426 protein-coding genes, 6 tRNA genes, 1 pseudogene and 2 riboswitches (2 of these 435 running past the window's edge) are annotated in these 458174 nt (G+C 73.1%); of the genes and pseudogenes, 241 read left to right on the top strand and 192 right to left on the bottom strand.

All coding sequences use genetic code 11. The features are described from left to right. Both qcrC and ctaE read right to left on the bottom strand, forming a co-directional pair. Window positions 1–851: the 5' portion of a cytochrome bc1 complex diheme cytochrome c subunit gene (qcrC, locus tag K329_RS0103685; RefSeq protein WP_084540955.1), read on the bottom strand. It extends 31 nt beyond the left edge of the window; the window shows 851 of its 882 coding nt (coding positions 1–851); the start codon lies at window positions 849–851; its stop codon lies off the left edge, out of view. A gap of 76 nt (window positions 852–927) precedes the next feature. After that, a complete protein-coding gene (gene ctaE, locus K329_RS0103680) occupies window positions 928–1596 on the bottom strand; it encodes an aa3-type cytochrome oxidase subunit III (RefSeq protein WP_084540954.1) in 669 nt (222 codons plus the stop codon). Window positions 1597–1889: 293 nt separating this feature from the next. On the opposite strand from ctaE, the gene K329_RS0103675 reads away from it, so the two are divergent. Together K329_RS0103675 and trpD are read left to right on the top strand one after the other, a co-directional pair. Then, window positions 1890–2327, top strand: coding sequence for an Rv3143 family two-component system response regulator (locus tag K329_RS0103675; protein WP_028471998.1), 438 nt, complete (start codon window positions 1890–1892; stop codon window positions 2325–2327). Further along, window positions 2324–3364, top strand: coding sequence for an anthranilate phosphoribosyltransferase (trpD, locus tag K329_RS0103670; RefSeq protein WP_028471997.1), 1041 nt, complete (start codon window positions 2324–2326; stop codon window positions 3362–3364). The genes K329_RS0103675 and trpD overlap by 4 nt, the downstream gene beginning before the upstream one ends. Before the next feature lie 16 nt (window positions 3365–3380). Here trpD and K329_RS0103665 read toward each other — a convergent pair whose 3' ends face one another. The 5 genes from K329_RS0103665 to K329_RS24375 form a co-directional block, all read right to left on the bottom strand. After that, complete coding sequence (locus K329_RS0103665) at window positions 3381–4013, bottom strand: hypothetical protein (protein ID WP_028471996.1); 633 nt, start codon at window positions 4011–4013, stop codon at window positions 3381–3383. Between the two features lie 94 nt (window positions 4014–4107). After that, window positions 4108–4386 carry an Lrp/AsnC family transcriptional regulator gene (locus K329_RS0103660; RefSeq protein ID WP_028471995.1) on the bottom strand — a complete coding sequence of 93 codons (279 nt, stop codon included), beginning with the start codon at window positions 4384–4386 and terminating at the stop codon, window positions 4108–4110. A 67-nt stretch (window positions 4387–4453) separates the two neighbouring features. Continuing rightward, the gene (locus K329_RS0103655; RefSeq protein ID WP_028471994.1) at window positions 4454–5878 is read right to left on the bottom strand and encodes a mycothione reductase; all 1425 of its coding nucleotides are present in this window, start codon (window positions 5876–5878) and stop codon (window positions 4454–4456) included. Continuing rightward, the gene (locus K329_RS0103650) at window positions 5875–6564 is read right to left on the bottom strand and encodes a maleylpyruvate isomerase family mycothiol-dependent enzyme (protein ID WP_028471993.1); all 690 of its coding nucleotides are present in this window, start codon (window positions 6562–6564) and stop codon (window positions 5875–5877) included. The genes K329_RS0103655 and K329_RS0103650 overlap by 4 nt, the downstream gene beginning before the upstream one ends. A 213-nt stretch (window positions 6565–6777) precedes the next feature. After that, entirely contained in the window at window positions 6778–8658 is a 1881-nt protein-coding gene (locus K329_RS24375) for a DEDD exonuclease domain-containing protein (protein WP_084540953.1), read from the bottom strand. Between the two features lie 132 nt (window positions 8659–8790). Between K329_RS24375 and K329_RS24370 the strand changes: the two genes are divergently transcribed. From K329_RS24370 to K329_RS24360, 8 genes are all read left to right on the top strand, one after another. Next, the gene (locus K329_RS24370; protein WP_052336312.1) at window positions 8791–10170 is read left to right on the top strand and encodes an NYN domain-containing protein; all 1380 of its coding nucleotides are present in this window, start codon (window positions 8791–8793) and stop codon (window positions 10168–10170) included. A gap of 149 nt (window positions 10171–10319) precedes the next feature. Further along, complete coding sequence (locus tag K329_RS31200) at window positions 10320–11384, top strand: glycosyltransferase family 2 protein (RefSeq protein WP_052336311.1); 1065 nt, start codon at window positions 10320–10322, stop codon at window positions 11382–11384. Next, window positions 11377–13509, top strand: coding sequence for a hypothetical protein (locus K329_RS0103630; protein ID WP_157571543.1), 2133 nt, complete (start codon window positions 11377–11379; stop codon window positions 13507–13509). The genes K329_RS31200 and K329_RS0103630 overlap by 8 nt, the downstream gene beginning before the upstream one ends. Next, window positions 13506–14246, top strand: a complete 741-nt coding sequence (locus K329_RS0103625; RefSeq protein WP_028471991.1) for a class I SAM-dependent methyltransferase — start codon at window positions 13506–13508, stop codon at window positions 14244–14246. Before K329_RS0103630 ends, K329_RS0103625 begins: the two co-directional genes overlap by 4 nt. Next, a complete protein-coding gene (locus K329_RS0103620; protein WP_169721563.1) occupies window positions 14243–15271 on the top strand; it encodes a lysylphosphatidylglycerol synthase transmembrane domain-containing protein in 1029 nt (342 codons plus the stop codon). The genes K329_RS0103625 and K329_RS0103620 overlap by 4 nt, the downstream gene beginning before the upstream one ends. After that, a complete protein-coding gene (locus K329_RS0103615; protein ID WP_028471989.1) occupies window positions 15252–15455 on the top strand; it encodes a hypothetical protein in 204 nt (67 codons plus the stop codon). Before K329_RS0103620 ends, K329_RS0103615 begins: the two co-directional genes overlap by 20 nt. A 176-nt stretch (window positions 15456–15631) precedes the next feature. Beyond that, window positions 15632–15792: riboswitch (cyclic di-AMP (ydaO/yuaA leader) on the top strand. Between the two features lie 114 nt (window positions 15793–15906). Then, on the top strand, window positions 15907–16863 hold the full coding sequence (locus tag K329_RS0103610; RefSeq protein WP_157571542.1) for a C40 family peptidase: 957 nt from the start codon (window positions 15907–15909) through the stop codon (window positions 16861–16863). 44 nt (window positions 16864–16907) lie between these two features. Next, window positions 16908–18191 (top strand): M48 family metallopeptidase, encoded by a 1284-nt coding sequence (locus K329_RS24360; protein ID WP_052336478.1) that lies wholly within the window; start codon window positions 16908–16910, stop codon window positions 18189–18191. Between the two features lie 24 nt (window positions 18192–18215). Here K329_RS24360 and K329_RS0103600 read toward each other — a convergent pair whose 3' ends face one another. From K329_RS0103600 to K329_RS0103555, 10 genes are all read right to left on the bottom strand, one after another. Continuing rightward, window positions 18216–18410 carry a Flp family type IVb pilin gene (locus K329_RS0103600; protein ID WP_028471987.1) on the bottom strand — a complete coding sequence of 65 codons (195 nt, stop codon included), beginning with the start codon at window positions 18408–18410 and terminating at the stop codon, window positions 18216–18218. Between the two features lie 343 nt (window positions 18411–18753). Continuing rightward, window positions 18754–18963 (bottom strand): Flp family type IVb pilin, encoded by a 210-nt coding sequence (locus tag K329_RS24355; protein WP_052336310.1) that lies wholly within the window; start codon window positions 18961–18963, stop codon window positions 18754–18756. 164 nt (window positions 18964–19127) lie between these two features. Continuing rightward, window positions 19128–19796, bottom strand: coding sequence for a response regulator transcription factor (locus K329_RS0103590; RefSeq protein WP_028471986.1), 669 nt, complete (start codon window positions 19794–19796; stop codon window positions 19128–19130). After that, the gene (locus tag K329_RS29275) at window positions 19793–21388 is read right to left on the bottom strand and encodes a sensor histidine kinase (RefSeq protein ID WP_052336309.1); all 1596 of its coding nucleotides are present in this window, start codon (window positions 21386–21388) and stop codon (window positions 19793–19795) included. The genes K329_RS0103590 and K329_RS29275 overlap by 4 nt, the downstream gene beginning before the upstream one ends. Continuing rightward, complete coding sequence (locus tag K329_RS24345) at window positions 21378–22310, bottom strand: type II secretion system F family protein (RefSeq protein ID WP_052336308.1); 933 nt, start codon at window positions 22308–22310, stop codon at window positions 21378–21380. Before K329_RS24345 ends, K329_RS29275 begins: the two co-directional genes overlap by 11 nt. A gap of 3 nt (window positions 22311–22313) precedes the next feature. After that, a complete protein-coding gene (locus tag K329_RS29270; protein WP_052336307.1) occupies window positions 22314–24299 on the bottom strand; it encodes a type II secretion system F family protein in 1986 nt (661 codons plus the stop codon). Continuing rightward, window positions 24299–25969, bottom strand: a complete 1671-nt coding sequence (locus K329_RS0103570; RefSeq protein WP_211225720.1) for a TadA family conjugal transfer-associated ATPase — start codon at window positions 25967–25969, stop codon at window positions 24299–24301. The genes K329_RS29270 and K329_RS0103570 overlap by 1 nt, the downstream gene beginning before the upstream one ends. Before the next feature lie 6 nt (window positions 25970–25975). Continuing rightward, on the bottom strand, window positions 25976–27175 hold the full coding sequence (locus K329_RS24340) for a CpaE/TadZ family protein (RefSeq protein WP_052336306.1): 1200 nt from the start codon (window positions 27173–27175) through the stop codon (window positions 25976–25978). Window positions 27176–27227: 52 nt separating this feature from the next. Further along, window positions 27228–27953, bottom strand: coding sequence for a Flp pilus assembly protein CpaB (cpaB, locus tag K329_RS0103560; RefSeq protein ID WP_028471983.1), 726 nt, complete (start codon window positions 27951–27953; stop codon window positions 27228–27230). Between the two features lie 214 nt (window positions 27954–28167). Beyond that, window positions 28168–29988 (bottom strand): AMP-dependent synthetase/ligase, encoded by a 1821-nt coding sequence (locus tag K329_RS0103555; protein WP_028471982.1) that lies wholly within the window; start codon window positions 29986–29988, stop codon window positions 28168–28170. A 162-nt stretch (window positions 29989–30150) separates the two neighbouring features. On the opposite strand from K329_RS0103555, the gene K329_RS0103550 reads away from it, so the two are divergent. From K329_RS0103550 to K329_RS30670, 5 genes are read left to right on the top strand one after another with little or no spacing between them, the layout of a single operon-like run. Further along, entirely contained in the window at window positions 30151–30594 is a 444-nt protein-coding gene (locus K329_RS0103550; RefSeq protein ID WP_028471981.1) for an SRPBCC family protein, read from the top strand. Further along, window positions 30587–31813, top strand: coding sequence for an ArsA family ATPase (locus K329_RS0103545; protein ID WP_052336305.1), 1227 nt, complete (start codon window positions 30587–30589; stop codon window positions 31811–31813). Before K329_RS0103550 ends, K329_RS0103545 begins: the two co-directional genes overlap by 8 nt. Beyond that, window positions 31810–32274, top strand: a complete 465-nt coding sequence (locus K329_RS0103540; protein ID WP_028471979.1) for a hypothetical protein — start codon at window positions 31810–31812, stop codon at window positions 32272–32274. The genes K329_RS0103545 and K329_RS0103540 overlap by 4 nt, the downstream gene beginning before the upstream one ends. Next, window positions 32271–33218: an ROK family glucokinase gene (locus tag K329_RS0103535; RefSeq protein ID WP_028471978.1), complete on the top strand. Its 948-nt coding sequence runs from the start codon at window positions 32271–32273 to the stop codon at window positions 33216–33218. The genes K329_RS0103540 and K329_RS0103535 overlap by 4 nt, the downstream gene beginning before the upstream one ends. Then, window positions 33215–34240, top strand: coding sequence for an ROK family protein (locus K329_RS30670; RefSeq protein WP_052336304.1), 1026 nt, complete (start codon window positions 33215–33217; stop codon window positions 34238–34240). The genes K329_RS0103535 and K329_RS30670 overlap by 4 nt, the downstream gene beginning before the upstream one ends. A 16-nt stretch (window positions 34241–34256) precedes the next feature. Here K329_RS30670 and K329_RS0103525 read toward each other — a convergent pair whose 3' ends face one another. Next, window positions 34257–34850, bottom strand: coding sequence for a hypothetical protein (locus tag K329_RS0103525; protein WP_028471976.1), 594 nt, complete (start codon window positions 34848–34850; stop codon window positions 34257–34259). A gap of 92 nt (window positions 34851–34942) precedes the next feature. Then, window positions 34943–35707: an alpha/beta hydrolase gene (locus tag K329_RS0103520; RefSeq protein WP_028471975.1), complete on the bottom strand. Its 765-nt coding sequence runs from the start codon at window positions 35705–35707 to the stop codon at window positions 34943–34945. A 128-nt stretch (window positions 35708–35835) separates the two neighbouring features. On the opposite strand from K329_RS0103520, the gene K329_RS0103515 reads away from it, so the two are divergent. From K329_RS0103515 to K329_RS0103460, 12 genes are all read left to right on the top strand, one after another. Next, on the top strand, window positions 35836–36576 hold the full coding sequence (locus K329_RS0103515; protein WP_028471974.1) for a lysophospholipid acyltransferase family protein: 741 nt from the start codon (window positions 35836–35838) through the stop codon (window positions 36574–36576). Further along, window positions 36573–37769 carry a MacS family sensor histidine kinase gene (gene macS, locus K329_RS0103510; RefSeq protein WP_157571541.1) on the top strand — a complete coding sequence of 399 codons (1197 nt, stop codon included), beginning with the start codon at window positions 36573–36575 and terminating at the stop codon, window positions 37767–37769. The genes K329_RS0103515 and macS overlap by 4 nt, the downstream gene beginning before the upstream one ends. After that, window positions 37766–38296 (top strand): flavin reductase family protein, encoded by a 531-nt coding sequence (locus K329_RS0103505; protein ID WP_028471972.1) that lies wholly within the window; start codon window positions 37766–37768, stop codon window positions 38294–38296. Before macS ends, K329_RS0103505 begins: the two co-directional genes overlap by 4 nt. Before the next feature lie 72 nt (window positions 38297–38368). Further along, window positions 38369–39355, top strand: a complete 987-nt coding sequence (locus K329_RS24335; RefSeq protein ID WP_157571540.1) for a peptidoglycan-binding domain-containing protein — start codon at window positions 38369–38371, stop codon at window positions 39353–39355. A 112-nt stretch (window positions 39356–39467) separates the two neighbouring features. Beyond that, window positions 39468–41591 carry a hydantoinase/oxoprolinase family protein gene (locus K329_RS0103495; RefSeq protein WP_028471971.1) on the top strand — a complete coding sequence of 708 codons (2124 nt, stop codon included), beginning with the start codon at window positions 39468–39470 and terminating at the stop codon, window positions 41589–41591. After that, a complete protein-coding gene (locus tag K329_RS0103490; RefSeq protein ID WP_028471970.1) occupies window positions 41588–43522 on the top strand; it encodes a hydantoinase B/oxoprolinase family protein in 1935 nt (644 codons plus the stop codon). Before K329_RS0103495 ends, K329_RS0103490 begins: the two co-directional genes overlap by 4 nt. Before the next feature lie 13 nt (window positions 43523–43535). Further along, a complete protein-coding gene (locus K329_RS0103485; protein WP_028471969.1) occupies window positions 43536–43994 on the top strand; it encodes a cupin domain-containing protein in 459 nt (152 codons plus the stop codon). Between the two features lie 10 nt (window positions 43995–44004). After that, on the top strand, window positions 44005–45453 hold the full coding sequence (locus K329_RS0103480) for a protein adenylyltransferase SelO (RefSeq protein WP_028471968.1): 1449 nt from the start codon (window positions 44005–44007) through the stop codon (window positions 45451–45453). Window positions 45454–45558: 105 nt separating this feature from the next. Next, the gene (locus tag K329_RS0103475) at window positions 45559–46503 is read left to right on the top strand and encodes a carbamate kinase (protein WP_028471967.1); all 945 of its coding nucleotides are present in this window, start codon (window positions 45559–45561) and stop codon (window positions 46501–46503) included. Between the two features lie 60 nt (window positions 46504–46563). Further along, window positions 46564–47667, top strand: a complete 1104-nt coding sequence (bar, locus tag K329_RS0103470) for a barbiturase (protein WP_028471966.1) — start codon at window positions 46564–46566, stop codon at window positions 47665–47667. Between the two features lie 117 nt (window positions 47668–47784). Then, window positions 47785–51102 (top strand): ATP-dependent helicase, encoded by a 3318-nt coding sequence (locus K329_RS0103465; protein ID WP_084540952.1) that lies wholly within the window; start codon window positions 47785–47787, stop codon window positions 51100–51102. Between the two features lie 71 nt (window positions 51103–51173). Then, window positions 51174–54389 carry an ATP-dependent helicase gene (locus K329_RS0103460; RefSeq protein WP_052336474.1) on the top strand — a complete coding sequence of 1072 codons (3216 nt, stop codon included), beginning with the start codon at window positions 51174–51176 and terminating at the stop codon, window positions 54387–54389. Window positions 54390–54413: 24 nt separating this feature from the next. Here K329_RS0103460 and deoD read toward each other — a convergent pair whose 3' ends face one another. Next, window positions 54414–55130, bottom strand: coding sequence for a purine-nucleoside phosphorylase (deoD, locus tag K329_RS0103455; protein WP_028471963.1), 717 nt, complete (start codon window positions 55128–55130; stop codon window positions 54414–54416). A 45-nt stretch (window positions 55131–55175) separates the two neighbouring features. Beyond that, complete coding sequence (aztD, locus tag K329_RS0103450; protein WP_211225719.1) at window positions 55176–56438, bottom strand: zinc metallochaperone AztD; 1263 nt, start codon at window positions 56436–56438, stop codon at window positions 55176–55178. A gap of 99 nt (window positions 56439–56537) precedes the next feature. On the opposite strand from aztD, the gene nudC reads away from it, so the two are divergent. Next, window positions 56538–57497 carry an NAD(+) diphosphatase gene (gene nudC / locus K329_RS24330; RefSeq protein WP_043641943.1) on the top strand — a complete coding sequence of 320 codons (960 nt, stop codon included), beginning with the start codon at window positions 56538–56540 and terminating at the stop codon, window positions 57495–57497. Between the two features lie 48 nt (window positions 57498–57545). Here the strand turns inward: nudC and K329_RS0103440 are convergent, their stop codons facing one another. After that, complete coding sequence (locus K329_RS0103440; protein ID WP_028471961.1) at window positions 57546–57794, bottom strand: mycoredoxin; 249 nt, start codon at window positions 57792–57794, stop codon at window positions 57546–57548. A 75-nt stretch (window positions 57795–57869) separates the two neighbouring features. Here K329_RS0103440 and K329_RS0103435 point away from each other — a divergent pair, with 75 nt between their 5' ends. The 4 genes from K329_RS0103435 to K329_RS30665 all read left to right on the top strand — a co-directional run bounded on the left by K329_RS0103435 (window position 57870) and on the right by K329_RS30665 (window position 61051). Beyond that, window positions 57870–59966, top strand: a complete 2097-nt coding sequence (locus K329_RS0103435; RefSeq protein ID WP_028471960.1) for an ATP-dependent DNA helicase UvrD2 — start codon at window positions 57870–57872, stop codon at window positions 59964–59966. Between the two features lie 116 nt (window positions 59967–60082). Beyond that, on the top strand, window positions 60083–60310 hold the full coding sequence (locus tag K329_RS0103430; RefSeq protein WP_028471959.1) for a hypothetical protein: 228 nt from the start codon (window positions 60083–60085) through the stop codon (window positions 60308–60310). Between the two features lie 101 nt (window positions 60311–60411). Next, window positions 60412–60723, top strand: coding sequence for a WhiB family transcriptional regulator (locus tag K329_RS0103425; RefSeq protein WP_028471958.1), 312 nt, complete (start codon window positions 60412–60414; stop codon window positions 60721–60723). 163 nt (window positions 60724–60886) lie between these two features. Beyond that, entirely contained in the window at window positions 60887–61051 is a 165-nt protein-coding gene (locus tag K329_RS30665) for a hypothetical protein (RefSeq protein ID WP_157571539.1), read from the top strand. 79 nt (window positions 61052–61130) lie between these two features. Here K329_RS30665 and K329_RS29265 read toward each other — a convergent pair whose 3' ends face one another. Next, the gene (locus K329_RS29265; RefSeq protein ID WP_157571538.1) at window positions 61131–62144 is read right to left on the bottom strand and encodes a hypothetical protein; all 1014 of its coding nucleotides are present in this window, start codon (window positions 62142–62144) and stop codon (window positions 61131–61133) included. A gap of 81 nt (window positions 62145–62225) precedes the next feature. Here K329_RS29265 and K329_RS0103410 point away from each other — a divergent pair, with 81 nt between their 5' ends. From K329_RS0103410 to K329_RS0103400, 3 genes are all read left to right on the top strand, one after another. Continuing rightward, window positions 62226–63032: an enoyl-CoA hydratase/isomerase family protein gene (locus K329_RS0103410; RefSeq protein WP_028471956.1), complete on the top strand. Its 807-nt coding sequence runs from the start codon at window positions 62226–62228 to the stop codon at window positions 63030–63032. A 331-nt stretch (window positions 63033–63363) separates the two neighbouring features. Continuing rightward, a complete protein-coding gene (locus K329_RS0103405; RefSeq protein WP_028471955.1) occupies window positions 63364–64422 on the top strand; it encodes a PHP domain-containing protein in 1059 nt (352 codons plus the stop codon). A 17-nt stretch (window positions 64423–64439) separates the two neighbouring features. Beyond that, window positions 64440–64997 carry a M48 metallopeptidase family protein gene (locus tag K329_RS0103400; RefSeq protein ID WP_052336300.1) on the top strand — a complete coding sequence of 186 codons (558 nt, stop codon included), beginning with the start codon at window positions 64440–64442 and terminating at the stop codon, window positions 64995–64997. A gap of 9 nt (window positions 64998–65006) precedes the next feature. Here the strand turns inward: K329_RS0103400 and K329_RS0103395 are convergent, their stop codons facing one another. After that, a complete protein-coding gene (locus K329_RS0103395) occupies window positions 65007–65606 on the bottom strand; it encodes an NUDIX hydrolase (protein WP_028471953.1) in 600 nt (199 codons plus the stop codon). Further along, window positions 65603–67078 carry a zinc-dependent metalloprotease gene (locus K329_RS24320; RefSeq protein WP_084540951.1) on the bottom strand — a complete coding sequence of 492 codons (1476 nt, stop codon included), beginning with the start codon at window positions 67076–67078 and terminating at the stop codon, window positions 65603–65605. Before K329_RS24320 ends, K329_RS0103395 begins: the two co-directional genes overlap by 4 nt. 58 nt (window positions 67079–67136) lie before the next feature. Here K329_RS24320 and K329_RS0103385 point away from each other — a divergent pair, with 58 nt between their 5' ends. From K329_RS0103385 to K329_RS0103355, 7 genes are all read left to right on the top strand, one after another. Continuing rightward, on the top strand, window positions 67137–67586 hold the full coding sequence (locus tag K329_RS0103385) for a molybdenum cofactor biosynthesis protein MoaE (RefSeq protein WP_245596424.1): 450 nt from the start codon (window positions 67137–67139) through the stop codon (window positions 67584–67586). Between the two features lie 53 nt (window positions 67587–67639). Further along, entirely contained in the window at window positions 67640–67864 is a 225-nt protein-coding gene (locus K329_RS0103380) for a hypothetical protein (protein ID WP_028471951.1), read from the top strand. A 99-nt stretch (window positions 67865–67963) separates the two neighbouring features. Beyond that, entirely contained in the window at window positions 67964–69019 is a 1056-nt protein-coding gene (locus K329_RS0103375) for a YlbL family protein (protein ID WP_028471950.1), read from the top strand. Then, complete coding sequence (locus K329_RS0103370) at window positions 69016–69615, top strand: PPA1309 family protein (RefSeq protein WP_052336298.1); 600 nt, start codon at window positions 69016–69018, stop codon at window positions 69613–69615. The genes K329_RS0103375 and K329_RS0103370 overlap by 4 nt, the downstream gene beginning before the upstream one ends. A 95-nt stretch (window positions 69616–69710) precedes the next feature. Next, window positions 69711–72650: a UPF0182 family membrane protein gene (locus K329_RS24315; RefSeq protein ID WP_245596423.1), complete on the top strand. Its 2940-nt coding sequence runs from the start codon at window positions 69711–69713 to the stop codon at window positions 72648–72650. Window positions 72651–72751: 101 nt separating this feature from the next. Beyond that, window positions 72752–72825, top strand: a tRNA-Met gene (locus K329_RS0103360). Between the two features lie 178 nt (window positions 72826–73003). Continuing rightward, on the top strand, window positions 73004–74695 hold the full coding sequence (locus K329_RS0103355) for a ribonuclease J (RefSeq protein WP_028471948.1): 1692 nt from the start codon (window positions 73004–73006) through the stop codon (window positions 74693–74695). Window positions 74696–74773: 78 nt separating this feature from the next. Here the strand turns inward: K329_RS0103355 and K329_RS0103350 are convergent, their stop codons facing one another. The 5 genes from K329_RS0103350 to K329_RS24310 all read right to left on the bottom strand — a co-directional run bounded on the left by K329_RS0103350 (window position 74774) and on the right by K329_RS24310 (window position 80662). Continuing rightward, window positions 74774–75385: a hypothetical protein gene (locus K329_RS0103350; RefSeq protein ID WP_028471947.1), complete on the bottom strand. Its 612-nt coding sequence runs from the start codon at window positions 75383–75385 to the stop codon at window positions 74774–74776. After that, window positions 75382–76782 (bottom strand): MFS transporter, encoded by a 1401-nt coding sequence (locus K329_RS0103345; protein WP_028471946.1) that lies wholly within the window; start codon window positions 76780–76782, stop codon window positions 75382–75384. The genes K329_RS0103350 and K329_RS0103345 overlap by 4 nt, the downstream gene beginning before the upstream one ends. A 150-nt stretch (window positions 76783–76932) precedes the next feature. After that, window positions 76933–79056: a xanthine dehydrogenase family protein molybdopterin-binding subunit gene (locus K329_RS0103340; protein WP_028471945.1), complete on the bottom strand. Its 2124-nt coding sequence runs from the start codon at window positions 79054–79056 to the stop codon at window positions 76933–76935. After that, window positions 79053–80066 carry an FAD binding domain-containing protein gene (locus tag K329_RS0103335; RefSeq protein WP_028471944.1) on the bottom strand — a complete coding sequence of 338 codons (1014 nt, stop codon included), beginning with the start codon at window positions 80064–80066 and terminating at the stop codon, window positions 79053–79055. Before K329_RS0103335 ends, K329_RS0103340 begins: the two co-directional genes overlap by 4 nt. Further along, complete coding sequence (locus K329_RS24310) at window positions 80063–80662, bottom strand: 2Fe-2S iron-sulfur cluster-binding protein (protein ID WP_052336297.1); 600 nt, start codon at window positions 80660–80662, stop codon at window positions 80063–80065. Before K329_RS24310 ends, K329_RS0103335 begins: the two co-directional genes overlap by 4 nt. Window positions 80663–80930: 268 nt before the next feature. Between K329_RS24310 and K329_RS0103320 the strand changes: the two genes are divergently transcribed. After that, complete coding sequence (locus K329_RS0103320) at window positions 80931–82433, top strand: malate:quinone oxidoreductase (protein WP_028471942.1); 1503 nt, start codon at window positions 80931–80933, stop codon at window positions 82431–82433. A 108-nt stretch (window positions 82434–82541) separates the two neighbouring features. On the opposite strand, the gene K329_RS0103315 is transcribed toward K329_RS0103320, so the two are convergent. After that, a complete protein-coding gene (locus tag K329_RS0103315; RefSeq protein WP_028471941.1) occupies window positions 82542–84668 on the bottom strand; it encodes a S9 family peptidase in 2127 nt (708 codons plus the stop codon). A gap of 81 nt (window positions 84669–84749) precedes the next feature. Here K329_RS0103315 and K329_RS0103310 point away from each other — a divergent pair, with 81 nt between their 5' ends. Continuing rightward, entirely contained in the window at window positions 84750–85469 is a 720-nt protein-coding gene (locus K329_RS0103310) for a M50 family metallopeptidase (protein ID WP_245596422.1), read from the top strand. Between the two features lie 76 nt (window positions 85470–85545). Continuing rightward, window positions 85546–85935: a DUF5709 domain-containing protein gene (locus tag K329_RS24305; RefSeq protein WP_043641939.1), complete on the top strand. Its 390-nt coding sequence runs from the start codon at window positions 85546–85548 to the stop codon at window positions 85933–85935. A 125-nt stretch (window positions 85936–86060) separates the two neighbouring features. Here K329_RS24305 and K329_RS0103300 read toward each other — a convergent pair whose 3' ends face one another. Beyond that, the gene (locus K329_RS0103300; RefSeq protein WP_028471939.1) at window positions 86061–87671 is read right to left on the bottom strand and encodes an MXAN_6640 family putative metalloprotease; all 1611 of its coding nucleotides are present in this window, start codon (window positions 87669–87671) and stop codon (window positions 86061–86063) included. 220 nt (window positions 87672–87891) lie between these two features. Here K329_RS0103300 and K329_RS0103295 point away from each other — a divergent pair, with 220 nt between their 5' ends. Next, complete coding sequence (locus K329_RS0103295; protein WP_052336296.1) at window positions 87892–89157, top strand: DUF445 domain-containing protein; 1266 nt, start codon at window positions 87892–87894, stop codon at window positions 89155–89157. 421 nt (window positions 89158–89578) lie between these two features. Here K329_RS0103295 and K329_RS24300 read toward each other — a convergent pair whose 3' ends face one another. From K329_RS24300 to K329_RS0103260, 7 genes are all read right to left on the bottom strand, one after another. Next, entirely contained in the window at window positions 89579–89884 is a 306-nt protein-coding gene (locus K329_RS24300) for an RNA-binding S4 domain-containing protein (RefSeq protein ID WP_084540947.1), read from the bottom strand. Window positions 89885–89887: 3 nt separating this feature from the next. Next, window positions 89888–90256, bottom strand: coding sequence for an FKBP-type peptidyl-prolyl cis-trans isomerase (locus K329_RS0103285; protein ID WP_028471937.1), 369 nt, complete (start codon window positions 90254–90256; stop codon window positions 89888–89890). Window positions 90257–90327: 71 nt separating this feature from the next. Then, the gene (locus K329_RS0103280) at window positions 90328–90771 is read right to left on the bottom strand and encodes a CBS domain-containing protein (protein ID WP_028471936.1); all 444 of its coding nucleotides are present in this window, start codon (window positions 90769–90771) and stop codon (window positions 90328–90330) included. A gap of 90 nt (window positions 90772–90861) precedes the next feature. Then, complete coding sequence (locus K329_RS24295) at window positions 90862–91740, bottom strand: inositol monophosphatase family protein (protein ID WP_043641934.1); 879 nt, start codon at window positions 91738–91740, stop codon at window positions 90862–90864. Between the two features lie 17 nt (window positions 91741–91757). Beyond that, entirely contained in the window at window positions 91758–92780 is a 1023-nt protein-coding gene (gene rsgA / locus K329_RS0103270; RefSeq protein ID WP_028471935.1) for a ribosome small subunit-dependent GTPase A, read from the bottom strand. 3 nt (window positions 92781–92783) lie between these two features. Continuing rightward, window positions 92784–94115, bottom strand: a complete 1332-nt coding sequence (aroA, locus tag K329_RS0103265) for a 3-phosphoshikimate 1-carboxyvinyltransferase (protein WP_084540946.1) — start codon at window positions 94113–94115, stop codon at window positions 92784–92786. A 61-nt stretch (window positions 94116–94176) separates the two neighbouring features. Next, the gene (locus K329_RS0103260; protein ID WP_028471933.1) at window positions 94177–94701 is read right to left on the bottom strand and encodes a DoxX family protein; all 525 of its coding nucleotides are present in this window, start codon (window positions 94699–94701) and stop codon (window positions 94177–94179) included. Window positions 94702–94800: 99 nt separating this feature from the next. On the opposite strand from K329_RS0103260, the gene K329_RS0103255 reads away from it, so the two are divergent. The 5 genes from K329_RS0103255 (at window position 94801) to K329_RS32055 (ending at window position 97524) form a co-directional block, all read left to right on the top strand. Further along, window positions 94801–95550, top strand: coding sequence for an SOS response-associated peptidase (locus tag K329_RS0103255; protein WP_028471932.1), 750 nt, complete (start codon window positions 94801–94803; stop codon window positions 95548–95550). A gap of 2 nt (window positions 95551–95552) precedes the next feature. Then, on the top strand, window positions 95553–96245 hold the full coding sequence (locus tag K329_RS24290) for an alpha/beta hydrolase family protein (RefSeq protein WP_211225718.1): 693 nt from the start codon (window positions 95553–95555) through the stop codon (window positions 96243–96245). 154 nt (window positions 96246–96399) lie between these two features. Beyond that, on the top strand, window positions 96400–97038 hold the full coding sequence (locus K329_RS24285) for a sigma-70 family RNA polymerase sigma factor (RefSeq protein WP_169721562.1): 639 nt from the start codon (window positions 96400–96402) through the stop codon (window positions 97036–97038). Continuing rightward, complete coding sequence (gene rsrA / locus K329_RS0103240; protein WP_028471931.1) at window positions 97035–97337, top strand: mycothiol system anti-sigma-R factor; 303 nt, start codon at window positions 97035–97037, stop codon at window positions 97335–97337. The genes K329_RS24285 and rsrA overlap by 4 nt, the downstream gene beginning before the upstream one ends. A gap of 112 nt (window positions 97338–97449) precedes the next feature. After that, window positions 97450–97524 (top strand): 50S ribosomal protein bL37, encoded by a 75-nt coding sequence (locus K329_RS32055; RefSeq protein ID WP_369759046.1) that lies wholly within the window; start codon window positions 97450–97452, stop codon window positions 97522–97524. A 63-nt stretch (window positions 97525–97587) separates the two neighbouring features. Here the strand turns inward: K329_RS32055 and K329_RS0103235 are convergent, their stop codons facing one another. The 3 genes from K329_RS0103235 to K329_RS0103225 form a co-directional block, all read right to left on the bottom strand. Beyond that, window positions 97588–99126, bottom strand: coding sequence for an acyl-CoA synthetase (locus tag K329_RS0103235; RefSeq protein ID WP_028471930.1), 1539 nt, complete (start codon window positions 99124–99126; stop codon window positions 97588–97590). A gap of 4 nt (window positions 99127–99130) precedes the next feature. Further along, complete coding sequence (locus K329_RS0103230) at window positions 99131–100258, bottom strand: DUF5938 domain-containing protein (RefSeq protein ID WP_028471929.1); 1128 nt, start codon at window positions 100256–100258, stop codon at window positions 99131–99133. Window positions 100259–100324: 66 nt separating this feature from the next. Next, complete coding sequence (locus K329_RS0103225; RefSeq protein ID WP_028471928.1) at window positions 100325–101119, bottom strand: SDR family NAD(P)-dependent oxidoreductase; 795 nt, start codon at window positions 101117–101119, stop codon at window positions 100325–100327. A gap of 245 nt (window positions 101120–101364) precedes the next feature. Here K329_RS0103225 and K329_RS0103220 point away from each other — a divergent pair, with 245 nt between their 5' ends. The 6 genes from K329_RS0103220 (at window position 101365) to K329_RS0103195 (ending at window position 107755) form a co-directional block, all read left to right on the top strand. Further along, the gene (locus K329_RS0103220) at window positions 101365–101988 is read left to right on the top strand and encodes a TetR/AcrR family transcriptional regulator (protein WP_028471927.1); all 624 of its coding nucleotides are present in this window, start codon (window positions 101365–101367) and stop codon (window positions 101986–101988) included. Window positions 101989–102008: 20 nt separating this feature from the next. After that, entirely contained in the window at window positions 102009–102434 is a 426-nt protein-coding gene (locus K329_RS0103215; RefSeq protein WP_028471926.1) for a thioesterase family protein, read from the top strand. 135 nt (window positions 102435–102569) lie between these two features. Then, complete coding sequence (locus tag K329_RS0103210) at window positions 102570–104030, top strand: fibronectin type III domain-containing protein (RefSeq protein WP_028471925.1); 1461 nt, start codon at window positions 102570–102572, stop codon at window positions 104028–104030. A 499-nt stretch (window positions 104031–104529) separates the two neighbouring features. Continuing rightward, window positions 104530–105069, top strand: coding sequence for a SigE family RNA polymerase sigma factor (locus K329_RS0103205; RefSeq protein ID WP_028471924.1), 540 nt, complete (start codon window positions 104530–104532; stop codon window positions 105067–105069). Then, window positions 105066–106553, top strand: coding sequence for a PASTA domain-containing protein (locus K329_RS0103200; protein WP_028471923.1), 1488 nt, complete (start codon window positions 105066–105068; stop codon window positions 106551–106553). The genes K329_RS0103205 and K329_RS0103200 overlap by 4 nt, the downstream gene beginning before the upstream one ends. Beyond that, window positions 106550–107755 carry a PASTA domain-containing protein gene (locus tag K329_RS0103195; protein ID WP_157571537.1) on the top strand — a complete coding sequence of 402 codons (1206 nt, stop codon included), beginning with the start codon at window positions 106550–106552 and terminating at the stop codon, window positions 107753–107755. Before K329_RS0103200 ends, K329_RS0103195 begins: the two co-directional genes overlap by 4 nt. A 34-nt stretch (window positions 107756–107789) precedes the next feature. On the opposite strand, the gene K329_RS0103190 is transcribed toward K329_RS0103195, so the two are convergent. Genes K329_RS0103190 through K329_RS0103180 form a run of 3 tightly spaced genes read right to left on the bottom strand, consistent with a single transcriptional unit; the run spans window position 107790 to window position 110939 of the window. Next, on the bottom strand, window positions 107790–108329 hold the full coding sequence (locus tag K329_RS0103190; protein ID WP_245596421.1) for a GNAT family N-acetyltransferase: 540 nt from the start codon (window positions 108327–108329) through the stop codon (window positions 107790–107792). Between the two features lies 1 nt (window position 108330). After that, entirely contained in the window at window positions 108331–110040 is a 1710-nt protein-coding gene (locus K329_RS0103185) for an acetolactate synthase (protein WP_028471920.1), read from the bottom strand. A gap of 53 nt (window positions 110041–110093) precedes the next feature. Further along, window positions 110094–110939, bottom strand: a complete 846-nt coding sequence (locus K329_RS0103180) for a DUF2785 domain-containing protein (protein ID WP_043641931.1) — start codon at window positions 110937–110939, stop codon at window positions 110094–110096. 122 nt (window positions 110940–111061) lie between these two features. Between K329_RS0103180 and K329_RS0103175 the strand changes: the two genes are divergently transcribed. Then, window positions 111062–112528 (top strand): histidine kinase N-terminal domain-containing protein, encoded by a 1467-nt coding sequence (locus K329_RS0103175; RefSeq protein WP_028471918.1) that lies wholly within the window; start codon window positions 111062–111064, stop codon window positions 112526–112528. A gap of 18 nt (window positions 112529–112546) precedes the next feature. Here the strand turns inward: K329_RS0103175 and K329_RS0103170 are convergent, their stop codons facing one another. Next, window positions 112547–112798: a WhiB family transcriptional regulator gene (locus tag K329_RS0103170; RefSeq protein WP_027863177.1), complete on the bottom strand. Its 252-nt coding sequence runs from the start codon at window positions 112796–112798 to the stop codon at window positions 112547–112549. A 248-nt stretch (window positions 112799–113046) separates the two neighbouring features. On the opposite strand from K329_RS0103170, the gene K329_RS0103165 reads away from it, so the two are divergent. After that, on the top strand, window positions 113047–113490 hold the full coding sequence (locus K329_RS0103165; protein ID WP_028471917.1) for a hypothetical protein: 444 nt from the start codon (window positions 113047–113049) through the stop codon (window positions 113488–113490). A 36-nt stretch (window positions 113491–113526) separates the two neighbouring features. On the opposite strand, the gene K329_RS24280 is transcribed toward K329_RS0103165, so the two are convergent. The 6 genes from K329_RS24280 to K329_RS24260 form a co-directional block, all read right to left on the bottom strand. Then, on the bottom strand, window positions 113527–114354 hold the full coding sequence (locus K329_RS24280; RefSeq protein ID WP_052336295.1) for an RNA polymerase sigma factor SigF: 828 nt from the start codon (window positions 114352–114354) through the stop codon (window positions 113527–113529). Between the two features lies 1 nt (window position 114355). Further along, the gene (locus K329_RS0103155; RefSeq protein ID WP_028471916.1) at window positions 114356–114766 is read right to left on the bottom strand and encodes an ATP-binding protein; all 411 of its coding nucleotides are present in this window, start codon (window positions 114764–114766) and stop codon (window positions 114356–114358) included. A gap of 109 nt (window positions 114767–114875) precedes the next feature. Next, complete coding sequence (locus tag K329_RS24275; RefSeq protein ID WP_043641928.1) at window positions 114876–115880, bottom strand: hypothetical protein; 1005 nt, start codon at window positions 115878–115880, stop codon at window positions 114876–114878. Between the two features lie 353 nt (window positions 115881–116233). Next, a complete protein-coding gene (locus tag K329_RS24270; protein ID WP_052336294.1) occupies window positions 116234–117775 on the bottom strand; it encodes an exopolysaccharide biosynthesis polyprenyl glycosylphosphotransferase in 1542 nt (513 codons plus the stop codon). Then, complete coding sequence (locus K329_RS24265) at window positions 117772–118902, bottom strand: LCP family protein (protein ID WP_052336293.1); 1131 nt, start codon at window positions 118900–118902, stop codon at window positions 117772–117774. Before K329_RS24265 ends, K329_RS24270 begins: the two co-directional genes overlap by 4 nt. A gap of 4 nt (window positions 118903–118906) precedes the next feature. Continuing rightward, a complete protein-coding gene (locus tag K329_RS24260; protein WP_052336292.1) occupies window positions 118907–119551 on the bottom strand; it encodes an acyltransferase in 645 nt (214 codons plus the stop codon). 138 nt (window positions 119552–119689) lie between these two features. On the opposite strand from K329_RS24260, the gene K329_RS0103130 reads away from it, so the two are divergent. The 8 genes from K329_RS0103130 (at window position 119690) to K329_RS24245 (ending at window position 132473) form a co-directional block, all read left to right on the top strand. Next, entirely contained in the window at window positions 119690–124489 is a 4800-nt protein-coding gene (locus tag K329_RS0103130; RefSeq protein WP_028471915.1) for a DUF4082 domain-containing protein, read from the top strand. A 274-nt stretch (window positions 124490–124763) separates the two neighbouring features. Then, window positions 124764–125837 carry a Gfo/Idh/MocA family protein gene (locus K329_RS24255; RefSeq protein ID WP_052336291.1) on the top strand — a complete coding sequence of 358 codons (1074 nt, stop codon included), beginning with the start codon at window positions 124764–124766 and terminating at the stop codon, window positions 125835–125837. Continuing rightward, window positions 125834–126826 carry an NAD-dependent epimerase/dehydratase family protein gene (locus tag K329_RS0103120; RefSeq protein WP_028471914.1) on the top strand — a complete coding sequence of 331 codons (993 nt, stop codon included), beginning with the start codon at window positions 125834–125836 and terminating at the stop codon, window positions 126824–126826. Before K329_RS24255 ends, K329_RS0103120 begins: the two co-directional genes overlap by 4 nt. Further along, a complete protein-coding gene (locus K329_RS0103115) occupies window positions 126823–127971 on the top strand; it encodes a DegT/DnrJ/EryC1/StrS family aminotransferase (RefSeq protein ID WP_028471913.1) in 1149 nt (382 codons plus the stop codon). Before K329_RS0103120 ends, K329_RS0103115 begins: the two co-directional genes overlap by 4 nt. After that, window positions 127968–128612: an LbetaH domain-containing protein gene (locus K329_RS0103110; protein ID WP_028471912.1), complete on the top strand. Its 645-nt coding sequence runs from the start codon at window positions 127968–127970 to the stop codon at window positions 128610–128612. Before K329_RS0103115 ends, K329_RS0103110 begins: the two co-directional genes overlap by 4 nt. After that, a complete protein-coding gene (locus K329_RS0103105) occupies window positions 128609–129730 on the top strand; it encodes a DegT/DnrJ/EryC1/StrS family aminotransferase (RefSeq protein ID WP_028471911.1) in 1122 nt (373 codons plus the stop codon). The genes K329_RS0103110 and K329_RS0103105 overlap by 4 nt, the downstream gene beginning before the upstream one ends. Next, window positions 129727–131232, top strand: coding sequence for an oligosaccharide flippase family protein (locus tag K329_RS24250; RefSeq protein WP_052336290.1), 1506 nt, complete (start codon window positions 129727–129729; stop codon window positions 131230–131232). Before K329_RS0103105 ends, K329_RS24250 begins: the two co-directional genes overlap by 4 nt. After that, window positions 131229–132473, top strand: coding sequence for a glycosyltransferase family 4 protein (locus K329_RS24245; protein WP_043641927.1), 1245 nt, complete (start codon window positions 131229–131231; stop codon window positions 132471–132473). Before K329_RS24250 ends, K329_RS24245 begins: the two co-directional genes overlap by 4 nt. Before the next feature lie 14 nt (window positions 132474–132487). Here the strand turns inward: K329_RS24245 and K329_RS0103090 are convergent, their stop codons facing one another. The 9 genes from K329_RS0103090 to K329_RS31195 all read right to left on the bottom strand — a co-directional run bounded on the left by K329_RS0103090 (window position 132488) and on the right by K329_RS31195 (window position 144192). Continuing rightward, a complete protein-coding gene (locus K329_RS0103090) occupies window positions 132488–133678 on the bottom strand; it encodes a glycosyltransferase (RefSeq protein ID WP_157571535.1) in 1191 nt (396 codons plus the stop codon). Beyond that, a complete protein-coding gene (locus K329_RS24240; RefSeq protein ID WP_052336289.1) occupies window positions 133675–134988 on the bottom strand; it encodes an O-antigen ligase family protein in 1314 nt (437 codons plus the stop codon). The genes K329_RS0103090 and K329_RS24240 overlap by 4 nt, the downstream gene beginning before the upstream one ends. Continuing rightward, on the bottom strand, window positions 134966–135823 hold the full coding sequence (locus tag K329_RS0103080) for a YveK family protein (protein ID WP_028471909.1): 858 nt from the start codon (window positions 135821–135823) through the stop codon (window positions 134966–134968). The genes K329_RS24240 and K329_RS0103080 overlap by 23 nt, the downstream gene beginning before the upstream one ends. Window positions 135824–135871: 48 nt before the next feature. After that, window positions 135872–136783 (bottom strand): glycosyltransferase, encoded by a 912-nt coding sequence (locus tag K329_RS0103075; protein WP_028471908.1) that lies wholly within the window; start codon window positions 136781–136783, stop codon window positions 135872–135874. A 636-nt stretch (window positions 136784–137419) separates the two neighbouring features. Beyond that, window positions 137420–140218, bottom strand: coding sequence for a WecB/TagA/CpsF family glycosyltransferase (locus tag K329_RS29260; protein ID WP_084540945.1), 2799 nt, complete (start codon window positions 140216–140218; stop codon window positions 137420–137422). Next, the gene (locus K329_RS24225; protein WP_052336287.1) at window positions 140215–141306 is read right to left on the bottom strand and encodes a TolB family protein; all 1092 of its coding nucleotides are present in this window, start codon (window positions 141304–141306) and stop codon (window positions 140215–140217) included. The genes K329_RS29260 and K329_RS24225 overlap by 4 nt, the downstream gene beginning before the upstream one ends. Further along, window positions 141303–142592, bottom strand: coding sequence for an MFS transporter (locus tag K329_RS0103050; RefSeq protein ID WP_028471906.1), 1290 nt, complete (start codon window positions 142590–142592; stop codon window positions 141303–141305). The genes K329_RS24225 and K329_RS0103050 overlap by 4 nt, the downstream gene beginning before the upstream one ends. A 1-nt stretch (window position 142593) precedes the next feature. Beyond that, window positions 142594–143310 (bottom strand): hypothetical protein, encoded by a 717-nt coding sequence (locus K329_RS24220; RefSeq protein ID WP_043641924.1) that lies wholly within the window; start codon window positions 143308–143310, stop codon window positions 142594–142596. Between the two features lie 180 nt (window positions 143311–143490). Further along, window positions 143491–144192 carry a helix-turn-helix transcriptional regulator gene (locus K329_RS31195; protein ID WP_052336472.1) on the bottom strand — a complete coding sequence of 234 codons (702 nt, stop codon included), beginning with the start codon at window positions 144190–144192 and terminating at the stop codon, window positions 143491–143493. A gap of 427 nt (window positions 144193–144619) precedes the next feature. On the opposite strand from K329_RS31195, the gene K329_RS0103035 reads away from it, so the two are divergent. Further along, window positions 144620–145300, top strand: coding sequence for a response regulator transcription factor (locus K329_RS0103035; protein WP_028471905.1), 681 nt, complete (start codon window positions 144620–144622; stop codon window positions 145298–145300). A gap of 45 nt (window positions 145301–145345) precedes the next feature. Here K329_RS0103035 and K329_RS0103030 read toward each other — a convergent pair whose 3' ends face one another. Further along, window positions 145346–146044 (bottom strand): response regulator transcription factor, encoded by a 699-nt coding sequence (locus K329_RS0103030; RefSeq protein WP_028471904.1) that lies wholly within the window; start codon window positions 146042–146044, stop codon window positions 145346–145348. Continuing rightward, window positions 146041–147468 (bottom strand): sensor histidine kinase, encoded by a 1428-nt coding sequence (locus tag K329_RS0103025; protein WP_157571533.1) that lies wholly within the window; start codon window positions 147466–147468, stop codon window positions 146041–146043. The genes K329_RS0103030 and K329_RS0103025 overlap by 4 nt, the downstream gene beginning before the upstream one ends. 320 nt (window positions 147469–147788) lie before the next feature. On the opposite strand from K329_RS0103025, the gene K329_RS0103015 reads away from it, so the two are divergent. Next, entirely contained in the window at window positions 147789–148082 is a 294-nt protein-coding gene (locus tag K329_RS0103015) for a hypothetical protein (RefSeq protein WP_028471902.1), read from the top strand. 59 nt (window positions 148083–148141) lie between these two features. Here K329_RS0103015 and K329_RS0103010 read toward each other — a convergent pair whose 3' ends face one another. Then, window positions 148142–149161 (bottom strand): dihydrodipicolinate synthase family protein, encoded by a 1020-nt coding sequence (locus K329_RS0103010; protein WP_028471901.1) that lies wholly within the window; start codon window positions 149159–149161, stop codon window positions 148142–148144. Between the two features lie 75 nt (window positions 149162–149236). Then, on the bottom strand, window positions 149237–150226 hold the full coding sequence (locus K329_RS0103005) for an ornithine cyclodeaminase family protein (RefSeq protein WP_028471900.1): 990 nt from the start codon (window positions 150224–150226) through the stop codon (window positions 149237–149239). 149 nt (window positions 150227–150375) lie between these two features. Between K329_RS0103005 and K329_RS24210 the strand changes: the two genes are divergently transcribed. The 11 genes from K329_RS24210 to araA all read left to right on the top strand — a co-directional run bounded on the left by K329_RS24210 (window position 150376) and on the right by araA (window position 163458). Further along, window positions 150376–151074, top strand: coding sequence for a GntR family transcriptional regulator (locus K329_RS24210; RefSeq protein WP_052336286.1), 699 nt, complete (start codon window positions 150376–150378; stop codon window positions 151072–151074). A 15-nt stretch (window positions 151075–151089) separates the two neighbouring features. After that, window positions 151090–152130, top strand: a complete 1041-nt coding sequence (locus K329_RS0102995; RefSeq protein ID WP_052336285.1) for a LacI family DNA-binding transcriptional regulator — start codon at window positions 151090–151092, stop codon at window positions 152128–152130. A gap of 47 nt (window positions 152131–152177) precedes the next feature. Then, window positions 152178–153230, top strand: coding sequence for an aldose epimerase family protein (locus K329_RS24205; RefSeq protein WP_043641922.1), 1053 nt, complete (start codon window positions 152178–152180; stop codon window positions 153228–153230). 396 nt (window positions 153231–153626) lie between these two features. Beyond that, window positions 153627–154616, top strand: a complete 990-nt coding sequence (locus tag K329_RS0102985; protein WP_028471898.1) for an ABC transporter substrate-binding protein — start codon at window positions 153627–153629, stop codon at window positions 154614–154616. 81 nt (window positions 154617–154697) lie between these two features. Further along, window positions 154698–156323 (top strand): sugar ABC transporter ATP-binding protein, encoded by a 1626-nt coding sequence (locus K329_RS24200; RefSeq protein WP_084540941.1) that lies wholly within the window; start codon window positions 154698–154700, stop codon window positions 156321–156323. Beyond that, window positions 156316–157419 carry an ABC transporter permease gene (locus tag K329_RS24195; protein WP_084540940.1) on the top strand — a complete coding sequence of 368 codons (1104 nt, stop codon included), beginning with the start codon at window positions 156316–156318 and terminating at the stop codon, window positions 157417–157419. The genes K329_RS24200 and K329_RS24195 overlap by 8 nt, the downstream gene beginning before the upstream one ends. After that, window positions 157416–158477, top strand: coding sequence for a galactofuranose ABC transporter, permease protein YjfF (gene yjfF, locus K329_RS0102970; protein WP_028471897.1), 1062 nt, complete (start codon window positions 157416–157418; stop codon window positions 158475–158477). Before K329_RS24195 ends, yjfF begins: the two co-directional genes overlap by 4 nt. Continuing rightward, on the top strand, window positions 158474–159520 hold the full coding sequence (locus K329_RS30660; protein WP_245596420.1) for a LacI family DNA-binding transcriptional regulator: 1047 nt from the start codon (window positions 158474–158476) through the stop codon (window positions 159518–159520). Before yjfF ends, K329_RS30660 begins: the two co-directional genes overlap by 4 nt. 3 nt (window positions 159521–159523) lie before the next feature. Further along, window positions 159524–161227 (top strand): ribulokinase, encoded by a 1704-nt coding sequence (araB, locus tag K329_RS30655; RefSeq protein WP_028471895.1) that lies wholly within the window; start codon window positions 159524–159526, stop codon window positions 161225–161227. Continuing rightward, complete coding sequence (locus tag K329_RS0102955) at window positions 161224–161901, top strand: L-ribulose-5-phosphate 4-epimerase (protein ID WP_028471894.1); 678 nt, start codon at window positions 161224–161226, stop codon at window positions 161899–161901. Before araB ends, K329_RS0102955 begins: the two co-directional genes overlap by 4 nt. Before the next feature lie 39 nt (window positions 161902–161940). Beyond that, the gene (araA, locus tag K329_RS0102950; RefSeq protein WP_028471893.1) at window positions 161941–163458 is read left to right on the top strand and encodes an L-arabinose isomerase; all 1518 of its coding nucleotides are present in this window, start codon (window positions 161941–161943) and stop codon (window positions 163456–163458) included. A 13-nt stretch (window positions 163459–163471) separates the two neighbouring features. Here araA and K329_RS0102945 read toward each other — a convergent pair whose 3' ends face one another. The 4 genes from K329_RS0102945 to sodN all read right to left on the bottom strand — a co-directional run bounded on the left by K329_RS0102945 (window position 163472) and on the right by sodN (window position 166607). After that, window positions 163472–163939, bottom strand: a complete 468-nt coding sequence (locus K329_RS0102945) for a MarR family winged helix-turn-helix transcriptional regulator (RefSeq protein ID WP_211225716.1) — start codon at window positions 163937–163939, stop codon at window positions 163472–163474. An 18-nt stretch (window positions 163940–163957) separates the two neighbouring features. Then, window positions 163958–165043 (bottom strand): alkene reductase, encoded by a 1086-nt coding sequence (locus tag K329_RS0102940; RefSeq protein ID WP_028471891.1) that lies wholly within the window; start codon window positions 165041–165043, stop codon window positions 163958–163960. 69 nt (window positions 165044–165112) lie between these two features. After that, the gene (locus K329_RS0102935; RefSeq protein WP_028471890.1) at window positions 165113–166018 is read right to left on the bottom strand and encodes an NADP-dependent oxidoreductase; all 906 of its coding nucleotides are present in this window, start codon (window positions 166016–166018) and stop codon (window positions 165113–165115) included. Between the two features lie 187 nt (window positions 166019–166205). Beyond that, window positions 166206–166607, bottom strand: coding sequence for a superoxide dismutase, Ni (gene sodN / locus K329_RS0102930; protein ID WP_028471889.1), 402 nt, complete (start codon window positions 166605–166607; stop codon window positions 166206–166208). A gap of 47 nt (window positions 166608–166654) precedes the next feature. Between sodN and K329_RS24190 the strand changes: the two genes are divergently transcribed. The 4 genes from K329_RS24190 to K329_RS0102910 all read left to right on the top strand — a co-directional run bounded on the left by K329_RS24190 (window position 166655) and on the right by K329_RS0102910 (window position 170126). After that, window positions 166655–167086, top strand: coding sequence for a S24 family peptidase (locus K329_RS24190; protein ID WP_157571532.1), 432 nt, complete (start codon window positions 166655–166657; stop codon window positions 167084–167086). Between the two features lie 126 nt (window positions 167087–167212). Beyond that, window positions 167213–168412: an NAD(P)-dependent malic enzyme gene (locus K329_RS0102920; RefSeq protein WP_028471888.1), complete on the top strand. Its 1200-nt coding sequence runs from the start codon at window positions 167213–167215 to the stop codon at window positions 168410–168412. A 44-nt stretch (window positions 168413–168456) separates the two neighbouring features. After that, window positions 168457–169425 (top strand): zinc-binding dehydrogenase, encoded by a 969-nt coding sequence (locus tag K329_RS0102915; protein ID WP_028471887.1) that lies wholly within the window; start codon window positions 168457–168459, stop codon window positions 169423–169425. Then, on the top strand, window positions 169422–170126 hold the full coding sequence (locus K329_RS0102910) for an SDR family oxidoreductase (RefSeq protein ID WP_028471886.1): 705 nt from the start codon (window positions 169422–169424) through the stop codon (window positions 170124–170126). Before K329_RS0102915 ends, K329_RS0102910 begins: the two co-directional genes overlap by 4 nt. Before the next feature lie 31 nt (window positions 170127–170157). Here the strand turns inward: K329_RS0102910 and K329_RS0102905 are convergent, their stop codons facing one another. Next, the gene (locus K329_RS0102905; protein ID WP_028471885.1) at window positions 170158–170811 is read right to left on the bottom strand and encodes a TetR family transcriptional regulator; all 654 of its coding nucleotides are present in this window, start codon (window positions 170809–170811) and stop codon (window positions 170158–170160) included. 169 nt (window positions 170812–170980) lie between these two features. Between K329_RS0102905 and K329_RS0102900 the strand changes: the two genes are divergently transcribed. From K329_RS0102900 to K329_RS29255, 4 genes are all read left to right on the top strand, one after another. After that, the gene (locus tag K329_RS0102900; RefSeq protein ID WP_028471884.1) at window positions 170981–172075 is read left to right on the top strand and encodes a ferredoxin reductase; all 1095 of its coding nucleotides are present in this window, start codon (window positions 170981–170983) and stop codon (window positions 172073–172075) included. Between the two features lie 40 nt (window positions 172076–172115). Then, the gene (locus tag K329_RS24185; protein WP_084540939.1) at window positions 172116–173336 is read left to right on the top strand and encodes a fatty acid desaturase family protein; all 1221 of its coding nucleotides are present in this window, start codon (window positions 172116–172118) and stop codon (window positions 173334–173336) included. 10 nt (window positions 173337–173346) lie between these two features. Beyond that, window positions 173347–173613, top strand: coding sequence for a hypothetical protein (locus K329_RS24180; RefSeq protein ID WP_052336284.1), 267 nt, complete (start codon window positions 173347–173349; stop codon window positions 173611–173613). A 147-nt stretch (window positions 173614–173760) separates the two neighbouring features. Continuing rightward, window positions 173761–176160 (top strand): protein kinase domain-containing protein, encoded by a 2400-nt coding sequence (locus tag K329_RS29255; protein ID WP_028471883.1) that lies wholly within the window; start codon window positions 173761–173763, stop codon window positions 176158–176160. Between the two features lie 39 nt (window positions 176161–176199). Here the strand turns inward: K329_RS29255 and K329_RS31190 are convergent, their stop codons facing one another. Beyond that, a complete protein-coding gene (locus K329_RS31190; RefSeq protein ID WP_169721561.1) occupies window positions 176200–176376 on the bottom strand; it encodes a DUF6104 family protein in 177 nt (58 codons plus the stop codon). A 116-nt stretch (window positions 176377–176492) separates the two neighbouring features. Further along, a complete protein-coding gene (locus K329_RS0102875; RefSeq protein WP_028471882.1) occupies window positions 176493–180281 on the bottom strand; it encodes a multifunctional oxoglutarate decarboxylase/oxoglutarate dehydrogenase thiamine pyrophosphate-binding subunit/dihydrolipoyllysine-residue succinyltransferase subunit in 3789 nt (1262 codons plus the stop codon). Window positions 180282–180560: 279 nt separating this feature from the next. Here K329_RS0102875 and K329_RS0102870 point away from each other — a divergent pair, with 279 nt between their 5' ends. From K329_RS0102870 to K329_RS0102860, 3 genes are read left to right on the top strand one after another with little or no spacing between them, the layout of a single operon-like run. Next, the gene (locus K329_RS0102870) at window positions 180561–181004 is read left to right on the top strand and encodes a hypothetical protein (protein ID WP_028471881.1); all 444 of its coding nucleotides are present in this window, start codon (window positions 180561–180563) and stop codon (window positions 181002–181004) included. A 35-nt stretch (window positions 181005–181039) separates the two neighbouring features. Continuing rightward, window positions 181040–181534 (top strand): DUF427 domain-containing protein, encoded by a 495-nt coding sequence (locus K329_RS0102865; RefSeq protein WP_028471880.1) that lies wholly within the window; start codon window positions 181040–181042, stop codon window positions 181532–181534. 47 nt (window positions 181535–181581) lie between these two features. Next, complete coding sequence (locus K329_RS0102860) at window positions 181582–181860, top strand: hypothetical protein (RefSeq protein ID WP_028471879.1); 279 nt, start codon at window positions 181582–181584, stop codon at window positions 181858–181860. Here K329_RS0102860 and purT read toward each other — a convergent pair. From purT to K329_RS0102845, 3 genes are all read right to left on the bottom strand, one after another. Next, window positions 181844–183052, bottom strand: coding sequence for a formate-dependent phosphoribosylglycinamide formyltransferase (gene purT / locus K329_RS0102855; protein WP_028471878.1), 1209 nt, complete (start codon window positions 183050–183052; stop codon window positions 181844–181846). The genes K329_RS0102860 and purT overlap by 17 nt on opposite strands. 34 nt (window positions 183053–183086) lie before the next feature. After that, window positions 183087–183401, bottom strand: coding sequence for a hypothetical protein (locus K329_RS0102850; RefSeq protein ID WP_028471877.1), 315 nt, complete (start codon window positions 183399–183401; stop codon window positions 183087–183089). An 87-nt stretch (window positions 183402–183488) separates the two neighbouring features. Beyond that, window positions 183489–183561, bottom strand: a tRNA-Arg gene (locus K329_RS0102845). Between the two features lie 149 nt (window positions 183562–183710). On the opposite strand from K329_RS0102845, the gene argS reads away from it, so the two are divergent. The 23 genes from argS (at window position 183711) to K329_RS24165 (ending at window position 205902) form a co-directional block, all read left to right on the top strand. Continuing rightward, window positions 183711–185381, top strand: coding sequence for an arginine--tRNA ligase (gene argS / locus K329_RS0102840; protein WP_028471876.1), 1671 nt, complete (start codon window positions 183711–183713; stop codon window positions 185379–185381). Window position 185382: 1 nt separating this feature from the next. Then, complete coding sequence (gene lysA, locus K329_RS0102835) at window positions 185383–186792, top strand: diaminopimelate decarboxylase (protein ID WP_028471875.1); 1410 nt, start codon at window positions 185383–185385, stop codon at window positions 186790–186792. A 124-nt stretch (window positions 186793–186916) separates the two neighbouring features. Further along, window positions 186917–188224, top strand: coding sequence for a homoserine dehydrogenase (locus tag K329_RS0102825; RefSeq protein ID WP_043641913.1), 1308 nt, complete (start codon window positions 186917–186919; stop codon window positions 188222–188224). After that, entirely contained in the window at window positions 188221–189306 is a 1086-nt protein-coding gene (thrC, locus tag K329_RS0102820) for a threonine synthase (protein ID WP_028471873.1), read from the top strand. The genes K329_RS0102825 and thrC overlap by 4 nt, the downstream gene beginning before the upstream one ends. A 28-nt stretch (window positions 189307–189334) precedes the next feature. After that, window positions 189335–190288: a homoserine kinase gene (gene thrB, locus K329_RS0102815; RefSeq protein WP_028471872.1), complete on the top strand. Its 954-nt coding sequence runs from the start codon at window positions 189335–189337 to the stop codon at window positions 190286–190288. A gap of 220 nt (window positions 190289–190508) precedes the next feature. Then, window positions 190509–192569, top strand: coding sequence for a transcription termination factor Rho (gene rho / locus K329_RS0102810; RefSeq protein ID WP_028471871.1), 2061 nt, complete (start codon window positions 190509–190511; stop codon window positions 192567–192569). 151 nt (window positions 192570–192720) lie between these two features. Beyond that, window positions 192721–192936: a 50S ribosomal protein L31 gene (gene rpmE / locus K329_RS0102805; protein WP_028471870.1), complete on the top strand. Its 216-nt coding sequence runs from the start codon at window positions 192721–192723 to the stop codon at window positions 192934–192936. 126 nt (window positions 192937–193062) lie between these two features. Then, window positions 193063–194136 carry a peptide chain release factor 1 gene (prfA, locus tag K329_RS0102800; protein ID WP_028471869.1) on the top strand — a complete coding sequence of 358 codons (1074 nt, stop codon included), beginning with the start codon at window positions 193063–193065 and terminating at the stop codon, window positions 194134–194136. A gap of 1 nt (window position 194137) precedes the next feature. Continuing rightward, on the top strand, window positions 194138–194989 hold the full coding sequence (gene prmC, locus K329_RS0102795; RefSeq protein WP_028471868.1) for a peptide chain release factor N(5)-glutamine methyltransferase: 852 nt from the start codon (window positions 194138–194140) through the stop codon (window positions 194987–194989). After that, entirely contained in the window at window positions 194986–195846 is an 861-nt protein-coding gene (locus K329_RS0102790) for an L-threonylcarbamoyladenylate synthase (protein ID WP_245596418.1), read from the top strand. The genes prmC and K329_RS0102790 overlap by 4 nt, the downstream gene beginning before the upstream one ends. A 4-nt stretch (window positions 195847–195850) precedes the next feature. After that, window positions 195851–197011 (top strand): glycosyltransferase family 4 protein, encoded by a 1161-nt coding sequence (locus tag K329_RS0102785; protein WP_028471866.1) that lies wholly within the window; start codon window positions 195851–195853, stop codon window positions 197009–197011. Window positions 197012–197125: 114 nt separating this feature from the next. Beyond that, the gene (locus tag K329_RS0102780) at window positions 197126–197602 is read left to right on the top strand and encodes a hypothetical protein (RefSeq protein ID WP_028471865.1); all 477 of its coding nucleotides are present in this window, start codon (window positions 197126–197128) and stop codon (window positions 197600–197602) included. Window positions 197603–197635: 33 nt separating this feature from the next. After that, a complete protein-coding gene (locus tag K329_RS0102775) occupies window positions 197636–197884 on the top strand; it encodes an AtpZ/AtpI family protein (protein ID WP_028471864.1) in 249 nt (82 codons plus the stop codon). Between the two features lie 73 nt (window positions 197885–197957). Then, window positions 197958–198779, top strand: coding sequence for a F0F1 ATP synthase subunit A (gene atpB / locus K329_RS0102770; RefSeq protein ID WP_028471863.1), 822 nt, complete (start codon window positions 197958–197960; stop codon window positions 198777–198779). 73 nt (window positions 198780–198852) lie between these two features. Next, a complete protein-coding gene (gene atpE, locus K329_RS0102765; RefSeq protein ID WP_043641909.1) occupies window positions 198853–199056 on the top strand; it encodes an ATP synthase F0 subunit C in 204 nt (67 codons plus the stop codon). A gap of 37 nt (window positions 199057–199093) precedes the next feature. Next, the gene (locus K329_RS0102760; RefSeq protein ID WP_028471861.1) at window positions 199094–199642 is read left to right on the top strand and encodes a F0F1 ATP synthase subunit B; all 549 of its coding nucleotides are present in this window, start codon (window positions 199094–199096) and stop codon (window positions 199640–199642) included. After that, complete coding sequence (locus K329_RS0102755; RefSeq protein ID WP_028471860.1) at window positions 199642–200451, top strand: F0F1 ATP synthase subunit delta; 810 nt, start codon at window positions 199642–199644, stop codon at window positions 200449–200451. The genes K329_RS0102760 and K329_RS0102755 overlap by 1 nt, the downstream gene beginning before the upstream one ends. A 73-nt stretch (window positions 200452–200524) precedes the next feature. After that, window positions 200525–202165 carry a F0F1 ATP synthase subunit alpha gene (gene atpA, locus K329_RS0102750; protein WP_028471859.1) on the top strand — a complete coding sequence of 547 codons (1641 nt, stop codon included), beginning with the start codon at window positions 200525–200527 and terminating at the stop codon, window positions 202163–202165. Window positions 202166–202168: 3 nt separating this feature from the next. Further along, on the top strand, window positions 202169–203095 hold the full coding sequence (locus tag K329_RS0102745) for a F0F1 ATP synthase subunit gamma (protein ID WP_028471858.1): 927 nt from the start codon (window positions 202169–202171) through the stop codon (window positions 203093–203095). Window positions 203096–203100: 5 nt separating this feature from the next. Next, complete coding sequence (gene atpD, locus K329_RS0102740; protein WP_028471857.1) at window positions 203101–204558, top strand: F0F1 ATP synthase subunit beta; 1458 nt, start codon at window positions 203101–203103, stop codon at window positions 204556–204558. Window positions 204559–204560: 2 nt separating this feature from the next. Next, entirely contained in the window at window positions 204561–204953 is a 393-nt protein-coding gene (locus K329_RS0102735; protein ID WP_028471856.1) for a F0F1 ATP synthase subunit epsilon, read from the top strand. Between the two features lie 138 nt (window positions 204954–205091). Then, entirely contained in the window at window positions 205092–205532 is a 441-nt protein-coding gene (locus K329_RS0102730) for a DUF2550 domain-containing protein (protein ID WP_028471855.1), read from the top strand. Window positions 205533–205560: 28 nt separating this feature from the next. Next, window positions 205561–205902, top strand: a complete 342-nt coding sequence (locus tag K329_RS24165; RefSeq protein ID WP_052336283.1) for an Rdx family protein — start codon at window positions 205561–205563, stop codon at window positions 205900–205902. A 15-nt stretch (window positions 205903–205917) separates the two neighbouring features. Here K329_RS24165 and K329_RS0102720 read toward each other — a convergent pair whose 3' ends face one another. Next, a complete protein-coding gene (locus K329_RS0102720) occupies window positions 205918–206493 on the bottom strand; it encodes a cob(I)yrinic acid a,c-diamide adenosyltransferase (RefSeq protein ID WP_028471854.1) in 576 nt (191 codons plus the stop codon). Window positions 206494–206565: 72 nt separating this feature from the next. Between K329_RS0102720 and K329_RS29250 the strand changes: the two genes are divergently transcribed. From K329_RS29250 to K329_RS0102705, 3 genes are all read left to right on the top strand, one after another. Next, entirely contained in the window at window positions 206566–207162 is a 597-nt protein-coding gene (locus K329_RS29250) for a hypothetical protein (RefSeq protein WP_052336282.1), read from the top strand. 144 nt (window positions 207163–207306) lie between these two features. Beyond that, window positions 207307–207666: an STAS domain-containing protein gene (locus K329_RS24155; protein ID WP_052336281.1), complete on the top strand. Its 360-nt coding sequence runs from the start codon at window positions 207307–207309 to the stop codon at window positions 207664–207666. Window positions 207667–207797: 131 nt separating this feature from the next. Further along, a complete protein-coding gene (locus tag K329_RS0102705; RefSeq protein WP_084540937.1) occupies window positions 207798–209861 on the top strand; it encodes a protein meaA in 2064 nt (687 codons plus the stop codon). Between the two features lie 3 nt (window positions 209862–209864). Here the strand turns inward: K329_RS0102705 and K329_RS0102700 are convergent, their stop codons facing one another. Next, entirely contained in the window at window positions 209865–210182 is a 318-nt protein-coding gene (locus tag K329_RS0102700; RefSeq protein ID WP_157571531.1) for a hypothetical protein, read from the bottom strand. A 114-nt stretch (window positions 210183–210296) separates the two neighbouring features. Between K329_RS0102700 and K329_RS0102695 the strand changes: the two genes are divergently transcribed. The 3 genes from K329_RS0102695 (at window position 210297) to K329_RS24150 (ending at window position 212084) form a co-directional block, all read left to right on the top strand. Beyond that, the gene (locus K329_RS0102695) at window positions 210297–210488 is read left to right on the top strand and encodes a hypothetical protein (RefSeq protein WP_028471851.1); all 192 of its coding nucleotides are present in this window, start codon (window positions 210297–210299) and stop codon (window positions 210486–210488) included. A gap of 77 nt (window positions 210489–210565) precedes the next feature. After that, entirely contained in the window at window positions 210566–211090 is a 525-nt protein-coding gene (locus K329_RS0102690) for a ferritin (protein ID WP_028471850.1), read from the top strand. 16 nt (window positions 211091–211106) lie between these two features. Then, window positions 211107–212084, top strand: a complete 978-nt coding sequence (locus K329_RS24150) for an FAD-dependent oxidoreductase (protein ID WP_052336280.1) — start codon at window positions 211107–211109, stop codon at window positions 212082–212084. Here K329_RS24150 and K329_RS31390 read toward each other — a convergent pair. Together K329_RS31390 and nucS are read right to left on the bottom strand one after the other, a co-directional pair. Then, window positions 212056–212589 carry a DUF952 domain-containing protein gene (locus K329_RS31390; RefSeq protein ID WP_084540936.1) on the bottom strand — a complete coding sequence of 178 codons (534 nt, stop codon included), beginning with the start codon at window positions 212587–212589 and terminating at the stop codon, window positions 212056–212058. The genes K329_RS24150 and K329_RS31390 overlap by 29 nt on opposite strands. A gap of 28 nt (window positions 212590–212617) precedes the next feature. Further along, a complete protein-coding gene (gene nucS / locus K329_RS0102675) occupies window positions 212618–213307 on the bottom strand; it encodes an endonuclease NucS (protein ID WP_028471849.1) in 690 nt (229 codons plus the stop codon). Window positions 213308–213437: 130 nt separating this feature from the next. On the opposite strand from nucS, the gene K329_RS0102670 reads away from it, so the two are divergent. The 4 genes from K329_RS0102670 (at window position 213438) to K329_RS0102655 (ending at window position 217003) form a co-directional block, all read left to right on the top strand. Next, window positions 213438–214667, top strand: a complete 1230-nt coding sequence (locus K329_RS0102670) for a 3-hydroxyacyl-CoA dehydrogenase family protein (protein ID WP_028471848.1) — start codon at window positions 213438–213440, stop codon at window positions 214665–214667. A 107-nt stretch (window positions 214668–214774) separates the two neighbouring features. Beyond that, window positions 214775–215329 carry a hypothetical protein gene (locus tag K329_RS0102665; RefSeq protein ID WP_028471847.1) on the top strand — a complete coding sequence of 185 codons (555 nt, stop codon included), beginning with the start codon at window positions 214775–214777 and terminating at the stop codon, window positions 215327–215329. Between the two features lie 41 nt (window positions 215330–215370). Next, window positions 215371–216147, top strand: coding sequence for an endo alpha-1,4 polygalactosaminidase (locus tag K329_RS0102660; protein ID WP_211225715.1), 777 nt, complete (start codon window positions 215371–215373; stop codon window positions 216145–216147). Between the two features lie 46 nt (window positions 216148–216193). Next, window positions 216194–217003 carry an alpha/beta hydrolase gene (locus K329_RS0102655; RefSeq protein ID WP_028471845.1) on the top strand — a complete coding sequence of 270 codons (810 nt, stop codon included), beginning with the start codon at window positions 216194–216196 and terminating at the stop codon, window positions 217001–217003. Between the two features lie 25 nt (window positions 217004–217028). On the opposite strand, the gene sigK is transcribed toward K329_RS0102655, so the two are convergent. The 3 genes from sigK to K329_RS0102640 form a co-directional block, all read right to left on the bottom strand. Next, the gene (sigK, locus tag K329_RS0102650) at window positions 217029–217631 is read right to left on the bottom strand and encodes an ECF RNA polymerase sigma factor SigK (protein ID WP_028471844.1); all 603 of its coding nucleotides are present in this window, start codon (window positions 217629–217631) and stop codon (window positions 217029–217031) included. Between the two features lie 301 nt (window positions 217632–217932). Beyond that, window positions 217933–218571: an acetate uptake transporter gene (locus K329_RS24140; protein ID WP_052336279.1), complete on the bottom strand. Its 639-nt coding sequence runs from the start codon at window positions 218569–218571 to the stop codon at window positions 217933–217935. Window positions 218572–218736: 165 nt separating this feature from the next. Then, window positions 218737–219267: a CGNR zinc finger domain-containing protein gene (locus tag K329_RS0102640; RefSeq protein WP_028471843.1), complete on the bottom strand. Its 531-nt coding sequence runs from the start codon at window positions 219265–219267 to the stop codon at window positions 218737–218739. 38 nt (window positions 219268–219305) lie between these two features. Here K329_RS0102640 and K329_RS0102635 point away from each other — a divergent pair, with 38 nt between their 5' ends. Further along, window positions 219306–220313, top strand: coding sequence for an EamA family transporter (locus tag K329_RS0102635; protein ID WP_028471842.1), 1008 nt, complete (start codon window positions 219306–219308; stop codon window positions 220311–220313). Window positions 220314–220394: 81 nt separating this feature from the next. Here the strand turns inward: K329_RS0102635 and K329_RS24135 are convergent, their stop codons facing one another. The 3 genes from K329_RS24135 to K329_RS24130 all read right to left on the bottom strand — a co-directional run bounded on the left by K329_RS24135 (window position 220395) and on the right by K329_RS24130 (window position 224041). After that, complete coding sequence (locus K329_RS24135; protein WP_052336277.1) at window positions 220395–221663, bottom strand: DivIVA domain-containing protein; 1269 nt, start codon at window positions 221661–221663, stop codon at window positions 220395–220397. Between the two features lie 156 nt (window positions 221664–221819). After that, window positions 221820–223160: a crotonyl-CoA carboxylase/reductase gene (gene ccrA, locus K329_RS0102625; protein ID WP_028471841.1), complete on the bottom strand. Its 1341-nt coding sequence runs from the start codon at window positions 223158–223160 to the stop codon at window positions 221820–221822. A gap of 158 nt (window positions 223161–223318) precedes the next feature. After that, complete coding sequence (locus K329_RS24130; protein ID WP_043641903.1) at window positions 223319–224041, bottom strand: GntR family transcriptional regulator; 723 nt, start codon at window positions 224039–224041, stop codon at window positions 223319–223321. A 102-nt stretch (window positions 224042–224143) separates the two neighbouring features. Here K329_RS24130 and K329_RS0102615 point away from each other — a divergent pair, with 102 nt between their 5' ends. The 5 genes from K329_RS0102615 to K329_RS0102595 are packed head-to-tail and all read left to right on the top strand — an operon-like array spanning window position 224144 to window position 228489. Next, entirely contained in the window at window positions 224144–225358 is a 1215-nt protein-coding gene (locus K329_RS0102615; RefSeq protein WP_028471840.1) for an NRAMP family divalent metal transporter, read from the top strand. Window positions 225359–225369: 11 nt separating this feature from the next. Next, window positions 225370–226152 carry a LamB/YcsF family protein gene (locus K329_RS0102610; protein WP_211225714.1) on the top strand — a complete coding sequence of 261 codons (783 nt, stop codon included), beginning with the start codon at window positions 225370–225372 and terminating at the stop codon, window positions 226150–226152. Further along, window positions 226149–226793: a 5-oxoprolinase subunit PxpB gene (pxpB, locus tag K329_RS0102605; protein ID WP_028471838.1), complete on the top strand. Its 645-nt coding sequence runs from the start codon at window positions 226149–226151 to the stop codon at window positions 226791–226793. Before K329_RS0102610 ends, pxpB begins: the two co-directional genes overlap by 4 nt. Continuing rightward, window positions 226790–227671 (top strand): 5-oxoprolinase subunit C family protein, encoded by an 882-nt coding sequence (locus K329_RS0102600; protein WP_245596417.1) that lies wholly within the window; start codon window positions 226790–226792, stop codon window positions 227669–227671. Before pxpB ends, K329_RS0102600 begins: the two co-directional genes overlap by 4 nt. A gap of 32 nt (window positions 227672–227703) precedes the next feature. After that, on the top strand, window positions 227704–228489 hold the full coding sequence (locus K329_RS0102595) for a putative hydro-lyase (RefSeq protein ID WP_028471836.1): 786 nt from the start codon (window positions 227704–227706) through the stop codon (window positions 228487–228489). A 41-nt stretch (window positions 228490–228530) separates the two neighbouring features. Here the strand turns inward: K329_RS0102595 and mce are convergent, their stop codons facing one another. Beyond that, on the bottom strand, window positions 228531–228983 hold the full coding sequence (gene mce, locus K329_RS0102590) for a methylmalonyl-CoA epimerase (protein ID WP_028471835.1): 453 nt from the start codon (window positions 228981–228983) through the stop codon (window positions 228531–228533). 192 nt (window positions 228984–229175) lie between these two features. On the opposite strand from mce, the gene K329_RS0102585 reads away from it, so the two are divergent. The 6 genes from K329_RS0102585 (at window position 229176) to K329_RS0102560 (ending at window position 234192) form a co-directional block, all read left to right on the top strand. Then, the gene (locus K329_RS0102585; protein WP_028471834.1) at window positions 229176–230363 is read left to right on the top strand and encodes an acetyl-CoA C-acetyltransferase; all 1188 of its coding nucleotides are present in this window, start codon (window positions 229176–229178) and stop codon (window positions 230361–230363) included. A gap of 60 nt (window positions 230364–230423) precedes the next feature. Further along, window positions 230424–231440 carry a methylmalonyl Co-A mutase-associated GTPase MeaB gene (gene meaB, locus K329_RS0102580; protein ID WP_052336276.1) on the top strand — a complete coding sequence of 339 codons (1017 nt, stop codon included), beginning with the start codon at window positions 230424–230426 and terminating at the stop codon, window positions 231438–231440. Window positions 231441–231561: 121 nt separating this feature from the next. After that, complete coding sequence (locus K329_RS30645; RefSeq protein ID WP_157571530.1) at window positions 231562–231726, top strand: hypothetical protein; 165 nt, start codon at window positions 231562–231564, stop codon at window positions 231724–231726. Between the two features lie 27 nt (window positions 231727–231753). After that, entirely contained in the window at window positions 231754–232281 is a 528-nt protein-coding gene (locus tag K329_RS0102570) for a PH domain-containing protein (protein WP_043641901.1), read from the top strand. A 7-nt stretch (window positions 232282–232288) separates the two neighbouring features. Further along, window positions 232289–232777 (top strand): MarR family winged helix-turn-helix transcriptional regulator, encoded by a 489-nt coding sequence (locus K329_RS0102565; protein ID WP_028471831.1) that lies wholly within the window; start codon window positions 232289–232291, stop codon window positions 232775–232777. Window positions 232778–232803: 26 nt separating this feature from the next. Continuing rightward, window positions 232804–234192 carry a hypothetical protein gene (locus tag K329_RS0102560; protein WP_028471830.1) on the top strand — a complete coding sequence of 463 codons (1389 nt, stop codon included), beginning with the start codon at window positions 232804–232806 and terminating at the stop codon, window positions 234190–234192. Here the strand turns inward: K329_RS0102560 and K329_RS0102555 are convergent. Then, complete coding sequence (locus K329_RS0102555) at window positions 234171–235304, bottom strand: serine/threonine-protein kinase (RefSeq protein ID WP_028471829.1); 1134 nt, start codon at window positions 235302–235304, stop codon at window positions 234171–234173. The genes K329_RS0102560 and K329_RS0102555 overlap by 22 nt on opposite strands. 48 nt (window positions 235305–235352) lie before the next feature. Next, window positions 235353–236096 (bottom strand): SDR family oxidoreductase, encoded by a 744-nt coding sequence (locus K329_RS0102550; protein WP_028471828.1) that lies wholly within the window; start codon window positions 236094–236096, stop codon window positions 235353–235355. 115 nt (window positions 236097–236211) lie between these two features. Between K329_RS0102550 and K329_RS0102545 the strand changes: the two genes are divergently transcribed. Then, window positions 236212–237183: a co-chaperone YbbN gene (locus K329_RS0102545; protein ID WP_028471827.1), complete on the top strand. Its 972-nt coding sequence runs from the start codon at window positions 236212–236214 to the stop codon at window positions 237181–237183. A gap of 31 nt (window positions 237184–237214) precedes the next feature. On the opposite strand, the gene K329_RS0102540 is transcribed toward K329_RS0102545, so the two are convergent. Further along, window positions 237215–238114: a LysR family transcriptional regulator gene (locus K329_RS0102540; RefSeq protein ID WP_028471826.1), complete on the bottom strand. Its 900-nt coding sequence runs from the start codon at window positions 238112–238114 to the stop codon at window positions 237215–237217. Window positions 238115–238188: 74 nt separating this feature from the next. On the opposite strand from K329_RS0102540, the gene K329_RS24125 reads away from it, so the two are divergent. Beyond that, window positions 238189–239118 carry an EamA family transporter gene (locus K329_RS24125; RefSeq protein ID WP_052336275.1) on the top strand — a complete coding sequence of 310 codons (930 nt, stop codon included), beginning with the start codon at window positions 238189–238191 and terminating at the stop codon, window positions 239116–239118. A 3-nt stretch (window positions 239119–239121) separates the two neighbouring features. Here the strand turns inward: K329_RS24125 and K329_RS0102530 are convergent, their stop codons facing one another. Then, entirely contained in the window at window positions 239122–239913 is a 792-nt protein-coding gene (locus tag K329_RS0102530) for an NUDIX hydrolase (protein WP_084540934.1), read from the bottom strand. 79 nt (window positions 239914–239992) lie between these two features. On the opposite strand from K329_RS0102530, the gene K329_RS0102525 reads away from it, so the two are divergent. Beyond that, a complete protein-coding gene (locus K329_RS0102525; protein ID WP_157571529.1) occupies window positions 239993–240643 on the top strand; it encodes a hypothetical protein in 651 nt (216 codons plus the stop codon). Between the two features lie 170 nt (window positions 240644–240813). Here the strand turns inward: K329_RS0102525 and glgB are convergent, their stop codons facing one another. From glgB to glgX, 6 genes are all read right to left on the bottom strand, one after another. Next, entirely contained in the window at window positions 240814–243039 is a 2226-nt protein-coding gene (gene glgB, locus K329_RS0102520) for a 1,4-alpha-glucan branching protein GlgB (protein WP_028471823.1), read from the bottom strand. Then, window positions 243036–244553: a maltokinase N-terminal cap-like domain-containing protein gene (locus K329_RS0102515; RefSeq protein ID WP_028471822.1), complete on the bottom strand. Its 1518-nt coding sequence runs from the start codon at window positions 244551–244553 to the stop codon at window positions 243036–243038. Before K329_RS0102515 ends, glgB begins: the two co-directional genes overlap by 4 nt. Continuing rightward, window positions 244550–246382: a maltose alpha-D-glucosyltransferase gene (gene treS / locus K329_RS24120; RefSeq protein WP_084540932.1), complete on the bottom strand. Its 1833-nt coding sequence runs from the start codon at window positions 246380–246382 to the stop codon at window positions 244550–244552. Before treS ends, K329_RS0102515 begins: the two co-directional genes overlap by 4 nt. Beyond that, entirely contained in the window at window positions 246379–248361 is a 1983-nt protein-coding gene (locus tag K329_RS0102505) for an alpha-1,4-glucan--maltose-1-phosphate maltosyltransferase (RefSeq protein WP_028471821.1), read from the bottom strand. Before K329_RS0102505 ends, treS begins: the two co-directional genes overlap by 4 nt. A 90-nt stretch (window positions 248362–248451) precedes the next feature. After that, window positions 248452–249153: an ion channel gene (locus K329_RS24115; protein ID WP_052336274.1), complete on the bottom strand. Its 702-nt coding sequence runs from the start codon at window positions 249151–249153 to the stop codon at window positions 248452–248454. 69 nt (window positions 249154–249222) lie between these two features. Next, window positions 249223–251400, bottom strand: a complete 2178-nt coding sequence (gene glgX, locus K329_RS0102495; protein ID WP_028471820.1) for a glycogen debranching protein GlgX — start codon at window positions 251398–251400, stop codon at window positions 249223–249225. Between the two features lie 177 nt (window positions 251401–251577). On the opposite strand from glgX, the gene K329_RS0102490 reads away from it, so the two are divergent. The 13 genes from K329_RS0102490 (at window position 251578) to K329_RS30640 (ending at window position 262173) form a co-directional block, all read left to right on the top strand. After that, window positions 251578–252357, top strand: coding sequence for an enoyl-CoA hydratase/isomerase family protein (locus tag K329_RS0102490; RefSeq protein ID WP_028471819.1), 780 nt, complete (start codon window positions 251578–251580; stop codon window positions 252355–252357). Window positions 252358–252478: 121 nt separating this feature from the next. After that, entirely contained in the window at window positions 252479–252892 is a 414-nt protein-coding gene (locus K329_RS24110) for a hypothetical protein (protein ID WP_245596416.1), read from the top strand. A 168-nt stretch (window positions 252893–253060) separates the two neighbouring features. Continuing rightward, window positions 253061–253843: an electron transfer flavoprotein subunit beta/FixA family protein gene (locus tag K329_RS0102480; protein ID WP_245596415.1), complete on the top strand. Its 783-nt coding sequence runs from the start codon at window positions 253061–253063 to the stop codon at window positions 253841–253843. Between the two features lie 15 nt (window positions 253844–253858). Beyond that, window positions 253859–254812 carry an electron transfer flavoprotein subunit alpha/FixB family protein gene (locus tag K329_RS0102475; RefSeq protein ID WP_028471817.1) on the top strand — a complete coding sequence of 318 codons (954 nt, stop codon included), beginning with the start codon at window positions 253859–253861 and terminating at the stop codon, window positions 254810–254812. Between the two features lie 389 nt (window positions 254813–255201). Then, a complete protein-coding gene (locus tag K329_RS0102470; RefSeq protein ID WP_028471816.1) occupies window positions 255202–256449 on the top strand; it encodes a glutamate-5-semialdehyde dehydrogenase in 1248 nt (415 codons plus the stop codon). Window positions 256450–256468: 19 nt separating this feature from the next. After that, entirely contained in the window at window positions 256469–256621 is a 153-nt protein-coding gene (locus K329_RS31185; protein WP_169721560.1) for a hypothetical protein, read from the top strand. 46 nt (window positions 256622–256667) lie between these two features. Next, on the top strand, window positions 256668–257318 hold the full coding sequence (gene nadD / locus K329_RS24105) for a nicotinate-nucleotide adenylyltransferase (RefSeq protein ID WP_281169796.1): 651 nt from the start codon (window positions 256668–256670) through the stop codon (window positions 257316–257318). Beyond that, a complete protein-coding gene (rsfS, locus tag K329_RS0102455; RefSeq protein WP_028471815.1) occupies window positions 257315–257695 on the top strand; it encodes a ribosome silencing factor in 381 nt (126 codons plus the stop codon). The genes nadD and rsfS overlap by 4 nt, the downstream gene beginning before the upstream one ends. Further along, window positions 257688–258392 carry a histidine phosphatase family protein gene (locus tag K329_RS0102450; protein ID WP_084540929.1) on the top strand — a complete coding sequence of 235 codons (705 nt, stop codon included), beginning with the start codon at window positions 257688–257690 and terminating at the stop codon, window positions 258390–258392. The genes rsfS and K329_RS0102450 overlap by 8 nt, the downstream gene beginning before the upstream one ends. Window positions 258393–258433: 41 nt before the next feature. Then, window positions 258434–258506, top strand: a tRNA-Ala gene (locus K329_RS0102445). 437 nt (window positions 258507–258943) lie between these two features. Next, window positions 258944–260248, top strand: a complete 1305-nt coding sequence (locus K329_RS24100) for a hypothetical protein (RefSeq protein WP_211225713.1) — start codon at window positions 258944–258946, stop codon at window positions 260246–260248. 252 nt (window positions 260249–260500) lie between these two features. Then, window positions 260501–261442 carry a class II glutamine amidotransferase gene (locus K329_RS0102435; protein ID WP_211225712.1) on the top strand — a complete coding sequence of 314 codons (942 nt, stop codon included), beginning with the start codon at window positions 260501–260503 and terminating at the stop codon, window positions 261440–261442. A gap of 206 nt (window positions 261443–261648) precedes the next feature. Continuing rightward, the gene (locus tag K329_RS30640; RefSeq protein ID WP_157571528.1) at window positions 261649–262173 is read left to right on the top strand and encodes a hypothetical protein; all 525 of its coding nucleotides are present in this window, start codon (window positions 261649–261651) and stop codon (window positions 262171–262173) included. Between the two features lie 693 nt (window positions 262174–262866). Here K329_RS30640 and K329_RS30635 read toward each other — a convergent pair. The 3 genes from K329_RS30635 to K329_RS0102420 all read right to left on the bottom strand — a co-directional run bounded on the left by K329_RS30635 (window position 262867) and on the right by K329_RS0102420 (window position 267851). Next, the gene (locus K329_RS30635; protein WP_157571527.1) at window positions 262867–264855 is read right to left on the bottom strand and encodes a hypothetical protein; all 1989 of its coding nucleotides are present in this window, start codon (window positions 264853–264855) and stop codon (window positions 262867–262869) included. A 309-nt stretch (window positions 264856–265164) separates the two neighbouring features. Beyond that, window positions 265165–265722, bottom strand: a complete 558-nt coding sequence (locus K329_RS24095) for an ASCH domain-containing protein (RefSeq protein ID WP_052336272.1) — start codon at window positions 265720–265722, stop codon at window positions 265165–265167. Beyond that, window positions 265719–267851: a GNAT family N-acetyltransferase gene (locus tag K329_RS0102420; RefSeq protein ID WP_028471811.1), complete on the bottom strand. Its 2133-nt coding sequence runs from the start codon at window positions 267849–267851 to the stop codon at window positions 265719–265721. The genes K329_RS24095 and K329_RS0102420 overlap by 4 nt, the downstream gene beginning before the upstream one ends. Window positions 267852–268175: 324 nt before the next feature. On the opposite strand from K329_RS0102420, the gene K329_RS0102415 reads away from it, so the two are divergent. The 3 genes from K329_RS0102415 (at window position 268176) to K329_RS24090 (ending at window position 273534) form a co-directional block, all read left to right on the top strand. Continuing rightward, window positions 268176–269033, top strand: a complete 858-nt coding sequence (locus K329_RS0102415; RefSeq protein ID WP_028471810.1) for a hypothetical protein — start codon at window positions 268176–268178, stop codon at window positions 269031–269033. Between the two features lie 144 nt (window positions 269034–269177). Then, complete coding sequence (locus tag K329_RS0102410) at window positions 269178–271001, top strand: site-specific DNA-methyltransferase (protein ID WP_028471809.1); 1824 nt, start codon at window positions 269178–269180, stop codon at window positions 270999–271001. Between the two features lie 7 nt (window positions 271002–271008). Next, a complete protein-coding gene (locus tag K329_RS24090) occupies window positions 271009–273534 on the top strand; it encodes a DEAD/DEAH box helicase family protein (RefSeq protein WP_052336271.1) in 2526 nt (841 codons plus the stop codon). Here K329_RS24090 and K329_RS0102400 read toward each other — a convergent pair. Continuing rightward, window positions 273531–273881, bottom strand: coding sequence for a hypothetical protein (locus tag K329_RS0102400; RefSeq protein ID WP_028471808.1), 351 nt, complete (start codon window positions 273879–273881; stop codon window positions 273531–273533). The genes K329_RS24090 and K329_RS0102400 overlap by 4 nt on opposite strands. Next, a complete protein-coding gene (locus K329_RS0102395; protein ID WP_028471807.1) occupies window positions 273878–274192 on the bottom strand; it encodes a hypothetical protein in 315 nt (104 codons plus the stop codon). The genes K329_RS0102400 and K329_RS0102395 overlap by 4 nt, the downstream gene beginning before the upstream one ends. 262 nt (window positions 274193–274454) lie before the next feature. On the opposite strand from K329_RS0102395, the gene K329_RS0102390 reads away from it, so the two are divergent. Together K329_RS0102390 and K329_RS0102385 are read left to right on the top strand one after the other, a co-directional pair. Further along, window positions 274455–275216 carry an SDR family NAD(P)-dependent oxidoreductase gene (locus K329_RS0102390; protein ID WP_028471806.1) on the top strand — a complete coding sequence of 254 codons (762 nt, stop codon included), beginning with the start codon at window positions 274455–274457 and terminating at the stop codon, window positions 275214–275216. Window positions 275217–275251: 35 nt separating this feature from the next. Beyond that, complete coding sequence (locus K329_RS0102385) at window positions 275252–275935, top strand: response regulator (RefSeq protein ID WP_028471805.1); 684 nt, start codon at window positions 275252–275254, stop codon at window positions 275933–275935. A gap of 27 nt (window positions 275936–275962) precedes the next feature. Here K329_RS0102385 and K329_RS0102380 read toward each other — a convergent pair whose 3' ends face one another. Together K329_RS0102380 and K329_RS0102375 are read right to left on the bottom strand one after the other, a co-directional pair. After that, window positions 275963–276457, bottom strand: a complete 495-nt coding sequence (locus K329_RS0102380) for a MaoC/PaaZ C-terminal domain-containing protein (RefSeq protein WP_211225711.1) — start codon at window positions 276455–276457, stop codon at window positions 275963–275965. Window positions 276458–276500: 43 nt separating this feature from the next. Beyond that, window positions 276501–276947, bottom strand: coding sequence for a winged helix-turn-helix transcriptional regulator (locus K329_RS0102375; protein ID WP_028471803.1), 447 nt, complete (start codon window positions 276945–276947; stop codon window positions 276501–276503). Between the two features lie 94 nt (window positions 276948–277041). Here K329_RS0102375 and K329_RS24085 point away from each other — a divergent pair, with 94 nt between their 5' ends. Next, window positions 277042–278451 (top strand): MFS transporter, encoded by a 1410-nt coding sequence (locus tag K329_RS24085; RefSeq protein WP_052336270.1) that lies wholly within the window; start codon window positions 277042–277044, stop codon window positions 278449–278451. 9 nt (window positions 278452–278460) lie between these two features. Beyond that, the gene (locus tag K329_RS24080) at window positions 278461–279135 is read left to right on the top strand and encodes a DUF2238 domain-containing protein (protein ID WP_157571526.1); all 675 of its coding nucleotides are present in this window, start codon (window positions 278461–278463) and stop codon (window positions 279133–279135) included. 35 nt (window positions 279136–279170) lie between these two features. Here K329_RS24080 and fdhD read toward each other — a convergent pair whose 3' ends face one another. Together fdhD and K329_RS0102355 are read right to left on the bottom strand one after the other, a co-directional pair. After that, window positions 279171–280064, bottom strand: coding sequence for a formate dehydrogenase accessory sulfurtransferase FdhD (gene fdhD / locus K329_RS24075; RefSeq protein ID WP_084541034.1), 894 nt, complete (start codon window positions 280062–280064; stop codon window positions 279171–279173). A gap of 174 nt (window positions 280065–280238) precedes the next feature. Then, a complete protein-coding gene (locus tag K329_RS0102355; protein ID WP_028471802.1) occupies window positions 280239–280727 on the bottom strand; it encodes a beta-class carbonic anhydrase in 489 nt (162 codons plus the stop codon). A 247-nt stretch (window positions 280728–280974) separates the two neighbouring features. Here K329_RS0102355 and K329_RS24070 point away from each other — a divergent pair, with 247 nt between their 5' ends. Together K329_RS24070 and K329_RS0102345 are read left to right on the top strand one after the other, a co-directional pair. Next, on the top strand, window positions 280975–281508 hold the full coding sequence (locus tag K329_RS24070) for an SRPBCC family protein (RefSeq protein ID WP_084540928.1): 534 nt from the start codon (window positions 280975–280977) through the stop codon (window positions 281506–281508). Continuing rightward, complete coding sequence (locus K329_RS0102345) at window positions 281505–282071, top strand: TIGR03086 family metal-binding protein (protein ID WP_028471801.1); 567 nt, start codon at window positions 281505–281507, stop codon at window positions 282069–282071. The genes K329_RS24070 and K329_RS0102345 overlap by 4 nt, the downstream gene beginning before the upstream one ends. A gap of 99 nt (window positions 282072–282170) precedes the next feature. On the opposite strand, the gene K329_RS0102340 is transcribed toward K329_RS0102345, so the two are convergent. From K329_RS0102340 to K329_RS24060, 3 genes are read right to left on the bottom strand one after another with little or no spacing between them, the layout of a single operon-like run. Then, on the bottom strand, window positions 282171–282824 hold the full coding sequence (locus K329_RS0102340) for an acetoacetate decarboxylase family protein (protein ID WP_028471800.1): 654 nt from the start codon (window positions 282822–282824) through the stop codon (window positions 282171–282173). Next, complete coding sequence (locus K329_RS24065; RefSeq protein ID WP_052336268.1) at window positions 282821–284605, bottom strand: FAD-dependent oxidoreductase; 1785 nt, start codon at window positions 284603–284605, stop codon at window positions 282821–282823. Before K329_RS24065 ends, K329_RS0102340 begins: the two co-directional genes overlap by 4 nt. Continuing rightward, a complete protein-coding gene (locus tag K329_RS24060; RefSeq protein WP_245596414.1) occupies window positions 284572–286143 on the bottom strand; it encodes a flavin-containing monooxygenase in 1572 nt (523 codons plus the stop codon). The genes K329_RS24065 and K329_RS24060 overlap by 34 nt, the downstream gene beginning before the upstream one ends. Window positions 286144–286212: 69 nt before the next feature. On the opposite strand from K329_RS24060, the gene K329_RS0102325 reads away from it, so the two are divergent. Beyond that, window positions 286213–287196: an AraC family transcriptional regulator gene (locus K329_RS0102325; protein ID WP_028471799.1), complete on the top strand. Its 984-nt coding sequence runs from the start codon at window positions 286213–286215 to the stop codon at window positions 287194–287196. A 32-nt stretch (window positions 287197–287228) separates the two neighbouring features. Here K329_RS0102325 and K329_RS0102320 read toward each other — a convergent pair whose 3' ends face one another. Next, a complete protein-coding gene (locus K329_RS0102320) occupies window positions 287229–287957 on the bottom strand; it encodes a PaaX family transcriptional regulator C-terminal domain-containing protein (RefSeq protein WP_028471798.1) in 729 nt (242 codons plus the stop codon). A gap of 102 nt (window positions 287958–288059) precedes the next feature. Between K329_RS0102320 and K329_RS0102315 the strand changes: the two genes are divergently transcribed. From K329_RS0102315 to holA, 9 genes are all read left to right on the top strand, one after another. Beyond that, window positions 288060–289694, top strand: a complete 1635-nt coding sequence (locus K329_RS0102315) for an acyl-CoA dehydrogenase family protein (protein WP_028471797.1) — start codon at window positions 288060–288062, stop codon at window positions 289692–289694. Between the two features lie 44 nt (window positions 289695–289738). Beyond that, on the top strand, window positions 289739–290755 hold the full coding sequence (locus K329_RS0102310; protein WP_028471796.1) for an aldo/keto reductase family protein: 1017 nt from the start codon (window positions 289739–289741) through the stop codon (window positions 290753–290755). A 67-nt stretch (window positions 290756–290822) separates the two neighbouring features. Then, window positions 290823–291893, top strand: coding sequence for a sensor histidine kinase (locus K329_RS31865; RefSeq protein WP_052336267.1), 1071 nt, complete (start codon window positions 290823–290825; stop codon window positions 291891–291893). Then, window positions 291890–292579, top strand: a complete 690-nt coding sequence (locus K329_RS0102300; protein WP_052336266.1) for a response regulator — start codon at window positions 291890–291892, stop codon at window positions 292577–292579. The genes K329_RS31865 and K329_RS0102300 overlap by 4 nt, the downstream gene beginning before the upstream one ends. A gap of 156 nt (window positions 292580–292735) precedes the next feature. Further along, window positions 292736–295267, top strand: a complete 2532-nt coding sequence (leuS, locus tag K329_RS0102295; RefSeq protein ID WP_211225744.1) for a leucine--tRNA ligase — start codon at window positions 292736–292738, stop codon at window positions 295265–295267. 8 nt (window positions 295268–295275) lie between these two features. Further along, the gene (locus K329_RS0102290) at window positions 295276–296160 is read left to right on the top strand and encodes a DegV family protein (RefSeq protein WP_028471793.1); all 885 of its coding nucleotides are present in this window, start codon (window positions 295276–295278) and stop codon (window positions 296158–296160) included. Between the two features lie 84 nt (window positions 296161–296244). Continuing rightward, window positions 296245–297264 carry a ComEA family DNA-binding protein gene (locus K329_RS0102285; RefSeq protein ID WP_052336265.1) on the top strand — a complete coding sequence of 340 codons (1020 nt, stop codon included), beginning with the start codon at window positions 296245–296247 and terminating at the stop codon, window positions 297262–297264. Window positions 297265–297266: 2 nt separating this feature from the next. Continuing rightward, on the top strand, window positions 297267–299720 hold the full coding sequence (locus tag K329_RS31860) for a ComEC/Rec2 family competence protein (protein WP_281169785.1): 2454 nt from the start codon (window positions 297267–297269) through the stop codon (window positions 299718–299720). Window positions 299721–299796: 76 nt separating this feature from the next. Continuing rightward, a complete protein-coding gene (holA, locus tag K329_RS0102275) occupies window positions 299797–300804 on the top strand; it encodes a DNA polymerase III subunit delta (RefSeq protein ID WP_028471790.1) in 1008 nt (335 codons plus the stop codon). Between the two features lie 539 nt (window positions 300805–301343). Here the strand turns inward: holA and rpsT are convergent. Together rpsT and K329_RS0102265 are read right to left on the bottom strand one after the other, a co-directional pair. After that, window positions 301344–301604 carry a 30S ribosomal protein S20 gene (gene rpsT, locus K329_RS0102270; RefSeq protein WP_028471789.1) on the bottom strand — a complete coding sequence of 87 codons (261 nt, stop codon included), beginning with the start codon at window positions 301602–301604 and terminating at the stop codon, window positions 301344–301346. A 143-nt stretch (window positions 301605–301747) separates the two neighbouring features. Next, a complete protein-coding gene (locus K329_RS0102265; RefSeq protein WP_245596413.1) occupies window positions 301748–302719 on the bottom strand; it encodes a phosphotransferase family protein in 972 nt (323 codons plus the stop codon). Between the two features lie 144 nt (window positions 302720–302863). Here K329_RS0102265 and lepA point away from each other — a divergent pair, with 144 nt between their 5' ends. The 3 genes from lepA to K329_RS0102250 are packed head-to-tail and all read left to right on the top strand — an operon-like array spanning window position 302864 to window position 306624. Further along, on the top strand, window positions 302864–304744 hold the full coding sequence (gene lepA, locus K329_RS0102260) for a translation elongation factor 4 (RefSeq protein ID WP_028471787.1): 1881 nt from the start codon (window positions 302864–302866) through the stop codon (window positions 304742–304744). Further along, the gene (locus K329_RS0102255; protein ID WP_245596412.1) at window positions 304741–305661 is read left to right on the top strand and encodes a serine/threonine dehydratase; all 921 of its coding nucleotides are present in this window, start codon (window positions 304741–304743) and stop codon (window positions 305659–305661) included. Before lepA ends, K329_RS0102255 begins: the two co-directional genes overlap by 4 nt. An 18-nt stretch (window positions 305662–305679) precedes the next feature. Beyond that, a complete protein-coding gene (locus K329_RS0102250) occupies window positions 305680–306624 on the top strand; it encodes an aminoglycoside phosphotransferase family protein (RefSeq protein ID WP_043641899.1) in 945 nt (314 codons plus the stop codon). 5 nt (window positions 306625–306629) lie between these two features. On the opposite strand, the gene K329_RS0102245 is transcribed toward K329_RS0102250, so the two are convergent. Continuing rightward, the gene (locus tag K329_RS0102245; protein ID WP_028471784.1) at window positions 306630–306920 is read right to left on the bottom strand and encodes a transcriptional regulator; all 291 of its coding nucleotides are present in this window, start codon (window positions 306918–306920) and stop codon (window positions 306630–306632) included. Beyond that, window positions 306917–307486 (bottom strand): hypothetical protein, encoded by a 570-nt coding sequence (locus K329_RS0102240; RefSeq protein WP_052336264.1) that lies wholly within the window; start codon window positions 307484–307486, stop codon window positions 306917–306919. The genes K329_RS0102245 and K329_RS0102240 overlap by 4 nt, the downstream gene beginning before the upstream one ends. A 470-nt stretch (window positions 307487–307956) precedes the next feature. Here K329_RS0102240 and K329_RS0102235 point away from each other — a divergent pair, with 470 nt between their 5' ends. The 3 genes from K329_RS0102235 (at window position 307957) to hemW (ending at window position 312092) form a co-directional block, all read left to right on the top strand. Beyond that, entirely contained in the window at window positions 307957–309780 is a 1824-nt protein-coding gene (locus K329_RS0102235) for an AMP-dependent synthetase/ligase (RefSeq protein ID WP_028471782.1), read from the top strand. A gap of 122 nt (window positions 309781–309902) precedes the next feature. Continuing rightward, on the top strand, window positions 309903–310832 hold the full coding sequence (locus tag K329_RS24050; RefSeq protein ID WP_043641897.1) for a dioxygenase family protein: 930 nt from the start codon (window positions 309903–309905) through the stop codon (window positions 310830–310832). Between the two features lie 24 nt (window positions 310833–310856). Continuing rightward, a complete protein-coding gene (gene hemW, locus K329_RS0102225) occupies window positions 310857–312092 on the top strand; it encodes a radical SAM family heme chaperone HemW (protein WP_028471781.1) in 1236 nt (411 codons plus the stop codon). A gap of 16 nt (window positions 312093–312108) precedes the next feature. Here hemW and K329_RS30115 read toward each other — a convergent pair whose 3' ends face one another. The 4 genes from K329_RS30115 to K329_RS0102205 all read right to left on the bottom strand — a co-directional run bounded on the left by K329_RS30115 (window position 312109) and on the right by K329_RS0102205 (window position 315302). After that, a complete protein-coding gene (locus K329_RS30115; RefSeq protein WP_084540925.1) occupies window positions 312109–312699 on the bottom strand; it encodes a DUF4870 domain-containing protein in 591 nt (196 codons plus the stop codon). Window positions 312700–312724: 25 nt separating this feature from the next. Then, entirely contained in the window at window positions 312725–313576 is an 852-nt protein-coding gene (locus K329_RS0102215; protein ID WP_028471779.1) for a DUF3097 domain-containing protein, read from the bottom strand. 85 nt (window positions 313577–313661) lie between these two features. Then, window positions 313662–314555, bottom strand: a complete 894-nt coding sequence (locus tag K329_RS0102210) for an MBL fold metallo-hydrolase (protein WP_028471778.1) — start codon at window positions 314553–314555, stop codon at window positions 313662–313664. A 45-nt stretch (window positions 314556–314600) separates the two neighbouring features. Beyond that, the gene (locus K329_RS0102205) at window positions 314601–315302 is read right to left on the bottom strand and encodes a hypothetical protein (protein ID WP_028471777.1); all 702 of its coding nucleotides are present in this window, start codon (window positions 315300–315302) and stop codon (window positions 314601–314603) included. Between the two features lie 200 nt (window positions 315303–315502). On the opposite strand from K329_RS0102205, the gene hrcA reads away from it, so the two are divergent. The 4 genes from hrcA (at window position 315503) to K329_RS0102185 (ending at window position 320401) form a co-directional block, all read left to right on the top strand. Further along, entirely contained in the window at window positions 315503–316570 is a 1068-nt protein-coding gene (gene hrcA, locus K329_RS0102200) for a heat-inducible transcriptional repressor HrcA (protein ID WP_028471776.1), read from the top strand. Window positions 316571–316700: 130 nt separating this feature from the next. Continuing rightward, on the top strand, window positions 316701–317897 hold the full coding sequence (dnaJ, locus tag K329_RS0102195) for a molecular chaperone DnaJ (RefSeq protein WP_028471775.1): 1197 nt from the start codon (window positions 316701–316703) through the stop codon (window positions 317895–317897). A gap of 6 nt (window positions 317898–317903) precedes the next feature. Beyond that, the gene (locus K329_RS0102190) at window positions 317904–318656 is read left to right on the top strand and encodes a 16S rRNA (uracil(1498)-N(3))-methyltransferase (protein ID WP_028471774.1); all 753 of its coding nucleotides are present in this window, start codon (window positions 317904–317906) and stop codon (window positions 318654–318656) included. A 290-nt stretch (window positions 318657–318946) separates the two neighbouring features. Continuing rightward, window positions 318947–320401, top strand: coding sequence for an HNH endonuclease signature motif containing protein (locus K329_RS0102185; protein WP_028471773.1), 1455 nt, complete (start codon window positions 318947–318949; stop codon window positions 320399–320401). 322 nt (window positions 320402–320723) lie between these two features. Here K329_RS0102185 and K329_RS0102180 read toward each other — a convergent pair whose 3' ends face one another. The 3 genes from K329_RS0102180 to K329_RS0102170 all read right to left on the bottom strand — a co-directional run bounded on the left by K329_RS0102180 (window position 320724) and on the right by K329_RS0102170 (window position 323347). Then, entirely contained in the window at window positions 320724–321602 is an 879-nt protein-coding gene (locus K329_RS0102180; RefSeq protein ID WP_028471772.1) for a Gmad2 immunoglobulin-like domain-containing protein, read from the bottom strand. A 66-nt stretch (window positions 321603–321668) separates the two neighbouring features. Beyond that, entirely contained in the window at window positions 321669–322781 is a 1113-nt protein-coding gene (locus K329_RS0102175; protein WP_028471771.1) for a Gmad2 immunoglobulin-like domain-containing protein, read from the bottom strand. Beyond that, the gene (locus tag K329_RS0102170; protein WP_028471770.1) at window positions 322778–323347 is read right to left on the bottom strand and encodes a SigE family RNA polymerase sigma factor; all 570 of its coding nucleotides are present in this window, start codon (window positions 323345–323347) and stop codon (window positions 322778–322780) included. Before K329_RS0102170 ends, K329_RS0102175 begins: the two co-directional genes overlap by 4 nt. A 114-nt stretch (window positions 323348–323461) precedes the next feature. Here K329_RS0102170 and K329_RS0102165 point away from each other — a divergent pair, with 114 nt between their 5' ends. The 9 genes from K329_RS0102165 (at window position 323462) to K329_RS0102125 (ending at window position 331400) form a co-directional block, all read left to right on the top strand. Next, window positions 323462–323806, top strand: coding sequence for a histidine triad nucleotide-binding protein (locus K329_RS0102165; protein ID WP_028471769.1), 345 nt, complete (start codon window positions 323462–323464; stop codon window positions 323804–323806). Window positions 323807–323913: 107 nt separating this feature from the next. Then, window positions 323914–324948 carry a PhoH family protein gene (locus K329_RS24045; RefSeq protein WP_052336262.1) on the top strand — a complete coding sequence of 345 codons (1035 nt, stop codon included), beginning with the start codon at window positions 323914–323916 and terminating at the stop codon, window positions 324946–324948. Continuing rightward, complete coding sequence (gene ybeY, locus K329_RS0102155) at window positions 324945–325409, top strand: rRNA maturation RNase YbeY (protein ID WP_028471768.1); 465 nt, start codon at window positions 324945–324947, stop codon at window positions 325407–325409. Before K329_RS24045 ends, ybeY begins: the two co-directional genes overlap by 4 nt. A 13-nt stretch (window positions 325410–325422) precedes the next feature. Then, window positions 325423–326736, top strand: coding sequence for a hemolysin family protein (locus K329_RS0102150; protein WP_043641893.1), 1314 nt, complete (start codon window positions 325423–325425; stop codon window positions 326734–326736). Next, complete coding sequence (locus tag K329_RS0102145) at window positions 326733–327095, top strand: hypothetical protein (RefSeq protein WP_028471766.1); 363 nt, start codon at window positions 326733–326735, stop codon at window positions 327093–327095. The genes K329_RS0102150 and K329_RS0102145 overlap by 4 nt, the downstream gene beginning before the upstream one ends. A gap of 78 nt (window positions 327096–327173) precedes the next feature. Further along, window positions 327174–328580: an FAD-binding oxidoreductase gene (locus K329_RS0102140; RefSeq protein WP_052336261.1), complete on the top strand. Its 1407-nt coding sequence runs from the start codon at window positions 327174–327176 to the stop codon at window positions 328578–328580. After that, on the top strand, window positions 328577–329869 hold the full coding sequence (locus tag K329_RS0102135; protein WP_028471764.1) for a class I SAM-dependent methyltransferase: 1293 nt from the start codon (window positions 328577–328579) through the stop codon (window positions 329867–329869). The genes K329_RS0102140 and K329_RS0102135 overlap by 4 nt, the downstream gene beginning before the upstream one ends. 69 nt (window positions 329870–329938) lie before the next feature. After that, window positions 329939–330586, top strand: coding sequence for a GNAT family N-acetyltransferase (locus K329_RS24040; protein WP_043641892.1), 648 nt, complete (start codon window positions 329939–329941; stop codon window positions 330584–330586). 139 nt (window positions 330587–330725) lie between these two features. Then, entirely contained in the window at window positions 330726–331400 is a 675-nt protein-coding gene (locus K329_RS0102125; RefSeq protein ID WP_028471763.1) for a hypothetical protein, read from the top strand. Between the two features lie 18 nt (window positions 331401–331418). Here K329_RS0102125 and K329_RS0102120 read toward each other — a convergent pair whose 3' ends face one another. Together K329_RS0102120 and K329_RS0102115 are read right to left on the bottom strand one after the other, a co-directional pair. Next, the gene (locus K329_RS0102120) at window positions 331419–331931 is read right to left on the bottom strand and encodes a GNAT family N-acetyltransferase (RefSeq protein ID WP_028471762.1); all 513 of its coding nucleotides are present in this window, start codon (window positions 331929–331931) and stop codon (window positions 331419–331421) included. A gap of 40 nt (window positions 331932–331971) precedes the next feature. Further along, entirely contained in the window at window positions 331972–332253 is a 282-nt protein-coding gene (locus tag K329_RS0102115) for a helix-turn-helix transcriptional regulator (RefSeq protein ID WP_028471761.1), read from the bottom strand. A 64-nt stretch (window positions 332254–332317) separates the two neighbouring features. On the opposite strand from K329_RS0102115, the gene map reads away from it, so the two are divergent. From map to era, 3 genes are read left to right on the top strand one after another with little or no spacing between them, the layout of a single operon-like run. After that, window positions 332318–333106: a type I methionyl aminopeptidase gene (gene map / locus K329_RS0102110; protein ID WP_028471760.1), complete on the top strand. Its 789-nt coding sequence runs from the start codon at window positions 332318–332320 to the stop codon at window positions 333104–333106. An 11-nt stretch (window positions 333107–333117) separates the two neighbouring features. After that, window positions 333118–333954, top strand: coding sequence for a siderophore-interacting protein (locus K329_RS0102105; protein ID WP_425411464.1), 837 nt, complete (start codon window positions 333118–333120; stop codon window positions 333952–333954). Next, a complete protein-coding gene (gene era / locus K329_RS0102100) occupies window positions 333951–334889 on the top strand; it encodes a GTPase Era (RefSeq protein ID WP_028471758.1) in 939 nt (312 codons plus the stop codon). Before K329_RS0102105 ends, era begins: the two co-directional genes overlap by 4 nt. Window positions 334890–334964: 75 nt before the next feature. On the opposite strand, the gene K329_RS24035 is transcribed toward era, so the two are convergent. The 4 genes from K329_RS24035 to K329_RS0102080 form a co-directional block, all read right to left on the bottom strand. After that, entirely contained in the window at window positions 334965–335801 is an 837-nt protein-coding gene (locus K329_RS24035) for a septum formation family protein (RefSeq protein WP_245596411.1), read from the bottom strand. Continuing rightward, a complete protein-coding gene (locus tag K329_RS24030) occupies window positions 335798–336625 on the bottom strand; it encodes a septum formation family protein (protein ID WP_245596410.1) in 828 nt (275 codons plus the stop codon). The genes K329_RS24035 and K329_RS24030 overlap by 4 nt, the downstream gene beginning before the upstream one ends. 44 nt (window positions 336626–336669) lie before the next feature. Continuing rightward, window positions 336670–337299, bottom strand: coding sequence for a flavodoxin family protein (locus K329_RS31590; protein WP_028471757.1), 630 nt, complete (start codon window positions 337297–337299; stop codon window positions 336670–336672). Window positions 337300–337392: 93 nt separating this feature from the next. Further along, complete coding sequence (locus K329_RS0102080; RefSeq protein WP_084540922.1) at window positions 337393–338439, bottom strand: DUF3631 domain-containing protein; 1047 nt, start codon at window positions 338437–338439, stop codon at window positions 337393–337395. Between the two features lie 720 nt (window positions 338440–339159). On the opposite strand from K329_RS0102080, the gene K329_RS0102070 reads away from it, so the two are divergent. The 3 genes from K329_RS0102070 to K329_RS30620 all read left to right on the top strand — a co-directional run bounded on the left by K329_RS0102070 (window position 339160) and on the right by K329_RS30620 (window position 342203). Further along, window positions 339160–339675 carry a Rossmann-fold NAD(P)-binding domain-containing protein gene (locus tag K329_RS0102070; RefSeq protein WP_028471754.1) on the top strand — a complete coding sequence of 172 codons (516 nt, stop codon included), beginning with the start codon at window positions 339160–339162 and terminating at the stop codon, window positions 339673–339675. 1304 nt (window positions 339676–340979) lie between these two features. Further along, entirely contained in the window at window positions 340980–341711 is a 732-nt protein-coding gene (locus K329_RS30625; protein WP_157571525.1) for a gluzincin family metallopeptidase, read from the top strand. A gap of 27 nt (window positions 341712–341738) precedes the next feature. Beyond that, complete coding sequence (locus K329_RS30620) at window positions 341739–342203, top strand: hypothetical protein (RefSeq protein ID WP_157571524.1); 465 nt, start codon at window positions 341739–341741, stop codon at window positions 342201–342203. 249 nt (window positions 342204–342452) lie between these two features. On the opposite strand, the gene K329_RS0102060 is transcribed toward K329_RS30620, so the two are convergent. The 6 genes from K329_RS0102060 to K329_RS0102040 all read right to left on the bottom strand — a co-directional run bounded on the left by K329_RS0102060 (window position 342453) and on the right by K329_RS0102040 (window position 346511). Continuing rightward, entirely contained in the window at window positions 342453–342680 is a 228-nt protein-coding gene (locus K329_RS0102060) for a hypothetical protein (RefSeq protein ID WP_028471752.1), read from the bottom strand. Between the two features lie 444 nt (window positions 342681–343124). After that, window positions 343125–343652 (bottom strand): hypothetical protein, encoded by a 528-nt coding sequence (locus K329_RS30615; protein WP_157571523.1) that lies wholly within the window; start codon window positions 343650–343652, stop codon window positions 343125–343127. A 157-nt stretch (window positions 343653–343809) separates the two neighbouring features. Beyond that, window positions 343810–345231 carry a recombinase family protein gene (locus tag K329_RS30110; RefSeq protein ID WP_084540921.1) on the bottom strand — a complete coding sequence of 474 codons (1422 nt, stop codon included), beginning with the start codon at window positions 345229–345231 and terminating at the stop codon, window positions 343810–343812. A 17-nt stretch (window positions 345232–345248) separates the two neighbouring features. After that, entirely contained in the window at window positions 345249–345467 is a 219-nt protein-coding gene (locus K329_RS24025) for a flavodoxin family protein (RefSeq protein WP_245596409.1), read from the bottom strand. Between the two features lie 163 nt (window positions 345468–345630). Continuing rightward, entirely contained in the window at window positions 345631–346002 is a 372-nt protein-coding gene (locus K329_RS0102045) for a hypothetical protein (protein ID WP_028471750.1), read from the bottom strand. 44 nt (window positions 346003–346046) lie between these two features. Next, window positions 346047–346511 carry a hypothetical protein gene (locus K329_RS0102040; protein WP_028471749.1) on the bottom strand — a complete coding sequence of 155 codons (465 nt, stop codon included), beginning with the start codon at window positions 346509–346511 and terminating at the stop codon, window positions 346047–346049. A 177-nt stretch (window positions 346512–346688) separates the two neighbouring features. Here K329_RS0102040 and K329_RS0102035 point away from each other — a divergent pair, with 177 nt between their 5' ends. Continuing rightward, entirely contained in the window at window positions 346689–347192 is a 504-nt protein-coding gene (locus K329_RS0102035; RefSeq protein WP_028471748.1) for a DUF4085 family protein, read from the top strand. Between the two features lie 214 nt (window positions 347193–347406). Then, window positions 347407–349110, top strand: coding sequence for a 2-isopropylmalate synthase (leuA, locus tag K329_RS0102030; protein ID WP_028471747.1), 1704 nt, complete (start codon window positions 347407–347409; stop codon window positions 349108–349110). A 108-nt stretch (window positions 349111–349218) separates the two neighbouring features. Here the strand turns inward: leuA and K329_RS24020 are convergent, their stop codons facing one another. Next, window positions 349219–349974, bottom strand: a complete 756-nt coding sequence (locus K329_RS24020; RefSeq protein WP_052336259.1) for a hypothetical protein — start codon at window positions 349972–349974, stop codon at window positions 349219–349221. A 64-nt stretch (window positions 349975–350038) separates the two neighbouring features. Here K329_RS24020 and recO point away from each other — a divergent pair, with 64 nt between their 5' ends. After that, entirely contained in the window at window positions 350039–350845 is an 807-nt protein-coding gene (gene recO, locus K329_RS24015) for a DNA repair protein RecO (RefSeq protein ID WP_043641883.1), read from the top strand. Window positions 350846–350848: 3 nt separating this feature from the next. Here the strand turns inward: recO and K329_RS24010 are convergent, their stop codons facing one another. Beyond that, entirely contained in the window at window positions 350849–351370 is a 522-nt protein-coding gene (locus K329_RS24010; protein ID WP_052336258.1) for a MarR family winged helix-turn-helix transcriptional regulator, read from the bottom strand. Window positions 351371–351381: 11 nt separating this feature from the next. Between K329_RS24010 and K329_RS0102010 the strand changes: the two genes are divergently transcribed. After that, a complete protein-coding gene (locus K329_RS0102010; RefSeq protein ID WP_425411469.1) occupies window positions 351382–352173 on the top strand; it encodes an isoprenyl transferase in 792 nt (263 codons plus the stop codon). A 3-nt stretch (window positions 352174–352176) separates the two neighbouring features. On the opposite strand, the gene K329_RS0102005 is transcribed toward K329_RS0102010, so the two are convergent. The 4 genes from K329_RS0102005 to K329_RS0101990 are packed head-to-tail and all read right to left on the bottom strand — an operon-like array spanning window position 352177 to window position 355565. Continuing rightward, entirely contained in the window at window positions 352177–352605 is a 429-nt protein-coding gene (locus K329_RS0102005; RefSeq protein ID WP_028471745.1) for a Fur family transcriptional regulator, read from the bottom strand. A 10-nt stretch (window positions 352606–352615) separates the two neighbouring features. After that, complete coding sequence (locus K329_RS24005) at window positions 352616–353548, bottom strand: metal ABC transporter permease (protein WP_245596408.1); 933 nt, start codon at window positions 353546–353548, stop codon at window positions 352616–352618. Further along, window positions 353545–354468: a metal ABC transporter ATP-binding protein gene (locus K329_RS24000; protein ID WP_052336257.1), complete on the bottom strand. Its 924-nt coding sequence runs from the start codon at window positions 354466–354468 to the stop codon at window positions 353545–353547. Before K329_RS24000 ends, K329_RS24005 begins: the two co-directional genes overlap by 4 nt. After that, entirely contained in the window at window positions 354465–355565 is a 1101-nt protein-coding gene (locus tag K329_RS0101990) for a metal ABC transporter substrate-binding protein (protein WP_043641880.1), read from the bottom strand. The genes K329_RS24000 and K329_RS0101990 overlap by 4 nt, the downstream gene beginning before the upstream one ends. A 156-nt stretch (window positions 355566–355721) precedes the next feature. On the opposite strand from K329_RS0101990, the gene K329_RS0101985 reads away from it, so the two are divergent. The 7 genes from K329_RS0101985 to K329_RS0101955 all read left to right on the top strand — a co-directional run bounded on the left by K329_RS0101985 (window position 355722) and on the right by K329_RS0101955 (window position 364290). Then, a complete protein-coding gene (locus K329_RS0101985) occupies window positions 355722–357119 on the top strand; it encodes a glycine--tRNA ligase (RefSeq protein ID WP_028471743.1) in 1398 nt (465 codons plus the stop codon). A gap of 126 nt (window positions 357120–357245) precedes the next feature. Further along, complete coding sequence (locus K329_RS0101980) at window positions 357246–357917, top strand: hypothetical protein (RefSeq protein WP_157571522.1); 672 nt, start codon at window positions 357246–357248, stop codon at window positions 357915–357917. 47 nt (window positions 357918–357964) lie between these two features. Beyond that, window positions 357965–359128, top strand: a complete 1164-nt coding sequence (gene dusB / locus K329_RS0101975) for a tRNA dihydrouridine synthase DusB (protein ID WP_028471741.1) — start codon at window positions 357965–357967, stop codon at window positions 359126–359128. A 129-nt stretch (window positions 359129–359257) separates the two neighbouring features. Beyond that, the gene (locus K329_RS31855; protein WP_157571521.1) at window positions 359258–360331 is read left to right on the top strand and encodes a VldE C-terminal domain-containing protein; all 1074 of its coding nucleotides are present in this window, start codon (window positions 359258–359260) and stop codon (window positions 360329–360331) included. 81 nt (window positions 360332–360412) lie between these two features. Continuing rightward, on the top strand, window positions 360413–361747 hold the full coding sequence (locus K329_RS23985; RefSeq protein WP_043641877.1) for a deoxyguanosinetriphosphate triphosphohydrolase: 1335 nt from the start codon (window positions 360413–360415) through the stop codon (window positions 361745–361747). Between the two features lie 11 nt (window positions 361748–361758). Continuing rightward, entirely contained in the window at window positions 361759–363663 is a 1905-nt protein-coding gene (gene dnaG, locus K329_RS0101960; protein WP_028471740.1) for a DNA primase, read from the top strand. Window positions 363664–363687: 24 nt separating this feature from the next. Next, window positions 363688–364290: a hypothetical protein gene (locus K329_RS0101955; RefSeq protein WP_157571520.1), complete on the top strand. Its 603-nt coding sequence runs from the start codon at window positions 363688–363690 to the stop codon at window positions 364288–364290. Between the two features lie 15 nt (window positions 364291–364305). Here K329_RS0101955 and K329_RS0101950 read toward each other — a convergent pair whose 3' ends face one another. Both K329_RS0101950 and K329_RS0101945 read right to left on the bottom strand, forming a co-directional pair. Further along, window positions 364306–365205: an alpha/beta hydrolase gene (locus tag K329_RS0101950; RefSeq protein ID WP_028471738.1), complete on the bottom strand. Its 900-nt coding sequence runs from the start codon at window positions 365203–365205 to the stop codon at window positions 364306–364308. After that, window positions 365202–365978, bottom strand: a complete 777-nt coding sequence (locus tag K329_RS0101945) for a PIG-L deacetylase family protein (RefSeq protein ID WP_052336458.1) — start codon at window positions 365976–365978, stop codon at window positions 365202–365204. Before K329_RS0101945 ends, K329_RS0101950 begins: the two co-directional genes overlap by 4 nt. A gap of 71 nt (window positions 365979–366049) precedes the next feature. Here K329_RS0101945 and K329_RS0101940 point away from each other — a divergent pair. The 3 genes from K329_RS0101940 (at window position 366050) to K329_RS29240 (ending at window position 367719) form a co-directional block, all read left to right on the top strand. Beyond that, a tRNA-Asn gene (locus K329_RS0101940) sits at window positions 366050–366122 on the top strand. A gap of 81 nt (window positions 366123–366203) precedes the next feature. Continuing rightward, window positions 366204–366268, top strand: a riboswitch (guanidine-III (ykkC-III) riboswitch). A 14-nt stretch (window positions 366269–366282) separates the two neighbouring features. Next, window positions 366283–366597, top strand: a complete 315-nt coding sequence (locus K329_RS0101935) for a DMT family transporter (protein WP_028471736.1) — start codon at window positions 366283–366285, stop codon at window positions 366595–366597. An 81-nt stretch (window positions 366598–366678) separates the two neighbouring features. Continuing rightward, window positions 366679–367719 carry a GNAT family N-acetyltransferase gene (locus K329_RS29240; RefSeq protein ID WP_157571519.1) on the top strand — a complete coding sequence of 347 codons (1041 nt, stop codon included), beginning with the start codon at window positions 366679–366681 and terminating at the stop codon, window positions 367717–367719. Between the two features lie 25 nt (window positions 367720–367744). Here K329_RS29240 and K329_RS0101925 read toward each other — a convergent pair whose 3' ends face one another. Beyond that, the gene (locus K329_RS0101925; RefSeq protein WP_028471735.1) at window positions 367745–368083 is read right to left on the bottom strand and encodes a PASTA domain-containing protein; all 339 of its coding nucleotides are present in this window, start codon (window positions 368081–368083) and stop codon (window positions 367745–367747) included. A 323-nt stretch (window positions 368084–368406) separates the two neighbouring features. Here K329_RS0101925 and K329_RS0101920 point away from each other — a divergent pair, with 323 nt between their 5' ends. Beyond that, window positions 368407–368631: a hypothetical protein gene (locus K329_RS0101920; protein ID WP_028471734.1), complete on the top strand. Its 225-nt coding sequence runs from the start codon at window positions 368407–368409 to the stop codon at window positions 368629–368631. 412 nt (window positions 368632–369043) lie between these two features. After that, a complete protein-coding gene (locus tag K329_RS0101910; protein ID WP_028471732.1) occupies window positions 369044–369271 on the top strand; it encodes a hypothetical protein in 228 nt (75 codons plus the stop codon). A 2-nt stretch (window positions 369272–369273) separates the two neighbouring features. Here the strand turns inward: K329_RS0101910 and K329_RS0101905 are convergent, their stop codons facing one another. From K329_RS0101905 to K329_RS0101880, 6 genes are all read right to left on the bottom strand, one after another. After that, window positions 369274–369804: a hypothetical protein gene (locus K329_RS0101905; protein WP_157571518.1), complete on the bottom strand. Its 531-nt coding sequence runs from the start codon at window positions 369802–369804 to the stop codon at window positions 369274–369276. Between the two features lie 157 nt (window positions 369805–369961). Beyond that, window positions 369962–370420, bottom strand: coding sequence for a hypothetical protein (locus tag K329_RS0101900; RefSeq protein ID WP_028471730.1), 459 nt, complete (start codon window positions 370418–370420; stop codon window positions 369962–369964). A gap of 337 nt (window positions 370421–370757) precedes the next feature. After that, window positions 370758–371069, bottom strand: coding sequence for a hypothetical protein (locus K329_RS0101895; protein WP_157571517.1), 312 nt, complete (start codon window positions 371067–371069; stop codon window positions 370758–370760). Between the two features lie 625 nt (window positions 371070–371694). Continuing rightward, window positions 371695–372048 carry a hypothetical protein gene (locus K329_RS0101890; protein WP_028471728.1) on the bottom strand — a complete coding sequence of 118 codons (354 nt, stop codon included), beginning with the start codon at window positions 372046–372048 and terminating at the stop codon, window positions 371695–371697. Continuing rightward, window positions 372045–372326 (bottom strand): hypothetical protein, encoded by a 282-nt coding sequence (locus K329_RS0101885; protein ID WP_028471727.1) that lies wholly within the window; start codon window positions 372324–372326, stop codon window positions 372045–372047. The genes K329_RS0101890 and K329_RS0101885 overlap by 4 nt, the downstream gene beginning before the upstream one ends. A gap of 166 nt (window positions 372327–372492) precedes the next feature. Next, window positions 372493–372569 (bottom strand) — tRNA-Ile (locus K329_RS0101880). Between the two features lie 138 nt (window positions 372570–372707). On the opposite strand from K329_RS0101880, the gene K329_RS0101875 reads away from it, so the two are divergent. The 3 genes from K329_RS0101875 to K329_RS0101865 are packed head-to-tail and all read left to right on the top strand — an operon-like array spanning window position 372708 to window position 374256. Continuing rightward, entirely contained in the window at window positions 372708–373016 is a 309-nt protein-coding gene (locus tag K329_RS0101875; RefSeq protein ID WP_028471726.1) for a hypothetical protein, read from the top strand. Window positions 373017–373048: 32 nt separating this feature from the next. Beyond that, window positions 373049–373966 carry an NAD-dependent epimerase/dehydratase family protein gene (locus tag K329_RS0101870; RefSeq protein WP_028471725.1) on the top strand — a complete coding sequence of 306 codons (918 nt, stop codon included), beginning with the start codon at window positions 373049–373051 and terminating at the stop codon, window positions 373964–373966. Between the two features lie 56 nt (window positions 373967–374022). After that, on the top strand, window positions 374023–374256 hold the full coding sequence (locus K329_RS0101865) for a hypothetical protein (protein ID WP_028471724.1): 234 nt from the start codon (window positions 374023–374025) through the stop codon (window positions 374254–374256). Between the two features lie 88 nt (window positions 374257–374344). On the opposite strand, the gene K329_RS0101860 is transcribed toward K329_RS0101865, so the two are convergent. The 7 genes from K329_RS0101860 to K329_RS0101830 form a co-directional block, all read right to left on the bottom strand. Beyond that, on the bottom strand, window positions 374345–374608 hold the full coding sequence (locus K329_RS0101860; RefSeq protein ID WP_028471723.1) for a DUF3072 domain-containing protein: 264 nt from the start codon (window positions 374606–374608) through the stop codon (window positions 374345–374347). Window positions 374609–374674: 66 nt separating this feature from the next. After that, window positions 374675–377917 carry a response regulator gene (locus K329_RS29235; RefSeq protein WP_052336253.1) on the bottom strand — a complete coding sequence of 1081 codons (3243 nt, stop codon included), beginning with the start codon at window positions 377915–377917 and terminating at the stop codon, window positions 374675–374677. 53 nt (window positions 377918–377970) lie between these two features. Next, the gene (locus K329_RS23970) at window positions 377971–379329 is read right to left on the bottom strand and encodes an acyltransferase family protein (RefSeq protein ID WP_052336457.1); all 1359 of its coding nucleotides are present in this window, start codon (window positions 379327–379329) and stop codon (window positions 377971–377973) included. An 81-nt stretch (window positions 379330–379410) separates the two neighbouring features. Next, entirely contained in the window at window positions 379411–381267 is a 1857-nt protein-coding gene (locus K329_RS0101845) for an IucA/IucC family protein (protein WP_028471722.1), read from the bottom strand. Next, window positions 381264–381827, bottom strand: coding sequence for a GNAT family N-acetyltransferase (locus K329_RS0101840; RefSeq protein WP_028471721.1), 564 nt, complete (start codon window positions 381825–381827; stop codon window positions 381264–381266). The genes K329_RS0101845 and K329_RS0101840 overlap by 4 nt, the downstream gene beginning before the upstream one ends. Further along, window positions 381824–383158, bottom strand: a complete 1335-nt coding sequence (locus tag K329_RS23965; RefSeq protein ID WP_043641874.1) for a lysine N(6)-hydroxylase/L-ornithine N(5)-oxygenase family protein — start codon at window positions 383156–383158, stop codon at window positions 381824–381826. Before K329_RS23965 ends, K329_RS0101840 begins: the two co-directional genes overlap by 4 nt. Beyond that, a complete protein-coding gene (locus K329_RS0101830; RefSeq protein ID WP_169721559.1) occupies window positions 383155–384660 on the bottom strand; it encodes a pyridoxal phosphate-dependent decarboxylase family protein in 1506 nt (501 codons plus the stop codon). Before K329_RS0101830 ends, K329_RS23965 begins: the two co-directional genes overlap by 4 nt. Before the next feature lie 268 nt (window positions 384661–384928). Here K329_RS0101830 and K329_RS0101825 point away from each other — a divergent pair, with 268 nt between their 5' ends. Further along, window positions 384929–385447 (top strand): DUF3145 domain-containing protein, encoded by a 519-nt coding sequence (locus tag K329_RS0101825; protein WP_043641872.1) that lies wholly within the window; start codon window positions 384929–384931, stop codon window positions 385445–385447. A gap of 211 nt (window positions 385448–385658) precedes the next feature. Here K329_RS0101825 and K329_RS0101820 read toward each other — a convergent pair whose 3' ends face one another. From K329_RS0101820 to K329_RS0101795, 6 genes are all read right to left on the bottom strand, one after another. Beyond that, complete coding sequence (locus tag K329_RS0101820) at window positions 385659–387068, bottom strand: carboxyl transferase domain-containing protein (protein ID WP_043642190.1); 1410 nt, start codon at window positions 387066–387068, stop codon at window positions 385659–385661. A gap of 68 nt (window positions 387069–387136) precedes the next feature. Continuing rightward, window positions 387137–388384: a beta-ketoacyl-[acyl-carrier-protein] synthase family protein gene (locus K329_RS0101815; protein WP_211225710.1), complete on the bottom strand. Its 1248-nt coding sequence runs from the start codon at window positions 388382–388384 to the stop codon at window positions 387137–387139. A gap of 68 nt (window positions 388385–388452) precedes the next feature. After that, window positions 388453–388695 (bottom strand): acyl carrier protein, encoded by a 243-nt coding sequence (locus K329_RS0101810; RefSeq protein WP_028471716.1) that lies wholly within the window; start codon window positions 388693–388695, stop codon window positions 388453–388455. A 77-nt stretch (window positions 388696–388772) separates the two neighbouring features. Further along, entirely contained in the window at window positions 388773–389789 is a 1017-nt protein-coding gene (locus K329_RS0101805; protein WP_028471715.1) for a beta-ketoacyl-ACP synthase III, read from the bottom strand. Then, window positions 389789–390973, bottom strand: coding sequence for an acyltransferase domain-containing protein (locus K329_RS0101800; protein WP_028471714.1), 1185 nt, complete (start codon window positions 390971–390973; stop codon window positions 389789–389791). Before K329_RS0101800 ends, K329_RS0101805 begins: the two co-directional genes overlap by 1 nt. A gap of 92 nt (window positions 390974–391065) precedes the next feature. Then, complete coding sequence (locus K329_RS0101795; RefSeq protein ID WP_245596406.1) at window positions 391066–392310, bottom strand: PucR family transcriptional regulator; 1245 nt, start codon at window positions 392308–392310, stop codon at window positions 391066–391068. Between the two features lie 130 nt (window positions 392311–392440). Between K329_RS0101795 and K329_RS23960 the strand changes: the two genes are divergently transcribed. Both K329_RS23960 and K329_RS0101785 read left to right on the top strand, forming a co-directional pair. Beyond that, window positions 392441–393484, top strand: coding sequence for an alpha/beta fold hydrolase (locus K329_RS23960; RefSeq protein WP_084540919.1), 1044 nt, complete (start codon window positions 392441–392443; stop codon window positions 393482–393484). A gap of 114 nt (window positions 393485–393598) precedes the next feature. After that, window positions 393599–394408 carry a hypothetical protein gene (locus K329_RS0101785; protein WP_028471712.1) on the top strand — a complete coding sequence of 270 codons (810 nt, stop codon included), beginning with the start codon at window positions 393599–393601 and terminating at the stop codon, window positions 394406–394408. Window positions 394409–394436: 28 nt separating this feature from the next. Here K329_RS0101785 and K329_RS23955 read toward each other — a convergent pair whose 3' ends face one another. The 6 genes from K329_RS23955 to aceE form a co-directional block, all read right to left on the bottom strand. Continuing rightward, window positions 394437–395018 carry an RNA polymerase sigma factor gene (locus K329_RS23955; RefSeq protein WP_211225709.1) on the bottom strand — a complete coding sequence of 194 codons (582 nt, stop codon included), beginning with the start codon at window positions 395016–395018 and terminating at the stop codon, window positions 394437–394439. 74 nt (window positions 395019–395092) lie between these two features. Then, the gene (locus K329_RS31850) at window positions 395093–397675 is read right to left on the bottom strand and encodes an Hsp70 family protein (protein ID WP_043641869.1); all 2583 of its coding nucleotides are present in this window, start codon (window positions 397673–397675) and stop codon (window positions 395093–395095) included. A gap of 42 nt (window positions 397676–397717) precedes the next feature. Then, window positions 397718–399184: a dynamin family protein gene (locus K329_RS23945; RefSeq protein ID WP_052336252.1), complete on the bottom strand. Its 1467-nt coding sequence runs from the start codon at window positions 399182–399184 to the stop codon at window positions 397718–397720. Continuing rightward, entirely contained in the window at window positions 399181–399675 is a 495-nt protein-coding gene (locus K329_RS0101770; protein ID WP_028471711.1) for a hypothetical protein, read from the bottom strand. The genes K329_RS23945 and K329_RS0101770 overlap by 4 nt, the downstream gene beginning before the upstream one ends. Next, on the bottom strand, window positions 399672–401570 hold the full coding sequence (locus K329_RS0101765; protein WP_028471710.1) for a dynamin family protein: 1899 nt from the start codon (window positions 401568–401570) through the stop codon (window positions 399672–399674). Before K329_RS0101765 ends, K329_RS0101770 begins: the two co-directional genes overlap by 4 nt. A 94-nt stretch (window positions 401571–401664) precedes the next feature. Then, window positions 401665–404457, bottom strand: coding sequence for a pyruvate dehydrogenase (acetyl-transferring), homodimeric type (aceE, locus tag K329_RS0101760; protein WP_028471709.1), 2793 nt, complete (start codon window positions 404455–404457; stop codon window positions 401665–401667). A 252-nt stretch (window positions 404458–404709) separates the two neighbouring features. Here aceE and K329_RS0101755 point away from each other — a divergent pair, with 252 nt between their 5' ends. The 5 genes from K329_RS0101755 (at window position 404710) to K329_RS29230 (ending at window position 408510) form a co-directional block, all read left to right on the top strand. Continuing rightward, window positions 404710–405153, top strand: coding sequence for a DUF3052 domain-containing protein (locus K329_RS0101755; RefSeq protein WP_028471708.1), 444 nt, complete (start codon window positions 404710–404712; stop codon window positions 405151–405153). Between the two features lie 164 nt (window positions 405154–405317). Then, a complete protein-coding gene (locus K329_RS0101750) occupies window positions 405318–406952 on the top strand; it encodes an AMP-binding protein (RefSeq protein ID WP_028471707.1) in 1635 nt (544 codons plus the stop codon). 62 nt (window positions 406953–407014) lie between these two features. Further along, window positions 407015–407521: a peroxiredoxin gene (locus tag K329_RS0101745; protein WP_157571516.1), complete on the top strand. Its 507-nt coding sequence runs from the start codon at window positions 407015–407017 to the stop codon at window positions 407519–407521. A gap of 213 nt (window positions 407522–407734) precedes the next feature. Then, window positions 407735–407808: transfer RNA gene (locus K329_RS0101740), tRNA-Val, on the top strand. A gap of 183 nt (window positions 407809–407991) precedes the next feature. Next, window positions 407992–408510 carry a hypothetical protein gene (locus tag K329_RS29230; protein WP_028471705.1) on the top strand — a complete coding sequence of 173 codons (519 nt, stop codon included), beginning with the start codon at window positions 407992–407994 and terminating at the stop codon, window positions 408508–408510. Window positions 408511–408606: 96 nt separating this feature from the next. Here the strand turns inward: K329_RS29230 and K329_RS0101730 are convergent, their stop codons facing one another. Continuing rightward, entirely contained in the window at window positions 408607–409059 is a 453-nt protein-coding gene (locus K329_RS0101730) for a MaoC family dehydratase (RefSeq protein WP_028471704.1), read from the bottom strand. A 198-nt stretch (window positions 409060–409257) separates the two neighbouring features. On the opposite strand from K329_RS0101730, the gene K329_RS0101725 reads away from it, so the two are divergent. Next, a complete protein-coding gene (locus tag K329_RS0101725; RefSeq protein WP_425411462.1) occupies window positions 409258–410304 on the top strand; it encodes an adenosine deaminase in 1047 nt (348 codons plus the stop codon). Here K329_RS0101725 and K329_RS31575 read toward each other — a convergent pair. The 3 genes from K329_RS31575 to K329_RS0101710 form a co-directional block, all read right to left on the bottom strand. After that, a complete protein-coding gene (locus K329_RS31575; RefSeq protein WP_245596405.1) occupies window positions 410276–411526 on the bottom strand; it encodes a uridine kinase family protein in 1251 nt (416 codons plus the stop codon). The genes K329_RS0101725 and K329_RS31575 overlap by 29 nt on opposite strands. A gap of 17 nt (window positions 411527–411543) precedes the next feature. After that, on the bottom strand, window positions 411544–412245 hold the full coding sequence (gene deoC / locus K329_RS0101715) for a deoxyribose-phosphate aldolase (protein WP_028471702.1): 702 nt from the start codon (window positions 412243–412245) through the stop codon (window positions 411544–411546). A 68-nt stretch (window positions 412246–412313) separates the two neighbouring features. Further along, window positions 412314–414023, bottom strand: coding sequence for a phospho-sugar mutase (locus K329_RS0101710; RefSeq protein WP_052336454.1), 1710 nt, complete (start codon window positions 414021–414023; stop codon window positions 412314–412316). Window positions 414024–414068: 45 nt separating this feature from the next. Here K329_RS0101710 and K329_RS31180 point away from each other — a divergent pair, with 45 nt between their 5' ends. From K329_RS31180 to K329_RS23925, 3 genes are all read left to right on the top strand, one after another. After that, window positions 414069–414275, top strand: coding sequence for a hypothetical protein (locus K329_RS31180; protein WP_169721558.1), 207 nt, complete (start codon window positions 414069–414071; stop codon window positions 414273–414275). Between the two features lie 92 nt (window positions 414276–414367). Continuing rightward, complete coding sequence (locus K329_RS31175) at window positions 414368–414679, top strand: HEAT repeat domain-containing protein (RefSeq protein ID WP_052336249.1); 312 nt, start codon at window positions 414368–414370, stop codon at window positions 414677–414679. Window positions 414680–414706: 27 nt separating this feature from the next. Continuing rightward, complete coding sequence (locus K329_RS23925) at window positions 414707–415714, top strand: GNAT family N-acetyltransferase (RefSeq protein ID WP_157571515.1); 1008 nt, start codon at window positions 414707–414709, stop codon at window positions 415712–415714. Window positions 415715–415733: 19 nt separating this feature from the next. Here K329_RS23925 and K329_RS0101695 read toward each other — a convergent pair whose 3' ends face one another. The 4 genes from K329_RS0101695 to K329_RS0101680 form a co-directional block, all read right to left on the bottom strand. Beyond that, the gene (locus tag K329_RS0101695; RefSeq protein WP_028471700.1) at window positions 415734–416780 is read right to left on the bottom strand and encodes an aldo/keto reductase; all 1047 of its coding nucleotides are present in this window, start codon (window positions 416778–416780) and stop codon (window positions 415734–415736) included. Further along, the gene (locus K329_RS0101690; protein ID WP_028471699.1) at window positions 416777–417199 is read right to left on the bottom strand and encodes a MerR family transcriptional regulator; all 423 of its coding nucleotides are present in this window, start codon (window positions 417197–417199) and stop codon (window positions 416777–416779) included. The genes K329_RS0101695 and K329_RS0101690 overlap by 4 nt, the downstream gene beginning before the upstream one ends. A gap of 68 nt (window positions 417200–417267) precedes the next feature. Beyond that, on the bottom strand, window positions 417268–418086 hold the full coding sequence (locus K329_RS0101685) for an NAD-dependent epimerase/dehydratase family protein (protein ID WP_052336247.1): 819 nt from the start codon (window positions 418084–418086) through the stop codon (window positions 417268–417270). A gap of 64 nt (window positions 418087–418150) precedes the next feature. Further along, complete coding sequence (locus tag K329_RS0101680) at window positions 418151–418813, bottom strand: biliverdin-producing heme oxygenase (protein WP_043641860.1); 663 nt, start codon at window positions 418811–418813, stop codon at window positions 418151–418153. Between the two features lie 223 nt (window positions 418814–419036). On the opposite strand from K329_RS0101680, the gene K329_RS30610 reads away from it, so the two are divergent. From K329_RS30610 to K329_RS31570, 4 genes are read left to right on the top strand one after another with little or no spacing between them, the layout of a single operon-like run. Next, window positions 419037–420209 (top strand): heme/hemin ABC transporter substrate-binding protein, encoded by a 1173-nt coding sequence (locus K329_RS30610; protein ID WP_157571514.1) that lies wholly within the window; start codon window positions 419037–419039, stop codon window positions 420207–420209. Beyond that, complete coding sequence (locus K329_RS0101670; RefSeq protein WP_043641857.1) at window positions 420206–421327, top strand: FecCD family ABC transporter permease; 1122 nt, start codon at window positions 420206–420208, stop codon at window positions 421325–421327. The genes K329_RS30610 and K329_RS0101670 overlap by 4 nt, the downstream gene beginning before the upstream one ends. Then, a complete protein-coding gene (locus K329_RS23915) occupies window positions 421324–422172 on the top strand; it encodes a heme ABC transporter ATP-binding protein (RefSeq protein WP_052336246.1) in 849 nt (282 codons plus the stop codon). The genes K329_RS0101670 and K329_RS23915 overlap by 4 nt, the downstream gene beginning before the upstream one ends. Beyond that, window positions 422160–423308, top strand: a complete 1149-nt coding sequence (locus tag K329_RS31570; RefSeq protein WP_052336245.1) for a hypothetical protein — start codon at window positions 422160–422162, stop codon at window positions 423306–423308. The genes K329_RS23915 and K329_RS31570 overlap by 13 nt, the downstream gene beginning before the upstream one ends. A gap of 301 nt (window positions 423309–423609) precedes the next feature. Here the strand turns inward: K329_RS31570 and K329_RS32050 are convergent. After that, window positions 423610–423717, bottom strand: a pseudogene (locus K329_RS32050) (hypothetical protein); the annotation flags it as partial. On the opposite strand from K329_RS32050, the gene K329_RS30600 reads away from it, so the two are divergent. Both K329_RS30600 and K329_RS0101650 read left to right on the top strand, forming a co-directional pair. Beyond that, a complete protein-coding gene (locus K329_RS30600; RefSeq protein WP_157571512.1) occupies window positions 423683–424855 on the top strand; it encodes a hypothetical protein in 1173 nt (390 codons plus the stop codon). The pseudogene K329_RS32050 and the gene K329_RS30600 overlap by 35 nt on opposite strands. Window positions 424856–424892: 37 nt before the next feature. Continuing rightward, on the top strand, window positions 424893–426593 hold the full coding sequence (locus K329_RS0101650; protein WP_028471693.1) for an HtaA domain-containing protein: 1701 nt from the start codon (window positions 424893–424895) through the stop codon (window positions 426591–426593). A 102-nt stretch (window positions 426594–426695) separates the two neighbouring features. On the opposite strand, the gene K329_RS0101645 is transcribed toward K329_RS0101650, so the two are convergent. Further along, window positions 426696–427262, bottom strand: a complete 567-nt coding sequence (locus tag K329_RS0101645; protein ID WP_028471692.1) for a TetR/AcrR family transcriptional regulator — start codon at window positions 427260–427262, stop codon at window positions 426696–426698. A 9-nt stretch (window positions 427263–427271) separates the two neighbouring features. After that, window positions 427272–428102, bottom strand: coding sequence for a purine-nucleoside phosphorylase (locus K329_RS0101640; protein ID WP_028471691.1), 831 nt, complete (start codon window positions 428100–428102; stop codon window positions 427272–427274). A gap of 96 nt (window positions 428103–428198) precedes the next feature. Between K329_RS0101640 and lpdA the strand changes: the two genes are divergently transcribed. From lpdA to K329_RS23910, 4 genes are all read left to right on the top strand, one after another. Beyond that, the gene (gene lpdA, locus K329_RS0101635) at window positions 428199–429596 is read left to right on the top strand and encodes a dihydrolipoyl dehydrogenase (RefSeq protein ID WP_028471690.1); all 1398 of its coding nucleotides are present in this window, start codon (window positions 428199–428201) and stop codon (window positions 429594–429596) included. A gap of 85 nt (window positions 429597–429681) precedes the next feature. Further along, window positions 429682–431073 (top strand): NAD(P)H-quinone dehydrogenase, encoded by a 1392-nt coding sequence (locus K329_RS0101630; RefSeq protein WP_028471689.1) that lies wholly within the window; start codon window positions 429682–429684, stop codon window positions 431071–431073. Window positions 431074–431077: 4 nt separating this feature from the next. Then, on the top strand, window positions 431078–432520 hold the full coding sequence (locus K329_RS0101625; RefSeq protein ID WP_028471688.1) for a phytoene desaturase family protein: 1443 nt from the start codon (window positions 431078–431080) through the stop codon (window positions 432518–432520). A 121-nt stretch (window positions 432521–432641) separates the two neighbouring features. Continuing rightward, window positions 432642–433862: a SpoIID/LytB domain-containing protein gene (locus K329_RS23910; protein ID WP_052336244.1), complete on the top strand. Its 1221-nt coding sequence runs from the start codon at window positions 432642–432644 to the stop codon at window positions 433860–433862. Window positions 433863–433867: 5 nt separating this feature from the next. Here the strand turns inward: K329_RS23910 and K329_RS0101615 are convergent, their stop codons facing one another. The 11 genes from K329_RS0101615 to K329_RS0101565 all read right to left on the bottom strand — a co-directional run bounded on the left by K329_RS0101615 (window position 433868) and on the right by K329_RS0101565 (window position 449212). After that, on the bottom strand, window positions 433868–434764 hold the full coding sequence (locus tag K329_RS0101615; protein WP_028471687.1) for an HpcH/HpaI aldolase/citrate lyase family protein: 897 nt from the start codon (window positions 434762–434764) through the stop codon (window positions 433868–433870). Beyond that, window positions 434761–436008, bottom strand: coding sequence for a CaiB/BaiF CoA transferase family protein (locus K329_RS23905; RefSeq protein WP_052336243.1), 1248 nt, complete (start codon window positions 436006–436008; stop codon window positions 434761–434763). Before K329_RS23905 ends, K329_RS0101615 begins: the two co-directional genes overlap by 4 nt. Before the next feature lie 70 nt (window positions 436009–436078). Beyond that, window positions 436079–437044, bottom strand: coding sequence for a LysR substrate-binding domain-containing protein (locus K329_RS0101605; RefSeq protein ID WP_211225708.1), 966 nt, complete (start codon window positions 437042–437044; stop codon window positions 436079–436081). Further along, complete coding sequence (locus K329_RS0101600; protein ID WP_028471685.1) at window positions 437041–438393, bottom strand: GntP family permease; 1353 nt, start codon at window positions 438391–438393, stop codon at window positions 437041–437043. Before K329_RS0101600 ends, K329_RS0101605 begins: the two co-directional genes overlap by 4 nt. A 179-nt stretch (window positions 438394–438572) precedes the next feature. Further along, window positions 438573–441950, bottom strand: coding sequence for a pyruvate carboxylase (locus tag K329_RS0101595; RefSeq protein ID WP_028471684.1), 3378 nt, complete (start codon window positions 441948–441950; stop codon window positions 438573–438575). A gap of 90 nt (window positions 441951–442040) precedes the next feature. Then, window positions 442041–442841: a hypothetical protein gene (locus K329_RS0101590; protein WP_028471683.1), complete on the bottom strand. Its 801-nt coding sequence runs from the start codon at window positions 442839–442841 to the stop codon at window positions 442041–442043. Continuing rightward, the gene (locus tag K329_RS0101585) at window positions 442838–444175 is read right to left on the bottom strand and encodes a hypothetical protein (RefSeq protein WP_028471682.1); all 1338 of its coding nucleotides are present in this window, start codon (window positions 444173–444175) and stop codon (window positions 442838–442840) included. Before K329_RS0101585 ends, K329_RS0101590 begins: the two co-directional genes overlap by 4 nt. Then, window positions 444172–445437, bottom strand: a complete 1266-nt coding sequence (locus tag K329_RS0101580) for an FUSC family protein (protein ID WP_028471681.1) — start codon at window positions 445435–445437, stop codon at window positions 444172–444174. Before K329_RS0101580 ends, K329_RS0101585 begins: the two co-directional genes overlap by 4 nt. A gap of 115 nt (window positions 445438–445552) precedes the next feature. Next, a complete protein-coding gene (locus K329_RS0101575; RefSeq protein ID WP_028471680.1) occupies window positions 445553–446539 on the bottom strand; it encodes an LLM class F420-dependent oxidoreductase in 987 nt (328 codons plus the stop codon). A 124-nt stretch (window positions 446540–446663) separates the two neighbouring features. After that, on the bottom strand, window positions 446664–448448 hold the full coding sequence (locus K329_RS0101570; protein ID WP_028471679.1) for an acetyl/propionyl/methylcrotonyl-CoA carboxylase subunit alpha: 1785 nt from the start codon (window positions 448446–448448) through the stop codon (window positions 446664–446666). Between the two features lie 170 nt (window positions 448449–448618). Continuing rightward, window positions 448619–449212, bottom strand: coding sequence for a hypothetical protein (locus K329_RS0101565; RefSeq protein WP_028471678.1), 594 nt, complete (start codon window positions 449210–449212; stop codon window positions 448619–448621). Window positions 449213–449289: 77 nt separating this feature from the next. Between K329_RS0101565 and K329_RS0101560 the strand changes: the two genes are divergently transcribed. After that, window positions 449290–450489, top strand: a complete 1200-nt coding sequence (locus tag K329_RS0101560; protein ID WP_028471677.1) for an acyl-CoA dehydrogenase family protein — start codon at window positions 449290–449292, stop codon at window positions 450487–450489. Window positions 450490–450567: 78 nt separating this feature from the next. Continuing rightward, on the top strand, window positions 450568–451023 hold the full coding sequence (locus tag K329_RS23900) for a GtrA family protein (protein WP_043642160.1): 456 nt from the start codon (window positions 450568–450570) through the stop codon (window positions 451021–451023). Window positions 451024–451048: 25 nt separating this feature from the next. On the opposite strand, the gene K329_RS0101550 is transcribed toward K329_RS23900, so the two are convergent. From K329_RS0101550 to K329_RS0101540, 3 genes are read right to left on the bottom strand one after another with little or no spacing between them, the layout of a single operon-like run. Continuing rightward, complete coding sequence (locus K329_RS0101550; protein WP_052336242.1) at window positions 451049–451702, bottom strand: Maf family protein; 654 nt, start codon at window positions 451700–451702, stop codon at window positions 451049–451051. Between the two features lie 10 nt (window positions 451703–451712). After that, window positions 451713–452858 carry a P1 family peptidase gene (locus tag K329_RS23895; protein ID WP_084540913.1) on the bottom strand — a complete coding sequence of 382 codons (1146 nt, stop codon included), beginning with the start codon at window positions 452856–452858 and terminating at the stop codon, window positions 451713–451715. A gap of 13 nt (window positions 452859–452871) precedes the next feature. After that, complete coding sequence (locus K329_RS0101540) at window positions 452872–454569, bottom strand: DUF885 domain-containing protein (protein WP_028471675.1); 1698 nt, start codon at window positions 454567–454569, stop codon at window positions 452872–452874. Between the two features lie 142 nt (window positions 454570–454711). Between K329_RS0101540 and K329_RS23890 the strand changes: the two genes are divergently transcribed. Beyond that, window positions 454712–455920 (top strand): glycoside hydrolase family 6 protein, encoded by a 1209-nt coding sequence (locus K329_RS23890; RefSeq protein ID WP_052336241.1) that lies wholly within the window; start codon window positions 454712–454714, stop codon window positions 455918–455920. An 88-nt stretch (window positions 455921–456008) separates the two neighbouring features. Next, on the top strand, window positions 456009–457169 hold the full coding sequence (locus K329_RS0101525; protein ID WP_028471674.1) for a winged helix-turn-helix transcriptional regulator: 1161 nt from the start codon (window positions 456009–456011) through the stop codon (window positions 457167–457169). A gap of 235 nt (window positions 457170–457404) precedes the next feature. Here the strand turns inward: K329_RS0101525 and K329_RS0101520 are convergent, their stop codons facing one another. After that, window positions 457405–458174, bottom strand: the 3' portion of a protein-coding gene (locus tag K329_RS0101520) for a hypothetical protein (protein ID WP_028471673.1). It continues 10 nt past the right edge of the window; the window shows 770 of its 780 coding nt (coding positions 11–780); its start codon lies off the right edge, out of view; it ends in the stop codon at window positions 457405–457407.

Genomic DNA, 458174 nt, shown 5'->3' with positions numbered 1-458174 from the left:
GTCGTGTGCGCCGCGATCCAGACCGCGAAGCCGACGAGTGAACCGATGCCGATGAGCCAGGCGAACAAGCCCTCGCTCACCGGTCCGAGCCCGCCGAGGGTGAAGCCGCCGTACGCCGGCTCCTCGTCGAGCGTGTTGAGGAACGCGATGACCTCACGCTTGTTCTCCGGCGGGATGTTGCCGTCGGAGAACACGTCCATCTGGGACGGACCGGTCTGCATGGCCTCGTAGATGTGCTTCTCGCTGACGCCCTTCAGGTCGGGGGCGTAGCCGCCGCGGGGCATCGCGCCGCCCGCGCCGTTGAAGTTGTGGCACGCGGTGCAGTTGGTGAGGAAGATCTGCTGGCCGCGGTTGATGGCGGCGTCGCGCTCCTCGTCGGAGAGGTCGTCCAGGTAGTCGCTGGAGTAGGTCTCCTCGTCGGGGATGCCGGGACCGGGGCCGAGGGCGGCGACGTACGCCGCCAGCGCCTCGGTCTCCTGCTCGTCGTAGGCGACGTTCTTGCTCGGGTTCTGCTGGCCCGGCTGGACCATCGGCATGCGGCCGGTGCCGACCTGGAAGTCGACCGCGGCGGCGCCGACGCCGACGAGCGAGGGGCCGAGCTGGTTGCCGCGGACGTCGAGGACGCCCTCGCCGTTCTGCCCGTGGCAGAAGGCGCAGCCCACGAGGAAGAGCTCACGGCCCTCGTCGATGAGCTCCTGGTCGGCGACGGCCTGCTCGGCCTGGCCGGCGGGTGCGAAGGCGGCGTACGCCGTGCCCGTCAGCGCGAGGCCGAGGAGCAGGACGAGGAGCCCGGCCACGGGTCCTCGCCGGTGGCGGGAGATCCGGCCGGCGGAGCGGTTCAGGAAACGCAACGTGATGTCCCTTGTTCTGGTCCGGGTCGATTCAGTCGGGCGGTGCGGACGGTCCAGGCCGCAGTGGGCGAAGCGGTCACATGATCAGGTAGATCGTGGCGAACAGCCCGATCCACACGACGTCGACGAAGTGCCAGTAGTACGACACGACGATCGCCGAGACCGCTTGCTCGTGGGTGAACCGGCGCGCCAGGTAGGTGCGCCCGAGGACGAGGAGGAAGGCGATGAGCCCGCCCGCCACGTGGATCCCGTGGAACCCGGTGGTCAGGTAGAACATCGACCCGTAGGCCGAGCTCTGCATCGTCAGTCCGGCGTGGACGAGCTCCGTGTACTCCAGCGCCTGGCCGGCCATGAAGACCGCGCCCATGAGGTAGGTGAGGATGAACCACTCACGCATGCCCCACTCGCCGACCTGGAGGAGCGACCCGCTCCGGCCCACCTTCGGACCGCCCTTGGCGGCCGAGCGCTCGGCGGCGAAGACGCCCATCTGGCAGGTGAAGGACGACAGCACCAGGATCGTCGTGTTCGCCGCGGCGAACGGGACGTTGAGATGCGTCGTCTCCTGTGCCCACAGGTCGACCTCCGCTGCGCGGATGGTGAAGTAGGCCGCGAACAGGGCCGCGAAGAACATCAGCTCGCTGGAGAGCCAGATGATCGTTCCTACGCTGACCATGTCGGGACGGCCGTGCTGCCCCCGCAGACGGGAGGCCGGGATCGCTGCTGAAACTGTCGCCACGGGCGCCATTATGTCCTGCCGCGCGGCTCCTGTGACCCCGCCCCCCGCAACAAGTCTTACGCAGAGTCGTAGATCGCCCGTGGGGCCCGGGAAACTGCTCCGAAACTCGTGCCGCGCACCGTCCACACACGTGCGCGTCCGCGCCCGCGCGGTGGCCGTTTCTCACCCGTACGGGCGTGGCCGGCCAGGGAGGCGCCGCTCGGGCGGGGTCGACGCGCCGTACGGCGGACGAGCGGACCGGGGGAGCTCGTACCGCTCGAGGGGTGGCGCCCGTGGGGGCCCGGGGCGGTAGGGTCACGCGGGTGAGCGACTCCACCGCCTCCGGTCCGACGTCGAGCGCCGCCCGACTCACGGTGCTCGTCTACAGCGACGACGTCCGCACGCGGGAGCAGGTGATCCTGGCGCTCGGTCGCCGGCCCCACCCCGACCTGCCGGAGCTGACGTACGTCGAGGTGGCCACCGAGCCCGTCGTCGTGGCGCAGATGGACACGGGTCGCATCGACCTGGCCATCCTCGACGGCGAGGCCGTGCCCGCCGGGGGGATGGGCATCGCCAAGCAGCTCAAGGACGAGATCTTCGAGTGCCCGCCCGTGCTCGTGCTGACGGGGCGCCCCCAGGACGCGTGGCTCGCCACCTGGTCGCGGGCCGAGGCCGCCGTGCCCCACCCGCTCGACCCGATCGTGCTCGCCGAGACGGTCGTCGCCCTGCTGCGCCCGCGCGCCGCGCTCGCCGCCCGTTGAGCGCGCTCCCGACCTGGCCCGAGGTGCTCTCCGCCCTCGTGGGCCGGAGCGACCTCACGCCCGAGCAGGCCTCGTGGGCGATGACCGAGATCCTGACGGCCCAGGCCACACCGGCCCAGATCGCCGGCTTCGCCGTCGCGCTGCGCGCCAAGGGCGAGACGACGGCGGAGGTGGCCGCGCTCGCCGAGGCGATGATCGCCCAGGGCACCCCGCTGTCCGTGCCCGGTCGTCTGCTCGACGTGGTCGGCACGGGCGGTGACCGCTCGATGTCGGTGAACATCTCGTCGATGGCGGCGATCGTCGCGGCCGGCGCCGGGGCGCGCGTGGTGAAGCACGGCAACCGCTCCGCCTCCTCCAAGTCGGGCAGCGCCGACGTGCTCGAGGCGCTCGGCGTACGCCTCGACCTGCCGCCCGCGCGCGTCGGCGAGCTGGCGGAGGAGGTCGGGATCACCTTCTGCTTCGCCGCGGCCTTCCACCCGGCGATGCGGCACGCGGCCGTGCCCCGCCGCGAGCTCGGCATCGGCACGACCTTCAACTTCCTCGGCCCCCTGACGAACCCGGCCCGGCCCGGCGCCCAGGCGATCGGGTGCGCGGACGCCGCGATGGCGCCCGTGATGGCCGGTGTCTTCGCCACGCGCGGGGTCGACGCCTGGGTGTTCCGCGGCGACGACGGTCTCGACGAGCTGACCACGACGGCGACGTCGGCGGTCTGGGTCGTGCGCGACGGCCAGGTCGAGCGCACCGTGGTCGACCCGCTGTCGCTGGGCATCCCGCGGGCCTCGGTCGAGGACCTCCGTGGCGGCGACGTGCAGCACAACGCCGACGTCGTACGACGCGTGCTCGCCGGCGAGCGGGGCCCGGTGCGCGACGCGGTCGTGCTCAACGCGGGCGCGGCGCTCGCCGTCCACGCGGAGGAGCCGTTCGCGGGCGACGTCGAGGCGCAGCTCGCCACGGGCATCGAGCGCGCCGCCGCGGCCGTCGACTCCGGCGAGGCCGCGGCCACGCTGGAGCGCTGGGTCGCCGCCTCCTCGTCCTGAGGGGACGAGCGGGGGCTCAGGCCGCCAGGTCGAGCACGTACGCGCGGCCGTTGCGGCGGAAGCCGAGGCGCGCGTAGTACGGGTCCGTCATGTTCGGGGGCGTCATCACGTGGCGGAACCCGCGACGGCGCAGGATGTCGCTGCGGAGCCAGAGGTACTCGCCGGCGGCGAAGTCACGGAACGCGGGCGTGACGTAGTCGAGCTCGACGTGGGCGACGTCGCCGTCGGCCCGCACGACCACGACGCCGGCCGTCTCGTCGCCCTGCTGCACCAGGTAGGCCTGGCGGTCCTCCGCGTTCCGCTCCCAGCAGAAGTCGGGCTGGTGGCGATGGATGTCGACGTCGTGGCTGCGCAGGACGTGGTTGAGGTAGGCGTCCCCGGAGCCGACGGCGAGCACCGTGAAGGTGCGCTCGGCGGCGGGCTGGCGCAGGAGCTTGACGAGGAACCACGCGTTGATGGCGAGGAGCACGACGTTCATCGCCACCATCGGCCACACGCCGATGAGCAGGTTGAAGGTCGCGAGGGTGACGGTCGCCGCTGCGTTCAGCAGGCGGAAGCGCAGGACGCGCGTCTGCAGGATCGAGCAGATCAGGAGCCCCGAGCCCGCCCAACCGAGGATGGCCAGCCAGTGGTCGAGGATCCAGGTCACCTGCGGATGTTACGAGCGTGTTGCGGGGTTACCGGCCGGGACGACCCTGTGAGGTCGCTCACCTGCGGACGGGCCGCGACGGTGGCGGCCCGGGTCAGTCGAGGCCGAGGGAGAACGCCGACTCGAGGTCGTGGCGCGAGTAGGCCCGGAACGCGATGTGGGTCTCGGTGGAGCGGACGCCGTCGACCTTGTTGAGCCGGTCGGCGACCACGGCCGCGATCTCGTCGTGGTCGCGCACGCGGATGAGGGCGATGAGGTCGATCTGACCGGTCACCGAGTAGACCTCGCTGACCCCCTCGAGCGCCGCGATGGCCTCGGCGACCTCGGGGATGCGGTCGACCTCGGCGTTGACGAAGACGATGGCCGTGATCATGGTCCGCGAGCCTAGGGCATGGCCCCCGGCGCCGTCCTGCACGACGGCGCCGGGATGCCTGCGGAGCTCACGACCCGAGCTGCTCCTCGAGGTCGAGCAGCGCGCCCTCGACGACCTCGGTGGGCGCGGGGTGGATCCAGTACTGCCGACGGGCGAGGCCGGCCACCGGGGCCCCCGTGCTGATCCAGCCGATGAGGGGCTGGATGAGCGTGGCGGCCTCGGGCGCGACCACGTGCGCGCCCACGAGCAGCCCCGTCGCGCGGTCGCCGATGAGCTTGACGAAGCCGCCGGGACCGGTCGGGTCGCGGTCGTCGGGGTCGGACTGCAGCGCCCACCCGTACGCCGTGTCGGCCAGGTCGTGGCGGCCGACGGCCAGGTCGAGACCCTGCTCGCGGGCCTGCGCCTCGGTCAGCCCCACCGAGGCGACCTGGGGATCCGTGAACACGGCCTGCGGCACGTGCGCGTGGTCGGAGACGACCAGGTCGTCGGGGTGCAGCAGGTTGTGCTGCACGACCCGGGCGTCCTGGTTGGCGACGTGCTTGAGCGGCTGGTGCGCACTCGCGTCACCGAGAGCCCACACGCCGGCCGCGGTGGCCCGCTGGTGCTCGTCGACCACGACCCGTCCGGCGTCGTCGACGTCGACCCCCGCCGTCCCGAGGTCCAGCAGGTCGGCGTTGGGCCGGCGCCCGATCGCCACGAGCACCACGTCGGTCTCGACCGTCGTGCCGTCGTCGAGGTGGAGCAGGGCGGTGCCGTCGTCCCGCGGGGTCACGCGGTCCAGGCGGACGCCCGTGCGGACCGTCCAGCGGTCACGCGCGGCCCGGGTGACGATGTCGGCCACGTCGGCGTCCTGCGTGGCGAGGAGCAGGTCCTCGCTCTCGACCTGGGTGACGTCGACACCGAGGCCCGCGAACACGTTCGCGAACTCGCACCCCACGTAGCCGCCCCCGATGACGACCATCCGTGCCGGGAGCGCCTCGAGCCGCATCACCGAGTCGCTCGTGTGGTGGGCGACGTCGTGCAGGCCGGGGATGTCGGGGACGACGGGTCGGCTGCCGGTGGCGATGACGACGTCGTCGGCGGTCAGCGCGCGCGTCCCGCCGTCCGCGAGGTCGACCGTGATCGCCGAGGGGCCGGTGAACCGCGCCGTACCCGTGAGGACGTCGACGTGGTCGAGGCTGCGCCGGTACGACTCGCCGTCCGCGGCGACGGGGTCGATCCGCGACAGCACCCGGTCGCGCAGCGCGGGCCAGTCGACCCCGTCCGCCCGGGTGCCGACGTCGAGGGCCGGGCCGCGTCGGGCGCTCGAGGCCAGCTCGGCGGCGTGCACGTACATCTTCGACGGGATGCACCCGCGGTTGAGGCACGTGCCGCCGAAGGGCCCGCGCTCGACGATCGCCACCCGCAGGTGGGAGAACCGGTCGTCGACGACGGTGTTGCCCGAACCGGCGCCGATGACGACGAGGTCGTAGTGGTCGGCGGCGGCGCTCACTCGGGCAGCTCCTGCTCGGGCAGCGGGCCGAGGCCCGCGAAGTCGTCCAGGTACGGCTCGACGTCGCCCGCGGTGGTCCAGCTGCGCAGCTGGCCCGCCGTGCGGCGGCTGGTGAGCCCGCGCGTCAGGTCGTACGCCGGGGCGCGCAGGACGACGGCGGGGTCGCCCTCCCCGGACTGCCACGTCCAGTCGTCGTCGGTGGCCTCCAGCCGGACGGGGCCGCGACCCTCGAGGCGCTCACCGAGCTGGTCGGCCATCGTCGCGCGCACCGACGCCAGGCCCTCGGTGTCCCGCGCGCCGGGGGCCTCGAGGGCGCCGCGGAGGTCCTGCTCGTGGATGATCGTGTCGCCCAGCGGGCGGGGGTCGGTGTCGCGGACGTACGCGTGCAGGTCCGGGGCGAGGTCGGCCCACTCCTCGAGCAGCTCCGGGGTGGTGCGCCCGGCGCGGGCGTCGACCTGGCCCTGCGTCCACCCCTCGTTGTGGTCGTCCACGACGTCGCCCGAGAGCGTGTCGTGCCCGACCCCGATCATGTGGGCGAGGAGCTCGCGGGCCGTCCAGCCCGGGCACGCCGGGACCCGGCGCTCGAGCAGGTCGGGGCTGGTCTCGTGGGCCTCGCGCGCCGTGCGCGACACGCGCTCGAAGGCGGACCGCCACTCGTCGGCGGCCCGCGGGTCCCCGCCGCTCATGCGAGACCTCCCGCCGTCGACGCCCCGGGCGTCGGTCGGTGCTGCTGCGGCAGGTGGTGGTGCGAGTCCGGCTGCGTCACGAGGTGCTCCCGTCCGGGGCCCCAGGTGAGCCCTCGACGACCATCCGACCAGGTGGCGCCGCCCCACCCATCGCCCGTCGGGGTGACGGCCCGACGTCGGACCGGGCTCCGCCCACCACGCCCGGGGAGCGCGTCAGCGCGCCGGCTGGTGCACCGGTGACGGCAGCCGGCGCTCGTCGAACGGGGCGACGGCCAGCCGAGAGTGGTGCTCGGCGTCGCCGACCCAGAGGTGCTTGGCCGCACCGGCGACGGGACAGCTCCACTCGCCCTCGACGTCGACGAGCCGCACCCCCTCCTGCTCTAGCCAGGTCAGCACCGACTCGGTCTCCTCCGCGCTCGCCGCCGGCACGGGGCCGGGCGCCGGGCGGACCGTCTCGGCCCCGGCCCGCAGCTGGTCGACGTAGGCGTGCGCGTCGTGGCCGGGCGGGATCACGCCCGCCGCGGCGAGCCGGCCGAGGCGGACGACGTGCACGGCCCAGCGGCCGTCGGACTGCCGGTGGGCGGCGACGACCTCGGGGCACCCGGTGAGGGCGACGAGCCGCTGCGTGCGGGAGGTCGCCCGCACGAGGGCGGCCAGCCGGTCGCGGTGGACGCCCGCCTCCTCGTAGCGCTCCTCCTCGGCGTAGGTGGCCATGCGCTCGCTCAGCCGGTCGACCACGCGCACCGGGTCCCGACGCAGCGCGTCGCGCACGTCGGTGACCACGGCGTCGTACGCCGGCGGCTCGACGCTGCCGTCGCAGGGCGAGAGGCAGCGGCCCATCTCGGCGAGCACGCAGGCCGACCGCGAGGGCTGGAGCGGGAGCCGGCCGGAGCACTGCCGGATGGGGAAGGTCTCGTGGAGCGCGGCGAGCGCGCGCTCGGCGGTCTTGCGGGAGCCGAACGGGCCGAGGTAGTCGGCGTCGTCGCCCAGCACCTTCGTCACCAGGGACAGGCGCGGCCACGCCTCGCGGGTGAGCTTCACGAAGTGGGTCTTCTCGGGGAAGCGCGAGCGTCGGTTGTAGCGCGGCTTGTGCTCGGCGATGAGGCGGAGCTCGCGGACGCGGGCCTCGAGCGCGGTGGCGCACTCGATGCCGCGCACCTGGGTGGCGAGGCCGACCATCTCGCCCATGCGGGAGCGGGTCTCGGAGGCGGTGAAGTAGCTGCGGACTCGGGTGCGCAGGTCCTTCGACGTACCGATGTAGAGCACCCGGCCGGAGTCGTCGGTGAAGAGGTAGACGCCCGGGGCGTGGGGGAGGCCCTCGGCCAGGTGGCGCTTCTTGCGCTGCGCCGTCGTGACCCGTGCGCTGAACGTCGACAGCTCCTCCACCGTCAGCACACCGATGCTGCCGAGCCGCTCCATGAGGCCGTGGAGCACGTCGACGGTGGCGCGGGCGTCGTGGAGCGCCCGGTGGTCGGGCGTGGTCTCCGCGCCGAACAGCCGGGCGAGGGAGGAGAGCTTGCAGTTGGGGGCGTCGTCGCGGGTGATGACGCGGCGCGCGATCTTCGCGGTGTCGAGCACCTCGAAGGCGGGCCAGGGCCGGTTCTGCTCGCGCGCGAAGTGCTGCAGGAACCCGATGTCGAACGGGGCGTTGTGGGCGACGAGCACGCAGCCCTGGGCGAACTCGAGGAACGCCGGCAGCGCGGACTCGATCGACGGGGCGTCGGCCACCATCGACGACGTGATGCCGGTGAGCACCGCGATGAACGGCGGGATCTCCGTGTGGGGGTTGACCAGGGTCTGGAACTCGCCGAGGACCTCGCCGCCGCGCACCTTCACGGCGCCGATCTCGGTGATCATCGAGCCGGCCGCCGCGGAGCCGCCCGTGGTCTCGAGGTCGACCACGCAGAAGGTCAGGTCGCGCAGCGGCCGCCCCAGCTCGTCGAAGCTCTGCTGCTCGGCCCAGCGCGACTCCGCACCCGTGGCGGGCCCCGCTCCGGAGCCCGCCCCGCCGGGCCGCCCCGGCTCGCCGTGGGTGTCGCCCGGTCGACGCCCCGGAGGGCGACCGGGAGCGGGGTGCGTGCGGTTCCTGCTCATGGACCAGCACGCTAGGCGGCGGCACCGACAGTGCGGTGGCGCCGCGCTCGCCCGGCTCGGTCCGGACCGGCCCGTGCCCGGACCCGGAACGGCCCGTCCGCGTCGCGCCGCCCGAACTAGGCTGGCCGCACTGTGTCCGAGCCCGAGCCGACGTCCTCCGACGTCCCCCCGCCCCCGGCCGCCGAGGAGCCCGCTCCTCCGGAGGCGCTGCAGCCACGCCTCGTGCAGCGGGCCGCCGGCGTCCTCCCCGTGCTCGGCACCCTTCCGCCACCGCTGCGTCGCGTGGCGACCTTCGCGCCCCAGCGGCGGGCGCGGCTCGGCGCCACCCAGATCGTCGCCTCGCTGGTCGCCGACCCCGCCTTGCGCGAGCGCGTCGCGCGGCGCCTCGCGCTCGACGACCCGGAGCTCGACGAGGTCGCGCGCCTGCTCGACGTGCCCGACGAGGGGGCGCCCGACCTCGACGGGCTCGCCGACCGCGACGCGCTCGACGTCGCCGTGCTGGCCTGGCTGCTGCGTCCGTCGGGTTGGCCGGAGGTGCTCGCGACCGCGCTCGACCGGGCGGGTGCCGCCGCGGAGGCCGGCGTCGCCGCTCACGAGTCGCACCTGCGCGCCCGGCTCGAGCGGCGCGTGGCCGCGCTCGAGGCCGAGGTCCGGGAGCAGCGCAGCGCCGCCAAGGAGCAGGTCGACGAGCTCAAGGCCGAGAACACGGCCCTGCGTCGCAAGCTGGGGGAGTCCCGCGCGGCCACCCGTGCGGCCGTCGAGGACGCCGAGCGGGCGCGCTCCGACCAGCGCGGGGCCGCGGGCCGGGCCGAGGCCGCCGCGCACGCGGCCGAGGGCGACGTACGACGCTGGCAGCGCCGGGTCGAGGAGCTCCAGGCCCAGGTGAGCGCCCAGAAGGCCGGGGGCCGCGCCGAGCGCGACGAGGCGACCCTGCGCACGCGGCTGCTGCTCGACGCGGTCGTGGCCTCCGCGCAGGGCCTGCAGCGCGAGCTCGGCCTCCGACCGGCCGACGGTGCGTCCCCGGCCGACCGCTACGAGGCCGACCTCGCCGGCGAGGGCAGCCGCACGACGACCGCCGCCGGCTCCCTCGGCGCGGGCAGCTCGGCGCTGCTCGAGCAGCTGCTCGCCATGCCGCGGGCGCGCCTGCTCGTCGACGGCTACAACGTCACCAAGACCACCTGGCCCACCTCGTCGCTCGAGGTGCAGCGGCTGCGGCTGGTCAACGGGCTCGCCCCGATCGTGGCCCGCGCGGGTGCCGAGACGACGGTGGTGTTCGACGCCGCCTCGTCGGCGGTGCGGCCGGTGGTCGTGGCGCCCCGCGGGGTGCGGGTGGCCTTCAGCCCCGAGAACGTGATCGCCGACGACGTCATCCGCGACCTCGTCGGCCTCGAGCCCCCGGGCCGCGTGGTCGTCGTGGTCACGAGCGACCAGGCGCTCGCCCGCGACGTGCGGCGCGCCGGCGCGACGGTGATGGACGCCGTGGCGCTCGCCGGGCTGCTCGGCCGCGCCTGACGGCCCGGTGGCCGCAGCCTGATCCGCAGCCTGCTGCACGCCTGATCTGCACGCCTGATCTGCACGCCGGGGTCGTGTCGGGTTCGGCTCCCGTTCAGGCGTGTCGGCGAGAACGGCACGGTCCGCTTCCGAGGCCGTGGAGGTCCGCCGTGCTGCTCTGGGTCGTCATCCCCGCCCTCAACGAGGCCGAGAACCTGCGCGTGCTCGTGCCACGCGTCGTGGAGCACGCCCGGGCGCTGCCCGGCGAGGCCCGCGTGCTGCTCGTCAACGACGGGTCGACCGACGACACGGCCGAGGCCATGCGCGAGCTCGCGGCGACGTACGGGTGCGTCGAGACCGAGATGCTGCGCCACAACCTCGGCAAGGCGGCCGCGCTGCAGCGGGGCTTCGGCCGCGCCATCGAGGCCGGCGCCGACGTCGTCGTGATGATGGACGCCGACGGCCAGGACGACCCCGCCGAGCTGCCGCGCCTCGCCGCCGAGCTCTCCCGCGGCGCCGACCTCGTCACCGGCGCCCGCCTCACGCGACGCGACCGCTTCGTCAAGCGCACCACGTCGCGGCTCTACAACCGCACGACCGCCGTGCTGTCGGGTGCTCCCGGCAAGGACTTCAACTCGGGCTTCAAGATGATGCGGGCCGAGGTGGCCGCCGACGTGGCGCCGATGCTGTACGGCGAGATGCACCGCTACCTCACCGTCATCGCGCACGACATGGGCCACCGGGTGGCCGAGGTGCCGGTCGAGCACCACCCGCGCATGGCGGGTGAGAGCAAGTACGGCCTCGCCCGGTTCTGGCGCGGCTTCGCCGACCTGGTGACGGTGCGGTTCCTACTCTCCTACGAGAACCGGCCCTCCCACCTCTTCGGCGGCATCGGCGGCCTCTGCTTCCTGCTCGGCACCCTGCTGCTGGGCTACCTCACCGTGCTGAAGGTCGTGACCGGCGCGTCCATCGGGGAGCGCCCGCTCCTGCTGGCGGGGGTGCTGCTCGTGCTCGTGGGGCTCCAGCTGCTGCTCTTCGGCCTGCTCGCCGAGCTCGTCGTGCACGCCCGCCAGCAGGGAGCGGCCCGCCCGGTGGCGGGCTCCGCGCCGTACGAGCCCCGCGTCCTGCGCCCGGAGCGCCCCGACCACCTCGGGCGCCCGGTCGACGTCTCCGACTTCGGCCTCGCCGACCAGCTGACCTGGGCGCCGGCCGCGCCCGAGCGACCGCGTGCCTGAGGCTCCCGTCCCGCTGGTGCCCCGGGTGCCGCGCCCGCTGCTCGTCGTCGCCGCGGTCACCGTCGTCGCCACGGCGGGCATGGCCGTCGTGGGGGCCTGGCAGACGGGCGTGTCGTGGGACGAGACTTACCACGTCGCCCGCATGCGCAACTTCCTCGCGCACGGCTGGTACCTGCTCGACGGCGACCTGCTCGACGGGGAGCCCGGGCCCTGGGAGGACCAGGCCTACGTCTACGCCCCCGTGACGGCGCTGCTGATGCACGCCGCGGCGGTGCTGGCCGGCGTCGAGGGCGGCGGGGAGGTCGTGGCGGGCGGCCAGGCGTACGCCGTGCGCCACCTCGTGATCGCGGTCCTCGGGCTGGTGGGCACGGTCGCGGTGGCGGCCACCGCGCGGATCCTGCTGCGCTCCTGGTCGTGGGGCCTGGTCGCGGCGGCGGTGCTGGGGGCGGTCCCGATGTGGACCGGGCACACGATGTTCAACGTCAAGGACGTGCCCGTCGCGGTCGGCTGCACGCTCGTCACGCTGGGCCTCGTGCGGCTCGTGACGCTCGGGTCCGAGGGGGCGGGGGCGCGGCCGGGGGCCCGTGCGTACGGCGCCGCGCTCGCCGTCGCGCTCGTCCTGGTGGCGGGCTGGGTGCTCGCGCTCGGCACGCGGCCGGGCATCTGGCCGACGCTCGTCGCGAGCCACGTGGTCGCGCTGGTGCTGCTGGCCGGCCGGGTGCGCGGGGAGCACCCGCGCGCCGCGGGGGGCCGCAGCGTCGTGCTCGCCGTTCCGGTCGTGGCCTGGCTCGTGCTGCTGGCCGTCTACCCGGCGATCTTCGCGACGCCGGTGACGACGCTGCGGGAGTCGGTGCTCTCGTCGTCGCGCTTCGACGACCGCCAGGGCCAGTGGTACTACGTGCCCGCGCTGCTCGTCGGCGAGACGCCGCTGCTCCTGCTGACGCTGCTGCTGATCGGCACCGTGGTCGCCCTGCGGTGGGTGGCCGGCGCCGTACGGCGGGCGCCCGGCGGTCCGGACCTGCGGCGCGCGGCGTGGCTCCTCGTCGGGGTGCAGGCGTGGACGCTGCCGCTGCTCGGCATGGTGCGCGAGTCCAACCTCTACAACGGCCTGCGGCAGCTGCTCTTCATGGTGCCGGCGACGGCGCTGCTGATGACGGCGGGCATCGTGGCGGTGGTGGGCCTGGCGCGGCGCCGCGCGGAGGCGTCCGACGGCCCCGACGGCGCCCGGTCCCGCGTCGTACCTGCGCTGCTGGTCGCCCTCGTGGCGCTCGCCGTCGCGCTGCCCGTGCTCGACCAGGCGCGGCTCTACCCCTACAACTACGCCTACGCGACGCTCCCGTCGTACGCGGTGGACGAGGCAGCCGACACCGACTACTGGCGCACCAGCGTGCGTGAGCTGGCGCCGAGCATCCCGGCGGACGGGTGGGTCACGTGCTCGCCGTCGCTCGACGGCGACCGGCAGGCGCTGCGGCGCTCGCTCGAGGGCGACGAGGACTGTGCGGGCGACCTGATCGGGCCGCTGTCGTCGTACGCCGACGAGCGCTCGGGCGAGCTGGGGCTCGGGCCCACGGAGTTCCTCGGCATCACGGCGGGGCCGCGGCCGGCCGACGCGAACTGCGTCGAGCTGGCGCGGGTGACGCGTCCGGGGCCGCTGCTCGGCCTCTCCGGCATCCCGGGCCTGCCCGAGCGCGACGTGATGAGCCGGCTGACGCGCTGCCAGCTGGTGCTGCCCGACTACCCCGCCGAGGGCCTGACGTTCGGGCCGGACGGCAACGGCGGCGCGTTCGAGCTGGGCGGCTGGTCGGCCCACATGAGCGAGGACGGCATCGGCCTGGCCGGTGGGACCGCGCAGGTGGGCGTCGCGCTGCCGGGCGCCGACGCCGCCGGCGACGCGCGCCTGGTGCTGCGGCTGCGCGACGGCGACGACGTCACCGCGACGGTGAACGGGGTCGCCGTCGACCTCGGCGCCGCCGACACCGACGGACGACGGAGCGCCGACGTGCCCGCCGACGCCCTCGCGGCGTACGGCGACGACCGCGTGGTGGTGGCGCTGACGCGCGCGGAGCCCACGAGCGACGGACCGGAGCCGCGGCTGCTCGCGCTCGACCTGGAGGAGGACCGATGAAGAACGTGTACGTCGCGCTGCTGCGCGCGCTGCGGGGCCTGGCGCGGGTGACGGGGGTGCTGGCCCTGCTCGACCGGTGGGCGGCCCGCTCCCGCACGGGGCTGTGGGTGCGCTCGTGGTTCTCGATCTACGACCTCGACGAGCTGGTCGCCCACGACGTGCCCTGGTGGACCTTCGACGCGGCCGACCGGGTCGAGGCGTTCCTCGCCGCGCGGCCCGGCGCGCGGGTGCTCGAGTGGGGCTCCGGCGCCTCGACGGTCTGGCTCGGGGCCCGGGCCGCCGAGGTGGTCGCGATCGAGCACGACGAGGCCTGGGCCGCGTCGATGCGACGTCTGCTGCCCGCCAACGCCGCGCTGCGCGTCGTACCGCCCGTCGACGCCGGCACCCGCCTGAGCCGCGACGTCGTCGGCTCGCGCAAGAAGGGCTTCGAGGGCCTCGACTTCTCGGCGTACGTCGCCGAGATCGACCGGGTGCCGGGCCGTTTCGACCTCGTCGTCGTCGACGGCCGGGCCCGGGAGGCGTGCCTCGAGCGCGCCGTCGGTCGGCTCGCACCCGGGGGAGTGGTGGTGGTCGACAACGTCGACCGCGAGCGCTACCGGGCGGCCATCGCGGCGGTGAGCGCGGGCGAGCGGGTCGAGGTCACGTGGACGCGGGGGCGCACGCCGACGCTGCCCTACCCGACCCGGACCGCCCTGCTCACCCTCGCGCCCGCCGCGCCGGCCCCGCACGCGGCGTGAGGGGCATCCTGACCGACCGCCCGGCCCCGCCCCGCCGGACGGCCGTGGCGCGGGCCTGGGCGGTGCGCGCGGTCTTCCTCGCGGTCGTGCTGGGCTGCGCGGCCTGGAGCCTCGACGGCCGCTGGGGCGAGGTCGGCGACGCGCTGCGCGAGGTGCACCCCGGCGGCCTCGTCGCCGCGGTCGTGCTCACGATGCTCGGGCTCCTCGCGACCTCCCTGGTGTGGCGCCTCGTGCTGGCATCCTTCGGGCACGCGGTGCCGGCCCGCGAGGCGCGCTCGGTCTTCTTCGTCAGCCAGCTGGGCAAGTACGTGCCCGGCGCCGTGTGGGCGATCGGGGTGCAGGCCCGGATGGCCCGGCGCCACGACGTGCCGGTGCGGGTCACCGTCACGACGGCACTGATCTTCACGAGCGTGCACGTGCTCACCGCCGGCCTCGTCGGCGGCGTGCTCGTGGTCGCCGGGGCGCTGCGGGCGCCCGGACCGGGATGGCTGTGGGCCCTGGGGGCCGTCGGCTGCCTCGCGGGCCTGGTGCCGGCGGTCACGGGGGCCGTCGTACGACGCGCCGCGGGCACGCCGCTCGTGGCGCGCTGGCCGGACGTGCTCGGGGTCGCCGCGCTCATGGCGGGGGCGTGGACGGCGTACGCGCTGGCGCTCCTGCTGCTCGTGCCCGACCCCTCCGTGGAGGTGCTCGGCGCGCTGGCCGGGGCCTTCGCGATCGGCTACACCGCCGGCGTCGTGGTGGTGCTCGCGCCCGCCGGGCTGGGGGCACGGGAGGCGACGTTCGTCGCGCTGCTGTCGCCGGTCACGGGCCTGCCCGTCGCGACCGCGGTGGCGCTGCTCGCGCGCGTCGTGCACACCGTCGCCGACCTGCTGCTCGCGGCGCTGTGCTGGGTGCCGGCACGGGCGGCCGGCGGGCCGGCTGACGGAATGGGCGCCGGGTCGGCCGGCGGGGCCGGCGCTGCGGATGCCGCGCCGTTGTCGGTGGCGGGTGGCAGTGTCCGCGGGCATGACGACGATCGACTGTGACACCTGCCTCGTGCGGGGTCTGCACTGCCACGACTGCGTGGTCACGGCCCTCCTGGGTCCACCGCCCGAGACGGGCTTCGGTCCCGACGAGCAGCGGGCGCTCGACGTGCTCGCCGAGAGCGGCCTGGTGCCGCCGCTGCGCATGGTCCAGGCAGTGCGCGGGCCCGACGTGGAGTCCGCCTGAGCGTCTGAACTGGCGGTCTGCGACGCCCTCCGGCGGGGTGTGAGCGACGTCACGACGTCGTGCCGGAGACCGGTCGACGACACGTGGACAGAGGGTTTGCCGCCCTCCGTGGTCCGCGACTACAGTCGGCCGCTGGCGCCCGTGGAAGTGGACCATTCCGGTCTGCGCGGGTGCCGCGCCGAGTCCGAAGCCGTGATGTGCGATCCACACGCGGTGGACGAGCCGGGGACCCACTTCCCGTCTGGGGTGAATCGTCCGTGAGGCAGCCGCCGTCGGTGGCTGAGGAGCGGTCGTAGGGCATGTCGTGCCCGAACCCGTCAGCTCACCTGGTAGGCGTACGACACGCAAGGGAGAACGCCCGCTCGTGCTCAACGGACGGAAGCGGATCAGCACGGCTGCGCTCAGCGTCGCCGCAGTGGTCGGTGTGGCCCTCATTCCCAGCAGCCCCGCCATGGCGGAGCCCGACATCGACGACGTGCGCACGCAGATCGCGCAGCTCGAGCACGAGTCCGAGCAGGCTGCGGAGCGTCGCAACGACGCCCGCATCGAGCTGGCCGGCCTCGAGGACGAGCTCGCACTCCTGCAGCAGGACCAGGACCGGCAGGCCGACGACTTCGACGTCATCCGCTCGCAGGTGGCCGACTCGGTCGTCGACCAGTCGCAGGGCGGTGGCATGTCGCCGCTCGCCGAGGCTGCGCTCTCCGACGACCCCTCGGGCTTCCTCTCGCAGATGTCGACGATCTCCACCTACAACGACATCCAGGGCCAGCTCGTCGAGACCTACACGACCGAGCTCGCCGCCCTCGACATCCGTCGGGAGGCCACGGAGCAGCGCATCGCGCAGATCGAGGCCGTCGAGGAGCGCGCCGCGGCCGAGGCCGCGACGATCGAGGAGAACACGGCGGCGGCCGAGGCGCTGCTCTCGCGCCTCGAGGCCGAGGAGCGCGCCGAGCTCGCCGCGGCCGAGGCCGCTGCTGCGGCCGCCGAGACCGAGATCACCGAGACCTCTCCCGAGGCCGCCGGTGCCGACGAGACCGCGATCCCGGACGTGCCGGTCTCCGGTCGTGCGGCCGCCGCGGTCGACTACGCGCTGGCCCAGGTGGGCGACAGCTACGTGTACGGCGCCTCGGGCCCGAACTCCTTCGACTGCTCGGGTCTCACGTCGATGGCGTGGGCCCAGGCCGGCGTCTCGCTGCCCCACTCGTCGTCGGGGCAGTTCAGCTCGGGACGCAAGGTGAGCCGCGGCGACCTGCAGCCCGGCGACCTCGTCTTCTACTACAGCCCGATCAGCCACGTCGGCATCTACATCGGCGGCGGCAAGATCGTGCACTCGGCCAACCCGCGCTCCGGCGTGGCCATCGCCGGGGTCGGCTCCATGCCCTACTCGGGAGCCGTCCGCCCGGGCTGATCCGGCCCAGCAGCCTCTCAGCGTCGCCTGGCACAGTGGGCGCCGTGAACGAGACCCCCGCCTCCTCCGGCACCACGACCGAGGGGCGGGGGTCTCGTCGTTGGGCCCTCGTCGCCCTGGTCGTCGGCGGCCTCGCCTTCGTGGCCCTGGCCGCGACCCTGGTGCCGTGGAACCCGGTGCCGGGCGGTATCCCCGAGCCCGCGGACCCCAGCAGTGTCTTCACCGCCGACGAGATCGTCCGCGGCGAGGCGCTCGGGGCGTACTCGCGCTGGGTGAGCTGGACGTCGCTCGCGGTGTCGATCGCCGTCGCCCTCTGGCTGGGCCTGGGGCGGCGGGGCGGTGCGCTCGTCCGGCGCCTGCCCGGCCCGTGGTGGGTGCAGGTGCCGCTCGCCGTACTGGCCCTCGCGGCGATCGGCCGGTTCCTGACGCTGCCGTTCGCGCTGGCGATCTGGCGGCGCCGGGTCACCGAGGGGCTCTCGACCCAGGGCTGGGGCGACTGGTTCCGCGACCTGGTCACCGACGCGGGCGTGACCGCCGTCGGCACGTCGATCGTGCTGCTGGTGGTCATCGGGTGCGCCCGGCGCTGGCGCCAGGCGTGGCCGCTGGTCGCCGGCGGCATCGCGGCCGCGCTCGTGGTGGCCGGCTCCTTCGTCTACCCGGTGCTCGTCGAGCCGATCTTCAACGACTTCGAGCCCCTCCCCGACGGGGAGCTCCGGACCGCGGTGCTCGCGCTCGCGGACGAGGAGGGCGTCGAGGTGGGCGACGTGCTGGTCGCGGACGCGTCCCGCCGGACGACCACCCTCAACGCGTACGTCTCGGGCTTCGGCGGCACCCGCCGGGTCGTCCTCTACGACACCGCGGTCGAGGCGCTCCCGCAGGACGCGCTGCTCTCGGTGGTGGCCCACGAGCTGGGGCACGCGAAGAACCAGGACGTGCTCGTGGGTACGGCGCTCGGCGCCGCCGGGTCGCTCTTCGCCGTGGGCCTGCTGGGCCTGCTGCTGCGTTCCGAGCGGCTCCGGCGACGGGGTGGGGCGGAGGGGCCGTTCGACCCCGCCGTGGTGCCGCTCGTGCTCGCGCTGATGGCGGTGGGGATGTTCCTGGCCGATCCGGTGCAGAACGGGATCAGCCGGCAGATCGAGCGGCGGGCCGACGTGGTGGCCCTGGAGACCACGGACGACCCGGAGGCCCTCGTCGCCCTGCAGCGCGAGCTGGCCGTGCGTTCGGTGGCCGACCCGACCCCCTCACGCTTCGGCCAGCTGTGGTTCGGCAGCCACCCGGAGACGCTCGAGCGCATCGCGCTGGCGCGCCGGGTGGCGGGCGACGGCTGACCAACGGGCCACCCGCCCCAGCAATCAGCGTCCGCCGTCCTCCAAGTTGGCGCCCGCACCGTCGAAGACACCGACGAGCTGGTCGTAGAAGGCCCAGACGGCGACGATGATGAGTGCGGCGAGGGCGGCGACGAGCAAGCCGTACTCGACGGCGGACGCGCCGCGCTGGTCGGTCTTGGCCTTCTGGGCGCCGAGCAGGATGGCGAGGAACTGGACCATGATGAAGCCTCCGTCAATCGTGTGCGATCGAGCCTCGGGGGACCTCCCCGTCGACGTTGACTCGAGTCTGTCGCGGCGGGCTCGCCACGACATCGAGTGATGGTCCGGGCCTGCCTAGTCACTTCGGACTAGGCGCTCTTTCCGTCTGGTGGCGACCGTGGATGCTGCGGTGGCGGATATCCCCAGCCGGCCGGCGTCTCCTCGAAGGGCGACGCTGCGGTTGTCACGGTGCCGACTCGGCTCGTGCCCTCTCATTCGCCTCCGGACGAAGAGCCGGCCCGGCTCTCGCAGCGCGAGAACCGGGCCGGTCATGCCCACACTCGTGGGCGGGGTGTCGATCAGGTCAGCCGCCAGCGGGAGCCCGGCCACCGTCCTGGAGGTCGTCGCCGGCGCCGTCGAAGATGCCGACGAGCTGGTCGTAGAAGGCCCAGACGGCGACGATGATGAGTGCGGCGAGGGCGGCGACGAGCAGGCCGTACTCGACGGCGGACGCGCCGCGCTGGTCGGCCTTGGCCTTCTGAGCGCCGAGCAGGATGGCGAGGAGCTGGACCATGGTGATGCCTCCAAGGGCGGTTCGGGTGGAGCCTCGGAGTCGTTCCCCTCGGCGTTGGTCCAAGTCTGGATCAGCGTCGTCATCGGTGGTATCGAGTGAAGGTGTCGAGCCTTCTAGTCCTTTCGGACTACGTCTTTACCCTGGTCAGGCGGCGTTCCGACGTTCTAGCGCGGGACGCCGGGATTGATGCTCGACAGCAGCCCGATGCGCATCGCCGTCACGACAGCCTGCGCCCGGTTGGTGGCGCCGAGCTTCTGGTAGATGCGGGCGATGTGGGACTTGGCCGTCGACTCGCTGATGTGCAGCTGGCGGGCGATCGGGCCGGTGCCCAGACCATCGGCGAGCAGCACGAGGATGCTGTGCTCGCGCTCGGACAACCGGGTGGACTCACCCGACATACGGCGCACCATGGCCTGTGCCAGGCCGGCACAGACGAAGGTGCGCGGCGAGCGCGTGGCGTGGGCCGCGGTCTTGACGACCTCCGCGACCGGTGCATCCTTGCCGACGAACCCGGACGCGCCGGCCTCCATCGCCGCGAAGATCTGGTCGTCGCCCGAGTGCATGGTCAGCAGCACCAGCCCGATGGTCGCGGACTGCCCGCGCAGGCGCCGGATGATGTCGAGCCCGGTGCCGTCGGGCAGCTGCAGGTCAGTGACCACCACGTCGGGCTTGGTCTCGCCGCACACGGCGAGGGCCTCGCCGACGGAGGCGGCCTGGCCCACCACCGCCATCTCGACCACGCGCGTGAAGGCGGCAGCGAGCCCGGCCCGGATGAGCTCGTGGTCGTCGACCAGCACGACCCGGGTGGGTGCGGGGGAGGGAGACTCGGTCATGGGTACGTCACTTCCTCTTCGGTGGGGCGTGGGGTTCCGCCGCGCGAGCCCAGCGACACGTAGACCACCGTGCCGAGCTGCGAGCTGTCGATGGTCAACGACGCACCGACGAGGGCGGCACGCTCGCGCATGATGGTGAGCCCGTGGGAATCTTCGCGACTCGGCCCGAGACCCCGTCCGTTGTCACGAACGACGATCCTCGCCCGCGGTGCGTCCACCTGGCAGGTGACGTCGATCGAGCGAGCTCCGGAGTGCTTCACGGCGTTGGTGAGGGCCTCCTGGGCTATTCGCAAGAGCTCGGACTCGACCTCTGGCTGGAGGCGGGTCGTGCGCTCGTCGACGGTCGATCTGATCGAGATGCCCGATGACGCCGAGAGTCGGCGAGCGAGGCCGGAGACAGCCTCTCCCAGGCTTTGGTTGGCGTCGACATCCATCCGCAGAGCAGTGACGGAGGTACGGACCTCCGCGACGACTCGTGTGATGGTGGACCGGAGGAGCTCGATCTGGGGCGCGCTGCTGGGAGGGAGATCCTCGGCGAGTGCATCCACGAGGTAGCCCATCGATGCGATGTCCTGGGCAACGCCGTCGTGCATCTCGCGGGCCAGCCGTCGTCGTTCGTCCTGGGTGGCGACGTGACGCAGCTCGGCGAACATGAGGGCGGCCTCGAGATGGACGCCGAGGGATCGGAGGGCCGTATGAAGATGGCGCAGCTGCGCATACACCTGTCGCTCGGGCAGTGTGGAAGGCAGCCGTCCCCCCAGCAGCAGGACGTGGGATCCCTTGGCGCTGCCGTCGAGAGGGATGGCGAAGTGTGCGCCACGGAGCGCCGGTCGACCCGTCGCGGCGGCCTCTCCCAGAACGTCGATGCCGGGGTCGTCCTCGTCGCTGCCCGCTTCCAGCGGCGATCCGGTCGGCAGTCTCCGCAGCTCCTCCGGAGTCATCTCCCAGATGCCCAGGCCGGTCGTCGGCAGTTGGTCCTGGGTCGCTGTGAGCACACGCCGGCCGACCGAGTGGGGGTCGAGGTCGTTGTCGAGCTGGTCCGACAGCTCCAGCAGCTGCTCGAGCAACGTCATCACGTCCCGATAGGGCGCCAGCTCGGTGCGGGCGGACTGTGTCGATTGCACGTAGGCGCCGATGAGACCCAGGCCCAGGCCCAGCGTGAGGCCGGCGACGAGTTGCGCTGACTGCTCCGCGGACGGGCGGCCCGAGAGCTGGAAGACGGTGAGCGTGAGGACCGCGATCTCGATCAGCAACGTTATCGACGCACCCCGGATACCGCGTCGGATCCCCCCGAGGAACGGGGTGACCGCCAACGCCGTCAGGTGCAGCGAAATTCCTCGGTCGAGCGCGACGGCACACACGACCGTCACTGCGGCGGCCTCGGCCAGCAGGGCCAGAGGGGCGGGGAACCGGCGAACGACCGAGAGCGAGATGGCGACGGCCCAGATGATGGCGAGGGCGAGGACCACGACGAGGCCGCCCGTGTCGCGCACCCAGATGGCAGGGATGCCGGTGGCGCACAGGGCCAGGATCCGGGCAGCCGCACCGACGGTGAAGTGACCGGGCAGTCCGAGACCTCGGCTAACCTCCAAAGCCCGAGTCCATGATCGCCAGCACAGCTGGCCCCATCACTGCGATGAAGAGGCACGGCAGGATCAGGAGGATCAGCGGAACGGTGATCTTGACCGGGACCTGCTGGGCGCGCTTCTCGGCGTACTGGCGCCGCTTGAGTCGCATCTCCTTCGACTGGGTGCGCAGCACCTGACCGATCGGCACGCCGAATGCGTCGGCCTGGACCAGCGCACCGATGAACGACTTGAGGTCGTCGACCTTCGTCCGGTCCGCCAGGTTGCGCATCGCTGCCGAACGACCAACGCCGAGCTGCATCTCCTTAAGGACGCGAGCGAACTCCTCGCCGAGGGGCCCCTCGGTGTTGCGGGCCACCTGTTGCAGCGCGGCGTCGAACCCCAGTCCGGACTCGACACTGATCGTCAGGAGGTCGATGGAGTCGGCGAGCTCGTCGCTGATGCTCTCCGCCCGGTCGTACGAGCGCTGGTAGAGCCACATGTCGGGGCCGAAGAACCCAAGTGCTGCTCCGACGCCGACGAGCAGGATCGCAATCGCGATTCCCGGTCCGAGGATGACGACGAGGAGGAGGGAGATCGCCGCGCCAGCGATCGCGCCGACGACCTTGGTGGAGGCCACCCGGTCGATCGTCCAGCCCGCGGGTGACCCGGCGTGGTCGAGCTTCCGCTGGATGCGGACTGCCGCGTCGCCACCGGTCAGGCGAGCACCGAGACGCGTTATCCGCTCCAGCAGAGGGTCCAGGACGCGCTCGGAGAACGGCCTGTCGACATCTTTCTTCAGCTCCTCCGGAGCGCGGCTCATGGCTTGCAGCATCGCCAGGGAGCGTGTGATCCCCCCGGCCTCCGCCTCTGTCCGCCCAAGGGCCAGCCACGCCAGCGTGAACGCAGCGACGAGCAGGAGAGCTCCGAAGAGCGCGAGAACGACCATCTGTCACACCTTGACCTTCACCATGCGGCTCATCCAGAAGACTCCTGTGCTGAGCAGCAGGAGGGCAAGCCCCAGCAGGACCCAGCCGCGAGGCTCGGTGAACATCGGAAGCACATAGTCGCGCTGCACCAGCAGCAGGTAGAGCAGAAACGCCGGAGGCAGGCCACCGATCACCCAGGCGGAGAGCTTGCCCTCGGCCGCCAGCGCGTCGACCTGCCGACGCAGGTACTCCCTCTCCCGCATCGTTCCGGCCACCGTGTCGAGGAGCTCGGCCAGATTGCCGCCGACCTCGCGTTGGATGCGGATGGCCATCACCGCCCATCGGAAGTCCTTGGAATCGAAGCGGTCTGCGACATCGGCCAGTGCGTCATCGAGTGCCACACCCAGGCGTGTCTCGACGAGGACACGCTTGAACTCGGACGCCACGGGGTCGCGGGCCTCGCGAGAGACGGTGTCGCACGACTGGGCCAGGGAGAGCCCGGCTGACAACGAGGTCGAGATCAGCTGCAGGGTGTCGGGCAGGGCCGCCCCGAACGCCTTTTGCCGTCGGCTCCTCTTGACCCCGAGGTACATCCACGGCCCGACGGCACCCAGGACGAGGAACAGGATGCCGACGAGCAGGTTGCCACCACCGATGAGCAGCCCGACCACGCCCGCGGCGAGGAAGACGCCGACGTGCACGAGCAGCCACTCGGCCGGCTTCAGGGCGCTGCCGGCGCCCTCGAGGCGAGCGGAGATGCGGGCCTCGAGACCCTGGTTGCGGCGCAGCACCTGGGTGGCGGCGTCCTTCGCCTGCGTGAGCGCGGCGTCGGCGTCACGGCGGCCACCGGTCGCCTCCTTGCCGCCGTGGGTGACGCTGATGGCGTCCATGGCCTCGGCGTACGACGTGACGCGGTCGGCCGCCGACACCGGCCCGGCCCGGCGGGGCACGAGCAGCACCAGCACCAGGAGCAGGCCGAGGCCGAAGACGCCCACCCCGGCGTACAGGACCCAGGACGGGACGACCATGTCGTCGCTCGCGACCGGGGCGGCGCTCGTGGGCGTCTCCTCCTCGGCCGCGAAGCCGAGGTCGCCGAGCGGCGCGAGGGCGGAGGCGGCGAACGCGCCCTGGTCGGCTCCGAGGGTGATCGCGATGGGCGCGGTGGCGCCGTCGACGCCGGGGGGCACCGTGACGTCGAGGACGAGCTGGTTGGCGATGACCTCCGCCTGCGCGGAGAACACCGACTCGAGGCTCTCGGGGTCGGCGGCGACGACGCTGCCGCCCGTGGCGGCGCTCAGCTGGCTGAGCGCGGCCGACTCGGTGCTGTCCTGGTCGAGCGCGACGGCGTCGACCGTCACGCCGGCCTCCTGCAGCACGGCGACGGTCGCGGGCAGCGAGCCGCCGACGCTGTCCTCCCCGTCGGAGAGCACGAGCACCTGGCGCAGGCCGTCGGTGCCGGTGAGCTCGACGGCGGCGAGCGCGCCGTCGTACAGGGCGGTGTCGCTGTCGAGGTCGAGGTCGCTCACCGCGTCGAGGGCGGCGGCGCGGTCGAGAGTGGGGGCCAGGTCGGTGCGGGCGACGCCGTCGAAGGTGACGACGCCGACGAGCACGTCGTCGGGCAGCGTCTCGACGAACACCCGTGCCGCGGCCTCGGCGGCCTCGATGCGGTCGCCCTCCATCGAGAGGCTGGTGTCGATCGCCAGCACGGCGGTGCGCCGGATGGGTGCGGCCGCGTCGGCGGCGTACGACGCCGTGGTCTCCGCCTCCTGCCCGTCGAGGGTCACGCCGACCGCGTCGAGGTCGGCCTCGGTGCCCTCGGGCAGCGACACGAGCACGCGCAGGGTGCTGTCACCCGGCTCCATCAGCTCGATCGAGGCCTCGCCCGCGACCTCGGACCCGGCCGGGGCGGACGAGGTGGTCGGGCCAGCAGCGTGCGCGCCGGCGGTGAGCGTCGACGTACCCAGCCCGGCGACGAGCGCCGCGGCGGCGAGGGCCCCGAGACGCCCCATCAGGACCTGTCCAGGGCGAAGACCATCGGGTCGACGGTGACGTTGTGGTAGGCCATCTTGTCGAGGAACTTCGGACGCAGGCCGGTCGAGCGCAGGCGTCCCAGCGAGCGGCCCGTGGCGTCGAAGCCGGCGCCGTGGTCGTAGACGAAGACGTCCTGGAGGGTGATCACGTCGCCCTCCATCCGCTCGACCTCGGTGATGTGGGTGACGTGGCGCGAGCCGTCCTTGAAGCGGGTCTGGTGCACGATCAGGTCGATCGCCGAGGCCATCTGCTCCCGGATGGCGCGCATCGGCAGGTCCATGCCGGCCATCAGCACCATCGTCTCGATGCGCGACAGCGTGTCGCGGGGGCCGTTGGAGTGCACGGTCGCGATCGAGCCGTCGTGGCCCGTGCTCATCGCCTGCAGCATGTCGAGCGCGGAGGCGTCGCGCACCTCACCGACGATGATGCGGTCGGGTCGCATGCGCAGGCTGTTCTTCACCAGGTCGCGGATGTCGACCGCGCCCTTGCCCTCGATGTTGGGCGGGCGCGACTCGAGCCGCACGACGTGGTCCTGCTTGAGCTGCAGCTCGGCGGCGTCCTCGATCGTCACGATGCGCTCGTCGCGGGGGATGAACGACGACAGCACGTTGAGGGTCGTCGTCTTCCCGGCACCCGTGGAGCCCGAGACGATCACGTTGAGGCGACCGCGCACGCAGGCCTCGAGGAAGTCGGCCGTGCGGGGCGTGAACGAGCCGAACGCGATGAGGTCGTCCACCGTGAACGGGTCGGCGGCGAACTTGCGGATCGTGAGGGCGGAGCCGTCGATCGACAGCGGCGGGATGACGGCGTTGACACGGCTGCCGTCGGGCAGGCGCGCGTCCACCATCGGGCTCGACTCGTCGACGCGACGACCCAGCCGCGACACGATCTTGTCGATGATGCGGCGCAGGTGCGGCTCGTCGACGAACGTCGCGTCCGCCGCCTCGATGCGACCGTTGCGCTCCACGAAGACGCTGTGGGGGCCGTTGACCATCACCTCGGAGACCTCGGGGTCGCGCAGATAGGTCTCGATCGGGCCGTAGCCGAGGATGTCGTCGCTGATCTCCTGCGTGACGCGCGACCGGTCCGCGCTCGAGAGCGGACGCTCCTGCGCCGAGAGCACCTCCTGCAGCACCACGCGCACGCGGTTCTCCAGCTCGCTCTGGTCCATCTTCGCGTCGTAGAGCTGCGGCCCGAGCTGCTGGAGCAGCTGCCCGTGGACGTTGGCCTTGATCTCCTCGATGCGGTCCTGCTGCTGCGCGACCAGCGCGCGACGGGCGCCCGAGGTGACCTCGGGCTTGGCGGGCAGCGGCTTGTGGCGGCCCGGCACCTCCGCGCGGCCCGCGTCGGGCACCTTCTTGACCTGCACCGGGGCGGCCTTCTCCACCGGGTCGGGCGTGCCGACGTGGCCGATCGACCGCGCGATCGTGGCGTCGAGGCCGGTCTCGGGGCGAGCGGTCTCGGGGGCCGCCCCGTGGTCGGCGTGGTCGGCCGGCGCGTCGGGTGTCGAGTCGGGCGCAGCGTCGGACGGCGGGGTCGGGGCGGGTGCGGCGGGAGCCGGCGCCGGCTCAGGAGCCGGCGGGGGAGCAGGGGCCGCGGCCTGCCGGCGGGCGGCAGCGGCTGCGAGTCGTTCGGCGAGCGTGCTCATCCGGGATCACCTCCGGCGGCGGAAGAAGCGCGCACGACCGTCCTCGCGCGCCTCGTCCGTCGCTGCTGCTTTCGTGGTCGTGGCGTCCGGTCGGTCGGCGAACGACGTGCCGGCGAGACGGGCGGCCAGGTGCTGGAACTGGTGGCTCGACCCGTGGTCGGGCTTGGCGGCGACGATGGGTCGACCGGCGTTGGTGGCGGCGGCGATCTCGACCGACGTGGCCACCTGGGCGGCGATCTTGAGGCCGAGGATGGCCTCGACCTTGTCCGCGCCGATGCCGACCTCGTCGTCGGCGCGGTTGAGGAGCAGGTGGCGGTGGCCCTGCGCGATGCCGAGGGCGTCCATCGTCTCGAGCGCGACCTTCACGTTCTTCAGCGTCGGCACGTCGAGCGTCGCCACCATCACGCACTCGTCGGTCTCGTCGAGGGCCGTCAGCGTGAGCTCGTCGAAGGCCGGGGCCGTGTCGACCACGACGAAGTCGAAGTTCTCCGCGAGCGTGCGGAGCGTCCTCGCCACCAGCGTGGGGGTGATGCGGTCACGGGCGTCGGGGGTGCTCGGCGCCGCGAGCACCATCAGCGAGTCCTCGTGGCGCGTGAGGATCGGCTCGAGCAGGTTGAAGTCGAGCGCGTCCTCCCCGCCCACGGCGTGCTCGATCGAGTGGGACGGGAACAGCTGCAGCGTGATGGCCACGTCGCCGAACGCGAGGTCGAGGTCGACGAGCACGACCTGCCGCGCCCCGCGGTCGGCGAGCGCGAGCGCCAGGTTCACGGCGGCCGTGGTCTTGCCGACCCCGCCCTTCGGTGAGAAGACGGCCACGATGCGGCCCTGGCGTGCGACGCCCGAGGGGCCCCGCAGCGCGATCCACAGCTGGTACGCGCGCTCGACCGCGCCGCTCACCGCGGCCAGGTCGCGCACCGGTACGACGTCGCGCACGCCGGCGTGCATGGCCTTCGTGAGCACGTCGGTGTCGACGGTCTCGCGCACCACCACGACGCTCACCGTCGGGCGGGTGAAGCGCAGCGTCTCGCAGAGCTCGAGCGCCTCGGCGAAGTCGACGCCGGGGCCGATGACCGCGACGTACTCGTCGGGACGGTTGTCGAGCCAGGCGGTCAGCGTGCCGGTGGTGTCCATGCCGTGGCCACCGGGCGGCAGAGCGGTGAGCAGCTCGGACAGGGTCGAGCTGTCGGGGTCGACGACGACGGGCATGGCTCCTCGTTCGGTCGGTCGGGTCAGGGGAAGGAGGTGGACGGTCAGCCCGTCACGGTGAGAGGGCGGCGTCCTCCGAGAGCGTCTGGCCCCGCTCCAGCTCCACGCCCTCGCCGCGGATCGCGAGGGTGATCGTCGCTCCGGCGTCGATGGCGGCGGTCAGGTCGAGCGCTCCCTCGGGCGTGAGCGCGAGGGTGACGACGGTGTTCGCGACGGCGTCCGTCGTCTCGGCGCCCTCCTCCGTCGTGCTGGTGGCGATCGGGGAGGACGAGCCCACGGCGAGGATCTGGGTCTCGGGCACGAGCACGAGCGCGGCCTGGTTCTCGGCGGAGGCGACGAGCACGGCGACCGAGTCGCCGGGGCTGGCGAAGCCGGCGACCCGACCCTGGTCGTCGAGCTGCACCGACTGGCCGAGCATGCCGGCGGGCACGGGCAGGACGACCCCGGTGCGCACCTCCTCGGCGAACTTCGCCGTCGTGATCTGCTCGCCCACCGCGATGTCCATGGCCGCCAGCTGCCCGTCGAGGGTCGCGGCGTCGGTGACGTAGCCGTCGAGCAGCTGGCCGCGCGGCACGCGCTGCTCCTCGACCTTGCCGGCGGCGAGGGCGTCGTCGAACGTCTCGCCGAGGGCGATCGGCTCGATGGCCTTGAGGGTGGTGACCGTGTCGTAGTCCTCGGCCGCGCGCGTGTCCGCGCTGCGGGCGTAGACGAGCACGAGCACGAGACCGAGCGCGGCGACGACGGCCGCGACGACGAGCAGGATCCTGCGACGATCCATCGGGAGGGCGCCCCTTTCAGGCGGTGCGTGTGCTGCCAGCGGGTGGGAGCACTGCGCCCTGCGACCGCACCGCCGAGCCGGTGCTGCCGGGCCTCCCTCCCCGCGGCCACACCTTGCCCGAGGAGCGTCAGTCCGGTCGCGGATTCCGGTCAAAACGCCTCAAGAAATCCTCTGGTCTAGACCAAGGATCTTGAATCTCGAGGTTCGCCTGCGGTCAGGCGCCGTACAGCTCGTCGATGTCATGACGGAACTCCCGCATGACGACGTTGCGCTTGAGCTTGAGGCTCGGCGTGAGCTGGCCGGCCTCCTCCGTCCAGTCGACGGGGAGGATCGAGAACTTGCGGATCGACTCCGCCTTCGACACGGCCTTGTTGGCGTCGGCGACGGCGTTCTCGATCTCGGCGACGAGGTCGGGGTCGCCGACGAGGTCGGCGATCTCACCGGTCTTGCCGTGCGCCTCGGCCCAGGCGGGGAACGACTCGGGGTCGATCGTCACGAGGGCGCCGATGAAGGGCTGGCCGTCGCCGACCACCATGCACTGGGAGACGAGGGCGTGGGCGCGCAGGCGGTCCTCCAGGACGGCCGGGGCGACGTTCTTGCCGCCGGCGGTCACGATGATCTCCTTCTTGCGACCGGTGATGCGCACGAAGCCCTCGTCGTCGACCTCGCCGACGTCGCCGGTGCGGAACCAGCCGTCGGCGTCGAGGGTCTCGGCGGTGGCCTCCGGGTTGCCCCAGTAGCCGCGGAAGACCTGGCCGCCGCGGAAGTGCAGCTCGCCGTCGTCGGCGACGCGGACCGCCGTACCGGGCAGCGGGCGACCCACGCTGCCGATCTTCTGCGCGTCGGGCAGGTTCACGGTGAGGGCCGCGGTGGTCTCGGTGAGCCCGTAGCCCTCGAGGACGCCGAGGCCGATGCCGCGGTAGAAGTGGCCGAGGCGGTCGCCGAGCGGGGCACCGCCGGAGACGGCGTAGCGGCACTGACCGCCGAGCGCGGAGCGCAGCTTGCCGTAGACGAGCTTGTCGAAGAGCGCGTGCTGGGCCCGTACGGCGAGCGAGGGCCGCCCGGTGTCGAGGCCGCGGGACCAGGCGATCGCGACGTCGGCGGCGCGGTCGAAGATCTTGACCTTGCCGTCGGCGGCGGCCTTCTGCGAGGCGGTGTTGAAGACCTTCTCGAAGACGCGCGGCACGGCGAGGATGAAGTGGGGCTGGAAGACGCCGAAGTCGTCGACCAGGCGCGTGATGTCGGAGGAGTGGCCCATCCGCACGCGGGCCTTCACGCAGCCGATCTGGATGATGCGGGCGAAGACGTGGGCCAGCGGCAGGAAGAGGAGCGTCGCCGCCCCCTCCTCGAAGAGGTCGTCGAGCTCGTCGACGGCCACGCCCAGCTCGAACATGAAGTTGCCGTGGGTGACCTCGCAGCCCTTGGGGCGGCCGGTCGTGCCCGACGTGTAGATGAGGGTGGCGAGGTCGCCGGGCCCCGACGACGTACGACGCCGCTCGAGCTCGTCGTCGCCGACGTCGGTGCCGAGCGCGGTGAGCGCGGTGACCGCGCCGTCGTCGAAGGACCACACGTGGTCGAGGGACGGCAGGTCGCCGCGCACGCCGGCCACGCGAGCGACGTGGTCGTCGGTCTCGGCGACGACCGCGACGGCGCCGGAGTCACCGAGGATCCAGGCGATCTGCTCCGCCGACGAGGTCTCGTAGATCGGCACGGTGACGGCCCCGGCGAACCAGATGGCGTAGTCGAGGAGCGTCCACTCGTAGCGCGTCTTCGACAGCAGCGCGACCCGGGCGCCCGGCTCCACGCCCGCGGCCACGAGGCCCTTGGCGACGGCGCTCACCTCCGCCAGGAACTCGGCGGCCGTCACGTCCTGCCACGGCGCGTCCCCCGCGGCGTCGCGGCCGGCGGCGCCGGTCTCCGCGCGACGGCTGAAGACGACCTTGTCCGCGGCCTCACGGGCGTTGACGACGACGTCGTCCGTGAGGTTGCCCGTCGAGGGGATCTCGATGGTCAGCGGGGTGGAGTACTCGCGCACTGGGGCTCCTCATCCGGTGGGGGCGGTGCTGCCCGGGGCAGGTTACCGCTGGGCGGTGCCGGGTCGGGTGTCCGGTACGCTCGCCGGGCGCTCGCGGGTGACCCACCAGGTCGTCCGCGCCGGGCGTCGCATCACCAACGACAGGCCTTCGGAGGGACCCGGGTGGCAGAGCAGACCTCGTCGACGATCGTGATCGACGCACCCCCGGCGACGGTGATGGCCGTCATCGCCGACTTCCCCGCCTACCCCGAGTGGGCCACCGGCATGAAGACCGTCGAGGTCGTCGCCGACGGCGCCGCGGGCGCCCGCGCCGAGCAGGTGCGCTTCGTGCTCGACGTCGGCCCCATCAAGGACGACTACACGCTCTCCTACGTGTGGGACGCCGACCGCGAGGTCACCTGGACGCTGGTGCGCGGCGGCATGCTGCGCGCCCTCGACGGCGCCTACACGCTGCGCGACCTGGGCGCCGGCGGCACCGAGGTGACCTACCGGCTCTCGCTCGAGGTCTCCATCCCGCTGATCGGCCTGCTGCGCCGCAAGGGCGAGAAGATCCTCATCGACACGGCCCTCAACGGGCTGAAGAAGCGCGTCGAGGCTCTTGGCTGAGACCCCCGGGCCCCCGGGCTCGCGGGGGACGCCCCGGATTCTGCTCCTCACCGGCAAGGGCGGCGTCGGCAAGTCGACGCTCGCCGCGGGTACGGCGGCCCTGGCCGCCGCGCGGGGCGCGCGCACCCTGGTGCTCTCGACCGACGCGGCCCACTCGCTCGCCGACGCGTACGGCGTGCCGGTCGGCCCCGACCCCACCGAGGTCGCCCCCGACCTCCACGTGCAGCAGGTCGACGCCCAGCTGCGGTTCGAGCAGTCCTGGGCGGAGATCCAGCGCTACCTGCTCTCGCTGCTCGACGTCGTCGGCGTCGACCGGGTGGCGGCGGAGGAGCTGACGGTCCTCCCCGGCGCCGAGGAGGTGCTCGCCCTCCTCGAGCTGCGCCTGCACGCCCGGTCGGGGGAGTGGGACACGATCGTCGTCGACTGCGCGCCGACGGCCGAGACCCTGCGCCTGCTGGCCCTGCCGGAGGCGCTGGGCTGGTACATGCAGCGCATCTTCCCGACGCAGCGCAAGGTGATGCGGGCGCTGAAGCCGGTGCTGACCCGGGCCGCCGGTGTGCCCCTGCCGACCGAGACGGTCTTCGACGCCCTCGAGCGGCTGCACCGTGAGCTCGACGAGGTGCGCGCCCTGCTGACCGGGCCGCAGGCGTCGGTGCGGATCGTGCTCACGCCCGAGAAGGTCGTGCTCGCCGAGGCCCGCCGGTCGTGGACGACCCTCTCGCTGTTCGGCTACCGCGTCGACGGCGTCGTCGCGAACCGGATCTTCCCGACCGGCGGCGCCGACGCCTGGCGCACGGCCTGGACCCAGGCGCAGGCCGCGGTGCTCGCCGAGGTCGAGGCCTCCTTCGCCGGCCTCCCGCTGTGGCGCTCCGTCTACCGCGCCGCCGAGCCCGTCGGTGCGTCCGCGCTCGCCGACCTGGCGGCCGACGTGTACGGCGACGACGACCCGCTCGCGCCGCCGACGGGCACCGGTCCCTACTCGGTGCAGATGGGCGAGACCGGCGGGGACGGTCCGGCGACCGCGACCGTCTCCCTCGTGCTGCCGCTCGTCGAGCGCCGCGACGTGGGTCTCGCCCGCAACGGCGACGAGCTCGTGGTGACCGTGGGGTCGTATCGTCGCCTCCTGACCCTCCCGACCGGCCTGGCGCGCCACCGCATCGCGGGTGCCCGGATCGAGGGGGGTCGTCTGCAGGTGCGATTCGAGGAGAAGGTCACGTGACGGGTCCCGACGAGGACGCCGCCCGCCCCGACGACGTCGGAGGTGTCGGTGAGGAGGCCGCCAAGCTGCTCGGTGCGCTGGGCGGCTGGGCGCGCGACCACGGGCTGGGCGACCTCGCCGACGCGGCCTCGGCGCCCCACGTCGACCGGGAGGCCCTGCACGACCACCTCGCGACCGGCGCGGCCGAGTGCACGTACTGCCCGGTCTGCCGCGGCGTCCACCTGCTGCGTCAGACCACCCCCGAGGTGCGCGCCCACCTGGCCGCGGCCGGCTCGTCGCTCCTCCAGGCGGCCGCCGGGATCCTCGCCGCGGTGACGGCCGACCCCGCGCCGCCCCGCTCGTCCGGAGTCGAGCACGTCGACCTCGACCTCGACGACGACGAGCCGCCCCGCACCGACCGGCCCGACGGGCCCGACACCGACCCAGCCTCACCCCTCGACCGACCCGGGAGCCCCTCATGACGCTGTCGATCGGCATCGACATCGGTGGAACGAAGATCGCCGGCGGCGTCGTCGACGCCGACGGGGTGGTCCTCGCCCGGCACCGCGTCGAGTCGCCCGCCTCGGACGCCGAGGCGATCGAGACCGCCGTGGTCGAGATCGTCACCCGGCTCTCCGCCGACCACGACGTCGCCGCCGTGGGCGTCGGCGCGGCCGGCTTCATCGACGCCGCCCGCTCGACCGTGCTCTTCGCGCCCAACATCGCGTGGCGCAACGAGCCCCTCGGCACCGACCTCGGCGGGCGCCTCGGCCTCCCCGTCGTCATCGAGAACGACGGCAACGCGGCGGCCTGGGGCGAGTTCGTGTACGGCGCGGGCCGCGACCTCGACTCCGACGACATGCTGCTCGTGAGCGTCGGCACCGGGGTCGGCGGCGGCATCGTCGCCGGCGGTGAGCTGCGCCGCGGCGCGTTCGGCGTCGCCGGCGAGATCGGCCACATCCGGATGGTGCACCAGGGCCGCCTGTGCGGCTGCGGCAACCGCGGCTGCTGGGAGCCGTACGCCAGCGGCTCCGCGCTCGTGCGCAACGTGCGCGAGGAGGCGGCCGCCGGCTCGCTCATCGCCCGCCCGGTCCTCGACCGCGCGGGCGGGGACCCCGACGCGATCACGGGCCCGCTCGTCACCGAGCTCGCCGCCGAGGGCGACCGCTTCGCCCGGGAGCAGCTCGCCGAGCTCGGCCGCTGGCTGGGGGAGGGCATCGCCTCCCTCGTCGCTGTCCTCGACCCCGGTCTGGTGGTGGTCGGCGGAGGCGTCTCGGCCGCCGGCGACCTGCTGCTCGACCCGCTGCGCGAGACGTTCTCCCACGCGCTCACCGGGCGCGGGTTCCGTCCGATGCCCGACATCCGCGGGGCCGAGCTGGGCAACGACGCCGGGATGATCGGCGCCGCCGACCTGGCACGACGGTGACCGACCCCGGTCCGGGCCCGGACGTGTCCGCCGGCGCGGTCGTCGGCGTCGACGTCGGCGGCACGAAGATCCTCGCGGGCGTCGTGGCTCCCGACGGCACGGTGCTCGCCACCGCGGTCCGCCCCACGCCCGCGCGGGACGGCTCGGTGCAGCTGCTGGAGGCCGCGGTCGACGAGGCCGTCGAGGAGGCCGTGGGGGCCGCCGACGACGTGGGTCGCGCGGGCGCCGTCGCCGGGGTGGGCGTCGCCGCCGCCGGGTTCGTCGACGCGGGCCGCGAGCGCGTGATGTTCGCGCCGCACCTGCCCTGGCGCGGGGAGGCCGTCCGACGCCGCTTCGCTGACCGGTGGGGCGTCCCGGTCGTGCTCGACAACGACGCCAACGCGGCCGCCTGGGCCGAGTTCCGGCATGGGGCCGCCCAGGGCGCGGGCACGGCGGTCGTCGTCACCGTCGGCACGGGCATCGGCAGCGCGATCGTGCTCGGCGGCGGGCCGGAGGGCGCCGGTCGGCTGCTGCGGGGCCTCAACGGCATGGCGGGCGAGCTCGGCCACCAGCAGGTGGTGCCGAACGGCGAGCCCTGCGAGTGCGGGGGGCGGGGGTGCTGGGAGCAGTACGCGAGCGGCAACGCCCTCGTCGCGTTCGCCCGGGCCCGGGTCGGACGCGAGGCGACCGTGCTCGACGACTGGTGCGGCGGTGTGCCCGAGCGCCTGACGGGCCCGATGGTGACGGCGGCGGCCGAGGCCGACGACCTCGTCGCGCTCCAGGCCTTCGCCGCCATCGGTGACTGGCTGGGGGTCGGCCTCGCCAACGTGACGGCGGCCCTCGACCCGGACGTGATCGTCGTCGGCGGGGGCGTCAGCGCCGCCGGCGACCGCCTCCTGGAGCCGGCCCGAGCAGCGCTGTCACGCTCGCTCGTGGGTGCGGCCCACCGTCGGCTCCCGCCGGTGCGGCGGGCCGTGCTCGGCCCGGAGGCCGCGATCGTCGGGGCCGCCGCGATGGTGCGGTCCGCGCTCGACGTGCGCTGACCCGGATCCCGCTGCGTCAGAGACGGGCGCCGTCGTCGCCCGGGTCGGACCGCTGGGTCGGCATCGACGCCACCAGGTAGCTGAAGCCGCCGAGGAACCAGACCACCATCAGGGCGGTCAGCCAGCTCGGGGGCGGGGCGCCGAAGACCAGCAGGCCGATGAGCAGCATGGGCACACCGAGGACCCCGATCCAGGCGGCGAGGCGCGGCGGCGCGACGTACCCCAGCGGGGGCGGGGTCGGGGGCACGAAGCGCTCCGACAGCTCGGCCTGCTCCGCGGCGGCCCGTCGGGCGTCGAGGTCGACCGCGGGCTCGGCCAGGTCCTCGGACGGGAACGGGTCGTCGGCCTCGTCCACGGGGTCCGCCCGGTCCGCCCGGTCGGTCGGCGCCGCGGTGTCGGGCTCGCCGCCGGCGGGGTCGTCACGCTCGGCGTCACCGCGGGGAGCGGCCGGGCCGCGAGGCACGTCGTGCGCGGCGCCCTGCGGGGTCGTGGAGGTGTCCGCGCGGTCGGCGGGCGCCTGCCCCGGGACGTCGTCGTCGAGCTCGGCGCGCGCCCCGTAGTTGTCGACGATCGCGCGCCAGGCCGCCTCGTCCTCGCTGGGCCGGTTCACCCCTCGATCGTAGGCCCTCCCCGGTGATCGCGCGTCCCCTCGACGGGGCGTATCCCAACCTCGCGCGGGTGCGGTCGGGATGGGCGGACGGATCAGGCCGTCACGCGCGCGACGAACGCGGCCGACTCCTCGAAGATCGCCGGGGCGTCGTGGTCGAGCGTCGCGACGTGGAAGCTGTTCGTGAGCAGGCGCTCGGTGACCTCGCCGGCGACGTGGGCCTGCAGGTAGGCGCCCGACGTGGGGTCGACGACGTGGTCGGTCTCGGAGCGGAACAGCAGCACGGGCGCGGTCACGCGGTCGAGCTCGCCGCGCACCTGCTTCCAGCCCTTCATCATCGAGGCGAGGGCGTGCAGCGGGGTGCGGTCGTAGGCGTACTCGGTCACGCCCTGCTTCTTGATGTCGCCGCCGATGGCGGCGATCGACGGCGTGAGGCGGCGCAGCACGGGCACGGCGAGCAGCTGCTTGTTGGCGCTCGTGACAGCCGGGTTGACGAGCACCACGCCGCTGACGAGGTCGGGGTGGTGGGCGGCGAGCGAGAGCACGAGCCCACCGCCCATCGAGAGGCCGGCGAGCACGACCGTGTCGCACTCCGCGGCGAGCGTCGTGAGGGTGCGGTCGAGGTGGCCGTACCAGTCCGCCCAGCCGGTCGCGTTCATCTCCTGCCAGGAGGTGCCGTGGCCCGGGAGGCGCGGCACCTCGACGCCGTACCCGCGCTCGGCGAGCGACTCGCCCCACGGTCGCATCGAGGCGGGGGAGCCGGTGAAGCCGTGGCTGAGCAGGACGCCGATCCGTCGACCGCCGGTCAGCTCCGGCCGGGGCGCCACGGAGAGGGGCTGCGCGTGCGGGTTCACCGTCATGGCGGCATTCTGCACCACGGGGAGCAGGGTCTAGGGTTCGACGAGGACAGGCGGGACGCGTGGTCCGGGCGGCTCTCGACGAGGCCCCCGGACGGCCCGGTGGACTAGGTCGAAGGAGAGTGGCGCCGGTGTTCTACTGGTTCCTGAAGCTGGTGGCCCTCGGCCCCGTGATCCGGCTCGTCTTCCGGCCCCGGTGCGACGGCATCGAGAACGTGCCGTCCGACGGCCCCGCGATCCTCGCGAGCAACCACCTCTCGTACGCCGACTGGCTCTTCATGCCGCTCGTGCTGCCGCGCCGCGTGAGCTACGTGGCGAAGGCGGAGTACTTCACCGGCACCGGCTTCAAGGGCTGGATGCAGAAGTCGTTCTTCACCGGCTCCGGCCAGATCCCCATCGACCGCTCGGGCGCCAGCGCCGCCGAGGGCGCGCTCCTGTCGGCCAAGGCCGTGCTCGAGCGCGGCGAGCTGTTCGGGATCTTCCCCGAGGGCACGCGCTCCCACGATGGCAAGCTCTACCGCGGCAAGACCGGCGTCGCCCGCCTCGCGCTGGAGACCGGGATGCCCGTCATCCCCGTCGCGGTCATCGGCACCGACGAGGTCGCCCCTCCGGGCAAGAAGTTCGGCAAGGTCACGCGGCCGGTCGTCCGGTTCGGCACGCCGCTGGACTTCTCCCGCTACGAGGGCCTCGCGGGCGACCGCTACATCCTGCGGTCGGTCACCGACGAGATCATGTACGCGATCATGCAGCTCTCCGGCCAGGAGTACGTCGACGTCTACGCGTCGCGCGCCAAGGCCGACGCCAAGCAGGCCGAGCGCGCGGAGCGGGCCGAGCGTGACGGCGAGGGATCCGAGGGACGCAAGGCCTCGTGAGCCCCACGGGCGCGGTCGCGCGGCGTGACCGGGTGACGCTGCGCCTCCTCCCGCCGAGCTGGCGCGACGCCGCCGCGGTGGCGGTCGAGGACCGGATGTTCCGTGCGCTCGCCGTGCTGCGGGTGGTGCTGCTGGTCAACGCGGTCGCCCTCAACGTCGTACGGCGCGACAACGCCGACCACCAGGGCGCCATGTGGGCGGTGCTCGCGGTCATGGTCGCCTGGACGGGTTTCGCCGTCTGGGCGTACGCCGAGCCCCGCCGCCGCCGGGCCTGGCTGCTCGTCGTCGACCTCGCCCTCACCGCGGCGGTGCTGCTGGTCAGCCTGCCGATCAAGGGCGACGAGATGCGCGCGACGATCCCGGGCTTCTGGATCATGGGCGCCCTGCTCGCCTGGTCGGTGCACTGGCGCTGGCGCGGTGGTCTCGTGGCCGCCGCCGTGCTGGTCGTCGCCGACGTCGCCGTCCGCTCGGAGCTCAACCAGACCAACTACGGCCACCTGTTCCTCATCGTCATCGGGGCCCCGATCGTGGGCTACCTCTGCGAGTCGCTGCAGCGCATGGCCGCCGAGCGCGACGCCGCCGAGCGGGAGGCCGCGGCCGCGGCCGAGCGCGCCCGGCTCGCGCGGGCCGTGCACGACGGCGTGCTCCAGGTGCTGGCGCTCACCCAGCGCCGCGGTGCCGAGCTCGGGGGCACGGGCGTCGACCTGGCCCGCCTCGCCGGCGAGCAGGAGGCCGCGCTGCGGGCGCTCATCCGCCAGCAGGACACCCTCGGCCCCGAGTCCGCCGACGACGCGACGGCGGACCTCGCCGGGGCGGTCGAGGCCCTCGGCCACCGCGACCGTCCGAGGGTCGCCGTCGTCACCCCCGGTACGCCGGTGCTGCTGCCCGCGCACACGGTCGCGGAGCTCGTCGCCGCGGCGGGGGCGTGCCTCGACAACGTCGCCACCCACGTCGGCGACGCCGCCCCGGCCTGGGTGCTGCTGGAGGACCTCGGCGACCAGGTCGTCGTCAGCGTCCGCGACGAGGGCCCGGGCATCCCGGCCGGGCGCCTCGAGACCGCCGAGGCCGACGGCCGCCTCGGGGTCTCGGGCTCCATCCGCGGGCGTCTCGCCGACCTCGGCGGTACCGCCGAGGTCGCCACCGGATCGTTCGGCACCGAGTGGGAGCTGGCCGTCCCGAGGAGCGCGTCGTGACCATCCACAGCACCCACCCGTTCGCCGACCCCGAGCCGGGCCGCGACCCCGCCCGACGTCTCCGCGGGCGCCTCGGCGGCGCCGTCTCGCTGTGGACCGCGGGGGAGGGCACGTCGCGCGTCGGTCTCACGGTCAGCTCGTTCATGGTCGCCGGGGGCGAGCCCGGCCGCGTGCTCGCGCTCCTCGACCCCGACTCCGACCTCACCGACGAGCTCGAGGACACCGGCTGGGGCGTCGTGCAGCTGCTGCGCTGGCACCACCGCGACCTCGCCGAGATGTTCGCAGGGATGGGCCCGGCCCCGGGCGGTCTCTTCAAGCAGGCGGAGTTCGTCGACACCCCGTGGGGTCCGCGCCTCGCCGACGTCGAGGTGTGGGCGGGGGTGCGGCTCGAGTCGGCGGTCGACGTCGGCTGGTCGCGGCTCGTGACCTGCGTGCTCGACCAGGTCGAGATCACCGGGGACGGCGTCGACGGTGCGGGCCAGCCGGACAGCCTGACCCACCGCCGCGGGCGCTACGGGCGGGCCTGACCCCCGACCGCCCGGAAGACTCCGGCGTCCGGGGGTTCACAGCGCCGCCCGTCCCGTGCTTGCCTGGGACGCATGGTCGAGACTCGGGAAACTCGCTCCGTCCACGCTGCGCTGCCCACGGCGCGGCCTCCGGTACGACGCCTCGCGGCGCCGCTGGTGGCCCTGCTGACGGCGTTCGCCCTCCTCGTCGGCGCGCCGGGCGTCGCGCAGGCGGCCTATCCGACGCTCGGCAACGGTTCCAGCGGACCGGACGTCACCGCCGTGCAGTTCCTCCTCACCCACCACGGCCAGGCGACGACGGCCGACGGCCAGTACGGCTCGGGCACGCAGGCGGCCGTCTCGGCCTTCCAGCAGGAGAACGGGCTCGCCGTCGACGGTGCGGCCGGGCCGCAGACCATCGGCGCGCTCGTCGTGACGGTCCGCGAGGGCGACTCCGGGCCCGCCGTCCAGGCGCTGCAGACGCTGCTGATCGCCCGCGGGGCGACGCTCACCTCCGACGGCGACTTCGGTCCGGCGACGGCCGCCGCCGTGCGGTCGTTCCAGTCCTCGAACGGGCTCGCGGTCGACGGGGTGGCGGGCCCGCAGACCTGGAACGCCGCGTTCGGCAGCGGCAGCAGCCAGCCGCCGGGCACGTCGTACGACTCGCTCAGCGACGCGCAGAAGGCGCACGCACGCACGATCATCGGGGTCGGCAAGGGCGCCGGCGTGCCCGAGCAGGGCTGGGTGGTCGCCCTCGCGACGGCGATGCAGGAGTCCACGCTGATCAACGTCGACTACGGCGACCGTGACTCCCTCGGCCTCTTCCAGCAGCGGCCCTCGCAGGGCTGGGGCACCGAGGCGCAGGTGAGCGACCCCGTGCTGGCGTCGCAGGCGTTCTACGGCGTCGCCGCCCACACCCCCAACCCCGGTCTGCTCGACATCTCCGGCTGGCAGTCCATGTCGGTCACCCAGGCCGCCCAGGCGGTGCAGCGGTCGGCCTACCCGGACGCCTACGCGCAGTGGGAGGGCCTGGCCCGCGACATCGTCGCGAACGAGGCGGGGGCACCGAGCATCCCGTGACCGCCCGGCGGCGTCGCACGGCGCCGTATGACAGGTTCTGCCAACAGATCGTCGTTCCGTCGGCAGATCGTGCCGTCGCCCGGGTCGGTCGCGCCCGACTTGAATCGACGCCATGACAGCCGCAGCGCAGAGCCGTCGGATCCGCATCGGCATCGACACGGGCGGCACCTTCACCGACGTCGTCGCCCTCGACGAGGCCACCGGTGAGGTGGTGACGACGAAGACACCCTCGACCCCGACCAACCCGGCCGACGGCTTCATGGCCGGCATCGGCAAGGTGCTGGGCCTCCTCGGCCTCGACGACGCCGACGGGCGCGCGGCGATCAGCGCCGTCAGCCACGGCACGACGGTGGCGACGAACCAGCTGCTCGAGGGCAAGGTCGACACGCTCGGGTTCATCACGACCGAGGGGTACGACGCGATGCTCGAGATCGCGCGACAGTCGGTGCCGGACGGGTACGGCAACTCCTACTTCTGGGTCAAGCCCTCCCGCATCGTGCCGCGCGACCTCGTCAAGGCCGTCGGTGGTCGGCTCGACGTCGACGGCCTCGAGGTGCGGCCCTTCGACGAGGCCGGCGCCCGTGCCGTGGCGCGCTGGTTCCGCGACCAGGGCGTGATGACGCTCGGGGTCTGCTTCCTCCACTCCTACGCCAACCCGGAGCACGAGGAGCGCATGCGCCACGTGATCGCCGAGGAGCACCCCGACGCGGTGGTGTCGCTGAGCAGCGAGGTGCTGCGGGAGTACCGCGAGTACGAGCGGGCCATGACCACGCTCGTCGACGCCGCCGTGAAGCCCCGCCTGAGCCGGTACGTCTCGGACATCTCGACGCGGCTCACGGCGTACGCCGGGCGCGAGGTGCCGTTCTACGTGATGAAGTCCAACGGCGGCGTGCTGAGCGCGGCCGAGGTGGTCCACCAGCCGATCACGACGGTGCTGTCGGGCCCGGCCGCCGGCGCGCTCGGCGCCGGCCTCATCGCCCACGTCGCCGGCTTCGAGCGGGTGCTCACGAGCGACGGCGGCGGTACCTCGACCGACGTCGCGGTCGTGCTCGACGGCGAGCCCGCCCTCACCACCGAGGGCAGCGTGGGCGCGTTCCCCTCCAAGATCCCGATGATCGACGTCGTGACCGTGGGTGCGGGCGGCGGCTCCGTCGCCTGGCTCTCGCCCGAGGGCACGCTCAAGGTCGGCCCGCACTCCGCGGGCGCCGACCCCGGTCCGCTCTGCTACGGCCTCGGCGGCACCGACGTCACCATCACCGACGCGCACGTCGTGCTCGGCCGGATCCCGCCCCACCTGCTCGGCGGCGAGATCCCGCTCGACGTCGAGGCCGCGCGCGCCGGGGTCGAGAAGCTGGCCGCGACGTTGGGTCTCAGCCCGGAGGCGTGCGCCGCGGGCGTGCTCGAGATCTCGGCCTGGAACCAGGCGAACGCGCTGCGCGAGATCACCGTGAAGCGGGGCCTCGACGTCCGCGACTTCACCCTCACGACCTTCGGCGGCTCCGGCTCGCTCCTGCTCTGCCGGCTCGTCGACATCCTCGGGCTCGCGGCCGTGCTCGTGCCGCCGAACCCGGGCAACGTCTCCGCGTTCGGCCTGCTCACGGTCGACGTCAAGAACGACTACGTGCGCACCCACGTGCGGATGCACGACGTGCTCACCCCGGCCGAGGTCGCCGAGCTCGTCGACGCGCTCACCGCCCAGGCCGCCGAGGCGCTGCGGGGCGAGGGCTTCGCCGACACGGAGCACCGCTTCGCCCGCACGGCCGACGTCCGCTACTTCGGGCAGGCCTTCGAGGTGCGGGTGCCGCTGGGGGAGGGGCCGGTCGACCAGGCCGCGCTCGACGCCGTCGCCGACGCCTTCCACGCCGAGCACCGGGCCCTCTACGGCTACGACTTCGCCCACGACCCGACGCAGCAGGTCGAGTGGGTGAACCTCCGTGTCTCGGGCATCGGGCCCATCCAGCGCCCGGAGCTGCACCCGGAGCCGCTCGTGCCCGGGGCCGCCGCCCCGGCGGACCCGCCCCGCCGCCCCGTCTGCTTCGACGCGGGCGCCGGCTACGTCGACACCCCCGTCGTACGCCGCGAGGACCTGCCTCCGGGCGCCTCGTTCAGCGGCCCCGTCATCGTCGAGGAGTTCGGCTCCACCGTGCCGATCCACCCCGGCTTCGCGGTGCGCGTCGACGCCTACCGCAACCTGATCGTCACCCGCGAGACCTCCACCCGAGAGGACCAGGCATGAGCCGCCGAGCCCCCACCGAGTTCCCGTTCGGCCACCTCACCGACGACCACGGTGCCGGTGCCGACCCGGTGCTCACCGAGATCGTCCAGGGCAGCCTCGCCGCGGTCGAGCAGGAGGTCGAGACCGCCATCGGTCGCACCAGCCGCAGCCCGATGATCCGCGACGCCCACGACTTCCGCGCAGGCATCCACGACCGGCTGCTGCGCAAGCTCACCGGCCGGTCGTACTCCGCGCTCGTGCACCCCGTGGCCCGCGACTTCCCCCTCGACTCGATGCGCCCGGGCGACGTCTACTTCCACAACGACGTCTACCGCTCCGAGGGCGGCATCGGCCACCTGCCCGACCTCTGCGTCACGGTGCCCGTGTTCTCGACCGTCGACGGCGAGGAGAAGGTCGTCGCGTTCGTCCAGGCGTTCGGCCACCACGACGACATCGGCGGGGCCGTGCCCGGCTCGATGCCGAGCGGCGCGACGAGCGTCTTCTCCGAGGGCCTCATGGTGCCGCCGATCAAGCTGTGGGACGCCGGCGTGCCGAACCGCGCCGCGCTCGCGATCATGACGCGCAACTCCCGGATGCCCGAGAGCCTCGCCGCCGACCTCGACGCCGAGTGCTCCGCCTGCCTCATGGGCGCGCGCCGGCTCGGCGAGCTCTTCGACCGGTACGGCGTGAGCGCCGTCGAGGCCTGCTTCGACGCGATCATCGAGCGCACCACCACGACGTACCGCCGCGAGATCCTCGGCAAGATCCCCGTCGGCTCGTGGACGTGGGAGGACTACGCGGAGCACGACGGCGTCGACGAGCCGATGCTGCACGCGCAGCGCATCACCCTCACCCGCACGCCCGCCGACGACCCGGACGGCGAGCGCCTCGTGCTCGACTTCGACGGCACGTCGCCGCAGGCCAAGGGGCCGATCAACCACTGCGCCGACTACTCCGACGGCGTGTTCCTCGCCAAGTGGCTCGCGCCGATCCTGCGCAACCTCGCCGACACCCCGGAGCGCATGGCCGAGCTCGACGTCAACGAGGGCGTCGTCCCGCTGCTGGAGATGCGGTTCCCCGAGCCCGGCACGCTGCTCACGCCGATCTTCCCGGCCCCGACCAACGCCCGCACCTTCGTGATCCTGCGGCTGCTGGGCGTGCTCTCCGGCGTCGTCGCCAAGGCGGTGGACGGCAGGATGCCGGCCGACCAGGAGACGATCCGCTACACCGGCGTGTACGGCGACGACCTCCACGGCCGGCCCTACCTCATGCGCGAGGTGCTGGGCGGCGGGTCCGGCGGCCGCTACTACGCCGACGGGGAGGACACCATCCACGTGGTGCCCGACTCCCGCAACCTGCCGACGGAGTTCACCGAGGCGCGCTTCCCGTTCCGCGTCGAGTCGCTCGGGCTCGCCCGCGACTCCGGCGGGGCCGGCAAGTTCCGAGGCGGCCTGGGCTACGAGAAGCAGATCCGGATGCTCGCCGACGCCCACTTCATGTCCATCGCCGACCGCTCGATCCTCGCGTGCTGGGGCGTCGCGGGCGGCAAGGCGGGCTCGCCGTTCCAGGTCACGATCGACCCGGGTGGGCCGGCCGAGCGCGAGGTCGACGCCCTCGCCGACGCCGCGCCCGTGAAGGCGGGCGAGCTGATCCGCATCCGCACCACCGGCGGCGGTGGCTGGGGCGACCCGCTCGACCGCGACCCCGAGCTCGTCGTGCGCGACGTGCGGTGGCGCAAGGTGTCCGTGGAGGCCGCGCTGGCGTCGTACGGCGTCGTGCTCACCGGCGCGCTCAGCCCCGACGGCCTGAGCGACGACGTCGGGTACGACGCGGAGGCCACCACGGCCGAGCGTGCCCGCCGCACGCGCGACGACAGCCTGTTCTTCGACCGCGGCCCGGGCTACGCGACGCTCTCCGGCGGCGCCACGCACGCCGACGTCGACCGGCGGTGAGAGGGTCGGGGGCATGACCGACCGCGCTCCCGGCCGTCCCGCGCTCGCCGACGCCCTCGACCTCGCTCCGCATCCCGAGGGCGGCTGGTTCCGCCAGACGTGGGCGGCGCCTCGGACGGTGACGCTGCCCGACGGCCGGGTGCGCCCGACGGCGACGCTCATCTGGTTCCTGCTGCCGGCGGGGGAGTCCTCGGCGTGGCACCGGGTCGCCTCCGACGAGCTGTGGCTCGCCCACACCGGGGTCGTCGCGCTCGAGCTCGGTGGGAGCGGGCCGGAGCCGGTGGCGGGCCCGCCCGGGTCGTCGGTGCGGGTGGGCGTCGACGTGGCGGCCGACCAGGTCTCGCAGGCGCAGGTGCCGGCGGGGGTCTGGCAGCGGACCCTGCCGGGCGCCGCGGACGCCCTGGTCAGCTGCGTCGTCTCGCCCGGCTTCGACTTCGACGACTTCGAGCTGGCGCCTTCGCGCTCGACGTAGCCTCGACGGGGTGATCACTCCCGAGCTCGGCCACCGGTTCGCCGACGACCTGCCCGAGCTGGCCCTCGACTGGCAGGCCGCCGAGGCCCCGGAGCCGCGGCTGCTGGTGCTCAACGACGCCCTGGCCACGCGGCTGGGCCTCGACCCGGCCGCGCTGCGGACGCCGGAGGGTCTCCGGTTCCTCGTCGGCAACGACGTGCCCGCGGGGGCGACGCCGGTCGCGCAGGCCTACAGCGGCCACCAGTTCGGCGGCTACTCGCCGCGGCTCGGCGACGGGCGCGCGCTGCTGCTGGGTGACCTCACGGACACCGAGGGTCACCTCGTCGACCTGCACCTCAAGGGGTCGGGGCGCACGCCGTTCGCCCGCGGGGGCGACGGCCTCGCGGTGGTCGGGCCGATGCTGCGCGAGCACGTCGTCAGCGAGGCGATGCACGCGCTCGGCATCCCCACCACCCGGTCGCTGGCCGTGGTCGCGACCGGCGCGGTCGTGCAGCGCGAGACCCCGATGCCGGGCGCGCTGCTGGCCCGGGTGGCGAGCAGCCACCTGCGCGTCGGCAGCTTCCAGTACGTGCGGGCGACGGACGACCCCGACCTGCTGCGCCGCCTGGCCGACCACGCCATCGCCCGGCACCACCCCGACGCCGCCTCGGCCGAGCACCCCTACCGGGCGTTCTTCGAGGCGGTCGTGACGGCCCAGGCCCGCCTGGTCGCCCGGTGGATGCTCGTCGGGTTCGTGCACGGCGTCATGAACACCGACAACGTGACGATCTCGGGCGAGACGATCGACTACGGGCCGTGCGCCTTCCTCGACGTCTACGACCCGGCCACGGTGTTCAGCTCGATCGACCACCAGGGCCGCTACTCGTACGGCAACCAGCCGGGCATCGCGCAGTGGAACCTCGCGCGCCTCGCCGAGGCGCTGCTGCCGCTGCTCCACGACGACCAGGAGCAGGCGATCGCGATCGCGACGGCGGTGCTCGAGGGGTTCGCGACGACGTACGTCACCGCCTGGGCGGACGGCATGCGCGGCAAGCTCGGGCTGCCCGCCGGCCTCGAGGAGCGTGCGGTCGTCGCGCTCGCGGAGGACCTGCTCGGTCTGATGGCGGCGAACCACGTCGACTGGACGACCGCGTTCCGCGCGCTGGGGGCGGCGGCCCGGGGGGACGCCGAGCCGGTCCGCGGGCTGGTGCTCGACCTCGCCGGCATCGACGCCTGGCTCGAGCGCTGGCGGGCGCTGTCGCCCGACGGCGAGGCGATGGACCGGGTCAACCCGGTCTACGTGCCGCGCAACCACCTCGTCCAGGAGGCGCTCGACGCGGCCACCGACGGAGACCTGGAGCCGCTCCGGCAGCTGCTCGACGTGCTCGCGGCGCCGTACGACGAGCGGCCCGGCCTCGAGCGGTACGCCGCGCCGGCCCCCGAGGCGTTCGGCGCCTACACGACGTACTGCGGGACGTAGACGGCACCGACGACGCCCGCCGTTGGCACAACCTGCCAGCGGATCGGCGTCCCGTTGGCTCAGGTTGCCGTGTCGGGGCGGTGCGCGCGTCACTAGGTTCGACGCATGACCCGGGTCCTCGTCGCACTCGGCGGCAACGCGATGACCGGCGCCGACGGCAGTGCGGCCCCGGACGCGCAGATCGCCGCCGCCACCACCGCAGCCGGTGCGGTCGCGGCCCTCGTCGCCAGCGGCGAGGACGTCGTGGTCACCCACGGCAACGGGCCCCAGGTCGGCAACCTCCTCGTGAAGAACGAGCTCGCCGCCGCCGTCGTGCCCCCCGTGCCGCTCGACTGGTGCGGCGCCCAGACCCAGGCGACGCTCGGCTTCGTCCTCATGAACGCGCTCGAGGCGGCGTTCGCGACGGCGGGGGTACGGCGCCACGCCGCCACCGTCGTCACCCGCACGCTCGTCGCGTGGGACGACCCCGGCTTCACCACCCCCACCAAGCCCATTGGGCGCCACCTGCCCGAGGCCGAGGCCCGCCTGCTCGTCGAGCACGGCGAGACCTGGGAGGACCGCGGCGAGAAGGGCTGGCGCCGCGTCGTCGCCTCGCCGGAGCCGCTGCAGGTGCTCGACGCCGCGGCCATCGCGACGCTCGTCGCGGCCGGGTTCGTCGTCGTGGCGGGCGGCGGCGGGGGAGTGCCGGTCGTCGTGGACGCCGACGGCGCCCTGCACGGGGTGGAGGCCGTCATCGACAAGGACCTCGGCGCCGCGCTGCTCGGCCAGGCCGTCGCCGCCGACGTGCTCGTCATCGGCACCGACGTGCCGGCCGCGGTGCTGCGCTTCGGCACGCCGGAGGCCGAGCCGCTCGGGCGCATCGCCGTCGGCCGGCTCCGTGCGCTCGCCGCCGAGGGCCACTTCGCCAGCGGCTCGATGGGCCCCAAGGTCGAGGCGGCCTGCCGCTTCGTCGAGGCCGGGGGCGCCCACGCCGCGATCACCGACCTCGACCACCTCGTGCCCGCCGCCGCCGGCGAGGCCGGCACCGTCGTGGTGCCCGACCCGACCTAGACCGTCACCACCAGCCTCACCCGCAGCACCCGCCAGTCCGTCCACCGAGAGGAACGTCCCGTGCCCGACGCCATCGAAGTCCGCAAGGTCCCCATCCACTCCGTCGCCGACGCCTCCGAGCTGGCGAAGCTCATCGACGAGGGCGTGATGGCCGCCGACCGCGTGGTCGCGATCATCGGCAAGACCGAGGGCAACGGCGGGGTCAACGACTACACGCGGATCATCGCGGACCGTGCCTTCCGCGAGGTCCTCGTGGAGAAGGGCGCCGACCCGGCCAAGGTCAAGGAGATCCCGATCGTGTGGTCGGGCGGCACCGACGGTGTCATCAGCCCCCACGCCACGATCTTCGCCACGACGGACGCGCCGGACGACGCCACGAAGGACGAGCAGCGCCTCACGGTGGGCTTCGCGATGAGCGAGGTGCTCCTGCCGGAGGAGATCGGCCGGTCGGGGATGGTCAGCAAGGTCGCGGACGCCGTGAAGGTCGCGATGGAGCGCGCCGGCATCACCGACGTCGCGGACGTCCACTACGTGCAGACGAAGACGCCCCTGCTGACGCTGAGCACCATCGAGGACGCCAAGTCGCGCGGCAAGGACGTCTTCACCGAGGACACCCTCTACTCCATGGACGTCTCCAACGGCGGCACCGCGCTCGGCATCGCCGTCGCGCTCGGCGAGATCGAGATGCCGACCGACGACCAGGTCCTCAAGGACCGCACGCTCTTCTCGTCGGTGGCCTCCTGCTCGTCCGGCGTCGAGCTGGACCGCGCGCAGGTCGTCGTGGTCGGCAACGCGACGGGCGTGGGCGGCCGCTACCGCATCGGCCACTCCGTCATGACCGACGCGCTCGACCAGGACGGGCTGTGGGAGTCGATCCGCGTCGCCGGCCTCGACCTGCCCGAGCGCCCGCGCACGTCGGACCTCGACGGTCGCGTCGTCAACCTGTTCCTCAAGTGCGAGGCGTCGCAGGACGGCAAGGTCCGCGGCCGCCGCAACGCGATGCTCGACGACTCCGACGTGCACTGGCACCGCCAGATCAAGGCGGCCGTGGGCGGCGTGGCGGCGGCCGTCACGGGCGACCCGGCGATCTTCGTGTCGGTCTCCGCGGCGCACCAGGGCCCCGAGGGTGGCGGCCCGGTCGCCGCGATCGTCGACCTCGGCTGACCTGCTGGTGCGGGCGGGCCTGTGGAGGAGCGCCCGCACCCGGCCCCCGGCGTGCTCGACCCCGACGAACCGGAGTCGGCCGCCTGACTGTCGGCGGCCCGTGCTGGGATGGCTCCCATGGCTGATCGACGGGGCGGTGCGGGCGGAGCACGCGGGGGTACGACGCGCCGCCCCGCACGCACCCGCGAGGCCGCGGGTCCGACGTACCGGCTCGTGCCCGCCAGCGCCGAGCCCGTCGCCCCGCCGACGCTCGACCCCCACCAGCAGCGCGTCGTCGACCACCGGGGAGGCCCGCTGCTCGTGCTGGCCGGTCCGGGCACGGGCAAGACCACGACGCTCGTCGAGGCCATCGTCGACCGGGTGGAGAACCGCGGCGCCGACCCGTCCTCGGTGCTCGCGCTCACCTTCTCCCGCAAGGCCGCCGAGCAGCTGCGCGACCGCGTCACCGCCCGCCTCGGCCGCACCACCGGGGCCGCGATCTGCTCCACCTTCCACTCCTTCGCCTACCAGCTGATCCGGCGCTACTCGCCGCCCGAGCTCTACACGGCGCCCCTGCGCCTGCTGTCCGCCCCGGAGCAGGACGTCGTGCTGGCCGAGCTGCTCACCGACGCCCCCGAGTCCGTGCAGTGGCCGGAGTCGCTGCGTCGCGCCGTGGGCACCCGCGGGTTCGCCCGCGAGGTCCACGGGGTGCTCGCCCGGGCGCGCGAGAAGGGGCTCTCCGCCGAGGAGCTGACCGAGCTCGGCCGCACCGAGGGCATCGCCGAGTTCGCCGCCGCCGGCCTGTTCCTCGACCAGTACCTCGACGTGCTCGACCTCGCCGGCGCCATCGACTACGCCGACCTGATCCGTCGGGCCGTCCTGGAGGCCGAGGAGCACCGCACCGAGCTGCGCGAGCGTCACCGCCACGTCTTCGTCGACGAGTACCAGGACACCGACCCCGGCCAGGTCCGGCTGCTGCGCGCCATCGCCGGCGACGGCCGCGACCTCGTCGTCGTGGGCGACCCCCACCAGTCCATCTACGGGTTCCGCGGCGCGGACGTGCGCGGCATCCTCGACTTCCCGCGGTCGTTCCCGCGCACCGACGGCGCACCGGCCGACGTCGTCGTGCTCGCGACCACCCGCCGCTTCGGCCCACGCATCCTGCGCGTCGCCGGCAACGTCGCCTCGCGGCTCAGCCTCACCGGCAGCATCAGCCCCGAGGCGCGCGAGGTGTTCCAGCACCCGCAGCCGGCCGCCCGCACCACCCGCGACCACGTCGAGGTGCTGACCTTCGACACGGAGCGGGCCGAGGCCGAGCACCTCGCCGACCTCCTCCGCCGGGCCCACCTGGAGGACGGGGTCGCCTGGGGCGACATGGCGGTCCTCGCCCGCTCCGGTCGCTCCACCCTGCCCGCGATGCGCCGCGCCCTCGGGGCGGCCGGCGTCCCCGTCGAGGTGGCGGCCGACGAGCTGCCGCTCGTGCGGGAGCCCGCGGCCGCCCCGCTGCTCGACGCCCTGCGCGCCGTCGTCCACCGCGACGTCGACGACCCCGACGCGCCGGGGTACGTCGGCCCCGACCAGGTCCACGCCCTGCTGACCTCGCCGCTGGCGAGCCTCGACGCCACCGAGGTCCGGGCGCTCGCCCGGCACGTGCGGGCGGTCGAGAAGGAGCGGGCAACGGCCGAGGAGCGCCCGCCCCGGTCGTCGCCGGAGCTGCTGCGCGAGGCCGTCCTGGAACCCGGCCTCCTCACCGACGTCGAGGTCGCGGGCGCCGCCAAGGCCGCCGTCTTCGGTGACCTGCTCCGTGCCGCGCGCCTCCGCATGGACGACGGCGGTACCGCGGAGGAGGTCCTGTGGGACCTCTGGTCCGGCACGTCGTGGCCGGCCCGGCTCCGCGCCTCGACGGCCCACGGCGGCCCCGGTGGCCGTCGCGCCCACCGCGACCTGGACGCGATCGTCGCCCTCTTCGAGGCGGCCGCCAAGACCGAGGAGCAGCGCGGTCACACGAGCGTGGCCACCTTCCTCGCCACCCTCTCGGCCCAGGAGATCCCCGGCGACACCCTGGCCGACCGCGGCATCCGGGGCGACGCGGTCCGCCTGCTCACGGCCCACCGCTCCAAGGGTCTCGAGTGGCCCCTCGTCGTCGTGGCCCACGTCCAGGAGGAGGGCTGGCCCGACCTGCGCCGCCGCGCCACCCTGCTGCAGCCCGACCGCATCGGCCCGCGCGAGGTCGGCCTCGTGCCCCCGCCGGGCGTCCGGGAGGCGCTCATGGAGGAGCGCCGCCTCTTCTACGTCGCCTGCACCCGCGCCCGCGACCGCCTGGTCGTCACGGCCGTGCGCTCCCCGGAGGACGACGGCGAGCAGCCCTCGCGCTTCCTCGCCGAGCTCGGCGCGCCCGCCCAGCACCGTCAGGGCCGCCCGCGCCGCCCGCTCTCGATGGCCGGCATGGTCGCCCACCTGCGCCGTACGGTCGCCGACCCCGCGCAGCCCGACGACCTCCGCGGTGCGGCCGCCCGCCGGCTGGCCCGGCTCGCTGCCGTCACCGACGCGGCCGGGCGCCCGGTGGTCCCCGCCGCCGACCCCGGTTCCTGGTGGGGCACGCGCGGCCTCAGCGTGGCCGACGCGCCCGTCCGCCCGGTCGACGCGCCGCTCACGATCTCGGCCAGCACCCTGACCTCCGTGCTGACCTGCCCGATGCGCTGGTTCCTGGAGCGGGAGGCCGGGGGCAGCTCGGTGAGCACCGCGTCGCAGGGCTTCGGCCTCGTGCTGCACGCCCTCGCCGAGCGGGTCGCGAAGCACGAGCTGCCGGGCGATCCGGCAAGGGTCGACGAGCTGATGGCGTACGTCGACGAGGTCTGGCCCCAGATCCCCTTCCGCACGCCGTGGTCGAGCGCCCGGGAGCGGGCGGAGGCCCACGCCGCGCTGCTCCGGTTCCTGCGCTGGCACACGCGCGCCGACGCCCGCGCGGTCGTCGGCGTCGAGCAGCGCCTGCGCGCCGAGGTGACCCTCGACGACGGCGAGCGGGTCGTGCTGAACGGCTTCGCCGACCGGCTCGAGGTCGACGACCAGCACCGGGTCGTCGTGGTCGACCTCAAGACCGGCAAGTACCCGCCCACGGGCGCCGAGGTCGACCAGCACCCCCAGCTCGGCCTCTACCAGCTGGCCGTCGACCACGGCGCGGCCGACCACCTGGTGCCGCCCGAGCACCGCCCGGCGCGCTCCGGCGGCGCCGAGCTCGTGCAGCTGCGCAAGGAGGCCCGGGGCGTGGTGAAGGTGCAGCTGCAGGGCCCCCAGGAGCCCGACGCCGACGGCCGGCTGCTCGTGCAGACCCAGCTCGCGGAGGCCGTCGCGGTGATCCGCTGCGAGGAGTTCTCCGCCCGCGTGGGCAAGCACTGCGACGACTGCGCGTTCGTGCCCGTCTGCCCGGCCAAGGGCGCCGGGACGGTGCTGTCGTGAGCGCCGCCGAGCCGCAGGGGCCGGAGCGGGAGCCGCTCGTGCTCGACGACCCGGTCGCGCTCCAGCACGTGATGAAGGCCGCCTACCCGGTCAGCGACGAGCAGTGGGAGGCCGTCAGCGCGCCGCTGAGCCCGGCGGTCGTCATCGCCGGCGCCGGCTCCGGCAAGACCACGCTCATGGCGGCGCGGGTCGTCTACCTCGTGGCGACCGGTCAGGTGCGACCCGAGCAGATCCTCGGCCTCACCTTCACCACGAAGGCGGCCCGCGAGCTCTCGACCCGGGTCCGGGAGGCCCTCAGGGTCGCCGGCCTCGGTCCGGTGGCCGGGCCGGCCGACGACGAGGCCGGCGAGGTGCTCGAGCCGACCGTGGCCACCTACAACGCCTACGCCGCCTCGCTCCTGACCGAGCACGGCCTGCGCATCGGCCACGAGCCCGACACCCGGGTGATGGCCGACGCCTCCCGCTACCAGCTCGCCGCCCGGGCCGTCGCCCGCCACCACCGTCCGGTCCAGCTGCTCAGCGACCACCCGGCCACCGTGGTCGGGTACATCCTGGCGCTCGAGGGCGCCCTCAGCGAGCACCTGGTCTCGATCGACGACCTCCGGGCGTTCCAGGAGCGGGAGCTGCCCCGCTTCCTCGCCTCCCTCGAGACGTCCCGGGCGCGCGCCGACCTGGAGAAGGTGGTCAACACGATCGGTCGCCGCGACGAGCTGCTCGACCTCGTCGTCGCCTACCGCCGGCTCAAGTCCGACCTCGGCCTCATGGACTTCTCCGACCAGATCGCCCTCGCCGCCCGCCTCGCCGACGAGTACGACGACGTGGGCCGCGCCGAGCGCGACAAGCACGCCGTGGTGCTGCTCGACGAGTACCAGGACACCTCGGTGGCGCAGGCCCTGCTGCTGCGCAAGCTCTTCTCCGGGCCCGACCCGGCCACCGGCCGCGGCCACGCCGTGACGGCCGTCGGCGACCCCAACCAGGCCATCTACGGCTGGCGGGGTGCGTCGGTCTCCAACATCCTCGGGTTCGGCCGTGACTTCCCCCGAGCCGACGGGTCGCCCGACGTCCCCACCCACACGCTCACGGTGAACCGGCGCTCCGACCGCGTCATCCTCGAGGCCGCCAACCGGCTCGCCGCGCCCCTCTACGCGGCGTACGCCGGCGTGCAGCCGCTCCGGGCGCCGGCGGGTGCCGGACCGGGTCGCGTCCGGGTGGCCGTGCACGACACGTACGACGACGAGCGCGCCTGGCTCGCCGACCAGGTGCTCGCGGCACACGCCGACGGCACGGAGTGGCGCGAGATCGGGGTGCTGACCCGGGAGAACAAGCACGCCGCCGACGTGTTCGACGCCCTCACCTCGCGCGAGGTGCCGGTGGAGATCGTCGGTCTCTCGGGCCTGCTGCGGCTGCCCGAGGTCGCGGAGGTCGTCGCGACCCTCACCCTGCTCCACGACCTCACGGCCAACGCCTCCGCGCTCACGCTGCTCACCGGTCCGCGGTGGGCGCTGGGCCCGCGCGACCTGGCGATCCTCGGCCGACGGGCCCGCGACCTGGCGGCCACCGGACCGGGCGGCGACCTCGAGCGGACGGTCGAGGAGGCCCTCGCGGTCGCCGTCGAGGGCGCCGACCCGACGGAGATCTCGTCGCTGTGCGACGCGCTCGACGACCCGGGGGAGCAGCGGGACTACCCCTACTCCGCCGTGGCCCGCACCCGGATCGGTCTCCTCGCCTCCGAGCTGCGCCACCTCCGCGGCCACGCGGGCGAGCCGCTGCTCGACCTGGTGCGGCGCATCGTCGACGTCTGCGGCATCGACGTCGAGCTCGCCAGCTCGGTGAGCCCGGCGGCCGCGGCCCGGCGCGACAACCTCGACCTCTTCGTGCGGGCGGTGGCCGACTTCCAGGCGGTCGACGGTGACGTCAGCCTGGGTGCCCTCCTCGCCTACCTGACGGCCGAGGACGAGATGGGCACCGGCCTCGACGTCGCGACGCCGACCGAGGCCGACTCGGTCAAGCTGCTGACGGTCCACCGGGCGAAGGGCCTCGAGTGGGACGTCGTCTTCTGCGTGGGCGTGTGCGAGGAGAAGTTCCCGACGAAGCAGACGCGCACCCAGTGGGTGACCGGGCCCGCCGTGCTGCCCTCCGCGTTGCGCGGCGACGCCCAGGACGTGCCGCAGCTGCGCGGCTACGAGAAGGCCGACATCGACGAGCTGCGCGCCACGGCGAAGGTGCACGAGGCGACGGAGGAGCTCCGGCTCGGCTACGTGGCCTTCACCCGGGCGCGCCACGAGCTGGTGGCGTCGGCGTACGTCTGGAACGAGTCCCGGGCCACGCCGGTCGGCCCCTCGCCCTACCTGGTGACCCTCGCGGAGACGGTCCGCGACGCGGGCGGCGAGCCCGAGCGCTGGGTGGAGAAGCCGGAGAAGGGCACCCCCAACCCGCTGCAGGCGGGCCGTGCGCCCGAGCCGTGGCCGGTGACCACGCGCACCGCCGAGGCCGAGCGTCGCATCGCCGCGGCGGCCCTGGTCCGGGCGGAGCAGCGGCGCCTGGCGGCGGGGGAGGCGGACGAGTCCGACGACGCCGACCTCGACATCGTCGGCATCGCCGAGGTGGCGGAGTGGGACGAGGAGATCGAGCGGCTGCTGACGGAGGTACGGCGGGACCGGGCCACCGAGGTCGCCGTACCGCTGCCGACCAGCCTCTCCGCGACGACCCTGGCGCGCCTGCGCGACGACCCGGACGCCGTGGCGCGCGACCTGGCCCGCCCGATGCCGCGGCCGCCGTCGTCGGCGGCCCGCTTCGGCACCCGGTTCCACGCCTGGGTCGAGGCCCGCTTCGGCCAGCAGGACCTCTTCGACCCCGACGAGCTGCCCGGCCGCGGCGACCTCGGCATCGACGGCGCCGACGACCTCGCGGAGGTGGTGGCGGCCTTCGAGGCCGGGCCGTTCGCCGACCGGGTGCCGGTGGCCGTCGAGACGCCGTTCGCCCTCGTCGTCGCGGGCCAGGTGGTGCGGGGTCGCATCGACGCGGTGTACGCCGAGCCGGCCCGCCCCGACGACCCGGACGCCCCGGCGTTCCTGGTCGTCGACTGGAAGACCGGCCGGGCCGAGAACGCCGACCCCCTCCAGCTCGCGCTCTACCGCCAGGCCTGGGCCGACCTGCGGGGGCTTCCGGTCGAACGGGTGCGCGCGGCGTTCTTCCACGTCCGCTCGGGGCGGCTCGTCGTGCCCGACGACCTGCCCGACCGCGACGGCATCGCCGCCCTGCTGGTCGACGCGACGGCGGCCGACTGAAGCAGGCCGCGCAGACGCGGAGCCTCAGTCGACGGCGAGCAGTGCGTCGAGCCCGATCCCGACCATGGCCGCGAACGACTCCTGCCGCTCGAGCGCGGTGGTCTCGGCGCCGGTGAGCAGGTGGTCGGAGACGGTGCAGACGGCGAGCGCCCGCCGCCCGAACCGGGCGGCGAGCGTGTAGAGCGCGCTCGTCTCCATCTCGACGGCGAGGGCGCCGTGCTCCGCCAGCCGCGTGCCCAGCTCGGGCCGCGTCGGGTAGAAGGAGTCGCTCGAGAAGACGGTGCCGACGAGCGCCGTGGCGCCGGCGAGGTGCGACGGGGCGGCGTCGACGGCGGCGCGCAGCAGGTCGAAGTCGGCGGCCGGCGCGAAGTCGAGGCCCTCGAACGTCAGCCGGTTGAGCGCGCTGTCGGTGTGGGTGGCTGACGCCAGCACGACGTCGCGCAGCCCGAGCCGGTCGCTGATCGCTCCGCAGGAGCCGACCCGCACGATCGCGCGCACGTCGTACGACGTGAAGAGCTCGTGGACGTAGATCGACATCGAGGGCGCACCCATGCCGGAGCCCTGCACCGAGACGGGACGCCCGTCGACGGTGCCGGTGTAGCCGAGCATGCCGCGCACCTCGGAGTAGCAGACCGCGTCGTCGAGGAACGTCTCGGCGATCCAGCGGGCGCGCAGGGGGTCGCCCGGCATGAGGACGAGGGGCGCGACCGCGCCAGGACCGGCGGCGATGTGGGTGCTCACGCCGCCGATCCTGGCACGCGGTGGTCCGCCCGGGGCGGTCGCGGGTCAGCCCGCGTTGCCGGTGATCTCGTTCGGCACCTCGGGCAGCGCGTGGCTCGCGGTGACGGCCGACGACGCCAGGTCGACGACGTGCACCTCGCTGGTGGCGGGCTCGGTCACGTAGGCGGTGCCGTCCTGCACGAACAGCGCGGGGCGCGGCTCCTGCCAGACCTCCGACTCCTCCCACGGCGCCACGACGGGGACCGACGACGTGAGCTCGCCGGTGGCGGGGTCGATCACGTGCAGGTTGCCGTCGGTGCCGAGCACCAGGGCCTCGCCGGCCGGGCCGCGGCCCAGCGAGCGGAAGGTGTAGCTGGCCGGCAGGTCGACGAGGCGCAGGGTGGCGGTCTCGGTGTCGACGAGGCTGACGCGGGTCGGGCGCTCGAGCTCGGCGTCGGGGTCGGACTTGTAGTCGCCGAGCACGACGGGGGAGACGGGGGAGCCGGCCTGGTTGCCGATGCGCCCGTACGCGTCGGGGCTCGCCACCTTCGTGATCGTGCGGCCGTCGACGACGAGCACCCCGTCCTCGCAGCCGACGACGATCGTCTCGGCGGCGAAGGTCTCGCCGTGCACACCGGGGCACTCCCCGCTCGCGGCCAGCTCCGTGCCCGACGCGGTGACGAGCCGGACGCCCGAGCGGCTCTCGGAGTCGCCGACGGTCTGGAGCAGGTTGCCGTCCGGCAGGTGCACGGCGACCCCGTGGTGCGGCGCGTCCGACGTGAACGACTCCGTGGCGGGGGCGCCCTCGGCGAGGTCGGCCGACCGGAACGACGTGATGTCGCCGGTGCCGTCGTCGAAGAGCGTCGTGATGCCGTCGTGCACGACGACGTGGCCGGGCTCCTCGGCGTCGAAGGAGACGTCGGTGAGGCGGGGGTCGGTGGTCCAGGAGTGGCCGTGGTCGCCGTGCGCCTCGGTCCAGCTGCCGAGGTCGAGGGCGGTGAAGCCGCCCGCGGCGCTGACGAAGACGTGGCGGTCGTCGCCGGCCGGGTTGACGCGGAGGAAGCCGTCGAGCGCCTCGTCGGCGAGCACCTCGCCGGAGTCGGCGTCGAGCACCAGCACGCCGCCGTCGTAGGTGACGGCGAGGCGGGGCTCGGGACCGGCGGCCTCGACGACGTCGGAGGCAGGAGCGGCGGAGGTGGTCTCCGGGGTGTCGCCGGAGTCGCTCCGGTCGGCGGTGTCGGTGCCACAGGCGGCGACGGCGCCGAGCGCGAGCACGCTCAGGACGGCGGTGGGGAGGGGACGGCGCAGGGGGGATGTCGATGTGAACACGAGAACCATTCTCATCGGACGGAAGGGTCGCCTGTCAACCCGGAGGACGCGGTGTCGGCCCCCGGGTGCGTCCTGCAGGGCGCCACGTAGGCTCGACGGGTGCCAGATCGTCGCGACTTCCCGGACCGTCTCCCGCATGCCGCGACCTCGTCGTACGCGCACGACCGCCACGGTCTGGAGCGCACCGACGAGGACTGGCTCGAGCGGACGTGGGCGGACCCGGCGACCCGGGTGCTCGTGATCGCCGGCAACCGCCTGCTCGCGGCCGACGGCCGCCCGCGCTGGCTCGCCACGGCCGACCTGCCCGACGCAGCGGCGGGACCCGACGCCCTGCGCCTGCTCCTCGGCGAGCAGCCGGGCGACGCGTCGTACTTCGCCGCGATCATCGACCCCGCCGGGGCCCCGGGGCCCGAGGAGCAGTGGCAGGGGCTGCGCGACGTGCTGGGCGAGGTCGTGGACACCCCCGAGGCCGGCCTGGTGCTCCACGCCATGGGCATGGCCGAGTGGCACTGGAGCACGAGCTTCTGCCCGCGCTGCGGCGGGCCGCTGTCACCGGCGCAGGCGGGCCACGTGCTGGCGTGCGCCTCGGAGGGCGGCTGCGGTCGGCACCAGTTCCCGCGCACCGACCCCGCGGTCATCATGCTCATCACGGACGGTGAGCCGGGCGCGGCCGACGAGCGCTGCCTGCTGGGGCGCAACCGGGTCTGGCCGCCGGGTCGCTACTCGACGCTGGCGGGCTTCGTGGAGCCGGGGGAGACCTTCGAGGACGCGGTGCGCCGCGAGGTCTGGGAGGAGTCCGGGGTGCGCGTCTCCGACGTCACCTACTTCGGCAACCAGCCGTGGCCGCTTCCGGCGAGCGTGATGATCGGGTTCACGGGCCGCGCCGCGTCGCTCGAGATCGACGTCGACGGCGCCGAGATCGAGGACGCGCAGTGGTACACCCGGGACGACATCCGCACCGGGCTCGCCTCCGGCGAGCTCATGCTGCCGGGGGGAGTCTCGATCTCGCACCGCCTGATCCAGGCGTGGTACGGCGAGCCGCTCGACTCGAGCTGGTAGCCCGGCCGACCGGCCCGCCGTACGACGCGGGCGCGGGCCCGGGGGAGCTCAGGCCAGGGAGGCGAGCTTGTCCTTCACCTGGATCAGCGAGGGGTTCGTCTGCGCCGAGCCGTCGGAGTAGACGAGCGTCGGGACGGTCTGGTTGCCGTTGTTCACCTTCTCGACGAGCTCCACGAACTCGGGGTGCTGCTCGATGTCGACCATCTCGAAGGCGATGCCCTCGCGGTCGAGCTGGCTCTTCAGGCGGTGGCAGTACCCGCACCACGGCGTGCTGTACATCGTGAACGAAGCGGTCATCGGACCCACTGTCCCTTCTGGCGTCTACTGTCGTCGGCGCATCTAGAACCACCGAATCCGAGGAGATGTTCCCCCATGCCCCCCACGCGCACGCCGGAGGCCCTCCTCGCCGCGCTCGATCCCGAGCAGCGCAAGGTCGCCGAGGCGCTCCGCGGCCCCGTGCGGGTGCTCGCCGGGGCGGGCACGGGCAAGACGCGCGCCATCACCCACCGCATCGCGTACGGCGTCGCCACCGGCGTCTACGCGCCGACCGAGGTGCTCGCCGTGACGTTCACGGCGCGGGCCGCCGGCGAGATGCGGGTGCGGCTGCGCGACCTCGGCGCGCCCGGGGTCCAGGCCCGCACGTTCCACTCCGCCGCGCTGCGCCAGCTGCGGTTCTTCTGGCCGAAGGTCCACCGCACCGAGCTGCCCGAGCTCGTGGCCTCCAAGCTCGGCATCCTCGGCCCGGCCGTGCGCCGCCTGCGCATCGACACCGACCCCGCGCTGCTGCGCGACCTCGCCGCCGAGATCGAGTGGAGCAAGGTCAGCAACGTCGGCCCCGACGACTACCCGCGCCTGGCCGCCGCCCGTGGCCGCTCGGTGACGGGTCTCGACCCGGCCGCCGTCGCGCGCGTCCTCGTGGCCTACGAGGAGACGAAGCGCTCCCAGGGCCGCATGGACATGGAGGACGTGCTGCTCTGGAACGCCGGTCTCCTGGCCGAGGACGAGCGGGTCGCCGCCCAGGTGCGCCGTCAGTACCGGTGGTTCGTCGTCGACGAGTTCCAGGACGTCTCTCCCCTCCAGCAGGCGTTGCTCGACCTCTGGCTCGGCGGCCGCGACGAGATCTGCGTCGTCGGCGACCCCGCCCAGACCATCTACAGCTTCGCGGGCGCCGACGCGTCCTACCTGCGTGACTTCGGCAAGAAGTACGCCGGGGCCACCTCGGTCGACCTGGTCCGCAACTACCGCTCCACCCCCCAGATCGTCGCGGGCGCCAACGCCCTCCTGGCCGGCACGACCAGCCAGGGCGTCAAGCTCGTCGCCCAGCAGCCGAAGGGCGTCGAGATCGTCGGTCGCGGGCTGCCCGACGAGGTGGCCGAGGCCGAGGCGGCGGCGACCGAGGTGGCCCGCCTGCGCGACCGCGGGGTGCCGCTCAGCGAGGTCGCGATCCTCTTCCGCATCAACGCCCAGTCGGAGGCCTTCGAGGAGGCCCTGGCCGCGCGCCAGCTGCCGTACGTCGTCCGCGGCGCCGCGCGGTTCTTCGAGCGGCCCGAGGTGCGCCAGGCGGTGACGCTGCTGCGCGGCACGGCGCGTGCGGGCGGCGACGACGACACGCTCACCGAGTCGGTCCGGTCGGCCCTGGCCGGCATGGGCTGGGCGCCGGAGCCGCCGGCGGCCCGTGGTCAGACCCGAGACCGCTGGGAGTCCCTCCAGGCGCTGCTCGACCTCTCCATCCAGCACGCCCGCGACCCGGAGGCCGACCTCGCCACGTTCGTCGACGACCTCGAGCGGCGCGCGGCCGAGCAGCACGCGCCCGTCGCGGAGGGCGTCACGCTCGCGACCCTGCACGCGGCGAAGGGCCTGGAGTGGGACGTGGTGCTGCTGTGCGGCATCCACGACGGCGCGGTGCCCATCACGTACGCCGAGGGCCCGGCCGCGATCGAGGAGGAGCGACGCCTGCTCTACGTCGGGGTGACCCGCGCCCGCCGCGAGCTCTTCGTGTCCTGGGCCGCAGCGCGTCAGCCGGGTGGTCGCGGCAGCCGCAAGCCGTCCCGCTTCCTGCGGCCGGTGCTCCCGACCTCGTTCGACGAGAGCACCGCGGCCGGCAAGAAGCCGTCGAAGTCGTCGAACCGGCGCGCGGTGCACTGCCGCGAGTGCGGCAAGCCGCTCGACACGGCGGCGGAGAAGAAGGTGGGCCGCTGCGCGGACTGCCCGGCGTCGTACGACGAGGCCCTCTTCGAGCGCCTGCGGGAGTGGCGTCGCGAGCGGGCCGGCGAGGAGAGCGTGCCGGCGTACGTCGTGTTCACCGACGCGACCCTGCAGCTGCTCGCCGAGCTGCGCCCCGCGTCGCCCGAGGCCATGCTGAAGGTGAGCGGCATCGGACGCTCCAAGCTCGAGAAGTACGGCGACGAGGTGCTCGCCGTGGTGGCGGGGGAGAGCCCGGCCGGAGAACTCCTGCGAAATGAGTCATAAAATAGATTGCTCATGACACGGCGGCGGGAGTAACTTCTTCCGCAGTCCACGAACACATCCGCGCACCAGGGTCCTGACAACGCCCGCGCACGACGACACCTGAGGAGGTGGCCCCCATGGAGAACATCACCACGACGCAGTGGCTCGCGACGTCCAGCACGTCCGCGTACGCCGGCACGTCCGAGGGCGGCCACGCCTTCCTCGGCGATGTCGCCGCGTTCGCAGGTGACGTGCGTCTGCGGGCAGCCGCGTCGAAGCCGTTCGGCTTTGCGATCCCCGCGATCCGCGTCGCCGCCGGCATGGCCGCCCAGCCGCGGACCCCAGCCTGGAGTCCCCCCGTCTGACATCCCTCAGTCGGCGCCTCCAGGCCACGGTCCCCTCACGGGAACCGTGGCCTTTTTCGTTTTTCCACCCACCAGAGGTCGTCGAGAGGAGGTGACACGACATGACCGTCCACCAGCTGATGCCCGGCTCCGTGAGCCTGGGTGACCTGCACGACGCCGCGGACGAGGTGGACCAGCGCCTCCTCCCGTGCCGGAACGGGGACTCCGAGCTCTGGTTCGCCGAGTCCCCGACCGACGTCGAGGAGGCCAAGGCCCTCTGCCTGGACTGCCCCGTACGGGCGCTCTGCCTCGACGGAGCCCTCGAGCGGCGCGAGCCCTGGGGTGTGTGGGGTGGTGAGCTCTTCGCCCAGGGCGTGGTGATCCCGCGCAAGCGCCCCCGGGGGCGCCCGCGGAAGAACCCCGTCGCCGCCTGAGCCCCGAGCAGCACCCGCGCCATCCGCACCACCGAGACAGCGTCCGCCACCACCACCAGGAGCCACCCGTGATCTTCGACCCGATCGAGCGCACCGCCGCCGGAGCAGTCCGATGACCGCTCCCACCCCCCACTCCGCACCGACCCAGAACAGGACCAACGAGATGCAATTGCTCAACGAAGAACTGGCCCGCGCGCAGTCAGCCGAGCTGCTCCGTGAGGCGGAGCAGCGCCACCGCACGCAGCGCCTGCTCGCCGCCCGTCGCCTGAGCCGCAAGGCCGAGGCAGCCGCGCTCCGCGCGCGACTGAACCTCGCCCGCTCGCTCTGAGCGACGAGCACCCACGTCGAACCCGCCGGGACCGTCCCGGCGGGTTCGTCCCGTTCCGGGCCCGTCCGTCACGCATCCGTCAGCCGACGGCGTCCCAGCTGCACCCGCACCACGGGTGCCTCGGCCAGCGCGTGGCGCGCGGCAGGCCGCTCGCGTCGATGTCGAGGGTGGTCGACCAGGTGGTCGGCAGCCCGCCCTCGACGTAGGTCGCCAGCTCGCGCACCGCCCACGCCAGGGCCAGGGTGGCCAGGGCCGGGTCGACCGGCTCGGGTGCGAGCCCGGCGGGCGGGTCGGCGAGCTGGGCGGTGACGAGGGCGTGCCGGGGGTCCTCCTCGCCGAGGCTCGCGTCGACGCAGCGCACGCAGGCCGTGCGCCCGACCTCGACCAACGGCCCCAGTCGGGCGCGCCCGGCGAGCAGCACCACGACGAGGTGCGGCGTCTCGTCGCGCACCAGGTCGTCGAGCACGTGGCGGGAGGGCTCGCCCGCGCTCACGACGAGAACGGGGTGGGCCCGGCCGGGCCGTCCCAGGACTCCTCCCGCCGGGAGGTCACCGGGGTCGGTCCGACCCAGCAGGCTCGCCCCGAGCAGGCGGCCGACCTCGTCGTCCCACGGGGCGGGGGCCACGACCCGGACCCGCGCCTCGCGCCGTCGCCGCAACCGTTCGGCGGCGGACCCGGGGTCGCCGGCGAAGAGGTCGCTGACGACGTGCGCGCCCGGGTCGTCGACGTCGCCCCCGCCGCCACCGCTCGCCCGACGTGATCGTCCGAGCTGGTCCAGCAGCAGGTCGGCGTCCACGAGCAGCCCGGCCTCGGCCAGGCGGAGGTCGGCCGCGGCCACGGCGGGCTCCGGTGCGCCGCCCGCGGCCGGCGTCGTCGCGACCGCGCCGCGCCGCAGGGCGGCCAGGTGCTCCCGCACCTCCGGCCGGTCGGGCAGCAGGAGCCGGTCGTCGCCCGTGCCGACCTGCAGCCAGCCGTCGCCACGTCGTACGGCCACGACCCCCGGCCGCAGGGTGTGACGCCGGGCAGCAGGACCGGCGCCCCGTGCCACGGGCGGTCCGACCGGGGACGGGAGGGGGTGGGGCGCGGAGTCCATGTCGCGGAGCCTTCCACGCGCGCGGCGCCCGCGCGGGGCGTCCTCCACAGGCCTGTCCCTGCGCATGGTTAGTCTGCCGCCATGAGTGCACCCCAGGTCACGTCCCTGCCCCACCTGCGCGTCGAGCGGCACGACGACGGCGTCGTCGTCCTCGTGCTCGACAACCCGGACCAGCGCAACGCCATGTCGCCGCAGATGACGGCGTCGTGGGTCGAGGCGATCGACGGGCTCGTCGGCGACCGGGACGTGCGGGCCGTGGTCGTGACCGGCGAGGGCACCGCCTTCTGCTCGGGCGGCGACACCTCGTGGATCGCGAGCGAGCCGGAGGCGAGCGTCGACGACCTCCGCGCCCGGATGCTGCCGTTCTACCGCTCCTGGCTCTCGATCCGCCGCCTCGAGGTGCCGACCGTCGCCGCCCTCAACGGCGCGGCCATCGGCGCCGGGCTGTGCGTCGCGCTGGCCTGCGACCTCCGGTACGCCGCGTCCGGCGCGAAGCTGGGCGTGCCCTTCGTGCAGCTCGGCATGCACCCGGGGATGGCGGCGACGTACCTCCTGCCCGACGTGGTCGGCCCCGCCCACGCCCGCGACCTGCTGCTCACCGGGCGCATCGTGCGCGCGGAGGAGGCCCTCCCGCTCGGCCTGGTCTCCCGCGTCCTCGAGCGCGAGGGCTTCGTCGACGAGGTGCTGGAGGTCGCCCACGGCATCGCCGCGACCGCGCCCGTGCCGAGCCGCCTCACGACGCTGGCCCTGCGCGCCGGCCACCGCGACCTGGAGGCCGGACTGCAGTGGGAGGCGATGGCGCAGCCGATCACGCTCGCGACCGAGGACCTGCACGAGGGCATCCGCGCCGCCCGGGAGCGTCGCCCGGCGCGCTTCACGGGGCGCTGACCAGGGCCTGCCGACACGAGCGGAGCCCCCGGTCGCACGAGCGTCGCCTGCCTTCCCCTTGCCTGCGACGCCGGCGCCCGGGGGCTCCGTCGTCCGCCAACCTAGGGGGCGCCACGGCGCCGGTCAACGGGTCGTCGGCACGCGACTGTCCACCCCTGTGGACAAAGCTGTGGACGAACTTGTGGACGGTGACGTCGTACGGTGGAGGACGGGACCTTCGGCGGGGAACAACTCGGGGCGCCGCTGCCCGCCGCGGCCCCGCGTAGGCCGCTGACCTGCCTCGACTCGTTCCACAGGGTGTGGACGGAGGACCAGCACGAGAGGAGCGGGCGTGACCGAGCCCCAGACGTACGACGGAGGCCCCGTCACCGCCCTGCGGAGGATCGCGTTCCTGCTCGAGCGCGCCCGTGAGGACACCTACAAGATCAAGGCCTACCGCGCCGCCGCCGCCGCGCTGCTGGCGGTGGGGGAGGACGAGGTCGTACGGCGCGCTGCCGCCGGCACCCTGACCGAGCTCGACGGGGTCGGCAAGAGCACGGCGGAGGTGGCGACCTCGGCCGCCCGGGGCGAGGTGCCCGCGCGGCTCGCGCAGCTGGAGGCGAAGCACGCCGGGCCGCTCGTGCGCGGGGGAGAGGTCGTGCGCGCGGCGCTGCGGGGCGACCTGCACTCCCACTCCGACTGGTCCGACGGCGGCTCCCCGATCGAGGAGATGGCGATGACCGCCATCGAGCTCGGCCATGACTACCTGGTGCTCACCGACCACTCGCCGCGGCTGACCGTGGCCCACGGGCTCACCGCCGAGCGCCTCGCCCGCCAGCTCGACGTGGTCGACGCCGTCAACGACCACCTCGGCGGCGACGCGGACGGTGACGGGTTCCGCCTGCTCAAGGGCATCGAGGTCGACATCCTCGACGACGGCCGGCTCGACCAGACCGACCGGATGCTGGGGCGGCTCGACGTGCGCGTGGCCAGCGTGCACTCCAAGCTCGCGATGGAGGCGCCCGCGATGACACGGCGCATGGTCGCGGCCGTGGCCAACCCCTGGACCAACGTGCTGGGCCACTGCACGGGTCGCCTGGTGACCGGCGGCCGCGGCACGCGCGCGGCCTCGTCCTTCGACGCCCGCGCCGTCTTCGAGGCCTGCGTCGAGCACGACGTCGCCGTCGAGATCAACGCCCGACCGGAGCGGCGGGACCCGCCCACCCGGCTGCTGGAGCTCGCGCGGGACATCGGGTGCCTCTTCTCGATCGACTCCGACGCCCACGCTCCGGGCCAGCTCGACCTCCAGGTCCACGGGTGCCAGCGCGCCGAGGCGGCCGGCATCCCACCGGACAGGATCGTCAACACGTGGACACGCGACCGGCTGCTTTCCTGGGCGCAGCCCGTCTGAGGGGATAACGTCCCACCATGACAGCGGCGGAGCGCCAGCCTGATCCCGAGGTGGAGGTGCGCCGCTCCCGTCGTCGCCGGCGCACGATCTCGGCGTTCCGGGAGGGCGAGCGCATCGTCGTCGTCGTGCCCGCGACCCTGACCGACGCCGAGGTCGCCGACGAGGTGCGGGCCATGGTCGGCCGCATCGAGAGGGCCGAGGCACGCTCCCAGCCGAGCGAGGACGACCTGCTCCTGCGGGCCCGACGGCTGAGCGACCGCTACCTGGGCGGGCTCGCCGACCCGCTCTCGGTGCGCTGGGTCGACAACCAGCAGTCCCGGTGGGGCTCCTGCACCCCGGGCGACCGCACGATCCGACTGTCGTCGCGCCTGCGGGGCATGCCGAGCTGGGTCGTCGACTACGTGCTCGTGCACGAGCTCGCCCACCTGCTGGTGGCGGGCCACGACGCCGACTTCTGGGCGTGGGTGGCGCACTACCCCCAGGCCGAACGGGCCAAGGGCTACCTGCTGGGCTACTCGTCGGCCAGCCAGATGGACCCACCCCCGGGCGAGTCCGAGGACGTCATCGAGGGCTAGGTGCGACGCCTAGGACCCGGGGAGGCCGCGGGCGGTCAGCCGCTCCCGGGCGAGCTCGACCAGTCGCAGCAGGTCGGCCTCCGGGTCGGGCAGGGCGTCCACCGGCCACCACCGCACGTCGAGCGACTCCTCGCTGACCTCCGGGCGCGCCGCCTCCGGAGCGACCACGAGGTAGCGCACGTCGAGGTGGTGCACCGGGCGACCGGCCTCGGCGCCTCCGGGACGGCAGAACGGCACCGGGTGCTCGCTGAGCTGCACGGGGACGCCGTCCAGCGCCAGGAGCGACGACGCCAGGCCGGACTCCTCGACCGCCTCCCGGTGGGCGGCCCCCGCCAGCGTCGTGTCGCCCTCCTCGCAGTGCCCGCCGAGCTGGAACCAGCGGCCGGCCTTGGCGTGCAGCGTCAGCAGGGCGTGCTCGCCGGTCGCGTCGAGCACGATCGCGCTGGCGGTGACGTGGTCGGGCGTCGACGAGCGGTAGACGCCGTTCGGGGTGGCCTCGAGGTGCGCGACGTACCGCTGGCGCAGCTCCTCCTGGGCGGCATCGGGTGCCGTCCAGGAGACGAGGGACGCGAGGGCGTCGGCGTGCAGTGCTCCGGGGGTCCCGCTCACGCCGGCGTGGGCTCGGGCGGGGTGTCGTCGCCCTCGTCCTCGGAGCCGTCCGGGCCCTCGGAGCCCTGCGGGCCCGCGGCGTCGTCGACGTCCGGCAGGTTCAGGGGATCCACGGGGTCGGAGGCCTCGCCGGACCCCGTCTCGGCGTCGAGCAGGTCGCGCAGGGCGGCGTCGAAGTCGTCCTCGTCGGCGACGGCCTCGACCGTCAGGGCGTCCTCGCGGAAGCCCAGCGGGTCGTCGAGGTCGGCGGCGGTCGGGAGCAGGTGCGGGTGCATCCACACGCCGTCGCGGCCCTCGGCGCCCTGACGGGTGCGCAGGGAGCCCCAGAGGGTGGAGGCGTCCCGCAGGCGGCGGGGGCGCAGCTCCAGGCCCACGAGCGAGGCGAACGTCTGCTCGGCGGGGCCGCCGCTCGCGCGGCGGCGGCGGACCGCCTCGGCGAGCTTGACCGCGTTGGGCATGCGGGCCTCGGTGGCCTGGCCGACGACCTCGTCGACCCAGCCCTCCACCAGGGCGAGCGTGACCTCGAGGCGCTCGAGGGCCGCCTTCTGGGCGGGGGACTGCTCGATCTCGAAGAGACCCGAGCCCATCGCCTCCTGCATCGAGGACAGGTCCGTGGGGTCGATGCCCTGCATCTGCTCCTGCAGCTTCGCTTGGATGGCCTCGACGTCGATCTCGATGCCCTGGGCGTACGCCGCGACCGCGTCGACCAGGTGGGCGCGCAGCCACGGCACGTGCGCGAACAGGCGCTGGTGGGCGGCCTCGCGGAGCGCGAGGTAGAGGAGGACGTCGTCGGCGGGCACGTCGAGGCCCTCGGCGAACGACGCGATGTTGGCCGGCACGAGGGCGGCGCGGCCGGTCGGGCCGAGCGGGAGACCGATGTCGGAGGCGCTCAGCACCTCGCCGGCGAGCTCGCCCAGCGCCGTACCGATCTGCTGGGCCAGCATCGCGCCCGTCGCCTTGCCGAGGATGTCGAGCAGCGGACCGCCCATGGCGCGCGCCTGCTCGGGCAGCGCCTGGCTGAGCGACCCGACCGCCTGGGCGGCCATCGGCTCGACGAGCACCTTCCAGACGTCGGTGGTGCCGACGATCCACTCGGCGCGGCTCCACGCCGCGGTCGACGTCACGCCGCTGGGGAAGTCGGTGGTCTCGTCGAGCCAGAGGTCGGCGAGCCGCACGGACTCGGCGACGGCGGTCGTCTGGGCGGCGGTCGGCGACGGGTCGGGCTGCCGGGCCGCGTTCTTCCGCGCCATGTCGACCGCCACGGGCCAGTTCAGCGGGCCGTCGTAGGGCTGCATGAGGGCCTGGACCTGGGCCATGATCCCCGAGAGGTCGGGCATCTGACCGCCCGCGCCGCCGAAGATCGCGCCGAGACCCCCCAGGCCGCCGGCGCCGCCCGAGAACAGGTGCTCGAAGGGCGTGCCGCGGAAGGGGTTGTCGCCGTCACCGGGGTTGTCGCCGGGCTTGTCGCTCATGGGATCCACGGTACTCGCCCCACGATGGCCGCCGGGGTGGCCGACTACGATCGCCGTCGTGCCCGATCCTGCCGACCGCCCCGCCGACCCCGTCGTCCGTCTGGTCGACCTCCGCACCGAGGTCATCGACGTCGACGAGGTCCTGGCCGCGCTCGACGATCCCTCCTCGGGGGCCCTCGACCTCTTCGTCGGCCGGGTCCGCGACGAGGACGGCGGCCGCGGCGTGCGCGGCCTGCAGTACTCGGCCCACCCGGGGGCCGTCGACCAGATGGCCGCCGTGTGCGCCGAGGTGGCGAGCGACTTCGACGTGCGCGCCGTCGCCGTCCTCCACCGGGTGGGGGACCTCGCGATCGGCGACGTGGCCGTCGTCTGCGGCGTGGCCTCGGGTCACCGGGGCGTCGCCTTCGAGGCGACCCGGGCCCTCATCGACCGGCTGAAGGCCCGCGTGCCGATCTGGAAGCACCAGCTCTTCGTCGACGGCTCCGACGAGTGGGTCGGCACCCCCTGACCGCTCCCGCGAGCCTGCCCCGCCGGGCGGGGCGGGCGCCGTACCGTGGCCGCGTGGAGATCCTGCTCTGGCTCGTGCCCCCGGTGGTCGTCACCGGTCTCGCGATGGTCTGGGTGTCGTGGGCGGAGCGTGAGCGCGCGGCGCCCGACCGCGACGAGCAGGTACGACGCATCGAGGCCGCCCTGCGCAAGGAGCCCACAGCCGGGTACGCCGTGCGCGACCTCCCGCCCCGCGACCGCAGCACGGGTGTCGCCGTCCGCCGTCGCCGCGCGAGCTGACCCCCCGGGTCCGGGCCGCGTGGGTGGTGGGTCCCACGCCGTCACCGCGGGCCTCGCCCGATGCGGTCGGACTTGCTGGTATTTGAGAGAGTGGGGCCCATGAATCAGCGGACCCTGGCCGGCATCGTCGCGGTGCCCCTGGTCGTCGCGCTGTGGGCCGCCGCGTTCTTCCTCCCGGCCCCGTTCGTCACCTACAGCCCGGGGCAGACCCTGGACGTGCTGGGCGAGGGGGACGACCCCCCGTTCGTCACCGTCGAGGGTCACGAGAGCTACCTGCCGACGTCGGGCGAGCTGCGGATGACGACGGCGAGCGTCACGCGGCCCGAGACGAGGGTCCCGCTGGCGCAGGCCCTGTCGGCGTGGTGGGACGAGGACTCGACCGTCTACCCGCACGACGCCGTCTACTCCGACGAGGAGGACGACGCCACCAACGCGGTCCGCTCGACGGCCCAGATGACGAGCTCCATCGACGTCTCCATCGCGGTCGCGCTCGGCGCGCTCGGCATCGACTACACCCCCAACGTGCAGGTCGGCGGCGTCCAGGCCGGCTTCCCGGCCGAGGGCGTGCTGGAGCCCGGTGACGTGATCCGCGAGGTCGACGGCGAGCCCCTCACGGAGACGGGCCAGCTGAGCGACGTGGTCGAGCGGGTCGGCGTCGGGGGCACCCTCGCCCTCACCATCGACCGCCAGGGCGAGTCGCGGGACGTCGACGTCGACACCGTGAACGAGGACGGCGCGGCGCGCATCGGCGTCCAGCTCGTGCAGGGCTACGACTTCCCGTTCGACGTCAACCTCACGCCGCCGAACGGCATCGGTGGCTCCAGCGCCGGCACGATGTTCGCGCTGGCCGTGTACGACGTGCTGACGCCCGGCGACCTGACGGGCGGGCTGGACATCGCCGGCACCGGCACCATCTCCGAGGCCGGCGAGGTCGGCTCGATCGGCGGCATCACCCAGAAGATCCCGGGCGCCCGCGACGCGGGCTCGGAGGTCTTCCTGGTGCCGGCGCCGAACTGCGAGGAGGCGCTCGACGCCGCCAACGGCGACATGCGCCTCGTCGCCATCGACACGTTCGACCGAGCCCTCTCGACCGTGCAGGCGCTCGCCGAGGACGTCGACGCCGACGTCATGACCTGCGAGGACGTGGTGGAGTGAGCACCTCCGACGACGACCTGACCCTCCTCGGCCTCGTGGGCGAGGACGGCGCGGCGCTCGACATCGACCCGGCCCTGGCCTCGGCGGTGCTCGAGATCGAGCACCACGTGTCCGCCGCGGGCTGGGACCAGCCCGCGCGGCTCTACGCGCTGGTCGACACCCGCCGCCTGGTGGTGGAGGCCCCCGACCTCGCGGCCGCGACCGGGCTCGACGACACGAGCGCCGAGGGCTCCCTGACGGCGGTCGAGCAGGATCGGCTCCCGTCCGACGAGGGCTTCGAGGCCGCCGTGGCCCAGATCGTGTGGCCCGCGACGGTCACCGGCTGCGCCGCCGTCGTCGAGCGTCTCGTGCTGCCCCCCGAGGTCGACGCCGAGATCCCCGACGACCCCGCTGCGGCGCTCGAGTTCGCCCGGACCCACCCCCTGCGCCAGGAGGTGCGGATGGTGGCCGGCGTGACGCGCGCGGGTGCGTCGTACTGCGCCCTGCGCATGAAAGCCCATGACGACGACCAGTCCGTGGTCGGAGGAACCGATCTCGTGCCTGCGTTGGTCGAGCTCCTGAGCACCACCCTCGACGAGGAGGAAACAGACAAGTGAGCGAGCTGTTCGATTCGGGCCCACGGCCCCCGCGAGGCGGTGGCACGGGCACCCGGAACCGTGGCTCCGCGCCGTCCGGACGATCTCGGGCCCTGGTGATCACCGCTGCGGTGATCGTGATCGGGCTCGTCGCCCTCGCCGGTCTCGCGTCCTTCTGGACGGAGCGCCTCTGGTTCCAGTCCGTCGGCTACTCAGGTGTGTTCTCCACGCTCGTGTGGACGCGGATCATCCTCTTCGCGGTCTTCGGCGCCTTCATGGCGATCGCCGTCGCGCTCAGCATGTACCTCGCCTACCGGTTCCGGCCCGTCTTCCGGCCGCCGTCGCCGGAGCAGACGAGCCTCGACCGCTACCGCGAGGCCGTCACGCCGATCCGCGTGTGGCTGCTCATCGGCATCTCGCTCCTGATGGGTGTCTTCGCCGGTACGTCGGGCGCCGGTCAGTGGCGCAACTTCCTGCTGTGGCGCAACAGCGAGGAGTTCGGTCGCACCGACCCCTACTTCGACCGTGACCTCGGCTTCTACGTCTTCGACCTGTCGTGGCTGCACTTCATGGTCGACTTCACGATGGCCGTGCTCGTCGTCTCGGCGATGGGTGCCGCGGTCGTGCACTACCTCTTCGGCGGCATCCGCCTGCAGGCGGCGCGCGACAAGATCTCGGGCGCCGCGCAGATCCAGCTCTCCGTGCTGGTCGGCCTGCTCGTGCTCGTCAAGGGCGTCGACTACTACCTCGACCGCTTCGACCTGCTGACGGCGACCGGCGGCTACATCGACGGCATGGGCTACACCGACGAGAACGCGGTGCTGCCCGCCAAGAACATCCTCATCGGCATCGCGGTCATCTGCGCCGTGCTGTTCTTCCTCAACGTCTGGCGCCGCACGTGGATGCTGCCGACGGTCGGCCTGGGCCTCCTCGTGCTCTCGTCGATCCTCCTCGGCATCCTCTGGCCCACGATCATGGAGCGCTTCCAGGTCAGCCCGACGCAGGCCGACAAGGAGGCGCCGTACATCGAGCGTCACCTGACGGCCACGAAGGAGGCCTACGGGATCGACAACGTGGAGATCGAGCAGTTCGACGCCCAGACGGACCTCACCCAGCTGTCCGACGACGCGGCGAGCCAGCTGGCGGCCACGGTCGCGAACAGCGGCGGCGTGCGCCTGGTCGACCCCTCGGTCATCCCGCAGGCGTTCCAGCAGCTGCAGCAGGTCCGCGGCTACTACACCGTGCCGGAGGTGCTCGACGTCGACACCTACAACATCGACGGCATCGAGCGCGACGTCGTGCTCGGGGTGCGCGAGCTGAACCAGCAGGGTCTCTCGGAGAGCAGCCAGAACTGGGCGAACCTCCACACCGTCTACACGCACGGCTACGGCGTGATCGCGGCGTACGGCAACCAGAAGCGCGCCGACAACACGACGATCGTCTCGCAGGACCCGGCGTGGGCGGAGACGAACCTGCCGCCGACCGGTGACCTCACCACGCTCTCCGGCGAGGGCGGCTACGAGGGCCGGATCTACTTCGGCGAGAACAGCCCGTCGTACTCCATCGTGGGCTCGACCTCCGAGGACTCCGACGGCGTCGAGCTCGACCTCCCGAGCGGCGACGAGGGCGGCACCACCACGACGTACGACGGCGCCGACGGCGTCGAGGTCGGCGGCCTGTTCAACAAGCTGCTGTACGCCGTGAAGTTCGGCGAGCCGAACATCGTGCTGTCGGGCCGGGTGAACGAGAACTCGAAGATCCTCTACGACCGGGAGCCCGCACGCCGGGTCGAGAAGGTCGCGCCCTGGCTGACGGTCGACGGCGACGCACTGCCGGCGGTCGTCGACGGCAAGGTCGTCTGGATCCTCGACGGCTACACGACCACCGACCAGTACCCGCTCTCGAACCGTGAGTCGTTCGAGGAGATGACCGACGACTCGCTCACCGACGACAACCCGTTCCAGACGGTGCCGACGGACGAGATCAACTACATGCGCAACGCGGTCAAGGCGACCGTCGACGCGTACGACGGCACGGTCAACCTCTACGCCTGGGACGAGGAGGACCCGATGCTCAAGGCGTGGATGGGGGCCTTCCCCGGCACCGTCCAGGACCGGGACGAGATCCCCGACGGGATCCTCGACCACATGCGCTACCCGGAGGACATGTTCAAGGTCCAGCGCTACCAGCTCGGCGAGTACCACGTCGACACCGCGAACGACTTCTACGAGGGCAACGACCGCTGGCAGGTGCCGGCCGACCCGAACCGGACCGAGAGCCTGCAGCCGCCGTACCGTCTCTCGGTGCCGTCGGGCGACTCGCTGGTGCCCGACACGTTCTCCCTGACGAGCGTCTACACGCCCGCCAACCGGCAGAACCTGGCGTCGTTCCTGCAGGTGAACGGCGACGCCGCGTCGGAGGGCTACGGCGAGTTCAAGATCCGACGGCTGAGCTCCAGCAGCCAGGTGTCGGGTCCGGGGCAGATCGCGAACCAGATCCAGTCCGACCAGACCGTGACGGAGCTGCTGCTGCCCTACCAGCGCGGCGACGTCCAGACCATCCGCGGCAACCTGCTGACGCTGCCGGTCGGGGAGAGCCTGCTCTACGTGCAGCCGCTCTACTCGATCCGGACGACCGGTGACGGCAACTACCCGGTGCTCCGCTTCGTCGCCGTCTCCTTCGGCGACGACAACGTGGGCATCGGGGAGACCCTGGCCGAGGCGCTCGCCGACGTGCTGGGGGTCGGACCGCTCGAGGAGGACGTCGTCGAGCCGACCGACCCGGACGACCCGGACGCGGAGCCGACCGATCCGACGGCGAGCGTGGAGCAGCAGATCAACACGCTGCTGAGCCAGGCCGACCAGAAGTTCGCCGACGCCGAGGAGCTGCTCGCCGAGGGCGACCTCGGTGGCTACCAGGGTGCTGTCCAGGAGGGCCAGGACCTCGTCGAGGAGGCCCTCGGGCTCGCGGGCGACCTGCCCGGCGTCGACGCGGCTCCCGAGGAAGGCGCCACCGACGAGCCGACGGCGGACCCGTCGGCGGAGCCCACGGGCTGACGTCGCGCGTGCACGGATGAGCCCGTCGGGGGCGGGTGAGGTGACTCACCCGCCCCCGATTTGGCACTCACCTGCTTCTGCCGTAACGTTCTGTTCACCGACGCGGGGTGGAGCAGCTCGGTAGCTCGCTGGGCTCATAACCCAGAGGTCGCAGGTTCAAATCCTGCCCCCGCTACAAAGAAGAAGGTGCAAGTCAGTGCGGCCCCCGGAGAGATCCGGGGGCCGTTGCTGTTTCTCCGGAACGTGTCCGGAAAGATGTGGCTCAACTGACCTGCAGGACCATCACCGGCACCCCGGTGCCACCAACACCGCCGGAAGCGACCTGGTCGTGACCGGCGAAGAACGGACACACCTTGAGCCATCCCCACCCGGAGCTGCGGCGTCCCCCGAAGCTGGCCCGCGACGCGCTGCGCGTCACCGCCCTCGGCGGCCTCGGCGAGATCGGTCGCAACATGACCGTCTTCGAGCACGCCGGCAAGCTCCTGATCGTCGACTGCGGGGTGCTCTTCCCCGAGGAGCACCAGCCCGGCGTCGACGTGATCCTGCCCGACTTCAGCTCCATCAGGGACCGCCTGAAGGACATCGTGGGCATCGTGCTGACGCACGGCCACGAGGACCACATCGGCGGTGTCCCGTACCTGCTGCGCGAGCGCGCGGACATCCCCCTGATCGGCTCCAAGCTGACCCTGGCGCTCATCAAGGAGAAGCTGAAGGAGCACCGGATCGTCCCGAAGCTCCACGAGGTCATGGAGGACGAGCGGCTCAGCGACACCTACGCGCCGTTCGACCTCGAGTTCCTCGCGGTCAACCACTCCATCCCGGACAGCCTCGCCGTCGGCATCCGCACGCGGGCCGGCCTCGTCGTGCACACCGGCGACTTCAAGATGGACCAGTTCCCGCTCGACCGCCGGATCACCGACCTGCGTGCCTTCGCCCGTCTGGCCGACGAGGGCATCGACCTGCTCCTCACCGACTCGACGAACGCCGAGGTGCCCGGGTTCACGACGTCCGAGCGCGAGCTCGTGCCGGCGATCGAGCAGGTCTTCCGCACGGCGCCGCGCCGCGTGATCGTCTCCAGCTTCGCGAGCCACGTGCACCGCATCCAGCAGATCCTCGACCAGAGCCACGCGCACGGACGCAAGGTGGCCTTCGTCGGCCGCTCGATGGTGCGCAACATGGGCGTCGCGCAAGAGCTCGGCTACCTCAAGGTGCCGCAGGGCCTCATCGTGCCGCTCGACCAGCTCGAGAAGCTGCCGGCCAACAAGGCCACGCTGGTCTGCACCGGCTCCCAGGGCGAGCCGCTCGCCGCGCTGTCGCGGATGGCCAACCGCGAGCACAAGATCCGCGTCGGTGAGGGCGACACCATCCTCATGGCGAGCTCGGTCGTGCCCGGCAACGAGAACGCGATCTCGAACCTCATCAACGGCCTGACCCGTTGGGGCGCCCACGTCGTCCACAAGGGCAACGCGAAGGTGCACGTCTCGGGCCACGCCAGCGCCGGCGAGCTCGTGTACCTCTACAACATCACCAAGCCCGGCAACGTCATGCCGGTGCACGGCGAGTACCGCCACCTCCGGGCGAACGCCGACCTCGCCATCAGCACCGGCACCGACCCGTCGCGGGTCGTGCTCGCCGAGGACGGCGTGGTCGTCGACCTGGCCCGCGGCAAGGCCAAGATCGTCGGCAAGGTCGCCGTCGGCAACGTGTACGTCGACGCCCAGACCGTCGGCGGCGTCACGGAGGCGACGCTCAAGGACCGCCGCACGCTCGCCGAGGAGGGGGTCGTGACCGTGCTCGCGATCGTCGACGCCGACACCGGCGAGCTCACCGACCCGCCGGACTTCCTGGTGCGCGGCTTCGAGCACGACCCGTCGTCGTTCGACCCGGCCGTGGCGGTCATCAAGAAGACGCTGACCCGCGCCGCCGCCGAGGGCATCGGCGACGCGCGCCAGCTCGAGCAGATGATCGGCCGCGACGTCGCGCGCTGGGCGCAGCGGGCCTTCCGGCGCAACCCGCTGATCATCCCGATCGTCATCGACGCCTGAGCCACAGCCCGTCGTACGACTCGCACCGCTGCAACGGCCCCCGGAGAGATCCGGGGGCCGTTGCTGTCGTCGGGGCCCTCAGACGAGGTTGCGCAGGCGGTCGGCCAGGGAGGCCTTCACGGCCTCGGTGACCGCGTCCTCGATCTGCTGGTTCAGCTCGTCGCCGTCGCCGAGGTCGGCGAGCAGCTCGCGCAGGTCGAGGTCGTCGATGGCGCGGGTGAGCACGTCGTCGGTCTTCAGGGCCGAGTCGATCGCGGAGTCGGGGAGCAGCCGGATCGCGCCCTTGACGAACCCGTTGAGGTCCGAGGAGTCGAGGGCCTCGTCGACCAGCTCGGACGACGGCGGCAGCGTGCCGTCCTCCTCCATCCTCACGACGGCGTCCTTCAGCCCCGCCCGCAGCGCGTCGATCTCGGCGTCCGTGCGCTCGCCCGGCTGCGCCAGGTCGAGCGTGAGCCGCTCGCGGCTGACGTCGAGCCGGCAGGCGGCGCCGTCGATGCCGAGGAGCACCAGGCTCTCCGTGAGGCCCTCGATGCCGTCGGCCTGGGCGGTGACGTCGCGCTCGACGCAGGCGTCGGCGGGACGCAGCGGCTCGAACTCCCCGCCGCCGTTCGCCACCTGCACGCCCAGCACCCCGGCCACGAGCAGGGCGGCGGCGGCCGCCGTACCCGCCCCGCGGACGCGGCCCGTCACGCGACCCTCCGGCGGCGCGGCACCAGCACCACGAGCATGGCCGCGAGGGCGAGCCCGGCCCCGATCAGGAACGAGTCGCGGAACGCGCGGGTGGCGGCCCGCTCCAGCTGCCCGGTGAGGTCGCGCTCCAGCGCGGCGGCGGCCGGGCGCTCGCTCGGCTCGAGGTCGAGGGTGGCGAACGCGGGAGCGAGGTCGGGCACCTGGCCCTCCTGGTCGGTGAGGGCGGCCCCCAGGGCCTCGGCGACGGCGATCTTGTCCTGCGGCTGCAGCGGGGCGTCGAGCACGATCGAGACAACGGCCTCCTGGGCGGGCTCCTGGGCATCCTGGAGGTCGGCGGTGAAGACGGGGGTGAGGATCGCGAGCCCCACGACCACGCCGAGGTGGCGGGCGCCGATGGTCCAGCCGGCGTGCTCCGCGCGGGGCAGGCGCATCTCCATGGCGCGGGCGGTGAGCTGGTCGACCGTCAGCCCGAGCCCGAGGCCGACGAGCGCCTGGGGCGCGATCGTCCAGGCCAGGTGGGCCGACGGCGGGATCGCGAGGGCCGCGAGGCCGCCGGCGACCAGGAAGCACCCGACCGCGACCTCGACCTGCGGCGGGGGCCGCAGGAGGCGGGCGAGGGGCGCGGCGGCGAGCGCCGCGACGGGGACGACGGAGACGGTCAGGGCCGCCGTGCCGGGGGAGTGGCGCCAGCCCTCGACGAGCAGCAGCACCAGCAGGAAGAGGGCCGCGGTGAGTGCCGCGGAGACGAGCGCGAGGGTGAGGTTGGCCGCCAGGGCCGGGCGGTGGCGCTTCCGTGGGGCGACGGCAGGCTCCTCCGCCGTCGGCGCCCCTGCGGGGGCGGGCGCGGTGGCGGTGGTGGGCACGGTCGTGCGGGCGCCCAGCGCCGCCGGCACCGCCAGCACCGCGAACGGCACCTGCACCACGAAGATGGCCTGCCAGGAGATGAGCTCGGTGAGGAGGCCGCCCGCGAACGGGCCGGCGGCGGTGCCCACCACGCCGGCCGTGACCCAGACGCCGACGCCGCGGCGTTCGCCGTACTCGGAGACGAAGAGCTCGAGCGAGCCCACGACGGTGAGCGCGCCCCCGACCGCCTGCACGCACCGCGCCACGATCAGGACCTCGATGGAGTCCGCGAACGCGCACCACGCGGAGGCACCGGCGAAGACCGCGATGCCCACCGCCGTCAGCACCCGCGGCTGGGCCCGGGCCAGGCCCATGGCGGCCGGGACGGCGCCGAGCCCGAGCACGAGGTTGTAGGCGATGAGCACCCACGCGACCTGGCCGACGGACGCGTCGAGGTGGCGGAGGATGTCGGGCAGCGCGAGCGTCACGACCGCGGAGTCGGCGAGCACGAGCGCCACGGTGACGGCGAGCAGGGGACCCACGGTTCGACGCACGCGTCCATCCTTCCAGCGAGACCGGCGGTCCGGCCCCGGTCGGGTCGTCGAGAAGGTCATCGTCCGTGGTCGTCACGCGGATCGCGGTAGGTGGTGCCCGTCCGACGGGTACCACCTACCGCGGGGACGCGCGCGGTGCGGTGCCCTGGCTCAGGGCAGCGGCGGCACGTCCAGGAACAGGTCGGCCGTGAGCGGCAGGTCGCGCACCCGCACCCCCGTCGCATGGTGGGCGGCGTTGGCGATGGCCGCCGCCGTGCCCACGATGCCGATCTCGCCGACGCCGCGCGAGCCCATCGGGGTCGCGAGGTGGTCCTCCTCGTCGAGCCAGTCGACCTCGAGCCCGCGCACGTCGGCGTGGGAGGCGACGTGGTAGGTCGCGAGGTCCTGCGTCACCACGTGCCCGAAGCGGCTGTCGCGCACGGACTCCTCGAACAGCGCCCCGGAGAGCCCCATGATGAGGCCGCCGAGGAACTGCGACCGGGCCGTCGTCGGGTTGATGACCCGCCCGACGGAGTAGACGCCGAGCAGCCGGGTCACGCGCAGCTCGCCGGTCCAGCGGTGCACGCGCACCTCGGCGAAGGTCGCCCCGAACGAGTGCAGGGCGTGGCCGACGGAATCGGGGTAGGACTCGGCCGTGCCCGTGGTCTGGACGCCCGGGTCGGGGGTGTCGCCGTGGTCGGCCCGGAACTGCTGCGCAGCCTGCACGATCGCCGTGCCCCACGACCCCGTGCCGGCCGACCCGCCCGCGACGGTGGCCGCCGGGAGGTCGGTGTCGCCGATGGCGAGGTCGATCGACGCGACGTCCACGTCGAGGGCGTCCGCGGCGATCTGGGCGAGCACGGTGCGCGCACCGGTGCCGATGTCGACGGCGCCGATCGCCACGCCGTACCGGCCGTCCTCGTCGGCCGTGATGCGTGCGGTGTTGCCGGGCATCCACAGCGTCGGGTACGTCGCGGAGGCCACCCCGGTGCCGACCCACCAGTCGCCGTCGACGATCGCCTGCGGCGAGGTCGGGCGGTCGGCCCAGCCGAACCGCTCGGCGCCCCGCTGGAGGCACTCCACCAGGCGGCGGTCGTTGTAGGGGTTGCCGGTCTCGGGGTCGAGCTCGGGCTCGTTGCGCACGCGCAGGTCGACGGGGTCGACCCCGCAGGCCTCGGCGAGCTCGTCGAGAGCCACCTCGAGCGCGAACATGCCCGGCATCTCGCCCGGCGCCCGCATCCAGGACGGCACTGCCACGTCGAGCGCGGCCACGCGGTGCGTCGTGCGACGGTGCTCGCCGGCGTACATCATGCGGGCCGCGGTGGCGGTCTGCTCGGCGTACTCCTTGATGCGCGACGTGCCGCCGATCGCCGCGTGCTCGAGGGCCACGATGCGGCCGTCGGGCTCGGCGCCGATGCGCACGTGGCTGATCGTCTCGGGCCGGTAGCCGGTGAGCGCGAACATCTGCTGCCGGGTGACGACCAGCTTCACCGGCCGGCCCTCCACCGCCATCGCGGCCATCGCCGCGGCCACCTCGGGCGCGTGGGGGAGCCCCTTGCTGCCGAAGCCGCCCCCGACGTACGGCGCGAGCACCCGCAGCTGCGACTGCTCGAGCCCGAGGATCGGGGCCAGCGTCGCCGCGACCGCGTGCACCGCCTGGGTGGAGTCGTACATGGTGAGCACGGACCCGTCCCAGCGCGCCGTGGCCGCGTGCGGCTCCATCGGGCTGTTGTGCTCGGCGGGCGTGGAGTAGCGGCCCTCGACGCGCACGGCGGCGCCGGCGAGACCGGCCTCGACGTCGCCCTGCTCGAGGTCGGTCTCGTGCCCGGCGTTGACCTGCTCGGGGGCGTAGAAGTCGTCCTCGCCGGCCGCGTCGAGCGTGACGGTCGCGGGCTCGGCGTCGTAGTGCACCGACACCAGGCGAGCGCCCTCACGGGCCGCCTCGGGGGTCTCGGCGAGCACCAGGGCGACGATCTGGCCGCGGAAACCGACCCGGTCGTCCTGCAGCACGGCCAGTTCGCGGTCGTCGGTGCTGGCTGCCCGGGGCGCGTTCTCGTGGTCGAGCACGCGCTCGACCCCGGGCAGCGCCAGCGCGGCGCTGGCGTCGACGCGCAGCACCCGGCCGCGCGCGATCGTCGAGGTCACCATCCAGGCGTGCAACGGGTCGTCGAGCTGGAGGTCGCGGTGCTCGGCGGCGTACGTCGCGAGGCCGGTGACCTTCTCGCGCCCGTCGACCCGCTCAGAGGCGATGCCGACGGCACGGTTCGGCACGGGGCGTGCCTGCTGGACGGTCATCGGGTGGCCCCCGTCCGCTCGCTGCTGCGATCCGCCAGGCCCCGCAGGGCGTACGCCGTGGCGTTGCGGACCATCGGGATCTTGTAGGCGTTGTCGGGGCCCGTCACGGCGGCGGCGAGCTCGAGCTCGGCGGCGGCGCGCACGGCCTCCTCCGAGTACGTCTCGCCGCGCAGCGCCTCCTCGGCCGCCGCGGCCCGCCACGGACGGTGGGCCACCCCGCCCCACGCGATGCGCACGTCGCGGACGACGTCGCCGTCCAGCTCGAGGGCGGCGGCCACCGAGACGAGGGCGAAGGCGTACGACGCGCGGTCGCGCACCTTGCGGTAGTCCGACGCGCGGGTCAGCGCGCTCTCGGGCGGCAGCTCGACGGACGTCACCAGCTCGCCGTGGGCGAGCGTGGTGTCGGTCTCGGGGTGGTGGCCGGGCAGGCGGTGGAAGTCGCTCATGGGCACCCGGCGCTCGCCGTCGCGACCGAGCACGACCACGACCGCGTCGAGGGCGGCGAGGGCCACGGCCAGGTCGGACGGGTGGGTCGCGACGCAGGCCTCGCTGGCGCCGAGCACGGCGTCGTACCGGCCGTAGCCACCGATCGCCGAGCAGCCGCTGCCGGGCTCGCGCTTGTTGCAGGGCGTCGTGACGTCCTGGAAGTAGACGCAGCGGGTGCGCTGGAGCAGGTTGCCGCCGGTGGTGGCCTGGTTGCGGATCTGGCCCGACGCCCCGGCGAGCAGCGCCCGGGTGACGGCGGGGTAGGAGCTGCGGACGACCGGGTGCGCGGCCAGGTCGCTGTTGCGGACGTTCGTGCCGATGCGCAGCGTGCCGTCGTCGAGGCGGGTGACCTCGTCGAGGGGCAGGCGGCTGACGTCGACGAGCACGTCGGGGGTCAGCAGGCCGAGCTTGAGGTGGTCGACGAGGTTGGTGCCGCCGCCGAGGAAGCGGGCGTGCGGGTCGTCGCTCACCCGTGCGACGGCGTCGCGGGCGTCGGTGGGCCGGACGTAGGTGAGCTCCTTCATCGGGCCGCCTCCCGCTCGGGCTGCGCGGGTCGGTCCGGCTGCCCCTCGCGGGGCGCGCCGCCGGCGACCTCCCGGATGGCGTCGACGATGCCGCCGTACGCCCCGCAGCGGCAGAGGTTGCCGCTCATCCGCTCACGGACCTCGTCGTCGTCGAGGTCGGCCGGGTCGACGGACTCCTCGAGGTCGTCGGTGACGTGGCTCGGGTGGCCCTGCTTGGCCTCGTCGAGCATGCCGATCGCCGAGCACACCTGGCCGGGCGTGCAGTAGCCGCACTGCAGGCCGTCGTGGGCGAGGAACGCCTCCTGCAGGGGGTGCAGGGAGGTGGGGGCGTCGTCGCCCGCGCCGCCCTCGAGGGCGCTCACGCCGGCGGCCGTCACGATCTCGTCGCCGTCGTGGGCGACGGCGAGGGTCAGGCAGGTGAGGTGGCGGCGGCCCTCGAGCAGCACGGTGCAGGACCCGCACTGCCCGTGGTCGCAGCCCTTCTTCGCCGAGGTGACGGCCAGGCGCTCGCGCAGGGCGTCGAGCAGCGTCGTCCGGGTGTCGACGACGACGTCGTGCCGCCGTCCGTCCACGGTGAGGGTGATCGAGGTGTCCATGAGGGGTGGCCTCCGAGGTCGGGGTCGAGGCCGCCCTGGTCGGCGACGGCCTCGGGAGGGCGGTACCCAGGGGTCCCGGCCCGACACCCACCCGCACGGGCTCCCTCCGTCCGTCCTTCCCGAGGAGGTGCGGCGCGTCCGAGTCGACCGCGCTGACCAGGGGCGACGACGCGACGCGCGGCTCGGAGGGTGTGACGTCTACCACATAATGGCCTCTTTGCCCACCCCCGGTGTGCGCCTTGTGAAGACGTTCACTTAGAAAGGACTCGTGGACGAACCTGTAGACGTGGCGCTGGTCGGTGGCGGCATCATGAGCGCGACCCTCGGGGTCCTGCTCCAGCAGCTCGAACCCACCTGGAGGATCCGGGTGGTCGAGCGTCTCGAGAACCTCGCCGAGGAGTCGTCGGGCCCGTGGAACAACGCGGGCACGGGCCACTCGGCGCTGTGCGAGCTCAACTACACGCCCGAGCGGCCGGACGGCTCGATCGACATCGCCCAGGCGGTGAAGGTCAACGAGCAGTTCCAGGTCTCGCGCCAGCTGTGGTCGTTCCTCGTGCAGAGCGGGCGGCTGCCCGACCCCGCCTCGTTCATCAACCCGACGCCCCACCTCAGCTTCGTGTGGGGCGACGACAACGTCGACTACCTGCGCCGCCGCTACGAGGCGCTCGTCGACCACCCGCTCTTCGCCGGCATGGAGTACAGCGAGGACCCCGAGGTCATCGCGGGCTGGACGCCGCTGATGATGGCCGACCGCGACCCGGCCCAGCCGATCGCCGCGACGCGCATCGACTCCGGCACCGACGTCGACTTCGGCTCCCTCACCCGCGAGCTGACGCTCTCGCTGCACGAGCACGGCGCCACCGTCGAGCTCGGCTCCGAGGTCCGCTCCGTGAAGCGCACCGACGCGGGCCACTGGCGCGTGAGCGGCAAGCGCGTCGCCGGCGGCGAGTCGTTCTCGTTCGACGCCCGCTTCGTGTTCGTGGGCGCCGGCGGCTACGCGCTGCGCCTGCTGCAGAAGGCCAAGATCGACGAGATCAAGGGCTACGGCGGCTTCCCGGTCAGCGGGGAGTTCCTCCGCACCACCAACCCCGAGGTCGTGGCGCGCCACCAGGCGAAGGTCTACGGCAAGGCTGCCGTCGGCGCGCCGCCGATGTCGGTGCCGCACCTCGACACCCGCATCGTGGGCGGCGAGCGCAGCCTGATGTTCGGCCCGTACGCCGGCTTCAGCCCCCGCTTCCTCAAGACCGGGTCGCTCTTCGACCTCTTCACGTCCATCCGCTGGCACAACCTGCTGCCGATGCTCCAGGTCGGTCTCCGCAACATCCCGCTGACCTGGTACCTCATCACCCAGGTGCTCGCGCGCAAGTCGACCAAGTTCGCCGAGCTCCGGTCGTTCGTGCCCGACGCCGACCCCGCCGACTGGGAGAAGGTCGTGGCCGGCCAGCGCGTCCAGGTCATCAAGAAGGACCCGGAGAAGGGCGGCATCCTCCAGTTCGGCACCGAGGTGATCGCGGCCGGCGACGGCACCATCGCGGGCCTGCTCGGCGCCTCGCCGGGCGCCTCGACGGCGGCGCCGATCATGCTGTCGCTGCTCGAGCGCTGCTGGCCCGACCGGGTCGAGGGCTGGCGCCCGCAGCTGCAGGAGATGGTGCCCAGCTACGGCACCCAGCTCGCCGACGACCCGGCCGTGGCCTGGGCGACGATGACCCGCACCGCCGAGACGCTCGGCATCGAGGCGCCGCCGCGCGACGACCGCGTGCGCGTGGCCTGAGCCGGGGGCGCGGTTTAACCGCTCGAGCGGTTAAACCGCCTCCTTGCGCCCTGAATTCAGGGCGCAAGGTTCCAGTTTCGCCGCTCGAGCGGCGAAACTTCCCCTGGGTCAGCCCAGCAGGCGCGGGCGCTCCGTCTCCTCCCCGAGCACGTGCTCGGCGAGGAAGGCGAAGACGGTCTCGTACCAGATCTTCGCGTGCTGCGGCGCGAGCACCCAGTGGTGCTCGTCGGGGAAGTACAGGTAGCGGTGCGGCATGGAGCCGGCCTCGGCCGCGAAGTGCTTCGCCAGCTCGGACCACAACCGGTTGCCCTCGCCGATCGGCACGCGGTAGTCGCGGTCGCCGTGGATCACCAGCGTCGGCGTCACGATCTGCTCGACGAAGTGGTGGGGCGAGTTCGACTCCAGCGCCTCGGGTGTGAAGATCTGCTGCCAGTAGTCCGCGCCGTCGGTGGTGCCGGCGAACTGGTCGAGGGCCCAGAGGCTCGCGTGCGTCACGATCGCCTGGAAGCGGTCGGTGTGGCCCGCGACCCAGTTCGCCATGTAGCCGCCGAACGACCCGCCCATCGCGGCGGTGCGGCTCTCGTCGACGTCGTCACGCGCGACGACCGTGTCCGTGATCGCCATCAGGTCGGTGTACGGCGCCTCGCCCCACGCGTTCCAGCCGCGCTGGATGAAGTCGAGACCGTAGCCGGTGGAGAGGGCCGGGTCGGGGAGCAGCACGGCGTACCCGCGGGCCACGGCGAGCTGGGCGCACCAGCGCCAGCTCCAGGCGTTCCAGCTGTTGAGCGGCCCGCCGTGGATCCACAGCAGCAGCGGCGCCGGCGTGGTGGCGTCGGCCCCCTCGGGCAGCAGCAGCCAGGCCCGCACGCGGGCGCCGTCGTCGGCGGTCGTCTCGACCTCGGTCATCGTCGCGACCGGGGCGGGCGGGGCCGCGGGGGTCGCCAGCGGCGTGACGGTGCCGTCGCGCTCGACGCGCACCGGGTGGGGCGGCACGTTCCAGCTCGACCGGAGGGCCACGACGGCGCCGGTGGTGCGGTCGACGCGGGCGCCGGCGTACGCGTGGTCGTCGTGGGTCACCTGCTCGACGGGCCCGCCGTCGAGGGGCACGCGGAAGATCGGGGCGCGACCGTCGTGGTCGGCGACGACGACGAGCGCCCGGTCGTCGTGGTCGAAGGCGACGCTGGAGGGCCAGTGGTCCCAGTCGGCGGCGAGGCGGCGCGGCTCGGAGCCGTCGATGCCGACCACCCAGAGCTCCTGGTCCGACGACCCGGCCGGGGTGGAGAAGGTGGACCGCACGTAGGCCACGAGGCGCCCGTCGTGGCTCACGGCCGGGGACTCGTAGTAGGTGGAGGGGTCGTCGAGCAGCACCGTGTGGGCGCCGGTGGTGACGTCGACGGCCACGAGCGCGAAGCGGCTGGCGCGGTGCTGCGGTCGCCGCAGGGCGACGACGAGGGTGCGGCCGTCGGGGGTGAGCGCCTGGCCGGCGGTGTCGGCGCTCCGGCCCGGGTGCGGGGTGAGGTCGGCGGGCCGCGGCAGGTGGGCGGGGTACGGCGTGGGCTCGCCGTCGCCCGTCCCGTCGGCCCCGTCCGTGGCGTCCTCGCCGGCGTCGTCGGTCGTCGGCGCGTGCACGACCTCGTCGCCCAGCGCGCGCAGGTCGAGGCCCAGCAGGTGGGGCTCGTCGGGGCCGAGGTCGTGGTCCCAGTGCCGCACGGGGTAGGTCTCGTGCAGGATCGCGTTCACCTTCAGCTTGCTGCGCTCGGCACGCAGCGCCGCGTCCTCCTCGAAGGTCGTGGTACCCGGCAGCAGCGCCGAGGAGAGCACGACGACGTCGGCGGCCTCGGCGGTCGCCGCGAGGGCGTCGACGCCGGCGGCCAGCGCCGTCACGGGGCGGGCCTCGCCGCCGCCCGCCGGCAGCAGCCAGAGCTGGGCGGGGGGCTTCGTCGTACCGCTCGGGGTGTCGGCGCCGGCGCGGCCAGACACGAAGAGCACGTCGCCGGAGGCGGTGAAGCCCGCGCCCGCCTCGCCCTCGGTACTACGGGTCAGGCGCCGCGGGGAGCCCGAGCCGTCCGCGGGCACCTCCCACAGGGCCCGCTCGTAGCGGGTGCGGTCGGCCGACAGCGTCGCGACGGTGAGCACCACGCGGGTGCCGTCGGGCGAGAGGGCCAGGCCCTCGGTGCGGGGGAGGGCGAGGTAGTCGTCGAGGGAGCCGAACGGCCCGGGGTCCGAGAGAGTCACCTCCGCACGCTATCGACCCACGGGGGCCACCGGCACCCGGGTCGAGGTCACGATGTGGAGACGTACGGGATGCTGGCCCGCGTGAACGAGCTCCTCGACCGCGTGCTCGGCGACGTAGTGACCCGCCAGCCCGCCCTCGACCCCCGCCTCGCCGCGGCCTGCGCCCTGCTCGCGCTGGCCCTGGTGGTGTGGCGGCCCGCGTGGCGTCGTACGCGCCACCTGGTCACCATCGCCCACGAGGGCGCCCACGGCGTGGCCGCCCTGCTGAGCGGCCGGCGACTGTCGGGTATCCGGCTGCACTCCGACACCTCGGGCCTCACGGTGTCGCGCGGCCGGCCGACGGGGCCCGGCATGGTCGCGACCGCCTTCGCGGGGTACGTCGGGCCCAGCCTCCTCGGGCTGGTCGCCGCGGTCGTGGTCGCGCGGGGCTACGCCATCGGGGCGCTGTGGGTGGCGCTCCTGCTGCTGACGCTGCTGCTCCTGCAGATCCGCAACTTCTTCGGCCTGTACGCCGTGCTGCTGGCCGGCGCGGCCGTCTTCGCGGTCTCGTGGTGGGGCACCGAGGAGGTGCGGGTCGCGACGGCGTACGTCGCCACGTGCTTCCTGCTGCTGGCCGGGCCGCGGCCCGTCGTCGAGCTGCAGCAGCAGCGCCGGTCGGGACGCGCGGCCCACTCCGACGCCGACATGCTCGCGCGGCTGACCCGGGTCTCCGGCACGGTCTGGGTGGGGGTGTTCCTTCTGGTGACCGTGGCTGCGGCCCTCGGCGGGGGCTGGCTGCTGTGGGCGGCCGCGGAGGTGTGAGCGACCGCCCCCGCCCGGCGCCGGTCACGCCTCTGGGGGTGGACCGGGGGTTGCCCGACGTGCGTAGGTTCGAGGCATGAGCGAGGACCAGCTGCAGCCCGAGGACACCCTGGACGACCGTGGCGTCGACGACGTGCTCGACGAGGGCATCTCACCGCCGGAGCGCTACCGCGGCGTGGACGCGAAGGGCGTGACGGCGGCGGAGGAGCTCGAGGGCGAGACCATCGACGAGCGACTGCCCCAGGAGGAGCCGGAGGTGTGGGACGGCCTCCAGCAGGAGCTCGACGCCGAGATCGTCGACGGCCCCGTGGGCGGTGAGGTCGGCGGCGAGCGCACCGGGCGGCTGGCCGCGACCGACGACGGCCGCCACGACACCGGGTTCGCCGAGGACGAGGGCATCGACGGCGCCGGCGCCAGCGCCGAGGAGGCCGCCATGCACACGATCGAGGACGACGGCGCTCTCTAGCCCGTCGGGGGCCGCGACCCCGTACGACGACAGCGACCCCGGACCCGTGCGTGGAGCACGGGTCCGGGGTCGCGTCGTGTGCGGCTGCCCGTGGCGCGGGCGGGGCCGCTACCGGAGCCCTGGCGTCAGTAGCGCTCGACCCGCAGGTCGTAGTTGACGATGCCCTGCGCGTCGAGCGGGCGACCGGCGCACGCCCGGTCGGTGCCCCGGTCGCAGTCGAACCGGGTCGACGCGTTCGAGAACGTGATCGTCACGCGACGCACCGTGGCCGTGGAGAACGGCAGGTACGCCGTGGTGCCCGGGCTCTGGAGCGTGATCGGGACGCGCGAGATCTTGCCGTCCTTGGTCTCGACGATCGCGAACGCGCCGCCGGACGGCGTGCCCGTGAAGCTGAACCGGACGCGCAGGCGCAGCCGGTTCGGGCCGAGGGTGGAGTCCGGGACGACGGTCGTCGAGTTGGTCGTCATGGGCGCGACGCCGCTGCGGATGAGCGACGTGGACGTCTGCCGGTTGGTCAGGCGGAGGTAGCGCTGCGTCGGCGCCGAGAGCCCGAGCGCCCGGGCGCTGCGGTAGTGCGCCGCCGCGTAGACGTTGGCCGCGCCGAAGCCCGCGAGCTCCTTGGCGAGGTTGCCGCGACCGCTGCCGTCGCGGAAGTCGCGCAGCGCGGCCTCGACGGCCTGCAGGGAGTGGGTCTGCCACGGGTTCGAGGCCCGGTTCCAGGTCTGGCGCACGACGTTGTCGCCGAAGCGGGCCGCGAGGTACTCCCAGAAGATCCAGTTGCCGTAGACCGAGAACGAGTCCTCCCGCGCGCGGTCGAGCGGCGAGGTCGGCGCGGTCAGTGCGCTGTCCTCCAGGTAGCTCCACGCGTCGTTCACGTTCGGCGCGAAGCGCTCCTCGACCCAGGTCGCGGTGCTCTCGTAGAGCCAGAGGTCCTCGGTGAAGTCGTAGCCGAACTGCACGGCGTGGGAGAACTCGTGCACGGCCGTGACCTGCAGCGGCTCGCGGGGGTCGTCGTACCCGAACTCGACGTAGTCGTTGTCGAGCACGCAGTAGCTGGTGGCCCGCGGGTTGGTGCCGGGCACCTCGGACTCGGGGGCGCAGTAGCCGTAGAGGCCGAGCTCGCCGAGGTCGGCGAGGTAGACGTCGAAGAGGGCGTTGCCGCCGCGGGTGCCGTCGGTGGGCGGGGCGTTGTAGCCCTGCGTGCCGAGGAGGAAGGAGCGGGCTCGCGTGACGGTCTTCTGGGTCTCGTAGGCCCAGGCGTCGGTCGCGCGGTCGACGTTGCCGGGCTCGACGACGTAGTGCACGCAGACGGCCGTGTTGCAGCCGACCTTGACGTTCTCGGTCGTGTAGCCGACCCCCAGCTCGGGGTCGAAGCCCTCGGTGGGCCGGGCGAGGAGGCGGCCGGCCACCTCCTGCTGCGGCTCGGTCAGGCGGGGGAGCACGCGCAGCAGGTCGCGCAGCGCCATGGTCGGGGCCTCGGTCTCGCCGGTGGCCTCGTTCACCACCTCGCCGTTGACGGCCTCGACGGCGATCTCGAGCACCTCCGTGGCGATCTCCGGGGTGATGGCCTCGTCAGCCAGGGGGACGGGGGTCGGGTCGCCGGGCTCCGCGGCCGTGGCGGGGGTCGCGGTGGTGGCCGGGGCGGCACCCGGGGCGGCGGAGGCCGCCGTCGCCGGGGCGACGAGCAGGCCGGCGAGGACGAGGGCGACGAGGCCGCTCGTGGCGCGTCTGGGCATGGGCATCCTTCGGGCAGGGTCACGTGCCCGGCGGCACCGAGCGCCTCAGGGTAGGCGGACGAGGGCCCCGAGCGCCTCCGGTACGCGCACTTTTCTCCCGGGCGTCGGCGCAGGTCAGGGCCCTATGGGGAGTACCACCTACGCTGGCACGAGCACCTGCGACGCACGGTCGTCGACGGCCGTTCGCAGCCCGCAGCCCGGGCAGGAGAGGATCACCCCCATGAGCACGGACATGTTCCGCCTGCCCGGAGCCGCCGAGGCGGACGTCGTACGCCAGAAGGCCCTCAACCGCATGCGCGCCGTCGCCACCGGCCTGCTGGTCGCGGCGGCCGTCGTGTACGCCGCGACACTCGGCCAGGACGGGTTCTGGGGCTTCGTCAACGCGGGTGCCGAGGCGTCGATGGTGGGCGCGATGGCCGACTGGTTCGCCGTGACGGCGCTGTTCCGCCACCCGCTGGGCCTGCCGATCCCGCACACGGCGCTCATCCCGCGCCGCAAGAACGAGCTCGGCCGCGGCCTGCAGGACTTCGTGAAGGACAACTTCCTCGCCGAGAACATCATCCGCGAGCGGGTCGGTGCCGCCGAGGTGAGCCGCCGCGTCGGGGCCTGGGTGGTCGACCCCGCGCACGCCCGCCGGGTCGTCGACGAGGTCTCCGAGGTCGCGGTGGCGGGCCTCGGCCGCGTGCGCGACGACCACGTCTCCGAGCTCGCGGAGGCCGTGCTGCTGCCCCGCTTCCGCGAGGAGCCCATCGCGCCGATCGCGAGCGCGCTGCTCGGCGAGATGGTCGAGGACGACCTCCACCACGGTCTCGTCGACCTCGCCCTCGAGGAGCTGGTGCGCTGGCTCGGCAAGAACGAGGACACGTTCATCGAGGTGCTCGGGGAGCGCGCCCCCTGGTGGAGCCCGCCGCGCCTCAACGACGCCGTCACCCAGCGCGTGCACCTCGAGGCCATCAAGTGGGTCGAGGACATCCGCAGCGACCCGACCCACCGCGCCCGCCAGGCCCTGGACTCCATGCTCCGCGACCTCGCCCGCGACCTCGCCGAGGACCCCGCCACCGCCGAGCGCGCCGAGCGCCTCAAGCTGCGCGTGCTCGAGCACCCGCAGGTGCTCGCCACCGCGGTGTCGCTGTGGAACGCCTTCCAGCGGGCCCTCACCGGCGCGCTCCAGGACCCCGAGGGCCCCCTCCGGGACCGCCTCGAGACCGAGCTCGCCGCCTTCGGTCGACGCCTCGGCGAGGACACCAAGCTCCAGAAGCGCCTCGACGGGGTGCTGGCCGACGCCGTGGTCTTCGCGGTCACCCGGTACGGCGCGGAGCTCACCGACGTCATCACCACCACCATCGAGCGCTGGGACGGCAAGGAGGCCGCGCGCAAGATCGAGCTGCACGTCGGCCGCGACCTCCAGTTCATCCGCATCAACGGCACGGTCGTCGGCGGTCTCGTCGGCCTGCTGATCCACACCGTCGCCGTGCTGGTGGGGTAGGTCCGGCGGCGCCGTACGGGCATCGCCGGAGGCACCGGTCGTCGTACGTGTAACGCGGTGTCCGGGTGTCTGCACACGTGTCAGGACACGCACTCGGACACCTGGACACCGCGTTACACCGGGTGGGGGCCGGGGGAGCCCGACTGAGAGCCGGGTGATCCGGTGCCACCAGGTGACACCGGATCACCCGGCTGTCCGAGCCTCCCGGCGTCGACGGCCACCACCGGGCATGGACCCGCGCTGGGGTGCGCTGCGGTGTCACCGGGTGGCACCGGAGCGCACCCTCGACGGCGGCCCCGACCGCCGCCGGCCGCCGCCGGCCGCCGCCGGCCGCCCGCCGGCGTCGGAGGGCCCCGCAACGCGACGACCGCCGCCCGGAGGCCGGGGCGGCGGTCGTCGTACGGGTGGAGCGAGCAGGTGGCTACCAGGGCAGCCCGTCGGAGACCTCCGTGCCGGGCTCGGCGACGCGCACGGCCTCGCCGCGCAGCACCACCACGTCGCCGGCGCGCAGCTGGCGTCCGCGGCGGAGGTCGACCTCGTCGTTCACGGTCACCTCGCCGGCGGCGATCAGCTCCTTCGCCTCCGCGCCGTTGTCGACCAGGTTCGCGAGCTTCAGGAACTGGCCGAGGCGGATCACCTCGTCGCGGATCGCCACGTCCCGCGGGGCGGGGGCGGCGGGCTCGTCGGCGGGGGTGTCACGGGCGCGGCGGAACGAGGGGAGTCGCACGGGTCAGGAGACACCGATCAGGTCGACGACGAAGATGAGCGTCTCGCCCGGCTTGATGACGCCGCCGGCGCCGCGGTCGCCGTACCCGAGGTGCGGCGGGATGACGAGCTGGCGACGGCCGCCGACCTTCATGCCCTGCACGCCGGTGTCCCAGCCCGAGATGACCTGGCCGACGCCGAGGCGGAACTGGAGCGGGGTGCCGCGGTTGTACGACGCGTCGAACTCCTCGCCGGTGGAGTGGGCGACGCCCACGTAGTGCACCGACACGGTCTGGCCGGCAGCGGCCTCCGCGCCATCACCCTCGGTGACGTCGGTGATGACCAGGTCGGTCGGCGGTTCGAAGTCGGGGAACTCGATCTCGGGCTTGTCCATGAGGGCCAGCCTCGTCGCTGCGCCCCGCGCCCGCAACTCCGGGGCGCCCTGCGGAAAGGGGCGCGGGGGCCTCAGCCCTGGTGCACGTAGGTGTCGAGCTGGTCGCGCTCGAACTCGAGCTCGTTGATGCGCTGCTTGACGACGTCGCCGATGCTGACGACCCCCACCAGCGTGCCGCCGCCCTCGAGCACGGGCAGGTGGCGCACGCGGTGCTCGGTCATCTGCTGCATGACCGACTCGATCGAGACGTCGCCGGTGCAGGTGTGCAGCACGGCCGTCATCACCGCGCTGACCGGGGCGTCGAGGAAGCCGGGGAGGTCGTCGGCGCGGCGGTGCATCTCGCGCACCAGGTCGCGCTCGCTGAGGATCCCGTCGGGGCTGGCGCCGTCGGCGCTGACGACGAGGGCGCCGATGTTGTGCTGCTCGAGCGTGGCGAGCGCGGAGCGGACGGTGGCGTCCGGTGTGACGGTGTGGGTGCCGGGCGCCTTCTGGGCGAGCGCGTCGCGGATATTCATCTCGGCCTCCTGGTGGCGGAGGCCCGCGCCGGGCGGGCGAGCGCGGACCGTCCCGGCAGCATAGGTGTGACCGTGGTCACATAGGAAGGCTCAGGGGGTGCGGGGCCGCAGCTGGCGCACGGTGCCGCCGCCGAACTCCTGGTCGTCCGGGTCGTCGCCGGTGGCGGTGCCGAGGAAGCCGAGCGCAGCGTCGTGGAGGTGGCCGTTGGTCGCGAGCGCGTTGCCGCTCCAGGGCCCGTCCTGGCCGTCGAGGCCGGTGAACGCGCCGCCGGCCTCGCGCACGATCACGTCGAGCGCGCCCATGTCGTACAGCTCGAGCTCGGGCTCCGCGGCGATGTCGACGGCCCCCTCGGCGACGAGCATGTAGGACCAGAAGTCGCCGTACGCCCGCGTGCGCCAGACGCTGCGGGTGAGGGCCACGAAGTCGTCGAGCCGGCCGCGCTCGTCCCAGCCGCTCAGCGAGCTGTAGGAGAGGGAGGCGTCGCCGAGGTCGCGCACGTCCGAGACCTGGCAGGCGGTGGCCTTCAGCAGCGACTTGCCGGTCCAGGCGCCCTGCCCCTTGGCGGCCCACCAGCGGCGCTGGAGCGCGGGGGCCGAGACGACGCCGGCGACGATCTCGCCGTCGACCTCGAGCCCGATGAGGGTGGCCCAGACGGGCACGCCGCGCACGAAGTTCTTGGTGCCGTCGATGGGGTCGATGATCCAGCGCCGCGAGCTGTCGCCCGTGCTGCCCTCCTCCTCGCCCACGATCGCGTCGCGCGAGCGGACCCGCGAGAGCTTCGAGCGGATCGCCGCCTCGACGGCCTGGTCGGCGTCGGTGACGGGGGTCAGGTCGGGCTTGCTCATCACGTGCAGGTCCATCGCCTTGAAGCGGGCGAGGCTCAGGGAGTCGGCGTCGTCGGCGAGCAGGTGCGCCAGTCTCAGGTCGTCGGTGTGGTCGACGGGTCTGCCGGCGTCAGCGAGGGCCATGCGGGTCAATCTAGCCGTCAGACGTCGGAGCTCTCGCGGGCGGCGAGAAGTCGGCGGAACGAGGTGACCCGGTCGGGGTCGACCTGGCCCGCCTCGAGTGCCTCGTCGAGCTCGCACTCGGGCTCGTCCTCGCCGTGGGTGCAGCCGCGCGGGCAGTCCTCGGTCATCTCGTCGAGGTCGGGGAACGCCTCGATGAGGTGCTCGGGCAGCACGTGCGCGAGACCGAACGAGCGGATGCCCGGGGTGTCGATGATCCACCCGCCGGGCTCGCCGGGGCCGCCGTCCTCCGCGGGCAGCGCCAGCATGATGGCCGACGTCGAGGTGTGTCGTCCGCGACCCGTCGTGGAGTTGACGACACCGACGTCGCGCAGGGCGGTGGGCACGAGGCGGTTGACGAGCGTCGACTTGCCGACGCCGCTGTGGCCGATGAGCACGCTGACGCGGCCGGCGAGGCGCTCCCGGACGGCCTCCACCTCGGCCCCCTTCTGCGTCACGACCCACGGCACGCCCAGCGAGCGGTAGGTCGAGAGCAGCGTCTCGGGGTCGGCGAGGTCGGCCTTGGTCAGCACCAGCAGCGGCGCCATCCCGGCGTCGTACGCCGCCACCAGCGCGCGGTCGATGAGGCGCGGGCGGGGCTCGGGGTCGGCGAGGGCGGCGACCACCACGAGCTGGTCGGCGTTGCAGACGATGACGCGCTCGACGGGGTCGTCGTCGTCCGCCGTACGGCGGAGCACGGTGCGCCGGGGGTCGACCTCGACGATGCGGGCGAGCGCCCCGTCGATGCCCGAGGTGTCGCCCACGAGGCGCACGCGGTCACCGACGACGACGCCCTTGCGGCCCAGCGGCCGGGCCTTCATGGCGGTGGTGGGGGCCGAGACGGGGTGGCCGTCGACGAGCACGGTGTAGCGGCCGCGGTCGACGCGGACGACCGTGCCGGCCTCGGCGTCGTCGTACGTCGGCCGGTCCTTGGTGCGGGGGCGTGTACGACGACGGGGTCGCTCGTAGTGCTCCGCGTCGTTCTCGTCCCACCCCCTGGCCACGGCTCAGGCCCCGGCCGGGCGCGTGGCGCCGTCGGTCACGCGCGTCCAGGCGCCGGCGAAGTCGGGGAACGTCTTGGCGGTGGTGGCGACGTCCTCGACCAGCACGCCGTCGACGGCGGCCCCGACGACGACGCCGGCGTGCGCCATCCGGTGGTCGGCGTAGGTGTGGAACACCCCGCCGTGCAGGGGCGCGGGCCGGAAGGAGAGCCCGTCGGGGTGCTCCGTGACGTCGGCGCCGAGCCCGGCGAGCTCGGTCGCGAGCGCGGTGACCCGGTCGGTCTCGTGGCCGCGGATGTGGGCGATGCCCCGCAGGTGCGACGGGCCGTCGGCGAGGGCGCAGAGCGCGGCGACGACCGGGGTCAGCTCGCCGACGTCGTGCAGGTCGAGGTCGACGCCGGTGAGCCGCTCCGGCCCGGTGACGTGGAGCCCGTCGTCGTCGAGCCGCACGTCGCAGCCCATGGCGGCGAGGATGCCGCGCAGGGCGTCGCCGGCCTGGTCGGTCGTGGTCGGCCAGTCGCGCACGGTGACGGTGCCGCCGGTCGCGGCGGCGAGCGCGACGAAGGGCCCGGCGTTGGAGAGGTCGGGCTCGATGAGGTGGTCGGCCGCGTGGATCGGGCCCGGCGCGACCGCCCAGCGGTCGGCGTCGCTGTCGTCGACGTCGACGCCGTGGGCCCGCAGCATCGACACGGTCATCTCGATGTGGGGCAGCGACGGGATCGGCTTGCCGTCGTGGCGCACGTCGACGCCGTGCTCGTAGGTCGCGCCCGCGAGCAGGAGGGCCGAGACGAACTGCGACGACGCCGAGGCGTCGATGACGACGGTGCCGCCGCGGACCGACCCGGTGCCGGCGATCGTGAAGGGGAGGGCGCCGCGCTCGTCGTCATGCACGTCGACCCCGAGCCCGCGCAGCGCCGTGAGGATCTCGCCGACGGGACGCTTGCGCATGTGGGCGTCGCCGTCGAAGGCCACGCTGCCCGTGGAGAGGCCGGCGATCGGGGGCACGAAGCGCATCACGGTGCCGGCGAGGCCGCAGTCGACGGCGGCGTCACGGTCGAACGGGCCAGGGGTGACCGTCCAGTCGTCGCCCGAGGTGTCGACGGTCGAGCCGAGCGACGTCAGCGCCTGCGCCATGAGGAGCGTGTCGCGCGAGCGCAGTGCCCGACGTACGACGGACGGCCCGTCGGCGAGCGCGGCCAGCACCAGGGCGCGGTTCGTCAGCGACTTGCTGCCCGGCAGGGAGGTGACGATGTCGACCGGCCGCACCACCCGGGGCGCGGGCCAGGGGTCGGCGGGCGCGGGGAGGGAGGGGCCGGGAGCAGCAGCCGAGGACGTCACGGTCGGCAGGGTACCGAGCGCGAGCGTCCCCGGCTGCGGCCAGGCTCGTGCGGAGCGGGTCTCAGGTGAGCTGGGCCTTGGCGAGCTTGGCCTCGCGGCGGGCCGTCTTGGTGAGCACGGCGGCCTCGCGCTTCGCGTCCTTGGCGGCGCGGCGCGCGCGCCAGGCCAGGCCGGGCTTGCCGTCGGTGTCGACGGCGGCGAGCAGCAGACCGCCGAGCACCGAGCCGTTCTTCACGAACTGGGTGAGCTGGAGGCTCTTCGCCGTGGTGTCGCTCTCCTCCCAGAACGGGTGGCCGGCGACGGTGGTCGGCACCAGCGAGGCCGCGAGGACACCGGCGGCGAGGCGCGGCGAGCGGTTCGTCGCCAGGGCGGCGCCCGCGAGGATCTGGACGGCGGCGTTGATGCGCACGAGGGTCACGGCGTTGTCGGGGAGCGGGAGGCCGGCTCCCTGCGCCTTGGGCACGACCTTGTCGGTCACCTTGGCGGCCTTCGGGGCCATCGCCTCGGCGTTGCGCAGAGCGTTGAACCCGCCGACGACGAACATCGAGGCGAGCAGCGGGCGGGCGATCAGTCGCGTGACGGTCATGGCGTCCTTCCTACACGATCGCGCCAGATGCGCAGTAGACCCGCGAGGGGGAGGGCGCGAGCCGCGCACGCCCGGCCTCCGGGCGTCTAACCTGGCGGCATGTGCGGTCGCTACGCCTCGAGCCGTGAGCCCGACGACCTCGTCGACGAGTTCGACGTGGCCGAGACCGTGCTCGCCACCACGCCGGAGCCCAGCTGGAACGTGGCGCCGACCGACCCGGTCTACGCGATCCTCGAGCGGCCGCCGAAGGGCGACGACGAGGCGGTACGACGCCAGCTCCGCGCCCTGCGCTGGGGACTCGTGCCCTCCTGGGCCAAGGACCCGAAGATCGGCTCCCGGATGATCAACGCCCGGGTCGAGACGGTGGCGGAGAAGCCTGCGTTCCGGAAGGCCTTCGCGTCGCGACGCTGCATCCTGCCCGCCGACGGCTACTACGAGTGGTACGTGACGGAGCAGCAGACGAAGGCCGGCAAGCCGGTCAAGCAGCCCTACTTCATCCGCCCCGCCGACGGCGGGGTGCTGGCCATGGCCGGTCTCTACGAGATCTGGCGCGACCCCACGAAGGACGAGGACGACCCGGACCGCTTCCGCTGGACCTCGACCGTCATCACCACCGACGCCACCGACGACCTGGGGCGCATCCACGACCGGATGCCCCTGATGGTCGGCCGCGACGACTGGGCCGACTGGCTCGACCCCACCGTCACGGCCGGCCCCGACCTCCTCGAGCTCCTGGAGCCCGCGCTGCCCGGGCGGCTCGAGGCGTTCCCGGTGTCGAAGGCCGTCTCCAACGTGCGCAACGACGGGCCCCACCTGGTCGACCCGCTGCCCGCGGAAGGCGAGGCCTGACGGTGCCTCCCGCCGAGACCGGGGACCCCCGCGACCCCCGCGACCAGGTCGTGGCGTTCCCGACGCCGTACGGCGAGGGCCGGCTGCACCGCCGGGCCGCGACGGACCCGGTCGCGTGCCTCGTGCTGGGCCACGGGGCGGGCAACGGCGTGGCCTCGGCCGACCTGGAGGCCCTCGCCGACGCGCTGCCCGACCAGGGCATCACCGTCGTGCGCCTCGAGCAGCCATGGCACGTGGCCGGGCGCAAGGTCGCGACGCCGCCCGCCACCCTCGACGTCGGCCTGGTCGCCGGGGTGGCCGCGCTGCCGGACGCCGACCGCGCGGTGCCGCTCGTGCTCGGCGGTCGCTCGGCGGGGGCGCGCTCCGCGGCGCGCTGCGCGAGCGACCTCGGCGCGGTGGGCGCGGTGCTGCTGGCCTTCCCGCTCCACCCGCCCGGCCGGCCCGAGAGGTCCCGTCGCCCGGAGCTGGCCGGGGCCGGGGTCCCGCTCCTCGTGGTCCAGGGCGAGCGCGACGCCATGGGGCGTCCCGACGAGCTCGAGGCAGCGGACCTGCCCGCCGACCTCGACCTGGCCGTCGTACCGGGCGCGGACCACGGCATGAAGGTGCTGCGCTCCGGTGCGCTGACGCAGGAGGAGGCGCTCGGGGTCGTCGTCGAGACGGTGCTGGAGTGGATCGTGCGGGAGGTCGTCGGCTGAGTCGCCTCCCGCCCCGCCGGAATAGCCCCGGGGGTGTCGTCGTTGCGACGGAGCGACGCGATACGAGGAGGTACGGATGCTGGTGTGCGAGGAGCGACCGGTGGCGGTCGGAGCCGGGACCGGGTTCGACGTGCTCGGAGTACGCTCGACGACGATGACAGAGACGACGGGGACCGCCGACGCGGTCGAGACCGACGAGGAGCGCGGCGCACGCTTCGAGCGTGACGCCCTGCCGTTCCTCGACCAGCTCTACTCGGCCGCGATGCGCATGACGCGCAACCCGGCCGACGCGGAGGACCTGGTGCAGGAGACGTTCGCCAAGGCGTACTCCTCCTTCCACCAGTTCCGGCCCGGCACGAACCTCAAGGCCTGGCTCTACCGCATCCTCACCAACACCTTCATCAACACCTACCGCAAGAAGCAGCGGCAGCCGCAGCAGTCGATGGCGGAGGACGTGGAGGACTGGCAGCTCGCCCGGGCGGAGTCCCACACGTCCGTCGGCCTGAAGTCGGCCGAGCACGAGGCGCTCGAGCACCTCCCCGACAGCCAGGTGAAGGACGCGCTCCAGCGCCTGCCCGAGGAGTTCCGGATGGCGGTGTACCTCGCCGACGTCGAGGGATTCCCCTACAAGGAGATCGCCGAGATCATGGACACCCCGATCGGCACCGTGATGTCGCGGCTGCACCGCGGCCGTCGCCAGCTGCGCGACATGCTGGCCGACTACGTCCGCACCAACGATCTGCTCCCGACGGCCACCGTCGGCGCGGCGACGCAGAAGGAGGCCGCACGGTGAGCACCGGACACTCGCACCCCGGCGCCGGTCGCCCCGAGGCGCCCCTCGACGGCAGCGCGGAGGAGTGCGCCGACTTCCTCGAGCGCATCATCTACTTCATCGACAACGAGCTGGACGCCGACGACTGCTCGGTCGTGCAGGCCCACCTCGACGAGTGCGGTCCCTGCCTGCGCAAGTACGACCTCGAGCGCACCGTGAAGGCCGTCGTCGCCCGCTCGTGCCGGGAGTCCGCTCCCGACGCGCTGCGGCAGCGCGTGCTGCTCCAGATCCAGGAAGTCCGCATCCGCATCGCGGAGTGACGCGGGTCCGCGGCCCCCACCGGATTGGTGGCAGGCCGCGGAACCTGCGAGAATGCCCGATGGCCCGCGGGAGACCGACCTGCGAGTCGTCGCAGACACCAGGAGGAACGCCATGGGCAAGACCGGCCGCAAGCGCCGCGCTCGCAAGAAGAAGGGCGCGAACCACGGCAAGCGCCCCAACGCCTGAGCGCGAGAAGCACCCGCACCACCACGCCACCCCCGAGCCCTCCGGCCGGGGGTGCGTCGCGTCTCAGGGGGTCCGGAGCGTCCGCTTGATGTCGGTCTTGAGCACCTTGCCGACCTTCGAGCGCGGGAGGTCCTCCCACACCTCCACCTGCTTCGGGGTCTTGACGCTGCCGATCCGTGCCTTCACGAAGGCTCGCAGCTCGTCGGGCTCGAGCGTCTGACCGGGCCGCAGCTGCAGCACGACCACGACCCGCTCGCCCCACTTCTCGTCGGGCAGGCCGACCACCGCGCAGTCGGCCACGGCCGGGTGCTGCATCACGGCCTGCTCGACCTCGGTCGAGTAGACGTTGAAGCCGCCGGTGATCACCATGTCCTTCGCCCGGTCGACGATGTGGAGGTAGCCGGCCTCGTCGAGGAACCCGATGTCGCCCGTGTGGTGCCAGCCGTGGGCCGAGGCCGCGGCGGTGGCCGCCGGGTCGCGGTAGTAGCCCCGCATGACGAGCGAGCCGCGCACGACGATCTCGCCCGGCTGCCCGGTCGGCAGGACCGTGCCGTCGTCGGCCATCACGGCGACGGTGACGAGCGGTGAGGGCCGGCCCGCCGAGGAGAGCCGCTCGACCGCCACCGACCCGTCGGGCCGGAAGTGGTCGGCCGGGGCCATCGTCGAGATCATCATCGGTGCCTCGGTCTGGCCGAAGAGCTGGGCCATGACGGGACCGATGCGTCCCAGTGCCTCCTCGAGTCGCGCCGACGACATGGGCGCGGCGCCGTACCAGAAGCACTGCAGCGAGGAGAGGTCCGTCGTCGCCAGCGCGGGGGAGTCGAGCACCAGGTAGACCAGCGTCGGGGGCAGGAACGTGTGGGTGACGCCGTGCTGCGGCACGAGGTCGAGGAAGGCGCCCACGTCGGGGGTCCGCATGATCACGACCTCGCCGCCGAGCGACAGCACGGGGAAGCAGAGCACCCCCGCGGCGTGCGTGAGCGGCGCGAGCGCGAGGTAGACGGGACGGCCCTCGAAGGGATAGCCCATCAGCGTCGCCGCCGTCATCGCCTCGAGGTTGCGGGTCGTCAGCACCACGCCCTTCGGGCGACCGGTCGTCCCGCCGGTGCCGACGATCATGGCCACGTCGTCGACGGGGAGCCGGTCGACGCCCTCCTCCGCGGCCGGCGCGGCGGCCAGGAACTGCGTCCAGGTCAGGGCGCCCGGTACGTCGGCGTCGAGGCAGACCAGGGTCGTCAGCAGGGGGAGGTCGCCGCGGATCTGCTCCACCAGCGGTGCGAACGAGGCCTGGAAGACGAGGGTGCCGCACTCGAAGAGGGCCAGGAGCTCGCGGTTCTCCGCGGCCTCGTTGCGCGGGTTGACGGGGCACCAGACCGCCCCGGCCCGGCTGATGCCGAACACGCAGGCGAAGGCGACCGGATCGTTCGCCGACAGGATCGCGACCTTGTCGCCGGGCTCGACGCCGCGTCCGGCCAGGGCCGCCGAGATGCGGAAGCTGAGCTCCCGCACCTCGGCGTAGCCGAGCGACCGGCCGTCCGTCGTCAGGCAGGGTGCCGAGGGGTCGAGGCTCGCGCCCTTGTCGAGGTAGTCGACCAGTCGCACGCGCTCAGCGCTCCACGGTCAGGACGGGGTCGCTGACGAGGCCGAACCCCCGGAGCACCCCGAGCAGCTCGCGGTGGCCGAACGCCTGGCAGCCCGATGCGAAGCCGACCCGCCGTGGGGGCTGCTGCAGCAGCGCGTAGGCGGCGTACGCCTGCAGCGCACCGGTCTGCTTGTAGTTCTGGTTGCCGTGGATGACGCAGTGCGCCCGACCCAGCGGTCCTGAGGCGTGCGCCGAGTCGAGCGACTTGTTGAGCCGCGGGTTCTCACGCGGCGGCATCTGGCTCATCACCTGGGCTGCCGTCGCGGCGAGTGCGAGGTACTTGTCGTCAGGATCCATGTCCTTCGTCGCCTCGAGGGCGCCGGCCACGATCTGCGGCACGGCGAGCATGAGGCCGCGGTTGAAGACACCGCCGAGCGCGCGGACGTTGGCGACCCGGGGGTCGCGTCGGTACCAGACGGGGTGGGACGTGCCGCCCCACGGCAGGGCGAGGGCGACCTCGTGCTGGCCCGGTACCGCCAGGTGGAAGTGGCCCGCGTCGGGGTCGAACGCGACGTACTCGTTCTGCTCGAGGTAGTGGGCGTTCGACAGCGCGGCGTTGAAGAGGATCGTCTGGGTCGAGGCGATGGTCGGGCTGCCGCCCCAGAACACGGCGATGTCGAGGGTGTCGAGACCGGGCTGCTCCAGAGCGACCTCCGCCGCGATCTCGCCGGTGGTGTACATGTGCGCGATGCCGGGGGAGAGCAGCAGGCCGGCGGCCGCGAAGTCGGCGCCGTACTTCTCGTCGCAGGTGATCAGCCAGTCCTGCTCGCCGGTCGTGTCGGTGTAGTGGACGCCGGCGGCGAGGCACGCCTCGACGACCTCGGGGCCCCACTTGCTGAAGGGGCCGACCGTGTTGCAGACGACCGAGGCGCCGCGGAAGAGCTCGGTGAGCGAGGCGACGTCGTGCGTGACCTCGACGACCTCGTAGGAGGCCGTCTCGATGCCGGCGACGTTCGAGGCCATGGAGGCGGTGAGCTTGTCGCCGTCGCGGCCGGCGGCGACGAAGGGGACGTTGTACTCCCGGAGGTACTCGCAGATGAGGCGGCCGGTGTAGCCGGAGGCGCCGTACACGACGACGGGCTTGTCAGACATGGTGTTCCTTCGCTGGGGAGGTCGGTGGAGGAGTGGCGGCGGGGACGGGCGGCGGGGACGGGCGGGTCACATGCCCATGCCGCCGTCGACCGACAGCGCGACGCCGTTGACGAAGCGCGACGCGTCGGAGGCCAGGAAGAGGACGGCGTCGGTCATGTCGGAGATCTCGCCGAGCCGGCCGGAGGGCGTGAGGTCGACGACGCCCTGGACAGCCTCCTCGGCGGACCCGAAGAGACCGATGCCGGCCACGTCGTTCGCGAGCCCGATGCCCATCGCGGTGGGCACGAGGCCGGGGCAGATGCAGTTGACGCGCACGCCGTAGCCGAGCTTGCCCGCCTCCATCGCCCCGACCCGGGTGAGCCGGTCGACCCCCGACTTGGTGGCGGAGTAGACGGCGATGCCGGGGAAGGCGATGGTCGCGGCGACCGAGGCGACGTTGATGACGGTGCCGCCGCGGCCGGCGGCGCCACCGGGGCGCATCGTGCGGAACGCGTGCTTGAGACCCAGCGTGGTGCCGAGCAGGTTGATCTCGAGCATCCTGCGGACCGCGGCCGGCTCGACGTCCACGAGCAGGCTGGTGATCTCGACGCCGGCGTTGTTGACGACGATGTCGAGGCCGCCGAGCTGCTCGACGGCGGTGGCCACCGCGGCCTCCCACTGGGTGTCGTCCGTGACGTCGAGGTGCGTGAAGGCGTGACCGTCGCCGAGCGACTCCGCCACCTTCGCCCCGAGGTCGTCCTGCACGTCGGCGACCAGCACGCGCGCGCCGGCGGCGGCCAGGGTGTGGGCCATGCCCTCGCCGAGGCCCTGGGCGCCACCGGTCACCAGGGCGGTGCGTCCGGTCAGGTCGAGATCGGTCATCGGAGCTCCTCTGCTCACGACGCCCGGGCGGGCGTCGTCGTCGATCGGGAGGCGCCGGATTGTGGCGCCGGTCACACCATGGTGCGAAAACTTGACGCTCGTCAAGAGTTTGGACGAATGTCAAGAAAATCGGTCCGGGGGAGGTCTCCCGCCGCCGGCGCGGCAGGATGTGACCTACGATCGACGCGGCCGGAGGGCCGACGAGCAGGCGGGGAGCCGGTCGGGGAGCAGATCGAGGAGGGCGCATGGCCGGGACCACGACGACGCGACGGACCGTCGCCGAGAAGAATGACGCCCGCCGCATCCAGCTCGCCGAGTCGGCGCTGCGCACCCTGGGCGAGCTCGGCTACGCCCGCACGAGCCTCCGCGAGATCGCGCACAACTCGGAGTTCACCCACGGCGTCGTCCACTACTACTTCCGCGACAAGCACGACCTGATCGTCACCGGCCTGCGCCACTACAAGGCCCAGTGCGTCACCCGGTACGACGACGTGGTCGCCACCGCGACCGGGGCCGACGAGCTCGCCGACGGGTTCGTCGACAAGCTCGTCGAGACGATCGTCGACGAGGCGCCCATGCACCGCCTCTGGTACGACCTGCGGGCGCAGAGCATGTTCGAGGTCGAGCTGCGCGAGGCCGTCCTCACGATCGACGCGACCCTCGAGCAGATGATCTGGCGCGTGCTCACCCGCTACGCCGAGCTGGTCGGCCGGGCCGTCCGCGTCCCGTCGGCGGCGGCCTACGCCCTGCTCGACGGCCTCTTCCAGCAGGCGCTCCTGGGCCACCTGACGGACCGGGCCGAGGCCCTCGTCGACCTGGGCGTGCACGTGCGCGACCTGCTGCCGCACCTGCTCGAGCCCTCCGCCTGAGCGCCGGGCAGGATGGGGGCATGACTCCCTCCGAGGACGCAGGGGCGCCGGCCGTCGAGGCCCGCCTACGTTTCGACGTCGGCCGGGACGACACCGCCGCCGCCCTGGGCTCGGGCAGCCTCCCCGTGCTGGCCACGCCCCGGCTGCTCGCCTGGTGCGAGGCCGCGACGGTCGCCGCGCTCGCGCCGGGCATGGCCGACGGTGCGACCAGCGTCGGCACCCGGGTCGAGCTCGAGCACCGGGCGCCCACCCCCGTCGGCGGTTCCGTCGAGGTGCACGCCAGCCAGGCGTACGTCGACGGGCGGCTCGTCCGGTTCTCCGTGGCGGTGCGCAACGTCGTGCCCGCGGAGAGGAGCGGCGACGCCGACGGGCTCGGCAAGGTCGTGGCCACCGGCGAGGTCACCCGGGTGGTCGTCGACGCCGAGCGGTTCATGGGCCGTCTCTGACACTGGACCAGTCCGGCCGGGCGGCCGGAACTTCTTGTCCCGGGTTCTCCTCAACTGCGGGCGCGTCGAGCCGACCTCACGATCGACACGCCCCACCGTTCGCCGGAGACGGCACCCGAGAAGGACACCGACGCCATGCGCCACCGCCCCACCACCCACGACGCCGGCGGGCGTCGTACCACCGCCCTCGTCTCCGCCGCCGTCGGTCTCGTCACCGTCGCGGCCACCTTCGGGCTCGCGCCCGCGGCGAGCGCCGCGACGGTCGTCGAGGCCGACCTCCCGACGTACGTCGACTGGGACACCGTGCAGATCCCGACGGTCCCGGGCGTGCGCTACGTCGACGGCGGCAACCGCGCCCTCACCGGCACGGTCGACCTGCCGGGCGTGAACCAGTTCGGGTTCCGCGAGATCACCATCAAGGCCGTGGCCGAGAGCGGCTACACGCTCGACCCCGCGAGCGCCGGGTGGGAGTACACCGAGGGCGGGCGCCTCGTCTCCCGCTTCGACACCCTCAAGGACGACGAGCTCATCGACGTCAGCGCCGAGGGCTGCAACTACACGTTCACCAACGTCCAGCCCTACGCGGTCGAGTACTCGCTGTTCGCCGGCGCGAGCGAGGTCGCCGGCGTGCTCCGCAGCGGCGCGACGGTCCGCGCCACGGCGACGCACCCCTACGTCTACCTCGCGGCCCAGCACCCCGACGACCTGAGCGCCTCCGCAGGCACCTCGTTCGACACGTTCGAGTGCGCCGTCGGCCAGGGCCGCGCGGGCTCCAAGGTCACGGTCAACGACTGCCGCATCACGTTCGAGCGCGCCCGCGGCGCCTCGGTCGACATCTGGGAGATGTTCTACCGCGACGCCGAGGGCAACGCCTCGCTCGAGGGCGTGACGGCCTCCCGCGCTCCCGTCGAGGGCGACTGGGCCACCCCGGTCACCTTCGACTTCTCCGGCGTGGGCCAGCAGGGCCTCCCGGTCTTCTGGGGCGAGCAGACGGTCGTCGCCGGCCAGGCCGAGCCCGACGACTACATCGGCAGCCGCACCATCTGCAACGGCGCCGTGCCGGCCGCCCCGGCCCGTCCCTACACGAGCGTCGACGGCAACAAGATCACGGTGGCCTGGAACCCCGTGACCGCCACCGGCAGCTCGCCCGTCACCGGCTACGTCGTGAAGTCCACCTGGAACGGCACCTCGACCTACCGCGCGGTCCCGGCCAGCCAGACCCGCCTCCCGCTGCAGAAGCAGCCGGCGGGCGTGACCACCTTCGTCATCTACGCGACCAACGCGGCCGGCAACTCCGCCCCCAGCCCGGCGCGCACCGCGACCGTCGCCACCGTGCCGTCCGCCCCGGCCCTGCCGGGCGCGGTCGTCAAGGGCCGCAACATCACCGTGTCGTGGACCCCGCCCACCAGCAACGGCGGCGCGGCCATCACCGGCTACGTGGTGCAGGTCAACAACCGGTACGTCGCGGTGCCCGCGACCGCCCGCACGCTGACGTTCCGCAACCTGGCGGCCGGCAACCACTACATCCGCGTCTACGCCACGAACGCCCGGGGCAACTCGGCGGGCTCGGCCGTGCGCAAGGTGACCCTGCGCTGACCTGATCCATCCCGCACGATCCACATCGCACGACCACACCGGCCCGTCCCCTCCCCGGGGGCGGGCCGGTGTGCTGCGTCGGTGGGGCGGGCCCGCGGACCCGCCCGAGGAAGATCCGGATCCGTGGAACCGGTTCCGGGGCCCACCGCGTCTGAGGGATGAAGCACCCGCGCCGGGCGGGGGCCGCGCCCGAGGGGGACGCCGTGGACGGCACGTACGACGCCGCGCGCGCTCGCCGTACCCCGTGGGGTCGGACCCCTGGGTGCCCGGCCCGGTCGGAGCCGGTGGTGACCGTCCCACGGGGGTGGGCGGTCACCACCGACCGCGGCGCGCCGACGGGGGCGCCGTGACGACGACCGCGGCGGAGACCACCGGCCGGTCGGTCGGCACCGATCTTCCCGACTCGCCACATCCGTCGCCGGAACCAGGGACGCTGGTCCCGCGTCCGTCTCGACGACGAGATGGACGGGCACGGTCGGAGGATCCGGGGGAGGTCGGGATGGGCGCCGTCGGGGGACGACGCGACCGCGACAGTCGGGAGTTCGACGAGTACGTCGCGACGCACTGGCCGCGGCTCGTGCGGGCTGCGGTGCTGCTGGGGTGCACGCCGACCGAGGCGGAGGACGTCGTGCAGACGGCCCTCGTGCGCTGCCTGGTGGCGTGGCGACGGGTGCGGGCGGCCGACGACCGCGACGCCTACGTGCACCGCGTGCTGGTCAACACCTTCGTGTCCTCCCGTCGTCGCCGGTGGCACGGCGAGCGGCCCACCGACCAGCTTCCGGAGCCGCCCGGCGGCTCGGGCGTCGACGCGGGCCACGAGGCCGGCGTCGACGACCGCGACGCCGTCACCCGCGCGCTCGAGAAGCTCTCCGCCGACCAGCGCGCGGTCGTCGTCCTGCGCTACTACGCCCACCTGAGCGAGCAGCAGACCGCCGTCGCCCTGGGCGTGCCCGCGGGCACCGTGAAGAGCCGCCTCTCGCGCGCGCTCAAGGTGCTCGCCTCCGATCCTTCCCTGACCGACCTCCGAGGTGCCCGATGACGTCCGACGAGTCCCGCCTGGCCGCGCTGCTGGAGGGCAGCGGCGACGCCGTGGAGGTGGGCCCCGCGCCGTACGACGCCCTCTGGGAGGGCGCGCGACGCGTACGGCGCACGCGCCAGCGCCGCGTCTTCGCCGGTGCCGTCGCGTCGGTGGCGCTCGCCGTCGGGGTGACGACGGCGCTGGGGCTTCCGGGCGGTGACGACCCGCTGCGCGACCCCGCGCTCGCGCTCGGTCCGTACGGCGACCTGCCGCCGCAGGTGGCGGCGGCCGCGGAGGACAGCCTGCAGCGCGAGGCGGAGGTCGCCGCGTCGCTCGACCTGCCGGCCGACACGGAGCTCGTCGGGTTCGACGGCCTGGCGGTCGCGGTGCCGCAGGGGTGGAGCCGCGACGTGCCGACCGGGTGCGGGACCCCTGACGCGGTCGTGGCGCTCAGCGACGGTGGTGACGTGTGCCGGGCGAGCGTGAACGTCCTCTCGTCCCGTTCGACCGTCGCGACGCTCGATCCCGGGGACGAGGATGTCGAGGAGCTCGCGGGGGACCCGGCAGCCGACGATGCGCTGTCGGGTCTTCCGTCCGACCGCGTCACGCTCGACGGGGCCGAGTTCGCGACCACCGGGGTGCTCTGCGCCGACGACGGGAGCGCCGTCGCGACGGCGACGTGCGAGGTCAGCGTGACGGCGCTCGACCGTGGAGTGACGCTGCGGCTGCGGTCGTCCGCAGAGCCGGCCGAGGCGCGTCGTGAGCTGGAGGACCTGCTCGACGGCGTGCGGGTGCTCGACGACGACCTGACGGCGGTGCCGGTGGGCCCCGGGGCGCCGGTCCTCGGGCTGACGGGGGCGTCGGGTGGCGATGTCGCGCGTCCCGAGTCCCTCCAGGACTCGGCGGAGGGCTCGGTCGATCTCTACTCCGGCTACCTCGCCGAGGGGGAGGCGGCGGCTCTGGCTGAGGGCGCGCCCATGCCCCGCGGGGGCTACAGCCCGAGCGTCGGCGCGACGTCGTACGTCGCGCAGCTCCGGGCCGCCGGACTCGTGCCCCGCGTCGTGGAGGAGCGCGCGGTGCCGGCCGCCGGGGGCGAGCTGATCGGCACCGTTCCCGCCCCCGGGGCCGTCCTGCCGCGCGGCACCGAGGTGGTGCTGCGGGTCGCGGCCGCCCCCACCACGCCAGCGGAGGCAGTACGGACCGAGGCCACCTACGCCCGCCCGGACGGCGGATCGGCCACGGTCGACGACGCCGCTCTGAGGGCCGGCGCGACGGTGCGCGTGCGCGTCGGCGGGACGGTCGCGGTGAGCGGGTACGACGTCCGCGGCTACGCGCGGGCCAACCTCGGTGGCGAGGTCGACGGCAGCGCCGTGCGCGGGGTCGACGACGCTCGTGTCGCCACCTGGCGGGCCGTCGCCCGGGGCACCTCCACGATCACCGTGACGCGCGAGGTGGGTGGCTACTCGTCGGTCGTCGGCACGCTGCGGGTGGAGGTCGTCGGGTGAGGTCGGTACGGCGCTCGCGTCGCAGCCTCGTGGGGCTCGGCATCGTGCTGGTGGCAGGTGTCGCCGTGGCGGGGGTGTCCGCGGTCGTTCCGGGTGGCACCGGCCTGCACGAGGCGTCGCCGGGGGAGCAGGCGATCCGCCTGGTCCAGGACACCATGGACGTGCCGGAGGGCATGACGCTCGTGGGCTACCGCGACCTGGCGGTCACCGTTCCCGAGACCTGGAGCCGGGATGGGGTCCAGTGCGGGACTCCGGCGGAGGACACGGTGGTACGCCCGTTGGGCCCGATCTGTCTGGCGTTGGTGGGCTACCGCAGCGGAATATCCAGTGTCGAGCTCAAGGCGTCCTGGGGCTACTACCCACCGGAGAGCGCACCCCCGACTGAGATCGTCGTCCTCGACGGACGGGAGTTCGAGAGCACCGGCATCGTCTGCCCCGAGACCGACGCGGAGTGGGGGATCAGCCAACCGTGCCGGGTGGAGCTCACCTCGACGACCGACGGCACGACGATCATCCTCTCGTCGTCGCTGACGCCCGAGACGGCAGCCCGCGACCAGCTGGACGAGCTCCTGGCGGGCGTACGGGTGCTCGGCCCCGAGACGACGGTGGTCCCCGGCCAGTTCGACGACCCGGACCCGCTGCGCTCGGTGCTCGAGCTGAGGGACGCCACGGAGTACGCCGACCTCCTCGTCGACGCGGGGCTCGTCCCGCGGATCGAGGAGGTCGACGTGCCGCCCGCCCAGGAGGGCAGCGTCCAGGGGCTGTCACCGGTCCCGGGCTCCGTTCTTCCGCGGGGCACGGAGGTGACCATCTACGCCGCGGCCCCGCCGCAGACCCCGGCCGACGAGATCTCCGTCGATGCGACCTACTCGCGTCCCGACAACGGCACGATGATCTCGGACGAAGAGATCCGTCGCGGCACGACGATCCAGGTCGAGCTCGGTGACTCGATCATCGTCACCGGCCAGAAGCAGCTCGTGGAGGGCACCGAGGAGTACGACGAGGCCGCGGAGAACGGGTTCTCGGACCTCTACGTCCTCCTCGGGGGCACTCTCGACGGCTCGTCCATCGAGGTCGTCGAGAACGACCGCGTGGCGATGTGGCACGCCGTCGAGCTCGGCACGACCGTCCTCACGGTGACCTACGAGAAGGACGGCCGGGCCTACGACGTCGGCACGATCGACGTCGAGGTCATCGGCTGACGCTCCTGCGGGCGTCCGGCTGGTCGACGGTCGGCTAGAACCGCAGCCGGAACCCCCACAGGTCGACGCCGGGCACGGGTGTCCAGTCGTCGGCGGGGTCGCGGTGGAAGCCGAGCGAGAGGTAGAGCTGGTGGGCCGACGTCTGCGTCGGCATCGACGACAGCGCCACCCCCGCCAGGTCGGCCTCCCTCGCCAGCTCGATGCACTGCTCCACCAGCCGGCGGGCGACGCCGCGACGCCGCCCCGACGGGTCGACCGCGAGCATCCGGAACTCGCCCTCGTCGTCGCGGGCGACCTCCCGCCACGAGGAGCCGACCGGGCACCAGGTCACCGAGCCCACGACCAGGGACGAGGAGCCGGACGGGTCCTCGATCTCGGCGACCCAGACCTCGGCGTCCGCCGCGCGGGCCGCGGTGTCCTGCAGCTGCGCGCCGTACGGGTTCCCGGTCTCCACGAAGCCGTCGGTGAGGTACGCGGCGAAGGTCAGCTGCCCGACGCGGGCGAAGTCGTCGTGCGCCGCCCGGCGCACGACGACCTCGCCCTGCAGCACCGACGCCGGAGGTGCGTCGGCCACGTCAGATGCCGAAGGTGTTGCGGGGGTAGGCCGCCTCGACGTCCGTGATGATGTTGACGAGGTAGGGGATGCCGGACGCGAACGCCCGGTCGAGCGCAGGCCCGATCTGCCGGGGGTCGGTGACCGTCTCGCCGCCGCCGCCGAGAGCGGTGACGACCTGGTCGTACGGCGTGCGCGGCGCCAGGTCGGCGACCACGTCGTAGCCGTAGAGCATCTGCATCGGGCCCTTCTCCAGGCCCCACGCCGAGTTGTTGCCCATGACCATCACGACGGGCAGGTCGTGGCGCACGAGGGTGTCGACGTCCATCAGCGAGAACCCGGCGGCGCCGTCGCCCAGGAGCAGGACGACCTGCGACGAGGGCCGGGCGATCCGCGCCGCGATGGCGGCACCGAGACCGGCGCCGAGGCAGCCGTACGGACCGGGGTCGAGCCAGCCGCCGGGGCGCTTCGGCTCGACATACTTGCCCGCGAACGACACGAAGTCGCCGCCGTCGCCGATCACGACCGCGTCCTCCGCCAGGCGCGGCACGAGCTCGCCGTAGATGCGGGCCGGGTGGATCGGGTCGGCCTCGGCGCGGAGCAGCTCGGCGTCGCGGGCGGCGGCCTTCGCCACCGTGTCCTGCAGGCCCGAGACCCAGTGCGACCAGTCCGGCTTGCGGGGCGCCTGCTGCAGCGCGGCCAGCAGGCCGTCGAGCACCAGTGTGAGGTCGCCCGAGATCGAGGCCGTCAGCTCGGCGTGGCCCGCGACCTGGCCGGGGGAGTCGGCCACGTGCACGACCCGTGCCGGGGTCGCGCCCTCCTTGCCGCCGAAGACGCCGTACCCGAGGCGGAAGTCGAGCGGGGTGCCCACCACGACGACGAGGTCGGCGCCGCCCAGGGCCGCGCCGCGCGCCTTCGTGACGAGCAGCGGGTGGCCGCCGGGCACGACCCCGCGGCCCATGCCGTTGGTGATGGCCGGCAGGCCGGCCTCCTCGACGAGCCGCAGTGCGGCGACCTCGGCACGGTCGGCCCACACGTCGGTGCCGAGCACCAGCACCGGGCGCTGAGCCTCGGCGAGCAGCTGCGCGACGGACCGCACGGCCTCGTCGTCGGGGGAGAGCGGCGAGGGCCCGGCGCCCATGGGGGCGGGACCACTGGCGGTGTTGAAGAACTCGTCCATGGGCACGTCGACGAACACCGGCCCGCGGTGCGACGAACCGGCGGAGGTGAACGCCGCGTCGAAGCCGCCCAGCACCTCGCTGGCGAGGTGGAGCGTGCGGGCGTCCTTCGCGACGGGCGCGATGATCGGGGGCTGGTCGAGCTCCTGCAGGCTGCCCGAGCCCCAGCGGTTGGCCGGGGCGCGGCCGCCGACGACCACCATCGGCGAGCCCGCGAACTGGGCCTGCGCGATGGCGCTGATGCCGTTGGTGACGCCGGGACCGGCGGTGAGGACGGCCAGGCCGGGCGTGCGGGTCAGCTTGCCGGTCGCCTCGGCGGCGAACGCCGCGGTCTGCTCGTGGCGTACGTCGAGGAGGCGCATCGGCGGGTCGGCCTTGACCGCCCCGTCGTACATCGGGAAGACGTGCGCCCCCGAGAGCGTGAACATGGTCTCGACGCCGTGGGCCCGCGCGACCGCGACGGCGAGCTCGCCGGCGTGGCCGCTGAGCTCGCCCGGGGCGGAGGTGGTGGAGTCGGGCTCGGCGGGGGGAGCAGCAGGCTCGGACGCAGTCATGTGACCCAGGTTACTCATGGGTCGGACACCGCGTCAGGGGTTGGGCCAGAGGGTCAGGCGGGCGGGGTGCGCAGGCCGGCGTTCGTCTGCCGGAGCGCCTCGACGAGCACGAGCAGCAGGTCGGGCCGCATCTGCGGGGGGCTCGGGGCCAGCGCCAGCTGCAGGTGGAGCGCGCGCAGGAACGACTCCGGGTTGCCCGTCACCAGGTAGGGGTCCTGGCGCTCGCTGGGGTACGCCGTCGCGCGCGCGGCCACGCGTCGTACCCACGGCTCGATCACGGTCAGGGGGAGGACGTTGCGGCGCAGCACCCGCAGCGTGGCCTCCGCGATGCGGTCGGGCTCGCCCGAGACGAGGAGCCGGCTGGTGGGGGCCAGCACGCGGTCGGCCAGCACGTCGAGGAGCACGGTGAGCTCGGGGGCCGCGAGGTGGGGCGACTCGGCGAGCATGCCGATGGCGTCCGCACCGTGCGCCACGGCGTGGGCCCAGCCCTTGCCCTCGACGAAGCCGCGGTCGTCGCGCTCGCGGAGGTACCAGCCCACGAGCCGGTCGCCCCAGTCGAGGATGCGGGAGCCCGACACGAGCAGCCGACGGGTGTCGCGGGCGATGCACTCGCCCAGCAGCAGCGCGGAGAAGCTGCGGCGGAACACGGAGTCGGTCCCGACCTCGCCGATGCCCGTGACGAGCCCGGCGGCGATGCCGTCCCCGAGGCCCGGGAGCAGGTCGTCGTACACCCCGCGGTCGATCCAGGTGGCGAGCGTCGGGTAGGCCGTGCGGTCGCGCTCGCGGGGGTCGGCGGACCCCAGCATGTGGATCAGCTCGGCCGTCAGGTCGTCCAGCGGGCGGTCGGTCGGGACACCGAGACCCGCGTCGATCACCTGCTTCCAGTACGACCCAGCCATGGCCCCCATCCTGCCAGCCGGGCGGGGCCGGTCGCCCGGGTGGTCCCACCCTCCGGAGGGCCGTTCCGAGGCTGCGGAGCGACGTCGCAGGCCAGCGCCCTACGCTGTGCTCCGTGGCGTGGATGAGTGACCTGGTGCGGGACCACACGGAGCTCGACGAGGACGACCTCGCCTGGCTCCAGCTGCTCATGGCCGACTGGCAGATCGTGGCCGACCTGTCCTTCGCCGACCTCGTGATGTGGCTGCCCGACGCCGCCGGCAAGGGGTTCTGGGCGGTCGCCCAGATGCGTCCGACGACCGGGCCGACGGCGCTCGTCGACGACGTCGTGGGCGAGTTCGTGCCCACCGGGCGGCGACCGCTGCTCGACGGCGCCTACCGCCACCGGAAGGTGCTGCGCGAGGGCGACCCGGAGTGGCGCGACGACGTGCCGGTGCGGGTCGAGACGATCCCCGTGCAGCGCGGCGGCCGGGTGATCGCGATCGTGGCCCGCAACACCAACCTGCTCGGCGTGCGCACGCCCAGCCGTCTCGAGCTGTCCTACCTCGAGACCGCCTCGGACCTCACCCGCATGATCGGCCTCGGCCTCTTCCCGGTGGCCGGGCAGCGCAGCGCCGACGCCGACTCCCCGCGGGTGGGCGACGGCTTCGTGCGCGTCGACGTCGCGGGCCGGGTGCTCTACGCCAGCCCCAACGCGCTGTCGGTGTTCCGTCGGCTCGGGCACCGCGGCGACCTCGTGGGCGTCAACCTCGCCGACCTCACGCGCAGCCTCGTGCCGCCGCGGCGCCGCCCCGACGAGGAGACGCTCTCGGCCGTGCTCGGGGGGCGTGCGCACCGCGACACCGAGATCGCGACCGACACCGTCGCGCTCATCCTGCGGTCGATGCCGCTGCGCCCGTACGGCGACCACGTCGGCGCCCTCATCCTGCTGCGCGACGTCACCGACCTGCGTCGCCGCGACCGCGAGCTCGTCACGAAGGACGCGACGATCCGCGAGATCCACCATCGGGTGAAGAACAACCTGCAGACCGTCGCGGCGCTGCTGCGCCTCCAGGCGCGCCGGATCGACGAGCCCGCGGCGCAGGCGGCGCTCGACGAGGCGGTCCGGCGGGTCGGGTCGATCGCCATCGTGCACGAGACGCTGAGCCAGGCCGTCGAGGAGAACGTCGACTTCGACCAGATCGTCGAGCGCCTCAGCCGGATGGTGACCGACGTCGCCGGGGCCGGTCGCATCCGCGTCGAGCGGGAGGGCGGGTTCGGCGTGATCCCGTCGGAGGTGGCGACGCCGCTCGCGATGGTCGTCACCGAGCTGCTGCAGAACGCCGCCGAGCACGGGTTCGGTGCGCTCGACGACCCCGACGCCTCCGGGACGGTCCGCACGCACGCGGAGGTGGTGGACGGCCGGCTGCGGGTGGTCGTCGAGGACGACGGACGGGGGCTGCCGGACGGCTTCGACCTGGGGGAGGGGAGCGGCCTCGGGCTGACGATCGTGCGGACCCTGGTCGAGTCGGAGCTCGGGGGCCGGCTGGAGTACGGCGCGAACCCGCGCGGAGCGGGTTCGCGCTTCGTCGTCGACGTCCCTGTCGACTAGGAGATCAGGAGCGGTGGATCAGGCGGTGCGCACGCGGGCACGGGCGTTGCGGCGCTTGAGGGCGCGGCGCTCGTCCTCGCTCAGGCCGCCCCAGACGCCGTGGTCCTGGCCGGCCTCGAGGGCCCACGCGAGACACTGCTCGCGCACGTCGCAGCGGCGGCACACCTGCTTGGCCTCCTCGATCTGCAGGATCGCCGGGCCGGTGTTGCCGATCGGGAAGAACAGCTCCGGGTCCTCGTCGAGACAGGCAGAGCGGTGACGCCAATCCATGATCGGGTGGGTCCTTTTCGTCAGGGGTGAAGACGCACAGACACGTGCGGCTCGAGAAAATTCATAGCGCCGAGGGCAGCCTTGAGAGGCACGCCCAAACGCGCAGATCCCTACACTGACAACAAGTGGGGTCCGACACAACCCCGAATCCCCGTCTCGTGTGTCACAACCGTTACGTGTACGTCACCTTCCGTCGTACCGGGGAGGTCGGGGAGGCAGCCGTGGGGACGTCTCCTAGCCTTGGCCGGGTGAAGCCCACCGATCCCGTCGGGGGTCCGGCGTCCGACGACGCCGAGCCCGCCGTACCGCCGCCGCTGCCGCGCTCCGTGCTCGTGGCCGCGGGGGCCGTCGGCGCCCAGGCCCTGGTGTTCGTCGGCTACGCCGTCTCCGAGCTGGGGTACGCCGCCTTCGAGCGGTCGGGCACGGCCGTGGCGGTGGCGGCGTTCCTCGGTGCGTACGGGATCGCCCTCGGGTTCGCGATCGCCGGGCTGCTGCGGCGCCGGCTCGCCGCCCGGGCCCCGCTCGTGCTGGGCCAGCTGCTGCACCTCGGCCTCGCGTGGAACATGCGCGACGCGCCGCTCACGTACGTCGCGATCGCCCTCACCGCGGTGTCGTTCGTCGCGCTCGCGGGGCTCTTCGCGCCGGCCACGACCCGGATGCTGCTCGCCGCCGAGGACCCGGACCACCGCTAGACGGGCGGGCCCGGGCTCACGCCGTACGGCGTCGGTTCAGGACTGCTCGTCGAGGCTGGCGCGCAGCTGCTCGAGGGTCCGGGTGAGCAGGCGCGAGACGTGCATCTGCGAGACCCCGATCTCGGCGGCGATCTGCGACTGCGTCATGTTCTTGAAGAAGCGCAGCAGCAGGATCTTCTTCTCGCGCGGCGCCAGCTGGTCGAGGAGCGGCTTGAGCGACTCCCGCACCTCGACGTGCTCGAGGCCCTCGTCCTCGACACCGATGGCGTCGAGCATCGTGGTGGTGCTGTCGTCGTTGTTGTCGGTGGCGTCGAGGGAGAGGGTCGAGTAGGCGTTGCTCGACTCGATGCCCTCGACGATCTCCTCGCTCGAGCAGCCGATGGCCACGGCCAGCTCGCTCACCGTGGGGGAGCGGCCGAGCGTCTGCGTCAGCTCCGCGGTGGTGGAGCTGATCTGCATGCGCAGCTCCTGCAGGCGCCGCGGCACGCGGATCGCCCAGCCCTTGTCGCGGAAGTAGCGCTTGATCTCGCCGATGATCGTCGGGGTCGCGTACGTCGAGAACTCGACGCCGCGCTCGGTGTCGAACCGGTCGATCGACTTGATGAGGCCGATGGTGCCGACCTGCACGAGGTCCTCGAACGGCTCGCCGCGGTTGCGGAAACGGCGCGCGCAGTGCTCGACGAGGGGGAGGTGGAGGTGCACGAGGCCGTCGCGTGCCGTCGTACGGGCGGCGTCGCTCGCGTCGTCCTCGCGGAGCTCGCGGAAGAGCTCGGCGCTGCGGCGGCGTGTGAGCTCGACGCCGGCGGCCCGACGGTCGACCTCCTGCTCGGGCCCTGTCCCGGGTTCAGGGGTGCCGGAGGTCATCTCAGAGGTCGGTTCCCGAGACCACGGTCAGGCGGACGCTGAACGACCCGTCGCCGGTGGTCTCCTCGGCCGAGGTCGCCAGCGTGTTCAGCACCTGCCAGGCGAAGCTCTCGTAGTTCGGCTCGGGGGGCGTGCTCGTCTCGACGCGCACCTCCACCGTCAGCGCCCGCTGGCCCAGGAAGAAGGAGCAGACCATGTCGGTCTCGGGGTCGGCCTCCGGGAGCGCCAGGGCCGTGGCCTCGCCGACGGCGATCCGCAGGTCCTCGATGTCGTCGATCGTGAAGTCGAGACGGGCGGCGAGACCGGCCGCGGTGGTGCGGAGCACGGAGACGTAGGCGCCGTCGGCGGGCAGCCGCAGCTCGACGTCTGCGCGACCGGCGGGAGAGGCGGTCGCAGGACCTGGCTCGGGCATGGGGCCGTCCTTCGTGGAAGTCGCGGAACAACGCAGACCCTAGTGGACCCTCCGGGAGGGAGGGGCCGGGGCCCGGGTGGGCGATACCCGACGGCCCGCCGGGCGAAACTCAGCGGTCGACCACGCTGCCCGGGGCCGGGCGGGGCGTCGTACGGCGGGCGTGCGCCACCGCGAGGACGACGAGCGTCACGACGAGCACCGTCATCACGGTGCTGTGGGTGTGCCTCGCCCAGTCCGGCGTGTCGCCGAGCGACTCGCCGAAGAAGCCCCCGACCGCCCGGGTGGCGAGCGCGCCCCCGACGAGGAGGAGGGCGTGCTCCACGGTCCAGCCGGCGCGTCGCCCCCACCGGTGGAGCCCCACGCCCAGCGCCACGAGCGCCACGCAGAACGGCACCAGCGCCACCCAGACGAGGCTCCAGGACAGCCCCAGCTCGAGGGCGACCCCCGCCGCCAGCAGGAGCCACGGCGACGGCACGCGGCCGGGCGCGGGCTGGCCCGTGGGGCGCCGCACGCGGAAGGCCGCGAGCACGAGGACGCCCGTCACGACGAGGACGCCCACGAGCTGCGGCCCGCTCAGCTGCCAGCCCTCGGTGTCGACGTGGTCGACCAGCACGAGGGCGGCCGCGGCGACGTACGCGACCGAGGCCGCGACGATGCCCCGCGTGCGCAGCCAGGGTTCGGCCCGCCGGCCCGACAGCTCCTCGACCAGGAGGATCGGCGCGGCGAAGCTGAACACGACGTGGCCGAGTACGAAGGCCACCGCGGCGTACGCCGAGAGGTCGAGGCCGGGGACGTACGTCGGGTCCCAGAGCTCCGGCCAGTAGGCGATGCTCCGGTAGTCCTCCGCGAAGACGCTCTGGTCGACCAGCCCCGCCTGGAGGACGCCGAACGCGGCCGCGAGCAGCAGGAGACCCGGCCAGCCGAGCCCGCTGCGGCGTCCGACCTCCCGGATCAGGAGGGCGGGTGCGCCGTACAGCGGAGCGAGGACCAGGAAGCCGGCGAGGAGCGTCCCGAGGTCGCCGGTGGACGTGTCGTAGGCGGAGAGGTACTCCGCGCACACCGGTGCGAGGAGCAGCAGGCCGACGACGGCGACGAACGGGCGGGAGCGGGGCACCTCGTCAGTCGAGCACGCCGGACGAGGGTGCGGACAGCGACGAAAGTCGGTCGGGCGGTGTCGGAGGGTGGATCGCGGGTCTCGGCGAGGCGGTGCGCACGAGAATCGCAGAACAGAGGTGTGAAGGGCCGTATCAGGCCTCCGGGCGGGGTGTTCTCCGGTTTCTGTGCGCACGGGAGGGGCTCGCCCGGTCGCGGTGTCAGCGACAGGCAGGACGGGGCGCGCACACCGCAACCGGAGGGGCTCGTGTGGTCGCGGTGTCAGTGACAGGGCAGACGGGGCGCTGACACCGCGACCCTCCCGAGCCCGCAGCGTCGCCCCGACGGCGCGCGACCTCGGTCCGGACGAGCCCCTCAGTACGCCCCGCGGCGCCCCAGGACGGCGCCCGCCGTACGCAGCAGGATGTGCAGGTCGAGGCCGAGCGACCAGTTGTCGGTGTAGAGCAGGTCGAGCCGCACGGTCTCGCTCCACGAGAGGTCGGAGCGGCCGGAGACCTGCCAGAGGCCCGTGAGGCCCGGCTTCACGGCGAGACGGCGATGGGCGTCGGACTCGTAGCGGGCCACCTCGCAGGGCAGTGCGGGGCGGGGGCCGACCAGCGCCATGTGGCCCCGCAGGACGTTGACGAGCTGGGGCAGCTCGTCCAGCGACCAGCGGCGCAGGATCCGCCCGACGCCGGTCACCCGCGGGTCGCGGTGCACCTTGAAGAGCACGCCCGCCCCCTGGTCGCTCAGCACCAGCGCACCCTGCAGCGTCTCCGCCCCCGGCCGCATGGTGCGGAACTTCAGCATCGTGAAGATCCGGCCGTCACGGCCGACCCGCTCCTGCCGGAAGAGCGCCGGACCCGACGAGTCGATCCGCACCGCGACCGCGAGGAGGGCGAGCAGGGGCGCGAGCACGAGCAGGGCGAGGCCCGCCGCGCCGCGCTCGAGCAGCTCCTTCGTCGCCCGCGCGACACCCGCCGTCGGGCGGTGCCGCACGTGCACGAGGCGGAGCCCGGCGATCTCGGTGACGCGGGTCCGGGTGGCGGCCACGTCGAGCAGGCCGGTGCCGACGAGCAGGGGGGTGCCGCTGCCCTCGAGGGCCCAGCCGAGGCGCTGCAGGTCGCGCCCGGCCACCGACGGACCGGGCAGCACGAGCACGGCCTCGGCCCCGTGGTGCGCCGCCGAGAGAGGTACGGCGCCGAGGCCGTGGGCGACGGGGAGGCCGGTGGGGTGCGGCGTGGTGCGGGCCGGGTCGGTCGAGGTGTCCGCGCCGAGGAGGCAGAGCGCCACCGGCGACCAGGCCGCGTGGCGGTCGTCGAGCCCGGCGAGCAGGTCGTCGACCTGGTCGGCGTGGCCGACCACCACCAGGCGGCGTGACGCGGCCGCGCCCCGGCCGGTCGGCAGCAGCACCGTCAGCACCCCGACGACCGTGAGCGCGGTGACCAGCAGGAGGTGGAGCCGGCTCGCTCCCGCCTGCGGGAGCAGCGCGTCACCCGCCCAGAACGCCAGCCCGAGCAGCGCGCCCGCCCGCAGCGCGCCCACGACGGCGTCGGTCCGGCTCGCCACGGGGTCACCCACCTGACCGACGGCGAGGAGGCACACGGGCCACGCCGCCGCCGCCGCGAGCGCGACGACCGGCGACCCGCCGACGGCGAGGAAGGGCAGGGCGGCGACGAGCGTCGTACCGGCCTGCAGGCCGAGCCGTGCGACCCGGCGCGCACGGTGGCCGAGGCGTCCGTGCGCCGGGTGGGCGGTCGCGGCGGGATCCGATCCCGCCGCGAGGACCGGCGCCGTGACCGGCGCCGCGACCGGGCCCACCGGCGCGGGCGGGCCGGGAGGTCCCGGAGGAGCGAGCGGCGGCAGGCCGGGCGAGGCGCCGGCGCGTCGGCCGGCGAGGGTCGTGGGGCTGGTCATGACACGGTCTCCGGGGTCTCGCTGTCGGGGTGCTGCGCCAGCCAGCCGTCGAGGCGGTCGTCGCGCACGGAGGTCCAGAGCTCGCCGCCGAGCTCGTCGTCCAGGCGGACGACGCTCTGGTCGCCCTCCTGGCCGAACGACGCGACGGGAGCGACGAGGAAGCGGATGTCGGCGCTGCGCAGGTCGCGCAGCGACACGGCGAGCGCGGCGATGGACGCCGCCGACCACTCCTCGTCGACCGACACGTGCGCGAGCACGGTGTCGACGAAGTCGCCGAGGAGCGCGGGGTCGGAGCGCATGCCGGTGCGGAGCAGGTCGGAGAGCACGGTGCGCAGCACGGCCTGCTGGCGTCGGGCGCGGTCGAGGTCGCCGCGGGGGAGGCCGTAGCGCTGACCGACGTAGTCGAGGGCGGCGGCGCCGTCGAGGTGGTGGGTGCCGGCCTCCCAGGTGACGTCGCGGGCGCGGTCGGTGACCGTCTCCGGCACCTCGACCGTGACCCCGCCGGCGGCGTCGGTGAGGGCCGCGAAGCCGTCGCCGTCGACCACCGCGACGTGGTCGACCCGCACGCCGGTGAGGGTCTCGAAGGTCTCGACCGCGAGCGGCACGCCGCCGTACGAGTAGGCGGCGTTGATCTTGGCCGGACCGTGGCCCGGCACCTCGACCCAGGCGTCGCGCGGCAGCGACACCACGGAGACGCCCCGGCGGTCGGCGTCGACGTGCACGAGCATCATCGAGTCGGAGCGCTGGGCGCCGGGCTCCCAGGCGGCCGCGGCGGCGTCCTCGCCGGTGGTCGGCACGTCGGAGCGGCGGTCGGTGCCGAGCACCAGCACGTCGAGCGCCGCGGCGGCGGGCCCGGTGACGGGTGCCGGTCGGTCCTCGAGCCCGGCGAAGGCCCCCTCGATGCGGTCGACCTGCGGCACCAGGGTGCCGGCCCAGGCGACGGCGCCGAACGCGGAGACGACGAGGACGGCGACGCACCCCAGGAGCCAGCCGAGCGCGCGCAGGTCGCGGCTGCGGTCGGTACGGCGCGGGGCCCCGGCGATCACTCCGGCCCCGGCGCTCTCGTCGGCAGGCCCGTGGAGCAGGCGCTCCACCAGCTCGTCCTCCGGCTCGTGCGTCGTGGGCATCGACTCAGCCGGCCACGGACTCGTGGAGGGCGCCGTGGGACTCGACGTACAGGTCGCCGGTGGCGGGGCAGCGGAAGGTGTCGGGCCCGACCTCCTCGAGGGGGCGGCCGGCCGGTCCGACCCAGCCGACGCGGCGGGCGGGCGTACCCACCACGAGAGCGAAGTCGGGCACGTCCCGGGTGACCACGGCGCCGGCGGCGACCATCGCCCAGCGCCCCACGGTCACCGGGGCCACGCACACGGCGCGGGCCCCGATGCTGGCGCCGGTGCGCACCGTGACGCCGACGGCCGTCCAGTCGGAGGCGTTCTTGGGGCGGCCGCCGGGGGTCACGGCGCGGGGGTGGAGGTCGTTGGTGAGCACCGCGGCGGGTCCGACGAACACGCCGTCGGCGAGCACGGCCGGTTCGTAGACGAGGGCGTGGTTCTGCAGCTTGCAGCCGGAGCCCACGACGACGCCGGGCCCGACGTACGCCCCGCGGCCGACGGTGCAGTCGGCGCCCAGGTGGGCGTCCTCCCGCACCTGGGCGAGGTGCCAGACGCGGGTGCCCGGCCCCAGCGTGGCGGCGGGGTCGACGTCGGCGGAGGGGGCGACGTACGGGACGGCGGTGCCGGTGGAGGGGGAGGGGGGCGCCGGAAGGGTGTCGGTCATGCTGCTCCTCGTTCGGGGTGGGCCGAGCATCGGCCGACGACGCACCTCCGGGCCGCGAGGGCGGCGCCGCTACCCGATCTGGGGGACGTCGGGGTCCGGCGGCCGGCGCGGGCGTACGAGGCCGACGACGCTGCGTCCGTGACCCGCACTCACCGCTACCCCGTCGCGCTCGTCGCGCTGCTCGTCCTCGTGCTCGGGGGCGCCCTGCTGCCCTCCACCGCCGGTGCCGTCGCGGGGGCGCCCGCCGCCCCGGCCGGCCTCCCCGGCGTCGCTCCCGCGGCCGCCGCCGACGACCCGTGCGGTCCGACCGGCAGCGCGATCGCGTGCGAGAACTCCAAGCCCGGCACGTCCCCCGACGTGTGGGACGTCGACCGCGCGGGCGACGAGTCCATCCAGGGCTTCGCGACCGAGATGAGCGTCGACCTCGGCGCCCGGATCGACTTCAAGGTCGACACCGACGCCCGGGCCTACGGCATCACGATCTACCGCACGGGCTGGTACGGCGGGGACGGAGCCCGCGAGATCGCGACCGTGCGGCCGTCGGCGACGCTGCCCCAGGTGCAGCCCGAGTGCCTCTCGGACACGGTGACCGAGCTCTACGACTGCGGCAACTGGGCCGTGTCGGCCTCGTGGACCGTGCCGGCCGACGCCGTCTCGGGGGTCTACCTGGCCCGGCTCGAGCGGGCCGACAACGGCGACGCCAGCCACATCACCTTCGTGGTGCGCGACGACGACAGCACCTCCGACGTCGTCTTCCAGACCTCGGACACCTCGTGGCAGGCCTACAACACCTACGGCGGCTCGGACTTCTACCAGGGCGCGGCGAACGGCCGGGCCCACAAGATCAGCTACAACCGCCCGATGCTCACCCGTGGCGGCATCGGCGGGCGCGACTTCTACTTCGCGAACGAGTACCCGATGGTGCGGTTCCTCGAGCGCAACGGGTACGACGTCAGCTACCAGGCCGGCGTCGACACCGACCGCCGCGGCCAGCTGCTGACCAACCACGACGTGTTCCTCTCCGTCGGGCACGACGAGTACTGGAGCGGCGCGCAGCGCGCCCACGTCGAGGCCGCGCGGGACGCCGGGGTGCACCTGATGTTCCTCAGCGGCAACGAGGCCTACTGGCGCACGCGCTGGGAGCCGTCGGTCGACGCCTCGCGCACGCCGTACCGGACGCTCGTCTCCTACAAGGAGACGTGGTCGTACGACAAGATCGACCCGTCCACCGAGTGGACCGGCACGTGGCGCGACCCCCGCTACGCCCCGACCTCGGCGGGCGCCGGCCGGCCGGAGAACGCGCTCACGGGCACGGCCTACATGGTCAACTACAGCGACCTCGCGCTCCAGGTGAGCGCCGCCGAGGGCAAGCTGCGGCTGTGGCGCGGCACCAGCGTGGCGAGCCTGGCGGCGGGGGCCACCGCCACGCTGGCGCCCCACACCGTCGGCTACGAGTCGAACGAGGACCTCGACAACGGCCACCGTCCGCCCGGGCTCGTGCGTCTGTCGACCACGGTCGGCGCGGTGCCGGAGTACCTCCAGGACTACGGCAACACCGTGGCCGCCGGCACCACCCGCCACCACCTCACGCTCTACCGCGCCGCCAGCGGCGCCCTCGTCTTCAGCGCCGGCTCGGTGCAGTGGTCCTGGGGCCTCGACGCCGAGCACGACTCGCCGTTCGCCGCCCAGCCCGCCGACGCGCGCATGCAGCAGGCCCAGGTCAACCTGTTCGCCGACATGGGCGTGCAGCCCGCGACCCTGATGCCGGGCCTGGTGCGCGCGACCGCGTCGACCGACACCACCGGCCCGACGGTCACGGTCACCGCGCCCACCGAGGGCGCGGCCGTGCGCAACGGCCAGGTCGTGCGGCTCTCCGGCACCGCCACCGACACCGGTGGCGGCCGGGTCGCCGCCGTCGAGGTCTCGACCGACGCCGGCGCGACCTGGCACCCGGCGACGGGCACCACCAGCTGGACCTACGACCGGGTGCAGACCGGCGTCGGCGCCGTGCCCGTGCGGGTGCGCGCGGTCGACGACAGCGCCAACATCGGCGCCGCCGTGACCCGCACGCTGCAGGTCTCCTGCCCGTGCTCGCTCTTCGGCGACGCCGTGCCCGAGGTGCCCGCCGCCGCCGACAGCGGTGCCGTCGAGCTGGGCCTGCGCTTCTCGCCGACGCGCGACTCTTACGTCACCGGCGTGCGCTTCTACAAGGGCAGCGGCAACACCGGCACCCACACCGGGACGCTGTGGTCGGCGGTCGGCTCCCCGCTGGCGAGCGCCACGTTCACCGCCGAGAGCGCGACCGGCTGGCAGACGGTGCGGTTCACCTCGCCCGTCCCGGTGGCGGCAGGGGAGACCTACGTCGTCTCCTACTCGGCCCCCGCCGGTCGCTACGCCGTCCAGGAGGACGCCTTCTACGCCTCCGGGCTCCAGGCCGACCCCCTCTCCGTCGCGGGCGGGTACGGCGCCCGCCCGGCCGGCGTCTTCGCCGCCGTGGGCTCGTTCCCCGACCGCAGCTACGGCAGCTCGCACTACTTCGTCGACCCGCTCGTCGTGATGACCGACGACTCGCCGCTGGCCCTCGACCAGCAGTCGCCGCTGCCCGGGTCGACCTCGGTGGCCCCGAGCGCGGTCGTCTCTGCACGGTTCTCTCGTCCCGTCGTCGCCTCGACGGTGGGGGTGCGCGTCGTCGACGCGCTCGGCACCCAGGTGCCGGGCACCACGTCGTACGACGCCGCGACCCGCACCGTGACCTTCCGGCCCACCTCGCCGCTGGCCGGCTTCGTGCGCCACGACGTGACGGTCACGGGCCGTGACAGCGCGGGGGTGAGCGTCGGCTCGACCGCGGGCTGGAGCTTCACCACGGCACGCCCGCCGTCGGCCGTCGGCGTCTGCCCGTGCTCGCTCTTCGACGACGGCACCACGCCGACGCTGCTCGAGGACGTCGACACCGCGGCCGTCACGCTCGGCGTGCGGTTCACGCCCACGGTGGCCGGCACGGTCACCTCCCTCCGCTTCTACAAGGGCCCCCGCAACACCGGCACCCACACCGGCACCCTCTGGCGGGCCGACGGCACGTCGCTGGCCACCGGCACCTTCACGGCCGAGTCCACCAGCGGGTGGCAGACGCTCGTGCTCAGCAGCCCCGTCGCGGTCACCGCCGGCACGGAGTACGTCGCTTCCTACCGCGCGCCGGCGGGTCGCTACTCGGCGTCGCCCAACGCGTTCGCGTCGGCGAACCTCTCGCGCGGACCGCTCCAGGTCGGGAGCACAGCCGGGGCCTACACCTACGGCACCGGGTTCCCGGGCTCGAGGTCGTCGACGAGCTACCTCGTCGACGTCGTGCTCGAGCGCCAGGAGCCGCCGCTGACGGTGGTCGCCCAGGAGCCCGCGCCGGGCGCGGTCGGGGTGGCGCCCACCACGGCCGTCGGCATCACCCTCAGCGCACCGCTGGGCTCCGGCTACCAGCTCACGGCCGTCCGCGCCGCCGACGGCACGGCGATCGCCGGCACCACCACGCTCGGCAGCGACGGCAGCAGCCTCCGGTTCGTGCCCGCCCAGGCGCTGCCGGCCGACACCGAGGTACGGGTGACGGCCAGCGGGCTGCGCACCACCTCGGGGAAGACCTTGGCCGCCCAGACCTGGACGTTCCGCACCCGCAGCGCGAGCGCGATCGCCGAGCAGACGCTCTTCGGGTCGCTGGTGCCGCAGACGACGGCGGTCGACGAGAGCGCGCCGGTCGAGGTCGGCGTCGCGTTCCGGGCGACCCGGGCCGGACGCGTCACGGCGCTGCGCTTCTTCAAGGGCCCCGGCAACGACGGCGTGCACGTGGCGTCGTTGTGGAACGCGGCCGGCGACCGGCTCGCCCGTGTGACCGTGGCGGGGGAGACGGCCTCGGGCTGGCAGTCCGCCTCGCTGTCGACCCCGGTCGCGCTCGTCGCCGGGCAGGAGTACGTCGTGTCCTACCTCGCCCCGCGCGGGCACTACGCGGCCACGCCGGGCTTCTTCGCGCAGCCCCACACCTCGGGCGACCTCGTCACCTCGTCGGGCCCGAACGGCCGCTACCTGTACGGCGCGGCCGGCGGCCTGCCCGTCTACAGCTGGGGATCGACGAACTACTTCGTCGACGTCGCCTTCACGCCCGACGCGCGCCCGGTCACCCTCGAGGAGGCCACCCCGGCCGCCGGGGCGACGAGCGTGCCCCGGGACGCCGTCGTGCGCGCCCGGCTCTCGGTGCCGGTGACGGCGGGCGCGGTGAGCCTGAAGGCCGGCAGCACCGTGGTGGCCGGCGCCGCCAGCACGTCGACCGACGGGCGGGAGGTCGCCTTCGACCCGACCCAGCCCCTCGCGGCCGACACGACGTACACCGTCACGCTCAGCGGGGTGCGCTCGGCGGAGGGCACGACCCTGGCCACCACCACGTGGACCTTCCGGACGGAGGCCGCGGTCGCCACCCCGGCGCCGACGTCCAACCTGTTCGGCCAGGCGGTGCCCGCGGTGGCCGCGGTCGACGACCCGGATGCGGTCGAGCTCGGCGTGGTCGTCACCCCGAGCGTCGACGGCGACGTCACCCGCATCCGCTTCTACAAGGGCGCCGGCAACACCGGCACCCACGTGGGCTCGGTGTGGACGCTCGACGGGCAGCTGCTCGGCCGCGTCACCTTCACCGGGGAGTCGGCCGGCGGGTGGCAGAGCGCCGCGCTCGCGACCCCGGTGAGGCTGCGGGCGGGCACGTCGTACGTCGTGTCCTACCTCGCGCCGCGCGGTCACTACTCGGTGACCTCCGGCGGGCTGCGGTCGGGCGCGGTCTCCGGGCCGCTGACCGCGTCGTCGGAGCAGAACGGGCGCTACCTGTACGGCGCGGGCGGTGGCTTCCCGACCCGGTCCTGGAACGCGACGAACTACTTCGTCGACCTCGAGTTCCGGTCGGTGGGCTGAGCACCGCCCCCGCTCGGCCCCGCCCGGCCTCGCTCGTTCGCGGTAGGTCGTACCCATGTCACGGGTGCCACCTACCGCGAACGGACGCGCCGCGGGGTGCGCTCGCGGGCCTGCGGACCCGGTCCGGACCACCCCCGCCGGACCCCTCCCCAAATGGCGGTATCCGGGGCTCGGACGGGGCCGGAACGCCTCATCCACGGGCTCGAATGAGCCCACCGGCGGCCGTCGTACGACGTGCCCCGGCACCACTCGACGCAGCAGCAGAGGAGACACCATGACGAGGGGACGACGCGGTGTGGCCGTGGTCGGCGCCGGCTACTGGGGGCCGAACCTGGCCCGCAACTTCGCCGCATCCGACGACTGGGACCTGCGGGCCGTGTGCGACCTCGACCTGGCGCGTGCCCGGTCCGTGGCCGACCGGCACGCGGGCGCCGAGGCGAGCGACGACCTGACCGCCGTGCTGGCGCGTGACGACGTCGACGCCGTCGCGATCGCGACGCCGGCCCGCACCCACCTGGGCGTCGCCGGCCAGGCGCTGGCCCGCGGCAAGCACGTGCTGGTCGAGAAGCCCCTGGCGCACTCGGGCGACGCGGGCCGGGCCATGGTGAGCCTGGCCGCCGAGCACGGTCTCGTGCTGATGGCCGACCACACCTACTGCTACACCCCGGCCGTGCTGAAGATGCGCGAGCTGATCGCCGACGGCGCGCTCGGCGACATCCTCTTCGTCGACTCGGTGCGCATCAACCTCGGTCTCGTGCAGCCCGACGTCGACGTGTTCTGGGACCTCGCGCCCCACGACCTCTCGATCCTCGACTTCGTGCTGCCGGGCGGTCTCCGGCCGACCGCGGTCGCGGCGTCCGGCGCCGACCCGCTCGGGGCCGGCAAGGCCTGCCTCGGCTACCTCAACCTGCCGCTCGTGGGCGGCGCCATGGCCCACGTGCAGGTGAACTGGCTCAGCCCCACCAAGATCCGCCAGATGGTCATCGGCGGCACCCGGCGCACGCTGGTCTGGGACGACCTCAACCCCTCCCAGCGCCTCAGCGTCTACGACCGGGGCGTCGACCTCACCCAGCAGGCGGTCGACACCGTCGACCGCCGCCAGGCGAGCATCTCCTACCGCCTCGGCGACACGTGGGCGCCGGCGCTCGCCGAGCACGAGCCGCTGGCCGCCGTGGTCACCGAGCTCGCTGCCGCGATCGACGAGGGCCGCCCCGCCCGCACCGACGGGGCCGCCGCGCTCCGCGTGCTCGACGTGCTCGAGGCTGCCGACGCGAGCCTCGCCGCCGGTGGTGCCCGCATCGGTACGGCGCCCGCCGCGGCGCCGGCCCGGATCGGGGTGCCGGCATGACCGCCCTGCAGGGCGCGACCGCGCTCGTCACCGGAGGCGCCGGCACGATCGGCTCGACGCTGGTCGACCAGCTGCTCGCCGCCGGCGTGGCCCACGTCGACGTGCTCGACGACTTCGTGCGCGGCCGCCGCGCCAACCTCGACGACGCCCTGGCCACGGGCCGGGTCACCGTCGTCGAGGGCGACATCCGCGACCGCGACCTCGTGCACGACCTCACCCGCGCCAAGGACCTCGTCTTCCACCAGGCCGCCATCCGCATCACGCAGTGCGCCGAGGAGCCCCGCCTGGCGCTCGAGGTGCTCGTCGACGGCACGTTCAACGTGCTCGAGGCGGCCGCCCAGCACCGGGTCGGCAAGCTCGTCGCCGCCTCGTCGGCCTCCGTGTACGGCCTCGCCGAGGAGTTCCCGACCCCCGAGCGCCACCACCACCACGCCAACGACACCTTCTACGGCGCGGCCAAGACGTTCAACGAGGGCATGCTCCGCAGCTTCCGGGCGATGCAGGGCCTCGACTACGTCGCCCTGCGCTACTTCAACGTCTACGGACCCCGGATGGACGTGCACGGCCTCTACACCGAGGTGCTGGTGCGCTGGATGGAGCGCATCGCCGACGGTCGTCCGCCGCTGATCTTCGGCGACGGGGCGCAGACGATGGACTTCGTCCACACCGCCGACATCGCGCGCGCCAACGTGGACGCCGCCGCCTCCGACGTGCGCGAGGGCGTCTACAACATCGCGAGCGGGACGGAGACGAGCCTGCTCGACCTCGCCCACGCCCTGCTCGCGGCCATGGGGTCCGACCTGGCGGTCGAGCACGGCCCGGCCCGCGAGGTCAACGGCGTCTCCCGCCGGCTCGCGGACGTCACGGCCGCGCGCCGCGACCTCGGGTTCGCGGCGACGGTCGGCCTGACCGACGGTCTGCGCGACCTCGTCACCTGGTGGCGCCCGCTGCGCAGCGAGATCGCGGCCGGACGGGAGCTCGTGCGATGAGCGCCGTCGTCACGCGCCTGCCGGTGATGCGTCCCTGGCTCGGCGACGAGGAGACCGCGGCCGTCGCCGAGGTCATCGCCTCGGGCTGGGTGGCCCAGGGACCCCGGGTCGCCGAGTTCGAGGAGCGGTTCGCCGCGAGCCAGCAGGTGGAGCACGCCGTCGCGACGTCGAGCTGCACGACCGCCCTGCACCTCGCGCTCGCCGTCGCGGGCATCGGCCCCGGCGACGACGTCGTCGTGCCGTCGTTCTCCTTCATCGCCACCGCGAATGCGGCGACGTACGTCGGGGCGCGCCCCGTGTTCGCCGACGTCTGCGAGCTCACCGGCAACGTCACGGCCCACACGATCGAGCGCGTCCTCACCCCCCGCACGCGGGCGGTGGTCGTCGTCGACCAGGGCGGCGTGCCCGTCGACCTCGACGCGATCCGCGAGCTCTGCGACGCCCGCGACATCCTCGTCGTCGAGGACGCCGCCTGCGGGGCGGGCTCGACGTACCGCGGTCGGCCGGTCGGTGCCGGGGCGGACGTCACCGCCTGGTCGTTCCACCCCCGCAAGATCCTCACCACGGGCGAGGGCGGGATGCTCACGACGCCCCACGCCGACTGGGCGCTGCGGGCCCGCCGCCTGCGCGAGCACGCGATGTCGGCGGGTGCCGCGGACCGGCACGCCCACGTGCTGGCGCCGCAGGAGGAGTACCTCGAGATCGGCTTCAACCACCGGATGACCGACCTGCAGGCGGCCGTCGGCATCGTCCAGCTCGGCAAGCTCCCCGAGATCGTGGCCCGTCGGCGCGAGCTGGCGGCGACCTACACGGCGGCGCTCGCCGGCGACCAGGGTCTCCGGGTGGTGCGGGACCCGTCGTACGGGACCACCAACTTCCAGTCCTACTGGGTCGAGGTGCTCGACGCCCACCCGCGCACCCGCGACGAGGTGCTGGAGGCCCTCGCCGACGCCGGCGTCTCCGCGCGGCGCGGCATCATGGCCACCCACCTGGAGCCGGCCTACCGGCGCCACTCGGGCCGGGTCGCGCAGCTGCCGGTCACCGAGCGCCTCACCCGGCGCACGCTGATCCTGCCGCTGTTCCACCAGATGGCGGCCTCCGACCAGGGCCGGGTGCTGGACGTGCTGCTGGAGCCCGGCGCATGAGGGGGCTGCTGCTCGTCACGGCCAGCGGCCTGGCCCGCGAGGCCGGGGTGCTCGCCGAGCACAGCGGCGAGTACGACCACATCGCCCACGTCGACGACGACCCCCGCCTGTGGGGCCGCTCGGTGGCCGGGCGCCCCGTGCTCGGCGGGCTCGAGGTCGTGGCCGACCGCCCGTCGTACCGCGTGCTGGTCTGTGCCGGCAAGGGCGCGACCCGCCGCGCGCTCGTCGACCGGCTGACCCTGATGGGGGTGGGGCTGGGGCGCTACGCGACGGTCGTGCACCCGGCCGTCGACTGGTTCCCGTGGTCGGTGGGCGCCGGGTCGATCATCCTCGGCGGTGCCGTGCTGACGGCGGACGTCGCCGTGCACGAGCACGTGGTGCTGATGCCCCAGGTGACGCTCACCCACGACGACGTCGTCGAGTCGTACGCCACCCTCTGCGCCGGCGTCAGCGTCGGCGGGGGAGTGCACATCGGTGAGGGCGCCTACCTCGGCATGAACGCGTGCGTCCGCGAGGGCCTGACGGTCGGCGCGGGGTCGGTGCTCGGCATGGGCTCCGTCCTCCTGAGCGACCTGCCGGAGCGCGAGACCTGGGCCGGTTCGCCGGCCCGCTACCTGGACGGAGCGAGGAGCAGCAGATGAGGGTCCCCCTGGTCGACCTGGCGGCCCAGCAGGCCGAGGTCGCCGACGAGGTGCGCGCGGGTCTCGACGACGTGTTCGCCCGCGCCGCCTTCATCGGCGGGGCCGAGGTGGGTGCGTTCGAGGAGTCCTACGCCGCGTACGTCGAGGCGCGCCACTGCGTCGGCGTCGCCAACGGCACGGACGCCGTCGAGCTCGCGCTGCGGGCGGTGGGCGTGGGCCGCGACGACGAGGTCGTGCTGCCCGCCAACACCTTCATCGCCACCGCGGAGGCGGTCTCCCGCATCGGCGCCGTGCCGGTGCTCGTCGACGTCACCGACGAGCGGCTGCTGATGGACCCGGCCGCGGTCGAGCGGGTGCTCGGGCGGCGGACGCGGGCCGTCGTGCCCGTCCACCTGTTCGGGCAGGCGGCCCCGGTCGAGGCGCTGCTGCCGCTCGCGCGCGCCCACGCCGTCCCGGTCGTCGAGGACGCCGCGCAGGCCCAGGGCGCCCGTCGCCACGGCCGCGCGGCCGGCTCGCTCGGCACGATCGCGGCGACGAGCTTCTACCCCGGCAAGAACCTCGGTGCGGCCGGCGACGCGGGAGCGGTCACCACCGACGACGCCGAGCTGGCCACGGCCGTCCGCGTGCTCGCGGCCCACGGCTCGCCCCGCAAGTACGTGCACGACGTGGTCGGCATGAACTCGCGCCTCGACACCGTGCAGGCCGTCGTGCTCCAGGCCAAGCTGGCCCGCCTCGAGGGCTGGAACGAGCTGCGTCGCCGGGCGGCGGCGCGGTACGACGCGCTCCTCGCCGACGTGCCCGGGGTGCGGCTGCCGTCCTCCGACGCGGTCGGCGTCGACGTGTGGCACCTCTACGTCGTGCGCGTCGCCGACCGTGACCGCGTGTGCGCCGAGCTGCGGGAGGCGGGCGTGGAGGCGGGCGTGCACTACCCGACGCCCGTCCACCTCACCGGGGCCTACCGGCACCTGGGGCTCGGGCCCGGCAGCTTCCCCGTCGCCGAGCGCGCCGCCGGCGAGATCCTCTCGCTGCCGCTCTTCCCGCAGATCACGCCGGCCCAGCAGGAGCACGTGGTCGAGCGCCTCGCCACCGCCCTGGTGGGGGGCCGGGTCCTCGCATGAGCGGCCCGCCGCGGGTCGCCCCCCGGCACGCGGCGCGGTCGCCCCGGGGCACGGTGGGCCGGGCCCTCGGGTTCAGCACGGTCAACACGGCGCTCTCGAAGCTCGCGAGCCTGGTGATCGGCGTCGCCCTCGCCCGGATCCTGGGGCCCGACGAGTTCGGGACCTTCGCGGTCGCGCTGATCGCGCTCATGGCCGTGCTGAGCTTCAACGAGCTGGGCGTCAGCCTCGCGATCGTGCGCTGGCCGGGCGACCCGGCCCGGCTGGCGCCGACCGTGACGACCGTCGCGATCGCGAGCAGCCTGCTCCTCGCCGGTCTGACGGCCTGGGCCGCCGGACCGTTCGCGACGGCGATGGGCGACCCCGATGCCGTGCTGCCCGTGCGGCTGCTCGCGCTCTGCATCGTCGTCAACGGCGTCGTGGCCACCCCGGCCGCGCTGCTGCAGCGCGCCCTCCGGCAGGACCAGCGGCTCGTCGCCGACCAGGTCAACCTCTGGCTCGGCGCGGTCGTCTCGATCGCGCTGGCCGTGGCCGGCGTCGGCGCGATGAGCCTGGTGGTCGGACGCCTCACCGGCGCGCTCGTCTCCGCGGTCCTCCTCCTGCGGTTCTCGCCCCTGCCGTTCCGCCTCGGCCTCGACCGCACCCTGGTGCCGGCGCTGCTGCGCTTCGGACTGCCGCTCGCCGCCGCCAGCCTCGTCGTCTTCGGCGTGGGGTTCGCCGACCAGCTCGCCGTCGGCGGCGTCCTCGGGCCCACGCTGCTCGGCGCCTACGTGCTCGCCTTCAACCTCGCGAGCTGGCCGGTCCAGCTGCTCTCGGCGCCGCTGCGCCAGGTCACGCCACCGCTGTTCGCCCGCCGGCAGCACGACCCCGAGCTCGTGCGCCGCACCCTCGTCGGGATCTCCCGCCCGCTGCTCGCCCTCGCGGTGCCCTGCTGCGTCGCGCTCGCGGTCTGCGCGGGCCCGGTCGTCCGGGTCGTGTACGGCGACGCGTGGTCGGCCGCCGCGGAGCCCCTGCGGTGGCTGGCGCTCGCCGCCGTCGTGCGGATCCTCGCGGAGCTCGTCTACGACTACCTCGTCATCGTCGGCCGCACGTCGTGGCTGCTCGCGGTCCAGGTCGTCTGGTTCGCCGCGCTCGTCCCGGCCGTCGTCCTGGGCACCCACCTCGGCGGGCTCGCCGGGGCGGCCCTCGCGCAGCTCGTGGTGGGCGTCGTCGTGGTCGGTCCGGCGTACGCGCTCGCCCTGCACCGGGCCCGCACCCCGGCGTGGCGCCTGCTGCCGGGCCTGCTCCTCCCGGCCGGGGCGGGTGTCGTCCTGCTCGCGGTCGTGTCGCTCCCGGGGCTGCGCGGCGGCCCGGACCTGCTGGTGCTCGGTGCGTGCGGCCTCGTGACCGCCGCCGCCTGGGCGGTGCTGCTCGGCCGGTTGCGGCCGGAGGTCGCCCTCCTGCGGCGCGGGCCCGCTCCCGAGCCCGTCCCCACCACCCACGCGCCCCTGGAGGCGGTCCGATGAAGGTGCTCGTCCACCCCCACTCGATGGAGCTCGGCGGCAGCCAGCTCAACGCGATCGAGCTCGCCGGCGCGCTGCGCGACCGCGGCCACGACGTCGTCGTCTACAGCGAGCCGGGCCCGCTCGTGGCGCAGGTGGTCGCACTCGGGCTCGAGCACGTCGAGGCGCCCCGCGGGCGCAGCTGCCCGAGCCCGGCCCGGGTGGCGCACCTCCGGCGGGTGCTGCGCGAGCGTGGCATCGACGTCGTGCACGGCTACGAGTGGCCGCCGATCCTGGAGGCGTACGCCGCCACGTCCGGGTTGTCGACCCGCACCGTCGGCACCGTCATGTCGATGGCCGTCGCCCCGTTCCTGCCCGACTCGGTGCCGCTCGTCGTCGGCACCGAGCGGATCCGCGCGTCGTGCGACCCGCACCGACCCGCACCCGTCCACGTCATCGAGCCGCCCGTCGACGTCGCGGCGAACCGGCCGGTCCACCGCTCCCCGCGGGGCACCCACGCCGCTCCCGACGCACCGGAGCCGCTCGAGGTGGTCGTCGTCTGCCGCCTCGTGCCCGAGCTGAAGCTCGAGGGCCTGCTCACCGCGATCGACGCGGTCTCCGACCTCCCCGTCGACACGGTCGAGGGACGGCCCGTGCGGCTGACGATCGTCGGCGACGGCGCGGCGCGGGCCCAGGTGGAGGAGCGGGCGGCCGCCGCCAACGACCGCTGCGGACGGGAGGTCGTGCGTCTCCTCGGCGCCCTCGACGACCCGCGCCCGGCGTACGCCGCCGCCGACGTCGCTCTCGGGATGGGCGGCTCGGCGCTGCGGGCCCTCGCCTTCGGGACCCCGCTCGTCGTCCAGGGCGAGCAGGGCTTCTTCGAGCTGCTCGACGTGGGCACGCTGCCCTACTTCCTCCAGCGCGGCTTCTACGGCGTCGGCGACCGCACGGCCGACGAGGCCCGGGCGCACCTCGCCGGCATCCTCGCGGACCTCGCCGGCGACCCCGAGCGTCGCGCCCTGCTCGGTGCCTGGGGACGTGCGCTCGTGGTCGGGCGCTTCAGCCTGGAGCGCGCCGCCCGGCTGCAGGAGCGCGTGTACGCCGCCGCGCTCGCCGCCCCCGACGTCGGCCACGGCCGCCGTACGAGCGCCGTCTCGACCGCCGTGGCCACCGCCGGACGCCTCGTCGCCTACAAGGCCGAGCAGCACGCCGCGCGCCTGCGCCGCCGCCGCGCCCGCGACGACTTCAACGCCCGCCCGGCCTGAGGTCCGTCGGGGGATCAGCGGTCGGCGGGGCCGTGGCTCACGACCGCGTCGATCGCCTCGAGCAGGTCGCGGGCGCGGCGGCTCCAGTCGTGGCGGGCCGCGAACGCCTTGCGGGCGGCCACCGTGGCCTCGTCGTCGGGGGCGTGCAGCGCCCGGTCGACGGCGTCGGCGAAGTCGCCGGGGTCGGCGGCCGTCGTCACGGCCGGCGAGCCGAGGGCGGCGACGGCGGGCAGCGGCGTGGAGACCACGGCACGGCCGGCGGCGAGGTACTCCAGCGTCTTGAGCGGGAAGCTGGCGCGGTTGAAGGGCGTGTCGGTGTACGGCGTGAGGCCCACCTTCATCCGGCCCAGCAGGTCGGGCAGCGCCTCGGCGGGCTGGCGCCCGGTCCAGGTGACGTGGGGGAGCGCGACCAGGGCGTCGAAGCGCGCGCGGTCGACGGACCGGTCGGCCGGACCCACCAGGAGCAGCGGGCGGCCCCGGCGCGCGACGGCCTCGAGGAGGGCTAGGTCGATGCGCGCCGACAGCTGCCCGACCACGCCCGCGACCGCCTCCCCGCCGCTCTGCCCGCCGTCCGGGACCGGCACCGGTCGGTAGCGCTCGCTGTCGCAGCCGTTCGGCAGCAGCAGGGTGGGCATCGACCACGGCCAGCGGTCGAGGATCTCCGGTGAGACCGCGACGGCCAGGTCGGCGGCCGCGAGGCTGCGCCGCTCGGCCCGCGCCAGCCGTCGGGGGTCGAGCCCCAGCAGCGCGGCGCCGGCCACGAAGTCGTCGGTCGCGTAGTGCACGCGACACCGGGTCGGCACCCCGGCCAGGTGGTCCTCGGGCCGGGCCGTGACCACGGCCAGCGGCGTGCGGCCGTCGCGGGCGAGCGCCCGGCGGACGGCCAGCTCGCTCACGAGCCGCGCCGCCACCCGGCCACCGGGGCGGGACGGGAAGGGCGGGCTGACGACGCTCGTGCGCGTCACGCCGTCGGCGACGGGCGCCGCGGCGCTGCGCCAGCGGGGGCCGGCCCCCGCCGTACGGCGCGCGGTGCGCAGCACGGAGACCGGCGGGTCCACCCACCAGACGTCGACGTCGCGGGCGAGGCGACGCACGAGGTGGTGGTCGGTGCCGGGCACCGCGTCCCACGGCACACCGGCGGCCCACACCACGAGCGGCCGCACGGACGGGCGCTCAGGCGGGCGTCCGGACGGGCGCCCGCTCACCCGTGCTCCCGGCGGCGCGCCCCGCACATGCCGCACACGAGCGCGAGCGTGCCGACGGCCATCGGGAACGCGAAGAGGTCGAAGAAGGCGGTGAGCAGCGCGGCGGTGGCGACGGACGCGACGAGGCCGTGCCCGAGCTGGCGGTGGAGGTCGGCCGGGCCGGGCCGGTCGGGGCCGCGCCGGGGGTGCGCCGACACGGCCGCCGCCGCGAGCAGCCCGACGAACGCGAGCAGCCCCACCGCACCGACCTCGATGCTGAGGAGCAGGTACTGGTTGTCGAGGATGCGGTAGACGGGCAGGAACGTGCCGAAGCCGCGTCCGACGACGGGGTCGGCGGCCAGGAACTCGGCGGCGACCTGGTAGCTGCCGGTGCGCGAGATCGCGCTGGGGTCGGAGTCGGAGGCCGTGAAGAGGTAGCGCAGCGTGCCGCTCATGCCGGGCACGAGCACGTAGACGGCGAGCAGCGCGAGCGGGGCGAGGGCGAGCATCAGCCGGCGCACGGCGCCGGGCCAGGTCAGCAGGAGCACCGTGCACCCCACCGCCAGCCCGATCAGTCCCGAGCGGGAGACCGACGTCAGCAGCGCCGCCCCGATGAGCACCGGTGGCGTGACCCGCCGCAGCAGGGAACGGTCGCGGTCGAAGCACGCGAACGTCAGCGCGAGCGGGAAGACCACGGCGAGCGTGAAGGTGTACTCCAGCGCGCTCATGGCGGTCGCCGCCGAGCGGGTGAACCCGCCCCGGTCGCCGACGCCGGAGAAGTCCTGCGACGAGACCAGGCCCGGGAACGTCACGCGGTCGACGAGCGCCTCGCCGGTCACGAACTGCGCCAGGCCCAGCAGGGCCACGAGGGCGCCGGCGAGCACGAGGCGCCGCTGGAGCGTGACGAGCCGCCCGGGCGGGGTCGCCAGGTCGGTGGTGAGCAGGACGATCCCGCAGAAGGAGAGGATGCGCAGCACCCCGAGGTCGGCGGCGTTGCCCTCGAGCGGGGGCAGCGGCCGGAGCATCGCGGCGGTCCAGGCGGCCAGGACGGCCGTGAGCAGCACGAGCGTGGCGATCCGCACGTACGACGCCCGCGCCGAGGCACGCGCGGTGTGCACGCGGTTGACCGCCCACAGCACGACGCAGGCCAGGCCCCAGAGGCCCGAGGGCGCACCGGCCCCACCGAGCGCCTCCACCCGCAGGCTGCTCGGCACGGCGCACAGCAGCACGATGAGCACCGAGAGCGCGGTGACGGCGTCGAGGTGCGGCACGATCCGAGGTCGGCCGACCGCCGCGGGGCGGAGGGCGTCAGCGTCGGCCGGAGAGCTCATGCTCGCCCTCCTGGTGTGGGTCGGCCGCGGTGGACGGCGCCCGGCGCTCGGGCGGCGTCGTGCGCTTCACGGCGGCGGACCTCGGCCCGCGCGGTGCGGTCGTCGGCCCGGACTTCCGCCCGGACCTCGGGACGGGCGTCGGGGTCGGGACGACGGGCTCGGCGGCTGCGACCGGCTCGGGGACCGTGACCGGCTCGGGGACCGCGACGGGGTCGGCCGCCTCGCCGGTCCGCCGACGTCGGCGGTCGAGCAGCACCCGGTCGGCGAGAGCGGTGACGAGCACCGACAGCACGAGACCCGCGCCGACGACCGCGGTCGCGGCGCGGGTGCGGGCCTTCGTGTTGGGGGCGGCGTCCTCGGGGGCGGTGAGCACGGTGGACGTGATGACGGAGCCGTCCGGCACGTCGAGCGCCGACTGCAGGTCGGCGAGCTGCCCGGGCAGGGCGGCGACGACCTCGGCCACGGTCGACTCGCCGTCGGCGGCGTCCGGCCCGGACGCGCTGACGAGGATGATCGGCCCGGTGGTCGAGACGTCGCGCTCCACGGTGAGGGTCACGCCGGGGTGCCGCTCGAGGACCGGCTGCGCCACGGCGTCGCTGGTGAGACGCGTGACGAGCACGTCCACGGCCTGGCCGAGCCCGCTCAGGTAGAGGTAGGGATTGCCCTCGTCGCCCACGCTGCTGGCGGGCGGCAGGAGCAGGATGCTGCTGCTCACGTCGTACGACGCCGGCATGCTGCGGGCGATGCCGAGCGCGCCGGCCGCTGTGAGCAGGAGGCACACGAGCAGCACGTACCAGCGGCGCAGCGCGCTGCGGGCGAGGTCCTTGAGATCCATGGGGAGCCTTCCGGCCGGTGGTGCGGGGAGGGACGAGGGGAGGCGCCGTCAGCCGTGCGACGCGCTCGTGCGGCGGCGGGCCAGGACGGTCTTCCAGCGGTCGAAGCCGTCCTTGCCGACGAGGCCGAGCGCGGTCCGGCGGGCGAGCCCCCGGCCACGGTCGCGGACGGTGCGGGCCGGGTGGCGCAGGAACCGGTCGGCGGCGAGCGCCGCGCGCGGTGGCGCGGTGGCGCCGGTGAGCAGCCCGGGGAACGCGGCGCGGTGCGGTGCCGGGGCGACGAGGTGGCCCCGCACCCGGTTGCTGACGTTGCTGCCGTGCACGACCTGGAGCCAGGCCGGGCCGCCGTCGACGAGCACGACGGGCATCTGCCGGTGCAGCAGGTTGTGCCAGTCCGTCCAGCAGGTCCGGGCGCCGAGCCACGGCTCCCGCACCGAGCAGAACGCGTTGTGCTCGTCGGTGTGGAGGTAGGCCCGTCCGTCGGCGAGCACGAGGCCCTGCGGGCAGTAGAGCGCCGTGCGGCCGCCACCGTCACCGTCGCGACCTCCGGGACGCGGGCCCGTGGTCACCTCCGCGCGCTGGAGCCGGGCGACGAAGTCGGCGGCGAGGCCGTCGTCGTTGTCGAGGTTGGTCGTGATGACCTCCGCGTGGTGCCGGTCGACCTCCACGTCGAGGTCGGCGAGCAGGTCGCGGCTCGACACCTCCTCCCGGAACACCGGGTGCAGACCGCACGCGGCCACCCAGGCGTCGATCCGGGCGCGCAGCCACGCCGGGCTGGCGGGGTCGAAGTAGACGATCCAGGTGAAGGCCCGGCTGGTCTGGGCCTGCACCGAGGGCAGGCAGTAGGTCTCGAAGAGCTCGACCCGGCCCCGCAGCCAGTCGTCCTGGGCGCGCACGAGGCTCTCGGGCCCGGGCGTCGGCAGGTTGAAGCGGGTGAGGAGCACGTGGTCAGCGGGTCGCACGGGGCACCGTCCGGAGGTGGTGGTCGGGCACGGGGCCGGTCGTCGGGGACGACCGGCGGGCCGCGGGGCGGACGCCTACGATGGGAGCCGGGTCGTCCACCGTGGTGCGGACCGGAGCGGGGGAGGCGTCGTCATGGGCAAGCGCCTGGCCCGCGTGCCGCGCAGCCGCTGGTACGTCGTGCTGGCCGTGCTCGTGCTGACGGTCGCCGCGATGGCGCTCGTGCGGCCCCAGCCCGTGTTCTGGACGCGCGTCGACGTGGTCTTCCTGCCGCCCTCGCGCGGCGGCAACGTGTTCGAGGGCAGCGACGAGAGCCTCGTGTTCTACGCCGCGGCGATCGAGCGCGAGCTCGTCGGCGGGCCGCAGGCCGTGGTGCTGTCGTCGCCCGACGCCCGCCTGTACGGCGCGGGGGTCGACGAGGGCTACTCCACGACGCTGGCGCGCACCGGCGGCCAGTGGCAGTCGTCGTTCAACCAGCCGGTGCTGACCGTCCAGGTGGTGATGCCGACCGCCGAGGAGGCCGCCGTCGAGACGCAGCGGCTGCTCGACGAGGTCGACGCCCTGGCCGACGCCCGCCAGGCCGAGGCCGGGGTGGCCCCCGACGAACGGATTGTGACGCAGCGCTCGCCCGACCATCCTCAGATCACCCGCGTCGTGGGCAGCTCGACCCGCACGCTGGCGGGCATCGGGGCGCTCGGGCTCGCGCTCGCCGCGGGCGCGCTGGCCCTCGACGGGTGGCGGTCGAGACGTCGGGGCGCTCGGACCTGAGGGGCCTCGGCCGACTCGGCCGGCTCGACCGCCCCCGCCGGGCGGCTGCTCTCGTCGCGTCCCCAGCCGGCCTGCCGGGCAGGCACGCGGGCGGCGGCGACGAGAGCGGCGTAGACGGCTGCGTCGACGAGCCGGTCCGGTGACGTGGCCGAGGTGACGAGCTGGCGCAGCGTGCGGCCCAGCGTGCTCTCCGCGTGGGCCGGCTGCACCCCGTGGCCGGCCAGCTCGCGGTTCCCCGTGGTCGTGCGCCGGAGCACCGTCAGGAGGCTGGCCAGGTCGCGTGGGGTCCGGACGACCACCGGGTCCGTGTCGACCACCGTCTTCTGGGCCGGCGAGAACATCTGGTCGACGAAGAGGTCGTCCGCCACCAGGGCCGGGAACGTCGCGAAGGCGTCGTGCCCGGCGCGGCTCACGCCGTACACACCGGCGCCCCAGAGGTGCGACCCGGTCTCGGGCAGCCGGCCGCGGGCGCGGTAGAAGGCGCGCACCACCCAGCTGGCCCCGGTGGTGTCGTAGCGGAACGGTGGCCGTGCGGCGGCCACGCCGCCGGCGGAGAGCACGGCGAGCACGTCGGCGACGGCGCGCGGGGTGATCTCGATGTCGGCGTCGAGGTAGAGGCGGGGCCACTGACGGGCCACGGCGTCGGCGGCGTTGAGCGCGCCGACCTTCGAGGGCTGCTCGAGGTCGAGCACGACGGTGCCGGGCACGGCGCGGGCCCGGGCCACGGTCGCGTCGGTGCAGCCGTTGGCGGCCACGACCACCTCGAGGCGACCGCCCGAGGCCAGCGCGGTGAGCGGCGCGAGCGCCCGGCCGATGACGTGCTCCTCGTTGTGGGCGGGCAGCACGACCGAGCCCCCCAGCACGGCGAGCCGCTCGTGCCCGGGGACGGTGTCGGCGGGCGGCGCGACGGCGGGGGTACGGCGGCTCTCGGCGGCGGGCAGCCGCTCCCAGCGTCGCCGGGCGACCAGGTAGGAGAGCGCCAGCCGGTGCTCGGGGGAGCCGGCCCGCAGCGTGGCCCCGAGGGCGGCGGCGGCGCGCACCCCGGCGCCGCGGGCGCGACCGCGGCGGCCCTCGACGTACCGCACCCGGTTGACCGCCATGAGGGCGCCGAGCTCGGCGGGGCCGCCGGAGCCACCCTCGTCGTGACGCACGCGGGCCGCGGGCTCGAACCAGGCGGTCCAGCCGGCCTCCCGCACCCGGCGCAGGTAGTCGACCTCTTCGGAGTAGAGGAAGTAGCGCTCGTCCCAGGCGCCGACCTGGGCGGCGGCCTCGGCGCGCAGCAGCAGCGCCGCCCCGGTCGCCCACTCGACGGGGTGCGGGTGCACGTAGGACTCGTCGTTGTGGTCGGTCTCGGTGAGCCAGGTGGGCCGGCCGGCGAGGCGGTCGCCGAGGAGCGCGTCGCCGAGCGTGCGCAGCGCGGTGGGCTCGAAGCGCAGCGAGCGGCGCACCTCGCCGGCGTCGTCGGTCACCGCGGGCACGGCGACGCCGACACCGGGCTGCCAGACCCGTCGCCAGAGGGCGAGCAGGGCTCCGTCGTCGAGCCGGAGGTCGGGGTTGAGCACGAGCACCGCGCGGCTGTCGCCGAGGTGGCGCAGCCCGCGGTTGATGCCGGCGGCGTAGCCGTCGTTCGCGCCGGCGTCGACGATCACGTCGGGGTGGCGGGCGACCTCGGCGAGGGTCGCGTCGGTGGAGCGGTTGTCGACCACGACGACGCGCAGGCGGAACGGCCCGCTCTCCCGGCGCAGGTCGGCGACCAGCGGCGCTATCGAGCCGGCGCTGTTGTGGGTGACGACGACGGCGGTGATGTCGGCGGGCTCGTCGGGCCCGACGAACGGCCCGGGTCCGCTCGCGCGGGTCGCGGCCGGGGTCTCGGGGGTACGGCGGTGCAGGCGCCCGTAGGCGACCGGGCCGTCGACGAGGTAGCGCCGCGAGAGCCGCTTGGGCTCCTGGGCCAGCCGGTAGGACCACTCCAGCCCGTGCTTCGACATCCACGCCGGTGCCCGGCTGACCTGCCCGGCGAGGAAGTCGACGACGGCGCCGAAGGCGAGCAGCGCAGCGGCGCCCGTGAGGTGGCCGTGCTCGGCGATCCACAGCTCCTGGCGCGGCTTGCCGAGGCCGACGACCAGCACGTCGGTGCCGGTGCGGCGGATCTCCTCGGCGAGGCGACGGGAGGCGGCCGGGTCGGCCAGGACCTCGCGGGGCGGCGACCAGAACCCGGTGAGCAGGAGGCCCGGCCGGGCGGTCGCGAGACTGGTGCGCAGCCGCTCCTGGGTCTCGGGGCTGCCGCCGAGGAACCCGACGGTGAGCCCGGCGGCGGCCGCGGCGTCGAGCACCGGGTCGACGAGGTCGCTGCCCGCCAGCCGCGGCCACGTCAGCCCGGTGAGCTGGTCGGCCCGCGTCACGAGGGGCGCCCCGTCGAGGAGGGAGAGCCAGCGCACCGAGCCCAGCGCCTCGGCCTGCTCCAGCACCCCGTGCCAGCGACCGCCGTCGCCGAAGTGGTGCACGTGGTCGAGGTTGACCGACGCGACCGCCAGCGGGGCGGTGCCCGCCCCGCGTCGTACGCCCGTGATGGTCGCGACGGCGTCGTCGAGGTCCATGAGGTCGACGGGGCAGCCGCAGAGGTCCACCCTGCGGGGCGCACGCCCGGTCCTGCGGAGCATCTCGGTCATGGGGTTCCTCCCGTGGGTCCGGCACCGACGGCTCTGTCGGCTGCGGTGCTGCTGGTGGGCGGGCGCACCACGGACGGTGACCACGCCTGCTCGACGAGGAGCCGCGGGGCGGCGTCGTCGGCGGTGTCGAGCGCCCAGACGTCGGTGACGCCGGGCTCGTCGGTGCGGGGCACGCCGTAGAGGAGCGTGTCGTCGTCGAGCCACGCGGCCTGGTCGTCGACCCCGCGGGTCTCGCCGCGCAGCACGCGCTCCTCGCCGGTGGCGAGGTCGAGCACGGCGAACGACCAGTGCGTGCCGTCGGCGGCGTCGTCGACCTTGTAGGCCAGCCGGGTGCCGTCGGGCGAGAGCGAGGGGCACTCGGCGTTGGTGCGCAGCGCGGTGAGCGTGCGTGTCGCGAGGTCGCCCTCCACGAGGTGGGTGACGCCGCCGGTGGCGACGGTCGCGTAGAAGACGCGGTCGTCGACGAAGGTGACGCCCCAGACGTTGCGGTCGGCCGGGCTGACCTCCTGGCCGTCGACCACCAGGCGGAACCGCTCGAGGTTGCCGACGTCCGCGGCGCCACCCGGACCGTCGGGGTCGGTGGTCGACCGGATCTCCGTCGCGGTCGAGAACCCGGTCTGCAGGTAGGAGTGGCCCGTGACGAAGGTCGTCGTGGCCACGAGGCTGCCGTCGGGCGAGAGGCGGGTGCGGCTCGGGATGCCGGGCAGGGGGACCGTCGCGGTCTCCGCCAGGTCGGCGTCGAGCTCGACGAGCGCGTAGCGGGTGACGACACCGCGCTCGACGCGTAGGCAGGAGGTGAGGTCGGCACGGGTGTCGACGCGGTCGCAGGCGACGTCGCTGATGGTGCGGGCGCCGTCGGGGTCGTCGAGCGCGACGCTCGCGAGGTGGCCGTAGCCGCTGTCGAGGCCGGTGTGGCGGAAGACGAGGCGCGGACCGTCGATCTCGCCGTCCGCCGCGACCGGCACGGACGGCGGGGCCTGCGCCTGCGCCCGCTGCAGGGCCGCCTGACGCAGGGCGACGCCGGCCACGGCGAGCACGACGACGAGCACGAGCGCGGTGAAGGCCGCGAGGCGGGTACGGCGCGTCATGCCGGCACCGGGGCCGCGTCGACGTCGGCGACGGCGAGGAGGGCCGGCGGCAGCAGCAGGGCGAGCGCGGCGGCGGCGACGAGCAGGGCGGTCCCGGGACCGACCCAGAACCAGAGCACGCCGAAGCCCGCGGAGGCAGCCATGCGGCTGAGCGCGACCACCGTCTGCGCGGTCGCGATCCCGCGGGCCCGGAAGGCGGGGGCGACGATGCGGCCCGCGACGGCGGCGAGCACGCCGTCGGTGGCGGCGTAGAAGAGGCCGAGCAGCAGGACGACGAGCACGGTCGTGCCGAGGGCGCCGAGCGGCAGGGCGGTCGCGCCGTACGCCGCCACGAGCGCCCCGTGGCCGAGCACCATCGTGCGGGCGCGGCCCCACCGGTCCGCGAGGGCTCCGAACGGCACGGCGAGCACGAGGTAGGCGACGCTCGTGCCGACGTAGAGGAGCGGGAACCAGTGCACCGCGAAGCCGCCCTGGTCGAGGAGCGCCAGGTAGAGGAAGCCGTCGCCGATGGTGAGCAGGCCGAGCAGGCCGGCGACGACGAGCAGGCGCCGCATCGGCGGGCTGGCGAGCGCGCGCCACCCGCCGGCGGGCACCGGCTCGGGGACGGGGGTGGCCGCCGCGCCGCCGCGGCGGGGGCGGTCGTCGACGAAGAGCCCGAGGAGCGCCAGGCCGAGCAGGGCGAAGCCGAGCGAGACCACCATGACGGTGAGGTAGCCGCCGGGGATCCACCAGAGGAGCACGAACGCCACGAGCGGGCCGATGACGGCCCCGGTGGTGTCGAGCGCGCGGTGCACGCCGAACGCGAGCCCGACGCTGTCGGCGGGGGCGGCGGCGCTGATCATCGCGTCGCGCGGCCCCGTGCGCAGGCCCTTGCCCACCCGGTCGAGCGCGACGACGGCGGCGACGGCCGCGGCGCCGGTGGCGACGAGCAGCCCGACGCGGGCGACGCAGCTCGTGGCGTAGCCGAGGAACGCCACCCACTTCGGTCGTCCGGAGCGGTCGGCGCCCCAGCCGCCCGCGATGCGCACGAGCGCGCTGACGCCCTGGTAGAGGCTGTCGATGAAGCCGTAGGCGACGGTCGAGAGACCGAGCCCGAGCGTGAGGTAGAGCGGCAGGACGGCGGCCACCGACTCCGACGAGACGTCGGTGAGCAGGCTGACGAGGCCGAGGGTGACGACGACCTTCGGCACCCGTCCGCGGCGCGCCCGGACCGGGCCGCCCCGGGGCGCGCCCCCGGCCGGGACGCCCCCGGTGGAGAGGGGGCCCTCGCGCAGCGACACGTACATCTCAGGCGTCCTCGCGCACGAGCGTGGCGAGCACGGTGAAGGTGCCGGCGGCGGTGTCCGTGGTGACGACGACCGAGCTGCCGTCGCGGCGCAGCGCCACGCCCGACTGGCCGGGCAGCGAGGTCACCGGCTCCTCGACGAAGCCCTGGCGCCCCAGCTCGCGGAGGTAGAAGGCGAGCACGTCGGGCGACGACGCGTGGTCGGCCTCGAGGGCGACCTGCACCCGCTCGGTCGACGTCGAGACGCTGCTCGTCGTCACCGTCGCGCCGGGCGCGAGGGGGAGCACGTCGGTCGGGTACGTCGCCACGAGCCGTCCGCTGGCGCTCTCGGAGGTGGCGGGGAACGGGCCGTCGACGACGGGGGCCGGCCCCTCGGTCTCCTCGTCCTCGCGCACGGCGTCCCCCGGCTGCAAGGTGACCGGCGCCGACGGCGCGGCCTCGATGCCTCCGGTGGGGGTGCCGCCGTCGACCGGCGGCGCACCCGGCGGCGTCGTCGGGCTCGCCCCCGTCCCCGACGGTGTCCCCGCCCCGACCTCGTCCGGGCTCGTGGCGTCGGTGGGGGTGGCGGTGCCGCCGGCGGCCGACGGGTCGGCCTCGAGTTGCCCGGAGGGGCGGCCCAGGAGAGCGGCGGCCAGCACCGCGAGGAGCACCACCACCAGCAGGGCGACGAGGGTCGTGCGGGGTCCGGGGACCGGCCGCGCCGGGCTGCTGCTGCCCATCCGGTCGACCCCCGCTCGCGCTCGTCGGGCCTCCCCGACGGGTGGCCTCGCGACGGAACGTAGGAGCGCGGGAGAGGGGCGGGCGGGTCTCGCCGGGGCAGATACCCAATCCGGGTGAGGGCGCCGTCAGGACGTCGACGGGTGGGGACGGCGGACGGCCCGGGGGCCGTCGTCACGCGGTCAGACGGGTGGTCGCCAGCTCACCTGGTGGGCGAGCGCGACCGCGGCGAGCTGCGACGAGACCTCGAGCTTGGCGAGCACCGAGCGCACCTGGGAGCGCACGGTCGCCTCGGAGACGACGCGCGCCTGGGCGATCTCGACGACGTGGTGGCCGAGCATCAGGTGGGCGAGCACGGCCTGCTCACGGTCGGTGAGGCGGGCGAGCCGGAGACGGCCGGCCCGTTCGGCGTCGTCGTGCGCGGCGTGCAGCTGCAGCAGGTGCTGGCGCTTGCCCGGGGTGAGGGTGACGCGGCCCTGCAGCGTGCGTCGGACGGAGGCCAGCAGCTGGCTCAGCGGCTCCGTGGTCGCGACGACGGTGGCGGCGCCGTGGTGCAGGCACTCGCCCCACCAGGCCAGGTGGTGCGAGCCGGTGAGCACGACGACGTCGATCCCGGCCGACGCGACGGGTGCCACGAGCTGCTCCGCGGGGCCACCGTCGTGGTCCAGGTCCATCACGACCACCCGGGGCGAGACGCGCAGCAGGCCGGTGACGAACGCGTCGTACGGCGGTCGGCCCTTGGCGACCTCGGGCCGCACCACGTCGTAGCCGTCGTCGGTGAAGGCGATCTCCAGCGCGTCGGCGAAGACGGTGTGCTCCTCGACGACGACGAGTCGTACGGCGGGGAGGTGGGGCGTGCCGTCGGGGAGGGCGGAGGCCGTCATCGGGAGCGCCGATGGCTGGCGCAGCAGGAAGCCGGGCGACCGCACATCGTCACCACCGGCCTTTCCCTGACGCCGTCGGTCTGGACCGTACGGCGCCTCCGCTCCCGAGATTCCTGGAGGGTGTCGTGACACCGTACGCCCAGTGGGGAGGGAGCGGGGGAGATCGGCGCGAGAGCCCACCGGTCGCACGCCGGGTCCGGCGGGGGTCCGGCGAGGTGAGGGCGCCACCGGGGGCGGGTGGCGCGGTCGCCTCGGGCGGGCGGCCCGGCGGGTCTCGCGGGACGCGGGGCGTCCCGGGGTCCACTGTGGACCCGGACGGCGGTCCGCCTCATCCCCAGTACAGGGGAGCGCGGTGCGGGTTCGACCGACCCCCGAGCGCGCCCCCGGAGGATCGCCGACGTGGGACGACGATCCGGGAAGCAGGAGCATGGCTGAGCGCACGACCTCCCCGACGACGCGCTCCCGACGCGTCGCCGTCACCTCCGACCGCTCGCTCGTCGCGGAGTCGGTGGCGGCTGCGTTGTCGACGTGGGACATCGACGTCGTCGTGCTCGGCTGGCCAGGGGGCGGTGTACGCCGACTGCCCGACCTCGCCCGCGAGGTCGCTGCAGGCCTGCTCGTCTGCGACCTCGACTCGGCGGACAGCCTGCGCGGCGCGCAGCTCGTGCTCGCGCACCGGCCGCCCCGGTGGATCGTGCTCACGAGCGCGCCGAGGGGTCCGCTGTGGGGGGCGATGGGGGAGGCGGGCGCCTCCGACGTCCTGGCCAGCAGCACCGGGCTCGAGGCCACCGCCGACGCTCTCGGGCGGCTGGCGCGGGGCGAGCTGCGGCCCGATGCGGACCTCGTCGCCCAGCAGTCCGTGTGGCGGGGGGTGGGCCCCGAGCTGGCGGTCGTGACCGGCCGGCTGGCGCTCCTCGGTGCGCGGGAGGTCGCCCTGCTGCGTCAGCTCCACGCCGGGCTCTCCGTGACCGAGGTGGCCGCGGCCTGGGGGGTGCCGGACGAGGAGGTGCTCACCCTCCGCCAGCGCATGCTGGCCCAGCTGCACGTCGTGACGGACGCCCTCGCGATCGAGGCGTGGGACACCGTCACGCAGGAACCGGCGGGCTGAGGGACGGGCTGAGGGACGGGCTGACGGACGGGCTGACGGACGGGCTCAGGACGCGTCGGACCGGGACGGGGGCTCCCACCCGGCCGACCGGGCGAGCCCGACGGCGGAGATCTGCGACGAGACCTCGAGCTTGGCGAGGATGGCCTTCACCTGGGTGCGCACGGTGGCCTCGGAGACGACGCTCGCGCGCGCGATGTCCTTCACCTGGTGGCCCTCCATGAGGCTGCCCAGCACCTGCCGCTCCCGGGGGGTGAGCCGGTCGAGCCGTTCACGGTGCTCCTCGGTGTCGCGGCGCTGCGCCTGCCACAGCGACAGCAGGCCCTCGCGCTCGTCGACGTCCATCACCGGCAGGCCCTGGCTGAGCCGCCGCACGACGGCGAGGATCTCGTTGAGCGGTCGCGTCTTCGACATGACCTTGCGCGCACCCTGGTAGATGCAGCCGCCCCAGCGGGCCTGGTCGAGCGAGGCCGTCACGACGACCACGTTGGCCCCCGCCCGGGCGATCGGGTTGATGATGCGGGAGCCGTCGCCGAACGCCCCGAGATCCAGGTCGAGAAGGACGATCCGGGGCTGCTGCTTGAGCACGGCGGCCACCATCTGCGACGCCGACACGGCGGTCTCGGGGACGGCCACGCGCCGTACGTCGTAGCCCTCCATCGTCATGGCGATGTCGAGCGACTCGGCGAAGAGGGCATGGTCCTCGACGATGACGGTCCGGGGTCGGACCGATCCGGCCCGCGTCATCGCGGGGAGGACGGCTCGCGCGAGCCGGACGAGGCGGCGAGTCCGGACGCGCTCGCGTGCCGGTCCGTCGGCGCGGGCAGCGAGAGGACGAAGGTGGCCCCCGTCGAGGTGCAGTCGAGCAGCAGCGAGCCGCCCTGGGCCTCGAGCAGCCGGCGGGCGAGAGCCAGCCCTGCGCCCTCCTCCAGGCACCCGGCGATCGGGACCTGGTGCGCGCCGTCGCCGTGACGCGCCGCGTGGCTGCCGGTGGCCACCGCGGTGTCGTGCGCGTCGGCGACGACCACCTCGACCCGGTCGTCGGCCTGGCGTACGACGATCCGGGGGCGGGTGGTCGGTTCGTGCGCCCGGGCGTTGTCGAGGAGGATCCGGACCACCTCGGCGACGTCGTCGGCCGCGCCCACCGCGCGCAGGCCGCAGGCCGACCACGAGATGTCGTGGCCGACGGTCGCCTCGGAGTCGACGATGCGGGCGAGGGTCGCGTCGAGGTCGATGACCTCGCGCGCTGCCTCGGCCTCCGCCTCGGCCGGGCTGAGGGGTTCCTGCCGAGGACGGTCGGTCGGCGACGTGGCCGCGCCGACCGGTGTGAGGAGCCGCGAGAGGCGGCCGGCCTCGTGCTCGAGCATCTCCTCGAGGTGCGACCGGTCCTGGGCCGTGAGCCCCTGGCTGTTGTGGAGCAGGCCCGAGGCCATGGCGATGCTGGCGACGGCGTTGGCGACCTCGTGCCGACGGACCCGCTGCGCGGACTCCAGGGCCTCGAGCTCGTCGACCCGCTCCTGCAGCTCGGCCAGCCGGGCCGCCCTGGCCCGGAGGAGCCCGAGCGCCTGCCGTGCGGACGCCCCCACGAAGGCGGCGGACCCGAGGAGGCACCCGACCACGACGATCGTGGCCGAGGCGTCGTCCTCCGGCGCCCGCCACGAGGCCACCCGGGTGACCCCGATGCTCGTGAGACCGATCGCGAGCCCGACGCGGGCGCAGTGGTCGCAGAGCTCGTGGCGGCCGACGGCCCCGACGGCGATGAGCCCGACGGCGACGGCGACGGCCAGGAGGAGCACGACGGTGAGCGCCAGCTCGAGCAGGAGGGACGAGAGCGAGAGCCGTGCGGCGTCGCTCTGCCAGCCGGAGCCCGTGTCGGCGAGCAGCAACCCGAGGGACGCGACCGTCGTCAGGCTGAGCGTCATCCACGCGCTGACCGTCGTGGGGTCGGTGCGGTGACGCAGGTAGGTGGCGAGGGCCGGCAGGAAGACCAACGGCGAGGTGATCGCCAGCACCACGGTCGACACCCGCGCCGCGCTCTCGCTCCCGATGTCGTGGAGCAGGCCGACGACGCTCAGGACGACGGTGAGCAGGATCAGGGCGCCCGTCACCCGGACGACCCACGAGGCCGCGGAGACCTCGGTGGACGTGTTCTTCGCGGTCAGACTTCTCATGAGACGCCCCCAGGTGCCGAAGTGAGCAGCGGACGAGCTGTCCTCGTCCGGTCCGACGGCCCGATCCGTGCGACTGAGGAACAGTGTTCTCCCCGTGTGACGCGCGTCACGACGATGCGCGTCTTTTCACCCATTTTGACTAGAGGTCGGGACACAGCCGATACACGTGTGACCCATGGGGTGTACGGGGCCACTCCTGGGGGCGACGGGACACCTGTCCGCGCAGGTGGGACGTGGTGGGCCCCGGTCGTTGACGCAGTGTGATCCACGACATAACCTGTGCGCGGATCTCGGGTTGAATCGATTCAAAAGGAGACGCGGTGCCCCCGCTCGCAGACACCACGACCGCCTCGCCGCGCCCGACGATCGTCCGCGGCAGCAAGCTCGTCGCCGAGATCGAGGTCGGCGACCACGTCGACGCCGGGGGCTCCTACACGGCCTGGGAGCGGGTCGAGCGCACCACGGGCGGCCTCGGTGGTCGCGACCGCACCCTCTACCTCCGGTCGGTGCTCGGCGGCCCGGCCTACCCGACGCCCGTCCCGTACGGCGACGTGCGCCTCGTCTGCCTGCCGGTCGGCGTCCGGCTCGACGTCCGCACGTACGGCGCCGCCTGAGGCTCGCCGGATCCTGGCCGGGGCCCCGCCGCCCGCCGGAGCCCCGCGCCCGCCAGCGCTCAGCCGGGCACTCGACCGACGAAGAAGTCGCGGAACGGGTCGGTGCTCGGCTCCAGGCCGGCGTCGAGCAGCCCCTTGCGCAGGGCGTGCATCTGGTGGTCGTGGATGCGCTGGGTGGGCTGGCGCAGGGGGCCGCCGTTGTAGCCCTGCAGCCACGCCTGGAACTTCCAGGCCTGGCGGTTGATGAACGCACCCCCGTGGAGCTGGGCGGCGAGGCCCGCCTTGGTCTTCCGGGCGGGGTGCATCTGCCAGTACGTCGCGGTGGCCTCGTCGTACCGGCCCGTCCGCAGCATCTCCATCACCCGCGGGATCGTGGGGCCGTAGTACTCGTGGTCGCTCGTGGCCGAGAGCTGGAGCGGCATCACCTGCGCGAGCGGGATGAGCTCCGCTTCGATGGGGCACGAGATGACGACCTCGTCGCCGAACAGGCGGTGGCACTCGATGATGCTCATGATGCTGGGGAAGCCGCCCTCCGCCTTGATGACGGCGATGTTGGGGCAGTCGTCGAGCAGGCGACGCACGAGGCGCGCGGGGATGTCCGACGGGTGGATGCGCGAGCTGAAGTTCCAGAGGAACATCGGGAAGAGGATGACCGCCAGGTCGGTCGCGTCGCAGTAGGCCCTGGTGTAGTCGTAGACCTCCTGCTCCGTCTCCGGGTAGAAGCTCGGCGGGTAGGACAGCAGCACCAGGTCGGCGCCGGCCGCCTCGGCGCCGCGCACGGCCTCGAGGTTCTGCTCGAGGTCGCTCCAGCTGCCGTGGTGCACGACCACGAGGTCGTCCCCCGCCTCGTCGCGCACGATGCGGAGGAAGTCCAGGTACTCGGGCAGCGTGATGGCGACCTCGGAGACGCCGAGGGTGCCGACGAACCCGTGGGCCTTCGCGAGCCGGACGTCGTGCCGGACGGCCGCCTCGTTGACGCCCCGCAGGTCGGCCGTGAACGACGGGATCGTGCAGCTGATGGCGCCGACGAGCTTCTCGCGGGCCCACTCGCGGGCCTCGGTGCGGGTGTAGGCGGGCATGGGTGCTCCTCCGGGTGGGTCGGTTCGGTGGGGTTCGGTGGGTCGGGTCGGTGGGTCGGGTCGGACCGTCGGGGGTCAGCGCGACGTCTTGTCGACGGGTCGGACCGCCAGCGGGAGCCGGGCGCCGCGTCCCTGCTCCCGGGCGGCGCGCACGCACATCTCGGCGATCGCGAGGTCCTGCACCGCGGAGCCGACCGACTTGTAGAGGACGACCTGCTCTGGGTCCGTCCGACCGGGTCGGGCGCCGCTGACGACGTCGGCGAGGCTGACGGTCCGCGAGGCCGGGTCGATCCCCGCGCGTCGTGCGGCGATCAGGTCGCCGGTCTCCTCGAGCACCTCCTCCACGACGTCCGCGACCAGCAGGTCGGCGCGGGCCACGACGGCCTCGTCGACCTCGCGCTGCTCCGGGAGGGTCGAGCCGATGGACAGCACCGTCGTGCCGGGGGCCAGCCACTCGCCGCGCAGGGTCGGGGTCTCGTCGCGCGAGCGGGCTGCGCAGAGCACGAGGGTCGCGCCCGCCACGGCGTCGGCCGCGCTGTCCGTGGCCGTGACCGACGTCGGCAGGTCGCCCAGCTCGTCGACGAACCGGGCCCGGCTCTCCGGTCGGGGGCTGTGGACCCGGACCGCGCCCAGCCCCCGCACCGCCGCGAGCGCCCGCACGTGGGTGCGGGCCTCGAACCCGGACCCGATGACCGCGACGTCCAGCGGGCCCGAGGGGGCCAGCACGTCGGCCGCGAGGGCGGTGGTGGCGGCGGTGCGGAACGCCGTCAGCGAGTGGCCGTCGAGGAGGGCCACCAGGTGCGCGCTGCGCTGGTCGAACAGCGCCACCAGGTAGGACACGCGGCCGTGGGCCGGCGACGCGGCGATCGCCTTCACGCCCATGAGGGCGTCGCCCGCGGGCACTCCGCCGAGGGTGCGGAGCCACCCGTGGTCGCCGCGTGCCATCCGTCGCGGCGGGAACCGGTCCCCGGTGGCGCTCGCGCCGTACGCCGTGCGCAGCGCGTCGACCGCCCCGCGCCACTCGAACACGCCCCGCACCGTCTCGTCGTCCAGGACCAGGGTCATGCGGGTTCTCCTTTGTCGTCGCGATCACCGTCGCCTGGACGCTAGACATTGGATATTGGACACGGAACGTCGCAGGACGGATGCCTGGCATCACGACCGGAGGTCGTCGGGGCCCCGGCCCGGGGGCCGCGCCGCCCTAGGCTGGGACGATGGCCGGCATCCACCGACGCGTCGCCGACGAGGTCTTCGAGCGTCTGCACGACCGGATCGTCACGGGCGACCTGGCGCCGGGGGACCGTGTCGACCCGACCCAGGTGGCGGAATCGCTCGGCGTGAGCCGCACGCCCGTGCGTGAGGCGATCCTGCGGCTGGACGCCCTCGGCCTGGTCGAGCGGCTGCCCTACCGCGGGGTCGTGGTCACGGCCATCGACCTCGCCGCGGCCCAGGAGGTGACCGCCCTGCGGGTCGAGCTGGAGACGCTCGCCGCGAGGGCGGCCGTGCCCCGCCTCGACGCCGCCACCCTCGGGGAGATGTGCCGCCTGCACGACGCGCTCGTCGCAGCCGTCGCGGGCCCCGACGCACAGCACGCCTTCCGGGCGCTCAACCGCGAGTTCCACCTGACGCTCTACCGGGCGGCGGGCTCGCCGGCGCTCGAGCGCATCGTCGCCGACCTCGCGGACCGGGCCGAGCGGATGCGCCTGCACTTCGACGTACGGCGCGGGCGGGCCCTGGCCGACCACGCCGCGATCCTCGAGGCGTGCGTGGCGGGGGATGTCGAGGCGGCGGTCGCGGCCACGCGCGAGCACGTCGTCGGCACGTTCCGGATGATGGTGCCCGACGACTTCGAGGTCACGCCCGGATCGGTCCTCGACGTGGTCCTCCGTGACGCGGGTGCCGACGACCGCTGACCTACGATGCCGTCCATGGGAGAGCAGACCGGGCCGGTGCGCGACCGGGGCCACGGTCGGGCGCCGAGCATGGCGGACGTCGCCGCCCATGCCGGGGTCTCCCACCAGACCGTCTCGCGCGTGCTCAACGACTCCCCGCTGGTCAAGGGTGCGACCCGGGAGCGGGTGACGGCGGCGATCGCCGCCCTCGGCTACCGCCGCAACAGTGCCGCGCGGCTCCTGGCCACCAACCGCTCCCGACGGATCGGGATGGTGGCCGCCCACCTCAGCTTCTACGGCCCCAGCATGATCGCGGCGTCGATGCAGGACGCGGTGCACGACGCCGGCTACGAGCTGGCGCTCGTCGGGCTCTCCGACCCCACCCCGGGTGACCTCAGGGAGGCGGTCGACCGGCTGCTCGACCAGGCGGTCGAGGCGATCGTGGTCGCGGTGGCCCACGAGGGGGCGCTCGAGACGGCGCGCGGCCTCGACCTGCCCATCCCGCTGGTGCTGACCCAGGGCGTCGGGCCCGACGAGGCGCTCGCGGTCGGGATCGACCAGGAGGCGGGCGGCTACGCGGCGACGGCCCACCTGCTCGACCTCGGGCACCGCCGGGTCGCGCACGTGACCGGTCCGCTGCAGTGGGTGGAGGCCCTCCAGCGCCGGGACGGGTGGCGGCGCGCCCACGAGGATCGCGGTCTGCTGCCCGGTCCGGAGATCGAGGGCGACTGGACGCCCCCCAGCGGGCACCGGGCCGGGACGAGGATCGGTGGCGACCCCGAGGTGTCCGCGGTGTTCGTCGCCAACGACGCGATGGCGCTCGGTGTGCTCACGGGGCTGCACGAGCACGGTCGTCGGGTGCCGGACGACGTCAGCGTGGTGGGCTTCGACGACGTGCCCGAGGCGGCGTACTTCTGGCCCCCGCTCACCACGGTGCGCCAGGAGTTCGCGACGCTGGGGGCGCGGGCCGTGGCCCGCGCGCTGGAGGCGATCGCCGGCGACGCCACGGGCCCGGTGACGCTCGTGGAGCCCGCCCTGGTGGTGCGACGCTCGACCGCGCCGGCGCCGCGCGCCTGACGCCGTCGGGCGGCCTGGTCGAGGGTCGTGATGTTAACGTTCACATCGTGACCGTCTCCCTCTTCGACCACCTCGCCGACGGCCGCGAGGTCCACCTCGTCGAGCTGGGGTCGGCCCCCGGTCTCGTGCTCCGCCTGCTCACCCTGGGCGCCACCGTGCACGACCTCGAGGTCACCGGGGGTGACGGCGTGCGTCGCCACGTCGCGCTCGGGCACCCGGGCTCGGTCGACTACCTCGCCTCGGGCGACTACGTCGGCGGCACGATCGGGCGTTACGCCAACCGCGTGCGCGGGGGACACCTGCCGCTGCCGGACGGCGACCACCAGCTGGGCACGCACGACCGGGGCCACCACCTGCACGGCGGCCCGGAGGGCTTCGACCGTCGGCTCTGGGAGCTCGTCGACCACGACGAGGCCACCGCGGCCTTCCGCCTCGTCAGTCCCCACGGCGACCAGGGCTTCCCGGGCGAGCTGACGGTCGGGGCGCGGTTCACCGTCACCGCCGACTCGGTCGCGATCGAGCTGACCGCCACCACCGACCGCACCACGGTGGTCAACCTGACCCAGCACACCTACCTCAACCTCGAGGGCCGCTCGGCCGGGACGGTCGACGACCACCTCCTCCACGTGCTCGCGGAGCGGTACACGCCGATCGACGCCGAGGGCATCCCGACCGGGGACCATGCGTCCGTCGTGGGCACGCCCTTCGACCTCCGGTCGCCGACCCGGCTCGGCTCCGTCGTGCGGTCCGGCCACCCTCAGGTCGTCGACGCCCAGGGCATCGACCACAACCTGGTGATCGACGGCCCGTACGACGCGGACGGCCTCCGCACCCTCTGTCGACTGACCGCGCCCGCCACGCGGACGACGCTCGAGCTGCGCGCCGACCAGCCGGGCCTGCAGGTCTACACCGGCAACTTCCTCGACGGCACGCTCGGCTCCGTCGACGGCGGCGTCTACCGCCAGGGTGACGGGATCGCGCTCGAGCCCCAGCTCTTCCCGGACTCGCCCCACCACCCGGAGTGGCCCAGCGCCGTGCTGGAGCCGGGGGAGCGCTACCTGGCTCGCCACGAGTGGCGCTTCACGGCCTCGCCGGCCTGACCTGATCGCCGGCCCGACCGGTCGGCCGGACTACCCCGCCCTCGGCGTGCGCGCCGGTCCCGTGGCGTCGTGGAGCACCTGACCGTCCGGCCTCCGCGCGCCCCCGCGCGGCGCGACGGGCAGGCTGCCGCGCACGGGTGCGGGCGTCCGTCACCGCCCCTCCGACGACGTCGCCGCACGTCACGCGCGGTGCTGCCGGGGGCGGGGGAGACGAGTGCCGTCCCGCACGCTCGGCCGCCCGCGCCGTACGGCGGGACGGGCCCCGAAGTGAGCGTTCACATTTCTCTCGACGATTTCCGGCGAAGTGATTGACGGGGAGGAATGTTAGCGCTCACACTCCTACTCAGTGACACCGGTCACAGGGCGACGAAGCCCGTTCGAGCTGGAGGAATCACAGTGGTCAAGAAGACTCTGGTCGCGCTGAGCGCGATCGCCCTGGGCGCCGGCACCCTGTCCGCCTGCGGTGGCGGCGACAGCGCCAGCGGCAGTGACGACGGCGCGATCACCATGGGCTTCGCCCAGGTCGGCGCCGAGAGCGGCTGGCGCACGGCCAACTCCGCGAGCATCCAGGACACGGCCGAGGCCGAGGGCATCGAGCTCAAGTTCTCCGACGCGCAGCAGAAGCAGGAGAACCAGATCAAGGCGATCCGGTCCTACATCCAGCAGGACGTCGACATCATCTCGTTCAGCCCGGTCGTCGAGACCGGCTGGGACGCGGTGCTGCAGGAGGCCAAGCGCGCCGGCATCCCCGTGATCCTCACCGACCGCGCGGTCGACACCGACGACGAGTCGCTCTACGTCACCTTCCTCGGCTCCGACTTCGTCGCCGAGGGCGAGAAGGCCGGCCAGTGGCTGGTCGACAACGCCGCCGACTCCGACGTCGACGGTGACGGCGACGTCAACGTCGTCGAGCTGCAGGGCACGACCGGTGCCGCCCCGGCGATCGACCGCAAGGAGGGCTTCGAGTCGGTCATCTCCTCCGACCCCAGCATCTCCATCTCGGCCTCGCAGACCGGTGACTTCACCCGCGACGGCGGCAAGCAGGTCATGGAGGCCTTCCTGCAGTCGGAGGAGGGCATCGACGTCGTCTACGCCCACAACGACGACATGGGTCTCGGTGCCATCGAGGCGATCGAGGCCGCCGGTCTCGTGCCCGGCGAGGACATCAAGATCATCACGGTCGACGCCGTCCGCGACGGGATGGCCGCGCTGGCCGAGGGCAAGATCAACTTCATCGTGGAGTGCAACCCCCTCCTCGGTCCCCAGCTGATGGAGCTCGCCCAGCAGGTGCTCGACGGCGAGGAGGTCCCGCGCCGGGTCGTCACCGAGGAGACCACCTTCACGCAGGAGCAGGCCGCCGAGGTCCTCGAGAGCCGCGAGTACTGATCCCCGCTCGTCGCGGGCCCGTCCGGAGACCCCGGCCGGGTCCGCGACCCCCTCTTTTCCTCCCCGACCACGGAGACCTTGATGACGCAGACGGACGTTCCTCCCGCCACCGACGACGTGCCGGGCCAGGCGACCGACGACGGCCCGACCCCCGCGACCGGTCCGCAGCCCGACCCGGGCACCCCCGTGGTCGAGATGCGCGACATCTCGATCACGTTCGGTGCGGTGGCGGCGCTCAGCGGCGTCAGCCTCCGGCTCTTCCCGGGTGAGGTGCACGCCCTGATGGGCGAGAACGGCGCCGGCAAGTCGACGCTGATCAAGGCGCTGACCGGGGTGTACACGATCGACTCCGGCACGATCCTGGTCGGCGGTCGGGAGCAGGACTTCGCGACGCCCGCCGCGGCCCAGGGCGCCGGCATCAGCACCGTCTACCAGGAGGTCAACCTGGTCCCGAACCTGACGGTGGCCGAGAACATGATGCTCGGCCGCGAGCCGCGCCGGTTCGGGATGATCGACCACCGGGCGATGAACCGCCAGGCGGCCGCCACGCTGGAACGTCTCGGTCTCGACGTCGCTCCGGGCTCCGTCCTCGGCGACCACCCGATCGCCGTGCAGCAGCTCGTCGCGATCGCCCGGGCCGTCGACGTCGAGGCCCGTGTGCTCATCCTCGACGAGCCGACGTCGAGCCTCGACTCCGACGAGGTGGCCAAGCTCTTCGAGGTGATGCGCCGCCTGCGGGAGGCCGGCGTCGCGATCGTGTTCGTGTCGCACTTCCTCGACCAGGTCTACGAGATCTCCGACCGCATGACGATCCTGCGCAACGGCCGCCTGGTCGAGGAGCGGATGGTCGCCGGGACGACGCAGCTCGAGCTGGTGCAGCGGATGATCGGCCGCGACCTGGAGGTGCTCGACCAGCTCGACCGCGAGCCCGCGAGCGCCGCGCCGACGCGTGGCACCCCGCTGCTCACCGCCGTGGGCCTCGGCCGCAAGGGCTCCCTCGAGGCCACCGACCTCGAGCTGTACGACGGGGAGGTCATCGGCGTCGCGGGCCTGCTCGGGTCCGGACGCACCGAGCTCGCCCGCCTGCTCTTCGGCGCCGACTCCGCCGACACCGGCTCCGTCGAGGTCCGGGCCTCGCGCCGCCGCCTGCGCAGCCCCCGGCACGCCATCGACCGCAAGATCGCCTTCTCCAGCGAGGACCGCAAGGGGGAGGGGGTGATCGCCGACCTCACGGTGGCGGACAACATGCTGCTCGCCCTCCAGGCCTCCCGGGGCTGGCTCCGGCCGATCCCGCAGGCCACCCGCACCCGGCTCGTCGCGGACTACATCGAGGCCCTCGACATCCGGCCCGCCGACCCGAACGCGCTGATGCGCCACCTCTCCGGCGGCAACCAGCAGAAGGTGCTGCTGGCGCGCTGGCTCGTGACCGAGCCGGACCTGCTGATCCTCGACGAGCCCACCCGCGGCATCGACATCGGGGCGAAGACCCAGATCCAGGCCCTCGTGGCCGACCTGGCCGCCAAGGGCATGTCCGTGGTCTTCATCTCCGCGGAGCTCGAGGAGGTCCTGCGCCTCTCCGACCGCCTGGTCGTGATGCGCGACCGCCGCAAGATCGCCGAGCGGCCCAACGACGGCGTCAGCGTCAGCGACGTCCTGGAGATCATCGCGGGCGAGGCCCGCTCCGAGGAGGAGACGGCCCATGTCTGACACGCTGCCGAAGGTGCCCGACACGGCGTCGGCCCCGCCGTCGGCGGGGGACGGGCCCGCCCGGCCCTCCCCGCTCGCCCGCGCCCTCGCCCACCCGCTGCTCTGGCCGGTGCTCGCCCTCGTCGTGCTCCTGGCGGTCAACGTCGCCGCCCAGCCCGGCTTCCTCGAGGTGCGCCTCCAGGACGGCCACCTGTTCGGCAGCGTGATCGACATCCTCCGCAACAGCGCGCCGATCATGCTGGTCGCGACGGGCATGACGCTCGTCATCGCCACCCGCGGCATCGACCTCTCCGTCGGGGCGATCGCCGCGATCGCCGGCGCCATCGCCTGCACCCAGATCGTCGGTGCCGCCGACCAGGGCGCGGCGAGCGTGGCGATCATCGCGAGCACCACCGCCGTCGCCGCCTGCGTGCTGCTCGGCCTCTGGAACGGGTTCCTCGTCGCGGTCCTCGGGATCCAACCGATCATCGCGACCCTGGTCCTCATGGTCGCCGGCCGCGGGCTCGCGATGCTCGTGACCGACGGGCAGATCACGACCGTCAACAACGACACCTTCAGCGACCTCGCGTCGGGCTTCGTGCTGACGCTCCCGATCGCCCTGATCATCGCGCTCGTCGTCTTCGGCCTGACCGCGGTCCTGACCCGCCGTACGGCGCTGGGCATGCTCATCGAGGCCGTCGGCATCAACCCGGAGGCCAGCCGCCTGGCCGGTGTCCGGTCGCGCACCATCATCTGGACCGTCTACGTCTTCGCCGGGTTCTGCGCCGGGGTCGCGGGCCTGATCATCGCGGCCAACACGAGCTCGGTGAACGCCAACAGCCTCGGCCTCTGGATCGAGCTCGACGCGATCCTGGCGGTCGTCATCGGGGGCACGTCGCTGGCCGGCGGCCGCTTCTCGCTCGCCGGCACGCTCGTCGGGGCCGTCTTCATCGCGACCCTGGCCCGCACGATCCCGACCATCGGGATCCCGTCGGAGGCCAACTACCTCTTCAAGGCCGTCGTGGTCGTCCTCGTCTGCCTCCTCCAGTCGCCCAAGGCCCGTGCGGCCATCGGCTCCCTGCTGACCGCCCGCCACTCGAAGGGGGCCACCTCATGAGCACCGCCACCGTCACCCGACCCGGTCCCGGGGGCCCGTCCGGTCCCGCCGCACCCGGCAGCCCGTCGGGCCGGCCGCGGTCGGCCTGGGAGCGCGTCCGCACCTACACGCCCTCGAGCCGCTACCTGCCGGTCATCACGACCGCGGCGCTGTTCGTCGGGATGTTCAGCGTCGGCGGCGCGCGCTACGAGGGGTTCGCCGACCCGCAGGTGTTCCTGAGCCTGCTGCTCGACAACAGCTTCCTCATCGTTCTCGCGGTCGGCATGACCTTCGTGATCCTCACGGGCGGCATCGACCTCTCCGTCGGCTCGAACGTCGCGCTGTCGACGGTCATCGCCGCCAAGACCCTCGAGATGGGCTGGTCGCCGTACCTCACGGTGGTGGCGGTGCTGGTGACCGGCACGGTGCTCGGCACCGCGATGGGCCTGCTGATCCACTACTTCGACATCCAGCCGTTCATCGCCACGCTCGCCGGCATGTTCCTGGCCCGCGGGCTCTGCTACCTGATCAGCGTCGACTCGATCCCGATCAGCGACGAGACCTTCCAGACCTGGGCGTTCGCGTCGGTCGACCTGCCGGGCGGCTACTACGTCGGCTGGACCTCGATCGTCGCGCTGGCCACGGTGGCGATCGCCGCCCTCGTGCTGGCCCGCACCCGCTTCGGCCGCACGGTCTACGCCATCGGCGGCAACGAGTCGTCCGCCCTGCTCATGGGTCTGCGGGTGGCGTCCACCAAGGTCGGCGTCTACGCGATCAGCGGCTTCTGCGCGGCCTTCGCGGGCCTGCTCTTCGCGCTCTACACGCTCTCGGGCTACTCGCTCAACGCGGTGGGGATGGAGCTCGACGCCATCGCCGCGGTCGTCATCGGCGGCACGCTGCTGACCGGCGGACGCGGCTTCGTGATCGGCTCGCTCCTGGGCGTGCTCGTCCTCGGCGTCATCCAGACCTTCATCTCCTTCGACGGCACGCTGAGCTCCTGGTGGACCCGCATCAGCATCGGTCTGCTCGTGCTCGTCTTCGTGGTGGTCCAGCGGTTCATGACGCGGCGCCAGCCGTGACGGCCCTGCGCCCCGAGCAGCGGATGCCGGTGATGGCCGACGTCGCCCGGCTCGCCGGGGTCTCCCACCAGACCGTCTCGCGCGTCGTGAACGGGCAGACCAACCTGCGACCAGCCACCCGGCAGCGCGTCGAGGAGGCCATCCGCCAGCTGGGCTACCGGCCCAACACGGCGGCCCGGGCGCTCGTCACGCGCCGGTCGGCCACCATCGGCGTCATCGGCTCGAAGAGCGGCTTCTGGGGCCCGAGCACCGTCCACCGCACCATCCAGGCAGCGGGTCGGGAGGCCGGCTACTTCGTGAGCTCGGTCAACCTGCAGAGCCTCACGCGCACCGAGCTGGTCGACGCGATCGACCACCTGCGCGACCAGAGCGTCGAGGGCATCGTGCTGATCTCCGCGACCGACGAGGCCCTCGAGGTCGCGCGGGCGCAGGAGGACCTCGGCGTCCCCGTGGTCGTCGTCGAGGGCGACGAGCGGCGGGCGCGCTGGACCGTCGGCGTCGACCAGGTCGCCGGCGCCCTCCTCGGCACCCGCCACCTCATCGCGCAGGGCCACACCGAGATCGTGCACCTGGCCGGTCCGACCTCGTGGACCGAGGCGCGCGGCCGCCTGCTCGGCTGGCGCTGCGCCATGTACGACGCGGGCCTCCGCCCGGGGCCGCACGTGACGGGCGACTGGTCCGCGCGCAGCGGCTACGAGGCGGGCCTCGAGATCGCCTCGCGTCCCGAGGTCACGGCCGTCTTCTGCGCCAACGACCAGATGGCCCTCGGGCTGCTCCGGGCCCTCCACGAGGCCGGCCGTCGCGTGCCCGACGACGTCAGCGTCGTCGGCTTCGACGACATCCCCGAGGCGGCCTACCTCATCCCGCCCCTCACCACCGTGCGCCAGGACTTCGGCGCCGTCGGCCGGCGGGCCATCGAGATCCTCCGGGCCGCCATCGACGGCACCCCGGCGCCCCCGAGCCTCATCGCCCCCGAGCTGACCGTGCGCGCCAGCACGGCGGCGCCCCGCCGTACCCCCCACCGCTCCACCGAAGGGATCTAGCCCGTGTCCGAGAGCCCACGTCCCACCTACGTCGTCGGGGTCGACTTCGGCACCCTGTCGGGTCGCGCGCTCGTCGTGCGCGTCTCCGACGGGGCCGAGCTCGGCACCGCGACGTTCGACTACCCCCACGCGGTCGTCGAGGACCGCCTGCCGGGCGGCGGTCGCGCACTGCCCCCGGAGTGGGCGCTGCAGGTGCCGGAGGACTACCGGGGGGTGCTCCGGCACGCCGTGCCCGCAGCGGTCGCGGCGGCCGGCGTCGACCCCGCCGACGTGGTGGGCATCGCCACCGACTTCACCGCCTGCACGATGGTGCCGACGCTCGCCGACGGGACGCCGCTGTGCGAGGTCCCGGGGCTCGAGGACCGGCCGCACGCCTACGTGAAGCTGTGGCGCCACCACGCCGCCCAGCCCCAGGCCGACCGCATCAACCGGCTCGCCGAGGAGCGGGCCGAGGCCTGGCTGCCGCGGTACGGCGGGCTGATCTCGTCGGAGTGGGAGTTCGCGAAGGGCCTGCAGGTCTACGAGGAGGACCGCGAGGTCTACGACCGGATGGAGCGGTGGGTCGAGGCGGCCGACTGGATCGTCTGGCAGCTGTCGGGGGAGTACGTGCGCAACGCGTGCACCGCGGGCTACAAGGGCATCCGCCAGGACGGCGCCTACCCGAGCGCCGCGTTCCTCTCCGCGCTCGCCCCCGGGTTCGAGGGGTTCGTGCCCGAGAAGCTCGAGCACCCCATCGGCCAGCTGGGCGACCGCGCCGGCGGGCTCACCGCCGAGGCCGCGGCGTGGACCGGGCTGCCCGAGGGCATCGCGGTCGCGGTCGGCAACGTCGACGCCCACGTCAGCGCCCCGGCCGCGCAGGCGACCGGCACCGGCCAGATGGTCGCGATCATGGGCACCTCGACCTGCCACGTGATGAGCGCCGACGTGCTGCGGGAGGTGCCGGGCATGTGCGGCGTCGTGGACGGCGGCATCGTCGCCGGCAGCTGGGGCTACGAGGCGGGCCAGAGCGGGGTCGGCGACATCTTCGGCTGGTTCGTCCGCACGGCGGTGCCCCCGGCGTACGTCGCCGCGGCCGAGGCCGCCGGGGAGTCGGTGCACGAGCACCTCACCCGCCTGGCCTCCGCGCAGGAGGTGGGGGAGCACGGCCTCGTCGCGCTCGACTGGCACAGCGGCAACCGCTCCGTGCTGGTCGACCACCAGCTCTCGGGCCTCGTGGTCGGCCTGACGCTGGCCACCCGCCCCGAGGACGTCTACCGCGCCCTGCTCGAGGCCACCGCCTTCGGCACCCGGGTGATCGTCGAGACCTTCCGCTCCAGCGGCGTGCCGGTCGACGAGTTCATCGTCGCGGGCGGGCTGGCCCGGAACCACCTGCTGATGCAGGTCTACGCGGACGTCACCCGGCTGCCGCTCTCGGTCCTCGACTCGGCGCAGGGCCCGGCGCTCGGCTCGGCGATCCACGCCGCGGTCGCGGCCGGCGCCTACCCCGACGTGCCGTCCGCCGCGAAGAGCATGGGCAAGGTGCGACGCGGGGTGTTCCTCCCCGACGAGGAGCGGGCGCAGCGCTACGACGCGCTGTTCGCCGAGTACGTCGCGCTCCACGACCACTTCGGCCGCACGGTGCCGGCGATGCGCCGGCTCAAGGCGATCCGCCGGGCGGCCGTCGAGGCGCGGCTGGCGCGCGAGACCCCCGCGGCGGTGGCGCGATGACGGTCGTCGACGACGTCCGCACCACCGTCGCGACGCTGCGGCGCGAGGTCTGCGGGCTCCACGAGCAGCTCACCCGCTACCAGCTGGTCGTGTGGACGGCCGGCAACGTCTCCGCCCGGGTGCCCGGCCACCAGCTGCTCGTCATCAAGCCGAGCGGGGTCGCGTACGACGACCTCACCCCCGAGAACATGGTGGTCTGCGACCTGCACGGCCGGGTCGTCGAGGGCGAGCACGCGCCGTCGTCCGACACCGACGCGCAGGCCTACGTCTACCGGGCGATGCCCGAGGTCGGCGGGGTCGTCCACACCCACTCGACGTACGCCACGGCCTGGGCGTCGCGCCGCGAGCCGGTGCCGTGCGTGCTCACGATGGGGGCCGACGAGTTCGGCGGCGAGATCCCCGTCGGGCCGTTCGCGGTCATCGGCGACGACTCGATCGGGCGCGGGATCGTCGAGACCCTGAGCGGCAGCCGGTCCCCGGCGGTGCTCATGGCCAACCACGGCGTGTTCGCGATCGGCCCGACGGCCCGCGCGGCGGTCAAGGCGGCCGTGATGTGCGAGGACGTCGCCCGCACGGTGCACGTCGCCCGCCAGCTCGGCGACCCGGTCCCGCTGGCCCCGGCGCAGGTCGACGCCCTCTTCGACCGCTACCAGAACGTCTACGGCCAGCGCTGAAGCGCCGGCCCCACCCCCACTCTCGCGAGGAGCACCACCATGACCACCCCGTCGACGTCCGTCCCCGCCCCCGAGGTCTGGTTCCTGACCGGAAGCCAGGCGCTCTACGGACCGGAGACCCTCGACCAGGTCGCGGCCCAGTCCCAGGGCATCGCGCAGCGGCTCGCCGCCTCCGCCGACCTGCCGGTCGAGGTCGTCTGGAAGCCCGTGCTGCTGGACGCCGGCTCGATCCACCGGCTGATGCTGGAGGCCAACGTCGCCCCGCAGTGCGTCGGCGTGATCACGTGGATGCACACGTTCTCGCCCGCCAAGATGTGGATCGCCGGGCTCGACGCGCTGCAGAAGCCCCTCCTGCACCTGCACACGCAGGCCGGCATGGAGCTGCCGTGGTCGACCATCGACATGGACTTCATGAACCTCAACCAGGCCGCCCACGGCGACCGCGAGTTCGGCTTCATCCAGACGCGCCTGGGCGTCGCCCGCAAGACCGTCGCCGGCCACGTCGACTCGCCGGTCGTCGCGGGGCGCGTGGCCGACTGGACGCGGGCCGCCGTCGGTCGCAGCGAGGTCCGCTCGCTCAAGCTGGCCCGCTTCGGCGACAACATGCGCGACGTGGCCGTCACCGAGGGCGACAAGGTCGAGGCCCAGCTGCGGTTCGGCGTCTCCGTCAACACCTACGGGGTCAATGACCTCGTCGCCGTCGTCGACGCGGTGGCCGACGACGCGATCGACAAGCTGGTCGTCGAGTACGCCGACACCTACCGCGTCGACCCGAGCCTGCTGCCCGGCGCCGAGCGCCACGAGTCGCTGCGGTACGGCGCCCGGGTCGAGCTGGGCATCCGCACCTTCCTGGAGGACGGCGGCTTCCGCGCGTTCACGACCAACTTCGAGGACCTGGGCGGGCTCCGCCAGCTGCCAGGCCTCGCGGTCCAGCGCCTGATGGCCGACGGCTACGGCTTCGGCGGCGAGGGCGACTGGAAGACGTCCGTGCTGCTGCGCGCGACGAAGGCGATGGCGGGCACGCTGCCGGGCGGCACGTCGTTCATGGAGGACTACACGTACCACCTGGTGCCGGGGGAGGAGAAGATCCTCGGCGCCCACATGCTCGAGGTCTGCCCCACGATCACGACCCAGCAGCCGTCGCTGGAGATCCACCCCCTGGGCATCGGCGGCCGTGAGGACCCGGTACGCCTCCGCTTCACGGCCGACCCCGGCCCCGCCGTCGTGGCGGGTCTCTCCGACCTCGGCGACCGGTTCCGCCTCACCGTCAACGCCATCGACGTGGTCGAGCCCGACGAGGCCCTTCCTCTGCTGCCCGTGGCGTGCGCCGTGTGGGAGCCCCGCCCCTCGCTGTCGACCTCCGCCGAGGCCTGGCTGATGGCCGGCGCCCCGCACCACACCGTGCTCTCGAAGGCGATCGGCGTCGAGGTGCTCGAGGACTTCGCCGAGATGACGGGGGTCGAGATGGTCACCATCGACGCGGGTACGACGCCGCGCGCGTTCCAGCGCGAGCTGCGCTGGAACGCCGCCTACCACCGGCTCGCGGCGCGCCTCTGAGGACGGCGGCCGATCAGGGCCGGCCCGGCCGGCGGCCGGCGCGGTCGGTGATCGCCGCGGTGACGGCGTCAGCGGTCGCGACGAACGCCGTCACCTGGTCGTCGCCGAGGCCGCCCGTGGACGCCTCCTCGAGCTCGCGCCAGAGCGCGGTGATGGGGGCGCGGGCGGCGCGACCCTTGTCGGTGAGGTGCACGACCACCACCCGGCGGTCGTGCGCGGCGGGCTCTCGGACCACGAGCCCGGCCTCCTGCATGCGGCGCAGGGACTTCGACACGGTGGAGTGGTCGAGCCCGACGCCCGCGAGCAGCTCGGACTGGGTCTGGCCGTCGCGGTCGAAGAGCTGCATCAGCAGCAGCTCCTGCCCGGGGTGGAGGTCCATGTCGCGGAGCAGCGCGGCGGCGTAGGAGCGGTGCGCGCGGGCGAGCTGGAAGATCGCGTAGCTCAGCGGGCCGCCGTCGGCCGTCGAGGGGAGGTCGCGCACGCGGGTCGTCTCCTTCATTCAGTCCGTGAGGGCCGGGTAGTCGGTGTACCCGGCTGCGCCCCCACCGTAGAAGGTGGCCGGGTCCGGCGTGTTGAGATCGGCGCCGCGGCGCAACCGCTCCACGAGGTCCGGGTTGGCGAGAGCGAGTGCTCCGACGGAGACGAGGTCGGCGGTGCCGGCGTCGATGTCGCGCGCCCGGGCGGGCACGTCGGCGCCTCCGCGGTTGAGGATCAACGTCGCGGGCCACTGCGCGCGCAGCGTGTCGAGCAGGGCCTCGTCGCCACCGTGCATGACGTGCAGGTACGCCAGCCGGAGGGGGTGCAGCGCCGTGAGCAGCGCCGGGTAGAGCTCGTGGGTGTCGGTCTCGGTGATGTCGTTGTACGGGTTGCCGGGAGAGATGCGCAGGCCGGTGCGGTCGGGGCCGATCTCGGCGGCCACGGCGGTGGCGACCTCGACGGCGAACCGGACGCGGCCCGCGATGCTGGCGCCGTAGCGGTCGGTGCGTCGGTTGGTGCCGTCGGCGAGGAACTGGTGGACGAGGTAGCCGTTCGCGGCGTGGATCTCGACACCGTCCGCGCCGGCGGCGACGGCACGCGCGGCTGCTCGCCGGAAGTCGTCGACGGTCTCCTCGACCTCGGTGGTCGACAGCTCGCGGGGCTCGGGCATCTCCTGGGGCCCCGTGGCGGTGAACATCGCTCCCGCGGGCCGGACTGCGGACGGGGCGACCGGCTGACGTCCGTGGGGGGTGTTGTCGGGGTGGGAGATCCGGCCGACGTGCATCAGCTGGATGACGACGCGCCCGCCGGCTGCGTGCACCGCGTCGGTCACCGTGCGCCAGCCGGCGACCTGGTCGTCGTCGTGGATGCCGGGGGTGAGGAGGTAGCCCTGGCCGTCGGGGCTGGGCTGCGTGCCCTCCGTGACGATCAGCGCGTGGGAGGCACGCTGTGCGTAGTACTCGGCGTTGAGGCCCGTCGGCACGCCGGCGGGGGTGGAGCGGTCGCGGGTCATGGGGGCCATGACCAGGCGGTGCGGAAGGTCGAGCGCTCCGATCGTGGTCGGGGTCCAGAGGGAGTCGAGGGCGGTGTCGGGCGTGTGGTCGGGCACGGGTATTCCTTCGCGGAGCGCGGCCGGTCGGGGACCGGCGAGGGAGAGGTGGGCGAGAGCGGGGAGTGCTCAGGCGACGGTGAGGACGAGCTTGCCCCGCACGTGACCGGAGTCGCTGGCCTCGTGGGCGGCGACCGCCTCGTGGAGGGGGTAGGTCGTGACGGTCGTGGTGAGTGCTCCGGCTGCGACGTCGGCCGCCACGACGGAGAGACGCTCGGTCGCGCGGTCGGCGCCGCCGCGGGCGAAGGTGACGCCGAGCTGCTGGGCGCCGAGGTCGGCGATCGTGACGATGCGGTCGGTGCCGCCGCGCAGGGTCACGGAGTCCTCGAGCGCGCCCTTGCCGGCGAGGTCGAACACTGCGTCGACACCGTCGGGCGCAAGGGCCCGGACCCGCTCGACGAGGCCGTCGCCGTAGGTGGTCGCCGTGGCGCCCAGGGCGGTCAGGTACTCCTGGTTGCCCGGGCCGGCAGTGGCCAGCACGCGTGCCCCCCGGCCGACCGCCAGCTGGACCGCCAGCGTCCCGACCCCGCCCGATGCGCCGTGCATCAGCACGGTCTCCCCGGCCGCGACGCCGAGCAGGTCGAGGACCCGCTCGGTCGTGTCGGTGGCCACCGGCAGCGCGGCTGCGTCCTCCCACGAGAGCTCGGCAGGCTTGCGGACCACGGTCGTGGCCAGGGCGTGCTCGGCGTACGCACCGGTGTCGGACCATCCCAGGACCTCGTCGCCCACGCGGAGGTCGCGGACGTCCTCGCCCACGGCGTCGACCACACCGGCGAGCTCGCCGCCGGGAACGGCCGGGAACGTCGTCGGCCGCAGCGCGGCCATCAGACCGGCGCGGGTCTTGCCGTCCACGGGGTTCACGCCGGCTGCGCGGACCCGCACACGGACCTGACCGGGCCCGGGCGTGGGGAGGTCGACGTCGGCCTCGCGCAGCACGTCGGGGCCGCCGAACCGATCGAACACGATTGCCTTCATGGGGTGCTCCAGGGCTAGGGCCGGCTGCCTTATGTGGCCGGACACATAATTACTGTACCCGATCCGGTGGCTAGCCAAGTAATGGGCGCGGAGCGTCGTCGCGGGGTCTCGGACGCGACAGCGCCCCCGCCCCGTGCGGTGCACGGGGCGGGGGCGCTGTCGGTGGTGCGGGTGACGCCGAAGGCGGTCAGGCCTTCTTGGTCTCCCAGAAGATCTCGGCGATCTCGTCGATCTTGGCGAGGAGCTGGTCGGCCACCTCGGCGTCGAGCGAGCCCTTGGTGCCCGAGGCACCGGCGAGCTTGGTGGCCTCGTTGACCAGCGTGTGCAGCTGGGGGTACTTCTCGAAGTGCGGGGGCTTGAAGTAGTCCGTCCACAGCACCCACAGGTGGTGCTTGACGAGCTCCGAGCGCTCCTCCTTGATGATCACGGCGCGCGTGCGGAAGTCGGGGTCGTCGCTGTCGGCGACCTTGGCGATCACGGCCTTGATCGACTCGGCCTCGATGCGGGCCTGGGCGGGGTCGTACACGCCGCAGGGCAGGTCGCAGTGGGCCGAGACCTCGATGGTCGGGGCGAACAGTCGAGCGAACATCCGTGGGTCCTCTCTGGAGCCGGCTGGTGGCGGGCCGTTGACCTGCGATGACTGGTCACGGCCACGTGGTTGCGAGACTACTCCGCATGGTCCAGCGGCAGAACCGGGGTCCGCGGTGGGGGACGGCCCGCGTCGACGGTCCCTCCATGCTCCCCACGCTGTGCCCCGGCGACCTGCTCCTGCTCCGGTACGGCGCCCGCCCGCGCCCCGGCGCGGTCGTCGTGGCCCGCTTCGGGGGCGGGGTCGTCGTGGTGAAGCGGGCGGTCGAGCGTCGTACCCGCTTCGACGGCTCCCCGGGCTGGTGGCTGCGGGGTGACGCCACCGACGAGGAGGCGGCCGCCGCCGGGGCCGTGGGTCCGGTGGTCGACTCCCGGCGCCGGGGCCCGGTCGCCGACGAGGAGGTGCTCGCGGTGGCGACGGCGCGGCTCTGGCCGCGGCCGCGTCGGCTCGTACGGCGGGCGCCGAGGGCGCCGGAGTAGGCGCCACCGCGACCGAGCGTCCGCTCGGTCGGCGCTGTCCGTGCGCAGGACCTCGACCGGGAAGGACCGACCCGTTGTGGAACACTGACGCCCGTTCTCGCCCCGCCCCTCCAGAGAAGATGGCCCATGTCTGCACCCGTCGCGTCCCCGTCTGAGCCCGGCCACCCCTTCGCCGGCGACCCCGTCTTCGACCTCCACGTCGGCGGCAAGATGGCGGTCAGCGCGACGGTCGGCGTCGACACCAAGGAGCAGCTCTCCCTGGCCTACACCCCGGGCGTCGCCCGCGTCTGCGAGGCCATCGCGGCCGACCCGTCGATGACGCAGCACTACACGTGGGTGCCGAACACGGTCGCCGTCGTCACCGACGGCACGGCGGTGCTCGGGCTGGGCGACATCGGCCCCGCCGCGGCGATGCCGGTGATGGAGGGCAAGGCCGTGCTCTTCAAGGACTTCGGCGGCGTCGACGGCGTCCCGATCTGCCTGGCCACGACCGACGTCGAGGAGATCATCGAGACCGTCGTGCGCCTGGCGCCCAGCTTCGGCGGCATCAACCTCGAGGACATCTCGGCCCCCCGCTGCTTCGAGATCGAGGACCGGCTCAAGGAGCTGCTCGACATCCCCGTCTTCCACGACGACCAGCACGGCACCGCCGTCGTGGTGCTCGCCGCGCTCGAGAACGCCCTGCGCCTCACGGGCCGCACCCACGCCGACACCCGGGTCGTGGTCTCCGGCGCCGGTGCCGCGGGCGTCGCCGTCACCAAGATCCTGCTCGAGGCCGGCATCTCCGACCTCGTCGTCGTCGACCGCACGGGCGTCGTGACCTCCCAGCGCGGCGACCTCACGCCCGTGAAGAAGGCGCTCGCCGAGCTCACGGCCGACCGCACGGGTCGCACGGGCACGCTCGCCGACGTGATGGTGGGCGCCGACGTGTTCATCGGTGTCTCCGGCGGCACCGTCGACGAGGCGGTCGTGGCGACGATGGCCCCCGAGGCCATCATCTTCGGCCTCGCGAACCCGACGCCCGAGGTGCTGCCCGACGTCGCCCACAAGTACGCCCGCGTCGTCGCGACCGGTCGCTCGGACTTCCCGAACCAGATCAACAACGTCCTCGCCTTCCCGGGCATCTTCCGGGGTGCGTTCGACGTCCACGCCACGGCGATCACCGAGGGCATGAAGCTCGCCGCGGCGACCGCGCTGGCCGACCTGGTGGGCGACGAGCTCAGCGAGGACCTCGTCATCCCGTCGCCGTTCGACCCCCGGGTCGGGCCCGCCGTGGCGTCCGCGGTGGCCGCCGCCGCGCGCGCCGACGGCGTCGCCCGCCGCTGAGACACCCCCTCGGCACGCCACCGGGCCGGGGCTAGGTTGGCGTCATGTTCGCCGTCTACGCAGCCAGCTTCTCGTCCGACGACCCGCTGAGCGGCCTCGTGGTGGGGGAGCGCCCCGACCCCGAGGTCCCCGAGGGCTGGACGACCGTGACCGTCAAGGCCGCCTCGCTCAACCACCACGACCTGTGGTCGCTCAAGGGCGTGGGGCTGAAGTCCGAGGCGCTGCCGATGATCCTGGGCTGCGACGCGGCCGGGTACGACGAGGACGGCAACGAGGTCGTCGTGCACGCCGTCATCTCCGACCCGTCGTGGCGGGGTGACGAGACCTTCGACCCGCGACGTTCCCTGCTCTCGGAGCGCCACCAGGGCACGTTCGCCGACAAGGTCGTCGTGCCGCGCGGCAACGTCGTGCCCAAGCCGGCGTCGATGTCGTTCGAGGAGGCCGCGTGCCTGCCGACGGCGTGGCTGACGGCGTACCGGATGCTCTTCACCCAGGGCGGCCTCAAGGCCGGCGACACGGTGCTGGTGCAGGGTGCGGGCGGCGGCGTGGCCACGGCCCTCATCACCCTGGCCCGGGCGGGCGGCATGCGCGTGCTCGCGACGAGCCGCGACGAGGCCAAGCGGGCCCGGGCGCTCGAGATCGGCGCCCACGAGGTGTTCGAGAGCAACGCGCGGCTGCCGGTCAAGGTCGACGCCGTGATGGAGACGGTCGGCCGCGCCACGTGGTCGCACTCGATCCGCTCGCTGCGCCCCGGCGGCAAGCTCGTCATCTCCGGGACCACCTCGGGCCCGAAGCTCGACGACGCCGAGCTGACGCGCATCTTCTTCCTGCAGCTGCAGGTCATCGGCTCGACGATGGGCACCCGTGACGAGCTCGCGTCGCTGGTGACGTTCCTCGACGCGACGGGCACGAAGCCGCTGATCGACCGGGTGCTCCCGATGACCGAGGCCCGCGACGGCTTCGCCGCGGTCGCCGAGGGCGACGTCTTCGGCAAGATCGTGCTCACCCGATGAGCGCACCGGCCCGACGCACGTACGTCGTGACCGGCGCGGGCTCCGGCATCGGCGCCGCGGTCGCCGACCGTCTCCACGCCCGCGGCGACGCGCTGGTGCTCGTCGTGCGCGACGACCAGCGTGCGGTCGACCTGCAGGACGCGTACGCCGGCAGCACGGCGCTGGTGGCCGACCTCGCCGACCCCGAGGCGCTCGAGCAGGCGCTCGCCTCCGGACTGCCCACCTCGGTCGACGGCGTCGTGCACGCCGCCGGGGTCGTCGACCTCGCGCCGATCGGCGACATCGACCTCGCCTCGTGGCAGCAGACCCTCGCCGTCAACGTCACGGCCCCGATGCTGCTCACCCGGGCGCTGCTCCCCGCGCTGCGGGCCGCCCGCGGCACGGCGGTGATGGTGAACTCGAGCGCGGGCCGACGCGCCCACCCCGACTGGGCGTCGTACGCCGCCTCGAAGTTCGCGCTGCGCGCCCTCGCCGACGCGCTGCGGGCGGAGGAGGGCGGTCGCGGTGTACGTGTGTCCACCGTCTACCCGGGGCGCACGGCGACGCCGATGCAGGCCCTCGTGCACGCCCAGGAGGGCAAGGAGTACGACCCCGACGACTGGGTGAGCGCCGCGACGGTCGCCGACTCGGTGGTGCACTGCCTCGACCTGCCCGCCGGCGCCACGGTGCCCGAGCTCGTCGTGCAGCCCGCGCCCCGCTGACCTCGCCCGACCGGGCCGGTCGGCGGGCGTCTCAGTCGGCCGAGCGCCAGCCGAGCGCGCCGACCAGCATCATCCGCAGCTGGGTGCACGCCCGGGCGATGACCAGCTCCTCGGCCGCCCGGCGGTCGGCGTACAGGAGCTCCTCGACGGTCGAGACCGACGCTCCCACGATGAGGTTGGCGAGCACGTAGAGGTCCTCGGTCGACCACGCGTCGGTGCCCGGGAGGCGCGCGATGTCGGTCGCGAGCTCGCGCTCGAACAGCTCGATCTGGTGCCGGATGGTGGCCCGCACCTGGGGTGGACCCGCGAACCTCTCGCGCGCGATGAAGGCGAAGTGGCTGCGCTGCGCCCGCACGTGGTCGGCCAGCACGCGCATCGAGCTGTCGATCATGTCGTTGAACGTCGGGTCGCCGCCGGCGTTGCGCACGTCGCGGAGCATGGCGCGCAGCGACACGAACGCCTCGTCGACGAGGGCGAGCCCCAGCTCCTCGATCGAGGCGAAGTGGCGGTAGAACGCGGTCGGCACGATGCCGACCTCCTTGGCCACCTGGCGCAGCGACAGCGACCCGAGGCTGCCGTCGGAGGAGAGCCGGAGCGCTGCCGCGAGGATCGCCTGACGGGTGAGCTCCTTGCGCTCCACGCGGGTGAGCGTGGTGTCGTCGCCGGCCGTCGTCACGAGGGTCATCGTCGCACGAGCGTGCGACCGGCCTCGGGCGACCTCCGGGCGTCGGGTCCGTCGTCGTGTGGGGTCGGCCACGCCCCCTTGACCGTGACCACTGCTGGGCGTCATCGTTTCAGTGTACGAGCGTTCACCGAGGTTCGGTGACGTCACGACCGAACGGGAGGACTCGGCCATGGGTCTCGCCACCACGATCCTGCAGTCTCGCGCCGTCGCCGCACTGGCCTCGCCCCACGGCGTCGACCGCTACCTCGAGCTGGTCAACCCGATGTGGGCGGCCACCGAGGTGCGGGCCCGGGTGGTCGACGTGCACCGCGAGACCACCGGCGAGCACCCGGTCGCCACGATCACCCTGCAGCCCACGTCCACGTGGCGCGGCCACCGCGCCGGCCAGTACGTCCAGGTGGGCGTCGAGGTGCCGGGCGCGCGCCGTACGACGCGGTGCTTCACCATCTCGTCGGCCGCCTCGGCGCCGGGGGAGCGGTTCACGCTCACCGTGCGCGCCCACAGCGAGGGCCTCGTCTCGAAGTTCCTCGTGGAGCGCGCCGAGCCCGGTCTCGTGGTGCACCTCAGCCAGGCGCAGGGCGACTTCACGCTCGTGGAGAGCCCGGCCACCCCGACCAACAACCACCTGCTCTTCATCACCGGCGGCTCGGGCATCACCCCGGCCATGTCGATGGTGCGCACGCTGCTGCGCGACGGGTACGACGGCCACGTCGGCCGCCGCGTGACCTTCCTGCACTACGCCCGCGGCCCGGAGGACCAGGTCTTCGCCGACGAGCTCGCCTCCTGGGCCGACGCCGACAACGGCGTGCGCGTCGTGCTCCGCCACGAGTCGGCGGGCGACCCGCGGTTCAGCGCGATCGACCTGGCGCGGCTCGTGCCGGACTTCCGCGAGGTCGACACCTGGGTCTGCGGACCCGCGGGCCTCATGGAGCTCGTCGAGCTGGCGTACGACGGCTCGCCCCGCCTGCGCACCGAGCGCTTCAAGCCGCCGGTGGTGAAGGCCGGCAGCGCCGAGGGCGACGTCGTCTTCTCCCGCGCCGGCACCCAGGCCGCGAACAGCGGCGCCCCGCTGCTCGAGCAGGCCGAGGCCGCCGGGCTGACCCCGGAGTTCGGCTGCCGCATGGGCATCTGCTTCTCCTGCACGGCCCGCAAGAGCGAGGGCACCGTGCGCAACGTGCTCACCGGCGAGGAGTCCTCGCTGCCCGACGAGGAGATCCGCATCTGCGTCTCCGCCCCCGTCGGCGACTGCGTCGTCGACCTCTGACCTCCTCTCCACCACTCCGCCCACCAGCGAAGGAGTCACCATGACCGCCCTCAGCACCGAGCAGACCCACGACCGCACCGCTCCGGCCCCCGAGCCGGGCGAGCAGCCGGTCAGCGACAACCTCCCGCTCACGCCGTCCCAGCTGAAGGCGTTCGGCGAGGAGATGGACGCGATCCGCCAGCGCATCATCGCCAGCCTCGGCGAGGAGGACGCGGACTACATCCACCGGGTCGTCAAGGCCCAGCGCGCCTTCGAGGTCGCCGGCCGCGCCCTGTTCTACGTGCCGCCGGCCTGGCCGCTCGCGGTCGCCGCGCTCAGCGTCTCCAAGATCCTCGACAACATGGAGATCGGCCACAACGTCATGCACGGGCAGTACGACTGGATGGGCGAGCCCGGCCTCAGCTCCCGCATGTACGAGTGGGACAACGTGTGCCCCTCCGAGCAGTGGAAGTACAGCCACAACTACATCCACCACACGTTCACCAACATCGTCGGCAAGGACCGCGACATCGGCTACGGCATCCTGCGCATGGACGCCGACCAGAAGTGGCACCCCTACTACCTGGGCAACCCGGTCTACGCGTTCCTGCTCATGGTGTTCTTCGAGTGGGGCGTGGCGATGCACGACCTCGAGGTCGAGAACATCGTGGCCGGCAAGCGGAAGATCTCGGAGAACGCCGCGCTGCACCGCGGGATCATGCGGAAGGTGAAGCGCCAGGCCCTCAAGGACTACCTGCTGTTCCCGGCGCTCACGGGCCCGCTCTTCCCGCTCACGCTGGCCGGCAACGCGACCGCGAACCTGGTGCGCAACATCTGGGCGTTCAACATCATCTTCTGCGGCCACTTCCCGGCGGGCGTCGCGACGTTCTCCGTCGAGGAGACCGAGAACGAGTCGCGGGGCCAGTGGTACCTGCGCCAGCTGCTCGGGTCCGCCAATATCACCGGCGGCAAGCTGTTCCACCTGATGACCGGCAACCTGAGCCACCAGATCGAGCACCACCTCTTCCCGGACCTCCCCGCCCGCCGCTACCCGGAGGTCGCCGCCGAGGTCCAGGAGATCTGCGAGCGCTACGGCCTCGAGTACCACACGGGCCCGCTGGGCAAGCAGCTCTTCAGCGTCGCCGCCAAGATCTGCCGCTTCGCCCTGCCCGACCGCGCGTCCGACGTGCCGGGCCTCTCGACGCTCGCGGGTGCTGCCGGTCTCGTGACGCGCTTCGTCTCGCGCCGGCCCTCGGTTGCGGTCGTCCCCGACGCGGCCTGACACTGCATCCATGACCGACGACCGCGGGAGCCGCGACCAGCTCAGCAAGGCCGAGATCTCGAAGGACGTCCTGCAGACCTCGGTGGAGATCGCCGCCACCACGGTCGGTCGGGTCGCCGCCATCGTCACGGGGGCCGTGCGCGACGTGGCGCACGCCGTCGGTGACGGGGCGACAGAGGTCTTCGAGCTGCGCGACGCCGCCCGGCGCGCCAGCTCCGAGCTCGAGACGGACGACGGCCCCGGTCGCCCGCCCGGCCCGACCACTCCGACCGCCTGACCACGCCGGCCCGCCCCGAACCGGGGCGGGCCGGTGGGGTTCGGACGGGGTCGCGCGGGGTAACTGCTCACGGGGTCGCGCGATCGAGCGGCCACCGGGACCGGCCGTCGAGCGGTCGGTCCGTGCGTCGTCGTCGAGGAGGTGCCCGTGCAGCAGCCCGGGGGTGAGATCGGGAGCTACCAGGTCGGCGAGAGCATCGGCCACGGTGGCATGGGTGTCGTCTACCGCGCCGTGCACAAGGACCTCGACCGCGAGGTGGCCCTCAAGGTGCTCGCGCCGCAGTTCTCCGCTGACGAGGAGTACCGCCAACGGTTCCTCAGCGAGGCGCGCACGCTGGCGCGGCTCGAGTCGAACCACATCGTCGCGATCTACGACGCCGGCCAGCACGAGGGCTCGCTCTACCTGGCGATGCAGCTCGTCACCGACGGCGACCTCTCCGCCTGGCTGGGCTCCTACGGACCGATGCCCCCCGCCGTCGCGCTCGACCTCCTGCGCCAGGTCACCGAGGGGCTCGGCACGGCCCACGACGCGGGCGTGCTGCACCGCGACATCAAGGCCTCGAACGTGCTGCTGCGTCGCCTCTCCGACGGCTCGACGCGCGCCTACCTCTGCGACTTCGGCATCGCCCAGACCGCCGACGTCTCCCACACCCGCACCGGCGGTGTCGTCGGCACGTGGGCCTACCTCGCCCCCGAGCGCCACCAGGGCGTGCCGGCCTCGCAGGCGAGCGACATCTATGCGCTCGGCTGCCTGCTGTGGGCGATGCTCACGGGCAGCACGCCGTACGCCGGGGTCACCGACGTCGAGGTGGCCATCGCCCACATGAACGCGCCCGTGCCGCAGATCCCCGGCGGGTCGCCGGAGGTCCGGGCGCTCAACCACCTGCTCTCCCGCCTCCTCGACAAGGACCCGGCCCGCCGGCTGGGGTCGGCCGACGCCGTGCTCGACGACCTCGACCAGGTCGCTCAGGTTGTCGGCTCTGGCGGCGCTCCGCTGCCGTCGGCCGGAGGCGCCGGCCGTGGCGGGGCGCCGCAGCGCACGGGAGGCTCCCGCGCGGCCACGGCGCCCGACCGCTCCGTCGGCTCGCGCGGCTCTGCCGGCTCCGGTGGCTTCGGACCGCCGGCCGGCGGCGGTCGCACGCAGGCCGCGTCGTACGGCGGCGCACCCGGCCACGCACCCCGGAAGAGCAAGCGCACATGGATCGCCGCGGCGGTCGCGGTCGTGCTGGTCGTCGCCGGCGGTGTCGGGGCGACGGTGCTGCTCAACCAGGGTGACGAGGGCGGCGGCGGGGGCGGCGGTGGCGAGGAGACGACCTCGACCGAGGTGCCCTTCGCCGACGACACGCAGCCCGGCATCATCGCCGACGCCACGCTCACGACCACCCCGTGCGAGGACTCGCCCGGTGGCCTGCGCGTCACCGGGCTGCTGCCGGAGACGGGCATCCTCGCCCAGCAATCACCTCCCGCGTACGGCGGACTCGGCCTCGCCGTGAGCGACATCAACGACGCCGGCGGCGTGCTCGACGAGCCCGTCTGCCAGGCGGTCGTCGACAGCGCCGACGGGGACGCCCTCACCACGGTGCAGAGCAGGGACTTCGCGACCGACGTCGTCATCGGTCCCATCCAGTCCGAGCTCGCCGACACGGTCGTCCCGGTCCTCGACGAGGAGGAGATCGTCAGCATCTCCCCGTCGGCGTGGATCAACGACCGCAGCGGCGCCTCGCCGTACGCGTTCCGCACGATCGGCGACATGACGACGATGGGCGACGCCCTCGCCCGGATGATCCTGCGGCGCGTCGACGCCGGGGACGGCGCGGCCATCGTGACCGCGGACGAGAACTTCTCGATCCGGTCCCGCGACGCCATCCAGACCTCGCTGGAGCAGGTCGGCATCACCTGTGCGTTCGGCTGCACGGGCGCCGGTCAGGACATCCCGGAGGACACGGTCGACTTCGCGCCGGTCGTGGCGAACGTGCTCGCCTCGGGGGCGGAGGTCGTCGTCTCGAGCGGCTACCTCGACGGCTCGGCGCTCCTCACCGCGCTCTCCGCAGCGGGTTGGACGGGCCCCGTCTACTTCTCGGCGGTCAGCGACACCGAGTTCGTCAATGTGCCGGCCGACATCCTCGCGAACACCGGCTCGATCTTCCCCGCCAAGCAGGCGCCCCAGGAGTTCCTGGACCGCGTGCAGGACTGGTACTCGCTGGGGGAGGGCGGCTCCGTCCCCACCCCGTTCCTCGCGGCCGAGTCGTACGACGCCGTGGTGCTCGCCGCCCTGGCCGCGACCCGCGGGGGCGGCACCGACTCCGAGACGATCGCCGACAACATGCGGGCCGTGTCGGGCAGCGAGGGCGGCACCCAGTGCGCCACCTTCCGCCGCTGCGCCGCACTCCTCGAGGCGGACGAGGAGATCGTCTACCGGGGCGTCTCCGGCGGTGGGCCGATCAACGAGGACAACGACCTCACCGAGGCCCTGTTCAGCTCGATCACGTTCGACGAGACCGGCGCGGCCGTGCGCGCCGAGGAGCAGGTCCAGGGCCGCAAGCGCTGATCCCGGCGCGTCGAGTCGCGCTCGGGGCGGCCCGGGGGATCAGTCCTCCGGGTCGTCCAGCCGCGCGAGCCAGGTGGCGAACCGCTCGACGGCGGTCTCGAACTCGGGGTGCGCGTCGACGAACCCCTGCAGCTGCTCGGCCACCCAGGCGAGGGTCACCTCCTCGTCCCCCCGGCGCTTCTCCAGCTCCTCGATGCCACGGTCGGTGAAGTACATGCCGACCATTCTCCCCGAACCACCGCCGGGAACGCCGACGGGCCCGGCCGCATCGCTGCGGCCGGGCCCGACGTACCTCTGGCTGATGACCGGCTGACTTGCAGCCGGACCCTCGCTCACGCGAACGCGCGGGCGATGAGCTCCTTCTGCTCCTCCGTGTGGCGCTTCGCCGTGCCGACCGACGGCGACGACAGCGCCGTACGGGTGACGGGCTCGACCGTGAACTTCTCGACGAGCGGCCACGAGTTCAGCTGCAGGTGCGGCCACGGGCCCATGTTGACGGGCTCGTCCTGCACCCAGCGCACCGCCTTCAGGTTCGGGTACTTGGCGATCTCCTCGGCGATGGCCGTGTCGGGCGTCGGGTAGAGCTGCTCGATGCGACCGACGGCGAACTTCGCGCCGTCCTCGCGCTTGGCGCGCTCGACCATGAGGTCCCAGGTGACGCGGCCCGAGCAGAGCAGCAGCGTCTCGACCGACTGCGGGTCGGCCTCGTCGTCGCCGATGAAGGGGCGGTACTGGCCGTCGGTGAAGTCGGCCGGCTGCGAGGCGGCCTCCTTGCGGCGCAGCATCGACTTCGGCGTGAAGACGATGAGCGGACGGTGGCGCTCGCCGAGCGAGTGCTGGCGCAGCAGGTGGAAGTGCGACGCCGGCGTCGAGGGCTGGGCCACCACGAACGCGCCGTCGGCCGCCATCTGCAGGAACCGCTCGATGCGGGCCGAGCTGTGGTCCGGACCCTGGCCCTCGTAGCCGTGGGGGAGGAGCAGGACCACGCCGGAGCGCTGCTGCCACTTGGTCTCCGACGAGCTGATGAACTCGTCGATGACCGTCTGGGCGCCGTTGACGAAGTCGCCGAACTGCGCCTCCCAGAGCACGAGCGCCTCGGGACGGGCCACGGAGTAGCCGTACTCGAAGCCGAGCGCGGCGTACTCGCTGAGGAGCGAGTCGTAGACGAAGAACTTCGCCTGGTCCTCGGTCAGGTTGGCCAGCGGCGTCCACTCGTTCGCGTTGGTCCGGTCGATGATCGTCGCGAAGCGCTGTGCGAACGTGCCGCGACGCGAGTCCTGACCGGCCAGACGCACCGGACGACCGTCCATGAGGAGCGAGCCGAAGGCGAGGATCTCGCCGGTGGCCCAGTCGATCGGGCCGCTGGTGATGGCCGCCGCCCGGCGCTGCAGCTGGGGCAGCACCTTCGGGTGCACGGTGAAGCCGTCGGGCGGCGTCGTGTAGGAGTCGGCGATGCGCTTGAGCACCTCGGACGAGATCGACGTGTCCGTCTCCCCGGCGGGCTTCTCCGGGTAGTCGGGCACCGTCGTCCACTCGGAGGGCTGGCCGGTGGCCTCGCGCACCTCGGTGAACACGCCCTCGAGCTGCTCCTGGTAGTTGCGCAGGACCTGCTCGGCCTCCTCGAGCGTGATGTCGCCACGGCCGATGAGCGACTCCGTGTAGAGCTTGCGCACCGAGCGCTTCTGCTCGATGAGGTCGTACATCAGCGGCTGCGTGAACGACGGGTCGTCGCCCTCGTTGTGGCCGCGGCGGCGGTAGCAGACGAGGTCGATGACGACGTCCTTGTTGAAGGCCTGGCGGTACTCGAAGGCCAGCTGGGCCACGCGGATGCAGGCCTCGGGGTCGTCGCCGTTCACGTGGAAGATCGGGGCCTGGACCATGCGGGCCACGTCGGTCGCGTAGAGCGTCGAGCGCGACGAGCCGGGCGAGGTGGTGAAGCCGACCTGGTTGTTGACGATCACGTGGATCGTGCCGCCGGTGCGGTAGCCGCGCAGCTGCGAGAGGTTGAGCGTCTCGGCCACGACGCCCTGACCGGCGAACGCGGCGTCGCCGTGCACCAGCAGGGGGAGCACGGGGAACTCGCTGCCGCGGTCGAGCACGTCCTGCTTGGCGCGGGCGATGCCCTCGACCACCGGGTCGACCGCCTCGAGGTGCGAGGGGTTGGCCGCGACGGAGACCTTGACCTTGTCGCCGTTCTCGGCGACGAACTCGCCCTCGGCGCCGAGGTGGTACTTCACGTCGCCCGAGCCCTGCACGGTGCGCGGGTCGATGTTGCCCTCGAACTCGCGGAAGATCTGCGAGTACTTCTTGCCGACGATGTTGGCCAGCACGTTGAGGCGCCCGCGGTGGGCCATGCCGATCGTGACCTCCTCGAGGCCCGCCTCGGCGGCGGCCTCGCAGATCTCGTCCAGCACGGGGATCGTGGTCTCGCCGCCCTCGAGGCTGAAGCGCTTCTGACCGACGAACTTCGTCTGCAGGAACGTCTCGAACGCCTCGGCCTGGTTCAGCTTGAGCAGGATGCGCAGCTGCTCGTCGCGCGGCGTCTTGGTGTGCGGCTGCTCCACCCGCTCCTGGATCCAGCGGCGCTGCTCCGGGTCCTGGATGTGCATGTACTCGATGCCCGTGGTGCGGCAGTAGCTGTCGCGGAGGATGCCGAGGATGCTCCGCAGCTTCATGAAGCGGCGGCCCTCGCCCCCGAACGAGCCGGTGGCGAACTCGCGGTCGAGGTCCCACAGCGTGAGGCCGTGGGTCTCCACCTCGAGGTCGGGGTGGCTGCGCTGCTTGTACTCCAGCGGGTCGGTGTCGGCCATGAGGTGGCCGCGCACCCGGTAGGCGTGGATCAGCTCCAGGATGCGCGCCTGCTTGCTGATCTCGTCGTCGTGGTTGGTCGCGATGTCCGCGGCCCAGCGGATGGGCTCGTACGGGATGCGCAGCGACCGGAAGATGTCGTCGTAGAAGTCGTCGCCGCCGAGGAGCAGCTGGTGCACGCGCTTGAGGAACTCGCCCGACTGCGCACCCTGGATGACGCGGTGGTCGTAGGTCGACGTGAGCGTCATGACCTTGCTGATGCCGTTGCGGGCGATCGCGTCGACGGACGCGCCCTGCCACTCGGCCGGGTACTCCATCGCGCCGACGCCGATGATGGCGCCCTGGCCCGACATGAGGCGGGGCACGGAGTGCACGGTGCCGATGCCGCCCGGGTTGGTGAGGGAGACCGAGGTGCCCTGGAAGTCCTCGATCGTCAGCTTGCTGTCGCGCGCCTTGCGCACGATCTCCTCGTAGGCCGTCCAGAAGCCCGCGAAGTCCATCGTCTCGGCGGCCTTGATCGACGGCACGAGCAGCTGGCGCTGGTCGCCCTTCTGGATGTCGATCGCGAGGCCCAGGTTGATGTGGGCCGGCGTCACGAGGTTGGGCTTGCCGTCGACGACCTCGAACCCGACGTTCATCTCGGGCATCGTCTTGAGCGCCTGGATGAGGGCGTAGCCGATGAGGTGGGTGAAGGAGACCTTGCCGCCGCGGGCCCGCGAGAGGTGGTTGTTGATGACGGTGCGGTTGTCCCACAGCAGCTTCACCGGCACGGTGCGCACGGAGGTCGCGGTGGGGACCGTCAGCGACTCCTCCATGTTGGCGACGACACGGGACGGGGCGCCGCGGAGGATCTTGTAGGTCGGCTTGTCGGACGCGGCCGACTTGGCGGCGGGGGCCGCCTCCTTGGCGACGGACTTCGCGCCGCCGCTGGCGGTCTCGGCCGCGGTCGACTGGGGCCGGGGCTTGGCCTGCGGGGTGGGGGAGGAGGCCTTCTCCGGGGCCTTCTCGGCGGCCTTCGCCGCCGGCTTCTCGGGAGCCTTCGCCGGCGCGGCGGCGGGAGCCTTCGCCGGGGCCTTGGCGGGGGCCTTGGCCGGGGCGCTCGAGGCCTGGGGGGCCGAGCCGTTGCCGTTGGTGCTGCCCTTGTCGCCGGACGTGCTCGCGGTGCCACCGCCGTCCGCGCCGAAGTAGGCCTTCCACTCCGCGCTGACGCTGTTCGGGTCACGCTCGAACTGGTCTCGCATCTCGTCGACGAGCCATTCGTTGGCTCCGAAGTCGACGGAGGGGTTGGCAGGGCTGCCAGGGGACTGCGGCACGGCTTGGATCGCCTCTTCCGGGGAGTACGCAATCGGGTGGGGTTCGACCCTCAAGGCTAGACCCACGCGGCAACAATTGCAGGGGGTGGGGCCACATGTCGGCGGCCCTACCGGCGGGTACTCCGAGCCTGACCCCGATTGGATCGTTCAGCATGGCCGGGATCACACCCCGGCGGCTCGGCGCGACGGTCTCCCGTGCCCCGGGCCCGTGGTGCACGGCCGACCTCGGACCCGGGAAACCCGGGTGCCGACCCCGGCCGGTCGTGGTTCGCTGCGGGGATGAACGCGCGCCGCCGGTCCCGCCGTACGGGACCGACCTTCGCCGACCTGGTCGCCGAGGTGCGGGCCGCGCCCGCTCCCGTCGCGCGGGACGTGGGTCCGCCGCCGTTCCGCGACCCCGAGGGACGGGTGCTGGAGCGGGTCGCGAGCAACGTCTCAGCGGCTGCCGCGCAGGCCGCCGTGGTGGCCGGGGCCCGGCTCGCCTGGGAGGGCTGCGGCTGCGGGGGAGGGTGGGGCGGCTGCACGCCGACCTGGCTCGACGCCGCCGCGCGGGCCCGTGCGGTGGCCGCCGGTTCGCTGCGGCTGCGCGGGCGCGTCCACCCGACCTGGATCGACCTCTGGGCGCCGGTGGTGCCGGACGAGGTGGCCGCAGGTCGGTGCCCGCCCGGCGACGTCGTCGTCTACGCGCACGCCGAGGTCGTCTGGGGTCGCGAGCTGTGGTGAGGGGCCCGCTCGGGGCCCCGACCTAGCCTGGCGACATGCGCCCCCGCCCCGAGAAGCCCGGTCCCGACCAGGAGTCCGTCTGGGACTACCCCCGACCGCCGGCGCTCGTCCGCTCGAGCGAGCGGGTCGAGATCTGGGTCGGCGGTGAGCGGGTCGCGAGCTCCGACGGCACGTGGCGCGTCCTCGAGACGAGCCACCCGCCGACCTACTACGTGCCGCGCTCGGACTTCGTCGAGGGCGCGCTCCGGCCCGTCGAGGGCACCAGCTTCTGCGAGTGGAAGGGCGAGGCGGCCTACTTCGACCTGGTCGGCGGCGGTCGTACGGCGGAGCGCGCCGCCTGGACCTACCCCACCCCCACCCCGGGCTTCGTCGACCTCGTCGACACTGTCGCGGTGATGCCCGGCGCCGTCGACCGGTGCACGGTCGACGGCGAGGTCGTCGAGCCGCAGCCCGGCGGGTTCTACGGCGGCTGGATCACGTCGCGGGTCGTCGGCCCGTTCAAGGGGACGCCCGGCACCTGGGGCTGGTGACCTCACGACGTACGTCGGACGCTGGCCCGCCCCGGCACACTGGAGGAGTGGCCACCGACCCCGACGAGCTGTTCGCCAGCTCCAGCGTGCGCGTCCACGTCGTGCGCGGCCTGCTCGGCGCGGCGCTCGCCGTGGCCGCCTTCGCGCTGATCGGCACGGTCGGCGGGTGGTCGCTGCTGCTCCTCGTGCCCGCGGTGGTGCTCTGGCGCGGCTGCCCGACCTGCTGGGCGCTCGGCCTGACGCAGACGCGGGAGCGCGTCGCCAGAGACTGCGCCCCGTGCCAGGTGAAGGGCCGCGAGAGCGTCGGGGTCAGTCCGCCAGCGTGAGGTGCGCCGCCGCCCGGCGGGCGGTGGTCCGTGCGGCGTCGACGTCCTCGCCGAGCGCGAGGGTGACGGCCATCCGGCGCCGACCCGAGACGGACGGCTTGCCGAAGACCCGGACGCTGGTGTCCGGCTCGCGCAGGGCGGCGTCCACCCCGGCGTACCGAGGTGCGTCGATGTCGCCCTCCAGCAGCACGGCACACGAGGCGGCGGGGCCGCGGTCGCGGATGTTCGGGATGGGCAGGCCCAGCACGGCGCGCACGTGCAGCGCGAACTCCGAGAGGTCCTGCGAGACGAGCGTGACGAGGCCCGTGTCGTGGGGGCGCGGCGACAGCTCCGAGAAGATCACCTCGCCGCCGGCGACGAAGAGCTCGACGCCGAAGAGGCCGCGTCCGGTCTCGCCGCAGAGGTCGCGCACGACGGCCGCGGCCACCTCCTGGGCCCGCGCCAGCACGGCGTCGGGCAGCGCCTGCGGCTGCCACGACTCGCGGTAGTCGCCGTCGACCTGCGTGTGCCCGATGGGCGCGCAGAACGAGACGACGTCGGGACCGCCGTCCGTGGCCGCGTGCTTGATCGTCAGCAGGGTGATCTCGACGTCGAAGTCGACGAACCCCTCGACGATGACCCGCCCGGCGCCGGCCCGTCCGCCGGCCTGCGCGTACTCCCACGCCGGGGCGAGGTCGGACTGCTCCCGCAGCGTCGACTGGCCCTTGCCCGACGACGACATCACCGGCTTCACGACGCACGGCAGGCCCACGGCCTCGACGGCCGCGGTCAGCTCCTCGAGCGTGTCCGCGAAGCGGTACGGCGACGTGGGCACCCCGAGCGTCTCCGCCGCGAGCCGGCGGATGCCCTCGCGGTCCATCGTCAGGCGCGTCGCGCGGGCGGTCGGCACGACGTTCACGCCCTCCGCCTCCAGCTCGAGCAGCGTGGGGGTGTGGATCGCCTCGATCTCCGGCACCACCCAGTGCGGCTCCTCGAGCTCGACCACGCGTCGTACGGCGGCCGGGTCGAGCATGTCGACCACGTGGCTGCGGTGGGCGACCTGCATCGCGGGTGCGTCGGCGTACCGGTCGACCGCGATCGTCTCGACGCCGAGGCGCTGGAGCTCGATCGCCACCTCCTTGCCGAGCTCGCCGGAGCCGAGCAGGAGGACGCGGGTGGCGCCGTCCGACAGAGGGGTTCCCAGGATCGTCACGGGGTCAGCCTAGGAGGACGGCCGGCGGCGGGGGTCAGTCGGCGTCGAGCGCGTCCAGCTCCGCCAGCGCCGCCCGGGCCCGCGCGATGCGGTCGTCCTCCGGCTCCTCCCACCACTTCGGTCCACGCTCGCCCAGGCCGTGCTTGGCGAGCCCCGTCCGGTGACGGGCGGCGGCGACCGCGTCGTCGTCCCCGGCCTGCTTGGCGACGCGGGTGCCCGAGCGGCCGCGCCCCAGGTGGGACGTGAGGGCCTCGACGACGTCGTCGGGCAGGCAGGGGTCGGTACGGCGCCAGCGGCGCCCGTTGACCACGAGCCAGCGCTCGTCGTCGGAGTAGTCGTCCTCGGCCATGCCTCCAGGTGCCCCGCGAGGACGGGGCTCACCGGGAACGACGACGGGCCCGACCTCGTGGAGGTCGGGCCCGTCGGGTGTCGCTCGCACCCCCGGCAGGATTCGAACCTGCGACTCCTGGTACCGGAAACCAGTGCTCTATCCCCTGAGCTACGGAGGCCCGCCCGTCGACTGACGTCGGCAACGGGGCTGGGGGAGACCTTACAACCCTGCGGGACCGCCCGCGAACCAGGTGGTGCCGTCGCGCCGGGGCGTCCGCCCCCGGACAGCGGCGCGCGAGCGGAGGCCGAGCGCCGATACCCTGGGCCGGTGACTCCCGAGCAGCTGTCCACCACCGTCCGCGACGCCCTCACCGGGCTCGTCGCCGACGGTGCCGTCCCCCTCGACGCCGCCGACGTGCCCACGAGCGTGACGGTGGAGCGCCCGCGGCAGAAGGGGCACGGCGACTACGCGACGAACATCGCGCTGCAGCTGGCGAAGAAGGCCGGCACGAACCCGCGTGCCCTGGCGACGCTCCTCGCGGAGCGGCTCGAGCAGGACCCCGGCGTCGCCGCGGTCGAGATCGCCGGCCCGGGGTTCCTCAACATCACGGTCGAGGCGGGCGCGCAGGGCCAGGTCGCCGCGCAGGTCCTGGCCGCCGGGGCGTCGTACGGCGACAACGACGCGTTCGCGGGCGAGAAGATCAACGTCGAGTTCGTCTCGGCCAACCCGACCGGCCCCATCCACATCGGCGGCGTCCGCTGGGCGGCCGTCGGTGACGCGCTCGCGCGCATCTTCACGGCCGCGGGGGCCGAGGTCACCCGCGAGTACTACTTCAACGACCACGGCGGGCAGATCGACCGCTTCTCGGGCTCGCTGCTCGCCGCGGTGCGGGAGCGTCCGGCGCCGGAGGACGGGTACGGCGGCCAGTACATCCACGACATCGCCGCCCAGGTCGTCGCCGCGCGTCCCGACGTCACGACGCTCGACGACGAGGCCGCCCAGGAGGTGCTGCGCGAGGTCGGGGTCGACCTCATGTTCACGCAGATCAAGCAGAGCCTCCACGACTTCGGTGTCGACTTCGACGTCTACTTCCACGAGGACGAGCTGCACAGGAGCGGCGCGGTCGAGCGTGCCGTGACGCGGCTGCGCGAGCTCGGCAACGTCTACGACCAGGACGGCGCCGTCTGGTTGTCGACGGGCAAGTTCGGCGACGACAAGGACCGCGTGGTCATCAAGTCCGACGGCGAGGGCGCCTACCTCTCCGGCGACCTCGCCTACTACCTCGACAAGCGCGAGCGCGGCTTCGACCGCTGCCTCATCCTGCTCGGCGCCGACCACCACGGCTACGTCGCCCGCATGATGGCGATGTGCGCCGCCTTCGGCGACACCCCGGGCACCAACCTCGAGATCCTCATCGGCCAGATGGTCAACCTGCTGCGCGACGGCCAGCCGCTGCGCATGTCGAAGCGCGCCGGCACGGTCGTCACGATCGACGACCTCGTCGACGCGATCGGGGTCGACGCCTCCCGCTACGCCCTCGCGCGCTACAGCTCGGACTCCAACATCGACCTCGACCTCGACCTGTGGGCGAGGGCGACCAACGACAACCCGGTCTTCTACGTCCAGTACGCCCACGCCCGCGTCAGCTCGATCCTGCGCAACGCGGCCGACCTGGGCCTCGGACCGGCGGAGGGCGACGCGTTCGACCCGAGCCTGCTCGCCCACGAGAAGGAGGGCGACCTGCTGCGTGCCCTCGCCGCGTTCCCCGGGGTGGTCGCCACGGCGGCCGAGCTGCGCGAGCCGCACCGCGTGGCCCGCTACCTCGAGGACACGGCGTCGACGTACCACAAGTTCAACGACGCCTGCCGCGTGCTGCCCATGGGCGACGAGGAGCCGAACGACCTGCACCGGGCCCGTCTGACCCTGGTCGCCGCCACCCGGCAGGTGCTCGCCAACGGCCTGGGCCTGCTGGGCGTCTCCGCCCCCGAGAGGATGTGACGTGGTCCGCGCGCACGAGGCCGGCTGGGCCCACGCCGAGGGCGGGGTCCGTGGACCGTCCTGGCTCCGCGAGCCCACCGACACCAACGACCTGGTCGCCCACCTCTGGTCCGACAACGCCGTCAAGGGCGCCGACGGCGTCCTGACGATCGCCGGCGTCAGCGCCACCGAGATCGCCGCCACCCACGGCACCCCGGCGTACGTGCTCGACGAGGACGACTTCCGCGGCCGCGCCCGCGCCTTCCGCGACGGCTTCGCCGGCTGGGACGTCTACTACGCCGGCAAGGCGTTCCTCTGCACCGCGGTCGCCTCGTGGGTGAAGGAGGAGGGGCTCTGCCTCGACGTCTGCTCCGACGGCGAGCTGCGCGTCGCGCTGCGGGCGGGCGTCGACCCGGCCCGCATCGGCTACCACGGCAACAACAAGACCGTGCCCGCGCTGCGGCGCGCGGTCGAGGCGGGCGTCGGCCGGATCATCCTCGACTCGTTCCACGAGATCGAGCGCCTGGCGGCCGTGACCGCCGAGCTCGGCGCCACCCAGGGGGTGATGATCCGCGTGACGGCGGGCGTGGAGGCGCACACGCACGAGTACATCGCGACGGCCCACGAGGACCAGAAGTTCGGGTTCTCGATCACGTCCGGCGACGCCTTCGACGCCGTACGGCGCGTGCTCGCCGCCCCGGGCCTCGCGCTCCGCGGCCTGCACAGCCACATCGGCAGCCAGATCTTCGACTCCGCCGGCTTCGAGGTCGCCGCCCGTCGCGTGCTCGCGCTGCACGCCCGGGTGGCCGCCGACCTCGACGTGACCATGCCCGAGATGGACCTCGGCGGCGGTTTCGGCATCGCCTACACGACGCAGGACGACCCGTCGACGCCCGCGATCCTCGCCCGCGAGATGCGCGCGATCGTCGACCACGAGTGCCGGGCGCTGGCGGTCGAGGTGCCCCACCTCTCGATCGAGCCCGGGCGCGCGATCGTCGGCCCCTCGACGTGCACGCTCTACGAGGTCGGCACGGTCAAGGAGGTCGCCCTCGACGGCGGCGCCCGTCGCACCTACGTCTCCGTCGACGGCGGCATGAGCGACAACATCCGTACGGCGCTGTACGACGCCGACTACTCCGCCACGCTGGCCTCGCGCCGCTCGGACGCCGGGCCGACGCTGGCCCGGGTCGTCGGTCACCACTGCGAGGCGGGCGACATCGTGGTCAAGGACGAGTTCCTGCCCGACGACGTCGCCCCCGGCGACCTCGTCGCGGTGCCGGGGACGGGCGCCTACTGCCGGTCGATGGCGTCGAACTACAACCACGCGCTGCGCCCGCCGGTGGTCGCCGTGCGCGACGGACGCTCGCGCGTGATCGTGCGCCGCGAGACGCTGGACGACCTGCTCGCCACCGACGTGGGGCTCGACGCGTGAGCGGCCTGCGGGCGCCCGCACGTGACGCGCTCGTCGTCGCGGATGCCGACGTCGATCCGCGCGACCCCTCCCGTTCGGGCTACCGTGCCTGGGCCGCCACCGTGTCCCGGAAGGACTGAGAACGATGCGAGACAAGGACGCCCTGCGCGTCGCCGTGCTGGGCTGCGGGTCGGTCGGGTCGCAGGTGGTGCGCCTGCTGACCGAGCAGGCCGACGACCTGGGCATGCGGGCCGGTGCGCGCCTCGAGCTGGCGGGGGTCGCCGTACGGCGCCTCGACGCGCCGCGCGAGGTCGACGTGCCCGCCGAGCTGCTCACCACCGACGCGATGGGCCTCGTCACCCGTGACGACGTCGACCTCGTCGTCGAGGTGATCGGCGGCATCGAGCCCGCCCGCTCGCTCATCCTGGCCGCGTTGGAGAACGGCGCGTCCGTGGTCACCGCCAACAAGGCGCTCCTGGCCGAGGACGGCGCGAGCCTCTTCGAGGCCGCCGACAAGGCCGGCCGCGACCTCTACTACGAGGCCGCCGTCGCGGGTGCCATCCCGATCATCCGGCCGCTGCGCGAGTCGCTCGCCGGCGACACGGTCACGCGCGTGCTCGGCATCGTCAACGGCACCACGAACTTCATCCTCGACAAGATGGACTCGTCGGGCGCCGGTTTCGCCGAGTCGCTCAGCGAGGCGCAGGAGCTGGGGTACGCCGAGGCGGACCCGACCGCCGACGTCGAGGGCTTCGACGCCGCGGCGAAGGCCGCGATCCTCGCGTCGCTGGCCTTCCACACCCGGGTCACCGCCGCCGACGTGCACCGCGAGGGCATCAGTGACGTCACGGCCGCCGACGTCCGCTCGGCCGCCGACATGGGCGCCGTCGTGAAGCTGCTCGCGATCTGCGAGCTGCGCGAGACCGACGAGGGCCCCGCCGTCTCCGCGCGGGTGCACCCCGCGATGATCCCGCGCAGCCACCCGCTCGCGTCGGTGCGCGAGGCCTACAACGCGGTGTTCGTGGAGTCCGAGGCCGCCGGTCGGCTCATGTTCTACGGCCCCGGCGCCGGTGGTGCGCCCACCGCGTCGGCCGTGCTCGGCGACCTCGTCACCGTGGCCCGCAACCTGCGCGCCGGCACGCGCGGCGCGGGGGAGTCGGCGTACGCCGCCCACCCGGTGCTGCCGATGGGGGAGACCCTCACCCGCTACCACGTCGCGATCGACGTGCAGGACCGCGCCGGGGTGCTGGCGCTGGTCGCGACGACGTTCGCGGAGCACGGCGTCTCGATCCAGACCGTGCGCCAGGAGGGGCGCGGCGCCGACGCCCAGCTCGTCGTCGTCTCGCACCGCGCGACCGACGCCCAGCTGGCCGCGACGGTGGCGCACCTGGAGGAGATGGACATCGTCCGCGAGGTCACCTCGGTGATGCGCGTAGAGGGAGAGAGCGAATGAGCGACGTCCAGGCCCCGGCCCGCCCGCAGTGGCGCGGCATCATCGAGGAGTACCGCGACCTGCTGGAGGTGCCCGCCGGGCTGCCGGCGATCACGCTGGGCGAGGGCGGTACGGCGCTCGTGCACTCCGGGTGGCTCTCCGGCCTGACCGGTGGCGACGTCTGGCTGAAGGTGGAGGGCGACAACCCGACCGCCTCGTTCAAGGACCGCGGCATGACCGCGGCCATCTCGGTGGCGAAGCACGAGGGCGCGGAGGCCGTGGTCTGCGCGTCGACCGGCAACACGTCGGCCTCGATGGCGGCGTACGCCGCGAAGGCCGGCCTCACGCCGCTCGTGCTCGTGCCCGAGGGCAAGATCGCGGCCGGCAAGATGGCGCAGGCGATCATGCACGGCGCCCAGGTGCTCATGGTGCGCGGCAACTTCGACGACTGCCTGACGCTGGCGCGCCACCTGGCCGACGCCTACCCCGTCGCGCTCGTGAACTCGGTCAACCCGGTGCGCCTGCAGGGCCAGAAGACCGCGGCGTTCGAGATCGTCGACCGTCTGGGCGACGCCCCCGACGTGCACGTGCTGCCCGTCGGCAACGCCGGCAACATCGCGGCGTACTGGCTGGGCTACACGCAGTACGCCGACCTCGGCCGGGCCTCGCACCGGCCCGTCATGCGAGGCTTCCAGGCCGAGGGCGCCTCGCCCCTCGTGACCGGCGAGCCCTTCCCGGACCCCGAGACCAAGGCGACGGCCATCCGGATCGGCAACCCCGCCTCCTGGAAGCTCGCGGTCACCGCGGCGCAGGAGTCCGGCGGCCGGTTCCGTGCCGTCAGCGACGACCAGATCCTCTCCGCGCAGCGCGAGCTCGCGCGCCGCGACGGCGTCTTCGTCGAGCCGGCCTCGGCCACGGGCGTCGCCGGCATGCTCGCCGACCTCGCCGCCGGTGAGTCGTACGCCGGCCTCACCGTCGCCGTGACCGTCACCGGCCACGGGCTCAAGGACACCGTGACGGCGCTCGAGGGCCTCGGTGACGTGGTCGACTCCGTCGTCGACAACGACGTGCACGACGTCGCGCGCGCGGCCGGGCTCTCCTGACGTGCCGGCGGCGGACCCGTCCGGCCCCGTGACCTTCGTCCGTGGCCCGGTCACCGTCAGCGTGCCCGCGACGTCGGCGAACCTCGGCCCCGGCTACGACACGCTCGGGCTGGCCCTGGCGCTGCGCGACGAGCTGACCGGTGAGGTGCTCGAGGCCGGGAACGGCACGCCCGCGCGCCTCGAGATCACGGTCGAGGGCGAGGGCGCCGGGGGAGGCGTGCCCCTGGACGAGTCGCACCTCGTGGTGCGCTCGATGCGCCTCGCGTTCGAGCAGATGGGCCTGGCCCAGCCGAGCGTGCGCCTGCACTGCGTCAACGTGGTGCCCCACAGCCGCGGTCTCGGCTCCTCCTCGGCGGCCATCGTCGGCGGGCTCGCCCTGGCGCGAGCGCTCGTGCTGGACGGCGCGGACCGTCTCGACGACGCCGACCTCTTCGGGCTCGCGGCCCGGCTGGAGGGCCACCCGGACAACGTGGCCCCGGCGTGCTTCGGCGGGTTCACGGTGTCCGGCAGCGAGGGCGACACGTTCTTCGCCGTGCCGTCGCCCGTCGCCGACGGTGTGTCCGCCGTCGTCTTCGTGCCGCCGACCCCGGTCTCGACGGCCGTGGCGCGCGGGCTGCTGCCCGCGGAGGTGCCGCACGCCGAGGCCGCCGCGAACGCGGCACGGGTGGCCCTGCTCGTCGTGGCCCTCGGTCAGCGGCCCGACCTGCTGCCCGCGGCGACGCGCGACTACCTGCACCAGGACTACCGCGCCCCGGCGATGCCGGAGAGCGCCGAGCTGGTCCGGGCCCTGCGGGCGGACGGCGTGGCCGCCGTCATCTCGGGTGCCGGCCCGACGGTGCTGGCCTTCGTCGGCCCGGGTCACGGCGACGACGAGGGCGACGCCGAGGCGACTGACGGGGTCGCCGCGCTGCTCGGGCGCTGCCCGGACGGCTGGGCGGCCCACCACCTGGCGCTCGATCTGGCGGGCGTGGTGGTACGGTGAGCAGCGCGTGATGATCGGTCTGTCTATGACTGCTCGGCGCGGCACCCCCCGGGACACGTCCCGAATGGTGCACTCTCCTCATCGTCCCTGACGCGGATCTCCTTGGCGCCGACCTCTGTCGGTCGTCGGTGAGCCGGCGTGCGACGAGGGGCCAATGACCAAGAGCTGGCGACACGGCACGGTCGTGTCCACCCAGCACTGATCGTGGGAAGGACCTCACGTGACGGAAACGATCGACTCCGCTGCATCTGCCGCCGAGGCGGCCCCCAAGAAGCGCGGCGGACTCAACTCCCTGCTCCTCGCCGACCTCAAGTCGATGGCGGGTGGCCTGGGGATCTCCGGCGCCGGGGGCATGAAGAAGGCCCAGCTCGTCGACGCGATCAAGAACGCGCAGTCGGGTGGCGCCAAGGCGGGTGCCAGCACCCAGAACGCCGGCGCCGACGCTGCTCCCGCGACCGAGAAGCCCGCCCGGGCGCGCCGTACCCGGAAGCCCGCCGACGCCGAGACGGCGAGCGAGGCCCCCGCGGCCCAGCCCCAGGGCCAGCCGCAGGGCCAGCCGCAGGACGAGGCCCCGTCGACGGACGGCGACCAGGGCGGCCGCGCGCCTCGCGAGTCGCGACGCCGCGACCGCACGCAGGCCACCGACGGCGGCCAGGAGCCCCAGAACCGCGACGGCCAGAACCGCGACGGCAACCAGGGCGGCCAGAACAACCAGGGCGGCCAGGGCGGCCAGAACCGCGACGAGCGCTCGGGCGACCAGGGTGGTGCCCGTCAGCGCAACCGCGACGGCAACCAGGGCGGCCAGAACCGCGATGGCGGCAACCAGGGCGGCCAGAACAACCAGGGCGGTCAGAACAACCAGGGCGGCCAGAATCGCGATGGGGGCAACCAGGGCGGCCAGAACCGCGATGGGGGCAACCAGGGCGGCAACCAGGGCGGCCAGGGCAACCAGAACCGCGACCGGAACAACAACCGCGACGACTTCGACGACGAGCAGGGTGGTCGTCGCAACCGTCGTCGTCGGGGCCGCGACCGCGACGGTCGTGACAACAACCGCGACAACAACCAGCGCGGCAACCAGCGCGGCAACCAGCGCGGCAACCGCAACGAGCCCGACACGACGATCCTCGAGGACGACGTGCTCGTGCCCGCCGCGGGCATCCTCGACGTGCTCGACAGCTACGCGTTCGTCCGCACCAGCGGCTACCTGCCGGGCAACGACGACGTCTACCTCTCGCTCACGATGGTCCGCAAGATGGGTCTGCGTCGCGGCGACGCGATCGTCGGCCAGGTGCGTCAGCCCCGTGAGGGAGAGCGCAAGGAGAAGTTCAACCCGATGGTGCGGGTCGACTCGGTCAACGGCGCCGACCCGGAGCAGGCCCTGGGCCGCGTCGAGTTCTCGAAGCTGACGCCGCTCTACGCGCAGGACCGTCTCCGCCTCGAGACCGACCAGTCGAACCTGATCGGTCGCGTCATCGACATCGCCGCCCCGATCGGCAAGGGCCAGCGCGGCCTGATCGTCTCCCCGGCCAAGGCCGGGAAGACGATGATCATGCAGTCGATCGCGAACTCGATCACCGTCAACAACCCCGAGTGCCACCTCATGGTCGTGCTGGTCGACGAGCGCCCGGAGGAGGTCACCGACTTCGAGCGCTCCGTGAAGGGCGAGGTCATCTCGTCCACCTTCGACCGCCCGGCGGGCGACCACACGATGGTGGCCGAGCTGGCCATCGAGCGGGCGAAGCGCCTCGTCGAGCTCGGCCACGACGTGGTCGTGCTGCTCGACGGCATCACCCGCCTGGGCCGCGCCTACAACCTCGCAGCCCCCGCGAGCGGCCGGATCCTCTCCGGTGGTGTCGACTCGGCGGCGCTCTACCCGCCGAAGCGCTTCTTCGGCGCGGCGCGCAACGTCGAGAACGGCGGCTCGCTCACCATCCTCGCGACGGCGCTCATCGAGACCGGCTCGAAGATGGACGAGGTGATCTTCGAGGAGTTCAAGGGCACCGGCAACATGGAGATCCGGCTGCGCCGCGACTTCGCCGACAAGCGCATCTTCCCGGCCATCGACGCCGTCCAGTCGAGCACGCGCCGCGAGGAGCTGCTCATGGGCAAGGAGGAGCTGGCCATCATCTGGAAGCTCCGCCGCGTCCTCTCGGGCCTCGACGGCCAGCAGGCGCTCGAGCTGCTGCTGGAGCGGCTCAAGAAGTCGCAGAGCAACATCGAGTTCCTCATGCAGGTCCAGAAGACGATGCCGGGCGCCGACCAGAACAACGGTCACTGACCCGACCGAGGGCCGTACGGCCCGCCGCCGGGCTCGGGAATGCGCGGATTCGCATCCGCGTTGAGCCCGGTGGCACAATTCGTGCGCTGGTTCCGGTTCACGTGCGCCCATCCGGGGCGGCACGACCCGGCGACCGTAGAAGGAGAGCACCATGCAGAAGGACATCCACCCCGCGTACAACGTGACCAAGGTGACCTGCACCTGTGGCGCCGAGTTCACGACCCACAGCACCTCGCCGAGCGGTTCCATCCGCGCCGACGTCTGCTCGCAGTGCCACCCGTTCTACACCGGCAAGCAGAAGATCCTGGACACCGGCGGCCGCGTCGCCCGCTTCCAGGCCCGCTACGCCAAGGCTGCCCAGAAGTAGCCCCTCTCGAGCGCCGGTCACCGCCCCCACGGGGGAGGTGACCGGCGTTCGGCATTTCGTCCGCGGTCGCCGTCCGGCGCCCGGTTCCCGTACGGCGCACCGCGCCACGGCGTCAGGAGCTCACCCGTGTTCGAGGCAGTCGAGGGGCTCGCGGCCGAGCAGGCGGAGCTCGAGGGCCGGCTCGGCGACCCGGCCACCCACGCCGACGCCCGTCTGGCCAAGCGCATCAACCAGCGCTACGCGGAGCTGTCGACGATCGTGCGCACCTGGCGGGAGTGGCAGCAGCTGGGCGACGACGCAGGCGCGGCGCGCGAGCTGGCGCCGGAGGACGCGGCCTTCGCCGAGGAGGCGGCCGAGCTCGACGTACGGCGCGAGGAGGCCGCGGAGCGGCTGCGACGGCTGCTCGTGCCCCGCGACCCGGCGGACGGCAAGGACACGCTGCTGGAGCTGAAGTCGGGGGAGGGCGGCGAGGAGTCCGCGCTCTTCGTCGGCGACCTGCTCCGGATGTACACGCGGTACGCCGAGCAGCAGGGCTGGTCGACCGAGGTGCTCGACTCCGCGGAGTCCGACCTCGGGGGCTACAAGTCCGTCACCGTCGCGGTGAAGGCCAAGGGCACCCCCGAGCCGGGGGAGGCGCCGTACGCGCTGCTGAAGTTCGAGGGCGGCGTGCACCGCGTGCAGCGGGTGCCGGTGACGGAGTCGCAGGGCCGGGTCCACACCTCCGCTGCCGGCGTGCTCGTGCTGCCGGAGGCGGAGCAGGTCGACGTCTCGATCGACGAGAACGACCTCCGCATCGACGTCTTCCGCAGCTCGGGCCCGGGTGGCCAGAGCGTCAACACCACGGACTCGGCGGTGCGCATCACCCACCTGCCGAGCGGGATCGTCGTGAGCTGCCAGAACGAGAAGTCGCAGCTGCAGAACAAGGACCAGGCCATGCGGATCCTGCGCGCGCGGCTCCTCGCAGCCGCCGAGGAGGCGGCGGCGGCCGAGGCGAGCGACGCCCGCCGCTCCCAGGTGCGCACGGTCGACCGCTCCGAGCGGATCCGCACCTACAACTACCCGGAGAACCGGATCTCCGACCACCGCACGGGCTACAAGGCGCACAACCTCGACGCCGTCCTCGACGGCGACCTCGGGCCGGTGCTCGCCTCCTGCGTCGACGCCGACATGGCCGCGCGGCTCGCCGCGCTGGAGGGCTGACGTGCACCGCAGCGTCGTCCTCCGCTCGACCACCGACCGGCTGCGGGCCGCCGGCGTCGCCAGCCCGGACTCCGACGCCGTCCTCCTGCTCTGCCACGTGCTGGGCATCGCCCGCACCGATCTCTTCCGCGTCGACGACGTCACCGCGGAGGCCGCGGAGGCCCTGGAGGCCCTCGTCGTCCGACGGGAGGCCCGCGAGCCGTTGCAGCACCTGGTGGGCTCGACGACGTTCAGGTACGTCGACCTCGCCGTCGGCCCCGGGGTCTTCGTGCCGCGCCCGGAGACCGAGCTGCTCGCGGGCTGGGCCGTCGACCGGGCGGCCGAGGTCGTGGCCGCCGGGGGAGTGCCCGTCGTGGTCGACCTCTGCACCGGCTCGGGCGCGATCGCGCGCGCCGTCGCCCACGAGGTCCCGCGGGCGCGGGTGCACGCCGTCGAGCTCGACCCGGCCGCCCACGCCTGGGCGGAGCGCAACCTGGCCGGGACGGGCGTCGAGCTGCGCCTCGGCGACATGGCGACGGCGTACGACGACCTGGCCGGCACGGTCGACGTCGTCGTGTGCAACCCGCCCTACATCCCGCTCGAGGCCTGGGAGTCGGTGGCGGTCGAGGCCCGCGACCACGACCCCCACCTCGCGCTCTTCTCGGGCGACGACGGCCTGGACGCCGTCCGTGTGCTCGAGCGGCGTGCGGCCCTGCTGCTGCGCCCGGGCGGTCGGCTCGGCTTCGAGCACGCCGACGTGCAGGGGGAGGCGGCGCCGGCGGTGCTGCTCGCAGCCGGTGGCTGGGGCGACGTCCGCGATCACGACGACCTGGCAGGTCGCGCTCGGTTCACGACCGCGACACTGGCACGATGACTCCCGTGACCGACCCGGACGTGCCCCAGGACGACCCCGCCGCCGAGCCCGTGACCCCGACGGTGAGCCCGGCGGAGCCCGTCGAGGAGCCGGCGACGGAGCCGATCGAGCCGACGACGTCGCCGGTGGCCCCCACGACGACGCCCGACCTCGTGAAGGCGCAGCGCGGCCCCGACATGGTGAAGACCCCCGCCCCGTCGGCGCGCGTGCGGTCGACGGCGACCGACGAGGAGCGCGAGGAGGCGGTCTCCGCCGCCACCGTCGCGATCCGCAGCGGCGCGCTCGTCGTCCTGCCCACCGACACCGTGTACGGCGTGGGCGCCGACGCGTTCGACCCCGCCGCCGTGCGCGGGCTGCTCCAGGCCAAGGGCCGCGGGCGTGACATGCCGCCGCCGGTGCTCATCAGCTCCGCGGTCACCGCCGACGCCCTCGCGCGCACGATCCCGGGCTACGCCCGCGCCCTCATGGACGCGTTCTGGCCGGGGCCCCTGACGCTCGTGCTCCAGCAGCAGACCTCGCTGCAGTGGGACCTCGGGGACACCCGCGGAACCGTCGCTCTCCGCATGCCCGACCACGCGCTGGCCCGGGAGATCCTCGAGCGCACCGGCCCGCTGGCCGTCAGCTCGGCGAACCTGACCGGGCGGCCGGCGGCCGTGACCGCGGTGGAGGCCGACGTCATGCTCGGCGACGCCGTCGAGGTCATCGTCGACGGCGGTACCTCGCCCGGTGGCCAGGCCAGCACCATCGTCGACGTGACGGGGGACCAGGGCCGCGTGCTCCGGGTCGGTGCGCTCAGCATCGCCCGCCTCAACGAGGTGCTCGAACCCCTCGGCGCGACGCTGGTGGACAAGGGCTGAGGGCGTGCGGGAGTACCTCCTCGTCTTCCTGGTCGCCGCAACGGCGACCTATCTCCTGACGGTCGTCGCGCGCGAGATCGCGATCCGCACCGGAGCGGTCGCCCGCGTCCGGGACCGCGACGTGCACGCCGAGCCCATCCCGTACCTCGGTGGCCTCGCCATGCTGGGCGGCCTGGTGGCGGGCTACCTCGTCGCCCGGCAGCTGCCGTTCCTGTCCCTGCGGGGGTCGGAGGAGATGTTCCGCGACGCCGGGGTCGTGATCGCCGCCGGCGCGATGATCTGCGCGATCGGGGTGCTCGACGACCTCTTCGAGCTCGACCCCCTGATGAAGCTGGGGGGTCAGCTGCTCGTCGCGGGCTTCCTCGTCGTGCAGAACGTGCAGTTCTTCTTCTTCGTCGCACCGGGGGGCGGCACGGTCTCCCTCGACCCGACGCAGGGGGCCGCGCTGACGGTCATCATCGTCGTGGCGACCGTCAACGCCGTGAACTTCGTGGACGGGCTGGACGGCCTCGCCGCGGGCGTCGTGGCCGTGGGAGCGCTCGCCTTCTTCCTCTTCTGCTACCAGCTGACGAACATCAACAACGTCTCGCTGGCGTCCACCGGCGCCCTGCTCAGCGCGGTGCTGGCGGGCTCGTGCCTCGGCTTCCTCGCCCACAACTTCCACCCCGCGCGCCTGTTCATGGGCGACAGCGGGTCGATGCTGCTGGGTCTCATGCTCTCGGCGAGCGCGATCACGCTCACGGGCCAGTTCTCGGTGCCCGAGATCTCGGGCGGCGGCGACGGTGGCACCGCGAGCCTGCTGCCGACGCTCCTCCCGATCCTGCTGCCCATCTCGATCCTGGTCGTGCCGCTGGCCGACCTCGTGCTCGCGGTCGTGCGTCGCACGAGCAAGGGCCGCTCGCCGTTCGCGGCCGACAAGCAGCACCTGCACCACCGGTTGCTCGAGATCGGTCACTCCCACCGCAGGGCGGTGCTGATCATGTGGATGTGGGCGGCCCTCATCGGCTTCGGCACGGTCGTCGTCAGCCTCTACTCGAGCCCGGTCGTCATGGTCGGCGTCGGGGTGGCCGCGGTGCTGACGGTGGCCGCGACGTTCCTGCTGCCCGTCGTCAACGACCCGAAGGACGAGGTCGGGAGCCCGTCCGACGGGGCCGCGGCCGCCTGAGGTCGGGCCCGCCGCCGCCCTACTACCGTGCGTCGGAGGTCTTGTGATAGTTTTCACGAGCAGTCGCTCGGTGAGCGCCAGACTGTTGATCCGACCCCCACAGAACGGCCGCCGATGATGACGACCGCCACGACGCGCAGCGCGCAGCGTGCACGCCCCGGAACCCGGGTCGTCGCGTTCACCGCCGTCCCGGTCGTGGTCGGCACGGCTCTCCTCGCGGTCGTGGGCGGTCTCGTCTCCGGCAGCTCCGGTGCGTACGGCGCCCTGGTCGGCGGTCTCCTCCTCCTCGTGGTGCTCGCCTCGAGCACCCTCGTGGTCGACCTCGTGTCGACGGTGGCGCCCGCCCCGGCCCTGCTGGTGGCGCTCGTGACCTTCACCCTGCACGTGCTGCTCGTCGTGGTCGCGCTCCTGGCGATCGAGCGCTCCGGCCTGACGGAGTCGACGCTCCACGCCCAGTGGCTCGGCGGCGCCGTCATCCTGGGGGCGCTCGTGTGGAGCGTGGCCCAGGTCTGGCTGCACACCCGCCTGCGCGTCCCGCTGTACGACCTGCCCGAGCGGCCGGCCGTCCCGAGCGAGAGGGGCCGTGCGTGACCCCCACCACCGACTGCTATTGTCCGGAGCGCGATGACACCGCAGGAACCCACCTCCGACGACGCGAAGACGAGCGAAGCGCCGCTGGCCGATCCCTGGCGCTCCTTCAGCTACCTCGTCTCCGGCGTGCTGGCGTACGGGTTGCTCGGCTGGCTCGCGGACCGGTGGTTGGGCACGACGTTCCTGGTTGCGATCGGCATCCTCGTGGGCGCGGGCCTCGGCCTCTACATGACCTTCGCGCGGTACAACCGCATCGCGCCCCCCAGCACTCCCAAGACCTGAACGAGACCGGTTCCGCACGGAGCTCCTCGATCATCCCTGACCTGACGGCCGACCTGATGAAGGAGCAGTCGCGTTGAGCGCAGGCTTTCTCGCCGCTTCTGGTGACACGTTTACCCCGCCGGGTCCCGGCGACTTCAACCTTCCCCCCGTCGGCCCGGACAAGACGTTCACGTTCCTCGGTCAGGAGATGTACCTCGGCGTCACCAAGCCGATGCTCCAGATCGTCATCTTCGCCGGGCTCGCGTTCGCCTTCCTCTACCTGGCGTCGCGCCACCGCGCCATGGTGCCGGGCAAGCTCCAGTACGTCGGCGAGGCCTCCTACGGCTTCGTCCGCAACTCGCTGGGCCGCGACATCATCGGCAGCCACGACTTCATGCGGTTCGTGCCCTACCTGGTCACGATCTTCTTCCTGCTGCTGTTCAACAACTGGGCCGCGACGATCCCGTTCATCCAGTTCCCGACGTTCTCGCGCACCGGTCTGGTGTACGGGCTCGCGGCGATCAGCTGGCTGATCTACAACTACGTCGGCATCAAGAAGCACGGGCTGCTCGGCTACATCAAGCTGCAGTGCGTGCCCAGCGGCGTCACGGGTCCGATCCTGGTGCTGATCGTGCCGCTGGAGTTCTTCTCGAACCTGGTCGTCCGCCCGGTCACGCTCGCCCTGCGTCTGTTCTGCAACATGTTCGCGGGCCACCTGCTGCTCATCCTCTTCGCCCTCGGTGGCGAGTACCTCCTGCTCCACGGCTCCCTGCTGGTCAAGCCGGTCGGGATCCTGGCCTGGGTGCTCTTCATCGCCGTGGCGTTCCTGGAGCTGCTGATCCAGTTCCTCCAGGCCTACGTCTTCACCCTGCTCAACGCGATGTACATCGCCGGCGCTGTCGCCGACGAGCACTGATCCACCCCGCACCATCCCTGCTCCACCACAGTCCTCTCTCACAACCGAGTGGAACAACCGAAAGGAAATCGCCGTGGACGGCAACCTCAACATGATCGGTTACGGCCTGGCCGCCATCGGGCCTGGTATCGGTATCGGTCTGATCTTCGCCGCCTACATCAACGGTGTGGCGCGCCAGCCGGAGGCCCAGAGCCGCCTGCAGACGATCGCGATCCTCGGCTTCGCCCTCGCCGAGGCGCTCGCCATCATCGGCATCGCCCTCGCGTTCGTCCTCTGACGTCAGCGTTTTCGGCCTCTTCGACGAAGGACAGCCCATGAAGTCCATCAACCTCGCAGCCGGTGAGGGGGAGCTCAACCCCCTCATCCCGCACCCGATCGAGATCGTTCTCGGTGTCGTGGTGTTCGGTCTGCTCTACCTGCTCGTCAAGAAGTTCGTCGTTCCGAACTTCGAGGAGACCTTCGCGGCCCGCACCACGGCCATCGAGGGCGGGCTCAAGGCGGCCGAGACCAAGCAGGCCGAGGCCGACGCCAAGCTCGCCGAGCTCGAGCAGCAGCTCGCGGACGCCCGTCACGAGGCGGCGCGCATCCGTGAGGAGGCCCGCGAGCAGGGCGCGACGATCGTCGCCGAGATGCGTGACCAGGCCCAGGCCGAGTCCACGCGCATCGTCGAGAGCGGCAAGGCCCAGATCGAGGCGGAGCGCCAGCAGGCGGTCACCTCGCTCCGTGCCGAGGTCGGCGCGCTCGCGACCGGCCTGGCCGGTCGCATCGTCGGGGAGAGCCTGGACGACGAGGCTCGCCAGAGCCGTGTCGTCGAGCGCTTCCTCGCCGAGCTCGAGACCGGTGCCCCGGGCGGGGTCAACTGATGTCGTCGGTCTTCCGCGGAGCATCGGCCGACGCGCTCGCCGCGCTGTCCGGTGAGCTGCGGCAGGTCGCCGACGGTGATCTCGCCCAGGTCGGTGACGACCTCTTCCGGGTCGCCGGCATCCTCCGCAGCGAGCCCGGCCTCCGCCGGGTCGTGACGGACGTGTCGGTGTCCCCGGACGCCAAGAAGGGTCTGCTCCGGCAGATCCTCGCCGGCAAGGTCGCCGACGGCGCGCTGTCCGTCGTCTCCTCGGCGGTCGCCCGTCGCTGGACCGTGGGCCGCGACCTCGGGGACGCGCTCGAGCGCCTCAGCGAGACCGCGATCGTGCGGTCCGCCGGGGCGGACTCGGCCCGCCTCGAGGACGAGATCTTCTCCGTGGCCCAGGTCGTGAAGGAGACGCCCGCCCTGCGCGACGCGCTCTCCGACCCGGCCCGTGCGACGGACGACAAGGTCGCCCTCGTCGAGGACCTGCTCGGTGGCAAGGCGCTCCCCTCGACGGTGGCGCTCGTCAAGCAGTCCCTCGCCGGTACCTACCGCACGGTGGCGGTCGCCCTCGCGACGTACGGCCGTGTGGCGGCCGACGTGAACGGTGAGCGGGTCGCGAAGGTGACGGTCGCCAAGCCGCTCGCCGACGGCGACCGCACGCGGCTGTCCGACGTACTCTCGCGTCAGTACGACCGTTCGGTGCACCTCAACGTCGTGGTCGACCCCAGCGTCATCGGAGGTGTCCGCGTCGAGATCGGCGACGACATCATCGACGGCACCGTGGTCGGTCGTCTCGACAGCGCACGACGCAGCCTCGCCGGCTGACCCCGGCACCCCTAGTCCCCAGAGCCGTACCCGAGCCCTTCACATCCCGGGCCAGCGAACAGAAGGAAGAGTGATGACGGAGCTTTCGATCCGTCCGGACGAGATCCGTGACGCGCTGCAGCGTTTCGTTTCGGACTACCAGCCCGAGACCGCCAGCCGCGACGAGGTCGGACTGGTCTCCGAGGCCGGTGACGGCATCGCCCGCGTGACCGGTCTGCCGTCGGCCATGGCCAACGAGCTGCTCGAGTTCGAGGACGGGACCAAGGGCCTGGCCCTCAACCTGGACGCCCGCGAGATCGGTGTCGTCGTGCTCGGCGACTTCGACAAGATCGAGGAGGGGCAGCCGGTCAAGCGCACGGGCGAGGTCCTCTCGGTCCCCGTCGGCGACGGCTACCTGGGCCGCGTGGTCGACCCGCTCGGCAACGCGATCGACGGCCTCGGCGCGCTCGAGACCACCGGTCGCCGCGCTCTCGAGCTGCAGGCGCCCACCGTGGTCGAGCGCAAGTCGGTGCACGAGCCGCTCGCGACCGGCATCAAGGCGATCGACGCCATGACGCCGATCGGCCGCGGCCAGCGCCAGCTGATCATCGGTGACCGCGCGACCGGCAAGACGACGATCGCGATCGACACGATCATCAACCAGAAGCAGAACTGGGAGTCGGGCGACCCGGCGAAGCAGGTGCGCTGCATCTACGTCGCCATCGGCCAGAAGGGCTCGACCATCGCGTCGGTCCGCGGCGCCCTCGAGGAGGCCGGCGCTCTCGAGTACACGACGATCGTGGCCTCGCCCGCGTCCGACTCGGCCGGCTTCAAGTACCTCGCTCCCTACACCGGCTCGGCCATCGGCCAGCACTGGATGTACGAGGGCAAGCACGTCCTCATCGTGTTCGACGACCTGACGAAGCAGGCCGAGGCCTACCGCGCCGTGTCGCTGCTGCTGCGTCGTCCGCCGGGCCGCGAGGCCTACCCGGGTGACGTCTTCTACCTGCACAGCCGCCTGCTCGAGCGGTGCGCGAAGCTGAGCGACGAGCTGGGCGCCGGCTCGATGACGGGTCTCCCGATCATCGAGACGAAGGCCAACGACGTCTCGGCGTTCATCCCGACCAACGTCATCTCGATCACCGACGGCCAGATCTTCCTGCAGTCGGACCTGTTCGCGGCCAACCAGCGCCCGGCCATCGACGTCGGCGTCTCGGTCTCCCGCGTGGGTGGTGCCGCCATGACGAAGGCGCTCAAGGCCGTCACGGGCTCGCTCAAGGTCGACCTGGCGCAGTTCCGCGCCATGGAGGCCTTCGCGATGTTCGCGTCCGACCTCGACGCCGCGTCGCGCCAGCAGCTGTCGCGCGGCCAGCGCCTCATGGCGCTGCTGAAGCAGCCGCAGTACTCGCCGTACCCGATCGACCAGATGACGGTCTCGCTGTGGCTCGGCACCTCGGGTCGCCTCGACATCGTCCCGGTCGACGACGTCATCCGCTTCGAGCAGGAGTTCATCGACTTCCTCAAGCGCTCGCACGACGGCGTCCTCGCGGGCATCCGCGAGAGCCTGAAGTTCGAGGACTCCACCGCGGAGTCCCTCGCGAGCGCGTACGACTCGTTCCTCGACCAGTTCGAGACCTCCGACGGCCAGTCCATCAAGGCCGGCAAGGAGTCGCACGAGGCGCTGGAGGACGACGAGCTCGAGCAGGAGCAGATCGTCAAGCAGAAGCGGGGCTGACCCATGGCCGTATCGCTGCGTGAGTACCGCGCACGGATCAAGTCGACGGAGTCGACGAAGAAGATCGTGCGCGCCATGGAGCTCATCGCTGCGTCCCGCATCATCAAGGCGCAGCAGCGGGCGCAGGCCGCGGCGCCGTACGCCCGTGAGCTGACGCGTGCGGTGTCGGCCGTGGCGACGTTCTCGAACGTCGACCACGCGCTGACGACCGAGCCGGAGAACCCGACCCGGGCCGCGATCCTCATCGTGACGAGCGACCGCGGCCTGGCCGGGGCCTACTCGTCCAACGTGCTGCGCGAGGCCGAGCGCCTCGCGGAGCGCCTGCGGAGCGAGGGCAAGACCGCCGACCTCTACGTCAGCGGCCGCAAGGGCGAGGCGTACTTCAAGTTCCGCCAGCGTCCGGTCGCCCGGGCGTGGACGGGCTTCAGCGACCAGCCGACGTACGACGACGCGCGTGACATCGGCCAGACCCTGATCTCGGCGTTCCTCACCGAGACCGGCGAGGTCGTCGACGACATCACCGGTGTCGACGAGGTGCACGTCGTGTTCACCCGCTTCAAGTCGATGCTGACGCAGGAGCCGACGGCGATCCGTCTGCTGCCGCTCGAGGTGGTGGAGGGGGAGGAGTCGCCCGACAAGGACGACCTGCTCCCGCTGTACGAGTTCGAGCCGTCCGGCACCGAGGTGCTCGACGCGCTGCTGCCGAAGTACGTGCAGAGCCGCATCTTCTTCGCGCTGCTCCAGGCGGCCGCGTCCGAGCTGGCTGCTCGGCAGAAGGCGATGAAGGCGGCCTCGGACAACGCGGACGAGCTCATCAAGAAGTACAAGCGCATCGCCAACCAGGCCCGCCAGGCCGGCATTACCCAGGAAATCAGCGAGATCGTCGGTGGCGTCAACGCGCTGGCCGACGCCCAAGCCGGGAGTGAGTGAAGACAATGACTGCCACTGTTGAAGAGACCCAGGCTGGCGGGGCCGCTCGTTCCGTCGGTCGTATCTCGCGCGTGATCGGCCCGGTCGTGGACATCGAGTTCCCGACCGACGACATGCCCGAGATCTACGCCGCCCTCGAGGTCACGTTCGACCTCGGCGGCACCGAGAGCACGATCATCCTCGAGGTCGCCCAGCACATCGGTGACGGCATGGTCCGCGCCATCTCGATGAAGCCGACCGACGGCCTCGTCCGCGGCTCGCAGGTCGTGAACACCGGTTCGTCCATCACGGTGCCCGTCGGCGACGTGACGCTCGGCCGCGTGTTCAACACGACCGGTGACTGCATGAACCTCGCCGAGGGCGAGACCCTCGAGGTCAACGAGCGCTGGGGCATCCACCGCAAGGCTCCGGCCTTCGACCAGCTCGAGTCCAAGACGCAGATGTTCGAGACCGGCATCAAGGTCATCGACCTGCTCACGCCGTACGTGACCGGTGGAAAGATCGGTCTGTTCGGTGGTGCCGGTGTCGGCAAGACCGTGCTCATCCAGGAGATGATCGCGCGTGTGGCCCGCAACCACGGTGGTGTGTCGGTGTTCGCCGGTGTCGGCGAGCGCACCCGTGAGGGCAACGACCTGATGGTCGAGATGGAGGAGGCGGGCGTCTTCGGGCAGACCGCGCTCGTCTTCGGCCAGATGGACGAGCCCCCGGGCACGCGTCTGCGCGTGGCCCTCTCGGCGCTGACGATGGCGGAGTACTTCCGCGACGTGCAGAAGCAGGACGTGCTGCTCTTCATCGACAACATCTTCCGCTTCACGCAGGCCGGTTCCGAGGTCTCCACGCTGCTGGGCCGCATGCCCTCCGCCGTGGGCTACCAGCCGAACCTGGCCGACGAGATGGGTCAGCTGCAGGAGCGCATCACCTCGACGCGTGGTCACTCGATCACGTCGATGCAGGCGATCTACGTCCCCGCCGACGACTACACCGACCCGGCCCCGGCCACGACGTTCGCGCACCTCGACGCGACGACGGAGCTGTCGCGCGACATCGCGTCGCTCGGCATCTACCCGGCCGTGGACCCGCTGACGTCGACGTCGCGGATCCTCGACCCGCAGTACATCGGTCGTGAGCACTACGACTGCGCGATCCGCGTCAAGCAGATCCTCCAGCGCAACAAGGAGCTGCAGGACATCATCGCGATCCTCGGTGTCGACGAGCTCAGCGAGGAGGACAAGGTCGTGGTGCACCGTGCGCGCCGCATCCAGCGCTTCCTCTCGCAGAACACCTACGTCGCCAAGCAGTTCACCGGCATCGAGGGCTCGACCGTGACCATCCAGGACACGATCGAGGCGTTCAACAAGATCGCTGCGGGCGAGTACGACCACGTCGCCGAGCAGGCGTTCTTCATGTGCGGTGGGCTCGACGACGTCGAGGCCAAGTGGGCCGAGATCCAGAAGAGCATCTGACGATGGCCGGCACTCTGCACGTCGAGCTCGTCAGCGCCGACCGCGTGGTGTGGTCCGGCGAGGCCACCCGCGTCATCGCCCGCACCATCGCGGGCGACGTGGGTGTCCTCCCGGGGCACGCGCCGCTGCTGTCGGTGCTCGCCGAGGGCGTCGTCGACATCCAGTCCGACCAGGGTGAGACCTGGATCGCGGCGGTGGCCGACGGCTTCCTCTCGGTCGCGAACAACCGGGTCTCGATCCTCTCCGAGTACGCCGAGCTCTCCCACGAGATCGACCTCGAGAAGGCACGCGCCGATCTCGAGCGGGCTCGTGGTGCGGGCGAGGACGACACGGAGGCGATGGCCGCCCTGCGGGTGGCCGAGGCGCGCATCCGCGCCGCCGAGCACGCTTCCTGACGGTCCGACGCCCGGCGTCGTACCCGTTCGACCGGACTGCCCGGCCCACACCGTCCGCGGTGAGGGCCGGGCAGTAGTCTTTCCCCACCGCCGTGGGGAGCTCTCTCCACGTGCGCCGTCTTCCCGAGGAGGATCCAGATGCCGCTGTGGCAGTGGCTGCTGGACGGCGTGGGCGTGATCCTCGGGCTGGTCATCCTCTACGGCGTCGCGCTCGTCGTACGACGTCGGCTTCTCGCCCGCAACGGCGGCACGTTCGAGCTGAGCGTCCGGGTGCGCGACCGCCACATCGGCCGCGGCTGGCTGCTCGGTGTCGGCCGCTACAGCGGCGACTCGCTCGAGTGGTTCCGGATCTTCTCGCTGTCCCCGCGGCCGAAGCGCCGCTGGGTGCGCGCGACGCTCGAGTACGAGACCCGTCGCCACCCCGAGGGCCACGAGGCCGTCGCGCTCTACGCCGACCACGTGGTCGTCGAGTGCACCACCCCGCAGGGCCCGGTCGAGCTCGCGATGAGCCCCTCGTCGCTCATGGGGTTCCAGTCCTGGCTCGAGGCCGCGCCGCCCGGGATCACCGGCCACATGTGAACCGCGGCGCGGGTGGCAGGATCACCGCATGCCGAACCCCCGCGTCTCCATCACCTACTGCACCCAGTGCAACTGGCTCCTCCGCGCCAGCTGGTACGCCGGAGAGCTCCTCACCACGTTCGCCGACGAGGTGGGGGAGGTCGCGCTCGTGCCCGCGACGGGCGGGGTGTTCCGGGTGGACGCGCGCACGGACGACGCCGGCGCCACCCACGCGCTGTGGAACCGCAAGACCGACGGCGGCTTCCCGGAGATCACGGAGCTGAAGCGACGCGTGCGGGACGTCGTCGCGCCCGACAAGCACCTGGGTCACGCGGACCGCGCGGCTGCCGCGGCCGCGGAGGCTGCCGTGCCGCCGCCCGCACCCGCCTGAGCGGACCGACCGGGGTCAGTCGCGCTCGCCGCCCGGCACCCACAGAACGTCGCCGTTCTCCTTGTTCGCCACCCGGGCGAGGATGAACAGCAGGTCGGAGAGCCGGTTCAGGTAGGTGATGGCCACGACGTTCATCGTGTCGGCGTACTCCTCGTACGCCGTCCAGGCGGCCCGCTCGGCCCGACGGACGACGGTGCGCGCCACGTGCAGGTGGGCGGCCCCCGGCGTGCCGCCGTTGAGGATGAACGAGCGCAGCTTCGGCAGGTCCTCGTTGTAGGTGTCGCACCAGCCCTCGAGGCGGTCGACGTACTCCTGCTCGACGCGCAGCGGGGGGAACTCCGGCTCGGCGACCACGGGCGTGCAGAAGTCGGCGCCGACGTCGAAGAGGTCGTTCTGCACCCGGGTCAGCAGCGTCACCAGTTCGTCGTCGAGCCCACCCGCGGCGAGGGCGACCCCGATGTGCGCGTTCGCCTCGTCGACCTCGGCGTAGGCCTCGAGACGGGTGTCCGTCTTCGACGTCTCGCTCATGTCGCCGAGGCGGGTGCGTCCGGCGTCGCCGGTGCGGGTGTAGATGCGCGTCAGGTTGACCATGGGGCCCAATCTAGGCCCCGTCGCCACGGCCGGCGCGGCGCCGGTCTCGTGGCACCCGGCTAGGTTCGGACGATGGCCCGCACCCGCACCTACGCCGTCCTGCTCGCGCTGCCGGGCCTCGCCCTCGCCGTCGCCGGCCTGTTCCACCCCCACGGCCTGAACTACGACACCTCGTGGCGGTGGTTCGCGCTGCACGTGCCCGGGCTGCTGGTCTTCCCCCTCGTCGGGGTGGCGCTGGCCGCGCTCGTCAGGCGTCGCACGGACCCCGTGGCCTGGCTGGTGCGGCTCAGCGCCTACGTCTACGCCACCTTCTACACCGCGCTGGACGTGGTCAGCGGCATCGGCGCCGGCTGGGTCACCCACCAGCTGGGTCCGGACGAGCCGCGCCCGCCGGCGGTCAGCGCCATGTTCGGGATCGGCACGCCGCTGGGCGAGGTGGGCTCGTGGAGCCTCCTGGTCTGCGTGGTCGTGCTCGCCGTCGACCAGCTCGCGCGGCTGCGGCTGCGCGGTCTCGTGGGGCTGCTGCTCCTCCCGGGCGCCTACCTCGTGCACATCGGTCACATCTTCGCGCCGGAGGGCGTCGCCGGGATGGCGCTCATCGGCATCGGCACGGGGGCGCTGGCCCTCGCCGGGGGCTTCGGCGCCCGTGACACCGACGCCGACGCCTGACGCCGACGGGTGACGCCGACGGGTGACGGGGGCCGGTCCAGACCTCCGCAGATCCGTGGCAACCGATCCGGCGGCCGGCGCGTCTGTACTCGTAGAAGGTGCGGAACGGGATCCGGCCCGGCGCCGGGGGAGCGAGGCATCGACATGGTCGACACGAGCGAGCAGCAGCCCACCGGTACGGCGCGGGCGGGGCACACGGTCGAGATCGTGCGCAGCGGGGCGCGGCTCGAGCTGGTCGGTGACTTCGACGTGCGCAGCACGTCGCAGGTGCGCACGGCCCTCGCCGACGCGATGGCCGACCACCCCCACGTGGTCGTCGACCTGGCGGGGGTCGCGAACGTGGACGTGACGGCGCTCCGGCTGCTCGCCGCGGCCGGCCGTCGGGCCTCCCGCGACGGGCACCGGGTGGTCGTGGCGTCGCCGGGGCCCGCCGTACGACGCCTCATGCACCTCTCGCACCTGGCCCGCGTCATGGAGGTCGAGCGCGTCGCGACCCCGGCCTGACCCCTCGCCGGTTGGCGCCCGCCGACCGGTCGGGACGCCCCGTCCGATCGGTCGGGGGTGCGGACCGTTCGATGTGGGGTGTCACACAAGACGTGGTTACCTGCCGGTCACATTCGTCATAGTCTGCCCCCATGAGTGACTCCTCGCCGAGCGCGGTCGACGCCTCCGAAGCTCCGACCCCCGCCGCCGTTCCGGAGCGGCCGGTCAAGGACCGGCCGTGGGTGATGCGGACCTACGCGGGGCACTCCACGGCGGAGGCCTCTAACGCGCTCTACCGCACGAACCTGGCGAAGGGGCAGACCGGCCTCTCGGTGGCGTTCGACCTGCCGACGCAGACGGGCTACGACCCCGACAGCCCGCTGGCGCGAGGCGAGGTCGGCAAGGTCGGCGTGCCCGTGCCGCACCTGGGTGAGATGCGCAAGCTGTTCGAGCAGATCCCGCTCACGGGGATGAACACCTCGATGACCATCAACGCCACCGCGATGTGGCTGCTGGCGATGTACCAGGTCGCCGCCGAGGAGCAGAACCCGGACCTGGCGCCGGAGGAGGTCGCGGCGCAGCTGGCGGGCACGACGCAGAACGACATCATCAAGGAGTACCTCTCGCGGGGCACCTACGTGTTCCCGCCCGAGCACTCGCTGCGGCTCATCAGCGACATGATCGCCTACACGGTCCACCAGATCCCGAAGTGGAACCCGATCAACATCTGCAGCTACCACCTGCAGGAGGCGGGGGCGACGCCGACGCAGGAGCTGGCCTACAGCCTCTGCACGGCCATCGCCGTGCTGGACGCGGTGAAGAACGCGGGCCAGGTCTCGGAGGACGACTTCGAGAAGGTCGTGGGCCGCATCTCGTTCTTCGTGAACGCGGGCGTGCGCTTCGTGGAGGAGACCTGCAAGATGCGGGCCTTCGGCCGACTGTGGGACGAGATCACCCGTGACCGCTACGGCGTCACCGACGCCAAGATGCGCCGGTTCCGGTACGGCGTGCAGGTGAACTCGCTCGGGCTCACCGAGGCGCAGCCGGAGAACAACGTGCAGCGCATCGTGCTGGAGATGCTGGGCGTGACGCTGTCGAAGAACGCGCGGGCCCGCGCCCTGCAGCTGCCGGCCTGGAACGAGGCGCTCGGGCTGCCGCGGCCGTGGGACCAGCAGTGGTCGCTGCGGCTGCAGCAGGTGCTCGCCTTCGAGTCCGACCTGCTCGAGTACGACGACATCTTCGACGGCTCCCACGTCATCGAGGCCAAGGTGACCGAGCTGTGCGAGGGCGCGCGCGCCGAGATCGACCGCGTGCAGGCGATGGGCGGGGCGATCGCGGCGGTCGAGACCGGCTACATGAAGCAGGCGCTCGTCTCGGCGCACGCGGCCCGCCGCGGGCGCATCGAGTCCGGCGACGAGATCATCGTCGGGGTCAACAAGTTCGAGACCACCGAGCCGTCGCCGCTCACCGCCGACCTCGACGGGGCGATCATGGCCGCCGACCCGGCGGCCGAGCAGACCGCGCTCGACTCCGTGGCCGCCTGGAAGGCCGAGCGCGACGAGGCCGCGGTGACCGCCGCGCTCGAGGCCCTCGCCGAGGCGGCCAAGACGACGCAGAACCTGATGGCCGCGACCCTGGTCGCGGCGCGGGCCGGGGCGACCACGGGGGAGTGGGCCGGCACGCTGCGCGGCGTGTTCGGCGAGTTCCGGGCCCCCACCGGGGTCACCGGCGCGGTCGGCGTGGCGGAGGCCGGTGCCGAGCTGTCCGCGGTGCGCGAGCGGGTCGCGGCCACCGGTGACGAGCTGGGCGGCCGGCTGCGGCTGCTGGTGGGCAAGCCGGGTCTCGACGGTCACTCCAACGGCGCCGAGCAGGTCGCCGTGCGGGCCCGCGACGCGGGGTTCGAGGTCATCTACCAGGGCATCCGGCTCACGCCGGAGCAGATCGTGGCCGCGGCCGTCGCGGAGGACGTGCACTGCGTGGGGCTCTCGATCCTGTCGGGCTCCCACATGGAGCTGGTGCCCGCCGTGCTCGACGGGCTGCGCGAGGCCGGGGCGGGCGACATCCCGGTGATCGTGGGCGGGATCATCCCGGACTCCGACGGTCGCCGGCTCCAGGAGCTCGGCGTCGCCGCCGTCTACACGCCCAAGGACTTCGGGCTGACCGAGATCATGGGCGGCATCGTCGAGGTCATCCGGCGCGCCAACGACCTGGACTGAGGCTCAGCGGGCGCGGACGCGCCGTACGAGTGCGACCGCGAAGCAGGCGAGCGCACCCGCGAGCAGCACCACCGCCAGGGTGATGAACGCGCCCTCGAACAGCCCACGGACGTAGATCTTGACGACCCCGATGTCGCCCTCGCCCTCCCCGTCGCCCGAGCCGTTCCCGTGCACCCACGCGCCGGGGAGGGCGGAGCAGAAGAAGCTGACGAGCGCCATGACGAGCAGGACGGCGCCGGAGCCGGTGAACCCGTGGCGCTCGCGGGGGCGGGCGCCCGGGTGGCCGGGCTGGGTCGGGGCGTCGAATCGGGGGTGGCTCACGACGACCACCCTTCCTCTGGGGAGCACCACCCAAACGGACCTCGCCGAGGTCGGCTGCCCACGTGCCGGTCGCCGACTAAGCCATGCCTTCCCTTCCTTGTTACTGTTCGACCCGTGGGCAAGTCCAAGGGGAAGAAGAGCGTTCCCAAGCTGAAGTGCTGCGAGTCGAAGTCGAAGTGCGGCCGCTGCCCGCTGCGCATGCTCAAGGAGGGCACGCTGCCGGACGGCTACACCGTCAAGCACCGCCACCTCGTGCGCGTGGACGGCAAGAAGGTCTCGAAGAAGAAGCTCGAGAAGGCGGCCTGACCGCACGGTCCGTCACCCCGGGCGCGCGCGTCTGCCAGAATCAGCGGCGACCGTTCCCCGGACGCCAGGAGCCACCCATGCCCGCAGCACGTTTCGCCGAGCAGCTCAACGTCCAGATCGGCAACGAGCTCGCCGCCCACAACCAGTACCTCGCGTGCGCCGTCTACTACGACGCCCTGACGATGCCGCAGATGGCGACGTTCTTCTACGGCCAGGCGCTCGAGGAGCGCGACCACGCGATGATGATGGTGAAGTACCTGCTCGACACCGACGCCGACGTGGTCATCCCCGGCGTCGACGCCCCCATCGCCCGGTTCGAGTCGCTCGTGGCGCCGGTCGAGCTGGCGCTGGCGCAGGAGAAGAAGGTCACCGAGCAGATCAACGCCCTCCTGCGCACGGCCCGCGAGGAGAGCGACTTCGCCTCCGAGCAGTTCATGCAGTGGTTCATCAAGGAGCAGGTCGAGGAGGTCGCCACGATGAGCGACCTGCTCGCCGTCGTGACGCGCAGCAAGGACGACGTCAACGACATCGAGGAGTACGTCGCGCGCGAGCAGAGCGGCGAGGGCGCCGACCCCACCGCGCCCCCGATCGCCGGCGCCTGAGCCGAGGGGCGCCGTCATGAGCCGTGTCCTGGTGGTCGGTGCCGGCGTCGTCGGCCTCTCGTCCGCGGTGCGCCTGCTCGAGGCCGGGCACCGGGTCGACGTCGTGGCCCGCGACCTGCCGCTGGAGACGACCTCCTCCGTGGCCGCGGCCCTCTGGTACCCCTACCTCGCCTTCCCCCGCACCCGCGTCGTCGAGTGGGCCGCCACGACGTACGCCGCGCTCGAGGTGCTGGCCTCGACCGAGCCCGCCTCGGGAGTGGTGCTCCGCGAGGGCACCGAGGTGCTGCGCGAGCGGACGCCCGACCCGTGGTGGGCCGAGGCCGGACCGTCGATCGCACGCCAGACCGCGCTGCCTCCCGGCTTCGTCGACGGCTGGACGTTCCGCTCGCCGGTCGTCGAGATGCCCGTCTACCTGCGCTGGCTCGTCGGCCAGGTCGAGGCGCTCGGGGGCACGATCACGCGGATGAACCTCTCCGGTCTCCCGACGAGCGCCGACGTCGTCGTGAACTGCTCGGGCATCGGCTCGCGGCTGCTCGCCGGCGACCGCAGCGTCGTGCCGGTGCAGGGGCAGGTCGTGGTCGTCGAGCAGTTCGGCCTCGACCGCTGGTGGCTCGCGGGGTCCGACGACGGCCGCTCGCCGACGTACGTCGTGCCCCGCGGCACCGAGGTGGTGGTCGGGGGGACCGACGTCGAGGGGGAGTGGAGCCGGACGCCGTCACCCGCGACGGCGGCCGCCATCCTCGAGCGCGCATCGGTGCTCGTGCCCGAGCTGCGCCACGCCCGCGTGCTGCGCCACAAGGTGGGGCTGCGGCCGTTGCGGCCCGCCGTGCGCCTGGAGCGGGTCTCCGACGTCGTGCACTGCTACGGCCACGGCGGCGCCGGCGTCACGATGTCGTGGGGGTGTGCGGACGAGGTCACCCGGCTGGTGGGCGGCGCCCCCGCGCGGACGACCTCGCGCAGCGGCGTCAGCGACGACGGGCGACTGCGCGGCTGACGAGCACGGCGATCCCGAGGCCGAGGGCGAGGCCGGCCAGCCCTCCCAGGAAGGGGCTCCACTCGCCGCCCACGGACCGGCCGACCACCACGCCGAGGGCCGCGAGCATCATCGCCGCGACGAGCCAGCCCGCACGCAGGAGCGCCTCGCGCAGGAACAGCGTCGTGAACGAGGTCGCCGCTCCCGCGCGCGTCATCGGGCGCACCGCGACCACGGCGGCCGGCGGCAGCGCGCCGTACACGTGGGGGTAGGTGTCGTCCCCGACCGGGTCCTCCTGCCAGCGGACCCCGAGGTCGTCGAGCCGGTCGGTGTCGACCGTGAGCAGCACGAGGGGCTCGGCGGCGTCGGCGTAGTAGCGGCCGAAGACGCCCTGCACCTGCTCGCGGCGGGCGGCGTGCAGGAAGCCCTCCTCGGCGAGCGTGCGCCCGCGGGTCGAGGTCGTGTAGCCGCCGGACCGCTGGGCGGCCTCCCAGTCGGAGACGGTCGCGATGTGGAAGATCTGCATGGCACCCCTTCGGTACGACGCGGGTGGCTCAGAACAGGCGGTCCTCGACGTCGTCCATGCCGCGCAGGGCGTCGTAGTCGACGACGGCGCAGGCGATGCCCCGGTCGGTGGCCAGCACGCGCGCCTGGGGCTTGATCTCCTGGGCGGCGAAGATGCCGCGCACGGGGGCGAGCAGGGGGTCGCGGTTGAGCAGCTCGAGGTAGCGCGTGAGCTGCTCGACGCCGTCGATCTCGCCGCGGCGCTTGATCTCGACGGCCACCGCGGCCCCGACCGCGTCACGGCACATGAGGTCGACGGGCCCGATGGCGGTGGGGAACTCGCGCCGGACGAGCGTGAGGCCCGCCGACAGGGTGCCGGGGTGCTCGGCGAGCAGCTCCTGCAGGTGCTTCTCGACGCCGTCCTTCTGGAGGCCGGGGTCGATGCCGAGGTCGTGCGCCGAGTCGGAGAGGACCTCCTCGAGCAGGATGCGCAGGGTGTCGGCGGGCCCCTTGCCGGACGCCTTCGACGTGACGACCCACTCGGGCGTGCCGTCCTCGGTGGTGCCCTCGACGAGCTTGCAGGGCGGGCTCATCCAGTTCAGCGGCTTATAGGAGCCGCCGTCGGAGTGCACGAGCACGGACCCGTCGCTCTTCACCATGATCAGGCGCTTGGCCATCGGGAGGTGGGCGGTCAGGCGGCCGGCGTAGTCGACCTGGCAGCGGGCAACGACGAGTCTCACGACCGTGGAACCTACCTGGTCCCGAGGGGATCCTCCGTCCCGGCGGGGCCGTGACCGTCGTGACGGACAGGTCGAGACAGGTCGGAATGGGGGGTTACCGGCCAGTAAGTTTCGTGTCATCATCAGCGCCATGACAGACACCTCTGCCACGAACGAGCGGATCGGCGCCGCGCTGGTCCACCCGTACCTCAACCACGCCGTGCGGATGTACGAGACGAAGTACGCCTCGCGTGCCGACATCGACGCCGCCATGCGCTTCGGCTGCGGCTACCCGGCCGGCCCCCTGACGCTGCTCGACCAGCTCGGTCTCGACGTCGTGCGCGAGAGCCTCGCCGCGATGTACGCCGAGACGGGCGACCACCTGCACCAGCCGGCCGACCTGCTCGAGTCCCTCGTGGGCCAGGGGCACCTCGGCCGGGCGACGGGCCGGGGCTTCTACACGTGGTCCGGCGAGGAGGTCGTGGCCGACGCGGAGACCCCGTCGGCGGACGACCGGCCGCAGCTGCGCCACGACATCGTCTCGGTGGGCGTCGTGGGCACCGGCACGATGGCCTCGGGCATCGTCGAGGTGTTCGCGAAGGCCGGGTACGACGTCACCTACGTCGGCCGCAGCGAGGAGAAGCTGGACGGCGTCGTCGCCACCATCACGAAGTCGCTCGACCGGGCGATCTCCAAGGGCAAGAGCGACGAGGCCACGAAGACCGCCGTCCTCGGGCGCCTCACCGGCGCGACGACCCGCGAGGCGCTGGCCGACGTCGACCTCGTGGTCGAGGCCATCGCCGAGGACCTCGCGATCAAGACCGAGCTGTTCGCCGACCTCGACCGGATCTGCAGGCCCGGGGCGATCCTCGCGACCACGACGTCGTCGCTGCCGATCGCGTCGTGCGCGTCGGCGACCTCGCGTCCCGAGGCGGTCATCGGGATGCACTTCTTCAACCCGGCGCCCGTGATGAAGCTCGTCGAGGTCGTCACGACGGAGCAGACGTCGACCGAGGTCGACGAGACCGTGCGCGCGCTCTGCGCGAAGACCGGGAAGGTGGCCGTCTCCTGCGGCGACCGCGCCGGCTTCATCGTCAACGCGCTGCTGTTCCCCTACCTCAACGACGCCGTGACGCTCTCGGAGCAGGGCGAGCACGCCCTCGTCGAGATCGACGCCGCGATCAAGGAGCAGGTCGAGCTGCCCATGGGGCCGTTCGAGCTGCTCGACGTGGTCGGCAACGACGTGTCCCTCGCCATCCAGAAGGAGCTGCTGGCCGAGTTCGGCGAGCCTGGTTTCACGCCGGCGGCCTCGCTGGAGCGCGCCGTCGCCGAGGGCCGGCTCGGCCGCAAGACCGGTCAGGGGTTCCACGACTACCGCTGACGGGGCCCGTCCGAGTCGGGGCCCGTCCGAGTTGGGCCCGGCGCGCCGACCGGCTTGACTGGAGCGCGACGCCGGGAGGGGCCCGGCACGGTGGAAGGGATCGACGCATGAGCGCGCGCAGCATCGCGGGGCACCCACGACGGCGCCGGCTGGCGGCCGCGGTCGCCACGACGGCCGCGGCGGCCCTCGTGCTGGCCGGGTGCGGAGGCGACGACGACCAGGACGAGTCGGTGCCCCTGCCGACCGGCCCCATCGAGGTGACCTCCAGCGAGCAGGGGTCCACCCCTGCCGACCCCTCCACCGGTGCGGACACGCCGGCCCCGGAGCCGGCCGACACCGCGACGTCGGCACCCGCGGCCCCGGCGGCGCTGCCGACCGACGCGCAGGCCTACGCGCAGGCGCTCGTCGACGCCTGGCAGGCCGGCGACCGGGCCGGGGCCGAGCGGCTCGCCGACCCCGACGAGGTCGACGACCTCTTCGACGAGGACGACCTGCTCGGCTCACCGATCTTCGTCCGCTGCGAGGGCGCGGCCGGCTCGTCGTACTGCACCTGGCAGGGCACCGGCAGCGAGGGGCCGTGGACCCTGCAGGTGCGCGTGGGCAACGAGGCCGTCTCGCAGGGCCAGGAGCGCGCCGTCACCGAGATCGAGGTGGAGGACTGAGCGCGCGCGGGGGTCGACTGCTCGCCGCGGTCGTCCTCCCCGTGCTGCTGGCGGCGGGCCTCTCCGGCTGCGGCGGTGATGCGGACGAGCCGCCGGGCGGTGGTACGGCGGGCGGGGGCGGCCTCGCCCTCCCACCCACCGACACCCGGTTCGACTACCAGCTCGGCGGCGTCCGCGACGTGCCCGACGACGTGGGGGTGGTGGCGCGCGACCGCACGGCCGACCCGCTCGAGGGCGTCTACAACATCTGCTACGTCAACGGCTTCCAGACCCAGCCCGACGAGGAGGACCGCTGGGCGGACGGCGACCTCCTGCTCACGGACGACGACGGCGAGCTGGTGATCGACGAGCAGTGGGACGAGGTGCTCCTCGACATCGGCACCGAGGAGAAGCGCGACGCGCTCGCGGACGTCGTGGGGGAGTGGATCGCGGGCTGCGCCGACGACGGATTCGACGCCGTCGAGATCGACAACCTGGACTCCTACACCCGCAGCGACGACCTCCTCGACCTCGACGACGCGGAGGCCTTCGCCGAGCTGCTGACCTCCGCGGCCCACGACGCCGGGCTCGCGATCGGTCAGAAGAACCTCGCGGAGTGGGACGGCAGCCAGGTCGGTTTCGACTTCGCCGTCTCCGAGTCCTGCGCGGAGTTCGACGAGTGCGGGGCGTACGTCGACTACTACGACGGCGTGGTGCTCGACATCGAGTACGACGACGCGGCCTTCGACGCCGCGTGCGCCGAGTGGGGCGACGAGATCCCGGTCGTGCGGCGCGACCTCGACCTGGCGCCCGACGGCGAGCGCGCGTGGTGCGACTGACGCCTCCGGCGTCGCCGCGTCCCGCGCCGTCGGTAGCCTGAGGCGCGTGCAGAAGATCCGAGCGAACTCCGTCCTCCCCGCGCGTCGCGAGGAGCTGACCCTCCAGACCGCCGACGGTCTCGACCTGGTCGCGAACCTCGCGCTGCCCGAGTCGGGCGACCCGGTGGCCACGATCATCTGCCTCCACCCCCTGCCCACCCACGGCGGCATGATGGACAGCCACGTCTTCCGCAAGGCGGCGTTCCGGCTGCCCGCGCTCGCCGGCATCGCCGTCCTGCGCTACAACTCCCGCGGCACGTGGAGCGAGCAGGGCACCAGCGAGGGCACCTTCGACAACGGCGTCGGTGAGCGCTTCGACGTCGCAGCGGCCATCGAGCACGCCGAGTTCGCCGAGCTGCCGAACGTCTGGCTGGTGGGCTGGTCCTTCGGCACCGACGTGACCCTCATGCACGGGCTCGACCCGCTGGTGCAGGGCGCGATCCTCCTGAGCCCCCCGCTGCGCTACTCGAAGCCGGAGCACCTCGCGGCCTGGGCGGAGTCGGGCCGGCCGCTCACGGCGATCGTGCCGGAGCACGACGACTACCTCCGGCCGCCCGAGGCCCGCGAGCGCTTCGCCGCCGTGCCCCAGGCCGAGGTCGTCGCCGTCGAGGGCGGCAAGCACCTCTGGGTGGGCGACGCGGAGACGGTGCTCGACGAGATCGTCGCCCGGGTCGCGCCGGGGGTCGCCGTACCGCTGCCGCGCGAGTGGGACGGCCCCATGACCACCGCCGACACGAGCGCCTACAACGCGCACAACCTGGCGGCGTACAAGGACGTCCCGGTGCCCGGGCCGGCCCAGCGGGACACCGGCGCCTGACCGGGTCCTGGAGCCCCGGTCGGTCTCAGACGGGCTGGACGCCGCCCATGGCGTCGCGCAGACGGATCAGCCCGTCACGGATGCGGGTCTTGGCGGTGCCGAGCGGCAGGCCGAGCATCGCGGCCACCTCGGTGTGGGTGTAGCCGCCGAAGTAGGCGAGCCGCAGCGCCTCGTTCTGCATGGGGCTGAGCGACTCGAGGGCGGTGCGGACACGCTGCGCCTCGATGGAGGCGTGGGCGGCCTCCGCGGTGGCGTCGTGGTCGACGGGCTGGTTCTCCTGGTGGTACGACGTGTCGCGCTTCGTCGACGCCTCGGCCGACCGGACCCGGTCGACCGCCTTGCGGTGCGCGATCGTCATCAGCCACGACATCGCGGACCCGCGGTCGGCGTCGAAGCGGCTGGCGGTGCGCCAGATCTCGAGGAACACCTCCTGCGTGACCTCGTCGGCCTGGGCCGGGTTGCGGATGACCCGCAGCACCATGCCGTGCACGCGGGCGGAGGTGGCGTCGTACAGCTCGGCGAAGGCCGCCTCGTCGCCCCGGGCCGACAGGCGGAGCAGCTCGGCGGCGCGGGCCTGCGGGTCCGGGGGTGCGGAGTCGTCGGCGGGGACCGGGTGGAGGGCGTTCACGGGCGCTCCGCCCCGTGCGGGCGGAGGATCGTGGGGGTGGCGACCACCGGTCGTGCGACGTCGTGGGGCAAGCGAGGTTCCATCCGTTCGTCCGCGTGGGGGCGGGCCAGCGAGTGCTCCTGCGAGGTACCCGACCACGACCGTGCCATGACCGGATCGGGCGACTCAGTGGACCACAGATCCCGACAGCGGGGAGGGAGGTCGGGCGAGCGACACGGACCGGTCCGGACCACCGGTCGGCGACACGGTGTCGGGACACGGTGTCGTGGCGGGGCGTCGCGACACCCCGCCACGACCGGGCTCACGGCACGGGCAGCACCGTCCTCTCCCAGGTGCCGTTGACGATGATCGCGGCCGAGGCGTAGAGCGCGAGGGCGGCGTCGGCGATCAGCAGGTAGCCCGCGAGCTCGCCGGTGCCCGTGCTGCCCGTGAAGCTGCCGAGGGCGGCGACGACGAAGACCGCGGTGAGCAGCACGAAGATCGCGATCGTCGTGAGGTTCGTCCGCAGCGCGGCCAGCAGCATGTAGGCCGAGAAGATGCCCCACGCGAGCAGGAACATCCCGACGATGTCGGCCGGGTCACCTCCGGCGGCGACGACCTGGGGCACGTAGAACTGCACCAGCAGGGCGTAGCTGAGCCAGAACCCGGCGTACGCGGTGAACACCATGCCGGGGAAGGTCTCACCCCGGCGGTAGTGGATGACTCCGGCGACGAGCTCGACGCCGAAGCCGAGCGCGAAGGCCAGCGAGAGCACCGCCGGCGTCGCGACGGGGTCGATCAGGCCGGACATCACGCTCGCCAGCACCAGGGCGGAGATGCCGAAGCTCGCGAGGCCCAGGGCGAACGGGTCCCCGTAGGTCGAGGGGGTGGCGGTGGAGTCGGGCGGCGGGACCGGGGCGAGGTGCTCGCCGACGGCGGTGTCGGGGTGGATGGCGGTCATGGGGTCCTCCGGGGCGACGGGTGGCGTGGATCACTGGCCGCTGACGCTAGGTCGCGCACCGGGCCCCCGGACCGGCCGGACGACCAGGCGCGGCCCCCTCCGGGAGAGGCCTCCCGCGGGCCGCCGTCCACCCCGCGGAGAGGTACGGCGGTGGTCAGTCGTCGCTCACGCCTGGCGGGCCCGGTAGGCCGCCACCGCCGTGCGGTTGCCGCAGGTGGTGCTGCAGAACTTGCGCGAGCGGTTGCGGGAGAGGTCGAGCACGATGCCCTCGCAGTCGTCCGCGGCGCAGAGCCCCAGGCGCGACATCTCGTCGGAGCGGATCACGTCGACCATCGCCATCGCCGTCTCGACCGCGATGCGCTCGTGCAGCGGGCTGTCGGGGTCGATGGCGTGGAGGTGCCAGTCCCAGCCGTCGTGGCGCGCGAGCTGGGGCAGGGCCCGGGCCTCGGCGAGCAGGGTGTTGACCAGCTCGACCGCGTCGTCGCGCTCGCTCGTGAGCAGGGTGCGCAGGCGCGGGCGCAGCGCGCGGACCTCCTCCAGCTCGGCCGTCGTGCGGTCGTGGCGGCCCGCATAGCGGAAGTCGGCGAAGAAGGTGTCGAGCTCGGCCACCGTCGTGAGGGTGTCGGGCTCCTCCGCGCTGTTGGCGAGCACCACGGCAGCCGTGAGGGACATCTCGGTGTCATGCGCGAAAAGCATTTTGACACCTTACCAACCCCGGTCTACTGTCACGAGTCATGACGACGTTGACTCCTGACATGCCGGCGCTGGCCGCGCCGCCCTCGCGCCTCGCCGCCGGCTTCGGCTTCGCGCTGGTCTCCGCGTCGGCGTTCGGCCTCTCGGGAGCGCTCGCCCGCGGCCTGCTCGACGCCGGCTGGACCGCCGGCGCCGCCGTCACCGCCCGGGTGGCGCTCGCCGCCGCCGTGCTCCTGGTGCCCGCTCTCCTCGCGCTGCGGGGCCGCTGGGGGCTGCTCGTCGGCAACCCCCGCAACCTGGGCACCGTGACGTTGTACGGCGTGCTGGCCGTCGCCGGTGCGCAGCTCTGCTACTTCTACGCGGTCTCCTACCTGCAGGTCGGGGTGGCGCTGCTCATCGAGTACACGGCGCCGGTCGCGGTCGTCGTCTGGCTCTGGCTGCGGCACGGGCAGCGTCCCGGCCGCGTCACCGTGCTCGGCGCGGTGATCGCCGCGGTCGGCCTCGCCCTCGTGCTCGAGGTCGTGACCGGCGTGAGCCTCAACGTGGTCGGCGTGCTCTGGGGCCTCGGCGCCATGGTGGGCGCGGCGACGTACTTCGTGATCTCCGCCGACGGCGACAACGGCCTGCCCGGCACGGTCCTCGCGGGCGGCGGCCTGCTCGTCGGCGCGGTGGCGCTCGGCACGGCCGGCCTCGTCGGCGTGCTGCCCATGCGGGCGAACACCCTCGACGTCGCGTACGGCGACCTCGTCGTCGCCTGGTGGGTGCCCGTCGTGGGCCTCGGCCTGGTGACGGCGGCGCTGGCCTACGTCACGGGCATCGCCGCCGGCCGGCGGCTCGGCTCGCGGCTGGCCTCGTTCGTGGCCCTCTTCGAGGTCGTGATGGCGCTCGTGTTCGCCTGGCTGCTGCTCGGCGAGCTGCCGCGGCCGGTCCAGCTCGCCGGCGGCCTGCTCATCCTCGTGGGGGTCATCGTCGTCAAGCTGGGCGAGCGCGACGTGCGCGCCGTCCGGGTGGGCGACCCCGAGACCGCCGAGGTCGCGGACGCCGCCTGAGACGGCACCACGCACGACGACGGGCCCGGGGCATCAGCCCCGGGCCCGTCGTCGTACGAGCAGGTCGTGCGTGCGCGGAGGTCAGCCCCGCGGCTTCTCGTCGACGGCGTCGTCGGCGAAGCCGGCCACCACGTCGCGCAGTGCACCGAGCTGGGCGGCGATGGCGTCGCGGCGCTTCGCCATCCGCTCGGTCTCGGCCTTGGTCGCGGCGAGCTCGCGGGCGGCCTCGGCCTGGCCGCTGGCGGTGATCGACTCGGACTGCGTGCGGGCCGAGACGACGATCTGCTCGGCCTCGCGGCGGGCGCGGCTCAGCAGGGCCTCGCCCTCGCGCTGCGCCTGCTCGCGCTGCGACGTGCTCTGGGCGATCGCCTCGCGGGCGCGCTCCTCGGCCGCCGCGGCGCGCTCCTCGGCCTCCACCACGATCTGGTTCGTCTGGGCCATGGCGTTGGCGTGGTGGTCGGCCGCCTCGCGGGCGAGCCGCTCCTTCTCCACGGCCAGGGCCCGGCGGGCCTCCTGGACCTCGCGGTCGGCGCCCGCACGGAGCTTCTCGGCCTGGCGGGTCGCGCTGCTGCGCAGGTCGTTCGACTCCTGCTCGGCCGCGAGCCGCAGCTGGGCCGCCTCGCGCTTGGCGGAGGCGACGAGGTCGGCGCCCTCCGAACGGGCCAGGGACCGCTCCTGCTCGGCGTCCGCGATGATGCGCGAACGGGTGTCCTCGAGGTCGCGCAGCTGCACGGAGCGCATGTCCTCGGCCTCGCGGGCGGCGTCGGCACGGATGGCCCGGGCGTCGCGCGTGGCCTGCTCCAGGATGTCCTGGGCCTCGGCCTGCGCGTTGGTGCGGACCTCGTCGGCCTCCTCCTCGGCGAGGCGGAGCATCTCGCTGGCGCGGCCGCCGAGCCCGGCGTACGTCGGGTTCTTGGCCTCGGCGAGCTGCTTGCTCACGGCGTCGAGGTGCGCCTCGAGCTCGGCGACCCGCTGCTCGGAGACGGCGAGGCTGCTGCCGAGGCCGGCCTTCTCGTCGGCGATCTGCTGGAGCGTGCGGTCGACGGCGTCCTTGTCGTAGCCGCCGCGCCGCACGAGCGGCAGCGCCGGCACGACGCCGCGCGTGTGGCCCGTGGGCCCGGCTCCCGGTCCGACGGGCGCCGGGGCGCCGGTGGTGGGACGGGGCGGCACGGCGGGGCGACTGGGAGCGGGCTGCGATCGGGGGGCGGTCGTGGGGGAGGGCGCGGAGCCGACGGCGGGGATCACCTGCGTCTGCTGCTTGTCGGGGTCGCCGACGCGCGGGTTGGGCTGGGTCGGCGTCGAGCCGGTGTCCGGCTCCTCGTCGAAGATCGACAGTCCCTTGTCGCTCATGTGTGGATGACTCCTCTGTGCCGCAGTCTCGGACGCTCGGTGGGGGCGGGCGCTGGCACCAGTGTTGCGGATGGGGGCGCGTGATCCCAGGGTCGTCGCGACACCGGGCGCGTCCGCCGGGTCGTCGCGCGTGCGACGACCCGGCGAACGAGCAGGTCAGACGCCGCGGAAGCGGTTGATGGCGTCGATGTGCTTCTCGCGCAGCTCGGTGTCGCGGACGCCGAGGCCCTGCTCGGGGGCCAGGCACAGCACGCCGACCTTGCCCTGGTGCTTGTTGTGGTGCACGTCCAGCGCGGCCTGGCCGACCTCGTCGAGGCTGTAGGTGCGCGACAGGGTGGGGTGGATCTTGGCCTGGGCGATGAGGCGGTTGGCCTCGAAGGCCTCGCGGTAGTTGGCGAAGTGCGACGACACGATGCGCTTGAGGTTCATCCACAGGTAGCGGTTGTCGTACTCGTGCATGTAGCCGGTCGTCGAGGCGCAGGTGGTGATGGTGCCGCCCTTGCGGGTCACGTAGACCGAGGCGCCGAAGGTCTCGCGGCCGGGGTGCTCGAAGACGATGTCGATGTCCTCGCCGCCGGTGAGCTCGCGGATCTTCTTGCCCAGGCGCTGCCACTCCTTGGGGTTCTGCTCGGTGCCCTCGTCGTTCCAGAACTTCCAGTTCTCCTCGGAGCGGTTGATCACGTGCTCGGCGCCCATGGAGCGCACGATCTTGGCCTTCTCCTCGTTGGAGACCACGCAGATCGGGTTGGCGCCGCCGTTGAGCGCGTACTGGGTCGCGAACCCGCCGAGGCCGCCGGAGGCGCCCCAGATGAGGACGTTGTCGCCCTGCTTCATCTGGCCGGCGTTCTTGCTCACGAGCTGGCGGTAGGCGGTGGCGTTGACCAGCCCGGGGGAGGCGGCCTCCTCCCAGGTGAGGTGGGCCGGCTTGGGCAGCAGCTGGTTCGACTTGACCAGCGCGATGTGGGCCAGGCCGCCGAAGTTGGTCTCGAAGCCCCAGATGCGCTGCTGGGGGTCCATCATCGTGTCGTCGTGGCCCGCGGGGTCCTCGAGCTCGACCGAGAGGCAGTGGGCGACGACCTCGGTGCCGGGCTTCCACTTCGTGACGCCCGGACCGGTCTTGAGCACGACGCCGGCCAGGTCGGAGCCGACCACGTGGTAGGGCAGGTCGTGGCGCTTCGTGAGCTCGGAGAGTCGGCCGTAGCGCTCGAGGAAGCCGAACGTCGAGACGGGCTCGAAGATCGAGGTCCACACGGTGTTGTAGTTGATCGCCGAGGCCATCACCGCGACGTACGCCTCGCCGGGGCCGAGCTCGGGCAGCGCGACGTCCTCGACGTGGAGGGACTTGCGGGGGTCCTTGTCGCGCGTGGCGATGCCCTCGAACATGTCGACCTCGTCGGCGTGGACGGTCACCGCTCGGTAGGACTCGGGCAGGTCGAGGTTCGCGAAGTCACCGCTGGCGGTGTCGCCGGCGAGGATCGCGTCGAGGATGTTCTGCACGACTGGGGTCTCCCTGGAGGTCGAGGTGGACGGGCCGAGCGCAAGATACCCGTCAGTAACCAGCCGTGGGCTCGAACGTGGTCTGCGTCTCATTCCCGAGGTGGCAGCACTGTCGGCGCCACCCGGTTGCGGGAGCGTTGCAGCCGGTGCCCGTGCGGTCAACGGCCCCGGGTCGCGCCGCCTGTCGTGAAGGCCAGTGCGAGCTGCTCCTCGGCGGTGCGCAGGTACGACGCGAGGCGCGTCGCCGCCTCGGCCCGACGGCCCGAGCGCAGGTGGGCCGCGATGATCGCGTTCTCGTCGAGGTAGGGCGTGTGGAACGGCTCGGGGTCCGGCATCTGGTTGAAGAACAACCTCATCTCCGCCAGCAGCAGGTCCATCTGGGCGTCGAGCCGGGCGCTGCCGGCGAGGCCGACGACCGCGCGGTGGAAGTGCTGGTTGGCGCTGGCGACGCCGCGCCAGTCGTGCGAGGCGGCCGCGGCGTGGCCCTCGCGCACCGCGAGCTCGAGGGCGTCGAGGTGCTCCGGGTCGTGCGCGACGCCGTGCTGCACCGCGGCGGGCTCGATGATGCGGCGAGCCGCGTAGACGTCGTGGACGTCGTCGACGGACGGGGTCGCGACGACGACACCGCGGTGCTCCTCGCGGCGCAGCACGCGCTCGGCCACGAGCTGGCTCAGGGCCTCGCGGAGCGTGTTGCGGGAGACGCCCAGCGCCTCGGCGAGCCGGACCTCCGGCAACCGGGTGCCCGAGGTGAGGGCGCCCTCCACGACCTGCTCGCGGAGCAGTCGTGCCGCTCGATCGGCGGACGTGCTCATCACCGTGCGACGGGCCCGTCGGGCGTCCGCGAGCGAGGTCAGGAGGGGGTCGAGCTCGGACGTCGGCACGAGCAGACCCTAACGACCCGGGAGCGACAGGGGATTGCAGGATTGTTGAACAATCCCTACGGTGAACCGATCCTGCTGCTCGGACCAGGAAGGCCCCCACCCATGAGCGAGACCCCGCCCCTCAAGGACGCCGTCACCTCGGCGAGTCGTCGATCAGCCCTGCTCGGCGCCATCTTCCTGATGGCCACCAGCGCCATCGGACCCGGCTTCATCACCCAGACCGCCACCTTCACGCTCGAGCTCGGGGCGGCGTTCGCGTGCGCGATCGTGCTCTCGATCCTCGTCGACGTGGCGGTGCAGCTGAACGTCTGGCGCGTCATCGGCGTCGCCGGTCGGCGCGCCCACGAGCTCGCGGGCGACGTCGCCCCCGGAGCCGGCTGGGTGCTCGCCGGCCTCGTGGTCGTCGGCGGCCTGGTCTTCAACATCGGCAACGTGGCCGGCAGCGGCCTCGGCACCGACGCGCTGCTGGGGCTGGAGCCGAAGATCGGCGGCGCGATCTCCGCCGCCCTCGCGGCCGCGATCTTCCTCAGCCACCGGGCCGGCATGGCCCTCGACCGGGTGGTCGTGCTCCTCGGTCTGCTGATGATCGTGGCCACCGCGGCGATCGCCCTCACCTCCGGACCACCGGTCGGCGAGGCGCTCACCAGCGTCGTGGCACCGGCCGAGTTCGACGTCCTGGCCGTCACCACGATCATCGGCGGCACGGTGGGTGGCTACATCACGTACGCCGGCGCTCACCGCCTGCTCGACTCGGGCACCACGGGGCCCGAGGCGGTGCGGGACATCTCGCGCAGCTCGGTCGTCGGGATCCTCGTCACCGGCCTCATGCGCGTGGTCCTCTTCCTCGCGATCCTCGGCGTCATCGCGGGCGGCGCCTCCATCGACGCCGGCAACCCGGCCGCGAGCGCCTTCGAGGCCGCCGCGGGCGAGGTGGGCCTCCGCGTCTTCGGGCTCATCCTCTGGGCCGCGGCGCTGACGTCGGTGATCGGTGCGTCGTACACCTCGGTCTCGTTCATCACGACCTCGCGCACCTCCGACCGCACCCGCAACCTGCTGACCGTCGGCTTCATCGTGCTCACCACCGTGATCTACCTGCTGATCGAGCAGGCGCCCGTGACGCTGCTCGTCTTCGCGGGGGCGTTCAACGGCATGATCCTGCCGATCGGGTTCGGCATCCTGCTGTGGATCGCGTGGCGCCGTCGCGACCTGCTGCACGGCTACCGCTACCCGAGGTGGCTGCTCGGCATCGGCGTGCTCGCCTGGCTGCTGACGCTCTACCTCGCCTACAACTCGATCACGCCGATCACCGAGCTCTGAGGGGACCCGCGATGACCAGGAACGAGATCACGGACGGGATCACCGTCGACCTCAACAGCGACGTGGGGGAGTCCTTCGGCCGCTGGCAGCTCGGCGACGACGAGGCCGTGCTCGCGCAGGTGACCAGCGCCAACGTGGCCTGCGGCTTCCACGCCGGCGACCCGACGACGCTGCGGCGCACGTGCGCCTGGGCCGTCGAGCGCGACGTCGTCATCGGTGCCCAGGTCGGCTACCGCGACCTCGCGGGCTTCGGGCGGCGCTTCATCGACGTCGAGCCGGCCGAGCTGGCCGACGACGTGCTCTACCAGGTCGGCGCCCTCGAGGCGATGGCCCGGGCGGCCGGCGGCCGGGTGGCCTACGTGAAGCCGCACGGCGCGCTCTACAACACCGTCGTGCACCACGAGGCGCAGGCCGCCGCGGTCGTGGCGGCCGTGCGGGCGTACGACGCGAGCCTGCCGCTCCTCGGCCTCCCCGGCTCCGTGCTGCTCGCCACGGCCGAGGCCGCCGGGCTGCGCACCGTCACGGAGGCCTTCGCCGACCGGGCCTACACGCCGGAGGGCACCCTGGTCTCCCGGCGCGAGCCCGGCGCGGTGCTGCACGACCCCGCCGAGGTGGCGGCGCGCGTCGTGCGCCTGGTGACGACCGGGCGCCTCACGGCCGTCGACGGCAGCGAGATCGCGGTGGCCGCGGACTCGGTGTGCGTGCACGGCGACTCGCCCGGCGCGGTCGCGATGGCGCAGGCCGTGCGGGCCGGGCTGACCGACGCCGGCGTCGAGCTGCGGTCGTTCGTGTGACCCGCCTGCTCCCGTACGGCGACCGGGCCGTCCTCGTCGAGGTCGCCGACGCGGCCGAGGTCGTCGCCTGGTCGGACGCACTGCTCGCCGCCGGCCTGGTGGGCCACGACGGCCCGGTCGAGGACGTCGTGCCGGCCGCCCGCACCGTGCTGGTGACGCTGCGGCCGGGCCACGACCTCGACGCGCTGCGCTCCCGTCTCGCGCGGGTGGAGCCGGCCCCGGTCCGCTCCGACGCGGTCGCCGACCCCGGGGACGTCGTCGAGATCCCCGTGACCTACGACGGCCCGGACCTCGCCGACGTCGCCCGCCTGACCGGGCTCGACGAGGCCGCCGTCGTGGAGGCCCACACCGCGTCCACGTGGCGGGTGGCGTTCGGCGGCTTCGCCCCGGGCTTCGGCTACCTCGTCGGCGGTGACCCCCGGCTCGAGGTGCCGCGCCGCGACTCCGCGCGCACCGAGGTGCCCGCCGGGTCCGTCGGCCTCGCCGGCGAGTTCTCGGGCGTCTACCCCCGGGCCTCCCCGGGCGGCTGGCAGCTGATCGGCCGCACCGCGCTCGCCCTCTGGGACCTCGACCGCGACCCGCCGGCCCTCCTGCGCCCCGGCGGGGTCGTGCGGTTCGTCGACGTCGGAGCCCGCCCGTGAGCGCCCGGGTCGGTCTCCGGGTGCGCCGGGTCGGCGGCCCGACGTACGTCGAGGACCGCGGCCGCACCGGCCAGGCCGGCATCGGCGTCGGCCGCTCCGGCGCGGCCGACCGGGCGGCCCACGCGCTCGCCAACCGTGCCGTCGGCAACGCCCCCGGAGCGGCGGCGCTCGAGGTCACGCTCGGCGGCCTCGAGCTCGAGGTGACGGGCGACGGGGTGCTGTGGCTGTGCGTCACGGGGGCCCCGGTGACGGTGGAGGTGGGCGGCCGCGAGGTCGGTGCCGGTGCCGTCGTCGCGGCCCGGGCGGGTGACGTCGTGCGTCTCGGTACGTCGCCCCGCGGCCTCCGCAGCTACCTCGCGGTCCGCGGGGGCATCGACGCCCCGGTGACGCTCGGATCGCGCAGCCACGACGTGCTGGCCGGTCTCGGTCCGGCCCCCCTGGCCGACGGCGACGAGCTCGCCGTGGGCGACGACGTCGCGGGGGAGCCGCTCGTGGAGGCCGTGCCCCTGCCCGCCCTCGGCGCGGGGGCGGTGGAGCTGCGCGTCGTGCGCGGCCCCCGGGACGACTGGGTCGACGACGTCGACGCTCTCGTGACGGGCTCGTGGACGACGTCGTCGCGCTCCAACCGGGTGGGGGTGCGCCTCGAGCGCGACGAGGGTCTGCTCGCCCCCGCCCACGGCGACCGGCAGCTGCCCAGCGAGGGCGCGTGCCGCGGTGCGGTGCAGGTGCCGCCCAGCGGTGAGCCGGTCGTGTTCCTGGCCGACCACCCCGTGACCGGCGGCTACCCCGTCGTCGCGGTCGTGGTCGACGCCGACGTCGACCTGGCCGCCCAGGTGCGGCCGGGGGAGGAGGTGCGGTTCCGATGGGTGACGCGATGAACGCGAGGGCGAGGGGGCCCGCCGAACCGCGGGTGCCGACCGACCCGGCGGGGCTGGCGCCGTACGCGGCGAGGCGGCTGTTCCGCGACGGGCTGGTGACCCCGACCGCCGGGTGGAGCGCCGGGTGGACGCAGGCCAACCTGCTCGTGCTCCCGCGCACCGACGCGTTCGACTTCCTGCTGTTCGCCCAGCGCAACCCGAAGCCCTGCCCCGTGCTCGACGTGCTCGAGCCGGGCGCCGTCTCGGGCCCGATCCTCGACGGGGACGTACGCACGGACGCGCCGCGCTACCGGGTGTTCGTCGACGGTGAGCTCGTCGACGAGCCGACCGAGGTCACCCGGTGGTGGCGCGACGACCTCGTGGCGTTCCTGATCGGGTGCTCGTTCACCTTCGAGGACGCCCTCGTCTCCGCGGGCATCGGGATGCGGCACTGGGAGGAGGGCGTGAACGTGCCCATGTACCGCACCGACCGGCGCTGCCGGCCCGCCGGCGCCCTCGGGGGCCCGCTGGTGGTCTCGATGCGGCCGGTGGCCGCCGACCGGGTGGCCGACGCCGTCCGGATCACCGCCCGCTATCCGGCCGTGCACGGCGCTCCCGTGCACGTCGGCGACCCGGGCGCGCTCGGGATCATGGACCTCGCCGCGCCCGACTACGGCGACGCCGTGACGGTCCGCGACGGCGAGGTACCGGTGTTCTGGGCCTGCGGCGTCACGCCCCAGGCCGCGGTGGTCGAGTCACGCCCGGCGCTGGCGATCGCCCACGCGCCCGGCCACATGCTCGTCACCGACGCACGCGACGACGACCACCGGGAGCCCTGAGCGGCCGCTCGCCGGTGACCCGGGAGGGCGTCCGGCAGGCCTCAGTGCTGCGCGGCCGCCGCGGGCTGCACGAGCTCGACGAGCACGCCGCCGGCGTCCTTGGGGTGCACGAAGTTGATGCGGGAGTCCGAGGTGCCGCGGCGGGGGGCGTCGTACAGCAGGCGGACGCCGCGCTCGCGCAGGATCGCGGAGACGGCCTCGACGTCGGTGACGCGGTAGGCGAGCTGCTGCAGGCCGGGGCCGGAGCGGTCGAGGAACTTGGCGATCGTCGACTCCGGCGTGAGCGGGGCGAGCAGCTGGATGAAGGAGCCCGAGTCGCCGACCGCGACCATGGCCTCCCGCACGCCCTGCTCCTCGTTCGTCTCCTGGTGGGCGACCTTCATGCCGAAGGTGGTCTCGTAGAACTCGATGGCCGCGTCGAGGTCCGCGACGGCGATGCCGACGTGGTCGATGGCGGTGAACAGGTGCTCGGGGATCTCCAGCGCTGCAGACATGAGGGCATCGTGCCGGATCGCATCGTGGGTGCAACACTGCGTCCCGCAGTGTGACCCGCACGACAACAGCACTGCTCGCGGTCCACCTCTCGTCCACGATGTGACTCGTCGGTATCTTGGCCGGCAAGCCGTACGTCGCGGCCCGCCGCAGGTGGGTGGGTCCCGCGAGCGTCCCGATCACTGGAGGCACCCATGTCCGAGTCCGTCATCGTCGCCGGAGCGCGCACCCCGATCGGCCGCCTGCTGGGCGGTCTGAAGGGCCTCAGCGGCGCCGACCTGGGTGGCGTCGCCATCAAGGGCGCGCTGGAGAAGGCCGGCGTCGCCGGCGAGCAGGTCGACTACGTGATCATGGGCCAGGTCATCCAGGCCGGCGCCGGCCAGATCACGGCCCGCCAGGCCGCGGTCAAGGGCGGCGTGCCGATGGACGTCCCCGCGATCACCATCAACAAGGTGTGCCTCTCGGGCATCAACGCGATCGCGCTGGCCGACCAGCTGATCCGCGCCGGCGAGCACGAGATCGTCGTCGCGGGCGGCATGGAGTCGATGACACAGGCGCCCCACCTGCTGCAGAAGTCGCGGGAGGGCTTCAAGTACGGCGACACCGGCCTGGTCGACTCGATGGCCTACGACGCGCTCTACGACCAGTTCACCGACCAGCCGATGGGCGGGCTCACCGAGTACCGCAACGTCGAGGTCGACAAGCTGACCCGTGAGGAGCAGGACGCGTTCTCGGCCCGCAGCCACCAGCGCGCGGCCACCGCGCAGAAGAACGGCGTGTTCGACGACGAGATCGTGCCCGTCGAGATCCCGCAGCGCAAGGGCGACCCGGTCGTCGTCAAGGACGACGAGGGCATCCGCGGCGACACCACCACGGAGTCGCTCGGCAAGCTGCGCCCGGCGTTCAGCAAGACCGGCACCATCACGGCGGGCTCCGCCTCGCAGATCTCCGACGGCGCTGCTGCCGTGATCGTGATGAGCAAGGCCAAGGCGCAGGAGCTGGGCCTGAGCTGGATCGCCGAGATCGGCGCGTCGGGCCAGGTCGCCGGCCCCGACTCCACGCTGCAGCTGCAGCCGGCCAACGCGATCCGCAAGGCCGCCGCGAAGGAGGGCATCGAGGTCTCCGACATCGACCTCTTCGAGCTCAACGAGGCCTTCGCCGCCGTCGGCATCGAGTCGGCCCGTGACCTCGGCATCGACGAGGAGAAGGTCAACGTCAACGGCGGCGCGATCGCCCTGGGCCACCCGGTCGGCATGTCGGGCGCCCGCATCGTGCTCCACCTCGCGCTCGAGCTGAAGCGCCGCGGCGGCGGCATCGGTGCGGCCGCGCTGTGCGGCGGCGGCGGTCAGGGCGACGCCCTCATCATCCGCGTCCCCGCGTGACGCTGACCCGTCGCGGGGGCCGTCGCGGGAGCCGTCGCGGGAGCCGCGGATGAGCCCCGCATGACGGAGCACGACCGCACGACGAGCGGGGGCCGACGCCGACAGGTGTCGGTCCCCGACCTCGTCGCCGGTGCCCGCCGCGGCGAGGCACGGTCGGTCGGGCGGCTGATCTCGCTGGTCGAGGACGGCGTGCGCCGCACCGCCGAGCTGCGCGAGGCCATGGCGGCGCTCGCGCCGCACACCGGCCACGCCCACGTCGTCGGCATCACGGGCGCCCCGGGCGTCGGCAAGTCCACCTCCACGAGCGCGCTGGTCGCCGAGCTGCGGCGCGCTGGCCAGCGGGTCGGCGTGCTCGCAGTCGACCCGTCGTCCCCCTTCTCGGGCGGTGCCCTGCTCGGCGACCGCGTGCGGATGGGCGACCACGCCACCGACCCCGGCGTCTACATCCGCTCGATGGCGTCGCGCGGGCACCTCGGGGGGCTCTCCTGGAGCACCCCGCAGGCGCTGCGCGTGCTCGACGCCGCCGGGTTCGACACCGTGCTCGTCGAGACCGTCGGCGTCGGGCAGAGCGAGGTCGAGGTCGCGGGGCTCGCCGACACCACCGTCGTGCTCCTCGCCCCCGGGATGGGCGACGGCATCCAGGCCGCGAAGGCCGGCATCCTCGAGGTCGGCGACCTCTACGTCGTGAACAAGGCCGACCGCGACGGCGCCCACCAGGTGCGCCGCGAGCTGCGGGGCATGCTCGCCCTCGCCGACCGCCCCGCCGACGCGTGGCGTCCGCCCATCCTCGCGACCACCGCCCAGACCGGCGAGGGCGTCGGCGAGGTCGTCGCCGCGCTGGTCGAGCACCGCGAGTGGCTGGACTCGTCGGGGCAACGCGCCGTACGACGACGTCGGCGCGCCCGCGAGGAGGTCGAGGCACTCGCGATGACCGAGCTGCGCCGTACGTGGGCGGGCTTCTCGGGCGCCGCCGGGCTCGACGACCTGGCCGACGACGTCGTCGCCGGCCGTCGGGACCCGTACGCCGCCGCCGACGCCCTGCTGGCCGCGACCGACGACGCCGGCGGCCCCTCCTGACCCCCTCGACACGGCCTGAGCGGGCGCGCCTGCGCCACGGGCGCCCCGGCGCCTGGTAGGAACGGGGGCGCACTGTGCCCGGGACGGTGCACACCCCCGACGAGGATGGAGCGACGCACACGTGAAGAAGGTCCTGCTCCTGCTGCTCGTCGTGTTCCTCGGCTTCTGGATGTTCACCGACCCCAACGGTCTGGCCGAGATGGCCCGGGACGGCGGCGGCGAGGCGTGGGACGGCCTGGTGAACATGTTCCAGGCCGTGATCCGCTTCATCGGTGAGCTGTTCTGAGGGTCCGGCCGTGCCGGTGAGCGACGCATGGGTCTGATCGCCGCGTTCACCGACCCCGACATCGGGCGGCACCTGCTGCGCGACGAGGGCGAGGACGTCGTCGACGAGGTCCGCCACCACTGGGTCTCCTACATCGTGCCCGGCCTCATCCTGGTCGTGGCGCTGCTCCTGCTGGTCGTGGTGCCCTTCACCCGGCTCGACTGGGGGTGGGCGCCGCTGGTCGCGGCCGTGGTCGTCGGCCTGTACGGCGTCTACAAGGCCCTCACCGTGCACATGGACCGCTTCGTGATCACCAACATGCGCGTCTACCGCGTGCACGGCGTCTTCTCGCAGCAGCTCGCGACCATGCCGCTGCAGCGCATCCTCGACATCACGGTGAAGAAGCCGCTGATCGGGCGCGTGCTCGGCTACGGCCACTTCGTCTTCGAGTCCGCGGCCCAGGCGCAGGGCCTGCGCGACATCCGCTTCGTCGCTCGGCCCGACGAGCGCGACCTCGCGATCCAGCGGGTGGTGCAGCGCTCCGGGCTGCGCGGTCGTCGTCCGGAGATGATGTGAGCGCGTCGTGAGCCTGCCCTTCGACCCGATCGACGAGGCCCAGCGGCAGTGGCGCGAGCGGTGGGACGGCGCCGACGTCATGCACGCGGTCACGTCCCTGATGCGCGTGCAGCAGCTCGTGATCGGTCGCCTCGACGCGCTGCTCAAGCCGCACGGCCTCACGTTCGCCCGCTACGAGGCGCTCGTGCTGCTCGTCTTCTCGTCGCGGGGCTCGCTGCCGCTCGGCAAGATGGGGGAGCGGCTCCAGGTGCACCCGACCTCGGTGACGTCGATCGTCAACCGGCTCGAGTCGGCGGGCCTCGTCGAGCGTCGACCGCGACCCGACGACGGCCGGGGCGTGCTGGCCGCCATCACCGACGAGGGACGCGCGCTGGTCGAGCGGGCCACCGCCGACCTCGTCGCCGCCGACTTCGCCCTCGGCGCGCTCGGCCCCGACGGGCCGGGAGCGCTCTCCGAGCTGCTGGCGCCGGTACGGCGCGACGCCGGCGACTTCTGAGCCCGCGACCTCGTACGATCAGCGCGATGTCCACGCCCTCCCCGCTCCGCCGCCCCTCCCGTCGGCCGTCCTCCCCGGTCGTCGGTGCCGCCGCCCGCGCCGTACGGGTGGGTGCCGCGCTGCTGCTGACCGCGCCCGTGCTCCTCGTCGGGCTCGGCGCCGGTCCCGCGCACGCGGACGAGGCGGACACGGCGGCCGGCACGGGTGACGGCCAGCTGGCGCTGCCGGCCGACGCGCCCGTGGTGGAGAGCCACGACCTCGGTGCGCCGGCCGCGCTCGTCGCCGGGTGGAGCCGTGCCGAGCTCGGACCCACCGACAGCGACGAGTCGAGCCTCTACTACCGCTACCGGCGCGAGATCCCCGGCAGCACGGTGCACGTCTCCGTGACCTCGCCGGGCTACGCCCTCGGCGCCGACGACCAGTTCCGCGTGCAGGTCTCCGCGCCCGACGGCGACGACTGCGGCACCGAGAGCGCGACCCGGTTCAACGGCGAGCGGACGCTGCTCAACGTCGCCCTCGCCGTCGGTGCGGGCGACCCGGGGGCCGACGAGACGTCCGCGCCGCCGTGCGCCGACACCACCGAGGTGCGCGTCGCCGTCGACCGGTCCTCCACGACCGTCGAGGAGACCTCGCCGATCTGGGTGCGGGTCGTCGAGGAGTCGCCGGTCGACGACGTGGACGGTCTGCCCCGGGCCCGGGAGCGTGCGGAGGTGCGCGGCGCCGACGTGGACGGCGACCCCGTCACGCAGGCCGGCGGACGCGGCGTCGTCGACGCTCCGCTGGTCGAGCCCGGCATCCTGCGCGGCACCGTCGGCACGGGCGAGCAGGTCGCCTACCGGGTCCGCCTCGGCTGGGGCCAGACCCTCGTCGCGGAGGGGGTCGCCGGCGGTCTCTCGGCCGACGAGGTGGAGGAGGTCGGCTTCGGGCGCACGTTCGGCGTCACCGTGCTCTCGCCGCTGCTCTCCGCGGCCCGCACCGAGACGACCTCGTCGTCGCTGAGCGCGGACCCGACGACCTCCCAGGCACTGACGGGCCCGGTCGGCTACCTCGACCGGTTCGACGACCTGAGCGGTCCCTTCCTCCCCGGTGAGTACCTGGTGGTCCTGTCCGTGGCCGCCGACTCGAGCCTGGAGGAGGGCGAGGAGGACGTCCAGGTGGACGTCGACTACACGCTGCGCCTCGAGGTGGACGGCGAGGTGGACGACCCGCCGGCCTACACGGAGAACCCGCCCCTGCTGCTCGCCGAGGGGGAGTCGGCCGACGAGGTCACGGCCGCGGCCGGCGAGGTCGGCGGCGCGGGTGCGTCGGTGGCCCGCTACGTCACGGGCGGCGCCCTGCTCGCCGGCGGCCTGGTCGCGTTCGGCGCCGGACTGGTGCTGGTGCGGCGCCGCCCTCAGGCGGTCAGGAGCAGGTAGGCGCCGACGGCCGCGGCCACCGCGCCCAGCATCATCAGGACCAGCCCGGGCACGAGCCGCCGTCGGGGCCGCTCGCCGTGCGGGTGCGCACCGAGGTGGTCGCCGGGTCGGGGCGCACCCGCCGGGAGCACCGAGGTGCCGGCGCGGGTGACGTCGTCACCGGAGACCGGACGGTGGTCGGCGCGGTGGTCGGCGCGGGTGGGTCGGCCGCCCATCGGGGCGGTGCGGCCGCTCGTCATCGCGGCCGTGGGTCCGCTGGTGCCCTGGGGCGGGTACGACGCCTCGGCGAGCCGCTCGCGCACGAACACGGGCGGGCCGGCGACGGTCACCTCCTGCAGCCGCAGCTCGGCGAGCGCCGCCCGCAGGGCGGAGGCGTCGGCGGGCCGGTCCTCGGGCGCCTCGGAGGCGGCGTGCTGCAGCACGGCCACCAGCCGCTCGGCGAGGTCGCGGGGCTCGGGCCAGGTGGCGAGCTCGACCTCGGCCGTGCCGGCCGCCGGACGCGTGCCCGTCACCATCTCCAGGCCCACCCGGCCCACGGCGTAGACGTCCTGCTGGGGGTCGGGGTCGCTGCCGTGCCACTGCTCGGGGGCCATGTAGCCGGGAGAGCCGATGGCGGCGGACCCGCGGGTCATGCGGGGCTCGTCGACGGGGGCCGCGACCCCGAAGTCCGTGAGCCGCACGTGGGGGCGCGCGTGCCCGGTGGGCTCGAGCAGGATGTTGGCGGGCTTGACGTCGCGGTGCACGACCCCGGCGGCGTGCACGGCCTCGAGGGCCGCCAGCACCTGGTCGAGGATCGCGCCGACCCAGGGGAGCGGCAGGGCGCCGCGCTCCTTGAGCAGGTCGGAGAGCGAGCCGCCGCGCACCAGCGGCATCGTGAAGAGCACCCGGTCGTCCATCCCGGCCCACGACTCGGGGGTCACGACGTGCGGGTGGTCGATGCGTACCGACTGCTCGCGCACGAAGCGCAGCAGCGACGCGGCGTCGGACTGGCGCAGGATCTTGGCGGCCTTGACCCGGTCGTCGGCCCGGTCGTGCACCGTCCAGACCGTGCCCATGCCACCCATGCCGATCGGCTCGAGCAGCTCGTAGCGCCCCGCGAAGACCTCACCCACGCGCGCCACTCTAGGGCCTGCGGCGGCCGGGGTCCGGCGACCGCGGCCTCAGCCGACACGCATCGACTGGCCGGTGAGCCCGGCGGCTCCCGCGCTGGAGAGGAACAGCACGACGTCGACCACGGCGGAGCGGGTCGCCTCCGCCAGGCTGCCGCGCACGCGGCGGGGGCGGGTGAGCAGCGTGCCGCTCGAGTGGGCGGCGTGCCGGTCGATCTGCACGTGGTAGGCCTGCCCGGCGGGCACGGGGGCCAGCGCCGCGTTGACGCGCACGCCGTACCGCGCCAGCGACGCCCCCAGGTCGCGCGTCGCGCTCGCGAGGCCCGAGGTCGGGTCGGGGCCCCCGCGGCGGCCCAGTGCCCACCAGCCGGCTGCGGCCGTCGTGCACACCGCCGAGCCGCCGCCCTGCGCGGGGCTCGCCGAGAGGGAGGGCCGCAGGCGCCGTACGAGCTGGGCCGGGCCCACGAGCCCCAGCCGGCTCGCCTCCGCGACGAACTCGCGCTCGGAGTCGCCGAGGTGGCGCGGCAGCTCCGGGGCGCCGGCGACGACGAGGGCGTCGAGCCGCTCGGTGGCGTCGGCGAACGCGACGATCGCCTCCGGCTGCTCCAGCGCGAGCTGTCGGTAGCCGAAGCGGGAGAGGTCGGCGTCGTAGAAGCCGGTGAGGTGCTGGGAGCCGGTGACGGTGACCTCGGCGCCGGCGTCGGCGAAGGCGTGCGCGATGGCCAGGCCCGTGCCGTCCGTGCCACCGGCCACGAGGACGCGACGGCCCGAGTAGTCGTACTGCGGATAGTTCAACAGTGATCCCTGGGTGCCCGAGAAGTCGTCAGAGAGCCTTCATCATGGCATGCGCTCCCCATGCCCGGACCACCCCCGGAGCGGCCGTTCCGCCGGATCCGCCACAATGGCGGGTATGACGCAGCAGCCCTTCTCCCGTCCCGGTGCCATCGACCTGTCCGCCCTCAAGCGGCCGGCGCCCGGAGCCCCGGGTGCGGCTCCGGCCGGCCCCGCCGCAGGGGCGGGCGGCGGTCCCGGGGCCGGAGCGGCGGGTCCGTCGGCGTACGCGACGCAGGTCGACGAGCAGAACTTCCAGGCGGTGCTGGAGGCCTCGCGCACCGCCCCCGTGCTGCTCGTCTTCTTCTCGCGCACCCGCATGCCGGAGAGCGGACAGCTCGCCGACGACGTCGCCGCGCTCTCGGGCGAGTTCGAGGGCCGCTTCCTCGCCGGGCTGGTCGACATCGACGCCTCGCCCCAGATCGCCCAGGCCATGCAGATCCCCTCGATCCCGCTCGTCGTCGCGGTGCTCGACGGCCGGCCCGCGCCGCTGTTCCAGGACGTGCTGCCGATCGACGAGCTGCGTGCCGCGCTCACCCAGGTGATGCAGCAGGTCGCGTCGCAGGGCATGGTGCAGCGCCACCAGCCGCTCGGCACGGCGCCCGCCCCCACCGAGGACGAGGACGCCGAGCCCCCGCTCGACCCCCGCTACGCGCCCGCCCAGGACGCGCTCGAGGCCGGCGACATCGACGGTGCCGTCGCCGAGTACGAGAAGCTCGTCGCGGCCAACCCCGCCGACGCCGAGGCCTCGGCCGGCCTGGCGATGGCCAAGGTGCTGCAGCGCACGCAGGGCGTCGACCTCAACACGGCCCGTGCGGCCGCGGCAGCCGCGCCCGACGACGTCGACGCGCAGATCCTCGTGGCCGACCTCGACCTGCTCGGCGGCCACGTGGAGGACGCGTTCGCGCGGCTCATCGACGTCGTGCGCCGCACCGCGGGCGACGAGCGCGAGCAGGCCCGTCAGCACCTCGTCGAGCTGTTCGGCACCGTCGGCAACGGCGACCCGCGCGTGGCCCGGGGCCGGCAGCTGCTCGCCTCCGCGCTCTTCTGAGCCGGGCTCCCGAGGCGCGCCCGACGCCCGCTCACGCGGGGCCGAGCGCGACCAGGGTGTCGAGCACGGCCCGGACCGCAGGCGACGACGCCGTGCTGCGACGGTGCAGCGCCGTGATCGTCCGGGTGGGCACGGGGTCGGTGACCTCGACGGCCACGACGTCGGTCGTCAGCGGTGCCCGCCCGAGCCGGGGGAGCAGCGCGATCCCGAGGTCGGCCGCCACCAGGGCCAGGTGCGAGTCGAACTCGCGCGACTGGTGGGCGATGCGCGGCTGCTGCCCCGTGCCGTCGTACATCCGGCCCAGCCACTCTCGGCAGATGGTGCCGGGCGGGGTCGCGATCCAGCCCTCGTCGACCAGGTCGTGCGGGGTGACGACGGCGTGCCCGGCCAGCCGGTGGTCGCGGTGCACGACCACGTCGGCCACGTCGTGGCCCACGACCGTCTGGGTCACGTGGTCGGGCACCGCCAGCGGCACGTCGCCCCAGGAGTGCGCGAGCGCCACGTCGACGTGACCCTGGGCGACCAGGTCCACCGCCTCCCAGGGCTCCTCCTCCGTGAGGCTGACGGTGAGGGCCGGGTGCTCGGACAGCAGTCGCCGGGTCGCCGGCGCGACCAGCCCGCGCATCGCCGTGGAGAAGGTGGTGAGCCGCACGTGCCCGGCCACCGTGCCCGAGCTGGCGTGCAGGTCGGCCTCGATGCGCTCGACCTCGGCGAGCAGCCGGCCGCCGTCGTCGACCAGCTGCCGGCCCGCGCTGGTGAGCATCACCCCGCGGCCCACCCGCTCGAGCAGCCCGAGGCCGGCCTGGCGCTCGAGCCGCTTCACCTGCTGGGAGACCGCGCTCGGCGTGAAGCCGAGGGCGTCGGCGGCGGCGACGACCGACCCGTGCTGGTCGACGGCACGCAGGGCGGCCAGGGCGGCGAGGTCGATCATGCAGGGATGCTACATGGAAGCGTGTAGATCAATTCGCTGGTGCTTCATGGTCGGGTGTCGGAAGACTGGGCCACGTGAGCCGCCGAGACACTCTCCTCGCCCTGCTGGTCGCCCTGCTGTGGGGCCTCAACTTCGTCGTCATCGAGTGGGGCATGGCGGGGGTGCCACCCCTGCTGTTCCTCGCCGTGCGGTTCGTCGTCGTGGCGTTCCCCGCCGTCCTCCTCGTGCCGCGCCCGCAGGCGCCGTGGCGCACCGTCGCCCTCATCGGGCTGCTGATGTCGCTGGGCCAGTTCGGGTTCCTGTACGCCGCCCTCCACGCCGGCATGTCGCCCGGCCTCGCGGCGCTGGTGCTCCAGGCCCAGGTGCTGCTCACCATCGTCATCGCGGCGGGCGTCCTGCGCGAGACGCCCTCGGTCCGGCAGGTCGCGGGGGTCGTCGTGGGGTGCGTCGGGCTCGCCGTCGTCGCGGGCGGCCGTGACACCTCCACCTCGCTGCTGGCGCTCCTGCTGTGCCTGGCGGGCGCCCTGTCGTGGGCGATGGGCAACGTCGCCACCCGCGCCTCGGGGGTGACCGGCGGGCTGTCGCTGACGGTGTGGTCGGGCCTCGTCGTGCCGGTGCCCGCGTTCGCGCTCGCCCTCCTGCTCGACGGGCCCGGCGAGGTCGCCGACGGCATCGCCGCCTTCGGCTGGGAGGCGCTGCTCTCGACGCTCTACACGGCCGGCCTCGCCTCGCTCGTCGGCTACGGCATCTTCAACACGCTGCTCGGCCGCTACCGGTCCGCCCAGGTGGTGCCGTGGATCCTCGTCGTGCCCGTCGTCGCCATGGTCTCGGCGTGGCTGCTGCTGGGCGACCGTCCGGCCCCGCTCGAGGTCGTCGGCGGCGCCGTGCTGCTCGTCGGCGCACTGGTGGCCCTGGTGCCGCTGCGGCGCCGCGGGCGTCGTACGCCGGAGGAGTCGCCGGAGGACGTGCCCGTCACCGCGGTGGTGGCGGCACCCGTGCGCTGAACCTCAGCGACCCGACTCGGTGTAGGCGGGACCGCTGCCGTCGCGCAGGGCGGTGAGGGCGGCGTCGATGCGGCGCGCGGTGAAGTCGGCGCAGCGCTCGGCGACCTCCTCGGGGGTGCAGAACGCGAGGCCCTTGATCTCGCGCTCCTCCCGGACGGCCGCGTCGAGCAGGGCCTCGCCGTCGTGCACGCCGCCGTCGAAGACGAGGGTGACGGCGTCGTCCCAGCCGCTCCACGGGGGCAGCCAGTCGGTGAGCAGCAGCGGTCCGGCGGGGATCTCGACCGAGAGCTCCTCGAGCACCTCGCGCGACGTCGCGAGCCGGGGCGACTCGTTCACCTCGACGACGCCACCGGGCAGGTCCCAGTCGCGCTTGTAGGTGAGCTGGCACAGCAGCACGCGGCCGACCTGGTCGCGCACGAGCATCTGGCCGATCGCCCGCTTGCGGGGCAGGAACGAGTTGAGGAGCGAGCGGAAGCCCTCGGGGCGGTCGGGGGCCAGGTCGTCGACGAGCCGCGCGTAGAGCACGTGGTCGACGGGCCCCTCCTCGAGCGGCAGGCCGCGCAGGACGCCCTCGCGGCGCATGCCCGCCCACGTCGCGACGCGCTGGCCGACGGCGTCGTCCTCGCGCACCCGGGCCTCGACACGCCCGTGGGAGGCCAGCGAGCTCTCGACCTCGCGCCGGACGGCCTCGACCGCCGTACCCCACTCGCCGGTCGGGACGGGGGACCAGCTCACCTGCGCGACCCCAGGGGACAGGGTGACGACGTGCACGGTCGGCAGGGAGGGTGCGGTCACCCGACCACCCTACTGATCGTGCGGCGACGGTCACGGGGGCGTCACCCGACCGTCGCCGGAGACCCGTAGGGTGCGCGTCGTGCTCGCCGCATCCCGCCTCCGTGTCCTCCGTCCCGCCGCCACGCTCGTGGCCCTCGCCCTGGCCGTCTCCGCGTGCAGCGGCGACGACACCGACGAGGGGGAGGCGGAGGTCGACCGGTCGGGCGACTTCGCGATCGAGGCCACCGACAACGCCGAGTTCGAGGGCACGGCGTGCGACACCCCGCCCGCGAACCTCGACGCCGTGCTCGGCACGGAGACCTTCGAGGTCATCCCGCCCGACCAGCTGACGGTGGGCGACCCCGAGGCCGACGGCGCGACGCAGTACTACGCCTGCGGCTGGCTCGACACCGACATGTTCACGCGCCAGCTGGTGGCCGAGTTCTACCCGAGCGACCCGCCGGTCAACTTCTTCACCGAGCCCGACGCCTTCCTCGACTGCGAGACGCTCGAGCTCGACGGCTTCGACGAGGCCCACATGTGCGTCACGAACGACGAGATGCTCGAGCCCGGCGTCTCCGACGTGCCCGGCCTGACGATCGCGAAGCTCGAGGGCCTCGTGGTGCGCGACGGCGAGGCGCTCCTGTGCCGCCTCGACGACCAGACCGCCCCGCTCGTCGACCTGAGTGGCGACGTCGACGCCTTCACCGAGGCCTGCACCGAGATCACCGACACGGTGCTGGCGGGCTGAGCCCGGCCGGCGGGGCGGACCGGGCCGGGCGGCGGGGCCGGACCGGGCCGGGCGGCGGGGCCGGACCGGGCGGCAGTTTCGCCGCTCGAGCGGTTAAACCACCACCTTGCGCCCTGAATTCAGGTCGCAAGGTTCCAGTTTCGCCGCTCGAGCGGCGAAACTGCGCGGGGTCAGTCCTCGACCTTCCGGAACCACACGGTCGCGAGCGGCGGCGCCACGATGTCGGCGTACGCCGGCTGCCCGGCGTGGTCGCCGGCGACGGCCTCGACGGCGCCCAGGTTGCCGACGCCCGACCCGGCGTAGACCTCCGCGTCGGTGTTGAGCACCTCTTCCCAGCGACCCGCCGACGGCAGCCCGAGGCGGTAGCCCTCGTGCGGCGACGCGGCGAAGTTCGCCACGCACGCCACGTCGGGGGCGCCGGGGGAGCGGCGGACGAACGAGAACGTGTTGCGGGCGGCGTCGCTGCCGTCGAGCCACACGAACCCGGCCGGGTCGTTGTCGGCGCCGTACAGCGCGGGGGAGGCGGCGTACGTGCGGTTGAGGTCGCGCACCAGGGAGTGGACGCCGCGGTGCTCCGGGTGGTCGAGCAGCCACCAGTCGAGCTCGCGGGACTCGGCCCACTCCGACTCCTGGCCCATCTCGGAGCCCATGAACAGCAGCTGCTTGCCCGGGTGGGCCCACATGAAGGCCAGGTAGGCGCGCAGGTTCGCGAGCTGGCGCCACCGGTCGCCCGGCATCTTGCGCAGCAGCGAGCCCTTGCCGTGCACGACCTCGTCGTGGCTGATCGGCAGCACGAAGTTCTCGGAGAACGCGTAGACGAGCGAGAACGTCATCTCGCCGTGGTGGTAGGCGCGGTGCACGGGGTCGTGGGCCATGTAGCCCAGCGAGTCGTGCATCCAGCCCATGTTCCACTTGAAGCCGAAGCCGAGCCCGTCGTTCGCGGTGGGCCGCGTGACGCCCGGCCACGACGTCGACTCCTCGGCGATGGTGACGACGCCCGGCACGCGCTTGTAGACGGTGGCGTTCATCTCCTGGAGGAACTGCACGGCCTCGAGGTTCTCGCGGCCGCCGTGCACGTTCGGCGTCCACTCGCCCTCCTCGCGGGAGTAGTCGAGGTAGAGCATCGAGGCGACGCCGTCGACGCGCAGGCCGTCGGCGTGGAACTCCTCGAGCCAGTAGAGCGCGTTCGCCACGAGGAAGTTGCGCACCTCGCGTCGACCGAAGTCGAAGATGTGGCTGCCCCACTCCTTGTGCCAGCCGCGCTGCGGGTTCGGGTCCTCGTAGAGCGGGCTGCCGTCGAACTGCACGAGCGCCCACTCGTCGGTGGCGAAGTGGCCCGGCACCCAGTCGAGGATGACGCCGATGCCGGCCTGGTGGAGCCGGTCGACGAGGCGGCGGAAGCCGTCGGGGTCGCCGAAGCGCGGGTCGGTCGCGTAGTACGACGTCACGTGGTAGCCCCACGAGCCGCCGAACGGGTGCTGCATCACCGGCATCAGCTCGACGTGGGTGAAGCCGAGGTCGGCGAGGTACGGCACCAGCTCGTCGGCCAGCTCGTCGTACGACCGGCCGCGGCGCCACGAGGCGAGGTGCACCTCGTAGATCGACATGGCCTCGGCCACGGGCTGCTTCTGCGCGCGCTCGGCCATCCACGCGTCGTCGCCCCAGGTGTGCTGCGACTCGAACACGACGGACGCGGTGAGCGGGGCGACCTCGGAGGCGGACGCCATGGGGTCGGCCTTCTCGCGCCACACGCCGTCGGCGCCGAGCACGGCGTACTTGTAGTGGGTGCCGGAGCCGACGCCGGGCACGAAGAGCTCCCAGACGCCCGAGCTGCCGAGCTGGCGCAGCGGCTGCTCGCGACCGTCCCACCCGTTGAAGTCGGCCTTGACGCGTACGGCGCGGGCGCGCGGCGCCCAGACGGCGAACGCGGTGCCGCTGACGGTGCCGCCGTCGGCGGTGGCGTAGTGGTGCACGTGGGCGCCGAGCACGTCCCACAGCTGCTCGTGGCGGCCCTCGTTGACGAGGTGGAGGTCGGTCTCGCCGAGCGTGGGCAGGAACCGGTAAGGGTCGTCGAGCTCGGCGGGCGAGCCGCCGTCGTACGCGACGTGGAGGCGGTAGTCGGGCACGTCGGCGACGGGGAGGACCCCGACCCAGATGCCGCCGTGCTCGTGCGTGAGCGAGACCCGGCCGGGCGTCGCGCCGCGGTAGGCGACCTCGACGGACGACGCCAGCGGCTTCAGCACGCGCACGGTCACCGCACCCTCGTGGGGGTGCGGGCCGAGCACCGCGTGGGGGTGGCCGTGCTCGCCGGCGACGACCTGGTCGAGCTCGGCGACGTCGACCGGCAGCGGGCCGGGGGTGGCGGGGGTTCCGGGAGTGCCGGGGGTGGTGGTCATGCGGCTCCGATCCGAGCGATCGCGGCGAGCGGGATGCCCACCCATGAGGGGCGGTTGCGGGTCTCGTAGACCGCCTCGTAGACGGCCTTGTCGGCGACGTACGCCGTCAGCAGGGTCGACTCGTCGGACGTGAGGTCACGGCCGGCGTACGCCGCGAGGAAGACCCGGCGGTTGTGGCCGGCCCACTCCTCGGCGCGGTAGTCGCGCTGCTCGGCGATGGAGGGGTCGGGCGACTCCAGCGACCGGGCGACGACGCGCGGGGCGTAGTCGAAGGAGCGCAGCATGCCCGCCACGTCGCGCCACACGGAGTCGGGCAGCAGGCGCTCCGACAGCGGCTTGGCGGGCTCGCCCTCGAAGTCCACGATCTTCCAGCCCTTGGTCGTGCGCAGGGTCTGGCCCAGGTGGAGGTCGCCGTGGATGCGCTGCACCGGCACCTCCGCGAGGGCGCCGACGGCCGCGAACTGGGCGCGCAGCGTGTCGGCGTGGGCCGCCAGCTCGGGCACGATCTCCAGGGCGCTGTCGAGGCGACGGTTCATCGCGGCCGCCAGCGCGGCGGTGGCCTCGCCCCGGCGGACCTCGACGGGGAAGTGCTCGGCCAGCGTGCCGTGCGTCTCCGCGAGGGCGACGCCCAGGCGGGCGGACTCGCCGGCGAAGTCGCCGCCGACCTCGTCGGCGTGCAGGTCGGCCTCGGCGAAGAGGTTGCGCACCGACGCCTGAGCGAGGTCGGAGCCGTCGCTGGCGGTGCGCAGGAACTGCTGCAGCATCGCGAGCTGGATGACCGAGTCCTCGGTGTCGTCGACCACGTCGAGCCAGCCGTAGAGGGCGGCGACGTGGTCGGAGCCCGTCCGGGTCAGGACGTCGTGGATCTGCACGTCGGGGTTCACGCCGGGCGTGACCTTGCGGAAGATCTTCATCAGGGCGTCCTCGCCGTACATCACCGAGGAGTTCGACTGCTCGCCGCTGAAGAGGCTGCCCCGCGCGTCGACGTCGAGGTCGTGGCCGGGGAGGCGGTGGAACGCCAGCGCGTTGGCGGGGTCGACGGCGTTGTCGCGGGCCCGCTCGAACGCCACCAGCCAGGCGCGCAGCGCGACGCGGTCGTGCGGGGCGTCGTACACGTGCGCCCAGCCCGAGTCGGCCTGCCCGGGGGCACCGAGGCCCGGCACGTCCCACCAGCCGATGAAGGCGTGGTCGAGCCGCTCCTGGCGGTCGCGGTAGCAGGCGAGCGGCACCTGGTAGAGCTCCTGGTCGCCGTCGTCGTAGTCGATCGTGACGAGGTCGAGGGCGACGTACGGGTCGTCCGCGCTGCCGGTCCCGCCGAGGTCGCCCTGGCGGCGGAGCGTGCCGACCGTGAACGGCCGGCCCTTGCCGCCGAACCAGCGGGCGGAGGAGACGAAGTCGTGGAGCCGCTCCGCGACCGAGGCCCCGGCCTCGTCGCGGTCACCGGCGCCGTCGTGGCCGGCCGCGGGGGAGCCGGGGTCGGTCGAGTTCGGGGGGACGTTCGTGGGGTCGCTCACCGGTGGCCTCCGTCGCGGGTGGTCTCGCCGTGGTCGTTCTCGGGCGAGGTGATGCGGAACCAGTAGAAGCCGTAGGAGCCGACGGTGAGCAGGTACGGCAGCTCGCCGATGGTCGGGAACGGCACGCCGCCCAGCAGCTCCACCAGGCCCGAGCCCTCGAACCGGCGCAGGTCGAGCTCGACCGGCTGGGGGAAGCGGGAGAGGTTGTTGACGCAGAGGATCACGTCGGAGTGGCCGTCCTCGTCGACGTACTCGCGCACGTAGGAGAGCACGCTCGGGTTGGAGCCGCCGAGGTCGTGGAACGAGCCGAGCCCGAACGCCGGGTGGCCGCGGCGCACCTGGAGCAGCCGGCGCGTCCAGTGCAGCAGCGACGAGGAGTTCTCGAGCTGGGCCTCGACGTTCACGCTCTGGTAGCCGTAGACCGGGTCCTGCACCAGCGGCAGCGAGAGCTTGCCGGGGTTGGCGACCGAGAAGCCGGCGTTGCGGTCGGGCGTCCACTGCATCGGCGTGCGCACGCCGTCGCGGTCGCCGAGCCAGATGTTGTCGCCCATCCCGATCTCGTCGCCGTAGTAGAGGACGGGGGAGCCGGGCAGCGACAGCAGGAGCGCGTTGAACAGCTCGAGCCGGTTGATGTCGTTGTCGAGCAGCGGCGCCAGTCGTCGCCGGATGCCGATGTTGGCCTTCATCCGCGGGTCCTGGGCGTACTCGGACCACATGTAGTCGCGGTCCTCGTCGGTCACCATCTCGAGCGTCAGCTCGTCGTGGTTGCGCAGGAAGATGCCCCACTGGCAGTTCGACGGGATCTCGGGCGTCTGCTCGAGGATCTCCGAGATCGGGAAGCGCGACTCGCGGCGCACGGCCATGAAGATGCGCGGCATGACGGGGAAGTGGAACGCCATGTGGCACTCGTCGCCACCGGACTCGAAGTCGCCGAAGTACTCCACGACGTCGGCGGGCCACTGGTTGGCCTCGCACAGCAGCACTCGGCCCGGGTAGTTCTCGTCGACGAACCGGCGGACGCGCTTCAGCAGGTCGTGGGTCTCCGGCAGGTTCTCGCCGTTGGTGCCCGGGCGCTCGTAGAGGTAGGGCACCGCGTCGAGGCGGAACCCGTCCATGCCCATGTCGAGCCAGAACGCCATCGCCTCGATCATCGCGTCGCAGACGGCGGGGTTGTCGAAGTTCAGGTCGGGCTGGTGGCTGAAGAACCGGTGCCAGAAGTACTGCTGGCGCACCGGGTCCCAGGTCCAGTTCGACGGCTCGGTGTCGACGAAGATGACGCGCGCGTCGGCGTAGAGGTCGTCGTTGTCGGACCAGACGTAGAAGTCGCCGTACGGGCCGTCGGGGTTGTTCCGGCTCTCCTGGAACCACTCGTGCTGGTCGCTCGTGTGGTTCATGACGAAGTCGATGATCACGCGCATGCCGCGCTTGTGGGCCTCGTCGAGGAACACGTGGAAGTCGTCGACGGTGCCGATCTCGGGGTGCACACCGTTGTAGTCGGCCACGTCGTACCCGCCGTCGCGCAGCGGGGAGGGGAAGAACGGCGGGATCCAGAGGCAGTCGACGCCGAGCCACTGCAGGTAGTCGAGCTTCTCGACCAGGCCCTTGAAGTCGCCGGTGCCGTCGCCGTTGGAGTCCTTGAACGAGCGAACGAGGACCTCGTAGAAGACGGCCGTCTTGAACCAGTCGGGGGTGGTGTTGATCGGCTGGCCGGGCGAGCCGACGACGCCGGAGTCCGACGTACCGGCGCTGCGGTCGTTCGCCTGCACCTCGGAGAGGTCGGCGGTGGTCAGACCGCCCTCGGCACCGGGCTCGGACGTGGGGGCGGTCATCGCAGGCTCCTGACGGTCAGCACGTGGGCCGGCTCGTGGGCCGGGTCGAGACGGACGTAGTTGTGGTCGTGCCAGGTCCACGTCTCGCCGGTGAAGGCGTCGGTGACCTCGAACGAGTCGGCCCAGTCAAGGCCGAGCGACGGCATGTCGAGGCGGACGGTCGTCTCGCGGGTGGCGTGGGGGTCGAGGTTGATCACCACGATGACGCGGTCGTCGCTGCCGTCGGCCGCGGTGGCCCGCTTGCTGTAGACGAGCACGTGGTCGTCGTCGCTGTGGTGCAGCGTGATGTTGCGCAGCAGCTGCAGCGACCGGTGGTCGCGGCGCACCTCGTTGAGGCGGCGCAGGTACGGCGTGAGCGTGCGGCCCTCGGCCTCGGCGGTCTCCCAGTCGCGGATGCGCACCTGGAACTTCTCCGTGTCGAGGTACTCCTCGCTGCCCGGCTTGACGGCGACGTGCTCGAAGAGCTCGTAGCCGGCGTAGACGCCCCACGTGGGGGAGCTCGTCGCCGCCAGCGCGGCCCGGATCTTGAACGCCGCCGGCCCGCCGTACTGCAGGAAGCCGTGCAGGATGTCGGGGGTGTTGACGAAGAAGTTCGGCCGCATCAGGTGGTCGGTCTCGGTGCTGAGCTCCGTCAGGTACTCCTCGATCTCCCACTTCGCGGTGCGCCAGGTGAAGTAGGTGTACGACTGGTGGAAGCCGACGGCGCCGAGCCCGCGCATCATGGCGGGCTTCGTGAAGGCCTCGGCCAGGAAGATCACGTCGGGGTCGGTACGGCGGATCTCGGCGAGCAGCCACTCCCAGAACGCGACCGGCTTCGTGTGGGGGTTGTCGACGCGGAAGATGCGGACCCCGTGGCTCATCCAGAGCTTGACGATGCGGAGCACCTCGCGGCAGATGCCGGTCGGGTCGTTGTCGAAGTTGATCGGGTAGATGTCCTGGTACTTCTTCGGCGGGTTCTCGGCGTACGCGATCGTGCCGTCGGCGCGGGTGGTGAACCACTCGGGGTGGTCCGTCACCCAGGGGTGGTCGGGCGCCGCCTGCAGCGCGAGGTCGAGCGCGACCTCGAGGCCGAGCGACGTCGCGCGGGCCACGAAGGCGTCGAAGTCGGCGAACGTGCCGAGGTCGGGGTGGATGGCGTCGTGGCCGCCGTCCTTCGAGCCGATGGCCCACGGCGAGCCGGGGTCCTCCGGGCCGGGCGTCAGGGTGTTGTTCGGGCCCTTGCGGTTGACCTCGCCGATCGGGTGGATCGGGGGGAGGTAGACGACGTCGAAGCCGTTCTCGGCGACGGCGGGCAGGCGCTCCGCGGCGGTGGCGAAGGTGCCGCTGACGATCGTGCCGGACGCGTCGACGCTCGCGCCCTCGGAGCGGGGGAAGAACTCGTACCAGCTGCCGAAGAGCGCGCGCTCGCGGTCGACGTAGAAGGGGTAGGGGCCCTCGAGCGTGACGAGCTCGCGCACGGGGTGCGCGGCGAACAGCGCGTCCACCTCGGGGGAGGTGAGCACGGCCTGGCGGGCGCCGGCGGGCTCGCCGACGGCCTCGGCGGCCGCGACGGCCGCGCTCAGCACGGCCTCCTCGTCGGCGTCGAGGGTCTCGGCGACGCGGATGCGCTCGAGGATGAGGCGGGCCTCGGTGAACATCAGCTCGACGTCCACGCCGGCCGGGATCTTGATGCCCGCGTCGTGCTGCCAGGTGCCGATCACGTCGGACCAGGCCTGGATCGTGAAGGTCCACGGACCCTCGACGTCCGGGGTCACGTGCACGGCGTACTCGTTGGGCTCCTCGCCGTGGGGGAGGAGCCGCACGGGGGGTCGCTGGACGCCCGCGGGGTCCGTGAGGACGACCTCGGCGCCGAGCTGGTCGTGTCCCTCCCGGAACACGGTCGCGAAGACGGGGAAAGGCTCGCCGACGGTCGCCTTGGCAGGCTGACGACCGAGATCGACGAGGGGTGAGACGTTCATGACGGGGATGCGTCCGACCATGCGCTCCACACTAGGGGGTCCGGGGCCGCAGGTATCAAGTCGCGACCGCATCTGCGCAGGTCAGCGCGGGTCTCCGCTCACCCCAAAGGGTCAATCCCGGGCGCGTCGGGCCGCCCGCGCGGAGATCAGCGCCATGATCCGCGCGATCACCAGGGCGATGTAGAGCATGCCGGCGATCTGCTCGATCATCACGAACGACCGGGCGTGCTCCTGGACGGGCACGATGTCGGAGAGCCCCGTGCTCGTCAGCGTGGTGACGGAGAGGAACAGCAGCTCCACCCACGTGCGCGTCCCCTCGGGGTCGACGGCCGCCGTGAACGACCCCGGCCAGATCACCTGGACGGCCGCGTAGACGTAGGCGAACCCCCACGCCACGACGGTGAACGTCGCGCCCGTCGCGTAGAGCTCGTCGGTGGTGACGACGTTGTCGTCGAACATGTACTTGATGAGCGCGTACGCCGTGTAGAAGTAGAAGACCGCGTGGAGCACCGACGACGTCAGCACGATCCCGCCGTCGTCCGGCCGCAGCCCCTCGAGCAGCGTGAACGCCAGCACGGGCACCCCGAGCAGCGCGGCCACCCACGACAGCGCCGGCGTCATGCGTACGGCGAGCGCCGCCAGCGTGAGCACCACGACGCTGAGCACGCCGAACACCGCCCGACCGCCGGCGGAGTCACCGAGGAACGGGTAGACGAGGATGCCGCCGAGCTGGACGGCGAGCAGGACCGCGGACGGGTTGTGCTTCGCGTGCCGGAGGAACGCGACGAACCCGTTGTCGGAGGAGAGGGCCACGGACGAGGATGCTGCCACGGGCGGCGGCCTCGCCGTGGGTGCCTCACCCCATCCGTCGGCGGCCCCGCCTCACGGCCGCGGCGACTGCCGCATGACGACGACGGTGCGGCTGCCGAACGTGAGCCGGTCACCCGCCTTCACCGACGTGCCCGCCGGCACCTCGGCCTCGGTCGAGAGCACGACCTCGCCGGACTGCACCCAGTCGTTCTCGGGCAGCGAGACCTCGACGGGGTGGTGGCCGCCGTTGAGCCAGATGACGAAGGAGGCGTCCATCTGCTGCTCGCCGCGCGGCCCGGGGGAGCGCAGGGGCGCGCCGGAGACGAACATCCCGACGGCGTTGAGGTCGTGGTCGTGCCAGTCCGACGCCTGCATCTCGCGGCCCGACGGGTGCAGCCACGCCAGGTCCTTCGGTCCGCCGCGGATGGCGGGCCGGCCCTCGAACCAGTGCCGCTGGCGCAGCGCGGGGTGCTCGCGGCGCAGCTGCAGCGCGGCCCTCGTGATCACGTAGACGTCGAGCCACGCGTCGTCGGGGCTCCAGTCGATCCACGAGGTCGGGTTGTCCTGGCAGTAGGCGTTGTTGTTGCCGCGCTGCGTGCGCCCGCGCTCGTCGCCCGCCGTGATCATCGGGACGCCGTTGGAGAAGCAGAGCGTCGCCATCAGGTTGGCGGCCTGCCGGCGGCGGCGGGCGAGGATGCGGGCGTCGTCGGTCTCGCCCTCGACGCCGTGGTTCCAGGAGCGGTTGTTGTCGGTGCCGTCCCGGTTCTCCTCGCCGTTCGCCTCGTTGTGCTTTTGGTCGTAGGAGACGAGGTCGCGCACCGTGAACCCGTCGTGCGCGGTGACGAAGTTGACCGAGTTGTACGCCGAGCGGCCGTCGTCGGCGTACAGGTCGGAGCTGCCGGCCAGGCGGGTCGCGACGGTGCGCACCCCCGACGACTGGCCGCGCCAGAAGTCCCGCATCGTGTCGCGGTACTGGTCGTTCCACTCCACCCACGGCGGCGGCATCGCGCCGACGAGGTAGCCGTCCATCGAGGCGTCCCACGGCTCCGCGATGAGCTTCACGTGGCGCAGCACGGGGTCCTGGCCGATCGCGACGAGCAGGTCGCTCTTCATGTCGACCGAGTAGCCGGTGCGGGTGAGGGCCGACATGAGGTCGAAGCGGAAGCCGTCGACGTGCATCTCGGTGACCCAGTAGCGCAGCGAGTCGAGGATGAGCCGCAGGGCGAGCGGGTCCTCGCTGTTGACCGTGTTGCCGCAGCCCGTCACGTCCCAGTACGTGTCGTCGAAGCCACCCGGCTCGCCCGTCTCCGGGTCGGGGGTCGGTCGCACGCGGCGGTAGAAGCCGCGGTCGTCGAGCCCCCGGAAGGAGAGGGTGGGGCCGAGCGGTCCGGCCTCGGCGGTGTGGTTGTAGACGACGTCGAGGATCACCTCGATGCCGGCGGCGTGCAGGTCCTTCACCATCTGCTTGAACTCGGTGACCTGCTCGCCGCGGTCGCCGGAGGCGGCGTACGCGTTGTGCGGCGCGAAGTAGCCGATCGAGTTGTAGCCCCAGTAGTTCGCCGTGCCGCGCTCGGTGAGGCCCGGCTCGGAGAAGAACTGGTGGCACGGCAGCAGCTCGACCGCGGTGACGCCCAGGTCGCGCAGGTAGTCGGTGACCGCGGGCGTGCCCAGGCCGGCGTACGTGCCGCGCAGGTGCTCGGGCACGCGGTCGTGCAGCGCCGTGAAGCCCTTGACGTGCAGCTCGTAGAGCACGGAGTCGCGCCAGCGGCGCTTCATGGGCTTCTCGCCCTCCCAGTCGAAGGAGGGGTCGACGACGACGCTGCGGGCCGTGTACGGCGCGGAGTCCTCGTGGTTGCGCTTCGCGTGGTCGTCGAACCGGTAGCCGAAGAGCGCCGGCTGCGGGTCGATGTCGCCGGAGACGGCGTGGCCGTAGGGGTCGAGCAGCAGCTGGGCGACGTTGAAGCGCAGGCCCTCCGCCGGGTCCCACGGGCCGTCGACGCGGTAGCCGTAGCGCGTGCCGGGCGCGATGGCGGGCAGGGCGCCGTGCCAGATGCCCAGGGAGCGCTCGGTGAGGGCGTGGCGGGTCTCGGCGCCCTCGTCGTCGAAGACGCAGACCCAGCAGGCGGTGGCCAGCGGGGCGTAGACGGCGAAGTTCGTCGACTCCTCCGACCAGGTCGCGCCGAGGGGCCAGTTGCGACCCGGCCACACGGGGGACGTCTGTCCGCTGAAGCTCCACAGTCCCGGCGTCATGGACACATTGTGGGTGACGGGGTACCTCCGTGGGGGTGGAAGGGTCCGCTCCGCGGGTCACCGGGTGAGACGCGCAGCACCCGGGCGCCCACGGAGGTGTGGTACTCAGTACCGTCGACCGGGGACGCCGTCCGCGGCGCGACGACAGTGGACGCGACACGAAGAGGTGGGCGAGACATGGGTGAGTTCGTACGACTCGAGGTGGCCGACGGCGTCGCGACGCTGCGGCTCGACCGGCCGAAGATGAACGCGCTGAACGTGCAGGTCCAGGAGGAGATCCGGGCCGCGGCCGCCGAGGCGACCGAGCGCGACGACGTCCGGGTCGTCGTGGTCTGGGGCGGCGAGCGCGTCTTCGCCGCGGGTGCCGACGTCAAGGAGATGGCCGACATGTCGCACACCGACATGGTCAAGCGCTCCGGCGGTCTGCAGTCCGCGTTCAGCGCCGTCGCCGACATCCCCAAGCCCGTGGTCGCCGCGGTCAACGGCTACGCGCTCGGCGGGGGCTGCGAGCTCGCGCTCTGCGCCGACGTGCGGATCGCGGCCGACGACGCCGTGCTCGGCCAGCCCGAGATCCTGCTCGGCGTCATCCCGGGCGCCGGCGGCACGCAGCGGCTCGCGCGCCTCGTGGGCCCGTCCCGCGCCAAGGACCTCATCTTCACCGGTCGCTTCGTGAAGGCGGAGGAGGCGCTCGCCATCGGTCTCGTCGACCGGGTCGTCCCGGCCGCCGAGGTGTACGGCGCCGCCGTCGCCTGGGCGACCCAGTTCGCGGGCGCAGCGGCGTACGCGCTGAGGGCCGCGAAGGAGTCGGTCGACAAGGGCCTCGAGGTCGACCTCGCCACGGGTCTCGAGATCGAGCGCCAGCAGTTCGCCGCGCTCTTCGCGACGGAGGACCGCACGATCGGCATGGGGTCGTTCGTCGAGAACGGTCCCGGCAAGGCGAAGTTCGTCGGTCGGTGAGTCGGAGTGACACACGCTGTGACACCAGGTGTGTCCACCCCTGCGACGCCCGGGTCGAGCGCCATGCCGTGTGTCACACTGGCGCCCGACCGGACGTGCCCTGAGGACGAGGATGGAGACCGTGGCCGCATCGCAGGAGCCCGCAGGCAAGGACGCCCCCGCGCAGGAGTCCGCCACCGCTGCGGAGGCCCCCGCCGGGGCCACCAAGAAGAAGCGCACCGCGCCCTCGTTCTCGCTGGCGCAGGGCCGCACGGCGCTCGCCCAGGTGATCTGGATCCTCTGCCTCGTGGCGGCCACGTCGCTCGCCGTCGCGGCTCTCTGCATCGCGGTGGACGCCAACCAGAACAACGGTCTCGTGACCCTCGTGCTCGACCTGGCGAGGTTCTTCGACCTGGGCGTCTTCACGATCGACGACGGCATCATGGCCTTCACGGGCGACAACGCGGACACGAAGAACGCGCTCGTCAACTACGGCCTCGGTGCTGCCTTCTACCTGGTTCTCGGCCGGGTGCTCGAGCGCCTCGTGCGCCCCTGACCCGCTCCACGGTCTGCGCACCACCAGCACGTCCAGCACGATCCACGAGGGCTGGCGGCGTATGACGCATGCCACGTCGACAGCTCGTTACCTGCTAGTAGCCTCGGCTACACATCCCAATGCACAGGAGGGGCCGCGAGGCCACACACCATGAACATTGTTGTCTGTGTGAAGCACGTACCGGACGCCACGGCGGACCGGAAGTTCGAGTCCGACAACACGGTCGACCGTGAGGGCGTGGACGGCCTGCTGTCCGAGCTCGACGAGTACGCCGTCGAGCAGGCCCTGCAGCTGCGCGAGAAGCGCAGCGACGAGGAGATCTCGGTGACCGCGCTGACCGTCGGCCCCGCCAAGGCGGCCGACGCGGTGCGCAAGGCGCTGCAGATGGGTGCCGACAAGGGCGTCCACGTCTCCGACGACGCCATCGCCGGGTCCGACTACCTCGGCACCTCGCTGGTGCTGGCCAAGGCGATCGAGAAGATCGGCTCCGAGCAGAAGGTCGACCTCGTCGTCTTCGGCATGGCGTCGACCGACGCGTCGGGCGGCGTCGTCCCCGCGATGGTGGCCGAGCGTCTCGGCCTCCCGCAGGTCACGCTGGCCTCCGTCATCGAGTCGCAGGGCGACCAGGTGCGCATCAAGCGCGACGGCGACACCGCCACCGAGGTCATCGGCGCGACGCTGCCGATCGTGCTCTCGGTGACCGACCAGTCCGGCGAGGCCCGCTACCCGTCCTTCAAGGGCATCATGGCGGCCAAGAAGAAGCCGGTGGAGTCCTACTCGCTGTCCGACCTGGGTGTCGAGGCGTCCGAGGTGGGTGCCGAGGCCGCGTACAGCGCGGTCGAGGAGGCCACGGCGCGTCCCCCGCGCACGGCCGGCGAGATCGTCACCGACGAGGACGGGTCGGGCGCCACGGCGCTCGCCGAGTTCCTCGCCTCGAAGAAGTTCATCTGAGAAGGGTCTGCGCACATGTCTGAGGTTCTGGTTCTCATCGACCACGTCGACGGCGCGGTCCGCAAGCCCACGAACGAGCTGCTGACGATCGCCCGCCGCCTCGGCGAGCCGTCCGCGGTCTTCATCGGCCCGGCCGACCAGGCCGCCGGTGCGGTCGAGACGGTCAAGAAGTACGGCGCCGAGAAGGTCTACGTCGTCGACGACGCCGAGATCAAGGGCTACCTCGTGGCCCCCAAGGCCGAGGTGCTCGCCCAGCTGGTGGAGAAGACGTCGCCCGCCGCGGTGCTCATCGTCTCCGGCGGCGAGGGCAAGGAGATCGGTGCCCGTCTCGCGGTCAAGACCTCGTCGGGTCTCATCACCGACGCGGTCGACGTGACCGCCGAGGGCGTCACCACCCAGTCGGTCTTCGCCGGCAACTACTCGGTGACCTCGAAGGTCACCAAGGGCACCCCGATCATCGCGATCAAGCCGAACTCGGCCTCCCCGGAGGAGACCGCCGGCGCCGGCACCGTCGAGGAGTTCGCCGCGACGATCTCCGACGCCGCCAAGACCGCGCAGATCGTGGCCGCCCAGCCGCGGCAGTCCACCGGTCGTCCCGACCTGACCGAGGCCGCCATCGTGGTCTCGGGCGGCCGTGGCACCGGCGGCGACTTCGCCCCGGTCGAGAAGCTCGCCGACGCCCTGGGCGCGGCGGTCGGCGCCTCGCGTGCCGCCGTCGACTCCGGCTGGATGCCCCACACGTTCCAGGTGGGCCAGACGGGCAAGACGGTCTCGCCGCAGCTGTACGTCGCGAACGGCATCTCCGGTGCGATCCAGCACCGCGCCGGCATGCAGACGTCGAAGACGATCGTCGCCGTCAACAAGGACGAGGAGGCGCCGATCTTCGAGCTCGTCGACTTCGGTGTCGTCGGCGACCTGCACGCGGTGCTCCCCGCCCTGGCGGACGCCGTGGAGGCGCGCAAGAACTGACCCGTTCCCGGGTTCGCCCGAGCCCCCGTCCACCTCTGGTGGGCGGGGGCTCGTCGCGTCCGGGTGGGAGGGGTGGGGCGGCGTGGCGGGCGGCGTGGCGGGCGGCGTGGCGGGCGGCGTGGCGGACGGCGGGTGCGGACTGTCGCCGGTGGGATGTGCGGGCGTGGGTCCGCGGCCTGGGTGGGTCGTGGTGGGTGCGGACTGTCGCCGGTGGGATGTGCGGGCCTGGGTCCGCGCCCCGCGCCCCGCGCCCCGCGACCCGCGACGCCGCGACGCCGCGACGCCCCGCGACGCCCCGCGACGCCGCGAGGTGGCTCGGGTCGTGTGGGCCCGGTCCGGCCTGCGGGCGGGGGCCTCACCGGGGGCGGCGTGCGCCGTACCCTCGGGGGATGACCTCCGACGACGTCCTCGCCGCCGCGCGCCGTGCCCGCGAGGCCGGCTACGACCTCGCGACCGCCACCCGCGCGACCAAGGACGCCGCCCTCGAGGCGATGGCCGTCGCGCTGGGCGACCACGAGGCGGCGATCCTCGCGGCCAACGCCGAGGACGTCGCCCGCGCCGAGGAGGGCGGCACCCCGGCCAACATCGTCGACCGGCTCCGCCTCGACCCCGACCGCCTCGCGGCCATGGCCCAGGGCCTGCGCGACGTCGCCGGCCTGCCCGACCCGGTGGGGGAGGTCGTGCGCGGCGGACTGCTGCCCAACGGCCTCGAGCTGCGCCAGCTGCGGGTGCCGTTCGGCGTGGTCGGCATGATCTACGAGGCCCGCCCCAACGTGACGGCCGACGCGGCGGGCATCTGCCTGAAGTCGGGCAACTCCGTGCTGCTGCGCGGCAGCTCGAGCGCCCGGTCGAGCAACGCGGCGACTGTGGCCGCGCTGCGCGAGGCGGTCGTGACGGCCGGGCTGCCGGCCGACGTCGTGCAGATGGTGCCGGGGGAGACCCACGAGAGCGTCAAGGCCCTCATGCGCGCCCGTGGCCTCGTCGACGTGCTCATCCCGCGTGGCGGCGCCGGCCTCATCCGGTCGGTGGTCGAGGAGTCGACGGTGCCCGTCATCGAGACCGGGGTGGGCAACTGCCACGTGTACGTCGACGCGGCCGCCGACGTCGAGAAGGCCCTCGCGATCGTGGTCAACGCCAAGACCCATCGCACCTCGGTCTGCAACGCCGCCGAGTCGCTGCTCGTGCACGCCGAGATCGCCGACGACTTCCTGCCGCTCGTCATCGACGCGCTGGCCGAGCGGGGCGTCACCATCCACGGCGACGACCGCTTCACCGAGTACGACGGGGTGGTCGCCGCCACCGACGACGACTTCGCCGAGGAGTACCTCTCGCTCGACATCTCGGCCGCCGTCGTGGCCGACGTCGAGGAGGCGATCACCCACATCCGGCGCTTCTCGAGCGGCCACTCCGACGCGATCGTGACGGAGGACCAGGGCGCCGCCCGGCGCTTCGTCGCCGCCGTCGACTCGGCCGCGGTGCTGGTCAACGCCTCCACCCGCTTCACCGACGGGGGCGAGTTCGGCTTCGGCGCGGAGATCGGCATCAGCACCCAGAAGCTGCACGCGCGGGGCCCGATGGGGCTGCCCGAGATGACCTCGACCAAGTACGTCGTGACCGGCGACGGCCACGTGCGGTGAAACCGGTAGGATCCCCGTCATGTCGTTGAACGAGTTCGCAGTGCTGGCGTCCGAGGCCGGCGGCGAGGAGCACAGCCCGTGGCCCTACATCGTCGGGGCCCTCGTCTTCGTGATGTTCCTCGCCCTCCTGGCGGGCCTCATCTCGTTCGCCGGCGGGCGCGAGCACAGCTGACGTGACCGCCCAGCCGGGGCGCCGCGACCCGTCACCGCCTCCGGGCGTGCCGCGGCCGCGCCGTGTCGGCGTCATGGGTGGCACGTTCGACCCGATCCACCACGGGCACCTCGTGGCGGCGTCGGAGGTGCAGTCGTTCTTCGACCTCGACGAGGTCGTCTTCGTGCCGACGGGCGACCCGTGGCAGAAGTCCGGACGCGAGGTCTCGCCGGCCGAGCACCGCTACCTGATGACGGTCATCGCGACCGCGTCGAACCCGCGCTTCCGCGTCTCCCGCGTCGACATCGACCGGGCGGGCCCGACGTACACGGTCGACACGCTGCGCGACCTGCGCGACCAGCTGCCCGAGGCCGAGCTCTTCTTCATCACGGGCGCCGACGCCCTCGGCGACATCTTCACGTGGCGCGAGCCGGGTGACCTCTTCGAGCTCGCGAGCTTCGTCGGCTGCACGCGGCCGGGCTACACGATGGACCCGGCGACCGTCGCGGCCATCCCGTCCGACCGCGTGACGATCCTCGAGATCCCGGCGCTGGCGATCTCGTCGACCGACTGCCGCATGCGTACGGCGCGCGACCAGCCGGTCTGGTACCTCGTGCCCGACGGCGTCGTGCAGTACATCGCCAAGCACCACCTCTACGAGACCGAGAGCGCCCCCGGCGCCCCGGTGCTCACCACCCAGACAGAAGGAACCGCATGACCGCCACCGACCAGGCCATCGAGCTGGTGCACGCCGCGGCGCGCGCCGCCTCCGAGAAGCTCGCCTCCGACATCCTCGCCTTCGACGTCAGCGAGCAGCTGGCCATCACCGACGCCTTCGTGATCGCGGGCGCCGGCAACGAGCGCCAGGTGAAGGCGATCGTCGACGAGGTGGAAGACAAGCTGCGCGAGATCGGCGCCAAGCCCATCCGCCGCGAGGGCGAGCGCGACGGCCGCTGGGTGCTCATCGACTACGGCACCATCGTCGTGCACGTGCAGCACGAGGAGGAGCGCCAGTTCTACGCCCTCGAGCGGCTGTGGCGCGACTGCCCGGTGATCAAGCTGCCGGCCGACGTGCTCCCGCGCACCGGTGGCTGAGGCTCCACCCACGCTGCCTCGCGAGCCTGCGGGCGCGCCGTCGCCGCGCACCCTCGTGCTGCTGCGCCACGGGCGCACCTCCTGGAACGCGTCCGGACGCGTCCAGGGCCAGATCGACTCCGAGCTCGACGAGACCGGCCTCGCGCAGGCGGAGGCCGTCGCGCCGCACATCGCCGCGTACCGCCCCGTCGCCGTCTGGACCTCCGACCTCCAGCGGGCCGCGGTCACCGCGTCGTACGTCGCCCGCGAGGCCGGCCTCGAGCTGCGCACCGACCCGCGGCTGCGGGAGTTCGGGCTGGGGGAGCGGGAGGGCATCACGCACGCCGAGTACTCGGCCGCCCACCCCTGCGAGTACGCCGACTTCGTCACCGGCCGCTGGTCATCGGTGCCGGGAGCGGAGGGTGTGGAGGACGTCCGGTCGCGCACCACGGCGTGCCTGACGGAGCTGGCCGCGTCGATCGCTCCGGGCGAGGTGGCGGTCGGTGTGGCCCACGGGGCCGCGCTGCGAGTGGCCGTAGAGGGCCTCGTGGCCGGCACAGCCAGCGAGCCGTCGGCGTACGCCGGCATGGACAACTGCGGCTGGGCGGTGCTCCGTGAGCGTCACGCACCGCGTGACGGCGAGCCGTCGTGGCGCCTCGTGGCCTACAACCGCACGGCCCCCGACCCCCGATTCGCGCAGTCGCGGACGGCAGGCTAATATTCTTCAGGTTGCTCGCCGGGAGACCGGCGGGAAACGGCGGGGCTGTGGCGCAGCTGGTAGCGCATCTGCATGGCATGCAGAGGGTCAGGGGTTCGAGTCCCCTCAGCTCCACCGAGCAGGATCAGAAGGCCCCCACCGGAGACGGTGGGGGCCTTCTGCGTTGTACAGGCGTGATCTGCGGCTTGGGGCTCGTTGAGTCAATGCGGTGACCCCAAACCGGCCCTCAGGCCGCCGTTTCGATGGTGCTGCGCGCGCATCCGAGGGACCTTTCATTGGTCCCCGGTTCCCGCCCGTGCGACAAGTGCGTGGCGTAGGTTGACGCTCACACGTTCCGACCCCGCGATGAGGGGGCCAGATGGGCGTCTTCGGTGAAGGCACCTGTCTATTCGGCTCTGGTCATGGTGGCTTCCGACCGGCGGCGACGCACACGTCCGGCCTGATCTGGTGTGGCGACGAGGCGGGCTAGGTCTCGAACGCCGTACCCCTACCAGCTCAGCAGCATTCGCACCCGCACGGACGGACAGAGCACTGAGGATGGTGGACAGCGCGTGAGTCATGACCAGCCCCTGGAGGGCGAGGAGATCCAGCTGGTGGCCGATGACCACGGTCTGGCTGTCATCGGGAACCCCAACGCTGTCGAGCAGTTCCTCGCCGCCGAGGGCCTGGTCGCGGTGGGCCCGTCGTCGACGGGGCTGGGCGTGGGCCGCCTTCGCGGCCTCCTGTCGACGGGGTCGGCAGCGGCGCAGGGCGCCTCAGACATCACTGCGAACTCGGGCCGCTGGGTGAAGCTCAGCAGCGAGTCGGCGAAGTCCATGAACAAGTACGGGCTCCGGAAGAGCTCTAAGACCGGCCTTTCGACCGGCGTCTTGAAGGGGGAGAAGGGCCAGGTCAAGGGCTTCGTCGAGTTCGTCCGTGGCCCGGGTACGGCCCTCACGAATCCGGCCATGCTGGCTGGCGCGGCCGGCATGATGGCGCAGCTTGCGATGCAACAGACGATGGACGAGATCACCGACTACCTCGAGCGTATTGACGCGAAGCTCGATGACGTCCTGCGTGCCCAGAAGGACTCGGTGGTCTCGCGGCTCACCGGTGCGGGAATGGCTATTGACGAGGCGATGACGGTCAGCCGAGCTCGCGGCAAGGTTGACGAGGTCACATGGTCGAAGGTGCAGAACCTGTCCACGACCATCGCTGAGGTCCAGGGCTACGCGCTGGCGCAGCTCGACGCGCTAGCCGGCAAGCTCGAGTCCGCCGGGAAGGTGTCGGACATCGCGGACGCCGCCGCAGCCGCCGCGATGTCGACGCAGGAGTGGTTGGCTGTGCTGGCACGGACCTTCCAGCTGCAGGAGGGGCTCGACGTCCTCGAGCTCGACCGAGTGCTAGACGCGTCGCCAGACGAGGTCGACGGTCACCGGCGCGGGCTGGGGGAGGCCCGCCGGAAGCGACTGACGGACATCGGTCGGGCCACCGAGCAGTTGCTGACGCGGATCATCTTGGCGGCTGCTATTGCCAACGAGAAGGTCCTGCTACACCCGGCCGCGTCTCCCAAAGCCGTGCGCGCCAGCGACCAGGTGAGTGGCTCCATCAGGAGCTTTCACGGCCTCCTCGGTCTGGAGCCGACTGGTGAAGCGGTGGAAGTGCGCCGCTGGTCGGCCGCGGCCAGTGAGGTCCGTGACCGAGCGATCGACACCGGTTCTACCGGCATCAACGCGGTCCGACGAGGGGCAGGTTCGGCCGTAGGGCGTGTCCGGGACGGCGCAGGGGGCGCTCGTCAGTCCGTCCAGGCATTGCCCGGGCGGCTGGGGCTTGGCCGCGGTCGAGCGGCAGATGACGCCGAGAACGCCGACGACTGACGTGTTCAGCCCCGGTCGGGCTCCGTTGTGGGGAGCCGCTCGCGGATCGCGGCCGACGTTGGGGTGAATCGGCGCGTCGGCTCGCGTGGCGTCGACAGCGTCGCGGCGAGAATGCACTTGTCTCACCCGGGGCCACCCCGCGACGTCCTCGCCGGGCCGTCCTCACGAGCAGATCCGCGGCCCGTAGGGTGCGACGTTCGTGGACTCCTCCCACGAGGAAGCCCCAGCGTCGAAAGAAGAACTATGTGCCGAGTGCTCGCCTACATCGGTCCCGAGATCCCGCTCAAGGACCTGCTGCTCACGCCGTCGAACAGCCTCGTCAACCAGGCCCTCGACCCTGAGCACTACCCGGATCTGCACCTGGCTGGGTGGGGATTCGGTATCTGGAGCGAGCACCTGCTCAAGCCGGAGGATCCCCTGCTCTACCGCCGGCCCATGGCTGCCTTCTACGACGACAACGCCACCCGCATCATTCCGAGCCTGCAGGCGAGCACGATGCTCGGCCACGTGCGCGCTGCCGCGTACGATTCGGCGGCCGTCATCGTCGACGAGAACTGCCACCCGTTCTCCTTCGAGGGGACGCCCTGGATCCTGGCGCAGAACGGCGACATGCCGGGCTGGATGCCCCTGCAGAGGGAGCTGCTGCAGCACTGCGAGGACAGGTACCTGAAGCAGATGCGGGGGACGACCGACACGGAGTTCCTCTACGTGCTCCTGCTCTCCCTGCTCGAAGGTGACCGCGACGAGGACGTCCAGCGTGCGGTCGAGACGATGGTCGGGCTCATCGCCCAGGCGATGGCGGACCTCGGTCTGCCGGCCCTGACCAAGATGAAGATGGCCCTGGTGTCGCCGAACCGGATAATCGGGGTCAATGTCGGTCTCGGGCACCAGGGTGAGACCAACCCGGCCGGTGAGTGGAAGAAGCTGCGCGAGTCCGGGCCGGGGACGGACGACTACGCCCTCTCGATGCTCCTGGAGCCGATGTACATGATGATGGGTCGCCACGTTCCGAGCGATGAGGCGTCGTACGACTTCGAAGCGTGCGACGAGGACGAGGCCACGGTCGCCATGTTCGCCTCCGAGCCCCTGACGGAGGACGAGTCCGGCTGGTCGAACGTGGAGTTCGGCGAGATCGTGTTCCTCGAGAACAAGGGCGGGCGCGTCACGAGGAGCGCCAGCAGGTTGTCGGTCTAGACGCCCGACACGAAGGCGACGCGCGTGCGCCCCTATGGCTACGGGGCTACTCCGTGTAAGTACGGCACTGCGACCTATGTGGCGGAAAGACGCAGGATCGAGACGTCTTGGTGCTAGCAATCGCATCGCGCCCCTGCTCTACGACCCAGTTCCGCTTCAAGCATTGACGCGCGGAAACACTTCGGACACGGTGACGCCATGACGCCATGGCGCTGATTGCGAACGGCTGGGATGGGCTTTGGAGCTCTCTATTCGGTGGCTTACTCAGCGCCGTCACTGTCCTGATCGGTGTGCTTTTGGCTCAACACCTCATCGACCGCCGGCAGCATCGTGACGCCGTGCGCGAGACCGCTGACACGCTCCTGCTGGAGGTCGCTAGTGTCCGCGATGCGGCAGTGCACTCGCGAAGTAAGGCCCGAAGCGGCCGTTACGAGCTGTGGCCACTTCGCCATGCGCTCTACCTGTCCCATGCACTTCGCGGATCTCCGGTCGCAGATGCCGTCCACAACTACTACGAGGCTGTTTGGGAACTGCGAAACTGGATCCGTCATGGGCCGGTCGCCCAAGGGGATCGCCCGTTTGAGAATCTGAGTGATGAACAGGCTGTCATTGACTATCAGCGAGCTATCGATGATTGGGCCGACGCGCTCATCGAGGCACTAAGCGACCTGTCGGCCCCGCTAAGTGACCGCGCCACTGTGGGGCCCGCGCGTCCGCAACTCCCACGATGAGCGGTCGACCTCTGTCGCGTGCGGGTTCAAGTTGGCTTTCGCGGAACGCCGCTCCGAAGCGTGCGCCTGTTCTTCCGGACGCAGCCCCGCAGCGAGATCGAGTCAACTCGGTGCGCGGACTGTGCAGCCAGCGGCGGCAAGGCGTACTCAACCCGTCCCGGGGTGCGGTGCGAGCGGACATACCTCATCGGTAGGTGGCTTCCACGTTCCACGTGGCCGGGCGCCTCCAACTCGGCGACGGCAAGGCACTTATCCATGTGAGGGCTACCCGACCGGCGTCGTCATGCCCCTCAGTACCAGTCATCGGGCAGGACGGTGCGGTCGGGTGAAGCCTGTAGGCGGCCGGCTGACAGACGCACGCCGCATGTAGGCACGATGTGGCTCACTTGGAGTCGACCCCGCAGTTCATTCTGCTCGGGCAACGAGGTAACGGAGCGCGCAACTTGCCAACATTCTGCACTCCGCCCGACAGCATGGGTGCAAGCCGCCGGTCGGTTTTGGGTGAACCACTGTTCCGGCGCGCCTTGAGGGGTAAACTTTCGCAGAGAGGGATGACTTCCGGAGTCCGGCGGCTCGTGACCGCGTCACCTCGCTTGGGGGAGGTGCCGGTTCGATCCCGGTCTCGAGCACTTCTTGCTCGTGTGGTCTAACTGGCAGGACGCCCCCCACCTACTGAGTCGATGTTCAGACCGCTCATTCTCGATCCCAAGCGGTTGGCGAACTCGAACTCGTCAACCATTCTGCATTTAGTTTGTAGGCGGGGCCCTGTGTTGATCGCAGTGAGTTGATGAGATCGACTTGCCTGTTGGAGAGTTGGGCGATTATGTGGATCGGCATTTGCATTTCTCCTGGCGCGGCGCCCTCATGGCGATACCAGTTTCCTAGAAACTCGAGCGTCATGTCGGCCACCATTACGGCTCCTTGGCCGAGCACGGTATCTCCTGGGGCTGAGAACACTCCAGCATGGGCGGTCAGGTTCCGAGCGGCGTAGATAGAGTCGAGCAGGTATGTCATCTGCGAGTGGCTCGCTTCGAGCCAATCCGCTAGTTCCTGCGCGCTGCTGAGTCGACGTCTCCAGCTCCTCAGGCCGCGGCGCGTTAAAGGGGTCAGGTGCGGAATCAGAACTTCGATCAAGTTGCGCACCTCAGTGACCTCTGAAAGTTCCCTTCGGTGCCGCGGCATGAGTGCATCGATCCAGACATTGAGGTGCCTGACGTGGCCGTGCTCATCTATCCCGCATCGCTTCTCGATTTCATCGAGAGCCGAAACTGCTGGTCCTAGTTGGGCCTGCCAGATTCGGGCGCCCGTCAACTGCTCATCAGTCTGCGCATACGACGCGTCAATTTTGTCGGCGCCAGTGTGGTCGGAAGTTAGTTGATCTATGGCGGCTGCGAGTCGTTCGAGTTGGGCGTTGCAATTCTTGATCCGTGATGACCACCATGACTGTCGCGACCTGAGGTCGTGTCTGAGCGGTGAGAGAGAATCCACGATCGACTGCCTCAACGCTTGTAGTGAGAGCGCGCGCGCCAACTGGTTTCTGTCTTGAGCGCTAACGCCCGTAGCTTCGATTGCCGACCACGCGAGGAGTGTGGCAACCAGGGGCGACTCAGCGATTCGGGAAAGATGTGTCATTCGCAGTGGTTGCCGGAGTCCATTCGGCCATTTCTGGATCAGCGGGTAGGCGCTGTGCACGGATCGCGAAAGAGGTACGTAATTGGCGGCTTTGCTGCTACCGACCTCGCAGGTAATCCCTCCTTCTTCCAACCGAAGTGAGACGGTCCGATGCCCGGCCACGTACTGGTCAAGCAACTCGACGAGTGTGCGGCGACCAAGTCTCGCGGCACTTGTGCGATCACATGCGTCCACCCGCAGAGTCACGGCCACCCTCGGACCGGGTCGAAACTCGCGGTCCAGCCACCGCCTCAACTGTCTGTTGGCCGGACCCCAGGGAAGCGATCCTGCGTGGGGACCGGTCAGCAATTGTGCGCTGATTGCCAGCGTGCTCAGGTGCTGCAGAGTCGAGGCTCCTTGGATGATGCAGGCGTAATGAAATGGACGCGTGGGCGGTAGAAAGCATGCCAGAACCGTCTCCTCCCGTATATGCGACCCGTCGAACAGGCCGGCGAGCTCTTGCTCGAGGGTCCGACGATCCCGGTTAGTTGCAGCGACCGCGCAAACCAACTCGTCGACGGCGTACTCAAGAAGATTCCAATCCGACTCATTGTTTGCGACCTTTCGCCACGCCAGCCGGAACAGGTTTCGCAGGTATCTGTTGAGCATGAGTAGCTGCGATTCGAGATCCTTGGCAACGCTCACGAACGCCGACCGGTGTCCGTCCTCGACTGACAGTCTTTGAGCCAGGGTCAGGGCTGCCGCCAATTCTTTCGTCGCTGGGGCCGGCGGCCCGAGTTCGACGGCTCGATCAGCTGCAATCTGCGCAGATCGGCACAGCCTCATCACCAACTCGTGCTGGGGTTGAGCGATCGATGTGAATGACCGCATGGCCCGTGATGCTTGTTCGACCGCAGGTAATAGTCCCGGGCGGTAGGCGGCGAACTTGGTCACTTGCGAGTCGTGCTCGATTCCTTGAAGTACTGCTTGCACCAGGAACCGTTGTGCTACCGACGCAGACGAGCGATCCATCGCGCATGTGAGTTCCGGACCGAGTCCCGCGTAGGCCACGACTGGACTCTAGGCGAGGTATCGGCGTCTAGGGGTCGAACCTTGCGGTAGGGGAGTCCCGTTGAACAAGCAGTGGCACTCGCAGTCGGCAATCCCGTTGGAGACTGACAAGCCGTTCGCCGCCGACGTCCTGTGTCGGAGGGCTGGTCAGTCGCAAGCCACCCGAATGATGCGTCGGAGATGGGTCGCGACCGGGGACCAGGAATCGGCTGACTCGCACTCTGTCCTGGTCTGCCGAAGGACATGGACCAGGACAGCCTCTGTCGTCAACGGCTCCAGCGCTCTCAGATGCCTCCTCCAGTCGCAGAGTCAGGCGAGTGCGGACTCTTGAATCTGGGTCGTGACGTCGGCAGGGACGTAGCGCCAGCTCTGGGGTGGCTGGATGCCGATGGACCGGATGACGCTGAGCGGAACTTGCTGGGCGGCGATGACGACGCAATCGAGTTCAAGGGCGAAGGCTTGTTCGGCTCCGTCGAAGTAGATTTCGTAGTCGGGTGCGTCGATGGCGGCCGCGTGGCCGTACTCGTCCCAGATCTCGAGGGGTGTGCCTTCGCGGACGCCGATGAGTCGAGCCCAGCCGACGACGGCTCGTGTGGGGGTGGAGGAGTACAAGAAGACGAGAGACCCGTCAGGGAGGTTGGGGCGGGTTCGTCGGAGTTCGACTGTCTTGCGGCCCTGAAGGATCGCGTCGGCGTATCGAGGTTTGACGGAGATGAAGAGGGCGCGTCCGTTGCCTGTCTCTCCAACTCCAGTCCGCGAACTGTGTGGCCCGTTCGCCCTCCGGATCTGGGTGGGCGCGCCGGCGGCGGCTCGTATGCCCGCTTCAAGGACCTTGACGGCCTCCTGAGCGGCTCTGGGGATCTTCATGAGCGCATCCCCTCCTCGTACAGTTGCTTGAACGTCGCTGGGTCGACCGGGACCGGCGACTGGATAGTCAAGTTAACAGTGCCCACCGACAGACTTTGGACCCGCGCGAGCGGCAGGGGCCGCTTCAAGATCTCGGTGTCCGCGAACCGCAGTGCGGTGACTTTGCCCTGCTTGTTCTTCACTCCGCGGACTTGGTCGAGGGTGAGGACGCCAATGTTGGAGAACTCACGGTGGAGGACCTCAGGGGTTCCGGTGACACTCTCGACGAGTCGTGAGCAGGCGACCACTTCCTTGTCGCGTCGGCTCGAGTACCAGAGGATGCGGCCGGGTGATGGGGGCCGGGTGTTGCCGCTCTTGTAGTAGACGTGTTCGCGGGACAACCCGAGGGAGTCTGGGCGTGCGAGAAGGGTCGGCATGTGGCCGAGGAGGTCGTCCGCGAACACTCCCCGGATGGGGATGAAGAAGGTCGGCAGGTCGGGGTGGAGCACCTTGGCCGGCCACAGGACCCGTTCGTACTCGGACGCTTCTGCAGTAGAGCCGAGGTGCGCTGGGAGTGCGACGCCGGTTTCGGGTACGGCATGTGCCGCGGCCTTGACCTGCTCCCAGGTGCCCACGGTCGTCAGAACAGTCGCGGTCAGGAGGCCGTTTGGGCCCGGGGAGAATCCATCGCGCTGCAGTTCGGCCCGGATGGTGACGTGAGCTTGGGTGTCGGCCAGACGGACGGTCGTTAGCCCGTTATCGGCAGCCCGGCGTCGCATCGCTCGCGATAGCTGCCGGGCGATGGTGGGGAGCAGCGGTCCACGCTGGATGCGCAGAAGTGGCACATCGAGGACGGTTCCAATGTCGTGGGCAGCCCAGATAGCGAGGACGTCGCCGTCGGGGGTGAACATGACCTGGCGGTCATCTGTCCCGACTGACCTCTCAGCACTCGCCCTGATGCGGGCACGGAACTCGGGCTTCGTCTCGCCGGACTCCTTCTCCAGCAGTTCCATGCGCCGTTCGGGGTTCCATGTCGCTGCGTCACCGCGGGTGACCTGATATCCGGTCTGGTGCAGTTGGGTGGGAAGGTAGCCGGCGGCGTCGGCGCGACGGTCGATGAACGCGGGCAACTCGTCGGGATACAGCACCGTAAAGTCGCGACCTTTAGCTGCGGTCGGGCCAAGGTAGGTGACAGCGTTCTGATCGCGGGTGACGAATACGTCGGCGCCGCCGAGGATGGCCTCGGCGAGGAGGGTTGCGTCGGTCTCAAGGCTGTCATCGGTTGCGAGGATGTTGTTCGGGACGCCGGCGAAGAGCTCGTCGCGAAGCTCCTCCACCGCAGCCGAGTCGCCCTTCAGAAGCTTCAACCCGCTGGCTGCAGCGGTGTGGAGGAGCGCATCGCGTTCACGAAGGTCAGTCGTCCTGTTCAGCTCACCAGTTAGTGAGAACGGTCGCGCAAGTCGAATCTGCTCCGACGCTGCAAGGACCGCGACCGTTCCTGAGAACCGATGCTTTCGCTTCGGGGAGGTGCCGAACAGATCGCAGAAGACATTGCAGTCCACTGCGACTAAAAGGTGCTCTGGGTCCGCACTCGGAAGCGATAGGAGCGTCGTGGCGTCGTCGTTGTGCCGGACCCACTCCGTCATAGGCTTGTTTGTCTTGCCGCGCCCTGTTCGCCGGCGGACGGGCTCGAACCCGAGAGACGGCCACTTCGCGGCAGCTTCCCAGTCGTCGCGGCACTTCAATCGCAGCCCGAGACGGTCCGAGCACCGTTCCATGACTGCGTCGACGAGTCGCGCTGGGATCCCCTGACCACGTTCGCCCTGGGCAACACAGAGATGCGCGATGCGGGCGTACCGGTCCGCGCGCACGGTCGGCGCGTACAGGCAGTAGCCGGCGAGGGCTTCTGTCCCGTCGTCGTGTGTGCGGATCGCCAGGACGATGTTGCCTTTTGCCGCTGCCTCACGGAACCCGGCGTACGGCATGGGGCCAAGTCGGTTGCGGTTCTTGTCGCCTAGGACGATGACTTCCTGAACCCACGTCTCGGGCACCGACTCGATACCGGCAATGCGGATGGCGCCCTCGGCCGTCGCGGTGGCTGCCCCATTCACCTCGTCAGTGTCGCTCAGGCCAGCGCTGAGACGAGGCATCTTGGGCGAATCTGCGCACCTTTGTTTCATTCAATCGTGCCGCGTTGACACGATCGGCGGCAGACCTCTCCCGATGAACTCGGGGTCCGCGCGGCTTCTACCGTCACGACCCCTCGACCTTTTCGCCGCATGGACATCGCGATCGCTGTGTTAGGACAGTGTCGGAGTCGGCGCATCGCCACTAGGAGGTTTCGGCGTCCGACATCAGTCGAGCGGGGAGTGGCCGCGGGAAGGTTGCAACATTAGCGGAGCTGTTGGTGTGATCCTGGTCGGGGTTTCTTCATTCCTGAGCGGAAACTATTGGCACGCATTTATGGTCACCCCATGTACTTCAGGTTCACGCGATCCATCGTTGTCACCATTGCACTTGCAGGGCTACTCATGGGTTGCTCCGACGACGCCCCAGTGACGCCCGCAGACGATGACGCGAAGGCGAAGGTCGCCGAGAGCACTGAGTCAGCCGCCGAGCCCGTCGCCGTGGAGACCACCGAGTCAGAGCCGGCGTCGGATCTCCCCGACTCCGACGACCTCGATCAGCTCTTCGAGGCGCTAGCGGGGGGAGGTCTGCGCGACCTTGAGAGCGCGAGGGAGCTGACGGGGGAGGGCTCAGTTGCTCGTGTCTACCTGGAGTACCTGCTGTCTCAGGCCAACGCGCTCCTGGATGCCGGGATGCCTGGGGCAGAGGCGCTGGAGAGCGAGCGAACTGACGACGGATATGAAGGATGCGAGCCGTACGCAGGTGACGACGCGGTCTGCGTCGAGTGGACAGAGATTGAAGGTGCGGACGGCGTCGTTGTGAACTTCTCGATCAACGGGCAGCCGATCGACGAACTGCTGGTCGCGGGCAACGGCACGGTCATCGAGGCAGGCAACCAGGGCACCTTCGAGTTGCTCTATGCGTACCAATCCCCAGTCTCCGGGAACTTTTTCGTCGCCCTCAGTGCCGCCTCTGCCTCGTCTGGAATGGACGTCACCGGCCTGTACAGCGCTACCTATCGTGACCCGTCCGGCCGTCAACTCGGGATGCTCGACGCGACCACGCCGAGTGAATTAGGTGCCGACTCGACTGCAACTGTTTTCATCAGCTTTCCCGCACCTGCAACCATCGGCGGCACCATCAATTTTGATCTCTACGATCTGGACGACTACAGCGCAACTACTGTCACCATTCCGACCGCGTAACTCCGACAAAGCCGAGACAGTGATCGCTGCGGTCATCGGCCTCCCACGACGCCAAGCTCCCTTCGGCGATCTCCCGAGAGTCAGCTCCGCACACCCTGCCCCCAACGCCCCACCCGCCTAGGCTGCACCCGTGCGAGGCGCCCGGTGACCGACGACGTCGAGGGCCCGCACGCCACGCCCGACCTCCGCGCTGAGCTCCGGGACGAGCTCGTCCGCCGCATCACCGACCTGGCCCCCGAGGTGGTCGCCGACGGCCGCATCGACCTCTCCCGGCTCCACGACCTCCTGGGGGAGGCAGCCGACGAACCCGGCGCCCCCGAGCGTTTCGGCCTCACCTGGCCGGGGCGGCGTCGCGCCGTACGCGCGGCTCAGGAGCCCACGACCGCAACGCTGCGCGAGGTGCCGGAGCACAGCAAGGACGCGGCGACGACGCAGCACGCGTACGTCGAGGGCGACAACCTCGAGGTGCTCAAGCTGCTGCGCACGGCCTATCTCGGCGCGGTGAAGATGATCTACGTCGATCCGCCGTACAACACGGGGCGCGACTTCGTGTACGCCGACGACTTCACCGACCCGCTGACGTCGTACCTCGGGCAGACCGGCCAGGCCGACGCCGACGGGCGGCGCCTGCGCACCAACCCGGAGGCCGACGGGCGGTTCCACAGCCGGTGGCTGTCGATGATGCATCCGCGGCTGCGGCTCGCCCGCGACCTGCTGGCCGACGACGGGGTGCTGCTGGTCTCCATCGACGACCACGAGCAGGCCCACCTGCGGCAGCTGTGCGACGAGATCTTCGGGGAGGCGGGGTTCGTCGCGGCCATCGCCCACAAGGCGCGCGGCTCGGTGTCGAACGACCGCGTGATCTCGGCGAGCCACCACACCGTGCTCGTCTACGCGAAGGACTACGAGCGGCTGCTCGCCGGCCGCCACACCATCGGGCTCGAGCCCGACCTCACGGGGTTCGACGCCGCGGACGAGCGCGGGCCCTACCGCCTCGTGCCGGTCGACGGGCCGGGCGGCGCCCGCAAGGGCAATCCGCACTACGAGTTCCTCGGCGTCACCGGCCACTTCCGCTACTCCCGCGAGCGCATGGCCGAGCTGCACGCCGCGGGGGAGGTCGTGCGGCGCGGGGGCACGCTGCTGCGCAAGTACTACCTCGACCAGGCTCGGGCGCGGCGCCGTACGGACACCACCTGGTGGGACGACGCGGGCTACACCTCCACGGCCACCTCCGCGCTGGCCGCGCTCATGGGCGGCGCCTACTTCGAGAGCCCCAAGCCGGTGAGCCTCGTCGGGCGCATGCTGCGGCAGTTCGCGCCGCCCGACGGGTCGCTGGTGCTCGACTTCTTCTCCGGGTCGGGCACGACCGCCCACGCGGTGATGCAGCTCAACGCCGAGGACGGCGGCACCCGACGCCACGTCCAGGTGCAGCTGCCCGCGCCCACGCCGCCGGACTCGGAGGCCAGGGCGGCGGGGTTCGCCACGCTCACCGAGGTCGGACGCCGGCGGATCGACCTCGCGGGGGAGCAGCTGCGGGCCGAGACCACGGGTGGGCGGGCGCTCGACGTCGGCTACCGGACCTTCGAGCTCGTCCCCGGACCCGCACCCGCGCCGGGCGCGGGGGAGGACGCCGTACGGCGTGAGCTCGAGGCCCTGCGGAGCGGGGCGGCCGCCGTACCCGGACAGCCCGACGACCTGCTGACCACGGCGCTGCTGCGGTGGGGCTACCCGCTGACCGTGCGCGCCGAGCCCGTCGACCTCGCGGGCATCTCGTGGTCGTCGGTCGACGAAGGGCGGCTGCTCGCGTACGTCGGGCCGGCCGCCCCGTCCCTGGCGCAGCTCGAGGCGGCGGTGGCCGCCGGTCCGGAGCGGCTGCTCGTCGCGGAGGCCGTGCTCGTCGACGACACCGTGCGCACCAGCCTCGTGCAGCTGTGCCGGGCGCGCGGCGTCGTGCTGCGGACCGCGTGAGCCCACGGTGAGGGACTTCGCGTTCGACCCCGACCAGCCCCACCAGCGCGACGCGGTGGCGGCCGTGGTCGACCTCTTCGCGGGCCAGCCGCGGGTGAGCCCCGCGGAGACCCCTGACCTCGCCCGGGAGATCGGCGCCGTCGGCAACCACCTGCGGCTCGACGGCGACCTGCTGGCCCGCCACCTGCGGTCGGTGCAGGAGCGCCACGGCCTGCCGGTCACCGACCTGGGGAGCGGGCCGGGCCTCGACGTCGACGTCGAGATGGAGACGGGCACCGGCAAGACCTACGTCTACCTCCGCACGATCCTCGCGCTGGCCGAGCGGCACGGCCTCACCAAGTTCGTCGTGCTCGTGCCGGGGGTGGCGGTGCGCGAGACGGTGCTCGGCAGCGTGCGCCTGCTGCGCCGCCACCTCGAGGCCCTGCACCCCGTGCCGTTCGAGGTGTCGGTCTACGCCGGGCACTCCGCCGACCGGGTGCGCACGTTCGCGACGACGTCGACCGTGCAGATCCTCGTGATGACGATCGACTCGCTGCGGGGCGAGCGCGCCCAGCGGGTGGTGCGGCAGGCGCGCGACCAGCTCGGCGGCCTCCGCCCGATCGACCACCTGCGCGCCACCCGACCCGTCGTGATCGTCGACGAGCCGCAGAACATGGAGTCCGACCTCTCCCGCTCCGCGCTCGACGACCTCGACCCGCTCTGCACGCTGCGCTACAGCGCGACCCACCGGCGCTCCCGCCACGTCGTCTACCGCCTCGACCCCGTCGCGGCCCACGCGCGCGGCCTCGTCAAGCACGTCGTGGTCGCCGAGGTCACCCGGCCGGGCGTCGAGCCCCCGCCGTACGCCCGGCTCATCGGCATCCGCCGCGAGCCCTGGCGTGCCCGGCTCGAGCTCGTCTGCCGCGACCGGGAGGGCGACCTGGTGCGCCGGCCGGCCACGGTCGCGCGTGGTCGGGACCTCGCGCGGGCGACGCACAACCCGGCGTACGCGGCGCTCGGTCGGGTCGTGGACGTCGGCCTCGCGGACGCGGACGGGCCGGCGTGGGTCGAGCTCAGCGGGTACGGCGTGCTGCGCGCCGGCGAGGTGCTCGGGGGCGCCGACGACACCGTGCTGCGCGCGATGATCCGCGAGACCGTGCGCGAGCACCTGCGCAAGGAGGCCGCCCTGGCGGCCCGCGGGGTGAAGGTGCTGAGCCTCTTCTTCGTCGACCGGGTCGCCTCCTACGTGACGCACGACGAGCACGGCGTCGAGGTCGACGGACGGTTCGCGCGCTGGTTCGACGAGATCCACCGGGAGGAGAGCGCGGCGCTCGGCATCCCGCCGGTCGATCCGCGGACCCTGCGGCGCGCCTACTTCGCGCGCACCCGGGTGCAGGGCACGACGACGTACGTCGACAGCACCGAGCGCGGCCACGCCCGCGACGACGACGCCTACGACCTGATCATGCGCGACAAGGCGCGGCTGCTCGACGAGGCCGAGCCCGTGCGGTTCCTCTTCAGCCACTCGGCGCTGCGCGAGGGCTGGGACAACCCGAACGTCTTCGGCATCTGCGTGCTCCGCGAGATGGGCGAGCCGCTCGAGCGCCGCCAGACGATCGGCCGCGGGCTCCGGCTGCCCGTCGACCAGCAGGGCCGCCGCGTGCACGACCCCGAGGTCGCCGAGCTGACGGTGGTGGCGGGGGAGACGTACGGCGCGTTCGCCGGCGGGCTCCAGCAGGAGTACGCCGCGGCCGGCCTCGGCACGGCGCGCCCGGTGGCGCCGCGGGGTGCGGGGCGGCGGCCCGTTCGGGTGGACAGGGCAGGCGACGAGGTCAGCCCGGTCCTGGCCGCCGCCTGGCGGGACGTGGAGCGGCGCACGTCGTACCGGCTCGAGGTCGACACCGGGGCGCTGGTCGCGGAGGTGGTGCGGGCCCTGGCGGCCGAGCCCCGCGACGCGGCGGCGGTGCGCGTGACGAGGACGGGGCTGTGGTCGGGGGCGGGGTCCGTGGCGGAGGTGCCCGAGGAGGCGCCGGTGCCGGGCGAGGGGCCGGGTGCCGGGTCGGTCGCCGGGTCGGTCGGCGCAGTGCTCGACGACCTCCAGACCGCCACCGGGCTCACCCGCGCGACCCTGGCGACGGTCCTGCTCGACAGTGGCCGCCTCGACGAGCTGGCGCGGTCGCCGTACGCGCTCGTCGCCCTCGTGCGCCGGCACGTCGAGGCCGCGCTGGCGGGCTCGCTGGTGGGTGGGCTGCGGTACGACGCGACGCCCGACGGCCGCTTCGAGCTGCGCCGGCTCGAGGCGGGGCCGGGGGAGCGGGAGGCGTTGGGGGCCGAGGTCGCCACGGCCGCCCCGGCGGGCGACGAGGCGGCTGAGCGCACGTTCGCTGCGCTGCTGGCCCCGGGCGAGGACGGCCGGTGCGTGCTGCGGCTGCCGACACGGTTCGTCGTCGCTACACCGCTGGGCGCGTACGACGCCCACGCCGCCGTCGTACGACGCGAGGCCGGGCACACCCGGATCTGGCTGGTGGGCGCCGAGCGGGGTGGCACGCCCTAGGGCGCGGCGACCTCGCACGTCGGCTGCTCGCAGTCGATCTTGCCGCCGGGTGCGGGGGCGGCGGCGTCGATCTCGGCGAGGGAGGCGATGGTCTCGTCGAGCGACTGCAGGGCGTCCGGACCGACGGCCACCAGGTCGAGCTGCTCGCCCGGGGTGTTGGCGCCGACGACCTCCACGTGGTCGGGCACACCCTGGTCGGCGAGCTCCTGCAGGATGCGCAGCACGATCGCCGCACCGTCGGCGGGCGTGGCGTCCTCGGGCAGGGACGCCTCGATCCACACGGCGTCCCCGACCTCGCGGACGCGCACGCGACCCGGATCGGTGACCACCTCGGCGACGGCGATCATCTGGGAGCGACCGCCTCGAGGTCGCCCCACCGCCCGGTCACTCCCGCCACGTCGATGACCGCGTCGACGCCCTCGTCGTCCAGCCGGTCACGCACGGCGAGGATGTCGCCGACCTCGACCTCACGGTCGAACGACACCTGGCTCACCTCGGAGCCGTTGAGCGAGACCCGATCGACCCCGGGCATCGTGGCGACGTCCACGGCGAAACGGGCGGCGGGCCCGTCGTCGCGCGACGACCCGACGACGAAGCCGACCGTCCCCACGAGGGCCACGACGACGACGGCGATGGCGGTGCGCAGTGCCTTGCTCATAGATCAGACGACGAGACTCGAACTCGCACCTCGACCCCGGAGGGTCGCCTCGCGCCGGGGAGGAACGTCCGCGTGGTCGCCGCGACGACGACCGGGGGCAATCTAACCGGCGGGTGGCGTGCGGGTCGAGGACGGCACCGCCCGGCACCGCTGTGACGGATGAGACGGACGCGCCTCGGAAGCCGCCCGGGACCGGCAGGGTTGACCCTGGAGAGGCCGCACCGCACGGCGCGGCCCACCGTCTGCTGAGAGGTTGTGCCCCATGTCCGCGGAAGCGCAGTTCGCCGGAAAGACCGCCATCGTCACGGGAGCGGGGTCGGGCCTCGGGCTCGCGATCGCGCGCGAGCTGGCCGAGGAGGGCGCGAACGTCGTGCTCACCGACGTCGTGCGCGAGTCGATCGAGAAGGCGGCGACCGAGCTGACCGAGCAGGGGCTCTCCGCCGTGGCGTTCGAGCAGGACACCGCCGACCCCGCCCAGTCGGAGGCGGCCGTCGCGTTCGCGGTCGAGACCTTCGGCGGCCTCCACCTCGCCGTCAACAACGCCGGCGTCGCCGCCCGCGAGCAGCTGCCGACCGGCGAGCTCGACCTCGACGACTGGCGCCGCGTCATCGACATCAACCTCAACGGCGTCGTCTACGGCCTGCGCTACCAGCTGCCCGCCATCGAGGCCGCCGGCGGCGGCGCCATCGTCAACATGGCGTCGATGCACGCCTTCGTCGGCACGCCGGGCAACTCGGCGTATGTCGCCTCGAAGCACGCGGTCGTGGGCGTCACGAAGAACGCGGCGGTCGAGTACGGCACCCGCGGCGTGCGCGTGAACGCGGTCGCGCCCGGCAACATCTGGACGCCGCTGATGGCCCGCCTGCCGCAGGCCCAGGTCGACGAGATCACGTCCAAGCACCCGATCGGGCGCATCGGCACCTCGGAGGAGGTCGCCCACCTCGTGACGTTCCTGCTGAGCGACAAGGCGGCGTTCATCACGGGCTCGACCCACCAGGTCGACGGCGGCTACACGGCGCTCTGAGGAGTAGGTTGCCGCCCGGAGCGCGAGGAGGCGTCATGGGGTCGAAGGTGCTGGTCGTCGACGACGAGCCGGCGCTGGCCCGCGCCCTGGCGGTCAACCTGCGCGCCCACGGCTGGGAGGTCGTCACCGCCTCCGACGGACGCGGCGCCCTCGAGGCCGCCGCCGCGACCCACCCCGACGTCGTGCTCCTCGACCTGGGACTGCCCGACATGGACGGCACCGAGGTGCTCGCCGGCCTCCGCGGCTGGACCTCGGTGCCCGTCGTCGTGCTCTCCGCCCGGCAGGACGGCGACGACAAGGTCGCGGCCCTCGACCTGGGCGCCGACGACTACGTGACCAAGCCGTTCGCGATGAACGAGCTGCTCGCGCGCCTGCGCGCCGCCGTACGACGCGGGGCCGCGGCCTCCGCCCCCAGCGACCCGGTGGTCGAGGTGGGCGACCTGCGCATCGACCTCGCGCGCAAGAAGGTCGCGCGGGCCGGGGCCGACGTACGCCTCACGCCCACCGAGTGGGGGTTCCTCGAGCTGCTCGCCCGCCACGTCGGCCGGCTCGTGACGCGCGAGCAGGTGCTGCGGGAGGTGTGGGGGCCTGGCTACGAGCACGAGACCCACTACCTGCGGGTGTACGCCGCCCAGCTGCGCAGCAAGCTCGAGGCCGACCCGGCCCGCCCGCGGCACCTCGTCACCACGAGCGGGCTGGGCTACACGCTGGAGCCGTGAGGGGCGGTGGGTCGCCCGGTGGGTCGCTCAGGCGGTCGGACGGTCCCAGGCGAGCAGCCGCGCGGAGGTCCGCTGCCGCACCTCGCCGTGCTGGTTGACCGTCTGGTGGCGGACCTCGACCGTCGCGCGGTTCGGGCGCGAGGAGGAGCGCCGGATCTCACCGATCGTCAGCTCGACGTGCAGCACGTCGCCCGGTACGGCGGCGCTCGGCCACGCGAGCTCGCCGCCGGCGCCGACGATCCCGGTCGCGAAGGCCGCGTCGCTGGTGGCGATGAGGCGCATGGTCACGGCCGCCGTGTGCCAGCCGCTCGCCACGAGGCCGTCGAAGAACGTGCCGCGTGCGGCCTCGGCGTCGAGGTGGAACGGCTGCGGGTCGAACTCGCTCGCGAACGCCACGATGTTCTCGGTCGTCAGCTCGTAGGTGCCGGTGGTGTACGTCGCGCCGGTCTCCAGGTCGTCGAGCCAGAGCGCGTCGGGCCGGGTGGGCGCGGGCGTGGGCAGGGGAGTGGCGGTGTCGCTCACGGGGTCTCCTCGGGGTGCGGGCGGGGGTGCGTGCCGGGTGGGGTCACCAGGCGTCGGACGCGAAGGTCGCCTCGACGTCGCGGCGGGTCAGCTCGTCGTCGCACTCGGCGCAGCGCAGCCGCACCTCGGGCGTGCCCCCGCAGCCGCGGTGGGCGAGGGTGACGGGCGGGGTGTCGACCTGGTGGGCGTCGCCCCACTGGATGAGGGCGACGAGCAGGGGGTAGAGGTCCTCGCCCTTCGGGGTCAGGCGGTACTCGTGGCGCACGGGCACGTCGTCGTACGCGACCCGCTCGAGCACGCCCTCGTCGGTCAGCGAGCGCAGTCGGGCGGCGAGCACGTTACGGCCGATGCCGAGGCGTTCCGCAATGGGCTCGAAGCGGCGCTGGCCCCGGAAGACCTCGCGCAGCACGAGCATCGTCCAGCGGTCGCCGACGACCGCCCAGGTGCGGGCGACCGAGCAGTTCACGTCGGCGAGCTCGTCATGGCGCATGCGGGGACCGTAGCAGGTATCGAATCGATACGAACGAGGTCAGCGGCGCTCTCGCAACGTTCTCGCAGCGGTCGGCGCTGCTAGTGTCCCGCTCGTGACCACCGCTCCCGCGACCGATCCGACCGCCGAGAGGCGCGTCGTCGCCCTCGCCGCCGCCGGCACCCTCATCACGCTCGTGGCCTTCACGGCCCCGCTCGCGACGCTGGGGGCGACCGGCGACGCCGTGGGCGCCGGCGTGGAGGGGCGCACCTGGATCCTCAGCTCGATGAGCATCGGCCTGACCGCCGCGCTGCTGCCCGCCGGCGCGGTCGCCGACGACCTCGGCCGGCGCCGTACGTTCGTGCTCGGCCTGCTCGTGCAGGCCCTCACCGCGATCGTCTGCGTCGTCGCCCCGACCACCCTCGTCTTCGTGCTCGCCCGCGTCGCGCAGGGCGTCGGCGGCGCCGCCACCGTGGCCGCGAGCCTCGGGATGATCGCCCACGTCGTGCCCGCCGGCCCCCGTCGGGCAGCCGCCAGCGGCGTGTGGGGCGCGGCGCTCGGCGGTGGCATCGCGGCCGGCCCGCTGCTCGCCGCGGCCGGAGACCGGTGGCTGCGCTGGTGGGCCGTGTACGTCGTGCTCGCGGTCGCCGCCGTGGTGGTGGGCGTGCTCGCGACCCGGCTGGTCGCCGAGTCGCGGACCCACGCGCCCCGCGGGCTCGACCTCGCGGGCGGCACGCTCCTCGCCGGCGGGGTCTCCGCGCTGCTGGCCGCGCTCGTCGAGGGCCGGCGCGACCCGACGGCGCCGACGGTGCTCGCCCTGGCGGCGCTCGCGATCCTGCTCCTCGTCGGCTTCGTGGTCGTCGAGCGCACGAGCCGCGCACCCATGCTCGACCTCGCGCTGCTGCGGCACCCTCCGTTCCTCGCCGCCACCGTCGGGGGGCTCGCGAACGGGGCCGGGCCGATCGCGCTCATGGCGTTCCTCGGCATCTTCAGCGAGCAGGCCCTGGGCGTCACCCCGCTGGCGGCCGCGCTGCTGCTGCTCTGCTGGTCGGGCACGAGCATCGTCTTCTCCCTCCTGGCCCGCCGGCTCCCGGCCTCGTGGTCGGGCCGCCACCAGCTGGCCGCCGGCCTCGCCGTCGTGGGTGTGGGCCTGCTCATGCTCGGCTGGCTCTCGACCTCGTCGGGGTCCGGTCGCCTCGTGCCCGGGCTGCTCGTGGCCGGGGTGGCCAGCGGCGTCCTCAACGCCGCGCTCGGTCGCGAGGCCGTCGCGAGCGTGCCCGACGGGCGGGGCTCGATGGGTAGCGGCGCGAACAACACGGCCCGCTACCTGGGCTCGGCCGTCGGTGTGACCGTGGTCGCCGTCGTCGTCGCCGCCCACGGGTCGACTCCCGCCGACCTCGTCGCGGGCTGGAACACGGCGGTCCTCGTGGTGGCCGGGTTCGCATTCGCGGGGGCGGTCGTGGTGGCGCTGGCCCGCCCTCGTCGGGCGTCGACGATGCAGGGGGGCACCCCCTCCACGCGGTAGCGTGCCCCGGTGCTCAGCGATGTCGGCGTGACCCCTGCTCCCGTTCCGCAGGCCGTGAAGATGGCCGACGTGGCGGCGAAGGTGGGCCTCGTCGGTCTCCTGGTGGTCGTGCTCGTCGACCCCGAGCTGGCCAACCTGAAGGACAAGGCGGCCGGTGCGCGCGCCGTCGCCTACCCGCTGCTCTCCTTCTCGGTGCCGGCGCTCTGGTACCTCTTCTGGCGCGACCGCACCCCGTTCCCGTGGGTGGCCGACCTGCTCATCACCTTCACCTGCTTCACCGACATCCTCGGCAACCGGATGAACCTCTACGACACGATCGTGTGGTTCGACGACTGGATGCACTTCATGAACGTCGGGCTGCTCGGCGCCGCGGTCGTGCTGCTCACGCTCCCGCGCACGGCCCCGTGGTGGGTCGTGATGGAGCGCTCGGTGGGGTTCGGCGCCCTCGCCGCCATCCTCTGGGAGCTCGCCGAGTTCTTCGCCTTCCTGCAGTTCTCGCCCGAGCGCCGCAATGCGTACGTCGACACCTTGGGCGACCTCGGGCTCGGGGTGCTGGGCGCGGTCCTCGCCGCCGTGGCGATCCACCGGGCCTGGGCGCACGGCATGCTCCGGGGCACGGTCCCGCCCGTCGACTCGCTCGCCGCGACCCGCGCCCACCAGGAGCGGGTCGACCGGTCGGTCTGAGACCGGTCCCCGCCGTACGGCGGGTGGCGCCCGGCTCAGTCCACGACGCGGTGCGCGCCGGCGTACACCGTGAAGCGGTCGCCGCGCGAGAACGCCACCAGCGTCAGCCCGACCCGCTCGGCCAGCTCGACGGCCAGCGACGACGGGGCGCTGACCGCAGCGAGCACGGGCACGCCCGCCATCGCGGCCTTCTGCACGAGCTCGAACGACGCCCGGCTCGAGACCTGCAGCACCGTGCCGCGCAGCGGCAGCCGACCCTCCCGCAGCGCCCACCCGAGCACCTTGTCGACGGCGTTGTGGCGCCCCACGTCCTCCCGGGCCACCAGCAGCTCGTCGCCGGCGAACAGGCCGGCCGCGTGCACGCCGCCGGTGCGCCCGAACAGCTCCTGGTGCTCGGCGAGACGGTCGGGCAGCGAGGCGAGCAGGCCGGTGGTGACGGTCGAGAGGTCGTCGGCGACGGGGTACGACGACGTGGTCTCGACCGCGTCGACCGAGGCCAGGCCGCACACGCCGCAGGCGCTGGTGCCGCTGACGTTGCGGTCCCGGGCCGCGGCGACGGTGAGGCCCGTGGGGCCGACCGCGGCGTCGACCACGTTGTAGGTCTGCAGCCCGTCGGGCCCGACCCCGGCGCAGTAGCGCAGGCCGGTCAGGTCGGTCGGCGTCCGCACGACGCCGTCGCCCACGAGGAAGCCGGCGACCAGGTCGAAGTCGTCGCCGGGGGTGCGCATGGTGACGGCGTACGACGCCCCACCCACCCGGATCTCCAGGGGCTCCTCGACGACGAGGTGCTCCTCGCGGGTACGGCGGGAGGCCGCCGCCGGTGCCTGGACGGCAGTGTCGCCGACGGCGCCGACGGGGGCGGTGGTGGGAGCCTCGACGGGAGCGGGGCGCACCACCTGCGCGCGCACGCGCCGTACCCGTCGACTCATGCCCACCAGCCTAGGTCGTCGGCCGAGCTGTCGGGTGTGCACGCTCAGGAGGCGCCGAGTTGTCCGGTCTGCACGCTCAGGAGGCGCCGAGCTGTCGGGTCTGCACGCTCAGGGGGCGCCGAGTTGTCGGGTCTGCACGCTCAGGGGGCGCCGAGCCGGCAGTTCTGCAAGGGGTCAGTCGACCTCGTTCAGCTTCCCCGTCGCGACGTCGAAGACGAACCCGCGGATCTGGTCCTGGTGGGGCACGAACGGGCTCGCCTTGATGCGGGCGATCGACTGACGGACGTCGTCCTCCAGGTTGCTGAAGGCCTCGGGGGCCCACGCCGGGCGGATGCCCGTGTCCTCGACGATCGACGTCTTGAAGTCGTCGTCGGTGAAGGTGAGCATGCCGCAGTCCGTGTGGTGGATGAGGATGATCTCCCTCGTGCCGAGCAGGCGCTGGCTGATGGCGAGCGAGCGGATCTCGTCCTCGGTGACCACCCCGCCGGCGTTGCGGATGACGTGCGCCTCGCCCTCCTCGAGCCCGAGTGCGCCGTACACGTTGAGCCGCGCGTCCATGCAGGCCACGACGGCCACGTGCTTGGCCGGCGGGAGGGGGAGCGGGCCCGAGAACTGGGCTGCGTACTGCTCGTTGTTGGCGAGCAGCTCGTCGGTGACGGACATGGTGACCTCCGGGAGGGGTGGATCGATCGGATCTAACCACAGTAAGCCAGTAGAGAAAGTCCGAAAATCGTGGCCGGATGACGGACGTCGCACGCGTGCCGGCTCGGCACGGTGGGGCGTTGCAGATGTGCCGGCTCGGCACGGTGGGGCGTGGCAGACCTGCCGGCTCGCCGTGAGGAGGAGTTGAATGGCCCTGCGTGCCCGATCCCGTGCGCGTGACCGCTCGACCCACCGAGAAGGTGCTGCGATGAGCCAGCCGACCACCACCCCCGACGGTCCCGGCACCACCCTCACGGCGCCGCTCGGCCAGCCGACGATCGAGATCGTCCGCGAGTTCGACGCGACGCCGGACCGGGTCGCCGCGGCCCACCTCGACCCGGAGCTCTTCGTGCGGTGGGTCGGTCCCGACGACATCGTGAGCGAGGTCGTGCACTGGGACGCACGCACCGGTGGCTCCTGGCGCTACGTCTCGCGGCGGGGCGACGAGGAGTACGCGTTCTACGGCTCGTTCCACGAGGTCCGCGGCCACGAGCGGATCGTGCAGACCTTCTCGTTCGCGGGCCACCCCGACAGCGTCAGCCTCGACATCCTGACGCTCGCGCCCCTCGACGGCGGCCGCACCCGCCTGCACGCGACGTCGGTCTTCGACTCCCTCCAGGCCCGCGACGGCATGGTCGCGAGCGGCATGGAGAGCGGGGTCGTGGCCGGCTACCGCGCGCTCGACCGGCTCCTCGCGGGCGACGACGGCGACGCCGGCGGCACGTCCGGACCGGTCCGGTGACCGACCCGACCCCCGCCGACGACCACCGCGCCGTGGGCGCCCACTTCGGCGACCTGGTGGCCGGGGTCGTCGACTGGGACGCTCCGAGCCCCGTGCCCGCGTGGCGCGCCCGCGACGTGGTCGACCACCTCACGACGTGGTTCCCCGGGTTCCTGGCGGCGGGCTCGACCGTCGCGCTGCCACCCGGCCCCCCGGCCGCCGACGACCCCGTCGGCGCGTGGCGGCACCAGTACGACGCGGTGCAGGCCCTGCTCGACGACCCCGCGACGGCCGAGCTCACCCTGACGAACCCGCACCTCGGCGAGCTGCCACTGGCCGCGGCGGTCGCGCAGTTCTACACCGCCGACGTCTTCCTGCACTCGTGGGACCTCGCGCGGGCCTCGGGTCGGGAACCCGGCCTCGACGAGGACCGGTGCGCCGCGATGCTGGCCGGCATGGAGCCGCTGGACGAGATGCTCCGAGCCAGCGGCCAGTACGGACCGCGGCAGGCCGTCGCCGACGACGCGCCGGCGTCCGATCGGCTCGCCGCCTTCATCGGCCGCGACCCGGCCTGGCGCGCCTGACTCCTGCGGGCGTGCAGACCCGACAGCTCGGCACCTCAGGGCGCTGCAGACGCGACAGCTCGGCACCTCAGGGGCGTGCAGACGCGACAGCTCGGCGCGTCAGGCCCCGAAGCGCATCTCGAACCCGTCGGCGACCACGCTGGCGAGGGGCCGGGCGCCGGTCATCCACCCGAGCGGGCTGGTGGCCGGTGACGACCACCGGCCCCGGGCCAGGCGCACCGACCGCGCGCCGGCCCGCACGGGCGTCCACACGGTCTCGGCCCCGGGCGCGTCGGACGGCCCGACCGGCACGGTCTGGGCGATGAACGCCGTCACCGGCAGGGGCAGCGGCACCCCCGGCAGGCGGGCCGGCGTGAACGACGCCCGGGCGAGGTCCGCGCCCGCCGTCGACGCCACGAGCTCGCCGTCGACCGGCTCGGTGGAGAGGTCGCCGAAGTCCGCGAGCTCCTTCGGCACGCCCCACAGCGCGCGGCCGCCCTCCCGCGAGGCGGGGGAGTCGACCCAGATGTCGGTGATCGCCAGGCCGACGCGGGCTCCGCGCCGTACGAGCACACCGGCCAGCAGCTCGCCGTACGCGAGCAGCCCGCTCGCGCCGTAGTCCACGAACATCGTCGCCGCGACCGCCCGGCCGCGCCGCCCGACGGGCCGCACCCCGGCCGGCAGCTCGGGCAGCGCCGCGCGGTCGAGCGCCCACGTGGTGATCCAGCCCCGACCGACGAGGTCCCAGGGCTGGGGCGGGTACGTCGCGCTCACGCGGTCCGCTCCGTCGGGCTCGGCGCGGACGGCCGTAGCCGCGTCGGACCGAGCCGCAGCGCGGCGGGCGCCTCGGCCGGTACGACGGGGTGCCGCGGCACGACGGGGTCGATGCGCTCGTACGGCGCCCCCAGCGGGGGCCGGCGGTCGACCTCGCCCCGGTTCGGCCACAGCGACGTCGCCCGCTCGGCGAGCGCGGTGATCGACAGCGACGGGTTGACGCCGAGGTTGGCGCAGACGGCCGAGCCGTCGATGACGTGCAGGCCCGGGTGGCCGTGCAGCCGGTGGTAGGGGTCGATGACCCCCTCGTCGGCCGACGCACCCATCCGGCACCCGCCGATGAAGTGGCCGGTGGTGGGCACGTTGACGAGGTCGTTCCAGGCGCCGGCGGGCACACCGTCGACGTGGGTGGCGATGCGGCGCGCGAGGTCGTGGCCGGCGGGGATCCAGACGGGGCTGGGCTCACCCGCGCCCTGGGTGGTCGTCAGCTTCGTGCCGAGCCCGAACCGCCGCTTGCGCAGCCGCGTGGTGAGCGAGTTGTCGAGGCTCTGCATGACGAGCAGCACGAGCGTGCGCTGCGACCAGCCGCGCGGCAGGTGGAAGCCGGCGAGGTCGCGCCGGCCCCGCCACATCGCGCGCAGCCCGAGCGCCCACCGTCGACGACCCGTCTCGGGGTCGGCCAGCGTGGCCATCAGCAGCGCCATCGCGTTGCTGCCGGCGCCGTAGCGCACCGGCTCGACGTGGGTGGAGTCGTCGAGGTGGATCGACGAGGTGATGGCGACGCCCTCGCTGAAGTCCACGCGGCCCGACCGGCCACGGGAGCGGGCCCGCACCCCGAGGATCGCCTCGGAGTTGGTGCGCGAGAGCTCGCCGAGGTGCGGCGAGATGCCCGGCAGGCTGCCCGACGCGCGCAGCCGGTGCAGCAGCCGCTGCGTGCCGAGGGCCGCGGCGGAGAACACGACCTGCTCGGCGGTGAGGGTGGTCCGGGCGCGGCCGACGCCGTTCGAGCGGCGCGTCTCCACGGCGTAGCCGCCGTCGCGCAGCGGGCGCACGTCGGTGACGGTCGTCAGCTCGTGCACCACCGCGCCGGCGCTCTCGGCGAGGTGGAGGTAGTTCTTCACCAGCGTGTTCTTGGCGCCCACGCGGCAGCCCGTCATGCAGGAGCCGCAGTCGGTGCACGCCCGCCGCTCGGGCCCCGCGCCGCCGAAGTAGGGGTCGGCGACGCGCTCGCCGGGCCCGACGCCGTGGTCCTCCCCGCGCAGCACGCCCACCGGGGTGGGCACGAAGCTCTCGGCCACGCCGAGCTCGGCCGCCACCTCGGCCATCACGCGGTCCGAGGGCGTGGTGCGGGGGTACGTCGTGACGCCGAGCATCCGCTTGGCCTGGTCGTAGGCGTCGCGCAGCTCGTCGCGCCAGTCGGTGACGTGCGCCCAGGAGGGGTCGGCGTAGAACGCGGCCGGCGGCTCGTAGAGCGTGTTCGCGTAGACGAGGGAGCCGCCGCCCACACCGGCGCCCGAGAGCACCAGCACGTCCTTCAGCAGGTCGACCCGCTGGATGCCCTGGAGGCCGAGCCGCGGGGCGAAGAGGTAGTCGCGCGCCCGCCACGACGAGGTCGCGAACTCGTCGTCGGCGAAGCGGCGCCCGGCCTCGAGCACGCCGACGCGGTAGCCCTTCTCCGTCAGCCGCAGGGCGCTCACGCTGCCGCCGAAGCCCGACCCCACGACGAGCACGTCGTAGTCGAAGCCGTTCACGTCCGGACCTGCGCCGGCACCTGCGGACATGCCGCCACCTCCTCGTAGTCGTCGGTCTCGAACCGGGCCGTGCGGCGCTGGTACTCCGCCACCTGGCCCGGCCAGTTCGTGGTGACGCGGCCGCTCGCGGTGCGGTACCAGCTCTCGCAGCCGGCCCACACGCTCGTCGCGAGCCGCGCCTGCATCTCGGAGTCGTAGACGGCGGCGACCTCGCGTCGTACGTCGAGGGAGGCCGCCCGGCCGCTCGCACGGAGGTGCTGCAGGCTCAGGGCGAGCTGGGCGACGTACGCCGCCTGCGGCTCGAGCATGCCGAGGATGCTGGAGCCGCCCAGGTTGGTGTTGGGGCCGTACATCAGTGCGAGGCCCGGGAACCCCGGCACCGTGAGGCCGAGGTGGGCGGCGGCGCCGTCGGCCCAGACGTCGTGCAGCCGGACGCCGTCGCGGCCCGTCACCTCGAGGCCGGCGAGGAAGTCGGTCGCGGCGAACCCGGTGCCCCAGATGAGGACGTCGGCGGGCAGCCGCCGCCCGTCGGCCAGCACGACGGCGTCGGCCTCCACGTGGTCGACGCCGGTGGTCACGACGTCGACGTGGGGCTGGTCGAGCGTGCGGTACCAGTCGTTGCTGAACAGCAGCCGCTTGCAGCCGAGCGGGTCGGTGGGCACGAGCTTCTCGCGCAGGGTGGGGTCGGAGACCTGGCGCCGCAGCTGCCACGCCCAGACCCACCGCACCACCAGGGGGATGAGGGAGCGCGGGCGCGTCCCGGAGAGCGCGGCGTTGTAGCGCTCGGTGAGGTGCCAGACCGCGCGGCGCTCGACGTGGCGCAGGCGCCGCGAGCGGCGCAGCAGCGCACGCAGCGGGCGCGGGTAGCGGCCGTCGGGCTTCGGCACGACGTACGGCGCGGAGCGCTGCAGCACGGTGACGGTGCCGGCCTGCGCGGCGACGACGGGCACGAACTGGATGGCGCTGGCGCCCGTGCCGACGACCACCACGTCGCGGCCGGTGAGGTCGACGTCGTGGCGCCAGCGGGCGGAGTGGAAGGCGGGTCCGGCGAACTCCTCGGCCCCGGCGAGCGCGGGCACGGCCGGCTCCGAGAGCTGGCCGACGGCGGAGACGACGAGGTCGGCCCCGAGGGTCTCGCCCGAGGCGAGCTCGACGGTCCAGGTGCCCGCGCGGTCGTCGTACCGCGCCGCCGTGACGCGGGCGCCGGTGCGCACCAGCCGCCGCAGGTCGCGCTTCGCGGTCACGTCGCGCAGGTACGCGAGGATGTCGGGCTGCTCGGAGTAGATCCGCGTCCAGCCCGGGTTCGAGTCGAACGAGAACGAGTAGAGCGACGACGGCACGTCGCACGCCGCCCCGGGGTAGGTGTTGTCGCGCCACACGCCCCCGACGTCGTCGGCCCGCTCCAGCAGCACCACGTCGTCGACACCGGCGTCGCGCAGGGCCACCGCGCAGGCCAGGCCCGCGAAGCCCGCGCCGATCACGACCACGCGCAGGCCGCCGGACCCGGTCGCCGGCGGGGGCGACGACGGGGTCGACGGGGTCGACGGGGGCAGGGAGGAGGTGCTCACGCCGGCAGCCTAGGAACGCGCCGTGTGACCCACGAGACATTCGCGGCCAGGTGATCCATAATTCCGGCCATGTCCGTCGCACTGCTCGATCCGGTCGCCCGGGACTGGCGCTTCCCGCGCTGGGTCTCCGGGGTGGCCGTCCTCCTCCGCTACGCCGAGGGCCAGGGCCTCGCCCCCGGTGACCTCCTCGCGGGCAGCGGGCTGCGCGTCGCGGACGTCGCCGTCGCCGACCGCGAGGTCACCGCCGACCAGGAGCTGAGCGTCGTCCGCGCGCTGCTGCGGCACCGGGGGGAGCTGTCGCCCCGGGAGCTCGGCGAGCGGGTCGGCGCGTCCTACCACCTCAGCTCGTTCGGCATCTTCGGCTTCGCGATGCTCGCGAGCCGCACGCTGCTCGACGCGGTCAACCTCGCGACCCGCTACCTCGACCTCAGCTTCACGTTCGCCCTGCCGCACGCCGAGCTCGCCGGCGACGACGTGCGGGTGGTCGTCGAGGGCGGCACCCTGCCGGCCGACGTGCGCGACTTCCTCGTCGCCCGCGACACCGCCGCCATCGCCGCGGTGCTCGCCGAGCTCCTGCCCGGGCTCCCGGTGCGGGTCGAGGCGGGCGCGGGGGCCGACGGCCGCGCGAGCGCCGTGCTGACGTTCCCCGTGGCGGAGCTCGAGCGACCGCTCCCGCAGGGCAACCCCCAGAGCGTCGTGATCTGCGAGAGCCTCTGCGCCGACCTCGTCACCCGGCGCCGCGAGCGCAGCGGCACCGCCCAGCAGGTGCGGGTGCTGATCGCCCAGGAGCTGCACCGGGGCGCGCCGGCCGCGGCGGTCGCCGCCGGGCTCGGCCTGAGCGAGCGCACGCTGCGCCGCCGGCTCGCGGCGGCGGGCACGTCGTACTCCGAGCTGCTCGACGAGGTGCGCGCGACCCTCGCCGGCGAGCTGCTCGACTCGCAGCTGACGGTCGACGACGTCGCGCTGCGGCTGGGCTACGCCGAGGCCTCGAGCTTCATCCACGCCCACCGCCGCTGGACCGGTCGCACCCCGCGCCAGCGCACCGCCGGCTGAGCCCGGCTGAGCCCCTCCGAGCCCGGCCGACCTCAGAGGTCGCGCAGGCTGGCCTGGTAGGTCCCGTACGCCGCCCGCAGCTCGTCGCCCGGCCAGTCCGCGGGCAGGAGCGCGGCGGGCAGCAGGGGATCGGTGGCCAGGTGGCGCACCAGCGCGGCGGCGACGGCGAGGCGCGGGGCGGGGTCCGAGGTCGTGGTGAGACCCGCCAGCAGCGCGCGCCCCTCGCGGGCCCAGGCGGGCAGGTCCCAGAGCTGGCCCGCGAGGTCGCGCGCGGCCGTGGGCCCGTCGTCGTACGGCGTCGCGCGGAAGCAGCGAAGCACGGGCTCGCTCGCGTACGGCGGGGGCCGGCGCAGGTTGGCCGGCCGGGTCCACACGCCCTCGCGCAGCTCGGCCAGGCGGGCCCGCGCGAGGTCGTCGCGCAGGCTCGCGCGCTCGCTGCCGGAGCGGCCCGTGACCACGACGACCGCCTGCTCCCAGGTGCCGTCCCAGGGCAGGCCGGCGTCCTCGACGGCCTCGTCCTGGCGCCGCTGGCGCGCCACCAGGCGCTCGCCGAGCACGTAGTCGCCGTCGACCCGGCGCAGGTCGCCGGCCGCGACGGCGCGGGTGAGGGCGACGCGCATCGTGGCGGCCGGGACGCCGAAGCGCTCACCGGCCCGCGTGAGGCGGGCGGGCGACATCCGGTCCGGGTGCGAGCCGAGGAGCAGGCTGAGCGCGACCGACCGGGCGGGCAGCGGGGACGGGTCGCTCGGCACGGACGGCATCGTGCCACGCTACGTCTCTCGACACGAGTGTCGTCTGATCTGTAATGTCGTGCAGGCCGGGCGCCCGCTGCGGCGCCGACCACCGACGTACGAGGAGATCCCATGCCGGCCACGCACGAGGTGCTCAACCAGGTCCCGCCGCTCGTCGGCCATGACACCTCGGCCGACCCGGCGCTGCGGGAGGGCCTCGAGCGGGAGGGCGCGGGCTGGGCGCTCGACGAGGTGAGCGCCCTCGGCCGGCTCGCCGGCACGGCCGAGGCCCAGGAGCTCGGTCGGCAGGCGGAGCGCAACCCGCCGCGGCTGCGCACCCACGACCGCTACGGCCACCGCGTCGACGAGGTCGACTACGACCCGGCCTACCACCGGCTGATGGAGACCGCCGTCGGCCACGGGCTGCACGGCGCCCCCTGGGCCGACGACCGGCCGGGCGCCCACGTGGCCCGCGCCGCGAAGTTCATGGTCTGGAACGTCGACGCCGGCCACGGCTGCCCGATCTCGATGACCTACGCCGTGGTGCCGGCGCTGCGGGCGAACCCCACGCTGTCGGCGCGCTTCGAGCCGCTGCTGACCAACACGACGTACGACCCCGGCCTGCGCGACCCCGCCACCAAGGCCGGGCTGGTCGCGGGCATGTCGATGACGGAGAAGCAGGGCGGCTCCGACGTGCGGGCCAACACGACCACGGCCACGCCGCAGTCCGACGGCACCCACCTGCTCACCGGCCACAAGTGGTTCACCTCGGCGCCGATGTCCGACCTGTTCCTCACGCTCGCCCAGGCGCCCGGTGGCCTCTCCTGCTTCCTCGTGCCGCGCGTGCTGCCCGGCGGCGAGCGCAACGCGATGGCGCTGATGCGGCTCAAGGACAAGCTGGGCAACCGCTCCAACGCCTCGTCCGAGATCGAGTACGACGGCGCCGTGGGCTGGCTCGTGGGGGAGGAGGGACGCGGCGTGCGCACCATCGTCGAGATGGTGAACATGACCCGGCTCGACTGCGTCATCGCCTCCGCCGGCGGCATGCGCACCGGGCTGGTGCAGGCCGCCCACCACGCGCGCCACCGCCGCGCGTTCGGGCGCGCGCTCGTCGACCAGCCGGCGATGACGAACGTGCTGGCCGACCTCGCGGTCGAGTCGGAGGCGGCCACGGCCGCGATGCTGCGCCTCGCCGGGGCGGGGGACCGCGCGGTGCGGGGCGACGAGGAGGAGTCGGCGCTGCGGCGCATCGCCCTCGCCGTCACGAAGTACTACGTGTGCAAGCGTGCGCCGGTGGCCGTCGGCGAGGCGCTCGAGTGCCTGGGCGGCAACGGCTACATCGAGGACTCCGACATGCCGCGCCTCTACCGCGAGCTGCCGCTGCTCTCGATCTGGGAGGGCTCCGGCAACGTCGCCGCGCTCGACGCGCTGCGGGCGCTGGCCCGCGAGCCGCACACCCTCGACGCCTTCCTGGCCGAGGCCGAGCGGGCGCAGGGGGCCGACCGGCGTTACGACGCCGCCGTGGAGCGCCTGAAGAAGGAGCTGACGAGCTTCGACGACATCGAGCTGCGCGCCCGCCGGCTCGTCGAGCAGATGGCGCTCGTCTTCGCCGGCTCCCAGCTCGTGCGGCACGCGCCCGCGGCCGTCGCCGACGCCTTCTGCGCCTCCCGCCTCGACCGTGACTGGGGCGGCGCGTTCGGCACGCTGCCGCCCGGGCTCGACCTCGACCCGATCGTCGCCCGCACCGCGACGGCGTACGACGCCTGAGCGACTCCCCGGGCCGTCACCGCCCCCGCGGCAGACTGGAGGCCATGGAATTCCGCTACCTCGGCAACTCAGGCCTCCAGATCTCCGAGATCACGTACGGCAACTGGCTCACACACGGCTCCCAGGTGGAGAACGACGTCGCGACGGCGTGCGTGCACGCGGCGCTCGACGCCGGCATCACCAGCTTCGACACCGCTGACGTCTACGCCAACGGGAAGGCCGAGACCGTGCTCGGCGAAGCGCTCAAGGGCCAGCGTCGCGAGTCGCTCGAGATCTTCACGAAGGTCTACTGGCCGACCGGCCCCGACCCCAAGGGCAAGAACGACACCGGACTCTCGCGCAAGCACATCCTCGAGTCCATCGACGGCTCGCTGCGCCGGCTCCAGACCGACTACGTCGACCTCTACCAGGCGCACCGCTACGACCTGTTCACGCCGCTCGAGGAGACGATGCAGGCGTTCGCCGACGTCGTCCGGGCCGGCAAGGCGCACTACATCGGCGTGAGCGAGTGGACCGCCGACCAGATCCGGGCCGCGCACGGCCTCGCGCAGGACCTCGGCATCTCGCTCGTGTCGAGCCAGCCCCAGTACTCGATGCTGTGGCGCGTCATCGAGGAGGAGGTCGTGCCCACGAGCGAGGAGCTCGGCCTCGGGCAGATCGTCTGGTCGCCGATGGCCCAGGGCGTGCTCTCGGGCAAGTACCTGCCCGGCGCCGAGCTGCCGGCCGGCTCGCGCGCCACCGACCAGGCGGGCGGCGCGAACACGATCAAGCGCTTCCTGGGCGACGACGTGCTCGCCGCCGTGCAGGACCTCAAGCCGATCGCCTCCGACCTCGGCCTCTCGATGCCGGCGCTGGCGATCGCCTGGGTGCTGCAGAACAAGAACGTCTCCGCCGCCCTCGTGGGTGCGTCGCGCCCCGAGCAGGTCGGCGAGAACGTCAAGGCGGCCGGCGTGGTCATCCCCGAGGACGCCCTCGCGGCCATCGAGAAGGCGCTCGCCGGGGTGGCGACGACCGACCCCGCGCTGGTGGCCGAGTCGACCCCGAAGCAGCGCGTGGTCTGAGCCGATCGCGGCTGACCGGCCCGCCCCCTCACCCCCGGGGAGGGGGCGGGCCGGTAGCCTGACGTCAATGGCGTCGCGTCCCGAGGTATCCCTGACGGCTCGCGTCGTGCTGATCAACGCGGTCGTCTTCTCGACGGGCACGCTCGCGCTGGTCGTCTCGCCCGCGAGCATCTCGCAGGACATCTTCCTCTCCGAGATCGCCGTCCTCGCGATCGGACTGGCGCTCGTCCTCCTCCTGAACACGCTGCTGGTCGGCGGCGCCCTGCGCCCGCTCGACCGCCTGGTGCAGGACATCGACCGGGCGCGCAGCACGGAGCCCTTCGAGCGGGTCCCCGTGCCCCCGAGCGGCCTCCCCGAGCGGCTCGCCCTCTCGGTGAACGACCTCATCGACCGCATCGAGGCGGGGGTGCGCGAGCGCAAGGCCGTCGCGCTCACCGCGCAGGAGGCCGAGAGCGCGCGCATCGCCCAGGGCCTCCACGACGGGGTCGGCCAGACCCTCACGGCGATCCTGCTCGACCTCAGCCGCCTGGCCGACGTCGTCGGCACCGAGGCGGGCCCCGAGGGCGACGACCTGCGCGACGAGATCGCCCGCATCCGCGAGGCCACCCGCGTCAGCCTCGACGAGGTGCGCCGCACCGCGCGCCGGCTGCGTCCCCACGTGCTGGAGGACCTCGGGCTCCGCAGCGCGATCGCCGCCCTCACCAACGACCTCTTCGGCCGCGGTGACGTGCACGTCGAGCGCGACATCGTCGCCGGTCTCCCGCACCTCGACGAGGCGATCGAGCTCGTCGTGTTCCGCGTCGCCCAGGAGGCCCTCACCAACGTGGCCCGCCACGCCGACGCCCGGACCGTCGAGGTCGGGCTCAGCGTCGAGGTGTACGGCGACGGCTCCGCCGTCGAGCTCACCGTCGTCGACGACGGCGTGGGCATCCCGCCGGACGCCGACGGCACCGGCCTGCGCGGCATGCGGGAGCGGGCCGCCCTCGTCGAGGGCAGCTGCCTGATCGAGAGGCGGGCCGACTCGGCGGCCGCGTCCTCCCCGGACGAGGGCGGGCGCGTGACCGGGACGCGCGTCCACCTCGTCGTACCCATCCACCGACCCGACGGGTCGGCCTTCCACCAGGAGGAAACCGAGTGAACTCGCCCGAGACCGACGCACCGGAGCGCCCTGGGGGTGCCCCCGCCCGCATCCTGCTGGCCGACGACCACGCGCTCGTGCGCCGCGGGGTCCGGATGATCCTCGAGACCCAGCCCGACCTCACCGTCGTGGGCGAGGCCGGCGACGGCTTCGAGGCGCTCGACTGGCTGGCCGCCAACGAGGCCGACCTCGTGATCCTCGACGTCGCGATGCCCGGCATGACGGGCCTGCAGGCCGCGCAGACCATCTCGCGCCTGCCGAAGCCCCCGCCGATCCTGCTGCTGTCGATGCACGACAACGAGCAGTACTTCTTCGAGTCGCTGCGCGTGGGCGCCTCGGGCTACGTGCTGAAGTCCGTCGCCGACCGCGACCTGGTCGACGCCTGCCACGCGGCGCTCGCCGGCAAGTCGTTCCTCTACCCCGGCGCCGAGAGCGCGCTCGTGCGCGACTACCTCGAGCGCCTGCGCCGTGGCGAGAAGCTCCCGAACGCCGTGCTCACGCCGCGCGAGAACCAGGTCGTCAAGCTCATCGCCGAGGGCAACTCGTCGCGCACGATCGCCGAGACGCTGGAGATCAGCGTGCGCACCGTCGAGCGCCACCGCGAGAACATCCTGGCGAAGCTGGGCATGCGCGACCGCACCGAGCTGACCCGCTTCGCGATCCGGGTGGGCCTCATCGAGCCGTGAGCGGTAGCATCGCCCCCGTGGCGACGCACTTCCTCCTTCTCGGCCGGCCGCGCTGATCACGCCCGACCAGCGCGGCAACCCCTCCTGAGCGAGGGGTTTTTTCATGCCGGGAGCAGGTACGACGACGAGAGCAGGCAAGGAACAGTGAGCGAGACGGTGGACGACCAGACTCCCCGCACCGACCAGGTCGACCGGACGGGTGAGCCGGGCGAGCCCGGCGGCTACGACCCGAAGGCGCTGCAGGAGAAGTGGCTGCCGGTCTGGGAGCGGCTCGACCCGTTCCGGGCCGACGACGCGGTCGTCGACTCCGGCGAGCGCGAGAAGAAGTACGCGCTCACGATGTTCCCCTACCCCTCGGGCGACCTGCACATGGGCCACGCCGAGGTCACCGCCCTGCACGACGTGCTGGCGCGCTACTGGTGGCAGCGCGGCTACGAGGTGCTCAACCCCATCGGCTGGGACTCCTTCGGCCTGCCCGCCGAGAACGCCGCCATCAAGCGCGACGAGCACCCCTCGACCTACACCTACGCCAACATCGAGACCCAGGCCGGCTCGTTCCGCCGCTACGGCCTCAGCTTCGACTGGTCGCGGCGCCTGCACACCTCCGACCCGGAGTACTACCGCTGGACCCAGTGGCTGTTCCTCAAGCTGCACGAGCGCGGCCTGGCGTACCGCAAGGCGAGCCCCGTCAACTGGTGCCCGAACGACCAGACCGTGCTGGCCAACGAGCAGGTCGTCGACGGTGCCTGCGAGCGCTGCGGCGCGATCGTCACCAAGCGCGAGCTGACGCAGTGGTACTTCAAGGTCACCGACTACGCCCAGCGCCTGCTCGACGACATGGCCCAGCTCGAGGGCCGGTGGCCCGAGCGCGTGCTCACCCTGCAGCGCAACTGGATCGGTCGCTCCGAGGGCGCCCACGTCGAGTTCGACCTGCACCTGGCCGACGGCTCGACCCGGCCCGTCACGGTCTACACGACGCGCCCTGACACCCTCTACGGCGCGACGTTCATGGTGGTCGCCGCCGACGCGAAGCTGGCCGCCGAGATCTGCGCGCCCGAGCAGGCCGACGCGCTGGCGTCGTACGTCGAGGAGGTGCGCAAGGCCTCCGACATCGACCGCCTGGCCACCGACCGCCCGAAGACGGGCGTGCCGCTGGGCATCACGGCCACGAACCCGGTCAACGGCGAGCAGCTGCCGGTGTGGGCGTCGGACTACGTCCTGGCCGACTACGGGACCGGCGCGGTCATGGCCGTGCCCGCCCACGACCAGCGCGACCTCGACTTCGCGAAGGCGATGGGCCTGCCCGTCCGACGCGTCGTCGACACCGGCGAGGACGACCCCGCCGAGTCGTTCGTCGCGACGACCGGTGCCGGCACGTACGTGAGCTCGGGCCCGCTCGACGGGCTGAGCGACAAGGCCGCGGGCATCCAGGCGGTCGTCGACCGTCTGGAGGCCGACGGGCGCGGCACGCGGGCGGTCAACTTCCGCCTGCGCGACTGGCTGCTGAGCCGCCAGCGCTTCTGGGGCGCGCCGATCCCGATCGTGCACTGCGCCGCGTGCGGGGAGGTGCCGGTGCCGGAGTCCGAGCTGCCCGTCGTGCTGCCCGACCTCAAGGGCGCCGACCTCAAGCCCAAGGGCTCGTCGCCGCTGGCGGCCGCCCGCGACTGGGTCGAGGTGCCGTGCCCCCGCTGCGGCGGCCCGGGCGAGCGCGACACCGACACGATGGACACGTTCGTCGACTCGGCCTGGTACTTCCTGCGCTACTGCTCGCCCGGCAACACCGAGATGGCGTTCGACCCGGCCGACCTCAAGCGCTGGGGCCCGGTCGACATGTACGTCGGCGGTGTCGAGCACGCGGTGCTGCACCTGCTCTACAGCCGCTTCTTCACGAAGGTCCTGCACGACATGGACCTGCTCGACTTCACCGAGCCCTTCTCCGCCCAGCTCAACCAGGGCGTGGTGATCAACCAGGGCAAGAAGATGAGCAAGTCGCTGGGCAACGGCGTGAACCTGGGTGAGCAGCTCGACGAGTTCGGGGTCGACGCCGTCCGCCTGACGCTGGTCTTCGCCGGCCCGCCGGAGGACAACATCGACTGGGCGGACGTCTCGCCGTCGGGCTCGTTGCGCTTCCTCACCCGCGCCTGGCGCCTCTCGGGCGACGTCGCGTCGGCTCCGGGGGCGGACGTCACCACGGGCGACGTCGCGCTGCGTCGTACGACGCACAAGACCCTCGCCGAGGCCGCCACCCTCGTCGAGGGCTACCGCTTCAACGTGATGATCGCGCGCACCATGGAGCTCGTGAACGCCACCCGCAAGGCGATCGACTCGGGCTGCGGCCCGGCCGACCCGGCCGTGCGGGAGGCCGTCGAGGCCGTCGCGGTGCTGCTGTCGCTGGTCGCGCCCTACACGGCGGAGGAGATGTGGGAGCGCCTGGGCCACGAGGCCACCGTCGGTCGGGCCGGGTGGCCGACCGTCGACCCCGCGCTGCTCGTCGAGGAGTCCGTCACCGCGGTCGTGCAGATCCAGGGCAAGGTCAAGGCGCGCCTCGAGGTGGCGCCCGACGTCACCGACGCCGACCTCGAGGCGGCCGCGATGGCCGACCCCGCCGTCGTCGCCGCGATCGGCGACCGCACGGTGCGCAAGGTGATCGTGCGCGCGCCGAAGCTCGTCAACGTCGTGGTCGGCTGAGGCTCCGGGTGGCCAGCAGCGACGGCACGCGGCGGCGCACGGCCGTCGTCACCGACTCCACCGCCCAGCTCACCGCCGCCCAGGCGGACGAGCTGGGCGTGGTGGTCGTGCCGCTGCAGGTCGTCATCGACGACCAGGTGTACGACGAGGGGGCCGACGAGGCCTCGCCCGCGCGCATCGCGGAGGCCCTGCGGTCCCGCTCCTCGGTGAGCACGTCGCGCCCGGGCCCGGCGGTGCTGGCCGCCGTCTACGAGCGGCTCGTCGCCGAGGGCGCGGAGCAGATCCTGTCGGTGCACCTCTCCGGCGAGGTCAGCGGCACCTTCGAGTCGGCCCTGCTGGCCGCCCGCGACGTCGACGTGCCCGTGGCGACCGTCGACACCCGCCAGGTGGGCCCGGCGACGGGGTACGCCGTCGCGACCGCCGTCGAGCGGCTGCGCGCGGGGGCGACCCTGGACGACGCCGCCGGTGCCGCGCGGCTGCGCGCCGACGCGGCGACGTCGCTGTTCTACGTCGACAGCCTGGAGTACCTGCGCCGCGGCGGACGGGTCGGCACGGCCGCCGCCGTCCTCGGCGGGGTGCTGGCGGTGAAGCCGATCCTCACGATCGACCACGGCCGTGTCGCCGGCCTCGAGAAGGTGCGCACCGCCTCGAAGGCGCTCGCCCGCCTCGCCGCGCTGGCGATCGAGGCCGCGGGCGACGGACCGGTCGACGTCGGGGTGGCCCACCTCGAGAACCCCGACGCCGCCGGTCGGCTCACCGAGCACCTGACCGACGAGCTGGCGGCCGGCCTCGAGGGCCGCGAGGTGCGGTGCGGCGAGCTCGCCGCGGTGCTGGGCGCCCACGTCGGGCCCGGCACCGTCGCCGTGTGCATCGCCCCCCGCACCGGTTTCTGACCACAGCCGACCGTTCGTCGGCGCTGTCCACAGCGCGACGTCGGGCGAGCCCGCGGGGGCCGTCGCGCTCCTAGTTTCGACCGCATGCGAGTACGTCGACCCGCCGCGGACCCCGAGCTCCTGCAGGCCCGCCTGCAGCCGTTGCGCTCCGTCGACGACGGCACCCGCATCCGCGCTGACCGCTGGGAGCGGATGGGCGGGGCGCCGGGGCTGCTCGAGGACCTCGGGGGTTCCGACGACGACCCTGACGACGATCCCGACGACGACCTCCCACCGCCCCTCCCACGTCCGGGGCGCCACGCCGCCGGCGCACGGGGCGAGGCCCTCCAGGGTGGCGCTGCCGCGCGTAGGACGTCCGCCGCCGCGGGGCTGGTGCCTCCCTCGCTGCGCGGTCGGGTGGCGATCGGCCCGCCCCAGCTCGCCGCGCTCGCCCTGCTGGTGGCGGTGGCCCTGGCGGTGACCTGCTGGTGGGTGCTGTCGTCACGGCCGCAGGAGCAGCCGGTCACCACGAGCACGGCCGTCGCGGGCACGCCCATGGCGAACCCGTCGACGCCATCGGAGGCCTCCGGTGCGGCGACGTCCGACGGACCGGCCGCGGCGCCACCGGTGGACGGGGCGGGGGAGGGCGAGGAGGCGGACACCGGCCAGGTGGTCGTGCACGTCGCCGGCCTCGTGACCCGGCCCGGCATCGTCGTGCTGCCCGTCGGCGCCCGGGTGGCGGAGGCGATCGAGGCGGCCGGCGGACCCCGGTCGGGCGTCGACCTCACCACCGTCAACCTCGCGCGGCCGCTCGTCGACGGCGAGCAGGTGCTCGTGGGCGTCGACCCCGCCGAGGGGGCGCCCGCGCCGCCGGCCGGGAGCGGTGGGGGAGGCACGGGAGGCTCGGGCGTCGAGGGCGGTGGTGCTCCCGGCGGGCTGGTCAACCTCAACACGGCCGACCTCGCGGCCCTCGACACGCTGCCGGGGGTCGGGCCCGTGACGGCCGAGGCGATCATCGCGTGGCGCACGGAGAACGGCGGGTTCAGCTCGGTCGACGAGCTGGTCGAGGTCTCGGGCATCGGTGACGCCACGTTGGCGAAACTCGCACCGCTCGTGACGGTCTGACGGTGGCCTCCAGGCTGGACCGGCGGGTGGGCGCCCCCGTGGGGCCGACGGGGCCCGTGGGGGAGGTCGACGCCCCGGCGCGGGTGCCGGACCTCCGGGTGCCGCTGCTCGCGGCCGCCGCGTGGCTCGGTGCGCTGGCCGGTCTGACGCTCGCGCCCCTGGTGCTCGTGGCGGTCGGTGGTGCGGTCGGGGCGGCGGTCGGCGTCGGCCTGCGGGTGCACGCCCACCGCGGGTCGCGACGTACGTCGGAGGCCGGCGACCGCCGCCACGTCGTGCGCCGTACGACGGCCGCCGTGCTGCTGCTCGCCGTCGCGACGGCGACGGTCGCCTCCCTGCACCGGACCGGCGTCGGCACGGGCCCGGTGAGCGACCTGGCGGCCGAGCAGGCGGGGGTGCGGGGCGAGCTGGTGGTCACGGCCGACCCCAGGCTGCGGCAGGGGCAGTTCGGCGACTACGTCGTCCTGCGCGGGCGGCTCGAGCAGGTGACGGGCCGCGGGCGCACGTACGACGTGGCCAGCCCCGTGCTGGTCGTCGCCGAGCCCGGGTGGGCGTCCGTCGAGCTCGGGAGCCGGCTGGCGGTGGCGGGGCGGCTCGCGCCCGCCGACGGGGGAGACCTGGCGGGGATGCTCCGGGTGCGGGGCGCCCCGGAGGTGCTGGAGGAGCCGGACGGCTGGTGGACCGCAGCGGCGACCGTGCGGGCGGCGCTACGGGCCAGCGTCGACCACCGCCCCGAGGACCAGGCGGTGCTCGTGCCGTCGCTCGTGGTCGGCGACGACGCCGGCCTCGACCCCGACCTCGCCGCCGACTTCGCCACGACCGGGCTCACCCACCTGCTCGCCGTGTCGGGCACGAACCTCACGCTCATCGTCGGCTTCCTGCTGGTGATCGCGCGCTGGGTGGGCGTGCGCGGCCGTGGCCTCCACGTGGTGGCGGCGCTGGGGATCGTGGGGTTCGTGCTGCTGGCGCGCACCGAGCCGAGCGTCGTGCGCGCGGCCGCGATGGGCACGATCGGGTTGATCGGGATGGGGCGCAACGGCCGTGAGCGGGGCACCCGGGGCCTGGGGGCCGCCGTGGTGGTGCTGCTGCTCCTGCAGCCGTGGCTGGCGCTCACCGCGGGGTTCGCGCTCTCGGTGCTCGCGACCGCGGGCATCCTCTTCCTCGCGCCGGGATGGCGCGACGCCCTCGCCACCTGGATGCCGCGGTGGCTGGCCGAGGCGATCGCCGTGCCGGCGGCCGCCCAGCTGGCCTGCACGCCGCTGGTGGCGGGCTTGTCGGGGGAGGTCAGCATCGTCGCCGTCGTCGCCAACATGGCGGTGGCGCCCGTGGTGGGTCCGGCCACGGTCCTCGGGCTGGCCGGGGGACTGGTGGGCGTGGTGTGGACCGACCTCAGCCGCGTGCCCGGCACCCTCGCCTCCTGGTGCGTCGCGTGGATCATCGCGGTGGCCCGCTGGGGTGCGGCCCTCCCGGTCGCCTCGGTGGGGTGGGGCACGTCCGCGCTGGCGGTCGCGGTGCTCGCTCTGGTGTGCCTCGCCGCGGTGCCGCTGGCACCACGCGTGCTGCGGAGCCGGGCCGCGGTCGTGGTGCTCTGCCTCGTCGCCGGGCTGGCGGTCGTGGTGCGCCCGCCCACGCCGGGGTGGCCGCCCGCCGACTGGGCGGTCGTCGCGTGCGACGTCGGGCAGGGGGACGCCCTGGTGCTCCGGGCCGGTCCGGGGTCGGCCGTGGTGGTCGACGTGGGCGTCGACCCGGAGCCGGTCGACCGCTGCCTCGACGACCTCGGGGTCACCCAGGTGCCGCTCGTGGTCCTCACCCACTTCCACGACGACCACGTGGGCGGTCTCGACGGTGTCCTCGACGGCCGCACCGTCGACGCGATCGACGTCAGTCCCCTGGCCGAGCCCGCGTCGGCGGCCGAGGACGTCGCCCGGGCCGCCGCGGCTGCCGGCGCCACGGCGACGGTGCCGGCGTACGGGAGCAGGCGCCAGGTGGGCGACGTCGTGCTCGAGGTGCTGTGGCCGCTGCCGGGCGCGTACGCCGGGACCTCCGGCTCCTCGGGCGAGGGTGGTCGCGACGGGGAGGGGAGCGGTCCGAACGACGCGAGCCTCGTCGTGCTGGCCCAGGTGCGGGACGTCTCGGTGCTGCTCACCGGCGACGTCGAGCCACCCGCCCAGCGCGGTCTCGTCCGCGAGCTCGCGGCGGCCGGGCGCACCCTCGACGTCGACGTGCTCAAGGTGCCCCACCACGGCAGCCGGCACCAGGACCTCGACCTCCTGCTCGGCGTCACCGCCGAGGTGGCGCTGGTGTCGGTGGGCGCCGACAACACGTACGGCCACCCGGCGCCGGACACGGTGGTCCCCCTCGAGCGGACCGGGGTGCGGGTGCTGCGCACGGACCTCTCGGGCGACGTCGCGGTCACGGAGCGCGACGGTCGGGTGGGCACCGCCGTACGGCGCGACTGACCCGTCCCGGGTCCTCGACCCGACGCCCGAGGTGGGCACGATCGGTGTCGGTGCCCTGTGGCAGGCTGTCGCCACCATGGCTGCCAGCTCGCGTTCCTCCGCCTCCCGCGGCCCGTCCCCGGCCGACGTCCTCGGCCGCATCACGCTGGTGACGGGCAAGGAGGAGTTCCTCAACGAACGCACGGTGGTGGCCGTCCGGGCCGCCGTCCGCGAGCACGACGCCGAGGCGGAGATCTCCGAGGCGACGGCCTCCGAGCTGACAATGGCGGTCCTGGGCGAGCTCGCGGCGCCGTCGCTGTTCTCGACCACGCGCTGCGTCGTCGTGCGGGCCCTGGAGAACCTGCCGGAGGAGTCCGCCGCGGGCCTGCTGACCTACGCCGCCGACCCGGCCGACGACGTCGCGATCGTGCTCGTGCACGGCGGCGGACCCAAGGGCAGCGGCACGCTGAACAAGCTGCGCAAGATCGCCACGGTCACCGAGGTGAAGTCCACCGAGCTGCGCGCGAGCGAGTTGCCGCGCTTCGTGGCCGGCGAGGCGCGCGCCGCCGGGGCGGGCATCGACGAGGAGGCCGCCGAGGCCCTCGTCCAGGCCGTGGGCGGCGACCTCCGGTCGCTCTCGGCCGCCGCTCGCCAGCTCGCCAGCGACTTCGCGGGCGAGCGCATCAGCGTCGAGAAGGTGGGCCGCTACTTCGGCGGTCGGGCCGAGGCCACCTCGTTCGCCGTGGCCGACCACGCGTTCGCCGGTCGCCGGGCCAAGGCCCTGGAGGAGCTGCGCTGGGCGATGGACACCGGCACCGCACCGGTGCTCGTCACCTCGGCCTTCGCCGCCGGCGCCCGCGGACTGGCCCGCTTCAGCGGCGCCCCCCGCGGCATGCGCGAGGCCGACCTCGCCCGCGAGGTGGGCGTCCCGCCGTGGAAGATCCGCACGCTCCGCGACCAGGTCCGCGGCTGGGACTCGACCGGCCTCGCCGGCGCGATCCGGGCCGTCGCCACCGCCGACGCCGACATCAAGGGCGCCGGCAGCGACCCGGCGTACACCCTCGAGCGCCTCGTTCTGACCGTCACCGAGCTCCGCACCCGCTGACCGGTCTCCGCCCCTCGCCGCCTGGGCCGATCGCCGCCGATCGCCGCCGATCGCCGCCGATCGCCGCCGACCGCCGCCGACCGCCGCCGACCGCCGCCGACCGCCGCCGATCGCCGCCGACCGCCGCCGACCGCCGCCGACCGCCGCCGACCGCCGCCGACCGCCGCCGACCGCCGCCGACCGCCACCGATCGGGACGTCATCCGGATCGTGGCGCCGGGGCCCGCTGGAAGAGGTAGTCCGTGACGATCTGCTGCCGCCCCACGGCGTGTCGCCCGGCAGATCGTCACGGACTACGCCAGCCCCCGATCGAGCCCTCGAGCCGCCGACCGCCGCCGACCGGGACGTCATCCGGATCGTGGCGCCGGGGCCCCGCCTCGGATGACGTCCGGGCTCCCGGGCCCGTACCCCCACGCGGCCCACGCACGCCGTACCACCACCCCCGGGAACGTCGAAGGGCGCCGACTCCCGGAGGAGTCGACGCCCTGAGTACGACGGTCGCAGCTCGCGTGCGACGAGCTCGCGTGCGAGCCGGGTGGATCAGAGAGCAGCGGCGCGCTTCGCGATGGAGGACTTGCGGTTCGCGGCCTGGTTCGGGTGGATGACGCCCTTGGAGGCGGCCTTGTCGAGCTTCTTCGAGGCCTCGCGGCCGAGCACGACGGCCTGGTCCTTGTCGCCGGACTCCGCGGCCTCGCGGAACTTGCGGATGGCGTTCTTGAGGCCCGTCTTCACGGACTTGTTGCGCTCGTGGGCCGCCTCGTTCTGGCGGTTGCGCTTGATCTGGGACTTGATGTTCGCCATGGGGTATCTGCCTTCGATGCTCGTGGGTGTTCCGTCGTACTCGTTGAGGTGGTGCGGCGCCGCCGTACGGGCAGGCAGCAGCCAGACACGCGAGGAGTGACGCTACCAGTCGGGCGCGGAGCCGCCCAAATCAGGTGGACGGGTCACGACCACCCGCGGCGCGCGGCCAGCCACGACCACGTGGCCTCCGCGAACCAGGCCTGGTGCTGCCGCAGCCAGGGCGACGTCGGCGGCACCGGCGCGTGCCGGATCGTGAGGAAGTAGCCGGCCACGAGCGCCAGCACGATGTCGACCGCCTCGGCGGGTACGTCGCGGGTCAGCGCGCGGCGCGCCAGCACGGCGTCGGCGTCGATGCCGTCGCCGTACGGGCCGATGAGCAGGAGGACCGTGTCGATCCACGGTGCACCCGCGACGGGCCAGTTCCAGTCGACGATCCGGGCGGTGCCGTCGGCGAGCACGAGCACGTTGTCGTCGCGGAGGTCGGTGTGCACGAGGCTGGTGCCGCCGCACACCTCGGCGAAGCGGGCAGCGAGGGCGGCCGCCTCCTCGACGTGGGGGAGCACGTGGTCGAGGTCGGCGAGGTGGGCGAGCCCCGGAACCCGGGCCCACTCCGCGGGCCAGTCGGCGAACTCCCGCTCGAACGTCGCCAGTCGCATCGCGGCCGGTGCCGGCGTGAGCAGCCCGGTCGCGACCTCGACGGCGTCGAGCACCGCCTCGAGGTCGTCGGGCGTCCAGGGGCGCTCCGCGGTGCGGCCCTCGACGTGCTCGATGCCGAGCACGACCCAGTCGTCGACCTCGTCGGTCCAGCGCAGCGCGGCAGCCGGCACGCCCGGTGGCAGGGCGGCCAGGTTGCGCGCCTCCACGCGGTAGGCCTCGGCGAACGCCCGCTGCGCCTTCACCGCCGCCGCCTTGACGAAGTGGCGCGACCCGTCGGCGCAGGTGAGCACCGACGCGAAGCCGGGGGTGAAGCCCGCCCCCTGGGAGGCCGCGTCGACCACCGGGCTGCCGCAGCGCTGCTCGACCCGGGCCCGCACGGCGCGCGGCAGGTGGGGCCAGGTGAGACGGCGGGCCGTCGCGCCGTACGGCACGGGGGAGAGCGTGAAGGCTTCGGTCACGGCGCCCATCCTGCCCGAGTGCCGCGGCCTCCGTGCGGGCCGTCATTTCGGGCCTCGCCACGTGGATGGGACAATCGTCGGAAGTGTCCTGCCCCGTGCTCGACACGCGCACCGACCCCCGCGAGAGAGACGATCCGAGAACCCGTGCCTGCCACTCCCGCTGCCGAGATCCCCCAGCCGGGGCGCACCGACGCCTCGATCGTCCGCAACTTCTGCATCATCGCCCACATCGACCACGGCAAGTCGACGCTGGCCGACCGCATGCTGCAGCTGACGGGCGTCGTCGACGCGCGCGCCGCGCGGGCGCAGTACCTCGACCGCATGGACATCGAGCGCGAGCGCGGCATCACCATCAAGTCGCAGGCCGTGCGCATGCCGTGGACGGTCGAGGCGGGCAACGAGGCCGGCGCCGCGCCGGGCACCTACGTGCTTAACATGATCGACACCCCGGGCCACGTCGACTTCACCTACGAGGTCTCCCGCTCGCTCGAGGCCTGCGAGGCCGCGATCCTGCTCGTCGACGCCGCCCAGGGCATCGAGGCGCAGACGCTCGCGAACCTCTACCTCGCGATGGCCGCCGACCTCGACATCGTCCCGGTGCTCAACAAGATCGACCTCCCGAACGCCCAGCCGGAGAAGTACGCCGCGGAGCTCGCCGGTCTCGTCGGCTGCGAGCCCGACGAGGTGCTGCGCATCAGCGCCAAGACCGGCGTCGGCGTCGAGGCCGTGCTCAACGAGATCGTCGCGAAGACGCCCGCGCCGGTCGGCGATCCCGACGCCCCGCCGCGCGCGCTGATCTTCGACTCCGTCTACGACACCTACCGCGGCGTGGTCACCTACGTGCGCGTGGTCGACGGCTCGCTCAAGCACCGCGACCGCATCAAGATGATGTCGACGGGCGCCGTCCACGAGATGCTCGAGGTGGGCGTGATCAGCCCGGAGCCGGTGAAGTCCGGCGAGATCGGCGTCGGCGAGGTCGGCTACCTCATCACGGGCGTGAAGGACGTGCGGCAGTCCCGCGTCGGCGACACGGTCACCAGCCAGCACGGCGGGGCGACCGAGGCCCTCGGCGGCTACGACCACCCGAACCCGATGGTGTTCGCGGGGCTCTACCCGATCGACGGCGACGACTACCCCACGCTGCGCGACGCGCTCGACAAGCTGCAGCTCAACGACGCCGCCCTGGCCTACGAGCCGGAGACCTCGGGCGCGCTCGGCTTCGGCTTCCGCTGCGGTTTCCTCGGCCTCCTCCACATGGAGATCACCCGCGACCGCCTCGAGCGCGAGTTCAACCTCGACCTCATCTCCACCGCGCCGAACGTGGTCTACGAGGTCGAGATGGAGGACGGCAAGGTCTTCACCGTCACCAACCCGAGCGAGTACCCCGACGGCAAGATCGCCGAGGTGCGCGAGCCGGTCGTGAAGGCGACGATCCTCAGCCCGTCCGACTACATCGGCACGATCATGGAGCTGTGCCAGGCCAAGCGCGGCACGCTCGGCGGCATGGACTACCTCTCCGAGGACCGTGTCGAGATGCGCTACACGCTCCCGATGGCGGAGATCGTCTTCGACTTCTTCGACCAGCTGAAGTCGCGCACCAAGGGCTACGCCTCGCTCGACTACGAGTTCACCGGCGACCAGGCGGCCGACCTCGTGAAGGTCGACATCCTGCTCCAGGGTGAGCCGGTCGACGCGTTCAGCGCGATCGTCCACAAGGACGCGTCCTACGGGTACGGCGTGATGCTCGCCGGCAAGCTGAAGGACCTCATCCCGCGCCAGCAGTTCGAGGTCCCGATCCAGGCGGCCATCGGGGCGCGCGTGATCGCCCGCGAGAACATCCGCGCCATCCGCAAGGACGTTCTCGCCAAGTGCTACGGCGGCGACATCAGCCGCAAGCGCAAGCTGCTCGAGAAGCAGAAGGAGGGCAAGAAGCGCATGAAGATGGTCGGCCGGGTCGAGGTGCCCCAGGAGGCCTTCATCGCCGCGCTCTCGAACTCCCCGACGGCGGAGAAGCCCAAGAAGTGACCGCGGTGCCGTCGCGCGACGACATCGCCCGCGCGGCCGTCGCGATCGCGCCCCACGTGCGCCGTACCCCGGTCGTCGAGATCGGGTACGGCGCCGGGTCGCGCACCCACCTCAAGCTCGAGCTCCTGCAGCACGCGGGGTCGTTCAAGCCGCGGGGTGCGTTCACCACGGTGCTCGCCGCGCCCGCCCGCCCCGAGCGGCTCGTCGCCGCGTCGGGCGGCAACCACGGGCTCGCGGTCGCGCACGTGGGTCGCAGCCTCGGCATCCCCGCGGAGATCTTCGTGCCCGTCTCCGCGCCGGTCGTGAAGGTCGACGGGCTCCGCGCCCTGGGCGCTCAGGTGCACCTCGTCGGCGCCACGTTCGCCGAGGCGTACGCCGCGAGCCTCGACGTGGCCGGCGCTCCCGGCAGCCTGGCGCTGCACGCGTACGACGCCCCCGGCACCGTCACGGGCCAGGGCACGCTCGCGGTCGAGCTGGAGCAGGACCTGCCGGACCTCGACACGGTCGTCGTCGCGGTCGGCGGCGGCGGTCTCGCGGGCGGGGTGGCCGCCTGGTTCGCCGGCACGTCCACCCGGGTGGTCGCCGTCGAGCCGACCGGCTGCCCGACCCTGCACGAGGCGCTCGCCGCCGGTGCTCCCGTCGACGTCGCGCCCTCGGGCGTGGCCGCCGACTCCCTCGGGGCCTCCCGCATCGGGGCCATCGGCTTCGCCGCGCTGCGCGACGCCACCTCGGTGCTCGTCGACGGGGCCGACGTCGTCGAGGCCCGACGCTGGCTGTGGCGCGAGACGCGTCTGCTCGCCGAGCCGGGCGGGGCCGCCGCGATGGCGGCGCTGCTCTCCGGCGCCTACGTGCCCGCACCGGACGAGCGGGTCGCCGTCGTCGTGTGCGGCGGCAACTCCGACCCGGCCGACCTCTGAGTCGGCGGTGACCCGCCCGTGAGCACCCCCGGACCACCGCGCATCGAGGTGCCGGTCGAGCTCGAGGCGCAGCGGCGGCTGGGCGCGGGGTGGGGAGCCTGGCTCGACGCGCTCCCCGCACGGGCGACCGGGCTGCTGGAGGAGTGGTCGCTGCGGGTCGTCGGCCCGTCGCAGCACGGCGCCGGCTCGCTGGTGCTCCCCGTCGTCGCCGAGGACGCCGGGCCGGCGATGCTGAAGATCGCGTACGACGGCACCGACGAGACCGAGCACGAGGCGCTGGCCCTCCAGCACTGGGGCGGCCGCGGCGCCGTACGCCTGCTGCGGGCCGACCCGCGGCGACGCTCCCTGCTGCTGGAGCGGCTCGAGGCCACCGACCTCACCACGCTGTGGGACCTCGACGCCTGCGAGGTCGTCGCCGGCCTGTACGGCGCCCTCGACGTGCCCGCACCGCCGCAGCTGCGCACCGTGGCGTCGTACGTCGAGGAGTGGGTCGCCGCGATGGTGGCGTCCGGTCACGATCTTCCGATCCCGCGGCGGCTCGTCGACCAGACGGTGGCACTGGCCCGGGACCTCACCGCGCCCCGGTCGGAGCGCGACGTGCTCGTGCACCACGACCTCCACTACGAGAACGTGCTGGCGGCGGACCGCGAGCCGTGGCTGGTGATCGACCCGCAGCCGAAGGCGGGGGAGCGCGCCTACGAGCTCGAGCCGATGCTTCGCAACCGCTGGGACGAGCTCTACGGCCACGGCTCGGTGCGCGAGGGGGTCCGCCAGCGGTTCTTCGCCCTGGTCGACGGTGCCGGTCTCGACGAGGACCGCGCCCGCGCCTGGGTGGTGGTGCGCAGCGTGCTCAACGCCCACTGGTCGGTCGAGGACGCCCGCCGCGGCTCCCGGGCGCTGGACGCGGAGGAACGCGAGCACGTCACCCGCTGCATCACGATCGCCAAGGCGGTCCAGGAGTAGGGCCGTCAGTCGTCGCCGAGCAGCGCGCGCAGGGCGTCGCGGTGGGTGCGGTAGGCCTTGCGGCCGGCGCGGGTCAGCCGGTACGTCGTGCTGCTGCCGCGCCCGCGACCGGACTTGCTGCTGGCCACGTAGCCCGCGGCCTCGAGGGCCGACATCTGCTTGGAGAGGTCGGAGTCGGCGAGGGCGAGGTGCTCCTTGAGGAACTGGAAGGACACCGTGTCCGACCCGGTCAGCACGGCCATCGCGGCGAGCCGCTTCGGGGCGTGGATGACCGGGTCGAGGTCGGCCAGGCTCACGCGAGCCGCGCCTTCGTCGCGGCGGCGGCCCGGGCGTAGGCCCGTTCGTAGATCCAGAACCCGCCCATGGCGCCGAGGAACGCGGTGACGGTCGCGGCCACGGCCCCGAGGAGCCAGCCGGCCAGCACGATCAGGCCGACGAGCACGAGGACGCCCACGAAGTACTGGGCGTAGGCGCGGCGGATCTCCCGCGGCTTGCGGCCCCGCAGTGACGGCGGCGCGCCGTGGTAGCGCTGGTACCACCCCATGTAGGCGCCCACGAGCGCGCTGAGGCCGATCATCACCGCGCACACGACGATCGGGTTGCCGTCGGCCAGGGTCCACCAGGCGAAGGTGCCGGCGTACGCGGCCGTCCAGAAGCCGACCGCAGGGTAGTTCCACCACGGGGTGGGCGGGTAGTCGACGTACGGCGCCGCCTCGGCGCGCTCGAGCTCACGGAGCTGCTGGCGGGGATCGGTCGGCGTCCCGGGACCGGCCTGCGTCAGGGGGTCGGCGGCGGGCGTGCGGTGGGTGGCGCCGGACGGCGTGACCGGCAGGTCCGAGAACTGCTCGTCATTGCTTTCCATGGTGGAAACCGTACGACTCGCTTTCCGCTTGTGCAAGTAGAAAGTTCGGGGAGTGGTGGATCGGGGCGGACTCTGTGCACGTTCCTGGTGCTCAGCGCCCTGAATGTCGGTCGCAAAGCGGCGGTTTATCCGCTCGAGCGGATAAACCGCCGCCGCGCCCTCGGTAGCACGGAGGCTCCTGGGGTCGCGCCGACCCCTGGCGGACCCCGATGTCCGACCGGGCGGCGTCCGTCCACACTTCGCCCGGGCTCGTACGGCGTCAAGGTCGCCGTCGGCGGAGACTTCCTGGGTCGTGGGTCGTCCCATGGGGAGTAGACCCCACGAAACGTCGGGTCAGGAGGCCCGGATGTGGTCTGGGCGACACCAGTGGCCGCGATTCTCTACCGATCGGTAGCCCGCTCCTCTAGGTTTTGTCCTCAAGTCCCGAGGGTCGTCGCGACGTGGATCGCGGCGAGAAAGCAGGTAGTCGCATGCCCGTCAACCATGACGCGTCGTTCCTCGAGCACATGCCCCGCAACGTCGCGGTGCTGTTCTTCGACCGGGTGGAGAAGTCGGGGGACCGCGAGGCCTACCGCTTCCCGCAGGGCGACGGGTGGCAGTCGGTGACGTGGAAGGCCGTCGGTGACCGGGTCACCCGGCTCGCGGCCGGTCTGCTCTCGCTCGGCATCGAGGGCGAGCACCGCGTCGGCATCGCCTCCTCCACCCGCTACGAGTGGATCGTCGCCGACCTCGCCGTCATGGCCGCCGGCGGCGCCACGACGACGGTCTACCCGAGCACCAACGGCCCCGACACGGCCTACATCCTCAGCGACTCCGAGTGCCGCGTCGTGTTCGCGGAGGACGACGAGCAGATCGCGAAGCTCGTCGAGCACCGCAGCGAGCTGCCGAAGGTCGAGAAGGTCGTCACCTTCGCCGGCACCACCGACGGCGACTGGATCATCGGTCTCGACGACCTCGCGAAGCTCGGCGAGGCCCTCCTGGCCGAGCAGCCCGAGATCGTGCGCACCACCTCCGAGGCCATCGAGCCCGAGGCCCTCGCCACGCTGATCTACACCTCCGGCACCACCGGCCGCCCCAAGGGCGTGCGCCTGCGCCACCGCGCCTGGGTCTACGAGGGCGAGGCCATCAAGGCCCAGGGCATCCTCTCGGAGGAGGACCTGCAGTTCCTCTGGCTCCCGATGGCGCACTCGTTCGGCAAGGTGCTGCTGAGCGTGCAGCTCGGCATCGGCTTCGCCACCGCGGTCGACGGTCGTGTCGACAAGATCATCGACAACCTCTCCGTCGTGAAGCCCACCTTCATGGGTGCCGCGCCCCGCATCTTCGAGAAGGCCTACAGCCGCATCGTGACGATGCAGGCCAACGAGGGCGGCGCGAAGGAGAAGCTGTTCAAGAAGGCGTTCGCCGTCGGCCTCGAGGTCGACCGCCGCAAGCGCGAGGGCAAGTCGATCCCGGTCGGCATGAAGCTGCAGCACGGCCTCTTCGACAAGCTCGTCTTCTCGAAGGTGCGCGACCGCTTCGGTGGCCGGGTGCGGTTCTTCATCTCGGGCGCCGCGGCCCTCAACCGCGAGGTCGCGGAGTGGTTCAACGCCGCGGGCATCCTGGTGCTCGAGGGCTACGGGCTGACGGAGTCGGCCGCCGGCTCCTTCGTCAACCACCCGGAGCAGAACAAGTTCGGCACCGTCGGCCCGGTCCTTCCGGGCAGCGAGGTGAAGATCGCCGAGGACGGCGAGGTGCTCATCAAGGGCCCGGGCGTCATGGACGGCTACCACAACCTCCCGGAGAAGACCGCGGAGGCGCTCACCGACGACGGCTGGCTCCGCACCGGTGACATCGGCGAGCTCGACAGCGACGGCTTCCTGCGCATCACCGACCGCAAGAAGGACCTCTTCAAGACGTCGGGCGGCAAGTACATCGCGCCGTCGGCGATCGAGTCGCAGTTCAAGGCGATCTGCCCGTACGCCAGCCAGTTCCTGGTGGTCGGCAACGACCGCAACTTCTGCGTCGCGCTGATCACGCTCGACCCCGACCAGGTCGCCGACTGGGCCGCCCACAACGGCATGGAGGGCGCGTCGTACGGCGACGTCGTCCGCTCCGAGGCGATGCGGAAGCTGGTCGCCGGGTACGTCGACACGCTCAACGCCCGCCTCAACCGGTGGGAGACCATTAAGAAGCACGTCATCCTCGGCGACGACCTCACGGTCGAGTCGGGCGAGCTGACGCCGTCGATGAAGGTCAAGCGCAACGTCGTCGAGGCGAACAACCAGCGCGTGATCGAGGAGCTGTACGCCGGCTGACGTCCGGTGGAGCGGTTCGTGCGAGGACGACAGTCGCCGCACAGGAACCGCACAGGGTGCGAGGCTCAGATGGGTGTCGGCGGGAGGTCCGCCGGCACCCATCGAGCGTCCAGGAGCAACCCGTGCCCGAGATCCAGCACAGCCACGACCACGACGAGCACCGCGAGGGGCTCGAGCACGACCTGGCCGGCATCGTCCGCAGCGGCCACCACGGGCGCACGATGGCCCGGCGCGGCGTGCTCGGTCTCTTCGGCGGCCTCGGCGCCGCCGCCCTCGTCGCGTGCGGCACCGACTCCAGCGGCACGGCCTCGGGCACGGCGTCGTCGTCGGCCACCGGGTCGGCTGCCGGCGCCGGAGGCATGGGCGGACCCGGCGGTGGTGGAGCGCCGCCGGCCGACACGGGCAGCGGCGTCGAGGTGGCCGAGGGCGAGATCCCCGAGGAGACCGCCGGCCCGTACCCCGGCGACGGTTCCAACGGCGTCAACGTGCTCACCGAGTCGGGCATCGTGCGCAGCGACATCACGACGAGCTTCGGGTCCGCCAGCGGCGTCGCGGAGGGGGTGCCCCTCACGATCGACCTGAAGCTCTACGACCTCACCGGCACCGAGGTGACCCCGCTGGCCGGCGCCGCGATCTACCTCTGGCACTGCGACCGCGACGGCAACTACTCGCTCTACTCCGACGGCATCACCGACGAGAACTACCTCCGCGGCGTGCAGGAGACGGCGTCCGACGGCTCCGTGTCGTTCACGAGCATCTTCCCCGCGACGTACTCGGGTCGCTGGCCCCACATCCACTTCGAGGTCTACCCGAGCCTCGACGAGGCGACGAACGCGTCCAACAAGATGCGTACGACGCAGCTCGCCATCCCGGAGGAGGTCGCCATGGCGGTCTACGAGGGTGCCGAGGGCTACGAGCAGTCGATCACGAACATCGCCCAGGTCAGCCTGGAGAGCGACAACGTCTTCTCCGACGGCTACTCGCTGCAGATGGCGACCATGTCGGGCTCCGTGGCCGAGGGCTACACCGCCACCCTGAACGTGCCCGTGTGAGGGTGCGGGTGGAACACTGCACCGGTGCCCTCCGCCCCTCCGCCCGGTGACCCGGTCCCCAGCGACGGAGCCCTGCCGGAGCAGGCGCTCCGCACGCTCGGCACCCGGCCCCTCGGGTTCTACGTGCACGTGCCGTTCTGCCGGGTGCGCTGCGGCTACTGCGACTTCAACACCTACACGGCCACCGAGCTCGGGGGTCCCGAGGCGCCCGCCGGGGCCTCGCGCACGACGTACGCCGACGCGGCCGTCGCCGAGGTGCACCAGGCCCGCCGGGTGCTGGGCGACGTCGGTCGGCCGGTCGAGACCGTCTTCTTCGGCGGCGGCACCCCGACGCTCCTCCCGCCGCAGGACCTGACCCGCATCCTGGGGGCGATCTCCGACGCGTTCGGCCTGGCCCCGGGCGCGGAGGTCACGACGGAGGCCAACCCCGACTCGGTGAGCCGCGAGGACCTCGACGTGCTCCGTGCCGGCGGCTTCACCCGGATCTCGTTCGGTATGCAGTCGGCGGTGCCGCACGTGCTGAAGGTGCTCGACCGCACCCACGACCCGGAGCGCGTGCCCGGCGTGGTCGCCGACGCCCGCGCCGCCGGGTTCGAGGAGATCAGCCTCGACCTCATCTACGGCACCGCGGGCGAGAGCGCCGACGACTGGCGGACGACCCTCGACGCCGCGCTGGCCTGCGCCCCCGACCACGTGTCGGCGTACTCGCTCATCGTCGAGGACGGCACCGCCATGGCGCGGCAGGTGCGGCGCGGCGAGGTGGCCGCCCCCGACGAGGACGACCTCGCCGACAAGTACGCGATGACCGACGACGCGCTCGCCGCCGCCGGTCTCGGCTGGTACGAGGTGTCGAACTGGGCGCGGCGCCCCGAGAGCGCCTGCCGCCACAACCTCGCCTACTGGCGCAGCGACGACTGGTGGGGCGTCGGTCCGGGCGCGCACTCGCACGTCGGCGGGGTGCGGTGGTGGAACGTGCGCCACCCCACGGCCTACGCGCAACGCATGGCCGCCGGGGTCTCGCCCGGCCACGAGCGCGAGGTGCTCGACGACGAGGTGCGGCGCGTGGAGCGCGTGCTGCTCGAGACCCGCCTGCGGGAGGGGCTGGGCACCGACGCGCTCGACGCCGACGGCCTGGCGGCGGTGCCCGACCTCGTCGCGCGCGGTCTCGTGGAGCCGGCGCCGGTGGCGGACGGTCGCATCGTGCTCACGCGCCCCGGCCGGCTGCTCGCCGACGGGGTCGTGCGCGACCTGCTCGGCTGAGCCCGCCGGCCGGTTCCTACTTGATGAGGCGGATCGTCAGCGGGTAGCGGTAGTCCTCGCCGTTGCCGGCCTTGACCGCGGCCACCAGCACGACGACCAGCACCCCCAGCAGGACCACCAGGTAGACGGGGATGATCACGAGCAGCCCCAGGCCGAACGTGACGATCGTGAGCACCCCGCCGACGATCACCGCGACGATGCTGTAGATCAGCATCGACAGCTGGAAGTTCAGCGACTCGGCCGCGTGCCGCCGTGCGAACGGGGAGTTGCCCCGCACCAGCAGCACGATCAGCGGCGCGATGAAGCCGAAGGCGAACCAGGCCGTGACGAGCGCCCCGAGGTGGGCGACGACGCCCCACAGCTTGTCGTCGGAGCTGGGCTGGCCCGGACCGCCGTACCCCGGCTGCCCGTAGCCCTGCTGCCCGTACGCCGGGGGCTGGCCGTAGCCGGGACCGTAGGGCTGCGTGGTGCCCTCCTGGTACGGCGTGCCGCCGCCCTGCCCCCAGCCGGGCTGCTGGCCGTACGGCGCGCCCCCGGGCTGTCCGTAGGGGGACGTGGGCTTGTCGGGGCCGTCGGACGGGCCGGGCTGGTCGCCGTACGTGCTCATCGGTTCCTCCTGGCGGACGGCCGGCTCAGGCAGCCGGCTCGGTGACGAAGTCGATCAGTTCCTCCACGCGGCCGAGCAGCGCGGGTTCGAGATCAGCGTACGAGCCGACCCGCGCGAGGATCTGCTGCCAGGCGCGCGCGATGTCGGCCTGGTTGCGGTGGGGCCAGCCCAGGTGCTGGCAGACGCCGTGCTTCCACTCGATGCTGCGGGGGATGGTCGGCCAGGTGCTGAGACCGAGACGGTCGGGCTTCACGGCCTGCCAGACGTCGATGAACGGGTGGCCGACGATGAGCACGTGCTTGCCGACGGGGGAGCGCGCGATGCCCTGGGCGATGCGGCTCTCCTTCGAGCCCGCGACCAGGTGGTCGACGAGCACGCCGACGCGGCGCTGCGGCCCGGGCTTGAAGTCGCGCAGGTGGTCGGCGAGGTCGTCGACGCCGCCGAGGAACTCGACGACGACGCCCTCGATGCGCAGGTCGTCGCCCCACACCTTCTCGACGAGCTCGGCGTCGTGACGGCCCTCGACGAAGATGCGGCTCGCCCGCGCGACGCGCGCGGGGGCGTTCGCGACGGCCACCGAGCCCGAGGCCGTGCGGGTGGGCTTCGCCGGGGCCTTCTGGCGCACGGGAGCCGTGAGGATGACCGGCTTGCCCTCGAGCAGGAAGCCGGGGCCGAGCGGGAACGTGCGGCGCTTGCCGCGCCTGTCCTCCAGCGTCAGGGTGTCGAGGTCGCGGTCGACGGCGACGATCTCGCCGCACCAGTCGGTCATGACCTCCTCGACCACCAGGCCGTGGTCGGCCGGGTGCTCCACGGCACGGCCGTTCTTCGGCGCGCGCCAGTCGCCGGACAGCACGTCGGATCCGTATCGGTCGCTCACGCGGTCCACGCTAGGGGTGGCCGCCGACAGTGCCGCTCAGGCTCGCCGTCCACGCCCCGGACGCCGGTGGGCCACCGCGTGCGGGTCAGGCCATCGGCAGGCGTCGGGCCCCGGGCGGCAGCTGGGCGAAGCCGCGGCGCACGGCCTCGGTGAGCCGGTCGACCGGCCACGGCCAGGTCGACGCGCCCAGGGCGTCCCCGGGGCGTACGCCGCGCCCGGCGAGGTCGGCGATGGTCGAGGCCACGGTGGCCACGCCCTCCCGCTGGGCCTCGACGAACGCGCGGTCGACCACGGGCCCGTGCCCCGGCACGACGACGCTCGCCGGCGTCGTCACCCCGACGACGAGGTCGAGGGCGGCCGGCCAGTCCAGCGGCCAGGAGTCGTCGCCGTACGCCGGCACGGCCAGCGCCGGGTCGTCGGCCGCCTCGACGACGTCGCCCGCGACGAGCAGGTCGGCGTCGGGCACGCGGAGGCAGAGGTCGCCGGCCGTGTGGGCCCGGCCGGGGTGCACCAGTTCCACGTACCGGTCGCCGAGGTCGAGGGCACCCACCGACGAGAGGGTCTGCGTGGGTACGACGACCCGGCTCGCCGCCATCTCGGCGGCACGGGGCTCGCCCGCCGCGACGCGGGCGGCGACGGAGGCCGGCACCACCGTCGGGATGCGGTCGGCGGCCTCCTCGTGCGCGTGCACGACGAGGTCGGGCCAGGCGTCGGTGAAGACGGCGTTGCCGAGCACGTGGTCGTGGTGCTCGTGCGTGTTCACCACCGCGACGACGGGGGTGGTGGGGGAGACGAGGCGCCGGACGCGGTCCCGCATCGGGGACGCGGCAGCCTCCGAGGCCAGCGTGTCGACCACGACGAGGCCCGCGGCGCCGCCGATCACGGTGACGTTGACGTCGTACCAGGCGTGACGGGCCACCCAGACGCGGTCGGCCACCTCGACGAAGGCCTCGGGATCGCTCGTTCCAGGGGTGCTCACCCCGGCGACTCTAGGCCGGGTCGGCGCCCCCGCGGGTCGGTCGGGTCAGCAGAGGCCGGCGTGCAGGTGGGTGCGGAGCGCGTCGGCCAGCTCGTCGGGGGAGGAGGCCGGAGCGGGGAACACGACGTTGCGGGAGTGGGCGCCGTCGGCGTCGACCCAGTGCACGTCGACCCCGGTCGGCGAGAGACCGGCGAGCGCGGCCCCGGCCAGGTACGGCGCCGGCGTGCCGGTGCACAGCGACACGGCCTGGCGCAGCTCGGCGCCGTGGCACTCGTTGACGTGGTCGAGGCAGCGGCGCAGGTAGCCGCGGTTGAGGGCGTGCGCGGGGCTGCGGAAGAGGGCCAGCGGCACCCGGTACTGGCGGCTGCTGCCGTCGGCGTGGGTGCGGATCAGCATGATGATGGTCGGCTCGATCGCGACCGCGCGCATGGAGGAGTCGCAGCACGCCTCGGGGGTGGCGAGCTTGCCGGCCAGCACGACGGACTCGGTCGTGCCGTCCTCCTCGACCACGCCGGAGATGACACGCAGGAGCGCCTTCTGGCGGGCGCCGGCGGCCGTCTCGACGACGGAGCCGGCGCGGCAGACGAGGGTCGGCACGCCGCCGCGGTCCTGGAGCCCGAGGTCGTCGCCCCCGAAGAGGTGCTCCGTGCCCTTGATGACCATGCTGGCCGCGGCGGGGCAGGAGAGGGCGCTGCGAGCACGGGCCGCGAGTTCGTCGGGCTGGGCCGAGGCGAGCATGGGGAGCACGAGTGGACCTCCAGGATTGATTAGGCAAGCCTAACCTACTGCCGTTTCGGTCGACGTCAAGAGGAAAGTCGGAAGTCGTCCACGGGTCGGGAGGGTCCCTGGTGCCGGTGCGCGCCGGTCGACGTCCTTCGTTGACCCGGGAGTAGGCTTGGCACTCGTGCTGGTGGAGTGCCAGCGTCGCCGCGTGGGAGGAGCAGGTCATGGTCGAAGACCGTCGGCTCGCCGTGCTGCGGGCCATCGTGGAGGACTACGTGTCGACCGAGGAGCCCGTCGGCTCCAAGGCGCTCGTCGACCGGCACGGCCTCGGGGTCTCGCCCGCCACCGTGCGCAACGACATGGCCGTCCTCGAGGAGGAGGGCCTCATCCAGCAGCCGCACACCAGTGCCGGCCGCATCCCCACCGACAAGGGCTACCGGCTCTTCGTCGACCGCCTCACCACCGTCAAGCCGCTCTCCGCGGCCGAGCGACGGGCGATCTCCACCTTCCTGGAGGGCGCCGCCGACCTCGACGACGTCGTACGACGCAGCGTGCGCCTGCTGGCCCAGCTCACCCGCCAGGTGGCGGTGGTGCAGTACCCGACGCTGAGCCAGAGCACGGTGCGCCACGTCGAGGTCGTGGCGCTGACGCCCAGCCGGCTGCTCGTCGTGCTCATCCTCTCCAGCGGCCGGGTCGAGCAGCGCCTCGTCGAGCTCGCCCGTCCGCTCTCCGACGACCAGGTCGCCGACCTGCGTTCCCGCGTCAACCGGGCCGTGGTCGGCCAGCGGCTCGCCGCGGCTGCCGACGCGCTGGCGGGCCTGCGCCCGGACGTGCCCGAGGCCTCCGGCGGACTCGCGCCGACCCACGACCTCGGCACGCCGCCGCCGGACGTCGCGACCGACGAGGTCGTCAGCGTGCTGGTCGACGCCCTCGCCGACCACTCCTCCGACCAGCGGGTCGTCGTGGGCGGCACGGCCAACCTCGCACGCTTCGGCGACGGCTTCGACATCGTGATGCGGCCGATGCTCGAGGCGCTCGAGGAGCAGGTGGTGCTGCTCAAGCTGCTCGGCGAGGCCAGCACCGGGGGCGCGGTCACCGTGCGCATCGGGGCCGAGGGGCCGCTGCAGGAGCTGGCGGGCACGAGCGTCGTGACGACGGGCTACGGCCCCACGAGCGAGGCGCTCGCCGCGCTCGGCATCGTGGGCCCGACGCGCATGGACTACCCGGGCACGATGGCGGCGGTCCGTGCGGTCGCGCGCTACATGTCGCGGATCCTGGACGAGAACGCCTGAACCCACGGAGCCCGGCCGGCGGTCGGGCACGACGTACGAGACCTCGCACCCCGACGGGTGCGCACGAGGGCGGCGCGGGCAAGCGCGTCGCCGGTAGACATCAGACGGACGTAGGACGGATAGGACAGACGTGAGCCAGGACCTCTACGAGATGCTCGGCGTGAGCCGCGACGCCGACGGCGACGCCATCAAGAAGGCGTACCGCCGGCTCGCCCGTCAGCTGCACCCGGACGTGAACCCGGACCCCGAGACCCAGGAGCGGTTCAAGGAGGTCAGCCGGGCCTACGAGGTGCTGTCCGACCCGCAGAAGCGGGCGGCGTACGACCGCGGCGGCGACGCCTTCGGTCAGGGCGGGTTCGGTGCCGGTGCCGGCGCCGGGTTCTCCTTCACCGACATCATGGACGCGTTCTTCGGCGGCAACGCCCCGGGCGGCGGTGCGGCCGCCGGCGGGGGACGCGGTCCGCGACCGCGCGTGCGCCGGGGCCAGGACGCGCTCATCCGGCTCGACATCGACCTGGCCGAGGCGGCCTTCGGGGTCACGCGCGAGCTGAAGGTCGACACCGCGGTCGTCTGCGAGACCTGCGACGGCGACGGTGCCGCACCGGGCAGCGAGCCCACCACCTGCACCCAGTGCCGCGGCGCGGGCGAGGTCGCCCACGTGCAGCGCTCGTTCCTCGGCGAGATCCGCACGCTGCGCCCCTGCGCCGCCTGTCGCGGGTTCGGCACCGTCATCCCCGACCCGTGCCGCACCTGCTCGGGCGACGGCCGGGTGCGCTCGCGCCGCACGCTCACCGTGAAGATCCCGGGCGGCGTCGACAACGGCACGCGGGTCCAGCTGACCGAGCAGGGCGAGGTGGGTCCCGGCGGCGGCCCGGCCGGTGACCTGTACGTCGAGATCCGCGTCGCCGAGCACGACTTCTTCATCCGTCAGGGCAACGACCTGCACTGCACCGTCACCGTGCCGATGACCGCGGCCGCGCTGGGCGCGAGCATCACGCTGCCGCTCCTCGAGGCCGACCTCGTCGAGGACGGCGCCGAGACCGAGTCGGGCATGGAGACCGAGGTCGTGCTCTCCATCAAGGCCGGGAGCCAGTCGGGCACCGAGCAGGTGCTGCGGGGCCGTGGCGTCCCCGGGCTGCGCAACACGGCCCGCGGCGACCTCGTCGTCACGGTCGTCGTGGAGACGCCCGGCAAGCTCGACGCCCGCCAGGAGGCGCTGCTGCGCGAGCTGGCCGAGCTGCGGGGCGAGCAGCAGGCCGCCGACGGGTCGGTGCAGGCGCAGCACAAGTCGGTGCTGGGTCGTCTGCGCGACAAGTTCAACCACTGAGCCGTCATGTCGCTGCCCGTCCACCACTGCCCTGACCTGACGAGCGCCGCGGTCGGCGGGACCGTCGTGCTCGAGGGCGACGAGGCCCACCACGCCGTGGCCGTACGACGGCTCGCGGTGGGGGAGCAGGTGCGCCTCGTCGACGGCCGCGGCCGGTCGGTGACCGGCCCCGTGGCCGCCACCGGCAAGCGCTCGCTGACCGTCGAGGTGGTGGCCGTCGACGACGACGAGCGGCCCGCGCCGGCGGTCACCGTCGTGCAGGCCCTGCCGAAGGGCGACCGGGGCGAGCTCGCCGTCGAGGTGCTCACCGAGGTCGGCGTCGATCGCATCGTGCCCTGGGCGGCCGCCCGCAGCGTCGCCGTCTGGCGCGGCGAGCGGGCCACGAAGTCGCTCGCCAAGTGGCGCTCCACGGCCCGGGAGGCCGCCAAGCAGGCGCGCCGCTCCTGGTTCCCCGACGTCGACGAGCTGGCTCCCACCGCCGCGGTCGCCGAGCTGCTCGCGTCGTACGACGTCGTGCTCGTGCTCCACGAGGCCGCGACGACGCCGCTGGTCTCCGTGCCCCTCCCGGACGCCCCTTCGTTCCGCGTTGCGCTGGTCGTCGGGCCGGAGGGCGGCCTCACCGACGAGGAGCTCGCCGCGTTCGAGGCCGTGGGTGCGGTGACGGTGCGGCTGGGCGACGAGGTGCTGCGCACGTCGACCGCCGGCGTCGTCGCCACCGCCGCGCTGCTGTCGCGCACGCGGCGCTGGGGCGCGGGATAGGGCGCTCTGCTCGTCGGTTGTCGCGGTGGTTGAGGAGCGAGGGCGGCTCCGGTGGTTGAGGAGTGAGCGTCTCTCGGTGGTTGAGGGGCGAGCGTCCCTCGGTGGTTGAGGAGCGAGCGCCAGCGAGCGTCTCGAAACCACGCCCGCGGTGGTTGAGGAGGGCCGCTGGGCCCGTCTCGAAACCACGTGCCCCTCTCGGCAGCTAAGGGCCGCTTGACCTGGTCAAACAGTTCTCCACAGATCACTTCCTAGCCCTAGTGTTCGAACGGGTGATCGAATAGAATCAAGGCATGAGCCAGCCCACCGTCACCTCCGAGCGCACCGCCTTCCCGGCTGTGCTGCTCGACGGTGCCCGGGCGGCGCTGGCCCGTCAGCGGACAGCGGAGGTCGAGGTCCTCGTCGCCGTCACCGACTGGGCCGACGCGCACTCCGAGGGCGGTGTTGTGGCCGACCAGTACGGCCCGTTCGGGCTGCTCCGTGGCGACGCGCACCTGCTCCCGGGCGCGGACGTGTTCGGGGAGCTCGGCGGGCCGGGCGCGCCGCTGGTGTCAGAGTTCTGCGTCGTGGAGATCGCCGCCGCCCTCGGTCTGTCGACCGACTCCGGTCGCCGGCTGGTCGGTGACGCGGTCGAGCTGCGCCACCGCCTCCCGCGGCTCTGGAACCGGGTGACCGCTGGCGTACTGCCGGTGTGGCGGGCTCGGAAGATCGCGCAGGAGACCACCCAGCTCACGGTCGAGGGCGCGGCGTTCGTCGACCGCCACCTCGCCCCGGTCGCGCACAAGACCGGCCTAGTGACCGCGCAGAAGCTGGTCGCCGAAGCCATCGCCCGCTTCGACCCCGAGAAGGCCGAGCTCGACCGCGCCGACTCCGACGCTACGCGGCGCTTCGACATCGACCTCCAGGGCCAGATCGACCCCGCCCGCGGCGTAGTGGCGGTGTCCGGCACCCTCGACCTCGCCGATGCCCTCGACCTGGAGAGCGCCGTATCCCGGGTCGCCGCCGACCTCGCGATCGCGGGGTCGCTGAACTCCCTCGACGCACGACGGTCATCCGCAGTCGGGGAGATCGCCCGGCGCCAGACGACGCTGGACCTCAGCGGCTGCGCCGCCGACGACGACGCGGCCGCGCCGGCCGCGACGCGGTCGAAGGCGCGCCAGGTCGTGCTCAACGTGCACCTCGCCGAGGCTGCGCTGACCGACCTGGACCCGAACGTCTGCGGTGGCGTCGACCTGGCCCGGGTCGAGAAGACCAGGAGCTTCGTGCTCGCCGAGCAGGTCCGGGAGTGGTGCCGCGCCACCTCGACCCAGGTGGTGGTGAAGCCGGTCATCGACCTGCGTGACCAGGTCGCGGTCGACGCGTACGAGATTCCCGACCGGATCGCTGAACGCGTCCGCCTCACGAGGCTCACCTGTGTCTTCCCGCACTGCATGAGGCCGGCACGGGGTTGCGACCTCGACCACGTCGACGAGTACGTCCGAGCAGAGGACGGCGGGCCACCGGGCCAGACATCCACCGCCAACCTCGCCCCACTCTGCCGGCGACATCACCGGGTCAAGACGCACCCGTCGATGAGCGGCGCAGGACCCGAGAGACGGTGGCGCTACCGCCGCCTGCCCGACGGGTCGTTCGTCTGGACCAGCCCCACGACCAGCAGTACCTGGTCGACCCGCACGGCACGATCCAGCTCCCGCGAGACCGCCAGCCTGACCGCGCCGCCTGACCCACCGCGCGTCGTACCCGCCTGACCGCACACCTCAACGACACCCATCGTCGTTGGGGTGTGCCGTCATGCCCCGGGGGCGCGCGTGGCTTCGAGACGCTCGCTGCGCTCGCTCCTTACCCACCGGACGCGCTGCGCTCGCCCCTCACCCATCGCGCAGGCTGCGCCCGCCCCTCACCCACCGGCAGCACCGCGCCCGCTCCTCACCTACCAGGCGCGCTCGCTCCACACCCACCGGCAGCCCCGCGCCCGCCCCTCCTCCACCGGACGAGCGTGCTGACCCGGACATGCCGACGGCCCGGCAGCAAGCGCCGCCGGGCCGTCGGGATGTCAGGTGGAGCGAGACGTCACTCGACGACGATGGTCTTCGTGTCCTCGGACGCGCCAGGGCCCTCGCCGCCCGACGGGTCGTCGGTGAGCGCGGCGAACGTGTAGGTGCCGGGCTCGAGGGACGAGACGTCGACCTCGACGCTCCACTCGCCGAGACCGGTCATCCAGTCGCCGCCGTGGGTGGTGAAGCCGTCGAGCACGGCCTCGTCGCCGGAGCGGACCTCCCACAACAGGTTGGCCTCGAACGAGCTCGCACGGCCGGTCGCGGTGAAGGAGCCGGAGACGATGGTGCCCTCGGCGGGGTCCGTGATGTTGACCAGCAGGAGGGTGTCGAGCTCGTCCGCCGCCTCGACGGGGCCGTCGGCCACCGCGGTGGCGGGGGCGCCGGAGGCGTCCACGAACTCGACGGGGAGGCGCTGGCCGGCGGCGGCCTGCACGGTGTAGACGACCTGCTGGACCGCGAGGTCCCGGGCCGCCTCGTCGGTGACGGACGGGTCGTCGGCGACCGTGACGCTGATGGTGCCGTCGGCGACCGTGGCGCCCTCGACCCAGTCGGCGTACGAGGTGTAGTCGGGGTCCAGGGGCTGCGCCGCGAGCTCGGCCGCCGCGGCCGTGACCGGGTCGGTGCCGGTGACGGCGTGGAACTCGCGGACGAGCCGGTCGCCGAGCGGGCCCTGGGCCACGTAGTAGACCGGCACGGTGAGGGAGCCGGCCGGCTCCGACGAGGTGTCGGTGGTCGGGCTCTCCTCGGTCGACGGGGGAGCGGACGACGCGGAGGCCGACGGCGTGCCGGCCGGGTCGTCCGCGGTGTCGGAGGAGTCGTCCCCGCACGCGGTGAGCGCGAGGGCGAGGACGGCGGCGGTCGCCAGGGGTGCGGCGGTACGGCGGACGTTCATCAGGCTGCCTTTCGTTCGGCGTCCCGGGGGAAGGGGAACGCGGCTGACGCTAGCGGGTCGGGGCGGTCACTCGACGACGACGGTGCGGGTGTCCTCGGAGGGGCCGGCGCCCTCGCCGCCGGACGCGTCCTCGGTCATGGCGACGAGCTCGTAGGAGCCGGGCTCGAGACCGGAGACGTCGATCTCGGTCGACCAGGGCAGGAGGACGTTCGTCGTGACGTCGCCCTCGGCGGTCGCGAACCCCGACAGCACGACCTCGCCGTCGCGGCGCAGCTCCCACGGCACGTTGTTCTCCGGCGAGCTCGCGACGCCGTTCACCTGGAGGACGTCCTCGGGCACGGCCCGACCCTCGGACGGCTCGTCGATGTTGACGAGGTGCAGCGCCTGCGTCTCGAACTCGGCGAACGGGACCTCGCCCCCCGGCCGGCCCAGCAGCTGGCCCGACCCGTCCGCTCCCGCCACCTCGACCGTGAAGTCGGCGGGCACCCCGGTCGCGGTGGTCGACCGGGTCGTGGCCCGCAGGGTGTAGGCCAGCTGCCACAGGGCGACGTCCACCTCCCGGTCGGTCCACCCGTCCGGTACGGCGCCCAGGTCGACGTCGTCGTTGGTGAGCTCGACCGTCCACGTGCCCGACGACTCGTTGCCCTGGTAGACCACGTCTGCCGTGGTGCCGGCCGGCCAGACGGTGCGGTAGTCGGGGTCGGAGGGCGGCCCGTCGAGGGCCTGCTGCACCGCTGCCCGGCCGATGGCGTCCCCCTCGACCAGCAGCGTCTCGGGAGCGGCGACGAGCGCCGCCCACCGCGGGCCGTCCACCACGTAGTAGACGGGCATCTGGACGGCCTCGCCGGACGGCGCCGGCGTCGTCCCGGACGGTGTGGGCGAGCCGGACCCGCTCGCGATCCCCATCGACTCCGTGCTGCTCGGGTCGTCGGCGACGGGGTCCTCGCGGTCGTCCGGCCCGCCGACCACGGAGATGCCCACCGCGACCAGGACGGTCGCGGCGACGGCGCCACCGACGGCGTACCACCAGGGAGCAGGCGTACGACGCCGCGCGTGCCCGCCGCGCGCCGTACGCCGTCGGATGTCGGCCAGCCCGTCGCCGGGCGTGACGCCCTCGGCGGCCTCGTCGAGCAGGGCGCGCAGGCGTGCGGCCTCGTGCGGGTCGTGGGGGGTGCTCATGCCGAGCCCTCCGTCCAGGTGTCTCCGAGACGGGTGCGCAGGGCGGTCGCGGCGCGCGAGGCGTGGCTCTTGACGGCTCCGCGACTGATGCGGAGCGTGCTGGCGATCTCGGCCTCGGAGAGGTCGAGGTAGTAGCGGAGGGTGACGACCTCGCGCTGGCGCTGCGGCAGGGCGGCGAGCGCGTCGAGCACGGCCTCCCGCCGGGCGCTGCTGACGGCGGCGTGGTCGGCGCCGGGCACGACGTCGGCCGGGCGGTGGCGCAGCTGCTCGGCGTGGCGGTCGACGACCGTCCGGTGACGCAGCACCGAGCGGGCGCCGTTGGTGACGCTGCGGCGCAGGTAGGCGAGCGCCTTGTCGGCCTCCCGCAGCCGCGACCACCGGCCGTGCATGGCGACGAACGCGTCCTGCACCACCTCCTCGGCGGTGCCCTGGTCGCGCACGAGCATCACCGCGAGCCGCACGAGCTGGTGCCAGTGGGCGCCGTACAGCGTCACGAGCGCCTCGTCGGCCGACCACCGGGCGGGCGCGGAGGAGCGCAGGGCGCCGGCCTCGTCGCGGCTGCTCATCCGGTACCCCCTCGGTGCCGTCCGGGCGATGGTCGTGGTCACGCTAGTTCGACGCGCGACCGCCTCGGACGGTTGACACGCGGAGGACGGGAGACGGTCGCTACCGTGACCTCCATGAGTGCTGACGCGGACTGCCTGTTCTGCAAGATCGTCGCCGGCGACGTGCCTGCCACGGTCGTCCACGAGACCGCCACGACCCTGGCGTTCCGCGACATCAACCCGGTGGCGCCGACGCACGTGCTCGTCGTGCCCCGCAGCCACCACCCGAACGCGGCCGCGCTCGCCGCCGCCGAGCCGACCGTGGCCGCCGACCTCCTCACCAGCGCCCAGGCCATCGCCGACGCCGAGGGCATCTCCGGCTACCGCCTCGTCTTCAACACGGGCGCCGACGCCGGGCAGACCGTCTTCCACGCCCACCTCCACGTGCTGGGCGGCGAGACGATGGGGTGGCCCGCCTGAGCCTCGTACCGCGCTCCGGTAAAACGACTGGCCGGGGGCCGGGAGCCGCGACGTACGATGGAGGGGTTCGCGTCCACGCACCAGAAGGGCCGCCCCACCGGGCATCCATGACTGAATCGCAGACCGCCACCCGCCACACGGTGACCGTCCCCAACAGCATCGACATGGTCAGCCTGCTCGGACCGGGTGACGAGCACCTCGCCACCATCGAGCGGGCGTTCGCGGCCGAGGTCCACGTGCGGGGCAACCGCATCTCGCTGCTGGGCGAGCCGCCCGAGATCGCGCTCGCCGAGCGCCTCCTCGAGGAGCTGGTCACGATCATCCGCACCGGTCAGGGCGTCACGTCCGAGACCGTCGAGCGGGTGATCGGCATGCTCCGCGCCGAGACGACGGAGCGCCCGGCCGACGTGCTGAGCCTCAACATCCTCAGCAACCGCGGCCGCACGATCCGTCCGAAGACGGTCAACCAGAAGAAGTACGTCGAGGCGATCGACACCCACACGATCACGTTCGGCATCGGTCCGGCCGGCACGGGCAAGACCTACCTCGCCATGGCGAAGGCGGTGCAGGCCCTGCAGAGCAAGGACTGCAACCGGATCATCCTCACGCGCCCGGCCGTCGAGGCGGGGGAGCGGCTCGGCTACCTGCCCGGCACGCTCAGCGAGAAGATCGACCCCTACCTGCGCCCGCTCTACGACGCGCTCCACGACATGATGGACCCCGAGACGATCCCGAAGCTGATGGCCTCGGGCACGATCGAGGTCGCGCCGCTGGCGTTCATGCGCGGCCGCACGCTCAACGACGCGTTCATCGTGCTCGACGAGGCGCAGAACACGACGCCGGAGCAGATGAAGATGTTCCTCACCCGGCTCGGCTTCGGGTCGCGCATCGTCGTCACCGGCGACACGAGCCAGACCGACCTCCCGAGCGGCGCCAAGTCCGGCCTGCGCGTGGTCGAGGACATCCTCGAGGGCGTCGAGGACGTGTCGTTCAACCGCCTCACCAGCAGCGACGTCGTGCGTCACCGCCTGGTCGCGCGCATCGTGGCGGCGTACGACGAGTTCGACGCCCGCTCCAGCGCGCCGGCCGCCGTCGCGGCGCCGGCCGCGCGTCGTACGCCGCGAGGGGGCCACGGCTCGTGAGCATCGAGATCCTCGACGAGTCCGAGCTGGAGGGCGCCGAGGCCGTCGACGGCGAGAACCTCGCCCGTCTGTCGCGCTTCGTCATGGACGAGATGCGCGTCCACCCCGAGGCCGAGCTCTGCATCAAGATCGTCGACGAGGCCACCATCGCCGAGCTCAACGAGCAGTGGATGGAGAAGGAGGGCCCGACCGATGTGCTCTCCTTCCCGATGGACGAGCTGCGTCCGGGCGATGTCGGGGCGGAGCCGGAGGAGGGCGTCCTGGGCGACCTGGTCCTCTGCCCCGCCGTGGCGGCGCGCCAGGGCGAGACCGCCGGGCACGGCGCGCTCGCCGAGATCGAGCTGCTGACCGTTCACGGCATCCTGCACCTCCTGGGCTACGACCACGCCGAGCCGGAGGAGCACAAGGAGATGTTCGGCCTGCAGGACGACCTGCTGGTCCGCTGGCGCAGCCGATCCTGAGAGGATCGGCGTCATGAGCGACGTCTGGATCATCGCCGCGGCCGCCGCTCTCGTCGCGCTCGCGGGTCTGCTCGCGGCCGCGGACGCCGCCCTGTCCCGGTTCTCCCGGGCGCGGGCGGAGGAGCTGGTCGGCGAACGCCGGGCGGGTGCGGTGTTCCTGCGCCGGATCCTCGACGACCCGGCCCGCTACCTGAACTCGCTGATCCTGCTGCGCCTGCTGGCCGAGGTCTTCGCCATCGTGCTCGTGACCCTGCGGGTCGACGAGGCGGTCGACAGCTTCTGGGGGAGCGTCGTCATCACCGTGGCGATCATGCTCGTCGCCTCCTTCGTGGTGGTGGGTGTCGCGCCCCGCACGCTCGGCCGACAGCACCCCGAGTTCGTGGCCCTGAACTCGGCCGCCCCCGTCTGGACGCTCACCAAGCTGCTGGGACCCATCCCGCGGCTCCTGATCCTGGTCGGCAACGCGATCACGCCGGGCAAGGGCTTCCGCGAGGGTCCGTTCTCGACCGAGACCGAGCTGCGCGAGCTGGTCGACATGGCGGAGGCGTCCGCGGTCATCGAGTCGGGCGAGCGCAAGATGATCCACTCGGTCTTCGAGTTCGGCGACACGATCGCCCGCGAGGTGATGGTGCCGCGCCCCGACGTCGTGTTCGTCGAGCGCCACCGCAACCTGCGCCAGACGATGTCGCTCTTCCTGCGCAGCGGCTACTCGCGCCTGCCGGTGATCGGGGAGAACCTCGACGAGGTCGTCGGCTTCGCCTACCTCAAGGACGTCGCCCGCCTCGACTTCGAGGACCAGGACGGCGACGCCGACATCACCGAGCGCATCGAGGACCACCTGCGTCCCGTGCACCACGTGCCCGACTCCAAGCCCGTCGCCGCGCTCCTCACCGAGATGCAGGCCTCGCGCCAGCACATCGCCGTGGTCGTCGACGAGTACGGCGGCACCGCCGGCATCGTGACGATCGAGGACATCCTGGAGGAGATCGTCGGCGAGATCACCGACGAGTACGACGTGGACGAGATCGAGGTCGAGCAGGTCTCCGACGACACCTACCGCGTCTCCTCGCGGTTCCCGATCGACCACCTCGACGACCTCTTCGACGGCTACGACATCGAGGAGGAGGACGCCGACTCGGTCGGCGGCCTCATGGCGAAGCACCTGGGCCTCGTGCCCATCCCGGGATCCACGGTCGAGGCGCACGGGCTCGAGTTCCGCGCCGAGGGCACCCGCGGGCGCCGCAACAAGATCAGCACCGTCGTCATCACCCGCCTCGCCGAGGAGCGCCCCGGCGTCCGCGCGGGCGCCGACAAGGAGGACGCATGAGCGACCTGCAGCCCGACACCCCCGAGCTGAGCGCCGAGGACGGGAAGCTCGTCACGCTGGCCCGCTCGACGCGCGCCCGCACCCGGGCCGACGAGGGGGCCGCGGTCCGCGACCAGGACGGGCGCACGTACGCCGCCGCCACCGTCGCACTGCCGTCGCTCCAGGTCAGCGCGCTCGGGGTCTGCGTGGCCATGGCCGTCGCGTCGGGCGCCCGGTCGCTCGAGGCCGCCGTCGTCCTGGGGGAGTCGGGGGCCGTGACCGCCGCCGACCTGGACGCGGTCCGCGACCTGGCCGGGCCCGGCGTACCGGTGCGCGTCGGGGACCCGAAGGGCGTCGTCGCCGGTGTGACGCACACCTGACCGGATTGGTTGTGATCTACAACAACCCCGACCAAAGTCGGTACACCACCGTCATCTGAGCGGTCTAGTGTCGGATCCGTGAGCACGGTCGGAGAACACGCACACCAGGCCGCGACACGAGCGCTGCTGGACTCGTACGAGGCGCTGCCCGCGGGGGCGCCGGTGCGGCTCGCCAAGCGCACGTCGAACCTCTTCCGCTCGCGCGCGGCGACGAAGGCCCCCGGGCTCGACGTCACCGGGCTCGACGGGGTCATCTCGATCGACCCCGAGGCCCGAACGGCCGACGTCCAGGGCATGTGCACCTACGAGACCCTCGTCGACGCCACCCTCGCGCACGGCCTCATCCCGCTGGTCGTGCCGCAGCTGCGCACCATCACGCTGGGTGGCGCGGTCACCGGGCTGGGCATCGAGTCGACGTCGTTCCGCAACGGACTGCCGCACGAGAGCGTCCTGGAGATGGACGTGCTCACCGGCGCCGGCGAGATCGTCACGGCGCGGCCGACGGGCGAGCACGCCGACCTCTTCGACGCCTTCCCGAACTCGTACGGCTCGCTGGGCTACGCGACGCGGCTGCGCATCGAGCTCGAGGCGGTCCCGCCGTACGTCGCCCTGCGCCACGTGCGCTTCGACGACCCCGTGCGTCTCGCGGAGGCGGTCGAGGCCATCTCCACGAGCCGCACCTGGGAGGGCGCGCGCGTCGACGGTCTCGACGGCGTCGCGTTCACGCCCGACGAGCTCTACCTGACCCTCGCCCGCTGGTGCACCGCCGACGAGGCGGCGGCCCGGCCCGAGCCGAGGCCCTCGACGTACGTCGACGAGATCTTCTACCGCTCGCTGCAGCAGCGGGAGACCGACCTGATGACGGTGCTCGACTACCTCTGGCGCTGGGACACCGACTGGTTCTGGTGCTCGGGCGCGTTCGGCCTGCACCAGCCGCGCGTACGGCGCCTGTGGCCCCGCTCCAAGCGGCGCTCCGACGTCTACCACCGGCTGGTCGGCCTCGACACGCGGTTCGGCATCGTCGCCCGCCTCGACCGGTGGAAGAAGCTGCCCGAGCGCGAGCGGGTGGTGCAGGACATCGAGGTGCCCGTCGGCCGGATCGCGGAGTTCCTCACCTGGTTCGACGACGCCGTCGGCATGCGGCCCGTCTGGCTGTGCCCGCTGCGGCTGCGCGAGCCCGACGGCCCCGGCAGCGCCCGCACGTGGTCGTCGTACCCGCTGGAGCCGGGCACGACGTACGTCAACGCCGGCTTCTGGGGCACGGTCCAGGTCGGTCCCGGCGCCGCGGACGCGCCCACCAACCGCGCCATCGAGGCGCGCGTGCACGAGCTCGACGGCCACAAGTCGCTCTACTCGGAGGCGTTCTACGACGCCGCCACCTTCGAGCAGCTCTACAACGGCAGCCACCTGGCGGTCGTGAAGAAGACCTACGACCCGGACGACCGGTTGTCGACCCTCTACGAGAAGGCGGTGCGCCAGAAGTGACGAGCCCCACCACCCCCACCACCCTCACCATCGGCGACGCCATCGGCTCGCTGATGAAGCACGGCATGCCGGTGCGGTTCACGGCGTACGACGGCTCCTCGGCCGGCCCCGCCGACGCCGCGGTCGGCCTCCACCTCGCGAACGAGCGCGGCCTCTCCTACATCCTCACGGCGCCCGGCGACCTCGGCATCGCGCGGGCCTACGTCATGGGCGACCTGCAGGTGTCGGGTGTCCACCCGGGCAACCCGTACGACGCGCTCACCCTGCTGCTGAGCCAGCTGTCGTTCCGCCGCCCGACGCCCGGCGAGGCGCTCCGGCTGCTGCGCGGCCTCGGGCTCCAGCACCTCAAGCCGCCGCCGGTGCCGCCGCAGGAGCACCTGCCGCGCTGGCGTCGGGCGGTCGAGGGCCTGCGCCACTCGCTGACCCGTGACGCCGAGGTGATCCACCACCACTACGACGTCTCCAACCGCTTCTACGAGCTGGTGCTCGGGCCGTCGATGGCCTACACCTGCGCGGTCTACGAGACCGCCGACGCGACGCTCGAGGAGGCGCAGACGGCGAAGTTCGACCTCGTCGCGCGCAAGCTCGACCTCAAGCCGGGCATGCGGCTGCTCGACGTCGGCTGCGGCTGGGGCGGGATGGTGCGCCACGCCGCGAAGGAGTACGGCGTCAGGGCCCTCGGCGTGACGCTCAGCCTCGAGCAGGCCCAGTGGGCCAAGGAGGCCATCGACCGCGACGGCCTGGGCGACCTGGCCGAGGTCCGCCACCTCGACTACCGCGAGGTCGTCGAGGGCGACTTCGACGCGGTCAGCTCGATCGGGCTGAGCGAGCACATCGGCGTGCGCAACTACCCGTCGTACTTCGAGTTCCTGCACGGGCGCCTGCGTCCGGGCGGCCGGCTGCTCAACCACTCCATCACCCGCGCGCACAACCTGCCGACGCGCACCGGCGCGTTCATCGACCGTTACGTCTTCCCCGACGGCGAGCTGACGGGCTCGGGCCGCATGGTGATGGACGCGCAGGACGCGGGTCTCGAGGTGCAGCACACCGAGAACCTCCGCATGCACTACGCGAAGACGCTGCAGGGGTGGTCGGAGAACCTCGAGCGCAACTGGGACGAGGCCGTCGCCGAGGTCGGCGAGGGCACCGCGAAGGTGTGGGGCATCTACATGACCGGGTCGCGGATCGCGTTCGAGCGCAACGAGATCCAGCTCCACCAGATCCTCGCCACGAAGGCCGACGAGAAGGGCGCCAGCGGCTACCCGCTGCGACACACCTTCGGCGTCTGAGGGAGCATGCGGGCGGACGGTGCTCCACCCCTGCCGTCCGCCCCGCCGCCCGTCCCGAGGAGAACCCCCATGCAGTCGCAGCCTGGCGACGTCCGGATCGTCGCGTCGTCCTGGGTGCCGGAGGCTCCCGTGGCGAAGGTGCTGGCGGAGGCGTTCGCGACCGACCCGCACACCACGGGCATGCTGGCGAGGGGCAAGGACGGGCGCCCCGACCAGCCCGAGCGGCGCCTCGAGATCCTCTTCCGGCTGCTGCTCGCCGACGGCCTGGCGGGCGGCGGCGCCGTCGACCTCGCGATCGACGCCGACGACCGCACGCTCCTCGGCGTGGCGCTCTGGGAGCCGCCGGGGTTCACCCTCTCGCCGTGGCGTCCGCTGACCGGGCTCCCGACGTACGCGCGGGCGTTCGGCACCCGCATCCTCCAGGCGGCCCGCACCGACCGCTCGGCCGTGCAGCACCGGCCGGCCGAGGCGCACTGGTACCTGCACCTGCTCGGCGCCTCCCCGTCTGCGCGGGGGCGGGGCGTCGGCGGCCGACTGCTGCGCCACGGCCTGGCCCGGGCCGACGAGGCGGGCCTCGGCGTCTACCTCGAGTCCTCGACTCCCGAGAACGTGCCGTTCTACGAGAAGTTCGGCCTCGTCTCGCGGGGGCCCGTGCCGGCGTACGGCACCGCCGACCCGATCGGGATGTGGCGCGAGCCGGGGACGCCCTCGGCCTGAGCGGGGATCTCGGTCCGGACGTCGACGTGACGGCCGCCACGTGCGGGTCCCCCGCCGTGGAGGGGTGAGCACTGTCCGGGCGGGGTAGGGAGCGGCCGGTCCTCCGGGGCCGCCCACCAGATCCGTCCGAAAGGTCACGATGAACCGCGCGCTCCTCGCCGTCCCCACCAGCCTCGTCCTCGCCCTGGCGCTCGCCGCGTGCGGGGGCAGCGACGGCGACGCCTCCGACGGCCCCTCGACGGAGGCTCCGCGCACCGGGGTGCTCGCGAACAGCGAGTTCGGCCTCGCCGACGGCAGCACGACCGAAGTGCCGTTCGACCCGTCGGTGCTCTCGACCGGCGCCCAGGCCGACCTCACGACTCCCGCCACGGTCCTGGTCCCCGGCATCACGTCGGACGCCGAGGAGGTGGCGTTCACCGCCGAGGTCGAGATCGAGGAGGTCGTCGAGGGCTCGATCGAGGACTTCGAGCTCGACGCGGAGAACCTCGCCACCGTCGGCGACGCCGTGCCGTACTACATCGCCTTCACCGCGCGCTACGTGAACGGTCCGGTGGCGCAGCAGCCCGACGTGACGGCGTTCGACGTGCTCGACGCCAGCGGCACCGACCTCGACAGCGGGGTCTTCCTGACCTTCGGCGGCCTCCCCGAGGGTGCGTGCGAGGAGGTCTACAAGGCCCAGGCGTTCGGCGAGGACGCCCAGATGCGCGGCTGTGCCCTGCAGTTCCTCTCGCCCGGCGAGCCCGCGACGATCCAGTGGGCACACGTCTCGCCGACCACGCCGGTCGCCGAGCCCGTCAGCTGGCCGATCGGCTGACGGGACAGCGGCGGCTCCTCAGCCCGTCGGCACCCAGTAGCGCCGCTTCAGCACACCGGCGTCGGAGCGCGTGTCCTCGAGCTCGCCGCCGCACCGCTCGATGGTGCGGATCGAGCCGACGTTGTCGTCGTCGCAGGTGACGAGCGCACGGTCGACGCCGAGGTCGCGCACCAGGTCGAGCGAGAGCCGCAGCATCGCGGTCGCGTGCCCCTGGCGCCGGTCGGCGGGGCGGACGCCGTACCCGATGTGCCCGCCCACCTCCAGCAGGTACGGCGTGAGCCGGTGCCGGATCGAGGCACGCCCGACGATCCGGTCGTCGACCACGCCGACGCGGAAGGACGCCGGGACGCGGCCGGGAGCGAGGCCGACGCCCTGCTCGGTGCGCTCGACGGCCACCAGGTAGTCGGCCCAGGACAGGCCGGGCTCCCAGCCGAGCAGGAGCTCGAAGCCGTCCGCAGCGAGCTCGTCGTGGGCGCGCAGCGCCTCGGCCTCGTCGGCCGCGCGCAGCGGTCGCAGGGTCAGGGCAGCCATGCGGTCCAGGCGACCACGCGGGGGTCGTCGCGGCAAACGGTTATCCGCGACCGGCGGCCGGGGTGGCGCCCGCACGGTCGGGCCCGCTGATCTCGGCCCACACCTCGTCGAGGGAGATCCCCAGGACGTCGGCGATCGCCGCGACGGTGGGGAAGGCCGGGGTGGCGACCCGGCCCGACTCGATCTTGCGCAGGGTCTCGGGGGAGACCCCGGCCAGCAGGGCGGTCTCGAGCATCGGGCGGTCACCGCGGGCGCGGCGCAGGAGGGCGCCGAGACGCTGTCCGCGCTCGACCTCGGCGGGGGAGAGGGGCAGCCTGACCATGGGCCCGATAGTAGTACCGGGATAACATTGCCGGGATAGTTATCCGAACGGCGAGAGGTGCCGCATGATCGAGATCTTGAACCCCGTCAAGGTGGCCCGCGCCCGGGAGACCGGCGCCCTGGTCGGCCGCATCCTGGCGACGCTGCGGGAGCGCAGCACGGTGGGCACGAACCTGCTCGACCTCGACCGGTGGACCGCGCAGATGATCCGGGAGGCGGGGGCGGAGTCCTGCTACGTCGACTACGCGCCCTCCTTCGGTCGTGGCCCGTTCGGGCACCACGTCTGCACGGCCGTCAACGACGCCGTGCTGCACGGTCGGCCGCACGACCTGGCGCTCGCCGACGGCGACCTGCTGACGCTCGACCTCGCCGTGCTGCTCGACGGGGTCGCGGCCGACGCGGCGATCAGCTTCGTCGTCGGCACCTCCCGGCCCGCCGAGAGTCTCGCGATGATCGAGACCACCGAGCGTGCCCTCGCGGCCGGCATCGCCGCCGCGCGTCCCGGGGCGCGCATCGGCGACCTCTCCCACGCGATCGGCACGGTGCTCACCGAGGCCGGCTACCCCGTCAACACCGAGTTCGGCGGCCACGGCATCGGCTCGACCATGCACCAGGACCCGCACGTCTCGAACACGGGCCGACCCGGCCGGGGGTACAAGCTGCGCCCCGGTCTGCTGCTCGCGCTGGAGCCCTGGGTGATGGCCGACACCGACGAGCTGGTGGTCGACGCCGACGGCTGGACGCTGCGGAGCGCGACCGGCTGCCGGACCGCCCACACCGAGCACACGATCGCCATCACCGACGAGGGCGCGGAGATCCTGACCCTGCCGCCAGGGTTCGATGCCTCGGCCTGACCGCGCCTAGGATGCACCCGGTGAGCACCCGGGCCCAGCAGTTCGTCGCGCGCGTCGTACGACGTGAGCAGCTCTCCCCGCACCTGGTGCGCCTCGTGCTCTCCGGCCCCGGCCTGCGGGCGTTCGCGTCCACCGGCGTCCCCGACGAGTGGGTCGGCCTCGTGGTGCCGGGCCAGTTCCAGAGCCGCTACTACACCGTGCGCTCCTGGGACCCGACCGCGTACGACGGCGACGGCGCCCTCGTGCTCGACGTCGTGGTCCACGAGACCGGCCTCGTCACCGAGTGGGCCCTGCGCGACTGCACCGGCGACGAGGTGACGCTCCTCGAGCCCAAGTCGTCGTTCACGCTGCCCGACGGTGCGGCGTGGGTGCTGCTCGTCGGCGACCTCACCGGTCTGCCCGCGATCGCCCGCACCCTCGAGACGCTGGCGACCACGCACCCCGAGCTGCCGGTGCGCGTCTGGGCGGAGGTGCCCGACAGCCCCGACGAGCTGGCCGGCTACCTGCCCGACGGCACCGACGTCACGTGGTCGTCGCCGCCGTCGACCACCGACAGCGACCTCGCCGCGGTGGTCGAGCAGATCACGTGGCCCGAGGGCGAGGGCTACTTCTGGATGGCGGGGGAGTCCGCGCAGATGCGGGCCATCCGCAAGCACCTCATGCGCGTCGTGAAGCTGCCGAGCACGGCGTACGACGTCATGGGCTACTGGCGAGGGGGAGGCCAGAAGCGGCAGCCCCGCGCCGTCGACCCCGGCCCCATCTGGCGGGCGGGCAAGGCTGCTGGTCACACCGACGAGCAGATCTGGGCGGCGTACGACGCCGCCCGCGAGCAGGAGGAGCAGCGATGATCGGATCCGAGCCCAAGGCGGAGGGGTTCCGTTCCGGGTTCGCCTCGTTCGTCGGTCGCCCCAACGCGGGCAAGTCGACGCTGACGAACGCGCTCGTCGGCACCAAGGTGGCGATCACGAGCTCGCGCCCCCAGACCACCCGCACGGTCGTGCGCGGCATCGTGCACCGCGACGACGCCCAGCTGATCCTCGTCGACACCCCGGGCCTGCACCGGCCGCGCACGCTGCTCGGCGAGCGCCTCAACGCCCTGGTGACGACCACCTGGGCCGAGGTCGACGTCGTCGCCGTCTGCTTCCCGGCCAACGAGAAGATCGGTCCCGGCGACCGCTTCATCGTCAACGAGCTCGCGAAGGTGAAGAAGACCACCAAGGTCGCGATCGCCACCAAGACCGACCTCGCGACCCCCGAGCAGATCGGCGAGCACCTGCTCGCGATCGCCGAGCTGGGCCGGGCGACCAACACCGAGTGGGCCGAGATCATCCCCGTCTCGGCGACGGGCGGCGACCAGGTCGCCCTGCTCGCCGACCTCCTCGTCGGCCAGCTGCCGGAGGGCCCGCCGCTCTACCCCGACGGCGAGCTCACCGACACGCCCGAGGAGGACATCGCGGCCGACCTCATCCGCGAGGCCGCCCTCGAGGGCGTGCGCGACGAGCTGCCGCACTCCATCGCGGTGGTGGTGGAGGAGATGCGGCTGCGACCCGACCGCCCCGACGACAAGCCGCTCCTCGACATCCACGCCAACCTCTTCGTCGAGCGGGACTCCCAGAAGGGGATCATGATCGGCCACAAGGGCGCCCGCCTGCGGGAGGTCGGCACGGCCGCCCGCAAGAACATCGAGGCCATGCTCGGCACGCCGGTCTACCTCGACCTGCACGTCAAGGTCGCGAAGGACTGGCAGCGGGACCCCCGCCAGCTGCGCCGCCTGGGGTTCTGAGCCCCGACGGGCCGCGGGTCTCTCGGTAGCTGCTGCCGCCCTAGCGCGACAGTGTCGACCTCTGACGCACGAGCGCTACGCGGGCGCCCAGCAGATGCCGTAGGTCTGGCCGGCCGTCCACTGCTCGGGGGTGGGCCACTCGTAGCCCCACTCGTAGTCGAGCGCGTCCTCGGCGAGGCCTGCGGCGACGCTCTGGCACGGCTCGCTGCCGGCCGCCTCGGCCTCGGCGGCGCCGGGGTACGTCGTACCGAGGTCGACGACGTCCACGGCCCGCCAGGTGTGGTCGGCCGCGCAGGCGACCCGCGCGAAGCCCTCGGCGCCCGGGCGGTCGGTGCCGCAGAGGCCCCACGCCGCGCCCGCGTCGGTGGCGAGCACGCCCTCCATCGTGGCCGGCAGCTCGCCCAGCGTCTGGTCGGCGACGACGGCGATGACGTCGCAGCGGTACCAGTCCGCGCCGGCGTCGGACTGCTCGAGCGTGGGGGAGTACCAGACCGGCCGCAGGACGCTGAGCCGCAGCGCGTCCTCGTCCGCACCCAGGTACGACGCCAGCCCCGACGGGCAGGCCGCCGCGACGGACGCGGTGACCTGCGCGGAGTCGACGGCCAGGAGGTGGCCGCCGACGTACGTGTCGAGGACGCCGACGCCGTACGTCACGGCGGTGTGGGTCTGGGCGCAGTCACCGGCCGGGGTCTCGGTGGTCGGTGCGACCGCCTCCTCGTACGTGAGTGCGTAGCAGGCGCCGACCTCGGGGCGGGGCACGGCGGTGGCCGTCGGCGCCGGGGTGGCCGTGGTCGACGTGGCGGACGACGTCGGCGCGGCCTCGGGGGAGTCCTCGCCACCGCCGCTGCACCCGGCGAGCGTCAGCACGAGCGCGGCGGCGAGCGCCGCCGTACGCGGGAGAGCCGGCCTCACAGCTCGGTCTTCGCCCAGCAGATCGACCGGCGGTTGCCCGCCGACCACTGGCCCTCGCCGAACCACGTGTAGCCGAAGTCGTAGTCGAGCGGGTAGCCCAGCCACGCGCTCACCGACTCGGAGCAGAAGTCGCGCGAGCGCACCTCGACGACCTGGTCGCCGGGGTACTCCGTCGTGTCGTCGCCGAGCCGCACCGTCGTGACGGCGCGCCAGGTGTGGGGCTCGGAGCACGGGACGCGGGGGGAGTCGTTCACGTCGGCGCCGTCGGCGCAGATCATCCAGCGGTCCTCCGGCTGGGCGCCCACGAGCAGGCCCTGGGCCGTCTCGGGCAGCTCGACGTACTCCTCGGAGGTCGCGCCGCCGCCGACGATGTCGCAGCGGTACCAGCGGGCCCCGTCCTCCCACGCCGCCTCCGACGGCCGGAACCAGGCCCAGCTGACGCCGGCGCGCATGACGACGGACTCGTCCGCGCCGAGGAACTCCTCGAACGCCGTGCTGCAGGTGCGGTAGGCCCAGGCCCCGAGCGAGCGGGAGTCGTACTCGACCTCCTCGAGCTCGGGCGGCAGGTTGCCGACCTTGTAGGTCTCAGCGGTGTGCGACTCGCCGCAGTCGACCGTGGTGGTGGCGTTGGTCGGCTGCGCCACGTCGTCGGGCACGAGGTCGCGGCAGGCGCCCAGCTCGGGCGGCTCGACCGCGTCCACCTGGTCGGGATCGGGGTCGGAGCCCTGGCCGTCGGTGGTGCAGGCGGCGGTGGCGACGAGCACGAGGGCGGCCAGCGCCGTGAGGGTCGCCCGGCCGGAACGGCGGGAGCGGACGGGTGGCACGGTGACGAGCTCCTCGGCGCGGGGTGCGGGCGGGCCGACCGGGGTCATCCCGCGGCCAGCGCCGCGATCGTACCGCCCAGCTCGTACGCCGCGGCCGTGTCGGCGTCGTCCACGTCACCCAGCACCGCGAGCACCTCCGCGGACCGGCGCCACGGCAGCGCCCCCGCGATCGTGAGCACCGAACGGACGGCGCCCTCCGCGTCGTACCGGCCGTGGACGTAGAGGCCGAACGGCAGCTTTCCCGAGCCGCCCGGCCCGCCCGCGGCCCCGTCGTCGGCGAGCGACCCGCCGATCTCGAGGAACGTGGAGTCGAAGAAGTGCTTGAGCGCGCCCGCCATGTAGCCGAAGTTCGACTCTGAAGACACCCTATCAGCGTCAACTAGGGAGGATGGGGAGGTTCCAGTGGGGTCTGTCTGCCCCAGGTCGCCACCCACGTGCATGAAGGTGCGGTCGAAGAAGTCCTTGAGCATCCCACTCATGTAGCCGAAGTGGACTGAGGTACCCAAGACGATGCCCGATGCGCTCAGAACGTCGTCCACGCTGGCCTCAGCAGCCTTCCTAACCACCACGTCTACCCCCTCAATCTCGGGGTCGTTGCACCCAGCCACCACAGCATCTGTGAGTGCTCGGACGCTGCTCGTGGGGGAGTGGTGGACCACTAGGACAGACGGCATGTGCTCGACGGTAGTCGGGAGGATGGGGAGGGTCGAGACAGCAAGAGACCCGGTGGGACGAATCCCACCGGGTCTTTGTGTTGCTACATAAACTCAGGCTGCTTGTGCCTGTTCAGGCCGTTCGGGAAGCCACTCATCCCACACCGGCTCTAGGTCTCTCCTGAAGTAGAAGGAGGACGAAATCTTGCGTGGCTGCACGCCGTAGCCCTTCATGCGACCAGCCAGAGACTTGGCAGTCACGTTGGGCAGTCGGTCGTCCCGGGTGATGTAGTCGGCCAGCACAGACGAAGCCACACGGTCTACGTGGTGCTCATCGAACCACTCTCGGATGACAGCAAGCACAGCCTTCTGCTCGTTGTGCTCGTTAGGCCAGTTGTGGTGCTTCTGTGCTCTCAGGACTCGCTCAGGCCAGTCCGCTCCGGCAGCCTCAGCGATGGACAGCAGAGGCACCCAGATTTCGTTCTCACGGTTGACCTTGGCTGGTCGGACGTTGACGTACTCATGGCCCGCCAGGCGTGCCTGCAACTCGCGCTGGTAGTCCTCGTGGTCAGCCGGGTCAAACCACTCTGCTGGCTCGCCAATCCTCATCTGGATTGGGATGCAGCGCTGACGCGTGTCCTGAGGCATGGAGCCGTTCTCGATGCCCGCGAACGCCAAAGCGCCGTAGACCGGGATGGGGCCGGACTTGCGCAGAACGTGGCCCCCTGGCTTGTAGCCGTCGTTGATGACCGCAGTGAGCACCTTGCGCTCAGGGTGAGACGTGAACAGGTTCTGGTTCTCGTCCAGGAACACCGTGCGCGACGTGACGATGTTGAACAGCCCAGCCGTGCTTGTGGTGCCTGCTCGCTGGCCGTTGTGAGAACCGAACGAGATGACCTCAGCCTGAGTGGTCTTACCGCAGCCAGGCTCAGGGGCCACGATGAACAGACGGGGAGTCGCCCGCCAGGTCGGCATGGCATGTGTGTGCGCAGCCCACAGGACCGCTAGGTCATGGGTGGACTCGTTGGGGTGGTACACGAACCGCTTGTGGAACTCCACGTAGCGGTCAAGGGTCTCTGCCAGCGTCTCGGGCGGTAGAGAGTCGAGGTAGTCAGGAGCCTCATCGGTCACCGGTGGCTCTAGTGCATCATCATTCGTCATTTTGTATCTCCTATCGGTGCTGGCACGCCTCCTAGTTGTCGTTGCCAAGGCGTCCACCCTATCACCTGGGAGGCTGGTTGTGAAGGCATCCTTGCAGGTCAGAGGCCCTTTGTGCGGGCTCAGAACATTGGGAGTGGCCCAGACCAGAAGGGTCAATTGTTGGGGCCGTTAGAGGTAGCGAGTGCATGGAACACACTTCTAGCCAACCTCCATCGAACAGGCGTTCGACTCAACCACTACGATGAGCAATGGGCATGAACCCTTCTCGTCGGGAGCGCTGGCCCATCCCCAAGACCACCCGCCATGTGTGGGTGCTGCGTCGCTTCCGCTGGGAGGTGCCGTGGCAGGGCTTCGTGCTCGCATGGGAGAAGCGGGGTGCTGAGTGGTGGGCTCACGTTGTCTACGTGGACCAGGAGCCGGTTGCCACATGGGTGCCTGCCAGGTCGTTGGTTCCCATCAGGAGCGTCCCTGAGGAGCACATGCACAGAAGGGGCCGGTAGGGGAGTGAGTTCCCCTACCGGCCTTGTCACGCTGCCAGGTCTTGCAGGAAGGCTGCTCGTGCCTGCTCTGCGTGCTTGTTTTCTGTAATCGACGCACCTCCTGCTCTGTCGGGAATGGAAAGGTTTGCCGTTAGTATCAATAATGAGGCAGAACCGTTTATGAAGCAAATTAGAGACGAATATTCTGGACCATTCCTGGCATTAGCGGTAGGATTGAGGTATGGAGAACCAAGTATCGACACTGGCACTGTTCCTCATCGGTGCTTCTGGCGGAATGGGTGCCTTGGTGGCTGGCCTAGTGACGGCTTGGGTCAACAGCCGCAACGAGAATCGCGCCAAAGAGCGCGCAACTATCGAGTGGTACCGAGAGAAGAAGTACGAGGCGTATTCGAAGTTGGTCTTTATGACGCATCGAGATGCGCTAAATAGGCTGGTTCAAAGCACGATGAGAGCGCAAGGCCGGGAGCCCACGATTTCTCAGGATGACCTTGAGGTGCGCATGAGCGTCTTGGAATGGCAGGAGCGCGCAGGCATGCTGTACGAGAATGAGTCGTGGCCCGATATCTTGAAGTGGAGCAAGCAATTGAATGAGGTTGACATCACTGAAAAGCGCATGCAGCAAGCCCGCACTATGCTTTGGGCCGTCCTGACCAGGGATATGAGGAACACGACCGTACCCAAGAAAGTGGTCGTCGGAGAAGATAAGAAAAAGAGGTTCGGTCGGTCCGCCAAGTGACGCTCCAAGTTGGCGTTGGGAACCAAGCCGAGTTACCTTAGATATGTACCGCCTGACGACCTAGGAATGCACCAAGAATTTGACTTGGGAATCAAGGTCGCGTATAGTAGTACACATAGCAAGAAACCACGGCAGAACGCTTGCAAATACACAGTCTTCCGAAGCAATTCGGGTGCCCCTCAAGATTTCGTCGTGGTTGTCTTGAGGGGCATTTTTTATGCCTCAGGGCAGGCAAAGCGGGCAAGCCAACCGAACCGGGTAGCCACTCCAGAGCCCAGAGATAAGCAGGAACACGGCGCGTGGTGCGTATAAATCAAGGAACCACAGAAGCCCCTGTGAAAGCGAGAACTAAAGTCGGCCTGTTTCCACAGAGTCTCTGCCCCTAGGTGCAGTCTATTAAAAAATAAGCATCTAACAAACTAATCAGTACACGCGGGGCTTGCCCCGCACCCCAAGCGGGCAAGCCCGCTAGTTAGAGAAGATTGATAGTTAAGAGAAGATGGACAATCCCTTCTTAACTAGTAGATAGAAGAGTTCAACGGATGAGCGTAGCGATTCCGTCCGGCCCCTGGCCGGGTACAAAACAACAGAGAGAAGATGAACATGAGTGGCAGTACAGAAGAAACTGTTCGCCTCTAAGGTAGAAGTAGTCCCTTACGAGAGAACCAACGAAGCAGCAAACGAAATTATTGAAGACGACGAAACATGGTGGATATGTCATGGGCCGGCTGGCCGTGTCCCTGTTATGGCAAACACAGCAGTTGAAGCAAAGAGCCGGTACATAGAAAAGACGTTTGAGGCATATGCCAAAGACCAAGACATATAATTTCTACTACTGTCAGGACTGTTGAACACTCCTAACAAGCAATAGAGCAAAGAGACTGTGCCCAGAGTGTAAGAAGCCAATGACCGTCATCGGTTGGGTTGAGTCAGTGCAGTGAACCCCTCAGAAGCAGCAACCTGAGGGGTCTTGCTGTGTCAAGATGCTTCAAGTCACCGAATGTAGACGGGGGAGACCGTGAACGCCAAGAAACAGAAGCAGATTCGACAGTTATCGGGTCCATTCATGGTGGACCTAGTGATGCTTGAAGAAGAGTTTTCGGGAGGGATTGACTACCAGAAGAGCCTTGCTCGATGCCGGGACCACTACGCCAAGGTTGTAGGTCATCTTCAACCAGACGCCGCCAACCAGATGACGACTCTTTTCGAGGCGCTTGACTTTTGCGTGTCAAGAAATGCTCGTTACGACTTCCACGAGATACATCTACTGGTGACTACGCTTTACGTCGCTGGAAGGATTTAGTATGAGCAGAAGACTGATTGGCGGGGGAGTCGCAGCCGTCGTGCTGCTGGTGGTGGTGGGCGCAGTCCTGCTGAAACTGTCGGACGTACCTGAGTGGACCAAGGCGAACTCTGGCCCGTGGGTAGCCTTTGGTGCCCTTGTGACGCTAGTGGGAGTGGTCATTGGTCTGTATGTGCAATCGCGTCTCGCCAAGGCTGACCGGGAAGCACGAACCAGTGACGCTGAAAAAGCGGTACTAGCAGCGTCCGAAGAGGCCAGCAACGACCGCCAGGCCCAGACAGACAATCTGTTGAAGGCTCAGAAGGCAGCGGCAGACGAAGCAGAAGCCAACCGAGCACACGCGTTACAGAGTGCCCGTGAGGAGCGGGCACATCAGGAGGAGCGCTCACAGCGGGAGTGGTACCGAGAGAAGCAGTTCGATGCCTTGTCATCTTTGGTGGCTCAGACAACCAAGGCAGCCAACATTGTCAACCAAGGTCAAGACGACTACGACGAGTACTTGAACGAGTACGAAATGCAGGCTCAGAAGGCGGCCGCCTTAATTCCCCAAGGCAATCCTCTGAGAATCGAACTTCTCCATGCGACCCACAACGTCTTGGAGAGTTTCAAAGAACGCGACCGTCCGGGCATTGTTGGTCAGCTGGTGGTTGCTAGGGCGTGTGCAATCAAACTACTCACAGGTCTAGACGGCAGTCATGCAGGCAAGAGTGAGCCCCCGGAAGAGACAGCCTGAACTGCCTAGGAGTGCGAGGATGCAGTCATGCTGACTGAATGGGCACCCGTGTTCACGGTCCTAGGGGCCATAATCGCCGCCAGCCTTGGTCTGCTTGGCGTCGTTTACACACAACGTAAGGCCGCCGAGCGAGAACGTGAGAACTGGCGTCGCGAACGCGTATACGAGGTTGCCCGAGATATCACTAACGTCGTGTCATCGGTGCACTACCAGGTACCTGTTCCAGAGCCGACAGTCATCGTTGCCTCCCTGAAGCCACAGTTTGTGTTGCTCTACTCGTTGGTTCCGAACTTCAACGAGATTGACGAATACGGCGCGATTGACCGCTTCATTGACGGTGAGGGTGACGCTAGAGACAACATCGTCCGCGAGGTAGAGGCAATGATGCAGATTGTGGTGAAGCAACTGCACACTGATGAGAAGCGCAGGTGGCCTAAGAGGAAGAAGACACCTGAGATTCAGTCACATGACCCCGACTGTGACCACTCCTAGTAGTTGAAAGATAAGAAGCAGAGGGCCAAATGTCGGGAACAATCAACGGGCGAACTGCTTCTGGTGGGTGCCGTAGGCATACCCAAGTGCTCCGGTTACCTCATTCCTAGCCCGTAGAGCCACCCACCATCTTTCCCAAGCCACAGGATGCCCTGTGAGGGCCTAGCGCAATGTCAGTGGCCCACGGACCCATACAAATGGCAAAGGCCCCTCAGAATCAATCTGAGGGGCATTGCTTCATGTCTACGGTCAGACGCCGTGGACCTGACCGGGCTTCTTCTTCTCAGGCTTGTGGAACACGAGCATGGCCGGGTGAGAGAACTCAGGGTTCTTCCCTGGCACCACGGGAGCAAAGCCCACGAACTGCCAGCCCTCCAACTCAGCCTCTCGCAGTGCGTCCTGAAGCGCCTCAGCCGCCGATGACCCCTTAGCCCTCTCCGAGTAGATATCCCTCAGCGACTCGACCTTGTACGGCATGTGTTCCCCTCTCAGATACGACAAGACCCCACCAACCTAGCGGTCAGTGGGGCCTTGCAGGGAGAGGAATCAGTGAGCAGCCAGGTAAGCGTCAGTCAGCGTCTTGGGCAGACGGCCACGCGAGGGGTACTCAAGGCCCTGCGTTTGTGTTTACGCTAGTTCTTCTTCAAGGGTGTTAAGTCGATGCTTCATGCGCTCGATGCGAACGCCAGCCTGTTCAATGTCTTCAATGGTCTTGTTCATAGGTGCTAGGAATCGCTCATCCCAACTTCTTAGTTCTGCTTCTAGCGCATCAATCTTTGCGCCCATCTGTTCTAGTGTCATGTTTTTCTGCTCTCTTGTTCTGTATTCGTCAGCGGCATGGCCGTTTGACGTTAATACAATTATCTCAAAGATTCTTCTAAATGCAAACTGCGGCAGGTGGGAAACAAGGCGGCCTCACCCTCAGAGAAGTTGAGGTGTCGTCGCCTTTCGTGCCGAACGTCGTTGTTTCCGCGATTCTCTTGCGCCGGTGTCTAGAAGGTCTTTTTGCAGAAAGGCGACGAAAGCGTGTCTAGTGTTGGCGAAACTGTCACCCGTAAATTCTCCTTCCTGTAGTTTTGTAAGGAGTTCGCGAAATTCATCATGTTTGCTCTGGTGTAACAACATCAGGGCTTTAATCTGATTTCCTTGAATGACAAGAACTGCGGCATCTAGTTCATCTTGCCGACTCCACGTTTGCTTTGTTTCGATGACTCTCTTCTTGCTTAATCTCAGCGCGCCTGAAAGGTTTGCGGCCTCAGCCAGAGAGGAGAACGCCTCGTACTTGCGACTCCGGTACCAGTCTGTCTTGGCCCGCCGTTCCACTCTTCGCTCATTGAGGTGGTTCACGTAGGCGGTCACGAATCCGGCAATGAGTGCGCCTACTCCACCCGCAGCGCCAATCAGCACAAGGGCGGTCGTTGACACCTGATTGGTAGTTTCGGCATCCATTGCGAAACCTCTCTTGGTTAGTCGAAGTTGAGAATAGTCGGCTCTTGGCACGAACAGCAAATAAGCGTTACCCGGCAGTTGCAGCAAACCTCCCGCTCAGTGAACAGGTTGCCGCTGAGGTCAGTCCAGAAGCGGGGGAGTTCGGACCGGAATACTCTCATACTTGCTCTACCTTGATGCGGTCAACTGACTTGGGGGCAGTCAATCGCTCGCTAGTCCCATCGGTGTAGAAGACCTCAAGTCGCCTCACGTCATACCCGGCGCGACCGCCCCGGGTAGTGGGATGAACGATGACGCTCTTGACCTTATTGGCAATCCACAACCGCTGCTGACTTAGGTTCATGCCGTAGAAATCGACCATGCCGTTAATGAAGGTCTGGGAGATAGCGTCCAGCGTGACCACTTCGCTGGCTTCCTTAACGAGAGCACTACGGGCCTCACGCTCAGCCTTGAGCATGGGCTGTACGTCTTCAAGGGCCAGGTCTCCACTGGTGAACATCGACCTAATGTCTTCTAGACGCTTGTCGATAGCAGCAATCTCGGCATCAAAGTTGCGCTCATCAGCCTTGGGAGCAACCGGTGCCTCTTGGAACTTGCGCCAGGCAGCATTGAAAATAGCGGCATCGGTGTCAGGCATCTTCACAGACGTAGAGCCGCAGGCAGTGGGGTCAGTTACGGGGGAGGGGCAGCGGTAGGAGGGTCTGTCTTTGAGTCCGTTCCCCTTGAGTCCCGTCATGCAGCGAGAGCACACCAGGAAGCCACTCAGAAGGTGCCTGCGAGCGTTCATACCCGGACGGGCAGCAGCAGTCTTGAGAGCGGTAGCAGCCTCAAAGGTGGCCTCATCCACGATGGACCCAAACGCTGTCTTGCCGACGACTTTGCCGTTAGAGGTGAGGATGCCCGCGTACTCGGTCCTGCTCAGAATCTTGCCGATGGTGGCACCAGTCCAAGGCTTGCCAGCAGTCGTCTCTAAGCCACGAGAGTGCAGGTCTGTTGCGATAGCCGACGAGGACTCACCTGCTGCACGACGGGAGAAAATCTCACGGACCAACTGAGCCTCATCCTCAATGACCTCCCAGGTGCGGGAGTAGCCCAGCACTCGGTACCGGCCACCCTGCTTGAGTCCGGCAGCAGCCCGTCCAGCCTTCTGGCGAGTGATGCGCTCAGCGGTGCGCTCAGCCTCAGCAGCGTCCACGTTGGCCTTGATACGGGCGACCATTCGACCATCGGCGGTACTGAGGTCGTCTTGACCAGACACACAGGTGTCGAACCGGATGCCGTGGTTTTGGTGGAGGTCAATCAGGTCTTCAAGTTCCCGAGGACGACGGGTCAGACGAGAGTTGGAGTAGGCAACGATGACCTCAAACTCACCGGCCTTGGCAGCCTCCAACATCGAGTTGTAGGAGGGACGCTCGCGCTTGACGGCACCTGCCGCTGAGACGTCGTTATCCTCATACCGAGCAACTACCTCATAGCCCTTGGTGTCACACAGAGCCTGAGTGTCCAGTGCCTGCCGCTCTACGCCGTGTCCTTCTCCTGCGTAGTCCCGGCTGATGCGTGTGTAGGTCGCTGCCCTCATGCTCCCTATCCTCCCTGCTATGGGCTGTCTTCGCCCGCCATGTAGCCGAAGTTCGCCGAGCAGCCCAGCACGATGCCGTCCGCAGCGAGCACGTCGGCGGCGGTCGCCTCCAGCGCCGGGCGTACGACGACCTCGACCCCCTCGATCGCGTCGTCCCCGGCGCCCGCGACGACGGCGTCGGTCAGCGCCCGCACCGAGCGGGTCGGGGAGTGGTGGACGACGAGGACGGAGGGCATGGGGCGACGGTAGCCGGGCCGGGGAGGCCGCTGGTCGTGCCCGGCGCGTGTAACGCGGTGTCCGAGCTACTGCACACGTGTTCTTACGCGTGTGGAGACACCCGGACACCGCGTTACACCGGGCGCACGGGCCATGGCGCAGCCCAGACCCCGTCGCCGGTGGTCATGCCTGGTCACTCGTGCTGGCGCGCCGTCGAGACCACAGCCGTTCGCCGACCACCACACCTGAATTCGTCAAGGCCATCAACGGCACCGCGATGGCGGCGAACGTCCAGGGGGACAGCTCCAGGTTGAGGACCGTCATCATCACGACGAGAACGCCGAGGACGTGGAAGAACGCCCGCCACTGTTCGCCCGGATCGCTCAGGTCGCGTCGCTCGACCGGTCGCAGAACCGCCTCTTGCCCCCGTGGCGCGAAGGTGACGTAGGCGAAGACGCCCACCATGAGTGCTGACAGCGTCAGCCCGGCAGTTCGCTGGACGGGCGGCACATCGATCCAGAAACCCGACAGGAAGACGGCGACGTACACCGCCATGAAGACGAACGACCACGCGAATCGACGAATCGGACCGAGGGCTCTCACCGCTGAGGCCAGCGTTGCTCGCCCGGCGGTGGGAGGAAGAAGAACTCCTTGCTGGCGAACCGTCGGGCGTCCCACCTCGTGAGGGCCTTCATGCCGCGAGCGAGGGCGAACCCCAGGGGCAAGGACGCCAGAATCAGCAGCCAGAACGGCACGTCGAAGACCAGCATCAGCACAAAGACCATAGCCACCATGACTCCGACGCCGACCCAGTAGAGGGTCAGTCCGAGGCCGGTCCGGGGCAGACCGATCTTCGCCTGCTTGCGGAGCCGCGCCCTCCCGGCGGGGGTGAAGAGCTGGTAGCAGGTGTATCCGGCGAGACCGAGCCAGAAGACGCACGCGACGACCTTGTCCGCCACTGAGAACGAGGAGCTCATGAGCGCTGCAACGATCTGAACGACGAACACCACCAGAAGAAAGCGCTGAGTGTTCACCGCCGACCTGAATGTCGCGTCGTCCACCATGCGCGCTGGGTACCCGGGGAATTCACGGACAAACGTTAAATAAACTTGCCGTGGGGACCTTTCCCCATTCCTCGAAATGCGCGACGACGATCTCGATATCGAACGCAGGCGCTATTCCGCCAGCTGCCGCCACAGACCGACGGTGGCCACCGCGCGGGCGTGCCGCACGATGGTCGGATGCGCTACTTCACCCGCGACTGGGCCGACGGGCTCCTCTCCGACGAGGAGACCGATCAGGCGTCCGAGGCCTACCGCGCCCGGCTCGCCGAGATCCGGCCCCTCCTCCCGCCCGGCGCGGCCGAGCTCGCCGACGCCGACCTCCACGACGCCGTGATCGACCTCGTGGCCTGGGCCCCGCACGACCGTCGTCTGGTCGCCTCCTGGGTCGCCGGCGACCTGCAGCGGGGGTACGTCGAGGTGTTGGTGGTCTACACGGGGGTGACGCTCGACGCCGGGGCGATCGAGGCGTTGCGCGACCTGGCCCGCGACCGCGCGGCCGAGCTGATGTACGACGAGGTCGACCTCGCCGACGACGGTTCGCTGCGTCACCGGCTGCTGTTCTGGCCCCGCCACGAGGTCGTCGTGGCGTTCGGCGACGTCCAGGTGACCGTCGACCCGCGGCCCGACCGACGGGTGGACCCGGGCCAGGTGTTCCACGAGGAGCACCCCGACGACGTGTGAGACGTCGGGGGAGGGCGCCGACGGGCCGGTGCTAGCATCGGCAACCGTCATGATGATGCGCCAGCTTCTCCTTCGCTGCCGCAGCGAGGTCTGACCCACTCCCACGCGGGAGCAGAGGTACGCCGGACCCCTCGCTGCGGAGATCGTGCTGCGCCCGGCTCGCCCCCGACACTCTCGGGTGCGAACCCCGTGACCATCCATGCGAGGAAACGCCATGACGAAGATCCCCAGCCAGCAGCCCAGCGGAATGCCCGTCCACCGCTACCGCGCCTTCGAGCCCGTCACGGTGCCCGACCGCACGTGGCCGGACCGCAAGATCACCGCGGCCCCGCGCTGGCTCTCCACCGACCTGCGTGACGGCAACCAGGCCCTGATCGACCCGATGACGCCGGCGCGCAAGCTGAAGATGTTCGAGCTGCTGGTGGCCATGGGCTACAAGGAGATCGAGGTCGGGTTCCCGGCCGCCAGCCAGACCGACTTCGACTTCGTGCGCGACCTGATCGAGAACGACCGGGTGCCCGACGACGTCCGCATCTCCGTGCTGACGCAGGCCCGCGAGGACCTGATCGAGCGCACCGTCGCCTCCCTGGCAGGCGCCGACCACGCGACCGTCCACCTCTACAACGCGACGGCGCCGCTGTTCCAGCGCGTCGTCTTCGGCGTCACCGACGCCGAGTGCATCGCCATCGCGACCCGCGGCACCGAGTGGGTCATGAAGTACGCCGACCAGCTGCTGCCGGGCACCGACTTCGGCTACCAGTACTCGCCGGAGATCTTCACCCAGACCCCCACCGACTTCGCCCTCGAGGTCTGCGAGCGCGTCTCCGACGTGTGGCAGCCCGAGGCGGGCCGCGAGATCATCCTCAACCTGCCGGCGACCGTCGAGATGTCGACGCCCAACACCTACGCCGACCAGATCGAGTACTTCGGTCGGCACCTCTCGCGCCGCGAGCACAGCGCGATCAGCCTGCACCCGCACAACGACCGCGGCACGGCGGCCGCCGCCAGCGAGCTGGGCCTCATGGCCGGGGCCGACCGCGTCGAGGGCTGCCTCTTCGGCCACGGCGAGCGCACCGGCAACGTCGACCTGGTGACGCTCGGCATGAACCTGTTCAGCCAGGGCATCGACCCGATGATCGACTTCTCCGACATCGACGAGGTGCGCCGCACCGTCGAGTACTGCACCCAGCTGCCGGTCCACCCGCGCCACCCGTACGCCGGGGACCTCGTCTACACCGCCTTCTCCGGCTCCCACCAGGACGCCATCAAGAAGGGGCTGGAGGACCTCGAGCGCCAGGCCGAGGCCGCCGGCAAGCCCGTGGGGGAGATGCCGTGGGAGGCGCCGTACCTGCCGATCGACCCCAAGGATGTCGGGCGCAGCTACGAGGCCGTCATCCGCGTCAACAGCCAGTCCGGCAAGGGTGGGGTCGCCTACATCCTGAAGGCGGAGCACAAGCTCGACCTGCCCCGTCGCGCGCAGATCGAGTTCAGCCGCGTCGTGCAGGAGCGCACCGACGCCGAGGGCGGCGAGATGACCCCCGAGGCCATCTGGACCGTCTTCTCGTCGGAGTACCTGCACCGCGAGGCCCCGCTCAAGATCAACTCGATCCACTCCTCGGCCACCGACGGCGAGAAGGACTCGCTCAAGGCGAACGTGTACGTCGACGGCGAGCAGCGCACGCTCGAGGGCTCCGGCAACGGCCCCATCGCCGCCTTCGTCGACGCGATCAACGGCCTCGGGTACGACGTGCGCGTCCTCGACTACGCCGAGCACGCCCTCTCGTCGGGCGGCGACGCGCAGGCGGCGGCGTACGTCGAGTGCGCCGTCGGCGAGAAGGTGCTGTGGGGCGTCGGCATCGACCCCAACATCGTGCGCGCCTCGATGAAGGCGATCGTCTCCGCGGTCAACCGCGCCTGACGCTCCGGCGCGCTCACGTCCGACCACGTCCGACCACGTTCGCGGTAGGTGGCACCCGTCCGACGGGTACCACCTACCGCGATCGGTGTCTCGGGCCCCACAGTCCCGTCAGCCCGTCTCGTGCGCCCGGGAGCGCACGGCCTCGCGGATCTGGTCGGTGTTCTCCTCGAGGATGTCGGTGACCATCTCGTCGGTGCGGGGGTCGGCCAGCACCTCGAAGACGATGCGGAACGTCGTGTCGGCCACCAGCTCCACGATGTCGTCGTGGAAGGGCACGTAGCGCAGCCGGCTGGTGACGGGGTCCTGCTTCACCTTCTGCAGGATCATGCCCTTGAGCTCGGCCTCGTTCTCGCCGAGCGCCCGGGCGATGTTCTTCGTGTAGTGGCCGGTCTTCAGTACGGCGATCACCTCGTCGACGACGGCGATGGTCACGGGCCGCTTGATGATCCGCACGATCGTGTCCATGAAGTGGTCGATGATCGCGGCGGTGATGCGGTCGCCGAACGCCCGGTCGGCCGCGCGTCCCAGGCGCGCGAACACGACGATGATCCGCAGGAGCCGGAACGCACGGAACGCCGGGTGCGAGAGCGGGATCATCCCGAGGACCTCGTACCAGTACTTGAACGGGTACCTCCAGTCGCCGCGGTCGCGCCGCCAGCGGTAGACGAACTCGATCGCGAAGATCGCGCAGATCGCGATGTCGGCGCGGATCACCCAGCGCTCGACGTCGTCGCGGACGTCCCAGAACGTGATCCACATCAGCAGCACGACGGAGACGATGGCGAGGACGAGCATGAACCACTCGACGAAGCGCACCGGGGGCTTCGTCGGATAGCTGCTGAGCGGCAGCGTCGGGGACGTCATGGGGAGAAGTCTCCTGCACGCGTGTCAGCGCCGTGCGTCGCGGCACGCCCGGCACAATGGGCGGGTGCCCCTCTACCGTGACGAAGCCGTCGTGCTGCGCACCCACAAGCTGGGTGAGGCCGACCGCATCATCACGCTCCTCTCGCGCCGCCACGGGCGCCTGCGGGCCGTGGCGCGGGGCGTGCGTCGTACGACGTCACGCTGGGGCTCGCGGCTCGAGCCCTTCGCCCACGTCGACCTGCAGCTGGCCGAGGGCCGCAGCCTCGACACCATCACGCAGGCCGAGACCCTGACCCCGTTCGGGGCCGGCATGGGCGGCGACTACCAGTGCTACACGGCCGGCACCGTGATGCTCGAGACCGCCGAGCGGCTCGTCACGGAGGACAAGGAGCCCGCGGTCCAGCAGTTCCTGCTGCTCGTCGGCGGCCTGCGGGCCATGACGGGCGGGGAGCGGCAGCCCGGCCACGTGCTCGACTCCTACCTGCTGCGCTCGCTGGCCGTGGCCGGCTACGCGCCGACGTTCCTGCACTGCGCCGGGTGCGGTCTCGAAGGCCCGCACCGCTACTTCAACCACGCGGCCGGCGGCGTGCTCTGCGTGACCTGCCGCGTGCCCGGCTCGGCCTCGCCGGCACCGGCCACGATCCTGATGATGTCGGCGCTGCTCACGGGCGACTGGAACGAGGTCGAGCGGCTCAGCACGACCGAGCCGCGCGCCGAGCGGGAGGCCACCGGGATCGTGTCCGCCTACCTCTCCTGGCACCTCGAGCGCGGCCTGCGCTCGCTGCCGTACGTCGACCGCGCCCGCCGCGAGGCCACCCCCGTCGGGGCGCTGCTGGAGGACCGGTTCCCGGTCATCCCCGCCGACGGCTGAGGGTCACTCCGGCAGACGGGTGAGCGTGTCGTTGAACCGCGTGAGCGCCCGGCCGAACTCGTTGCGCTCCTCCGGCGTCCAGGCGGCCATGATCTCGTCGAGCCGCATCCGCCGGTGGGCGCGCGCCCGACGTACGGCGTCCTGGCCCTCCTCGGTGAGCGCCAGCAGCGAGGCGCGGCGGTCGGCGGGGTCGGTGGACTTCTCGGCGAGGCCGAGCCGCACCGCCGCCTGGGCCTGACGGGTCACGGTCGAGGGATCGAGCCGGTACGCCGCGGCGATCGCCCCGAGGCGCTGGGGGCCGGCGTCGTCGAGCAGGCAGAGGATGCCGTAGGTCGACCGGTCGAGCTCGTGGTCGCCGTGGGCGGTCTCGACGTGGATCGAGTTGGTGCGCCGGAAGAGGGTCAGCAGCTGCTGCTCGATGACGCCGTTGAGGCTGAGGGCGCCGGCGTCGTCGCCGGGGATCCCCGGGTCGCTGCCGGGCGTGCCCGTCCCGCTGTCGCCCGGTGTGCTCGCTGCGGCTCCCACGCGGCCTGAGCATAGGGTGTGCGACCGTGAGACGAACGGTCCGGCCCCCTCGCCCCCACCCGTCCGGCGCGCGGCCCCCCGCCGTACCCCGGGAGCTGGTGCCCGCCCACGTCGCGGTGGTGATGGACGGCAACGGACGCTGGGCCAAGGAGCGCGGCCAGGCCCGTACGGTCGGCCACACGGAGGGCGAGTCGTCGCTGTTCGACGTCGTCGAGGGCGCCATCGAGATCGGTGTGAAGGCGATCTCGGCCTACGCGTTCTCCACCGAGAACTGGTCGCGCTCGCCCGAGGAGGTCAAGTTCCTCATGGGCTTCAACCGCGACGTGATCCGGCGCCGGCGCGACGAGATGCACGAGCTGGGCGTGCGCGTGCGCTGGGCCGGTCGGGCGCCGCGGCTGTGGCGCTCCGTCATCCGCGAGCTGCAGGTGGCGGAGGAGCTCACGAAGGACAACGACGTGCTGACGCTGACGATGTGCGTCAACTACGGCGGCCGGGCCGAGATCGCCGACGCGGCCCGCTCGATCGCCCAGGAGGTCGCTGCCGGCCGGCTCAAGGCCGACAAGGTCGACGAGAAGGTGCTCGCCCGCCACCTCTACGTGCCCGAGCTGCCCGACGCCGACATGGTGTGGCGCTCGTCGGGGGAGCAGCGGCTGTCGAACTTCATGCTGTGGCAGGCGGCGTACTCGGAGATGGTCTTCACCGACACGCTGTGGCCCGACGTCGACCGACGCCACCTCTGGGCGGCCATCGAGACGTACGCCGAGCGCGACCGCCGCTTCGGCGGTGCGGTGCCCAACGCCTGAGCGTCAGCCCGCGCAGGCGCGGCAGGTGCCGAAGATCTCGAGCGTGTGGCTGATGTCGACGTAGCCGTGCTCGTCGGCGATCGCCGAGGTCCAGCGCTCGACGGCCGGACCCTCGACCTCGACGGTGGCGCCGCACGAGCGGCACACGAGGTGGTGGTGGTGCGTCGAGGAGCAGCGGCGGTAGATCGCCTCGCCGTCCTCGCTGCGCAGCACGTCGACCTCGCCGGCGTCGGCGAGCAGCTGCAGGGTGCGGTAGACGGTGGCGAGCCCGACGGACTCGCCGCGCTGTCCGAGCAGGGTGTGGATCTCCTGCGCCGACCGGAAGTCGTCGAACGACGCCAGGACCTCGCCGACGGCGCGGCGCTGGCGTGTCGGACGGGTCCCGGGGACGCCGGGGGCGACCGTGGTGCGGTCCGGCTCCGTGCTCGTCATGGGGGCCAACCTACTGCGTGGTCCCGGGACCCGTCGCGGGGACCGCGCCGGGCGTGACGTGCTTCTCGCCGGCCCCGTCGCCGGTCGCGTCGCCCGCCCCGTCGTCGGGCGTACGACGCCGCTCGCGACGCCGCAGCCACGCCCCCGTGGGCCAGGCGAGCACGAACCCGGCGATGGAGACGAGCACGATCGCGGGTCCCGGGGCGACGGTGGCGTGGAACGACAGCTCGGCCGAGATGAGCAGGCCGGCGACGCCCGCGGCCGCGCCGAGGCCCATCGCGAGCAGGATCGTGGTGCGGAACGAGCGGGCCACCTGCTGGCTCGTGGCGACCGGCACGACCATCAGCGCGGAGACCAGGAGGAGGCCCACCGTGCGCATCGCGATGGTCACGGTGACGGCGGCCAGCACGGCGACGAGCATGTTGTAGGCCTGCACGCGCAGGCCGGCGACGACGGCGAAGTCGCGGTCCTGCGCGATGGCGAACAGCTGGGGACGCAGGCCCAGGCCGAGCACGATGACGACGACGGCGAGCGCCATCGTGAACCACACGTCGGCGATCGAGATCGTCGTCAGGGAGCCGAAGAGGTACTGCTGCAGGCGCGCACCGCTCTGTCCGGCGAGCCCGGTGATGAGCACGCCGCCGGCGAGGCCGCCGTAGAAGAGCAGCGCGAGGGCGAGGTCGCCGGACGTGTGGCCGCGCTCGCGGATCACCTCGAGCAGCATGGCCCCCAGGGCCGCGACCAGCACGGCCGTCCAGGTGGGCGACCAGCCGGTGAGCAGGCCGAGCGCGACGCCGGTGACGGCGATGTGGCCGATGCCGTCGCCCATGAGCGAGAGCCGGCGCTGCACGAGGTAGGTGCCGATGACGGGGGCCGCGAGGCCTGTGAACAGCGCCGCCACGAGGGCGCGCTGCATGAAGTCGTAGCCGAGCAGCTCGATCACGACCGCCCTCCGTCCTGGTGGGCGCTCCCGGCGCGGTCGAACGGTCCGGCGACGCCGGGGACGACGTCGGAGTGGCCCGGGGGACAGTCGTGGGGGCGCTGCTCGTGCGCGTGGTCGTGGTGGTGGCCGGCGTGGCTGTGCACGTCCGGTACGGCGAGGGGCGTGCCCGGTGCCGGGCCCAGACCGGTGCCGTCCAGCCCCGCGGGCGCCGCGGTCTGGTGGACCTCGACCTCGGTGAGGGGCAGCCCGTCGTACACCAGGTGGCCGTGGCGCATGACGAGGCAGCGGTCGATCAGCGGCGTGACGACACCCAGCTCGTGGGCGACGAGCACGATCGTCGCGCCCCGCTCCGAGAGGACGCCGAGGGAGTCCGCGAGCGCCTGCTGGTGCGGCAGGTCGACGCCGGCGTTGGGCTCGTCGAGGAAGAAGACCTCGGGCTCGGCGGCGAGGGCGCGGGCGATGAGCACACGCTGCTGCTGGCCGCCCGACAGTGCGGTGACGGTGTCGCGGGCCCGGTCGGCGAGCCCGACCACGTCGAGGGCCTCGGCGACGGCCCGACGGTCGACGGCCCCCATCGGGCGGAGCAGGCGCCGGCGGGAGATGCGCCCGGAGGCGACGACCTCGGCCACCGACGCGGGCACGCCGCTCGACGCGCCCGCGCGCTGCGGCACGTAGCCGACGCGGTGGCGGTCGCGGAACCGGGGGAGCGGGGTGCCGAAGAGACGCACCTCGCCGGCCACCACGGGCCGCAGGCCGGTCATGGCCCGCACGAGCGTCGACTTGCCCGACCCGTTCGCGCCCATGAGCACGACGAACTCGCCGGCTCCGATGGTCAGGGAGACGTCGTGGACGACCGGTCGCCCCTCGATGGCGACCGTGACGCCCTCGACGTCGACGACACTGCTGGACCGCTCGCTCAACAGCCGTTCGCCGCCGAGAGGGTCGCGAGGTTGGCACGCATGAGGGAAAGGTAGTCCTCATCGGCCGTCTGGTCGGTGAGACCCTCGATCGGGTCGAGCACCTCGGCGGCCAGACCGGTGTCGTTCGCGAGGGACTCCGCGGCCTGCGGGCTGGCGAGCCGCTCGGCGAAGACCGTGGTGATGCCCTCGTCGGCGATGACCGTCTGCAGCTCGGCGAGCGCGGCCGGCGTGGGCTCGGCGTCGGGGGTCAGGCCCACGATGGACGCGAACTCGAGGCCGTACTTGGTCAGGTAGCCGAACGCGTCGTGGTTCACGACCACGAGGTCGCGCTCGCAGGAGGCGAGGCCGTCGGCGAACTCCGTGTCGAGCGCCTCCAGGTCGGTGCGCAGGTCGGCGGCGTTGGCCTCGAACGTCTCGGCCGCGTCGGGGTCGAGCTCGCCCAGGCGCTCGGCGATCGCGTCGCCGGCGTCGGCCAGGCGGAGCGGGTCGAGCCAGAAGTGCGGGTCGAACTCGCCGTGGTCGTGGTCGTGCTCCTCGCCCTCCTCGTGGGCGTGGTCCTCCTCGTCCGCGTGCTCGGCGTGCTCCTCGGCGGTCTCGCCGGCGTGCTCGTCCTCGGAGTGGCCCTCCTCGGAGTGGCCCTCCTCGGAGTGCTCGGCGTGCTCCTCCTCCGTCTCGTCGTTCGCCCGCAGGTCGACCGAGGGGCCGACGTCGAGCGCGGCGTCGCCGGCCGACTGCTCGACGGCGCCGTCGACGCTGGGCTGGAAGTCGGCGAGGTAGATCACGAGGTCCGCGTCCGCGACGCGGCCGGTCTGCTCGACGCTCAGCTCGAGGTCGTGGGGCTCGCCGCCGGGGCTCACGAGGTTGGAGACCTCGACCTCGTCGCCGGCCACGCGCTGCGCGGCGTACTGCAGCGGGTAGAAGGCGGCGACCACGTCGTCGAGCTGGCCGTCGCCGCCCGAGGCGCCCGCGTCGTCACCCAGTCCGAGGGCGCCGCAGCCCGAGAGGGCGCCGGTCAGGGCCACGGTGGCGGCGACGGCGAGCGCGGGGACGCGGGCGGAGGAACGGCGGGGGGCGGTGCGACGCACGGACGAAGGCATGAGACTGATTCTCAGGACAATTGAGAACGCTTGTCAATTCAGGGACGTCGAGGGCGGTCGGACGCCCGGGTCGCGGAGGGTCCGAGCAGCATCGCTAGGCTGCTGCGCACTGCCGGCAGCCAGCCGGCGTACCCGTTTCGAGCAGGAGCACAGTTCGTGGCCAAGCCGCCCGCAACCACCGTCGACCACGTCGTCTCACTCGCCAAGCGCAGGGGCTTCGTCTACCCGTGCGGGGAGATCTACGGAGGCACCCGCTCCGCCTGGGACTACGGTCCGCTGGGCGTCGAGCTCAAGGACAACATCAAGCGCCAGTGGTGGAAGGCGATGGTGCAGGCCCGCGAGGACGTCGTGGGTCTCGACTCCAGCGTCATCCTGCCGCGCCAGACCTGGGAGGCGTCCGGCCACGTCGCGACCTTCTCGGACCCGCTGACCGAGTGCCAGTCCTGCCACAAGCGCTACCGCGCCGACCACCTGCAGGAGGCGTACGCGGAGAAGAAGGGCCTCGACGACCCCGACGCGGTCCCGTTCGACGACATCGTGTGCGCCAACTGCGGCACCCGTGGCGCCTGGACGCAGCCCAAGCAGTTCTCGGGCCTCATGAAGACCTACCTCGGCGTGATCGAGGACGAGTCGGGCCTGCACTACCTGCGCCCCGAGACGGCCCAGGGCATCTTCCTCAACTTCGCCAACGTGGTGACGTCGAGCCGCAAGAAGCCGCCGTTCGGCATCGCCCAGATCGGCAAGAGCTTCCGCAACGAGATCACGCCGGGCAACTTCATCTTCCGCACCCGCGAGTTCGAGCAGATGGAGATGGAGTTCTTCGTCAAGCCCGGCGAGGACGAGGAGTGGCACCAGTACTGGATCGACGAGCGCACGCGCTGGTACACCGGGCTGGGCATCGACCCGAACAACCTGCGCCACCTCGAGCACGCGAAGGAGAAGCTGTCGCACTACTCGAAGCGCACCGTCGACATCGAGTACCGCTTCCGCTTCGCCGGCTCCGAGTGGGGCGAGCTCGAGGGCATCGCGAACCGCACCGACTTCGACCTCTCCACCCACTCGGCGGCGTCGGGCCAGGACCTCTCCTACTTCGACCAGGCGAGCAACGAGCGCTACACGCCGTACGTGATCGAGCCGGCCGCCGGCCTCTCGCGCAGCCTCATGACGTTCCTGGTCGACGCCTACCACGAGGACGAGGCGCCGAACACGAAGGGCGGCGTCGACAAGCGCGTCGTGCTCCGCCTCGACCCGCGCCTCGCGCCGGTCAAGGTCGCGGTGCTCCCGCTCAGCCGCAACGCCGACCTCTCGCCCAAGGCGAAGGCCCTCGCGGCCGACCTGCGCCAGAACTGGAACGTCGAGTTCGACGACTCCGGCGCCATCGGCCGTCGCTACCGCCGCCAGGACGAGATCGGCACGCCGTACTGCGTGACGGTCGACTTCGACACCCCCGAGGACAACGCGGTGACGGTGCGCGAGCGCGACTCGATGAACCAGGAGCGCGTCAGCCTCGACGGCATCTCGCGCTACTTCGCCGAGCGGCTCCTCGGCGCCTGACGCTCGACGTACGCCCCCGGGCGTGCCCGCGGCCGTCCACCCCTCGCCGGGGTGGGCGGCCGTCGTCGTCGAGACGCCTGTGCTCCACCTCACCCGGGCCCCTCCGACGGGTGCACAATGGCGATCATGCGTCGGCGTCCCTCCCCGTCCCGCCGCGCTCCGTGGCTCGCGCTCGGAGTCGCGGCCGTCGTGCTCTCCGGGTGCGGCGGCGGCGACGGCGGGGGAGACACGGGGGAGACGGCCCCGGAGCCCGTGGCCACCGACGACGCCGGCGACGAGGCCTACCTCGAGGTGCCGGGCGACGTCGTGCTCACCGCCCCGGGGTCCGAGCTCGCGCTGGGGGAGACGGCAGTCGTCGCCTGGCAGCCGACGACGTCGAGCACCGGCGTCGTCGAGCTGAGCGTCGACGTGCTCCAGGACGCCCCGCCGGAGGCGTTCGCCGGCTGGCTGCTGCAGGGCCGGGGCGCGGAGGCGTCGCCGTACTTCGTGGGGATCACGGTCGAGAACGTGGGCGACGGCGACCTCGCGGACGCGCGGCTGCCGCTCTACCTCGGTCTCGACGACGGCTCCCTGGTGCCCGCCGCGGAGTTCGGTGCGGAGTTCGTCGCGTGCCCCAGCACGCCGCTGCCCGAGCCCTTCGCGCCGGGCGACGACGTCGGGCAGTGCCTCGTCTACCTCTCGGTCGGCGGACGGGCGGTCACGGGCCTCGTGTTCCAGCCGGCCGTGGACGTGGCGCCGGTGACGTGGCGTCCGGCGGCAGCGCCGACCGAGGCGCCCAGCGCGACGCCGACCGGCTGAGGCCCGTCGGTTTTCGTCCCCGTCGGCCTCCGCGTGACAATGGAAGGATGACCGCCACGACCGCGCCGACCCGCCAGGGCACCCACCCCGGCCTCGACCTGGGACCCCTGCACGTCGACGTCCCGGTCGTGCTCGCGCCCATGGCCGGCATCACGAACGCCGCCTACCGCCGCCTCTGCGCCGAGCAGGGCGCCGGTCTCTACGTCTGCGAGATGATCACGTCGCGCGGCCTCGTCGAGCGCGACGAGACCACGCAGCGGATGCTCGTGTTCGACGAGCTCGAGACCACCCGCTCGGTGCAGCTCTACGGCACCGACCCGACGTACGTCGCGCGCGCCACGGAGATCCTGTGCGCCGAGTACGGCGTGGCCCACGTCGACCTCAACTTCGGCTGCCCGGTGCCCAAGATCACGCGCAAGGGCGGCGGCGGCGCGCTGCCCTGGAAGCGGGGGCTGCTCGGCGAGATCCTCACGCAGGCGGTCCGGGCCGCGGCGCCGTACGACGTGCCCGTGACGATGAAGACCCGCAAGGGCCTCGACGACGACCGGCTCACCTACCTCGACGCGGGCCGGATCGCCCAGGACGCCGGCTGCGCGGCGATCGCCCTGCACGGCCGCACCGTCGTGCAGGCCTACTCCGGGGTCGCCGACTGGGACGCCATCGCCGAGCTCGTGGCCGCGGTCGACATCCCGGTGCTGGGCAACGGCGACATCTGGGAGGCCTCCGACGCGCTGCGGATGATGGCGCACACCGGTGCTGCCGGCGTCGTCGTCGGCCGCGGCTGCCTCGGCCGGCCGTGGCTGTTCCGCGACCTGGCCGCGGCCTTCCGCGGCGAGCCCGTCGCGACGCTGCCGCTGCTCGGCGGGGTGGCCGCCATGATGCGTCGGCACGCCGAGCTGCTGTGCGCGCACATGGGGGAGGAGCGGGGCTGCAAGGAGTTCCGCAAGCACGTCTCGTGGTACCTCAAGGGCTTCCCGGCCGGCGGTGACCTGCGGCGGGCCCTCGCGCTGGTCACGTCGCTGGCGGAGGTCGACGACCTGCTCGCGCAGCTCGACCCGGAGGCCGTGTTCCCGGTCTCGGAGCTCGGGACGCCCCGGGGCCGGCAGGGCTCCCCGCGCCGCCAGGTGGCGCTGCCCGAGGGGTGGCTGGACGACACCGACGGCCGTGACCTGTGCCTCGCGGACGACCTCGACGCGGGGTCGGGCGGCTGACCCGACCGTCCAGAGGACGGTCGCGTGGGTTCGCGCGCCCACGCCTCCTGTGCTTCACTCGGTGACGGCCCGAGGGCACGACCTGCCCCCGGGCTCGACCATGCCAGCAACAGCGAAGGAATCAGCGCAGTGGCAGACCCACGCCGCCAGCGGGACGACCGAGTCGTTCAGCTCTCCCGCTCCGGCGCCCTCGGGGGCGCACTCCGCCAGGCCCGCACCAGTGCCGGTGACCTCGTCCGCCGTACCCCGCGCCGCGTGCGCGTCGCCGCCCCGCTCGCCGTCGCGGCGACCGTGGGGGCCGTCGGGCTCGGCCTCGTCACCACCGGGGCCACGACCACCGAGGCGCCCACCGCGGCCCTCCAGGCGATCGACGCCTCCGACGTGCTCGCCGACCGCGACGCCTCCGTGTCGCGCTCCGACGACCGGGCCGAGCTCGCCGACCCCGCCGCGGCCCAGCTGGCCGCCGCGGCCCTCGCCGACTGGACCGCGGAGCGCACCGCCGCTCTCGCCCAGCAGGCCCAGCGCGCGGCCGAGGCCCGGCAGGCGGCCGCCGACGCGGCCGCGGCCGCCGAGCTGCAGGCGACCGCTGCGGCCGTCGCCGCCGCCGACACGGTCCGCTGGACCACCGCCGACCTCAACCTGCACACGACCGCCGGCGAGGGCGCCGAGGTGGCGGGCCTCGTCGAGGAGGGCACCGAGGTGCTCGTCACCGGCCGCACCGCCGGCGGGCTCGAGGAGATCGTCTGGGAGGAGGCCTCCCGCTGGGTGAGCGCCGGCTACCTCACCGACGAGGACCCGACGGCGCTCAGCGCGACCAGCACGGGCCCAGGCGGGGTGGCCGCCCGCTCGGCCGGCGGCACCTGCACCAACGGCTCGTCCACCCCCTCCGGGGTCACGGCCAACGTCGCCGACCTGCACGAGGCCGTCTGCGCCGCGTTCCCCGAGATCACGAACTACGGCGGCACGCGCACCGACGGTGACCACGGTCGCGGGCTCGCGCTCGACATCATGGTCTCGGGCGCCACCGGGTGGGAGGTCGCCGAGTTCGTGCGGGCCAACTACACCGATTTCGACGTCAACTACGTGATCTACGAGCAGAAGATCTGGTCGGTCGACCGCTCGGGCGAGGGCTGGCGCTCCATGGAGGACCGCGGCTCCGCCACGGCGAACCACATGGACCACGTGCACGTCTCCGTCTACTGAGCCCCACCGCTGAGCCCCACCGCCTCCGAGCCGGTCCGACACGCTGCTGTCGGGCCGGCTCGTCGCGCTAGGGTCGCGCCGATGACCACCGACGCCCGCCACGACTCGTGGGACGAGCTGTACGACGACGCCGACCGCGCCCGGCGTGTGCTCGAGCCCCCGAAGCGCGTCGACGCCCCCGTCCGCACGGCCTTCGAGCGCGACCGCGCCCGGCTCGTGCACGCCGCCTCGACGCGGCGGCTGGCGGCCAAGACGCAGGTGATGGGCCCGCAGGCCGACGACTTCGTGCGCAACCGACTCACCCACAGCCTCGAGGTCGCCCAGGTGTCGCGCGACCTGGCGCGGGCGCTCGGCTGCCACCCGGACGTCGCGGAGACGGCGGCTCTGGCCCACGACCTGGGGCACCCGCCGTTCGGCCACAACGGCGAGGCGGTGCTCGAGCAGCTCAGTGGTCCGGCCGGCGGCTTCGAGGGCAACGCGCAGACGCTGAGGATCCTCACCCGGCTCGAGGCGAAGACCGTGGACGCCGACGGCACCTCCGTCGGCCTCAACCTCACGCGGGCGACCCTCGACGCCTGCACGAAGTACCCCTGGGTGCGTGCCGACGCCGCGCCGCCGAGCGGCGTGCACGGCGACGGGTCGCCGCGCGTGGTCGTGAAGTTCGGGGTGTACGACGACGACGTGCCGGTCTTCGGCTGGATGCGCGAGGGGGTGCCGGCGGCGACGCCCCGGCGTCAGTCCGTCGAGGCGCAGGTCATGGACCTCGCCGACGACGTCGCCTACTCCGTGCACGACGTGGAGGACGGCGTGGTCGCCGGTCGCATCGACCTCTCCACGCTGGTCGACCAGCGCGCGGAGATCTGGGCGACCGTGCGCGACTGGTACGCGCCCGGCCTCGACGACGCGCTGCTCGACGACGTGCTCGACGACCTCGTGCGCGTCGGGTCGTGGCCGCGGGCGTCGTACGACGGCAGCCGCGCCGCCCTCGCGGCGCTGAAGAACCTCACCAGCGACCTCGTCGGCCGGTTCTGCGGGGCCGTCCAGGCGGCGACCTTCGCGGCGTACGACGGGGTGCCCCTCGTGCGGCACCGCTCCGACCTCGTGGTGCCCGAGCGCACCTGGGCCGAGATCACGGTGCTCAAGGGGGTCGCGGCGCACCTGGTGATGCGGGCCGACGACCGGGTCGCGCTGATGGGGCGGCAGCGCGAGCTGCTGGCCGAGCTCGTGACCGTCCTGCTCGACCGGGGACCCGACGGGCTGGAGCGCCAGTTCGCCGACGACTGGCGGTCGGCGGCGGACGACGCGGGCCGCACCCGGGCCGTGATCGACCAGGTCGCGTCGCTCACCGACGCCAGCGCGGTGGCCTGGCACGGGCGCCTGTGCAGGCCGGGCGCGGCGCCTCCGAGCGGTGCGTAGACTCCGTCACCGTGGCGGGGAAGATCAAGGACTCGAGCATCGCGGAGGTCCGTGAGAGGGCCCGCATCGACGAGGTCGTCGGCGAGTTCGTGACGCTGCGCAACGCCGGCGGCGGCTCCCAGAAGGGCCTGTGCCCCTTCCACGACGAGAAGTCCCCGTCGTTCCACGTCACTCCCGCCCGCCAGTTCTGGCACTGCTTCGGCTGCAACCGCGGCGGCGACGTCATCTCGTTCCTGCAGGAGATCGGCGGGCTCGGCTTCGTCGAGACGGTCGAGCAGCTCGCCGACAGGTTCAACGTCGTCCTCCAGCGCGAGGAGGGCACCGAGCGGGAGCAGTCCCGGCCCCAGGGCCCGCCGCGCTCGCGGCTCGTGGAGGCCAACAAGCAGGCGGTCGAGTTCTACGTCGACGCGCTCGGCACGCCGGAGGCGCTCGAGGCCCGGCGCTTCCTCTCCGACCGCGGGTTCGACCAGGCCGCGGCCGAGCAGTTCAGCCTGGGCTTCGCTCCCCGCGACGGCGAGGCCCTCTTCCGCCACCTGCAGAAGCGCGGCTTCTCCACCGACGAGCTCGTGGCCGCGGGCGTCGTCGCGGTGGGGCGCTCGCCGTACGACCGCTTCCGCGGACGCCTGCTCTGGCCGATCCGCGACGCCACGGCCACGACGATCGGGTTCGGTGCCCGGCGCATCTTCGACGACGACAAGATCGAGGCCAAGTACCTCAACACCTCCGACACCCCGCTCTACAAGAAGAGCCAGGTGCTCTACGGCCTCGACAAGGCCCGTCGCGAGATCGGCCGCACGTCGCAGGCGGTGATCGTCGAGGGCTACACCGACGTGATGGCCTGCCACCTCTCGGGCGTCGGCACCGCCGTCGCCACGTGCGGCACCGCCTTCGGTGAGGACCACGCCCGCATCCTGCGCCGCTTCCTCCACGACCACGAGGAGTTCCGCGGCGAGGTCATCTACACCTTCGACGGCGACGCCCCCGGTCAGGCCGCGGCGCTGAAGGCCTTCAACAACGACACGATCTTCGTCTCGCAGACCTACGTCGCCGTCGAGCCCGACGGCCTCGACCCGTGCGACCTGCGCCTCGCCCAGGGTGACGCCGCGGTGCGCGAGCTCGTCGCCCGCCGGGTGCCGCTCTACCGCTTCGTGCTGAAGAACATCGTCGAGCGCTACGACCTCGACCGCGCCGACGGCCGCATCGACGCGCTCCGCGAGGCGGCCAAGCTGGTCTCGAGCATCCGCGACCGCTCGAAGGTCGACGCCTTCTCGCGGGAGATCGCGCAGATGCTCGGCATCGACATGGAGGAGGCACGCGCCGAGGTGCGGCGTGCGGCCAAGCGCGGGCCCGAGCCCGACCGCCGTACGACGGGCACCCCCGAGGCGCGTCGCGAGCAGCAGGAGAAGCAGGCCACGGCGGAGGCGCCCCGCCTGCCCGACCTCCGCGACCCCCGCTTCGGCATCGAGCGGGAGACCCTCAAGCTGATCGTGCAGCACCCGGGCTCGGTGGGCAGCATGATCTCCGGCATCGGCGCCGACGACTTCACCCACCCGACCTACCGCGCCGTGTGGGAGCGCATCGTGGCGGCGGGCGGACCGGCCGCGGGCAGCGCCGACGAGGGCTGGGCGACCCAGCTGCTCGACGGCGTGAGCGACCCCGCGGTGGGCGGCGCCCTCGGCCAGCTGGCCGTCGAGTCGCTGATGGTGCCGAAGACGCCCGACCCGAAGTACGTCGCGGCGCACGTCTACCGCATCCAGGAGCTCACGACGATGCGGCGCATCGCCGACCTCAAGTCGCGGCTGCAGCGCACCAACCCGGTCGACCAGCAGGACGAGTACAACCGGATGTTCGGCGAGCTCGTCGCCCTCGAGCAGCACCGGCGCACGTTGCGCGATAAGGCGATGGGCGCCGCGTGAGGGGTACGGCGTGAGGGGCACGGCGTGAGGGTGCGCGCGGCGTGGTGGCCGGGACGTCGTACGCCTGCCCCGCGACTGACCTCGGTCGGTGCGGAGCGCCTGCTCGCCTGGGCCGTCGCCGCCTCGGGCGAGGTCGTCGCCGGCACCCGGGAGGCGCTCTACATGCGCGAGCCGGCCCCGGTCGAGCCCGTGCCGCCCGCCGCTGCGGGCGACGCGGTGGCGACCTCGGTGGCGGGGGAGACGCGCCTGCCCTGGGAGCGCCTCGAGGGCGCCGAGTGGGACGCCGACACCACCACGTTGACGGTCACCGAGATCGAGGCCGGGCCGGAGGGTGCCGACGGCGCCGTGCGCAGCCGGGAGATCGCCCTCGACGGCGTCGTGCCCGCGGACGCCGACCGGCTGCTTCAGCTGGTGCGCGAGCGCATCACCGCCACGATCGTGCTCCAGCGCCACGTGCGGGTCGAGGGTCGGGCGGGCGTGCACGTGGTCGCCCGCCGGGCCCCCGGCGCCCACGAGGTGGCCTGGGGGTTCCGCTTCGACGCCGGCGTCGACCCGGACGACCCCGCCGTACGACGCGTGGCCGCCGCCGCGCTCGAGCGCGCGCGCCACGACCTCGGCCAGGTCTGACGGCGTCCTCTGCCCTCAGGCCCCCAGATGGCGGTCGAGGAACGCGACGTAGTCGTCGCAGGCCCGGTCGAAGTCGTCGCCGAGGTAGATGTCGAAGTGCCCGCACGGGTGGGTGACGACCTCGCCCCGCGGCGCCCTGCGCACGTGGCGCAGGGTCGCCCCCGGCGGGGCGACGGTGTCGTGGTCGCAGACGGCCACGTGCAGGGGGCAGGTGACCCGACGGGCGTAGCGGCCCGGCACGTACGTCGCGGTCGCCAGCGCGAAGCGTGCCGCCACCTGGTTGCGGAAGGTCGGGGCCCCGAGACCGAGCGCGAGGTAGCCGGCCTCGGAGTCCTCTGCGGTCATCAGCGCGGTCGATCCGGGCGGGCCCGCCGAGTCGATGAGCACGGGTGTACGGCGGGTGGCCGCGGCGACCAGGTCGCGCAGGCCCCGGCCGGTCGCACGCACGGCGGAGCGCACGTCCTTCGCCCGGGCGGAGGCGACGCCGTCGGTGAAGGGGCACTGGGCGATGGCGGCGGCGACGTGCCCGTCCTCGGCCGCCACCCGGATCACGTGGCCCCCGCCGAACGAGGTGCCCCACAGCGCGATCCGCTCGGCGTCGAGGTCGGGGTGGCGCCTCACCCACGCCAGGACCGCGTGCCAGTCGGCGACCTGGCGACGGATGCTCAGCAGCTGGCGGGGCTCGCCCGTGCTGCCGCCGAAGTGGCGGTAGTCGAAGACGACGCAGGCGTAGCCGGCCGCCGCGAACCGCTCCGCGAAGGCGTCGAGGCGCATCTCCTTGACCGCACCGAGGCCGTGCGCCATCACGACGATCGGCAGGCGTCGGTCGGCGCCGGGAGGGCCGTCGGGGGTCACGAGCCAGGCGGCGAGCCGGTCGCCGTGCGACGGGATCGTGACGTCGGCGCGGGTGCTCACTCGCCCCAGCCCATCGGGTAGACCTCGAACGCGGCGCCGTACGTCGTGCCGAGCCGCTGCCCCGCCTGCCGCGACCCGCCCTCGAGGAACTCGGCGGGGTCGAAGTCCGCCCAGCCGAGGCCGTCGATGTAGGCGCGGTGGGCCTCGAGCGAGGCCACGCCCGCCGCGAAGGTGGCGGTCGTGTCGACGCCGTGCTCGGCCTCCGGGGAGCCGCTCGCCCAGACCTCGCGCACGCCGCCCCACGGCTCGAGGCCGTCGGTGAGCTGCTCGGCGAAGACCCAGCGGTTGCCCGCGTCGCGCACCGCGTCGACGACGGCGCGCCCGACGGCGATGTGGTCGGCCTGGTTGAGGTTGCGGCCGCCCCAGGTGTCGCGGAAGTTGCCGGTGACGACGATCTCCGGGCGGTGACGGCGGACGACCTCGGCGAGCGTGCGGCGCAGGGGCACGCCGTACTCGAGGACGCCGTCGGGCAGTCCGAGGAACTCGACCTCGTCGACGCCGACCACCCGCGCGCTGGCTACCTGCTCCGCCTCCCGGACCTCGCGGCAGCGGTCGGGGGCGAGCCCGTCGATGCCGGCCTCGCCGCTCGTCACCATCACGTAGGTGATCTGCTTGCCCTGGGCGGTCCAGCGGGCGATCGCGGCGGCTGCCCCGAACTCGAGGTCGTCGGGGTGGGCGACGATCGCGAGGCCCCGTTCCCAGTCCTCCGCGAGGGGCGTCAGAGGGGTCGGAGCGGGGGTGCGGGGGGCCGATTCTGGGCCGGTCTCGGTCATGCCGACCAGCATGGCATCCCGATTCGCACGCGCGGGGACTCCTTGCTAGCCTGTGCGGGCTGCGAGAGCGATCCCCCGTAGCTCAATTGGCAGAGCATTCGACTGTTAATCGAAGGGTTACTGGTTCGAGTCCAGTCGGGGGAGCAAGAAGAGGGCCTGACCTGCGGAGACGCGGGGCAGGCCCTCTGACGTTGCCGGGGGGTGCCCGGTGTGAGAGCCTCGTGGGCAGAGCCGCTGAGCGGCTCCCGGACGAGGGCACCCAGTACCCGGCACGCGACAAGACTGGCGAGAGGTTGTCGTCGCCATGTCCTGGATCGTCCTGCTCGTCTCCGGTGTGCTCGAGGCCGTCTGGGCCACCGCCCTCGGCCGCTCCGAGGGGTTCACCCGCCTCACTCCCACCGTCGTCTTCGGCGTCAGCGTCGTCGCCAGCATGGCGGGCCTCGCCTACGCGATGCGCGAGCTGCCGACGGGTACGGCGTACGCCGTGTGGGTCGGCGTCGGCGCCACCCTCACCGTCGCCTACGCGATGGTCACGGGCGAGGAGCCCGTCACCGTCGTCCGCCTGCTGCTGCTCACCGGCATCGTCGCCTGCGTCGCCGGCCTGAAGTTCCTGCACTGACGCCGCGGTCGGGGGCCGCGCTCGGGCGGTTCGGCCGGAAACGGCTTGCCCCCGCGGGGTCGTGCTGGTGGGGTGGACGGCATGACGACCACCGAAGCCGCCGACTGCCACGTCGTGCCCCTCGACGTCCACGACGACGCCGCCCTGCGCGCTTGGTGGGAGCTCGAGCACGCCTCGCTCACCGAGCGCGACACGGAGGCGCCGCACCGCACGTACGACGCACTGGTCGCCACGGCCCGGACGCCGAGCGAGTACCACGGGCTCCAGCTGCTCGCCGCGTACGACGCCGACCCCGCCGCCGGCGGCGCCCTCGTGGGCACGGCGGAGCTGTCGTGGCCGCTCGAGGGCAACGACCACGTGGTGGAGGCCGAGATCCACGTGCACCCCGCCCGGCGCCGCGCCGGGTTCGGGCGCATCGTCTGGGCGGAGGTGCTCCGGCGCACGGCGGAGCTCGGCCGCACCACGGTGACCGGCGAGCTCACCGTCGGGGCGGGGGAGGAGTCGCCGGCGGGGCTGGCCTTCGCGGGAGCGGTGGGGCTGCGGACGGTGCACGTCGAGGACCACCTCGTGCTGGCCCTGCCGGTCCCCGAGGGCCACGCGGATCGGCTGCTCACCCTGACCGAGACGGCGGCCGCGGGCTACGAGGTCGTCAGCTGGGTCGATGCCTGCCCGGACGAGCTGGTCGAGGCCTACTGCCGCCTGCGCACGCAGATGGGCGAGGACGTGCCGCGGGGCGAGTCCGCCGTGGCCCCGACGCCGATGACCGTCGAGCGGCTGCGGGCCTCCGAGGAGCGGCTGCGGGCGTCGTACGTCGCGCTGGTCGCCGCCGTGCGGCGCACCAGCGACGGCGAGATGGCCGGCTACTCGTCGGTGCTGCTCGACCGCACCGACGACATCGCCTACCAGGGCGACACGCTCGTCATGCCCGACCACCGCGGGCACAAGCTCGGCACGCTGCTCAAGCTCACGACGCTCGAGATGATCGCCGACGACCACCCCGAACGCCGCCTGCTGCACACCTGGGTCGCGTCGACGAACGCCCCGATGCAGGCCGTGAACCGGGCCTTCGGGTTCGTGCCCGTCGACCAGGCGCACATGGTCGAGGCGACGCTCGGGGCGTGAGGGGCGCGGTGGCCACGGAGCCCGGTCAGCCGTCGCCGACGAGCACGGACACCGTCGTGCCGATGGGCACCTCGACCCCGGCCGCGGGATCGGTGGCGACGGCGTAGTGCGGGTCGTCGACGTCGGGGACCTCGGCGACGAGGCCGGCCTGCTCGAGCATGACGACCACGGTGTCGACCGAGGTGCCCAGCGTGAACGCGGGCACCACCGTGGTGGCCGGCGTGGTGGCCGGCGTCGACGTGGCGGCGGGCGCCGGGCTCGGCGGTGGTCCGGTGCCGTCCGCGGGCTGGTCGGAGCCGCACCCCGTGAGCGCGACCACGGTCAGCAGGGTGGCCAGGGCAGCAGGCAGTGCGCGGAGCCTCATGCTCCTCAGACGTCGACACCCACCGGTTCGGTTCCCTCGCTCGCCCGGAGCGCGAGGCGTTGCTCCCTCGTTGCTCCCTGGCCTGGTCCGGGCACTATCGCGAGGACCTAGGGAGTGCAGGTCGAGGCTGGTAGGGCGGGTGGGGCTCGAACCCGCGACCCAAGGATGATGAGTCCTAGTATCTTGGGGTATGAATTGCAATGAATCCCTAGAACCCCCAGGTCAGAGCGTTGTCATTCGGTCACGACGCCTACCGGGAACGCATGGCAAGGGCTGAACCAATGGCTACAGCGGCAGGCCCGTTGCGTCTACACTTCCTGACGGTGGCGAAGAACAAGCGCGCCAAGGGCTCCGGCACCATCTACCAGCGAGCCAGTGACGGCATGTGGGTGTGCTTGCTCGAGCAACCCTCCGAACCCGGCGCCCGCCGGCGCAAGGTCATCGCTCGCAAGAAGAACGCCGACGTCGTCGCCGCGCTCCGCGACCTCCGCAGCGAGTTCGAGCGAGCCGGCGACCTGCCGACCAGTCAGCCGACCGTGTCGCAGTGACCGCTCGACATCTAGCTCCAGCGGTCCCGGAAGCGCCTCAAGGTCTCCACGTTCCCCAGCTACCAGTCGAAGGTCGAGCTGTACCTCAAGCCCACCTCGGCCGGTACAAGCTCGACCGGCTCACCCCGGCCCACGTCACCCGCATGCACGACCACGTCACCGGCACCCTCGGGCTCTCCACCACCACCGCGCTCGGCGCCCACCGGGTCCTCGCCGAGGCCCTCACCGACGCCGTCCGCGACGGGCGCACCAGCCGCAACGTCGCCACCCTCGTGGGCGCACCGAAGAAGGCCGTCGCCCGCGTCCCGTCCCTCGACTCCGCCGACGCCCGCACCCTGCTGCTCCAGCTGGCCACCGCCCCGGCCGCGGCCGCATCGCCACCGACACCACCAGGCTCGCGCAACCGAGGCACGTGTGGGTCGACGTCACGGGTCGCTGGGACGGCGACCATCGACAGCCCGGCCTCCTCGTCATGTGGCGTCGCTACGACCGCGGCGGCCGCGGCAACTTCTTCTGGCAGGGCTGGGTGGTGCGGGCCGACCTGCCGCGCGAGGGCGAGGAGCCAACGCTGACGCACTCATGGGTCGACGCAGCGAACATCCGGCCGGTGAGCCCCCGACCGCTGTCGGCTGCGGGGTGATGTCAGTGGTCGAGCAGCGGTGATCGGGTGGGCTGGTCGGTGGGGGCGGCCCTCCGTGCGGCCGGGAGGGGCTGGTCGAAACGCAACGAGATGACGGACGTGGCGGGATCTTGGCCCGCCGCGGTCGCGGTCAAGGTGACGTCCCTGGCCATCCCAGCCGCTGAGTGCCAGCCGAAGTCGAAGGTGGTGGAGTCAGACAGTGGCGCCACGGTCGCGGTCAGGAAGAAGCTCGATCCGTCGTAGCCTCCCCAGGTCCACGACTTCGGGGCGACTTCCCAGGGCACCGGGTCGGATGTGTCCAGGAGGAAGATCGTGATGCTGAGGGGAGCGGTCGTGGGGTTGTGCGCGCCGATCGCTAGCCACCGGACTTGCTCGTTCGCGTAGAGCCCGGGGGTGGGGGCAGCGTTGACGCGAAAGCCGGTCGGTCCCGGGGTGCTGGCGGCGAACGCGGGCGCGGCCGCGACGATACTGACGGAAGGGACCGACCAGGCGGTGGCGCGGAGAACGGTACGGCGGGAGGGTGTCGTGGTCACGACCCGCATGCTGCCAGGGCGTCGCGGCGCGCGTGCAGGAAGCCGTAATTTTATTCAGGCGCCTACCGAACGATGTCTGGACTGTCGACCGGTCAACTACCAGCTGAAGTCTTCCCCGCCACCCACGCGGGATGACGGGGCCCGTCGGCTGTGGGGCCTAGATCGTGCCGCTGTAGACCGCGCTCTTCGTGGTGAGGCCAGGCGCCGTTGCGATCATCGTCATCGACAGGGTGCTGTTGGGCGGAAGCTGGCCGGCCGACAGGCTGACGTAGAGGGACCCACCGGGCGATGTCTCATAGGGCGCCATGGATCGGCTGAAGGTAGCAAAGCCAGCAACCTGCCAGCCGTTACGACACGTCTCACCGCCGCGGAGTCCGGCCGTGACCTCGTAGGTGACGGTGATGACGACGGGGTCCGGCGTGGGGTTGGTGACGGTCACATCCCACTCGAGATAGCGGATCGACGGGTAAGAGTCCGGGCCGGCGGCCGCCAGGCCGATAGTGGTGTCCGGCTCGGCACTGACGGCGTATGCGGGTGCCGCTGCGACGACGGCGATGGCGGGGGCCGTCCAGGCGGTAGCGCGGAGGACTGTGCGGCGGGAGGGCGTCGTGGTCACGACCTGGCAGGGCGCTGCCGATGGCGCGTGCGGATCGGTCGTTGCTTTACCCGCACGAAAGCGCCCCGCCCCCAAAGAAGGGGACGGGGCGGTCTGTGGTGCGTTCTTCAGGGCCCCACGAGCTCTCGCCCGTAGGGTCCGAGCGCGGCCGATGTGTCGGGCAGTCCCCCGCGACGCCACCCAGGAGCAGCTAGCGACGCGTGCCTTCTGGCCTCGGGGTGGGACCGGGCGGGGGCGGAGGAGTTGACATCGGTGAACTCCCGAGTGAGGCGACGATGCAGACGCCGACATATCGGCGCAGCCCTGGTCGACGGCGGGAGCGCCCGGCCGACCGCTTTCAGTAGACGATCGACAGAGCGGCCGGGGTTGCGGCGAAGTTGGGGGCCGAGAACACGAACGTTGCCGTTGGTGGGGGTGTCTGCCCGGGGGCGGAGTTCTTGATGATGGCGTAGATCAGTTCGGACCTGCCGCCAGCCGGAATGCTGGAGTAGTAAGCGAAGTTGAGCGACGTGCCTGTGCTTGCTGGGACTCCGTAGTCCCAGCCGCGGCCGCCGAAGCCCTGCCACTGGTATCCGGCGTTCTGGACGGGAACGGTCGCGGTGAGATCGCCGGCGGTGAGGTCTACGGGACCCGTGTTGGTGATGGTCATCGAGTAAAACGTGCCGCCAGTCTGGGCGTACCTGCTCGGGCCGATGACCTGCACGCCGAGCTGGGGCGCGCCTGGGCTTGGAGTGCTGGCGGCGTGTGCAGGTGCTGCCGCGACTACAGCGATCGCGGGGGTCGTCCAAGCGGCGGTGCGCAAGATCGTGCGGCGAGAGGAGATTGTGGTCACGACTGGCATGCTGGCAGGTCGCTTCTGGTGATGCGGAAAAATCCGGAAATTCGTTCAGGTCCCTACCGAACGATTCGAGCGAGCACCGACTCATCAGGACACGATCCAGTGCGCGAACCTTGCTCGTGACCCTCGGAGACAGGCGGTCCGTAACAAGGTGAGGGTCGTGTCAGGTCGGATCGCCGAGGAGTACGTCGGCAAGACGGCCAAGACCGTGACCCGCGACCTGAACATCCTGCATCGCGAGGGGCTCGTCTCTCGGTCCCCGCGAGGTATCCGCCCCAGCGCAACGTGGTCCGCGCGTTCCTGGCAGACCGTGCGACGGAAGACGCCGACTGAAGCAGATCTAGCCGGCCGCTTCACCTGAGTCCCTTCTGGCCGCGCTCGAAACCGCCCCGTCCCCTGCGTGAGGGGACGGGGCGCGGTTCGCGGGACGGCCAGGTCAGGCTGGCGGCTCGTCAGGGTCGGCCGGGTACGTGGTCGTGAGGTGCTCGGCGTCGATGGAGACGATCGGCGTGCCGGTCGGCAGCGGGGACGCCGGGCCGGCCTCGGGGAGCGCCTTGCCCGGCTTCTGCTGGGCGACGACCTCACCGGCCGGGACGAGAAGCAGCCGCAGCAGTGCGAACACGGCGCCGATGACCCCGACCACGCCGCCGGTGACTTCGGGAGTGATCGGCAGGCCGAGGGCGACGGCGAGCCCGAACGTTGTAACGATGACGCCGGTGACGAGGGTGGGCTCGCGGACGACCCGCTCAAGCATGCCGAGGGCGCGGTCGTCCGCGCGGTGCTCGCTCACGGCTTCATCGCGATCAGATGGGAGAAGTGGCGGCGGGCGCGCGCGAACCCCTTCTGCTTCAGCGACGGCTCCGTGCGGCCCTGCGCCTTCGCCTCCCGTGCCGCGGCGGCCTCCTGGGCGGCGACCTCGTCGTACAGCGCCTTCACCTGCACGCTGGGCGCCGACCACAGTGCGTCGCGGAGACCGCCGATCTCGTCCCACGTGTCCTTCCCGCCGAGCGTCGCGTCGAGGTGCAGCTGGTGCTCGTCCCAGAAGATGCCGCGCAGCGTCGGCCACACCCGCAGCGGCTCGGGCTTCGCCGGCGCCGGGGCGGGGCGCTGGTAGACGCGGACGCCGTTGAGGTCCTATGCGGGCCGGTGCGCGTTGGTGCGGCTCTTCGGCGAATGGCTAACGTCATGGCTACACCAACTGCATTCGATCCTACGCATATAGCAAGGTCAGAATTGGTAGGGCGGGTGGGGCTCGAACCCACGACCCAAGGATTATGAGTCCTCTGCTCTAACCGACTGAGCTACCGCCCCGCGTATTCCGTTGTCCCAGGTCAGCAACCCGGCGGGAGCAATCTAGACCGTCGGCCCGATGCGTCGGAACCCGGTGGTGACGTGGTCGGACCAAGGCTCCTGCGGTTGAGGACCGGGGTGACGAGAAGAGACAGTCGCATGACCGAAGCGACTCACTCCTGGTCCGTCCGCGCGAACTACTGGAACAGCTGGCGCGCGGTCGGCGGCCACTTGGCGGTCGGCGGCGGCGAGCTCGCCTTCACGCCGCACTTCTTCGACCGGTTGCTGCTGGGCAAGGGCTTCCGTGCCCGGCTGGCCGACATCGTCGACGTCACGGTGGAGCGCAGCGGCGCCATCCCCCGGAAGCGGATCTTCGTCCGGACGACCGACGGCGAGACGGCCCGGTTCCTCGTGCCGGAGGCCGACGAGGTGGCGGCTCGGATCGACGCCGCCCGAGCGGCCGCCTGACGCGTCACCACGCCCCTGGTTGGCTGATGCCCATGCGTATCTTCTTCACCGGGGGCAGCGGCAAGGCCGGTCATCACGTCGCGCCGTACCTCGCGGCCCAGGGCCACCAGGTCGTCAACGCCGACCTCACCCCGCTCGGTCACCCGGACGTCACCGACCTCCGTGTCGACCTCACCGACGCGGGCGAGGTCTACTCGGCGCTGGCGGGCGTGCCGACGCCGGGCGACTTCGACGACACCGGGCTCGACCTGACCCGCGGGTCGGCGTACGACGCGGTGGTGCACTTCGCCGCGGTCCCACGGCCCCAGGTGGTGCCGGACGCGACGACGTACGCGACCAACGTGCTGTCGCAGTACAACGTGTTCGAGGCCGCGACCCGGCTCGGCATCCGCAAGGTGGTCTTCGCGTCGTCGGAGACGACGTACGGCGTCTGCTTCGGCCAGGGCGACCGCACGCCGCTCTACGTGCCGGTCGACGAGGAGCACCCCGTCGTGCCGGAGGACTCCTACGCGATGTCGAAGGTGGCGGGCGAGGTCACCGCCCGCTCGTTCCACGCCCGCACCGGCGCCGACATGTACGGCCTGCGCATCAACAACGTCATCGAGCCGCACGAGTACGCCGAGATGTTCCCCGCGTTCCTCGAGGACCCGGCCCTGCGTCGCCGCAACGTCTTCGCCTACATCGACGTGCGCGACCTCGGCCAGATGACGCTGCGCTGCCTGGAGACCGACGGGCTCGGCTTCGAGATCTTCAACGTCGCCAACGCCGACATGTCGGTCGCCGCGACGACCCAGGAGGTCATCGAGCGGTTCTACGCGGGCGTGGAGGTGCGCCGCGAGATGGGGCGCGACGAGACCTTCTACAGCATCGACAAGGCCCGCGACCTGCTCGGCTTCGCGCCGCAGCACTCGTGGCGCGACGTGCTGAGCGACCCGCGCGCCGACACCTGAGCCGCGCCACCCGGCGCCACCGACGACTGTCGGCGGCGTCTGGCACCGTCACGCCCGTGACGGACGACCAGAGCGCCGCCGAGGCCGCCGCCTTCCGGCGCCGGCTCTCGGACGCCTACCGGGAGGCTCGGCGCACGGCGGTGCGCGACCGGCACGGCCGGATCGCCGACGACGGCACGTGGACGCGCAACGAGGCCGGCGACGTGTACGGCTACCGGGCGTTCGTGCGCCACATGGCGCAGGTCGGCGAGGAGGACCAGTCGGCGCCCGACGACGACCTCGGCGCCTGACCGCACCGCGTCTGCTCCCGTACGACGCGCGAACGCCCCGCTCCTCGACGAGGAGCGGGGCGTTCCGGGTGCTGCGGGGTGGACGACCCTACGGCGTGCGGCCGGCGTCGCCGGACTCGGCGCCCTGGAGCCGGTCGATGTGCTCGGACGCCTCGGCCTTGGTGAGGCCCTCGGCCGGGATCGTCTCGCCGGCCTCGCGGGCGAGGGTGTCGAGGTAGCTCTTCTGGGCGCCCGTCGCCGGGTCGTCGCCCGTGACCCAGTCGTCGGGATCCTTCACGGTCCCGCTGGGGTCGGCCGTCTCGGAACCGAGGATCTCGGGCTGGTCGTCGTTCGTACCTGTGTTCGAAGCCATGTGTCGAAAGTAGCGCGCCCCGGGCGGCGGCCCAAGGCCCCCGAAGGGTGGCTTCGCGCCACGGCGTCAGGCTGCCGGCGGTTCCCAGCCGGGCGGGAGCGAGCGATACCACTCCTGGTGGGCGAGCAGCGCCTCCTGGGCGTCGGTGACCGTGGCCTCGAGCCGCAGCACGAGGTCGGCGGCGCCGGCGGTCGAGCCGGTGCGGCCGAGGGCCTCCAGCTGGGCCGAGATCTCTCCGACGGTCGGCAGGCCGATGTTGAGCGCCGTGCCTTTCACGCTGTGGGCCTCGGCCGAGAGCTGGTCGGCGTCGCTCGCCGCGACGGCGGCGGCGATGCGCTCCAGCGCGCCGGGGGAGCGGTCGACGAACCCGTCGATCACCCGGTCGAGGTAGGCGTTGTCGTCGGGCGACAGCTCGCGCAGCATCTCGAGGCGGTCCATGTCGAGGTGGCTGCTCGTCGTGCCCGGCGCACCGGACAGCGAGGCCTCCACCGGTCGGCCGGTCACGTCGTCACCCATGTCGTCGTCACCCGTCCAGCGTGCCAGAGCATCCGCAAGGGTGGCCGGGGCGACCGGCTTGGTGATGAAGTCGTCCATGCCCGCGGCGAGGCACCGCTCCCGCTCGCCGCTCACCGCGGCGGCCGTCATGGCCAGCACGGGCAGGCGCGGGGCGCCGGTGAGGCGCTCGCGCTCCCTCAGCGCGCGGGTCGCGGCGTACCCGTCGAGCCGCGGCATCTGCAGGTCCATCAGCACCGCGTCGTACGCCGTCACCGCGGTCAGGTCGAGCGCCTCCTGCCCGTCGTCGGCGGTGTCGACGACGTACCCCAGCGAGACCAGCAGCCCGCGGGCCACGATCTGGTTGACGGGGTTGTCCTCGACCACGAGCACGCGCTTCGTGCCCTGCACCTGGTCGGTGGGCTCGCTGCGGGCGATCTCCTCGCCGGTGAGCACGCGCAGCAGGGTGTCGCGCAGCTGCGGCGCCTGGACGGGCTTCGTCAGCGCCTCCACGATCCCGAGCGACCGCAGCCGGGTCTCGTCGGGCGCGTACGACGAGCTGAGCAGCACCAGGGGCACCCGCGAGAGCCGGCCGTCGGCGCGCACGGCCGAGGCGAACGCGAGCCCGTCCTGCACCGGCATGGAGAGGTCGAGCAGCACCACGTCGTACGGCCTGCCCGACGCGGCGGCGGCCACCATGGCGTCCCATCCGGCCGCGGCGTCCGCCACTCCCGTCGACGTCGCGTGCCACCAGTTGAGCTGCTCGCCGAGGATCAGCCGGTTCTGGGCGTTGTCGTCGACGACCAGCACGCGAGCCCCGCCGAGCAGCTCGCGCGTACGGCGCAGGCGCGCGTCGAAGCGGCTGCCCGTCGGTCGTCTGAGCCGCACCGTGAACCAGAAGGTGCTGCCCCCGCCGATCTCGCTGTCGACGCCGATCTCACCGCCGGACGCCTCCACGATCTCGGCCGAGATGGCCAGCCCGAGCCCGGTGCCGCCGAAGCGTCGCGTGGTCGAGGCGTCGGCCTGGGCGAACGGGCTGAAGATCTGGCGGCGGTGCTCGTCGGGGATGCCGATGCCGGTGTCGCGCACCTCGACCCGCAGGAGCACGTCACCGTCACCGACGGGCTCGGCCGTCGCCCGGATGCCCACCGAGCCGGTCGAGGTGAACTTGACCGCGTTCGAGCCGAGGTTGGTGAGCACCTGCTGGAGCCGCGTCGGGTCGCCGCCCAGCACCTCCGGCACGTCGGGGTGGCAGGAGACCTGGAGGTCGAGCCCCTTGGCGCGGGCGCTCTCGGCGAGCACCCCGGCGACCTGCTCGAAGACGTCGCGGACCTCGAAGTCGACCGTCTCGATCTCGAGCTGACCGGCCTCGATCTTGGAGAAGTCGAGGATGTCGTTGATGACCGAGAGCAGGGCCCGGCCCGAGACGGCGATGCCCGAGGAGAGGTGGCGCTGCTGGTCGTCGAGCGCCGTGCGGTCGAGCAGCTCGTTGAGGCCGATGATGCCGTTCAGCGGCGTCCGGATCTCGTGGCTCATGGTGGCGAGGAAGTCGGACTTGTGCTGCGAGGCCTCCAGCGCGCGGTCGCGGGCGTCGGCCAGGTGGCGCGCCGACTGCTCGCGCTCGGCCACCTGGGCGAGCTGGCCGGCGGCCTGCTCGACGAGGCCCTGGATCATGTCGTGGCGGTAGAGGGGCGGCTGCGACGTGATGGTGACGACCGCGACCACCTCGTCCCGCAGGACGATCGGGGTGGCGATCGTGAGGCGGTGCTCCGGGTCCCAGACGGACGCCCGTGCGCGGAAGCTGGCGCGGGCCGCCTCCAGCTCGCGCAGCGCGACGTCGGGTCGCTCCAGGTCGGCCTGCCGGTCCTCCTCGCTGTAGTAACGAGCCGCGACGTCGCCGTCGCCGGAGGGGTAGAAGGCGCGGCCGCGCTCCCAGTCGTCGTGCAGCACGACCATGGCCTGGGCGTGCACGAGCACCTCGTCGAGCGTCGTGGCCTGGTTGGCGGCGGTGGCGATCGCCTGCATCAGGGAGTTCTGCGTGACGAGGTCCTGCAGCTGGTCGTCGGTGTCGCGCGCCCGGGTGATGTCCTGGTGGGTGCCGGACACGCAGACCACGGCGCCGGAGTCGTCGTACGTCGCCCGCGCGCGCATCCGCACCCACATCCAGCCCTGGTCGCCGAGCTGGCGCAGGTCGAGCGAGACGTCGGACTCCGCACCCGTGGTGACGGCCACGATGGCGCGGCGCAACCGGTCGAGGTCCTCCGGGTGGGTGATCGACGCGAGGCGGTCGAGGTCGAGGGAGAGCAGGTCGTCGGTGCGGGCCCCGAAGAGCTCGCGCAGGCCGTCGGAGAGCGAGGTGGTGCGGTCGACGAGGTCCCAGGTCCAGCTGCCGAGGCGGGCGATCTGCTCCGCCTGCATGAGCTGCTCACGGCTGCGGGTCGCCTCGTCCAGGAGACGCTTGTTCTCGCTGTTCTCGGTCAGCCGGAGGATGAGGCCGGCCATCCGGTCGCCCTCCATGAGCGGGGCCTGCTTGAGGCGCACCCAGACCGACGCACCGTCAGGGCGCACGAGCATCGAGTCCAGCTCGCCCTCCTCGAGGTCGCCCTCCGAGGCGCGGGCCAGGAACCCCTCGGCCTGGTCGGCTCCGGTGGCGTCGAGAAATTCACCGACGTGCCGGCCGTGCAGGTCGGCGGGCTCCAGGTCGAACAGGGCGGCCGTAGCCGCGTTCGCGAACCTGATCGTGCCGTCGAGATCGAGAACCACGATCCCGTCGGTGAACGACCGCACGACCTGCCGGTACAGGTCCCCATTCTCCACGTGCCCTCCTCGCCGCTGAGCCTAGCGACTCGCGACCCCGGGGGCGGACTTTCTCAGACCTCGGGGTCGTGGGCGGGAGGGCGCCGGTGCCAGGCCCGGGGGAGCGGCAGGCGGCTCACCCCGAACGCGACGCTGGCGAGCACCGGGATCCACGGGAGCCAGGCGTTGACCTCGCCCGACCGCTCGGCGATGCCGAGGTCGGCCATCACCCCGAGCGCGGCGCAGGTGACGAGCATCGCGAGCACCGGGAGGACCGCTGGCGGCGCCGGTCGGTCGTCGCGCGCGGGCTGCTCGAAGCGGCCCAGGAGCACGACGAGCAGGGCGGTCACGGCGGCGAGCGTCCCGAACCACAGCGGGCGGGTGAGCCACCACGTGGTGGTGTCAGGTGCGACGCCCAGGCCGAACCCGCCGAGCGCGAGCGAGAGCGCGACGACGAGGCCCAGCGCGGTGAGGTGCCAGAGGTAGATCGTCATGATGCGGGCGTTGACGAAGATGGTGGCCATCCAGACGCGGCGTCGCGCGACCACCCGCGCGAGGAACGGCTCGGCGGCCATCACGAGCCCCGCCTGGAGCACGCCGAGCGCGAGGAGCGTGACGCGGGCGGGGTAGGAGTTGTCGACGCCGTACCCCTTCACGCCGACCATGCTCACGCCGTACGGACCGAGGCCCACCAGCAGGAGCAGGCCCACCAGCCCGGCCGCGGCGAGCAGCAGCCGGCGTCCCCGGCCCCGCAGGGCGCCGTCGCGCCACGCGTAGCCGAGCTGGTGCACCGTGCCCCAGACGAGCAGGTAGTTGAGGAACCCCACGAGCAGGAGGTCCTGGCTGATGCTGACGAGGTCGACGAGCCCGGCCAGGGCGGCACCGCCGACGATCGACCACCACCCCCAGCGTTCCCACAGCACGAGGGTCGCCGGCGCGAGCGCGACGACGAGCACGTAGACGGCGAGGAACCACGTCGGGACGAGCGAGGCCATGCTCGCGATCCGGAGCGTCGCACCGTCGACGCCGAGCGCGCTCGCGGCGGGGGCGACGACCGCCCAGAACAGCATCAGCGGCAGCAGGGGCAGGGTGAGGCGGCGCAACCGGGCGCGCAGCCACCCGCCGTACGACGTGCCCCGGCGCCGGGCGCCGCGCCACGAGATCGCGTTCGCGTAGCCGCCGACCAGGAAGAAGACCGGCATCACCTGCAGCACCCAGGTCAGCGGGTGGGTCCAGGTGGCGATGCCGAGGAGGTCGCCGCGGCGCAGGGCGCCGGCGTCGTCGACGTACACGGCCGCCATCAGCCAGTGGCCGAGGCAGACGACGAGGATGGCCGCGCCGCGCAGCAGGTCGACGACCCGGTTGCGGTCCTCGGGGGTGGCGTCGGCGAGCGCGGCGAGGGAGGTGGGCGCGGACGGGGCTGCGGTGGGCATGACGACCACCCTTCCCCGCCCGCGACCCCCGGTCGTGAGTACCGGTACCCGGCCGGCCTGGTGGGCCGGGCCCCGGTCGCCTCAGGCGACCCCGGTGCGGCGGTGCGCCGCCAGCGGGTTCGGCAGCGGGTCGCCGAGCTGGAAGGCGCTGCTCGGGTCGGCCAGGTCGACCATCTGCTGGTTGTCGCGCAGCTGGAGGCGGTTCATGCACATCCGGTCGAAGGTGTCGGCGAACAGGTCGTGCACCTCGAACTGCCCGGCGAGCTCGGGGTGCGCGTCCTGGTAGGCGTGCACCGAGGCCGCGGCCTCGGCCCAGAACTCGTCGGCCGGCAGGGTGCCGGCGTCGTCGAGGGCCGCCGCCAGGAACCGCAGGTAGCAGTCGACGACGTCGGAGGCGAGCGCGAGCACCCGCTGCTCGACCGGCACGTCGCCGGCCGCGATCCGCCGCACCTCGGGGGGCAGGTCGTCGCCGTCGGCGAAGAGCCCGACCTCCTCGCCGATGTCCTTCATCACCGCCCTCACGGGCACGTGGTCGCGCAGCACGAGGATGAGGTTCTCGCCGTGCGGCATGAACACGAGGCCGTGCGCGTAGAAGCAGTGCAGCACCGGGTGCAGGTAGGCCCGCAGGTACGTCGCGAGCCACGCCCGCGGCGCCAGCCCCGACCGCTCGACCAGCTCGGCGGCCAGCGAGCGGCCGTCGGCGTCGACGTGCAGCAGGCCGGCCATGGTCATGAGCCGCTCGTCGCCCCCGACCCGGTCGACCGGGCTCTCGCGCCACAGCGCCGACAGCATCTTCTGGTAGGCCGACGGCCCGTGCTGGTCGTGCAGCGGGTGGCGGTAGCCGACGGCGGCCACCTCCCGCAGCACGGAGAAGCCGAGCTCGCCGAGCACCGGGTCGGTGCGGACGAGGTCGTCGACCCAGGCGTTGATCGCCGGCGTCACGGCCATGTAGGCCGGGGACAGGCCCCGCATGAACCCCATGTTGAGCACCGACAGCGACGTCTTGACGTAGTGCCGGTCGGGCCGGTCGACGTCGAAGAACGTGCGCAGCGACTGCTGGGGCTGGAACGCGTCGCGGCCGGTGCCGAGGTGCACGATCTCCTCGCTCGCGAGCTGCGGCGCGAACGTGATCGCCACCTTGTTGCGCCACTGCCACGGGTGGCAGGGCACGAGCAGGTAGTCGGCCGGGTCGAGGCCCCGCTCGCGGAGCACCGCGTCGTACGACGCCAGCTCGTCCGCGTCGAGCTGGTCGGCCAGCATCGTGCGCTGGTCCTCCAGGCCGTCGACGCCGGCGTACACGGCGTGCTCCGCCCGCACGGCCAGCCACTCGAGCCGCACCCGCTGCCCCGTCTCCGGGGCGTAGGCCAGGTAGTCGTCGATGCCGTAGCCGATGCGGCCGTTGTTGGCGAGGAAGCAGGGGTGGCCCTCCGACATCGCGGCCTCGAGGGTCTGGAAGTCGGCGTCGGCGAGCGCGGCGCTGGTGGGGGCGTCGGGCCTCAGCTTCCAGGCCCGACCGCCGAGGGTGGAGGCGATCTCCTCGAGGTACGTCGGGAGCACCGCCTCGCCCAGCCCGATCCGCTCCCGGACGTCGAGCGCGAGCTGCTGGGCGTCGACCCGGTCGGCCCGGGGGTCGGCGGAGCCGGCGACCACGCGCCGTACCGACCCTGGGTCGACCTGCCAGTGGTCGAGCGGCAGCCGTCGGGCCCGGAACTCCCAGGTGACGGACGCGTCGTCGCCGACGACGCGCCAGCCGCCGTCGTGCGGCTCGGGGCGCAGCAGGCACTCGTGCGCCAGCTCGCCCAGCATCTTGGCGGCCTGGGCGCGTTGGGCGACCGCCATCCGCTCGGGGGTGAGGTGGGCGGTGAGGGCCGGGGGAGCAGGGGGGACGGGGGAGGCGGGGGTGGTGCTCGCGGGCGGGCGGACGGTCGTGGACGTCATCGGGTCCTCCTGGCGAAGTCGTCGCGGGTGCAGAAGCTGAGCAGGGCGCGCTTGTCGGAGAGCTCCACCTCGCGCTCGACGGTGAAGCCCATCGCGGCGTTGAGCGCGTGGACGGCGCCGTTGCGGGCGTCGGGCTCGACGACGACCCGCCGGACCTCCGGGTCGGCGAAGCACTCGGTGAGCACGGCCTCGATGACGGCGCGCGTGAAGCCGTGCACCGGGGCGTCGGTCGGCGCGACCAGGAAGTGCATGCCGCAGTCGCCGGGCCGGAGCGTCGTGTGCTGGGCCAGCTCGTGGTGGGCGGGGTCGTAGAGCTCGGCCAGGAAGGCCGGCTCGCCGTCGTGCAGCCCGAGGCGGGCCTCGTGGTGCGGGGAGGCGGCGATCTCGGCGTACGCCGCACGCACGTCGTCGACCGTCGCGTCCTGCATGCCCCAGAAGCGCGCCCGCTCGGTCGTCACCCACCGGTGCAGCAGGGGAGCGTCGGCGTCGGGGTCGAGCGGGCGCGTCGTGAGCCGGCCGACGGTCGCCGGCGTGGCCGCCGGGCGGGTCGGGGCGCTCATCGCCGGGCCCCCGTCCGCTCGGGCGCGGCGGTGGCCGACGCGTCGTCGGGCACCCCGAACTGCTGGAACATCGTGCGGCGCTCCACCGGGTAGGGCTCGTGACCGAGCACCCGGGCCAGGATCACGGCGTTGCGCCAGGCGCCCATGCCGAGGTCCGGGGCGACGAAGCCGTGCGTGGGCAGCTCGGCGTTCTGGACGAAGATCGAGCCGCCCTCGTGGTCGATCGCGAAGTCCGGCGAGGCGAGCGGGCGGCCCGCGTCGTCCCACCGCACCCGGTCGGCGACCGGGGTGAGGAAGCCCGGCACCTTCGCGCGGTAGCCGGTCGCGGCCACCACCGCCCCCGTGGTGAGCCCGTAGACCTCGTCGGCCTCGGTGTGGTGGACCGTGAGGTGGTGCCGCTCCCCGTCGTACGCCGCGGCCGTCACCTCGGACGCGGTCAGCAGCTGCGGTGGGGTCGCGTCGGTGAGGCTGCGGCGGTAGAGCTGCTCGTGGATCTGGTCGACGAGGTCGCCGCTGATGCCCTTGTAGAGGCCCGCCTGCGACGCCAGCAGCCGCTCGCGACGCTGCGGCGGCAGCGACTGGAAGTGGCGGGTGTACTCCGGCGACGTCAGCTCGAGGGTCAGCTTCGTGTACTCCAGCGGGAAGAACCGCGGCGAGCGGGTCACCCACCGCAGCCGGGTGGTCGGCGCGGCCGCGGCGAGCAGGTCGCTGAAGACTTCGGCGGCGCTCTGCCCGGAGCCGACGACGGTGACGTCGTCGTGGCGCAGCAGCTCGTCGCGGGCCTCGAGGAACCGGGCGCTGTGCCACACCGGACCGCCGGACGCCCCGAGGTCGCGCAGGGCCTCCGGCAGGTACGGCGCCGTGCCGACCCCCAGCACGAGCCGGCGGCCGTGGTGCACGTGCTGCTCGCCCGTCGTCGGGTCGGCGCTGTGGACGGCGTACGCCGCCAGCTCGTCGTCCCAGTGCACCGAGGTCACGGCACGGTCGAAGGTGACGGACCGCAGCCGGTCGACCGCCCAGCGGCAGTAGTCGTCGTACTCGCGGCGCATCGGGTAGAAGGACTCGCGCACGTAGAAGGCGTAGAGCCGCCCGACGTCCTTGAGGTAGGCCAGGAACGAGTACGGCGACGTGGGGTCGGCCATGGTCACCAGGTCGGCGAGGAAGGGCACCTGGAGCGTGGCGTCGTCGAGCATCATCCCGGGGTGCCAGCGGAACTCGCTGCGGGCCTCGAGGAAGACGGCGTCGAGGTCGGGCAGCGGCTCGGCCAGGCAGGCGAGCCCGAGGTTGAACGGGCCGAGCCCGACGCCGACGAGGTCGTGGACGTGCGTCATGCCGCGCCCCCCGTCCGCGTCAGCTCGTCGGCCAGCGCCGCCCGGGCGTGACCGCGCACGAGGTCGAGCACCTGCTGCACGTCGGCGACGGTCGTCGCGGGGTTGAGCAGGGTGAGCTTCAGCCACGCCCGGCCCTCGTAGCGGGTGCGGGCCACGGCGCCCAGGCCGGTGGCGTAGAGGCGCTGGCGGGCGGCCTCGTTGACGGTGTCGAGCACGTCGTCGTCGACCCCGTGCTCGGAGAAGCGGAACAGCACGGTGCTGAGGTCGCCGTGGCCGACGACGCGGAAGTCCGGGTCGGCCACGAGGTCGGCCCGCACCTCGGCGGCGAGGTCGACGACGGCGTCGAGCAGGTCGCCGATGCGGTCCGGGCCGAGGGTGCGCAGGGTCGTCCAGAGCTTGAGGGCGTCGAACCGGCGCGTGGTCTGCAGGCTCTTGTCGACCTGGTTGGGGATCTCCTCGACCACGTCGGCGACGGGGTTGAGGTAGGCCGCATGGTGGGTCACGTGGCGCAGGGCGCGCCGGTCGGCGACGAGCACGGCGCTGCACGCCACCGGCTGGAAGAAGGTCTTGTGGAAGTCGACGGTGACCGAGTCCGCGCGCTCGACGCCGGTGAGCAGGTGGCGACGCCGGCGGGAGGTCACGAGACCGCCGCCGTACGCCGCGTCGACGTGCAGCCAGACGCCGTGGCGGCGGCAGGCCCGGGCGACGGAGGCGAGGGGGTCGACGGCGCCGAGGTCCGTCGTGCCCGCCGTCGCCACCACCGCGGCGACGTGGAGGCCGTCGGCGGCCAGCGAGGTGAGCACCCGGTCGAGGTCGTCGACGTCGAGCCGGCCGAGGTCGTCGACGGCGGTCTCGACCACGGCGTCCTCGCCGAGGCCCAGCACCATGGCGGCCTTGCGGCTGCTGAAGTGCGCGTTGCCGGAGGTGACGATGCGCAGCCGGTGGAGGTCCGCGCCGGCGGCGAGCGCCTCGCCGCGGGCCAGCAGCAGCGCCTGGAGGTTCGACTGGGTGCCGCCGGTCGTGAAGATGCCGTCGGCCCCGTCCGGGAGGCCGAGGCGCTCCGCGGTCCAGGCGACGAGCCGGCGCTCGAGGTGGGTCGCCGGGCCGCTCTGGTCCCAGGTGTCGAGGGAGGAGTTCACGGCCGTGGCGATGACGTCGCCGACGACCGCCGCCACGGCGACCGGGCAGTTGAGGTGGGCCTGGTAACCGGGGTGGTGGAACCACACGGCGTGGTCGAGGTAGAGCCGACGGACCTCGTCGAGCACGTCGGCCGGGCTGTCGAGCGGCTGGTCGAGGTCGACGCCGGCGAGCAGCGCCTCGGCCTCGGCGGGCGCGATGCCCGAGAACGGCTGGCGGACGCGGTCGAAGGCCTCGACCAGCACGTCACGCGCCAGGTCGAGCTGCTCCGCCAGCGCGTCGGTCGAGCTGCGGTCGAGCAGGGCGGGGGTGCTCGTGCCGGTGGGGCGGAGCGGTGGGGCGACGGGGACGGGTGCCGAGAACACGCATGCCTCCTGGTCGGGGGATGGATAAGGCAAGGCTCACCTAACAGCACCGCCCCAAATCGGGCCACCGTGAGTGGTGTTCCCCACGTCGTCGGTCGGTCCGCCGGCGTGTCGCCACGCCGTTCTCCGTCCGGACACTGGTCTCATGGGCTCTCGTGGGTCATGATGTCCAGCACAACCACATTGCTGTGATTCGACGACCTCGGATGACATCCCGATCGAGACCGCTGGGGAAGGCGTTGCTCGACGCCGGGATGAAGGAGGTCAGATGACCACGCACGCATCACACCGTTCCGCCACGCGAGGGGTCCTCTTCGTGCACTCGGCGCCCTCCGCGCTGTGCCCGCACGTGGAGTGGGCCGTCGGTGGTGTCCTCGGCGTGCCCGTGAGTCTCGACTGGACGCCGCAGCCGGCGCAGGCCGGGACCTACCGGGCCGAGCTGTCGTGGACCGGTGACGTCGGCGCGGCCGCCCAGGTCGTCTCCGCCCTGCGGAGCTGGGAGCAGCTGCGGTTCGAGATCACCGAGGAGCCGGCGAGCGGGGCCGAGGGCAGCCGCTTCTCCTCCACGCCCGACCTGGGCGTCTTCCACGCCGTCACCGGCCTGCACGGCGACATCCTGATCCCCGAGGACCGGCTCAAGGCCGCCGTCCTCAAGGCGGCGCTGGGCGAGACCGAGATCCTCGTCGAGATCGACAAGCTGCTCGGCAAGCCGTGGGACGACGAGCTGGAGACCTTTCGGCACGCCGGCGAGGGCGCACCCGTCCGCTGGCTCCACCAGGTCGTCTGACCCCCTCCACCCCTGAGACCGCCCGTCGGGCCCCGGCCGTGTGCCGGGGCCCGACGGCGACCAACCGCGACGGCAGCCGGGCGCGAGCACGCCCGTACGTCGTCGCGTCCACCCCCGGCGGTCGGTCCTGGCTCGGACCACCGCGCACGACGAGGCCCCGTCGACCTGCAGGTCGACGGGGCCTCGTGCTGTGCGGGTGGTGCGGGGGCCGTCAGAGCGGGATGTTGCCGTGGGCCCCGCGCCGTACGCCCGCCGTCTGGATCTCGGCGTCGATCGCGGCCGCGAGGGCCGTGCGGGTGCGGCTCGGCTCGACGATCTCGTCGACGACGCCGATCTCCACGGCCTTCTCCACGCCGCCGGCGATGCGCTCGTGCTCGGCGGCGAGCTCGGCCTCGACCTGGTCGCGCAGGTCGGGCGGCACCTCGGCGAGGCGACGACGGTGCAGCACGCGGATGGCGGCGACCGCCCCCATGACGGCGACCTCGGCGCCCGGCCAGGCCATCACCTTCGTGGCGCCCAGCGAGCGCGAGTTCATGGCGATGTAGGCGCCGCCGTACGTCTTGCGGGTGACGAGCGTGACCCGGGGGACCACGCACTCCGCGAACGCGTGCAGCAGCTTCGCGCCGCGTCGGACGACGCCGTCCCACTCCTGGCCGACGCCGGGCAGGTAGCCCGGCACGTCGACGACGACGACGAGGGGCACGCCGAACGCGTCGCAGAGCCGCACGAAGCGGGACGCCTTCTCCGCCGAGAGCGAGTCGAGGCAGCCGCCGAGGCGCAGCGGGTTGTTGGCGACGACGCCCACGGTGCGGCCGCCGAGGCGACCCAGCGCGGTCACGACGTTCGGCGCCCAGCGCGGGTGCAGCTCGAGCGCGGTGCCCTCGTCGAGGATGCCCTCGACGAGCGGGTGCACGTCGTACGCCCGCTTGCGGTTCTCGGGGAGCAGGTCGGCGAGGTCGACGTCCTCGACCTGGTCCGTCAGCAGGCTGCCCTGGCTGCCGAGGAGGGTGGCGGTGTCGCGGGCGTGCTGGAGCGCGGCCTCCTCGGTGTCGGCGAGCAGGTGGACGACACCAGAGCGGCGGCCGTGGGGCTCCGGGCCGCCGAGGCGCAGCATGTCGACGTCCTCGCCCGTCACCGAGCGGACGACGTCGGGACCGGTGACGAAGATGCGTCCCTCCGGGCCGAGCACGACGACGTCGGTGAGGGCGGGCCCGTACGCCGCTCCGCCCGCGGCCGGGCCGAGCACGACGGAGATCTGCGGGATCCGGCCCGACGCCTGGGTCATGATCGCGAAGATCCGGCCCACGGCGTGCAGCGACGCGACGCCCTCGGCGAGGCGTGCGCCGCCGGAGTGCCAGAGGCCGATGATCGGCGCGCCGTCGGTGAGCGCGCGCTGGTAGGCGGTCATGACGACCTGGCAGCCGTCCTCGCCCATGGCGCCGCCCATGACGGTGGCGTCGGAGCAGAACGCGACGACGGGGGTGCCGTCGACGGTGCCGATCGCGGCGAGCATGCCGGACTCGTCGTCAGGCGTCAGCAGCTCGAGCGAGCCGTCGTCGAGGAGCGCCGTCAGCCGGTGGACCGGGTTGCGGGGGTCCTCGGCGCGCGGCAGCTTCACCATGACGGAGCGCGGCACGGAGCCGGCCGGCGGGTGGACGGGGGTCGCGGCGGAGTCGGCGGTCTGGGTCATCACACGCTCCGGAAGGCGATGGCGACGTTGTGACCGCCGAAGCCGAACGAGTTGTTGAGCGCGGCGAGGTCGCCGGCCGGGAGGTCGCGGTTCTTGTCGGCCAGGTCGAGGCCGACGTCCTCCGGGTCGTCCAGGTTGATCGTGCCCGGGACGACGCGGTGGTGCAGCGCGAGGATCGTGGCGATCGACTCCAGCGCGCCGGCGGCGCCGAGGAGGTGACCGGTCATCGACTTCGTCGAGGTGACGACGGCGCCGTCCGCGTGGTCGCCGAGGGCGTTGCGGATCGCGAGCGCCTCCGCCACGTCGCCCTGCGGGGTCGAGGTGGCGTGGGCGTTGATGTGGACGACGTCGGCGGCCGAGAGGTCGCCCTCCACGAGCGCCCGCTTCATGGCGCGGGTCGCGCCCGCGCCGGCCGGGTCGGGCTGCGCGATGTCGTGGGCGTCGGCCGTGATGGCGGCCCCCGCGACCTCGGCGTACACCCGCGCACCGCGGGCGGCGGCGTGCTCCGCCGACTCGAGCACGAGCGCGCCCGCGCCCTCGCCGAGCACGAACCCGTCGCGGCCCTTGTCCCACGGACGCGAGGCGGCGGTCGGGTCGTCGTTGCGCTTCGAGAGCGCCATCATCTGGCCGAACGCGGCCATCGGCAGCACGTGGACGGCGGCCTCGGTGCCGCCGACCACGACGACGTCGGCGCGGCCGAGGCGGATGAGGTCGACGCCGAGGGCGATCGACTCGTTGCCCGAGGCGCAGGCCGAGACGGGCGTGTGCACGCCCGCCTTCGCCCGGATCAGCAGGCCCACCGCGGCGGCGGGGCCGTTGGGCATGAGCATCGGGATCGACAGCGGCGAGACGCGCCGCGGGCCCGACTTCAGCAGGGTGTCGTAGTTGGAGAGCAGCGTGGTGACGCCGCCGATGCCCGAGGCCATGGCGACCGCCAGGCGCTCGGGGTCGACGTCGACCTCGCCGGCGGGGCCCTCGAAGCCCGCGTCGGCCCAGGCCTCCTGCGCGGCGACGACCGCGAACTGGCCGGACCGGTCGAGGCGCCGGGCCTTCACGCGGTCGAGGACCTCGGAGGGCTCGACGGCCACGCGGGCGCCGATGCGCGCGCCGAGGCTCTCCGCCCACTCCTCCTCCAGGAGGCGGACACCCGACCGCCCCTCGATCAATGCGTCCCAGGTGCTGGCGACGTCACCACCCACGGGGGAGGTGGCGCCCAGGCCGGTGACGACGACTCGAGTGCTGGTCATGGACATCCTTCGCTTTCGGGGGGTGGGGCGGAGAGCTGGACCGGTGACGCTGCGTCAGTGACGCAGGGTCACAGGGCCTTCTCGATGAAGCTGACGGCGTCGCCGACGGTCTTGAGGTTCTTGACCTCGTCGTCGGGGATGGTCACGCCGAACTTCTCCTCGGCGGCCACGACGACCTCGACCATGGACAGCGAGTCGACGTCGAGGTCGTCCACGAAGGACTTGTCGAGCTGGACGTCGGCCTCCGGGATCCCCGCGACCTCGTTGACGATGGCGGCGAGGTCGGTGCGGATCTCTTCGGTGCTGGGCATGGATGGTTCCTCTCGGTTGGGTGGAGCTGGTGGGTTCTGGTGCGGTGGCCGCGCGGCTGCGCGGTGGGTGGTGCTGGTCAGGGGAGGACGACGACCTGGGCGGCGTAGGCCAGGCCCGCGCCGAACGCGATCATCAGGGCCACGTCGCCGGAGGCCGCCTCGCCCTCGGCGAGCATCCGCTCGAGCGCCAGGGGCACCGACGCGGCCGAGGTGTTGCCCTGCTCGGCGATGTCGCGGGCGATGCGCACGTGCTCGGGCAGCTTCATCGAGCGCGCCATCGCGTTCGTGATGCGCATGTTGGCCTGGTGGGGGATGAAGACGTCGAGCTCGTCGGCCTTGACGCCGGCGCGGTCGAGCGCCTGCTGTGCCGTCTTCGCCATGGTGAACGACGCCCACCGGAAGACGGCCGAGCCCTGCATCGTCATGAAGGGGTACGTCGGGTCGTCGTCGGCGAGCACGTCGGTCCACGACTTGTCCTGGCGGATGAGGTCGTACTGCTCGCCGTCCGAGCCCCATACGACGGGCCCGATCGCGGGCGTCTCGGACGGCCCCACGACGACCGCGCCGGCGCCGTCGCCGAAGATGAACGCCGTGCCGCGGTCGGTGCGATCGGTCATCGTGCTGAGCTTGTCGACGCCGACGACGAGCACGTGGCGGGCCGAGCCCGCGCGCACCATGTCGTTGGCCAGCGCGAGCGCGTGGCAGAAGCCCGCGCAGGCGGCCGCGATGTCGAACGCGGCGGCCTGCTCGGTGCCGAGCTCGTGTGCGATCGCGGAGGCCGCCGACGGCAGGTTCAGCATGTGGCTGACGGTGGCGACGACGACGCAGTCGACCTGGCGCGCGTCGATGCCGGCGTGGGCGAGAGCGGCGCGCGAGGCCTCGACCGACATCATCTCGACGGTCTCGTCGTCGGCGGCCCAGCGGCGGTTGCGGATGCCCGAGCGCTGCTGGATCCACTCGTCGCTGGAGTCGATCGCGTCGACGACCTCGCTGTTGGGCACGATCCGGCGCGGGCGGTAGGCGCCGACGCCGAGGATCCGGGCGTACGACGTGCCCTCGGCGACCTGGAGGGTGCGCGACCCGTCGAGCGGCATCAGGCGGCGCCCTGCGGGTGGAGGCGGAGCAGCGGCTGGCCGGGGGAGACAAGGTCGCCGTCCTCGACGAGCCACTCGACGACGTGACCACCGTGGGCCGCCGTGACGACCGTGCGGTCGCGGAGGCTGACGATCGAGCCGATGGGCGCCTGCGGGGCGAGGAGCTCGCTCTCGGCGGCGGCCGCGTCGCGCTCGAAGGTGCCCTTGGCGGGGGAGACCACCATGCGCCAGGTCGGCGTGGTCGTGATGAGCGAGCCCTCGCCGTGCTTCGCGCAGAACGCGCGGGCGTCGTCGAGCTGGTCCGGGGTGTTGAGCGCGAACGTCTCGACGCCCTTCATCGCCCGCTTGGCGATGCCGGTGAGCGTGCCGGCGGGCGGCATCTCGATGACCCCGGTGACGCCGAGGTCGAGCATCGTCTCCATGCAGAGGTCCCAGCGCACCGGCCGGGCGATCTGGCCCACGAGGCGGCGCAGCACGTCGCGGCCGTCGTGGACCACCTGCCCGTCGCGGTTCGAGATCAGCGGGGTGCGCGGGTCGTGCGTCGACACCGCGGCGGCGAGCCGCGAGAGGTGGTCGACGGCCGGGGCCATGTGCTCGGTGTGGAACGCGCCGGCGACGCTGAGGGGGATCAGCCGGGCCCGCGTGGGCGGGGCGGCGGCGAGGGCCGCGAGCTGCTCCATCGTGCCGGCGGCGACGACCTGGCCGGGGCCGTTGTCGTTCGCGGCGGTCAGGCCGTGCTGGGCGATCGCGGCGAGGACCTCGTCGCGCTGGCCGCCGACGACGGCGGTCATGCCGGTGGGCGTGACGGCAGCGGCCTTGGCCATCGCCTTGCCGCGCTCGCGCACCAGCACCATCGCCTGCTCGGCCGTCATCACCCGGGCGCCGGCGGCGGCGCCGAGCTCGCCCACGCTGTGGCCGGCGACGGCGCCGACCTGCTCGAAGGCGTCGGTCGGGTGGGGGAAGAGCTCGAGGGCGGCCACGAGGCCGGCGGCGACCAGGAGCGGCTGCGCGACCTGGGTGTCACGGATGGTCTCGGCGTCGGCCTCCGTGCCGTAGTGGACGAGGTCCATGTCGGCAACGCTGGAGAGCCAGGCGAAACGGGTGGCGAAGGTCGGGTCCTCCAGCCAGGGGCGGAGGAAACCGGGGGTCTGGGAGCCTTGTCCAGGCGCGAGGACGACGAGCACGGCACCACTCTGCCTTGTGGCCTTCCCACCACTCGCGTCGACGTCGCACGAAGTTGAGGGGGGTTCCTTTGTGGAGACCCTCCAATTCCCGGTTACTGCTCGGTTGCGTCCGTGCCCTGCTGGCGTCCGACGGTGAGCGCGATCTGCAGGGTGAAGGCGTCCCGGGGGTCGCTGGGCGAGCACCCGGTGAGCTCGGCGACCTGGGCGAGGCGGTAGCGGACGGTGTTCGGGTGCACGAAGAGCGTCCGTGCGGTCGCCTCGATCGAGGACCTCTGGGCGAAGAACGTGGTGAGGGTGCCGCCGAGGGCGGAGCGGTGCTCAGCCAGGGGGCGTGAGACCCGGTCGAGGAGGTGGTCGACGGCCGCGCGCTCCCCGGCCAGGATGCGTTCGGGCAGCAGGTCGAGCGCGTGCACCGGTCGCGGCGCCTCGAGCCACGCGCGGGCCACGTCGTACGCCGCGAGGGCCTCCCGTGCCGACGTGTACGCCGACGCGAGGTCGTCGGCCCGGGGCCCCACGACGACGGGGCCGGGCCCGAGCTGGTCGGCGATCGCGGCGGCCGCGTCGCGCTCGGAATCGACACCGCCCAGCACCACGACGAGGCGGTCGCCCTGGATCGCGCAGAGCACCTCCCGCACCACGGTGAGCGCGCCGCGTCGTACGGCGCCGAAGAGATCCGTCTCCGTGCGCTCCGCGGGGACGCCCCCGATGACCACGCACACGCCCAGACCGGGCTGCCAGCCCAGCGCGCTGGCCCGCGAGAGCACCCCGTCGTCGGCCTCGCCGCGCACGACGGTGTCGACGATGAGGGCCTCGAGGCGCGCGTCCCACGCCCCGCGCGCCTCGGCCGCCCGGGCGTAGACCCGGGCCGTCGCGAAGGCGAGCTCGCGGCCGTAGCGCAGGATCGCCGCGTGCACCGCGGCGCTGTCGTCGGCCTCGAGCACCTGGTCGAGCTGCTCCTCGACCACGTCGATGCCCAGCCGCACGAGGTCGACCGTCTGCTGGAGCGTGATGACCCCGGCGAGGGCGCGGGGGGCGGCACCGAAGACGGCCGTGGCCAGCGTCGTGTCCTTGGGCTCCTCCTCGCCGCCGGTGCGCCACCAGTCGACGAAGCTGCGGATGCCGGCCTGGATGATCAGGCCCACCCACGACCGGTCCTCGGCCTTGAGCTCCCGGAACCAGGCGACGTCGGACTCCATCCGCCCCGTCGCCGCCGTGCTGAGGCTGCCCATCGCCCGCTGCAGCACGTCGGCCGTGCGCACCCGCTGCTGCAGGTCGATCCGGTGGCCGGGCGCCACCGCGACGGGCCGGCGGGGGCGCGGGTCGGGGGAGGTGGCCACGGGGTCGACCCTATGCCCGGCCCGTCCCGTCCCGCTCCGGTCACGCTTCGGCGGCGGATCGGTGGACCCCGCGGGCGTCGGGGGCCCGGTCTGCTTCAATCGGGAGGTCGTCCCCGACCGAGGAGCAGGCATGAGCGCAGGACCCGAGGTGCGCCCCGAGGTGCGGTTCGTCGAGGTGCACGGGCACCGACGCGCCTACGCGATCGCGGGCTCGGGTCCGGTCCTCCTGCTGCTGCACGGCCTCGGCTGCGACCACCGCACCTGGCGACCGGTCCACCTGCGCCTGGCCGAGAAGTACACGGTCATCGCGCCCGACCTGCTCGGGCACGGGCTCTCCGACAAGCCCCGCGCCGACTACAGCGTCGGCGGCTACGCGAACGGCATGCGCGACCTGCTCACCATCCTGGGGATCGACAAGGTCACCGTCGTCGGCCACAGCTTCGGCGGCGGGGTGGCGATGCAGTTCGCCTACCAGTTCCCCGAGCGCACGGAGCGGATGGTGCTCGTGGGCAGCGGCGGCCTCGGGCCCGAGGTCACGCCGTTCATCCGGGCCATCACGACCCCCGGCTACCACCGCCTCATGGGCGTGCTGACCCTGCCCGGCGTGCGGCACGTCGGCATGGCGGGGCTGCACGGGCTCGGGCGGCTGCCGAGCAAGTACACGCGCGACCTCCCCGAGGTCGCCCGCATCTACGACTCCTTCAAGGACCCGCGGGCGCGGGCGGCGATCCGGCACGTGGTGCGCGGCGTCGTCGACTGGCGGGGTCAGGTGGTCACGATGTCCGACCGCGCCTACCTCACCGAGGTGCTGCCGATGTGCGTGGTCTGGGGCCGCGACGACCAGGTGATCCCCGCGACCCACGCGCTCAACGCCGCCGCGCTCGCGCCGGGGGCGCGCATCGAGCTCATCGCGGACTCCGGGCACTTCCCGCACCGCGACCACCCGGAGCGCTTCGCCGAGATCCTCGACGACTTCGTAGGCAGCACGAAGCCGGCGACCTACAGCCGGGCCCGGTGGCGCCGCTACCTCGTCGACGGCCCCTCGCTCCCGGTCGCCCAGGCCGCGGCCGGCGAGCCGCCCGTCGCGCCCGTCACGCCGGCGGAGCCCGCTCGGGCCCGCGCCTCGGCGGTCCGGGGGCTCCGCCTCGTCGGCGGCGCCCGCAGCTCGGCCTGAGCCCGTCCGGAAGTTTTCTCCCGACCTCCGGAACATCTGCACCCTCCGCGCCCTCCAAGTCCACGAGAGCAGCACCGACACCCGGCCCGCTGGGCCCGACGCGAGGAGACGCAGATGACGCAGCAGGAGTTCGACATGGACGGCGACGGCATCGTCGACACCATCACGGTCGACGTGGACGGCGACGGGCTGGTCGACACGGTCGCCTACGACACCGACGGTGACGGCTACACGGACGTCGCGGAGACCGACGTGGACGGCGACGGCTACGTCGACGTCGTCGAGACCGACGTGGACGGCGACGGCTACACCGACGTCGTGGAGACCGACACCGACGGCGACGGCCTGGCCGACGTGGTCGAGACCGACCTGGACGGCGACGGCTACGTCGACGTCGTCGAGGTCGACACGGACGGTGACGGCATCCTGGACGAGGTCACGAGCCTCGACGGCTCCTACCCGAGCGACACGCCCGCCGCCCCGCCCGTGGTACCCGACAGCGGGTACGACGACGGCTACAGCGACGGGTACGACGACGGGTACGACGGCGGCTACTCCGACGCCGGCACCTCCGCGGCCCCCACCGAGTCGCTCGACCTGGACGGCGACGGCGTCACCGACGCGATCGCGAGCGACCTCGACGGCGACGGCGTGATCGACACGCTCGACGTCGACACGGACGGCGACGGCTACGTCGACTCCTACGTCATGGACACCAACGCCGACGGCGTGCCCGACGAGGTGGGCGTCGACACCGACGGCGACGGCGTCACGGACGTCATCGCCTACGACGCCGACGGCGACGGCGTGATCGACACGGTCGAGGACCTCGGCACGACGGACTCCTACGACAGCTGGGACAGCAGCTCGGAGGACGCCGCGCCCGAGGCGGGCTGCGACGCCGACGGGTCCCACGACCTCTGAGCCACCCGGCACGACCCCCGGGACGGGGTCAGTCGGCGAGAGCCGCCTGGAGCTGCGCGCGAGCGCGGTTCAGGCGGCTCTTGACCGTCTGCACCCCGACGCCCTGCTGCGCGGCGATCTCGTCGTAGGTGAGGTCGGCGATCTCGCGCAGCACGACCGCCTCGCGGAACTGCTCCGGCAGGGCGGCGAGCGCGCGCCGTACGCGGTCGGTGTCGCCCACCTGGTCGGCGTGGTCGCGGCGCGGGTCCAGCTGGTCGGACTCGCCGAGGTCGAACGGGTCGACCACGCGCTCGCGCCGGCGCCGCACCACGGCGAGCGCGGCGTTCGAGGCGATCCGGTAGAGCCAGGTGTCGAAGCGGGCATCGCCTCGGAAGCCGGCGAGGTGCAGCCAGGCGGCGGTCAGGGCGTCCTGGAGGGCGTCCTCGGCGTCGTGACGGTCGCCGGTCACGCGCAGGCAGACCGACCAGAGCCGCTGGCGGCGGGCCGCGACGAGGGCCTCGAAGGCGTCGGCGTCGCCCTGCTGCGCGCGCCGGACCAGGGCGGACTCGGCCAGCGCCGTTCCCCCGTCGAGGTCGACCGACCCCGCAGCTCCCTGCGTCCCCTCGAGCACGCGTGCAGTGTGCCACGTCGTCACGGGCGGTGGCAGGGCCTCGACCGACGGTGCCCCCGGGAGGGACGGCTCGCTCAGAGACCGAGCCAGGGACGCCCGAAGGACCGCGCCAGGTCGACGCCCAGCCCCGCGTCCGTCGACGTGAGCTCGAGCTGGAGACCCCAGTGCACCGGCGCCGTGCCGACCTCGCCGGTGAGAGCGACCAGCACCCGGGCGCTCGCCTCGCCCCCCGTGCCACCGCCGACGCCACCGCCCAGCGGTGGTCGCGCCGCGACGGACTGGACGAGGTCGGGCGTGAGCACGACCGGCGCCCGCTGGAGCCGGGTGGGCCCCGTGGGCAGCAGCAGGGCGTACGCCGTCAGCTCGAGGTCCCCGGCTCCCTGGCCGCCGCGGTGCCGGCCGCCCGGGAAGAGGTGCAGCGCGAGGTCGACGCGGTCCCCGCCGAGCGTGACGGCGGTGACCGGCGGGCGCTGCTCCGGCAGCCGGGGGTCGCGACTGGCCTCGAGCCGGGACGCGAACCCCTCGCCGTCGGTGAAGCACCCGCGGGCGGCGAGCACCCCGATCACGGCCGCCTGCAGCGGGGTCAGCGGCGTCGGCCGGACGAACCCCGCCGACGGGGCGACGTACGGCGCCACGGTCACCGAGACGCCCGCGCGACCGTGCGTGATCCACCCGGGCACGGGCCCGACGCCGCTCAACCGCCACGTCGGGTCGTGGCGCGCACGGCTGCGCTCGTCGGGGCCGAGCGTCGGCCAGCGCTCGACCAGGGCGTGGGCCCAGACCGGACCGCCGCGCTGCTGGCCGCGGAACTCCTGCTGCCACCGCGGGTCGCGCGTGGCGCGGCCCCACGCCGGGGCGTCCCCGAAGAAGGTCCGGGCCGGCAGGGCCGCCGTCTCCGGGTCGTCGGGTGCGGTGAACGACCGCGCCCGGCCGTCGGGGGTGGGCGCCGTCAGCAGCGACGGGTGGCGGGCCACCTGGTCGGCGAGGCCCGGCACCGAGAGCAGCGCGACCAGCACGGGCGGCTCCTCGAGCGCCGCCAGCAGACCGGGCGTGGCCCGCGCCGCGGCGGCGAGCCCCGGGTGGGCGACCAGCAGCTGCTGACGCACCAGGCCACGACCCGCCGGGCCGTCGGCGGCCGTGCCGCCGGGCGACGAGTACGGCGGGGGGACCGCGGGCCGGCGCGCCGGCGGACCCGCGGGTCGGCCGACGGGCGGGAGGCCGGGAGGCCCCGACGGCCGCCGCACCGGCGGAGGCCCCTGCGGGCGACCGGCCGCAGGGGCGGGACGGTAGGGCGGCGGGATCGGTGGCGGCGGGGGCGGTCCACCGGGCCGGCGGACCGCGGCGTACGGCGGGGGGACGCGCGGCGGGGCGGGCGACCGACCCGGGGCCACCGCCGGCCGCGGCAGGCCGACCGGCGCCGCGGCGGGCGACGGGGGGAGCGGAAGGGGCGCGGTGTCGAGCCTCCGCGAGGGGTCGGGCGGCGGCAGCTGACTCTTCGTGAGCCGCGAGCGCGGGTCGGGCACCGCCTGCAGCCCGCGCAGCGTGATGATGCGGCTCACGTCGGCGTCGGCGCGCTGGACGACGACCACGTCGGTGGCGGTGTGGGCGCCGTACGCGACCACCAGGTGGGGCTCGGCCAGGTGGGCCGGGCGCCCGGCGAGCAGCTCGGTCGCCATCCGGTGGATCCAGCGCAGCCGCGAGGAGCCGCCGGTGAGGTAGAGGGCGTGCAGGCCGTCCGGCTCGACGCCGGCGGCCTCGAGGCTGCGCTCGAGCAGGGCGCGGGCGCGCTGCATCTCGCCGGCGATGACCTGGTTGAACTCGTTGATCGTGACGGTCACGGCTGCCTGCCGGTCGCCGAGGGCGACGTCGACGTCGGCGTACTCCCAGTCGGCCAGCGCGTGCTTGGCGGCCTGGACCGAGGCGTAGAGCGCGTGCAGCGACCCGAGGTGGGCGCGCTCGCCCAGGGCGTCGTCGAGCTCGCCGAGGCCCTGCTGACGCAGCTGGGCGCGGACCCAGAGCGCGAAGACGTGGTCGACGGTGGAGCCGCCGAGGTCGTCGAGACCCGCGTGGGCGGTGATCTCGAGCGGGGTGCCGCTGCCGGCGCGGTGGCGCAGGACCGCGACGTCGCAGGTGCCGCCGCCGAAGTCGAGCACGGCCACGTGGGCGTCGTCGGGGAGGTCGGCGCCGTCGGCGAACCAGGAGACGGCGGCGATGGGCTCGGAGACCAGCTCGACGGGCAGGTCGGAGCCGGTCCGTCGCCACGCGGCGCGCAGCGCCTCGCGCCGGGGGCGCGCCCAGGTCTGCGGGTGGGTGAGCACGACCTTGTCGGGACGCGACCCGCCCGCCTCGCGGACGGCGGCGCGGGTGGCGTGGGCCAGGGTCTGCGCGACGAGGTCGACCACCTCCACCTCGGTGTCGCCGAGCAGCAGCGTGTCCTGGCCCAGCAGCAGCTTGGGCGAGGAGACGAAGTGCTCGGGAGCGGCGTGCCGGCCGGCGACGGCCTCGGCGCCCACCCGGATGCCGGCACTGGTCAGGAGCGCGGCCGACGGCAGCAGCCCGCCCGGCCCGAGGGGCACGGCGCGGGGGCGGTCAGTCCCGGTGCGGACCGCGGCGGTGGTGTTGGTGGTTCCGTAGTCGATGGACAGCGTCCAGCCCATACGGCCCCTCCTCCCCGTCCCGGCGTGCGTGACCGGCGTGCGTCACCGGCGCGATCCTGCCACGTGGCGGGCGAGCAGCTGGTAGGAGCGTGCCAGCACCCGGGCGGCCTCGACCTCGGTCGGCACGACGGTGCGGGCGGCCTCCCCGACGGCGTACGCCGACGCGCGGCGCAGCATCGTGGCCGCGTCGGCGTCCGTGCCGCCTGCGGCGCCCGCCTCCCGCGCCACGGCCTCGGGGGCGTCGACCACGGCCTCGAGGCGGGGGAGCAGGGACGAGTCCGGGGCGTGGGCCGCCAGGAGCCGGAGCGCGCGCAGCTCCCGCAGCGGGTGCAGGTCCGGGTCCAGGTGGGCGGCCTCGAGCCGGGCCCGGGCCTCCTCGGGCTCGGGGAGCAGGTGCAGGAGCGTGGAGAGCACCGAGAGCGCCCGGATCGCCTTGATGAGGTGGGCGCGGGGGAGCAGCTGCTCCCGCACCGCCGCGTCGACCGCGTCGACCCCGGAGGTCGACGACAACCAGGCCCGCAGCGAGGCCGCGCCCCCGGCAGCGACCTCCCGGCCGGCGACCACGCCGTACGGGCCGAGGGCGTCCCACAGCGCCGCCATCTCGCTCTCGCCGACGCCGTCGGGCGGACCGGTCTGCCGCCAGAGGTGCAGGAGCACCCCGTCGGTGTCGGCGAGGGCGGTGAGGTGACGGGCCATGGTCTCGGTGACGGCGCCCGTGCGCGCCGTCTGGGCGAGCAGGCCCGAGACCGGGACGACGGCGGAGAAGTCGGTCGGGTGCTCGAGCGCGATCCGGTCGGCGACCCCGCGGGCCACGGCGAACGGGTCGCCGCCGCTGAGGTCGCCGCTGCCGAAGAGATCGGCCTGCGTGAGCACGCACAGCGCGTTCACGGCGGTGGCCGCGAGCGTGCCCGAGGCCCGGTGGAAGTCGTGGAGGAAGTCGAAGTCGTCCTGGCGCTCGGCCTCGCGGATCGCGAAGAGCAGGGCGTCGGCGTCGCCCGCGGCCGCCGTCGACGTGCCGTCGCCGAGCAGCGCGCGCCGCGTCGCGGCCTCGTTCTCCGCCGTCAGGGTCGCTAGCCCGGGCGTGTCGATGAGCGTGAGGTCACGCAGGGAGCCCGCCTGCAGGTGCACCACGATCCGGCGCACGTCGCTCGCGGGCACGTCGAGGTCGGCCGGCACGGCGCCGTCCTCGAGGAGCAGCGGGCGGGTCGAGCCGTCGACCATGTGCAGCTCGGCCCGGTCGGGGGAGCCGTAGGTGTACCAGGTGACGACCCGGGTGCACTCGCCCGCGCGCGTGGGGGCCACCCGTCGGCCGACCAGGGCGTTCACGAGCGTCGACTTGCCGGCCTTGACCCGGCCGACGACCGCGAGGCGCAGCGGGGCGTGCAGGGTCTCCCGGACCGCCTCGAACGGCGCACGGGCGTCGGCCGGCAGACCCTGGGCGAGGTCGGTGCAGAGGCGGTCGACCGCGGTGACGACCCGTCGGTCGCCGGCGCGCTCCGTGCCCGTCACCAGCCGCCGTCCTCGGTGGCGAGGTCGTCGGCCGGGGCCTCGGGCTCGGCGTACGGGTCGGTGGCCGCACCCGGGTCGAGGTCACCGAGGTTGCCGAGGTCGCCGAGGTCGATGACGTCGCCCGGGTCGTCGGCCGTGCTCCCGCCCGTGTCCTCGGTCGCGGCGTCGCCGAGCAGGTCGGCGGCACCCGCGAGGTCGGCCAGGTCCCCGGCGTCGTCGAGCGCCGGCACGAGGTCGGCGTAGGCAGACGCGTCGGCCGAGCCGTCGACCGCCTCCGTCACCGCGCGGGTCCAGACGTGGTCGGGCACGTCGTCGAGCAGGTGGTCGGCGAGGTCGCCCAGGTCGCCGGGGTCGCCCAGGTCGCCGGGGTCGGCCGCGGCGAACACGTCGAGCGAGTCGTCGAGGTCGAGCACGTCCTCGACGGCTGCGTCGTCGCCGGTGCCCGCGCCCGTGCTGCTGCTGGTACCGGTGCTGGTCGGGTCGTCGCTCATGGGAGCGCACCTCCTTCTCGTCGGAGTGTCGTCAGCTCGTCGAGCACGTGCTGGTGCTGGGCCACCACGGCGTCGCGGCGGCGTCGTACGTCGCCCCGCGCCCGCTCCTGGTCGGCCACCGAGCGGGCCGCCTGGGCCTCGCTCTGGGTGATGAGGGTGTCGAGCTCGGCGATGCAGGCCTTGAGGTGGTCCTCGAGCGCGACGTACAGCTGCGGTCGGATCTCGCGCACGACGGCCTCGATGCCGGTGCTGAGCTCGCGCCGCATCACGTTGACGTTGTCGTTCAGCAGGGAATTGAGCTGGCCCTGCCCCTCCCGCATGCCGCGGAAGCCGATGTTGAGCGTCACCCAGCCCCCGGCGAGCACGATGCCGATGGGTCCGGCGATGCCGATGAGGGCCGCCACCTGCACGCCCATGAAGGCCGTGGTCGCCAGCGAGGGGTCGAACATCGAGCTGGTGGTGGTGGGCGTGCGCATGCGGATCCGGCTCAGCGCGTCGGCCACGTCGACGGGCACGGCGACCCGTCCGTGGGTCGTGGCCTCCAGGCTGCCGAACGCGTCGGCGACGACCCGCTGGACCCCGACGTCGAGCGCCCGTCGGACCGTGGCGACGAGCACGGCCAGCTCGGCCTCGAGCTCGCCGACGAACTGCTGCTTGCGGGCCTTCGTCATGGCCAGCCGCTGCTTCGAGATGGTGGCCCCGAGGCGGGTGACGATGTCGTCGGCGCCCTGGTTGACCACGTTGACCGCGGCCTGGCGCACACGGCCGAGGTCGCGCTCCAGCTCCAGGCGGGAGGTGCGGAGGTCGTGGCGCAGCTCGGCGAGGCGCTCGCGCTCGCCGACCATGGCGTCGACCACGGCGGGGTCGGCCCGCTCGAGCACGGCCAGCTCGCGCTCCAGCCCCAGCGCGGCCCGCTCGAGGCCGTCGGCGCAGCCCTCGAGGGCGTGCACGACGCGGGCGCGGTCGGCGCCGCCCACGCGCTCGACCAGCACGCGCGCGAGCTCGGGGAGCCCGGAGGCGGCCTCCAGCTTCTCGGCGGTCGCCGTCGGGTAGTCGCGGGCCTGCACGGCGTACGTCGCGGCCACCGGCAGGATCGGTGCGTCGGCGAGGCGGGGGGCGTGCTCGGCGAGCAGGGCCCGGTTCTCCGCCAGCACCTGCTCCCACGTCGTCGGGTTGCGGTCGGTGCGGCTGAGCACGAACACGACGGACGCCGAGCCGGCCGCCACCTCGCGGACGAAGGCGAGCTCCGGTGCGGTGAGCACCTGGCCGCCGTCGGAGACGAAGACCATGACGGAGGCCTGGGCCACCGCGGCCCGGGCCCGGCGGCCGTGCACGGCCCGCAGCCCGCCCACGCCGGGGGTGTCGAGCACGGTCACGCCCGGCAGGAAGCGCGAGGTGACGGCGACGCGGACACCCACGGGCGGGGCGTCGTCGTCGGGTGCGGCGCCGTCGGGGAGCGGCGTGGTGGCCGTGGCGTCGACCGCGAGCCGGGCGAGGGCGTCGGCCAGGGGTGCGTCGCGGTGGGAGCCGTCGGCGTGCTCGACCCGGGCGGTGCCCTCGGGGAGGTCGTCGCTCGGCGGCACGACGGCGATGACGCCGGTGGTGACGACCTCGGCGGCGGTGGGGGAGACGTCGGCGCCGGTGAGCGCGTTGACGAGGGTGCTCTTGCCCCGCTTGACCTCGCCGACCACGACGACCGACGGGGCGGGGGGCGCGGTGCTCACGGGACCCGTGGCCAGGGCGACGTCGTCGTGCAGCCCCAGGCGGCGCAGGAGGCCGACCGAGCTGCCGAGGGCACGCTTCTGGTCGGCGGTCATCCGCACGCGGAGGGGGATCTGGAGCCCGCCGGCCGCCCCTCCCGGGGCGTCACCGGCCTTCGGCCCTCGAGTGGTCACAACCGTTTCGATGCAGCGCGGGCCGCGGATGTTCCCGACGTCGAGGAGAAATCTCCGACGCCGGGACCATCCGCGGCCCGTGAGGACGAGGAGGTCAGGCCGCCCCGCCCTCCTGCTCGACGTTCTTCACCGCGGTCGGGTCGTCGATGCGGTACGTGTCGAACGCCTTCTGCACGACGGCGGTCTCGATCTCGCCGGCCTCGGCGAGCGCCTGCAGCGCCTGCACGACGACCGACTGGGCGTCGATGTTGAAGAAGCGCCGCGCCGACGGGCGGGTGTCGGCGAAGCCGAACCCGTCCGCACCGAGCACGCGGTAGTCCTCCGGCACCCAGCGGGCGATCTGCAGGGGCACGGCCGCCATGTAGTCGGAGACCGCGACGACCGGACCGGACGAGGCACCCAGCTTGTCGGCGACGTACGCCGTACGGGGGGCCTCGCTCGGGTGGAGCAGGTTCCAGTCCTCGGCGGCGACGGCGTCGCGGGCGAGCTCGTTCCACGACGTGACCGACCAGGTGTCGGCGGCGACGCCCCACTCCTCGTCGAGCATCCGCGCGGCGTCCTTGATCCACGGGAAGGCCACGCCGGAGGCGAGCAGGCGGACCCGCGGGCCTTCCTTCTGCGACGCCGAGACCTGGTAGATGCCCTTGAGCAGGCCCTCGTGGTCGAGGCCCTCGGGCTCGGCCGGCTGCTCGACCGGCTCGTTGTAGACCGTCATGTAGAAGATGACGTTCTCGCCCTCGGGGTGCGTCTGCGTCGTGCCGTACATCCGCTCGAGGCCCGAGCGCATGATGTGGCCGACCTCGTAGGCGAACGCGGGGTCGTAGTGCACGACCGCCGGGTTCGTCGACGCGAGCAGCGGCGAGTGGCCGTCCGCGTGCTGCAGGCCCTCGCCGGTGAGCGTGGTGCGACCCGCGGTGGCGCCGACGAGGAACCCGCGCGACAGCTGGTCGGCCATCGCCCAGATCGAGTCGCCCGTGCGCTGGAACCCGAACATCGAGTAGAAGATGTAGAACGGGATCATGTGCTCGCCGTGGGTCGTGTACGCCGACCCGGCCGCCGTGGCGGACGCCATGGCGCCGGCCTCGGAGATGCCCTCGTGCAGCATCTGGCCGGAGGCCGACTCCTTGTAGGCGAGGAGCATGTTGCGGTCGACGGCCTCGTACTGCTGGCCCGCCGGGTTGTAGACCTTGGCGCTCGGGAACATGGAGTCCATGCCGAAGGTCCGGTACTCGTCCGGCGCGATCGGCACGATGCGCTGGCCGATCTCGGGGTCCTTCATCCAGTCGCGCAGGAGGCGGACGGCGGCCATCGTCGTGGCGACCTTGTTCTTGCCCGCGCCCTTCTTGAGGTCGGCGTAGACCTTGTCGCCGGGCAGCTTCAGCGCCGTGGCGCGGTTGACCCGACGGGGGAGCGAGCCACCGAGCTGGTGGCGGCGCTCCATCATGTACTCGATCTCGGGCGACTTCGGGCCGGGGTGGAAGAACGGCGCCGCGCCGGTCTCGTCGTACGCGATCTCGAGGTCGCGGTCGGAGATCGGCAGGTAGAGGCGGTCACGGAACTTCTTGACCGCGTCCTTGTCGAGCTTCTTCATCTGGTGGGTGGCGTTCTTGCCCTCCAGCGAGTCGATCGTCCAGCCCTTGATCGTCTTCGCGAGGATGACGGTCGGCTGGCCGACGTGCTTCTGGGCGGCCTCGAACGCGGCGTACACCTTGCGGTAGTCGTGACCACCGCGCGGGAGCTTGCGGATCTGCTCGTCGCTCATGTGCTCGACCATCGCCCGCAGGCGCGGGTCACCGCCGAAGAAGCTGTCGCGCACGTAGGCGCCGTCCTCGACCGAGTAGGTCTGGAACGCGCCGTCGGGCGTCGTGTTCATCTTGTTGACGAGCACGCCGTCGACGTCGCGGGCGAGCAGCTGGTCCCACTCGCGGCCCCAGACGACCTTGATGACGTTCCAGCCGGCGCCACGGAACGTGGACTCCAGCTCCTGGATGATCTTGCCGTTGCCGCGCACCGGGCCGTCGAGCTGCTGCAGGTTGCAGTTGATGACCCAGGTGAGGTTGTCGAGCTCCTCGCGGGCCGCGACGCCGATGGCGCCCAGCGACTCGGGCTCGGCCATCTCGCCGTCACCGAGGAACGCCCACACCTGCTGGTCGCTGGTGTCCTTGACCCCGCGGTTGTGCAGGTAGCGGTTGAAGCGCGCCTGGTAGATCGAGTTGATGCCCGTGAGGCCCATGGAGACCGTCGGGAACTCCCAGAACTCCGGCATGAGACGCGGGTGCGGGTAGGAGGAGAGCCCGGCACCGACCCCGTGCTGCACCTCCTGGCGGAAGCGGTAGAGCTGCTCCTCCGAGAGACGGCCCTCGAGGAACGCGCGGGCGTAGACACCGGGGGAGGCGTGGCCCTGGATGTAGACCTGGTCGCCACCTCCCGGAGCGTCCTTGCCGCGGAAGAAGTGGTTGAAGCCGATCTCGTAGAGGCTGGCCGACGACTGGTACGTCGCGATGTGGCCACCGACCTCGAGGCCCTTGCGGTTCGCGCTCGAGACCATCATCGCGGCGTTCCACCGGATGAAGGCCCGGATGCGGCGCTCCACGTCCTCGTCGCCGGGGAACCAGGGTTCCCGCTCCGGCGGGATGGTGTTGATGTAGTCCGTCGAGCGCAGGGCGGGGACGCCGACCTGCTTCTCGCGGGCCCGCTCGAGCAGCCGGAGCATCACGTAGCGCGCGCGCTCGCGACCTCGGTCGTCGATCAGGGAGTCGAAGGAGTCGAGCCACTCGTGGGTCTCGTCGGGATCGATGTCGGGCAACTGGGTCGGCAGGCCCTCGTGGATCACGGACGTGGAAGTGGTGCGCGACTGGCCGGGTCGGGGTGTCGAGTCAGCGGTCACCCGCTCATCGTCGCACGTGTGACGAGCACAAAAAATCTACCCACCAGTACGTCGCCGCGGGCGCCCGTGCGGTGCCGTGACCGTGGTTCCCTGGGCGCCGCGGGGCATCCTGGGGGAGCCCACTGGGCGGAACGGGTTGCGCAGCCTGCGGAAACCCGCTGGACTACGGGGCACCGCGCGGCGCGCGACGCCGCAGAAGACCGCCGGGACCGGCGGTGACGAGTGCGATGAACGGACCAGATGGAGGAGACAGTGAGTGCGACCGCGGGTGGCGGGTCCACCCAGACTGAGAGCGACACGGCCGGGCCTGCGGCCCGCCTGGGGATCACCAAGGGAATGGTGGTCCAGGAGCTGGGCTGGGACGAGGACACCGACGACGACCTCCGGGTGGCCGTCGAGGACGCCATCGACGCCGACATGGTGGACGGGGACTACGGCAACGTGGTCGACACCGTCCTGCTGTGGTGGCGCGCCGACGACGGCGACCTCGTCGACGGCCTGGTGGACTCGCTGACCGACCTGGTGGGCGGTGGCGCGATCTGGCTGCTGACCCCCAAGGTCGGCCGCCCCGGCAGTGTCGACCCCGCCGCCATCTCCGAGGCCGCGCCCGTCGCGGGCCTCGCCCAGACCACGACCGCCGGTGTCAGCAAGGACTGGTCCGCCACGCGTCTCGTGGCGCCGAAGTCCCCCGCCTGACCCGACGACCGGGCCGCGCCGCTGCGGCCCGGCACGACCACACGATCGGTGCCCACCCGCCGTACCGCCGCCGTGACACGAAATGTCACACGGTGTGACACTGGGTGTGTACCGATCGTTTGCGTCCACGTACCCTCGACCTCGTCCCCGACGAAAGGTCGAGCATGAGCGCTCTGACGACGAAGGTGTCCGACGCCGGCGTGAGCCTGCGGGTGCTGCGCCGGTCCGGCATCATCCGCCCCTACTCGCCGAAGGTGCTCGCGGGCATGCTCGGCACGCTCCGCACGTGGGGCACGACCCCGGCCGGCGGTTTCAAGACCCTCGCGCTCCGGGCGCCCGACGAGGTCGGCGTGGTCGACGAGCTCGGCTCGCTCACGTGGGGCGAGCTGCACCGGCGCACCACCCGCCTGGCCCGCGCCCTGCGCGACCTGGGGGTCCGGGAGGGTGACGGCGTCGCGATCATGTGCCGCAACCACCGCGGCTTCGTCGAGTCGTCCATCGCCGTGAACAAGCTGGGCGCCGACGTGCTCTACCTCAACACCGCCTTCGCCGGCCCGCAGCTGGCCGACGTGCTCGAGCGCGAGCAGCCCCGGGTCGTGGTGCACGACGAGGAGTTCTCCGAGCTCCTCGCGGGTGCCGACCTCGACCACCGGGTGCTCGCCTGGGTCGAGGGCGACGACCGTGCGGCGCCCCGTGCCGACGGCACGCCCACGCTCGAGGGTCTCGTCGCCGCCGGCTCGGACGACGAGCTCGACCCGCCCACGCGCACGCCGCGCACGATCATCCTGACCTCGGGCACGACCGGTACGCCGAAGGGCGCGCCCCGGCCCCAGGGCGGCGTCCCCGCCGCGGTGTCGCTGCTCTCGCGGATGCCGCTCAGGTCGGGCTGGCGCTGCCACATCGCCGCCCCGCTCTTCCACACCTGGGGCTTCGCCCACTACCAGCTGGCGATGCTGCTCGGCACGACCATGGTGCTCCGCCGCAAGTTCGACCCCGCTGCGGCCCTGGAGGTCGTGGAGTCGGAGCGCTGCGACTCGATCGTGGTCATCCCGGTGATGCTGCAGCGGATCCTGGCGCTCGGCGACGACGTTCTCGACGCCCACCCGCTGCCCACGCTGCAGGTCGTGGCGTCGTCGGGCTCGGCCCTGCCCGGCGACCTGGCCCTCACGTGGATGGACCGGTTCGGGGAGAACCTCTACAGCACCTACGGATCCACCGAGATCGCCTGGGCGAGCATCGCCGACCCCGAGGACCTCCGCGCCGCGCCGTCGTCGGCCGGCCGCCTGCCGCACGCGACCGTCGTGCGCATCCTCGACGAGCAGGGGAGGCCCGTGCCCGACGGCGAGGCCGGACGGATCTTCGTCGGCAACGACCTGCAGATCGAGGGCTACACCGGAGGCGGGTCGAAGGAGATGGTCGACGGGCTGATGTCGTCGGGCGACGTGGGCCGGTTCGGACCCGACGGTCGCCTGTACGTCGAGGGCCGCGACGACGAGATGATCGTCTCGGGCGGCGAGAACGTCTTCCCCCGCGAGGTCGAGGACTGCCTCTCCCGTCACGAGGCGGTCGTGGAGGTCGCGGCCGTGGGCGTCGACGACGACGACTACGGCCGGCGCCTGCGGGCGTTCGTCGTGCTGGAGAGCGGCGCCTCGGCCGACGAGGACACCCTGAAGGCGTGGGTGAAGGAGAACCTGGCGCGCTACAAGGTGCCCCGCGAGATCGTGTTCCTCGACGAGCTGCCCCGCAACGCCACGGGCAAGGTGCTGAAGCGCGAGCTGAAGGAAGCGCCGGAGGCGTGAGCGCCGGGACCGTGGCGCCGGGTGTGGGAGCCGCCGTCGGTGGCGGGTGCGAGGATGTCGGCATGCCGCAGGGACAGGTGACGACCGTGACGAGCGCCGCGGGCGAGGTGGGCGTGCCCGTCGGTGCCCCGGCGCCCGACTTCACGCGCCGGGACCAGTTCGGGCAGGACGTGACGCTGTCGTCGTTCCGGGGTCGCAAGGCGGTCGCCCTCGTGTTCATCCCCTTCGCGTTCTCCGGGGTCTGCACGGGCGAGCTCGGGGGAGTGCGCGACCGGCTCGCCGACTTCCTCACCTTCGACACCGAGGTCCTCGCCCTCTCCTGCGACCCGGTTTACTCGCTGCGGGCGTTCGCCGACCGCGACGGCCTCAACTTCCCCCTGCTCTCCGACTTCTGGCCCCACGGCGAGGTCGCCCGCAGCTACGGCGTGTTCGACGAGGTGCGGGGCTGTCCGCGGCGGTCCTCGTACGTCGTCGGGGTCGACGGCACGATCCGCTGGGCGGTGCACAACCAGATGGCCGACGGGCGCGACCTGAGCGCCCACCTCGACGCCCTGCGCGCGGGGGTCTGAGGGCCGTCGGCCCTGCTCGTGGTCCAGACCAGTGGTCGGATCGTGAGACGGATGCGCTGGAGCCTGGCGGTCGCGCCACCGGCGGTTGCATGATCGACCGGTCGCACCGCTGGAGACCCGAGACTCCAGCGGTGCGGCTCACATTTCGGGCTGTCGGCTCCGCCGCCCCGACGTACCCGCACCGCCCGGCTGTCGTAGGCTGTCCGCGCTCCAGGGCGAATAGCTCAGTTGGTCAGAGCGTCCGGTTTACACCCGGAAGGTCGGGGGTTCGAGACCCTCTTCGCCCACCCTGCAGCCCGCCGCGGCCTCCCCGGTCGTGGTGCCGCGGCCGCACGCCGGTCACCCCACCTGGTCGGCCCGCCCCATGAGAGCCCTCTCACGCAGCGCTCACGGTCACCTCACCGCAGCCCGGCAGTGTCGTCCTCATCGACCACGAGGCCCGCTCGCCGGTCGCACGAGAGGAACTCCCCATGCTGATGAAGCTCATCCTTCCCGGGTTCGTCGCCCTGCTCGGCATGGCCGGCGCCGTGATGCTCGCGCTCCCCGACGTGGGGGACCCGCGCTCCGACCGGCCGACGACCGTCGCCGCGTCCTCGGCCTCCGCGTCGGACGACGCCGGCGACGACACGACGACCGGCCCCACCGCACCGCCCACCGCCCCGCCCACCGCACCCTCCACCGCACCGCCCGCCACGGGCGCCCCCACGCCGCCGGCCCCGGCGGCCCCGCCCACGGCCGGGCCCCTGGACGACGACGGGCGTGACGACGACGGTCGCGACGGGCGTGACGATCGGGACGACCGCGACGACGACGGCCCGGCCGCCGCCCCGGCGCCCCGCCCGGCCGCGCCCAGCGCCGTACCGACCCCGCGCCCCGCCCCGCCGGCCGCCGTCGCCCCCCGTGGTGACGACGACGACCGCGACGACCGGGACGACGACCGCCACGACGACGACCACGACGACCACGACGACGACGGCGACGACGACTGACCGGTCCTCACCCCGCACGACGCAGCGAGCCGGCACGGACCCTCGGGGGTCCGTGCCGGCTCGTCGTCGTACGGGTCGACCTGCTGCGTGCGGCGGTCAGGCGAGGAGCAGCACGACGGTCTCGGCGACGCAGGCGGGCTTGGTCTCGCCCTCGATCTCGACCTTGTAGCGCAGCAGCACCTGCTTGCCGGCGGGGAGGTCGGTGACCTCGCCGAGCGAGACGTGGGCGCGCACGCGCCGGCCGACGAGCAGGGGCTGCGGGAACCGCACCTTGTTGACGCCGTAGTTGAGCTTGGCGCCCGGTGTCTCGAACGCGACGACCAGTGCGCCGAGCATCGGCACGAGCGACAGCGTCAGGTAGCCGTGCGCGATCGTGCCGCCGAACGGGCCGGTGGCCGCGCGCTCGGGGTCGACGTGGATCCACTGGTGGTCGCCCGTGGCGTCCGCGAACTGCTGCACGCGGGCCTGGTCGATCTCGACCCAGTCGGAGACGCCGAGCTCCTCGCCCGCGGCTGCGGACACCTCGTCGAGCGTGTGGAACGTGCGCATCGTCGTACCCCCTGCGTGTGTACCGGTCGGTTGCTCGGGGTCAAACCTAGCGGCCGCCGGCCCGCAGCCGGTGAGGCGGGCCGCCGAATCGGCCGGGACCGTCGTCGACTGCCAAGATGAGCCATGGTCGAGAACACTCTTTCCTCCGCCCGGTCCACCACCCCGGCCGCCCCGCTCACCCGCGAGACGATCCGGCGCGTGCCCAAGGTCCTCCTGCACGACCACCTCGACGGCGGCCTGCGTCCCCAGACGATCGTGGAGCTCTCCGCCGAGATCGGTCACGAGCTGCCCGCGGACGGCGCCGAGGCCCTCGCCGACTGGTTCGCCGAGTCCGCCGACTCCGGCTCCCTCGTGCGCTACCTCGAGACCTTCGCCCACACGGTCGCCGTCATGCAGACCGCCCCCGCGATCACCCGCATCGCCCGCGAGTGCGTCACCGACCTCGCCGAGGACGGCGTGGTCTACGCCGAGATCCGCTACGCCCCGGAGCTCATGATCGAGCAGGGCCTCACGCCCGACCAGGTCGTCGCCGCGGTCCAGGCGGGCTTCGAGGAGGGCATGGCCCTCGCCGCCGAGGCCGGCACGCCGATCGTCGCGCGGCAGCTGCTCACCGCCATGCGCCACCAGGCCATGTCGCGGGAGATCGCGGAGCTTGCCGTCTCCTGGCGTGACCGCGGGGTCACGGGCTTCGACATCGCGGGCGCCGAGGCCGGGTTCCCTCCCACCCGCCACCTCGACGCGTTCGAGTACCTGCGCCGCGAGAACGCCCACTTCACGATCCACGCCGGCGAGGCCTTCGGGCTGCCGTCGATCTGGGAGGCCCTGCAGTGGTGCGGCGCCGACCGTCTCGGCCACGGCGTCCGGATCATCGACGACATCACGGTCGGCGACGACGGCTCGGTGACGCTGGGCCGCCTCGCCAGCTACGTGCGCGACAAGCGCATCCCGCTCGAGATGTGCCCCAGCTCGAACGTGCAGACGGGGGCGGCGCCCTCGATCGCCGAGCACCCCATCGGGCTGCTGGCCGACCTCCGCTTCCGTGTCACGGTCAACACCGACAACCGGCTGATGAGCCGGACGTCGATGACCGAGGAGATGTGGCAGCTGCACACGCAGCTCGACTTCGGCCTCGACCGCCTGGAGTGGCTCACCACGAACGCGATGAAGTCGGCGTTCACTCACTACGACAAGCGCTACGCGCTCATCACCGACGTCATCAAGCCGGGGTACGCCGCGCTGCGCTGAGGCGGGCGGGGCGCCACGCCGCACGTCGGCGTGCCGTCCCGGTCGTCGAGGTCGGCAGGACCGCGCCCCAGGCCACCGGCCAGCCCAGCGCGCCGAGCTCGTCGCGCGTCAGCTGCCCGCGGGTGACCTGCACGAGGCCGCCGCGGCCCGGCTGGTAGGCCGTGAGGTGGTGGTCGTCGACCGCCGTGACGAGCACGACGTGCCGCGGCATCGTCCGGCTGCCGACGTACAGCGGCACCGGGTGCCCGGCGTCGACCGCGGCGCTGATCTGCTCCCAGAGGTCGTCGCCACGACGCACCCAGGCGTACGACGTGCCCGGCCGCCCCGAGACCCGCCGCAGGTGGCGGGCGGCGGCCCAGGGCGCCGTACCGAGGGCGCGGGGCCACGGCACCTGCGTCTCGCCGGCCAGCCGCAGCCGGCTGGTCGCGTCGTGCACGTCGAGCGCCTCCTCGCGCAGCCGTGCCTGCGGATCGGCGGCACCGAGCACCGCGGCGGCGTACGCCGGGGAGTGGTGCAGGTGGGCGACCACCAGGCAGCACGAGCCGCACGTGGTGGCGTCCGGCTGCACGAAGCCGGCCAGCACGCTGGCGAGCGAGGCCGCCGGGTGGCGCGGTCGGGACTCCACCTCGGCCGCGAGCGCCCGCAGCAGCCCGAACGCCTCGTGGGTCGTCGCCGGCGTGCAGCCGTGGGCGACGGCGTGCGCCACGACCTCCCGCTGCGCGCGCATCAGCGCCAGACCGCGGCGGACCAGCAGGAGCGGCGGCTTGCGGTGCTCGCGCAGGTCGCGGGTGAGGCGGCGCCAGAAGGTCACGGCGGGGGGCTGGGTGAGGCAGTACGCCGCCGCGAGCAGCCCCCGCTCGACGCAGGCGTCGACGATCTCGGCGGCGAAGATGCCCTCGGCGACGAACAGCGGCGACCCGCCGAGGTCGAGGTGCTGCGTGCCGGTGCGGCCGTTCGCCGCGATCTCGTAGACGGGGACATCGACGGTGCCCTCGCGGCACAGCGTCTCGAGGGCCTCGAGCGCGTCGTCGAGGATCCAGGAGTCCGGGTGGTCCCAGTCGACGATGCCGGCGTTGGCGCCCTCGGTGACGCGGGGGAGCGCCGGGTCGTCGCCGTCGCGGTAGAAGTCGTCGAGCCGCAGGACCGGGAGACCGAGCCGCTCGGCGAGACGGGACTTGCCGGACCCCGAGGGCCCGGCGAGCACGATGACCTGCGCGCGCACGGGTGCCGGTCGGCCGGTCAGTAGCCCGCGCCGCCGCCGGACGCGCCGGCGAGGAGGGCGCGGCTGCCGGAGACGCCGAGGCGGGTGGCGCCGGCGGCGACCATCGTGCGGGCGTCCTCGATGCTGCGGACACCGCCCGAGGCCTTCACCCCGAGGTCGGGCGCCACGGTCCGGGCCATCAGGCGCACCGCGTGCTCGGAGGCACCGCCCGCGGGGTGGAACCCGGTCGAGGTCTTGACGAAGTCGGCGCCGGCGTCGGCCGAGGCGCGGCAGACGGCGACGATGGTGTCGTCGTCGAGGGCGGCCGACTCGATGATCACCTTGAGGACGGTGGGGGCGGGCACGGCGGCCCGGACGGCGGCGATGTCGGCCCGGACGTCGTCGATGCGCCCCTCGAGCGCCGCACCCACGTCGATGACCATGTCGATCTCGTCGGCACCCGCCGCGACGGACTCCGCGGCCTCGGCGGCCTTGACCGCCGAGGTGTGCTTGCCGCTGGGGAAGCCGCAGACGACCGCGACCTTGAGGTCGCTGCCGGCCGGGAGGTCGAGCGGCAGCATCGACGGCGAGACGCACACCGAGAAGGTGCCGAGCTCGACGGCCTCCGCGACGAGCGCGGCGACGTCGGCCCGCGTGGCCTCGGGCTTGAGGAGGGTGTGGTCGATGATCCCCGCGATCTGCTCGGCGGTGGGCGGGGTCGGTTGCGTCGCGTCGGTCACGCCCGCAAGCATAGGACCCGGAGGACCTGCCGCCGACCGCCGGAGGGCCCCGCCGGGGAGGCCGTCGCTCAGAGCCCCGCCGCCGCCTTGACGCCCTGCTGCAGGGCGTCGAGCCGCGTCGCGGCGACGATGCGCGCGGCGTCGACCGCGTCACGGGCCGCCTCGCCGTCGGGGGTCTCCTCGACCGGTACGACGACCTCGAGGTAGCACTTGATCTTGGGCTCGGTGCCGCTCGGACGCACGATGACGCGGGCGCCGTCCTCCAGCCGGTAGCGCAGGCCGTCGGTGGGCGGCAGGGCCGCGGAGCCGAGCGCGAGGTCCTCGGCCTCCAGCACCACGAGGCCGCCGAGCTCCGTCGGGGGCGTCGTGCGCAGCCGCTGCATCGCCGTGGCGATGACGTCGAGGTCGGTGACGCGCACCGACAGCTGGTCGGTGGCGTGCAGGCCGTGGGTGCGCGCGATGTCGTCGAGGGCGTCGAGCAGGGTGCGGCCCTCCGCCTTCAGCGACGCGGCGAGCTCGCAGAGCAGCAGGGCGGCCGAGACGCCGTCCTTGTCGCTCACCGACGACGGGTCGACGCAGTAGCCGAGCGCCTCCTCGTAGCCGAACGCGAGACCCTCGAGGCGTCCGATCCACTTGAAGCCGGTGAGGGTCTCGACGTACGGCTGGCCGCCGGCGGCGGCGAGCTTGCCGAGCAGGGACGACGACACGATCGAGCAGGCGTAGGTGCCGGTGGCGCCGCGCGCGAGGAGGTGGGTGGCGAGCAGCGCCCCGACCTCGTCGCCGCGGAGCATGCGCCACCCGGCCTCGGCGCCGCCCGGCACGGGCACCGCGGCGGCGCAGCGGTCGGCGTCGGGGTCGTTCGCGATGACGAGGTCGGCACCGACCCGGACGGCGAGCTCGAGCGCGAGGTCGAGGGCGCCGGGCTCCTCGGGGTTCGGGAACGCGACGGTCGGGAACGCGCCGTCGGGCTCCTCCTGGGCCTCCACCACGTGGGGGGTGTCGAACCCGGCGGTCTCGAGCACCTGGACGACGGGCACGGCGCCGACGCCGTGCAGCGGGGTGTAGACGGTGACGAGGTCGCGCGGGCCGTCGACGGCCAGCTCCGCGACCGTGTCGAGGTAGCGGTCGACCAGCGAGTCGTCGAGCACCCTGCCGGCGGGGCCCCGGGGCACGTCGGCCAGCGCTCCCACGGCCGCGATCCGCGCAGCGATCTCGGCGTCCGCCGGCGGCACGATCTGGCAGCCGTCGCCGAGGTAGACCTTGTAGCCGTTGTCGGCGGGCGGGTTATGGCTCGCCGTCACCATCACGCCGGCCACGCTGCCGAGCTCCCGGATGGCGTAGGCCAGGATCGGCGTCGGCAGGGGCCGCGGCAGCACGTGTGCGCGCAGACCGGCGCCGGTGACCACCTCGGCCGTGTCACGGGCGAAGACGTCGGAGTTGCGGCGGGCGTCGTACCCGATCACGACCGAGTCCTCGGGGCCCGCGCCGTTCGCCTTCAGGTGGGCGACGAGCCCGGCCGCGGCCCGGAGCACGACGACGCGGTTCATCCGGTGGGGGCCCGCGCCCAGCGCGCCGCGCAGGCCCGCCGTACCGAACTCGAGCGGCCCGGAGAAGCGGTCGGCCAGGTCGGCGAGGGCGTCGTCGGCGCCACGCTCGGCGGCGTCCAGGACGGCCTCCAGCTCCGCCCGCGTCTCGGCGTCGGGGTCCTCCGCGATCCAGGCGCGTGCGTCGTCGAGCAGGGCGGAGCGGGAGGCGTCGTCGGTGGACCGGAGAGTCATGAGCGCACGGTAGCCGGTGGGCCGGTGGGGGATGAGGATGGTGCCGTGCCGCCCCTCGTCCCCCCGCACGACCTCACGGTGCCGCTGCGGGCCCTCGTCGCCGGCCTCGTCGACGAGGTCGGCGAGGCAGAGGTGCTGCGGCGGTGCGTCGCGCTGCTCGACGGTGCGCCCCGCGAGGAGCACCTCGACGTCCTGCCCCACCTCACCGGTTCGCGTTCCCGCCCGACCCGCGGGCGGACGGCGCCCTCCTGAGCCGCTCCACCTGGGCCGACCTCTGGCCGCGTGCCTGGGGTGCCCGCGGGATCCTCCACGCCTGGACGGTCCGGCCCGTCCCCGACGAGGAGGTGGCCGCCGCCGTGGTCCGTGGGCTCGGCGACCCGGACTGGCGCCCGGCGGAGGCGTGCCTGAGGGTCGCGGTGCGGCACGAGCTGTCCGGAGCGGCCGGTCCGGCGACCCTCCTGGTCGGGCACCCGCTGCCGCGCGTGCGGGGCCAGGCCGTGCGGTGCCTCGGTGTCGTCGGCGACACGGAGCACGTCGACGTCGTGGTGGGGCTCCTGGACGACGCGGACCCGTCCGTGCGACGGATCGCGGCGGGCGCCGTCGCCCGGGTGGCGCGGCGCCTCGACCGTCCTGACCTCGAGCGTCTGCTCGACTGATCCGCACGCGGTGGCAGGATCGGTCGGGTGAGAACTGTTCTCGACGACGCCGTGCCCGACCCCGACGACCGCGCCGAGCTGGTGGCCGCCCACGACCGGCACGTCCGCCGCCTGCAGCAGGTCGACGGGCTCGTGCGGGTGAGTGCGCCGGGCGGGGACGACGGGAGCCTCGCGGGTGCCGTGCTCACCCCGGCCGCGGCGGCGCTGGCCGGGCGGGACGCCGACGTGGTGGGGCTCGCGACGGTGCGGGAGAGCGACGCCCTCTGGGTGAGCCGTCGGACGCACACGTTGGCGGTGCGGGCTGGGGCGGCCGACGGCGGCAACCTCCAGGCCGGCTGGGGCAGCGTGCTCGACCAGTGGCTCGACCTCGTCGCCCGGGACCCGCTCGCGACCGACCCCGAGACCTCCGCCACCGTGTCGCTCGCCAGTCGCGACCAGGCCCTGGTGGCCGGGCTCGTACGACGCCACTTCGGCCCCGCGTCGGTGCTGGCGATCCGCAGCCTCGAGCGGGCCGACCCCGAGGCCTGGACCCGGCCGCCCGAGGGCGTCCGCGTGCGGACCGCGACCCTGGACGACCTGCCGTGGCTGCTCGACCGCACGCTGGCCCTCCACCGCTGGGAGACGGGCTTCGGGTACGTCCCGCCCCGGCCCGACGCCCGCACCCAGCTCGAGCCCGAGCTCGCCGAGGCCATCGGCCGCGACGAGGGCTGGACGTGGATCGCCGAGCTCGACGGCGCACCCGTCGGGCTCTGCCAGGTGAACCCGCCCGAGGCGGCCGCCTGGGTCTCCGACGCGACCTGGCTGAGCCCGGTCGGCTACCTCGTCAGCGCCTTCGTCGACCCGCGGCTGCGCTCGGCCGGGCTCGGCAGGGTGCTCGCGGCGACGGCGGCCGCCGCCGCCCGCGAGGCGGGCTGGGCGGCCCTCCTGCTGCACCACGCCGGGGTGAGCGCGTGGTCCGTGCCGTTCTGGTCGTCGATGGGCTACCGGCCGCTCGTCACCACGTGGATGCGGCGCCCGGCGGTCCTGCCGCGCTGAGGCCCGGCCGGACCGCCGGTCAGGCGTCGATCGTGGACATGTCGCCGTACCGCTCGCCGACCACCGCGTCGCGGGGCACCGCGGTCTCGAGCGCGGCCAGGTCGTCGGCGTCGAGGGTCACGGCCAGCGACCCGAGGTTCTCCTCGAGGTAGGCGACGCGCTTGGTGCCCGGGATGGGCGCGACGCCGAGGTCGTCGGTCTGCTGGGCGAGCACCCAGGCGAGGGCGAGCTGCCCCGGGGTGGCCCCGCGGGGGGCGGCCAGCTCGCGCACCTTCGCCACCAGGGCCAGGTTGGTGTCGAGCGCCTCGCCGTGGAACCGCGGGAAGTACGCCGAGCGCCGCGAGTCGTCGGCAGCCAGCGTGTCGGCCGACGTGATGGCGCCGGTGAGGAGCCCACGCCCCAGCGGCGAGTAGGGCACCAGCCCGATGCCGAGCTCGCGCAGCGTCGGCACGATCTCGTCCTCGATGTCGCGCGTGAAGAGCGAGTACTCGGTCTGCAGGGCCGTGATCGGGTGGACGGCGTGGGCGCGGCGGATCGTCGCGGCGCTGGCCTCCGAGAGGCCGAGGAAGCGGACCTTGCCCGCCTCGACGAGCTCCTTCATCGCGCCGACCGTCTCCTCGATCGGGACGTCCTTGTCGACGCGGTGCTGGTAGTAGAGGTCGATGACGTCGACGCCGAGGCGCTCCAGCGAGGCGTCGCACGCGCGCCGCACGTAGTCGGGGTGGCCGTTGACGCCCACCCGGGTGCCGTCGGGCAGCCGCTCGTTGCCGAACTTCGTGGCCAGCTGGACGCCGTCGCGGCCCTGGCTGCTCGAGGCGATCGCCGCGCCCACGAGGCGCTCGTTGGTGAACGGGCCGTACATGTCGGCGGTGTCGAGGAACGTGCCGCCGAGGTCGAGGGCGCGGTGGATGGTGCGCGTGGCCTCGGACTCGTCGCCGGTGCCGTAGAACTCCGACATGCCCATGCAGCCGAGGCCGAGGGCGGAGACGGTCAGGGCGGCGTCGCCGCTCCCGAGGGTGCGGGTCGGCACGGTGCCGTGGTCGGGGGAGGTGGGGTGCGTGGTCATGACGACGAGTCAACGCCTTCGAGCGCGCTCGAAGTCAAGGGGCCGATGCCCTGGGCCTCCAGCCGGTCGACGTAGATCCCGATCTTCCGGTCGATCGCGCCGAGGTGGTCGGTGACCTCGGCCAGCTGCGCCAGCACCGCGCTGCGGTGGCCGCGGAGCAGGTCGAGCCGCTCGGCCTCGTTGCCGGCGCCGCTGCGCACGAGGTCGGCGTAGCGCCGTACCTCCCGGATCGGCATGCCGGTGGAGCGCAGCCGCGTCACGAGGTCGATCCACGTGAGGTCGGTGTCGCTGTAGCGCCGGTGGCCCGTCGCTCCCCGCTCGACGGGACGCAGCATCAGCCCGTCGCGCTCGTAGTAGCGCAGCGTGTGGGTGGTGAGGCCGGAGATCCGGGCGGCCTCAGCGATCGAGTACGACGACATCGGGCCAGTGTCCGCCTTCGAGCGCACTCGAAGTCAAGGCCCGCTACCGGCCGTCGGCCGCAGGCCGGTCAGAACGCCGGGCGCCAGAACTCCTCGGTCGCGAACGGGCCGCCGACGCGCGCTGCCTCGACCTCGTCCTCGGCGCGGTCGGCGATCTGGTCGGCCCACGCCTCGGAGTCGTCGGCGGGGTGGTAGCCGAGCGCGCGCCCGGCCTCCAGGTCCCACCACGCCCGCGTGTTCGCGGAGATGCCGTAGAGCACGGCGTACCCGGGCGCGGTCGCGGTGAGGGAGGCCTCGACCATCCGCACGCAGTCGGCGGGCGAGAGCCACGTGGCCAGGTGGCGGACCGTGGTCGGCTGCTCGAGGAAGGAGCCGATCCGGCAGGCCACCGCGTCGATGCCGTAGCGGTCGGCGTAGAGGCTGAGCACCGCCTCGGCGGCGACCTTCGCGGCGCCGTAGAACGTGTCGGGGCGGGGGGCCGTGCCGACGCCCACGACGCCCTCGGGCCCGGCCGCCGAGCGGGGCGTGCCGCCGACGGCGTGGTTCGACGACGCGTAGACGATCCGGTCGACGTGGTGGGCCACCATCGCGTCGAGCAGCGCGGCCGTCGTGACCGTGTGGGAGGTCAGCGACTCGGCCAGGCTGCCCTCCCCGGGGTTGCCCGCGAGGTGGACGACCGCGGCCAGGGGCGCTCCCGCGTCGGCCTGGAGGGCGAAGACGGCGGCGACGGCGTCGGGGTCCGCGCAGTCGACGGTGTGCCAGGGGAGGTCCTCCCCGGCGGGAGCGGGGGAGCGGTCGAGGCCGACGACGTCGTGCCCGGCCGCGGTGAGGCCGGGGACGACGACGCGCCCGAGGGAGCCGGCAGCGCCGGTGACGAGTACGCGCACAGCGGTCAGGCTAGACCGCCGGCCCCCAGGGGGCCGGGTGACCCGGCGCGGCGCGCGGTGGGGCTCAGCGGCGGTAGCGGTCCAGGTCGACGCTGAGCTCGGCGAAGAGGGCCTGGTTGAGGCCGAACGCGGCCTTCACCTCGGCGACGACGCGCTGCTTCTCGTCGGCGTCGAGGTTGAGACCGTCGAGGCGGGCGCGGTAGGCGTCCTTGTAGGGCTTCGGCTTCGGGATCGCCGGGAACGCGTAGAAGGCCACGCCCGCGCCGCCGAGCTCGAAGGTCCGGTCGAGGATGCGGCCGATCGCCTGGCCGCCGGAGAGGTCGCCCAGGTAGCGGGTGTAGTGGTGGGCCACGAAGAGCGGCGCCCACGTCGTGGCGTTCGTCACGCGCTCCGCGTACGCCGAGGCGGCCGGGCTGTCGACCGTGCGGGGTCCGGCGGGCGCCCAGTGGTCGAGGTCGGCGTCGATCGCGGCCAGCCGCTCGAGGCCCGGGTCGAACACGGCGGCGACCGCGGGGTCGGACGCCGTGGCGCGGGCGGTGGCCTCGAGGGCGGCGTACACCTGGCGCAGGCGCAGGAGGTAGGCCGTGTAGCCCGCCTCGTTCACCCGCCCGCCGAGCAGCTCGGCCATGAAGGACGACCCCTCGGCGGCGGTGTGCTCCGCCTGCGAGCCCTCGCGCATGGCCGTGGACAGCGGGGCGTCGAGGTGGGGCTGGGCGAGGACGGTCATGGGGGCTCCCGGCGGCTGGGTGCGGAGGGCGGCACCGCGTCGTCGCGGACACCCGGAATGATTTTCTCGACAGAGTGTCGACAACATGTCGACACTCTGTCAAGATGCGGGACCAGAGGTAAGGCTTGCCAAACTTGCCTTAGGCTAACCTAAGTCGGCCGTCGACTCGGAGATCGACCACCGACGCCGTGTCCCCGCTTCCTCATCGAGACGAGAGCCCTGCATGCGTTCCCCCGTGTCGACCCGTGCGTCGACCACCGTGCTGCCCCGTGGACGGCGGTCGTCCCGCTCCGCCCCGACCGCGGTCGTCGTACCGGTCGCCGGAGTCGTCCTGGCCCTGCTGCTCTCCGCCTGCGGGCTCGAGGGCGTCGGCGCCGAGAGCCACGGCGACTCCGCGGCCGACGGTCCCGCCGCCCCGGCGCTGGCGGACGCCACGCCGCTGGACGACGTGCGTGACTGGCAGGGTGACGTCTCGGCCGTCATCGAGCAGACCGACGTCGAGCCCGTCGCCGACCCGACCCCCGAGCTGCCGGTCACGCTCACGGACGTGCAGGGCACCGAGGTGACGGTCACCGACACGAGCCGCGTGCTCGCGCTCGACGTCTACGGCACGCTCTCGCGCACGGTCTTCGAGCTGGGGATGGGCGACGTGCTCATCGGTCGCGACGTCAGCACCCAGTTCGACGAGGCCTCCGACCTGCCGCTCGTGACCCAGAACGGCCACGACCTCAACGCCGAGGCGATCCTCGGCCTCGACCCCACGCTGATCCTCACCGACACCTCGCTCGGGCCGTGGGACGTCATCCTGCAGATGCGCGACTCCGGCATCCCGGTCGTCGTCGTCGACGGCCACCGCGGGCTCGACAACCTCTCCTCGCTGACGATGGAGGTCGCGACGGCGCTCGGCGTGCCCGAGGCGGGGGAGCAGCTCGCCACCCGCGTCGAGGCGGAGGTCGCCGAGGTCCGCGACTCGATCGCCGAGGTGGCGCCCGCCGAGGAGAGCCGCCGCCTGCGCACGGTCTTCCTCTACGTGCGCGGCACCTCCGGCATCTACTACATGTTCGGCGAGGGCTCCGGCGCGGACGCGCTCATCGACGCGGTCGGCGGCTACGACGTCGCCGGCGAGATCGGCTGGGCCGGCATGAAGCCGGTCACCGACGAGGGCATCATCGCCGCCCAGCCCGAGCTGCTGCTGATGATGACCGACGGGCTCGAGTCCGCCGGCGGCGTCGACGGCCTGCTCGAGCGGCTGCCCGCGCTCGCGGCGACCCCGGCCGGCGAGAACCAGCGCATCGTCGACATGGCCGACGCCCAGATCCTCGGCTACGGCCCCCTCACCGCGCAGGTGCTCAACGCCCTCGCGGTCGCCATCTACGCGCCGGAGTCGGTGGCGTGACGACCGCTCCCGTCACGCCGTCGCCCGCGAGGGCCGCGACCCCGTCGTCGGGCCCGGGCGCCGGTCTCCAGCGACGTACGTCGGCCCTCGCCGCCCGCGTCGGGCTGCTGGGCGGGCTCGGGGCGGCGCTCGTCGTCGCCTGCCTGCTCGCCGCGGCCACGGGCCAGTTCCACATCCCCGTCAGCGAGGTCGTCGGCTCCGTCCTGCACCGCGCGGGCCTCGACCTCGGGCCCCTGCCGACCCACCCGCAGGCGGAGAACAACCTCTGGAACGTGCGCTTCCCGCGCGTCGTGATGGCGGCGCTCGTCGGCGCCGCGCTGGCGAGCGCCGGCGCGCTGATGCAGGGCGTGTTCGGCAACCCGCTGGCCGAGCCCGGGGTCGTCGGCGTCTCGTCGGGCGCCGCGGTGGCCGCCGCCGTCGTCATCGTGTTCTCCCTCGACTTCGCCGGCACCTGGACCATCGCGGTCTGCGCGTTCCTCGGCGGGCTCGCGACCACGCTGCTCGTCTACGTGATGGCCCGCGACAACGGGCGCACCGAGGTGGTGACGCTCGTGCTCACGGGCATCGCCGTCAACGCCGTCGCCAGCGCCGGCCTCGCGTTCCTGCTGTTCCTCGGCAACACCGCCGCCCGGGAGGAGATCGTCTTCTGGACGCTCGGCAGCATGAACGGCTCGCGCTGGCCGGAGGTGCAGGTCGTCGTGCCGCTCGTCGTGGTCGGCCTCGTCGCCTCGCTGCTGCTCGCCCGCCAGCTCGACCTGCTCGCCCTCGGCGACCGCGCCGCGCGCCACGTGGGTGTCGACGTCGAGCGGCTGCGGCTCGTCGCGATCGTCGTGGTCGCCGTGCTCACCGCAGCGGGGGTCGCCTTCTGCGGCGTCATCGCCTTCGTCGGGCTCGTCGTGCCCCACCTCATCCGCATGGTCGCCGGCCCCGGCCACCGCATGCTCGTGCCCGCCAGCGCGCTCGGCGGCGCGACCCTCCTGGTCGTCGCGGACCTCTGGGCCCGCACGGCGATCGCCTACGCCGACCTGCCCATCGGCATGCTCACCTCGCTGGTCGGTGGGCCCTTCTTCTTCTGGCTGCTGCGCCGCACGCGCCGTACGGCGGGGGGCTGGGCATGAGCGCCACCTCCCGCACGACCGACCGGGGCCTCGTCGCCCGCGGCGTCACGGTCACCGTCGACGGCACCACGATCCTGGGCGGGGTCGACCTCACGGTCCTCCCGGGAGAGGTCGTCGTGCTCGTCGGGCCCAACGGCGCCGGCAAGTCCACGCTCCTCGGTGCGCTCACCGGTGACCTCGAGCCGACGTCCGGCTCCGTCGAGCTCGACGGGGTGCCGGTCGCGTCGTACCGCGCCCGCGACCTGGCCCGCCGGCGCGCCGTCCTGCTCCAGCAGCAGCGGCTCGCGTTCGGGTTCCGGGCCCGCGAGGTGGTGGAGATGGGCCGTGCTCCGTGGCACCGCGCCCCCGAGGCCGAGGACGACCTCCGGATGATCGCCGAGGCCGAGGCCCGCGCCGACGTCGCCCACCTCGCCGAGCGTCTCTACCCGACCCTGTCGGGCGGGGAGCAGGCCCGCGTGTCGTTCGCGCGCGTGCTCGCCCAGGGCACCCGCCTGCTCCTGCTCGACGAGCCCACCGCCGCCCTCGACCTCCAGCACCAGGAGGCCCTGCTGCGGGTCGCCGTGCAGGAGGCCCGCGAGGGCTCGGCCGTGGTCGTCGTGCTCCACGACCTCTCCCTGGCCGCGGCGTACGCCGACCGGGTCTGCGTGCTGGCCCACGGCGCCGTACGGGCCACGGGCACCCCCCGCGAGGTGCTGACGCCCGCGCTGCTCAGCGAGGTCTACCACCACCCCGTCGACGTCGTCGAGCACGCCGGCCACCTCCTCGTCGTACCGGTGCGCGGCCCCGCGTCCGCCCCGCCCGCCCCCTCGTCCCCGCTCCCGAAGGAGGACTCGTGCCCCGTCTGAGCGCGCTCTCCCCGTCCACCGACCACTCCCGCCGCGCCCCGGTCCTCGGCCTCCTGGTGGCCCTGGTGGCGGCCACGCTGGTGCCGCTGCTCGCCGCCGCGCCGGCGCAGGCGGCCTCCCGCGTGAGCGTCGCGAACCCCGACGGCGACGCGGTCGTCGACGCCACCTACGCCACCACGCTCACCGTGAGCGGCAGCGGCTTCCAGTCCGTCCAGGGCGGCCACGGCGGGGTCTACGTCTTCTTCGGCACCGTCGACCCCGGCTGGCAGCCGAGCCGCGGCGGGCGCACGGGCGTCGACTACTTCTACGTGCCCGACTCCGAGAGCGCCGACAACCAGGGCTTCCAGAAGTACGTGGCCTTCCCCGGCTCCGACACGGCCGCCTCGGCCAACGGCGGCACGATGAGCGCGAGCGGCGCGTGGTCGACCACGGTCGTCGTGCCCGGCGCGACCTTCACCGCCTACGACCGCTCGAGCAACGAGCGCACGATCGACTGCCGCGAGGTCACCTGCGGGATCATCACCGTCGGCGCCCACGGCGTCACGAACAGCAGCAACGAGACCTTCACGCCGATCGAGGTCGGCAGCCTGTACGACGAGGAGCCCGCAGGCGGCGGGAGCGCGGCGCCCCCGGGCGCGACCACCACCACCGCGCCCGGCGCTGCGGCTGCGGAGCCCGGCGCGGCCCCGACGACGGCGGCCCCCGCCGCGCCGGCCGGACCGCCCGCCCTCGAGGTCGACCGCTCGGCCGCGGTCGCCGGTCGGGTGCTCCCGTTCCGCGCCACCGGGCTCACGCCCGGCCAGCAGCTGAGCGTCACCTTCGACGACGGCGCCGCCGGGGCCGGACCGTTCCAGGTCGCCGCCGACGGCAGCATGGCCGGCGTCGTCACCCTGCCGGCGGAGACCGAGGCCGGCACCCACGAGCTGCGGGTCTTCGGCACCGCGGAGCCGCTCGCCGTCAGCTTCGCCGTGCAGGCCGCCGACACCGCGCCCGCGACCGAGGAGGTCGCGGTGAGCGCGCCGGAGGACGACGGCGGCCTCGACTGGCTCGCCCTGGGGTTCGTCGTCGTGGCGGCCCTCGTGCTGGCGGCCGCGGCCGGCCGGCTGCTGCTCGTCCGACGGAAGGCGACCCGATGACCCCGCCCGTGCACCCCTCCCCGCGCCCCGTGGATGCCCGCCTGCGCGCCGCCGTGCTCGCCGTCGCCGGGGTGGCCGTGCTGTGCCTCGTCGCCGCGATGACGCTGCTCGGCGTACCGAGCCCCGGCGCGGCCCACGCGGCCGAGGCGGGGGAGACAGCCACGAGCGGCGCGACCACGGGCACCACGTCGGCGCCCCCGACGACGACGTCGACCCCGTCGACCCCGGCGACGACGACCCCGACCGGCGCACCCACGACCGCTCCGACGACGGCCCCGACCACCGCGCCCACGACCGCGCCCACCACGGGACCGACCGCTGAGCCGACCGCTGAGCCGACCGCTGAGCCGACCGCTGAGCCGACCGACGGGCCCGTGGCGATCGAGGACGCCGTGCTGCGCTGGGGCATCAACGACGAGTCCGGCAACGCGGCGCACGCGCCGGGCACCTACAACTTCTTCTCCGCCGGCAGCGTCGACCACCCCGGCGGCGGCCGGCAGCTCAGCCAGTCGGCGTGGCGGCAGAGCGCCGGCGACGTCGCGGTCGAGAAGTGGAACGGCTCGAGCTGGCAGCCCGCGACCTGGGCCGGTCTCCGCACGGACAGCTCCGGCGCCACCCTGCGCTCGCCGACCGCGGGCGTGTTCAGCAACCACCAGCTCGTGCTCTCCGGCGGTGTCGGAGAGGTCGACCGCGAGGCGGGCACCGCCACGATCCGGTGGGAGGGCGAGTTCACGGTCCTCTACTACTCCGGCATGTCGTTGTTCCACGTCATCGACCCCGTGCTCACCGTCACCGACGGGAGGGGCACGCTGACGGCCTCGGTCGGCGGCTACGCGTCGTCGATCGACGACCCGGGCAGCGCCGTCCCGGTCGCGCCCCGGCGGGCCACGCTGGCCGACCTGCCGTCGGTCGACCTCGCCGCCGTCGACGGGTTCACCGCCATCCCGGCGTACCGCGGGGTGCGCGTCACCACGTCCGGCACGCCCCAGGACCTCTCCGACGCCGCGGTCGCCGGCGCCTTCCCGCAGGACCTCGTGGACGTCATGGAGACCCTCGGGACCGGCTCGTACTGGTACTCCTCGGGCGGCAGCACCGACCCCTACAAGGTCGCCAAGCCGCTCTCGGTCTCGTACGACGCCTCCCGGCCGGTCACCGCGCCCACACCGACGCCCCCGCCGACCCAGGTCGCGACGCCGGGCCCGCAGAACACCGCCCTCGCCCCGCCGACCCGCTCCACGGGCGGCGCCGCGACCGGCGGGGGGAGCGGACCACGCACCGCCCGCGGGCCCGTGGCGGTCGCGCCACCGGCCGTGGCCCCCACGGGCGCGGCCGTCCTCGCGGCCGACGGCACGCTGCCGTTCGCGCACGACCTGCGCTCCGTCTCCGCGCTGCTCGGCGACGACGCGTCCGCCGGGCCGGTCTCCTCCACGAGCGTCCTGTGGTGGGTCGGCGGCGGCCTGCTGCTCGCCGCCGCCGCGCTCCTCGCCGTACCCACGGCCCCCCGTCACCCGTCACCCCGCCGGTCGGGCGGATCAGTCCCGGTCTGACGCGTCCGCGTCCGACCCCCGAGAAAGGAACCACCCCATGTCCACCCTCACCCGAGCGGGCGCCCGTCGCGGCGCCCGTGCCACCGCGGTCGTCGCCGCCGCGGCGCTCGTCAGCACGCCGCTGGCGCTGACGTCGTCGCCCGCGACCGCGGCCGACGAGCCCACCGCCGCTCCCGCCCTCGCCTGGGAGATCTCGGAGCAGTTCGACAGCCACCTCTCGACCCACACGCTCGCCGACGGGGCGACCGAGGACGCCGCCGGCGTCATCACGTTCCCGAACGGGGTCGGCACGTACGACGCCGGCACGGGCGTCTCGAGCGTCGCCTACGAGGGTTCCGTCACGGGCGCGTTCGTCAACGCCGGGAACACGTTCTACAGCGTCACGCTCAGCGACCCGGTGGTCTCCGTCGACGCCGCCGGCGACGGCACCGTCTCGGCCACCGTGTCGTCCTTCGTCTCGCCCGCGTTCGGAGGGCCCGCGACGCCACGTCCGGCCGCCGCCGTCGAGGTCACGACCTTCGACGTCGCCGACGGCGCGTGGACCACGGAGGGCGCGCTCGCGTCGCTCACCGCCACGCCCCGCTGGGACGGCGTGCTGGAGGCCGGCAGCGAGCAGGCCACGGCGCTCGGCATCACCCGCGCCGGCCAGCCGGTCGGCGGCCGCTCGTTCTCGCCCGCCTTCCTCGGCCAGCTCGAGTCCGGCGTGCGGGCGCACTTCTACGCGTCCGCGGAGAACCAGCCCAACAAGACGCCCGCCCCCCTCACCGCGCAGGCGACCCCGGCCGCGACGCCGGCGGTCACCTACCAGGTGACCGGTGCGTCGTACGCCGACGGTCTCGACCTCAGCGTGTCGGGCACGTCGTTCCGCGGCGCGACCAACCCCGGTGACAACGGGGTCTACGTCGGCCTCGCCGAGGCGGGCGAGATGCCCGACGTCTCCGACCGCGGCAACACCGAGCTCTTCGCCGGCGTCAACTGGGTGCCGGCCGCCGGCATCACCGACGGGGCGTTCAGGACCGCGATCAACGCACCGACCGAGAAGCTCGACCCGACGAAGAGCTACTCGCTCTACACGTGGCAGGCCCACACCCACTCGAACACCACGCAGGACACCGAGACCCCGGTCGAGATCGACTGGAGCGCCCTCGAGGCGCCCGTGGTCGTGGACCCGGGCCTCGGCGACGTCATCGGCTCGACCGGCCAGCGGTACGGCACCACCACCTGGATCGCGGTCAAGGTGCAGAACGTCGAGGACGGCACCCGCACGGTGACGCTCACCGGCGCCGGCACCCCGCAGACCGTCAACGTCCAGTGGGGCCAGGCCGCGTTCCGCGTGCCGGCCGGGCTGGCGGCGGGCTCCTACACCCCGCGCTTCACGCTCAACGGCACGGGTCTCGCGACCGCCCCGACGACGACGGGCGCCTTCACGGTGCTCAAGGGCGTCTCGAAGATGAATTACTCGTTCACGCGCGCCCCCAGCTCGGCCGCCCCGGGCTACGTGCTCGTCGCCCCGAGCGCCCCCAGCAGCGCGGTCCCGCGCCCGACCGGCCTCGTCGCGGCGAAGATCTACCTCAACAACCGCGTCGTCGCCACCATCACGACCAAGCAGCTGGCCAACGGCCAGGTCGTGCTCGCGGTCCCGCGCCTCGCGCCGGGTCGCTACGTGTTCCACGTCGCGTACGGCGGCTCAGCCAACCTGCTGGCCTCGCACTCGTCGCGCTACATCCAGGTGCGCTGACCGCCCGGTCACGCTCCTGCTCCACCCGCACCACCGCACGGCCCGCGACGCTCCGGCGTCGCGGGCCGTCGGCGTTCCCGTGCGTCGGGCGGCGCGTGGACGTCAGGTCCGCGCGCCGACCCCCGCCATCACGAAGCCGACGATGGTCTCGGCCTCGAGGTGGCGCGGGTTGAGGCAGGCGTGGATGAGGGGGAGCACCCCGTCGACGTCGGTCACCGTGAAGTCGCCGGACGCGACACCGTCGTCGATGATCGTGCGCAGGACAGTCTCGACGGCCACCACGTGCTCGCGGATCTCGCGCAGCGACGAGTCCGAGAGCAGCCCGTAGACCTGCGGGCCGAGCCCGAGGTGGAACTGCTCGCCCTCCGCGAGGTGGTGGCGCAGGTAGCGGCCGAGGCGCTCGGACGGCGTCGCCGCGTCGGCGAGCACCGAACCGAGCTCGTCGAGGTAGCGGTTCGTCTCGTGCGACGCGAACGCCACCACGACCGCGTCCTTGTCGGGGAAGTGGTGGTAGATCGTCGTGCGCCCGACCCCGGCGGCCGCCGCGAGCTGCGCCATCGTGATGGCGTCGAAGCTTCGCTCGCTGATGAGCTCCACGAAGGCCTCGAAGACCCGCTGACGGATCTGCTCGCGGTGCTGGCTCAGGGAGTCACCGGTGATCTTGGGCACGGGAGGGTCCTACAACCGGGGCACGACGGCGCCGAGGAGGTTGCCCATCCGGGTGGCGGCGGCACGGCCGGCCTCGATCACCTCGCTGTGGTCGAGCGGCTCGCCGCTGATGCCGGCGGCGAGGTTGGTGACGAGCGAGAGGCCCAGCACCTCCATGCCGGCCTGGCGGGCGGCGATGGCCTCGAGGGTCGTGCTCATGCCGACCAGCTGGCCGCCGATCGCGCGGACCATCCCGATCTCGGCGGGGGTCTCGTAGTGGGGGCCGGGGAACTGGACGTAGACGCCCTCGTCGAGCGTCGGCTCGACCTCGCGGCATAGCGCGCGCAGCCGGGAGGAGTAGAGGTCGGTGAGGTCGACGAACTCGGCGCCCTCGATGGGGGAGCGGCCCGTGAGGTTGATGTGGTCGGAGATCAGCACCGGGGTGCCGGGCGTCCACGACTCCTTCAGCCCGCCGCAGCCGTTGGTGAGGACGATGGTGCGGCAGCCGGCCGCGGCCGCCGTACGCACCCCGTGGACCACGGCGCGCACGCCCTTGCCCTCGTAGTAGTGGGTGCGGCTGAGGAAGACGAGGATCGACTTGTCGCCGGCGCGCACGGAGCGGATCTTGCCGGAGTGGCCGACGACGGCCGCGGCGCTGAAGCCGGGCAGGTCCGTCGTGGCGATCTCGGCGACCGTCTCGCCCAGGAGGTCGACGGCGGGCAGCCACCCGGAACCGAGCACGACGGCGACGTCGTGGCGCGGCACGCCGGTCAGCTCGGCGAGGCGGGCGGCCGCCTCGGAGGCCGCCTCGGCGGGGGTCGTGGGGTCGTGCGGGGACGTCGGCTCGGCAGGTGCGCTCACGGTGGGCACTCTAGGCCAGCGGGTGTGACCCGGGTGTCTCCCACGTCGCACCGCCCCGGCGTGCCCGCGGCCGTCCGGATGGATAGGCTGGCGGACGTGACTCACTTCGATGTCCTCGTCCTTGGTGCTGGTCCCGGTGGTTACGTCGCGGCGATCCGAGCTGCTCAGCTCGGCAAGTCCGTCGCGGTCGTGGAGGATAAGTACTGGGGAGGTGTCTGCCTCAACGTCGGGTGCATCCCCTCGAAGGCACTGCTCAAGAACGCCGAGCTCGCCCACACGCTCACGCACGACAAGAAGAAGTTCGGCATCGAGGGCGACGCCACGATGTCCTACGGACCCACCCACGCGCGCAGCCGCCAGGTCTCGGCCGGCATCGTCAAGGGCGTCCACTTCCTCATGAAGAAGAACAAGATCACCGAGATCGACGGCTGGGGCACGCTGACCGGTCCGAAGGCGCTCGACATCAAGGACAAGGACGGCAACGTCACGTCCTACACGACCGACAACCTGATCATCGCGACCGGTGCGAAGGTCCGCACCGTGCCCGGCGTCGAGATCAGCGAGAACGTCGTCACCTACGAGGAGCAGATCCTCGACGAGAACCTGCCGTCCTCGATCATCATCGGCGGCTCCGGCGCGATCGGCGTCGAGTTCGCCTACGTGATGAAGAACTTCGGCGTCGACGTCACGATCGTCGAGTTCCTCGACCGCATCGTGCCGACCGAGGACGCGGACGTCTCGAAGGAGCTGCTCAAGCACTACAAGAAGCTCGGCATCACGATCCTCACCTCGACCGCGGTCAAGGGCGTCGAGGACACGGGCTCGGGCGTCAAGGTCACCGTCGCCCCCGCCGGCGGTGGCGAGGAGAAGGTGCTCGAGGCCGACAAGATGCTGGCCGCCTTCGGCTTCGCGCCCCGCACCGACGGCTACGGCCTCGAGGCCACCGGCGTCGAGCTCACCGACCGCGGCGCGATCGCGATCGACGAGTACGGCCGCACCAACGTCGACGGTGTGTTCGCCATCGGCGACGTCACCGGCAAGATGATGCTGGCCCACGTTGCCGAGGCCATGGGCATCGTCGCCGCCGAGGTCATCGCCGGCGAGGAGACCATGCCGGTCGAGTACGACTTCGTGCCGCGCGCCACCTACTGCCACCCGCAGATCGGCTCCTTCGGCTACTCGGAGCAGCAGGCGAAGGACAAGGGGTACGACGTGAAGACGTCGACGTTCCCGTTCAGCGCGAACGGCAAGGCCCAGGGCCTCGGCGAGGCCGTCGGCTTCGTGAAGGTCGTCGCCGACGCCGAGCACAACGAGATCCTCGGTGCCCACATGATCGGGCCCGACGTGACCGAGCTGCTCCCCGTGCTGACGCTGGCGCAGAAGTGGGACCTCACGGCCGACGAGATCGGTCGCAACGTCTTCGCGCACCCCACCCTCACCGAGTCGGTCAAGGAAGCCATCCACGGCATCTCCGGTCACATGATCAACTTCTGATCCACCCACGCGGTCGCCCCGGACGTCGGTCCCGGGGCGACCGTCGTACTTCTCCGCACGGCCGGCGTGAACCAGAGGGAGTCGCATGAACCGGGTCGTCATCGTCGGTGGAGGGCCGGGCGGCTACGAGTCGGCGCTGGTCGCGGCGCAGGCCGGGGCCGAGGTCACCGTGGTCGACACCGACGGGCTCGGCGGGTCGGCGGTGCTGACCGACTGCGTGCCCAGCAAGACGCTCATCGCCACCAGCGAGCTGATGATCGAGCTGTCCGGCTCGTCCGAGCTGGGCGTGAACTTCCAGGACACCGAGGGCGACGCCGCGACGTCGATCCGGGTCGACCTCAGCCGGGTCAACCAGCGGGTCAAGCAGCTCGCGACCGACCAGTCGGCCGACATCCTGCGCCGCCTCGAGCGCGAGGACGTGCGGATCGTGCGCGGCCGCGGCCGGCTCGAGGGCCCGCAGCGCGTCGTCGCCACCCTCGACGACGGCAGCGAGGAGCGGTTCGACGCCGACGCCGTGCTCATCGCGACGGGCGCGGCCCCGCGCACGCTGCCCAGCGCGGTGCCCGACGGGGAGCGCATCCTCACCTGGGAGCAGGTCTACGACATCACCGAGGTGCCCGAGAAGCTCGTCGTCGTCGGGTCCGGCGTCACGGGCGCCGAGTTCGCCTCGGCCTACCTCTCGCTCGGCATCGACGTCACGCTGGTCTCGTCGCGCGACCGGGTGCTGCCCGGTGAGGACGCGGACGCGGCGGGCGTGCTCGAGGAGGTGCTGAAGCGCCGCGGCATGAAGGTGCTCTCGCGCTCGCGCATGGAGTCGGTGACCCGCTCCGGCGACGTCGTCACCGTGCGGCTCACCGACGGCACCGAGGTCGAGGCCTCCCACTGCATCCTGGCGCTCGGGTCGGTGCCCAACACGTCCGACCTCGGTCTCGACGAGGCGGGCGTGCGGCTCAAGGACGGCGGGTTCGTGGGCGTCGACCGCGTCTCGCGCACGACGGCGCGCGGCGTCTACGCGGCCGGCGACTGCACGGGCGTGCTGATGCTCGCCTCGGTCGCCGCCATGCAGGGCCGCATCGCGATGCAGCACCACCTCGGCGACGCCGTGCTGCCGCTGGACCTGAAGAAGGTCTCGTCGAACGTCTTCACCTCGCCCGAGATCGCCACGGTCGGCTGGACCCAGCAGGCCGTCGACGCCGGCGAGATCCAGGCCGAGGTCGTCATGCTGCCGTTGTCGGGCAACCCCCGCGCGAAGATGCAGGGCGTGCGGGACGGCTTCGTGAAGCTCGTGTGCCGCCCCGGCACCGGCATCATCGTCGGCGGCGTCGTCGTGGGTCCGCGGGCCTCCGAGCTCATCCACCCCGTGGCCGTGGCCGTCGGGGAGTCGCTCACGGCCGACCAGCTGGCCGGCGTCTTCACCGTCTACCCGTCGATGACGGGCTCCATCGCCGAGGCGGCGCGCCGCCTGCACCGGGTCTGACGCCGTGACGGTCGGCGGCGGGGCACGGTCCAGCGGCACCGCCGTCGTCGTCGGCAGCGGCCCGAACGGGCTCGCGGGCGCGATCACCCTCGCCCGCGCGGGCCTGCGGGTGACGGTCGTCGAGGCGGCCGACCAGGTCGGCGGTGGCCTCCGCTCGGCCGAGTCGACGCTCCCGGGCCTCGTGCACGACCACTGCGCGGGCTTCCACCCGCTCGCCGTCGACAACGTCTTCAGCCGCACGGTCGACCTGGCCGCGCGCGGCGTCGAGTGGCTGCGCGCGCCGTACGAGATGTCCCACCCCCTGCTCGGCGGCCGCGGTGCCGTCGTCTCCGGGACGGTGGCCGAGACCGCGGCCGGGCTGGGCGACGACGCTGCCGCCTGGACGCGGTTGTTCGGGCGGGTCGCCGACCGGATGCCGACGACGCTCGACGAGTTCGGGCAGCCCGTCCTGCACCTGCCGCGGCACCCCGTCGACCTGGCGCTGTTCGGCCTGCGCGCCGCGCCGCCCGCCGACGTCGTCGCCCGCACCTTCCGCCGCCCCGAGACCCGGGCGCTGTGGCTCGGCATCACCGCCCACGGCTTCCGTCCGCCGTCGGCGCCGTTCACCTCCGCCGTCGGCATCGCGCTCGGTGCGGCGGCGCAGCAGGTGGGCTGGCCGGTCGTCCGCGGCGGCTCCCAGGTGCTGGCCGACGCCCTGGTGGCCGAGCTGGCGTCGTACGGCGGCAGCGTCGAGACCGGACGGCGGGTCACCGACCTCGGCGAGCTCGGTGGTGCCGACGTCGTGCTGCTCGACACCTCGCCCCGCGACGCGGGCCGCATCCTCGGGGACCGCCTCGCGCCGCGGCTGCGCGACCGGTACGCCGAGTGGCGTCACGGCGTGGGCGCCTACCAGCTCGCGCTCGCCGTCGACGGGGGAGTGCCGTGGACGCACGAGCCGTCGCGGTCGGCCGCGGTGGTGCACGTCGGCGGCGAGGCGGGTCCGCTCGCCGCGGCCGCACGCGACGTACGGCGCGGGCGTGTGCCCGCGCACCCCTTCGTGCTCGTCGGGCAGCAGGCGATGGCCGACCCCGCGCGCGGACGCGGCACCGTGGTGCCGGTCGACGCCTACGCCCACGTGCCGGTCGGCTGCGAGGAGGACCTCACCGACCGGGTGCTCGACGAGCTGGAGCGCTACGCGCCCGGCCTGCGCGAGCGGATCGTGGCGATGACGGTGCGCCCGCCGGCCGAGGTGGAGCGCCAGGGCATCAACTACGTCGGCGGCGACATCTCGACCGGGGCGACCTTCCTCGACCAGCTGCTGCTCGGCCCGCGGCCCGGTCGCTCGCCGTACCCGACCGGGGTGCCGGGGGTCTACCTCTGCTCCTCGGCGACCGCGCCCGGCCCCGGGGCGCACGGCCTCTGCGGGTACGGCGCCGCGAGCGCCGCCCTGCGTGACCTCGCCGACTGACGGTCGACGAACTACCGCTCTGTAGTTCACGCGAACCCGTGGCGCCGCTCCCAGGGGTGTGATGCGATCACGTTCTGCACCATCTCCACCACCCATCACTCTCGTCACAGGAGTCACCTGCGTGCGTGCCCGGCCCTCTCGGATCCTCACCGCCCTGCTCGGCGCACTCGTCCTGGTGCTCGCCACCTCGGGCAGCCCGGCCAGCGCCGTCAAGGTGAGCCAGCACTGGCTCGTGCCGGCGTCGGCGACCATCGCCATCGACGGTCACGGCTTCGGCCACGGCACCGGCATGTCGCAGTACGGCGCGTACGGCGCGGCCCGCCAGGGCCTGCGCTACAGCCAGATCCTGTCGTTCTACTACCCGGGTGCCGCCGCCGGCACGGCCGACGGCGCCGTCACCGTGCGCATCACCGCGGACACGCGCGGCGACGTGCTCGTCAGCTACCGCGGTGGCCTGGTGGTCTCGGAGCGCGCGACCGGTCGCCGTCTCGCGCTGCCCGCGGGGCTGTCGGGCACGTGGCGCCTCAGCGCCGGCGGTGCCGACACGACGATCATCAGCTACGCCTCGGGCGGCGTCTGGCGCTACTGGAACCGGGTGCAGGGCGAGGGCGAGTTCTACGCGAGCGGTGGCGTCATGACGCTGCTGCTCAACGGTGGTCGCTCCTCGGCCCAGTACCGCGGCACGCTGCGGGCGGCCATCCCCGCGCCCGGCGTCATGCGCCGCGAGACGGTCAACGCCGTGACGATGGAGCACTACCTCCGCGGGGTCGTCCCGCTCGAGATGCCGTCGTCGTGGTCGCCGGCCGCCGTGCAGGCGCAGTCGGTCGCGGCCCGCACCTACGCCGCCCACCAGCGCAGCGAGCCCAAGGCCTCGCACTACCAGATCTGCGACACGACCACCTGCCAGGTGTACGGCGGCTACTCCGCCGAGACGGCGGCGTCCAACGCGGCGATCGACGCGACCCGCGGCGTGATCCTCACGCACCAGGGCCGCCCGGCGTTCACGCAGTTCTCCTCGAGCAACGGCGGCTGGACCAACGCGGGCTCCGCGCCGTACCTGACCGCGCGCCAGGACCCGTACGACGGCTGGTCGGGCAACACCAACCACACCTGGCTGGTGCGGATCACCGACGTCACGATCGAGCGGGCCTGGCCCGAGCTCGGCAACCTCACCGGCATCTCGGTCACCGACCGCACCGGCAACGGCGACTGGAGCGGGCGCGCCAACACGGTGATCTTCACCGGGTCGGCGGGCCGCGTGACGGTGACCGGCGCCCAGGTGCGCACCAAGCTCGGCCTGAAGTCCACCTGGTTCACGTTCCGGGTCGCCCCGCGCGGCTGACCGCCTCAGGCCGGGCGTTCCCCGGCCCGGGCCAGCAGCCGCCGGGCGCGCAGTGCGACGGGGGTGTCGATCATCCGTCCCTCGAGCTGGACGGCGCTCGTGCCCGCCGCCTCGGCCGCGTCGAGCGCGGCGACGACGGCCCGGGCGTGCTCGACCTCCGCCGTCGTCGGCGCGAACGCGTGACGGACCACCGGCACCTGCGCCGGGTGGATGCACAGCGAGCCGAGGTAGCCGAACGCCCGGGCCTGCTGCGCCTCGCGCTCGAGGGCGGGGAGGTCGCGGAAGTTCGCCAGGCCGCCCATGAGGCCGTAGGGCACGAGCCCGTGGGCCCGCGCCGCGCAGAGCAGGAGACCGTGCGCCCACCGGATGTCGAAGTCGGGCGAGGAGGGGTCGATCTCGAGCTCCACCGCGAGGTCCTCGGTGCCGAGCATCATCGCCACGGTCCGGGTGCCGGCCGCCGCGATCGCGGCGACCTCGAGGAGCCCGCGCGGGGTCTCGACCAGCAGCTGCACCTCGGTGGTGCCGGGCGCTGCCCCGGCGGCGGCCTCGGCCGCGTCGAGGAGGTGCTCGACCTCCGTCACCCGGGCGGCCGACTCCACCTTGGGCACCAGCACGCCGTCGGCCCCCGCGTCGACGGCGGCGTCGACGTCGGCGGCGAGCTCGTCGTCGGAGTTCACCCGCACGAGCACGTGCAGGTCGCCGCGGGCGGCCCGCAGGGCGGTCACCGTGGTCGCGAGACCCGATCGGGCCGCCGCTCGCGCGGTCACGGGCACGCTGTCCTCGAGGTCGAGGATCACGGCGTCGGCCCCGGACGTGGCGGCCCTGGCGGCGCGCTCCGGCCGGTTGGCGGGCAGGAACAGCTGCGCGCGGCGCCGCAGGGCCGCCTCGACGCCGGTGGTCACATCGCCTCCTGGGGGTGGGCGGCGGCGTGCGCGGGCCCGTCGGTGACCCGGGCGGCGCGCAGGGCGGCGAGCTCGTCGTCGCCGAGGCCCAGGTCGGCGGCCAGCACCTCGTCGGTGTCGGCGCCGACCGCGGCCGGCCCGGTGCGGCCGATCCGCACGTCGGCGTCCTGGAACTTCGGGAACACGCCGGTCATCGCCAGCGGGCCGAGGTCGGCGTCCTCCACCGTCGCGATCGAGCCGCGGTGCCGCACCTGCGGGTTGTCCATCATCGTGGCGACCGACTCCAGGGGACCGACCGCGCACCCGCCCGCCGTGAGCGTCGCGAGGGCGTCGTCGCGGTCCCGCTCGCCGCACCAGGCCGAGATGAGCCCGTCGAGCACCTCGACGTTCGCCCGGCGCTCGACGTTCGTGGTGAAGCGCGGGTCGGCGACGAGCTCGTCGCCGCCCACGGTGCGGAGCACGTTGACCGCCATGGCCTGGGTGCTCCCCGAGAGCGCGATCCAGCGTCCGTCGCGGCACTCGTAGCTGCCGCGCGGGGCGGCGGGGCCGTACCGGTTGCCGGTGCGGCCGTGCTCGGTGCCGAGCTGGTCGTACTCGAGCACGTTGATCTCGACGAGCTTCAGCGCGGCCTCGTAGATGGCGAGGTCGATCGTGTCGCCGGTGCCCGTGGTGTGCCGCCGCTGCAGGGCGGCCAGCACGGCCGTGGCCCCGAGGCTGCCCGCCATGATGTCGGCGAGCGGGTACGCCGGCAGCAGCGGCGGCCGGTCCTCGAAGCCGGAGACGGCGGCGAGACCGGCGAGGGCCTCGGCCAGGGTGCCGAAGCCGGGCTGCTCGCGGTAGGGGCCGTCCTGGCCGTAGGCCGTCACCCGCAGCACGACCAGGCGCGGGTTGACGGCACGCAGGTCCGCCGGGGCCAGGCCCCACCGCTCGAGGGTGCCCGGGCGGAAGTTCTCGACGAGCACGTCGAACTGCTCGATCCAGCGGAGCAGGACCGCCTTGCCGTCGGGGTGGCGCAGGTCGAGCGAGACGCTCTTCTTCCCGCGGCTCAGCGCCTTCCAGTAGAGGCCGAGGCCGTCCTTCTGGGCGCCGAAGCGACGGACGTGGTCACCGGCGCCCGGCATCTCGACCTTGACCACGTCGGCGCCGTAGTCGGCGAGCTGGGTGGCGGTCAGCGGGGCCGCGATCATCGTGGACAGGTCGAGCACGCGGATGCCGGCCAGGGGGGCCGTGGAGGGTGCGGTCATCGGGGGTCAGCTCCTCTCGGTACGGCGCGGGGGCCGCGGGGGACGGGGACGAAGCGGGGGGACGGGCCGGTCACCGGGACACGGCCGTGATGCCGGGCCAGGCGTCGTCGGCCGCCAGGGCGGCGACGGCGTCGACGACGGCGTCGCGCGCGGCCAGCACCGCGACGCGCGGCTCGTAGAACCGGGTGGCCATGCAGACCGCCACCGTCCGGCGGACCTCCGGGGCGGTGAGCGGACGCAGGGCCAGGGGCGGGCCGGCGTACGTGCCGACGGCCGAGCGGGGGAGCACCGCGCTCGCGAGGCCGCTCTGCGCGATGCGCACCATGGCGGCGAGCGACTCGACGTCGGCGATGACGTCGGGCACGAGCCCGACCTCCGCGAAGGCCCGCTCGACGAGGTCCCGCAGGTTGCTGCGGGCACCCGGTGCGACGAGCTGACGACCCGCCAGGTCGGCGACGGCGACGGGGCCCTCGGAGGCGTCGACGGCCGTCGACGTGGCGAGGAAGAGCTGCTCCTCGTAGAGCGGGGTCTCGCCGGGCCGGGCGCCGGCGTCGTCGCGGAAGAGCACGGCGAGGTCGAGGCGCCCGCGCTCGAGCAGCTCCTCGACGTACCCGCTCATCGACTCGAACAGCTCGAGGCGGATGCCGGGGTGGCGTTCGCGCAGCAGCGGCACCAGGGCCGGCACCAGGGTGCCGGCCACCGTCGCGGGGAGGCCGATCGACACCGACCCGCGGATGTCCTTGCCGAGCACGTCGAGCGACTCGGTGAGCCGGTCGAACTGCCGCACCACCTGCTGGGCCCCGCGGTAGAGCTCGAGCCCGACGGGGGTGGCGTCGACGCCCCCGGGGCCGCGCTCGAGGAGCCGCTTGCCGACCTCGGCCTCGAGCTGCTTCATGCGCTGGCTCATCGCGGGCTGGGAGACGCCCGCGAGCCGGGCCGCTGCGGCCAGGCTCCCGGCGTCCACCACGAGGATGAACGCCCGCAGCTGCGCGAGGTCGATGTGGGGCCCGTCCGGGGCCCGGGCGGGTCCGCTCACGCGGGCACCAGCAGCCCGAGCACGATGATGATCGGCAGCGACACGACCGACGCCAGGGCCGTCACGAACGTGAGCGCCTTCAGCGCCCCCTTCGTCGAGATGCCGAGCAGGCTCTGGAACATCCAGAAGAAGTTGCTGTTCACCTGCAGCGCGAACAGCGCACCGGCGCCGATGGCCAGACCGACGACGACGGGGGCGACGTCGAGGCTGCCGAGCACCGGGGTGATGATGCCGGCCGCCGCGATGGCCGCCACCGAGATCGAGCCGATCGCGAAGTGCAGCAGGGCCGCGATGAACCACGCCAGCAGCACCGTGACGACCACGGGGGCGCCCGCCTCGGCGGAGAACAGGTCGCCGAGCACGTCGGCGAGGTCGGTGGCCCCGATGACCGCGCCGAGCGAGCCGCCGACGCCGGTGATGAGGAGGATCTGGCCGGTCGTGTTGAGCCCGCGCGAGATCGCCTCGTCGGTGCTGTCACGGCCCAGCGACGTGCGGGAGAGCAGGTAGGCGCCGACGAGGCCGACGAAGAGCGCGAAGACGGCGTTGCCGACGAAGGCGGTGACCGCGTTGGCGAAGCCCGCGGCCTCCGCGATGGCCCCGAACGCGATCATCACGAGCGGCACCAGGATCGGCAGGAGCGTGACCACGAGCGGCGGGGTCGACTCGGGTGGGCCCGACTCCTCGGCCGCCTCCTCCGTCGCGCGCAGGGCCTCGGTCTCGTGCTCGTCGGTCTCCGGCTTCCAGAACCCGGCGCGCAGGATGAGCGCGAACAGGAACGTGGTGAGGACGGCCGTGAGCGGTCCGACGACCAGGCCGAAGACCAGCATGGTGCCGAGCGGGATGTCGAGCAGGCCGGCGATCGAGAGCGTGCCGAGGCCGGGGATGACGAAGACGTAGCCGACGAGGATGCCGGTCGTGAGCGACCCGGCCAGGAGCGGCAGGCCGTGCCTGCCGACGGCGGGCGCCGCCGAGCGGGCCAGGGGAGAGGCGAGCACGAGCTGCACGTCGACGTAGATCGACGGGAAGAGGGTGGTGAGGGCGGCGCTCATCGCGTACGGCAGCCGGCGGGCGCCCAGCAGGCGCAGCAGCAACCGGACGAGCCCCTGGAGCGCGCCGAGGGCGTGCATCAGGGCCCCGATGAGCACGCCGAAGCCGACGAGCAGGCCCACCTCCGCCATGATCTCGCCGAACCCGCCGGCGATCGCCTCCACGGTGCCGTTGAGGCCGACGCCGGAGCTCAGGCCCAGGTAGAGCGAGCCCGCCACCAGGGCGATCACGGGCTCCACCCGGAGCCAGATGATCAGCAGCAGCACGGCCGCGATCGCGATGCACGCGTTCAGGATGACCACGGGTTCTCCTCGTCGTTGAGGTGACGCCCGCCACGTGGCGGGCGTCACGACGGACGAGTCGACCACGTCCGTGTCGGCCGCGGTAGAGGGCTCGACGCGAGGAGGGTCTAAGCGCAGCTTGGGTCTCGTTCCCCCGGCGGGTGCCCGGCGGGGCGGCCGGGGAACCACCGGTGCGACGCTCAGTCGAGCACGGCCACCAGGTCGCCGCCCTCGACGGCGCGGGTGCCGCTGATGGCGAGGCGGGAGACGGTGCCGGCCTTCGGGGCGGTGATGGAGGCCTCCATCTTCATGGCCTCGATGGTCGCGACGACGGCGCCGGCCTCGACCTGGTCCCCCTCGGCCACCGTGACCGTGACGACGCCCTGGAACGGGGCGGCGACGTGCCCGGGGTTGGCCGTGTCGGCCTTCTCGGCGGCCTGGACGTCCGAGGCGACCGAGGTGTCGCGGACGCTGACGGGGCGCATCTGGCCGTTGATGGTGCACAGCACCGACCGGAAACCGCGCTCGTCGGGCTCGCTGATGGCGTCGAGGCCGAGGATCAGGCGCTTGCCCTCGGAGAGGTCGACGACGTGCTCCTCGCCGTGCCGCAGCCCGTAGAGGTAGTCGATGGTCGAGAGGCGGGAGACGTCGCCGTACGCCTCGCGGGCGGCCAGGAAGTCCTTCGTCGGTCCGGGGAACAGCAGCTCGTTGAGCGTGGCGCGCGGGTGCGCGGCGAGACCGGCGCGCTGCTCGTCGGTGAGCTCCTCGGCCGGCTTCTTCCACGTGCGGCCCTCGAGGGCCTTGGTGCGGAAGGGCTCGGGCCAGCCGCCGGGCGGGTCGCCGAGCTCGCCGTTGAGGAAGCCGATGACGGAGTCGGGGATGTCGTAGTTGCCGGGGTTCTCGGCGAAGTCGGCCGGGTCCGCGCCGGCGCCGACGAGGGCGAGGGCGAGGTCGCCGACGACCTTCGAGCTCGGGGTCACCTTCACGACGTTGCCGAGGATGTCGTTCGCGGCGGCGTACATGTCCTCGATCTGCTCGAACTTCTCGCCGAGGCCCAGCGCCGTGGCCTGCTGGCGCAGGTTGGAGAGCTGGCCGCCGGGGATCTCGTGGCGGTAGACGCGGCCGGTGGGGGAGGCGAGGCCGGACTCGAACGGAGCGTAGACGCGGCGCACGGCCTCCCAGTAGGGCTCGAGCGCGCCGACGGCGGCGATGTCGAGGCCGGTCTCGCGGGGCGAGTGGTCGGTCGCGGCGACGAGCGCGGTGAGCGAGGGCTGCGACGTGGTGCCGGCCATGGAGGCGGTGGCCGCGTCGACCGCGTCGACGCCCGCGTCGATCGCGGCGAGGAGCGTCGCGAGCTGGCCGCCGGGGGTGTCGTGGGTGTGCAGGTGCACCGGCAGGTCGAAGCGCTCGCGCAGGGCGGTGACCAGGGTGCGGGCCGCGGGGGCGCGGAGCAGGCCGGCCATGTCCTTGATCGCGAGCACGTGGGCACCGGCGTCGACGATCTTCTCGGCCAGGCGCAGGTAGTAGTCGAGCGTGTAGAGCTTCTCGCCCGGGTTCGAGAGGTCACCGGTGTAGCACAGCGCCACCTCGGCGACGGTCGTGCCGGTGCCGCGCACGGCCTCGATCGCGGGACGCATCTGCTCGACGTCGTTGAGCGCGTCGAAGATCCGGAACACGTCGAGCCCCGTCGCCGCGGCCTCCTCGACGAACGCGGTGGTCACGTCGGTCGGGTACGGCGTGTAGCCGACCGTGTTGCGCCCGCGCAGCAGCATCTGGAGCTGGATGTTCGGCACGGCCTGGCGCAGCGCGGCGAGGCGCTCCCACGGGTCCTCGGAGAGGAAGCGCAGCGCGACGTCGTACGTCGCCCCGCCCCACGCCTCGACCGACCACAGCTGCGGGGTGGTGCGCGCGACGTGACCGGCGACGGCGAGCAGGTCGCGGGTGCGCACGCGGGTGGCGAGCAGCGACTGGTGCGCGTCGCGGAACGTCGTGTCGGTGACCGCGACCTGGTTCTGCGCGCGCAGGCGGCGGGCGAACTCCTCGGGGCCGACCTCGAGGAGCAGCTGGCGGCTGCCATCGGGGGCGGGCACGGTCAGGTCGAGCTCGGGGAGCTTGGTGACCGGGTCGAGCGAGACCGGTGCCTCGCCGTGCGGCTTGTTGACGGTGACGTCGGCCAGGTAGTGCAGCAGCCGTGTGCCGCGGTCGTTCGACGGACGCGCGGTGAGCAGCTCGGGGTGCGTCTCGATGAAGCTGGTCGTGATGTGGCCGCTCGTGAAGTCGGGGTCGGCCAGCACGCCCTGGAGGAACGAGATGTTCGTGGAGACGCCACGGATGCGGAACTCCGCGACCGCGCGCTGCGCCTTCTCGACGGCCTTCTCGAACGTGCGGCCGCGGCACGTGAGCTTGGCGAGCATCGAGTCGAAGTGGGGGCTGATCTCGGCGCCGGCGTACGTCGTGCCGCCGTCGATGCGCACGCCCGGGCCGCCGGGGGTGCGGTACGTCGTGATCTTGCCGGTGTCGGGCCGGAACCCGTTCGCCGGGTCCTCGGTCGTGATGCGGCACTGCAGGGCCGCGCCGCGCAGCGTGATCGAGTCCTGGGTCAGGCCCAGGTCGTCGAGGGTCTCGCCGGAGGCGATGCGCAGCTGGGACTGCACGAGGTCGACGTCGGTGACCTCCTCGGTCACCGTGTGCTCGACCTGGATGCGGGGGTTCATCTCGATGAAGACGTAGTTGCCGGCCGGGTCGAGGAGGAACTCCACGGTGCCCGCGTTGCGGTAGCCGATCTCGCGCGCGAACCGCACTGCGTCGGCGCACATCCGCTCGCGGATCGCGGGGTCGAGGTTCGGGGCCGGGGCGATCTCGACGACCTTCTGGTGGCGGCGCTGCACCGAGCAGTCGCGCTCGAAGAGGTGGATCACGTTGCCGGCGCCGTCGGCGAGGATCTGCACCTCGATGTGGCGCGGCTCGACCACGGCCTGCTCGACGAAGACGGTCGGGTCGCCGAACGCGGCCTCGCCCTCGCGCATGCAGGTCTCGACGGCCTCGCGCAGCTTGGCCGGGTCGTCGACGCGGCGCATGCCGCGACCGCCGCCGCCGGCGACGGCCTTCACGAACAGCGGGAACGGGATCTCGCTCGCGGCCTCGACGAGGGCGTCGACGTCGGTCGAGGGCTCGACGCTGCGCAGGGTCGGTACGCCGGCCGCCTTCGCCGCCGCGATCGCGCGCGCCTTGTTGCCGGTCAGCTCGAGCACGTCGGAGGTGGGCCCGACGAAGGTGATGCCGGCGTTGGCGCAGGCCTCGGCCAGGGCGGGGTTCTCGGAGAGGAAGCCGTAGCCCGGGTAGATGGCGTCGGCACCCGCCCGGACGGCGACGTCGACGATGAGCTGGGCGTCGAGGTAGTTGCGCACGGGGTGGCCAGGCTCGCCGATCTCGTAGGCCTCGTCGGCCTTCAGCCGGTGCTCGGACCAGCGGTCCTCGTGGGGGAAGACGGCGACCGTCTTGGCGTCCAGCTCGTACGCCGCACGGAACGCCCGGATCGCGATCTCACCGCGGTTGGCCACCAGCACCTTGGAGAACATGGGAGGAGGTTATCGAGGGTTGTGTTGCGTGCGCGTCACGCGCCTCGATTTCGGAACGCCGGGTCCGGGCGGCGTCTCGGCGGCGGGGTCTCAGCGGTGGGACCGGCCGCCCCCCTTCGTCGCGCGCTGCGCCGCTCGGTCCTTCGTGCCCGGCTTCGTCGTGCCCGGCTTCTTCGTGCCCGGCTTCTTCGCCCGCGCGACCGGTCGTTGCTCGAACGGCCGGTTGAGGAAGCGGCGCCCTGTCGACACGCGCGCGAGGCCGATGACGATCCAGAGGCCGAGCAGGACCGGCGACGCGTAGAGCAGCCCCGCGAAGAACCCGCCGACGGGGCCGCCGTAGTAGTCGCTGCGCTCCCACGGCTCGAGCGGGTCCGGCGGCAGGGCCCTGAGCCACTCGGTCAGGGTGGTCGCGACGTCGCCGAGGAACGACGGTCCCTCGACCGACGTGTAGGTCTCCTCGTCCCGCCCGAGCCGGTAGCCCTCGGAGGTCTCCACGGTGCTGTAGTCCGAGTCCTCCCACAGCACGAGCAGGGCGGGCTCGGGCAGGGCCTCGGCGATCGTGCGGGCCGCGTCGCTGACGAGGTGGTAGCCCGCCTCGCGGCTCGAGCGCCACACCACGACGTACACGGGCAGGTCGCGCTCGGCGATCAGTGCCTGGAGGTCCTGCTCGCCCTCCTCGCTGAGCATCTCGCGCGCGTCGTCGGTGACGTGGACGCGGTCGGCGCGCACACCCTCGATCGCCTCCGCGACCCGGTCGCCGGCGGCCAGCTCGGGGCGCGGGTCCTCGGTGTCGTCGACGCGGTCGACGGCCCACACCACGGCGCCGGCCCCGAGGGCGACGGCGACGACGAGGTGGACCAGCCGCCAGGCGAGGTCGGTCGCGAGGCTCATCGGCCGCTCCGCCGCTGTCGCAGGTCGGTCGAGACGGGCACCCAGAGGTCGTCGACCAGGGCGCCGAAGCCGGTGCGCGCCCACACGTCGTCGAGCTCGTAGTACGCGCGGCGGCGTCGGCGGCCGAACCGGCCGCCGACCAGGGTCTCGAGCGGTCGCAGGTCGGTGGTGGTCGCGCGTCGGCAGGCCGCGCAGGCCGGCACCTCGAGCTCGCCGGAGCCGACCGCGACCGTGCGGCGCGCCGTGCCCTCGCCGTGGCGCGGGTCGAAGAAGCAGGGCCGGTACGGCGACGGCGGGCGCCGTCGGCGGGAGCCACCGTCGAGGGCGCGCTCGGCCGTGCGGGTCAGCACGAGCGCGCCGACCAGGTCGGGCACGGCGGTGTCGTCGGGCGTGCCGACCGGTGTGTCGTCGAGGCGGTCGACCAGCGACCGGGCGGTGTCGTAGCTGCCGTCGACGAGCTCGCGCCGCTCGGCGTCAAGGGCGGTGCCCGAGGTCCGCTCCAGCGTCGCCGCCAGCCGCTCGAGCTCGGCGTCCACCGTGCGGCGGAGGGCGGCCGGGGTCGCCACGGCGGCGGGTACGGCGGGCACCCGGTCGGCGCGCGCAGCGGGGGACGACGTTCCGCCCGGGGCCGCGCGCCCGGCACGGACCTCCCGCGCCCGGCGTCGGGCCTCGACCCGAGCGGCGTCGGGGGCCGTCGTGCGCCAGCGGGCGACGTTGCGCAGCACCAGCCAGCTGCCGACGGCGACCGTCACGAACGCCATCGTCCCGAACGTGGCGTAGGTGCCCGCCTGGGGAGGGACGAAGTCGTCGTACGACGGCTCGGGCGGCGAGCGCCACACGACCTCCTGGCGATAGGCGTCGTACTCGGACCTCGGGATGTCGGGGCCCTGCAGGAGGACGTCGAGATCGCGGGCGGCCAGCCCGACCTCGCTGACGCCCGCGTCGCTGCCCCCGCCGGGCGCGAACTGGCTGTCGACGGTGATGAGGACGCTCGTGTCGGGGGCGTCGCCGAACCCGACGACGTCGCCGCGCATGCCGTCGGCGGTGTCCACGCGCAGCACGTACAGCGCGTCGGTCTCGGCGAGGCGGGTGTGGAGGTTGGTGGCCAGGTCGCGGAGCGGGTCGCCGACGGCCAGTCCGTCGGGGCCCCGGGCCACCACGACGTAGACCGGTACGCCCGACGCGGCCTCCAGGTCGTCGACGAGCTGGTGGAGCTCGTCGTCGGCCTGCGCGGTGTGGCCGTTGCCGAACGCCTGCGTGACGATCACGGGGTCCTGCGCCAGCGCCGTCGCCAGCTCGTCGATGGTCGGGGCGAACGGGAGTCCGTCGCTCACCGACGCCCCCCGTGGAGTCGTCGGACCAGGTCGGGGTCGAGCGCCCCGAAGCCGGTGGACGCCCAGGGCTCGCGATCGGTCTCGAAGTAGTGCTGGGGCTTCCCGCGGTGGAGCACGTCCAGGATGTCCGGGCGCCGTCCGGCGCCGAGGTCACGGCGGCAGCGGGGGCACACGGGGGCGTCGACGGAGAACGTGCCGTGCTCGAGCCGGCGGCCCTTCGTACCGGCGCCGTGGAGCGGGTTGAGGAAGCACGGCGTCGTCGGCACGAACGGCGTGCCCTTCCGCGCCGCGGCGAGGGCGGCGGAGCCCCGCTCGGCCAGCACGACGGCGCCGGTCGCGTCGAGGGGGTCGACCGTCTCGTCGGGCTCCGCGGGCAGCAGCCTGCTCGCCGCCTCGTAGTGGTCGAGCGCCGCCTGCCAGGCGGCCCCGGCCCCCGTACCCATCTCGGTCTCGTCGATCGCCTCGCCGAGCGCGAGCACGTCGGCCCGCGCGCGCCGGACGAGCTGGGCGTCCTCCGCCTGGCGGACCCGGTCGAGCACCGAGTCGGGGAGCGTGAAGGTGGTCGGACGCCGGCCCGACCCGGTCGACCGGAGGCGACGCCGGGCGAGCACCACCGCCACGACGGCCAGGCAGAGGGCGAGGACGACGCTGACGACCACCACGGGGGCGCCACCGTCGCCGTCGTCGGGGGTGGAGGAGTCGAGACCGGTGGAGAGTCCGTCCCGTCCGGCCGAGGCCGCCTCGGAGAAGGTGCCGTCCGCGAGGTGGCCCGTCAGGCCCACCAGGCCCTCGCCGAGCGGGAACGGCTCGCCCGACCCGTCGTCGGCGCCGTAGGAGAGGTAGTAGTCGCTACCGCGGAGGGCGTCGGCCTCGCCGGCGGGGCGTCCCCATTGCTGGAAAGCCAGGTCGAACTGCTCGCGGCTGGAGTGCGGCTGGTAGGGCGCCGTGCCGTCGGTGAGGGGGAGCGCGGTGTTGACGCCGATGTAGAGCCCCTCGGCGGCTTGCTTGCCGCTCTGGGCCTCGAACGCCTGGTGGATCCGCACGAGGAGGTCGTCGCCCTTGTTGTAGGGAGGACCGTCCCCGGGATCCACGAGCACGACGTAGACCCCGGACTCGCCGGGCCCCAGGCCGTCGCGGATCTCCTGGATGTTGGCCTCGACCTGCGCGACCTCGTCCGGAGTGACCCAGTCGTCGGTGAGAGGACCGACGTACACGCCGGTCTCCTGGATCGCGGCGAGGATGGTCGCCAGATCGTCGTCCACACGCACCCCCTCAGAGCACCGCTGATCCTAGGACGGTGCCGTACGCACCACGCACCCCGGTGGTCGTGCCACCGGGGTGCGAGGGGGCGTGCGGGGTGCCGGGGAGGCCCGGACCTCAGGGGGCCGCGGAGCGGAGCTTCTCCAGCAGCGGCTCGGCGGCCTCGGCGAGGAAGCGGTCGACGCTGTCGCCGCCGACCTGGACGAGGGCGATGTCGGTGAACCCCGCCTCCCAGAACGGCTTCACGGACTCGACGATGGCGTCGAGGTCGGGGCCGCAGGGGATCTGCGCGGCGACGTCCTCCTCCCGCACGAACTTGGTCGCGCCGGCGAAGCCCGCCGTGGTCGGGAGGTCGGCGTTGACGGCCCAGCCACCGGCGAACCAGCGGAACTGCTCGTGGGCGCGGGTGATCGCCGCCTGCTCGTCGGGGTCCCAGCAGATCGGGATCTGCCCGACGGCGCGGCCGGTCCCCGGGATGCTGGGCGCGCCGTCGACGGCGTTCCAGGTGGAGATGAGGCCGGCGTCGGGCTCGGTGGCGACGAGGTGGTCCGAGAGCGGGGCGAAGCGGTTGACCGCCTTCTCTCCGCCCACGGCGACGCCGATCTGCACGGGCTCGTCGGGGAGGTCCCAGATGCGTGCGGAGTCGACGCGGAAGTGGTCGCCCTCCCAGGTCGTCAGGTCGCCGGTGTGCAGGGCCCGGATGATCTCGATCGCCTCGACGAGCATGTCCTGGCGGACGTCGACCGCCGGCCAGCCCTCACCGACGACGTGCTCGTTGAGGTTCTCGCCGGCGCCGAGCCCCAGCGTGAAGCGGCCGTCGGCCAGGATCTGCAGCGTCGCCGCCTTCTGCGCGACCACGGCGGGGTGGTAGCGGATGGTCGGGCAGGTCACGTAGGTCATCAGGTCGACCCGCTCGGTCGCGTGCGCGACGGCGCCGAGCACCGTCCACGCGTGCGGGGCGTGCCCCTGGGCGGAGAGCCACGGGAAGTAGTGGTCGCTCGACACCTCGAAGTCGAAGCCGACCCGCTCCGCGGCGACGGCGTGCCGCACGAGGTCCTTGGGCCCGGACTGCTCGGTCATGAGGGTGTAGCCGAATCGCGTCATGCGCGACCGGTTCCCGCGGCCCGCCTGCGCGACCCCACCCGAACGGGCGGCCCCGGACGAGAGGACCCGAACGGGCGGACCCCGGGTCGGCGCACGCCGACCCGGGGTCCGCCCGGGCGAGGGATCAGTCCTTGAGCTCGCAGATGACGGCGCCGTTGGCGACCGTCACGCCGACCTCGGCCTGCAGGCCCGTGACGGTGCCGGCCTTGTGGGCCTTGAGCGGCTGCTCCATCTTCATCGCCTCGAGCACGACGATGGTGTCGCCCTCGGCGACCTCCTGGCCCTCCTCGACGACGACCTTCACGATCGTGCCCTGCATGGGCGAGGCGACGGAGTCGCCCGACGCGGCGGCGCCGGCCTTCTTCTTCGCGCGCTTGGGCTTCTTGGCGCCCGCGCCACCGGCGGCGGCGATGCCGCCCAGGCCGCCCGGCAGGACGACCTCGAGACGGCGGCCGCCGACCTCGACGGTGACCGTCTGGCGCTCCTCCGGCTCGTCGGCGTCGGCCGAGTCGCCGGCGTACGGCGTGATCTGGTTGTCGAAGTCCGTCTCGATCCACTGCGTGTAGACGGTGAACTCGCCCGAGCCGTCCGGGGTGGAGGCGCCGACGTACGCCGGGTCGGAGACGACGGCGCGGTGGAACGGGATGACCGTCGGCATGCCGTCGACGACGAACTCGTCGAGCGCGCGGCGCGAGCGCTCCAGCGCCTGCGTGCGGTCACGACCGGTCACGATCAGCTTGGCGATGAGCGAGTCGAACGAGCCGGGGATGGTCTCGCCGTTCTCGTAGCCGCCGTCGACCCGGACGCCCGGGCCCTGCGGCGGCGACCACGCCGACAGCGTGCCGGGGGCCGGCATGAAGTTGCGGCCGCCGTCCTCGGCGTTGATGCGGAACTCGATCGAGTGGCCGCGGATCTCGGGGTCGTCGTAGCCGAGCTCCTCGCCCGCGGCGATGCGGAACATCTCGCGCACGAGGTCGATGCCGGTGACCTCCTCCGAGACGCAGTGCTCGACCTGGAGGCGGGTGTTCACCTCGAGGAAGGAGATGGTGCCGTCCTGCGCGACGAGGAACTCGCAGGTGCCGGCGCCGTAGTAGCCCGCCTCGCGCAGGATGCGCTTGGACGACTCGTAGAGCTCGGTCATCTGCTCCTCGCTGAGGAACGGCGCCGGCGCCTCCTCGACGAGCTTCTGGTTGCGGCGCTGCAGCGAGCAGTCGCGGGTGGAGACCACGACGACGTTGCCGTGCTGGTCGGCGAGGCACTGGGTCTCGACGTGACGGGGCTTGTCGAGGAACTTCTCGACGAGGCACTCGCCACGGCCGAACGCGCTGATCGCCTCGCGCACGGCGGACTCGTAGGCGTCGGGGATCTCCTCGAGCGTGCGGGCGACCTTGAGGCCGCGACCGCCGCCGCCAAAGACGGCCTTGATGGCGACCGGGAGCCCGTTGGCCTTCGCGAACTCGACGACCTCGTCGGCGTCGGCGACGGGGTCCTTGGTGCCGGGGGCGAGCGGCGCCTTCGCCGTGGCGGCGATGTGCTTGGCCTTGGCCTTGTCGCCGAGCGCCTCGATGGCGGCGGGCGGGGGGCCGATCCAGGTGAGCCCGGCGTCGATGACGGCCTGGGCGAAGTCGGCGTTCTCGGCGAGGAAGCCGTAGCCGGGGTGCACGGAGTCGGCGCCGGACTTCTCGGCGACCGCGATGATCTTCGCGATGTCGAGGTAGGAGTCGGCGGGGGTCGCACCGCCGAGCGAGTGGGCCTCGTCGGCCAGCCGGACGAACAGGGCGTCGCGGTCGGGCTCGGCGTAGACCGCCACGCTCCCGATGCCGGCGTCCTTGCACGCCCGGATGACGCGCACGGCGATCTCTCCGCGGTTGGCGATGAGAACTCGTCGCAAGGGCTTGATCTCGGGCACGTGCACTCCTCGAAGTCACCGGGTACCGGGGCGCCGGACTGGGGCCGCCACCTCGGGAGTCTAGGGGTAACCGATCGGTCGCTCTGCGCGGGGATCCGGGATTCGGTCCCTACCGACCGGTACGGCGTACCGCGCTCCTGTCGGGAGCCCGCAGGGCGTCCGAGCCGGGGTCAGGCGCTGGTGGCGAGGTCCTCCGCCAGCTGCGCCCACCAGCCTCGACGGCCGGGCGGGCCGAGGGTCGTGAGGGCGAGGGCCGTCGCGACCTCGTCGAGGGGCGCCAGGGCAGCGGTCCTGCGGACGCGGGCGCGGGGGAGGGTCTCGTCGCCCCCCAGGCCTCCCGCCCGGAACCCCCGGCGGCGCAGCGTCGCGAGCGGCCGCCCGTCGAGCAGGAGCACGGAGCGGCGCCGCGAGCGGTGCTCGAGGGCGTAGCGACGGTCGCCCAGCGAGATGGTGCCGTTGCGGTGGCGCCGCCGCCACCCGGTGTCACGGCCGTTGACGACCCGGCCGGGGGTGCCGTCGACCAGCGTGACCAGGGCGGCGGCGCCCTCGCTCGGCCGGCCGCGCTGCCGCACCCACTGCTGCGCGACGACCTGCTCCACGGTGAGGGCGGCCCGCGCCCGGCGCAGGAGGGAGGCCTCGGCGCCGACGGGCGGCCCGTCGGCCGGGACGACGCGCGCGACGACGCGGCCACCGGGGTCGCGCAGCAGCAGGGCGCCGCAGCTCGCGTCGTACGACGCCTGCCACGTCAGGATCGGGTCGGTCACGGGGGCGAGGCTGCCCCGGGCGAACGCGTCGTACGCATCGGTTAACAATCGTTAACCGATGGCGTATCGTCCCCGGCATGTTCGAGCTGTCGCGTGAGCACGAGGAGTTCCGCCGCACCGTCGCCGAGTTCGCGACGGCCGAGGTCGCGCCCTACGCGGCGCAGTGGGACCGGGACCACCACTTCCCGGTCGACACGGTCCGCAAGATGGGCGAGCTGGGCCTGTTCGGGCTCACGGCGCCCGAGGAGTACGGCGGGGCCGGCCTGACCGGGGCCGACGGCGGGTTCACCTCGCTCTGCCTCGCGATCGAGGAGCTCGGCCGCGTCGACCAGTCGATGGGCATCACGCTCGAGGCGGCGGTCGGGCTCGGGATCAACCCGATCCTGACCTTCGGCACCGACGAGCAGAAGGCCACCTGGCTGCCGGACCTCGTCGCCGGGCGCGCGGTCGCCGGGTTCGGGCTCACCGAGCCGGGAGCGGGCTCCGACGCGGGGGCGACGCGCACCAGGGCCGTGCTCGACGGCGAGGAGTGGGTAGTCGACGGGGCGAAGCAGTTCATCACCAACTCCGGCTCCGAGATCACCTCGCTCGTCACCGTCACGGCCCGCACCGGGTCCCGCTCGGTGCAGCGCGACGGTGCGACGGTGGAGAAGCCCGAGATCTCCACGATCATCGTGCCGGCGGGCACGCCCGGCTTCACCGCCGAGAAGGCCTACGACAAGCTCGGCTGGCACGCGTCCGACACCCACCCGCTCTCGTTCGAGGGCGCCCGGGTGCCGGCGGAGAACCTGCTGGGGGAGCGGGGCCGCGGCTACGCCCAGTTCCTCGCCACGCTCGACGACGGCCGGGTCGCCATCGCGGCCCTCGCGGTCGGCTGCATCCAGGCGTGCCTCGACATGAGCCTCGAGTACGCCGGGCAGCGACAGACGTTCGGCGGTCCGATCGGGCGCAAGCAGGGCGTCGCCTTCCAGCTGGCCGACCTCGAGACGATGCTGCGCGCCGCGCGGCTCCTCACCTACTCGGCCGCGGCCATGAAGGACGCCGGGGCGCCGGTCGCCGCGTTCAAGCAGGCCGCCGCCATCGCCAAGCTGCACGCCACGGAGTCCGCGGTCTCGGCCACGCGCATCGCCACCCAGGTGTTCGGCGGCTACGGCTTCATGGAGGAGTACCCGGTCGCCCGCTTCTACCGCGACGCCAAGGTGCTGGAGATCGGCGAGGGCACCTCGGAGGTGCAGCGCATGCTGATCGCGCGGGGGCTCGGCCTGCCGGTCGAGTGACGACCGCAGCGGGCCCGCGCGGCCCGATCGGCCAGCCGGGGCGCGGTCCGGGCCGGCGTGCCGATAATCTGCGCCATCATGGGACGGCGTTGGCGAAGACTGGCCGCTGAGGTCAGCAAGTTCGGCCTCGTCGGCGGAGCGGCGACCACGGTCGCCGTCGTGCTCTTCAACGTCTTCCTGCACGGCGTCTGGATCGTCGACCCGATCCTGCAGGACCGGGCGTTGACGTCGTACGTCATCGCCAACACCATCGGCATGCTCATCAGCTACAGCGGCACGAAGCGCTGGGTGTTCAAGGGCCGCTCCTCGGGACGCGCCGACGGCGGGTTCCTGCCCTACACGGTCATCAACGTCGCCACGATGATCCTGCCGATTCTCTGCCTGACCTTCAGCCGTGACGTGCTGGGGCTGACCGACCCGGTCTCCGACAACATCGCGGCCAACGTCATCGGTCTCGCGCTGGGCTTCGCGGCGCGGTTCTACCTCTTCCGACGCTTCGTCTTCCGCAGCCCGTCGTCGATGCGGACCTCCTAGCCCGTCGGGGTGTCGCGCCCCGTCGTCAGGGGCGGCGCCACAGGTCCGTCCACCGCAGGCCCACGGTCGCGCACAGCTCCCGCAGCAGCGGCACGCTCACGCCGACGACGTTGTGGGGGTCGCCCTCGATGCCGCGCACGAACGCCCCGCCCAGCCCGTCGAGCGTGAAGGCGCCGGCGACGTGGAGGGGCTCGCCCGTGGCCACGTACGCCGCCACCTCGGCGTCGCTGACGTCGGCGAAGTGGACGGTCGTCGAGGCCACGGCCGTCACGCTGCGACCACCGGCCGTCGCGGTGAGCGCGTGCCCCGTGTGCAGGACGCCCGACCGCCCCCGCATGCGGTGCCAGCGCCGGACGGCGTCGTCGGCGTCGACCGGCTTGCCGTAGGCCGTGCCGTCGATCTCCAGCACGGAGTCGCAGCCCAGCACGACCGCCCCGTCCGGCACCTCGGCCGTGCGGGCGACCACGGCGTCCCGCTTGAGCTCGGCCAGGCGTCCGGCGAGCTCGTCGGGAGGCAGGTGCTCGAGCCCCGACTCGTCGACCCCCGAGACGACCACGACCGGCTCGACCCCCGCGCTGCGGAGGGTGGCGAGCCGGGCGGGGGAGGCGGAGGCGAGCACGAGGGTCGCGGACGGGGGAGTCGCCGACGGGGTCGTCGACGGAGTCGTGGAAGCGGTCACGGGCCCGAGCCTAGGGCCCGGGCCGCTGGCCGTCGGGGTCGCCGGACGCGCTGGGGAACGCGCTGGGGAACGCACTGGGGAACGCACTGGGGAACGCATCGGCGTACGAGCGCATCGAGCCCCACGGCGTGGTCACGCCCGTGGCGGCCAGCATCGCCCGCACGACCGCGCGGGTCACGCAGTGCGCGGCCGCGTCGAGCAGCTCGTGGAACACCATGGGGTACGTCGCCGGGTCGGGGGCCGCCGCGTCGGGCGGCGCCGTCGAGAGGGCGAAGAGGGTGTCGCCGTCGAACATCGAGTGCACGGGCGCCACGGCCCGCGCCAGCCCGTCGTGGCCGACGCCGGCGACCTTGGCGCAGGCCGCCTTCGTCAGCGGCAGGTCGGTGGCGACCACGCCGATCGTGGTGGCGAGCGGAGCCCGGCGGGTGAGGTCGAGGTCGGCGGCGGCCGCGCGAGCGGCGGCCACCTCGTCGGGGTGCGGGACCCGGAGGTCGGCGGGGACGTCGCCCGGGACGCAGAAGCGGGCGCCGTAGAGCTCGCCCGTCGACGGGTCGACCGTGGAGCCGACCGCGTTGACGGCCACGACCGCGGCCACCGTCGTGCCGTCGGAGAGCACCCACGAGGCCGAGCCGACGCCGCCGCGCAGCCCGCCCGCCCGGGCGCCCGTCCCCGCGCCGACGCTGCCCTCGAGCCCCGCCGGGTCGGTGGTGACGGCGTCGTACGCCGCCGCGCCCAACGCTGCGTCGGGGTGGTGGGCGAAGACGCCGCCACGGCCGAGGTCGAAGAGGATGGCCGCGGGCACGATCGGCACCACCTCGCCCGGCGCGGCACCCATCGGGTAGCCCACCCCCTCCGCGAGGAGCCGCTGCACCACGCCGTCGACGGCGGCCAGCCCGAGCGCCGAGCCGCCGCCCAGCACGATCGCGTGCACCCGCTCGACGAGGTTGCGCGGGTCGAGCAGGTCGGTCTCCCGGGTGCCGGGCCCGCCACCGCGCACGTCGACCCCGGCGACGGCGCCGTACGGCGGCGGCAGCACCACCGTGGTGCCGGTCAGCCACCCCGGGTCGGTGCGCTGCGCGTGACCGACCGCGAGGCCGGGCACGTCGAGCACCGAGTTGGTGGTGCCGGGCCGGCCGGTGCCCACGGCGGGGGTCACGACGCCACCCGTCTCAGAGCCGCTGGAGGGCGGCCGTGAGCGGGTCGAGCCCCAGCGAGCCGAGGTCGAGGGCCTGGCGGTGGAACGTCTTCAGGTCGAACGCGTCGCCGTGCCGCGCCTGGGCGTCGGCGCGGGCCTCGAGCCAGATGCGCTCGCCGACCTTGTAGGACGGGGCCTGGCCGGGCCAGCCGAGGTAGCGGGCGACCTCGAACTGGATCGTCGCGTCCTCGTCGCGGCTGTGCTGGCGCATGAACTCGAGCCCCAGCTCGGGCGTCCAGCGCTCGCCGGGGTGGAAGCCGAACGGGTTGTCGGCGGGGATCTCGAGCTCGAGGTGCATGCCGAGGTCGACCACCACGCGGGCCGCGCGGAAGCCCTGCGCGTCGAGCATGCCGAGCCGGTCGGCCGGGTCGTCGAGGTAGCCGAGCTCGTCCATGAGGCGCTCGGCGTACAGCGCCCAGCCCTCGCCGTGGCCGCTGACCCAGCACATCGTGCGCTGCCAGCGGTTCAGCAGCTCGGCCCGGTAGGCGGTCTGGCCGACCTGGAGGTGGTGACCGGGGACGCCCTCGTGGAAGACGGTGGTGACCTCGCGCCAGGGGCTGAAGGTGTCGATGCCGTCCGGCACCGACCACCACATCCGGCCCGGCCGCGTGAAGTCCTCGCTCGGGCCCGTGTAGTAGATGCCGCCGTCGTTGGTGGGCGCGAGGCAGCACTCGATGCGCCGCACCGCCTCGGGGATGTCGAAGTGCACGTCGGCCAGCTCGGCGACGGCGCGGTCGGCCAGCTCCTGCATCCACTCGCGGAAGGCCTCGCGGCCCTCGATGCGTCGGGCGGGATCGGCCTCCAGGTGGGCGACGGCGCGGTCGATCGCGTCCGGGCCGGTCGCGTCGGGGGTGATGCGCGCGGCCGTCGCCCGCATGTCGTCCTCGATGCGGGCCAGCTCGGTCCAGCCCCAGGCGTAGGTCTCCTCGAGGTCGATGGCCGTGCCGAGGAAGGCACGCGAGGCGAGCGCGTAGTGCTCCCGCCCGACGGCCTCGGTGCGACGACCGCGCGGCTCCATCTCGTCCGAGAGGAAGAGCCCGAGGTCGGCGAACGCGCGCGTCGCGTCGAGGGCGTGGCGCTCCAGCTGCGCCTGCAGGCCGGCCGGGACGGTGCCGTCGGCGACGCCGCGGCCGACGAGGGCGGCGAAGACGCTCTCGCCGCCGGTCTGACCCGTCCACCGCTCCAGCTGGGTCGCGACCTCGGCGTACTGGCGGGCGGCGACCACCCGGCCGTGGGCCGCCTCCTCGGCCAGGGTCACGCGCAGGCCGGCGAGCGTGGCGGGCACGGCGGCCAGCCGGGCGGAGATCGCCTCCCAGTGCTCGGCCGTGTCGGTGGGCATGAGGTCGAAGACGCTGCGCACGGCGTGCACCGGCGAGGCGATGACGTTGATGTCGCACCGGGCGTAGCCGGCCTCGTCGAGCTCGATCTCCAGGCCCGTGCGCTCGAGGAAGGCGGCGCGGGCCACCGCCTCCCGCTCGTCGACGGGCTCGGCGGCCACGATGTCGCGCACGGCGGCCCGGGCGAGCTCGAGACGGGCGTCGAAGCCCTCGGGCGAGTAGTCGGTCAGCTCGTGCTCGTGGCCGGCCACCCCCATGCCGGTCGCCGCGACCGGGTCCAGCGCGGCGTACTCCTCGACGTAGCGGTCACTGCGGGCATCGACGGTTCGACTCATGCCCGTCACCCTAGGACCCGCCCCCGACACCCCGTGCGGCACGCGCCCGGACCGGCGGCCGGTGCCGCACAGGACACCCCTGCGGGTGGCGCACGGGTGTCCGACCCCCTCCGTGCCCGCGCAGGCACTACGCTCGCGTGCCATGAGCACGGGACCCGGGGCGGACTCGACGGACGGGCCCCGCCCCGACGACTCCGAGCGCTCCGCGCTGCGCGGACACACCCACCTGCCGGGGCACGTCCGTCGCGTCCCGCCGCAGGTGGCGACCGCTGCGACGGCGCACCCGCGGCACCGGCCGTCGGGCCCCAGCCGCGCCGAGATCGAGCGGGCCGCCGCCGACCAGCGACGCCGCCGGCGCCGGTGGTGGGCGCTCGGTACGGTCCTCGTCCTGCTCGCCGTCGCGGTCATCGGCGTCTCGCTCCTGCGCGGCCCCTTGGCCCGCGAGCTGCCGTGGGCCGACCCGCAGGGCGCGAACCCCTTCGACGACGGCACGTTCTACGTCTGGCCCGACAGCCAGGCGTCGGCCGCCGCCGACACGGCCGAGCAGTCGGGCCGCACCACCGACGCCGCGCGGCTCCAGCGGATCTCCGAGGTGCCCACCGCGGTGTGGCTGACCCCCGAGGCCCTGCCGCGCGGGCAGGTCGGCACGTTCGCGCGCGGCATCGCCGTGACGGCCGCCGAGGCCGGCCAGGTGGCGGTGTTCGTCGTCTACGGCGTCACCGACCGCGACTGCACGGGCGTGGAGTCCGCCGGCGGTCTCCCGCCCGACGAGTACGCCGCCTGGGTCGGCGAGATCGCGGCGGCCCTGGGGGCCGCGGACACCGCGGCGATCGCGATCGTGGAGCCCGACGGGCTGTCGGCCACCTTCGAGTGCGGCAACACCGAGGAGCGCGTGGGCCTGCTGGCGGGCGCGATCGGCAGCCTCGTCGACGCCGACGTGCCGACGTACGTCGACGCGGGCCACTCCGACTGGCGCGGCGTCGACGAGATGGCGGCCCTGCTGCGCGACGTGGGCGTCGACCGCGTGCGGGGCTTCTCCACGAACGTCGCCGGCTACCAGTCCGACGAGGACGAGCGGGCGTACGCCGACGACCTCAGCGCGGCCCTCGACGGTGCGCACTACGTGGTCGACACGGGCCGCAACGGCGCGCCCTCGACGAGCGAGTGGTGCAACCCGCCGGCCCGCCTCCTGGGGGACGAGTCGGCGGTCGTCGACGACGGCTCGGCGCAGGACGCCCGCTTCTGGATCAAGCCGCCGGGGGAGAGCGACGGGCAGTGCAACGGGGGTCCGCCGGCGGGCAGCTTCTGGCCCGAGCGGGCGCTCGCGATGGCCTCCGCCTCCGGCTGGTGAGCCCGGACCTCACCCCACCCTCTGCTTTCCCTCTGCTTTCCCCTCATTGCGTCGGTCACCACCCCCAGGCGTTGCTAGCCTGACCCCTGTGGAAGAGAGTGCAGCGCGGCGTGTCGCCGTCATCATCGAGGACGATCCCGACGTGGGCGAGCTCCTCGACCTGGTCCTGACCCAGAGCGGCTACGTCACGCACGTGACGCGCAACGGCGTCGACGGTCTGGCGGCGGTGCGCGAGCACGACCCGGTCCTCACGACGCTCGACGTGTCGATGCCGGGCATGGACGGCTTCGCCGTCGCCCGCCGGATCCGGGAGTTCAGCTCCACCTACCTCATCATGATCACGGCCCTGAGCGACGAGATCGACGTCGTCATGGGGCTCGAGGCCGGGGCCGACGACTACCTCGTCAAGCCCTTCCGCCCCCGTGAGCTGCGGGCCCGCGCCGAGTCGATGCTGCGCCGTCCGCGCAGTCGCGCCGAGGCGGGCGAGGAGGGGGCGCCGCTGGAGGTGGCGCCCGCCGTGGAGGCGACGCCCCACGAGCCCACCCCGTGGGCCGTCGAGGCGCGTCGCGAGTTCAGCTCGGGCAACCGCGCCACGATCGGTCCGCGCCCCGAGTACGACGGCAGCGCGCCGGCCGCGGAGCAGCTGGCCGCGCCCGTCCCGCCCGCACCCGAGCTCTACGCGCCGCAGCCGGTCCAGCAGCCGGTGGCCCAGCCGGTGGCCCAGCCCGTGCAGCAGCCGTACCAGCAGCCGGTGGCCCAGCCCGCTCAGCAGCCCGCTCAGCAGCCCGCTCAGCAGCCGTACCAGCAGCCCGCGGCCCCGCAGACCTACCAGCAGCCGGCCGCGGCGGCGCCGATCATCGGCACGACCCCGGCGTCCGCCATGGCCGCCGGCAACGACGTCGACGTCCTGGCCAGCGACGGGTGGGTGCGCCACAACGGGCTCTCCCTCAACCCGGGCACCCGGGTCGTGCTGGTCGAGGGTCGTGGCGTCGAGATGACGAAGATCGAGTTCGACCTGCTCGCCTCCCTGATGAGCACCGGGCGCCGGGTGCGCTCGAAGGCCGACCTCGTGCTCACGATGCGCGGCCAGGACTACGTGACCGCCTACTTCGTCAACGAGGCCGACAAGCGCACCGTCGAGGCCCACCTCGAGGACCTGCGTCGCAAGCTCGGCGACGACGGCGCCCTCGCGCGCTGGATCGAGCCGGTGCGCGGCGTCGGCTACCGCATGGCCCCGGCCGTCGCCTGAGCAAGGTCGCCTGGGGAAGGCCGCCGACCGCACGCGCACGACGTACGACGCCCCGAGGGCCCCACCGACCAGGTCGGTGGGGCCCTCGGCCGTTCCCCGGACCCGTGGTGGGGGACCGGTGGTGGGCGGTCACGGACCAGGCGGTCACCTCCCACCCCACGCTGCCGTGCCCCGGACGCGACGAGGGCCCCGCCACCTCGCGGTGGCGGGGCCCTCGTCGTACGGGCGGGTGCGGTCAGTTCGCGTTGACCGGGATCTCCTGGGCGACGGTGTCCTCGGCGGAGGCGAAGATCGCGATCGGGACCTCCTGGGTGATCGTCTGCTCGGTGAAGCGGTTGGAGCCGGCGGACGACTCCATGAAGACGGTCGCGGTGAAGGTGAGGAGCACGCCCACGGTCGCCTGGTCGGTGGCGCGGATCTCCTGGTTGCGCAGCTCGAACGCGCCTTTCGGCGAGGTGATGAGCATGCCGTAGTTGCCGTAGGTGAGCGGCTCGGGGTCGAGCGTGACCTCCTTCGCGACCGCGTCCAGCGTGTACGGCGACTCCGAGGCGCCGCCGTCCGACCGGGTGGTCGACGACGTGACGTTGATGTTGGAGAGGAAGACCTTGCGCTTCGTGGCGAACGGGTCCCGCAGGTCGCGGGCGAGGTCGTAGGCCTGGAACGTGAAGGAGAAGAACTTGCTGCCGCCGGGGTACCACTCGTTCGTGCGCGGCGTCGACTTCGTCGGGTAGAGCGTGTAGACGAAGTCGACGTTCTCGATCGCGATGTGCGACTGGAACGTGCCGTCCCGGGTGAACTGCGAGTCGTAGAACGCCTCCGTGCTCGTCGCCGAGGGCGTGGCCGTCGGCTCGGGGTCGTCGCCGCCCGTCAGGTCGTCCACGAGGGAGCACGACGACAGCACGAGGCTGAGCAGCAGGACCGCCAGCAGGGCCGGCAGGGAGCGCCGGGCTGCCGACGAGGCGCCGTGGCGCGAGCGGGTCGGGCGGGGCAGGAGCGGGGACCGAG

The sequence above is a fragment of the Nocardioides alkalitolerans DSM 16699 genome, assembly GCF_000426525.1.
GTDB classification, from domain to species: domain Bacteria; phylum Actinomycetota; class Actinomycetes; order Propionibacteriales; family Nocardioidaceae; genus Nocardioides; species Nocardioides alkalitolerans.
Note: the sequence above shows the minus strand (reverse complement) of the source record. Positions and strands in the feature narration are given on the sequence as shown.

Coding starts and splice junctions, on each gene's coding strand:
- K329_RS29265 (WP_157571538.1), bottom strand. CDS start 62,144: ATGGACTCCGCGCCCCACCCCCTCCCGTCCCCGGTCGGACCGCCCGTG.
- K329_RS24190 (WP_157571532.1), top strand. CDS start 166,655: ATGACTGGTCACGGCCACGTGGTTGCGAGACTACTCCGCATGGTCCAG.
- K329_RS24070 (WP_084540928.1), top strand. CDS start 280,975: ATGAGCCAGCCGACCACCACCCCCGACGGTCCCGGCACCACCCTCACG.
- K329_RS24335 (WP_157571540.1), top strand. CDS start 38,369: ATGGTCGAGACTCGGGAAACTCGCTCCGTCCACGCTGCGCTGCCCACG.
- K329_RS0101745 (WP_157571516.1), top strand. CDS start 407,015: ATGCCGCAGGGACAGGTGACGACCGTGACGAGCGCCGCGGGCGAGGTG.
- K329_RS0102235 (WP_028471782.1), top strand. CDS start 307,957: ATGCCCGTCAACCATGACGCGTCGTTCCTCGAGCACATGCCCCGCAAC.
- rpsT (WP_028471789.1), bottom strand. CDS start 301,604: ATGGCGAACATCAAGTCCCAGATCAAGCGCAACCGCCAGAACGAGGCG.
- K329_RS29230 (WP_028471705.1), top strand. CDS start 407,992: ATGCTGATGAAGCTCATCCTTCCCGGGTTCGTCGCCCTGCTCGGCATG.
- K329_RS24245 (WP_043641927.1), top strand. CDS start 131,229: ATGAAGGTGCTCGTCCACCCCCACTCGATGGAGCTCGGCGGCAGCCAG.
- K329_RS0103490 (WP_028471970.1), top strand. CDS start 41,588: ATGAGCCGCCGAGCCCCCACCGAGTTCCCGTTCGGCCACCTCACCGAC.
- K329_RS0102375 (WP_028471803.1), bottom strand. CDS start 276,947: ATGCGCCATGACGAGCTCGCCGACGTGAACTGCTCGGTCGCCCGCACC.
- K329_RS0102325 (WP_028471799.1), top strand. CDS start 286,213: ATGTCCGTCGCACTGCTCGATCCGGTCGCCCGGGACTGGCGCTTCCCG.
- K329_RS0102070 (WP_028471754.1), top strand. CDS start 339,160: ATGGAGAACCAAGTATCGACACTGGCACTGTTCCTCATCGGTGCTTCT.
- K329_RS0102635 (WP_028471842.1), top strand. CDS start 219,306: ATGACGACGTTGACTCCTGACATGCCGGCGCTGGCCGCGCCGCCCTCG.
- K329_RS29240 (WP_157571519.1), top strand. CDS start 366,679: ATGACGACCACCGAAGCCGCCGACTGCCACGTCGTGCCCCTCGACGTC.
- K329_RS0101630 (WP_028471689.1), top strand. CDS start 429,682: ATGAACCGGGTCGTCATCGTCGGTGGAGGGCCGGGCGGCTACGAGTCG.
- K329_RS31590 (WP_028471757.1), bottom strand. CDS start 337,299: ATGCCGTCTGTCCTAGTGGTCCACCACTCCCCCACGAGCAGCGTCCGA.
- K329_RS0103255 (WP_028471932.1), top strand. CDS start 94,801: ATGTGCGGTCGCTACGCCTCGAGCCGTGAGCCCGACGACCTCGTCGAC.
- K329_RS23905 (WP_052336243.1), bottom strand. CDS start 436,008: ATGACCGCACCCTCCACGGCCCCCCTGGCCGGCATCCGCGTGCTCGAC.
- K329_RS0103110 (WP_028471912.1), top strand. CDS start 127,968: ATGAGGGGGCTGCTGCTCGTCACGGCCAGCGGCCTGGCCCGCGAGGCC.
- K329_RS0102320 (WP_028471798.1), bottom strand. CDS start 287,957: ATGCCGTCCGTGCCGAGCGACCCGTCCCCGCTGCCCGCCCGGTCGGTC.
- K329_RS24200 (WP_084540941.1), top strand. CDS start 154,698: ATGACGCAGACGGACGTTCCTCCCGCCACCGACGACGTGCCGGGCCAG.
- K329_RS0102505 (WP_028471821.1), bottom strand. CDS start 248,361: ATGGTCGGACGCATCCCCGTCATGAACGTCTCACCCCTCGTCGATCTC.
- glgB (WP_028471823.1), bottom strand. CDS start 243,039: ATGACCACCACCCCCGGCACTCCCGGAACCCCCGCCACCCCCGGCCCG.
- K329_RS0101540 (WP_028471675.1), bottom strand. CDS start 454,569: ATGAGTCGAACCGTCGATGCCCGCAGTGACCGCTACGTCGAGGAGTAC.
- K329_RS0103485 (WP_028471969.1), top strand. CDS start 43,536: ATGACCGACCGCGCTCCCGGCCGTCCCGCGCTCGCCGACGCCCTCGAC.
- K329_RS0103200 (WP_028471923.1), top strand. CDS start 105,066: ATGACGTCCGACGAGTCCCGCCTGGCCGCGCTGCTGGAGGGCAGCGGC.
- K329_RS0103600 (WP_028471987.1), bottom strand. CDS start 18,410: ATGGTCCAGTTCCTCGCCATCCTGCTCGGCGCCCAGAAGGCCAAGACC.
- K329_RS0102040 (WP_028471749.1), bottom strand. CDS start 346,511: ATGGTGGACGACGCGACATTCAGGTCGGCGGTGAACACTCAGCGCTTT.
- K329_RS23960 (WP_084540919.1), top strand. CDS start 392,441: ATGAGCGCAGGACCCGAGGTGCGCCCCGAGGTGCGGTTCGTCGAGGTG.
- K329_RS0102390 (WP_028471806.1), top strand. CDS start 274,455: ATGTCCGCGGAAGCGCAGTTCGCCGGAAAGACCGCCATCGTCACGGGA.
- K329_RS23915 (WP_052336246.1), top strand. CDS start 421,324: ATGAGCGCCACCTCCCGCACGACCGACCGGGGCCTCGTCGCCCGCGGC.
- K329_RS0102955 (WP_028471894.1), top strand. CDS start 161,224: ATGACGGTCGTCGACGACGTCCGCACCACCGTCGCGACGCTGCGGCGC.
- K329_RS0103225 (WP_028471928.1), bottom strand. CDS start 101,119: ATGACCGATCTCGACCTGACCGGACGCACCGCCCTGGTGACCGGTGGC.
- dusB (WP_028471741.1), top strand. CDS start 357,965: ATGACCGCCACGACCGCGCCGACCCGCCAGGGCACCCACCCCGGCCTC.
- K329_RS0102790 (WP_245596418.1), top strand. CDS start 194,986: ATGACTCCCGTGACCGACCCGGACGTGCCCCAGGACGACCCCGCCGCC.
- K329_RS0102005 (WP_028471745.1), bottom strand. CDS start 352,605: ATGACGAGCACGGAGCCGGACCGCACCACGGTCGCCCCCGGCGTCCCC.
- K329_RS0102755 (WP_028471860.1), top strand. CDS start 199,642: ATGTCGTCGGTCTTCCGCGGAGCATCGGCCGACGCGCTCGCCGCGCTG.
- K329_RS0102080 (WP_084540922.1), bottom strand. CDS start 338,439: ATGACGAATGATGATGCACTAGAGCCACCGGTGACCGATGAGGCTCCT.
- K329_RS0101870 (WP_028471725.1), top strand. CDS start 373,049: ATGCGTATCTTCTTCACCGGGGGCAGCGGCAAGGCCGGTCATCACGTC.
- K329_RS0101695 (WP_028471700.1), bottom strand. CDS start 416,780: ATGACCACGCACCCCACCTCCCCCGACCACGGCACCGTGCCGACCCGC.
- K329_RS0101820 (WP_043642190.1), bottom strand. CDS start 387,068: ATGGTGAAGCTGCCGCGCGCCGAGGACCCCCGCAACCCGGTCCACCGG.
- K329_RS24095 (WP_052336272.1), bottom strand. CDS start 265,722: ATGAAGATCCCCAGAGCCGCTCAGGAGGCCGTCAAGGTCCTTGAAGCG.
- K329_RS0101810 (WP_028471716.1), bottom strand. CDS start 388,695: ATGCCCAGCACCGAAGAGATCCGCACCGACCTCGCCGCCATCGTCAAC.
- K329_RS0102730 (WP_028471855.1), top strand. CDS start 205,092: ATGCCGCTGTGGCAGTGGCTGCTGGACGGCGTGGGCGTGATCCTCGGG.
- K329_RS0103520 (WP_028471975.1), bottom strand. CDS start 35,707: ATGACGGTGAACCCGCACGCGCAGCCCCTCTCCGTGGCGCCCCGGCCG.
- K329_RS0102395 (WP_028471807.1), bottom strand. CDS start 274,192: ATGAGCAAGGCACTGCGCACCGCCATCGCCGTCGTCGTCGTGGCCCTC.
- K329_RS0101825 (WP_043641872.1), top strand. CDS start 384,929: ATGACCACGCACGCATCACACCGTTCCGCCACGCGAGGGGTCCTCTTC.
- K329_RS0102870 (WP_028471881.1), top strand. CDS start 180,561: ATGAACGCGCGCCGCCGGTCCCGCCGTACGGGACCGACCTTCGCCGAC.
- K329_RS0102420 (WP_028471811.1), bottom strand. CDS start 267,851: ATGCCTCGTCTCAGCGCTGGCCTGAGCGACACTGACGAGGTGAATGGG.
- K329_RS0101945 (WP_052336458.1), bottom strand. CDS start 365,978: ATGACCGAGACCGGCCCAGAATCGGCCCCCCGCACCCCCGCTCCGACC.
- K329_RS0102400 (WP_028471808.1), bottom strand. CDS start 273,881: ATGATCGCCGTCGCCGAGGTGGTCACCGATCCGGGTCGCGTGCGCGTC.
- K329_RS0101770 (WP_028471711.1), bottom strand. CDS start 399,675: ATGAGCGACGACCCGACCAGCACCGGTACCAGCAGCAGCACGGGCGCG.
- K329_RS0103535 (WP_028471978.1), top strand. CDS start 32,271: ATGACGCTGTCGATCGGCATCGACATCGGTGGAACGAAGATCGCCGGC.
- K329_RS0103010 (WP_028471901.1), bottom strand. CDS start 149,161: ATGCCCGCCTACACCCGCACCGAGGCCCGCGAGTGGGCCCGCGAGAAG.
- K329_RS0103375 (WP_028471950.1), top strand. CDS start 67,964: ATGAATCAGCGGACCCTGGCCGGCATCGTCGCGGTGCCCCTGGTCGTC.
- K329_RS31190 (WP_169721561.1), bottom strand. CDS start 176,376: ATGTACTTCACCGACCGTGGCATCGAGGAGCTGGAGAAGCGCCGGGGG.
- K329_RS24270 (WP_052336294.1), bottom strand. CDS start 117,775: ATGACCAGCCCCACGACCCTCGCCGGCCGACGCGCCGGCGCCTCGCCC.
- holA (WP_028471790.1), top strand. CDS start 299,797: ATGGCTGCCAGCTCGCGTTCCTCCGCCTCCCGCGGCCCGTCCCCGGCC.
- K329_RS0102560 (WP_028471830.1), top strand. CDS start 232,804: ATGTCCACGCCCTCCCCGCTCCGCCGCCCCTCCCGTCGGCCGTCCTCC.
- K329_RS0103080 (WP_028471909.1), bottom strand. CDS start 135,823: ATGGATCTCAAGGACCTCGCCCGCAGCGCGCTGCGCCGCTGGTACGTG.
- K329_RS24150 (WP_052336280.1), top strand. CDS start 211,107: ATGAGCCGTGTCCTGGTGGTCGGTGCCGGCGTCGTCGGCCTCTCGTCC.
- K329_RS24210 (WP_052336286.1), top strand. CDS start 150,376: ATGGCCGGCATCCACCGACGCGTCGCCGACGAGGTCTTCGAGCGTCTG.
- K329_RS0103570 (WP_211225720.1), bottom strand. CDS start 25,969: ATGAGCACGCTCGCCGAACGACTCGCAGCCGCTGCCGCCCGCCGGCAG.
- K329_RS0103300 (WP_028471939.1), bottom strand. CDS start 87,671: ATGCCCAGACGCGCCACGAGCGGCCTCGTCGCCCTCGTCCTCGCCGGC.
- K329_RS0103050 (WP_028471906.1), bottom strand. CDS start 142,592: ATGTACGTGTCGCTGCGCGAGGGCCCCCTCTCCACCGGGGGCGTCCCG.
- K329_RS0103440 (WP_028471961.1), bottom strand. CDS start 57,794: ATGACCGCTTCGTTCACGATGTACAGCACGCCGTGGTGCGGGTACTGC.
- K329_RS0102475 (WP_028471817.1), top strand. CDS start 253,859: ATGTCTGAGGTTCTGGTTCTCATCGACCACGTCGACGGCGCGGTCCGC.
- K329_RS0103170 (WP_027863177.1), bottom strand. CDS start 112,798: ATGGATTGGCGTCACCGCTCTGCCTGTCTCGACGAGGACCCGGAGCTG.
- K329_RS0101895 (WP_157571517.1), bottom strand. CDS start 371,069: ATGACCATCACCAACACGGGTCCCGTAGACCTCACCGCCGGCGATCTC.
- K329_RS0103215 (WP_028471926.1), top strand. CDS start 102,009: ATGACTCCCTCCGAGGACGCAGGGGCGCCGGCCGTCGAGGCCCGCCTA.
- K329_RS0102035 (WP_028471748.1), top strand. CDS start 346,689: ATGCGCTACTTCACCCGCGACTGGGCCGACGGGCTCCTCTCCGACGAG.
- K329_RS24265 (WP_052336293.1), bottom strand. CDS start 118,902: ATGCCCACGACGCACGAGCCGGAGGACGAGCTGGTGGAGCGCCTGCTC.
- K329_RS31390 (WP_084540936.1), bottom strand. CDS start 212,589: ATGCAGATCTTCCACATCGCGACCGTCTCCGACTGGGAGGCCGCCCAG.
- sodN (WP_028471889.1), bottom strand. CDS start 166,607: ATGTTCGCTCGACTGTTCGCCCCGACCATCGAGGTCTCGGCCCACTGC.
- K329_RS0103260 (WP_028471933.1), bottom strand. CDS start 94,701: ATGACCGTCACGCGACTGATCGCCCGCCCGCTGCTCGCCTCGATGTTC.
- K329_RS30115 (WP_084540925.1), bottom strand. CDS start 312,699: ATGAGCACGTACGGCGACCAGCCCGGCCCGTCCGACGGCCCCGACAAG.
- K329_RS0103495 (WP_028471971.1), top strand. CDS start 39,468: ATGACAGCCGCAGCGCAGAGCCGTCGGATCCGCATCGGCATCGACACG.
- K329_RS0102995 (WP_052336285.1), top strand. CDS start 151,090: ATGGGAGAGCAGACCGGGCCGGTGCGCGACCGGGGCCACGGTCGGGCG.
- hrcA (WP_028471776.1), top strand. CDS start 315,503: ATGGTCGAAGACCGTCGGCTCGCCGTGCTGCGGGCCATCGTGGAGGAC.
- K329_RS0103340 (WP_028471945.1), bottom strand. CDS start 79,056: ATGACCGTCCAGCAGGCACGCCCCGTGCCGAACCGTGCCGTCGGCATC.
- thrC (WP_028471873.1), top strand. CDS start 188,221: ATGAGCGACGTCCAGGCCCCGGCCCGCCCGCAGTGGCGCGGCATCATC.
- K329_RS0102120 (WP_028471762.1), bottom strand. CDS start 331,931: ATGGCTGCCCTGACCCTGCGACCGCTGCGCGCGGCCGACGAGGCCGAG.
- K329_RS0102190 (WP_028471774.1), top strand. CDS start 317,904: ATGTCGCTGCCCGTCCACCACTGCCCTGACCTGACGAGCGCCGCGGTC.
- K329_RS0101590 (WP_028471683.1), bottom strand. CDS start 442,841: ATGAGCCTCGCGACCGACCTCGCCTGGCGGCTGGTCCACCTCGTCGTC.
- K329_RS24280 (WP_052336295.1), bottom strand. CDS start 114,354: ATGACCTCCGGCACCCCTGAACCCGGGACAGGGCCCGAGCAGGAGGTC.
- K329_RS0102825 (WP_043641913.1), top strand. CDS start 186,917: ATGCGAGACAAGGACGCCCTGCGCGTCGCCGTGCTGGGCTGCGGGTCG.
- K329_RS0101875 (WP_028471726.1), top strand. CDS start 372,708: ATGACCGAAGCGACTCACTCCTGGTCCGTCCGCGCGAACTACTGGAAC.
- K329_RS0101980 (WP_157571522.1), top strand. CDS start 357,246: ATGCGTCGGCGTCCCTCCCCGTCCCGCCGCGCTCCGTGGCTCGCGCTC.
- K329_RS0101925 (WP_028471735.1), bottom strand. CDS start 368,083: ATGAGGCTCCGCGCACTGCCTGCTGCCCTGGCCACCCTGCTGACCGTG.
- K329_RS30610 (WP_157571514.1), top strand. CDS start 419,037: ATGCGTTCCCCCGTGTCGACCCGTGCGTCGACCACCGTGCTGCCCCGT.
- K329_RS0101840 (WP_028471721.1), bottom strand. CDS start 381,827: ATGAGCGCCCCGACCCGCCCGGCGGCCACGCCGGCGACCGTCGGCCGG.
- K329_RS0103115 (WP_028471913.1), top strand. CDS start 126,823: ATGAGCGCCGTCGTCACGCGCCTGCCGGTGATGCGTCCCTGGCTCGGC.
- K329_RS0101730 (WP_028471704.1), bottom strand. CDS start 409,059: ATGCGCACGTTCCACACGCTCGACGAGGTGTCCGCAGCCGCGGGCGAG.
- K329_RS0102045 (WP_028471750.1), bottom strand. CDS start 346,002: ATGGCGGTGTACGTCGCCGTCTTCCTGTCGGGTTTCTGGATCGATGTG.
- K329_RS0103280 (WP_028471936.1), bottom strand. CDS start 90,771: ATGAATATCCGCGACGCGCTCGCCCAGAAGGCGCCCGGCACCCACACC.
- K329_RS24040 (WP_043641892.1), top strand. CDS start 329,939: ATGCAGTCGCAGCCTGGCGACGTCCGGATCGTCGCGTCGTCCTGGGTG.
- cpaB (WP_028471983.1), bottom strand. CDS start 27,953: ATGGATCGTCGCAGGATCCTGCTCGTCGTCGCGGCCGTCGTCGCCGCG.
- K329_RS24155 (WP_052336281.1), top strand. CDS start 207,307: ATGGTCGACACGAGCGAGCAGCAGCCCACCGGTACGGCGCGGGCGGGG.
- K329_RS0103295 (WP_052336296.1), top strand. CDS start 87,892: ATGAGCACGGACATGTTCCGCCTGCCCGGAGCCGCCGAGGCGGACGTC.
- K329_RS0102240 (WP_052336264.1), bottom strand. CDS start 307,486: ATGGAAAGCAATGACGAGCAGTTCTCGGACCTGCCGGTCACGCCGTCC.
- K329_RS24135 (WP_052336277.1), bottom strand. CDS start 221,663: ATGAGCGACAAGGGACTGTCGATCTTCGACGAGGAGCCGGACACCGGC.
- K329_RS0103005 (WP_028471900.1), bottom strand. CDS start 150,226: ATGACCCTGGTCCTGGACGACGAGACGGTGCGGGGCGTGTTCGAGTGG.
- K329_RS0101595 (WP_028471684.1), bottom strand. CDS start 441,950: ATGTTCTCCAAGGTGCTGGTGGCCAACCGCGGTGAGATCGCGATCCGG.
- K329_RS0101690 (WP_028471699.1), bottom strand. CDS start 417,199: ATGTCGTCGTACTCGATCGCTGAGGCCGCCCGGATCTCCGGCCTCACC.
- K329_RS0102185 (WP_028471773.1), top strand. CDS start 318,947: ATGAGCCAGCCCACCGTCACCTCCGAGCGCACCGCCTTCCCGGCTGTG.
- K329_RS0102285 (WP_052336265.1), top strand. CDS start 296,245: ATGCGAGTACGTCGACCCGCCGCGGACCCCGAGCTCCTGCAGGCCCGC.
- K329_RS0101680 (WP_043641860.1), bottom strand. CDS start 418,813: ATGACCGTCCTCGCCCAGCCCCACCTCGACGCCCCGCTGTCCACGGCC.
- map (WP_028471760.1), top strand. CDS start 332,318: ATGATCGAGATCTTGAACCCCGTCAAGGTGGCCCGCGCCCGGGAGACC.
- K329_RS0102905 (WP_028471885.1), bottom strand. CDS start 170,811: ATGACCCTCGTGACGACGGCCGGCGACGACACCACGCTCACCCGCGTG.
- K329_RS0103475 (WP_028471967.1), top strand. CDS start 45,559: ATGACCCGGGTCCTCGTCGCACTCGGCGGCAACGCGATGACCGGCGCC.
- K329_RS0102150 (WP_043641893.1), top strand. CDS start 325,423: ATGAGCGACGTCTGGATCATCGCCGCGGCCGCCGCTCTCGTCGCGCTC.
- K329_RS0102735 (WP_028471856.1), top strand. CDS start 204,561: ATGGCCGGCACTCTGCACGTCGAGCTCGTCAGCGCCGACCGCGTGGTG.
- K329_RS0102060 (WP_028471752.1), bottom strand. CDS start 342,680: ATGCCGTACAAGGTCGAGTCGCTGAGGGATATCTACTCGGAGAGGGCT.
- K329_RS0102665 (WP_028471847.1), top strand. CDS start 214,775: ATGAGCGCGCGCAGCATCGCGGGGCACCCACGACGGCGCCGGCTGGCG.
- K329_RS23900 (WP_043642160.1), top strand. CDS start 450,568: ATGGGACGGCGTTGGCGAAGACTGGCCGCTGAGGTCAGCAAGTTCGGC.
- K329_RS0103590 (WP_028471986.1), bottom strand. CDS start 19,796: ATGACCGAGTCTCCCTCCCCCGCACCCACCCGGGTCGTGCTGGTCGAC.
- K329_RS0103205 (WP_028471924.1), top strand. CDS start 104,530: ATGGGCGCCGTCGGGGGACGACGCGACCGCGACAGTCGGGAGTTCGAC.
- era (WP_028471758.1), top strand. CDS start 333,951: ATGATCGGATCCGAGCCCAAGGCGGAGGGGTTCCGTTCCGGGTTCGCC.
- rpmE (WP_028471870.1), top strand. CDS start 192,721: ATGCAGAAGGACATCCACCCCGCGTACAACGTGACCAAGGTGACCTGC.
- K329_RS0101710 (WP_052336454.1), bottom strand. CDS start 414,023: ATGACTCTCCGGTCCACCGACGACGCCTCCCGCTCCGCCCTGCTCGAC.
- K329_RS30110 (WP_084540921.1), bottom strand. CDS start 345,231: ATGAGGGCAGCGACCTACACACGCATCAGCCGGGACTACGCAGGAGAA.
- K329_RS0102920 (WP_028471888.1), top strand. CDS start 167,213: ATGTCTGCACCCGTCGCGTCCCCGTCTGAGCCCGGCCACCCCTTCGCC.
- mce (WP_028471835.1), bottom strand. CDS start 228,983: ATGTCTGCAGCGCTGGAGATCCCCGAGCACCTGTTCACCGCCATCGAC.
- K329_RS24140 (WP_052336279.1), bottom strand. CDS start 218,571: ATGACCGCCATCCACCCCGACACCGCCGTCGGCGAGCACCTCGCCCCG.
- K329_RS0102570 (WP_043641901.1), top strand. CDS start 231,754: ATGGGTCTGATCGCCGCGTTCACCGACCCCGACATCGGGCGGCACCTG.
- K329_RS24025 (WP_245596409.1), bottom strand. CDS start 345,467: ATGCCCTCCGTCCTCGTCGTCCACCACTCCCCGACCCGCTCGGTGCGG.
- K329_RS0102670 (WP_028471848.1), top strand. CDS start 213,438: ATGACAGACACCTCTGCCACGAACGAGCGGATCGGCGCCGCGCTGGTC.
- K329_RS0102310 (WP_028471796.1), top strand. CDS start 289,739: ATGGAATTCCGCTACCTCGGCAACTCAGGCCTCCAGATCTCCGAGATC.
- ctaE (WP_084540954.1), bottom strand. CDS start 1,596: ATGGCGCCCGTGGCGACAGTTTCAGCAGCGATCCCGGCCTCCCGTCTG.
- K329_RS0101845 (WP_028471722.1), bottom strand. CDS start 381,267: ATGACGTCCACGACCGTCCGCCCGCCCGCGAGCACCACCCCCGCCTCC.
- K329_RS0103465 (WP_084540952.1), top strand. CDS start 47,785: ATGGCTGATCGACGGGGCGGTGCGGGCGGAGCACGCGGGGGTACGACG.
- K329_RS0102745 (WP_028471858.1), top strand. CDS start 202,169: ATGGCCGTATCGCTGCGTGAGTACCGCGCACGGATCAAGTCGACGGAG.
- K329_RS0102145 (WP_028471766.1), top strand. CDS start 326,733: ATGAGCGACCTGCAGCCCGACACCCCCGAGCTGAGCGCCGAGGACGGG.
- atpD (WP_028471857.1), top strand. CDS start 203,101: ATGACTGCCACTGTTGAAGAGACCCAGGCTGGCGGGGCCGCTCGTTCC.
- leuA (WP_028471747.1), top strand. CDS start 347,407: ATGACGAAGATCCCCAGCCAGCAGCCCAGCGGAATGCCCGTCCACCGC.
- K329_RS31850 (WP_043641869.1), bottom strand. CDS start 397,675: ATGGGCTGGACGCTGTCCATCGACTACGGAACCACCAACACCACCGCC.
- K329_RS0102640 (WP_028471843.1), bottom strand. CDS start 219,267: ATGCTTTTCGCGCATGACACCGAGATGTCCCTCACGGCTGCCGTGGTG.
- K329_RS0103660 (WP_028471995.1), bottom strand. CDS start 4,386: ATGATCACGGCCATCGTCTTCGTCAACGCCGAGGTCGACCGCATCCCC.
- atpA (WP_028471859.1), top strand. CDS start 200,525: ATGACGGAGCTTTCGATCCGTCCGGACGAGATCCGTGACGCGCTGCAG.
- K329_RS24310 (WP_052336297.1), bottom strand. CDS start 80,662: ATGGACACCTCGATCACCCTCACCGTGGACGGACGGCGGCACGACGTC.
- K329_RS31185 (WP_169721560.1), top strand. CDS start 256,469: ATGTCGTTGAACGAGTTCGCAGTGCTGGCGTCCGAGGCCGGCGGCGAG.
- K329_RS0102355 (WP_028471802.1), bottom strand. CDS start 280,727: ATGTCCGTCACCGACGAGCTGCTCGCCAACAACGAGCAGTACGCAGCC.
- K329_RS0102415 (WP_028471810.1), top strand. CDS start 268,176: ATGTACTTCAGGTTCACGCGATCCATCGTTGTCACCATTGCACTTGCA.
- K329_RS0102900 (WP_028471884.1), top strand. CDS start 170,981: ATGGGTCTCGCCACCACGATCCTGCAGTCTCGCGCCGTCGCCGCACTG.
- K329_RS0103650 (WP_028471993.1), bottom strand. CDS start 6,564: ATGAGCGGCGGGGACCCGCGGGCCGCCGACGAGTGGCGGTCCGCCTTC.
- K329_RS30640 (WP_157571528.1), top strand. CDS start 261,649: ATGGCGCTGATTGCGAACGGCTGGGATGGGCTTTGGAGCTCTCTATTC.
- K329_RS0103220 (WP_028471927.1), top strand. CDS start 101,365: ATGGCCGGGACCACGACGACGCGACGGACCGTCGCCGAGAAGAATGAC.
- K329_RS30665 (WP_157571539.1), top strand. CDS start 60,887: ATGCAATTGCTCAACGAAGAACTGGCCCGCGCGCAGTCAGCCGAGCTG.
- K329_RS24260 (WP_052336292.1), bottom strand. CDS start 119,551: ATGACCGACACCCTTCCGGCGCCCCCCTCCCCCTCCACCGGCACCGCC.
- K329_RS0102690 (WP_028471850.1), top strand. CDS start 210,566: ATGCCCGCAGCACGTTTCGCCGAGCAGCTCAACGTCCAGATCGGCAAC.
- yjfF (WP_028471897.1), top strand. CDS start 157,416: ATGAGCACCGCCACCGTCACCCGACCCGGTCCCGGGGGCCCGTCCGGT.
- K329_RS0103210 (WP_028471925.1), top strand. CDS start 102,570: ATGCGCCACCGCCCCACCACCCACGACGCCGGCGGGCGTCGTACCACC.
- K329_RS30625 (WP_157571525.1), top strand. CDS start 340,980: ATGAGCAGAAGACTGATTGGCGGGGGAGTCGCAGCCGTCGTGCTGCTG.
- K329_RS0102490 (WP_028471819.1), top strand. CDS start 251,578: ATGGGTGAGTTCGTACGACTCGAGGTGGCCGACGGCGTCGCGACGCTG.
- K329_RS0103400 (WP_052336300.1), top strand. CDS start 64,440: ATGACAGCGGCGGAGCGCCAGCCTGATCCCGAGGTGGAGGTGCGCCGC.
- K329_RS0102545 (WP_028471827.1), top strand. CDS start 236,212: ATGACGCAGCAGCCCTTCTCCCGTCCCGGTGCCATCGACCTGTCCGCC.
- treS (WP_084540932.1), bottom strand. CDS start 246,382: ATGACCGCCCCCACGTCCGAGCCCGGTGCCGAGGGCGGTCTGACCACC.
- K329_RS0101815 (WP_211225710.1), bottom strand. CDS start 388,384: ATGACCAGCACTCGAGTCGTCGTCACCGGCCTGGGCGCCACCTCCCCC.
- K329_RS0101805 (WP_028471715.1), bottom strand. CDS start 389,789: ATGCCGCTCGACGGGTCGCGCACCCTCCAGGTCGCCGAGGGCACGTCG.
- K329_RS24340 (WP_052336306.1), bottom strand. CDS start 27,175: ATGCCCGTCGTCGTCGACCCCGACAGCTCGACCCTGTCCGAGCTGCTC.
- K329_RS24045 (WP_052336262.1), top strand. CDS start 323,914: ATGACTGAATCGCAGACCGCCACCCGCCACACGGTGACCGTCCCCAAC.
- K329_RS0103025 (WP_157571533.1), bottom strand. CDS start 147,468: ATGAGAAGTCTGACCGCGAAGAACACGTCCACCGAGGTCTCCGCGGCC.
- K329_RS0103460 (WP_052336474.1), top strand. CDS start 51,174: ATGAAGGCCGCCTACCCGGTCAGCGACGAGCAGTGGGAGGCCGTCAGC.
- K329_RS24285 (WP_169721562.1), top strand. CDS start 96,400: ATGACAGAGACGACGGGGACCGCCGACGCGGTCGAGACCGACGAGGAG.
- K329_RS23890 (WP_052336241.1), top strand. CDS start 454,712: ATGAGCACGGGACCCGGGGCGGACTCGACGGACGGGCCCCGCCCCGAC.
- K329_RS0102850 (WP_028471877.1), bottom strand. CDS start 183,401: ATGGCCGAGGACGACTACTCCGACGACGAGCGCTGGCTCGTGGTCAAC.
- K329_RS0102315 (WP_028471797.1), top strand. CDS start 288,060: ATGCCGGCCACGCACGAGGTGCTCAACCAGGTCCCGCCGCTCGTCGGC.
- K329_RS24305 (WP_043641939.1), top strand. CDS start 85,546: ATGAGCGAGGACCAGCTGCAGCCCGAGGACACCCTGGACGACCGTGGC.
- K329_RS29270 (WP_052336307.1), bottom strand. CDS start 24,299: ATGGGGCGTCTCGGGGCCCTCGCCGCCGCGGCGCTCGTCGCCGGGCTG.
- K329_RS0101785 (WP_028471712.1), top strand. CDS start 393,599: ATGACGCAGCAGGAGTTCGACATGGACGGCGACGGCATCGTCGACACC.
- K329_RS0102910 (WP_028471886.1), top strand. CDS start 169,422: ATGAGCGCACCGGCCCGACGCACGTACGTCGTGACCGGCGCGGGCTCC.
- K329_RS24185 (WP_084540939.1), top strand. CDS start 172,116: ATGACCGCCCTCAGCACCGAGCAGACCCACGACCGCACCGCTCCGGCC.
- K329_RS24195 (WP_084540940.1), top strand. CDS start 156,316: ATGTCTGACACGCTGCCGAAGGTGCCCGACACGGCGTCGGCCCCGCCG.
- K329_RS0103185 (WP_028471920.1), bottom strand. CDS start 110,040: ATGACTGCGTCCGAGCCTGCTGCTCCCCCCGCCGAGCCCGACTCCACC.
- K329_RS0102775 (WP_028471864.1), top strand. CDS start 197,636: ATGACACCGCAGGAACCCACCTCCGACGACGCGAAGACGAGCGAAGCG.
- K329_RS29250 (WP_052336282.1), top strand. CDS start 206,566: ATGGCCCGCACCCGCACCTACGCCGTCCTGCTCGCGCTGCCGGGCCTC.
- K329_RS0103625 (WP_028471991.1), top strand. CDS start 13,506: ATGAAGAACGTGTACGTCGCGCTGCTGCGCGCGCTGCGGGGCCTGGCG.
- K329_RS23985 (WP_043641877.1), top strand. CDS start 360,413: ATGACCACCGACGCCCGCCACGACTCGTGGGACGAGCTGTACGACGAC.
- K329_RS0102170 (WP_028471770.1), bottom strand. CDS start 323,347: ATGAGCAGCCGCGACGAGGCCGGCGCCCTGCGCTCCTCCGCGCCCGCC.
- K329_RS0103430 (WP_028471959.1), top strand. CDS start 60,083: ATGGAGAACATCACCACGACGCAGTGGCTCGCGACGTCCAGCACGTCC.
- K329_RS24320 (WP_084540951.1), bottom strand. CDS start 67,078: ATGAGCGACAAGCCCGGCGACAACCCCGGTGACGGCGACAACCCCTTC.
- araA (WP_028471893.1), top strand. CDS start 161,941: ATGACCACCCCGTCGACGTCCGTCCCCGCCCCCGAGGTCTGGTTCCTG.
- K329_RS0102180 (WP_028471772.1), bottom strand. CDS start 321,602: ATGAACGTCCGCCGTACCGCCGCACCCCTGGCGACCGCCGCCGTCCTC.
- K329_RS0103175 (WP_028471918.1), top strand. CDS start 111,062: ATGAGTGACCTGGTGCGGGACCACACGGAGCTCGACGAGGACGACCTC.
- K329_RS0103120 (WP_028471914.1), top strand. CDS start 125,834: ATGACCGCCCTGCAGGGCGCGACCGCGCTCGTCACCGGAGGCGCCGGC.
- K329_RS24345 (WP_052336308.1), bottom strand. CDS start 22,310: ATGGTCGTTCTCGCGCTCTTCGGAGCTCTCCTGCTCGTCGCTGCGTTC.
- K329_RS24255 (WP_052336291.1), top strand. CDS start 124,764: ATGACGAGGGGACGACGCGGTGTGGCCGTGGTCGGCGCCGGCTACTGG.
- K329_RS0102470 (WP_028471816.1), top strand. CDS start 255,202: ATGACCTCCGACGACGTCCTCGCCGCCGCGCGCCGTGCCCGCGAGGCC.
- K329_RS0103230 (WP_028471929.1), bottom strand. CDS start 100,258: ATGTCTGACAAGCCCGTCGTCGTGTACGGCGCCTCCGGCTACACCGGC.
- K329_RS0102175 (WP_028471771.1), bottom strand. CDS start 322,781: ATGAGCACCCCCCACGACCCGCACGAGGCCGCACGCCTGCGCGCCCTG.
- K329_RS0102125 (WP_028471763.1), top strand. CDS start 330,726: ATGAACCGCGCGCTCCTCGCCGTCCCCACCAGCCTCGTCCTCGCCCTG.
- K329_RS0102615 (WP_028471840.1), top strand. CDS start 224,144: ATGAGCGAGACCCCGCCCCTCAAGGACGCCGTCACCTCGGCGAGTCGT.
- K329_RS0102720 (WP_028471854.1), bottom strand. CDS start 206,493: ATGGTCAACCTGACGCGCATCTACACCCGCACCGGCGACGCCGGACGC.
- K329_RS0101575 (WP_028471680.1), bottom strand. CDS start 446,539: ATGACGCGATTCGGCTACACCCTCATGACCGAGCAGTCCGGGCCCAAG.
- K329_RS0103610 (WP_157571542.1), top strand. CDS start 15,907: ATGGCGGAGCCCGACATCGACGACGTGCGCACGCAGATCGCGCAGCTC.
- K329_RS0102760 (WP_028471861.1), top strand. CDS start 199,094: ATGAAGTCCATCAACCTCGCAGCCGGTGAGGGGGAGCTCAACCCCCTC.
- K329_RS0103035 (WP_028471905.1), top strand. CDS start 144,620: ATGGCTGAGCGCACGACCTCCCCGACGACGCGCTCCCGACGCGTCGCC.
- K329_RS0102385 (WP_028471805.1), top strand. CDS start 275,252: ATGGGGTCGAAGGTGCTGGTCGTCGACGACGAGCCGGCGCTGGCCCGC.
- meaB (WP_052336276.1), top strand. CDS start 230,424: ATGACGGAGCACGACCGCACGACGAGCGGGGGCCGACGCCGACAGGTG.
- fdhD (WP_084541034.1), bottom strand. CDS start 280,064: ATGAGTCGACGGGTACGGCGCGTGCGCGCGCAGGTGGTGCGCCCCGCT.
- K329_RS0103425 (WP_028471958.1), top strand. CDS start 60,412: ATGACCGTCCACCAGCTGATGCCCGGCTCCGTGAGCCTGGGTGACCTG.
- K329_RS0102610 (WP_211225714.1), top strand. CDS start 225,370: ATGACCAGGAACGAGATCACGGACGGGATCACCGTCGACCTCAACAGC.
- K329_RS24355 (WP_052336310.1), bottom strand. CDS start 18,963: ATGGTCCAGCTCCTCGCCATCCTGCTCGGCGCTCAGAAGGCCAAGGCC.
- K329_RS0102915 (WP_028471887.1), top strand. CDS start 168,457: ATGTTCGCCGTCTACGCAGCCAGCTTCTCGTCCGACGACCCGCTGAGC.
- K329_RS0102935 (WP_028471890.1), bottom strand. CDS start 166,018: ATGAAGGCAATCGTGTTCGATCGGTTCGGCGGCCCCGACGTGCTGCGC.
- K329_RS0101860 (WP_028471723.1), bottom strand. CDS start 374,608: ATGGCTTCGAACACAGGTACGAACGACGACCAGCCCGAGATCCTCGGT.
- K329_RS0103155 (WP_028471916.1), bottom strand. CDS start 114,766: ATGCCCGAGCCAGGTCCTGCGACCGCCTCTCCCGCCGGTCGCGCAGAC.
- K329_RS0103105 (WP_028471911.1), top strand. CDS start 128,609: ATGAGGGTCCCCCTGGTCGACCTGGCGGCCCAGCAGGCCGAGGTCGCC.
- K329_RS24225 (WP_052336287.1), bottom strand. CDS start 141,306: ATGACGCGCCGTACCCGCCTCGCGGCCTTCACCGCGCTCGTGCTCGTC.
- K329_RS23965 (WP_043641874.1), bottom strand. CDS start 383,158: ATGACGCACGTCCACGACCTCGTCGGCGTCGGGCTCGGCCCGTTCAAC.
- K329_RS24020 (WP_052336259.1), bottom strand. CDS start 349,974: ATGACGTCCCCGACGCTGCCGCTCAGCAGCTATCCGACGAAGCCCCCG.
- K329_RS0102540 (WP_028471826.1), bottom strand. CDS start 238,114: ATGATCGACCTCGCCGCCCTGGCCGCCCTGCGTGCCGTCGACCAGCAC.
- K329_RS0101935 (WP_028471736.1), top strand. CDS start 366,283: ATGTCCTGGATCGTCCTGCTCGTCTCCGGTGTGCTCGAGGCCGTCTGG.
- K329_RS0102105 (WP_425411464.1), top strand. CDS start 333,118: ATGCACCCGGTGAGCACCCGGGCCCAGCAGTTCGTCGCGCGCGTCGTA.
- K329_RS24250 (WP_052336290.1), top strand. CDS start 129,727: ATGAGCGGCCCGCCGCGGGTCGCCCCCCGGCACGCGGCGCGGTCGCCC.
- rsfS (WP_028471815.1), top strand. CDS start 257,315: ATGACCGCCACCGACCAGGCCATCGAGCTGGTGCACGCCGCGGCGCGC.
- K329_RS0101650 (WP_028471693.1), top strand. CDS start 424,893: ATGTCCACCCTCACCCGAGCGGGCGCCCGTCGCGGCGCCCGTGCCACC.
- K329_RS0103435 (WP_028471960.1), top strand. CDS start 57,870: ATGCCCCCCACGCGCACGCCGGAGGCCCTCCTCGCCGCGCTCGATCCC.
- K329_RS31195 (WP_052336472.1), bottom strand. CDS start 144,192: ATGACGGCCTCCGCCCTCCCCGACGGCACGCCCCACCTCCCCGCCGTA.
- K329_RS0102780 (WP_028471865.1), top strand. CDS start 197,126: ATGATGACGACCGCCACGACGCGCAGCGCGCAGCGTGCACGCCCCGGA.
- K329_RS0101990 (WP_043641880.1), bottom strand. CDS start 355,565: ATGCCTTCGTCCGTGCGTCGCACCGCCCCCCGCCGTTCCTCCGCCCGC.
- K329_RS0103410 (WP_028471956.1), top strand. CDS start 62,226: ATGAGTGCACCCCAGGTCACGTCCCTGCCCCACCTGCGCGTCGAGCGG.
- K329_RS30620 (WP_157571524.1), top strand. CDS start 341,739: ATGCTGACTGAATGGGCACCCGTGTTCACGGTCCTAGGGGCCATAATC.
- K329_RS30615 (WP_157571523.1), bottom strand. CDS start 343,652: ATGGATGCCGAAACTACCAATCAGGTGTCAACGACCGCCCTTGTGCTG.
- K329_RS0103030 (WP_028471904.1), bottom strand. CDS start 146,044: ATGACGCGGGCCGGATCGGTCCGACCCCGGACCGTCATCGTCGAGGAC.
- K329_RS0103180 (WP_043641931.1), bottom strand. CDS start 110,939: ATGGCTGGGTCGTACTGGAAGCAGGTGATCGACGCGGGTCTCGGTGTC.
- K329_RS0102585 (WP_028471834.1), top strand. CDS start 229,176: ATGTCCGAGTCCGTCATCGTCGCCGGAGCGCGCACCCCGATCGGCCGC.
- K329_RS24065 (WP_052336268.1), bottom strand. CDS start 284,605: ATGTCCGCAGGTGCCGGCGCAGGTCCGGACGTGAACGGCTTCGACTAC.
- K329_RS0101750 (WP_028471707.1), top strand. CDS start 405,318: ATGAGCGCTCTGACGACGAAGGTGTCCGACGCCGGCGTGAGCCTGCGG.
- K329_RS0103285 (WP_028471937.1), bottom strand. CDS start 90,256: ATGGACAAGCCCGAGATCGAGTTCCCCGACTTCGAACCGCCGACCGAC.
- K329_RS31865 (WP_052336267.1), top strand. CDS start 290,823: ATGGCGTCGCGTCCCGAGGTATCCCTGACGGCTCGCGTCGTGCTGATC.
- K329_RS24375 (WP_084540953.1), bottom strand. CDS start 8,658: ATGAGCAGGAACCGCACGCACCCCGCTCCCGGTCGCCCTCCGGGGCGT.
- K329_RS24180 (WP_052336284.1), top strand. CDS start 173,347: ATGACCGACGACCGCGGGAGCCGCGACCAGCTCAGCAAGGCCGAGATC.
- glgX (WP_028471820.1), bottom strand. CDS start 251,400: ATGACGCCGGGACTGTGGAGCTTCAGCGGACAGACGTCCCCCGTGTGG.
- K329_RS24165 (WP_052336283.1), top strand. CDS start 205,561: ATGCCGAACCCCCGCGTCTCCATCACCTACTGCACCCAGTGCAACTGG.
- K329_RS24240 (WP_052336289.1), bottom strand. CDS start 134,988: ATGAGCTCTCCGGCCGACGCTGACGCCCTCCGCCCCGCGGCGGTCGGC.
- K329_RS29260 (WP_084540945.1), bottom strand. CDS start 140,218: ATGACCGAGATGCTCCGCAGGACCGGGCGTGCGCCCCGCAGGGTGGAC.
- K329_RS0102115 (WP_028471761.1), bottom strand. CDS start 332,253: ATGGTCAGGCTGCCCCTCTCCCCCGCCGAGGTCGAGCGCGGACAGCGT.
- K329_RS24220 (WP_043641924.1), bottom strand. CDS start 143,310: ATGGGCAGCAGCAGCCCGGCGCGGCCGGTCCCCGGACCCCGCACGACC.
- K329_RS0101560 (WP_028471677.1), top strand. CDS start 449,290: ATGTTCGAGCTGTCGCGTGAGCACGAGGAGTTCCGCCGCACCGTCGCC.
- K329_RS0102705 (WP_084540937.1), top strand. CDS start 207,798: ATGAGTGACTCCTCGCCGAGCGCGGTCGACGCCTCCGAAGCTCCGACC.
- K329_RS0103615 (WP_028471989.1), top strand. CDS start 15,252: ATGACGACGATCGACTGTGACACCTGCCTCGTGCGGGGTCTGCACTGC.
- K329_RS0103335 (WP_028471944.1), bottom strand. CDS start 80,066: ATGAAGGAGCTCACCTACGTCCGGCCCACCGACGCCCGCGACGCCGTC.
- K329_RS24295 (WP_043641934.1), bottom strand. CDS start 91,740: ATGGCCCTCGCTGACGCCGGCAGACCCGTCGACCACACCGACGACCTG.
- K329_RS0102165 (WP_028471769.1), top strand. CDS start 323,462: ATGAGTGCTGACGCGGACTGCCTGTTCTGCAAGATCGTCGCCGGCGAC.
- K329_RS23970 (WP_052336457.1), bottom strand. CDS start 379,329: ATGCCCACCGCAGCCCCGTCCGCGCCCACCTCCCTCGCCGCGCTCGCC.
- K329_RS0102865 (WP_028471880.1), top strand. CDS start 181,040: ATGCGCCCCCGCCCCGAGAAGCCCGGTCCCGACCAGGAGTCCGTCTGG.